Consider the following 443,984-nt stretch of genomic DNA (forward strand, 5'->3'; position numbering starts at 1 on the left):
ACGTCCGGCGAACTCGCCCTGCGCGCCGACGCGCCGCGCAAGTTCCTGGAGGCCATCCTGCTGGAGCTTGCGCGCAACCACCTGGTGGTCAGCCGCCGCGGCAAGTTCGGCGGCTACACCCTCGCCCGCCCCGCGCCGGAGATCAGCTTCGCCGAAGTGATCCGGGTGATCGACGGGCCCCTGGCGCTGGCCCCCTGCGTCAGCCCGCGCCTGCACTTCCGCAAGTGCGACGACTGTCCCGACCGTGACGCCTGCTCCCTGCGCGAGGCCCTGCTCCGCGCCCGCGACGCCACCGCCGACGTGCTGGAGGGCTACAGCCTGGCCGCCGCCGCGGCCTCCGGATCGCTCGGCGCCGCGGCGCTCACCTAGGGAATCGCCCGTCCCGAACGAAGGCGGGCGGGAAAGCTTGCTTTCCCGCCCTCGCCGGCTGGCGGCCGGCTTCCAGCCCTCCTCTCGGAGGGGATCTCGAAAGAGCCTAGCTCGCGGCGATGTAGGCCTTCAGGCCGTCGGCCTCGGCTTCCACCTCGGAAATCTTCGACTTCACCAGGTCGCCGATGGAGACCAGACCCACCAGCCGCTCTTTGTGGCAGACCGGCAGGTGGCGGATACGGCGGTCGGTCATCCGGCCGAGCAGCGAATCCACCGTCTCGCCGGGCTCGGCGAACAGCACGTCGCGGGTCATGCAGCTGGACACCGGTCTGGTGAGCGCGCTTGCGCCGGCCTCAGCGACCGCCCGGACCACGTCGCGTTCGGAGACGATGCCCACCACCCGCTCGGCGTCGAGCACCACCAAGGCGCCGACCCGCCTGGAAAGCATCTGGCTGGCCACGGCCGCGACCGTCTCGGTGGGGCTCGCTGTGAACACAAGGTCGCCCTTGGTCCTGAGGATCTGTGAGACAAGCATCAGCGTCTCCTCTCCCGTGCTGGAGAACACCGTTGCGCAAAAATCTCCGGCCGGCAATGCACGCGAATGTGAGGCGTGCAGCTGGCGCCGGCTACGCGCGCCGCGCGAGCCAGGCGAAGGGGCTGATGACCAGCACGCCGGCGAGGAAGCCGGTGAGGTGGGCCTCCCAGGCGACGGTCGCGCCGCCCGCCCCAGGGGTGAAGCCGCTGCCCAGCACGCCGATCAGCACGTTGACCACCACCCAGGCGACTCCCATGCCGATCACCGGCGAGGAGATGATCGGCCCCAGCCGGCCGCGCCCGGCGATCAGCCGCGCCGAGCCCGCCATCAGGCCGGACAGCGCGCCCGAGGCGCCGACCAGCGGCTGGGCGCCGCCCGGATGCAGGGCCGCATAGCCGAGGTTGGAGAGCGCCCCGCAGGCCAGGTAGAAGGCGAAGAAAGTCAGCACGCCGCCCAGCCGCTCGCCGAAGAACCGCGCCACCGGGGTGGCGAAGGCCAGGGCGAAGGCGGCGTTCATCAGCGCATGCGCCCAGCCGCCGTGCACGAACAGCGCGGTGATCAGGGTCGCCCAGCGCCCCTGCGCCAGAGCCGCCGGAGAGAAGGCCATCGCATCGACCACCGTCTCCATCGGGAACCGGGTCTGCAGCGCATAGCCGCCGACGATCAGCCCCACCAGCAGCAGGGCCGGCCACGGCGCGTTGAACATCGGCTCCCGCGCCGGCCGCTCGTCCGGCTCCGGCCCCATCGGCTGCGGCCGCTCGGGCAGGCCGGAAGTGTCTTGATACCAGGAGACGTCCATCGCCCCCATTTAGGGGCTCTTGGCCGCACGCGCGACCGTCGCCGCCATCTTGCCTTGCTGGCGCCATCGGCCTTGGCGATTGTGCACGCCTGTCGGACGCCTCCAGGACCCCTCGATGACCCGTACCCTGCGCGCGAGCCTCGCGCTCGCCGCCACGATTTCTCTCCTTTCCCCGGGCCTCGCCCCCGCCTTCGCACAGACCCACCCGGCCGCCGCCGCCGAGGCTGCGCCGCTCAAGCTCGCGCCGGGGCAGTGGCCGCAGGCGCTGTCCGACCTGAAGGCCGATCCCGACACGCGGTTCGGCGCCCTGCCCAACGGCATGCGCTACGCGATCCGCAAGCAGTCGATCCCGCCCGGCCAGGCGGCGGTGCGCCTGTGGTTCGACGCCGGCTCCCTGGAGGAGACGGATCCGCAGCAGGGCCTCGCCCACTTCCTGGAGCACATGGCCTTCAACGGCTCCAAGGCGGTGCCGGAGGGCGACATGGTCAAGATCCTGGAGCGGCTGGGCCTGGCCTTCGGCGCCGACACCAACGCCTCCACCAACTTCGGCCAGACCATCTACCAGCTCGACCTGCCGCGGACGAACGACGAGACCGTCGACACTTCGCTGATGCTGCTGCGGGAGGCCGCCGGCAACCTGACCATCGCCCAGCCGGCCATGGACCGCGAGCGCGGCGTGGTGCTGTCGGAGGAGCGGGCCCGCGATACCCCCTCCTACCGCATCTATAAGCAACGGCTGGCCTTCCTGCTGCCGGGCCAGCGCCTGCCCACCCGCTATCCCATCGGCCAGGTGGACGTGCTGAAGACCGCGCCGGCGTCGCGGATCGTCGACTTCTATCATCACTACTACCGTCCCGACCGGGCGGTGCTGGTGGCGGTGGGCGACTTCGACCCCGCGGTCATGGAAGCCAAGATCAAGGCCAGGTTCGGTGACTGGAAGGCCGTCGGCCCGGTCGGGCCGGAGCCGGACCTCGGCCGGGTGAAGCCGCGGGGGACCGAGGCCAAGCTGGTGATCGAGCCCGGCGCGCCGCTGTCGCTGCAACTCGCCTGGGTCTCCCCGCCGGACCTCGCCCCCGACACCGTAGCCAAGCGCCGGCGCGATGTGGTCGAACAGCTGGGGTTCGCGGTGCTCAACCGCCGGTTCTCGGCGATCGCCCGCTCCGCCGAGCCGCCCTTCCTGGGCGCCGGCGCCTACAAGGGCGACCAGGAGCACTCCGCCGAGGTGACCATGGTCGGGGTCAGCGCCGAGCCGGGCAAGTGGCGCCCGGCGCTGGCCGCCGCCGAACAGGAGGAACGCCGCGCGGCGCAGTACGGCGTGCGGCAGGACGAGCTCGACCGCGAGATCGAGGAGATCCGCGCCATGCTCAAGGCGGCGGTCGCAGGCGCGGCCACCCGCCGTCAGGCCGACCTCGCCAACGAGATCGTGGGCTCCCTCGACGACAAGGAGGTGGTGACCAACCCCGCCGAGGACCTGGCGCTGTTCGACGCCGCCGTGAAGGGACTGAGGGCCGACGAGGTCTCCGCCGCCCTGAAGGCCGCCTTCGCCGGCTCCGGACCGCTGCTGTTCATGGCCTCCCCGCTGCCGGTGGAGGGCGGCGACCAGGCCCTGCTGGCCGAGCTCACCGCCTCGCAGAAGGTGGCGGTGACCGCGCCGGCCGCCCCGGCCCAGGTCGCCTGGCCCTACGAAAGCTTCGGCTCGCCCGGCAAGGTCGCCGAGACCAAGGGCGTCGCCGACCTCGGCGCCACCTTCGTCCGCTTCGAGAACGGCGTGCGGCTCACCGTCAAGCCGACCAAGTTCCGCGACGACGAGGTGCTGGTCCGGGTCAACGTCGGCGACGGGCTCGAGGATCTGCCGAGCGATCGGCAGAGCGCCAGCTGGGCGTCGGGCGCGTTCATCGAGGGCGGCCTCAAGAAGATCTCCAACGAGGACATGGAGCGGGTGCTGGCCGCCAAGGTGTTCGGCGCCCGCTTCGGGATCACCGACGACGCCTTCGTGCTCTCCGGCTCGACGCGGACCGGCGACCTGCCGACCCAGATGCAGGTGCTGGCCGCCTACCTGGCCGAGCCCGGCTGGCGGCCGCAGGCCTTCCAGCGCCTAAAGGCGGCCGGCAAGACCATCCACGACCAGTACGAGTCCACCGATTCCGGCGTGCTTTCCCGCGACCTCGGCGGGCTGATCCATCGCGGCGACCGCCGCTGGACCTTCCCGAGCCGCGAGGAGATCGCCGACGCCCGGCCCGACGACCTGCAGGCCCAGATCGTCCCCAACCTCGCCAACGGCCCGGTCGAGGTGGTGGTGGTCGGCGACGTGACGGTGGAGCAGGCGACGCAGGCCGTGGCCCGCACCTTCGGCGCCCTGCCCGCCCGGCCGGCGCCCAAGCCGGTTCCGGCGACGCAGCGCCAGGTCGGCTTCCCGGCCGGCGTCGCCCAGCCGGTCGTGCTCACCCACAAGGGCCGCGCCGACCAGGCCATCGGCTACATCGCCTGGCCGACCACCGACTACTGGACCAACCCGCAGCGGGCGCGCGACACCGCCGTGCTGGGCGAGGTGATGCGCATCCGGCTTACCGAGCAGCTGCGCGAGGCCGAGGGCGCCACCTACAGCCCCTCGGTCGGCTATAGCCACAGCCTGGTCTGGTCGGGCTGGGGCTACCTGGCGTCGAGCGTGGAGGTGCCGCCGGAGAAGCTGCCGCAGTTCTTCTCCGACGTGGACAAGATCGTCGCCGACCTGAAGACCAAGGAGGTGTCCGCCGACGAGCTGGCCCGCGCCAAGAAACCTCGCCTGGAGACCATCCAGCGCGCCCAGGTGACCAACCAGTACTGGCTGTCCGAGCTCTCGGGCGCCCAGGCCGATCCCCGCCGGCTCGACAGCATCCGCGAGGTCATCCCCGGCACGGCGAAGGTGACGCCCGCCGACGTCAAGCGGGCCGCCGAGACCTTCCTGAAGGACGACAAGGCCTACAAGGTCATCGTCCGGCCGCAGGCCAAGCTGGTCGAGGCCGGGGCCGACAAGGCCGCCGCGCACTGAAGGCGGCGTGTGTCATGCCGGCACAACCTCCGGCTGGCGCGCGATTTCCTGCAAGCCTCATGCGGCCATCATCGGCCGCGTGAGGCGGCTTACATGTTCCACGCCAACACAGAACGGCTGATCGAATACTGGGCCAGCCGCGCCCTGCCCGGACGGGCTCCGAACCGCTCCGCCATCCAGCCCGCCGACTTCCGCCAGCTGATGCCGCAGACCTTCATCCTCGGCCGCGAGGCCAGGGGCCTGTACCCGGTCCGGCTGGCCGGCGGCCTGATCGCCGAACTGCACCAGCTCGACCTGCGCGGGGTGAACGGCCTGGCGCTGTGGTCCGAACGCGACCGCCTGCGCCTGCAGACCGCGCTCGAGGAGATCCGCACGCGGCCCGAGCCGCTGGTCGCCGTCGCCGAGGTGCTGACCGACGGCGCGAGCCTGCCGATGGAGGTGCTGTTCGCGCCCCTCACCGCCGACGACGGCGGACCGGACCGCTACCTCGGCCTCTACCAGCCGCTGTCCATGGTCGCGCGCCTGCAGGGCCGCGCGGCCCTGGAGCTGTCGGTGCGCAGCCTGCGCCGCCCAGGCGCCGCCAACGAGCAAGCGCCCCGCGTGCGCCTCGCCGCCATCGGCGGCCGGCTGATCGCTTAGGCCGCCTGCAGGCCGTCGCCGTAGACCGGCGCGTCGTCCGGCGCCAGCGCCGGCCGCCCACGGATCACGTCGGCGATCTTCTCGGCGATCATGATGGTGGGGGCGTTGGTGTTGCCGCCCACCAGGGTCGGCATCACCGAGGCGTCGATCACCCGCAGGCCGGAAATCCCCTGCACGTTCAGCTCGGAATCGACCACCGCCATGGGATCGCCGTCGGCGCCCATCCGGCAGGTGCCCACCGGGTGGTAGATCGTCTCGCCGGTCTTGCGGATCCAGGCGTCGATCTCGGCGTCGGTCTTCACGTCCGCCCCCGGCGCGAACTCGGAGCCGCGGTAGGGATCGAGCGCCGACTGCGCGGCCACGTCGCGCATCATCTTCACGCCCTCGCGCATGGCGCGGCGGTCCTCCTCGGCCGACAGGTAGTTGGCGAAGATCGCCGGGTCGGCCAGCGGATCGGCGGATTTAAGTCCCACCCAGCCGCGGCTCTCGGGGCGAAGCTGGCAGACGTGGAAGGTGAAGCCGTCCTTCGGCACCGACACCTTGCCGTGGTCCTGCATGATGGCGAGCACGGTGTGGATCTGCAGGTCGGGGCGGTCGAGGTCGGGCCGCGAGCGCAGGAAGGCCCCCGCCTCCAGGAAGTTCTGCCGCCCGATGCCCTTGCCGAACAGCATGTAGTTCAGCCCGACGCCGAGCATCTTCAGGCCCTTGCGCTGGGAATAGACGGTGATCGGCAGCGGGCATTCCCAGGACAAGGTCACGTCCAGGTGGTCCTGCAGGTTCGCGCCCACGCCCTTCAACTGGTGGACCGGCTTGATCCCGTGGCGGCCGAGCTCGTCGGCGTCGCCGATGCCGGAGAGCTGCAGGATGTGCGGCGACTGCGCCGCGCCGGCCGACAGCAGCACCTCGGCGTCGGCGTAGACGATCCGCGTGGTGGTCGCCTTGGCCTCCAGGATCTCCACGCCGACCGCGCGGCCGTTCGCGACCACGATCCGCGTGGTCCGCGCCCCGGTCAGGCAGGTGAGGTTCGGCCGCCCCAGCGCCGGGTGCAGGTAGCCGCGCGCCGCGCTCCACCGCTGGCCGTTGTGGATGGTCAGCTGGTAGGGGCCGAAGCCCTCCTGCTGGAAACCGTTGAAGTCGCTGGTCAGCGGATAGCCGGCCTGCGCGCCGGCCTCGATGCTGGCCTTGTAGATCGGGTTCGGCGTCGCGGCCTTGGACACCCGCAACGGACCGTCGCCGCCGTGCCACGGGTCGGCCCCGCCCTCCAGGCTCTCCGAGCGCTTGAAGTAAGGCAGCACGTCCGCATAGCCCCAGCCGGGCAGGCCCATCTGCCGCCACTGGTCGTAGTCCCGCGCGTGGCCGCGGATGTAGACCATGCCGTTGATCGAGGACGACCCGCCCCAGCCCTTGCCGCGCGGCCACCACAGCTTGCGGTCGTTGAGATGCGGCTCAGGCTCGGTCCAGAAGCCCCAGTTGAACGGCCCCTGCTTGCCGATCAGCCCGCCGACCCCGGCCGGCATCTTGATCATCAGCGAGGAATCCTTGCCGCCCGCCTCGACCAGCAGGACCTTGGTCTCGGGATCCTCGCTCAGCCGGTTGGCCAGCACGCAGCCGGCCGAACCCGCGCCGATGATGATGTAGTCGTAGCGATCCATTCGCGGGGCCTTGATCGATGGTGGTTGTCCCGAAACGTGACGCGGGAGTCATCTTCTGGCAAGGCCCCGCTCCTCCCCCGAAGCAAAGACTTCGGGGGAGGGGGACCACCCGCCGGAGAGCGGGTGGTGGAGGGGGCGCGGGCCTGGCGCAGTGCGTCGGCTCGCCCCCTCCGTCACGCCCTCTGCGGGGCGCGCCACCTCCCCCGCTGCGCAGGGGAGGAGCGATTTAACGCCCCTTCCATTGCGGAGGGCGCTTCTGGGAGAACGCCATCGGCCCCTCGACGAAGTCCTCGCTGCGGAACAGCGCCGCCACCGCCGGATAGCGGTTCTGGCCCTTGATCGCGGCTTCCAGCGTCGGCTCGTCCAGGCCCTTGTAGACCGCCTCCTTCGAGGCCCGCACCGACATCGGCGACAGCTCGACGATCTGCGCGGCCCAGCGTCTCGCCGCCGCCATCAGCTCGGCGGCCGGGACCACCTCGGCGACGAAGCCCAGTTCCCGGCCCTCCGCCGCGGTCACCCGCCGGCCGGTGAGGATCATGCTCAGCGCCCGCTTGGTCCCGATCTGCCTGGGCAGGCGATGCAGGCCGCCGGCCAGGGCTGCGAGGCCGACCCGCGGCTCCGGGAGGGCGAAGGTGGCCGTGTCGGCCGCTATAATGAGATCGCAGGCCAGCGCGATCTCGAAGCCGCCGCCCATCGCCACCCCGTTCACCGCCGCGATCAGCGGCTTCGTCAGGTCGAACCGCGAGGTCAGGCCGGCGAAGCCGGACGGCGGGCTCTCCATCTTGCCGCCTCCGGCCTGGTGCTTCAGGTCGTTGCCGGCCGAAAAGGCGCGCTCGCCGGCGCCGGTGACGATGGCCACCCACTGCTCGGGATCGGCGGCGAAGGCGTCGAAGGCGTCGGCCAGCTCGAAGTGCGCCGGCGAATGCAGGGCGTTCATCACCTCCGGCCGGTTCAGGGTCACCGTGGTGACCGGCCCCTCGCGCTCCACCTGGATGAATTCGTAGGCCATCGCCGGTCCTCCCGTTTTCAGCAGCCTGCGGCCGGCGCCCTAGCATCCGTCAACCGGCCTCAGCTCGCGGCGGTAGCGCTTCCAGTTCTCCACATAATGATGTGCGCCCGCGGCCAGCATCGCCCCCTGCTCCGGCGACAGCTCGCGCACCACCTTGCCCGGCGCGCCCATCACCAGGGAGTTGTCGGGGATCTGCTTGCCCTCGGTGATCAGGCAGTTGGCGCCGATCAGGCAGTTTTTCCCGATCTGCGCCCCGTTCAGGACGATCGAGCCGATGCCGATCAGCGAATTGTCGCCGATGGTGCAGCCGTGCAGCATGACCAGGTGCCCGACCGTCACGTTGGCCCCGATGGTCAGCGGCGAGCCGGCGTCGGTGTGCAATACGCTTCCGTCCTGCACGTTGGAGTTCTCGCCGAGGAGGATCGGGTCGTTGTCGCCGCGAAGGGTGGCGCCAAACCAGACCGAAGCGTTTTTCTTCAGAATCACTCGCCCCATCACGGCTGCGGTGGGCGCAATCCAGTATTCGTCATCATTCGGTAATTCAGGCGTCACACCGCCCAAGTCGTACACAGCCATCCGCACACCCCGTTTCTTGCGACAAACCGTCCGTTTAACACTTCAGAAAGCACGTTAGGATCATTCTAGTCGGGCGATTCGAGGGGGCGATAGCCCTCCCGGAAGCCGCCGCGGGCCGAGCACGGTCCCGCGTCTCGCGCTGGGCGGAGTTGATGGCGTCGAGTCTGTTGTTCTCTCGCGGGGAACCCCCGCCCGGACCAGCACAGGAAGGCGAGCCGCCAGGCTGCGCACGCCGCCGCATCCGTTCCAACCCGACCACCCAAAGGGCGCTCCATCGCGGAGACGCCCTTTTTTCTTGCCCCCACGGAGGCTTTTGATGAGCAAGCGAGCCATGAAGCGACAGCTGCGCGAAGGTGCGTTCGACGCCGGTCAGTTCGAGGGCGACGATAAGATCCGCCGGCTGCCGCTCGACCGAGGCTGGTCGCCGCTCGCCCATCACAACAGCAACACCGAGGACCGCGATCAGGGCTACCTGAAGACCATCAAGGCCAAGTCCCCCGGCCAGGAGGAGCTGATCAAGGCGATCGACGACAAGAACCTGGTCATGGCGCTCGGCCCGGCCGGCACCGGCAAGACCTATCTCGCCATCGCCAAGGCCGTCGAGGCGCTGGAGGCGGGCCGGGTCGGGCGCATCGTGCTCTCGCGCCCCGCCGTCGAAGCCGGCGAATCCATCGGCTTCCTGCCCGGCGACGCGGAGGACAAGCTCGCCCCCTACCTGCGGCCGCTCTACGACGCGCTCTCCGACCGGCTGTCGATGAAGCGGGTGCGCAGCCTGATGGCCGAGGGCGCCATCGAGATCGCGCCGGTCGGCTTCATGCGCGGCCGGACGCTGAACAACGCCTTCGTGGTGATCGACGAGGCCCAGAACTGCACCTACATGCAGCTCAAGATGCTGCTGACCCGGCTGGGCTGGCACTCGACCATGGTGGTCACCGGCGACCCCAACCAGTCGGACCTGCTCCCCGAGCTGTCGGGCCTGGGTCCGGTGGCGGAGAAGCTGGAGGCGATCGGCAACATCGCCGTGGTCCGCCTGGCCGACCGCGACATCGTCCGCCACCCCCTGGTCGCCGAGATGCTGGGCGTCCTCTAGACCCGTCATCGGAACCTCGCCTCTGCCCGGCCGCTAGACCGGGCGGAGGCGAGCCATGACCCAGATCCCCGAAGAGCCCGTGGCCACCGGCGACCGGCGCGCGGAAGCCCACTACGAGCCCAAGCCCGGCCAGCTGGTGAAGGCCCGCTTCACCGAGAAACCCGGCGAACCACCGCCGCCCGACGAACACACCGGGCGCGTCGACGCCGGCCTGCCCGCCGAGGTGGGACCGCCGGTGGAGGACCTCGCCGTCGCCCCGCCGTCCTCCTCCGTCTGGGATGCCCGACCGTTGGGGGACGACGCCGAGACGAGCGGCGATCCCGCCGGGCGCTGACGAAAAGCCGGCTGGCGGGTTGATCCCCGGCCGCGCGCCCACTAGATAGTTCGGCAACCTAACTATCTAGCCGAGTCCTCATGCCCGCCGCGGCCGTCACCGATCCCACCGACATCGTCGCCCTGGCCGACGCCCTGCGTCCGGCCCTGCTGCGCGTCTCGCGCCGGCTGCGCCAGGAGGCGCAGAAGGCCGGCCTCTCGGCCCAGGACGCCCTGCTCCTCGGCGCCATCAAGAAGAACCCCGGCGTCGGCGTCAGCGCCCTGGCCGACGCCGAGCGCACCTCGCGTCCGACCATGAGCGGCCATATCAAGCGCCTGGAGGCGTTGGGGCTGGTGGCCCGCAGCGGGGACGAGGCCGACGGCCGCCGCTCGGGCCTGGCGATCACCGCCGCCGGCGCGCGCAAGCTCGACATCATCCGCCGCCAGCGCAACGACTGGCTCGCCGCGCGCCTCGCCACCCTCCCGGCGGCGGAGCGGGCGACGCTGGCCGCCGCCGCCGCCCCGCTGCTCAAGCTGGTGGGCGCGCAGGCATGAGGCGGGCCGACACCCTCGCCGAGGAGCTGATCGAACAGCCGATCCTGGACGCGGCCGCGGTGGAGTCCATTCCGGCGCCTGCGGCCGCGCAGGCCGGCGCGGGCCGCAACTGGCTGGTCCCGGCGATCATCGGCTCGGCGCTGATGATGCAGACGCTGGAGGCCACGGTGATCTCCAACGCCCTGCCGACCATCGCGCGCGCCATGCACGAGGATCCGCTGCGGCTGAACATGGCCATCACCATGTTCCTGCTGGCCTCGGCGGTCTTCCTGCCGGTCTCCGGCTGGGTGGCCGACAAGTTCGGCGCCAAGCGCGTCTTCATGCTGTCGATCGTGCTGTTCGCGGTCTCCTCGGCGGCCTGCGGCTTCGCCCAGACCCTGCCGGAGCTGGTGGTCGGGCGGATCTTCCAGGGCATGGCCGCGGCCATGATGGCCCCGGTCGGACGCCTCGTGCTCCTGCGCACCACCGCGAAGAGCGAGCTGATCGGCGCGATGTCGGTGCTGACCATGCCGGCGCTGCTGGGGCCGGTGATCGGGCCGGTGCTCGGCGGCTTCATCGTCACCTATTTCAACTGGCGCTGGATCTTCTACATCAACCTGCCGGTCGCCCTGGTCGGCGTCCTGCTGGTGCGCGCCTACGTGCCCAACGTGAAGGAGCAGGCGGTCTCGCCGATCGACCTCGTCGGCATCGTCCTGACCGGCGTCGGCCTCGCCAGCCTGATCTTCGGCTTCGAGAACCTGGGCCGCAGCGTCCTGCCGCCGCCGGCCGTGGCCGGGCTGTTCGCCTTCTCGGCGCTGAGCCTCGGCCTCTACTGGCGGCACGCGCGCGGCAATCCGCACGCCATCCTCGACCTCAGCATCTTCCGCATCCGGACCTTCTCTGCCTCGGTCACCGGCGGCGCCTTCATGCGCATCGCCATGGGCGCGACGCCGTTCCTGCTGGCCATGCTGCTGCAGATCGGCTTCGGCATGTCCGCCTTCGCCGCCGGCCTGATGACCTTCATCTCGGCGGCCGGCGCCCTGCTGATGAAGACCGTGGCGCCGCCGATCCTGCGCCGCTTCGGTTTCCGCAAGGTTCTGATCGTCAACGCGGTGATCGTCGGCGTCAGCTTCATGGCCTACAGCCTGTTCAAGCCGTCGACGCCGCACTGGCTGATCATGATCGTGCTGGCGGTGGGCGGCCTCTTCCGCTCCCTGCAGTTCACCAGCCTGAACGGCCTGGCCTACGCCGACATCGGCCAGGACCGGATGAGCCGCGCCTCCACCACCTCCGCCATGGCCCAGCAGGTCGTGCAGTCGGTCGGCATCGGCCTGGCCGCCGCGCTGATCCACATCCTCATGCTGGCCCGCGGCGAGACCCACCTGACCGCCGGCGCCGTCAGCCCGGCCTTCCTGATCGTCGGGCTGGTGTCCCTCGTCTCGATCGCCTGGTTCGTCCCCCTGCCGGCCGACGCCGGCGACGACATGAACGGCCGCGGCCGCGCCTGAGCCGGGCGACTGGCGGACGGTGGGGCGCCTCCTCTAAGGTGTCGCCCAACCTGAGCTGCTTGCGAGTTCGCCCGCCCATGAAGACCGTCACCGCCCTCGCCGCCGTCCTGCTGGCGGCGGGATCTCCCGTCATCGCCGCGCCCGCGCACAAGGCGCCGGCCAAGCCCGCCGCGGTCGCCCGCGTGGTCCTGCCGACCGCCGTCGCGCCGGAGCGCTACGACATCCGGGTCACCCCGGACGCCCAGAAGCTGACCTTCCAGGGCCAGGCCAGGATCGCCGTGGTGGTGAAGCGCGCCACCGACCGCATCGTGCTGAACGCCGCCGACCTGACCATCCAGAAGGTCAGCCTGTCCGGCCGCCCCGCCGCCCCGCGCATCGTCCTCGACGACGCCCAGCAGACCGCCGCCTTCGTGTTCGCCAAGCCGCTGACGCCCGGCCGCTACGTGCTGAGCATCGACTACGCGGGCAAGATCTTCACCCAGGCCTCGGGCCTGTTCGCCCTCGACTACGACGGGGCCAAGGGCAAGCAGCGCGCCCTCTTCACCCAGTTCGAGAACTCCGACGCCCGCCGTTTCGCCCCCATGTGGGATGAGCCCGGCGTGAAGTCGGTCTTCGCCCTCACGGTGGAGGCCCCCGCCGACCAGATGGCGATCTCCAACATGCCGGTGGCGAAGACCACGGCCCTGCCCGGCGGCCGCCAGGCGGTGACCTTCGCCGACTCGCCGAAGATGAGCTCCTACCTGCTGTTCCTCGGGCTCGGCGACTTCGAGCGCATCCACCGGCAGGTGGGCAAGACCGACGTCGGCGTGGTGGTCCGCCGCGGCGACACCGCCAAGGGCGAATTCGCCCTCGACGCGGCGGTCAAGATCCTCGGCTACTACAATGACTATTTCGGCACGCCCTACCCGCTGCCCAAGCTCGACCTGGTGGCCGGCCCCGGCCAGAGCCAGTTCTTCGGCGCCATGGAGAACTGGGGGGCGATCTTCTACTTCGACTATTACCTGCTGCTCGACCCCAAGCTCTCCACCGAGCATGACCGCCAGCAGGTGTTCGTGGTGATCGCCCACGAGATGGCCCACCAGTGGTTCGGCGACCTCGTCACCATGGCCTGGTGGGACGACCTGTGGCTCAACGAGGGCTTCGCCTCCTGGATGGAGAACAAGGCCACCGACCACTTCCATCCCGAGTGGAAGATGTGGCTGCAGACCCAGAGCGGCCAGCAGGCGGCCATGCGGCTCGACGCCCGCACCGGCACGCACCCGATCATCACCCCGATCCCCGACGTGTTCGCCGCCGCCAACGCCTTCGACGACATCACCTACCAGAAGGGCCAGGCGGTCATCCGCATGCTGGAGAGCTATGTGGGCGAGGATGTCTTCCGCGCCGGCGTGCGCAACTACATCGCCAGGCACGCCTACGGGAACACGGTCACCGACGACCTGTGGACCGAGCTCGACCACGTGTCGCCGAAGCCGGTGACCGCCATCGCCCATGACTTCACCCTGCAGGCCGGCGTGCCGCTGATCCGCGCCGAGCCGGCGCCGCAGGGCCTGCGGCTCACCCAGGGCCGCTTCGCCGCCGACGCCGCCTCGCAGACGCCGCACACCTGGCGCACGCCGGTTGCAGTCGGCGGCGCCGATGGCGCTGTGGCCTGGCGCGGCGTCGTCAGCGCAAACTCGCCCGCGGTCGTGCCCGGGGCGGGCGAGAGGCCCGCGGTCGTCAACGCCGGCCAGACCGCCTACTTCCGCACCGCCTATGCGCCGGAGCTGTGGACGCCGCTCGCGCCGCGGTTCGCCGGTCTGACGCCGGAAGACCAGCTCGGCCTGCTCTACGACAGCCGCGCGCTCGGCGAGGCCGGCGTCGCGCCGATGAGCCGGTTCCTGGAGCTGACCCGCTACGCCGATCCGGGCCTCGACCCGATCGTGCTGCAGACCCTGGCCGATGAGTTGGCGGCCATCGACGGCTATTACCAGGGCCTGCCCGGCCGCGACGCCTATCGCGCCTTCGCCCGCGCCCGCCTCGCCCCGGTCTTCGCCCGCGTCGGCTGGACGCCGGCGCCCGGCGAGGCCGACAACGTCGCCCTGCTGCGCACCTCGCTGATAGCCGCGCTGGGTGAATTCGACGACCCGGCCGTGGTCGCCGAAGCGCGTCGCCGGTTCGCCGCGTACCTGAAGGATCCGCAGAGCCTCACCGGCTCGGTCCGCAGCACGGTGCTGGGCATCGTCGCCGGCCACGCGGACGCAACCGCCTGGGAGCAACTGCACCAGCTCGCCCGCGCCTCGACCGACCCCACCGACAAGTCGCGCCTCTACCGCCGCCTGGGCGCGAGCCACGATCCGGCCCTGGCCGACAAGGCCCTGGCCCTGGCGCTGAGCGGCGAGCCTGTAGCCACCGACGCGCCTGCCATCATCTCCGCGGTCGCCAATGTCTATCCGGAGAAGGCCTTCGACTTCGCGCTCGCGCACCGCGCCGCGATCGAAGCCATGCTGGAGCCCACCAGCCGGACCAGCTTCTTCACCGGCCTGGGCGGCCGCAGCCACGATCCGGCCATGGAGCAGAAGCTGGCCGCCTTCGCCAAGACGGCGCCGGCCTCCAGCCGCGGGGAGGCCGACAAGGCGATCGCCGCCGTTCGTGTCCGGATCGACGTGACGACCAAGCGCCTGCCGGAGGTCGACCGCTGGCTGGCCACCCACCCGGGCTAGGCCAGGGCCGTCAGTCGCAGGGGGCGGTCTCGCCGGTGTCGGTGTGGACGCGGAAGCACTGGCGCTCGCCGGTGTCGCAGGCCTCGACCATCAGCGACACCTCGTCGTTGGCGTTCGCGGTCGGGTGGAAGTTCTCCACGAAGTGCAGCGCCGCATCCTCGAAGCTGGCGCCCTCGATCATGTGGGCGCGCGACGGGGCCTCCGCCGCGCCGTGGACGGCGAAGCGTCGCTGCAGGGTGGCGTCCTTGACCGGCATGCTGTTCTCCTCTGGCACAGCAACGCTCGAGCTCGACGAAGGATTCCCGCGAGGCGCCAAAGGCGGTGGATAACCGCGCCGCCCGCGCCCACATGTCCAGGACAGCCACTCAGACAGCCACTCAGGGAGACATCCGATGATCCGCAAGGCGCACGCCGTTTGGCGCGGCACGGGACGTGACGGCAATGGCGAGCTGACCACCGACTCCGGCGTGCTTTCCGAGACGCCCTACTCCTACAAGACGCGTTTCGAGTCCGAGCGGGGGACCAATCCGGAGGAGCTGATCGCGGCGGCCCACGCCGGCTGCTTCACCATGGCCCTGGCTTTCCAGCTGCAGGCCGCCGGCTTCACCCCCACCGAGTTGTCCACCGAGGCCGCCGTCTCCCTCGATCCCGACGGCCAGGGGTTCAAGATCTCCAAGTCGGCGCTGACGCTTCGCGCCCAGGTCCCGGGCCTCGACCAGGCGAAGTTCGACGAGCTCGCCCGCAACGCCGAGCAGAACTGCCCGGTCTCCAAGCTGCTCAAGGCCGGGATCACGCTGGACGCGACGCTCGGCTAAACCGCGGCGTGCAGCCTCGGCGCTCTGAACCTTAGGTGGCGCTCTCGCCTCTTGCCCCGCCGCAGTCGGTCGGGTTAGCAAACGCCGGCGGCAGCGGACGTAAGCAATGGCGTCCTGGCCGATGGCGCGTGGACCCGTCACCGGAGTTCCATGCGGCAAGCTCAAGGTTCGGGGGACGATGGTCCCGAGTGTGAGTTGTCGATGGAAGATTCGGAATCGCAGGCGCCCGACCATGCGCCTCAGGACGCCTCCAGCAACGAGGACGCCCATGATGAAGCCCAACGTGCGGCGTCCGGCCTGAAGGATCAGATCGCGGCCTTGCGCGCCCAGGTCAGGGACGCCCAGGACACCCTGCGCGACCCCCGACGCCAACAGGAGCGGCGGACCTTCAAGCGCTGAAGGCCCGCCCTCGCCGCGGCTAGTGGAACAGCCAGTCGCTCGAGCTGATCTGTGACGGCGCCACGTGATCCAGGGTGGTGATGGTGGTTCCCCACTGCCCGCCCGGCCCGTCGGGGTCGAAATAGACCTTGGTGTTGCCCGCGCCGTCCGCCTGGAACTGCAGGACCTGATCGGCGATCGGATTGGTCCCGGTGTAGCCCGCCGCCGCGAACAGCGGCCGCAGGTCCAGCACATCCGTACCCGGCGTGAAGTCGGTCACGTGGCCCGGATTCCACGGCAGGTTGTTCCACACGAAGTGATCCGCGCCGGCGGCGCCGGTCAGCTGGTCCGGTCCCTGTCCGGCGTTCAGCGTGTCGTTGCCCGCGCCGCCCGTGAGCGTGTCGCCGTACTTGGACGAGGTCAGCACCACGCCCGGAGTCCCGCCGGTCGGCGGCGGCGGGGCCGTCGTGCCGCCCGAACTGGCACCCGTGCTCAGGGACGCCCAGGTCAGCCCGGTGGGCGCGACGTGGTCCAGGGTGGTGATCAGCGTCGGCCAGGGATTGGCCGTCCCGGGTCCGTCGGTGTCGAAATAGACCTTGGTCCCGCCGGCCTCGTCGGACTGCAGGCTGACATAGCCGTCCTTCACCGGGTCTGCGCCGGCGTAGCCGGACGCCGAGAACAGGGCCGAGAAGTCCAGCTTGTCGGTCCCGACCGCGAAGTCGGTGATGTGGCCGGCGTTCCACGGCAGGTACTTGAACACGAAGGCGTCGCCGCCGCCCGCCCCGGTCAGGGTGTCGGCGTTGTGGCCGGCCACCAGGGTGTCGTTCCCCGCCCCGCCGCTCAGCGTCTGGCCGGAATCGTTGGCCGTCAGCACCACGCCGGAGCTCGTGCCGCCGCCACCGCCGCTCGTGGTGTCGTCGTTGGTGATGGTCCCGCTGGCCGTGGCGGACCCCAGGGTCGCGCCGCTGGCGCCGGACAGGCTGACCGTGAAGGTCTCGTCCGACTCGGTGGTGGTGTCGCCGACCACATTGACCGTGATGACCTTGCTGGTCTCGCCTGCCGCGAACGTCACCGAGCCCGAGGGCAGCACCCCGTTCTGGAAGTCGGCGGCGTTGGCCGGGTTGCTCCCCGAGCCGCTCACCCCCCAGTTCACCGTCGAGGCCGCTGTGGTCGGGCCGGTCCGGGTCAGGGTGTAGCTGAACGCGGTGATCCCGGAGTTGCCCTCCGCCAGCGCCACCGATGGCGTGGAGAAGGCGATCTGCGGATTGGTCGGCGGCGGCGGGGTCGTGCCGCCCCCGGTCCCCGTGCTGAGCTGCGCCCAGGTCAGGCCGGTGGGCGAGACGTGGTCGAGGTCGGTGATCTTGTACTGGATGGTGTTGCCCGATCCCGGACCGTCGGTGTCGTAGAAGACGTTGGTCCCGCCCGCCCCGTCCGACTGCAGGCTGACATAGCCGTCCTTCACCGGATCCGAGCCGGCGTAGCCGGACGCCGAGAACAGGGCCGAGAAGTCCAGCTTGTCGGCGCCCACCGCGAAGTCGGTGATGTGGCCGGCGTTCCACGGCAGGTACTTGAACACGAAGGCGTCGCCGCCGGCGGCCCCGGTCAGGGTGTCGGCGTTGTGGCCGGCCACCAGGGTGTCGTTCCCGGCCCCGCCGCTCAGCGTCTGGCCGGAATCGTTGGCCGTCAGCACCACGCCGGAGGTCGTGCCGCCGCCGCCGCCGCTGCTGGTGGTGTCGTCGTTGGTGATGGTCCCGCTGGCGGTGGCCATCCCCAGGGTCGCGCCGCTGGCCCCGGACAGGCTGACCGTGAAGGTCTCGTCCGACTCGGTGGTGGTGTCGCCGACCACATTGACGGTGATGACCTTACTGGTCTCGCCGGCCGCAAAGGTCACCGAGCCGGAGGGCAGCACCCCGTTCTGGAAGTCGGCGGCGTTGGCCGGGTTGCTCCCCGAGCCGCTCACCCCCCAGTTCACCGTCGAGGCCGCTGTGGTCGGGCCGGTCCGGGTCAGGGTGTAGCTGAACGCGGTGATCCCGGAGTTGCCCTCCGCCAGCGCCACCGAGGGCGTCGAGAAGGCGATCTGCGTGCTGGCCGGCGGTGGCGGCGCAGTGTTGCCCGACGAATCGATCGAGGCGTTCATCAGGTCGTAGAGTTCCTGACCCGAGCCGTTGGCGGCGATCACGTGGCCGTCGGCGGTGATGCCGACGAAGTCGCCGGTCACCTGCCGCACCGGGCCGTACCAGCCGGGGACGTCGCCGCCGTAGGCGTATTCGTCATAGCCGCGCGCCTGCACCGTGCCGTCCGGCGCGTGCCAGCTGACCGCGAACCCCCCGTCGCCGGTGGCCACGAAGTGCACGCCGCCGGTGGCCGGCCCGAGGTCCTGGCGCACGAACGTCAGCTTCGACGGATCGAACACCATGTCCCAGACGTCCTGGCCGCCCGAGGCGTTCGGTTGGAAGTAGGCGAACACCACCTTGCCGTCGGTCAGCCAGGTCCCGGCGCCGATGAACTGGCTGGCCGTGCCGGCCATCAGCGCCGTCGGGGTGGCCAGCGTGCTGCCGTCCGACACCGCGCCGAACACCGCGCCGGAGTCCTCCCAGATCGCGAAGGTCTTGCCGGGCGGCAAGGTCGTGGGCTTGGAGTCGTAGATCTGGATATGGGCGCTGGTCACCGGCTGGCCGCTGTCGGCGAAGGCCATCGGCGCATTGGCCTGGCCGCTGGTCGGCCCGTCGTCGTGCAGGGTGGCCACGGGCGCGACCGGTGTCCCGTTCACGACCTGCGTCGAGCCGTCCGCCAGCGCGTAGGCGCGGATGTAGTCGACCTGCATCTGCGCCGGGAACATGGTCGGATCGGCGTTGCCGCCCCAGCCGCCGGTCGCCATGTTGACGATCATCGCCATGGGGTTGGTCCAGTTGGCCGGGGTCGCCCCCTGCAGCACCGCGACGCCGTCGTAGTAGAAGGTCACCGTCGAGGGCGTCCACAGCATGCCGTAGGTGTGGAAGCCGGTCGGATCGATCTTGTAGGTGTTGTCGTACTGGGTGGCGTCACCGCCGAAGGCGCGGCGATAGTCCACGTTCGGCGTGGCGGCCAGCGCCTCCATGATGTCGCCCTCGACGTTGGGCACGAAGGGCGAGGGCATCATCCAGAACGCCGGCCAGGTGCCGGTGGCGGTCGGCAGCTCGGCGCGCATCTCGAAGTAGCCGTACTTCTGCTCGAACGACCCGAGGGTGTTGAGCATCCCCGAGGTGTAGTCGCGGTTCCAGGTCGCGTAGGCGGCGTTCGCCGCGACCGGCGCGGCGGTGATGGTCAGCACGCCGTTGGAGACCGAGAACGGGTTGACCCCGATGTCCTGCTCGCCGCGGCCCTGGAAGCCGGGCTGGACGTAGACCTCGGTCTCGCCGTTGGAGACCAGGGTGTAGGCCCACTGGTCCTTCAGGTTGCCGCCGAAGTTGGTGTTCCAGGTCCCGACCTGCTTGGACGGATCGTAGAGCGACAGGCTGTTGAACTCGTCGTCGAAGGTCATCGCGCCGAGCTTCGAGGTGTCGAGCGGCAACAGGAACTGGTTGTTGTTGAAGGCCGCGACCGTGGTTCCGCGGAAGGTCAGGCTTTCGCCGGTCGGCAACGCCAGCACGACGTCGGACCCCTGCTGGGTCATCGCGCCCCTGATCTGGCTCGCCGTCGTGAAGTTGTAGCCGAGCAGCTGGACCTGGTCGTTGCCGTTCCAGTTGTAGATGACGTCGTTGCCTTCGCCGGCCTTGACGATGAAGGTCCCCTTCTGGGTCGCGGGGCCCACCAGCACGTCGTTGCCCGCCCCGCCGTAGAGCCAGTGCGTCGCGTCATCGACGACGATCAGGTTGTCCATGGCGTTGCCGACGGCGTAGTTGAAGCCGTTGTTGACCGTCAGGTTCTCGATGTTCGGGGCGAGCTTGATCGACGTCCAGCCGATCTCGGTGTCGATCCCGGCGTTCGGCTGCTCCTGCACCACGTCCTTGGGATCGGTGATCCAGAACCGGTTGTCGCCGGACGAACCGATCAGGACGTCGCCGCCGCCTTCACCCGAGATCGAGGTGTCCCCGGCCGGCGCCGTGATGGTCTCGCCGCCGGCTGATGTGCCGACAATGCGACCCGACTCGGTCGCGCTCTCGGGCATCGCAACACCGCGGTAGTTGTAATAGGTCACGTCGGAAGCTCCCAAACTAGCGGGAGCGAGAACTACTAGCAGGGCAATTGGTTCTCGAAGGCGACGCTATTGCTTAAAGATAGCAGCCGCCGTGTTCTTTAAGACCCGGCGGAACTGCTGATCATCGCCGCGAGGGCGAAACAACGTGGACCGCGGCACTTTTGTTCCCAAGGCCTCAGGTATCCGAATTTCGACAGTCAAGCTGGATAGACGCGCGGCCGCAGCGGCTTGACCCGCACCGCCAGCCCGGGCGCGACCCCCGTCGGCATGGTCGGCCCGTGGGCCTCCAACTCCAGCACCTGCCCCTCGATCAGGCACTCGATGCGCACGTCCGGCCCGCGCGCCGCCACCGCCCGCACCTGCGCCGCCAGCCCGGCGCCGTCGGCCGGCGCGAACGCCACCTCGTCGGGCCGGAAGAACACCTCCACCGCCCCGGCCAGCGCACCCTTCGGGGCCTCGGTCTCCCAGTCGGCGATCGTCAGCCGCCCGCCGTCGACCACGCCCGGCAGCCGGCAAGCGGCCCCCAGGAAGTCGTAGACGAAGGGGGTCGCCGGGTTCTCGTAGACCTCATTCGGCGTGCCCAGCTGGATCAACTCGCCGTCCTTCAGGATCGCGACGCGGTCGGCGAGGTCCAGCGCCTCCTCCTGGTCGTGGGTGACGAAGACGGTGGTCACTCCGGCCCGGTCGTGCAACTCCCGCAGCCAGCGTCGCAGCTCGCGCCGCACCTGGGCGTCCAGCGCCCCGAACGGCTCGTCCAGCAGCAGCATCCGGGGCTCGATGGCCAACGCCCGGGCCAGCGCCACCCGCTGCCGCTGGCCGCCCGACAGCTGGGCCGGGAAGCGCTTCTCCAGCCCCTCCAGCTGCACCAGCGACAACAGGTCGGTGACCCGCTCCTTCACCTCGGCCTTGCTCGGCCGCTCGGCGCGCGGGCGGACGGTGAGCCCGAACGCGATGTTCTGCGCCACCGTCATGTGCCGGAAGAGCGCATAGTGCTGGAACACCATCCCCACGCGGCGGCGGCGCACCGGCAGGGCCAGGAAGTCCTCGCCGCCGAACCGCACCTCGCCGGCGTCCGGCTGTTCGAGCCCCGCCAGCACCCGCAGCAGGGTGGTCTTGCCCGAGCCCGACGGGCCGAGCAGGGCCAGGAACTCCTTGTCGTGGGCCTGCAGTGAAACGCCCTTCAGCGCCGGGAAGCGGCTGTAGGATTTCGAGATCCCACTGATCTCCAGGGAGAGGTCCGACGAGCTAGTGTCTGCGGCTGGCCGAAAGTTCACTGGAGTAACGCCATTCGAGGACGGTCTTGAGGACCAGGGTGATGAGCCCGAGGGACGCCAGGATTGAGGCTGCCGCGAAGGCGCCGACGAAGTCGTAGTCATTGTAAAGCACCTCGACGTGCAGCGGGAGCGTGGTCGTGAGCCCGCGGATATGGCCGGAGACGACCGAGACCGCGCCGAACTCACCCATGGCGCGGGCGTTGCAGAGCAGAACGCCGTAGAGCAGCGCCCATTTGATGTTCGGCAGCGTGATCTTCCGGAAGGTGGTGAAGGCGCCGGCCCCCAGCGTCAGGGCCGCGGTCTCCTCGTCGGAGCCCTGGTCCTGCATCAGCGGGATCAGCTCGCGGGCCACGAACGGCAGGGTGACCAGGATGGTCGCCAGCACCAGGCCGCTGGTTGCGAAGATGATCTTGATGTCGTGGTCGATCAGCCATTCGCCGAACCAGCCCTGGGCCCCGAACAGCAGCACCCACACCAGCCCCGACACCACCGGCGAGATCGAGAACGGCAGGTCGATCAGGGTGAGCAGCACGCTCTTCCCGCGGAACTCGAACTTGGTCACCGTCCAGGCCGCCGCGATGCCGAAGACGGCGTTGAGCGGCACCGAGATGGCCGCCACCAGCAGGGTGAGCTTGATGGCCGCGCGGGCGTCCGCCTCGGTGATCGCCGCCAGGAACGGCCCAATTCCCTTCGACAGTCCGTCGTGGAACACGGTGAACAGCGGCAGGATCACCAGCACGCCCATGACCGCCACCGAGGCGGCCACGAACAGCGGCGCGAGGCCGGGCAGCCGGAAGCGCGCGGTCATCTGCGCCCCCGGTTGGCCAGCACCACCTGCGCGGTGTTGATGACGATCAGCGCGCCGAACGAGATCCCGAGCATCGCCAGGCCCACGGCCGCGGCGCCGGCGTAGTCGTACTGCTCCAGCTTGATGACGATCAGCAGCGGCGCGATCTCGGTCCTCAGCGGCATGTTGCCGGCGATGAACACCACCGAGCCGTACTCCCCCACCGCCCGGGCGAAGGCCAGGCTGACGCCGGAGATCAGCGCCGGCCCCAGCACCGGCATCACCACGAAGGCCACCCGCTGCAGGTCGTTGGCGCCCAGCGTCTGGGCCGCCTCCTCCACCTCCCTGTCGAGGTCCTGCAGCACCGGCTGCAGGGCGCGCACCACGAACGGCAGGCCGATGAACACCAGGGCGATGAAGATGCCGAGCGGCGAATAGGCGGTCTTCAGCCCCACCTTGGCGGCCAGGGAGCCGAGTGGTCCGGTGGGGGCGTAGATGGCGGTGAGCGCGATGCCGGCCACCGCTGTCGGCAGGGCGAACGGCAGATCGACCAGGGCGTCCAGCAGCCGCCGGCCGGGGAACTCGTAGCGGGTCAAGGTCCAGGCGATCAGCAGGCCGAGGGGGGCGTTGAGCAAGGCCGCGAGGGCCGACAGGCTGAAGCTCAGCTTCAGGGCCGCCGCCACCCGGTCGTCGCTGAGCGCGTGCCAGACGCCGGCCAGCCCCAGTTCCCAGGGCCGCAGCGCCAACGCCGTCAGCGGGATGATGACGATCGCGCCCAGGTAGGCGAGCGTGATCCCCAGCGACACCCCGAAGCCCGGCAGGATCGACGGCTCGCGCAGACGCCACAGGCGGAGCCGCCTGGCTCCGCCTGGAGAGAGGGAACTGGGGAGGGAGGCCTGCTCGGTCACGTGGGCTTGTAGATCTGGTCGAAGAGGCCGCCGTCGGCGAAGTGCGTCGCCTGGGCCTTCTTCCAGCCGCCGAAGGTGTCGTCGATGGTCACCAGCGGGATCTGCTTGAAGCCCTTGGCGTACTTGGCCGCCGCCTGCGGGTCGCGCGGGCGGAAGTGGTGCTTGCCGATGATGTCCTGCGCCAGCGGGCTGTAGAGGAAGTTCAGGTAACCCTCCGCCGCCAGCCGGGTCTTGTGCCGGTCGGCGTTCTTGTCGACCAGCGCCACGGGCGGCTCGGCCAGGATCGAGCTCGACGGATAGATGATGTCGAAGTTCGGGCCGAATTCGTCGATGGTCAGGTAGGCCTCGTTCTCCCAGGACAGCAGCACGTCGCCGATATGGCGCTGGGCGAAGGTGGTGGTCGCCCCCCGCGCGCCGGTGTCGAGCACAGGCACGTTCTTGAACAGCTTGGTGATGTAGTCCTTCGCGCCGGCCGGGCCGCCCGCCTTCAGCCCGTAGGCGTAGGCCGCCAGATAGGCCCAGCGCGCGCCTCCGGAGGTCTTCGGATTGGCGGTGATGACGCCGACGCCGGGCTTCACCAGATCCTGCCAGTCGCGGATCTTCCAGGGGTTGCCCTTGCGCACCAGGAACACGATCGTCGAGGTGTAGGGTGTGGAGTTGTTCGGCAGCCGCGTCTGCCAGTTGGCCGGCAGCAGCTTGGCGCGGGCCGCGATCTCGTCGATGTCCGCCGCCAGCGCCAGGGTGACCACGTCGGCCTGCAGGCCGTCGATCACCGAGCGGGCCTGCTTGCCCGAGCCGCCGTGGCTCTGGTTGATGGTGATGGTCTGGCCGGTCTTGGCCTTCCAGTAGGTGGCGTAGGCCGCGTTGATCTCCTTGTAGAGCTCCCGCGTCGGGTCGTAGCTGACGTTCAGCAGGGTGACGGCATTGCCGGCGGCGAACGCCTGTCCGCCGATCAGCGGCGCGGCGGCGAGGGCGCTGCCCGTCGCGATCAGGCTGCGGCGGGTGAAGTCGATCTTGCTCATGTGCGTCGTCTCGTGGCTCAAGGGATCAGAACGCGAACTGGGTGCGGAGCGACCAGACGTTGAACGACTGGCCGATGTCGGCGCCCACGGGCGTCAGCCAGATCGTGCTGGCGGCCGTCGTGGAATTGGCCGGCGACAGGCGCTCGATCTGCACGCGCTGGTAGTCGACCATGATGCGCGCCACCGAGTTCAGGTACCAGTTGACGCCGAGCGTGAGGTTCTTCTCCTCGCCGCCACGAATGCCGCTGGCCGACGGCAGGGTTCCGGCGGCGCCTTCGTCGTAGTTCAGATCAGCGTCGGAGTAGCGGACGCCGACCTCCCACGCGCCCCACCCGCTGCGCTTCAGGTCGAAGGGGTGGGTCACCGCCGGGGCGTCGAACGCCGCCGTAGTCAGGTTGTACTTCCGCGGCTCGCCGGTGATCGTCCAGGCGCCCTGGACATAGAAGGCGTTGAAGTGCGGGTCGGGCTGGCCGTCGGAACGCTCGACGCCCAGGCGCTGGTATTCGGCCTGCAGCAGCAGGTTCTTCTTCTGCGCCGCGAATTCCGCGCCGCGGGTGTCGGCGTGGCGGATCGGAATGTTGCCGGTGTTGATCAGCCTCGTCCCGTCGACCCGGATCTCGGGGGTGTCGCTGAACGACACCGAACCTGCGGGCACGAGGCCGGTGGCGGCCGGGCCGGCGTTGTTGGCGGGCTTGTCCACGTAGCTGGCGTTGACGCCGAGGTGGATCAGCCAGTCCTCGCCCCGCAGCGGCGTGCCGGCCAGCCTGGCCGTGTAGCCCAGCTGGTCGCCGTAGGTCTGCGGGACCGCCGTGGCGGCCCCGGTGTTGAGTACGCCGATGGTGCGTCCGGTGACCGCGGCGGCGGCGAACCAGCGATCGCCGTAACCGTAGATCTGCGCGGCCGACCGGGTGTCGCCGCCGACGAGGCCCCGCGACAGATCCGACGCCATGGAGCGCTCGATGAACGCCATGCCGTTGGTCGAGCCCTGGTCGTCCAGCCCCAGCGACGGTGAGAAGGCGCCGACCTTGATGTGGAGCGGCTTGACGCCGTTGTACTGCAGCCAGGCCTCGTAGAGCTGGCCGGTGTTCTCCGCGCCGGCCCCGCCGAAGTCGAACAGGATGCGATAGTCGAAATCACCGGGGGTCGTGCCGTCGATGCCGATCCGCGCCCGGCGGAACAGGTCGCCGCTCTTCAGGTCGCGGGCGTGGCTCACGTCGACGTTGGACGCCGAGCCGCCGAGCGCCGGGCCCGACCGGCGCAGGTCGGCGGCGGTCGGGCCCGCGCCCTGTTGGTCATAGTCGGCGACGTCGAATTGCACGACGCCGTGCAGGGTCACCGACCACTTGCCGTCGGCGCTGGCGAAGGTCGGCCGGCCGCCGGCGACGGTCACCTTGTCCTGGCTGTGGATCTCCTCGCGGATCGCCTGCTCGCCGCCGGCCACTTGGGCCTTCAGATCGGCGATCTGGCTCTCCAGCTCCTGGTTGTGCCGCTCCAGCGCGTCGAGCCGGGCCGTCAGCGCCAGGGCCTGCTCCTGGCTCACGCCGCTCGACTGCGTGGGCGCGGTGGAGACCGCCTGCGCCAGCGCCGCCGGGGCCGCTCCGCAGAACAGCGCCGCCAACGCGAGGCTCCGAACCCATGTCTGCCCGGCGACCGCCATCCTGCTCTCCCCTCGCTGCAAGCCAGGATCAAGCTATCCAGCTAAATCCCATCAAGTAAGTGGGATTTAGCTGGGGGCCTGCGCAGAAATTCTAAACCTACTCGGCCGCCGCCAACAGCGGGACGCCGGCGGTGTAGGCGGTCTTCGCGGCGAGCTGGGCCTTGGCCGACTCGTATTCCGCCGACAGCCGGGCGATCAGTTCGCCGGCCGCGGGGATTGCGGTGACCGCGCCGATGCCCTGGCCGCAGCCCCAGATATCACGCCAGGCCTTGGCTTTCTGATTGCCGCCGGAGCCGAAGTTCATCGCCGAGGCGTCCGACACCGGCAGGGCGTCGGGATCGAGGCCCGCCGCGACGATCGAGGGCGCCAGGTAGTTGCCGTGAACGCCCGTGAAGAGGTTGGTGTAGACGATGTCCTCGCCCGACGACTCGACGATCATCTGCTTGTAGGCAGGGTCGGCGTTGGCCTCTTCCGTGGCGATGAAGGCGGAGCCCACGTACGCCAGGTCCGCGCCCATGGCCTGGGCGCCGAGGATCGCCGCGCCGCTGGCGATCGAGCCCGACAACGCCACCGGCCCGTCGAACCAGCTCCGCAGCTCCTGGATGATGGCGAACGGCGACAGCTTCCCCGCGTGCCCGCCCGCCCCAGCCGCCACCGGAATCAGGCCGTCGGCGCCCTTCTCGATCGCCTTGCGGGCGAAGCGGTCGTTGATGATGTCATGCAGCACCGTCCCGCCGTAGGAATGCACCGCCGAGTTCACGTCCTCCCGCGCGCCCAGCGAGGTGATGACGATGGGCGCTTTCCACTTCGTCGAGGCCTCGACGTCGTGCTCCAGCCGGTCGTTCGACTTGTGGACGATGTGGTTCACAGCGAACGGCGCTGAGGGCGCCTCCGGATGGTCCCGGTCCCAGGCCGCCAACTCCTCGGTGATCCGATGCAGCCACTCGTCCAGCAGGCTCGCCGGCCGCGCGTTCAGCGCCGGGAACGACCCGACGATCCCCGCCTTGCACTGGGCGATCACCAGGTCCGGCGTCGAGATGATGAACAGCGGGCTGCCGATCACCGGCAGGCGCAGGCGGTCACGGAGCACGGGCGGCAAAGCCATGGCGGATCCTCGAACGGTTGTTAGATTTACAACGTACGTAGACATTCGCTCGCCGGCAATAGTCGTCCCTCTTCAATCTGCGGGGAAGGCGCCGGTCGCCTGACGCCGCGTGACCTTGACGCCCGCCGCCCGGCCGGCCCATCTCCCCGCATGGTCGATGCAAGTCTTCTCGCCTCCGACTTCCCCCCCGCTCGCCCCGAGGCCTGGCGCGCCCTGGTGGCCAAGACCCTGGGCGAGGCCCCATTCGCCAGCCTCGAGAAGACCACGGTCGAGGGCCTGCCGATCGCGCCCCTCTACGCCCCCGGCGAGCTGCCGAGCGAACAGGCCTTTCCGACCCGTCCCTTCGACGCCGATCGGCACTGGGACGTCCGCGCGCTCACCGCCCATCCCGAGCCGGGCCGCGCCAACGCCGAGATCCTCGCCGACCTGCGGGGCGGCGCCGCCTCGGCCGTCGTCCGCCTCGATCCCACGGGCGAGCACGGCGTCGCGGTCGGCTCCGCGGAGGGCCTGGCCCGGGTGCTCGACGGCGTCATCCTGGAGCTCGCGCCGGTGGCGCTGGACGCCGGCTTCCTCGGGCCCAAGGCGGCCGACTGGCTGGGCGCCGTGGCCAAGGCCTCGCCCGGCGCGAAGCTCAACTTCCACCTCGATCCCCTGAGCGCGTTCGCCGAGGCCGGCGCCAGTCCCGGGCCCATCGAGAGCCATCTGGTCAGCGGCGCCACGGTCGCCACCCGGCTCGCCGACACCTACCCGCACGCCCAGCTGTTCCTGGCTTCCGGCCGCGTCGTCCATGAGGCCGGCGGCGGCGAGGCGCTGGAGGTGGCGTTCGCGGCGGCCGCGGCGGTGACCTACGCCAAGGCCCTGATGCGCGCCGGACTGCCGATGTCCGCCGCCTTCGCGGGGATCACGCTCGGCCTCGCGGCCGACGCCGACTACTTCCTGACCATCGCCAAGCTGCGCGCCGCCCGCGCGGTCTTCGCCCGCATCGCCGTCGCCTGCGAGGCTGGTCCGCAGGCGCGGATCGAGGCCCGCTCCTCGCGGCGGATGCTCACGGCCACGGACGCCTGGACCAACATGATCCGCCTCACCGCCGCCGGCTTCGGCGCGGCGGTCGGCGGGACGGACGCCGTGGTGCTGGGGAATTTCACCGACGCGCTCGGCCTGCCCACCGCCTTTGCGCGGCGCCAGAGCCGCAACGCCCAGCTGGTGCTGATGGAAGAGGCCCACGTCGGCCGCGTCGCCGACCCCGCCGCGGGCGCCGGCTACGTCGAGGCCATGACCGACCAGATCGCCCGCGCCGCCTGGGCGACATTCCAGGAGATCGAAGCCGCCGGCGGTCTGATCGCCGCCCTGCAGTCCGGCCGGATCGCCCGGGAAGTCGCGGCCGCCAACGCCGCCCGTCCCGAGCCGAAGATCCTCGGCGTCACCGTCTTCCCGCCGGACCAGGACGCGCCCGTCGAGGTCGTGCGTCCCGCCGCCACGCCGGTCGACGCCCCCTCGCCCAAGCTCCCCGGCCCCGACAGCCATTGCCCACCGCTCAGGCCCATCCGCCTGTCCGAACCGTTCGAGGCGCAGGCATGAACGGCTTCCCCGACTTCGCCACCTTGGCCTTCGACGCGCCGCTGCCCGAGCCGAACCGGCCGACCACGCCGCTGTGGCAGACGCCCGAGGGCCTGGCGGTCAAGCCCGCCTACGGTCCCGTCGACACCGCCGAGCTGGACACCCTTTCCGGCTACCCGGGCCTGGCGCCGTTCCTGCGCGGCCCCTATCCGACCATGTACCTGACCAACCCGTGGACCATCCGCCAGTACGCGGGCTTCTCCACGGCCGAGGACTCCAACGCCTTCTACCGGCGCAACCTGGCGGCCGGTCAGATGGGACTGTCGATCGCCTTCGACCTGGCCACCCACCGCGGCTACGACAGCGACCACCCGCGGGTGAAGGGCGACGTCGGCATGGCGGGCGTGGCCATCGACTCGATCCTCGACATGCGCACCCTGTTCGACGGCATCCCGCTCGACAAGATGAGCGTCTCGATGACCATGAACGGCGCGGTGCTGCCGATCATGGCGCTCTACATCGTGGCCGGCGAGGAGCAGGGCGTGCCGCACGCCAAGCTCTCTGGCACCATCCAGAACGACATCCTGAAGGAGTTCTTGACCCGGAACACCTACATCTATCCGCCGTCGCCCTCGATGCGGATCGTCTCGGACATCTTCGCCTACACCTCCAGGGAGATGCCGCGTTTCAACTCGATCTCGATCAGCGGCTACCACATGCAGGAGGCCGGGGCGACGCTCGACCTGGAGCTGGCCTACACCCTCGCCGACGGCATCGAATACGTCCGCGCCGGCGTCGCCGCGGGCCTGCCGGTGGACAGCTTCGCGCCCCGGCTGTCGTTCTTCTGGAACGCCGGCATGAACGCCTTCATGGAGATCGCCAAGCAGCGGGCCGCGCGCCTGCTGTGGGCCAGGCTGATGAAGGAGGAGTTCGACCCGAACGACGCGCGCTCGCTATCCTTGCGCGCCCACACCCAGACCTCCGGCTGGTCGCTGGCCGCCTCCGACGTCTTCAACAACGTGGCGCGCACGGCGGTGGAGGCGATGGCGGCGGTGGGCGGCCAGACCCAGAGCCTGCACACCAACTCGCTGGACGAGGCGCTGGCGCTGCCCACCGACTTCTCCGCCCGCATCAGCCGCAACACCCAGCTGTTCCTGCAGCTGGAGAGCGGCCAGACCCGGGTCATCGACCCCTGGGGTGGCTCCTACTACGTCGAGCGCCTGACCGCCGACCTCGCCGCCCGCGCCCTGGAACACATCGCCGAGGTCGAGGCGCTGGGCGGCATGGCCAAGGCCATCGAGGACGGCCTGCCCAAGCGCCGCATCGAGGAGGCCTCGGCCCGCACCCAGGCGCGCATCGACGCCGGCCTGCAGTCGGTGGTCGGCGTCAACCGCTACCGCTCGGAAGACGCCGACGAGATCCCGGTGCTGAAGGTCGACAACACCGCAGTTCGCGAACAGCAGCTCGCCAAGCTCCAGCGCCTGAAGGCCGAGCGCGACCCGACGGCGCTCGCCGCCGCCCTCGACGCCCTGACCCGTGGCGCGGCCGCGAACGGCAACCTGCTGGCGCTGGCGGTGGACGCCGCCCGCGCCAAGGCCACCATCGGGGAAATCTCCGACGCGCTGGAGAAGGTGTTCGGCCGCCACAAGGCCCACGCCGACGCGGTGAAGGGCGTCTATCTGCGCGAGGCCGGGGTCACGCCCGCCGCCGAGCGCGCCCGGGCCATGGCCGAGGCCTTCGCCCAGGCCGACGGCAAGAAGCCCCGCATCCTGGTCGCCAAGATGGGCCAGGACGGCCACGACCGCGGCCAGAAGGTGATCGCCTCGGGCTTCACCGACCTGGGCTTCGAGGTGGAGATCGGCGACCTGTTCCAGACCCCGGCCGAGACCGCCGCCCAGGCGGTCGCCGACGGCGTCCATGCGGTGGGGGCAAGCTCCCTGGCCGCCGGCCACCTGACCCTGGTCCCCGACCTGAAGGCCGAGCTCGCCAGGCTGGGCCGGCCCGACATCCTGGTGGTGGTGGGCGGCGTCATTCCGCCGGAGGACTTCAAGGCGCTGGAAGACATGGGCGTCGCCGCCGTCTTCACCCCCGGCACGCCGGTGCCGCAGGCCGCGATCACCGTGCTCGAGCGGCTCAACGAACGGCTGGGTTACGCGCAGGAGCAGGCGGCGCAGTAGCGCCTCAGCCCGGCAGTTCCTCGGTGATCACCGTGAACTGGGCGAGGAAGTTGGGGCCGAAGGTGGTGGTGATGGCGGTGTCGGTGGCGTCGCGGCCGTGGGCCATCAGGATGCGGCCGATCCGCGGCTTGTTGTGGCGCGCGTCGACGGTGCGCCAGGCGCCGCCCAGGTAGACCTGGAACCAGGCGCTGAAATCCATCGGCGTGGTGGTGTGCGTCACGCCGATATCGCCCAGGAAGCCGGTGCAGTAGCGCGCCGGGATGTTCATGCAGCGGCACAGGGTGACCGCCAGGTGGGCATAGTCGCGGCAGACCCCGCACTGCTCCTCGTGGGCCTCATGCGCGGTCTTGGTCGGCCGGGCGTGCTGGTAGCCGAAGGTGATGCGCTTGTGCGCGTAGTCGAGGATGGCCTGCACCCGGGCCCAGCCCGGCTCCGTCGTCCCGAACAGCGACCAGGCGAGGTCGATCATCTGGTCGGTCTCGCAATACCGGCTGCCGAGCAGGAAGAGCACCACGTCGTCGGGCAGTTCCTCCACCGGATGCTGGCGAGCGTAGGCCGGCGTCGGGTCCGGCTCGCCGCTGTCGCGCACCACGAAGTCGGCGCTCAGCCTCAGGCGCCCGGCCGGCGCGACGATGCGACTGCAGAGGTTGCCGTAGATGTCGCGGTACTGGCTCAGCGCCGTCGGCGGATCGGTGCGGATGACGTCGGGCGTCTCCAGGTCGCCGATCCGGGTGGGATGCACGTTCAGCATCAGCAGCATCGGCGTCGGCTGCGGGCACTCGTAGACGATCTCGTACCCGGCACGGATGCGCATTCAGGTCTCCAGGCGGGCTATCGCCCCTGCGCAACACGCAGCCGTGGCGCGGGTTGCGCGGCGAGATCCGCATCTACGCGGACGTCGACCTCCACGTCCATGCCGAGATAGTCGTCCGGCGCGCCTGACCACGTCCCGTGCAGCGGCAGCACCTGGCGCGGATCGCAGGCGGCGGCCACGCGGATCAGGTCGGTGGCTCCGACGATGCCGTTGGTGGGGTCGAACTCCACCCAGCCGCAGGCGGGCAGGTAGACCCGCGTCCAGGCGTGGGTGTGGCCGCCGCCGGTGCGGCCCCCCGCCTTCGGCGAGGCGCTGTAGACGTAGCCGGAGACGAACTGGGCGGCCAGGCCGAGGCTGCGCGCCGCCTCCATCATCAGCACGGCGAAGTCGCGGCAGCTGCCGCTGCGCCGCGCCAGGGTCTCGGCGGGCGACTGCGGCGCGCCCTGCAGGCGCAGGGCATAGGCGAAGTCGCCGCGGATCGCGCCGGTGATCTCGACCAGCAGGTCCAGCAGCCGGGTCGGCCCGTTCGGCCGAACGAACCGCCGGGCCCAGGCGGCCACCTCGCCGTCGGGATCGGCATGCCGGCGCACGATGGCGCGGGCCAGGTCGGGCAGCTCGTGGGTCTCGTAGGCGAAGGCCCCGTCCGCGCCCAGCACATCGTCGGCCAGGTCGGCCAGCGGGGTCTGCGGCCGATGCTCCAACCGCACGCGGCTCTCGACCCGCAGCACGTCGGAGCGGCGGTCGAACCGCGCCACCGCCACGCTGGCGCCGGAGACGTCGTGCACATCGTGCAGCAGCGACGGCTCGGGCGTGATCCGCAGTTCCGTCGACAGAATGCGCTGGTCGTGGCTTTCCAGCGGCCGCATCAGCATGCGGTGCTCGCCGAACGACACCGGAGTGCGGTAGCGGTAGGTGGTCAGGTGACGGATGGAGACGACCGGCATTGCAACGACTTGCGGGCGATTCCGCCGAAGGGTCCACGCCGCTCCTGGCCGCAGAGGACGGCGCCCCCGCGGTTGTCGCAAATCCAGGCGCCCCGGCGCCCTTTCTGTTGCTGGGCGATCACGCCGGCCGGATCATTCCCCGCGCCCTGGGCGATCTGGGGCTCTCCGCCGCGGCCATGGACCGCCACATCGCCTGGGATATCGGCGTCGAGGGGCTCGGCCTGGCGCTGGCCGAGGCGCTCGGCGCCTGTTTCCTGCGCCAGCGGTTCTCCCGCCTGGTCATCGACTGCAACCGCGCGCCGGACCGTCCCGACGCGATCCCCGCCGTCAGCGACGGGACAGCGATCCCCGGCAATGCGGCGCTGACGCCGGCCGAGCGCCTGGCGCGTCGGGCCGAGGTCTTCGAGCCCTACCACGCCCGAATCGCCCAGGAGCTCGACGCCCGCGCGGCGCACGGGCTGCCGACCGTGGTCGTGGCCCTGCACTCCTTCACGCCGGTGATGGACGGCTTCGCCCGCCCCTGGCGCTTCGGCGTCCTGCACGCCGAGGACTCTGCGTTCTCGCGAGCGGTGCTGGCGCAGCTCCGCGCCGAAGCCGGGGCCGAGGTCGTCGGCGACAACCAGCCCTACCGGATGGACGCGACGGACTACACCGTGCCGCACCACGCCCGCCCGCGCGGGCTCGACTACCTGGAGCTGGAAGTCCGCCAGGACATCATCGCCGGGCCCGAAGGGCAGCGACAGGTCGCCGACCTGCTGGCGCGCCTGCTTCCCGCCGCCCTGCGCGACCTCAGGACCGGCTGAAGGACCAGATGCTCAGCCGGTGCGCTTGCGGCGGGCCGCCCGGGCGCGGCGGGCGGCGTCGAACGCCACCAGTTTGCCGTCATTGGGCTGCGTCGGTCCGTTCAACACGGCGTTCACCGCCCGGCTCAGCTCGTTGAGCTTGTAGGGCTTGCGCAGGATCGGGAACTCGTCGCCCAGTCGTTCGGCGGCCTGGCTGTAGCCGGTGGCCAGCAGCACCGGCAGGCCGGGATGCTGCTCGCGCAGCCGCCGGGCGAGCGCGATGCCGTCCATCTCCCCGGCCATGACCACGTCGCTGAACACCAGGTCGGGCGGGTCGCCATCCTGCAGGGCCCCCAGCGCCGCGGCGGCGGCGCCGACCACCCGCACCTTATGCCCCAGCTGCTCCAGCAGGCCTGCGGCCACCTCGGCCACCTCCGGATTGTCCTCCACCACCAGGATGACGGCGCTGGTGACCTCCGCATCCGCGGCCTTCTCGACGGGCCGCGCCGCCTTCGGGGTGACGCGGGTGCGTGGCAGGTAAAGGGTGAAGCTGGTTCCGACGCCGAGCTCGCTCCTCACCGTCACCCGGCCGCCGGACTGCTGACCGAAGCCATAGACCTGGGAGAGGCCGAGCCCGGTGCCCTTGCTCACCTCCTTGGTGGTGAAGAAGGGATCGAACACCTTGGGCAGGATATCGGGCGGGATGCCGACGCCGGTGTCGCTCACGCTCACCGCCACGAAGTCGCCCGTCAGGTCCTGCTCGCCCGGGCCGCCGTCAAACGTGACGTTCTCGCCGACCATCGACAGCACGCCGCCGTCGGGCATGGCGTCGCGGGCGTTGACCGCCAGGTTGAGCAGCGCCAGCTCCAGCTCGCTCACGTCCACCTTCACCGGCCACAGCGCCGGGGACAGGTCGACCACCAGGTTGACGGTCGGCGGCAGGCTGGTGGACACCAGTTCCTTGAACCCGGCCATCCGCTCGGCCAGCGCGACCGAGACCGGCTGCAGCCGCTGCCGGCGGGCGAAGGACAGCAGGTGCCGCGTCAGGTCCTCGCCGCGGCGGGCCGACATCTCGATCGCGTCCAGCGCACGCTGGGCGCGCGGATCCTCGCCCACCCTGCGGCGCAGGAGCTGCGCCTGGCCGCTGACCACCATCAGGAGGTTGTTGAAATCGTGCGCCACGCCGCCGGTAAGCTGGCCGAGCGCCTCCATCTTCTGCGCCTGGGCGAGTTGTTCTTGCGCCCGCTGCAGGTCGAGCTGGGCGTTGCGCTTGTCGGTGACATCCCGGGTGATCTTGGCGAAGCCGATGAGCTTTCCGGTCTCGTCGCGGATGGCGTCGATCACCACGCTCGCCCAGAACAGCGTGCCGTCCTTGCGCACGCGCCAGCCCTCGCTCTCAAAGCGGCCCTGCTCGGTGGCGGTGCTCAGCGCCCTCAGCGGCACGCCGGCCGCCCGGTCGCCCTCGGTGTAGAACCGCGACATGTGCTGGCCGACGATCTCCTCGGCCGTGTAGCCCTTGATCTTCTGCGCCCCGGCGTTCCAGTTGGTGACGATGCCGTTGGGGTCGAGCATGAACAGGGCGTAGTCCACCACGCTGGAGACCAGCAGGCGGAACTGCCGCTCGCTCTGGGCTAGCGCGGTCTCCGCGGCCCGGCGCTCGCTGATGTCGCGGGTGATCTTGGCGAAGCCGATGTGGCGGCCGTCGTCGTCGCAGATCGCGTCGATCACCACCGACGCCCAGAAGCGGCTGCCGTCCTTGCGCATCCGCCAGCCTTCGCCTTCGAAGCGCTTCTCCCGCGTCGCGGTCGCCAGGGTCCGCGCGGGCAGGCCCGCCTGCCGGTCCTCCGGGGTGTAGAAGGTGCTGAAATGGCGGCCGATGATTTCCTGCGCCTGGTAGCCCTTGATGCGCTCGGCGCCCCGGTTCCAGTTGGTGACGGTGCCGTTCACGTCGAGCATGTAGATGGCGTAGTCGACCACGCCCTCGACCAGCAGGCGGAACTTGCGTTCGCTCTCCAGCAGCGCCTGCTGGGACTCCCGCTGCTGAGTCATGTCGCGGGTGACCTTGGCGAAGCCGAGGAACTCGCCGTCCTCGTTGCGCACCGGGTGCACCGTCGCCTGCGCCCAGAAGCGGCTGCCGTCCTTGCGCACGCGCCAGCCCTCGGCGTCGGCGCGGCCGTCCTGCAGGGCGGTGGCCAGCAGCTTCTCCGGCAGCCCGGCCCGACGGTCCTCGAGCGTGAAGAAGCGGCTGAACGGCTGGTCCCGGATCTCGTCCGCGGAATAGCCCTTCATCTGCGTGGCGGCGCGGTTCCAGCTGGTGACCCGGCCGTCGGGGTCGAGCATGTAGATGGCGTAGTCGCTGATCGATTCGAACAGCAACTGGAAGTTGGGGCTCCGGTCGGGAGGCTGGGTCATGGCTACCATTGTGGGGACGCCGCCGGCGGCCTCAAGCGGCAAATGTGGCGCAGGTTGAGCGTGATCACGAATGACCCCATCGAAGCTCTCTCAGCCCGCATTGACAGGCGGTTTGGCGGCCCCGAAGAATACCGGCGCTCGGTCGAAGGAGTGGTCGTGACAGCAGGCGTGCATCAGTTTCGTCCCCCCGACGATCCCACCGACGATGGTGGGGGAACGCCTTCACCATACGGTGGGTTCCCCAATGAGAGCGAAGATCTACCCTACCGTGTGGAGGTCTGGGACCCCGACGGCAGGTTCGTGGAGCAGGTGGTGGCCGTGAGCCTCAGCCCGGCGATCGGCTACGCCGCCTTCTACGCCGCCAGTCGCGAGTTTCCCGGGCGCGCCATCACCCTGCGCCACAAATCGGCCGTGCTCAGCCGGTGGAGCGGCCAGGCGCACTGAGCGCCCGGGCCGTAGCCGCATGAACAAGGTCGAGGACCAGTCCAACGTTATCGCCCTCGCCGCCGCGCCCGGGCCGGCGGGCCGCCTGCCCTATGCGATTGAACTCTGGAACCTGCCGCGCACGGCGCGCGAGCGGGTGATCGGCCGCGCCGCCAGCATCGTCCTGGCCCGCGCCATCTTCGCCGCAGCCCAAAGCGAACACCTCGGCCGCCGGATCATCCTGCGCCGCGGCACGGAGATCCTCGAGCAGAGCGACTGAGCGGCTGATCCCTTTGATCTGCTGAGCCGGCTCGCTACATTCGCCTCTCGGCGAGCAGGCCTGTTGCGCCCAGCCGATGGAGAGCCATGGATATCCCATCGCTGAGCGACGACGTCACCCTCGAGCAACTGCAGCTCGACGGGAGCGGTCCCGTATGGCTGCAGATCCGCCGGGCGCTCGCGCAGCCGATCCTGAACGGCAAATGGCGGCCGGGCGCCCGGATACCCGCGGAGCTCGATCTCAAGGAACACTTCCAGACCTCGCGGATGACCGTGAACAAGGCCATCCAGAGCCTCGCGGCCGAGGGGCTGCTGCAGCGCCGCCGAAAGATCGGCACGGTGGTTTCGGAACGCGCGCAGGAACGTCCCGTCTTCGAGATCTGGAACACCGCCGACGTGGTCGCCCGGGCGGGGGCGGAATACGGCTACCGCCTTCTCGAGCGCGAGGTCGTCAAGGACGACCAGGACAAGGCCGCGCTCCTCGACGTCAGCCGGTCGACCCGGCTTCTTTGGCTCCGCTGCGTCCACATGTCTGACGGCCGGCCCTTCCAGCTCGAAGAGCGGCTGGTGAACGTGGACGCCGCTCCGGGCATCACCTGCCATCCGCTGGAGACCGTCCCCCCGGGACCCTGGCTGCTCGCGCATGTGCCCTGGACCCAGGCGGAGCATACGATCATGGCCCGCGAAGCCGGCGAGGCCGAAGCCGACGCCCTGGCCGTGCCGCTGGGGTCCGCCTGCCTGGTGGTGGAGCGGCGGACCTGGAACGGGGACGTCCCCGTCACCCTCGCGCGGCTATGGCATCCGGGCGCCCAGCACCGTCTGGTCGGGCGGTTCGAGCCGGCGCGCTGACCGGCTACCGCGCCAGCTTGAGCGGCGACCCGATCCAGGCGCCGCCTTATGACTAGACAAATCCGCCGCGCATTCCAAAAATGGCCTCACGATGGGCAGGGTTCGAAGCCATGCACTGTGATCGCCTGTGGCGAAACGCGCGTCTCGCCACCCTGTCCCGCGCCTTGCCCGGCCTCGGCGAGGTGGACGACGGCGTGGTCGCCGCGCGGGCAGGGGTCATCGTCTACGCCGGGCCGAGCGCCGATGCGCCGCCGTTCGAGGCCGAGGCCGCCCATGACTGCGAGGGGCGCTGGATCACCCCGGGCCTGATCGACCCGCACACCCACCTGGTGTTCGGCGGCGACCGCGCCCACGAGTTCGAGCTGCGGCTGGCCGGCGCGAGCTACGAGGCGATCGCCCGGGCCGGGGGCGGCATCGTCTCCACCATGGCCGCGACCCGCGCCGCCTCGCAGGACGAGCTGGTCGACAGCGCCCTCCTCCGCCTCGACGCCCTGATCGCCGAGGGCGCGACGACGGTCGAGGTGAAGTCCGGCTATGGCCTGGCGCTGGAGCCGGAGCTCAAGTCGCTCCGCGCGGCCCGCCAGCTGGGCCGCCGCCGGCCGGTCACCATCCGCACGACCTTCCTCGGCGCCCACGCCCTGCCGCCCGAATTCGCCGGCGACCCCGACGGCTACATCCACCTCGTCTGCCGAGAGATGATCCCGGCCGTGGCGGCGGAGGGCCTGGCCGATGCGGTCGACGCCTTCTGCGAGGGGATCGGCTTCACCGCCGCCCAGACCCGCCGGGTGTTCGAGGCCGCCCGCGCCCACGGCCTGCCGGTCAAGCTGCACGCCGAGCAGCTTTCCAACCTGCACGGCGCGGCGCTGGCCGCCGAGTTCGGCGCACTGTCGGCCGACCATCTGGAGCACCTGGACGAGAGCGGCGTCGCGGCGATGGCTGCGGCCGGCACCGTCGCCACCTTGCTGCCCGGCGCCTTCTACTTCGTCCGCGAGACGCAGGCGCCGCCGATCGCCGCCCTGCGCGCGGCCGGGGTTCCCCTGGCGCTCGCCACCGACTGCAACCCGGGCACCTCGCCGCTCACGTCGCTGCTGCTGGTGATGAACATGGCGGCCACCCTGTTCCGGATGCCGGTGGAGGAATGCCTTGCGGGCGTGACGCGCGAGGCGGCCTGCGCCCTGGGCCTGGGCGCGCAGGCCGGGACCCTGGAGGCGGGCAAGCGCTGCGACCTGGCGATCTGGGACATCGAGCGGCCGGCGGAACTGGTCTATCGCATGGGCTTCAACCCGCTCCATGCGCGCGTATTCGGAGGCGTGGGATGATCAGGCTGACGCTGCGGCCCGGCGAGGTCGGACTGGCGGACTGGCGGGCGCTCTATCGCGGGGCGGAGGTCCGGCTGGATCCCGCGGCCCGGGCGGCCATCGCCGCGAGCGCGGCCGCGGTGGCGCGCATCCTGGCCAAGGGCGATCCGGTCTATGGCATCAACACCGGCTTCGGGAAGCTGGCGAGCGTGCGGATCGAGGCCTGCGACCTGGCGGCATTGCAGCGGAACATCGTGCTGTCGCATGCGGCGGGGGTGGGCGAGCCGACCCCCGTTCCGATCGTCCGGCTGATGCTCGGCCTGAAGCTGGCGAGCCTGGCCCAGGGCGCGTCCGGCGTGCAGCCGCAGACCATGGCGCTGCTGGAGGCCCTGCTGGCCAAGGGCATGACCCCGGTGATCCCCGCCCAGGGGTCGGTGGGGGCCTCCGGCGACCTCGCCCCCCTCGCCCATATGGCCGCGGCCCTGATCGGGATTGGCGAGATCTTCGTCGGCGCTCAGCGCAAGCCGGCGGCGCAGGCTCTCGCGGAGGCCGGACTGCAATCCCTTGTGCTGGGCTCGAAGGAAGGCCTCGCCCTGCTGAACGGCACGCAGTTCTCCACCGCCCACGCGCTGGCGGCGCTGTTCGAGGCGGAGGTCCTGTTCCGCTCGGCCCTGGTGACGGGCGCGCTCTCGACCGAGGCCGCCAAGGGCTCCGACACCCCCTTCGATCACCGCATCCATGTTCTGCGCCGCCAGCCCGGCCAGATCGAGGCCGCCGACGCGCTGCGCGGCCTGATGGCCGGATCGGCGATCCGCGCTTCGCACCTGCAAGGCGATGCCCGGGTGCAGGACCCCTACTGCCTGCGCTGCCAGCCGCAGGTGATGGGCGCGGCCCTCGACGTCCTGCGCCAGGCGGCGGCGACCCTGGCCTTCGAGGCCAATGGCGTGTCGGACAATCCGCTGATCTTCCCGGACACCGACGAGGCGCTCTCCGGCGGCAACTTCCACGCCGAGCCGGTGGCCTTCGCCGCCGACATGATCGCGCTGGCGGTCTGCGAGATCGGCTCGCTCGCCGAGCGGCGGATCGCCATGCTGGTGGACCCGGCGCTGTCGGGCCTGCCGGCCTTCCTGACGCCGAAGCCCGGCCTCAACTCCGGCTTCATGATCCCGCAGGTCACCGCAGCCGCCCTGGTCTCGGAGAACAAGCAGAAGGCCTATCCGGCCAGCGTCGATTCGATCCCGACCTCGGCCAACCAGGAAGACCACGTCTCCATGGCCGCGCACGGCGCGCGCCGGTTGCTCGGCATGGTCGAGAACGCCACCGCCGTGATCGGCATCGAGCTGCTGGCGGCGGCGCAGGGCTGCGACTTCCACGCGCCGCTCACCTCCAGCCCGCCGCTGGAGGCGGTGCGCGCCCTGGTCCGCAGCCGGGTGCCGCACCTCACCGACGACCGCCACTTCCATCCGGACATCGCCGCGGCCTTGGACATGGTGCGGTCCGGAGCGGTGGCGCAGATCGCGGGCGGCGCCGCGCTGCCGGGGGTCGTCGAATGAGCCCCGCCTGGCTGGAGGTCCGTCGCGGCGAAGCCCCCCTGGTCGTGAGCTTCCCCCACACCGGAAGCGACCTGCCGCCGGATCTCGAACGCGCCTACGTCTCGCCCTGGCTCGCCCGCAAGGACACCGACTGGTGGATCGACCGGCTCTACGACTTCGCCACCGACCTGGGCGCCACGACCGTGCGCACGCGGATCTCGCGCAGCGTCATCGACGTGAACCGCGACCCGTCGGGCGCCTCGCTCTACCCCGGCCAGGCCACCACCGAACTGTGCCCGCTCACCACCTTCGACGGCGAGACGCTCTATCGCGGCGCGGCCCCGGACGTGGCGGAGATCTCCAGGCGCCGGGCGGCCTATTTCGAGCCCTACCACGCTGCCCTGGATGCCGAGCTTGCGCGCCTGCGGGCGCGCCACGGCAAGGTCGTGCTGTATGAGGCCCACTCGATCCGCTCGGTGATCCCGCGCCTGTTCGAGGGCGAGCTGCCGAACTTCAATCTGGGCACGAATGCCGGCGCCAGCTGCGGCCCGGCGCTGACGGCGCGGGTGGAAGCCGCCTGCGACGCAAGCCCCTTCAGCCGGGTGACGGACGGGCGCTTCAAGGGCGGCTGGACCACGCGGCGCTATGGCCGGCCGGAAACGGGGACGCACGCCATCCAGATGGAGCTGGCCTGCCGCGGCTACATGGATGAGCCGCCGGGTTTGCCCGCCCCGAACGCCTGGCCGCCCGCGTATTCCGCAACCCGCGCTGCGCCGATGCGCGCGGCCCTCATTGATGTCCTGAAGGCCTGTGTCGCCTTCGCCGAAGCCTGAGTCCCGATGACCCGCATCGATAACACTCGCACCATCCGCGCCGCCACCGGCACGCAGCTTTCGGCGAAGAGCTGGCTCACCGAAGCGCCGCTGCGGATGCTGATGAACAACCTGCATCCCGATGTCGCCGAGCGGCCGGAGGAGCTGGTGGTCTACGGCGGCATCGGCCGCGCGGCCCGCGACTGGGAGAGCTTCGACAAGATCGTCGAGACCCTGCGCCGGCTGGAGGACGACGAGACGCTGCTGGTGCAATCCGGCAAGCCGGTGGGCGTGTTCCGCACCCATGCCGACGCGCCGCGGGTGCTGATCGCCAACTCCAACCTGGTGCCGCGCTGGGCGACCTGGGAACACTTCAACGAGCTCGATCGCAAGGGCCTGGCCATGTACGGCCAGATGACCGCCGGCTCGTGGATCTACATCGGCGCCCAGGGCATCGTTCAGGGCACCTACGAGACCTTCGTGGAGATGGGCCGCCAGCATTATGGCGGCGACCTCTCCGGCCGCTGGCTGCTGACCGCGGGCCTCGGCGGCATGGGCGGCGCCCAGCCGCTGGCGGCGGTGATGGCCGGCGCCTCGTGCCTGGCCATCGAGTGCCAGCCCTCGCGGATCGAGATGCGCCTGCGGACCGGCTATCTCGACCGCGCCACCGAGAGCCTCGACGAGGCGCTGGAGATCGTCGCGAGGTCCTGCCGCGACAGGACCCCGGTGTCCGTCGGCCTCCTGGGTAACGCGGCGGAGCTGCTGCCCGCCCTCTACGCCCGCGGCGTGCGGCCCGACCTCTTGACCGACCAGACCTCCGCCCACGATCCGATCAATGGCTATCTTCCCAGGGGCTGGAGCCTGGAGCGCTGGGCGGCCATGCGCGCGCAGGATCCGACCCAGGTCGAGGCCGCCGCCCGCGAGTCGATGGCCGAGCACGTCCAGGCCATGCTGGACTTCCAGGCGGCCGGCGTCCCGACCGTCGACTACGGCAACAACATCCGGCAGATGGCCAAGGAAGCCGGCGTCGCCAACGCCTTCGATTTCCCGGGCTTCGTGCCGGCCTATATCCGTCCGCTGTTCTGCCGCGGGATCGGCCCGTTCCGCTGGGTGGCGCTGTCCGGCGATCCGGAAGACATCGCCCGCACCGACGCCAAGGTGAAGGAGCTGATCCCCGACAACCCGCACCTGCACAACTGGCTGGACATGGCCGCCCGCAAGATCCGGTTCCAGGGCCTGCCGGCGCGGATCTGCTGGGTGGGCCTGGGCGACCGGCATCGGCTGGGACTGGCGTTCAACGCCATGGTCGCTTCGGGCGAGCTGAAGGCGCCCATCGTCATCGGCCGCGACCACCTGGACTCCGGCTCGGTGGCGTCCCCCAACCGGGAGACCGAGGCCATGCGCGACGGCTCCGACGCGGTGTCCGACTGGCCGCTCCTCAACGCCCTTCTGAACACCGCCTCGGGCGCCACCTGGGTCTCGCTGCACCATGGCGGCGGGGTTGGCATGGGCTTTTCGCAGCATGCGGGCATGGTGATCGTCTGCGACGGCACGGAGGCGGCGGCCAGGCGGATCGCCCGGGTCCTGTGGAACGATCCGGCCAGCGGCGTGATGCGGCACGCCGACGCCGGCTACGACATCGCCCTGCAGGTGGCGCGGGACAAGGGCCTGGACCTGCCGGGCATCCTCGGATGACGCTGACCGTCCTCGCGGCGGCCGATCGCCAGGCCGCGCCCTGGAAGAATGGCGGCGGCGTCACCCGGGAGATCGCCGTCTACCCGCCCGGGGCGGACCTGGAGACGTTCGAGTGGCGGGCGAGCACGGCCCTCGTGGCGGCTGACGGGCCGTTCTCGTTCTTCGGAGGCGTCGAGCGCACGCTGGCGGTCCTGGAGGGCGACGGCCTGGAGCTACGGATCGACGGCGCCTCGCCCGTGCGCCTCGGCCCGGACCACGATCCGATCACCTTCCCGGGCGACGTCGCCGCGGCCGCCAGCCTGGTCGGCGGGCCGGTGACGGACCTCAACATCATGACCCGGCGCGGCGCCTGGTCGGCCCGCCTGCAGCGCCGAACCCTCGGCGCGGCGGCCCAGCTGGCCGCCAAGACCGACGCGTGCCTGATCCTGCTGCTGGACGCCTGCGAGGTCGCCGCCGCGCGGTCGGCTCGCCAGCTCGCCCCCGGCGACGCCCTGCTCCTGGCCCACGGCGACCGGATCGACCTGGCGCCCAGGCACGCGGCGGCCCGCATCCTCGTCGTCGAGCTGTTGCGATCGCGACGGGCCGCTCCGCCCCTCGCCGAGCAGGCGGAGCAATGAGCGGCTGGTACGGGCGGCCGGGGTCGAACCGGCACGAGCCTCGCGGCCCTACGGATTTTCATACCACTTCGGCTTTCGCCGCCGCCCCTTGAGCCAGGGCGTTCGTGGTCTGGACTATCCCTTCGCCATCGCCCGAAGGCCTAAGGCGCCGCCCGTCTAGTCTCTACACCTTCCCCGGAAGACCCTCCCAGGGCTTGGCTCGGGATCGCCATTTCACAGGGTTCCCCGAGTTTGAGCGGTTCTACGTCCGGGGTTTCCCCCAGCGCACTCAAGGCCGAAGCCCAAGTCCGTTGCGTCTACCAATTTCGCCACGCCCGCGCAGCCCGTTCGGCTTGCCACAGCCGTGGGGGAACCGTCTACCGTTGATCAGGCGTGCTACACACGGCCCAGTCTTAGGGGCGCAGCTTTGAGCGAGACGGCGGACTTCGGGACCTGGGACTATGTGATCGCCGGCGCGGGCTCCGCCGGTTGCCTGCTGGCCAACCGCCTCTCGGCCGACCCGGGCAACCGGGTGCTGCTGCTGGAGGCGGGCGGCGCGGACTCCTGGATCTGGTTCCACATCCCGGTCGGCTACCTGTTCGCCATCGGCAATCCGCGCGCCGACTGGATGTTCACCACCGAGGCGGAGGCCGGCCTCGGCGGGCGCGCGCTCGCCTATCCGCGCGGCAAGGTGATCGGCGGCTCCTCGGCGATCAACGCCATGATCTACATGCGCGGCCAGGCCGCCGACTACGACGGCTGGCGCCAGCTCGGCCTGGCCGGCTGGAGCTGGGACGAGGTGCTGCCCTACTTCCTGCGCCACGAGGACCATGTGTCGCCGTCCGGGGAGCACCACCGCGCCGGCGGCGAGTGGCGGGTGGAGCATCCGCGGGTGCGCTGGGAGATCCTCGACGCCATCCGTGACGCCGGCGAGGCCGCCGGGATCGCCAAGGTCGAGGACTTCAACAGCGGCGACAACGCGGGCTCGTCCTACTTCCAGGTCAACCAGCGCGCCGGCCGACGCTGGAGCGCGGCCACCGCCTTCCTCAAGCCGGTCCTCAATCGCCCGAACCTGCGCCTGGAGACCGGCGTCGAGGCGGAACGCGTCACCTTCGAGGGCCGCCGCGCCACCGGCCTGGTGTTCAGCCGCGGCGGCGAGCGCTTCCACGCCCGCGCCGAAGCCGAGGTGATCCTCGCCGCCGGCGCCGTCGGCTCGCCGAAGATCCTGCAGCTGTCCGGGGTCGGCGACGCCGCCGCCCTGGCCCCGCTCGGCGTTCCGGTCGTCCACGACCTGCCCGGCGTCGGCGCCAACCTGCAGGACCACCTGCAGCTGCGGCCGGTCTACAAGGTCTCGGACGTGCGCACGCTCAACACCGAGTACGCCAACCTCTTCAAGCGCGCGTTCATGGGCCTGGAATATGCGCTGCGCCGCACCGGGCCGCTGACCATGGCGCCCTCGCAGCTCGGCATGTTCGCCCGCTCCGGGCCGGAGTACGCCACCCCCAACCTGCAGTTCCACTTCCAGCCCCTGTCGCTCGACAAGTGGGGCGAGGGCATGCACCCGTTCGGCGCCTTCACCGCAAGCGTCTGCAACCTGCGCCCCACCAGCCGCGGCCGCGTGGGACTCGCCAGCCCAGACCCCGCCGCGCCGCCGGTGATCGCGCCCAACTACCTGTCGACCGACGCCGACCGCCGCGTCGCCGTCGAAGCGCTGCGCCTGGCGCGCCGCATCGTCGGCCAGGCGCCGCTGGCGAGATATCATCCACAGGAGTTCCGGCCGGGCGCGGAGCTCACCTCCGACGCCGAGCTTGCCGCGGCGGCGGCCGCGCTCGCCACCACCATCTTCCACCCGGTCGGCACGGCCGCCATGGGCGCGGACGACGATGCCCTGGCGGTGCTGGATGCGCGCCTGCGGGTGCGCGGCCTCGCCGGCCTGCGGGTTATCGACGCCTCGGCCATGCCGCGCATCACCTCCGGCAACACCAACTCGCCGACCCTGATGATCGCCGAGAAGGGCGCCGCCATGGTGCTGGAGGACGGCCGCGAGCCCTGCGCCCATCGGTCCCAATAGGCGCCCATCTACGGTCAAGCTAAGCCTTGGCCAACACAGGCGGCGGTTGGGGGGACACCATGCCGGCAGTGATCGTGGGCAAGCGGCTGGGCCGCCGACCCTTCGCCTTGGGCCGGCGCCTGAACCGCTGGTTCTGGCGCAACCGGCCGCAGATCGCGATGATCGTCACCTTCGTGGTCGCCTGCGTGCTGGGCCTGATCGCCGCCGACCTCGGACGGCACGACCTGACCGGCAAGCCCTGAACCCGCAGCCGGCCTCCAGAATCGCCGTAAACCGCTCCGACGGCTTCGGAGCGTTTCCATGAAACGGCTGGTCTTCGACCTCGACGGCACCCTGACCCACGACGACCCGTCGGCGGACTACGCTGCGCGGCGGCCCAACGCCGCCATGGTCGAGAAGCTGCGCGCCTACCGCGACCAGGGCTTCGAGATCGTCATCGCCTCGTCGCGCAACATGCGCACCTACGGGGGCCAGATCGGCAAGATCAACGCCAACACCCTGCCGGTCATCCTCGACTGGCTGGCCCGCCACGACATCCCCTACGACGAGATCCACGTCGGCAAGCCGTGGTGCGGGACGCAGGGCTTCTACGTCGACGACAAGGCGATCCGGCCCTCCGAATTCCTCGCCCTGAGTTTCGAGGAGATCCACGCCCTCCTCGCCCGCGAGGCCTGAGCGCCGATGACGGTGCGGCTGATCATGTCCGGCGCGGGCGTCGGCCAGGAGCTCGCCGCCGAGTTCGGCCCGCTGCCGCCGAGCTTCCTGCCGGTCGGCGTCCAGCGGCTCTACGAACTGCAGCTCCAGAGCCTGGAGGGCGCTGGGCCGGTTCACCTGGTGCTGCCCGAGACCTTCGCCGTGCCGGAGCACGACGCGGCGCGACTGGCCGAGCTCGGGGTCGAGATCGTGCCGATCCCCGAGGGCCTGAGGCTCGGCGAGGCGGTGGTCTATGCGCTGAACGCCATCGGCGCCGGCGACGTCCCCGTCCACCTGCTGCACGGCGACACCCTGATCCCGCACCCGCCGGTTGCCGAGCACGACCTGATCGTCGGCGGCCCGCGGGCCAACGAATACGCCTGGGCCGAGGTCGAGGCGGACGAAACCGGCCGCATCCGCGCGCTGGCCAACACCCCGGCGGGAGAGGACGGCCACGAGGGCTGGCCGATCGCCGCCGGCTACTTCGCCTTCGCCTCGGGCCTCGAGCTGCTGCGCTCGTTGACCCGCCAGCGCGGCGACTTCCTGGCCGGCGTGAACCACTACCTGGCGAGTCGCGAAGTGCGGCTGGTGGCGGCCGCCGACTGGCTGGACTTCGGCCACCTCACCACCTTCTTCCAGTCGCGCCTGGCGGTGACCACGGCGCGGGCCTTCAACACCGTGCGCATCGATGGGCTGACGGCGCGCAAGTCCAGCGACGACACCGCGAAGATGCGCGCCGAGGCCCACTGGCTGCAGGCCGCGCCGCCGTCGGTGCAGATCTACACCGCCCGCCTGCTGGGCTTCGGCCTGGAGCAGGGCCGGACCTACTACGACACCGAATACGAGTTCCTGCCGGTGCTGTCGGAGCTGTTCGTCTACGGCGCGGTGGGCCGCAAGCCCTGGCTGCGGATCCTGGCCTCCTGCGAGGACTTCCTGGGCGCGCTGGCGGCCACCCGCGGCGACGCCTCCGGCGACCAGGCGCTCGGCGCACTCGCCGCCGACAAGACCCTGGCCCGGCTGGAGACCTTCGCCCGCGCCACCGGCGAGGCCGTCACCCGTCCGCTGCGCTACAACGGCCGGCCCTGCCCCTCGCTGGTGGAGATCGCCGAGCGGCTGGTTCCGGCCATGCACCTGACCAGCGGCCGCTTCGACTGCGCCATGCACGGCGACTTCTGCTTCTCCAACGTCCTCTACGACAGCCGTGTGCGGCGCATCAAAGCCATCGACCCTCGCGGCCTGGTGGGCGAGACGCCGACCCTGTTCGGCGACATCCGCTACGACCTCGCCAAGCTCGCCCACTCGGTGGTCGGCCGCTACGACCAGATCGTCGCCGGCCGTTACCGACTGACCGCCGACGGCGACGACTGCGCCCTGGAGTTCGATCCGGTGGCCTGCCAGCCCTGGCTGGAGGCCGCGCTCGGCGACCTGGCGGTGGACGGGGTCGGCGGCCTCTCCGAACCGGTGCGGGCGGTGACCGCCAGCCTGTTCCTGTCGATGCTGCCGCTGCACGCCGACCGCCCCGACCGGCAGCAGGCCTTCGTGGCCAATGCGCTCCGGCTCTGGCGCGAGCTGGACGCGTGATCGTCATCCCGATGGCCGGCCGCTCGCAGCGGTTCGTCGACGCCGGCTACACGCGGCCGAAGTATGAGCTCGACCTCAAGGGCCGCAGCGTCTTCGCCCACGCGGTCGCCGGCTTCGAGGCCGAGTTCGCCCGCACCCCATTCCTGTTCATCGCCGCCGCCGGGGCCGAGGCCTTCGTCCGCGCCGAGGCCCGCGCGCTGGGCGTCGCCCAGGTCGTGGTGGTTCCGCTCGACCGACCTACCGCCGGCCAGGCGGAGACCGTAGAGCTCGGCCTCGACGCCATCGGCGCCGCCGGCCCGCTGACCATCTTCAACATCGACACCTTCCGCCCGGGCTTCACCTTCCCCGGCGGCCTGTTCGACACCGCCGACGGCTGGCTGGAGGTGTTCCGCGGCTCGGGGGCCAACTGGTCCTACGTCAAGCCCGCGCCGGGCCCCGAGCCGTGGGCGGTGGCGACCGCCGAGAAGCAGCCGATCTCCGACCTCTGCTGCACGGGGCTCTACCACTTCGCCCAGGCCGAGGACTTCCGCGCGGCGCTGGCCGCCGAACGCGCTGCGCCGCAGGCTGCGGAGCTCTACGTCGCGCCGCTGTACAACCACCTGCTGGCGGACGGCCGCCGCATCGCCTGGCGCGAGATCGCCCGCGAGGAGGTGATCTTCTGCGGCACGCCCGCAGAGTATGAGGCCTTGCAGTAGAGCCTCAGGCGGCGATTTCCCGCACGTCGCCGACGCCGGCGTCCTTCAGCGCCTCGATCAGTTCGCCCACCGTCGCCTCCAGCTCCGCCGGGTCGCGCCCGCGCAGCACCAGGTTCGAGCCATAGCCCTCCGGCCCGAAGAACGGATAGCTGCCCAGCGACATCGCCGGATGGGCCTTGGCCACCGCCTCCAGCGGCGCGGCGATCACCCCTTCGCCGGAGCCCTCCACCCGCACCGTGCGCGACACCGTCACCGCCCCGCCGCGCAGACGGTGACCCACGTCCTCCAGCATGCCGCGCATGATCTGCGGCACGCCGGCCAGGACGAAGACGTTGCCGATGGTGAAGCCCGGCGGGCCCTGCACCGGGTTCTTCACCAGCTCGCCGCCCACCGGCACCCGCGCCATCCGCCGGCGCGCGGCGTTCACCTCGCCGCCCCAGCGCGCGGCCATCATCTCCAGGATCTCAGGGTGTTCGTAGAGTTCCACGCCGAACGCCGCGGCCACCGCGTCGGCGGTGATGTCGTCGTGCGTCGGCCCGATCCCGCCGGTGGTGATCACATAGTCGTAGCGGGCGCGCAGGGCGTTCAAGGCCGCGACGATCTCCTCGTGCACGTCCGGCACCGTCCGCGCCTCGGCCAGGTCGACGCCGTGGACCCCCAGGTAGCGGGCGATGTCGCGCAGGTTGGTGTCCTGGGTCCGTCCCGACAGGATCTCGTCGCCGATGATCAGCACCGCGGCGGTGACCCCGTCCTGTTCGCCGCTCGCCATCGCCCACGCCCTCGCCTACATCCCGAAGTCTTCCAGACCTCCGGACTAAAGCCATCCATGGACTTCCCGCAACCACTGGCGCGCGGCCGCCTCCTGCAGCGCTACAAGCGCTTCTTCGCCGACGTGGTGCTGGACGACGGGACGGAGATCACCGCCCACTGCCCGAACCCCGGCGCCATGCTGGGCCTCAACACGCCCGGCCTGCCGGCCTGGGTCTCCCGCTCCGACGACCCCAAGCGCAAGCTCGCCCACACCCTGGAGCTGGTCGAGGCCGACGGCGGCCTGGTGGGGATCAACACCATGCACCCCAACCGCCTGACCGCCGAAGCGCTGGCGGCCGACGCCATCCCCGAGCTCGCCGGCTACGCCACCCACCGCCGCGAGGTCCGCTACGGGACCAACAGCCGCGTCGACTTCCTGCTGGAGCATCCCGACCGGCCGCCGGCCTGGCTGGAGGTCAAGAACTGCCACCTGCGCCGCGGGGGCTCGCTGGCCGAGTTCCCCGACTGCGTGGCCGCCCGGTCGCTGAAGCACCTGCGCGAGCTTTCGGCCATGGTTCGGGAGGGCCACCGCGCGGTCATGCTGTTCGTGGTCCAGCGCACCGACTGCGACGAATTCGAAGCCTGCCACGATCTCGACCCCGCCTACGCCGCCGGTCTGCGGGACGCCGCGACGCAGGGCGTTGAAGTTCTGTGCTATGATTGCGACATAAGCCCCGAGGCGATCCGCATCGCCCGCCGAATTCCCTGGCGGGGCGCCACAGCGGACGCGGAGTAGCCCATGTCCTCGACCGACATCCTCGACGCCGACTACCGGACCGGCCAGATCAAGATCCACACCGCCGAGGATTTCGACGGCATGCGCCGCGCCGGCAGGCTGGCCGCCGAGTGCCTGGACATGCTGACCCCGCACGTCGTGCCCGGCGTGGTCACCGACCACCTCGACACGCTCGCCCGCGAGTTCATCCTCGACCACGGCGCGCTGCCCGCCTGCCTGGGCTACCGCGGCTACACCAAGACCGTCTGCATCAGCCCCAACCACATCGTCTGCCACGGCATCCCCGGCGAGCGGACGCTGCGCGAAGGCGACATCGCCAACATCGACGTCACCGTCATCGTCGACGGCTGGCACGGCGACACCTCGCGCATGTACGGGGTCGGGGAAGTGGCCCCGCGCGCCAAGCGGCTGATCGACGTCACCTACGAATCGCTGGACCGCGGCCTGGCGGCCGTGAAGCCCGGCATGCGCACCGGCGACATCGGCCACGCCATCCAGACCTATGTGGAGTCGATGCGCTGCTCGGTGGTCCGCGACTTCTGCGGCCACGGTCTGGGCAAGGTGTTCCACGACGCGCCGAACATCCTGCACTTCGGCCAGAAGGGCACCGGCGAGCTGCTGCGGCCGGGCATGTTCTTCACCATCGAGCCGATGGTGAACCTCGGCAAGCACCCGGTGAAGCTGCTGGCCGACGGCTGGACGGCGGTCACCCGCGACAAGTCGCTGTCGGCCCAGTGCGAGCACTCCGTCGCCGTCACCGACGACGGCGTCGAGGTCTTCACCGTCTCGCCCACCGGCCAGTTCAAGCCGCCGGTCCAGAGCGCGTAAGCTCAGTTCCACACGTAACCTGCGCCGAAAGGTTACACTTCCCTCACTTGCCACCCTGGCTGCAAGTGCGTCAGCTTGCCCGCAACCAAGGGGTGGGTGAGCTATGCTTTCGATCAGGGGTTTGACGCACGTCTACGCCAACCAGACGCGCGCGCTGGATGGCATCGATCTGGAGATCGGCTCGGGGATGTTCGGCCTCCTGGGCCCGAATGGGGCCGGCAAGTCGACGCTGATGCGCTCGATCGCCACCCTGCAGACGCCCACCGCCGGATCGATCCGCTTCGACGACATCGACGTCATCGCCGAGCCCGAGCGGCTGCGCCGCACCCTGGGCTACCTGCCGCAGGACTTCGGGGTCTATCCCCGCGTCTCCGCCTACGATCTCCTCGACCACATGGCGGTGCTGAAGGGCGTCGCCGGCCGGGCCGAGCGCAAGGAGACCGTCGAGGCCCTGCTGCAGCAGGTAAACCTGTGGGACGTGCGCAAGAAGGCGGTGGCCGGCTACTCCGGCGGCATGCGCCAGCGCTTCGGCATCGCCCAGGCGCTGATCGGCCGGCCCAGCCTGATCATCGTCGACGAGCCGACCGCCGGCCTCGACCCGGAGGAGCGCAACCGCTTCCTCAACCTGCTGGCCGAGATCGGCGAGAACGTGGTGGTGATCCTCTCCACCCACATCGTCGAGGACGTGGCGGACCTGTGCCCGCGCATGGCGGTGCTGGCCGGCGGCCGGATCCTGCGCGAAGGCGCCCCGACCCGGCTGATGGCCGACCTCGCCGGCCGCATCTGGCGCAAGACCATCGACCGCCACGAACTGGAGGCCGAACGCGATCGCCACCAGGTGATCTCCACCCGGCTGTTAGCCGGCCGCACGGTGATCCACGTGCTCGCCGACGACCGCCCGGGCGCCAGCTTCGAGCCCGTCGAGGGCGGGCTGGAGGACGTCTACTTCTCGACCCTCAGCGCCTCGCGGCGCGCGGCCTGACGCCTCCAGGAGCGCGCGACATGTTCGGCAAGATCGCGGCTTTCGAGCTGCGTTACCAACTTCGCCAGCCGATCTTCTGGATCGCGGCGGGCATCTTCTTCCTGCTGGTGTTCGGCTCGGTCACCATCGACCAGATCCAGATCGGCTCCGGCGGCAACATCCACAAGAACTCGCCCAGCGCCATCGGCCAGACGACGCTGCTGATGACGCTGTTCTTCATGTTCGTGTCGACGGCCTTCGTCGCCAACGTCATCGTCCGCGACGACGAGACCGGCTACGGCCCGATCATCCGCTCCACCCCGATCCGCAAGTTCGACTACCTGTTCGGCCGCTTCGCCGGCGCCTATGTCGCCGTGGCGCTGTCGTTCCTGGCGATCCCGCTGGCGATCTTCGTCGGCTCCTTCATGCCGTGGGTGGATCGCGAGACGCTGGGGCCGAACCGGCTGCACGACTACGCCTTCGCCTATTTCTGGCTGGCGCTGCCCAGCCTGTTCCTGGTCTCGGCGGCGTTCTTCGCGCTCGCCACCGCCACCCGCTCGATGATGGCGACCTATCTCGGCGTGGCCGGATTCCTGGTCGCCTATGTGCTGTTCAACGCCCTGATGCGCGACCCTGACAGCCGGCAGGTCGCCGCCCTGCTGGAGCCGTTCGGCCTCGCCGCCTTCGGCCTCGCCACCCGCTACTTCACCGCCGCCGACGCCAACACCACGACGCCCGCGATCGCCGGCGCCCTGCTCTACAACCGGCTGATCTGGGTCCCGGCGGCCCTGGGGTTCCTGGCCGTGGCCTACGGGATCTTCCGCTTCGAGACCAAGGGCGCGAAGGCCGCCAGGAAGCCGCCGGCCACCCAGGATGCGCCGTCGCCGGTCGCCCGCGGCCCTCTGCCCGCGCCGCGCTTCGGCCCGGCCACCGCCTGGGCGCAGCTCACCAGGCGCACCCGCTTCGAGATGGCCCAGGTGTTCAAGAGCCCGGCCTTCGCCGTCCTGCTGCTGCTCGGCCTGTTCAACGCCGTCGGCGGCCTGATGCTCGGCGCCGAGCAGAACGGCGCGGCGCTCTATCCCGTCACCCGCTGGGTGATCGGCACCCTGAACGGCGCCTTCACCTTCATCGTGATGATCGTCGCCATCTACTACGCCGGCGAGCTCGTCTGGCGCGAACGCGAGCGCAAGACGCACGAGATCGTCGACGCCACCGCGGTCCCCGACTGGGCCTTCGTGGCGCCCAAGACCCTGGCCATCTGCCTGGTGCTGTTCGCCACCCTGGCGGTGAGCGTGCTGGCCGGCGTCGCCGTGCAGCTGGGCAAGGGCTTTACCCACATCGAACTCGGCAAGTACCTGTGGTGGTACGTCGTCCCCAACGCCATCGACTGGAGCCTGCTCGCGGTGCTGGCGGTCTTCCTGCAGGCGATCTCGCCGCACAAGTTCGTCGGCTGGGGCCTGATGGTGATCTACCTGATCTCCACGCTGACGCTCAACCAGATGGGCTTCGACCACAACCTCTACAACTACGGCGGCGCGCCGACCGTGCCGCTCTCCGACATGAACGGCCAGGGCGACTTCGCCCGCTTCGCCGCCTGGTTCAGGGCCTACTGGTCGGCCTTCGCGGTGATCCTGCTGGTGCTGGCCTATGGCCTGTGGCGGCGCGGGACCGAGACCCGGCTCATGCCCCGCCTCCGGCGCCTGCCGCGCCGGCTGGTGGGGCCGCCGGGGATCCTCGCCGGCCTGGCGCTGATCGCCTTCGTGGGCCTCGGCGGTTTCATCTACCTCAACACCAACGTCTGGAATCCCTACCGCAACCGCATCGAGGGCGAGCGCTGGCTGGCCGACTACGAGAAGCACTTCCTGAAGTACGAAAAGCTGGCCCAGCCCTCCGTCACCGACGTGAAGCTGAACCTCGACCTGCATCCGCACGAGCCCAGGCTGGTCACCCGCGGCAGCTACCAGCTCGTCAACGACACCGGCGCCCCGGTGACCCAGCTGCACGTGCGCCTCGACCGCGACACCAGGCCCCTGGCGCTGGCCCTCACCGGCGCCTCCAAGGTGCAGACCTTCGACCGGTTCAACTACCGCATCTTCACCTTCGACCGGCCGCTGCAGCCGGGCGAGCGCGCGACGCTGAGCTTCACCACCCTGATGGCCCAGAGAGGCTTCAAGAACTCCGGCAACAGCACGCGGCTGGTGGACAACGGGACCTTCGTCAACAACCAGGAGTTCGCGCCCACCATCGGCATGAGCCGGGACATGCTGCTGCAGGACCGCGCCAAGCGCCGCAAGTACGGCCTGGCGCCGCAACTGCGCCCGCCGAAGCTCGAGGACCGCGCGGCCCAGGCCCGCAACTACATCGGCAACGCCGACTGGGTGAACGCCGACATCACGGTCGCCACCGACGCCGACCAGATGCCGGTGGCGCCCGGCTACAAGGTCTCCGACGTCACCGCCGACGGCCGGCGCACCATCGAATACCGCACCGAGGCGCCGGTGCTGCACTTCTTCTCCGTGCAGTCGGCCCGCTATGCGATCCGCCACGTGAACTACAAGGGCGTGTCGCTGGAGATCTACTACGACGCCCAGCACCCCTGGAACGTTGAGCGGATGACCGCCGCCCTGGAGAAGGGGCTCGACTACTACCAGGCGAACTTCAGCCCCTACCAGTTCCGCCAGGCCCGCATCCTGGAGTTCCCGGACTACGCCCAGTTCGCCCAGTCCTTCGCCAACACCATCCCCTTTTCCGAAGGCATCGGCTTCATCCAGGACGCCACCAAGGCAGACAAGATCGACTACCCGACCTATGTCACCGCCCACGAGCTCGGCCACCAGTGGTGGGCCCACCAGATCGTCGGCGCCGACATGCAGGGCGCGACCTCGCTCTCCGAGACGCTGGCCCAGTACTCGGCGCTGATCGTCATGGAGAAGACCTACGGGCCCGACGGCATCCGCAAGTTCCTGAAGCGCGAGCTGGATAGCTACCTGCGCTCGCGCGGCGGGGAGCTGGTGGAGGAGCTGCCGCTGATCCGCGTCGAGGACCAGCCCTACATCCACTACCGCAAGGGCTCGCTGGTCATGTACCTGCTGCGCGACCGGATCGGCGAGGACAAGGTCAACGCCGCCCTGCGCCGGGTGCTCGCCCAGTACGCCTTCAAGGGCGCGCCCTACCCGCGCTCGCAGGACCTGGTCGACGCGCTCCGCGCCGAGGCCGGCCCCGAGCACCAGCAGCTGATCACCGACCTGTTCGAGAAGATCACCCTCTACGACCTGAAGACCAAGACCGCGGTGGTGAAGAAGCGCGCCGACGGCCGCTACGACGTGACCCTCACAGTGGACGCGAAGAAGGTCTACGCCGACGGCCAGGGCAAGGAGACCGCGACGCCGATCAACGGCGAACTGTTCGACGTCGGCGTCTTCACCGCCGAACCCGGCAAGCCCGGCTTCTCCTCGAAGAACGTCGCCTACTTCGCCACCCGGCCGCTGCAGTCCGGCGTCCAGACCTTCACCGTCACCGTCGACAAGCCGCCGAAGTACGCCGGCGTCGATCCCTACAACAAGGAGATCGACCGCAACTCCGACGACAACGACATCAAGGTCACGTCGTAGGTTGCCAGCTTGAGTTTGCCCTTGCGCGTCGTGAACACATAGGGAACATTCCCGCCCCATGGACCGCCGCTCCGCCGTCGAGGACGCCGCCGCCCAGCCGGACCTCTGGCTGGCGGCCCAGCGTGCGCCGAAGGCGAAGCCGCACTACCTGGGCCACCGCGACCGGCTGCGGGAGCGGGCGCAGGTGGGCGGGCTTCCGGCCGTGCCGGACTACGAGCTCTTGGAGCTCTACCTGTTCCGCTCGGTGCCGCGGGGGGACGTCAAGCCGCTCGCCAAGCAGCTCCTCGCCCGGTTCGGCAGCCTGGGCGGGGTGCTGGGCGCCACGGCGGAGGATCTGCGGACCGTGGCCGGGGTCGGCGAGGCGGTGGCGCTGGACCTCAAGCTGCTGCACGAGGCGGCGTTGCGGATGGCCAGGGAGCAGGTCGCGCGGCGCACCGTGATCTCGTCGTGGCAGGCGCTGCTGGCCTATGTGAAGACCGCCCTGGCGCACGAGGCGCGCGAGCAGTTCCGCGTCCTCCTCCTCGACAAGAAGAACCAGCTGATCGCCGACGAGGTGATGAACCGCGGCACCGTCGACCATGCGCCGGTCTATCCGCGCGAGGTCATGCGCCGGGCCCTGGAACTCTCCGCCAGCGCCGTGATCCTGGTGCACAACCACCCGTCCGGCGATCCGACCCCCTCGGCGGCGGACGTCGACATGACCCGGCAGATCGTGGAGGCTGGGCGGCCCCTGCGCATCTCGGTGCACGACCACCTGGTGGTCGGCCGCGACGGCGTGGCGAGCTTCAAGGCGCTGGGGCTGTTCTGACGACCCAAGGGAACGGGCATGTTCGAAGGCTGGGACAGCTTCTACCTGCTGGTGGGATCGGCCTCGGGCGCGCTGATCGGCCTGCTGTTCGTGGTCGTCACCCTGACCACCAACCTCGACCGGTCGACCGCCTCGCGAGGGACCAGCCTCTACATGTCCCCCACCGTCTTCCACTTCGCGATGATCGTCGTGGTCAGCGCGGTCGGCGTCGCGCCGCGGGTCGGCGCGCAGGCGGCGGGCGCGGTCATCGGCGGCTGCGCGCTGCTGGGCCTGGCCTATGCGAGCGTGGTCGGGGTGCGGCTGCACCTGGGCAGGGCGCCGGAGCCCGCGCACTGGTCGGACTTCTGGCTCTACGGTGTCGCGCCGGCGGCGATCTACCTGGGCCTCCTCGCCTCGGCGGCCAGCACGTGGACCGCCCCCGAGTTCGCCCCTGACTGGATCGCTGTGACCCTGGTGGTTCTGCTGCTGACCTGCATCCGCAACGCCTGGGACCTGGTCACCTATCTGGCGCCCCGCGCGGGGGATCCGCCCGCCGGCTGAAGCTTGCTCCGCGCCCCCGCCGCGCCCTACGGTCCCGCCAACCCCTGAAGCCGGATGCCTGCATGTCCTTCGCCCGCCGCGACCTCCTCCTCACCGCCGCCGCCGCGGGCCTGATCGGCGCCGCGCCGAAGCCGCACAAGGTCGCGCCGCACGCCGCCGCGGCCGCGCCGCCGACGCCGGCGGGCCCGGGCGACGCGGCCCTCGACCGCTACTTCGCCGACCTGTCCGAACAGCTGCTGATCGCCTCGCCCGAGCAGGCCACCAGCCTCGGCCTCGACACTGGCCGCCGCGCCGGACTGAAGTCGCAGCTCACCGACCGCTCTTGGTCGGCGGTGGTGGCCGACCGCAACTTCTGCCGCGACAACCTCGCCAGGCTGCAGGCCTCCCCCGACGCCGGCCTCTCCGCCCAGGCCCGGCTGAACCGCGACGTGGTCGCCTACGCCCTCGAGCTCGGCCGCGACGCCGCGCCGTTCGACTATGGCGACAACACCCTGTCCTCGGCGATGAGCGAGAGCGCCACGCCCTACGTGGTCAGCCAGCAGGGCGGCGCCTATTCCGCCGTGCCCGAGTTCCTCGACAGCCAGCACAAGGTGGCGACGCCCGAGGACGCCGACGCCTACCTCGACCGGCTGCACGCCATGTCGCGGATGCTCTCGCAGGAGACCGACCGCATCGGCCGCGACGCCGCGCAGGGGGTGATCGCCCCCGACTTCATCCTCGCCAACACCATCGGCCAGCAGCAGGACCTGCTGGCCGTCCCGGCCGACAAGGCCCGGTTGGTCACCTCCCTCGAACGCAAGGTCAAGGAGGCGCACCTGGCCGGCGACTACGCCGAGCGCGCCCGCGGCCTGGTGGAGCGCGAGGTCTACCCGGCGCTGGCCCGCCAGCTTGAGACCCTGAAGGGCCTGCAGCCCAAGGCCGGGCGCGACGCCGGCGTCTGGCGGCTGCCGCAGGGCGAGGCCTACTATTCCTGGCTGCTGCGCGAAGGCACCTCCACCTCGCTCACCGCCGAGCAGGTCCACCAGATGGGCCAGGACCAGAACCGCGCCATCGAGGCCCGCATGGACGGCCTGCTGAAGGCCCAGGGCCTGACGCACGGCACGGTCGGCGAGCGGATGACCGCGCTCGGCGCCGACCCGCGCTACCTGTTCCCCGACACCGACGCCGGCCGGGCCCAGCTGCTGGCCTACCTGAACGGCCTGATCGCCGCCGTCCGGCCGAAGCTGCCCAAGGCGTTCACGCTGAAGCTGAAGGCGCCTGTGCAGGTCAAGCGCGTGCCGGTGGACATCCAGGACGGCGCCGGCCAGGGCTACATGAACACCGGCTCGCTGGATGGCTCGCGGCCCTCGACCTACTACATCAACCTCAAGTCGACCCTGAACTGGCCGAAGTTCAGCCTGCCGACGCTGACCTATCACGAGACCATCCCCGGCCACGCCTGGCAGGGCGCCTACCTCACCGAGACCGGCAAGCTGCCGCTAATCCGCATCCTGCTCTCCGGCTTCAACGCCTATGTGGAAGGCTACGCCCTCTACGCCGAGCAGCTGGCCGACGAGATCGGCATGTACGACGCCGACTGGGCCGGCCGCCTCGGCTACCTGCAGGCCCAGCGGTTCCGCGCCGTGCGCCTGGTGGTCGACACCGGCCTGCACGCCAAGCGCTGGAGCCGCGAGCAGGCGATCCAGTGGGCCATGGACAACACCGGCCGCACCCGCGATTCCATGACCAGCGAGATCGACCGCTACACCGGCACGCCCGGCCAGGCCTGCGGCTACAAGGTCGGCCACACCGAGATCAACCGCCTGCGCGACCACGCGCGCCAGGCTCTGGGCGCCCGCTACGACCTGCGGCGCTTCCACGACCTGTTGGTGGAGACCGGCTCGGTGCCGCTGACGGTGCTCTCAAGCGTGGTCGACTCCTACGTCGCGGGCGGCGGGCGGCTGCAGCTCTGAGGCCCGCTCCACGCGGATCATATTTGTCTGGAACCCGACACAGGTTCGGGAATTGAATCGATGTTCGCACGCGGATCCCCCGTCGGCGTGACCGGACCGGACCGGCCCACACCAAACGAGCCCCCTCTCCAGCTGGGCCGGTCCTCCTCCGACAGCTAGACCTTGACCCCGTCCGGCATCGCGGCGGTCGGTATGATCGCACCGATGTGCTGCACGACGACCCGCGCCAGGCGCCGGCCCGCCGCCACCGCCTCGGCCGGGCTCTCGCCGGCCAGCCGGGCGGACAGATAGCCCGCATTGAAACTGTCGCCGGCCCCGGTGGTGTCGAGCGCCCGCACCGGCGCGTCCGGCGCGAACCGCCGGATCTCGCCCGCGGCGTGGACGCTCACCGTGCGGTCGTCGTCGCGCGCCACCACCTCCGGCCCGAGCTTTGCCCAGTCGGCCGCCACCGCCTCCACCGAGGCGGCGTAGAGGGTCTCCAGGTCCGGCCCGCTCACCGACACGTAGCGGCAGAGCGGTGCGACCGCCTCGATCGCCGCCCTGGCGACCGCCGGGCCGGCCCACAGGCGGGGCCGATAGTTCGGGTCGAACGCGATCGCCACGCCGTGCGCCCGGGCGTCCGCCAGCAGGTCGAGGAGCACGCCGCGGCCCGCCTCGCCCACCACCGCCAGCGTGATGCCGGAGAGGTAGACCAGCTCCGCCTGCCGCAGGGCGCCGCGCAGGGCGTCGAGGTCGGCCAGCTGGAAGAACTGCCGCACCGCCGCCTGGTCGCGCCAATAGAAGAACCGCCGCTCGCCCGCCGCGTCCCGCTCGATGGCGTAGAGGCCCGGCAACCGGCCCTCGACCCTGGCCAGCAGCTCGGTCCCGATCGCCTCCTGCGCCATCAGCGCCAGGATCCCGGCGCTGAACGGATCGTCCGCCCCGAGCGCCGTGGCATAGCTCACCCGCCGGCCCAGCCGCCGCAGGTAGACCGCGGTGTTGAAGGTGTCGCCGGCGTAGCCGATCGCCGCCTGTCGGCCGCCCTCCAGGCTCAGTTCCACCATGCACTCGCCGAGCGCGATCACGCCGCCCATTCTACTGCTCCGAATCGCTGTGTTCAGTCTTCGACCGTAAAGGTCAGGCCGGCCCGTGCGGCCAGCCGGTCCACCAGCCGCCGGCCCATCGCCGCGCCGGGGGTCCAGACGCCGCCAGGGGTGTCGGGACATTCTTTGACCAGGCAGATCGCCGCCTCCGCCAGCATCTTGGAGGTGGAGCCATAGCCCGGGTCCATGTCGCCCTTCACCGAGACCCGCACCTTGCGGCCGTCGGCGCCGATGGCGATGAACAGGATGTCGTAGAAGCCGGCCTCGCGTTCGGCCTTGCTCGGCCCCTCGCCCGGCTTGGGCGCGCCCGCCGCGCCGACCGCCTCGAACGAGGCCGGGCCGTTCGGGCCGCCGATCACCATCTCGTCGTAGACGAAGTCCGTCCCATACGGATGGCCCATCAAGAGGTTCGAGCGGTGGACGTTCTTGGTGTTGATCGTCGCCATCATGAACGGCGAGACCTCGCCGCCCACGTCGGGGTCCTCCTCCGCCTTGTCGCCGCGCGGCTGGCCGGGGCCCTTGAAGCCGGGCGTGAGGGCGAAGGGGTCGACCATCAGGGCGAACAGGCCGGGATCCTTCTGCAACGCCTGCATGGTCGCCGCACCGCTGGCCGCGGTGCCGCCGGAAAGGCCGCCGCGCAGGCCGCGGACCCGGCCCTTCACCCGCGGCGCCGGCGCGCCCAGCTTCGCCTTCGCGGTCTCCTCGGCGAAGAACACGCCGAGCTCGAAGGGTATCGAGTCGAACCCGCAGGAGTGCAGGATCCGCGCGCCGCTGGCCCTGGCCTGGGCGTCGTGGGCGACGATCATCGCCGCCATCCAGTTGGGCTCGCCGGAGAGGTCGAGGTAGTCCGTCCCCGCCTCGGCGCAGGCCGCCACCAGGTCGGAGCCGTAGAGCTGATAGGGGCCGACCGTGGTGATGATCGCCTTGGCGCGGCGCACCATCTGGCGCACGGAGGCCGGATCGGCCGCGTCGGCGACCACCAGCGGCGTCTCCTGCGGCGCGCCGATCTCGTCGCGCACCTGGGCCAGCTTGTCGGCGCTGCGCCCGGCCATCGCCCAACTGACCTCGCCGCCGACGCCGTAGCGCGCAGCCAGGTGCTCGGCCACCAGCCGCCCGGTGTAGCCGCTCGCCCCATAGACGATGATGTCGAACTCGGCGTCCGGGTTCATGCCGGCCTCCCCATATTTCGCGGGACCATGCCGGGAACTCGTCCGCGCCGCAAATCCTGAAGGCTTGCGGAGCCGCAACGTGCGGTCACTATCCGCCCCGACGCAGGAGAACGCCGTGGACCTGGGCATCATCGAGGGCTTCTTCGGCCGGCCCTGGCGCTGGGCCGAGCGGGCCGAGGCGGTCCGCTTCCTCGCGCCGCACGGCTATCGATTCTTCCTCTATGCGCCCAAGGCCGACCCCTACCTGCGCCGCGACTGGCGCGAGCCCTATCCGGAGGCCAACCTGGAGGCCCTGGCCGACCTCGCCGGCGTCTGCCGCGCCGCCGGCGTCCGGTTCGGCGTGGGCCTGACGCCCTATGAGCTGCATTTCGACTTCGACGCCGAAGCCAAGGCCGCGCTCGCCGCCAAGCTCGCCGCGCTCGACGCCGTGGGGATCGAGGACCTCGCCATCCTGTTCGACGACATGCGCGGCGATCTGCCGGACCTCGCCGCCCGCCAGGCGGAGATCGTCCACTGGGTCGGCGCGCGGACCCACGCCGGCCGGCTGATCGTCTGCCCCAGCTACTATTCCGACGACCCGATCCTCGACCGGGTGTTCGGCCAGCGGCCGGAGAACTACCTCGCCGACTTCGGCGCCGCGCTCGATTCCGCCATCGAGATCATGTGGACCGGCGAGGAGGTCTGCAGCGCCGAATATTCCCCGGGCCACCTGACGCGCGTCGCCGAACAAATGGGCCGCAAGCCGTTCCTGTGGGACAACTATCCGGTCAACGATGGCCCGCGGATGTCGCGCCATCTGCACCTGCGCGCCGTCACCGGCCGGCCCGGCGCCATCGCGCCGCTCATCGCCGGCCACGCCGTGAATCCCGCCTCGCAGGCGGTGCTGAGCCGCATCCCCGCCCTGACGCTGGCCGACAGCTACGCCCAGGGCGAGGCCTACCAGTACGGCGAGGCCTTCATCCGCGCGGCCAACGCGGTGCTCGGCCCTGAGCTCGCCGCCCTGGTCCGCTCCGACCTCAGCGCCCTGCAGGACTGGGGGCTCGACGCGCCCGAAAGCCGCAAGGCCCGCCTGCTGACCCGCTACGCGGCTTTCGACCATCCGGGCGCCCGCGAGATCGTCGCCTGGCTCGAAGGCGCCTACGAGATCACCGGCGAGGAACTGCAAACGCAATAGCTGCGCTCAAATGGCCCTTGCGTCGGATCCGCCTCGGAAATACAGTAATTACGCAACAAGTAAGTTTGCAGCCTAAGGTCCTCGCCGCTCCGCAGCTGTCCGCGAACGATCCTGCCCCGGGTCCGCGGGCGGTCATGCCTCCCCCCACGCAGCGGGGCGGCGAGGCCTTCTTTTCGCCAGGAGGGGCCTATGCGCCACGTCGCACGGGAGCGGCAGGAGCCGGTCCGCTACGCCATCCGCTGGAGGAGACTGCCGCTGGTGTTGGCGCTCGCCGCCAGCGCCGCCGTCTGGCTGGATTTCCTGATCCGCGGCGGCTGAGAGGCGCCTCCGGCAGACGGCCCGGTTCGCACACGAAAACTTGAACCGGCCGGGAACCAGCTTTGCCGATCCGGGTTTGCGAACTAGTCCTCAGGGAGACGCCACACCATGCATCGTTCGCTGTTCCTCGGCGCAGCCGCCGTCGCCGCGCTTTCGCTCGCCGCCTGCAACAAGCCGGCCGCCAACAACCCCAACGCCTCCGAAGGCGCCCAGACCGGCAATCCCGGCCAGACCGCGCCGGTCAACGCCGTGCAGGACGCCACCGCCGCGGCGGTCGGCAAGACCTCCGCCGCCACCATGGGCTCACATGACACCGGCGCCTTCGTCGACAACGCCGGCCAGGGCAACATGTACGAGGTCCAGGCCGCGCAGATCGCCGAGAAGAAGGCCAAGTCCTCGGACGTGAAAGCCTTCGCCAAGATGATGGTCACCGACCACACGGCGATGCTGAACGAGATGAAGCCGCTGGTGACCGCCGCCGGCAAGACCATGCCGACCGCTCTCGACCAGCGGCGCAAGGGCATGATCGACAACCTCAACGCGGCCAGCGCCGCCGACTTCGACAAGGCCTACATCGACCAGCAGGTCGCGGCTCATGACGAGACCCTGACCCTGGTCAACGGCTACGCCCAGAACGGCGACGACGCCGGCCTCAAGGCTATGGCCGCCAAGGGCGCGCCCAAGGTCCAGGCCCACCTCGACAAGGCCAAGCAGATCCAGGCGAGCCTGAGCGGCTCGGCCAACGCCGGGGCGACCTCGGCTCCCAAGAAGTAGGCGCGTCGATCTCCCTCGAACGCGGCGGCCGCCCCCCGGGGCGGCCGCCGTCTTCATGTCCGCCTGCCGGCCGCCGGTTTGCCAAGCCGGGGCGGCGGGGCTAGTTGCGGCGGCATGCGCAGCGGGCCCACACCATGAGCTTGTACGCCGGCTCCCCGGCGCCGATGTTCATCGCCCCGACCACGAGCAATCCGACCTTTGGCTTTTCGAGCGTCGGCGGCCGTTGGGCGCTGCTGGTCTTCCTGCCGCCGCCGGGCCCCGAGCGGCAGGCGGCGCTGGGGCTGCTGGAGGCGCACCCCGAAGTGTTCGCCGACCCGGCCGCCCCGCGCCTGTTGTTCGGTGTGCTGCCCGACGCGGCCACCTTCGCCGCCGTCCGGGACAATCCGCCGGCGGTGCGCTGGATCGACGACACCCAAGGCGACCTGCGCCGCCTCTACCAGGCTGTCGGCTCCGACGGCGAACTGGCCCCCCAGTGGGTGCTGATCGACCCGACCCTGCGGGTGCTGGAGACCGCGCCGCTCGCCGAGGGCGCGCGGATCCTGGCGCGGCTGGCGGCCCTGCCCGACCCGGCAGACCACGCCGGCGCGCCGATGCATGCGCCGGTGCTCATCGTGCCGCGGGTCTTCGAGGCCGAGACGTGCCGGCGGCTGATCGATCTCCATCACCGCGAGGGCGGCGCACCGTCCGAGGTCATGCGCGAGCAGGACGGCAAGACCGTCGGCGTCTTCGACGACCTGAAGAAGCGCCGTGACGCCCCGGTCACCGACGACGCGTTGCGGAGCGCGCTCCGGGCACGCATCCAGCGGCGGTTGTTGCCGGAGATCGAGAAGGCCTACCAGTTCCACGCCACGCGGATCGAGCGCTACATCGTCGCCTGCTATGACGCGGCGGACGGCGGCTATTTCCGCCCGCACCGCGACAACACCACCGCCGGCGCCGCCCACCGCCGCTTCGCGGTCTCGATCAACCTCAACGCAGAGGATTTCGAGGGCGGCGACCTCCGGTTCCCGGAATTCGGCCCGCGCACCTATCGCCCGCCGACCGGCGGCGCCGTGGTCTTCTCCTGCTCGCTGCTGCACGAGGCCACGCCGGTGACCGTCGGGAGCCGCTACGCCTTCCTGCCCTTCCTCCACGACGAGGCGGGCGAAAAGATCCGTGAGGCCAACCTGCACCTGCTGGACGAGACGGCCGCGCCGCAGGCCTGAGCCGATGCCCCCTCAAACGTGCGGCCGGCGTTATAACGGCGCATGCCGTCCGCCCAGCCCCGCCTGTTCGACACCGCGCCGGATCTGCCGCCCGGCCTGCCGCAGGGTGTCGCCTACCGCCCCGAACTGATTTCCGTCGAGGAGGAGGCCGAATTCGCCGGCCGCATCGGCGAGCTGCCGTTGAAGCCGTTCGAGTTCCGCGGCTACCTCGCCAACCGACGGGTGATCTACTTCGGCTGGCGCTACGACTTCACCCACGGGAAGCTCCAGGCGGCCGAGCCGATGCCGCCGTGGCTGGAGCCGATCCGCGACCGCGCGGCCGCCTTCGCCGGCCTGCCGCCGCAGGCCTTCGCCCACGTGCTGATCAACGAATATGCGCCGGGCGCCGGCATCGGCTGGCATCGCGACCGGCCGCAGTTCGAGGACGTGGTCGGGATCTCGCTGCTGGCGCCGGCCAACTTCCGACTGCGCCGAAAAGTCGGCGCCGGCTGGGAGCGCGCCGCCTTCACCGCCGCGCCGCGTTCGGTCTACCTGCTGCGCGGGCCGGCGCGGACCGAATGGGAGCACTCCATCCCGCCCCTCGACGCGCTGCGCTACTCGATCACCTTCCGGAGCCTGCGAACCTGAGCCTTACCGTCGGATCGACCCGGCGGGCTGACGGGCCGGCGCGCTGACCAGCAGCACGTTCATCGAAGGGCCCTCGTCGACCATGCGCAGGGCCGGGGTGATCGGGCGTGGGGCCGGCGGCTGGGCGGCCCAGGCCGCCGCGCCGGCCGCCAGCGTCAGGCCGCTCACCAGCCCCACGCCCAGCAGGTCGTGGCGGGGCGCGACGGTTCGCTTCAGCAGGGCGATCCGCACCTCCAGCGGGTGCGCCCCCCAATGGCAGCCGAACGGCAGCGGCGTGGACGCCAGCTGGGTCTTCAACAGGGTCCTGGCGTAGAGGGCGCGAGCGCCGGGACGACCCCTCAGCACCGCCGCGTCGCAGGCCAGTTCCTGGTCCATGCGGACCAAGCGCGTCGCCAGGTGCGCCAGCGGATTGAACCAGGCGAGGCACTGGAGGACCGCGACCAGGGCCGCCGCCCGCGGGTCGCGCCGCTCGATGTGGGTCCGCTCGTGGGCGCGCACCAGGGCGCGTTCTTCAGCGGTGTAGCGGTCGTCGCCAGCAGGCATGACCACGCGCGGGCAGAGCACGCCGACGACCGCCGGACCCGCTCGTCCGGCCCTGGCGGCGCGGGCGAACGCCGCCTGGGCGCGCACCAGCAAGCCCGCCGCGACCGCCACTCCCGTCAGCCACACGAACAGCACCGGCGTCGCATGGCTTCCCAGCGCCAGGTTGAAGACGTGGGCCAGGTCGAAGACGCGGGTCGGTATCGCTCCGTCCACCACCCGCGCCGGCAACAGGCTCGCCGCCATCGCCAGCGGCGGCGCGGCCCACAGGCGATAGGCGACCTCCGGTCCGAACCAGCGACGCGCCGGCAGCCGTGCGGCGACCACCGCCAGCACCGCCGCCCCACCGGCGAGGTTGATCCGCAGCAACAGGCTCAGCAGCTCATTCGTCATCCGACTCGAGCTCCGCGATCAGCTTCTTCAGGCGCGCCACCTCCTCGGCCGACAGCGCCCGGTGCTCGGCGTAGTGCTGCACCAGCGGCGCCAGCTGGCCGCCGAACAGCCGGTCCAGCAGGCCCTGGCTCTCGCCGCTCACATAGTCAGGGCGCGAGACCAGCGGGCGATAGCGGGTGCGGCCCGCCTCCCGCTCGGAGGCGATGGCCTTCTTCTTCAGGAGGCGATTGATCAGCGTCTTGACGGTCGCCTCGCCCCAGCTCTGGGCGGCGCCGACGTCGCGCACCAGATCCTCGGCGCCGAGCGGCCCCTGGGCCCACAGCGCCTCCATGATCTGGCTTTCGGCGGCGGAGATCCGGATCATCGTTTACACTCGTAGTCGACCCCGAGCGTACATCTGTAATCTTCCCCGTCAACCCATCGATCGGCCGGCTACAGCCTGAAGTTCGAGGCCATCACGCAGCGGGGCACGCCGTGCGGAATGGAGATCGTCGCCGGATTGCCGAGGCCCGGCGCGAAGAAGAACTCGCCCTTGGGGGTCTTCACCCGCAACGCGGCCGGACTGGTGAACTGGCAGACCGGGTAGCTGCGCAGGCCGCGGCCGCCGTGGTCGGCCACCGCGCTGCAACTCACATGCCCGAACTGCCGCCCGAAGACCGCATCGTCATAGGCGAAACTCTGCGGCGCCTGCAGCTTGCGGCGGACGAACTCGGCGGCGGTCACCGTCGGGCAAGGCGGGCCGGTGATGGTCCACGCCCGCGCCGTCGCCTGCCCCAGCTCAGCGCGCTTGCTGAGGCTGTAATGCTCCGCGGCGCCCGCGATCGCCGCGGTCAGGCCGAGCGCGATCCCGATCGCCGGGAGCGGCAGCACGGGCTTTACCCGGGTCCGGGCGCCATAGTCGGTCATCGCAAGCCCTCCGGCCGAATGCACGGAAGGCTATAAATTACACTTGTAACCCGATGGCAAGCCCGCCGTCAGGCGGCGGCCTTCTCCGGTTCGCGGCGACGGACCGGCTTGCCGGCCCGGTTCGAGAACTCCATCACCCCGTCCTCGACCGAGGCGTAGCGCAGGCTCATCAGGTCCAGCGCGTAGTTCTGGTGCAGCTTCCACGGGGCCTTCGAGCCCTGCTTGGGGAACCGGTCCATGGCCCGCCGGACGTAGCCGGAGGAGAAATCCAGCCACGGCGCGGTCTCGATGTTCGGGTCGTCGTTGCGCGGCGTGCACTGCCGCTGGCCGGTCTTCTTCATGTGGTTGAGCAGGCGGCAGACGTACTCGCACGTCAGGTCGCATTTCAGCGTCCACGAGGCGTTGGTGTAGCCGAACGACGAGGCGAGGTTTGGCACGCCCTCGTACATCATGCCCTTGTAGCTGAGCGTCTTGCCGGGATCGACCTTGCGGCCGTCGACGGTCAGCTCCAGCCCGTTCATCACCTGCAGGTTCAGGCCGGTGGCGGTGACGATGATGTCGGCGGCCAGCTCCTTGCCCGACTTCAGCCTGATGCCGGTCTCGGTGAAGGTCTCGATGTGGTCGGTGGCGACCGAGGCGCGGCCGGCCTTCAGCGCCTCGAACAGGTCGGCGTCGGGCACCAGGCAAAGCCGCTGGTCCCAGGGATTGTAGCTCGGCGTGAAGTGGGTCTCCACGTCGTAGTCGGGGCCCAACTGTTGGCGGACCATGCCGATGATCCCGGCCTTCACCTGCTCGGGCTTCCGCCGCGCCAGCCGGTAGAAGTACATGCCGAACAGCACGTTGCGCCAACGGATGATGGAATAGGCCAGCTTCGCCGGCAGCCGCGCCCGCAGCTTGTTGGCCAGCTGGTCCTCAGCAGGCCGGGAAACCACGTAGGTCGGCGAGCGCTGCAGCATCGTCACGTGCCCGGCCGTCTTGGCCATCTCCGGCACCAGCGTCACCGCCGTCGCGCCCGAGCCGATCACCACCACCTGCTTGCCGGCGTAGGCGAGATCCTCCGGCCACTTCTGCGGGTGGATGACGGCGCCCTTGAACCGCTCCGCACCCGGGAAGTCCGGGGTGTAGCCCTGCTCGTAGTTGTAGTAGCCGCCGCAGAGGAACAGGAAGTTGCAGCTGATGCGGACGGTCTGGCCGTCGGCCCGCCGGGCCTCCACCGTCCAGGCCGCGTCCTCGGTGGACCACGAGGCGCTCTTCACCTGGTGGCCGTAGCGGATGTGCTTGTCGATACCGTGGTCGCGGGCGGTGTCGCGTACGTAGCGCAGGATCGAGGGCCCGTCGGCGATCGCCTTGGCCTCCCGCCACGGCTTGAAGGAGTAGCCGAGGGTGTACATGTCGCTGTCCGAGCGGATGCCGGGATAGCGGAACAGGTCCCAGGTGCCGCCGATCGCTTCGCGGCCTTCGAGGATCACGTAGCTGCGGTCCGGCGCCTCGGCCTGCAGGTGATAGCCGGCGCCGACGCCGGACAGGCCGGCCCCCACGATCAGCACGTCGAAGTGTTCGTCAGCCATGGCGTGCACGCCGATCCTTGTTTCCGCCCGTGGCGGCCTCGGGGCCGCGTCTCGCGGGAACGATAAGTGAATGCTGTTCACTTGAGAAGGGCGAAGACGCGCCGCAGGCGTCCAGATCGCCTTACAGGCGTCGGAATTCGGTATGCGCGCCCAAAACGGGCCTACAGGCGGCGCGTCAGTTCGCCGCGCCTTACCCATGGTTGCAATTGGCCGCCGCGCAGCCGAGGCTTCGAGGTAAGATGAACGTCGCACCCCTGCCCGCCTGATGACGGAGCCTTCGCCTTCCCCCGACGCACGGATCGCGGGCCGCTACTGCGTGGCCTACGTGCTGGGACAGGTGAGGGTCGGGCGAGCGGGCCGCCCGTTCCTGGACGGCCTGATCCTGCTGGCGATCGTCCAGGCCAACATCGCGCACATCGACCGCGATCCCGAGCTGTCCCGCGTGTACGGGCCCTATGATCAGCCGCCGCCCGACGAGCTGCGTCGCCCGGTGAGCGTCAGCGCCATCGCCCACTCCCTGCGCCTGCCCTACGAGACCGTGCGTCGTCGGATCGCCCTGCTGGCCCGGCAGGACGCCTGCGCCATCACCGCCCGCGGCGTCTATGTCCCCACCGCCGCTCTGACCACGCCCGAGCACCGGATGGTGGCCGAGGCGACCTACCGCAACGTGAGGGACCTGTATCTCCGCCTGCGGGACCTCGGTGTGCTGCGCGACGCCCCATCGTCGATCTCGGCCGCCGCAGCCGCCCTGCTCGACGGCCCCGTGCCGGTACGGGCGGTGGTGCGGATCTCCGCCGACTATTTCCTGCGGGTGATCGAACTGCTGACCCTGCACATCGGCGACCTGACCAGCGGCCTGATCCTGCTCGACATCGTGCACGCCAACACGGAGCACCTCTCGGAGGAGGACCGGGCCCCGGGCGGCGTCGGCCCCTACATTCCCGACGAGCGGCGCCTGCCGACGCCGGTGGCAACCGTCGCCGCGCGGCTGGGCCTGCCGGAGGAGACCGCGCGCCGCCACGTTACCCAGCTCATCAAGGGCGGCCACTGCGTCCGGGTGTCCGGCGGCCTTGTGCTCTTGGCCGAAAACCTGGCCCGCCCGCCCTGGCCGCAGCTGATTCAGGACAACCTCGGCCACGTGAACCGGATGTTCGCCGCCCTGGCGCCGCACGGCCTGCTGAGCCTGTGGGAGAGCGAGCCGCGGCGGTTGTCAGGGGCCGCCTGAGGCGGACAACTCGCCAACCGTTGCTATCCCGCGACGAACCGCCGCGGCGCCGAGGCAATCCCCAGAATGAGTAGCGCGCGTCTTTCCGGACGCGGAGCTTCGCCGTATTTCAAGAACAGTGTTTCGGATAACGGGAGTCGCTGAATAGCGGGGCCCGAGCCGGGAACGCAGCGCGAGTTCGGAGCCATGGTCATGAAAGAATTTTTCCAGAACCAGGTCCACGACGCGGCGGAGATCGACGGGGAGGACGTGATGACCCACCAAGGCCCGCACCCCATCGATCGGCACGTCGGCCTGCGCATCCGGATGCGGCGCAAGGAGCTCGGCGTCAGCCAGGAGAAGCTCGCCGAAGCCCTGGGCCTGACCTTCCAGCAGGTGCAGAAATATGAGCGCGCGGCCAACCGGGTCAGCGCCTCCAAGCTCTGGGAGGTCGCCCGCTCCCTGCAGACCAGCGTCTCCTACTTCTACGAGGGCCTGGCCGACAACGCCGAGTTCGGGGCCGGCGCGCCGCACGACGCCACCGCCCAGGATTTCCTGATCACCAGCGAAGGCCTGGAGCTCGCGACGAGCTTCCCGAAGATCGCCCGGGCCCGGGTGCGCCGGAAGGTGCTGGAGCTGGTCCGCACGCTGGCCGACGCGGAGGCCGATGAGGGCCGCGCCACCGGGGCGGCGCCCCACTTCGCAGTGATGGCGCCGGTCCGCTAAGGCCTAGGCGGCTGGCCGGAACCGCTTCGCCCAGTCGCCGAACGCCGCCAGATAGCGGCCCAGGAACTCCCGGGTCGGCGCGTCGGTCAGCCGGCCCTCGGCGTCGAACTTCTCATGGGCGCGGAACACCAGCAGCTCCGGCTGCGGCATGCAGTAGGAATTGGTGAACTCGAACGCCTGGCGCAGCTGGCTCTGGCCGCGGGCGCTGCCGGTGATCCCCGGCGAGGCGCCGATGATCCCGACCGGCTTGCGGTCCAGGGCGGCCGCACGCGGCGGTCGCGAGGCCCAGTCCACCGCGTTCTTCATCACGCCCGGGACGCCGTGGTTGTACTCCGGCGTCACCATCAGCACGGCGTCGGCGGCGCGGATGGCGGCCTTGAACGCCGCCACGCCCTCCGGATCGCCCTGCGCCTCCACGTCGGCGTTGTAGAGCGGCACCGGCAGCAGGTCGAAGACCTCGATCGTCATCCCCTCCGGCGCCGCCTCCTGTGCGGCGCGCAGCAGGGCGCGATTGTAGGAGCCGGCCCGCAGGCTGCCGGCGAAGCCGAGGATCTTCACGGGATCGGTCATGGGTTGGCTCTACCCGAAGTCAGTGCGCCGCCGCCAGCAACGCGCACCTTCAGGATAGCGCCGGGCGCGCACGCCGCAATGTTGCGTTCCCGCGCAACCCAACCCCTGCTAGGCTGCGCCGGCCCCGGGACAGGAGGGCGAGCGTGCGCGTCAGCCTCAAGGTGAACGGCCAGCTCCGGGACGTCGACGTCCCGCCTGACATGCCCCTGCTGTGGGTGCTGCGCGACGTCCTGGGCCTCACCGGAACCAAGTTCGGCTGCGGCATCGCCCAGTGCGGCGCCTGCACCGTCCACGTGGACGGCCGCCCGGTCCGCTCCTGCGTGCTGCCGGTCGCCTCCGTGGGCGCGGGCCAGGTCACCACCATCGAGGCCATCGGCCAGACCGCCGCCGGCGCGCGCGCCCAGGCCGCCTGGCTCGAACTTGAAGTCGTCCAGTGCGGCTACTGCCAGTCCGGCCAGATCATGTCGGCCGCCGCGCTGCTGGCCAGCAACCGCGCCCCTACCGACGCCGACATCGACGTGGCGATGAGCGGCAACATCTGTCGCTGCGGCACCTATCCGCGCATCCGCAACGCCATCAAGCGGGCGGCGGGCGCATGACCCTCCAGGCGCCGGACCTCGCCCCGACCACCGGCGTGGAGGTCATCACCGACCGCCGCCGCCTGCTGCTGGGCGGCGGGCTCGTGCTCGGGTTCGCCTTCGCCGCCGTCAAGGCGCACGCCCGGACCGACGCCAAGGTCAACGCCGCCGGCGCCCAGGCTGTCAGCAACGAGCGGGCGGTGGTCTCCGGCCAGGGCTTCACCGGTTTCGCGCCGGACGCTTTCATCCGCATCGCGCCGGACAGCACCGTCACCCTGATCATCCCCAACGTGGAGATGGGCCAGGGCATCTACACCGGCGAGGCGATGCTGATCGCCGAGGAGCTGGAGGTCGGCCTCGACCAGGTCCGTATCGAGCCGGCCCCGCCCAACGAAGCGCTCTACAAGCAGCCCCTGCTGCAGTTCCAGGGCACCGGCGGCTCCACCTCGATCCGCGGCGCCTGGATCCCGCTGCGGAAGGCCGGCGCGGCGGCCCGCATCATGCTGGTCGAGGCGGCCGCCAACGCCTGGGGCGTCAGTCCGGCGGAATGCCGCGCCGACCGCGCCATGGTCTTCCACACGCCCAGCGGCCGCTCGGTCCCCTACGGCCAGGTGGTCGCCGCGGCCGGACGCCTGCCGAAGCCGCAGGACGTGCCGCTGAAGCAGCCGGGGCAGTTCAAGCTGATCGGCCGCGGGGTGCAGCGGGTGGACACCCCGGCCAAGGTCAACGGGACCGCCCAGTTCGGCATCGACATCATGGTCCCGGGCATGAAGTTCGCCACCAGCGCCTCCTGCCCGGTGCTCGGCGGCACGCTCGCCAGCGTCGACGACAGCGCCGCCCTGGCCATCCCCGGCGTGCTGCAGGTGGTCCGCCTGCCCAACGCCGTGGCGGTGGTCGGCGAGCACTTCTGGGCCGCCAAGCAGGGGCTCGACGCGCTGAAGGTCACCTGGGCCCCCGGCGCCAACGCCAACCTCACCACCGCGGCGCTATGGGCCAGCCTCGACCATGCCGCCGACACCGGCCGCGGCGCCGTCGCCTATCAGGCCGGCGACGTCGCCCGCGCCGCCCAGCGCGCCGACAAGCGGGTGGAGGCGGTCTACCGCCAGCCCTTCCTCTGCCACGCGCCCATGGAGCCGATGGCGGCGGTGGTGCACGTGCGCGGCGCGGAGTGCGAGATCTGGTGCGGCACCCAGGTGCCCGCGGCCGCCCAGGGCGACGCCGCCAAGATCCTCGGCCTGCCGCAGGAGGCGGTGACCGTCCACAACCAGCTGATCGGCGGCGGCTTCGGCCGCAAGCTGGAGACCGACTACGTCCAGCAGGCGGTCCAGGTCGCCCGCGCCTGCCCCTATCCCGTCAAGCTCGTCTGGACCCGCGAGCAGGACATGCAGCACGACAACTACAGGCCGATGTACCTCGACCGCATGTCCGCCGGCCTCGACGCCAAGGGCCTGCCGGTCGCCTGGCGCCACCGGGTCACCGGCGCCTCGGTCACCGCCCGCTACGCCCCGGCCGGCATGCGCCCCAACGGCGTCGACCCCGATGCGGTGGAGGAGGCCGAGAACCCGGTCTACGGCCAGTTCCCCAACATGCTGGTGGACTTCGTCCAGTGGGTCCCGCCGCCCGGGCTGGTGGTCTCCTGGTGGCGCGGCGTCGGCCCGACCCACAGCGTCTTCGTGGTCGAGAGCTTCGTCGACGAGCTGGCCGCCGCCGCCGGCCGCGATCCCTACCAGTACCGCCGCGACCTGCTGGCCAAGGTCCCCCGCGCCCAGGCCGTCCTCGACCGCGCGGCCAAGGCCTCCGGCTGGGGCGACCACCTGCCCTCGGGCCAGGGCCGCGGGATCATCGTCCAGAAGTCGTTCGGCAGCTACCTGGCGGTGGTGGTCGAGGTCGCCGTCTCCGACGACGGCGACGTCAACCTCCGGAAGATCACCGCGGCGCTCGACTGCGGCCTCACGGTCAATCCCAACATGGTCAGGCAGCAGATCGAGGGCGGGGTGATCTTCGGCCTCACCGCGGCCCTGTACCAGGAGATCACGCTGGCCGGCGGCCGGGTCCAGCAGAGCAACTTCAACGACTACCGCATGCTGCGGATCAACGAGACCCCGCCGGTCGAGGTGATCCACATGCTCACCGCCAACCCGCCCGGCGGCATCGGCGAGACCGGCACGACCGCCGCCGCGCCGGCGCTGTGCAACGCCATCTTCGCGGCCACCGGCGTGCGCATCCGCCGGCTGCCGGTCGACCGCGCCCTCTTGCGCCGCAGCGCCCGCCACCGCCGCTGGAAGGGCACGTCGCTGCTGCCCGTGGGCGTCGCCGCGGCCGGCGCCGCCGCGGAGGCGGCCGTCATCGCCGACGACGGGCCAATCGACGACGGGCCGCCGGAGGACCGGGCATGACCCGCGCTCGCCGGGCCTGGAGCGCGCTCGCCGCCCTCGTGGTGCTGGGGCTGGCGGTGGCCGGCGCAATCCTGACCTGGCCCGCGCCCGCCGTCCCGGCGGTGCAGGTTCCCCCCGCCACCCCGGCGCTGATCGCCCAAGGCGCCTATGTCGCCACCGCCGCCGACTGCGTCGCCTGCCACACGAAGGCCGGCGGGACCCCCTACGCCGGCGGCCGCGCCTTCAGGCTGCCGTTCGGCACCATCTACTCGCCGAACATCACCCCCGACCGCGACACCGGCCTCGGCCTGTGGACCGACGCGGAGTTCCTGCGCGCCGTCCACAAGGGCGTCGACCGCGATGGCGAGCAGCTCTATCCGGCCTTCCCCTACACCTCCTACGCCAGGATGAGCGACGCCGACGCCCTGGCCCTGAAGGCCTATCTGTTCAGCCTGCGGCCGGTGCGTTCGCTGGCGCCGGAGAACGACCTGGCCTTCCCGTTCAACCAGCGCCCGCTGATGCGCTTCTGGAAGATCCTGTTCATGCCGCGGCGCGGCTTCGAGCCGCGCGCCGACCGTCCGCCGGAGTGGAACCGCGGCGCCTACCTGGTCACCGCGCTCGGCCACTGCGGCGAGTGCCACACGCCGCGCAACCTGGCCTACGGGCTGAAGTCGGGCGAAGCGCTGTCCGGCGAGACCATCCAGGGCTGGACCGCCTGGAACATCACCCCCGATCCGCAGCACGGCATCGGCGCCTGGACCGAGGCCGATATCGCCGCCTACCTCCGCTACGGCTACGCGACCGGCCGCGGGGCGGCCAACGGCCCGATGAAGGAAGCCATCGACGCCAGCCTGAGCAAGCTCAGCCCCGCTGACCTGCACGCCATGGCCGTCTACCTGAAGACCGTGCCCGCCAAGACCCGCGGCCCGGCGCTGGAGCTCAACCCGGTGTCGCTGTCGGCGTCCACCTACCTCGGCCCGCCGGTGGGCGAGCCGGGCGCCAAGGGACAGGGGCGGCGGATCTTCGAGGGCGCCTGCGCCAGCTGCCACGCCTGGAACGGCCAGGGCCAGCAGACCGAGATCGCCGCCCTGCGCGGCCTCGCCTCGGTGAACGATCCGAAGGCCGTCAACGTCGTTCAGACCGTGCTGCGCGGCTCGTCCGTCACCGCGCCCCAGGGCCATGCCTTCATGCCCGCGTTCGCCGCCGCCTATTCCGACGCCGAGATCGCCGCGGTCTCGAACTACGTGGTCCAGCACTTCGGCGGCCGCGCCGGCGAGGTCACCCCCGGCGACGTGGCCAAGGCCCGCCGGCAGTAGACCGGCGCGAATCTTCTTCGTCCGCTGTCGGCGGCGGGCATACTCGCCCGTCCTAGCCATGCATGAGGTACGACCGGATGCTCTACACCCTGCTCTGCTACAACTCGGAGGACGTGGTCTTCTCGTGGAGCCAGGAAGAGGACGACGCCGTCATGGGTCGCCTCTCCGTGATTCACGAGCGCCTGCACAAGGAAGGCAAGCTCGGGCCGTCGCTGCGCCTGCTGCCCACCACCGCCGCCACGACGCTGCGCAAGGACGAGCCGCCGCTGGTCGTGGACGGCCCGTTCGCGGAAACCAAGGAGCAGTTGCTGGGCTTCTACGTCATCGAGGTCGCCGACCTCGAGGAGGCGCTCGGCATCGCCCGCGAGCTGGCCGCGGCCAATCCCGGCGGCGCCTACGAGATCCGGCCGGTCCGCCTGTTCCTGCCCGGCGAGAAGGTCGGATGAGCGACCTCGCCTGGATCGACGGCGCGCTCACCTCCGCCCGACCCCAGGCGATCGGCGCCCTGCTGCGCTACTTCCGCGACCTCGACACCGCCGAGGAGGCCTTCCAGGACGCCTGCCTGCGCGCCCTGAAGAGCTGGCCGCAGAACGGGCCGCCGCGCGACCCCGCCGCCTGGCTGATCCTGGTCGGCCGCAACGCCGGCCTCGACGGCGTGCGCCGGCGCAGCAAGCAGGCGGACCTGCCGCCCGAAGACCTCATCTCCGACCTCGACGACGTGGAGGCGCCGCTGGCCGAGCGGCTGGACGGCTCCCATTACCGCGACGACATCCTGCGGCTGCTGTTCATCTGCTGTCACCCGGAGCTGCCGGCGACCCAGCAGATCGCGCTGGCGCTGCGCATCGTCTCGGGCCTGTCGGTGAAGCAGATCGCCCGCGCCTTCCTGGTCGGCGAAGCGGCCATGGAGCAGCGCATCACCCGCGCCAAGGCCCGCGTCGCCAAGGCCGAGACGCCGTTCGAGACTCCAGGTCCCGCCGACCGGTCGGAGCGTCTCGCGGCCGTCGCGGCCATGGTCTACCTGATCTTCAACGAGGGTTATTCGGCCGGCGACGGCTCGGCCCGCGCCCAGCTCTGCGACGAGGCGATCCGGCTGGCCCGCCTGCTGCTTCGCCTGTTCCAGACCGAGCCGGAGATCATGGGGCTGACGGCCCTGCTGCTGCTGCAGCACGCCCGCACCCCGGCCCGCTTCGACGCGGACGGCGCCATCGTCCTGCTGGAGGACCAGGACCGCGAGCTGTGGAACCGGCGGATGATCGCCGAGGGGCTGGCGCTGATCGACAAGGCCATGCGCCACGCCCGCCCCGGCGCCTACCAGGTGCAGGCCGCCATCGCCGCCCTGCACGCCCGCGCCGAAACGCCCGCCGACACCGACTGGGTGCAGATCGACCGGCTCTACGCGACCCTCGAGCGCCTGCAACCCTCGCCCGTCGTCACCCTCAACCGCTCGGTGGCGGTCAGCAAGGTGGCCGGCGCCGCCGCCGCCCTGGCGATGATCGAACCCCTGGCCGGGCGGCTGTCCGGCTACTTCCACTTCTTCGGCGCCAAGGGCGCCTACCTGCTGCAGCTCGGCCGCAACGAGGAGGCCCGCGTCGCCTTCGACGAGGCCATCGCGCTGGCCCACACCCCCGCCGAGGCCGACTACATCCGCACCCGTCTCGACCGCCTGATCCAGGACAGCGCCGCGGCCGCGGCCGGCTAGCGCGAAAAATCGCTCCGGCCATGTCGGCGCCGCCGCTCGCGGTTCGTCCTGCGGGTGGAGCCGCCCTGACGCCTAGGGCCACCTCAACGCTAGGGAGACTGAAATGACCGATACGCTCGAGGCCCAAGCCCCGGCCCTTCCGAAGACCAAGGGCACGGTCGTGCCCTACCTGACCGTCGACGGCGCCAGCAAGGCGGCCGCCTTCTACATCAAGGCCTTCGGCGCCGAGGAGGCGTTCCGCTACCCGGAGGACGAGAACGGCCGGACCATGCACATCCACCTCTACATCAACGGCGGTTCGGTGATGCTCAGCGACGGCTATCCCGACCAGGGCCATCCGGCGCTTCCGCCCCAGGGCTTCCAGGTGCAGCTGATCCTGGAGAGCGGCATCGAGGCCCTGTTCCAGCGCGCCCTCGACGCCGGCGCCGAGGTGGTCACCCCGGTGCAGAAGATGTTCTGGGGCGACACCTGGGGCCAGGTGCGCGACCCGTTCGGCGTGACCTGGGGCATGAACCAGAGGGCCCAGGCCTGAGCGGCGCCGCCGGTCGGGAGACGCCTCTCCGGGCCGGCGGCCGCCACGTTCAAAGAATAAGGGGGGGACTTCCATGACGACCGACACCGTGACCACCGGCATCGCGCCCGTGCGCACCTCGAAAGCCATGCTCTGGGCCGGCTATGGGCTCAGCGGCCTGTTCATCGCCTTCATGATCTTCGACAGCGTGATCAAGCTGATCCGGCTGCCGGTCGTGGGCGAGAGCCTCGTCGCCCTCGGCTACCCGCCGTCCATCGGGTTCGGGATCGGCGTGGTGGAGGCGGTGGCGCTCGTCCTCTACGTCATCCCGCGCACCTCGATCCTCGGGGCGGTGCTGATGACCGGGGTGATGGGCGGCGCCATGGCCAGCCACCTGCGGGTGGGCAACCCCTGGCCCAGCCACATCCTGTTCGGCGTCTATCTCGGCCTCTTCGCCTGGGGCGGCCTGTGGCTCCGCAACCCCGCCCTGCGCGCCCTATTCCCGCTGCGCGCCCGCTAGGCTCAGCAGGACGGGCGGACCGCTCCGCCCGCCGCCAGGATCTCCGCCAGCCGGTCGTAGCTTTCGGCCGCCCCCGCATCGAGGCCGGATCCCAGCATGCCGTCCCGGTAGTGGTTGTCCGGGAACCTCATGGTGCGGGTCAGGACGGTGCGGCCCCATTCCTGCGTCAGGTCGTAGACGACCTCGATCGGCGCATGGGCGTCGAAGCCCTGGGTCATCACCAGGCGGACGGGCGGCTCGACCTTGCGGAACTCGCCAAAGAACCGGTGGACGGCGCCGTCGGGCGAGGTCTGCCGGACGCTCCAGGCGCCGGCGGGCCGGACGTCCATCTCCTCGACGACCATACCGCCGCCGCACCACCACCGGGCGAAGGCGTCCGGTTCGGTCAGCGCGCCCCAGACCCGTTCGGGCGGGGCGTCGAAGGCGCGCCTCAGCACGATGAGGCGGTCGGCGACCTCCAGGTCCATCTTGCCGCCGCCGCCGACCAGGTCGCCCAGCCGCTCCAGGCTCTGGCCCCAACCGGCCTTCATGCCGCCCAGCGCGCCGAGCACCAGCTCGCCCTCCGCCCGCTCGACCCGGGTGTGCAGGATCAGTCGGGTGGCGCCGTTCCGCTCCTCGAAGGTCAGGGTGTTGCGGTTGATGATGCCCCAGCCGCCGTCCGGCGCCTCGAAGGCCTTGGAGAGGAAGACCAGGCGCCTGGGCCGGTCGATCTCGACGAACTCCCCGCCCATGGTGTGGCTGTAGCCGGGACCGGCCATGTGCAGCGAAATCTCGCCGCCCGGCCGGGCCTCCAGCGTGTTGATGACGTTCTCGCAGCCCAGCGGGCCCCACCATCTGGCCAGGTGGTCCGGATCGGTGAAGCAGTCGAACACCAGCGCCACGGGGGCGTTGAAGGTGCGGGTCAGGGTCATTTCGTAGCCCGCACCCAGGGGCGTCGCTTGGTCGGCCATCTCAGACCTCCTTCTTCTGCAGTTCCGCCAGATAGTCGTCGAGCCGGTCGAAGCTCTGCTCCCAGAGCCGCCGATAGTCGTCGAGCCAGGCGGTGACCGCCTTCAGCGCCGCCGGCTCCAGCCGGGCCGGCCGCCACTGCGCCTCGCGGCTGCGGCTGATGAGCCCGGCCTTCTCCAGCACCTTCAGGTGCTTGCTCACGGCCGGCCCGGACATGGCGAACGGCCTGGCCAGATCCGTCACCGAGGCCTCGCCCCGCGACAGCCGCGCCAGGATCGCCCGGCGCGTCGGATCGGCCAGGGCGGCGAAGGTGGCGGAGAGCGGGTCGGCGGGCTGCGGCGTCATCAGATAACCGATTGGTTAGATAACCATCTGGTTACATAGCACGCACCGCGGTGTCAAGCCGCCCGCGCGCCATCGGCCACCACAACGCCGGGATCAGCGGCGGGTCGGGTCGTCCTGCGGGTTGACGTAGGTCATCGCGAACGGGCCTTCCGCCGAGACCTGCACCACCGCGCCGCCCTGCGTGAAGGCGAAGTGGTTCATCTTCGCCCCCGCCACCGCGAACCCGCCCGGGGCCAGCTTGGCGCTCTTCGCCGGGTCGAGCTTGTCGCCCATGCCGAGCGACAGGTCCCCGGAGACCACAGTCACGTATTCGTCGGTCGGATGCTGATGCGCCGGGATCTTGTAGCCGACGGGCATCTTGAGCCGGATCACGAAGACCCCGGCCTTCCCCGGATCCCCCGACAGCACCGCCATCTGCGCGCCCGCCGGGAACACCGCAGGCGCCGGGCCCCACTTCAGGTCGTTAGGGTTCATCTGCGCCGCCGCGGCGGTCGACAGGCCCAAAAAGCCACTCACGAGAACAACGGTCTTGAACATGACGTCTCTCCTGTGAAGGTCAGAAACTAGCAGCGCGGCGAATGCCCGCGATGATCTCACCCCACATCCTGGACTGGTATCGGCCCCCTGGAGCTCGGGTATGCCGCGCCTCGTTCCAACCCCGAGCGCCGCAGGACAACGGCCAGCAGGGCGAGCCCGACGAGCGGGCCGAGGTTCACGCTGTCGGTGAGCGCGGCCAGCGGCGCGCCGACCACCGGGCTCAGCAGCGCGGCGACGATCACGGGTCGCTCGCCCCGGAGGAACCCACTGCGAGCGCCTTCGCGGACGAGCCAGGCGACCGGGAGCGCCCAGAGCACAAGGTCGTAGCCGTAGAGGTAGGGCGTGGCGAACGGCGTCGCGGCGGCGAGCACGGCGCCCTTGGCCAGCAGGCAGGCGTCGCCGCGCCAGCTCCGGAAGACGATGACCGCGACGATCAGGGTCGCCAGGAGCTGCGCCCAGGCGGCGGCCGCGAGGTCGCCGGTGGCGGTAAGGACGGCCGCGAAAACCGTCTGCATCTTCGGGGCCAGCTGGCCGTCGGTGAGGATCTGCAGCGGCACGGCGCTTGTCCGGAGGAACGCCTCGAAGGACTCCCGCCCGAACAGCGCCAGGCTCACCGCCAACAGGGAGATCGACGAGACCGCCGCGCCGCCGATCGCCCGCCAGCAGCCGCCCGCCACCAGCGCCACCGGGATCAGGACGGCGAGCTGGGGCTTGATGATCAGGGCGCCGAACAGCAGGCCCGCGAGCAACGGTCGCTTTCCGAGCTGGATGACGCCGCCGATGAACAGCGCGCCGGTCAGCAGGCCGGACTGGCCGATCACCCCGTTCATCAGCACCACCGGGAACGCCGCCAGCAGGGCGATCGGCGCCAGCCGCCGGCTCGCCGCCAGATAGCCGCCGAGGGTCGCTGCGAACCACACGGCGCGCGCCGCCGCCAGCGGCAGGAGGCCGAGCGGCGCCACGAACAGCAGGAAGGGCGGCGGATTGATGAAGGGGGCGTAGCTCGATCCCGCCATCCAGCCCTCCAGGGCCCGAACGGCCTGCGGGTCCCAGGCCAGGACCGGATCGCGCCAGGCGAGCCGTCCGGCCGCCCAGAAGGCGCCGAAATCGGCGGCGACCCCATGCGGCCCGACGAGTCCCCAGCTGGCGGCGAGCACCGGCAGGCAGAAGAAGATCAGGTAGATCCACGGATAGCCCCGCGCCCGGCGCGCGTTGAACCATGCCGGCCGGCGGGGAACCGCAACAACCTCGACCATGGCGCAGCTCCTGACGGCGCCACTAATCAGGCGGCGCCTTCCGGAGTTCCGCCGGCGGCGGACGAACTGCCTGCGTGCGGCGACTGCGCGGGAGCGAATTACCTCGCGTCCAGCAGTCGATTAGGTGCAACCGAAGGTCTACCGCTGTGTTACATTTGTTTGGTGCATATTTTTACCTGCACGGTCTCCTGCAAAACACGCCTGGGTACGGCTTTCGCTCCGCGAGCCTCCAGTTTTCTGAAGGGCATGCCATGGCTGCCCCACCACCTAGCTATTCCGAGGAAGCCGCGCTCAGCCTGACCATGGCTGTGGTGGCGTCGTCGCCCGGACCCCTCCTGCTGCTCGACGGCGCCTTCAACATCGTCGCCGCCAGCGCCTCCTTCTCGGAGGTCTTCGAGATCGATCCGGCGACCGCGGTCGGCGTGTCGCTGTTCAGCCTGGGCGCGGGGGAGTGGAATATCCCGCAGCTGCGCTCGCTGTTGAAGGCGACGGCCTCGGGCGCCGCCACGATCGAAGCCTACGAGCTGGACTTCAAGCGCCCCGGCCGCTCGACGCTCTGCCTGGTCATCCACGCCCAGCGCCTCGTCTACCTCGATCTGGCGAACCAGCGCCTGCTCATGGCGGTGAGCGACGTGACCGCGGCGCGGGCCGACGCCAAGCTGAAGGACGAGGCCCTTCGCCAGAACATCGTCCTCCTGCAGGAGGTCCGCCACCGGGTCGCCAACAGCCTTCAGATCATCGCCAGCGTGCTCTTGCAGAACGCCAAGAAGACCGAGTCGGAGGAGACGCGCGGGCACCTCCGGGACGCCCACAACCGGGTGATGTCGGTCGCCGCCCTGGAGCGGCAGCTCAGCACTTCGGGCGCGGGCGAAGTGGAGCTGCACGCCTATTTCACCGAGCTCTGCGACAGCATCGCCGCCTCGATGATCGGGCAAAGCGACAGGCTCTCGCTGGTCGTCACGGGCGCGGGCGGCGTCGTGGACGGCCGGGTGTCGGTCAGCCTGGGCCTGATCGTCACGGAGTTGGTGATCAACGCCCTGAAGCACGCCTTTCCAAACGGCCGGCCCGGCGCGATCGTCGTCGACTGCGCCTTCCGAGGCCCCAACTGGGTGTTGTCGGTCAGCGACGACGGCGTCGGCATGCCCACCGATCCCGGCGAGGTCCGGACCGGGCTGGGCACCAGCATCGTCCAGGCGCTGGCCAAGCAGCTTCAGGCGGTTGTCATCGTGGGACCGGGGAATCCCGGCACCCACGTGGCCATCACCCGCACGCAGATCACGCTCGTCGACGAAGGCGAGGATCCGCTCAGCCACACGCCGGCCGTCAAACGCCCTGCAGCCTAGGTCGAAAGGAATCGAGCCATGGATACGATGACACCGCCTGGGACAGGCAAGACCCTGCTGATCGTCGAGGACGACGTCCTCCCCGCCATGGCGCTCAGGGACGAACTGCAAGACGCCGGATTCCGGGTCCTGGAACTGACCGAGACCGCCCACGACGCGATCCTGGCGGCTCAGGCGGGAAAGCCGGATCTTGCGCTGGTGAACATCGAGCTCCAGGGCCGTGACGACGGCATCGGCCTGGCCCGCGAACTCAAGGCGATGGGTATCCCCGTGTTGTTCATCAGCGGCCAGGTCAGCCGGGCCAGCTCGGCGCAGACCGTCGCCGTCGGGTCCATGCCCAAGCCCTATGATCCCGCCGAGATGGCCACGGCGGTCCGCTACATCCTGCGGCATCTCGCCGGCGACGAGTCCCTGCCGCGGCCGCCCCAGCTGGAGGTGTTCGTGGCTTCCCCGGACGTGATGCCCGACGCCGCCTAGTCACGTTCGCCGTGAAACTCGAGATCGCCACCGCGCCTGCGGCGGTGACGGACTGCAACGGCTCCATCGACTGAGCGGGGCGGCGGCGGTTGGCGGCTCCCCCGTGTGGGGCGGGGGAGCCGCGGTCCGGCCGACATCCTGGGGGGAGGAGATGCGGCGGAACCTGTTCAACTGCGCGGGAGGCGGCTGGCGGAGGAGAGACCGGTCCGCCGCCTCGAAGCGCAGGATCAAATTGGTGGGTCGGCGCGGCGACAGTTGGGCCGGTTCGTCTCCGGACGGTTGCAGAGTGAAGGCCATCTTGAGCCCGCGGCGGCGATAACCGATGATTGTGGCCGGCGAGCCATCTGCCGGTCGCATTCCTGGGCGTTGATGCCGGGAGAAGGAGTCCCGGCTGTGAAGCATCAAAAGATCGCCGCCCTGGTCATCGCCGGCGCGCTCGCCGCCGCAGGTCAGGCGCTGGCCGCCGAGACCACCGACGCGCCGATGGCCACCGCCCCCGCGCCGATCGCGGCAGTTGCAGCCGACACCAGCGCCGCGCCGACCGCCGCCGCGCCGCCGCCGACCGTCACGCCGCCACAGAGCGGCTCCGGCGTCGCCGAGCAGATCGACCACTACCTGCGCACGTCCCCCGCCGCCCGGCTGCCCGACGACGAGGCCTCCGGCGTGACCACCGGCCAGGACGAGCCGCGCAAGGTGCATGGCATGGTCGACGTGTCGGTGGGCTCCGGCGGCTATCGCAGCGCCTACGCCCGCTCCGACGTGCCGCTCGGCAAGACCGGCACCCTCAGCATCGCGATCGGGCAGACCCAGTTCAACGGTCGCAGCGGCGGCTACGGCTACCGCTCGCCCTACGGCTACGGCTATGGTGGCCCCTACAGCTCGCAGAGCCTGGCGCTCGGGCTGTCGTTCGGCGGCTCCTCGTTGAGCGACCAGCCGGGGCGTTGCCGCACCGCCTGGGCCGACCCACGCATGAACCTGGACCAGCCGCTGCCGGTGGCCGCCGACCGCTTCGCCGGCTGCCCCTACCCGCCTGGAGAGCCGCCGCCCGAGGGCCGCTGACCGCCGATCTCCCCTAGAACTGGAAGTGGGCCGCCAGCCGCAGGTCGTAGATGGTCAGGCTGTCGCGCGCCTCGGCCCCGCCTTCCACCGAGAAGCCGCCGCTGCCGTTCTCGCCCTTGATCGAGATGCGGGCGGTCGCGCCGCCGCCGGCGACGTTGTCCGCCGCCAGGGTGAAGGCGTTGCCGCCGGCGATGAACCGACCGGTGGTCGCCGCCAGGTTCTGGCTGACCACGTCGCGATAGCCGAGCAGGAGTTCCGGTCCCCAGGAATTGTCCGCGCCTTCGGTGAACAGCGCGCCCACCGCCACGCCGGCGAAGGCTGACATCCTGGAACTGGTCCGGCCGTCGACCTGGAGATCCAGCGCGCCGCCACCCGATTCGCTGTAGCCGCCCTCGGACAGCCGGAAATAGTCGGCCGCGACCTGCGGCCGCAGGTAGACGTCGCCCAGGTGCGCCTCGTAGCTGGCGTGCAGCCGCCCGGTCTCTCCGCCGGCTGACCAGCGGCCCTGGGCGGTCCCGGAGTACTGCGCCAACGACGTATCGCTCGTCGCAACCACCCGGTTGCTGGTCGCCTGCAGGTAGTCGCCCGCCAGCCGCGCGTTGGCGGAGAACCCGCCCATCGTCACCCGCCAGTAGCCGCCCAGCTCCACCATGTTCTCGATCAGGTGCTGGTTGGCGTCGGACTGGTCGTTGCGAATCTCGCTGGAGCTGGCGCCCAGGGTCACGCCGAAGATCCCGAGCCGCGAGGCGGCGGCCTCGTAGCCGCCCACCACTCCAAGCCCCCAGGCCTTGTAGCCCGGCATGCCGTCGTGGCCGTTGGCGATCATCCCGTAGTTGAGCTCCTGCACCCAGGCGCCGCCGCCCTGCACGTCCTGGCGGTCGTCGATGGGCGCGCCGAACGCGTCGGAGGCCGCCACGGCCATCTGGAACACGTCGCCGCTGTAGTCCGGCAGCATCTGGGCGTAGAGGCTCGTGAAGCCGGCGCGGTCGGACTGCGCCAGCATGGCGGCGCGCAGCCCGGCGTCGCGGTCCGCGGCGGCCATGATCGGCTGGTAGGCGCTGGCCACCGAGGCCGGCAGCTGAAGGTCGGCCGCGGTCTTCTGCGTCACGTTGATCGACACCGTTCCCGCCGCGGCGTTGGTCGCCAGGCTCACGTTGTAGAGGTAGGGCGAGCTCCCCAGCAGACTGGAGTCGATGGCGCCGGCCGAGAGCTGGCTCGCCCGGATCACGGTGAAGCTGGCGGTGTCCTGCACCAGCGAGGTCAGCCGCAGCCCGATCTTGGCGCCGTCGGCGATCGTGGCCGCTCCCGCCACGGTCAGGGTCGTCGCCGCGCCGGCGCTGGGATCGGCGGTCAGCATCAGCTGCGACCCGCTGCCGAGGTTGAGGCTGGTCAGCGCCAGGTTGCCGGTGTTGTTGATCTGCAGAACGCCCGTGCCCATCCTCAGGGCCAGCGTTCCGCCCTGTGCGGTCAGTGCGCCGGTCACCGTGCCGCCGCCGTCGATCGTCAGGCCGTTGGCGCCCGCCCCGAAGGCGATGTCGCCGGTCACCGCCCCGGCCAGGATGTTCAGCTGGTCGCCGCCCGAGCCCAGCAGGATCGCCCCGTTGATCAACGGCGTCGTCGTCGCCGTGGTCGACTGGCTCTGCGTCAGCTGCACGCCGCCGGTGTTCGCGGTCAGGTCGAAGACGGTCGCCGTGCCGGTCACTCCGGCCAGCGCCCCGCTGGGCGAGACGGTGGCCTGGATCACGCCGGTGTTGGTGATCGAGCTCAGCGTGCCCGAACGATCGATCACCGCCACGCTGCTGGGGGTCTGACCCAGGGCGCTGCCCCAGATCGTGCCGCTGTTCACCAGGCTCCCCACATTCGCCCCGGCCTCGATGTCGATGGCGTGCGAGACGTTCAAGCCTTCGGAGATGACGTCGGCGTTGATCGTCCCGGTGTTGACGATCGTCGGCGCCACGGCCCCGCTGTTCAGCAGCAGCGCCGTCGAGTTGCCCGAGTAGGCGGAGGACGTGACGCTGCCGGTGATCAGCACGCCGTCGCCAGTGGTCACCGCCCCGCCGCCGGCGACGCCGAGTTGCAGGCCCACCGAGGAGACGCCGTCATAGACGCCGAGGCCCGACACCATGCCATGGATCACCACCCCATAGGCGTTGGCGGCGCTGGCCCCCACGTCATAGACGCTGACGCCCGGCCCCACGTCGCCCAGGTTGACGTCGCGGCCCACCGCGCCGACCACGATGGCCGGCGCGCCGCCGTAGGAGGTCACCGAGCCGGTGAGCTCGCTCGCGTCCGCGATGCCGTTGCCGTTGAGGTCCGTGTTGGTGGCGTCCAGCGGCGGCGGGGCGTCCACCAGCAGGCCCTTGGCGACGCTGCCGGCGATCGACAGGGCCGGGCCGCCCTGCAGCAGGTCGTCAGGCTGCAGCTTGGCGAGCAGGGTGGGGTCGGTGTTGCGCGTGGTCGTGCGGTAGCCGGTCGCCGTGACCGTGCTCTGCACGATCACTCCGCCGCTCACGTCGCCCCCGAGGGCCACGCCCTGCGCGCCCTGGCCGATGGCGCTGACCGCGCCGAAGATCGAAACGTTGCCGCCCACCGAGCCCGTGGTCCGCAGGCCGATGCTGTTGGTTCCGGTGACGCTGATCGTGCCCGTGTTGGAAATCGGGCCTCCGAGATTGGTCTCCACCGAGATGCCCGCGGAGTCGTTGCCCTGCACGGTGATCGTTCCGGCATTGATGATCCCGCCCGCGCCGGCCAGGTCTCCCGGCCCGATCACCCGCACGCCGAACCGCCGCGATCCGGTGGCGAACGGGCCGTTCACCAGCCCATCGCCGTTGGTGTCGGTGAACACCGTGGTCTCGTTGATGGTGATGGTCCCGGAGTTGGTGATCGATCCGGTGTGGCCGCCGAGCGCCAGGATGCCGGTGGCGTCGTCGACGTTCTGGATCTGGATCGAGCCGGAATTGGAGACGGTGTTGTCGCTGTCGAGCGTCACCGCCGTGCCGGAGGTCGGCGTGATCGCCCCGCTGCCGGAGATCACTACATTGTCCGGCGCGCCATTGGCCGCCGTCGAGGTGGCGACCGGCGTGTTCTGGCCGCTGCCGATCGTGGTGTCGGCGAACGCCTGGGTGGCCCAGATCAGCGCCGAGACGCTGACCAGCGACGATCCGAGTCGCCCCGCCGTCAGGAACGGCCGCCGAGTTTCAGTCGACACACGGCCGCGCGGCGGAAAATACCCAGTCATTCGACACACCCTCTAAAGCTGAACCATGCCTCGTCGATGAATGTGTCTAGGCAATGACTGTGGTCTGTGGATATCTTCTGGATTTAGAGTGATTGTGACGCCAGTGTTTCACCTGAGAATTGATATCTGAAACAATTCTGTCTTTCGGTATACTATCACATAACTTGCATGGCGCGGCCTGCACGACGGAGCCGCCCCAGGGCGTCTCAGGCGCGCATCGTCACGAACCAACCCTGAGGCTCCCATGCAGATATCAGGTAATTCAACGGCTTACGGAGGCAGTCAGGCACAGCGCATCCTGAGCATGCTGCTCCAACAGCAGACCCAGACCCCCGGGCAAAATGTGCCGGGTGACACCACCGCAACCGGCGCGACCGCGGTGACCCCCGTGTCGGGCCCCGCGCCCAGCGGCGGCGCGTCCAGCCAGTTCGCGTCGAAGACGCTGGCCGGCCTCCTGTCGGCCCAGGAACAACCGCCGAGCTCGTCCGACCTCGCCGCGGCCCTGATCCAACAGGTCGATTCCAACGGCGACGGCCAACTCTCCGCCGACGAGATCAAGACGGCCCTGGGCGCGAACGGCGCTTCCGGGACCAGCCAGACCGACGCGCTGACCCAGGCCATCGCCAAACTCGACACCAATGGCGACGGCACTGTGGGGGCCAGCGAACTCACCAGCGCCCTCGACTCGGCCAAGGCGACCCATGGCCATCACGGCCACGGGCACAAGGTGGCGGCCAGCTCCGACGTCGCCGCCCAGGTGATCGGCGCAGCCGACACCAACGGCGACGGTTCCCTCAGCATGGCCGAGATCAGCTCCGCGCTGGGGACCTCGGCCAGCGGAACCGACAGCCTCGCCCAGAGCCTCGGCAAGCTCGACTCCAACGGCGACGGCCAGCTTTCCGCCGCCGAACTGTCTGCGGCGCTCGACGCGTTCCGCACGGCGCACCAGAACGGCGCGGCGCAGGGCGGAACCGGGACCCAGACCGCTCAGGCCGCGCTCTCGGCCTGATGCGGCGCGGCCGGAGCCGCACCCCCCCGCTGCTCCGGCCGCATCCGCGGCGTTCGCAAGGCGCGATGTCAGCCGCGCCTCCCTGCTGGAAATCGAATCGGGCCCGCGCCCGTGCGACCCTGCCTGCGCCGTCGCCCCGGAAGGCCCGGCCACGTGCACGGGACGCTCGAAACGGGCCTGCGCGGAATAAGCGTCACTGTTTTCGCGCCGGGCGGTTGATTGTGGCGTGGCGGCATTCGAGGTGACACAATTGACGCTCAGGGAAACGTCATGTCCGCATCCTCCTCGCTCAGCGTGCTTCCCGCCCGCCACATCCTGGTCGTCGACGACGACACCCAGTTGCGCGAACAGATGGTCGGCTACCTCGCGGAGCACGGCTATCAGCTTCATGCGGCCGGGGACGGCCCCGGGATGGAGGCGGTGCTCGCACAGGCCCCCATCGACCTGATCATCCTCGACGTCATGTTGCCCGGTGAGGACGGCCTGTCCATCTGCCGGCGCCTGGCCGAGGAAGGCGGTCCCGCCGTGGTCATGGTGAGCGCCATGGCCGACGAGGTCGACCGGGTGCTGGGCCTGGAGCTCGGCGCAGACGACTACCTGCCCAAGCCCTGCAGCCCGCGCGAGCTCCTGGCCCGCGTCCGCGCCGTGATGCGGCGGCTGGAGGAGGTGCGCGGCGGCGCGCCCCGCAAGGGCAAGACCTACCACTTCCAGGGCTTCGTGGTGGACACCCTGCGGCGCCAGCTGCGCGCTCCCAACGGCACCGCCATCCTGCTCACCGGCGGCGAGTTCTCGCTGCTCTCCGCCTTCCTGGAGAATCCGCAGCGGATCCTCTCCCGCGACCAGCTGTTGGAGCTCGCCCGCGGCGCCCACACCGAGGTCTTCGACCGGGCGGTCGACGTCCAGATCAGCCGGCTGCGCCGCAAGCTGCACGCCTGCGTCGAGGGCGAAATCATCAAGACCTACCGCGGCGCCGGCTACCTGTTCGACGCCAAGGTCACCCGACCGTGACGCTCGGGGGCGGCTGGCCTCGCACCCGCGCGCCGATCGGGCTGCAGCTCGTCGCCCTGCTGCTGGCCTGCCTCCTGGCCGCCCAGATCATCAGCTTCGGCGTCATCGTCTTCACGCCGCCGCCGCGCCCGTCGTTCTACCATGCCGCCGATGTCGCCGCCGCGCTTCGGGGCGGGCCGCTGAAGATGCGCCTGGGCCGTCCCCTCGTCCGCGAGGTCGTCCCTGCCCTGTCGGGGGAGCTCAGCGTCGAGCATCCGCTCCACGAGCGCTCCTCCCGGGCGCTGGCCCAGGTGCTGGGCGTTCCGGAATCCCAGGTGCGCCTGCGGCAGCACGACCCCGATCCTGAGCTGCGCCTTCTGCACCACGTGCGCCGCCTGGAGCGGTCGCCGTTCGAGCGCGCGGACTTCGACCGCCGCGGCGATGACGTCGGCCGCGCTGGGTTCCGCGGCGCCGGGCCGCCCGGCTGGCGGCGCTTTGGCCCCGACAGCGGCCCGGAGATGCCCATCGTCGGCGCCTTCGCCGCCGCCCTGCAGCAGCCCGACGGCCGCTGGGTGGTGGTGCGCTCCACGCCCGAGCCCTTCCCCACCGCCTGGCAGCTGCGCACCTCGCTCTGCCTGCTGGCCGGGTTCCTGATCGTCGCGCCGGCGGGCTACCTGTTCGCCCGCCGCATCACCGCGCCCCTGAAGCGGTTCGCGCAGGCCGCCGAGACCCTGGGCCGCGACCCGCACGCCCCGCAGATCACCCTGCGCGGCCCCGCCGAGATCGGCGCCGCCGCCCACGCCTTCAACGAGATGCAGGCCAGGCTGAAGCGCTACATCGGCGACCGCACCGCCCTGGTCGGCGCCATCAGCCACGACCTGCGCACCCCGCTCGCCCGCATCAAGTTCAAGATCGAGGCCGCCCCGCCCCGCCTGCGCGACAGCGTGCTCACCGACGTCAATCAGATGGAGCAGATGATCGGCGGGGTCCTGGCCTTCATCCGCGACGAGGGCCAGCCCCGGCAGCGCGAGCGGCTGGACCTGTTGTCACTGGTGGAATGCGTGGTCGACGACGCCGCCCTGCTGGGCGCCGACGTGGAGATCGTCCATGCCCAGCCGGTCACCGTCGACGGCGATCCGGTGGCCCTGCAGCGGCTGTTCAACAACCTGGTGGACAACGCCGTGAAGTACGGCGGCTGGGCCCGCATCCAGGTGCGCCGCGACGCCGAATCCGCCGTGGTGGTGATCGCCGACCGCGGCCCCGGCCTCTCCGGCGAGGAGCTCGGCCGGGTGTTCCAGCCCTTCTACCGCACCGACGCCTCGCGCAACCTGGACAACGCCGGCGTGGGCCTCGGCCTGCCGATCGCGCGCTCCGCCGCCCGCGCCCACGGCGGCGACGTCGAGCTCACCTCCGGTCCGGACGGCACCACCGCCGTCGTCACCCTGCCGGCAGCCGCCTAGCGTCCGCCTCGGTCCGGGTCAGGGCCGCCAGCTTGGTCACGGTGTTCCAGTTGCGCATCGTGCCCCTCAGCTTCAGCGTCCGCTCGATCAGCGTCCCGGTCAGCTTGGAGTGGCCGAGGTCGTCGGGAAAGGTGGCGTAGAGGCAGCCGGGCCCGGCCGCGACCTCTTCGGGCCCGGTGATCTTGCCGCGCAGCGCGTCCACCGCCCCGGCCGCCGGCTCGCCCTTCAGGAACATCACCACCAGGTGGCTCGGATCGCGCCTGGCCATCTCCGGGTACGGATTGCCGGCGACGATCGCCGCCAGCTCGGCGCCGTCGCGCACGAAGACGTCCACCGCCCCGCCCAGCTTCTCCGTCAGCCCGCGCTCCAGCGCCGCCTCGGAGCCGGCCGCGCCGACCACGGCGTTGCCCGTCGCCACCACCGTCTCCGGCTCGGTGCAGCCGAGTTCGCTGAGCGCCGCCCGGAAGTCGGCCATCACCAGCCGTCGCCCGCCGACGTTGACCGCCCGCAGCATCACCGCCACCCGCTGGCTCACCGGGCGTCGGCTTCCCAGGCCAGGAACTCCGGCCGTTCCAGCAGCCGCTCGGCGTAGGCGCCCGCCGGCCCCACGTCGCCGTAGTCCGACATCCGGATGCCGTAGGTGCGGATCCGCGTCGCCACCGGAGTGAAGAAGGCGTCGACGATCCCCCACTCCTCGCCGGCCAGATAGGGTCCGCCGAACCGGCCGAGCAGGTCGCTCCACAGCGCCGCCAGCCGCCGCAGGTCCTTGTGCGTGGCCTCCGACAGCTCCGCCACCCGCGGCGTCATGGTCAGGTCCATCGGGCATTCGCCGCGCAGGCTGGGGAAGCCCGAATGCATCTCCGCCGCCGCGGAGCGCGCCACCGCCCGCGTCGCGGCGTCCGCCGGCCACAGCCCGGCATGCGGGAACCGCTCGGCCAGGTATTCGCAGATCGCCAGGGAGTCCCAGACCACCAGCTCGCCGTCCCTGAGCGCCGGCACCAGGCCGCTGGGCGAATGCGGCCGGATCTGCGCCTCGGTCAGCCCCTGCTCCTGGCGAAGCGCGATCAGCGTCTCGTCGAACGGTGCGCCGGTCTTCTTCAGCGCCAGCCACGGCCGCAGCGACCAGGTCGACCACTTCTTGGTGCCGATGACGATTTCCATGGCCCGTACCTCCTCGCGTCGCTCAGGACGAACGCTATCGGCCACAACAGCTTCGGCGCGTCCAGAGCCGAATCCGCGCTCAGCGAGGCGTCAGCTCCACCCAGGTGGGCGCATGGTCGCTGGCCTTCTCCCAGCCGCGCACGTCGCGGTCCACGCCGGCGGCGCGCAGCCGCGGCGCCACCTCGGGGCTCAGCAGCAGGTGGTCGATCCGCAGCCCGGCGTCGCGCCCGTAGGCGTTCCGGAAGTAGTCCCAGAAGGTGTAGATCCGCTCGCCCGGATGCAGGGTGCGGAGCGCGTCCGTCCACCCCTGGCCGATCAACGCAGCGTAGGCCGCCCGCACCTCCGGCCGGAACAGGGCGTCGTCCAGCCATCGCTCCGGCTTATAGACGTCGAGATCGGTCGGCATGACGTTGTAGTCCCCGGCCAGCACCGCCGGCGCCCCCTGCGCCAGCAGGCCCGCCGCATGCGCCCGCAGCCGCTCGAACCACCGCAGCTTGTAGTCGAACTTCGCCCCCGGCGCGGGGTTGCCGTTGGGCAGGTAGAGGCAGCCGACCAGCAGCCCGTCCACCGCCGCCTCGATGTAGCGGCTGTGGCTGTCGTCCGGATCGCCCGGCAGCCCACGCCGGGTCTCCAGCGGCTCGCAGCCGCGGGCCAGGATCGCCACGCCGTTCCAGCTCTTCTGCCCGTGCCAGATCGCGCCGTAGCCCGCCGCCTCGATGGCCGCGTGGGGGAACTTGTCCTGCGGCGCCTTCAACTCCTGCAGGCAGACGACGTCGGGCTCCGTCTCGTCCAGCCAGCGCAGCAGCACCGGCAGCCGGCCGTTGACCCCGTTGACGTTGAAGGTGGCGATCCTCATCCGAGGCCCGCAACGCGCCAGGGCCGGGGTTTGGTTCAGCCGTCGGGGCGAAACCGGCGGAAGAGATGCTAAGAGCCTCCGCCGCAAGCCCGCCCACGAGTCCTCGCCCGATGACCGCCGCCCCGCCCCGCCCTCCCGCTTCGGCGCTCGCCTCGAGCCTGCCCTCGCTCGCGGCGCTGGCGGCGTCGATGATCTCGGTGCAGGTGGGCGCGTCCTTCGCCAAGGGGCTGTTCCCGGCGGTGGGGCCGCAAGGGGCGACCGCCCTGCGCGTGGTCCTGGCCGCCCTGATCCTGGCCGCCATCTACCGCCCCTGGCGCAGCCCGCCGCAGCGCCGCGCCTGGCCGGTGCTGGCCGCCTACGGCGCCACCCTCGGGCTCATGAACCTGCTGTTCTACTCGGCCCTGCAGACCATCCCGCTGGGCGTCGCGGTGGCGCTGGAGTTCACCGGCCCGCTGGGCGTGGCGGTGCTGGCCACCCGTCGGCGGATCGACTTCGCCTGGGTGGCGCTCGCCGCCACCGGGCTACTGGCCCTCGCCCCGCTGGGCCACCAAGCCCACCCGCTCGATCCGAAGGGCATTGCGTTCGCGCTCGGCGCCGGCCTCTGCTGGGGCCTCTACATCGTGTTCGGCAAGCAGGCTGGAACCGCGCACGGCGCCCAGGCCACCGCCATCGGCATGATCGTCGCCGCCCTCGTCGCCTTCCCCTTCGGCCTCGCCCAGGCCGGCGCGGCCCTGTTCGCTCCGCAGATCCTGCTGAGCGCGATCGGCGTCGCCATCGCCTCCAGCGTGCTGCCCTACACGATGGAGATGTTCGCCCTGACCCGGATGCCGGTTCGCGTGTTCGGCACCCTGATGAGCCTGGAGCCGGCGCTCGCCGCCCTGATGGGCTGGCTGATCCTCCACGAGGCGCTGGCCCCGCGCCAGGCCGTCGCCATCGCCGCCATCATGCTCGCCTCGCTGGGCGCGACCCTGACCATGGACGCCCGCCGCGAGGCGCCCCGGCCGCTATCCACGCCCAACTAGGTTGCGGTCAGGCCTCCACCACCGCCTTGCCGACCGGGGTGAGGGAGAGCATGGCCAGCTTCACGTGCTGCCAGGCGAACGGGATGCCGATGATCGTGACCGCCAGCGCCGCGGCCAGGACGATGTGGTGGAGCGCCAGCCACCAGCCGGCGAGCAGGAACCACAGGATGTTCAGCAGCACGCTCGTGGTCCCGCCGCCCTGGTCGACCACCACCCGCCCGAACGGCCAGTAGCTGAACCCGGCGATCCGGAATGCGGCCGGGGTCCACGGCAGGCCGACGATGGTCACCGCCAGCACCAGGCCGGCCAGCAGCCACAGCGTGCCGGAGATCCAGCCGCCGAGCACGAACCACAGGAGATTCAATAGCAATCGCATATAGTCGCTCCGCCAAGCCGTAACCTCTAGCACGTCGCCGGCCCGGCGCACCTGAGCGAAGCCGGCCGCGGCAACCGACCTTCGCCATTGGCCGTTAGGGGGCCACGCCCGCTCAACCCGAGGTCCAGATGGCCGAAACCACCGCCCCCGGCGCTCCCGATCCTTCGGAGATGGTGAAACAGCCTGAGCGCCCGAAGCTCCTGCAGGTGCTGGGCCCGGGGCTGATCACCGGCGCGTCGGACGACGACCCCAGCGGCATCGCCACCTATTCCCAGGCCGGCGCCCAGTTCGGCTTCAACATGGCCTGGGTGATGCTGTTCAGCTGGCCGCTGATGTGCGCCATCCAGGAGATCAGCGCGCGGATCGGCCGGGTCAGCGGCCGCGGCATCGCCGGCAACCTCAAGCAGCACTACCCCCGCCCGGTTCTGGCGGTCATGGTCGGCATGCTGCTGGTCGCCAACACCATCAACCTGGGCGCGGACCTGGGGGCCATGGGCGCAGGGCTGCGGCTGGTGATCGGCGGGCCGGAGCTGCTCTACGTCGGACTGTTCGGCCTGGTCTCCATCCTGCTGGAAGTGTTCGTCCGCTATTCCCGCTACGTCTCGGTGCTCAAGTGGCTGACGCTGGCGCTGTTCGCCTATGTCGGCGTGGCCTTCGTGGTCCACATCCCCTGGGGGTCGGTGGCCTACCGCCTGGTGGCGCCGCACATCGACTGGACCCCGGCCTATCTCACCACCCTGGTCGCCATCCTGGGCACCACCATCAGCCCCTACCTGTTCTTCTGGCAGGCGGAGGAAGAGGTGGAGGAGGTCAAGGAGCGCGACGGCGCCATCCCCCTGGCCCGCGCCCCGCAACAGGCGCGCAGCGAGCTGAAACGGATCCGCCTGGACACCTACCTGGGCATGGGCCTCTCCAACCTGGTGGCGCTGTTCATCATCCTGACCACCGCCGCCACCCTGCACGCCCACGGCGTCACCAACATCCAGACCTCGGCCCAGGCCGCCGAGGCGCTGCGGCCGATCGCCGGCCAGATGACCTTCCTGCTGTTCGCCCTGGGCATCGTCGGGACCGGCCTGCTCGCGGTCCCCGTGCTCGCGGGATCGGCGGCCTACGCGGTGGGCGAGGCCTTCGGCTGGCACGTCGGCCTGGCCCGCAAGCCGCACCGAGCCAAGGCCTTCTACGGCATGATCGCCGGCGCCACGGTGGTCGGCGCGGCGCTGAACTTCACCTCCATCGACCCGATCAAGGCGCTGTTCTGGTCGGCGGTGATCAACGGCGTGGTGGCGGTGCCGGTGATGGGGATGATGATGCTGATCGCCGGCCGCAAGGAGGTCATGGGCCGGTTCACCCTGTCGCGGCCCCTCAAGTTCGTCGGCTGGGCCGCGACGGCGGTGATGGCCGCCGCCGCCATCGGCATGTTCGCCACCATGGGCAAGGGCGGCTGAAGCCGCCCCGCCCGGCGCCCGCTACTGCCCCGCCGCGGGCGGCTCGAAGTTGTGCAGGATCGGCGGGCGCGGGTTGAACGGGATGCGCGTCGACATCGGCGCCAGCGGGCTGTTGCCGGCCCGGTGCCAGCGGCCCTGGACGGCGGTGACCACATCGCCCTGGTCGGCCTCGAAGTAGGGGAAGCCTTCGATCTGGTAGCCGATCTTGCCTTCCATGATGAACCAGAACTCCGTCCAGTCGACGTGGAAGTGGCCGAGATTGCTGGCCGGCGGCACCGGCGCGGCCTTCCCGCGCAGGATGTTGCTGGTCCAGTGGTCGTCCCACACGAACTTGCCGCCGTAGGTCTTGTCGCCCACCGCGATCTGCTTCCAGAAGTCCACGTAGAGCGGGTTGCTGGTCCCGATGTTCGCCGGCCCGGGCTGGCCGGTGACCTTCATATAGGTCCGCCCGGGCACGGCGTCGGGGGTCTCGGACAGCGGATAGAGCGGCAGGGCGTGGGCCTGGCGCACCTCGAAGCGCAGCGACGGCTTATCGCCCACGGTTTCGATCGTATAGACGTGGCGGAACGGCACGTTGACCATGAAGCCCTTGGTGGCGGTGAACGGCTCGGCGCCGGCGATCGTCACCTTCATCTCGCCGTCCTGGACGATCCAGACCACGCGATCGTCTGCATACATCTTTGCCTTGGTCTTCTTGCCGGCCCCGAGCGAGATGTAATCGGCCTCCTGCTCGGGATTTCGCACCAGCGGCTGGACCCAGTCGGTCTGCCCGCGGTGGGCGGCGAGGATCTCCTTCAGCTTCCAGTGCACCTTGTTCGGCCCCACGTACGGCGTGGAGGTGGTCGGCTTCGGCGACCAGAATTGCTCGGGCATCTTAGGCGCAGAGACCGGCATGGGCTCGTTCTGCGGCATGAATTGCGCCGCCGCCGAGGTCGCGGTCAGCAGCGCCGCGACCGCGGCTCCCAGATAGACGATGGCCTTCATTGCAGTCCCCTTCCCTTGCAGCGACGTTGCGCTGCCGTTCCGACATTCCGATGCGCAAGCTTCGCCGCAGCGGCCGAATTATGCAAGATTTTTGCATACAATTTTTAAGCCGGCTTGAATGGATGCAATTCGTCGCCGGATGAGATCAACCAAAACCTTCGCCCGACCAAGGGGTTGACCGCCAGCCCCCGCGCCCCGCAACCTCGCGCCCATGCAGGGGATGCTCCAGCCGCCGGGGAAACCGGCGTCCTCTATGTCGGTGGTCGAATGGCAGGTGACCCGTTTGTCCCTGGGCTTCGTGCTGGACACCGTGGAGATCAGCCGCGCCGGCGGCGACCTGCTGGCGCCGCTGCTCATGACCGCCATCCTCGACGCCAACCTCGCCCCGGTAGACCAGGACCGCGACCTCGCCGCGACCTACGCCGGGCTCGACACGGCCGCGCCGGACGAGTTGCGGCGCCCGGTCAGCGTCAACGCCGTGGCCCAGTCGCTGGGCCTGCCGTTCGAGACCGTACGCCGCCGCGTGCGCAAGCTGGCGCGCGACGGGATCTGCGTGCTCACGCCGCGCGGTGTCCACGTCCCGCGGTCAGTGGTCACATCGCCGCCCTACAACGCCATCCAGCAGGCCCGCCACCAACGGCTGGCGCGCTTCCACGCCGACCTGCGCGCGGTCGGCGCCCTGCCGCCGCCGGGGCCGCGGCCGGCGGGCTCCGCCGAGCCGCCGCCGGTGCGGGCCGTCAACCGGGCCATCGCCGAATACATGCTGCGGACCGCCGACGGCCTGTTGGCCCTGGCCGGAGATGTGGTCAGCGGGGCGGTGCTGCTGGAGATGGCGCGCTGCAATACCGATGGCCTGACCGCCGCCGATCCGTGGGCCCAGGGCTGGACGGCCCTGGCCGCCCGCCGGCCGGTGCGGGCCTCGACGCTGGCGGCGCGGCTGCAGTTGCCGGCCGAGACCACGCGCCGCCACGTGGCGCTGCTGGAGGCGCAGGGCTTCTGCGTGCGCACGCCGAAGGGGCTGGCCTGCCAGGCCCCGTCCGCCAAGCTTGCCGCCGCCGCCCGCATCGTGCGGGACAATCTGGTCAACGTGCAGCGGATGTTCGCCCGCGTGGAGACGCTGGGCGTGCTGGCCGACTGGGAAGCCGGCCGCGCCGCCTGAGCCCCCTATCCAGCCGCGCCTGCTTCGTCCTAACATCCGTTTGAAAGCCGTCGCCCGAGTGCGGGCGGCGAGCATAAGAACAGTACGGGGAAGCGCCAGATGACCGCCATGCCGGCCGGGGCCGCCGCGCCTTCGAGGGTCTACTTCTCCGACGGCTACAAGCGGCTGGTGCTGGGGCTGCTGGTCACCGCCTATACCTTCAACTTCATCGACCGCACGATCATCGCCACCATCGGTCAGGCCATCAAGGTCGACCTGAAGATCACCGACACCCAGCTGGGCCTGCTCGGCGGGCTCTACTTCGCCCTGCTCTACACCCTGCTGGGCATTCCGATCGCGCGGCTGGCCGAGCGGTTCAGCCGGGTCAACATCATCGCCGCCGCCGTCGTCATCTGGTCGGCCTTCACCGCGCTCTGCGGCACGGCGGGCTCGTTCACTGCGCTGGCGGCCTACCGGTTCGGGGTCGGAGTGGGCGAGGCCGGTCTGTCGCCGCCGGCCCACTCCCTGATCAGCGATTATTTCGAGCCCAAGAAGCGGGCCTCGGCGCTCAGCGTCTATTCCTTCGGCATCCCGCTCGGAACCATGTTCGGGGCGGTGGCCGGCGGCTGGCTGGCGCAGAACTTCTCCTGGCGCGTGGCCTTTATGCTCGTCGGCCTGCCCGGGGTGCTGATCGCCGTGGCGATCAAGGTCCTGGTCAAGGAGCCGCCGCGCGGCCATTCCGAGCCCGACGCGGTCGCTCTCGAGGGGGTGGCGCCGCCGCTGGAGGCGGTGGTGGAGCCTGCCGCGCCTGGCCGCGGCCTCGGCGGAGAGCTGTCCGAGACCTGGGCGGTGATTCGCACCCTGTTCGGCAAGTGGCCGGTGGCCAACATGGTGCTTGGGGTGACCCTGGTCTCCTTCGCCGGCTACGGCTCGGGCCAGTTCATCCCGCCCTACTTCATCCGCGCCTTCGGACTGAACTACGCCCAGGTCGGCCTGATCGTCGGCCTGGTGGGCGGCTTGTCCTCGGGGCTGGGAACGCTGGTTGGAGGGTTCCTCACCGACCGCCTGGCCCGGCGCAGCGCCCGCTGGTACGCGCTGACGCCGGCCATCGGCCTGACCATCGCCGCGCCGATCTACATCTCGGTCTACCTGCAGTCGTCCTGGCAGGCCGCGGCGATGATCCTGCTGGTCCCGGGGATCTTCGCCTACACCTATCTCGGCCCCACCTTCGGCGTGGTGCAGAACATGGTGGAGACCCGCCGGCGGGCGACCGCCACGGCCCTGCTGTTCTTCTTCCTCAACCTATTGGCGCTGGGCGGCGGCCCGCCGTTCACCGGCTGGGTGATCGACCATTTCGCCGCCTTCCACCTGGCGCATCCGGACATGCCGGGCCTGGGCCAGGCGGTGGCCGGCTTCTTCGGCGCCGACCGCGCGGCCTACCAGGCCGCCTGTCCTGGCGGGGTGGCGGCGCATGGCGCGGCGCCTGAGCTGGCCGCGGCCTGCAAAGGGAGCCTGGTGCTCGCCACCCGCCAGGGGATCATCGTCGCCCTGTGCTTCATCCTCTGGGGCGCCCTCCACTACTTCCTGGCGTCCTTCGGACTGGTCGAAGCGCTTGCCAGGGCCCGCGCCGACCGCGGCGAAGGCGACTGAGTGATTCACAACTGTTAAGTGCAGTTTGCCGATACGCTACCGAGGCTTGACTAGACCCGGCGTCAAGGGGGCATCCTCCGCGTTCTGATGGCTCGACCACCGTCGCGCCCAAGGGGGAAACTCCATGAAACACCACCTGACAGGCGCCGCCTCCGTGCTCGCCCTGCTGACCGCCTGTGCGGCCGGCGCAGCCCATGCCCAGACCCCGCCTCCAGGGGAGGCCAGCGTTTCCGAGGTCGTGGTCACCGGCTCGCGCATCCGCACCAGCCCGCTCGAACGCGACCAGCCCGTGATCCAGATCGGCCAGGAGGACGTGGCCAAGTCCGGCCTCACCTCCACCGTCGACGTGCTGCAGCGGATCCCGTCCGCCGGCGGCGGCCTGAACTCGAAGTTCAACAACTCCGGCAACTTCGGCAATCCGCCGGACGGCGGCGGCGTCGGCGCGGGCTCGGCGGAGATCGACCTGCGCTACCTCGGCTCGCGCCGGGTGCTGGTGCTGGTCGACGGCCTGCGCTGGGTCTCCGGCGCCGCGGCCTCCGGCGTGCCGGGCGCGGTGGACCTGAACACCATCCCGACGGCGATGATCAGCCGCACCGAGATCCTGCAGCAGGGCGCCTCGTCGATCTACGGCTCCGACGCCATCGCCGGCGTCGTCAACATTATCACCAAGGACCGCCAGGACGGCTTCCAGGCCTCGGCCCAGCTCGGGAAGTTCGGCGAGGGCGACGGCTTTGGCCAGGACTACAACGTCTCCTGGGGCGTCGGGCAGGACCGCGCCCACGTCGTGCTCGGCGGCGGCTACTTCAAGCAGGATCCGGTGCTCGCCAACGACCGCGACATCTCCCGCTATCCCAACCCCTACGCCACCTCCTGCCTGGCCGGCGGCTGCTCCTCCGGCACTCCGCTCGGGCGGTTCCTGGTCCATGACCCGAACACCGGGCAGGACCTCGACCTGACGCTGCGCCAGGCGCTGCAGCCCGGCCAGCGGCCGGTCTACATCCCCAGCGATCCCACCAGCGCGGCGGGCAGCTTCAAGCCGTTCACCACCGCCGACGCCTTCGACTTCCAGCCCTACAACTACATCCTGATCCCGACCGAGCGGGTCAGCCTGTTCGGCTCGGTCACCCAGGAGTTCTCCGACAAGCTGCGCCTGCGGGTGAGGGCCAGCTACGTGCAGCGCAAATCGGCCAACCAGGCCGCGCCGCTGCCGCTGTTCGTGGGCCCCGACGCCGGCAACGGCAACCTGCTCGACACCGTGTCGATCGATGCGAGCAACCCCTACAACCCCTTCGGCTACACCCTGCAACCCGGCACCCTGTCCGCGGTGCTGCGCCGGATGATCGAGGCCGGCCCGCGGCACTACGAGCAGACCGTCGACACCTGGAACGTCACCGGCACCCTGGCCGGCGAGTTCGACGTCGGCGGCAGGACCTGGGCGTGGGACGCCAACGCGGTGTTCTCGCGCAACCATGCCCAGCAGACCTTCACCGGCAACGTCAACTCCGCGCGGGTGCAGCAGGCGCTCGGCCCGGTATCGCAGTGCACCGGCGCCTGCGTGCCGCTGAACCTGTTCGGCGGCGTCGGCACCATCACCCCGGCCATGCTGAGCTTCATCGGCTTCACCCAGCAGGACACCTCGCAGCAGGAACTGCGGGACTACACCCTCAACCTCACCGGCGACCTGATCGACCTGCCGGCCGGACCGCTGGCCTTCGCCGCCGGCCTGGAGCGGCGCGAGACCGAGGGCTTCTTCCAGCCCGACCCGATCGTCGCCGCCGGCCTCTCCTCCGACATCCCCGCCCAGCCGGCGCGGGGCTCGATCCAGGTTAATGAGGCCTACGGCGAGTTGCGCGCGCCGTTGCTCAAGGACCTGCCGCTGGTCCACCGGCTGGAGGCCTCGGTCGCCGGCCGCTGGTTCGACTATTCGACCTCCGGGCGCGACTCCACCTACCAGGCCGGGCTGCTCTGGCGGCCCATCGAGGACGTGCTGGTCCGCGTCGCCTGGGGCCAGGGCTTCCGGGCGCCGAGCATCGGCGAGCTCTACGGCGCGGCCTCGCGCTTCGACCAGGAGGTCGTCGACCCCTGCTCCAACCTCAACGGCTCAGGGGCCAGCGCCACGGTGCGGGCCAACTGCCTCGCCCAGGGGGTGCCGGCCAACGGCAGCTACGTCCAGCTCAACCCGCAGCTGCCGGTCATCACCAGCGGCAACACCGCGCTGAAGCCGGAGACCAGCGAGAGCTGGACCTATAGCGCGGTGTGGCAGCCGGCCTGGCTGAAGACCGTCAGCTGGGCCAGCGGCGGCTCGGCGGAGATCGTCTACTCGGACATCCAGCTCGACAACGCCATCCAGGCGCAGAGCGGCGAGACCCTGCTGGGCCGCTGCGCCCAGACCGGCGACCCGCTGGCCTGCAGCACCATCACCCGGACCGCCTCCGGCGCGGTGTCGGCGATCACCAACCCGCTGATCAACATCGGCGGCATCAAGACCCGCTCGGTGGACCTCAACCTGACCTGGGTCGCCCCGGAGAGCAGCCTCGGCCGGTTCACGGTGCGCTCCTACACGACGCGCCTGCTGGAGTTCACCGAGAGCGTACCGACCTCCACGGGCCTGACGCCGATCACCCGCGAGGGCACGGAGCGCGGCAGCCCCGACCAGGCCTATCCGAAGACCAAGTCCAACCTGATCGTCGACTGGGACCGCGGCAGCTGGGGGGCCACGGTCACGGCCCGCTACATCTCCTCGGTGGTCGAGGCCCAGAACCAGAACAAGCTGGATTCCCGCACCTACCTCGACGCGCAGGTGCGCTGGACCCCGAGCTTCCTGGACTCCTGGAGCGTGGCCGTCGGGGTCAACAACCTGCTGGATAAGGATCCGCCGGGCTGCATCAGCTGCGGCCTCAACAACTACGACCCGAACGCCTACGACGCGCCGGGCCGGTTCTTCTACTTCCGCCTGAGCTATCGCCAGTAGCCATGCGACTGTGGGGGCGGCGCCTGAGCTCGCCGCCCCCACTTTTTCTCAGTCTTACCCCAGGGGAAACTTGACTTCGGGGGGCCGTGGCGCACACACCCCCCGCATGATCCCCCGCTACGCCCGCAAGGAAGCCGCCGACATCTGGGCGCCGCAAACGCGCTTTCAGATCATGTTCGAGATCGAGGCCCACGCGGCCGACGCCATGGCCGATCTCGGCGTCATCCCCAAGGAAGCCGCCAAGGTGATCTGGGAGAAGGGCCGCGACGCCCTCTGGGACGCCGAGCGCATCGATGAGATCGAGCGCGAGGTGAAGCACGACGTCATCGCCTTCCTCACCCACGTCACCGAGATCGTCGGTCCCGAGGCCCGCTTCCTGCACCAGGGGATGACCTCCTCCGACGTCAACGACACCACGCTGGCCGTGCAACTGGTCCGCGCCACCGATCTGCTGCTCGAGGACGTCGACCTGGTGCTCGCCGCCCTGCAGCGCCGGGCCTTCGAGCACAAGCTGACCCCCACCGTCGGCCGCAGCCACGGCATCCACGCCGAGCCCACCACCTTCGGCGTCAAGCTGGCCGGCCACTACGCCGAGTTCCAGCGCGCCAAGGAACGGCTGGCGATGGCCAAGTTCGAGATCGCCACCTGCGCCATCTCCGGCGCGGTCGGCACCTTCGCCAACGTCGCCCCGCAGGTGGAAGCCTATGTGGCCGGCAAGCTGGGCCTGGCGGTGGAGCCGGTCTCCACCCAGGTGATCCCGCGCGACCGGCACGCCGCCTATTTCGCGGCGCTGGCCGTGGTCGCCTCCTCCATCGAGCGGCTGGCGGTGGAGATCCGCCACCTGCAACGCACCGAGGTGCTGGAAGCCGAAGAGCCGTTCGATCCCGGCCAGAAGGGGTCGAGCGCCATGCCGCACAAGCGCAACCCCATCCTCACCGAGAACCTGACGGGCCTGGCGCGGCTGGTCCGCTCGGCGGTGGTCCCGGCGCTGGAGAACGTGGCGCTGTGGCACGAGCGCGACATCAGCCACTCCTCCGTCGAGCGCGGCATCGCGCCCGACACCACCATCCACCTCGACTTCGCCCTGCGCCGGCTGGCCTCGGTGGTCGAGCGCCTGGTGGTCTATCCGGAGAACATGCTGAAGAACCTCGACCGCCTCGGCGGCCTGGTGCACTCCCAGCGGGTGCTGCTGGCGCTGACCCAGAAGGGCGTCGCTCGCGAGGTCGCCTATGCGGCCGTTCAGCGCAACTCGATGAAGGTCTGGCGCGGCGAGGGCAATTTCCTCGACCTGCTGAAGGCCGATCCGGACGTGACCCTGACCGAGGCCGAGCTCGCCGAGCTCTTCGACCTCGGCTACCACTTCAAGAATGTGGACGTGATCTTCGGGCGGGTGTTCGGCGAACAGGCCTTGGCCGCCGCCAGGGCCGCGGAGTAGGTGTCCGCAGCCGCGCGCAAGGCCTCAGGAGCCCGAGCGGACGCTTTCGCGGGCCTGGGCCAGCAGTTCGGCCATCTTCATGCGGACTTCGCCCTCGGTGATCGTGACGCCGGCGCCCTTGAGGTCTTCGAAGACCTTGCGCAGCACGTCGTCCTCGCCGGGTTGTTCGAAGTCGGACTTCACCACCGCCTGAGCGTACTCGGCGACATGCTTGTCCTGCAGACCCATCAGGCCGGCCGCCCACTCGCCCAAGGCGCGGTTACGGCGCGCAGAGGCCTTGAATTCCTGCTCCTGATCGAGCGCGAACTTCTTCTCGAAACCCTGTTCACGGTCGTCAAAGGTGGTCATGTGGTCCCCGGAAAGCGGCACGAACGGCGTCACATATCGTGCCGGGCCCGACCCCGCAATCGAAAGGCGGGTCCCATCCACGAGGTTTGCGCCGCGCTGCGGCATCCGCTAATTTCCGGCGGCCTCATATTGAGCGAGAGGCCGAGTCGGAGCCGCGCGCGAGGATCAGCCGCGCGCGTTTTTAGTTCCCCCGACCGGCAAGCCCCGCTCACGGAGAAGGCGTGAAGATGACCCGTCGTAAGAAGATCTACGAGGGCAAGGCCAAGATCCTCTACGAAGGTCCCGAGCCCGGCACTCTGATCCAGTATTTCAAGGATGACACCACGGCTTTCGACGCCACCAAAAAGGCGGTGCTCGAGGGCAAGGGCGTGATCAACAACCGCATCAGCGAATACATCATGACGCGGCTGGGCTCGATCGGCGTCCAGACCCACTTCATCAAGCGGCTGAACCTGCGCGAGCAGCTGATCCGCGAGGTCGAGATCATCCCGCTGGAGGTGGTCTGCCGCAACGTCGCGGCCGGTTCGCTGTCGACGCGCTTCGGCATGCCCGAAGGTCAGGCCCTGCCGCGTTCGATCATCGAGTTCTACCTGAAGGACGACAAGCTCCACGACCCGATGGTCGCCGAGGAGCACATCACCGCCTTCAACTGGGCCTCGACCCAGGAGATCGACGACATGATGGCGCTCACCCTGCGGGTGAACGACTTCCTGACGGGCATGTTCGGCGCGGTCGGCATCACCCTCGTCGACTTCAAGATCGAGTTCGGCCGCATCTGGGAGAACGACTTCGCCCGGATCATCCTGGCCGACGAGATCAGCCCCGACAGCTGCCGCCTGTGGGACGCCCAGACCAACGAGAAGCTGGACAAGGACCGCTTCCGCCGCGACCTCGGCAACGTCATCGAGAGCTACACCGAAGTGGCCCGCCGGCTCGGAATCATGAAGGAGATGCCGACCGTCATTCAGGGAGGCCTCCACTAGTGCGCGCCAAGGTCCACGTCTTCCTCAAGCCCGGCGTCCTCGACGTGCAGGGCAAGGCCGTCGAGCAGGCGCTGCATGGCCTTGGCTGGGGCGGCGTCGAGCACGTCCGCGTCGGCCGCACCATCGAGTTCGACCTGGCCGCCCAGGACCCCGCCGCCGCCGAGGCGGAGGTGAAGGCCATGTGCGACAAGCTGTTGGCCAACACGGTGATCGAGAGCTACCGCGTGGAGGTGGCGTGAGGGCGCTGAGCGCCCTCGCCCTCCTCACACTCCCGCTTTGCGCCTGCGCGCCTAAGCCCGCGGCGACCACCCCGCCGTTCCAGCTCGACTGCGCCCAGCCGTTCGAAGCCCTGAAGGCCCGGGTCACTGCCCAGCCGCTGACGCCCGCGCCCAAGGACCCCAACGAGCCCTACCGCTTCTATTCGAGCCCGGACGGCCGGATCTCGTTCCTGATCACCGAGCCCGGCGCGCCCGGCCATCCGGCGATCATGATGCAGCGCGCCGCGGGCGGCGAGGTGAAGACCACCGGCTGCCCCTACGGCGACCGCGCCGGCTACGCACAGCTGCAGGCCTATCTCGACGGCCTCAAGAGCTGGCGGCGGAAATGACCTCTGCCGCCAGTCTTGACCCGCCGGCCCGCCTCCGCCACCTGACGCCCTCCCCGCACACGGAACTCTCCCGATGAAAGCCGCCGTCATCGTCTTCCCCGGCTCCAACTGCGACCGCGACTGCAAGGTCGCCATCGAGCGCTCCACGGGCGCCTCGGTGGACATGGTCTGGCACGGCGACACCGCCCTGCCTGCCGGCATCGACCTGATCGTCCTGCCGGGCGGCTTCTCCTACGGCGACTACCTGCGCTGCGGGGCCATGGCCGCGCTGTCGCCGATCATGGCCGAGGTGAAGGCCGCCGCCGAGCGCGGGGTGGCGACGGTCGGCATCTGCAACGGCTTCCAGGTCCTCTGCGAGGCCGGCATGCTGCCCGGCGCCCTGCTGCGCAACGAGCGCCTGAAATACGTCTGCAAGCCGGTGGAGCTGGAGGTCACCAACGCCCAGACCCGCTTCACCGCCGGCTACAAGGGCCGCCGCGAAGTGGCGATGACGGTCGGCAACGGCGAGGGCAACTTCTTCGCCGACGAGACGACCCTCGACCGGCTGGAAGGCGAGGGCCAGGTGGTGTTCCGCTACCTGGAGAACCCCAACGGCTCGGCCCGCAACATCGCCGGGATCGTCAACACCGGCGGCAACGTGCTCGGCCTGATGCCGCACCCCGACCGGGCCTTCGAGGCGGAGCTCGGCTCGGCCGACGGCGCCCTCCTCTTCCAGAGCGCGCTCGCCAGCGCCTGAGGCTTCTAGGACGGTCCGCCCACGGCTAAGGTCGCGGCGTCATCGATCCGAGGACCTGCATGTCGAAAGCCCCGCTGCGCGTCGCGCTCGCCCTGGCCGCGCTGGCCCTCTCGTTCGCCGCGGCCGGCGCCCAGACGCCGCCGATGACGCCGGACATTCCGCCGAAGTTCGAGTTCCCGCGCGGCGCCTACGACTACGTCAAGCGCACGGTGATGATCCCGATGCGCGACGGCGTGAAGCTCTACACCGTCATTGTCATGCCGAAGGGGGCGAAGGATGCGCCGATCCTGCTGACGCGCACGCCCTACAACGCCAGGAAGCGGGCCGAGCGCACCCTGTCGCCGCACATCGACGCCACCCTGGCGCAGATGGACGAGGACTTCGTCAGGGACGGCTACATCCGCGTCTACCAGGACATCCGCGGCAAGTACGGCTCGGAGGGCGAGTACGTCGTCACCCGGCCGGTGATCGGGCCGCTGAACCACACCAAGGTCGACCACGCGACCGACGCCTACGACACCATCGACTGGCTGGTGAAGAACCTGCCGGAGTCCAACGGCCGCGTCGGCATGATCGGCTCGTCCTACGACGGCTTCACCACCGCCATGGCGCTGATCAACCCGCACCCGGCGCTGAAGGCCGCAGCCCCGCAGAGCCCGATGGTCGACGGCTGGATGGGCGACGACTGGTTCCACTACGGCGCCTTTCGGCAGGTGAACCTCGACTACTTCTCCGAGCAGATGAGCGCCCGCGGCGAGGGCTCCTCGATCCCGCGCGAGGGCTTCGACGACTACGAGAACTTCCGCCGCGCCGGCTCGGCCGGCGACTTCGCCCGCGCCGCCGGCCTCGACCAGATCCCCTTCTGGCGCAAGCTCAGCGAGCACCCCGCCTACGACGCCTTCTGGCAGGAGCAGGCGCTCGACAGGATCCTCGCCAAGCAGCCGCTGAAGGTGCCGACCATGTGGATCGGCACCCTGTTCGACCAGGAGGACATGTGGGGCGCCGTCCACGCCTACGCGGCCACCGAGCCCAAGGACGCGGCCAACGACATGAACTTCCTGGTGCTCGGCCCCTGGCGCCACTCCGGCGTCAACTACGAGCAGCGCACCCTCGGCGCCCTGAAGCTGCCCGGCGACACCGCCACCCAGTTCCGCCGCGAGGTGCTGAAGCCGTTCTTCGACGCGCGGCTGAAGACCAACGGCCCCAAGGCCGACACCCCGCCGGTGTTCATCTTCCAGACCGGAACCGACCAGTGGCAGCGCCTCCAGCGTTGGCCGCCGGCCTGCGAAAGCGGCTGCGCGGCGAGCATGAAGCCGCTCTACCTGCAGCCCGGCCAGGGCCTGGGCTTCGCGCCGCCGCCCGCCTCCGCGCCGGCGTTCGACGAGTACGTCTCCGATCCCGCCAAGCCCGTGCCCTATGTGCGCCGGCCGGTGCGCTCGGACGACGCCGACCAGTGGCGCTACTGGCTGGAGACCGACCAGCGGCACGTGGACGGCCGCCCCGACGTGCTGACCTATGTCTCGCCGCCGCTGACCGCGCCGGTGCAGGTCTCCGGCGCGCCGATCGTCAACCTGTTCGCCTCCACCAGCGGCACGGACTCCGACTGGGTGGTGAAGCTGATCGACGTCTATCCCGACACCGTGCCCTCGCAGCCGGAGATGGGCGGCTATGAACTGGGCGTGGCCATGGACATCTTCCGCGGCCGCTACCGCGAGAGCTTCGAGCACCCCACCGCCATCCCCGCCAACGCGGTGGAGAAGTACCGGTTCGTGATGCCGACCACGAACCACGTCTTCCTCCCAGGCCACCGGATCATGGTGCAGGTTCAGTCGAGCTGGTTCCCGCTCTACGACCGCAACCCGCAGACCTTCGTGCCCAACATCTTCTTCGCCAGGCCGGCGGACTACGTGAAGGCCACCCAGCGGGTCTACCACTCAGGCCCGCAGGCGAGCGCCGTCGAGCTGCCGGTGGTGGCGCCCTGACAAAATTTGTTCTATCTTTGTTCCATGGACTGGATTCCACCGACGTGTACGCAAACACCTATGAGGAGTAGTCTAAGGCAATGCTAGGACTCCTCCTCACCCTCCTTGCCGGTTCTGTTGACACGAGACTACCTGACGAATCCCACATTGAATATTATGAATCGAATATAACATCTGGCGCTCAATGTCAGTATTCCGATGGCACGAAGGCCGTCCTTTTCTGGACCAGAGACCCCCAGAAATTCGTAATCATTAACCGCCACGATGGTTCGAATACTCTTTCTACGCTCGAAATACTCCCAGACGGGCATCGTGATCTTGAGGCAAATGGCGGTGTGGCGACCTACGCGGCCTTTCGCCGAGCATTCGACTTCCTGGTTGCCAAGCCTCAGACGCGTGTCACGCCTGGAGCCATACCGAGCTTCCTGAACGCGCGGCGCGTCCCGGCCTGCCCGTGGAAGTCCTTCTACTGGCGCGTCTACCCGCAGGATCGGGAGCCATGACTGCGCACCACGCCTACCGGTGGTGACCGCCGCATAAAGGGGCCGGAGCGCGCCTGCGCTCCGGCCCGACGGCCGCCGGTCTCTTGCTGTTGCTGGCGATTGTCGTTGGACTGTTGATTGACCGTGTTCGCCCCCGGTTCTGCGACGTCTGGCCCGACGCCGAGCGTGCGACCAACCGACAGCAGCCGCCGATGCTCCCGCCTATCGCGCCCCGCGCAGAACCTCGCTAGAAGGCGGCCATGAGCGCCGCGCCTTCCAAAACCCTGGCCGAATCGGCCGCCGAATTCGGGCTGAAACCGGAGGAGTACGACCTGATCGTACGCCGGCTGAACCGTGAGCCGAACCTGGTCGAGCTCGGCATCTTTTCGGTGATGTGGTCGGAGCACTGCTCCTACAAGTCCAGCCGCAAGCACCTGGCCAAGTTCCCCACCACCGGCCCGCGCGTGATCTGCGGCCCGGGCGAGAACGCCGGCGTCGTCGACATCGGCGACGGCCAGGCCTGCATCTTCAAGATGGAGAGCCACAACCACCCCTCGTTCATCGAGCCCTACCAGGGCGCGGCGACCGGCGTCGGCGGCATCATGCGCGACGTCTTCACCATGGGGGCGCGGCCGATCGCCCTGCTCAACGCCCTCCGGTTCGGCGATCCCAGCCATCCGAAGACCAGGCGGCTGGTGTCCGGCGTGGTCTCCGGCATCGGCGGCTACGGCAACTGCGTCGGCGTGCCCACCGTCGCCGGCGAGACCAACTTCCACCGCGGCTACGACGGCAACATCCTGGTCAACGCCATGTGCGTGGGCCTGGCCGACGCCGACAAGATCTTCTACTCGGCCGCGCCGTCGGCGGGCCTGCCGGTGGTCTATTTCGGCTCCAAGACCGGCCGCGACGGCATCCATGGGGCGACCATGGCCAGCCAGGAGTTCGACGACGCCTCCGACGAGAAGCGCCCGACCGTCCAGGTCGGCGACCCGTTCGCCGAGAAGCTGCTGATCGAGGCGACGCTGGAGCTGATGGCGTCGGGCGCCGTCGCCGCCATCCAGGACATGGGCGCGGCCGGCCTGACCTCCTCCTCGGTGGAGATGGCCGGCAAGGGCGGCGTCGGCATCGAGCTCGACCTCGACGCCGTGCCCCAGCGCGAAGACGGCATGAGCGCCTACGAGATGATGCTGTCGGAGAGCCAGGAGCGGATGCTGGCCATTCTCAAGCCCGGCCGCGAGGCCGACGGCGAGCGGATCTTCGCCAAGTGGGGCCTCGACGCCGCCACCATCGGGCGCACCACCGACACCGGCCACATGGTGCTCAAGCACAAGGGCCAGGTGGTGGCCGACGTGCCGCTCGCGCCGCTGTTCGACGACGCCCCGCTCTACGACCGGCCGTGGGTCGCGCCGACGGCGCAGCCGCGGATCGAGCCCGCCGCCGTTCCGGCGCCCAAGGACTACGCCGAAGCCATCCTGAAGCTGATGGCGGCCCCCGACATGGCCTCCAAGCGCTGGCTCTGGGAGCAGTACGACCGCCACGTGATGGCCGACACGCTGGACGACTCCTCCACCGGCGCCGACGCCGGCATCGTGCGCGTGCACGGGACCGGCAAGGCGCTGGCCGTCACCTCCGACGTCACCCCGCGCTACGTCCAGAACGACCCCTACGAGGGCGGCAAGCAGGCGGTCGCCGAGGCCTGGCGCAACCTCACCGCCGTGGGCGCCGACCCGATCGCCATCACCGACAACCTGAACTTCGGCAATCCCGAGCGGCCGGAGATCATGGGCCAGATCGTCCGCTGCATCGACGGCATGGCCGAGGCCTGCCGCGAGCTGGACTTCCCGGTCGTGAGCGGCAACGTCAGCCTCTACAACGAGACCAACGGCGCGGCCATTCCGCCGACCCCGACGGTCGGCGCCGTGGGCCTCTTGGCCGACTCCACGCAGCGGGCGGACTTCGCCGGCGCCAGGCCCGGCGACACCCTGGTGCTGATCGGCGAGACCAAGGGCGAGCTCGGCGCGTCCATGTACCTGCGCGAGCTGCTCGGCCGCGAGGACGGCGCCCCGCCGCCGGTCGACCTGGCCCTGGAGCGCCGCACCGGCGACCTGGTCCGCGGCCTGATCCTCGCCGGCAAGACCCCCGTCGTGCACGACCTCTCCGACGGCGGCCTGATCGCCGCGGCGGCTGAGATGGCGCTGGCGTCGCGCACCGGCCTTAGCCTGCGGGTCAACTCCGACGCCCACGCCCACATCCTGCTGTTCGCCGAGGACCAGGCCCGCTACCTGGTCGCCGTCGCCGATCCCAAGGCGGTTCTGGACGCCGCCGCCGCGGCCGGGGTCCACGCCTCGGTCATCGGCCAAGTGGGCGGCGACAGCTTGTCGGCCCCCGGCCTGTTCGACCTGCCCATGAGCCGCCTGCGCCAGGCCCACGAGGGCTGGATGCCCGGCTACATGGGCGCCTGATGGACCGCCCCGCCGAACAGATCCGCGCCGACCTCGGGGCGCTGGCCGACAAGCCGCACGTCGCCGCGACCCTGGCCAGCCTCGGCCAGCCCGGCTCGGCCGCCCGCATCCCGACGCCGGCCGCGGTGATCGACCTCGACGCCTTCGAGCGCAACCTCGCCAGGATGGCCGCCCGCGCGAAGGCCGCCGGCCTGGCGCTGCGCCCGCATTCCAAGTCCCACAAGACCGTCGCCATCGCGCGGCGTCAGGTCGCCGCCGGCGCGGTGGGCGTCTGCTGCGCCAAGCTGGCGGAGGCCGAGGCCATGGCGGCGGGCGGCGTCGCCTCCATCCTGATCACCTCGCCGGCCGCCGGCCCGCTGTGGGCGATGCGCGCCGCGGCGGTGGCCAGCGCGGTTCCCGACTTCCGCATAGTGCTCGACCACGCCGACGCCGCCGCCGAACTGGGCGCCGCCGCGCAGGGCCCGATCCAGGTGCTGATCGACGTCGACCCCGGCATGGGCCGCACCGGCGTCCGCGACGCCGATCAGGCGCTCGAGGTCTTCCGCGCCATCGCCGCCCAGCCGAAGCTGAAGCTGATCGGCGTCCAATGCTACGGCGGCAGCTGGCAGCACATGGAGGGCGCCAACGCCCGCGCCGCCGCCGTCGCCGACGGCATGGCCCGGCTGAAGGCGGTGATCGCCGCCCTGCGCGAGGCCGGCGCCGTGATCGAGGTGGTCACCGGCGGCGGCACCGGCACCTTCGAGGCCGACGCCGCACAAGGCGTGCTCACCGAAGTCCAGCCCGGCTCCTACGCCTTCATGGACCGCGAGTATCGCGACGCCCTGAAGGACGACCCCGACGGCGCCTTCGAGCAGAGCCTGGCCATCGCCGCCACGGTGATCACCACCAACCAGCCCACGTGGGTGACGGTGGACGCCGGCCTCAAGGCCTTCTCCACCGACGGTCCCCTGCCGGTTCCGCTGACGCCGAAGTTCGCCGGCGTCGCCTACCGCTACTTCGGCGACGAGCACGGCCGGCTGATGCGGCCCGAGGGCCAGCCGGTCGAGCGCGGCGAGCGGGTCGACTTCGTCCCGCCCCACGTCGACCCGACGCTGGACCGCTACGACCTCATCCACCTGGTCCGCGGCGACGTCCTGGTGGACATCGTCCGCGTCGAGGCCCGCGGCGCGTCGCAGTAGCGGTCGGGCCCGACGCGATCAGGCGGGGACGTTCTCCCGGAACGGCTGCATCTGCCCCTCCAGCGCGCGGGCGAACGCCGGCCGCGCCTCGCACCGCCGCCGATAGGCGTCGAGCGTGGGGAACTGCGCCAGCACCCCGTTGTCCACCAGCTCCCGCAGAACCGTGGTCATGATCAGGTCGCCGGCCGTGAAGCGGTCTTCCAGATAGGGCTTGTCGCCCAACCAGGCCGCCAGCGAAGCCAGCCGGCCCTTCAGCGCCGCCTCGGCCTGCGGCCGGCGCTCCCTGGTCCAGGCCTCTCCCGCATGGAAGACGTCGAGGTGGACCAGGTTCTGCACGTGCGGCTCGATGGAGTTCAGCGCCGCCAGCACCCAGGTGCTCGCCCGCGCCCGCCCGGCTTCGTCGGCCGGCGCCAGCGCCTCGGACTTGCCGGCGAGGTGCAGCACGATCGCGCCGGACTCGAACATCTCGACCGCATCGTCCTTGTAGGCCGGGACCTGGCCGAACGGCTGCCACTGGCGGTAGCTCTCCGAGGCCTGGGTCTGCGGGTCGATCAACACCACCGAATAGGGCAGCCCGGCCTCCTCCAGCGCCCAGCGGATCCGAAGGTCGCGGACATAGCCCTGGGCGAACGCGGGAACCCAGCGAAACGCGGTCAGCTGGATCGTCATGTCATGGTCTCCTGGTCGAACGAGAGCCCGAAGGCCCGATGCGGCGCCCGCGGCCCGCGCGGCGTCCTCACCTCAAAGACGCGCGACCCGGGAGCCCTACGACAGGGCGCGGTGATTTTGTTGGGGGCTACCTTCAGCCTCCACCGCCCGCCCCCGATCCCCCACCGCCAGCCGGTGCAGCACCGTCACCACCGCGAGGCCCAGCAGCAGCAGCCCCGCGCCCAGCACCAGCACGCCGTGGACGTCGCGGTCGCCGACCACGAAGGAGGCCAGGAGCGGCCCCAGCGCGCCGGCCAGCAGCTGCACTGCGCCGCTCTGCATGGCGGCGCGGCGGGAGGGGTCGGCCTCGATGGTCATCGGCACCAGGAACGGCCCGGCCAGCATGCCGCACAGGCCCGCCAGGCCGGTGACGGCGACGAAGGCGCCGGCCGGCGCACTCACCGCATAGGTCGCCCAGGTGCTCAGGAAGGCCAGGGCGCAGATCCAGAAGATGGTGATGTAGCGCACGCGCCCGGCCAGCACGGTCGCCAGCACCCCGCCGAGGATCTGGCAGCCCAGCCCGACGGAGATGGCGGTGCGGCCCACCGCGACGCTCAGCCCCGCCTGGCGCGCCAGCGGCAGGATATAGACCGAGACCGCGGTCAGCGAGGCCGCAAAGCTGAGGGTGCCGGCGAGCGCCACCCAGCCGCGCAACGGCGGCGCGCCCCCGCCGCCGCCCTCCGAGCCGGGCGCCGCGCCCAGGCTGCGCGGCAGGACGAGGCAGAGCGGCGCCGCCAGGGCGGTGGCGCAGGCCAGGGTCACATAGCCGCCGTTGGCGCCGAACCGCGGCAGGATCAGCGCCGACAGGCCGGTGGCGACCCCCAGCTGGGTGATGCCCATGCCGGTAAACAGCACCGCGGCCCAGCGCTCCGGCGTCTGGGTCCGGGAGATCAGACCGATGGCGATCCACAGCATCAGCCCCTCCGGCACGCCCGCCAGGGTGCGGACCAGGAAAACGCCGGACCCGCTGGCGCGGACGGTGGCGAGATCGGCGACGATCAGCAGGACAGTGGCCACGGCGGCGACCAGCCGGAGCCGTCGCGGCTTGAGCACGATGCCCGCCAGGCCCGTGACCAGGCCGGTGCTCAGCGCCTCCAGCATGGCGGCCAGGCCGATGCCGGCGGCGGACAGCCGGCGTTCCTCGGCCAGTGCGCTCAGCAGCAGCGGCAGCAGGCCGGCGATCAGCAGCGAGATGACGCCTAGGGCGATGGCGCTGCCGGTCTCGACGGCGGTGAAGGGATCGCCGGCGACCTCCGCCACCTGCCCGTCGGAGGAATGGGCGCCGCTCGGCGCGCCGGTCGTTGCGGTCATCGGGCGATGAGGGGCATGGGGTGACCGCGGCGGTTGGCGTTGGTCCAGCATCGCCGCGCGCGGCGGCATTGCCAACGCCTAACCACGACTCCCGGTCGCCCGCCGCGCCTCAGTGCTGGGCGCCCGGCCCTCCCTGGCGCGCGATTTCAGGGCATTTCCAGCCTATATGCTACGGCGCAGCAACGGCGGGCCGGCGTTTCATTCGACACAGGGGTTTCTGGAGCGAAGGCGGAGCGCCGCCCGACGCGCACCGGAGGCGGGCATGAAGTTTCTGCAGAGCTGGCATTGCACACATGAGGCGCAGCTCGGCGAGCCGATGCTGGTGCTGCGCACCACCGAGGGCCAGGAGCTGGTGGTCATGCTGCCCGCGGCGGCGGCGGAGCAGTTGGGCCTCGCCCTGGTGGCCGAGGGCCGCCAGGCGGCGCCGAGCGGCCCGCCGAACTGATCTGGCGGCCATGGAAAGGGGCGGCCCCTCGCGGAGACCGCCCCTCAGTCAGAGATCCGCTGTGGGATCAGCTCGTCCGGCCGCCTGAGCCACGGCCATGGTCGATCCCCGGCTGCCCGCCGGCCTGGCCGGCGCCCTGCTGACCGGCCGCCTTGGACCCGGCCTGCATCGGCTGGACGCGCAGCTGGTTCTGGACGTTCTTCACGCCGGAGACCTGCTCGGCGATGTCTTCCGCCCGACGCTTGTCCTCGCGGGTGTCCACCGTGCCGGCCAGGATCACCTCGGCGCCGGTGACCTTGATCTCGATCTCCGTGGCGTCCAGCCAGGCGTCGTCGGCGAGCCGGTCGCTCACGTCGTCGCGGATCCGTTCGTCGGAGCGGACGTAGTTCTTCGGCCCCCGGCCCCGGTGCTCGCCGCCGCGGGTCTGGCCGCCGAACTGGCTGCGGAAGCCCTGGTCAGCGCCGCCGTCGGTGACGCTCTGCAGCCGTTCATTGCCGCCCGTCATGCCACCCGTCATGCCGCCGCCTTGGCCGAACCGTTGCTGGTTCGCGTCGCCATAGCGCTGCCCGCCGTAGCCTTGGCCGCCATAGCTCTGGCCGCCGTAGCCCTGGCCTGACGCGCCGTAGCCCTGCGGCGGCTGCTGTCGGCCCTGGGACCCGTATTCCGCCCCATAGTCCTGGGCCCAATAGCCCTGCGAACCGTAGCCTTGGCCTTGGGACCTGTAGCCCTGGGCGCCAGAGCCCTGCGAGCCGTAGCCCTGCTGGGCGCCGTAACCCTGCTGAGCGCCGTAGCCCTGGGCCCCGGCGCCCTGCCCGTAGTCCTGGGAGCCGTAGCCCTGGCTTCCGCGCTGCATGTCCTGCCAGTCCTGGCCCGCACGGCCGTACCCGCCCTGGCTGCGTTCCTCGAAGCTGCGCTGTTCGCCGCCCCGGCCCTGGCTCGGCGCCCGATCCTGGCCGCCGAATTCCCGCCGGTTGCGTTCCTCGGATCCGTAACGGCGTTGGTCGTCGTCACGACCGCTTCTGTTCCAGTCACTCATGGCTGGTCCTCCGTGATGTGGTGATGGAGTCCGCGCGCAGACGCTCCGACGCGCCAACCAGCCGGGCCGCCGATCGTTCCTCCCCTGATCGTCAGATTGGCGCCTTCCCGACAAATGTGAGAAGCGATCGCGGCGGGAGCCTAGTCCGCCGTCGCCCGGCCCAGCATCTCCAGCGCCGCCGCCGCGAAGGCGCGCATGTTGGCGCTGCGATCCTCGCTGCCGGTCTCGATGGTCAGCGCCATCTCCAGCGGCCCCGCCACCGCGATGCAGGTGTGGCCGGCGGCGTCGCCATAGCCGTTGCCGGTCGGCCCCGCCGCGCCGGTTTCCGACAGGCCCCAGGTGGCGCCGAACCGCTCCCGCGCCGTGCGCGCCAGCAACAGGGCGTAGGGCTCGCTGGCCGAGCGCATGCCGTCCACCAGCGCCGCGCGCGGGATGTCCATCAGCAGCACGCGGGCCTTGGGCGTGTAGACCACCGCCCCGCCCAGATAGTATTTCGAGGCCCCGGACACGCTCAGCAGGGCCGCGGAGATCAGGCCGCCGGACGAGCTCTCGGCCACCGCCACGGTCTCGCTCCGGGCCTTCAGCCGCTCCCCCAGCGTCTGCGCCAGCGCTTCCAGCTCCTCCATCCGCCTTCCCCCTCTGTTGGTCTTGCCGCTTGGCTTGCCGCGGTTTCGGCGCCCATGATGGTCGCCAATTAAAACCAAACGCCATTTTCCGGAGGATTATTATGGACGCCCATTCGCAATGGACGGGTCTCGACGCCGAGCGCCTGGAGCGCATCGGCGACCATCTCGAGCGCAACTACATTTCCAACGGCAAGATCACCGGCTGCCAGGTGAGCGTCGCCCGGCACGGCCACCTCGCCTACTTCAAGTCGTTCGGGCTGATGGACCGCGAACGCGGCAAGCCCACCACCGACGACACCATCTACCGCATCTATTCGATGACCAAGCCGATCACCTCGGTGGCGTTGATGACCCTCTACGAGCAGGGCTATTTCCAGCTCAACGACCCGGTCAGCCGCTTCGTCCCGTCTTGGAAGAACCACCGCGTGTGGGTCTCCGGCGAGGGCGAGGACATGAAGACCGAGGCGCCGCACCGGCCGGTCTCCTTCCGCGACGTGCTCTCCCACACCGCCGGCTTCACCTATGGCGGCGGCCTGCCGGGCGTCGGCATCCAGCACCCGATCGACAAGATCTACCGCGATCTCAAGGTCCGCTCGATCGGCGGCAGCGACTCGATGATGACCTTCCTCGACAAGCTGGGCCAGGTGCCGCTGCGCTACCAGCCGGGCGCGGCCTGGATGTACTCGCTCGCCACCGACGTCTGCGGCGCGCTCGTCGAGGTGATCTCCGGCAAGCCCTTCGCGCAGTACCTGCAGGAGGTGATCTTCGGCCCGCTGGGCATGAAGGACACCAGCTTCTTCGTGGCGCCGGACAAGGTCGACCGCTTCGCCGCCAACTACCAGCGCGGGCCCGACAAGCAGCTGAAGCTGATCGACGATCCGGCCACCAGCGACTTCACCCGCGAGCCGGGGTTCAAGTCCGGCGGCGGCGGCCTGACCGGGACCAGCGCCGACTACCTGCGGTTCTGCGAGATGCTGCGCCGGGGCGGCGAGCTGGACGGGGCGCGGATCCTCGGGCCGCGCACGCTCGAGATCATGCACATGAACCACCTGCCGGGCGGCAAGGACCTGACCCAGCTGGCCATCGGGGGCTTCTCGGAGACCGCCAACGAGGGGGTCGGCTTCGGTCTCGGTTTCGCCTCGACCATGGGCCAGGTGCAGACCGGCTCGCTGGGCGTCGGCGACTACTACTGGGGCGGCGCGGCCTCGACGATCTTCCTGGTCGACCCGAAGGAGGACCTGTCGATGGTGTTCATGACCCAGCTGATGCCGTCCGGCACCTTCAACTTCCGCGGCCAGCTGAAGAGCCTCATCTATTCGTCGATCATCGACTGAGACGATCTGCTGACACGCCCTGGCAGCAGAGCTGCGCTATCAGGGCGTGATGAGCACGCATCTCCTCGGCCTGGCCTCGCTGTTCCTGGTGACGCTCGCGACCTCGGTGATCCCGGGGCCGAGCAACTTCCTGACCATGCGCGTCGCCATGCGACGCGGGCGCGGCCCGGCCTTCGCCGCGGCGCTGGGGACCACCGCCGGCTGCGTGCTCTGGTGCGCGGCCGCGGCGCTGGGCCTCGCCGCCCTGCTGGCCGCGGCGCCCTGGCTCTACAAGGTGCTGCGGATCGGCGGCGGCCTCTACCTGCTGTGGTTCGCGGTCGCGCTCTGGCGTTCCAAGGCCGAGCCGGCCGCCACCGAGCCGCCGCCGGGCGCGGCGCGCGCCGCCTTCCTGCAGGGCCTGGGGATCTGCCTGACCAACCCGAAGTCGGTGCTGTTCTTCGCCAGCATCTTCTCCGCCTACGTCGGCCCCGACAGTCCGCTGTGGGTCCACGCCGCGGCGGTGGCCGTTGTGGTGCTCACCTGCCTGGTCTGGCAGGTGTCGCTGGCCTGGGTGCTTTCGGTCCCGAAGACGGCGCAGGCCTATGCCGGCGCCCAGCGGCCGCTGGACCGGCTCGCCGCGGTGCTGATGGCGGCGTTCGGCGCCAGCCTGCTCTGGACCTTCGGCTGACGCGCGCCTAATCCAGCGCCATGCCCATGCCCATCCAAGCCCTGGAAGCCGCCCTGCGCGAAGGCTTCCCCGACGCCAAGATCGAGATCGACGACCTGGCCGGCGACGGCGACCACTACCGCGCCCGCATCGTCTCCGAGGCCTTCAAGGGCCTGCCGCGGGTGAAGCAGCACCAGCTGGTCTATGCGGCCCTGAAGGGGAAGATGGGCGGCGAGTTGCACGCGCTGGCGCTCGAGACCTCGGCGCCGGCTTGACCCTGGGGGCCGGGCTCCCTAGCTCTTGGCCTGAAGATTTCCGCCGAAAGGGCGACCGATGACCGACACCGCGACCGCCAATCCCGTCCACGATTTCATCGCCAAGGCCGTGGCCGACCATCCGGTGGTGCTGTTCATGAAGGGCGAGCCCGAGCAGCCCAAATGCGGCTTCTCCGCCGTCGTCGTGCAGATCCTCGACCACCTGGGCGCCAACTTCGTCGGCGTCGACGTGCTGCAGAGCGACGCCCTGCGCGAAGGCATCAAGAGCTACTCCGAGTGGCCGACCATCCCGCAGCTCTACGTGAAGGGCGAGTTCGTCGGCGGGGCCGACATCGTCCGCGAGATGTTCCAGTCCGGCGAGCTCAAGGGCCTGCTGGAAGACCAGGGCCTGCTCACCGCGTGACGGCGCTGCTCGCGCCGCCGGAAGGCCGCCAGGTCTTCACCCGCGAGATCGAGCCCGTCCCCTCCGACATCGATGCGAACGGCCACGTCAACAACGTGGTCTATCTCGACTGGGCGCAGCAGATCGCCACCGCCCACTGGCGCGCCCGCGCCCCGGCCGACGAACAGGGCAAGTGGGCCTGGGTGGCGCTCCGCCACGAAGTCGACTACCGCCGCGCCCTGAAGCTCGGCGAAGTGGCCCACGCCCGCACCTGGGTCGCGGATGCCGCCGACGGCCCGCGCTTCGACCGCTTCGTGCGCATCGACGGTCCCGACGGCGCCATGTGCGCCCAGGTCCTGACCACCTGGGTGCTGATCGAGCAGGCCACCGGCCGCCCGCGCCGCGTCCCTGCCTGGATGGTGGAGATATTTGGCTGAGGCTCAGGCCGGCAGCGACCGCAGCAGGGCCGCCCGCTCATGATCCTTCGGACGGCCGAACAGCTCCAGGATGGCGATCAGCTCCGCCCTCGACGGGACGAACAGCGCCGCGCCCGCATAGGCGACGGCGACGCGGCTCCGCGGCCACACCGGCCGCCATCCGTCCGGCCCGTTCACCTGGAACCCGGCCATGACGTCCACCGCGACCGGAAGCTCCGTCTGCTGGAAATAGACCTCGGAGCGGAACAGCGGGTGCGGCTTGGCCGGGGTCGGGGCCACGCGCCACTGCTCGGCCAGCCGACGCGCCTGGTCGGGCGTGGTCAGGACGTCCACGTCGGCGATAGCCGCCGGCCGGGCGCCGTGCAGCGCCACCGCCGCGCTGCCGATGATCCACCAGTCGTCCGTCGCGCCCGAAAGCGCCTCGCCCAAGGCGCGCAGCGTCTCGTCCAGAGCACGCGGCAAGCTCACAGCCCCGGCCCGGTCCAGGCCACCAGCGGGTTCAGCAGGAACACCGGCGTCCGCGGCGCGAGGCCGAGCTCCGCCCAGGTGAAGCTGAGCTCGGTCTGGCCCATGGCGAAGGACCGGCAGCGGTCCAGCCGCTTGCGGCCCAACGCCAGCGTGACCGCCTGGCCCTTGCGCTCCACATAGAAGGCGAAGTCCGCCTTGGCCGTGCAGCCGTTGGAAGCGACCCGGACGGTCAGCGCCTCGCGGCCCGCCACCGCGGAATAGAGCGGCTCCAGCTCGCCCAGGGCCGTCGCGGCGGGCGTCACGGTCGGCGGCGGCCCGGCGCCCGCGCAGCCGGCCAGCAGCGCCAGGCCGGCGAACATCAGCATCCTGCGATTCATCGGCCCCACTCCGCCACGGCCGGCGCGCAAAAGCAAAAGGCCCCGGATCGCTCCGGGGCCTTCGCATCGTCTGACGAAGTCGGGCGTCGCTTAGGACGCGTAGAATTCGATGACGAGATTGGGTTCCATCTTCACCGGGTACGGCACCTCGGCCAGCTCCGGCATGCGGATGTACTTGGCGCTCATGCCCTTCACGTCGACTTCGATGTAGTCCGGCGTGTCGCGCTCGCCCGATTGCAGGGCTTCCAGCACCAGGGCCATGTTGCGCGAACGCTCGCGCACCGTGACCACGTCGCCCGGCTTCACGCGGTACGACGGGATGTTCACCCGCTTGCCGTTCACCATCACGTGGCCGTGGTTGACGAACTGGCGCGCCGCGAACGGGGTCGGCACGAACTTGGCGCGATAGACGATGGCGTCCAGGCGCGACTCCAGCAGCGAGATCAGGTTCTCGGAGGTGTTGCCCTTGCGGCGGGCGGCCTCTTCGTAGATCCGGCTGAACTGCTTCTCGGTCAGGTTGCCGTAGTAGCCCTTCAGCTTCTGCTTGGCGCGCAGCTGGAGGCCGAAGTCGGAGACCTTCTGCTTGCGGCGCTGGCCGTGCTGGCCGGGGCCGTAGGAGCGCTTGTTGATCGGGGACTTCGGGCGACCCCAGATGTTTTCGCCCATCCGGCGGTCGAGTTTGTACTTGGCGCTATGGCGCTTGGACATGTCTGCTCACTTCATCGACACGAGCCGGCGCTTCCGAAGTGGAAAGCGCGATCGCAACGGCGGCCTTCGCGTCACCCGTCATAGCTCCGCGGCCGCGCGGAAAGCCGGCGGTTCACGAAGGCGCGGTGTATGCCGCCCGGCCTTTCGGGAGTCAAGGTCAGGCGGCCGGCGACGACCCGTGGAACTGCCGCCACTTCCAGCGGCCGCCCTGCAGCTCGAAGACCCCGGTCAGGCGGTAGGGCTGCCGGGTTTCGCCCTCGTCGCCGCGCAGCACCACCTCGCCCTCAGCATAGAGCCAGGCCACCGGCCCGCGGACCGAGACCCGCACCTCCCGCCAGGAGAAGCTGATGGTCTGGGGCATGGCGAAGTAGCGGGCGAAATGCGCCTCGAGCTCGGCCCGGCCGCGGGCCTTGTCGTCGGGCGCGGAGCCCACCAGCAGCGTCTCGTCGCCCTTGGCGAACTCATCGACCACCGCCATGTCGCGCCGCGCGAGGAAGCCGTTCAGCCGGATCAGCGCCTGCCGCACGCCGCGCTCCGCGCTGGTCTGCGGCGGGGCCGCCGCGGCCGGACCGAAGCCGAGGATCAGCAGCAGCGCTGCGCCGGTGGCGAGCGTTCGCGTGGAAATCGTCATCGGTCTCTCCTCCCGGGGCGCGGGTGGATAGTTCGCAGCGGCGAGGCTTCGGGGCAAGCCTCAGGCGCCGGTCCGGCGGGCAAGCTCGCGCGACGCCGCCTGCGCCTCGTTCCACCAGCGCCGCAGCATCTCGCCGGCATCGCCGGCCCGGGTCAGCCGCACCGCCTGGCCGGCCCACAGCGACATCATCTCCGCATCGCCAGCCTGCTCGGCGGCCGCCCGCAGGGGCTGGGTCAGCCGGTTCTGCACCGGATAGGCCGGGACCTCGCGCTCCACGGCCCGCATCTCGCGCATGAAGCGGTTCTCGATCCCCCGCGCATAGCGGCCGGAGAAGGCGCGGGTCATCCGGGTCGGATCGTCCGTCGCCGCCGCGATGGCGCGCTGCCAGGGCCCGGGCGTCACCGCCTGGTCGGCCAGCAGGAAGGCGGTGCCCATCTGCGCGGCGCTCGCCCCCAGGGCCAGCGCCGCGGCGACCCCGCGGCCGTCCATGATCCCGCCGGCGGCGATCACTGGCAGGTCGACGGCCTCCCGCACCGTCGCCACCAGGGCCATGGTCCCGATCAGGCTCGCCTCGATGCCGGCCAGGAAGTTGGTGTGGTGGCCGCCGGCCTCGGCGCCCTGGGCGCAGATCCCGTCCGCTCCGGCCTCCGCCCAGGCCCGCGCCTCGGCGACCGTGTTGGCCGTACCGACCACATAGGTCCCGGCCTGGTGCAGGGCGTCGACCTGCGCCCGGGTCAGCACCGAGAAGGTGAAGGAGGCGACCGGCGGCGCGGCGCGGGTCACCGCCTCCAGCTGCGCCTCGAAGTCCTGCGAGAAGCGGTTCGGCGCGTCCGGCGTCGGCGCGCCAAGCTCGGCGTACCAGGGCGCGAGACGCGCCAGGGCGGCGTCGACCTCCGCCGGCTCCGGCCTCGTCGCCGGCGCCATCAACAGGTTCACGGCGAAGGGCGCGTCGGTCTGCGCCCTCAGCGCCGCCACCGCCGGACCGATCTCGGCGGGCGAGAGCGTCGCGGCCGCAAACGACCCCAGGCCGCCGGCCCGGCTCACCGCCAGCGGCAGGGCGTCGAGGGAGGCGCCCACCATCGGCGCCTGGATGACCGGGATCGGCAGGCTCTCCAGCAGGGCGGCCAGGCTCATCCGTCGTCCTTTCGCCCGCTCTTCTGGCGGGCGATCTTCTCCAGCACCTTGCCGCGGCCGCGCGACAGGGCGGTGACCACGCCGCGGAAGGTGCGCACCTCCTGGTCGCTGAACCGGGCCCGCGACAGGGCCGAGCGCAGGTTCTGCACCATCGAGGGGGTCTTCTCCGGCGGATGGAAGAAGCCCGCCTCGTCCAGTTCCCGCTCCAGGTGCTCGAACAGCCCCAGCATGGCCGCGCCGTCGGCCGGCGGCGGGCCCTCGCGGAAGGAGGCCGGCGCGGCGGCCGCCACCGTCATCCGCCATTCGTAGGCGTTCAGCGCCACCGCCTGCGCCAAGTTCAGAGACCGGAAGCGCGGATCGACTGGGATGGTGATCACCGCCCGGCACAGGGCGATGTCGGCGGTCTCCAGGCCGGCCCGCTCGCCGCCGAACAGCAGTCCCGTGCTCAGGCCCTCCGCCGCGGCGGAGGACAGCTCCGCCGCCGCCTCGCGCGGGGTCAGCACCGGCAGTTGCAGCTCCCGAGGCCGCGCCGTGGTGGCGTAGACCAGCTGCAGGTCGGCGATGGCGTCCTCGACCCGCTCGAACACCTTGGCGTCGTTGAGCGGCCAATCGGCGCCCGAGGCCGACGCCCAGGCCCGCTCCTGCGGCCAACCGTCCCGGGGAGCCACCAGCCGCAGCTCCGCAAGACCGAAATTCGCCATGACGCGGGCGGCGGCGCCGATATTTTCCGCCAGCTGCGGCACGTTCAGGATTACGACAGGGGCCTGGGGGGAAGCTTCAACCATGACGCGTTTTCAATCGGCCGGCCGTCCGAATGCAAGCCTGCTGCGACGGGAACTGCTGATTGGGGCCGGATCCATGGGCCTGGTCGGTTGCAGCGCCAAGGCGACGCTCACCGCATCGACCACGCCGAAGCTCGACATGAAACAGCTCAACGGCGACATCGCCGCCATCGCCGCGCGGCTGCGGCCGGCGGTGCTGGGCGCCGGGCTGATGAACCTGGAGAGCGGCGAGGTCTGGTCGCTGAACGGCGAGCGGCCCTTCCCCATGCAGAGCGTGTTCAAGGCTCCGCTGGGCGCCTATGCGCTCTCCGAGGTGGACGCCGGGCTGCTGTCCCTGGACCAGGTCTTCACCCTGGACGACATCGACCTGTCGCCGTCCTATTCGCCGATCGCCGACGCCTGGCCGGCCCGGCGCGACTACACCGCCCGCGAGCTGCTCGTGGCCGCCGTCGGCATGAGCGACAACACCGCCGCCGACATCCTGATGCGGCGCGTCGGCGGTCCCGGCGCGCTGACCGCCTGGCTGGTCGGCAAGAAGATCGAGGAAGTGCGGGTCGACCGCTACGAGCGGGAATTGCAGCCGGAAAGCGTCGGCATGGCCTCCTTCCGCCCGGCCTGGAAGGGCGAGGCCGCCTATCTCGCCGCCCTCCGGTCGGTGCCGCCCGAGGTCCGGCGCGCCGCGGTCGTCCGCTACCTCGCCGATCCCCGCGACACGGCGACGCCGCGCGGCATGCTGACTTTCCTGGGGATGCTGGCCGCGGGCGAGCTGATATCGCGGGCCTCCACCGCCCTGCTGCTGCAGATCATGACCAACACCCCCACCGGGGCGCACCGGCTGAAGGCCGGCCTGCCGCCGGGCGCCACCCTGGCCCACAAGACTGGAACCGCGCGCACCGACCAGGGCATGAACCCGGCGATCAACGACGTCGGGATCGTCACCCTGCCCGACAAACGCGCCTATGCGGCGGCGGTCTTCCTCAGCGGTTCGACCCTCGACGACGCGGCCCGCGACGCCGCCATCGCCGACGTCGCCCGCGCCATGATCCGCGGCGTCGGCTGAGCTCATGGCCAAGTCGTAGCGCGGAGCCTTTGCGTCTGGGCGTGTGACGGCTATACGGCCCCCCGAAACGAAGTCCCGTCGGAGCCCGCGCCCTCATGGCCAAGATCAAAGTCGCCAACCCAGTCGCCGATCTCGACGGCGACGAGATGACCCGCATCATCTGGAAGCTGATCAAGGACAAGCTGATCTTCCCGTTCGTCGACCTGCCGACGGAGTACTACGACCTCGGGATGGAGAACCGCGACGCCACCGACGACCGGGTGACGGTCGAGGCCGCGGAGGCGATCAAGCGGCTGGGCGTCGGCATCAAGTGCGCGACCATCACGCCCGACGAGCAACGGGTGGAGGAATTCAAGCTCAAGAAGATGTGGAAGTCGCCGAACGGCACGATCCGCAACATCCTGGGCGGCGTCGTCTTCCGCGAGCCGATCATCTGCCGCAACGTGCCGCGCCTGATCCCCGGCTGGACCCAGCCGATCATCATCGGCCGCCACGCCTTCGGCGACCAGTACCGCGCCACCGACTTCAAGGTCCCCGGCCCGGGCAAGATGACCATCACCTGGGAAGGCGACAACGGCGAGAAGATCGAGCACGAGGTCTTCCAGTACCCCGGCTCCGGCGTGGCCATGGCCATGTACAACCTGGACGACTCGGTCCGCGACTTCGCCCGCGCCAGCTTCGCCTACGCGCTCGACCGCAAGTACCCGCTGTACCTGTCGACCAAGAACACCATCCTCAAGGCCTATGACGGGCGCTTCAAGGACCTCTTCGCCGAGGTGTTCGCCGCCGAGTACGCCGACCGGTTCAAGGCCGCCGGCATCACCTACGAGCACCGGCTGATCGACGACATGGTCGCCTCGGCCCTGAAGTGGTCGGGCGGCTTCATCTGGGCCTGCAAGAACTACGACGGCGACGTGCAGTCCGACCAGGTCGCCCAGGGCTTCGGCTCGCTCGGCCTGATGACCTCGGTGCTGATCACGCCGGACGGCAAGACCATGGAGGCGGAAGCCGCCCACGGCACCGTCACCCGCCACTACCGCCAGCACCAGCGCGGCGAGAGCACCTCGACCAACTCCATCGCCTCGATCTTCGCCTGGACGCGGGGCCTGGAGCACCGCGCCAAGCTCGACGGCAACGCCGAGCTCGACCGCTTCGCCAAGACCCTGGAGCGGGTCTGCGTGGAGACGGTGGAAGCCGGCTCGATGACCAAGGATCTGGCGCTGCTGGTCGGCGACACCCAGGGCTGGCTGACCACCGAGGGCTTCATCGACAAGGTCGCGGCCAACCTCGAGAAGGCGCTCGTCCCCGCCTAAGCCCAAGCCCAGGGCTGAATTCGCGCCGCCTGCGTCCGACGCAGGCGGCGCTTTTCGTATGGGCGGGTCGTCACGCCGCGGATCGCCGCTCCGGGTTCTTGCTTTGTTCTTTCGCCGCGCTATGCTCCGCGGATCTTCGGGAGGACACGGCATGACCATCGGCTACATCACCCTCGGCGCGAACGACGTCGAACAGGCGCTGCCCTTCTACGACGCGGTGCTGGGGGCCATCGGTTACGAGCGCGGTCCGCTGGACGGCGGCTGGGCCTTCTATGGCCGGGGCGACGCGCCCGGCGTCGGCATTTGCCGGCCGTTCGACGGCCAGGCGGCGCGCGGCGGCAACGGCGTGATGATCGGCTTCAAGGCCGACACCCAGGATCAGGTGACGGCCGCCTACGACGCCGCCCTCGCCCAGGGCGGGACCGACGAGGGCGCGCCGGGCTTCCGTCCGCCCGAGGCGACCAGCGGCTTCTACGGCGCCTATGTCCGCGACGCCGCCGGCAACAAGCTCTGCGTCTACACGACCGTCTAGGGTCGCCCTACCCGGCCAGCGCCGCCTTCACGGCGGCCAGGCCCTCGGCGGCCTTGGCGCCGTCGGGGGCGCCGCCCTGGGCGAAGTCGGGACGTCCGCCCGCGCCCTGCCCGCCCATCGCCTGGACGGCCGCCTTGGCCAGCTCCACGGCGTTGAACCGGGCCTGGGCCTGGCCGGTGACGGCCACCGTCACCGAGGCCTTGCCGTCGGCCGCGCCCACCAGGGCGATGACGCCGTCGGGGATCTGCTTCTTGAACTCCTCGGCGATGGGCCGCAGGTCCTTGCCGCCGACGCCGTCCATCACCCGGGCCAGCACCTGCACGCCGCCGATGTCCTCCGGCCCCGCCGCAGCCCCGCCTGAGCCGCCGCCCATGGCCAGCTGGCGCTTGGCGTCGCCGAGCTCCTTCTCGAGCTTGCGGCGCTGGGCCTCCAGGGCCTCGACGCGTGCAGGCACCTCGGCCACCGGGGTCTTGAACTGCTCGGCCAGCGCCTTGGCGACGCCGGCCTGCTCCAGCAGGTAGCGGCGCGCGGCCTCGCCGGTCAGCGCCTCGACCCGGCGCACGCCGGCGGCGACGCCCTGTTCGGCGACGATCTTGAACAGCGCGATGTCGCCGGTGCGGGCCACGTGGGTGCCCCCGCAGAGCTCGACCGAATAGTCGCCCTCCCCGGTCAGCGCCCGGCCCAGGGTCAGCACGCGCACGGTGTCGCCGTACTTCTCGCCGAACAGCGCCATGGCGCCCTTCTCGATGGCTTCCTGCGCGCCCATCAGCTTGGTCTCGGCCGGCAGGTTCTGGCGGATCACCGCGTTGACCTCGGCCTCGATGCGGTCGATCTCGTCGGCGGTCAGCGGCTGGCCGTGGCTGAAGTCGAAGCGGATCCGCTCGCCGTCCACCAACTGGCCCTTCTGGGTCACGTGGCGGCCGAGCACGCTACGCAGCGCCGCATGCAGCAGGTGGGTGGCCGAGTGGTTGGCCTTGGTCGCCAGCCGCCGCTCGGGGTCCACCGCCAGCCGCACCCGGGCCCCGGGCGTCAGCGCGCCCTTGAGGATCTCCAGGTGGTGGACGTGGAGGTCGCCGGCCTGCTTCTGGACGTCGGTGACCCGCGCGCGGCCGCCGTCCCATTCCACGTCGCCCTGGTCGCCGGCCTGGCCGCCGCTCTCGCCATAGAAGGGCGTGCGGTCGAACAGGGCCTGGACCTTCTGGCCGGCCTCGGCGCGGTCGATCTCGCGGCCGCCGTCCACCAGGGTCAACAGTTCGGCAGTGGTCTCGGTGTCGTCGTAGCCGACGAAGGCGGTGGGGCCGAGCCGGTCGCGGATCGCGAACCATTCGCCCGCCGCCGCGACCTGGCCGGAGCCGGTCCAGGCCTCGCGCGCCTGCTCGCGCTGGCGGGCCATGGCGCGGTCGAACTCCTCGAGGTCGACGGTCAGGCCCTTGGCGCGGACCGCGTCCTGGGTCAGGTCGAGGGGGAAGCCGTAGGTGTCGTAGAGCTTGAAGGCGGTCTCGCCGGACAGCACCTGGCCGGAGCCGAGGCCCGCGGTGGCTTCCTCCAGCAGGGCCATGCCGCGGCCGAGCGTGCGGCGGAACCGCTCCTCCTCCTGGCGCAGGGTGTCGACGATCGCCGGCTCGGCGCGCCGCAGCTCCGGATAGGCCTCGCCCATCTGCGCCACCAGCGTGGGGACCAGGCGGTACATCAGCGGATCCTCCGCGCCCAGCAGGTGGGCGTGGCGCATGGCGCGGCGCATGATCCGGCGCAGCACGTAGCCGCGCCCCTCGTTCGAAGGCATCACGCCGTCGGCGATCAGGAAGCTGGAGGAGCGCAGGTGGTCGGCGATCACCCGGTGCGAGGGGTCGCTGGCCGGCCCGCCGGGGCCGCCCACCAGGTCCTGGGACGCCGCGATCAACGCCCGGAACAGGTCGACGTCGTAGTTGTTGTGCACGCCCTGCAGCACGGCGGCGATCCGCTCCAGGCCCATGCCGGTGTCGATGGAGGGCTTCGGCAGGTCGGTGCGGTCGCCGTTGGCGAACTGCTCGTACTGCATGAAGACCAGGTTCCAGATCTCCACGAACCGGTCGCCGTCCTCGTCCGGGCTGCCGGGCGGGCCGCCGGGGATGTGGGCGCCGTGGTCGTAGAAGATCTCCGAGCAGGGGCCGCACGGGCCGGTGTCGCCCATCGACCAGAAGTTGTCGGAGGTGGCGATGCGGATGATCTTCTGGTCCGGCAGGCCGGCGATCTTCTTCCACAGGCTGTGGGCGTGGTCGTCGTCGGCGTAGACGGTGACCAGCAGCCGGTCGACCGGCAGGGCGAACTCCTTGGTCAGCAGCTCCCAGGCGTGCTCGATCGCCGCTTCTTTGAAGTAGTCGCCGAAGGAGAAATTCCCCAGCATCTCGAAGAAGGTGTGGTGGCGGGCGGTGTAGCCGACGTTGTCGAGGTCGTTGTGCTTGCCGCCGGCCCGCACCGACTTCTGCGAGGAGGCGGCGCGCGGCCAGGGCGGGGTCTCCGCGCCGGTGAAGTAGTTCTTGAACGGCACCATGCCGGCGTTGACGAACAGCAGGGTCGGATCGTTCTGCGGGACGAGCGGCGCCGAGGGGACCACGGCGTGGTCCTTCCGCTGGAAGTAGTCCAGGAAGTGGCTGCGGATCTCGTTCAGGGTCGCCATGGGCCTACGGTTTCGAACTGGGCTCTAAAGGATCGGGTCCCGCTTAGATGGGACCGGGCGTCCGTTTACGAAACTTGCCTTGCCGCGCAAAGGAAAAGGACGCCTGGAGGGGGCCTCCAGACGTCCAGGAACCTCGTGGCGGTCGGCCGCGCGGGGTTGGCGCGCGGGTGGGCCGGGTTGGCGGGAGCCCGCCCGCGATGCGGCCGGCCGCTCGAGGAGCCTATTCCTCGCCGGCCTCGGGGCCGCCGACCAGCAGCTCTTCCTCGATCACCGCCTTGGCGCCGCGGACGGCCTTCTCGATCTCGGCGGCCATGTCCGGATTGGCCTTCAGGAACTCGCGAACGTTGTCGCGGCCCTGGCCGATGCGCTGGCTGTTCCAGGAGAACCACGAGCCCGACTTCTCGATCACCCCGGCCTTGACGCCCAGGTCGATGATCTCGCCGAGCTTGGAGATGCCCTGGCCGTACATGATGTCGAACTCGACCTCGCGGAACGGTGGGGCGACCTTGTTCTTCACCACCTTCACGCGGACGTTGTTGCCGACGATCTCGTCGCGCAGCTTCACCGAGCCGGTGCGGCGGATGTCGAGGCGCACCGAGGCGTAGAACTTCAGCGCATTGCCGCCGGTGGTGGTCTCCGGCGACCCGTACATCACCCCGATCTTCATGCGGATCTGGTTGATGAAGATCACCAGGGTCTGGGTCTTGGAGATCGAGGCGGTGAGCTTGCGCAGCGCCTGGCTCATCAGCCGCGCCTGCAGGCCCGGCAGGCTGTCGCCCATCTCGCCTTCGATTTCCGCCCGCGGGGTCAGGGCCGCCACCGAGTCGATGACGATGACGTCCACCGCGCCCGAGCGCACCAGGGTGTCGGTGATCTCCAGCGCCTGCTCGCCGGTGTCCGGCTGCGAGACCAAGAGGTCGTCGAGGTTGACGCCCAGCTTGTGGGCGTAAGAGGGGTCGAGCGCGTGCTCGGCGTCCACGAAGGCGGCGGTGCCGCCCTGCTTCTGGACCTCGGCCACCACGTGCAGGGCGAGCGTCGTCTTGCCCGAGCTTTCCGGCCCGTAGATCTCCACCACCCGGCCCTTCGGCAGGCCGCCGATGCCCAGCGCCAGGTCGAGGCCCAGCGAGCCGGTGGAGACGGACTCGATCTCGACGATCTTGCCCTTCTCGCCCAGCTTCATCACCGAGCCCTTGCCGAAGGCCCGGTCAATCTGTGACAGCGCCGCTTCCAGAGCGCGCTGCTTATCTCCGTCTTCTCGTGCCACGAGCCTCAACGCTGATTGAGTCATCTATCCAAGCCCCTCTTATCCCACGATTCCGCCAACCCGGCTGTCCGATCGCACCGCGGCCGAGGACTCATTCGTACGTGGTTTGTTCTCCGTTCGCAAGATGTTCTCTTTGCCCCGGGGGTGGCAACGGAATATCGACAAAAATATTCGCTGGCCTATCGCCCTCGCGGGCGGTCCCAGCCCCCCCGCCAACCTCAAAATCAACGGCGCCCTGGATGATCTCGAAGCCTGCGGAAATCCTTGTCCTGACACCGGCCTCGGAGGCGCTCATCAAGGGGTGCGCGCGTCTGGGGCCTTGTCTGCGGGCCACGCGGGCCGAGGTGTTGGCGGGACGGGTCGAAGGTCTGGCCGCCGTTCGGGCCGTGGCCGCCTGGGATGTCGTCGTGGACGGTGCGCTGTTCGAGCGGCTGCCTGCCCTTGAGCTCGTCGCGAACCAGGGCGTGGGTTACGACAAGGTCGATGTCGCCGCCGCCACGGCCCGCGGGATCGCCGTCACGCATACGCCCGACGTGCTGACCGACGAAGTCGCCGACTTCACGCTGGGCCTGTTGATCATGACCATCCGCCGGCTCGGCGAGGCGGAGCGCTTCCTCCGCGCCGGTCGATGGGAGGCCGGCCCCTTCCCCCTCTCGCACACCCTTCGTGGGCGGCGCGTCGGGATCCTCGGCACGGGCAGGATCGGAAAGGCCGTCGCCACCCGCCTCGAAGGCTTCGGCGTCTCCCTCGCCTATAGCGGAAGGCGGCCGCAGCCGGACCTGGCCTACCCGTACTTCCCGGACGCCCGCCAGCTGGCCGGCGCGGTCGACACCTTGATCTCGATCCTGCCGGGCGGAGCCGAGACGCGCCGCCTGGTCGACGCCGAGGTGCTGGCGGCGCTCGGCGCCGACGGGGTCTTCGTCAACGTCGGGCGCGGCTCCACGGTGGATGAGGCCGCGCTGGCGACCGCGCTGCGCACCGGAGTCATCGCCGCCGCCGGCCTCGACGTCTTCGAGCACGAGCCGCATGTGGGTCCGGAGCTGCTTGAGCTGGAGAACGCCGTCCTCATGCCCCACGTCGCGTCCGCCACCGTCCACACCCGAGCGGCCATGTCGAAGCTGGTGGTGGACAATATCGCCGTCTGGCTCGCCGACGGGCGAGCCCTGACGCCGACCCCAGAGACGAGGGCCGGCCTTCCCGTCCGGTAAGGCCAGCAACCGGATGCAAGCTTAGCCGGAGGCCTGGATCAGGACTCCCAATGGGCGTCGTCCGCGACCGCACCCAGCCCGCTGAGATGGGCTTCCAGCTTGTCCAGCAGCTGAAAGAGCTGTTCGCGCTCCGGTGCGTCGAGGCCGGCGATCATCGCCTCGGCCGCCTCGCGCCGGCCGGGCGCGATGAGGTCGTGGGCTTCGGCGCCGGCCGGCGTGAGGCTGACGATCTGCTTGCGGCGGTCGGTGCTGGAGACCTTGGCGGTGACCAGGCCCAGGTCTCCCAGATGCTGCGCCACCCGGGTGATGGTCGCGGCGTCCATCCCGACGAGCTCGGCGAGCTCGCCATTGGTGAGTGGCCCGCGGGCGGCGAGTTGCAGGATGACCCGCCACTCCCGGGCGCGAATGATCCGCCCGTCGGGCAGCTCGAACGGCGGCGGCATGGCGACCTTGGACGCCAGGTGATGGATCCGGTACGGCAGGAACTCGCGCAGCGAGATCGCCTCCCGGAGCTCCACGCCCGGCGGGAAACGCCGTCGTTCAGAAGCCCGTCGTTCAGAGGCCATGTCTGGACATCATCCGCATCGCGCCTTCCGGATCGCACGCGCCGCGCGGTCCGTCGAGATCGCTCAATAGCCGACGCTCGCCCGCGTCCGGGGCCGTTCCGGCGCCAGGAACGCGCCGGCCAGCTCGTCCACGGCCCGCGACAGCAGGCCGGCGTCCGTCCCGACCGCCACGAAGCTGCAACCCAGGTCGAGGTAATGCCGGGCCTGGGCTTCGGTGAGCGCCAGGATGCCGGCCGCCTTGCCGTGGGCGAGCACCACCTTGATCGCGCCCTCTATGGCCGCGACCACCTTGGGGTGGCCCGGCTCTCCCAGATAGCCAAGGGAGGCGGCCAGGTCCGACGGGCCGATGAACACCCCGTCGACGCCCGGAGTCGCCGCGATCGCGGCGAGGTTCTCCAGCCCGGCCTGACTCTCGACCTGCAGGAGCAGGCAGACCTCTTCGTTGGCGCGGTGCACATAGCGGTCGATCCGCCCCCAGCGCGAGGCGCGCACCAGGCCGGCGGCCACCCCGCGGATCCCCTCCGGCGGATAGCGACTGGCCCGCACCATGGCCGAGGCCTGTTCGGCGCTCTCGACGTAGGGGACCAGCAGGCTGGGCACGCCGATGTCCAGGTACTGCTTGATGAGCGTCGCGTCGGCGACGGGCAGGCGCGCCACGGCTTGCGAGGCGTAGCCGTTCATCGCCTGAAGCTGGGCCAGCAGCAGGGGAACGCTGTTCGGCCCGTGCTCGCCATCCAGGAGCAGCCAGTCGAAACCGGCGGCTGCGCAGAGCTCGACCGTGTTGGGGCTGGCGAGCGATTGCCACAGCCCGATCTGCGGCTCGCCGGCTTTGAGCCGCGCGCGGAAGGCGTTGTGCATGTCGAGCATGGGGTCTCCTCAGCGTCCCGCCACCGGTACGCAGAATTCGTTGACACTGCAACGAATTGATTGCACGAGAAACGAATTGGTCGCCGCCGGCGACGCTCGACGGCGAGAGACCTCCGGATGCCGGACACTATCAGAATCGACGCGCACGCGATCTCGCCGCTGCACTATGTGGGCGGTCGCCGCGTAGGCTCGGAAGCCGCGTTCGAGGTGTTCTCGCCCATCGACATGCGCCGCCTGGGCGCGATGGCGGAAGCCGGCCCGGCGGTCGTCGCGCAGGCGGTGGGCGAAGCCGCGGCGGCCTTCCCCGCCTGGGCCGCGCTCGGGGCGGAAGGCCGGCTGCCTTACCTGAAGCGCTTCGCCGCCGAGATCGGCGCGCGGGCCGAGGCCCTGTGCCTGGCGGAGTCCAACGACGCCGGCGTGCTCCTCTCGCGCATGCGGCACGGCATCGTGCCCCGCGCCATGCTCAACATCACCTGGTTCGCCGAGCAGGCGCTGACCCTGCAGGACCAGGTGATCGAGACGCCGCAGGCGACGCACCACGTCCGGCACGACCCGGCGGGTGTCTGCGCGATCATCACGCCGTGGAACTCGCCGCTGATGCTGACGACCTGGAAGGTCGGTCCGGCGCTGGCGTCCGGCAACACGGTGGTGGTCAAGCCGCCGGAGTGGGCGCCGCTGAGCTGTTCGCTGTTGGCCGACGCGGCGGAGGCGGCGGGCCTGCCGCCGGGCGTGTTCAACGTCGTCCAGGGCAGCGGCGCGGTGACCGGCGCGGCGCTGGTCTCCGACGCGCGACTGGCGCGGATCTCGTTCACCGGCTCGGTGGCCACCGCGCGCACCATCGCCAGCGTCGCCGGCGCCAACCTGGTGCCCGTGAGCCTGGAGCTGGGCGGCAAGTCGCCGTTCATCGTCCTGCCCGACGCCGACCTCGACGCCGCGGCGGCGACCGGCGCCCTGATGTATCGCAACGCCACCCAGGTCTGCCTCGCCGGCACCCGCTTCCTGGTCCACGAGAGCGTCCGCGACGCCTTCGTCGAGCGCATGCGCGGCCATGTCGAGAAGCTCCGCGTCGGCGACCCGCGCGACGAGGCGACCGAGGTCGGGCCGATCATCCATCCGCGCCAGGTGGAACGGATCGCCGGCTACCTCGAGCGCGCCCGCGCGGCCGGCGCCGAGGTCCTGTGGGGCGGCGGCCGCCATGAGTTCGGCGAGCTCTACTTCCAGCCGACCATGTTCGCAGGCGTCGAGCAGCACCACGAGATCGTCCAGGAGGAGGTGTTTGGGCCGGTGCTCGTGCTGCAGACCTTCAGCGACGATGCCGAGGCCATCGTGCTGGCCAACGGCGTCGACTACGGCCTCGGCGGCGTCTGCTACGGCGCGGAGGACCATGCCAGGGCGGTCGCCGAACAGGTCCGCACCGGCTTCATCTGGGTCAACGCCTTCGGAATTCGCGACCTGGCCGCACCGTTCGGCGGCCGCGGCAAGTCGGGAGTCGGGCGGGAAGGCGGCGCCTGGAGCTTCGACTTCTTCTGCGACGTCAAGGACGTCGTCGTTCCCAAGCAACCGTTCAAGCCCAGCTTCAGCCATCGCTGACCGGCGCAAGGAGACCCTCCATGGGTGAGATCGTTGGCGCCGCCCTGGTGTCGCACCATCCCGGGCTGATGCAGGACGACGACTTCCGCGTCCACATGGGGGCCGGCGCGGACTCCGACCTGATCGCCGGCTACGCGCGGCTGCGGGCGAAGATCGACGCGCTTAAGCCGGACGTGCTGGTGATCTTCGACACCCACTGGTTCACCACCGGCTACCACCTGGTCGACGGCGGCGCGCACTACGAGGGCAGCTACATCTCCGACGAGATGCCCTGGTATCTGCACGGGCAGCGCTACGCCTACGACGGCGCGCCGGACCTGGCGCAGCTTTGCCAGGTGGTGGCGGACGAACGCGGCGCGCTGGTCAAGACCATCGACGAGCCGACCCTGCCGCGCCACTACGCGACCATCAACGTGGTCAACCGCCTGAAGGCCACCGAGCGGATCATGACCGTCGGCAACTGCCAGACGGCCAAGACCCGGCACTTCCTGGAGATGGGCGAGGTGGTCGGCGAGGCGATCCGGCGCAGCGGCCGCCGCGCGGTGCTGCTCGCCTCCGGCGCCCTAAGCCACAAGTTCAACGACCTGGACTGGGAGCAGAGCAACCCCAGGATCTACCACCCCGACAACGTCTCCGACCCGGCCAACGTCCGCAGCGACCGCGAGGCGATCGCGCTGTTCGAGCAGGGTCGCCACGACCTGATCCTGGACCGCTTTCCCGAGTACCGGGCCATCCCCTGGGAGGGGCTGGGCGGCCACTACCTGCAGATGGTGGGCGCCCTGGGCGGGCCGGCGTGCAAGGCGCGGGGCGAGCAACTTTCCGACTACGAGAACGCCCGCGGGACGGGCAACGTCCACATGTGGTTCGAGGTGCAAAGATGAGCGTTCTCGACGGGCCCCGCGTCGAACGTCGCCGGGTGCTGGTCGGCGCCGCCGCCTGCTGGGGGACCATGCGCGACGACGGCCAGCTGCGCCTGGACGACGGCCGGGTCGTCGATCCGGCCGCCCTGGTCCACCTGCCGCCCCTCGACCCCCATCCGTCGAAGATCATCGCGGTGCACCTGAGCTACGCCTCGCGCGGGATCGAGTCCCGCAACACCGCCAGGCCCACCGAGAACCCGACCTATTTCACCAAGCCGGTCACCGCGCTGAACGGCCACAACGGCGAGCTCGTGAAGCCCGACGGCGTGAAGTACCTCAACTACGAGGGCGAGTTCGCCGCCGTCATCGGCCGGGTGACGCGCAACGTCACCCCGGACGAGGCCTGGGACTGCATCGCCGGCTTCGCGCCCGCCCTCGACATGGGCGCCCAGGATTTCCGCGACACCGACCAGGGCTCGATGCTGCGGGTGAAGGGCATGGACGGCTTCTGTCCCATTGGGCCGGGCATCGTCTCCGGCGTCGATCCCCGCCGGGAGACCCTGCGCACCTACCGCAACGGCCTGCTGGTCCAGGAGGCGAAGATCGGCGAGGAGCTGATCTGGGGCCCCGAGTACATGATCGCCGACATCGCCCGGTACATCACCCTGCTGCCCGGCGACGTCATCCTGACCGGCACGCCCGCCCATTCCCGCTCGCTGGAGCCGGGCGACCTCATCGAGGTGGAGATCACCAACCTCGGCCGGCTGGCCAATCGGGTGGTCGCCGGACCTGCGCCGCGCGCCGCCGATGTGGGGCATCCGGCCATGGACACGCCGGAGGTCCGCCGCGTCGCCCTGGGCGTCGACGCGCGGGTGCGCGGGGACTTCAAGGCCAACTATCGCGCAACGGCGCCGAGGAGCTAGAGGATGCGGATCGCGATCGTCGGCGCAGGCGCCATCGGCTGCTGGATCGGCGGCCGCTTCGCCGCCGCCGGGCATGAGGTCTCGGTCCTGGCCCGCGGGGCGACGCTGGCGGCGCTGCGCGGCTCCGGCCTTCGGCTGACCGAAGCCGGCGCCACCCGGTCCTGGCCGGTCAGGGCCTCGGACAGCGCAGCGGAGCTGGGCGCGCAGGACCTGGTGGTGATCGCCGTGAAGGCGCCGGCGCTGGCCGCCGTGGCCCCCGCCGTCGCCGGCCTGCTTTCAGACGAAACCGTGGTCGTGCCGGCGATGAACGGCATCCCCTGGTGGTTCGCCGACGGGCTGGGCCCGGCCGAGGCGGCGACCCGCGCGGCGGTCGATCCGGAGGGCGCGATCGGCGCGGCGATCCCCCACCGCCACGTGATCGGCTGCGTGGTGCACGCCAGCGTGGCGACCGCGGACCCGGGCTGCGCCGTCCACAACATGGGCAATGGCGTCATCCTCGGCGAGCCTGCCGGAGGCGCGAGCGCGCGGCTGTCGCGGGTGGTCGAGGCGTTCGCCCAGGCCGGCTTCGACGCCACCGCCGCAGCCGCCATCCGGCGGGACATCTGGTACAAGCTGTGGGGCAACATGACCATGAACCCGGTGTCGGCGATCACCGGGGCCACGGCCGATCGGATCCTCGACGACACCGACGTCCGTTCGCTGTTGCTGGCGGTCATGGCCGAGGCGGCGGAGACCGGCGCCCGGATCGGCTGTCCCATCGACGAGCTGGGCGAGGCCCGCATCGAGGTGACGCGCAAGCTGGGCGCCTTCCGCACCTCCATGCTGCAGGATGCCGACGCCGGCCGGCCCATCGAGCTCGAGGCCCTGGTCGGCGCGCCCCGCGCGATCGCCGCAGCGGTTGGCGTGCCGACGCCGTACACCGACGTGCTCTACGGCCTGACGCGCCTCTTCGGCGAGACGCACGGCCTGACGCCGTGATCACCGACCGGCTTGCGAGCCTGCGCGGGGCCTACGCCGGGCGCCTGCTCACCGCGCCGGAGGAGATGGCGCCGTTCCTGGTCGACTGGCGCAAGCTCTGGCGCGGCGATGCGCTGGGCGTGGTCCAGCCCACCACGACCGCGGAGGTGGCCGCCCTCCTGCGCTGGGCTCACGAAACCGCGACCCCGGTCACGCCGCAGGGTGGCAATACTGGGTTGTCCGGCGGCTCGGTCCCGGGCCCCGGGGACGCCGGCCTCGTGCTGTCGCTGGCGCGGATGAACAGGATCCGCGCCGTGGATCCGGTGAACAACACAATCACCGTCGACGCCGGCTGCCTCCTGGCGAAGGTCCAGGGCGAAGCCGAGGCGGCCGGCCGGTTCTTCCCGCTCAGCCTGGCGGCGGAGGGCAGCTGCACCATCGGCGGCAACCTGGCGACCAACGCCGGCGGCACTGGCGTGCTGCGCTATGGCAATGCCCGCGACCTCTGTCTCGGCCTGGAGGTGGTGACCGCGCGCGGGGAGATCTGGGACGGCCTGCGCGGCCTGCGCAAAGACAACACCGGCTACGATCTGCGGGACCTGTTCATCGGCTCGGAGGGCACGCTCGGGGTGATCACCGGCGCGGTGCTCAAGCTCCATCCTGCGCCGGCTGCGCGGGTGGCGGCCTTCGCGGCGGTCGCCACGCCGCACCAGGCGCTCGGGCTGTTGCAGCTGGCCCAGAACCGGCTGGGACCGGCCCTGACCGGCTTCGAGCTGATCTCGTCGCTTTGCCTGCAGCTGGTGCTGCGACACGTCCCGGGCGCCCGGCCGGCGCTGGAGGCCGAAGCGCCCTGGTGCGTGCTCATCGAGGTCACCGACCTGCTTGACGAGGCCCGGGCGCTGGACGCGCTGGAGGACGTCCTCGGCCGGGCGCTGGAAGACGGTCTGGTCAGCGACGCCGCGATCGCCGCCTCGATCGCCCAGACCAAGGCGTTCTGGGCGCTCCGGGAGAACGTCTCCGAAGCGCAGGGGGCGGAAGGCAAGACCGTCAAGCATGACGTGTCCGTGCCGATCTCCAGCATCGGTGGTTTCCTCGACGGAGCGCTGGCGGCGCTGGCCCGCCTTCACCCGGACGTGCGCCCGGTGGTGTTCGGCCACCTGGGCGACGGCAATATCCACTTCAACGTCTCGCCGGCTGCGGGCGACGCCGGCGAGAGCCTGCTGGCGCGCCAAGGTCCGATCAACCGCATCGTGCACGACCTGGTCGCCGCCCATGGCGGCTCGATCTCCGCCGAGCACGGGCTGGGCGTGCTGCGCCGTGACGAGGCCGAGCACTACAAGACGCCGATCGAGATGGGCCTGATGCGCGCCATCAAGCGCGCCCTGGACCCGATCGGGATCATGAACCCCGGCAAGCTGCTCCGGCTGGAGCCGCCTGCCCGGCCGTGAAGACGGCCTCACACCCATCCCCGAGGAGGACCGGCCGTGGCGCTCAGCCCTGACACCGTACGAAGCCTGGCCGAGCAGCTGGACGTTGCGGAACGCACGCAGACGCAGCTGCGCCACGTCTCGCTGGACCATCCGGAGATCACCATCGAAGACGCCTACGCCGTCCAGGCGGCGTGGGTGGAGGCCAAGATCGCGGCCGGGCGGCGCCCGATCGGCCACAAGATCGGCCTGACCAGCCGCGCGATGCAGCGCGCGTCGAACATCACCGAGCCGGACTACGGCACGCTGCTCGACGACATGCAGTTCGCCGACGGGGGCGAAGTCCCCACGGCGCGCTTCATCGTGCCCAGGGTGGAGGTGGAGTTGGCGTTCGTCCTGAAGGACCGCCTCTGCGGACCCCACGCCACGCTCCTGGACGTGCTCTCGGCGACCGACTACGTGATCCCGGCGCTGGAGATCATCGACGCGCGGATCATGCAGGTCGATCCCGACACCAAGGCCACCCGCAAGGTCTTCGACACCATCTCGGACAATGCGGCCAACGCCGGCATCGTGCTGGGCGGCCGGCCCGTGCGTCCGATGGACGTGGACCTGCGCTGGGTCGCCGCCGTGCTCTACCGCAACGGCGTCGTCGAGGAATCCGGGGTGGCGGCCGCGGTGCTCAACCATCCGGCCAACGGCCCGGCCTGGCTGGCCAACAAGCTGCATCCCTACCGCGTGACCCTGGAGCCCGGCGAGATCATCCTGGGCGGCTCGTTCACGGCCCCGGTCCCCGCCCGGACGGGGGACACCTTCCACGTCGACTATGGCCCGCTCGGCTCGATCGCCGTGCGGTTCGCATGAGGCGGCGTCAGCCTGCGGCCTCGACCGCCGGCTGCGGCGTTCCGGCGTCGACCACCGACGCGCGCCACGACACGATCCAGACCAGCAGGCCCCCTACCGCGAGGGCGCACCCCACCCAACCGGTCGAGGTCCAGCCGTAGCCGGCCGTGATGGCCATGCCGCCCAGCCACGGGCCGAGCGCATTGGCCGTGTTGAAGGCGGAGTGGTTCAGCGCCGCGGCCAGCGCCTGGGCGTCGCCGGCCACGTCCATCAGCCGCGTCTGCAACACCGCCGCCAGCGCACAGCCCAGGCCGACGCCGAAGAGGTCGAGGGTGATCAGGGGAAGGCTGTGCGCGGCCAGCGGATAGAGCGCCAGCATCGCCGCCGACCAGACCAGCGCGACGCCGGCGGTCGGCATCAGCGCCCGGTCGGCGAAGCGGGGCACGATCAGGTTGCCCAACGTCATGCCCACGCCGAACACCATCAGCACTACCGGGATCGCGGCCGGCCGCGCGCCGGTGACCTGCATCAGGGTCGAGGACAGGTAGGTGTAGACGGCGAACACCCCGCCGAAGCCGACGGCGCCGATGGCCAGCGTCAGCCACACCTGCGGCCGGGCGAGCGCGCCCAGCTCCCGCAAGGGGCTCGCCCCGGCCTGCGCGCGGTCACGGGGCGCGAACGCTGCGACCAGGCCGACCGTGGTCAGGGCCAGCACCGCGACGATGGCGAAGCACCACCGCCAGCCGACCATCTGGCCCAAAAGGTTGGCGAACGGCACGCCGACGATGGTCGCGACCGTCAGCCCCAGCAGCACGCGGCCGACCGCGGCGGTGCGCCGGTCCTGCGGAACCACCGAGGCCGCCACCAGCGAGGCGATGCCGAAATAGGCGCCGTGCGGCAGGCCGCTCAGAAAGCGGAACAGCAGCATCCAGCCGTAGCTGGGCGCCAGCGCCGAGAGCCCGTTGGCCAGCGCGAAGACCAGCATCAGGCCGATCAGCAGCGGCCGCCGGGCGATCCGCGCCGAGGCCACGGCGATCAACGGCGCGCCCACCACCACGCCCAGGGCATAGGCGCTGATCACATGGCCGGCGGTGGGCGCATCGACGCCCAGGTCCTTCGCCATGTAGGGCAAGAGGCTCATGGTCGCGAACTCGGTCGTGCCGATGGCGAACCCGCCCATCGCCAGCGCCAGATGGACGACGCCGGGCTTGCGCGCCGGCGGCAAAACGGGATCGCGCGCCGGTGAAGCCGGCGCGTTCGACAGGGTAAGCTTGGTCATTCAGGCACACGAACGGGGGAGGAAGCGCAGCCATACAGCGCGCGCCGCTGTCTGCCGAGCGACCGGCGGCCCAACTTTTTGTAAGAATCGCCCCGGGTTCAGGCCACCGGCGGCATCGTGGTCGCGGCAAGGACGGGCCACAGCCGCGCCGCGCCGCGCACGCCGGAGGAATCGCCCCACCGGGCCGGCGCCAGCTGCGCCTCCCAGGCGTCGGAGAAGACGTAGGGGCGGATGGCGTCGGGCAGCCGCTGGTAGATCTCCGGCACGTTCGACAGGCCGCCGCCGAACACGAACACCTCGGGGTCGACGATGTTGACGATGGCGGCCAGGCCGCGGCCCAGCCGGCTCAGGTAGCGGTCGAAGGCCTCGGCGGCGGCGGCCTCGCCGGCGCGCGCCGCGGCGATGATCTCCTCGCCGCCCGTCTGGCGGCCGGTGGCGCGGGCGTAGTCCTGCCGCAGGCCGGTCCCGGACACCCAGGTCTCCATGCAGCCGCGCTGGCCGCACCAGCAGGCCGGCCCGGGGAACTCGTCGGCGTCCGGCCAGGGCAGCGGCGCGTGGCCCCACTCGCCGGCGATCCCGTTGGCGCCCTCCACCAGCCGGCCGCCGATCACCAGGCCGCCGCCGCAGCCGGTGCCGAGGATCACCGCGAAAGCGCTCGCCGCCCCCTTCGCCGCACCGTCCACCACTTCCGACAGCGCCAGGCAGTTGGCGTCGTTGGCCACCCGCACCTCGCGGCCCAGCGCCCGGGCCAAGTCCTCGCGGAACGGCCGGCCGTTCAGCCACACCGAGTTGGCGTTGCGGATCAGGCCGGTGCGCGGCGAGATCGACCCCGGCAGGGCCACCCCGACCGTGCCGGTTTCCCCCAACGCGGCCTCGGCCTGCACGACCATGGCGCACAGCAGCCGGATCGAGCCGTCATAGTCGCGCGGCGTCGGCTCGCGCGTGCGGTGGAGGAACGCGCCGCGCTCATCCAGGGCGGCGATCTCGATCTTGGTGCCGCCGAAGTCGATTCCGATCTGGAGCATGGCTGACCTTCTATCGCCGCGCGCCGAGGCTCGCCAAGGCGGCTCAGTTCGTCGGCGGCGGCGCGGGCTCCGCGGGCGCGGGCGGCGGCGGCGGGAGCGTCGCCGGGTCGACGACGACCAGCGGCGGCGGCGGGGGCGCCGGCCCGGCCGGGATCGGCTGCACCGGCAGGCGCTTCAGCTCGGCGGACATGACGTTGCGCCAGAGCTCGACGGGCGCGCCCGCGCCGGTGACCTTGCGCATCGGCGTGGCGTCATCGCGGCCCATCCAGACGACGGTGGCGAACCCGCCGGTGAAACCGCAGAACCAGGCATCCTTGTAGTCCGAGGTGGTGCCGGTCTTGCCCGCCAGGTCGTAGCGGGGGATCGCCGCGCGCACGCCGGTGCCCGAGGCGATCACCGTGCGCAGCATGCGGTTCAGCTCGCTGAGCGGCGGGTTGCCGATGACCGGCGTCCAGACCACGGGCTTGCGCTGGTAGAGCACCGCGCCGCCGGCCGTGCGGATCCGCTCGACGCCATAGGCCGCGACCCGGTTGCCGCCGTTGGAGAACACCGCATAGGCCTGGGCCATCTCCAGCGGGGAGACCTGGGTGGTGCCGAGCGCCATGGCCGGGTCGGTGTTGATCGGCGAGACGATCCCCACCCGGCGCGCGGTGGCCGCCACCGTGGGCCGGCCGACCTCGTCGGCGAGCCGCGCCGCCACGGTGTTGATCGAATGGGCCAGCGCCTGCTCCAGGGTGATCTCGCCGAGGTAGCCGGCTTCGTAGTTGCGGGGCGTCCAGCCGGCGATGGTCACCGGCTCGTCCACCACCAGGGTGTCCGGCGTGCGGCCGGCCTCCAGGGCGGTGAGATAGACGAACGGCTTCCAGGCCGAGCCGGCCTGCCGACGGGCGTCCACCGCGCGGTTGAACGGGCTCTTGGCGTAGTCGGTCCCGCCGACCATGGCCCGCACGCGGCCGGCGCCGTCGACGGTGACCAGCGCCGCCTGCTCGATGGCCTGCGCCTTGTGGCCGGCGACGCTGGCGCGCGTCGCCTCGGCGGCGGCGGTCTCGGTCGGCAGGTCGAGGGTGGTCTCGACCACCAGGTCCTGCCGGGGCGCGCCCGCCAGCTGGCGGGTCTGGCCGTCGACCCAGTCGAGGAAGTACTGCGCCGACGCGGTCGGGGCGCTCTTCCAGACCTTCGGCTTCTGCGCCATCGCCTTGGCGCGTTCGGCCGGGGTGATGGCGCCGGTCTCCACCATGGCGGCCAGCACGATGCCGGCCCGCTCGTCCGAACGCTCCGGTTCGTCGGCCGGATTGTAGTTGGTCGGCGACTTCGGGATCGCCGCCAGCATGGCGGCCTCCTTCAGCGTCAGGCGCGCGGCGGGCTTGTTGAAGTAGCGCTGCGACGCCGCCTCGATGCCGTAGGCGCCGGCCCCGAAGTAGATGCGGCTGAGGTAGAGCGACAGGATCTGGCGCTTCGAATAGGTGCGCTCCAGCTGGACGGCGTAGAGCAGCTCCTGGGCCTTGCGCTCCATCGTCCGGTCGGAGCTCAGGAACAGGTTGCGGGCCAGCTGCTGGGTGATGGTCGAGGCGCCCTGGGCGGCGCGGCCCTGGCCGAGGTCGGAGACGATGGCCCGGGCGATGCCGACCGGATCGAAGCCGGTGTGCTCGTAGAACCGCCGATCCTCCACGGCCACGAAGGCGGCCGGCACATAGGTCGGCAGCTTGGCGAGGTCGGCCGGCGGGGCGTAGCGGCCCCCGCGGACGCCCAGCACCGCGCCGGAGCGGTCGAGATAGGTGACCTGGGGCTCGCGCCGGATCTCGGGCAGCGGCGGCAACTGGGGCGCCGCGCCGAACACGGTGGCGGCGGCTAGCAAGGCGATCACGCGCAAGGCTCCTCAGCGACGCCCCCCCGGCGTCCTCAACGCGCGCACTTCTGTCGCCTCCCGGGCGCGGCGCAAAGATAATTCGCGGTAACCTGGCCGGCCGGGCGCCGCGACCTTTTCGCCGTCGCATGGCTGAGCTAGGGAGCGGCGCATGGCTAACCCTGCACCCCACATCCTCGTCACCGGCTCCACCCGCGGCATCGGCGCCGCCACCGTCGAGGCGCTGAGCGCGCGCGGCGCCCGCGTGGTCGGCCACGGCCGGACCGACACCGCGACCGCCGTCGGCGTCGACCTCGCCGAGCCGGGCGCGGGCGACCGGCTCTGGGAGCTTGCGCTTGAGCGGCTCGACGGACGGATCGACGTGGTGGTGAACAACGCCGGCGTGTTCGAGGCGGCGGCGGTCGACGCGGCGCTGGAGGACTGGCAGGCCAGCTGGTCGCGCACCCTGCAGATCAACCTGCTGGCCTCGGCCGACCTCTGCCGCCGCGCCATCCTGCACTTCCGCGAGCGCGGCGCCCCGGGCCGGCTGGTCAACATCGCCAGCCGCGCCGCCTACCGCGGCGACTCCCCGGCGCACTGGCACTATGCGGCCTCCAAGGCCGGCGTGGTGGGGATGACCAAGTCCATCGCCCGCGGCTTTGCGCGCGAGGGCATCCTGGCCTTCGCCGTCTGCCCGGGGTTCGTGATGACCGGCAACGACGCGGACGACTATCTGGCCAGCCGCGGCGGCGACAAGCTGCTGGCCGACATCCCGCTGGGCCGGGTCGCCAACCCGGCCGAGCTGGCGAGCATCGCCACCTACCTGGCGCTGGAGGCGCCGGCCTCGATGACCGGGGCGGTGCTCGACGTCAACGGGGCCAGCTACGTCCGCTAGGAGACTCTGGCCTTCGCGTCGGGCTGGTGATAGCTCGCGCCCATGGTCAACGCGTCTCGCCCGCACCGCCCGTCCCGTCAGCGCAGGCTCATGGACGCGCGGGGCCGAAGTCGCGCCGCAGGCCGCATCGCGCTGACCGCCGGCCTGGTGCTCGCCACCGCCGGCCTCGGCGGCTGCCTGACCCCGCGCGCGCGGCCACAGCCCAGCCAGGCGATCCTCGACGCCCGCGCCCACCGCGACGTGCCCCCGGCCACCGCCTGCGCCGCCCAGCCGCTGGCCTCGGTGTCGCCCGCCGAGGTGAATTTCGGTTTCGCCGAGACCTCCCTGCCCGGCGCCGCGCCTGCGGCGCTGGCCCCGGCGATCGCCTGGCTGGTCTGCCATCCCGGCGTTCCGATCGTCATCCTGCCGGACGCCGACAACCACGGCGCGCCCGAGGCCCAGGCGGCGCTGGCGAAGAGCCGCGCCGAGACCGTGCGCCAGTATCTGCTGACCCAGGGCGTGGCGCCCGCTCAGCTGCAGATCCTGCCGCTGGCGGCGGCCGAGCCCGCCGGCGACCACGTGCTGATCCGCGCGATCGGCCGCCGCTGGTAGCCTGGGGCGACGGGTAGTCGGACGGGCAGCCGGACAGGGAACTTGCGCGCCGGGCGTTGGGTTCGGCCGGCAGCCTTCCTACCTTAGCTCATCGTCCGGCCGCGCCCTGCGCGCGCGCCGGCGGCGTCCAGACATCCGATCGGCGAAAGGGCTCCCACCATGGACGAGCGCATCCCTCCCGAACGCGACCAATCCCGGGGCCATGAGCCCGCCCCTCCAGGTGGCGGCAAGCCGCGCTTCACCGCGACAGACCCGTCGAGCGGCCAGCCGGGCCGCAGCTACGAGGGCCATAGCGGCGACGAGGCCCTGGAGATCGCCCGGCGGGTGCGCGCCGCCTGGCCTGGCTGGCGGGACACGCCGTTCGCCGAGCGCGCGCGGCTGATGAAGGCCGCGGCCCAAGTGCTGCGCCGCCGCATGGACGAGTTCGCCGAGCTGATGACCGCGGAGATGGGCAAGACCCGGAACGAGGGCCTGGCCGAGATCGAGAAGTGCGCCGGCGCCTGCGACTTCTTCGCCGACCACGCCGAGGGCTTCCTGGCGCGGCGGCCGATCGACATGGGCGGCCCCAAGGCCTTCGTGACCTTCAACCCACTGGGCGTCGTGCTGGCGGTGATGCCGTGGAATTTCCCCTTCTGGCAGGTGTTCCGCTTCGCCGCCCCGAACCTGATGGCCGGCGACGCCGCGGTGCTGAAGCACGCCAGCAGCGTGCCCGGCTGTGCCCTGGCCATCGAGGACGTGTTCCGCGAGGCCGGCTTCCCCGAAGACGTCTTCCGCACCGCCCTGATCCCCAGCCGCGACGTCCGCGCCCTGATCGAGGATCCGAGCATCGCCGCGGTCACCTTGACCGGCAGCGTCGCGGCCGGCCGCGAAGTGGCGGGCGCCGCAGGCGGCGTGCTCAAGAAGAGCGTGCTCGAGCTCGGGGGCTCCGACGCCTATCTGGTGCTGGAGGACGTCGACATCGACAAGGCCGCCGGCATCTGCGCCACGGCGCGGATGGTCAACGGCGGCCAGAGCTGCATCGCCGGCAAGCGCTTCATCGTCGCCGCCGAGATCCGCGAGGCCTTCGAGCGCGCGCTGACCGAAAAGATGCGCGCCTACCAGATGGGCGATCCGCGCGACGCGGCGACCAAGCTCGGGCCGATGCAGAGCGTCCACGCCCGCGACGACATCCACGCCCAGGTGCAGAAGAGCATCGCCGCCGGCGCGCGGCTGCTGACCGGCGGCGAGGTCCCTGACAAGCCGGGCGCCTGGTATCCGGCCACCGTGCTCACCGACGTCCGCCCCGGCATGCCGGCCTATGACGAGGAGGTCTTCGGCCCGGTCGCCGCGGTGATCGAAGCCAGGGACGAGGCCGACGCCATCCGCATCGCCAACAGCTCCCGCTTCGGCCTGGGCTCGGGGGTGCTGACCCGGGACCTGGCGCGCGGCGAGCGGATCGCCGCCGAACAGCTCGAAGCCGGCATGAGCTTCGTCAACGCCAACGTCCGCTCCGATCCGCGCATGCCGTTCGGCGGGGTGAAGGAGTCCGGCCACGGGCGCGAATGCTCGGAGTTCGGCATCCACGAGTTCGTCAACATCAAGAGCGTGCTGGTTCAGGAGTGAGCATGGACATCGGATTTATCGGCCTGGGCTCCATGGGATCGGCGATCGCGGCCAACCTGGTCCGCGCCGGCCACAAGGTCGCCGTCTGGAACCGCACGCCGCAGAAGGCCCAGCCGCTGGTCGAGGCGGGCGCGACCCTGGCGCAGACGCCTGCGGAGGCGGCGCGAGCGGGCGTGGTGATCACCATGCTGGCCGACGACGCCGCGGTGGAGAGCGTCGTCCACGGCCCCGACGGCGTCCTGGCCGGCCTGCCGCAGGGCGGCCTGCATATCTCCATGAGCACGATCGGCGTCGAACTCGGCGACCGCCTGGCCGCCGTCCACGCCGAGCACGGTCAGGGCTATCTGTCCGCCTGCGTCCTGGGCCGTCCGCCCGCCGCCCAGGCCGCCAAGCTGTTCGTGGTCACTGCCGGGGCGGCCGACCAGATCGCCCGCGCCCAGCCGCTGTTCGACGCCGTGGGCCAGCGCACCTTCGCGGTCGGCGACAAGCCGTCCGCGGCGAACCTCGTCAAGCTGTGCAGCAACTTCATGCTCATGTCGGCGATCGAGGCCATGGCCGAGGCTATGACCGTCGCCGCCAAGGGCGGGGTCGCGAAGACCACCCTGCTGGAGGTGTTCACCGGCACCGTGTTCGGGTCGCCGGTCTACCAGCTCTACGGTGAGATCCTGGCGGAGGAGCGCTATCGCCCCGCCGGCTTCGCCGCCCCGCTGGGCCTGAAGGACATGCGGCTGATCGGCGTCGCGGCCGAGCAGTTGCGCGCGCCGATGCCCTTCCTGGGCGTGATCCGCGACCACCTGATCGAAGCCCTCGCGCAGGAAGGCGAGGACATCGACTGGGCGGCGGTCGGCCTGGCGGTCTCCCGCAACGCGGGCGTCCAGCCTCGATCGGGGTCCTAGCCTCCGGACCGCTGCAGCACCTCGGCGGAGCGGCGACGACGCACCAGGGTCCGGGCGACGGCGTCCGGCCGCGCCGGCGGCGTCTGTGCGGAGCCCTCGTCGGTCGCCGCCGCGCCGGCCAGCGGCATGCTGAAGGTGAACCGGGTCTCGCCTGGGTCGGAGGCCACGTCGAGCAGGCCGCCGTGCGCGCGGGCGATCTCCGCGGCGATGTAGAGGCCAAGGCCGAGGCCCTGCTGGGACGCACGGCCGGAGGGGCGCGAGAACGGCTCGAACAGCCGCGCCATCGCGGAGGCCGGGATGGGCTGTCCGCCGTTGGTCACCGAAAGCACGAAACGGCCACCCTCGGTGGTGGCCTGGACCCCCACCGGGACGTCCTGCGAGCCATGGGTCAGGGCGTTGGCCAGCAGGTTCGAGAACAGCTGTGCGATGCGCCGCGGGTCGCAGGGGACAGGCCGGCGAAGGTCGATCTCGACGTCGATCAGCCGCTCAGGATGGGCGGCCTGAAGCTCCGCGACGATCTGCTCCAGGACGGAGGCAAGGACCGGATCCTCGTGCAGCTCGACGTCGATGCCGCCGCCCAACCGTCCGCGCGCGAAGTCGAGCAGATTGTCGATCAGGCCCGCCATGCGCTGGACGCTGCTCTGCACAAGCCGGACGAGGCCGACGGCCTCTTCGTCGAGCTCGGTCCTGAGCAGCAGCCGGCCGCCCGCGTCGATGGAGGCGAGGGGATTGCGCAGGTCGTGGCCGAGCACGGCGATGAACTGCTCGCGCAGCTCCGCGGTCTGGCGCTCGTTCAGCAGGGCCGCCTCGCTGCGCGATAGCCGCTCCTCCGCCTCCAGGTGGAAGGCGATCAGCTCGGCGTAGAGCTCGAACATCGCCTGGGCCTTCGCCGCCTTCAGGCGCGCCGGTCGCGGATCGATGGCGCACAGGGTCCCGAAGAAGGCGCCTTGGCGGGAGATCGGGACGGAGATGTAGCTCTGGAACCCGTACTGCGCAGCCGTCGGGTGGCCGCGGAACGCGTTGTCCTTGGCCACGTGGTCGATGACCACGGCCTGACCGGAGTCGCGGATCTCGCTGCAGATGGTCGTCTGGACCTCAAGTTCGCCCCCGGGGACCAGGCCGAAGTCGATCTCATCGCGGACGGCGCAGGCCACCCAGCGGTCGTCGGTCACCCGCGCGACCGCGGCGAAGCCCATGCCGGTGGTGCGGCAGATGACCTCGAGGATCTTCGGGATCACCTCGATCCGGGCGATCCTGGCGACGTCCTCGGCAACCGGATCGTCCATAAGTCCTTGCCGCCTTGATGGAATTCAACTCTGCGGAACGCGTTCTTCGGGCGGCAAGCAAAATCGCCCACGGCAGCGCTCCAGGTCGGCGCAGCGGACCACATAACGTGTGAATTCGCATCCGTCGGAGAACGCCGTGATGCGTGCGACCTACTCGCCGGCAGCCCAGTAGGGCGGATCGCCGAACGCGCCGCGCAGGCCGTCGGTCAGGGCCCGCACCTTGGCCGAGACCCGCCGGTCCTTGGGATAGGCCAGGTAGATGCTGGTCGGCTCCGGCTTGAGACCCACATCGACGACCTGCAGTTCGCCGCTCGCCAGCGCCTGGTGGAGCATGAACACCGGCAGCAGGGCGATCCCCAGCCCGGCCATGGCGGCGTCGCGCATGACGACGCCATTGTTGACCCGCAGGCCGGCGGCCGGCCGCACGCTGACCAGGGCGTCCGGCCCCTGGAAGCGCCAGTCCGCGCCGTTCCGATTGAGGTAGATGACGCCGCGATGCCGCTCGAGGTCAGCGATGGACGACGGCGCGCCGTGTTCGGCCAGGTAGCCGGGCGAGGCGACAAGGACGCGCCGGCTGGACGCCAGGTGCTTCGCCACCAGCCGGCTGTCGGCCAGGGCGCCATGCCGGATCACCGCGTCATAGCCGTCCGCCGCAGGGTCCACGAAGCGGTCGTCGAGATCGAGAGTCAGGTCGATGCCCGGATGTCGCTTGAGGAACGGATAGAGCGCGGGCCCGAGGTGCAGCAGGCCGAAGCTCAGCGGCGCGGAGATCCGCAACGGCCCGACCAGCAAGCCGCGCCGCTCCGACAGCTCCGCCGCCGCCTCCACCGTCTCCTGGACGATGCGCCGGGCGCGCTCCAGGAAGACCAGGCCGTCTTCGGTGAGAGACAGCCGGCGGGTGGTCCGCTGCACAAGCCGCGCCCCGACCGAACGCTCCAGTTCCGCGAGCCGCTCACTGACCACCGACTTCGCCGAGCCCATGCGGCGGGCGGCCTCGCTGATCGAACCGGCGTCGGCGACCGCCACGAAGGCGGCCACGCCGTCCAGCTTCATCATTGTTCGGCATTCCCGAAAACCGGTTCCGGATTCGACCGGCTACTGCCGACACTGCTCTGGCCGCATCCTGATGTCGAGACGGGCGGGATCGGACCCGCGCCTGCCTATGGAGAGGCCACCTCATGTTCCGCACCCTGCTCGCGGCGTTCGGCGCCCTGCTGCTGGCTTGGCCGGCCGCCGCCCAGCTCCAGCCCTTCCCGGCCGGTTTCCGCACCCAGGAGATCGCCGTCAACGGCGCGACCCTCCACGTCCGCGTCGGCGGCCACGGGCCCGCGGTGGTGCTGCTGCACGGCTATGGCGAGACCGGCGACATGTGGGCGCCGATGGCCGCCGACCTCGCCCGCGACCACACCGTCGTCGTCCCCGACCTGCGCGGCATGGGTCTGTCGTCCCACCCGGCCGGCGGCTACGATAAGAAGACCCAAGGCGGCGACGTCGCCGGGGTGCTGGACGCGCTGAAGATCCAGCGCGCGGACCTGGTCACCCACGACATCGGCAACATGGTCGGCTACGCCTTCGCCGCCGAGCATCCCGATCGGGTGACCCGTTTCGTGCTGATGGATGCGCCCCTGCCCGGCGTCGGTCCCTGGGAAGAGATCCTGAAGAACCCCCTGCTCTGGCACTTCCGCTTCGGCGGGCCGGACATGGAGCGCCTGGTGGCCGGCCGCGAGCGGATCTACCTCGACCGCTTCTGGAACGAGTTCTCCGCCGACCCCAGCCGGTTCAGCGAGGCCTCCCGGGTCCACTACGCCGCCCTCTACGCCCGGCCCGGCGCCATGCACTCCGGCTTCGCCCAGTTCGCCGCCTTCGACCAGGACGCGCAGGACAACAAGGCCTTCCTGGCCCGGGGCAAGCTGACCATGCCGGTGCTGGCGATCGGCGGCAGCGCCTCGTTCGGTCCGATGATGGCGACGGTCATGCGCTTCGCCGCCGTCGACGTGCACGAGCTGACCATCCCCGGCTCCGGCCACTGGCTGATGGAGGAGCAGCCGGCCGCCACCGTCTCCGCGGTCCGGGCCTTCCTCGACGCCAAGACCTGATCCTTTGACGACGGGCGGCGGATGGAGTTGGCTTCCTCCGACAGCGCGGAGGCCTGCCCATGCCCGTCCGGATCAGTCCGCTCACCCCCACCATCGGCGCGGTCGTCGAAGGCGTCGACCTCGCCCAGCCGCTCTCCGACGACCTGATCGGCGAGATCCGCCAGGCGCTGCTGGCCCACCAGGTGATCTTCTTCCAGGACCAGCACATCACGCCGGTCCAGCACCGCGACTTCGCCGCCCGCTTCGGGCCGCTGCACACCCATCCGCTCTATCCGGGCGTGCCGGAGGCGCCGGAGCTCTTCATCCTCGACAACCACGGCGGCAACCCCACCGACAACGACGCCTGGCACACCGACATCACCTTCATCGAGACCCCGCCCATGGCCTCGATCCTCTACGCCAGGCTGCTGCCGGCCAACGGCGGCGACACGGTGTGGTCGAACATGAAGGCGGCCTACGAGGCGCTGTCGCCGCCGCTGCGGGATTTCCTGGTCGGCCTGGACGCGGTCCATGACTTCGCCCGCGGCTTCCCGGCCCGCGGTCGGGTGGCCGGCGCGGCGGGCGCGGACAAGCACGCCCAGGCGCTGGAGGACCACCCGCCGGTGCTGCACCCGGTGGTCCGCACCCATCCGGAGACCGGCGAGGACGGCCTGTTCGTCAACTACGGCTTCACCGAACGGATCAAGGGCCTGCGCCGCAAGGAGAGCGACGCCATCCTCGCCATGCTGTTCCAGCACATCCAGCAGCCGGAGTTCGTGGTGCGCTGGCGCTGGACGCCCAACGCCATCGCCTTCTGGGACAATCGGGTGACCCAGCACTATGCGGTCAACGACTACCTGCCGCACCGCCGGGTGATGAACCGCGCCACCGTGCTCGGCGACCGGCCCTACCACCGCTCCCGCAGGCCGGGCGAGGCCGCGGCCGACAGGGTCGCGGCGGAATAGCGTCGCGCCGTCCGCGCCTCAGTAGCGCTGCTCGACCGCGGCCACGCCCCACTTCGGCGGCGGCGCGACATAGGCGCGGAAGGCGTCCAGCGCCTGGGCGGTCCTGTCGGTGTAGATCAGCATGTCGACGTAGGACTGGGCCAGGAAGCCCTTGTCGGCCATCTGCTGCACCGTCTGGCGGAGCAGGTCGTAATAGCCGTTCACGTTGACGAAGCCGCAGGGCTTGGAATGGAAGCCGAGCAGGGCCCAGGTCCACTGCTCGAAGATCTCCTCGAACGTGCCGGGGCCGCCCGGCAGGCAGAGGAAGCCGTCGGCCAGCTCGGCCATGGCCCACTTGCGCTCGTGCATGGAGTTGACCACCCGCAGCTCGGTCAGGCCGGTGTGGCCGATCTCCTGGTTCACCAGGTCGGCGGGCATGACGCCGACCACCTTGCCGCCGGCCGCCAGGGCGGCGTCGGCCACCGCGCCCATCAGCCCCACGCGCCCGCCGCCGTAGACCAGGGTCAGGCCGGCCTGGGCGATCAGCGTGCCGGCGGAGACCGCTTCCTCCAGGAAGGCAGGGTCGGCGCCGGCCGCGGAGCCGCAGTAGATGCAGATGCTTTTCACGGGGGGTTTCTTCGGCACGCTTTCGACGAAAGCGCACGCTGATAAGCTGATTGCGCGCTTGTGTCACGGCGCGGCTGGCCTCCGGCCCGTTCGCCCGCTACATAGCCATCACGGCCCGCCACAATCGGCGGCCGGGCGTCGTCAGCGCGGCGCAGATTTCTATCTCGGTTAGGTCACGCGAATGGCGAGCGGCACGGTCAAGTGGTTCAACACCGCTAAGGGTTTTGGCTTCATTCAACCGGACGACGGCGGATCAGACGTCTTCGTCCACATCTCAGCAGTCGAACAGGCAGGCCTGCGCGGCCTGAACGAGGGCGACCAGGTCCAGTTCGAGCTGGAGCAGGACCGCAGGTCCGGCAAGCTGTCCGCCGGACAGCTGGTGGTCACCGGCCAGGGCGCGGCTCCGTCGCGCGGCGGCGGCGGCGGCGGCGGCGGTTTTGACCGTCCGCGCGGCGGCGGCTTCGGCGGCGGCGGCGGCGGCGGCGGCGGCGGCGGTTACGACCGCGGCGGCGGCGGCGGCTTCGACCGTCCTCGTGGCGGCGGCTTCGGCGGCGGTGGCGGCGGTGGCCGTGGCGGCGGCGACGCGGCGGGCGCCGGTGCGGGCACCGTGAAGTGGTTCAACCCGACGAAGGGCTTCGGCTTCATCCAGCCCGACGACGGCGGCCAGGACGTGTTCGTGCACATCTCGGCGGTCGAACAGGCGGGTCTGCGCGGCCTCAACGAAGGCCAGACGGTCGCCTACGACCTCGAGCAGGATCGCCGCAGCGGCAAGACGTCGGCCACCAACCTGCGCGTTACGGGCTAAGGCCCGGCGGTCGGGCCTGTTTTCCTAGGAGAGCAGGCCCGCCAGCAGGTTGATCGTCAACGCCACGATCACCGTGTTGAAGGCGAAGGCGAACAGGCTGTGCACCGTGCTCAGCCTGCGCAGGGCTTTGGACGTGATGGCGACGTCCGCCGTCTGCGAGGCCACGCCGATGATCACCGAGAAGTGCAGGAAGTCCCAGTAGTCCGGCGGCTCGTCGCCCGGGAACTTCAGCCCGCCCACGTCCCCCAGCCCCACCGCGTCGCAGTCGTAGTAGCCGTGCGCGTAGTGCAGGGCGAACATCAGGTGGATCATGAACCAGGACGAGGCCACGGTGACGAACGCCAGCGCGACCCTCACGGTCCGTTCCAGGTCCGCCGCCTTCTTCGCCAGCGACAGCTCCAGGCCGACGGCGACCACGCTGGCCACCGCGGCCACCAGCACGATCACCAGGATCGTCCCGCGGCTCTGATCGTCGCGCGCCGCGCGGGCCCGCATCTCCTCGGGCGAGCGCGCGGCGATGTTGTGCATCATCAGGCCGATGTAGGTGAGACAGGTGGCGTCCCACCCCAGGATGACGCTGGTGCTGGGATGGAGCCCGGCCAGCCAGTGGCAGCCCACGCCGACCGCCAGTCCGCCGGCGAAGGCCATCCATAGCCTCGGACGCGCCAGGAGCAGCGCCATCCAGGCGGCCTGGCGCTCGGCGGCTTCCATATTTCCCTGGGTCATGGCGACCGATCACTCCCGGATGCCCGACCCGACCATCGCGCGAGTCCGGGGTCGCCGCCAGCCGGCATGGCCCCTCGCGAACTGAACCGCCCAGCGGTCAAGGCGTTGGATTTCCTCACGGGGGGACGCGAGGAGAGTTGTTGATGCGTAGACTCCTGGTGGCGGGCCTCGCGGCCGCCCTGGCCGCGCCGCTCGGCGCCTGGGCCCAGTCAGCCCCCGAATTCCCGGCTCCGCCGCCATCGCCGCCGCCGGCCGTAGATGCGTCTCCAGAAGCGCCCGGGCCAAAGCTTGGCGATCCAGCCCCTGCCCCTGCGCCGTCCCCTGCGCCTGGGCCCGCGCCCAAGGCCAACGCCCAGCCGAAGCAGAAGCCGGAGGTCGCCAAGGCGATCGGCGGCGCCGTGGGTGGCGTGCTCGGCAGCGCCGCGGGCGCGGCCGGAGGGCCCCTCGGCAGCGCCGCCGCCGGCTTCGTCGGCAACAAGCTGGGCGGCGGCACGGTCGGACTGGTCAAGCGGGTGTTCGGCCGCGGCAAGAGCAAGGCCGGCCCGGCGCCCGCAGAGCAGGCCGCGGCTGCGCCGCCCCCCAACACCGCCGAGGCCGCCGCGCCGGCCGCCGACGTGGCGGCGAACCTCCCGCCGCCGGCTGGGGCAGCCGACGCTCCCGGCGGCATTCCCACGGCGGCGGCGGAACCCGCCGCGGCGCAGGGCGGGCCGTCCGGGCCCTAAGGTCCAGCTGCGGCCGGCGAGCGCCGGGCGATCCCGCCGCCGGGCAGCCGCGCCTGGTAGGGCCCGAAGCGGGGATCGGGCCGCATGTAGTCGGTGGAGACGTACTGCGCGCCTGAGGCGAAGGCGGCCGCCTGCGGCGCGCGGTTGTCGGTGCGGGCCTCCACGGTGTCGGCGTCGGCCCGGGTCCGCACGATGAGCCCGGCCTTCACCGCCGCCCGGATCCGCGCGCCGAGCGCCTCCGGCTCGTTGAGGGTGATGCAGCCGGCGGCCGGCGAGGCCTCGTCGACGTTGACGAACATCACCCGCCCCTCCAGCACCTTGCGGGCCCCGCGATAGCGGGCGACCTGCTCCGGCGGGGCGTCGAGGGCGAACATCACCTTGCCGCGGGCCGCCTTCAGCCGCGGCCAGGCCCCGGCGGCGACCGCGGCCTTCAGGCTCGGATAGCGGCCCTGCACCTTGTCCGGCGTGATCAGCTCGCCCGGCAGGAAGACCGAGCGGATCTCCGCGTCGACAGCGTCCATGGCCTTTGCGTCGAACGCCGCCAGCTTCACCGCTCCGGGGATCTTCAGGTTGTCCTCCTTGAGGTTCAGCAGGACCAGGATCGGCACGTGGTCGGGGTGCGCCCGCGACCAGGCGCGGATCTCCGCCAGGCAGCCGGTGAACAGCGGGCAGACCGAGCGGTAGTCGAGGTCCGGCACGTGCATCACCTTGAAGCCCTTCCCGCGCAGCGGCGCGAGGTCGTAGGGCGTGGTGTCGCGCACGATCCTGCGGGCCAGCGGATCGGCGTAGAGGCCGCCGGCCGGATCGTTGACGATGTCGAGCTCCAGCTGCCGCGCGCCGTCGGCCAGCTGCCCGCTCAGCGGCCCGTGCGAATAGTCCAGCCCGTCGGCCTCCTTCGGCGCGCTGGCGCGGATCAGCGCCATCTCCTTGGGCGCGATCGCCATCTTGTAGCTGTTGTGGGTGCCCACGGTCTGCAGGGCGTTCATCGGCAAGGCGTCGACGGCGGCGCGCGTGCAGCCGGGCGCGCCGGACGGATGTTCCAGGTCACAGGCGGCGGAGATCGCAAGCCCCGCGGCGAACAGCAGCCCCAGCATCGCATCCCCCTACATCGACGACGTATTCGAACGTCAGGCATGAATACCGGCGGCTGCGCCATGAAACCAGCACGCGTGACGCCCGGCCGCCGTCGCAACCCCGGGTTAAGGCCGGCGCGGTAGGCTCTACGTTCAGGGGTATCAGGAGCCCGCCTTGTCCATCGGGTCTCAACGGCTGCTCGGCCTGGCGTTCGCGAGCGCAGATCTGCTCATCGAGGTCGCGCCCGACGGCCTGGTCGCGTTCGTGCTCGGCGCCAGCGAAGTCATCTCCGGAAGCGCCGGCGAAGCCCTGCTGGGTCGTCCCTGGCGGAGCGTCATCGAAGCCGCCGACCGGCCGATGGTGGAGGCGCTGTTCGACGGCCTGGAGTCGGGCCAGCGCGGCGGCCCGGTGGTGGTGCGGTTCGCCAGCCCGGACGGCGTCGCCCGTGCGGCCAGCCTCTCGGCCTTCACCCTGCCGGAGAACGGCGGCGCGGTGTCCTGCGCCCTGTCGCTGGCCACGCCGGAGGCCGCGCTGGCTCCCGGCGAGCTGCCCGACCGCAAGTCCTTCGAGGACCTCACCGCCGCCCTGTTGCAGACCGCACAGTCGAGCGGCGCGGACCTCGAGCTGGCGTTGATCGAGATGGCCGGCCTCGCCGCCGCGCGGGAGACCGTGGCCCCCGAAGACCGCCAGGACCTGGAAACCCGCCTGGCCGGCGTCATGCGCGCCCAGGCCCACGGCGGCTCGGCCGCAACCGAGTTGGGCGCGGAGCGGTTCGCCCTGGTGCGCGCCCGCGGCGAGACCCCGGAGACGCTGGTGCGGCGGGTCGCCCGGCTGATGGACACCGGCCTCGGGACGAAGATCGAACCGGCCGCCGACGTCATGTCCCTGAAGGGCGACGTCCAGTCGCGCCAGGCCGTGCGCGCCCTGCGCTATTCGCTCGACAGCTTCCTGCGCGACGGCATGGACCGGCCGACGCCGGCAAACCTCTCCGACGCCCTCAGCCAGGCCATGCAGCGCACGCTCGACGACGTCGGCGCGCTGGGCCTGGCGATCCGCGAGAAGCGCTTCCGCCTGGTCTACCAGCCGGTGGTGTCGCTGCTGAACGGCGCCGTCCACCATTACGAGACCCTGGTCCGGTTCGGCGAGGAGGAGAGCCCGTTCCCGCTGATCCGCATGGCCGAGGAGATGGACCTCATCGAGCCGCTGGACCTGGCGATCCTCGAACGCGCGCTGCAGACGCTGGGGCGCGACGCGGGGCTCAAGCTGGCGGTCAACGTCTCGGGACGCACCATCGTCAGCCCGCAGTTCATCGAGCAGGCCTGCGCCATGATCGCCGCCCAGCCGAAGACCCGCGGCCGGCTGATGTTCGAGCTCACCGAGAGCGCGGCGCTGGACGACCTGGCGCTCGCCGACCGCCACCTGCAGGCGCTGCGCGAGCACGGTTGCGAGATCTGCCTGGACGATTTCGGCGCCGGCGCGGCGTCGCTGGCCTATCTCCAGCAACTGCGCCTCGACGTCCTGAAGATCGACGGCCGCTACATCCGCGACCTGCAGCACGGCGGCCGCGAGGCCACCTTCGTCAAGCACCTGGTGAAGATGTGCGGCGAGCTCGGCATCCGCACGCTGGCGGAGATGGTCGAGACCAAGGCCGCCGAGGACGCCGTGCGCCGGGCCGGCGTCCACCTGGCCCAGGGCTGGCTCTATGGCGCGGCGGCCGACACGCCGCAGGCGGCCCAGGGGCCCGAGATCGCCAAGCCGAAGGTGCGGCCGGCGCTCGGCCGCTAGCCGGCCTGACACAGCTCACGCGACGCGGCGCCCCACCAGGTGGAGCGCCGCGCCTTCGAGATGAACCGACCTAGAGGTCGCGCACCGTCGGGCCGCTGGGCCGCAGATCGGCGCCGACGCCCGTCGCCCGGCCGTCGGTTCCATAGTCGATGCTGTCGGAGCCCGCGCCCTGGAAGGACCGGGGCTCGCGATAGCGGTCGCGTTCCGCCGCGATCTGGGTGGGGTCGTACGGCGCGGCGTTCTCGTCGAACCGCGCCCAGCCGGTCTGGCGATAATCCTGTCCGCGCCGCTCGGCGTCGACGCCGCCGTGCGTCATCAGGATCTGCTCGGCCCGGGCGGCCTCTCCGGAGTCCTGCGCCTTGACGCTCACCAGCGAGCCGCCGCGGCGTACGCCTTCGGCGTAGACCTGCGCGTCGTCGTCGCTGTGGCCCGCGTCCTTGAGCGCGCCCAGCACGCCGCCCGCCGCGCCGCCGGCGACAGCGCCCGCGATCGCGCCGGCCGCGGTGGAGACCAGCCAGCCCGCGGCCACCACCGGCCCGAGGCCGGGGATCGCCAGCATGCCCAATCCGGCCAGCAGGCCGCCGGCGCCGCCGATCAGGCCGCCGGTGGTCGCGCCCTTGGCCGCGCCCTCGGCGGTGTCGTTGTCGTCGCCCCGACGATCACCGTCGTGCCACTTGTCGGCATTGTTGGCGATCAGGCTGATGCGGGCGTGGTCGATGCCGGCGGCCTCCAGGTCGCGGATGGCGGAAAGGGCTTCGTTGTGAGTGTCGAACAGACGGGTGATGGCCTGGGCCATGAGTTCTCCTTGAAACTGTGGATGGAACGCGGGCGACTATTTGGCGGTGACGGCGCCCTTGAAATCGAGCGAGACGCCCATGGTCTTGCCGCCCTTCTTGGCCTGGCCGGTCCACATGCCGTCGGCGGTCTTGGTCAGGCCGGTGACGTCGGTGTAGCCGGCGTTCTCGATGTGACCCTTGGCCTGGGCCTCGGTGAACGAGTTGGAGCCGGGCGTCTGGGTGGTCTCGGTCTTGTTGGCGTCGGTGTTGATCGCGCTGTTCTCGGACGAGCTCGGCGGCGACACTGCGCCCCCGGCGCCGGCGGCGCCGCTCGCGGCGGAGTCGGCCGCGCCGGTCGCCGCATTGGAGGCTGAGGCGCCGGCGCTGTCGGCGGCGGCGGCGGTCTGGGACGCGGGCTTGGAGCAGCCGGCGAGCAGGGCCAGGGACAAGGCCGCGCCGATCGGCGCAGCTATTAGTTTTCGCATCTGTTTCTTCCTTCGGGGGGCGAGCGCCCAACAGCGTTCGGCGCGGACGGCGGTTCCTAAGGTGATGTTTGTTGCCGCCCCGTGCGGGGCCGGCACGGGGCACGTGGCCGAGTTGCTGGCGCTCCTCAAAAAGCAGGCATAGGCTCTGCTCCAAGGGCGGCTCGCGCCCGCGACCGTCTGATGTCGCGCCATGGATCATCTGAACCCGGGGGACTTCGGGGACATCCTTGGCGCCCGAGATGATGGGAGGAAGACCATGCCGATTCAGACGGCGGGGTCCGTGCGAGCGTTGGCGCTCGTGGGCCCCACGAGCGCCGGCAAGACCGCCTTGCTGGAATCCCTTCTCCTGACCACCGGCGCCGTCGACCGACGGGCGAACGGCGGCGCGGCGGAGAAGGTCGGCGACTCCAGTCCCGAGGCCCGCGCGCGCGGCCATTCGGTGGAGCTGAACCTCGCCGACTTCGAGTTCATGGGCGACCGCTATGCGGTGATCGACTGCCCCGGGTCGCTGGAGTTCTGCTCCGATCTCGACGCGGCCGTGCCCGCCGTCGACCTGGCGGTGGTGGTGGCCGAGCCCGATCCCGCCAAGGCCGCGCTGCTGCAGCCGACGCTGCGCGAGCTGGAGCGGCTGGGCGTGCCGCACGCGCTGTTCGTCAACAAGATGGACCAGGCCCGCGGCAACCTGCACGAGCTGCTGGAGGCCCTCGCGCCGGTAAGCTCCGCGCCGCTGGTGGCCCGCCAGATCCCGACTTGGGAGGGCGATCACGTCTCCGGCTTCATCGACCTGGCGCTCGAGCGCGCCTTCGTCCACCGCCCCGGCGAGCCGTCGCAGCAGGTGGAGATCCCCGGCGAGCTACGCGAGGCCGAGGCCCAGGCGCGCTTCCACATGCTGGAGCAGATCGCCGACTTCGACGACGAGCTCCTCGAACAGCTGCTCTCCGACGTCATCCCCAGCCGGGACGCGGTGTTCGCCGACCTGGTGCGGGAGATGAACGCGGGCCTGATCGTGCCGGTGTTCTTCGGCTCGGCGCAGACCGGCTTCGGGGTCGGCCGGCTGTTGAAGGCGCTGCGCCACGAGATGCCCGCCCCGGACCGTGCGGCCGAGCGGATCGGGATCGAGGGCGGCGGCGCCTATGTGCTGAAGACCGCCTACGCCGGCCAGTCCGGCAAGCTGGCCTACGCCCGGGTGTTCGGGAAGACGCTGGACGACGGGGCCGAGCTGGTGCTCCCGGACGGGGAACGCTGCCGCGCCGGCGGGCTGTTCGCCGTGCAGGGCCCAACGCTGCGGAAGATCACGGCGGCCGCGCCGGGCGACATCTGCGCCATCGGCAAGGTCGAGGCCGCCGCCGGCGGCCAGATCCTGTCGCTGAGCGGCAGGCCACAGGCGGCCGCGGCGGCCGCCCGGCCGCGCCGCCCGCTGTTCGCCGTGGCGCTGGCGGCCCGGAACCACAAGGACGACGTGCGGCTCTCCGGCGCGCTCTCCAAGCTGATCGAGGAGGACGCCGGGCTGTCCCTGACCCACGATCCCGAGGCGCGTCAGATCCGGCTCGCCGGCCAGGGCGAGGGCCACGTGCGCCTGGCGCTGGAACGCCTGAAGCGCCGCTTCGGCGTGGAGATCGACACCGAACAGCCGCGGACGCCCTACCGCGAAACCATCCAGCGCCCGGTGACCCAGCACGCCCGCCACAAGAAGCAGTCCGGCGGCCACGGCCAGTTCGCCGACGTCACCATTGAGGTGCGGCCGCTGCCGCGCGGCTCCGGCTTCGTCTTCCAGGCGAAGGTGGTCGGCGGGGCGGTGCCGAAACAGTGGATCCCGGCCGTCGAGCAGGGCGCCCGCGACGGCCTGATCAAGGGGCCGCTGGGCTTTCCGGTCACCGACCTCGAGGTCACCCTGGTGGACGGCCAGACCCACAGCGTCGATTCCTCGGAAATGGCGTTCCGGATGGCCGGGCGCATGGCCATCGAGGAGGCCCTGAAGGCCTGCGGGTCGATCCTGCTGGAGCCGATCGAGAAGCTGACGGTCTATTCGCCGTCGCCCCACGCCTCCAACGTCACCTCGGCGCTGACCGCCCGGCGCGGCCAGATCCTGGGGCTCGCGCCGCGCGAGGACTGGCGCGGCTGGGAGCGGATCGAGGCCTACCTGCCGCAGAGCGAGCGACAGGACCTGATCGCCGAACTGCGCGGGCTGACCCAGGGCCTGGGCGCCTTCGAGGCCGACTTCGACCACATGGCCGAACTCACCGGCCGCCTGGCCAGCGAGGCCAGCCAGGGCGCGCGGCCAGGCGCTTAGGTCGCCGTCCGCCAGTCAGCCGCGGTGGCGGTGAACAGCTGGACGAGGTCGGCGTAGCGCTGGCCTTCGGCCTCGACGGTGGCGCGGCGTGCGCGGTTCAGCTGCCGCTGGGCGTCGATGACCTGCAGCAGGGTCCCGCCGCCGAGCCGATAGGCGGTCTGGGCGTCACGGGCGGTGGCCTCGGCCGCCGTCTGGGCCTGGCCCAACGCGGCCAGCGACTGCTGGTCGGAGGCCAGGGCCGCGAGCACGTCGGAGACCTGCACGAAGGCCCGCAGCACCGTCTGCTGGTAGCGGGCCATCGAAGCGCGGGCGTCCGCCTCCGCCGCCTGGCGCTCGGCCTTCAGCGTGCCGCCGTGGAAGATCGGCGCGGTCACCCCGCCCATCAGGTTCCAGCCGCTGGAGGCGTAGTTGAAGAGGTTCTCCGGCTTGATGGCGCTCTGGGTCAGGTTCGCGCTCAGCCGGATGTCCGGGTACTGGTTGGCCACCGCCACCCCGACCGCGGCGGTCGCGGCGTGCAGGTCGGCCTCGGCCGCCAGGATGTCCGGCCGGTTGCGCACCAGCGCCGAGGGCAGGCTGACCGGGATGTCCGACGGGACGGTGAGCCGGGCCATGTCGAAGTCCGGCGCGCTGAACTCCGCGGGCGACTTGCCGGCCAGCAGCGCCATCTGGTGGCGCGCGGCGTTCAGGTCGCGGACCAGCGGCGGCAGCAGCGCCTCGTCCTGCGCCACCTGGGCCAGGCCGCCGGTCACCGCCGACGGCGCCTCGCCGCCGGCCTGCTGGGCCTTGCGCACCATCTCCACCACTCGCTGGTCGTCGGCGATGATGGTCTGCAGGGTGGCGATCTGGGCCCGGAGGCTGGCGATCCGCATCGCCTGCAGCGCCACGTTGCCGGACAGCGTCAGGTAGGCGGCGTCGGCCTGGCGGGCGGCCATCTCGGCGCGCGCCTGGGCGGCCTCGGTGGCGCGCTTGCGGCCGCCGAACAGGTCGAGGTCGTAGGAGACCCCGCCGCCGATCGAGAACAGGTTGATGGTCGGGCTGGGAAAGCCGGTGAAGCCGAACGCCTGGGTGTTGATCCGCTCGCGCTGGGCGCCGGCGTTGGCGTCGACCTGCGGCGCCTGGGCCCCCCGGGTGGCGGCGAGCTGGGCCTGCGCGCGTTGCAGGGTGGCGGTCGCCTCGGCCACGGTCGGGCTGTCGGCCAAAGCCTGGCGCACGGACTGGTCCAGCTCCGGCGAGCCGAACGCCTGCCACCACGGCCCCCCGGCCCGGACGTCGGGGGTCAGGCGCACGCCGGGGGCCGGCGCGTCGCCGGCCATGGCGTAGCCGGCCGCGGCCGGGCCCTTGGGCGGCTCCGGCGTCCTGAAGTTCGGACCGACGGTGGCGCAGGCGCTCAGCGCCAGGGCGGAGACCGAGGCCACGGCGAGGCGGCGAAGGGATCTAGTCGACAGCGGCATGGATAGGCTCCCCGCCCGTTCGCCTCGGTTTGCGCATCAAGAGCAGCATGGGCATGCAGGCGATGGTGATGATGAACATGAGTTTGAAGTCGTCGATGTAGGCGATCATCGTCGCCTGCCGGGTGACTTCGGCGTTGAGCGCGGTGATCCCCGCCGCGGTGTCCGGATTGAACATCGGCGGCAGCATGGTCCGCACCGTCGCGTCGCTCGTGATGACATGGGCGGCGATCGAGGCGTGCATGGTCTGGGTGTTGGCCACCACCAAGGCGTTCATGATGGAGATGCCGACGCTGGAGCCCAGGTTGCGGACCAGGGTGTAGACCGACGAGCCCTCAGGCCGCAGCGCCGGCGGCACGGTGGCGAAGGCCAGCGTCGACAGCGGCACGAACAGCAACCCGATGCCGAGGCCCTGGATCACCCCGGAGACGATCAGCGGCATGGTGGTCATGGCCAGGTCGAAGTGCATCATCTGCCAGAGCGCGACGCAGCTGATGCAGAGGCCTGTGAACAGGATCAGCCGGGTGTCGACGCGGCCGACCAGCTGCCCCACCGCGAACATGGCGACGAACGAGCCGAGGCCGCGCGGCATGCTCACCAGGCCGGAGGTCAGCACCGGATAGCCCAGCAGCACCTGCATCATCGGCGGCAGCAGGGCCATGGTCGAGAACAGCAGGATGCCGATGAAGAAACCGAAGATGCTGGCGGTCACGAAGTTGCGGTCGCGGAGCAGCGCCCGGTCGAAGAACGGGTGCCTGGCGGTCATGGTGTGGATCACGAACACCCACAGGCCGACGATCGCCAGGATGGTCTCGGTCCAGATCTCCGGCGACGAGTACCAGTCCTGGCTCGGCCCCCGGTCCAGCACCAGCTGGAAGGCGCCCACGAACAGGGTGAGCATGCCGAAGCCCAGGAAATCGAAGGGCTTGGTGCGCTTCACCCGGTCGCCCGAGATGAAGAACCACACCCCGAGCAGGGCCAGGATGCCGATCGGCAGGTTGATGTAGAAACACCACCGCCAGGAGAAGTTCTCGGTCAGGTAGCCGCCCAGCGCCGGGCCGAGGATCGGCCCGAGGATCGCGCCCGCCCCCCAGATGGCCATGGCCTGGCCGTGCTTCTCCGGCGGGTTGATGTCGAGCAGCACCGCCTGGGAGAGCGGGATCAGGGCCGCGCCGAACACGCCTTGCAACAGGCGGAACAGCACGATCTCCGGCAGGCTGGTGGCGATGCCGCAGAGCATCGAGGCCACGGTGAAGCCGCCGATGGAGATCAGGAACATGTTCTTGCGGCCGAGCCGGTCGGCCAGCCAGCCGGACATCGGCGTCATGATCGCCGCCGAGACGATGTACGACGTCAGGACCCAGGTGATCTGCTCCGGCGACGCCGAGATGCTGCCCTGCATGTGCGGCAGGGCGACGTTGGCGATCGTCGTGTCGAGCGAGTTCATCACCGTGGCCAGCATGATGCTGATGGTGATCGGCCACCGGTTCTTGGCGTCCTGCTCTGCGCTCATGGCGGGCCGTCCTTAGCCGGCGCGGCCGGGCGCGCGCACGTCGACCTTCACATTGGCGGAGAGGCCGGCGCGGGCCGCCATGCCCGGCGGCGGGCGGTCGAAGGCGATGCGCACTGGCAGGCGCTGGACGACCTTCACCCAGTTGCCCGTGGCGTTCTGGGCCGGCAGGGCGGAGAAGGCCTGGCCGGTGCCGGGCGAGAAGCTCGCCACGCGGCCCTTGATGTCGGCCTGCGGATAGGCGTCGACCTTGATGGTCACCGGCTGGCCGACCTTCATGTGGGCGAGCTGGTCTTCCTTGAAGTTGGCCTCGATCCACGGCTGGCCGGAAAGCAGCCAGAAGCCGGTCTGGGAGGCGTTCAGGTAGGTCCCGAGCGGCATCTGCTCGACGCGGGTCACCACCCCGTCGGAGGGGGCGATCACGGTGGTGTAGGAGACGTTCAGGCGGGCGCGATCGAGCTGCGCCTGCGCCTGCATGACGGCCGGGGCGGAGGCGGGCGTAAGGCGGGGATCGCCGCCCAGATTGGCCAGGGCTTCGGCGGCGGTCTGCTGGGCGACGGCGAGCTGCTGACGCGCCTGCTGGGCCGCGTGGAGCGCCTGGTCGACCTGCTGTTGCGAGGCGACGCCGGCGGCGGCCAGCTGGCGCTGGCGATTGGCCTCGCGGGTGGCGAAGGTCAGGCTGTCCTGCGCCGCCTGCACGCTCGCCTGCTGCTGCTGATAGACCGCGCGTTGCGCGTTGATCTGCTGGGCGGCGTTGGCCACCTGCGCCGCGGCGGCCGCGGCGTTGGCCTGGAAGTCGCGCGCGTCGAGGCGGAACAGCACCTGGCCCTTCTTCACGGCCTGGTTCTCGTGGACGTAGATGTCGGTCACGCGGCCGGCGATCGAGGGCGCCACCGGCACCTTGGCGATCTGGACGTAGGCGTCGTCGGTGGCCTGGTAGTGGCCGCCGGTCATGACGACGTAGATCACCGCCGCCAGGATCAGCAACGGACCGCCGAGGATCAGCGGCCAGCGCCAGCGGCGCAGGAAGCTGTCGCGCCCGGCTTTCGGATCGACGTCGGCGGCGCCACGGGCCGAAATGACTTCAGGTTCGCTCACGTCGCGAGCCCCTCTCTACGGATTGATCGGCGAAATAGAGGAAGGCCGGTCACCGCAAGCGGCGCCGTTCTCCCGTCGAAGTGCAGATAAGGCTGCGCATCGAATGATCCAAATGATATGTTGTCACGCAGCAAATGAGCGGAATGCATGATCGCGCTGGACCTCAATCTGTTGCGCGTCTTTGACGTACTGCTCGAAGAGCGCAGCGTCACGCGCGCAGGCGCCCGGCTGGGCCTCACGCAGTCGGCCGTGAGTCATGCGCTCAATCGGCTGCGCTACGTGCTGAACGACGAGCTGTTCGCGCGCGGCCCCTCGGGGATGCAGCCGACGCCCCGGGCGCTGGAGATGGGCCCGCAGGTGCACGCCGCGCTCAACCAGCTGCAGCAGGCGCTCGCCCCCTCGGACTTCGACCCCGCCACCAGTGAGCGGCGCTTCGCCCTGGTGGCCGGGGCCTACGCCTGCGCGGTGCTGGCCCCGCCGCTGGTCGGACAGCTGGCGACCGATGCGCCCCGCGCCGAACTGGTGGTCGCCCAGTACACGCCCGACGTGCTGGACCGGATGGACGCTCACCGCGTGGACTTCCTGGTCGGCGGCCTGGTCGCGGCGCCGGAACGGTTCGCTCGCGAAACCATCGCCAAGGAAGGCCTGGCCTGGGTGGTCCGCATCGACCACCCCTTGGCGAAGCTCGACACCGTCGACGTCGAGGCCCTGGCGTCGGTGCGCCACGTGGTGATCTCCCCCACCCTGCCCGGGATCGGCGAGGACCGGGTGGAGCGCCGCAGCCTGGTCACCCGCCCCAGCTGGGAGGACGCCGGCGCCTTCGAGGCGGCGCTGGCCGCTCAGGGCCTCACCCGCCGGGTGGGCGTGACGGTGCCCGACACCTACTCCGCGCTGGCGGTCACCAGCCGCTCGGACATGGCGGCGCTGATCCCGCGGCGCCTGGCCATGCTCTCCGCCCAGGGCGGCCGGGTGAAGCTGATCGAGCCGCCCTACGCCTCGCCCACGGTGGACGTGAGCCTGCTGTTCCTCAAGGAACGGCTGGCCGAGCCCGCCATCGCCTGGATGCGGGACCTGATCCGCGCCGTCGCCGCCGCCATCTGACCTTCGAGGACCGCATGCCCCATCTGGCCCTGACCGCCCTGCTCGTCCGCGACTACGACGAGGCGATCGACTTCTACGTCGACAAGGTCGGCTTCGAACTGGTCGAGGACACCATCCAGGGCCCGACCAAGCGCTGGGTCGTGGTCCGGCCGAAGGGCTCGGCGGGCGCGCTGCTGCTGGCCCGGGCCGACGGCGAGGCCCAGGTTGCACGGATCGGCGACCAGGCCGGCGGCCGCGTCTTGCTGTTCCTGCACACCGAGGACTTCGCCGCGGACCACGCCCGCATGCGGGCGGCCGGCGTGCGCTTCCTCGAAGAGCCCCGCCACGAGCCCTACGGATCCGTGGCGGTGTTCGAGGACCTCTACGGCAACCGCTGGGATCTGCTCGAGCCCAGGACCGTCTAGTTGCATCACTCCCCTCCCCCTTGCGGGGAGGGGTCGGGGGTGGGGGTGCAAGCTGTGAGTCCGCCGCTCCGTCCCCGAAAAGCGGAGCCGACACCCCCTCTCCCAACCCTCTCCCCGCAAGGGGGAGAGGGCTTCGAGCGATCAACCTAGGCCGACACCGCCTCAGGCGCGGCCATGAGCGCATCGTCGATCTCGCGGGCCCGCACCGCCGCCGGCCGGTTGATCAGCCGCGCCGCATAGGCCTCGAAGGCCGGACGCTTCTCGATCGTGCCGAACTGCAGGCCCCAGGCCATCTGCGCGCCCACATAGAGGTCCGCAGCGCTGAAGCGGTCGCCGGCCAGATACTCGCGGCCGTCCAGCGCGGTCTCCAGGGCGTTGATCACGTCGGCGAGGCAGCCGTAGCCCGCCATCCGGCGACGTTCCTCGGGGACCTCGAAGCCCATGCTCTTGTTGGTCACCGCCGCTTCCACCGGTCCGGCCGCGAAGAACAGCCAGCGATAGTAGGGGCCGCGCGCGCGGTCGCCGGGCGGCGGCGCCAGGCCCGCCTGCGGGAAGGCGTCGGCCAGGTAGGCGCAGATCGCCGCGGCCTCGGTCACCACGGTGTCGCCATGGGCGATGGCCGGCACCTTGCCCATCGGATTGATCGCCAGATAGGCCGGGGCCTTCATCTTGTCGTAGTCGAGCACCTCGGTGCGGTAGGGCTGGCCCACCTCCTCCAGCATCCAGCGGACGATGCGGCCGCGCGACATCGGGTTTGTGTAGAAGACGAGCTCTTCGGACATGGCTGGGCCCTCGTTGGAACGGCGCTCTCGGGCGTCGACGAAGACCCTACACCCGCCCTGCTGACAGCGACATGTCAGCAGGGGCGGCGGTCAGGCCTGGCGGGCGACCCAGTCGGACATGTGCTGCTCCAGCACTGTCATCGGCATGGCGCCGGAGAGCAGGGCCGCGTCGTGGTAGGCGCGCAGGTCGAACTTCGGGCCCAGCCGGCGCCTGGCGTCGTCGCGCACCCGCATCCACACAGTATGGCCGACCTTGTAGCTGCAGGCCTGGCCCGGCCAGCCGCAGTAGCGCTCGACCTCGCGCTGGCTGCGGCCGCGGGCGTAGCCGGTGGTGTCGACCATGTACTGGGTGGCCTGCTCGCGGCTCCAGCGCTTGGAATGGATGCCGGTGTCGACCACCAGCCGCGCGGCGCGGAACAACAGGCTCTGCCAGAAGCCCGCCTGGCCGAGCGGATCGTCGCCGTAGACGCCCATCTCGTAGGCCAGCTGCTCGGAATAGAGCGCCCAGCCTTCGGTGTAGGCCGACAGCCCGCCGCCGGTGCGTCGCAGGATCGGGATGCGGGTCGACTCCTGCGCCAGCGAGATCTGCAGGTGATGGCCCGGGACCGCCTCGTGGTAGGTCAGGGTCGGCAGGCCGAACTTCGGCCAGTCGTGGGTGTCCTTCAGGTTGATGAAGTAGAGCGCCGGCCGCGAGCCATCGAGGGCGGCGGACTGGTAGTAGCCGTTGGCGGCCCCGTCCTGGATGAACGGCGGCACCCGCCGCACCTCCACCTTGGCCTTGGGCAGGGTGGCGAACGCCTGCGGCAGCATCTTGTAGACGCTGGCGATCTGGTCGTTCAGCCAGGAGATCAGCGCCGCCCGGCCCTCGTCGGTGTTGGGGTAGAGCTGCGCCGGGTCCTCGTTCAGCGCCGCGAGCCGCGCGCCCACCGTGCCCTGGGTCATGCCCTTGGCCTTCAGGATGACGTCGATCCGGGCGGTGATGTCGGCCACCTGCTCGAGGCCCAGCTTGTGGATCTCCTCCGGCGGCAGGTCGGTGGTGGTCGCCGCCTTCAGGGCGTCGGCGTAGTAGGCCTCGCCGCCCTTCAGCTTCCAGACTCCGGCGTCCGCGGTGGCCCGCGGCCGCAGGGCGCTGACCGCCGCCATCTGCCGGTCGAGCGCCGGATAGACGTCGTCGGCGACGATCTTCGCGGCCCGGGCGGCGTAGTCGCCGGTCAGTCCGGCCTTCTTCGCCTTGCCGACCAGCGAGGACACCAGCACGCTCTCGGCGGCCGGCTTGTCGCGGATGGCGTGCATCTGGCCCATGGCCAGGTCGAACATGAAGTCCGGCGGGACCACGCCGGCGCCGGTGTCCTCGCGGAACCGCTGGGTGTCCTGGTCGAGCGCGCGGGCGAACTCACGCAGCCGCGAGAGATAGGCGTCGGCATCGGCCGCGGTCTCGACCTTGTGCTGGTTGTCGAGGAAGTCGGGGATGTCCTGGTAGACGCCGGACTGCTGGCTGATCACGTAGGGGACGAAGCGCCCGCCCACGTGGCCGAACTTGTAGCGGTCGCCGGCCGTCAGGGCGTTCTGCTGCTGGTACAGCACGACATCGTAGTCGACCTTGGACGGCTCGGAGAGCTGCCGCCGGTCGATCGCCTTCAGCGCCGCGACGCGGGCGCGCGTAAGCTCCAGCTGCCGCGCCCGCTCGGCCGACGAATAGTCGTCGAGATGGCTTTTCAGGGCTGCGCGGGGACCCTTGTCGAGGCCGAGCGAGGTGGCGCGCTCGGGACTGTCGTCGACCTCCTCGTTGAAGATCCGGTCGAGCAGCGCCAGCAGCCGGGCGTCCTGGGCGCCGGCCGTAGCGGTCAGGGCGGGCTGGGCCAGCGCCGGCGAGGCGGCGAGCAGGGCCGCGCCTGCGGAGGTCGCGAGGAAGCCACGGCGATCGATCTTCGTCATCGAGTTCATTCCTTGGGTGAAATAGCTCAGGCGCGATGGGCGGCGACGTAGCCGTCGACGGCATTCTCCAGCACCGTCAGCGGCATGGAGCCGGAGAGCAGCACCGCGTCGTGGAACTGGCGGATGTCGAAGCGCGGGCCGAGCGCGGCCTTCGCCTTGTCGCGCAGCCTAAGGATCGTCAGCTTGCCGACCATGTAGCTACAGGCCTGGCCGGGCCAGACCGAGTAGCGCTCGATCTCCTGGGCGGCCAGGGCGGGCGGGTCCCCGTCGATCGAGGAGAGCGTGGCGATCGCCTTCTCGCGGCTCCAGCGCATGGCGTGCAGGCCGGTGTCGGTGACCAGGCGGCCGGAGCGCAGCAGGGCGTCGTGGACGTAGCCGAGCTCGCCCAGCGGGTTGTCCTCGTACATGCCCATCTCCTGCGCCAGCTGCTCGGAGTAGAGCGCCCAGCCCTCGACATAGGCCCCGAAGCCGGACGCCTTGCGCAGCATCGGCAGGTCCGCCTGGCGCTGCAGGGAGATCTGCAGGTGATGGCCCGGAATGCCCTCGTGGTAGGTGGTCGTGTACATGTCCCACATGGGCGCTTCGGCGGTGTCGCGCAGGTTCAGCCAGTAGATGCCGGGCCGCGTGCCATCGAGGCTGCCCTCGGTGTAGTGGGTCGAGGCGCCGGCCTCGGTGGCCTTGGGGATCCGCTGGATCAGCAGGCCCGCCTTGGGCAGGGTGGCGAAGTACTCCGGCAGGCGCTTCTGCATCGCCTGGACGACGGCGTTGAGGTCGGCGACCTCCTTGGCCTTGCCGGCGTCGGTGTTGGCATAGACGCCCTTCTTGCTCTTGAACAGCGCGCCGTAGCGTTCGCCGACGCCGCCCTTGCTCATGCCGATCTTCTTGAACAGCACGTCGGCGCGGGCGTGGAGCTCCTTGGTGACGTCGAGGCCCAGCTGGTGGACCTCGGCCGGGGTCATGGTGCTGGTGGTCTGGGCCTGCAGGGCCTGGGCGTAGTAGGCCTCGCCGTCCGGCAGGCGCCAGACGCCGGCGTCGTGGACCGCCTTTGGCTGCAGGCTTTGCAAGAGCGCCATCTGCCGCTCCAGGGCCGGCAGCACCTTCTCCTGATAGACGGCTGAGGCCTCGCGCTCCCAGTCGCCGGCGACCCCCTTGGCCCTGGCGCGGTCGACCAGCGACGTGACCAGCGTCGACCTGGCCGGCTCCACGTGCAGGGTCTTCATCTGGCCGATCGCGGCCTTGAGGGCGAAGTCCGGCGGGATGACGCCCAGGCCGACGTCGCGGCGCGTCCGCTCCGCCTCCTCGTCCATCAGCCGCCCGAGCTCGCCCAGGCGGGCCACATAGGCCTGCGCATCGGCGCGGGTCTCGATGGTGTGCTGGCTGGCCAGGAAGTCGGGGGCGTCCTGATAGGCGCCGTTGATCTGGCTGAGCACATAGGGCGCGCCGGCGCCCTCGTAGCCGTAGGCGAACTGCCTGTTCGCCCGGTCGGTGGTCTGCAGGTCGTAGAGCACCGAGTCGTAGTTCACCGCCGGCATGCCGGTGAGCGCCTGGCGGTCGATGGCGGTGAGGCGGGCGAGCTGGTCGGCGGTGCGGGCCTTGCGGCGGGCCTGGGCGGCGATCGAGCCCTCGTGCAGCTTCGACTTGGCGGCGGCGTGCGGACCGGTGTCGAGGCCCAGCGAGGTGGCGAGCTCGGGGCTCTCCTCCAGGACCTCGGCGAAGAACTGGTCGAGCGCCGTCGACAGCTGCGCTTCCGGGCTGGGCGCCGGCGGGACCGCCGGGGGCGGCGGCGGCGGCGGCGGCGGAGCGCTGGCGACCGGCGCCGGCTGCGGCGTGGCGCACCCCGCCAGGGCGACGCCCGCGCCGGCGGCGAGGAGGAGGAGGCGGCGGCTCAGCACGGCGGCGGTTCCTGTTACGCTTTGTGACCACTAGGCTTACGGGTCGTCCGGCAAGCGCGGCAAGGCGCAGGTGGTCCGGCCCGGGTTAAATCGCTGTAATGAAGCGGACTTGGCGGCGCGGGTCCGCTATCTCCCCCGCCTCCCCTCACGGATGCCGCCCATGTCCCCTCCACGTCCTGCCGTCGCCATCGTCGGCGCCGGGCCCGCCGGCCTGATCGCCGCCGAGACTCTGAGCGCCGCGGGCGCGGCGGTGACCGTCTACGAGCGGATGCCCTCAGTGGGCCGCAAGCTGCTGATGGCCGGCCGCGGCGGCCTGAACCTCACCCATTCCGAGGACTTCGAGCGGTTCGTCGGCCGCTACGGCGACGCCGCGGCCCGGCTGCGGCCGATGCTGGAGGCCCTTCCGCCCGCCGCGCTGACCGCCTGGGCGGAAGGCCTGGGGCAACCGACCTTCACCGGCTCCAGCGGGCGGATCTTCCCCAAGGCGCTGAAGGCCTCGCCGCTGTTGCGGGCCTGGCTCTTGCGCTTGCAGGCGCAGGGCGTGGAGATCCGCACCCGCTGGGACTGGCAGGGGTGGGACAGCGCCGGGGCGCTGGTCTTCCGCACGCCGGCGGGGGAACAGGCGGTCACGGCCGACGCGACGATCCTGGCGCTCGGCGGCGCGAGCTGGCCGCGGCTGGGCTCGAACGGCGCCTGGGCGCCGGTGCTTGCGAACCAGGGCGTGGCGGTGACGCCCCTGCGCCCAGCCAATGTCGGCGTCGAGGTGGTCTGGAGCGAGGTGTTCCGCACCCGCTTCGAAGGCCAGCCGCTGAAGAACGTCGAACTGACCTTTGGCGACCGCACCGCCCGCGGCGACGCGATGGTCACGGGTTATGGGCTGGAGGGCGGCGCGGTCTATGCGCTGTCGTCGGCGGTGCGCGATGCGCTGGCGGCGAAGGACGGGACGCGGCTGCGGATCGACCTGCGTCCGGACCAGTCCGCGGCCCAGCTCACCGGCCGGCTGGCGCGGCCGCACGGCGGCCAGTCGCTGGCCAACCACCTGCGCAAGGCGCTCAATCTCTCCGCCCTTGAGGTCAACCTGCTGCGCGAGGCGCACGGCAAGGACCTGCCGGGCGACGGACGCGCCCTGGCCGAGGCGATCAAGAACTGCGTCCTGGCGCTGACCGACGTGCGGCCGATCGCGCGGGCGATCTCCACCGCCGGCGGCGTCGGCCTGGACGCCGTCGACGACGCGCTGATGCTCAAGGCCCGGCCCGGCGTCTTCGTCGCCGGCGAGATGCTGGACTGGGAGGCGCCGACCGGCGGCTACCTGCTGCAGGCCTGTTTCGCCAGCGGCAAGGCGGCCGCCGAGGGGATCTTGCGGAGGCTGGGCTAGGCGCTCGGCTGGGCGTAGCCGAACTCGGCCCCCACCCGTTCGGGCCGCATCATGTCCGACTCGTACTTGAAGCTGACCCGCAGCTTGGTGCGGTACGCCTCCAGCTGGCCGTCGGGCGACAGGGCGATGTCCTGCTGCAACACCTCGGCGACGCGCAGGTCGCGCAAGGAGCCTGCGGCCGCGGCCAGCGCCTCCTTGGCGGCGTCCTCCCAGCTGGTGCGGCTGGTGCCGATGATCTCAGTGACGCGGTAGACGCTCATGGGGTCCTCTCCGTCGATATCCCCCGCGACCCCATGAGGCGCTCGCATGCGCCGGGTGGCAAGGGTCACGAGGACGGGCGGCGCGAGCCGCTGGACCGAACGAACGCAACCCCGGCGGCCGATGCCGCCGGAGCCATGTTCGCTAGCGGCTGGACGCGATGATCGTGGCGATCAGCCCGCTCGTGAGGGCGACCATGGCGTAGTTGCCGTCATCGGCCTGCACCCACTGATAGCCGCGCGGCGGGCGACGCAGGTGGTGCGAGCGGTAGTCCACGTAGTGGCTGCGGTCGTGGTAATAGTTGGCCGGCAGGCGCTCGCCACGGGCCCAGCGGTGCTGGCCCTGGTTGTGCCCATAGGCGTTGCCGTTGCCGTGGTGCTGGTCGTAGCCGCCGCGGTTGTTGTGGTTGTCCTGGCCGTAGGGCTGGGCCATCGACGCCGTGCCGCCGAGCAGCGACAGCGCGAGGGCGGCGGTCATGAGACGTTTCATCGTGTGTTCCTTTCCTTGCGGCGTATTCGCCGCCAGATCGCCAACATTCCACAGGCGATCTGAGCCCGGATTGAACGGCCCGGGTCAGTTTAGGTTCATCACATTTCTTGGTTGAAACGAATTAGATACCCAACGCCACGTGCTCATCACCTGGAACGGGGCTCATTTACCCAGCGATTACACCCAACTACGTTCGCCGAGCCCGTTCGCCTACCTCAGGCGTCGGCCGTAGAGGGCGAACAGCCGTTCCCAGTGGCGCTCGGCGGCCGGCTGGTCGTAGGCCGCGCGCTGCGGGAAGGCGAAGCCGTGCTCGACGCCCGCGTAGAGCTCCACCTCGGCGTCGACGTCGTGGGCCTTCATCGCCTGGTCCAGCGCCTGGACCATCTCCAGCGGCGCCCACTGGTCGGTCTCGGCGCAGGCGAAGTAGAGCTCGGCCGAGGTCTTTTGCGCCGCCAGGTGCGGACTATCGGCCTGGTCGGTGACCAGGCGCACGCCGTAGATCGACGCCGCCGCGGCCACCCGCTTGGGATAGCGAGCCGCCAGGTTGATCGCGTACTGGCCGCTCATGCAGTAGCCGAGCGTCCCGATGCTGCGCCGGCTGGCGCCCGGGTCGCGATCGGCGAAGTCCAGCAGGGCGTCGGCGTCGTCCATGACCATCGGGATGGTCAGCGAGCCCATCAGCTCGAACATCCGGGCCCGGTGCTCCTCGTCCGGGACCGGCGGCAGGTCCTTCAGCTCCAGGACGCCGCGCCGGTAGTAGAGGTTGGGCAGCATCACGTAGTAGCCGGCGGTGGCGAGCCGCCGGGCCATGTCCCGCAGCTCCTCCCGGATCCCCGGCGCATCCATGAAGAACAGGATCACCGGATGCGGCCCGTTGCGCTCGGGATGGACGATGAACGTCGTCGTGGCGCCGTCCTTGGTGGGAACCTCCACCGTCTGCTCGATCATCTGGAAGGTTCTCCGCTCAGACCAGTTCGGCCGGCTTCACCGCCAGCGACTTGAGGAAGGGTTCGGCATACTCGATGCGGCCGGTCATGGTCTTCGGGTCGCCGCTGGCCAGCCGGTAGACCGCCTCGGCGATGTACTCGATCGGCTGCACCCGGTCCCGGGTCTGCTCGTTGATCAGCCCGTGGACGGCCACGCCGGGCGTGTCCACCAGCCCCGGCGACACCACGTTCACCGCGATGCCGGCCTCATGGACCTCCGAGGCCAGGCCGGTGGTGAACCGCTCCAGGGCGGCCTTGCACATGCCGTAGACCGTGCCGCCGCGGCCGCGGCCATAGGGCGGCTGCGGGTGCAGGCCGGCGGGCGATGAGATGTTGACGATCCAGCCCCGCCCGCGCTCGCGCATGGCCGGCAGCACCAGCTGCGACAGGTGGAAGGGCGCGTAGACCTGCACCTCCATCATCAGCTTGAAACGCTTCTCCGGGAACTCCTCGACCGGGATGAAGTAGGTGATGGCGGCATTGTTGATCAGGATGTCGATCGGGCCGTAGGCGGCGGTCGCCTCTTCCACCAGCCGCTCGCGTTCGACGGACTGGGCCAGGTCGGCCTTGATGAAGGTGGCTTCGCCGCCGGCCCGGCGGATGCGCTCGACGGTCTCGTGCAGGGTGCCGGACAGCCGGCTCTCGCCTTCCTCCGCAGTTCGGGCGGAGGCCACCACCCGGGCGCCCTCCATGGCCAGGCGGGCGGCGATGGCTTCGCCGATGCCGCGGCTGGCGCCGGTGACCAGCGCGTTGCGGCCCTTCAGGGCTCCGTCGGGATTGATGCGGGCCTCGGACATGGCGGTCTCCCAAATGACTTTTGTTCTAATGCGCCGACGCTCGCGCGGCTGGCGCTCGGGCGCAAGACCCGCCGCCGTTGCGCCGGGGCCCGGGGAGGGCTTCAATGGCGCGAGGGGCGCGCCAGACGCCTTCACACAAGACGCCTTCACCGGAGGAGCGGCCGATGCGGATACCCGACGCCAAGCTGGCCGAGGTCTGGGACCGCGGGTTCACGGTGGTCGAAGGCTTCCTCGACGCCGAGACGCTCGGCGCCGCGCAGGACGCGCTCTGGGAGATCTATCCGCGCCCCGAGGACTATTTCGCCAACCCGGGGGCCCACCCGAAGTACGCCCGCAGCCAGTTCGCGGGGCTGCGGCTCTTCCCCTACCCGTCCTGGGCGCTGAACCGGGTTCCGGTCTATCCGGACCTGATCGACGCGGCCGAGCGCTTCCTGCAGACCCGCGAGATCGACTGCTACAAGATCGAGCTCTGGGCCAAGTATTCCGGCGCGATCGACTACGACCAGCACCACCACCGCGACTACGAGAACCACACCATCGTCGTGCCGCGCGCCGACCAGACGATGCCGCAGATGACCTGCTTCATCCTGCTCTCCGACGTCACCGAGCTGGACGGGCCGACCAAGGCCGTGCCCCTCGACCGCACCCGCGACATCCCGCTCGGCGTCACCCAGACGAAGATGGGCGAGTTCTTCGAGGACGAGGTGGCGGCCACCGGGCCGGCGGGCTCGATCCTGATCTACAAGACCGACGTCTTCCACCGCGGCTCCAACTTCGGGGCCCCGGGGCGCTCGCGCTTCGTCATGCCGGTGGACTTCAAGCCCCGCGGCTGGCGCTGGCAGGGCAAGCTCGCCTGGCCCGATCACACGGGTCAGCCGGGCTGGAAGGAGGCGATGGTCAACATGACGCCGCGCCAGCGCGACCTGTTCGGCTGGCCCCCGCCCGGCGATCCCTACTGGAACGCCCAGACCCTGGCCGACGTCGCCGTGCGCTATCCCGGCATCGACCTGGCGCCGTACGGGGCGCGGCAGGCGACCCGCGAGCCGGCTTAAGGCCCGGGCTGCTCCCCGAGCACGTTGAGCCGCTTCACGGTGAGCTCGTCGATTTCCAGGCGCTTCAGGCGGATCCGGCCGATCGCCATGCGACCGACGGCCAGCCGGCCGATGGAGATCGCCCCGATCGCCAGCGCGCCCAGCGCCGCGGCGCCCACGGCGGTCGCGACCCAGGCGGTGGCCGGCAGCCGGCGCCTGGTGGGGACGAGGTCGCTCATGGCGTGGTCTCCGGCCGCGGATTGCGTTCCAGCTCCGCCCTGGGCCAGGCGCCGAGGTCGGCGGCGGCATCATAGGTCGACTGGAAGAAGTTGAGCAGGGCGAAGTCGGGCGCGTGCGAGCGGCGCACCTCGGCATAGGGCAGCAGGAACTCGCCGAGCGCCGGGTCATAGGTGGCGGCCCGCGGCCGGACCGCGGCGTCGGCGAACCCCGGCGGTTCCGGATAGGCGTAGGCGTAGAACGTGGCCTCGACGCCCGGCGCCCCCGGCCAGAAGCCGACGCTGGCCACCTCGTGCGAATAGGCCTCGCGGCTGACCGAGGCCGGCAGCACTTCGGAGCCGGGGTGCGGCGGCGCGCGGCGGCCCGAGAAGCGGGTCAGCGCCATGTCGAAGCTGCCCCAGAAGAAGTGGACCGGGCTCGACTTGCCGATGAACCGGCCGCGGAACACCTTCATCACCCGGTCGGTCTGCAACAGCACCTGCCAGAACCGCTGCACGGCCTCGCCGTCATAGGCGCGGTGGACGGTGTCGGCCTCGAAGGGGATCGGGTCGGCCACCTCGCAGGGCGTCGTCCACATCCGCACCTTGATCCCCAGCCGCCCAAGCGCGTCCATCAGCTGGCGATAGAACTGCGCCACCGGCTGCGGCTCGAGCGCGAAGCGCTCCACCGCGCCGTCGTTGCACATGACCTCCAGCCGGTGCTCCAGGAAGTCGAACACGATCTCGAAGCTGCGCCCGTTGTAGGGGATCGGCGAGGTGCCGAGGCCCCGTGCGTTGACGTAGAGCGGCACGTGCCACCAGTGGTTCACCGGCGGCGACAAGGCCATGCGCACCTTGCCCACCACCTGCGTCCACATGTGCAGCGTCGCCGCCGTGTCCGCCCAGCCGGCGTAGGACAGCTCCGGCCAGTCCCGTGGGTCGCTGGAGAAGGTCATGTCCCGCGCTCCGCCAAGGCGCGGCGGATGTCGGCCACCACGCTCGCCCAGTCGCCCGGCGCGGGCTGTCGGAACAGGCGCAGGGACGGATACCAGGGGCTGTCGGCGCGCCCGCTCATCCAGCGCCAGTCGGGGGTGAACGGCAGCAGTAGCCAGCAGGGCTTGCCCATCGCCCCGGCCAGGTGGGCGACCGCGGTGTCGACGCTGATCACCAGGTCGAGCCCGTCGATGATCCGGGCGGTGGCCTCCATGTCCGGCGCGCCGGTGTCCTCGGGCAGCAGGCTGACGACGCCCGGCCAGCCGGCGATCTCGGCGGCGACCTCGGCCGGCAGGGAGCGGTTGCGATCGTTGATGTGGGTGGGGTTGCCGCGGCCGACGAAGCCGATCCCCGTTCCGCCCGCCTTGCCGGGCAGGTAGGGCGCGGGCGGAATGGTCTCGACCGTCGTCCCCAGCCGCCAGGGGATCGAGGCGATCAGGGTCCAGGCCTCGTGACGCGGGATCTCGACGCTGCCCTGGGCGGCGATGGCCCTGACGCCGAGCGGCTGGAACAGGCGGACGAGCAGGCGATGGCACAGCACCGTCACTTCCACGCCGCGCGCCTTCAGCAGCGGAAGGTAGCGGGCGAACTGGATCTGATCGCCCATGCCCTGCTCCGGCATCACCAGCAGCGAGCGGACGGGTTCGCCAGTCCATTCCCGGTAGCCGAGGGACGGCCTGCGTCCGTCGCCCGGCCGCATCCGCGCCTCGTACAGCGGCCAGCCTTCGGCGAACCGACCCTCCCGCAGAAGCAGGAAGGCGAGCTGGCGGCGGATCAGATGGTCGTCGGGATCCTCGGCCAGAGCCGAGCGGAACAGCGCCTCCGCCTCCTCGATCCGTCCCTGGCGGTCCAGCACCAGGCCGAGGTTGAGGATGGCGGCGGGAATTCGCGCCATCTGCAGCACCAGCCGGTAGAGGCGCTCCCCCTCCTCGACGCGCCCGTCTTCCACGGCCGCGTAGGCCAGGTTGAAGACCTCGCCGGGCGTGAGGCTCTTGCGGACGGGAGCAGCGGAATCGGACACGGAGAAACCAGGCAGACGGCGGGAGCCCGATGATTGGAACGCCGCCCCGCCTTAGGCAAGCGTCGGCGTCAGGCGGCCTTCCCCAGCTCCTGCTTCACCCGCTCGGCCAGGGTCTTGATGTCGATCGGCTTGGGCAGGAAGGAGATGTTGGCCTCGCCTTCCAGCAGGTCCGAGAACTCGGATTCCGCATAGCCGGAGATGAACATCACCGGCGCCTCGCCCAGGTAGATCCGCGCCTGCTTCAGGAGGTCCGGGCCCTGCATGCCGGGCATCACCACGTCGGAGATCATCAGGTCGATGGTCCCGGCGTGGGTCTCGGCAAGCTCCAGGGCCTCCTCGCCGCTGGCCGCCTCGATCACCTCGTAGCCGCGGGCGCGCAGCAGCTTGGCGGCGACGCCGCGCACCGCGTCCTCGTCCTCCACGAACAGGATCCGCCCGGCGCCGGAGAGGTCGCGGGCCTGGGTCCGCTTGGGCGCGGCCGGCTGCGGCGCCGGGGCGACGGTGGCGACCGGGATATGCACCGGCAGGAAGATGCGGAAGGCCGCGCCTTCGCCGGGGCGGGAGTCGACGCTGATCCAGCCGTCGGACTGCTTGACGATGCCGTAGACCGTGGCGAGGCCCAGGCCGGTCCCCTCGCCCACCGGCTTGGTGGTGAAGAAGGGGTCGAAGATCTTGTCCATCACCTCGGGCGGGATGCCGGGGCCGTCGTCGGAGACCTCGATCAGCGCCTGGTCGCCCTGGGCGCCGGGATAGCCCATCGACGCGGCCTGCTCCTGGGTCAGGCGCGCGGTGCGGATACGGACCTGGCCGCCGCCGTGGGCGCGGACGGAGTCGCGGGCGTTGACCGCCAGGTTCATCACCGCGGTCTCCAGCTGGCCGCGGTCGGCGCGCACCTGCGGCAGGTTGCGGCCGTAGTCGGTCTCCAGCTTCACATCCTCATAGAGCACGCGGCGCAGCAGCACCTCGAACTCGCTGATCAGCTCGCCCAGGTCGAGGATCTCGCGCTGGACGGTCTGCTTGCGCGAGAAGGCCAGGAGCTTGCGCACCAGGTCGGCGGCGCGGACCGAGGTCTGCTTGATCTCGTTCAGCCCCTCGTAGGAGGGATCGCCCACCGGGTGGCGCGACGACAGCACGTCGAGCTGCATGAAGATGGCGGTGAGCAGGTTGTTGAAGTCGTGCGCCACGCCGCCGGCCAGCTGGCCGATGGCCTGCATCTTCTGGCTCTGGGCGAGCTGCAGCTCGATCTGCTTCTGCTCGGAAACGTCGACCAGATAGGCCACCCAGCGCCCGTCGCTCTTCGACAGGTAGAGGTGGGCGATGCGGGCCGCGTCGTGCGCCAGGCGCACCTCCAGCGGCGCGCCGCCGCCGGTCCCCGCCGCCAGCCGCTGGGCGGCGTCGGCGCGGGAGGCGGGCTCGATCAGCTCGCCGAACACCTGGCCGGCCTCGCCGCCGCCGGCCACGGCGCGCAGCGCGGGATTGGCCTCGACGATGGTGGCGGCGAACGGGTCCTCGCCCTCCAGCAGGGCCGCGCCGAACGGCGAGGCGGCGGCGAAGGCGTCCAGCACCTTGGGCGGCGGCGCGGCGGCCTTGGAGAAGGCGGTCAGCACCTCCATGGCCGCGGCCGGCAGGGCCAGCGTGCCCGAGCCCTGGCCGGTCAGCCGGACCAGGAATCGGCGGGCGCCCAGCGGCGAGACCAGGGCCTCGTGCTCGGCGCCGTTGGTGCGGATGGAGGCGCGGCCGACCTCGCCCCGGCGGGCGGCGGACAGGGCGGCGAACAGGCTGGCGGCGGAGGCGCCGCTCTTCGGCAGCCGCGGGGCCGAGCCCAGGCTTTCCTTCCAGGCGCGGTTGGCGGCCTGCACGCGCCCGTCCGAGGCGGCGATGGCCGCCGGTTCGGACAGCGCTTCGATCAGCTTGTCGGCGCCGGCTTCCGGGTCGCCTACCGCCTCGGGCGCCCCGCGCAGCACGAACAGCCCGAGGCAGGCCACGCCGGCCAAGCCGCCGAGCAGCATGAGGGTGGCCACCATCACCGGGCTGGCGTTCATCGCCACCCAGCCGGTGAAGCCGACGGCGAGCACGAAGAAGCCCACGGCCGCGGTGGTCAGCGGGTCAAACCTGCGCCTGGCGCCTTTGCTGGACGGCGGCTCGGCCATGGCGAGCGTCAGCGCCTCCTGGGGTCGCGCGAAATCGGGTCGGGCGAGCACGCCCGGCGAATCACTCATTGGTATTCTCTCATAGGCGACGCGCACTTACAGGAAACCTTCACTTCAGCGGCCGGGCCGCGACGCGGCGGCTGGCGTTCATGATGAAGCCGATGATCTTCGCCACCGCCTGGTAGTGGGCGGGCGGGATCACCTCGTCGATCTCGACGGCGGCGTAGAGGGCGCGGGCCAGCGGCGGGTCCTCGATGATCGGCACGCCGGCCTCCTCGGCCACGGCGCGGATCTTCAGGGCGAGGCTGTCCAGGCCCTTGGCGACGCACTGGGGCGCCTCGTCCTCGCCGCTCTCGTACTTCAGGGCCACGGCGTAGTGGGTCGGGTTCATGATCACCACGGTGGCCTTGGGCACCGACTGCATCATCCGCCGCCGCGCCCGGTCGACCCGGATCTGCTTCTGGCGCGCCTTCACGTGCGGGTCGCCTTCCGACTGCCGGAACTCCTCCTTCAGCTCTTCCTTGCTCATCCGCATGCGGGCGATGAAGCGCTGGCGCTGCACCAGCCAGTCGGCGCCGGCGATCACCAGCAGCAGCCCGCCGACCGCGAACACCAGCCGCCGCAGGATGTCGGCGCAGAACGGCAGGATCGACGCCGGCTCGACGCCGGCCAGGTTCTCCAGCTGCGACAGGTGCGGCTTCAACACCCACCAGGCCACCGCCGTGGTCATCGCCACCTTGAGCAGCGACTTGATGAACTGGATCAGACCGTCGAGACCGAACAGCCGCTTGAACCCGCCCATCGGCGACAGCTTGCTCCAGTCGACCTTCAGCTTGTCGGGGGTGAACATCAGCCCCGTCTGCACGAGGCCGCCGGCGGCGCCGGCGAACCCGGCGGTCAGCATGACGGTGATCACGATCGGCGCGGCCGCCCGGGTGGCCTGCTTGGCCACGTCCATGCCGGCCCCGCCCTGCAGGGAGATGGCGTCGGGGTGGGCCAGGAACGGCAACAGCGCCATGGCCAGGCTGCGCGACATCGGCCCCCCGGCGATCGCCACCACCGCCGCCGCGCCGATCAGCGAGAGCAGCTGCGACAGGTCCGGGGTCTTGGCGACGTCGCCCTTCGCCTTCGCCTGCTCGAGTTTGCGCGGTGTCGGCTCTTCTGTGCGCGATGCGCCTTCGCTCTCTTCCGCCATGGGCTAGCCGAACGGCCGCAGCACGTCGCGGTAGCGGTCGAGCCAGGTCATGCCCATCATGCCGAGGCTGAGCGCGAAGATCGACAGGCCCAACAGGACCATCAGCGGCGAGGTCACGAAGAAGATCTGGAACTGCGGCATCACCCGGCCGACCAGGCCGGTGGCGACGTTGAAGATCAGGGCGAAGACCATCACCGGGGCCGACATCTGCAGGCCGAGCGCGAACGACTTGGCGACGGTCTCGATGGCCAGCCGCCCGGCGTCGTTGACCATCACCGGCTTGTGGAACGGGAAGATCGTGTAGGACTTCACGATCGCGGCGATGAACATGTGGTGCAGGTCGGTGGTCATCACCAGCACCACGCCGATCAGGCCGAGGAAGGTGCCCAGCGTGGCGGTCGGCGAGCCCTGGGTCGGGTTGGCGGTCTGGGCGAAGGACAGGGTGGTCTGGATCGAGACGATCTCGCCGGCCGAGGCCAGCGAGGCCATGAACAGGCGCAGGATGCCGCCGATCATCAGCCCGATCAGCGCCTCCTTGATCACCGCTCCGGCCAGCAGCCCGACGGAGGCGGGCACGGGCGGGACCCCGGGGCCAATCACCGGGAACAGCATCAGCGCCATCACCAGGGCCAGCGACAGCCGGATCCGCGGCGGGATGAAGCTCTCGCCGATGCCGGGGATCAGCATGACGATGGCGGCCAGCCGCGCGAACACCAGGCCGGCGGCGAACACCTGCTGGGCGGTGGCGTAATGCTCCATCTGCGGGACCCTCGCGGGCCCGCTAGATCGCCGCGATGCGGGCGGCGATGTGGCGCATGAAGCCGTTCATCAGCGCCCCCATCAGCGGCAGGAAGACCAGCAGCGCGACGAAGATCGCCACGATCTTCGGCGCACTGACCAGCGTCGGCTCCTGGATCTGAGTCAGCGCCTGCAGCAGGCCGATGCCCACGCCCACGATCAGGCCCACGATCAGCACCGGCGCCGACAGCTGGATGGTGAGCCAGATGGCGTCGCGGCCAACGTCCAGAACCTCGGCGCCGTTCATGGAGACCTCTTGGAAAGCTTACGAAAACCGCCTCGGGCGAGTCCCCGCAACTTGGCCCGGCATGGTTAACGAAGGGCTACTTCCGTTAACGAAGGCGGCAATTTCTGCCGATCTCACCCTCTCGATCGTCATGGCCGGCCTTGTGCCGGCCACCCATGAACACGGCGTCGGGGATTTGCCTGCGCGTGCGGTGTTCATGGGTCCCCGGGACGAGCCCGGGGATGACGAAAGGGAGGAGGACTACAGCCCCAGCTGGCGCTCCAGCGCCCGCGCCGCCTCGGCGGGCGAGGCCTTCTGGCGGTCGCGGTCGACGCTGTAGTTGGCGGCGCGCATGGCGTCGACGGAGACCTTGCCGATCAGCGGCCGGAGCGCCGCGAGCAGCCGCGCATCGGTGGCCCGCTTCGGCGAGACCAGCACCACGGCGTCGTAGGGCGGAATGGCGCCCCTGGGATCGCTCAGCACCACCAGTCCCTGGGCGGCGATGCGGCCGTCGGAGGAGAAGGCGCTGATCACGTCGGCGTCGCCGCTCGTCAGCGCCCGGTACATGAAGGTCGGCTGGTAGGAGCGCTTGGTCCTGAAGCGCAGGCCGTAGGCCTCCTCGACCGCCCTCCATTCCGGCCGCGACAGGAACTCCAGGTCCGAGCCCAGGGTCAGGCGCGGCGCCTCACGCGCCAGGTCGGCGATCGAGGCGACGCCCAGGGCCTTGGCGCGATCCGGCCGCATGGTGAGCGCATAGGCGTTCTCGAAGCCCAGCGAGCCCAGCACCAGCACCCCGTCGCGGCGCTTCAGCTCGGTCGTGAGCTGGCGCAGGACGCCGGCCCGGCCGGGGTTGTCCTTGCGGTCGAGGACATTGGTCCACAGCGTCCCGGAATAGTCGACGTAGACGTCGAGCTCGCCGGCGGCGAGCGCGCGGTAGGCCACCGCCGACCCCAGGTCCTCCTTGCGGCGGACCTGCGCCCCGGCCCGTTGCAGCCGGTCTGCCATGACCTCGGCGAGGATGTACTGTTCGGAGAAGTTCTTCGCGCCCACCACATAGCTCGCCGGCCGGCCGGCGCCGACCAGCGGCCAGACCGCGCCTGCCACCGCGACCAGCAGCAGGCCGAGGCCCAGGAGGGCGCGGCGCGGCTTGCGGTCGGCGGCGCCGGATTCCACCAGGCCCAGCAGCTGGTCGGCGACCAGCGCCAGGGCCGCCGACGCCGCGCAGCCGAACAGCACGAACACCCAGTTCTCGGTCTGCAAGCCCGCGAAGATGTAGTTGCCGAGGCTGGTCTGCCCGACCGGGGTGGAGAGCGTCGCCGCGCCGATGGTCCAGACCGCGGCCGTGCGGACGCCCGCCATGATCACCGGGGCGGCCAGCGGCAGCTCCACCTGGAACAGGCGCTGGCGGGGCGTCATGCCGACGCCGTCGGCGGCCTCGACGATGGCCGGGTCGACGCCGAGGATGCCGGCCGCCGCGTTCCGCAGCATCGGCAGCATGGAATAGAGCGTCAGCGCGAGCAGCGAAGGCAGGAAGCCGAGCGCCGAGAAGCCCTTGCCGATCACCGTCAGGCTGAGCGACGAGAGCGCCAGCAGCAGCGGGTAGAACAGCGCCAGCAGCGCCAGGCTGGGGATGGTCTGGATCAGGCTGGCCAGCGCCAGCACCGGCCAGCGCAGGCGGGCGCTGCGGCTGGCCGCCACCGCCAGCGGCAGGCTGATGGCGATCCCCAGCACCAGGGCGCTGGCGCTGAGCAGCACGTGCCAGGCCAGGTACTCCGGCAGGACCGCGAAGGCGGCGGCGACGCGTTCGTTCACGCGGGGCCCTCCGACAGCCGGGCGCGCAGCCGCTCGGCCTGGCGCTTGGGCGCTTCCAGCAACGCGCGGACGTCGGGGTCCTGGGTGTTCGCCAGCAGGTCCGCAGGCCGCCCATCGGCCAGGATGCGGCCCGCGCGCAGCACCACGATGCGGTCGGCGAGCAGCACCGCCTCGGCCATGTCGTGGGTGACCATGACGGTGGTCAGGCCCAGCCGCTCGTGCAGGGCGCGGTAGTCGGAGCCGAGGGCGTCCCGGGTCAGCGGATCCAGCGCGCCGAACGGCTCGTCCATCAGCATGATCGCCGGCTCCGCCGCCAGCGCTCGGGCGACGCCGACCCGCTGCCGCTGGCCGCCGGAGAGCGCCGCGGGCAGGCGCTGCGCCACCTCGGCCGGCAGGTCCACGAGCTCGAGCAGGGTCGCGACGCGGGCCTCGATCCGCGGCCGGTCCCAGCCCAGCAGCTTCGGCGTGATGGCGATGTTCTCGCCGACGCTCATGTGCGGGAAGAGGCCGATCTCCTGGAAGACGTAGCCGATCTGGCGCCGCAGCAGGTGCGGCTCGACGGCCGAGACGTCCCCGCCCTGCACCAGGATCCGGCCGGCGTCCGGCCGCACCAGGCGGTTGATGGTCTTCAGAAGCGTCGTCTTGCCCGAGCCCGACCCGCCGACCAGGGCCGTGAACTCGCCGGCCGTCACCGACAGGCTCACGCCCGCCAGCGCCAGGTGCTCGCCGTAGCGCTTTTCCACGTCCTCGAGCTGGATGAGCGGCCCCGCCATCGGCAAGGGGTAGCATGGCTTGGGCGAAAGTCCGCAAGCCCCGCCCGTCCGGCCCGCCGTGCGACCTACCGCTGCTTGGCGGCGACGTAGCCGTCGCTGAGCGTCCCCATGAAGGCGACGATGGCGTCCTCCTCGGCGTCCGACAGACCCAGGCGCCCGCTGTGGCTGGTGTTCATGTTGGCGGTCGACTCCGGGGCGGGCCAGCAGGTCGTGCCTTCGCCCGGGTCATGCGGCTTGCAGCGCGCAAGGACGTCGCGCGTGTTGTAGAAGTGCACGATCTCCTTGAGGCTCGTGAAATAGCCGTTGTGCCCGTAGGCCTTCACGAACCCGGGATAGGGGCGCTTGTCGACATTGCGCAGGGTGGGCGTCTGGACGCGCGCCATGTTATCGGGCGCCAGAGGGCGCCATCGCGCATCCACCGCGGACGGATTGCTGAGCGGGTGGCCCTGGACGAGAAAGGCGCCGACGCCGCGGTCGACGAACGACTCCCCCAACGGATTGGCGACATAGCCTAAAGCGTCGGGCCGATTCTCCCGCAGGTAGGGCAACCGCGGATTGGCCGGCGTTCCGATGTTGCTGGCGGTGAAGTCGGTGAACAGCGGATCCTCGCCGGGGCCGCCGTCGCGATGGCAGGCGTTGCACTGCGCCTTGCCGCGGAACAGGTCGTAGCCCGCCTTCTCCTGCGGGGTGAACTGCGCCTTGCCGGTGACCACCGCGTCGAACTTCGAGCTGAACGCCGTCACCTCGGCGGAGGCTTCATAGCCGGCGATGGACATCGCCATCTGATCGAAGGTGGCGCTGGCCCGGCCGCGATCGAGGGCGCTGAGGTGGACCGGCGCGGGATCACCGGCAGGCGCAGGACCCGGTCGGGCGCAGACCTGTTCCACGTCGCGCGGCCAGGCGATCGCGAAGGCCTGCGGCCCCCACACCTTTTCGAACATGGCGCGGTAGGGCCGCTGGGAGGCGCGATAGACGAAGCAGGCGGCGTCCGGCAGGCCCATCTCCACGGGGTTGGTCGGCGGTCCTTCGGCCTGCTCCGCGGCGGGGTTGCCGAGCCGGCGGCCCGTGGCCCGCATGTCCCAGAAGTTGCCGCCGACGAGGTCGCCCGCCGCGCGATTGTAATGCAGCACCGGCGACAGCGGCGCGTAGCTGTGGGTCTGCGGCTTGCGCTCGCTGAACCGGGTGCGCACCGATCCGGGATAGGAGCCGGTGGTCCGGTTCAACTCCGACACCGGGCCGGTGAACCCCGTCTCCGGCATGTGGCAGAAGGCGCACGCCTCGTTGCGGTTCACCGAAAGTTGCTTGTCGAACAGGATCGACTTGCCGAGCAGCTCGACCTGCTGGACCTGATTGTCCGGCTCCGATTGCAGCCGTGCGAGCGTCTGGCTCTCGATGCGGTCGATCTCGGCCTCGACCTGCACGATTTCCTTCTGCGCCTCAGGCGAGAGCGTTGGACTGCTTTCCCTCGCCGCCTGGGCGTCGGCGGCCAGGATGGCGGCGGCCATCGCCGCCGTTATCGACAGGAGCGCGCGCCGTGACTTCACCGTGGACTCTCCGCGTCACCCCCGCGCGGGCATATGGGCGCGGAGCACGGCAATTCCAATTTGGGATCGCGACGCCGTCAGCGCCGGCTGCGCTATACCTCCGCGCCGCCGCGGCAGCGGTTGGCCGGACGCTGTCAGATCGGCATCCGCATGATTTCCTGGTACGCGCCGATCACCTGGTCGCGGACCGCCAGGACCGTCTCCAGGCTCGACTGCGCCGCGGAGATGGAGGTGACCACGTCCACCAGTTCGGCCTTGCCCTGCACCTGGGCGGCCATCTGGCTCTCGGCGTGCTTGGAGGCCTTCATGGCGTCGGTCATCGCCGACTTCAGGATCTCGCCGAAGCCGCCGCCGGACGCCACGTCCTGGCCCCCGCCCAGGCCCGGATCGACCCCGATCGCCTTCTGGGCGTTGGCGTAGGCGTTGGCGGCTGAGAGCGCGGTGATCATCGCCTAGGCTCCGCTATTTCTTGAGCAGGTCGAGGGTGCGCGATTCCATCACCCGCGCGGTCTCGATCACGTTGAGGTTCGCCTCGTAGGCCCGCTGCGCCTCGCGCATGTCCAGCGCCTCCACCAGCGGGTCGACGTTGGGCATCTTCACATAGCCCTGCGCGTCGGCGGACGGGTTGCCGGGCTCGTAGTCGGTCTTGAAGGCGGTCTGGTCGGCCTGCACGCGGGCCACCCGCACGCCGGTGCCGCCGCCGGCCACCGCAGTGGGCTGGAACACCGGCGCCTGCCGGCGGTACGGATCGCCGCCCTGGGTGCTGGAGGTGGAGTTGGCGTTCGCCAGGTTCTCGGCGATGACCCGCATGCGGGCCTGCTGGGCGCGCAGCGCGGAGGCGGCGATCGCCTGGGTGACCCCCGCCATGGATTTGATTTCGGCCATCTAGCGTCGTCCCTCTTCAGCCGCCGGGCTTGCGGGTCGCCAGCCGCAGGAGGTCGAGCGACTTCTGGTAGAAGCCGACCGCGGCGTCGTAATTCATCCGCGCGTCGCTCATCTTCATCATCTGCTCCTCCAGGACCACGGAGTTGCCGTCGAGCGTGGTTTCCGAGTCGCGGGTCTTCACGGACTTGAAGTTGCCGCCGACGCCCGGGCGGGCGCGCGCCGGGAGCATGTGGCCGGGCTCGGTCACCGCCGGCGTCACCGTCGACGCCGCCTCCACCTGGGCCTGGAAGCTGAACGGTTTCAGGTCCTTGGGCGCATAGCCCGCGGTGTTGGAATTGGCGACGTTCTCGGCGATCAGCTTCTGGCGCTCGGACAGGTAGCCGAGGCGGCTGCGCAGCATCGAGAACAGCGGGATGTCGGCGAGATCCATGGTCTCCTATGGTGAATAAACAGGGTTAATCAGCGCTTAAGAGACTCGCGGCCAGATGCGTCGGACCCGCCCACCCGCCGCAGAAGCGTCCGCATGGATTTCGCCAGTTTCGCCCGCGCCATATTCGCGCTCGCCGTCACCCTCGGGCTGATGGGCCTTTGCGCCGTGGCGCTCCGCCGCTTTGGGCCGGGCGCCCTGGCGCGGTTCGCCGCACCGCGCAAGGAACGCCGGCTGGCGGTGGTGGAGACCCTGGTCCTCGACCCGTCGCGCCGGCTGGTGCTGGTCTCCTGCGACGGCAAGGAACGGCTGCTGCTGCTGGGCGAAGGCCAGGTCGTCGCCGCCGATCTCGGCAAGGAGCCCGTCTGATGCGCGAGATCATCCGCGCCGTCCGCGCCCTGCCGGCCGAAGAGTGGCGCCGCGCCGCCGGCCTCGCCGCCCTCGTCACCCTCGCCAGCCTGGTGTTCCCGGCCGCCGCCGCGGCCCAGGCGGTGAACATCAACCTCGGCAACGGCGCGGGGCTCACCGACCGGGTGGTCCAGCTGATCGGGCTGATGACCGTGCTGTCGCTGGCCCCGTCGATCGTCATCATGACCACGTCCTTCGTGCGGATCGTGGTGGTGCTGTCGCTGCTGCGCACGGCGCTCGGCCTGCAGCAGAGCCCGCCCAACGCGGTGATCGTCTCGCTGTCGCTGTTCCTCACCGCCATCGTCATGGGGCCGACCCTGCAGCGCTCCTACGACGAGGGGATCAAGCCGCTGCTCGACCACCAGATGGAACTGCCGGCGGCCTTCGACGCCGCCGGCGCGCCGGTGAAGCTGTTCATGCTCAGCCAAGTGGACCGCGACGACCTCGCCCTGTTCGTGAAGCTGTCGAAAATCCCCCGCCCGGCCAAGGCCACCGACACCCCGATCCGCGTGGTGACGCCGGCCTTCATGATCTCGGAGCTGAAGCGCGCCTTCGAGATCGGCTTCCTGCTGTTCGTGCCCTTCCTGGTGATCGACCTGGTGGTGGCCAGCGTGCTGATGAGCATGGGCATGATGATGCTGCCGCCGGTGGTGGTGTCCCTGCCCTTCAAGCTGATCTTCTTCGTCCTGGTGGACGGCTGGAGCCTGGTCTGCGGCAGCCTCGTCGAAAGCTTCCACCACCTGCCGGCCTGACGAGGCCTGCCCTCTGTTTGGACCACGGCCTAAGGTTCGACCTCGGGCGGAACGGCAATGTCCGCTTACGACCCCTAGCGGTCCTTCGCCATGTCCGCCTACGGTGTGGTCAAGGTTGATCCGCTGGGGGCGCATGGAAATCCACAAACCGAAGGCCGTTCACGGCTGGCGTGAACTCCTGACCGAGATCGGGATCATCGTCATCGGCGTGCTGATCGCACTCGCCGCCGAGCAGCTGGTCGAATGGGGGCGCTGGCACGAGAAGATCGGGATTGGCCGGGACGCGATCCACAAGGAGATCGCCACCAACGGGACCTACTATGCCTTCCGCGTGACCACAGCGCCCTGCATCGTGCGCCGCCTGAACCAGCTGGCGGCGGTCACCGAACAGCTGGCCCTCCACAGGCGCCCCGAGCCTATCCGCTTCGCCGGCCTGCACATTGGGAACCTGATCATCGACAATGCCTGGCAGGCCGAGCGCGCCGAGCAGACCTTGACCCATTTCCCCCGTGCGGAGCTCGATCGTCTCAGCCAATTCTATGCTCAGCAAGAGGACATCCGGCTCTGGGTTGAGAGGGAGGAGGAGACCTGGGCGACGCTGCGAATGCTGGAAGGCGATCCGGGCCGCCTGGGCCCGGCAGACATCTCGGCGCTGCGCAACGCCCTGCAACAGGCGCGCAATCTCAATTTCCTGTTGGCGCTGAACTCGAAAGTCGAGCTGGATCAGGCGCAAAGCCTCGGCGTGGCCATCCCCCTGCCGCGGGCCGATGACTTAAACGGCCTCGACGTGAAGCGAGCCTGTGCGCCCCTCGATCGGACGCTCAATCCCGATCCGATGGGGACGCCCTAAGCCTCGGTGCCAAGTCGAGCGAGAAGCTCGGCCAGTCGGTGCTCAGGTCCGCTATCCACCCTTAGCGGACCCTCGGCCGCTCCCGGCTCCGCTGGGCCTTGTGACTGAAGTGGTGAAGGCCCCCGCCTGACGGGACGCCCGGGGAGAGTCAGCCCTTCGCCGCCGTCGAGGCGGCCTGGGCGGTCTTGGCTGGGGCGGCCGGACCCTTGCCGATCGGTGCGCGCTGGGTCTTGAAGCGGTCCTTCATCTTCGCGACCCAGCCGGCGAAGGCCTCGTTGTCGGCGCTGACGCGGCCGAAGTCGGTGACGCTCAGCGGGCCCGAGGGGTCGCCGCTCAGGGCCACGCGCAGGGCGTCGGGATTGTGCGCCTGGGCGTAGAACCCCTGGTAGCGCTGCTGCAGCCGCGCGAGCGAAGCCCCGTCGCCGGCCAGGCTGTAAGCGACGCCGGCGCGGAGCAGCTTGCCCTCCTCCTCGCTGGAGAGCGCGGTGGGATCGCGCCAGCGCTCGCCGAGCGCCTTCTCGAACAGCGGCCCGGCCGCGGTCCAGGTCTTCTGCTTCCAGGTGATCTCGGCGCGCAGGTCCTGCGCCTCCTTGGAGGCGTCCTTGTCGATGATCTCCAGGGCCGCGTCGTAGCGGCCGAGCGCCGTCCAGGCCCGCGCCTCGATCAGCCGGCGCTCGCCGTTCAGGGCGGTGGGCAGGACGGTGGTGCGTGAGCCGTTGATGGCCTGCAGGGCCTCTTCCGGCTTGCGGTCCATCAGGTAGATGACCGCCAGGTCGGTGGCCACCTGGGCGCGCGGCACGCCGTCGAGGCGGTTGTCGGCCTGGTACTTGAGGAGTTGGGCGGCCTGGCCCAGCAGGTCCACGTCGACCAGCCGGCGCACCAGCTTGCGGACCATCAGGTCGCCGTCCGCGCCGATCGGCGTCAGCTCCTTGAAGTCGTAGAACAGCGCCAGCGCCTGGATCGGCTCCAGCCCGTCGGCCTGGCCGTCCAGGAACAGGGTGCGAAAGGCGGCGTTGAGGTCGGCCTGCAGCTGCAGCGCCTCCGGCAGGTCGGGCAGGCGCAGACCCGCGGACCGCAGCGCCTCCAGCGCCTCGCGATAGCGGCCCTGGCCGAGGTAGAGTTGGCCGAGCGCGCGGATGGTCTCCAGTTCCGTGGCGTCGCCGCGCCAGCGGTAGCGCAGGCTGTCGAACACCGCCGCCGCCTGCACCGGCGTGACCTTGCCGGTCTCCAGGCGGATCTGGGTGGCGCGCAACAGCGCCGGCGAGGACAGCGATTCCAACGGCGCCGACCCGATCGCCGTGTACATCTTCAGCGCCCGGTCCTTGTGGCCCTCGAGCTCGATGACCCGGGCCTGCACGAGGCGCGTGGCCAGCTCCTCCAGCGGATCGGTCTTGTCCATCAGCGCCAGGCGGATGCGCGCCTCGGCGCCTACCAGGTCGCCCTGCGCCAGCGCCGCCTGGGCGTCGGCCCGGGCGAAGCGCGCCTTCCAGGTCGGGTTGAACTGGCCGAAGGCCTCCGCGCCCTTGGCGAACTGGGTGCGCGCCTCCGGCCACTGCGCCAGCTGCGACGCCACATAGCCGCGCCAGAGCGCCGTCGACGGATCCTCCACCAGCACCGGTGAGGAGAAGTCGGCCTGCGCCTCCTTGTAGCGGCGGGCCATCACGCGGGCGACGCCGCGCAGACCGCGGAACTCTGCATCCTCCAGCAACTCGGGATGGGCGCGGGCGGCGTCGTTGAGCACGCCGATGGCCTCGAACGACAGCTCCGAGCCGACCAGGAAGCGGGCGAGGGCCATGCGCGCGGCGACCGGCCCTTCCTTGTCGCGATTGCCGGACTCCACCGTCGCGGCGGACAGCAGGGCGTTGTAGCGGCCGAGGAAGCCGCCCGGCCCGGTCTTCGGCCAGTTCTCGTAGTCGATCAGCGCCGGCATCGCCGCGGGCACGGGCGCGCCGAGCTCGGCCATCGCCTTGTCGCGGGTGGCCCACAAAGGCGAGAGCGCCAGGCCCTGCGGCCGGCCGATGTGCACGATGTCGCCGTCGCGGGTCACCGCGAGGTCTTCGATGTGCGACTCCACCGCCAGGCCCTGGGCGGAGGGCAGCAGCGCCACCTGCACGAAGTCGCGGCGCGACTGCAGGCCCTTGGGGGGCCCAAGCGCGGTGACCACCGACAGCTCGTCGCCGGCCAGCGGGTCGGGCAGGCGGATCACCCGCGTGGCGCCCGCCACCGGCGCGCGCAGGGCCGCCGGGCCGCCGGCGTCGTCACGGCTGACCTTGACGATGCTGGGCTGGCTCTGGCCGCCGGGGCCGAGCGCGATGGTCCAGGTCCCGCCCTCCGCCGAGGCGAAAAGCGGCACGTCGTGCGCGGCCTCGATGCGGACCGCGGAATAGTCGGCGCCGCGGAAGGCCTGCATGGCGGTGAACTGGCGCACGCCCTTGGGGGCCTGGGAGATGTCGAGCGCGGCGGAGGCGTCGAACACGATCCAGACGGCGTCGCCGCGCCGGAACACCGCCGCGCCGGCCGGATTGGCCCAGGCGAAGTTCAGCAGCACCTGGCCGTTGAGCCCCTTGGCGTCCATGTGGACGACGCCGCCGGCCGGCACCGGACTGGGCCGTTGCGGCTCGGCTTCGGCCGGCGCAGCGGCGGCCTGGGCGGCCGCAACTTCCGCCGGTGTCGGCGCAGGCTTCGGGAAGACGTTGACGAAGGTCGCGCCGTCGGCGGTCCCGACCTTGGCCTCGGCGTCGTCGGCGAGGGTCAGCACCACTTCCAGGTGGCCGCCCGCGTGGCGCTTCTCGGCGGTCTTGATCCAGCGCGGCGGGTCGGTGCGCAGGCGCGCGATGTCGGGATCGGCGTCGCGGCTGAAGCTGAAGACCAGGTTCTGGCCGTCGCGCCGCGAGCTGGCGCGCGCGCCGCCCGACCAGTGGAATTCGACCCGCGAGAAGTCCTTCGCCCCGGCGACGTGCACCTCCAGCGGCTCGCGCTGCGCAGCCTTGGCCCCGGCGGCCGGCGCGGCGACGCCCGCGGGCGCGCCGGCGCTCGCGATGCAGACCGCGGCGACGCCGGAACGCAGGGCCTGGCGCAGGCTCATCGGCTAGCCGGCCTTGGGCGCCGGCGGCGCGGCGGCCGGCGTGGCGGGCGCCGCCGGGGCGGCCGGGACGTTGGCGGCCTGCGCCTGGGCCGGCGCGACCTTGCGCGGCGCCTTGCGGGCCTGCTTCGCCGGCGCCTTCCTGGCGGGCTTGGCCTGGGCCGTCGGCGCGGGCGGCGCAGCAGCGGCGGCGGTCTGCGGCGCGCCGGCCTGGGCGGCGGCGTTGTTGGCGGTCGCCGCGGCGCTGGCGGCCATGGCCTTGGCGTCGGTGAACCGCTTGGCCAGGGACTCGGTCAGCCTCTTGGCCTCGGCCGGCGGCATCAGCGCCACGATGGCCGAGAGCGAGCGCTCCTTCATCTTGGCGGCGATCGGCAGGCGCACGGCGTCGTCGAGCAGCACCATCCGCGGCGCGGCGTCCTTGGGCTTCATGCCCTCGTAGACCTTCACCAGCCGGTCGATCTCGGCCTGCTCCTTCTGGTCGGCCTGGTTGAGCAGGCCGACGATGTCGCCCTTCAGGCCGTTCAGCGCCTTGACCTTGGCGTCGAGCTTGGCCTCGGCGGCCGCCATCAGGGCGAGCTGGGTGTTCAGGTCGGCTTCGCGCTGGTCGAGCTGGCCCCGGCGTTCGCCGAGGCTCTGCAGCACCTGCAGCTCGGCCGGCGACAGGCCGGCCTCCTTGGCGAGCTCGGCGGCGGTGGGGGCGCAGACGGCCTGCGGCTTCAGGCTCGGCGGCGGCAGCCCCGGCAGGCCGGCGGCCGCGACGTCCGTGGCCTGGCCGGTGGCGGCGACATCGGTCGTGTCCTTGGCGGCCTTCGCGCCCTTGGCCGGCTTGCTGGGCTTGGCGGCTTCCTCGGCGAAGGCCTTGGCGCCGGAGAACAGGTTGGGCAGGCCCTTGGCGCCGGCCAGGGCGTTGACCGCCAGGACGCCGCCCATGGCGACGCCGACCAGCGGCAGGATTCGGGGCATGTTCTTCATGAGCGGCCTCCGCGGATGGCGCTGAGGGCGGCGCGCTCGGGCGGCGCCTCGTCGAAAAGATCGTCGTCGAAGCTCGGCCGCAGGCGCGCCGGGGCGACAGGCGCGTCACGGCGGACCAGCCGCTCCGGCCGGGCGCGGGCCTCGCGGGCGGCGGCCAGCAGCGCACCGAGGCGGCGCTCCTGGGCGCGCTCGTCCTGCGGCTCGGTCACCTTGCGGGCAGCCTCGGGCGCCTGGTCGATCAGCCGCTCCAGCTTGGCGGCCAGGGCGCGGCCCTTGTCGATGCGGTCGGCGAGCTGGTCCGTCGCTTCGTCGGTGGCGGCGCGCAGGTCGGCCAGCCCCTGCTCGGCGCGCTCGGCGGCGGTGTTCAGTTCCCGCACGGCGATGGCGAAGCCGTCGTGGCTGTCGCGCAGCGCCTTCAGCCGCTGGTTCAGACGCCAGCCCATGGCCAGCGCCGCGGCCAGCATGCCGGCCAGCAGGAGGTTCAGGGCCATGCCGACAATGCTCATGTGAACCTCTGGACAGCTTGCCGCGCGTGGGGCGTCAGCGGCGCCTCCACCCGGACGGCGATGTGGGAGTTGCGGCGGCCCATGCGGGCGCGGGTGAGCGGGATGGCCCCGGCCCGCAGCTCGACCAGGCTGTCGGGGGTGGCGTTGAGCATCAGGGTGTCGCCGACCTTGAGGTCGAGCACCTGCTTGAGGCCCACCTGCTGCTCGTCGAGCACCACGCGGACGTCCATGTTGGTGGTCCAGAGCTCGGTGGCCAAGTGGCCTTCCCAGATGTTGTCGCGGCCGAACTTCTCGCCCATGAACTGCTGCAGCAGCATCTTCCGGATCGGCTCGAGAGTGGCGTAGGGCAGCAGGAGTTCGATGCGGCCGCCGCGATCTTCCATGTCGATCCGCAGCTTCACCAGGATCGCCGCATTGGCGGGTCGCGCGATGGCGGCGAAACGCGGGTTGGTCTCCAGCCGGTCGAGGGTGAAGGTCACCGGGGTCAGCGGCTCGAAGGCCTCGCGGGCGTCGGCCAGCACCACCTCGACCATCCGCTGCACCAGCACCCGCTCGATGGTGGTGTAGGGGCGGCCCTCGATGCGCATGGCGGCGGTGCCGCGGCGGCCGCCCAGCAGCACGTCGACGATCGAGTAGATCAGGTTGGAGTCGACGGTCAGCAGGCCGTAGTTGTTCAGCTCCTCGGCCCGGAACACCGACAGGATGGCCGGCAGCGGGATCGAGTTGAGATAGTCGCCGAACCGGATCGACGAGATGTTGTCCAGGCTCACCTCGACGTTGTCGGAGGTGAAGTTGCGCAAGGAGGTGGTCATCAACCGCACCAGGCGGTCGAAGACGATCTCCAGCATCGGCAGGCGCTCGTAGGAGACCAGCGCGGAGTTGATGATCGCGCGGATGCCGGTCCGCTCGGCGGCCTCCTCGTCGGAGAGGTCGAAGCCCAAGAGGCTGTCGATCTCGTCCTGGTTGAGGATTCGCTCGGAGCTCAGGCCCTCGCGTTCGGTCGCCGGAGCGCCCTCGCCGGGCGCCCAGGCCGCGCCGGCCTCGGGGGCGGCGGCGGTATCCGGACTGGTTTCGGTCTCGTCGGCCATGCGTACGCCACTCATCCCAGCGCCCCGAGGGGCGCTAGTTGATCAGCATCTCCTCGATCAGGACCGCGTTCGCCTTCGACGGCGCGATCACCAGATTGACGCGGCGCAGGATCTCCATGCGCAGCTGATACGAGCCCTGGCTGCCGGACAGGTCTTCCGGGCGCAGCTCGCGCAGGAAGGTCTGGAACATGTCCTGCAGCCTGGGCATGTTGGGATCGAGGGCGTCGACCGTCTCCTGATCGGGCAGCTCCAGGGTGAGCTTGAGCTTCAGGAAGGTCGGCCGGCCGTCGGCGGTCTGCATGTTCACCACCACGTCGGGCATGGTGTAGAAGAGCACGCCGTCGGGCCCTTCGCGCACCTGCGCGCCGCCCGCCTTGCCCTTGTCGTCCTTGGCCTTGTCGTCCTTGCCCTTCTTTTTCTTCGCGCCGTGCGCCTTGTCGGCGTGCGCCGCGTCGGGCTTGGGCTTCAGGAAGATGAAGGCCGCGGTTCCGCCGCCGCCGACGATCACCAGCGCCGCGGCGCCGGCGATCAGCATCAGTTTCAGCGAAAGCTTCTTCTTGGGCGCGCCCTCGACGTCATCGCCTTCGGCGACGTCGTCTGTCGGTGCTTCCTTGACCTTGGCGTCGGCCACGCGCGCGTTCCTTAGAATCCTAGCTCCGTCTCATTCAGGCCGTTTTGGTTAAGAAGCGGTTTTTAACCGGTGTTAACGGCGCCCAACCCTGCCGGGCATTTTCCGCCGGGAGGCGCCCGTTAACTTTATTGTCCGTTGAAAATACTGGCGTTTTCAACTGGCCCGAAGCTTGCAGCCCGCAGAGGGAAAAGTGTCGCCCCTCGGCGGATCGGATTAATGGACAACGCCCTCTACGTCGGATTGTCGCGCCAGATGGTGCTCCGTCGCCAGATGGACATCGTCGCGAACAACATCGCCAACAGCGACACCGCCGGCTTCAAGGTCGAGTCGCTGATGACCAAGAGCGACCCGCAAGGCCGGGCCAGCACCCTGGGATCCACCGCGCCGGTCCAGTTCGTGGCCGACGCCGGCGTGGCCCGCGACTTCTCGCCGGGGTCGCTGCGCCGCACCGACGCGCCGCTCGACGTGGCGGTCGAGGGCCAGGGCTTCTTCAAGGTCACCTCGCCGACCGGCGACCGCTTCACCCGCGACGGCCGGTTCCGCATGGACGACACCGGCCGGCTGGTGACCCAGAGCGGGTTTCCCGTGGCCGACGAAGGCGGCGGCGAGATCACCCTCGATCCCCAGAAGGGCCAGGTCACCATCGCCACCGACGGCACGGTCAGCCAGGGCGCGGAGCGGATCGGCAAGATCGGCGTCTTCGACTTCGCCAACCGCTCGGTGCTCGAGAAGACCGGCGACAACCTCTACCAGAACACCTCCAACCAGCAGCCGCAGCCCGTGGCCGACCCGCGGGTCCGCCAGGGCATGCTGGAGGGCTCGAACGTCCAGCCGATCCTGGAAATGACCCGCATGATCGAGGTCAACCGGGCCTACGAGCAGATGTCCAAGATCATCGACGCCACCGCCGACCTGTCGAAGACCACGGTCGAGCGCATGGGCAAGGCCCAGTAGGAGACTAACCGATGCAGGCTCTTCGCACTGCGGCCACCGGGATGGCCGCCCAGCAGATGAACGTCGAGGTCATCTCGAACAACATCGCCAACATGAACACCGTGGCGTTCAAGCGCCAGCGCGCCGAGTTCCAGGACCTGCTCTACCAGACCCTCGAGCAGCCCGGCGCCCAGTCGTCGACCCAGGGCACCATCGTCCCCACCGGCGTGCAGGTGGGCGCGGGCGTGAAGGCCGGCAGCGTCTACCGGATCTCCACGCAAGGGGCGATGACCCGGACCGACAACCAGTACGACCTGGCCATCGACGGACGCGGCTATTTCCAGGTGCTGCTGCCGACCGGCGAGACGGCCTACACGCGGGCCGGCAACCTGGCGGTCAACGACCAGGGCCAGCTGGTCACCCAGGACGGCTACCAGATCCAGCCGGCCATCGCGATCCCGGCCAACGCCACCCAGGTTTCCATCTCCAAGGCCGGCCAGGTGCAGGTGACCCAGGCCGGGACCCCGACGCCGACCGTGGTCGGGACGCTCGACCTGGCCACCTTCATGAACGAGGGCGGGCTGTCGGCGCAGGGATCGAACCTGTTCATGGAGACCGCCGCCTCCGGGCCGGCCACCATCGGCCCTCCCGGCGCGCTCGGCGTCGGCCAGCTGATGCAAGGCTATACCGAGGCCTCGAACGTCGACGCGGTCACCGAGATCACGGCGCTGATCGTCGCCCAGCGCGCCTACGAGATGAACTCCAAGGTCGTCTCGACCGCCGACAACATGCTCGGCGTCACCAACCAGATGAAGCCGTGATGAGACGCCTCCTCGCGCTGGCCGCCTGCCTCTGCTTCGCCTCGCCGGCGCTCGCCGGCCAGGCGGTGACGCTGAAGGCCGACACCGCCGACGCCGACGGCGTCGTCACCCTGGGCGACCTGTTCGACGGCGCGGGCGCGGCCGGCCACACGCCGGTCGCGGCGCGGAGCGGCGCCAGCGTGGTGCTCAACGCCCAGGCCGTGCAGCTCGTCGCCCGCCGCGCCGGCCTCGACTGGGCCAATGCCGAGGGACTGAAGACCATCGTCGTGCACGGCGGCCCGGCGGCGGCCGCCGCGGCGGCCGGCCCCCAGCGCGGCAACGTCGACGTGCTCACCTACGCCCGCAACCTCACCGCAGGCGACGTCGTGCAGCCCACCGACCTGGTCTGGGGCAAGGTCGCGGCCGCCCCCTCGGACGCGCCGTCCGACCCCGACGCCATCATCGGCCTGGCCGCGAAACGCCCGCTGCGGGCCGGTGCGGCGGTCTCCATGCGCGACGTCGCCGCCGCCCAGGTGATCAAGGCCGGCGAGACCGTCACTGTCATGTACCAGGCCGAAGGCATCTCGCTCTCCCTGCAGGGCAAGGCGCTGGGCGCCGCGGGCGTCGGCGAGACCCTGAACGTCCAGAACACCGCCTCCAAGCGGATCATCCAGGCCGTGGTCACCGGGCCCGGCCAGGCGATCGTCGGCCCTGCGGCCGAGGGCCTGAAGTCGGCCCGCTCAACCCGTTACGCGCTTCGCTAAGGAAAGCCCCCGTCATGCGTCCTTCCCCCATGCGTCCTTCCCCGCGTCTCCGTCTCCTCGCCCTGGCCGCCCTGCTGCCGCTGGGCGCCTGTTCCACCGTCGTCGAGGCCGTCAAGGGCCCGACGCTGGCGCCGGTGGGCTATCCCGCCGCGCTGGTGCCGCAGCAGCAGCTGGTGCTCGCCTCCACGACGCCGGCCAGCGCCAACTCGCTGTGGCGGCAGGGCGCGCGCGCCTTCTTCATCGACCAGCGCGCCAGCCGCGTCGGCGACATCCTGACGGTGCAGATCGACATCGACGACAGCGCCAAGACCACCAACCAGACCACCAGCACGCGGGACTCCAGCATCGCCGCCGGCATTCCGCACCTGCTGGGACTGGAATCCAGCCTGGGGAAGATTCTGCCGGGCGGGTTCGATCCGGCCAATGCGCTGGCGACCAATTCCAAGACCAGCAACGCCGGCACGGGCGCGGTCAACCGGGCGGAGAAGATCAGCCTGACCATCGCCGCGGTGGTGTCCGCGGTGCTGCCGAACGGCAACCTGGTCATCCAGGGCACCCAGGAGGTGCGCACCAACACCGAGCTTCGCCAGCTGACGGTGGCCGGCATCGTGCGGCCGGAGGACATCTCCTCCTCCAACACCATCAAGCACACCCAGATCGCCGAAGCGCGGATCAGCTACGGCGGCCGCGGCGACATCAGCCGCGTGCAGAAGACCCCGGCCGGCCAGTCGCTGGTGGAGAAGTTCTCGCCGTTCTAGGAACCGGACGCGCGGTGGCGGTTTCCCTCCTCGGAGGGGCCGCCCTATGCGCCATTTGATCATCCTTGCCCTGACCGCCACGCTGATGCTTTCGGCCTGCGCCCGCGACCGGCTCTACGGCGGCATGGACTGGTCGCTCAACAGCGTCGAAGGCGAAGGCCTCAAGCTGGCCTACGGCGAGCCCGACAGCGACGACGTCCTGGTGATGCTGAGCTGCGCGCCGCGCTCCGGCCAGGTGGCGCTGGCGGTGAATGCGCCCGAGGGCGCCCAGGCCACGATCAACCTCAGCTCGGGCCGGCGCAGCGCCCGCTACGTCGCCGCGCTCGAGCCGAACGCAGGCGACGGGGCGCTGGCGGAGGTTACGGCCAGGGCCTCGGACCCGGTGCTAGCCAACTTCGGGCGGACCGGCGAACTGACGGTGACGGTGGACGGCCGCAGCGCCGCCCTGCCCGGCGACCGGACCCGCGCACAGCGATTCCTGGCGGGCTGCCGGGCCTGACCGGCTCTCTTAGGCCCGGCGACCCTTGGCCGAGGCGTTGTCGACCCCGAGCGCGCTGAGCGCGCCGCGGACGATGCCCTCGGCGTCGAGGCCGGCCTGGGCGTACATGGCCGCCGGCGTGTCGTGGTCCTGGAAGATATCGGGCAGCACCAGGGTGCGGACCTTCAGGCCGCGGTCCAGCGCTCCGTGCTCGGCCAGCGCCTGCAGCACAAAGGACCCGAAGCCGCCGGTGGCGCCTTCCTCGACGGTGATCAGCGCCTCGTGCTCACGGGCCAGCCGCAGCACCAGGTCGACGTCCAGCGGCTTGGCGAAGCGGGCGTCGGCGACGGTAGCCGACAGCCCCCGCGCGGCCAGCATGTCGGCGGCCTTCAGGCTTTCGGCCAGGCGCGTGCCGAACGACAGGATGGCCACCGCCGTGCCCTCGCGCACGATCCGGCCCTTGCCGATCTCCAGCGGTTCGGCGAGCGCCGGGATCACCGCCCCGGTCCCCTCGCCGCGCGGATAGCGGAAGGCGCTCGGCCGGTCGTCGATGGCCACCGCCGTGGCGACCGCGTGGGCCAGCTCGGCCTCGTCGGCGGGGCCCATCAGCACCATGCCGGGCAGCGCGCCCATGAAGCCGATGTCGAAGGAGCCGGCGTGCGTCGCCCCGTCGGCGCCCACAAGGCCCGCGCGGTCCATGGCGAAGCGCACCGGCAGGCGCTGGATGGCCACGTCGTGGACCACCTGGTCGTAGCCCCGCTGCAGGAAGGTCGAATAGATGGCGGCGAACGGCTTCATCCCGTCGGCGGCGAGGCCCGCGGCGAAGGTCACCGCGTGCTGCTCGGCGATGCCGACGTCGAAGGTGCGCTCGGGGAAGCGCTCGCCGAACAGGTCGAGGCCGGTGCCCGACGGCATGGCGGCGGTGATCGCCACGATCTTCGGGTCGCGCTCGGCCTGCTTGATCAGCTCCTGGGCGAACACCTTGGTGTAGCTGGGCGCGTGGGTCTGGGCGGGCTTGGCCTGCTGGCCGGTGACCACGTCGAACTTGACCACCGCGTGGTGCTTGTCGGCGGCGTTCTCGGCCGGGGCGTAGCCCTTGCCCTTCTGGGTCACCACGTGGACCAGCACGGGCTTGTCGGTGATGTTGCGGGCGTTCTGCAGGACGTGGACCAGGGCGTCCATGTCATGGCCGTCGATCGGCCCGACGTAGTAGAAGCCCAGCTCCTCGAAGAAGGTGCCGCCGGTGACCATGCCGCGGGCGTATTCCTCGGCCTTGCGGGCGGCTTCCTGGATCGGCTTGGGGAAGGCCTTGGACACCGCCTTGCCGAGGTTGCGGATCGAGCGGTAGCCGCCGCCGGACACCAGCCGGGCCATGTAGGCGCTCATCCCGCCGACCGGCGGGGCGATCGACATGTCGTTGTCGTTGAGGATGACGGTCAGCTGGCGGGTGGTCTCGCAGGCGTTGTTCATCGCCTCGTAGGCCATGCCGGCGCTCATCGAGCCGTCGCCGATCACCGCCACGACCTTGTTGTCCTGCCCCTTCTGGTCGCGCGCCGCGGCGAAGCCGAGCGCCGCCGAGATCGAGGTCGCCGCGTGGGCCGCGCCGAACGGGTCGTATTCGCTCTCCGAGCGCTTGGTGAACCCCGACAGGCCGTCGCCCTGGCGCAGCGTCCGGATGCGGTCGCGGCGGCCGGTGAGGATCTTGTGCGGATAGGCCTGGTGGCCGACGTCCCAGATCAGGATGTCGCTCGGCGTCTCATAGACGTGGTGCAGCGCCACCGTCAGCTCGACGACGCCCAGGCCCGCTCCGAGGTGGCCGCCGGTCTGGGAGACCGCGTCGATGGTCTCCGCCCTCAGCTCGTCGGCCAGCTGCCTAAGCTCGGGAATGGACAATCCGCGCGTGTCCGCAGGCGAGGAAACCGTGTCGAGCAGGGGGGTGATTGGGGGCATGGAGAACGCTGGACTGCGGCGATGCGAGGAAAATTCAGCTACGGCGATCTAACACGAAATCAACGCTGGACCGCAGGAATTCAGCGGCCGCGCCAAACGGCTCAAGGTGCGCCTTGGTCTGTTCGGTGAGCAGCGCCAGGCGCTCGCGCGCGGCGTCGGCGCCCAGCAGGGTGACATAGTTGGTCTTCCCCTTGGCGGCGTCCTTGCCGGCTTTTTTGCCGAGTTCCGACTCCTCGCCCTCGACGTCCAGCAGGTCGTCGACGATCTGGTAGGCGAGCCCCAGGTCCTGGGCGAAGGCCAGCAGGGCGTGGCGTTCGCCCTCGCGCGCCTTGACCATGATCAGCGGCAGCTCGAAGGCGCTGGCGATCAGGGCGCCGGTCTTCAGCCGCTGCATCCGGGCCACCGCGCCCAGGTCGTCGCGCACGCCCATCAGGTCGATCATCTGGCCGCCGCACATGCCGCGCGCGCCGCTGGCCTGGGCCAGCTTCAGGATCATCTCGGAACGGACGCCCCCGTCCTTGTGGGTGTCCGGATGGGCCAGTATTTCGAAGGCGGCGGTCTGCAGGGCGTCGCCGGCCAGCACCGCGGTCGCCTCGTCATAGGCCTTGTGCACGGTGGGGCGGCCGCGGCGCATGTCGTCGTCGTCCATGCACGGCAGGTCGTCGTGGATCAGGCTGTAGGCGTGGATGCATTCCAGGGCGCAGGCGGCGCGCAGCACCGGCCGGTCGTCGACCTCGAACATCCGCCCGGTCTCCAGGGCGAAGAACGGCCGCAGCCGCTTGCCGGGTCCGAGCGCCGCGTAGCGCATGGCCTCGGTCAGCCGCGACTCCGGCCCGTCGGCGCGCGGCAGCAGTTCGTCGAGCGCCACGGTGACCAGGTCGGCGGCTTCGGCCACCCTTTGCGCCACGCCGCCCATCAGCTGAACTCGGCGGGTTCGACCCCCCGAGGGCCTTCCGCGCCGCCGCCGGCGCCCATGACGATCTTCTCCACCCGCAGGCGCGCGGCCTCCAGGCGGGTCTCGCAATGGGCCTTCAGGGCCGCGCCGCGCTCGTACATGCGGATCGAATCCTCCAGCGGCGCCTGGCCGGACTCCAGCCGCGCCACGATCTGTTCGAGCTCGGCCAGCGCCTGCTCAAACGTCATACCGTCAATGTCGGGGGCTTCGGACATGCAACTTCCCTGGAGTGCGAGCGAACCTAAAGCCCGGGCCGGCCAGGGTCCACCGCTAAGGGCGGACCTTGCGCCGCAGCCTCAGCGCGGCAGTTCGAAGCGGCGCGTCGACCAGTATTTGTAGCCTTCGCTGACGACAAGCCGCCAACCGCGCCGGCGCAGGGCGCGGCCGATCATGAAGTTGAAGAAGCCGTGCGCCAGCACCACTACGTCTTCGCCCTGTCGGGCGATGTCGATCAGCATGGTCGCCGCCTGGTCGGCGCGCGCCTCCGCCTGCAGCCGCGTCTCCTGGCCTTCGTGATGATTGAAGAACCACCACCAGAACCGCGCCAGGAATCCCCACAGGCGCGGCGACAGCCGGATCCAGGCCGGCCAGTTCGGCGGCGGCAGCGGCGCCTCGATCAGCACCGCCTCCTGGGTGAAGGCGCGGCCCTTGGCCAGGGCCTGGGCGCTCTCGATCGAGCGCAGGCGGGTGGAGGCGACCAGCGTCCCGCACTTCTCCACGAAATTCATCAAGGTCGTCGGCGGCGTCTGGCCGGGCAGCAGGCCCAGCACCTCGTAACTGGCCCAGAACTTCCGGTATTCGGCGGCGGACAGCTTCACCTTGCGGGAAAGCGCAGGCTCTCCGTGGCGCGCCAGGATGATGGCGCCCAGCGGGGCGGCGGGCTGCGCGGCGGGAACCTCGGCGGTCAAAACGCTGGCCATTCTATCCGGACGGCTTCGGCAGCCAAGCGCACCAGCCGCGTTCCCTCACCCCTCAGACAGGGCCCTGACGTGCGCAAGCGCCGACTGACCCAGAGCTTCCAGGTCGTAGCCGCCCTCGAGCGAGGACACAACCCGACCTTTAGCGTGGGCGTTGGCAAGCGACGCTATGGCCCGGGTCGCCCAGGCGAAGTCCTCCGCCTCCAGGTTCTGGCCCGCCTCGCCGATCGGATCGCGGCGATGGGCGTCGAAGCCGGCGGAGACGATGATCAGGTCGGGGGCGAAGGCGTCGACCTTCGGCATCAGCCCCTCGAACGCCTTGCGCCAGGCCTCCCGCGGCGCGCCGGGCGCAACGACCGCGTTGGCGATGTTCGGGGCGGTCGGCTCCGACGGATGTCCGGTGCCGGGCCACATGGGCCACTGCTGGATGGAGGCGAACAGCAGGCCCTCCTGGCCGGCGAACGCCGCCTGGGTGCCGTTGCCGTGGTGGATGTCGAAGTCGATCACCGCCACCTTGGCCAGGCCGGCGGCCTGGGCCGCCTTGGCCGCCACGGCGACGTTGGAGAAGATGCAGAAGCCCATCGGCGTGGCCGGCTCGGCATGGTGGCCGGGCGGGCGGATGGCGCAGAAGGCCCGCTGGGTCTCGCCGGCCGCGACCGCGCGCACCGCGGCGACCGTCGCGCCCGCCGCGCGCCGCGCGGCGTTCAGGCTGCCCGCGGACATGTAGGTGTCGGCGTCGAGCCGCACCGCCGAGGCGCCCGGCGTCAGCCCGAAGATGGTGTCCACATAGCGCTGCGGATGCACCCGCAGCAGGTCCGCCTCCTCCACCAGGGGGGAATCCTGCGCAGAGAGGTCGAGGTCGCTGGCGTCGCTGAGGGCGTCGATCACCGCGCGCAGCCGCTCGGGCCGTTCAGGATGACCGTCACCGGGACGGTGGTCGAACATGTCGGTGTGGGTGTAGAGCGCGACGGTCATACCTCACCCTATCTCAGGTCGCCGCCCTGCCGATGCAAGAACCCACCATCCGCCGCGCCGGGTCGGCCGACGCCGAGGCCCTGGCGGAGATCGGCGCCCGCACCTTCAGCGAAACCTTCGGCCACCTCTATCCGCCCGCGGACCTCGCCCGGTTCCTCGCCGAGGCCTACGGGCTGGAGCGCACCCGCGCGGACCTGGCCGATCCCGCAAAGGCCTCCTGGATCGTGGAGGCGGCGGACGGCCAGGTGGTCGGCCTGGCGCTCGCCGGCCCCTGCGCCCTGCCCCATCCGGACATCACGCCCTCCTGCGGCGAACTCAAGCGGCTCTATCTGCTGAAGGCGCATCAGAACGGCGGCCTTGGCGGGCGGCTGTTCGCGCAGGCCATGACCTGGCTGCAAGGCGGCGGACCACGGAACGTCTGGATCGGCGTCTGGTCGGAAAACTACGGGGCCCAGCGATTCTACGCCCGTCACGGCTTCAGCAAGGCCGGCGAATATGGCTTCGAGGTCGGCGACACGATCGACCGCGAATTCATCCTGATGCGCCCGGCGCACAAATTTTCTACAGACTGAAACAGATTGCCTGGGGCGCGACATAATTTCGTCTAACTGATCCCGCGGTAACCGGATAAAAGTTGCCGCGAATTAACGCGCAACCCCTTGGCTGAGGGCCCGGCTTTTGGGACTTTAGCCGCAATCGTCGCGTAGTAGCTCGAAGGCTCGAAAGTGGGATGCTGAGGATCGGATATGTGCGGCTGCGGGACCCGGAGTCCGCCAGCGACACGGTGACGTTGAAGGCCCTGGGTTGCCACGTGGTCCGCGCCGAAGAGCCCGCGCCGGATACGGACGAATCGGCGGTGCTGTTCTCGATCCTCGACTTCATCGGGGCGCGCGACCAGCTGGTCATCACCCGGCTTGTCCACCTGGGCCCGTCGGCGCGGTGCGTGCTGGAAGTGCTGGACCGGCTGGAGCAGCGCGGCGCCAGCCTCTACGTCTACGAGCCCGAGCTGAACAGCGAGGGCCCCGGCGGCCGGGCCCTGCGCGCGGCGCTGGAGGCGGTCGCCTCGCTGGAGCCGGCCTCGGCCGGCCGCCGCCGCCGTCCCGCCGCCCAGGAGATCCGCGAATTGCAGCGCGCCGGCGTCGGCCCGGTGGAGATCGCCCGGCGGCTGGGCGTCTCGCGCATGACCGTCTGGCGCAAGCTGAAGGCCGTCGAAGCCTGAGGCGGCCTTGCTGACGGGCCTTGCTGACGCCGGCGATCCGCGCCAGCCTGCCCTGATGATCCCGCGCGTCCTCGTCATCGCAGTGCTCGCCGGCCTCGCCCTGGCCGGATGCGCCAGCGTTCCGATGGGCGCTCCGGGCGCCTGGAGCCTGCAGGCCTCGGCCACCGCGGGCGCGGCGCTGGTGTTCGCCGATGGCGGCCGAGACGTGCTGCGGCTCGCCTGCCGTCGCAGTCCCGCCGAACTCTACCTCGCCTCCGATCGCCTGAAGCCCGCCCACGGCGAGGTGCGTCTGGACATCGACAGCCACCGGTTCAGCCTGCGCCCTACGGCCGACGAGCCGCGCCTGGCGGCCGTGGGGCCGATGCCGGACGCCCTGCCCGCCGCCCTGCTGGACGGCGGCCGGATCAGCGTCACCGCCGATGGCCACAGCCTCGGCCCGTTGCCCGCGCCCGACGGCAAGACCACCGCGGCCTTCGTGATCGCCTGCCGGGCCGACACCGCGGTGGGTTGAACCCGGCGAGGGTTGGGCGCTTACAGGGGCTCGGCCACCACGGAGAACTCCGATGCAGATGCGCACCCTTGGAAAGACCGGGCCGCAGGTGTCCGCCATCGGCCTCGGCTGCATGGGCATGTCGGGCATGTACGGTCCCTCCGACCGGGTGGAGAGCCTGGCCACCATCCACGCCGCGCTCGACGCCGGGATCAACCTGCTCGACACCGGCGACTTCTACGGCATGGGCCACAACGAGCTGCTGATCGCCGAGGCGCTGAAGGACCATCGGCGCGACGAGGTGCTGATCAGCGTCAAGTTCGGAGCCCAGCGCGGGCCCGACGGCGCCTGGCTCGGCTATGACGCCCGGCCGGCCGCGGTGAAGACGGCCTGCGCCTACAGCCTGCAGCGGCTGGGCGTCGACCACATCGACATCTACCGCCCCGCCCGGCTGGACCCCAACGTCCCCATCGAGGAGACCGTCGGCGCCGTCGCCGAGCTCGTGCAGGCCGGCTACGTCCGCCATGTCGGGCTGTCCGAGGTCGGCGCCGAGACCATCCGCCGGGCGGCGGCGGTCCACCCCATCGTCGACCTGCAGATCGAGTACTCCCTGGTCTCGCGCGGCCTCGAGGACGAGATCCTCGGCGTCTGCCGCGAGCTGGGGATCGGCATCACCGCCTATGGAGTGCTGTCCCGCGGCCTGATCGGCGGCCACATGCAGGCGGCCCCGGCCGGCGGCGGCGACTTCCGCGGCTTCAGCCCCCGCTTCCAGGGCGAGAACCTGGAGCGCAACCTGGCCCTGGTCGAGGCGCTGCGTCAGGTCGCCGAGGCCCGCGGCCTCACCCCGGCGCAAGCGGCCATCGCCTGGGTGCTGGCGCAGGGCGAGGACATCGTGCCGGTGGTCGGCGCGCGCCGCCGCGACCGGCTGGCCGAAGCCCTCGGCGCGCTGGCGACCGTCCTTGCGCCGGCGGACCTGGCGGCCATCGAAAAAGCGGTCCCGAAAGGCGCCGTCGCAGGCGACCGCTACCCCGCCGCCCAGATGCGCTCGCTGGACAGCGAACGCCGGGCCTGAGGCGTCCGCGCACTGGACATCGGGCGGTCGCAGCCCCATCCTCGGCGTTCAAACGATCGTTCGCTTCCGGACAACCGCCCGATGTTCATGCGTTTCTTCACCGAGCTGCGCCAGGCCAAGGTGCCGGTGACGCTGAAAGAGTACCTCATGCTCATGGAGGCGCTCGACAAGGCGGTGATCGACCGCTCGGTGGAGGATTTCTACTACCTGTCCCGCGCCGCCCTGGTGAAGGACGAGAAGAACATCGACAAGTTCGACCAGGTGTTCGGCCAGGTCTTCAAGGGCCTGGAGCGGATGGGCGACGACGTCACCGCCGACATCCCGGCCGAGTGGCTGAAGAAGATCTCCGAGAAGTTCCTCACCGAGGAGGAGAAGGCGCAGATCGAGGCCATGGGCGGCTTCGACAAGCTGATGGAGGCGCTGGCCGAGCGCATGCGCGAGCAGAAGGAACGCCACGAGGGCGGCGAGAAGGCGATCGGCACGGGCGGCACGTCGCCCTTCGGCGCCAACGGCTACCATCCCGAAGGCATCCGCATCGGCCAGGACAAGGGCCGCCACGGCAAGGCGATCAAGGTCTGGGACAAGCGCGAGTACAAGAACCTCGACGACTCCGTCGAGCTCGGCACCCGCAACATCAAGGTGGCGCTGCGCCGGCTGCGCAAATGGGTCCGCGACGGCCATGCCGACGAGCTCGACATGGGCGGCACCATCAAGGGCACCGCCGAGAAGGGCTACCTGGACATCCAGATGCGCCCCGAGCGCCGCAACAAGATCAGCGTGCTGATCTTCTTCGATATCGGCGGCTCGATGGACAGCCACATCAAGGTCTGCGAGGAGCTGTTTTCAGCCGCCCGGACCGAGTTCAAGAACATGGAGTTCTACTACTTCCACAACTGCCTCTACGAGTCCGTGTGGAAGGACAACCGCCGCCGCCATGCGGAGAAGATCCCGACCTGGGACGTGCTCCACAAGTTCCCGCACGATTACAAGGTCATCTTCGTGGGCGACGCGACCATGAGCCCCTACGAGATCACCTACCCGGGCGGCTCGGTGGAGCACTGGAACGAGGAGGCCGGCGCGATCTGGATGGACCGCGTGGCCAACATCTACGAGCACATGGTCTGGCTGAACCCGACCGCCGAGCGGCACTGGGACTACACGCCCTCCGTCGGGGTCATCAAGCAGCTGGTCAACGACCGGATGTACCCGCTGACGCTGCAGGGCCTGGAGAAGGCGATGAAGGAGCTGGCGCGCTAGAGCGCGACGAGGGCCGATGAATTCGTCTGAACTCTGAATCGTGCTCTAGAATCAAGGTGTAGATGGGGGCGCGACGTTTGCAGGGGTTCCCAACCGGGCGCGGGCGTGGGACCTCTAAGAGAGCCCATGACCGATCTGATTCACGATTCCACCGAAACCGACGAGACGCAGGCCGCCACCAAGGCGGCCGTGTTCGCTTCGGCTGAGCGGCTGTTCGCCCTGCACGGCTTCCAGAACGTCTCGGTGCGCGACATCACCGCCGACGCCGGCGTCAACCTCGCCTCGGTGAACTACCATTTCGGCTCCAAGGACGCCCTGCTGTTCGAGATCTTCCGCCGGCGCACGGCGGAGCTGAACCGCGAGCGCGTGCGCATGCTGCACGAGGCCAATGGCCGCCATGACGGCAAGCCGCCGGTCCGCGAGATTCTCGAGGCCCTGTTCGCCCCGCCGCTGAAGTGGGCCGACCCGGAGAACGACCGCCGCATCTCCGTGCAGTTCATCATCCGCGCCCGCTCCGAGGGCACGGCCGAGATGCGCGAGGCGCTGCAGAACGACGTCTCGCACCTGGAGCGGTTCGCCAACGCCCTGATCGCCGCGCGCCCCGACCTGCCCCGCGAGGAGGTCTACTGGCGGCTGCACTTCTGCCTGGGCATGGTCCACAACAACCGGTTCGCGGAGTTCGACCGGCTGCACCACCTGTCCGGCGGCGCCACCCGCGAGGGCGACGCCCAGGCGCTGCTGAAGCGCATGGTCGACTTCGCCGAGGCCGGCTTCCTGGCCTGATCGCCGTGCCGCGGATCGTCACCGACGCCCGGACCTTCACCGCCGACCGCCCATGGGGCGCCCGCGACCTGGCGGAGATCGAGGGCGCAAGCGTGCGCCTGCATTGGACCGACCAGCCCTACCGCTGGCACGTGAACGATGGCCGCGAGGTCTTCGTGGTGCTCGATGGCGAGGTGGAGATGCGCTACCGCCAGGCGGGCGAGGAACGCACCGTGCGGCTCGGTCCCAGCGACATGTTCATCGCCGAGGCCGGGGACGAGCACGTGGCGCATCCGCTCGGCGCCGCGCGCATCCTGGTGATCGAGCGCAAGGGCTCGGTTTAGAACCCCTCCTGCGCCACCACCGCGGTGACGGGCGCCTTGTGGAAGCTCACGCCGCGATACTCGACCTCGTCGCCCTGCGGCGTCGCCCCGGTCAGCCGCAGGAACTCGTCCCAGCGGTCCTCGGGCATCAGCAGCACCAGGCCGGCGAGGTCCCTGTAGGCCTCGATCTCCCGATCGGCCTCTTCGCGAATGTCGCGCACGTCCGCCTTGGCCGGGTCGGACTGGTCGAGATGGCTGGGATGCGGCGTCTGTTCCGGCATGCTGGAGCAACCCCCATCCCTGCGCGGAGTTCCGTCGGAGCTACGCCGCCAACGCCCACGCGAACTTCAGGTCCTCGACGAACATGGCGTAGGCCCTGGCCTTGGCGTCGGCGTCGGGCACGCGCAGCAGGTAGGACGGATGGTAGGTCACCACGCCCTGCGCCTGGTCGGGCAGCTGCAGGGCCTGCTGGCGCGCCTTGCTGATCGGCATGGCCTTGCCGAACACCGAGAACACCGCGGTCGCGCCCAGCGCCACGATCACCCGCGGCCGCACGATCCGCCGCTCGTTGTCCAGCCACCAGCGGCAGGCGACGACCTCGCCCGCGTCGGGAGTCTTGTGCAGCCGGCGCTTGCCGCGTTGCTCGTGCTTGAAGTGCTTCACCGCATTGGTGACGTAGGTCTCGGTCCGCGGCACGCCGGCCGCCGCCAGCGCCTTGTCCAGCACCTGGCCGGCGGGCCCCACGAACGGCTGGCCGGCGAGGTCCTCCTGGTCGCCCGGCTGCTCGCCGACGAACATCAGCTTCGCCCGCCCCGGCCCCTCGCCGGGCACGCCCTGGGTCGCGTCGCGCCAGAGGTCGCAGCGCCGGCAGACCTGCACGCCGGCGGCGATCTCCTCCAGGGTCGCCGGCGCCCCGCCGTCGAACGGCGCGTCCCGGCTGGCGCGCAGGGCGGCGCGGACGACGCGGCGGGTAGGTTCGGAGGGCGACTGGCGGACCATGTCTGTCGTGCGGGCCTCGGCGCGGGCGATCAACTCGGGAATGAGCCGCGCTTCGGGCAGGTTCCGCCAGTAGCGCTTCGGCATTTCCTTCTGCATGGCGGCGACGTTCAGGCGGGCCGGGTTGAAGATCGACGCGTAGTAGGTGCGCCAGTAGCCCTCCAGGGCGTCCTCCGGCGGGGCGTCGGCGGCGTCGGCGCCTGCGGTGAAGGTCAACTCGCGGGTGTCCCAGTGCAGGCAGAGGTCCGGCGTCAGGATCGAGAACCGCATATTGGCGAACCGGCCGACGAAGAACGGCGCGACCGCTTCGGTCACCCGATGCGCCGGCTCGAACCAGGCGGCATAGGCCTCCGGCTCATCACCCACCCGCCGCAGGCGTACGAAGGCTTTCATCTTGTGGACAGCCTGGTCGACCTGCCGGGCGAGACTGCGGGCCCGGGCCACGTCGAGGTCGGAGGCGATGTGCAGCAGGTCGGGCTCGCGCTCCATTCGCCAGAGCAGCCGGTAGAGCAGGCCGAACCGCTCGTTCGAGCGGTGCAGGATCACCGCCTCCGCCAGCTCAAGGAAGGCCCGCGGCACGGTGAAGGCGCGCCCGGCCGCCGGCGCCTCCGGCAGGGCTTCGGCGAACAGGTCCCCGGCGCCGTCGACGGTCCAGAGCGCCGCGTCCGGAGCGACGCCATGGGCCCGCAGCGTCCGCGCCGCTTCCCGCCAGCCGGGGAAGTCGGTTCCGCTGGCCAGCCGCACCACCTGCATCAGAACAGACTCAGCTGTTCGGGCGCCGGCGGATGGGGCAGGACCTCCCGGTCCGCCAGGGCGACGGGCCGCCAGTCTGCGGCCACGAGGAAGGGCTTCAGCTTCTCCACCCCGCGGGTCAGCCGCTTCAGGTCGGCCAGGGTGAGGCGCCGGTAGCGGCGCACCTCCATCACCTTGTCGACGGCCTTGACGCCCAGCCCAGGGACCCGCAGCAGGCGCCCGCGCTCGGCGGTGTTGACGTCCACCGGGAAGTCGCCGCGATGGCGCAGCGCCCAGGCGAGCTTGGGGTCGATGTCGAGGTCCAGATGCTCGGCCTCGCCGACGATCTCGGCCCGCTCGAAGCCGTAGAACCGCATCAGCCAGTCGGCCTGGTAGAGGCGGTGCTCACGCGCCAGCGGGGGGCGCGCCAGCGGCAGGCGGGCGGTGGAGTCCGGGATCGGCGAGAAGGCCGAGTAGTAGACCCGCCGCAGCCGGTAGGCCCCGTAGAGCGCCTCGCTGCGCTTGAGGATCTCGCCGTCGGAGGCCTCGTCGGCGCCGACGATCATCTGCGTGGACTGGCCGGCCGGCGCGAACTTGGCGGCCCCGCCGGCGCGGGTCTCCTCCTGCCCGGCCTCGACGCCCAGCCGCACCGCCGCCATCGCCTTTTTGATGCCTGCCAGGTCCTTTTCCGGCGCGAGCCTCGCCAGGCTGTCGTCCGTCGGCAGCTCGATGTTGACCGACACCCGGTCAGCGTAGAGGCCGGCCTGATTGACCAACTCCGGCGAGGCCTCCGGGATCACCTTCAGGTGGATATAGCCGCGGAAGTCGTGGGCCTCGCGCAGCAGCTGCGCCACGCGGACCAGTTGCTCCATTGTGTAGTCAGCGCTGCGGATGATGCCGGAGGAGAGGAACAGCCCCTCGATGTAGTTGCGCTTGTAGAAGCCCAGCGTCAGGTCGACGACCTCCTGCGCCGAGAACCGCGCCCGCGGCGTGTTCGAGCTCACCCGGTTTACGCAGTAGGCGCAGTCGTAGACGCAGAAGTTGGTCAGCAGGATCTTCAGCAGCGAAATGCAGCGCCCGTCTGGCGCATAGGCGTGGCAAATGCCCATGCCGCCCTCGGACGAGCCCACGCCGCGGCCGTCGCGGGAGTCCCGCCGGCTCCCGCTCGACGAGGCGCACGAGGCATCGTACTTCGCCGCATCGGAAAGGATGGCCAGCTTGCGCTTGAGATCCAGGACCGCCATGCCGGCATCTTAGAGTTCTTGGTTTGTTCCGTCCAGCCCACTGCCCGAGCCGGCGGCGGCGGGAACCCTCCGGCGGCCGGGCGGTTCCGGACGCATGGCCCGCTACCGGATCCGTCACGAGACGCTCTATTCCTATGAGCGTCCGGTGAGCTTTGCGCCCCACCGCCTGCTGGTGCGGCCGCGCGACAGCCACGCCATACGGGTGGTCGAGACCTCCCTGACCCTGTCGCCGCCCGGCGGCACCCGCTGGACCTATGACGCGCTCGGCAACTCCGTCTGCTGGTTCACGCCGAGGGGCGAGGCGCGCAGGCTGTCGATCGTCAGCGAGCTCACCATCGCCCGCTATCCCGCGCCGCTTTCCGACCCGCAGGTCGCCGACCCGCAGACCGTCACGCCCATCGTCTACGAGGCCGCCGATCGCGCCGTGCTGGCGCCGTTCATCGAGCCGGTCACCGAGGACCGCGACGGAGTGCTGTTGAAGTGGCTGCGCGGCCAGGTCGGCGGGCCGCAGGAGCCCGCGCTGGAGTTCCTGCTGCGCCTCAACCGCACCATCCACGACACCTTCGAGTACCGGGCCCGCGACCAGGGCGCGGCGCAGGAGCCCGCCCATACCGTGGCGCTGGGCGCGGGGACCTGCCGCGACTTCGCCTGGCTGATGGTCGAGGCGCTGCGGCGGCTCGGCTATGCGGCGCGCTTCGTCACCGGCTACCTCTATTCGCCGGCGCTGAGCAGCATGCGCGGCGCCGGCGCCACCCACGCCTGGAGCGAGGTGTTCATGCCCGATCTCGGCTGGATCGAGTTCGACCCCACCAACGCCCTGGCGGAAAGCGCCGACCTGATCCCGGTGGCGGTCAGCCGGACGCCGGCCGAGGCCGCCCCGGTGGTGGGTTCCATCTTCGGCGACGGCGGCGCCTCGCAGCTTTCGGTTCACGTAGACGTGCGGCCGGCCGAGTCGCTTCCCGCCGCGGCGTGAGTCTAAATCAACCGCCGAAAACCTTTGGGGAGGACCGGCCATGACGCACGGATTCCAACAGCAGGATTCCACCGCCGGCTTCTGCATTCCGAAATCCGCGGCCACCCCGCAGCATGGCCAGAAGGCCGACACCAAGACTGCGAAGGCCAAGCCGCCACGGTCCTTCGAGCCCCGTCCCGGCCACTAGCCGACGGCGCTTCCCGCCCGCGCAGACTCTGCTAGGCTCCCGGCATTGAATTAATCCGTTGCCTGAGGGGAGCCGTCCGCGGGCTCATTTAAGCCCGTCGCGTGCGGCCTGTACGTATTTGGACGCCAAGATCGATAACGCCGAGCCCGTCGCCGATATGGCCGACGGTGGCGGCGACCTGGCCGCCCGCGAGGCGGCCTACGAGAAGTTCGTCTGGGACAACCTGAAGCGAAACTATCTCGGCAACTACCTGCACGGCATGCTGGGGATGACCGGCTTCCGGCTGGTCAACGCCCCGACCTTCCTGCCCGCCTACCTGCACGCCATCTCCGGCTCCAACACCATCGTCGGCCTGGGCCTGGCCCTGCAGCAGGTGGGCGGGGTGATCTCGCCGATCTTCGGCGCCAGCAAGATCGAGCACCGCACCAAGGTGATGCCCGCCGCCCTGTGGATGGGCGGGCTGGCGCGGATGGCGATCCTCGGCATCGCCGCCTCCGGCTGGCTGCTGAAGGGCACGCCGCTGGTCGCCAGCGTGCTGTTCTTCATGCTGATGTTCGGCATCTTCATGGGCGCGCAGCGGGTGGTGTTCAGCCTGTTGATCGCCAAGGTGATCCCGATCAGCCGGCGCGGCCGCCTGCAGGCCTGGCGCAACGCCACCGGCGGACTGATCGCCGCGGTCCTCGCCTATTTCGCCGGCCGCTACTTCATCGGCCCGAACCTGTTCGGCAACGGCTACGGCACGACCTTCATCTTCGCCTTCATCCTGACGTCCATGGGCCTGTGGGCGCTGCAGTTCCTGCTGAAGGAGCCGGAGCCGCCGACCACCCGCACGCAAGGCCGCTTCCGCGACCGGCTGCGCGAATTCCCCCGCCTGATCACCGAGGACCGCGCCTACGCCTACTTCCTGCTGGTGCAGATGCTGGCCACCTCGGCGCGGATCGCGACCCCGTTCTACATTCTCTATGTCGCCGCCTCGATCCACATGACGGGGATGATGCTGGGCGCGCTGTCCCTGGCCTACCTGGGCGCGGACACCCTCTCCAACCTGGTCTGGGGCTACCTCGGCGACAAGAGCGGCTTCCGGCTGGTGCTGCTGTTCTCGATCGTCACCTGGATCGCCTCGACGGTCCTGCTGATCGAGGTCCACCACAGCTGGGCGATCTTCCTGGCCTTCTTCGGCCTGGGCGCTGCCCAGTCCGGCTACATGATGGCCGCCCAGACCATGATCCTGGAGTTCGGGGCCCGCGACGACCTGCCCATGCGCATCGCGGTCAGCGCCACCGCCGAGAGCATCACCGCCACCCTCGGCCCGCTGCTGGGCGGCAAGATCGCCGACCTGTTCGGCTACGACCTGGTGTTCGGCATCTCCATCGGCGTGCTGGTCGCCGCCCTGGTGCTGCTGATCGCCGCGGTCAAGGAGCCGCGCACGGCGCGGATGGCGGCGCTCTAGGCCGCCGCCCGCTTCTCCGCCGCGCCGCTGATGCGGGCGCGGGCCATTTCGTTGGCGACCTCGTGGGTCGGGCGGGCTTCGTGGCGGGAGCGGTCGAGGACCTCTTCCAGGGTCTGGGTCAGGCGGGCGAGCTTGCCGTCGACCCAGGCGGCGTCGAAGGCCTCGCCGCGCTCCAGCGCGCGGATCTCGCCCGCGACGTTGATGATGCCGCCGCCGTTGATGACGTAGTCCGGCGCATAGAGGATGCCGCGCTCGAACAGGGCGCGGCCGATCTCGGGATCGGCCAGCTGGTTGTTGGCGCCGCCGGCGATCACCTTGGCGTGCAGGCGGGGAAGCGTGTCGGCGTTGATCGCCCCGCCCAGGGCGCAGGGGGCGAAGACGTCGGCCTCGGCGTCGAAGATCGCGGCCGGCGTGACCACCGCGGCGTTGGTCCGGGCGGCGACCTCGCGCAGCGCCTCTTCGTTGACGTCGGTGAGGATCAGCCTGGCGCCCGCCGCATGCAGCTTGTCGGCGAGGTAGGCGCCGACGTGGCCGACGCCCTGGACGGCGACGGTCACCCCGTCGAGGTCGCGGTTCAGGGCGCGCCGGACGCAGAGCTGTACGCCGCGGAAGACGCCCTCGGCGGTCACCGGGCTGGGATCGCCGGACGCCGCCGGGTGGCCTTCGAGGCCGGCCACATAGCGGGTGTGCTTGCGCGCGCTCATCAGGTCGGCGGGCGAGACGCCGACATCCTCGGCCGTCCAGTACTTGCCGCCGACATCCTCCACCGCGCGGCCGAAGGCCTCAAACAGCGCCGGGGTCTTCTGGGTGCGGCTGTCGCCGATGATCACCGATTTGCCGCCGCCCAGCTCCAGGTCGGCCATGGCGTTCTTGTAGGACATCGCCCGCGACAGCCGCAGCGCGTCCTCCAGCGCCAGCTCCGACGAGGCATAGGGCCACATGCGGCAGCCACCGGCCGCCGGGCCCCGGGCGGTGGAGTGGACCGCGATGATGCACTTCAGGCCGGTTTTTTCGTCGAAGAAGGCGTGGACGCCTTCATGGCCCTCAAAGGCGGGGGAATCGAACAAGGTCATGCCGCGATCTTTGCTGCTGCTTGGAAGGGATTTGCGCCAGCCTCTACGCCCGCCAAGCTCATGTCACAACCCCGCCGCCACGTGGAGCGGACCGCCCGGCGCCGGCGCTCCGCGGATCGGGGGCGCGCCGGACGGCAGCGGCGCCGCGGGGTCGCGGATGAAGGCGGCGATGTCGGCCCAGACCGCCGGCCCCTGGTGGTCGCGCATCATCAGATGCCAGCCCTTGGCGTAGTAGGCGGTGCGATCGGTGGGCTTCAGCGTCTTCACCGCCCGCAACGCCGCCTTCTTGGGGATGATCTGGTCGTGGGCGCCGTAGAGGTAGAGCACCGGGGCGCCGATGCGGCCCACGGCGTCGGCCGCCCGGTCCATCATCCCGACCAGGCCATAGAGGGTGTCGGACCGCGCGCCCCAGACCATCAGCGGGTCGCGGCCCATGGCGATCAGTTCCTCGCGGTTGTCGGTGGGGCTGACCTTGCGGGTCAGCCAGCGCGGCGGGGTGTAGACCTTCGACGCCGTGAAGTTGGCCGCGAACCACAGGAGCGTGCGGTACGGCAGCGGCTGCTCGCGCCAGCCCCAGACCGCCGGCGACAGCAGCACCACCCGGTCGGCGGCCGGCGGACGGTCGGAGGCGAAGGTCTCCGCCGCCACCGCCCCGCCCATGCTCTCGCCGACCACGACGATGATCGCGTGCGGATAGGCGCGCCGCGCGAGGCTGACCACCGTGCGCAGGTCCTCGTCCATCAGCTCGTCGCCGGCCCAGACGCCGCGCCCGGGCGAGCGGCCGAAGCCCCGCTGATCGTAGGCGAGCGTGGTGATCCCCTGCTCGGCCCACCAGGGCGCGGCCAGGTGGAAGGCGTTGGCGTAGTCGTTCATGCCGTGCAGGCCGACGACGACCGCCCAGGGCTCCCCCTTCGCTTCCCAGCGCATCAGCCCCAGCCGCGTCCCGTCGAAGCTGGTCACCGAGTCGGTGTCGAGCCGCGGGCCCTGGAAGCCGAGCGGCGGCCGGCCGGCCTGCTGCACCATCAGCGGCGTGCAGCCGGCGAGCATCAGGGTCGCGAAAAGGACAGCAATCAGGCGCGTCATCGGTCGAGGATCTGGCCCACTCTTTTGCGAAGATATGGGACAACCTCCGCCTCGAACCAGGGGTTGCGCTTCAGCCAGCCGGTGTTGCGCCACGACGGGTGCGGCATCGGCAGGATCTGCGGCAGGCGCGCCCGCCAGTCGCGCACCGTGCCGGTCATCACCCGCTTGCCGCCCAACGCCCAGTCCTGGGCGTAGGAGCCGACCAGCAGGGTGAGCTCGACGTTCGGCAGCGCGTCCATCAGCCGCGACCGCCAGAGGGTCGCGCAGCGCTTCGGCGGCGGATAGTCGCCGCCCTTCGGACTCGTCCCGGGAAAGCAGAAGGCCATGGCCGCCACCCCGATCGCCGGCTCGCCATAGAAGGTCGCGCGGTCGACGCCCATCCAGCCGCGCAGCCGCTCGCCGGACGGATCGTCGAACGGCAGGCCGCTCTCATGCACCCGCCGGCCGGGCGCTTGGCCGCAGATCAGCAGGCGGGTCTCGGCCGAGACCCGCACAACCGGCCGCGGCTCATGCGGCAGCTCGCCCGCGCAGGCCCGGCAGGCGCCGATCTCGCTCAGGAGCTCAGGCAGGCTCACGCTGGGCGAACATCTGGCGTTCCCTGGCCACCATCTCGGCGTAGCAGGGCCGCGCCAGGATCGCCTCGATGTAGCCGAAGGCCTTGGGGTGGGTGGTCGGGTTCACCGGGCAGCCGGCGTGGCCCATGGTGACGAAGGGACTGACCACGGCGATATCGGCCAGGGTGATACGGTCCTCGACCAGGTAGCCGGAGGCCGGGATCACGCCCTCCAGGTAGTCGACCAGCTTCGGGAACTCGACGCGCTGCGCCTCGTCGGCCGCCGCCAGGTCGCCTTCGCGGTTCATGAACCTCGGAGCCACGACACGGTTGAAGAAGATCTTGCCGCCGCAGGCGCCGGCGATGGTGTCGCCGAATTCCTCGTACCAGATCGCCCGGGCGCGGGCTTTCGGCTCGGTCGGGATCAGGTTCGGCTCGGGCTTGATGGCCTCGAGGTAGGTGATGATGGCGGTAGAGTCGGAGATCAGGAAGTCGCCGTCCTTGAAGCCCGGCATCTTGCCGAACGGGCTCGCCTGTTTGAACTCCGGCGGGCCGGAGCCCATGCCGGCCGCGACCAGCTCGACCTCGATCCCCTTCTCGGCCGCGAAGGCCAGGGTCTTGCGCACATAGGGCGAAAGCGAATTGCCATAGACGATCATGCGTCGGCTCCCTCTGGTGAGGCGCCCGCATCCGGCAGCTTCAGCCGGTAGACGCCCTTGAAATCCTCCGGATCGGCCGGCTTGCCATGGCGGGTGATCACCAGGCGGCCCTGCCGCGCCAGGCCCACCGATGTAGCACGGACGTGGCCCAGAAGCCTGCGCCAACCCTCGGGATCGACGCCGCGGGCGACCTGTTCCGGCGACACCGACTTGCCGGGCCCGGCCTGGGTCAGCAGGTCGAAGATCGTGGCCTCTATGTCAGCGCTCATCTAGCCGCCTCGCTTCAGGGTTTCGCGGGCGATGACCACCTGCTGGATCTGGCTGGTGCCCTCATAGATGCGGAAGATCCGCACGTCGCGGTAGAAGCGCTCGATGCCGTGATCGGCCACATAGCCGGCCCCGCCGAAGATCTGCACCGCGCGGTCCGCCACCCGGCCGACCATCTCGGAGGCGAAGTATTTGGCGGCCGCCGCCTCCAGGGTGACGCTCTGGCCGGCGTCGCGCTTGCGCGCGGTCTCCAGGGTGAGCGCCCGGGCCGCCAGGGCCTCGGTCTTGGAGTCGGCGAGCATCCCCTGGATCAGCTGGAACTGGGCGATCGGCTGGCCGAACTGCTTGCGCTCGGACGCATAGGCCACGCAGTCGGCGAGCAGCCGCTCGGCGACGCCGACGCAGACTGCGGAGATGTGCAGGCGCCCGCGGTCGAGCACCTGCATGGCGACCTTGAAGCCCTCGCCCTCGCGGCCCAGCCGGTTCTCCACGGGGACCCGGACGTTGTCGAAGGTCACGTCGCAGATGTGCGCGCCCTGCTGGCCCATCTTCTTCTCGGGCTTGCCGACGCTCAGGCCCGGCAGGTTGCGCTCCACCACGAAGGCGGAGACCCCGCCGGCGCCGGGCTTCGCCGGATCGCTGCGGGCCATCACCGTGAACAGGTCGGCCTTGTTGGCGTTGGTGATAAACCGCTTGGAGCCGTTCAGCACGTAGTGGTCGCCGTCGCGGATGGCGCGGGTCTGGACGTTGGCGCTGTCGGAGCCGGCCTCCGGCTCGGTGAGCGCGAAGGAGGTGATGATCTCGCCCGAGGCGATGCCGGGCAGGTACTTCTGCTTCTGATCCTCGGTCCCGAACATCACCAGGCCCTGCGAGCCGATGCCGACGTTGGTGCCGAAGGTGGAGCGGAACGCCGGGCTGGTCCGGCCAAGCTCCACCGCCACCACGCATTCGTCCTCCATGGAGAGGTCGAGGCCGCCGTAGGCTTCGGGGATCGAGAGGCCGAACAGGCCCAGCCCCTTCATCTCCTCGACCACCTCCGGCGGCACGAGGTCCTGCTCGGCGACCTGCGCCTCCAGCGGCCGCAGCCGCTCGGAGACGAACCGGCGCACGGCGTCGATCAGCTGGTCTCGGGTTTCGGCGTCGAGCGCCATGGCGGCTCCCCTAGTTGCAGGTCTTCTCGTCGGCGGCCTTGGTGAAGCTGCCCAGCGCCACCGCCACCACGGGCGGGCCGGTCCAGGTCTCGTACTGGGTGCCGCCGGCCGGCACGGCGCAGACCTTCACCGACTGCGGCGCCAGCTTGCGGCCCACCATCCGCAGCACGCCGGCCTTGTAGATGACCGGATAGTCGAGGCCGTTCCAGATCTTCAGGTAGGAGGCCTTCTTCTCCGCCGAGCCGTCCAGCGCCACGGCGATCTGGCCTGCCTTGGGCTTGGCGTAGGTGTCCTTCACGGCGCCGGGCGGGTGGGCGATGGCCAGCTTGCCCTTCTCGGTCTTGTCGATGGCCGGCACGCCGTCCTCGCCCAGGTGGACCGTCGCCCGTTCGCCGAACACCACCTGCAGGGCCGGCCCCTCCATCTTGGTGACCGGCTCGAAGAAGGCCTCGGCGCCGGCGGCTGTCCCGGCGGGGGCGGCCGGCGTCGCAGCCGGCGGCTCGGCGGCCGGGGCGGCGGCGAGCATGAGGGCGGCGAGGCTAATCAGCATGGGCTACTCATGACTTGGGAGGAACGGTCGGCTTCGACGGCGCGGATTGTGGACTGGGCGGCTGCGGACAGACCACCTCGTTGGTGTCGCGCGGCGTGAAATGGCTGAGCCGCATGGCCTTTGCATGGCGGCCCGCCCAGCTTTCGTAGCCCGGCAGCAGCGGCAGCACCGTGCAGACCGTGACGGGTTCGCCGGTCTGCGTCGGACCGACCTGGCTCAGCAGGACCGCGCGGTAGTCGAAGGCCTTGGAGGTCCCGTTCTCGACCTTCAGCACCGTGGCGTCGCCCTGGGGTCCCATCAGCAGGGAGATCGCACCCTCGGCGACCTGCGCCAGCGGATCGCCCGTCCCCGGCGCCAGCCGCCGACCCGGCTTGGGCGGCAGGGCCTCGGCCGGATCGGCGCGCACCGCGGAAACAAGCGCCAGCCGGCCGTCCGGCGTCAGCTTCACCGTGACCCGCTCGCCCGCGAACAGCAGCAGGTCAGTGTCGTTCAGCAGATGCGACAGGTGGCCGGCGCCGGCGGGCTGGGCGGCCGCCGATGTGGCGAGCGCCAGGGCGACCGCGACGGCGCCGAGCGCGCGCCAATCCATCCTCAGGCCTTCGCCAGCGCCAGGGCCGAGCCCTGGCCCACGCCGACGCACATGGTGGCCAGCGCGCGTTCGCCGCCGCGGTCCTTCAGCGCCCGGGCCGCGGTCAGCGCCAGCCGCGCGCCGGATGCGCCCAGCGGGTGGCCGATGGCGATGGCGCCGCCGTGCGGATTGACGTGCTCGGCGTCGTCGGCCAGCCCCCAGGCGCGCGTGCAGGCCAGCGCCTGGGCCGCGAAGGCCTCGTTCAGCTCGATGACGTCGAAGTCGCGGGCCCGGATGCCCAGCCGGCGGGTCAGCTTCTCCACGGCCGGCACCGGCCCGACGCCCATCACCCGCGGCGGCACGCCGCCGGCCGCGCCGCCCTCGATGCGGGCCAGCGGCTCCAGGCCGAACTTCGCCACCATCTCCTCGGAGGCCAGCAGTAGGGCCGCGGCGCCGTCATTGACGCCTGAGGCGTTGCCCGCGGTCACCGTGCCGTCGGGCCGCACGATCGGCTTCAGCGCCTGCAGGGCCGCCAGCGTGGTGTCCGGCCGCGGGTGCTCGTCCTGGCTGACGGTGACGTCGCCCTTGCGATCCTTGATCGTCACCGGCGCGATCTCGCCGTCGAAGAAGCCGCGCTCGCGCGCCGCGCCGACCCGCTGCTGGCTGCGGAAGGCGAAGGCGTCCTGGTCCTCGCGGGCGATCTGGTGGTCGGTGGCGACGTTCTCGGCGGTCTCCGGCATGGAGTCGACGCCGAACGCCTGCTGCATCTTCGGGTTCACGAACCGCCAGCCGATGGTGGTGTCGTGGATCTCCGCCGCGCGCGAGAAGGCGCTTTCCGCCTTGCCCATGACGAACGGCGAGCGGGTCATGCTCTCCACCCCGCCGGCGACGATCAGGTCGGCGTCGCCCGAGGCGATGGCCCGGGCCCCGGCGATCACCGCGTCCAGGCCCGAGGCGCAGAGGCGGTTCACCGTGAAGCCCGGCGTGGTCACCGGCATGCCCGCCAGCAGCAGCGCCATGCGCGCCACGTTGCGGTTATCCTCGCCGGCCTGGTTGACGCAGCCGTAGATCACCTCGTCGACCTGTTCCCAGTCGATCTTGGGCAGCCGGGCCATCAATTCCCGCAGCGGATGCGCTGCCAAGTCGTCGGCCCGCACCTTGGCCAGCGCACCGCCGTACCGGCCGATCGGCGTGCGCACGCCCGTGCAGAGATAGACGGTCCGGCCTTGCATGATGGCTCCTTGCCCCCTTAAGCGGTGACCCGCCCCCACGGGTTCGATCGACGGGTTCGAAATCGGCGGGCCAAACTAGTGTTTGAAACGGCGCGGGGCAAACCCTTCGCGGAGGCTGGAGGCCCGATGGACGGCGGCGGCGAAGAGCAGAGCTACGCCTCGACCCTGGTGGAGGTGAGCGAGGGCGAGTGGGCCGGGTGGAAGACCTACACCGGCGGCGATCCCTTCGAGGACCATGCCGGTCCGTTCTATTGGAAGACCGGCGCCGACGGCCGGCCGGTGTGCGCCTTCCGCGCCGAGCAGAAGCACATGAACGGCGGCGGTTTCATGCACGGCGGCTGCATCATGACCTTCGCCGACTATTCGATCTTCGTGTTCGGCCGGGAGGCCATCGAGGGTAGCCGCAGCGTCACCGCCACCTTCAACGGCGAGTTCGTGGGCCCGGTGCCGCTCGGCGCGCTGGTGGAGAGCACCGGCGAGGTCGTTAAGGCCGGCCGCAGCATGGTCTTCCTGCGAGGCCTGATCACCGCCGGCGGCGAGCCGGTGATGAGCTTCTCCGCGGTGATCAAGAAGACCAGCCCCCGGGTCGCCGTCTGAATCCCGACTGATCGTCGACAGGGCGGGCGACCTCCGGCTCGGGCCAATGTGCCCGGTGAAACCGAAGGGAGCCGATCATGGCGAAGGTCCTTGTCCTCTACCATTCCACCTACGGCCACATCGAAGCGATGGCCCAGGCTGAAGCCGAAGGCGCACGCTCGGTGGACGGCGTGCAGGCGGACATCAAGCGCGTCCCCGAACTGGTGCCCGAAGAGGTCGCCCGAAACGCCGGCTACAAGCTCGACCAGGCCGCGCCGGTGGCGAAGATCGACGACCTGGCCGGCTATGACGCGGTCATCGTGGGCTGCGGCACGCGGTTCGGGCGGATGGCGTCGCAGATGGCCAACTTCCTCGATCAGGCCGGCGGGCTGTGGGTCAGCGGCGCATTGAACGGCAAGGTCGGCGCGGCCTTCACCTCCACCGCCACCCAGCACGGCGGCCAGGAGACGACGCAGTTCTCGATCATCACCACCCTGATGCACCTGGGCCTGGTGGTGGTGGGCCTGCCCTACTCGTTCGTCGGCCAGATGACGCTCGACGAGATCACCGGCTGCAGCCCCTACGGCGCCTCCACCATCACCGGCGGCCAGGGCCAGCGGATGCCGAGCGCCAATGAACTCGACGGCGCGCGCTTCCAGGGCCGGCTGGTGGCCGAGACCGCGATGAGGCTGGCGGGCCAGTTCGCCGAGCTTCACCGGCCCGTGCCGGAGGCCGAGGCGAGGTCGTGGGAGACGCCCGAGGAAGTGGCGCGAACTTAGGCCCGCCGCTCAGGCCGGCCGCTCGCGCATGCCGGCCTTCGCCGCCGGCCGCTCCCGCATGGCCGCGGCCCAGCGGCCCACGTGGACGAGGTCCTCGGGCGGCCGAAGCTTGATCATCCGGCCGAAGTCGATGCCGACGAAGGCGACGATGTCGGCGATGGTCAGCCGTTCGGCCCCCAGCCACGGGCTCTCGCCCAGGCGGCGGTCGAGCACCTTCAGCGCCTTGAGGCCGGCCTGGATGTTGTACTCGCCGACCGGCGCGTTCTGCTGCTCCAGCGCCGCCATCGCCGGATGGGAGTGGCGCACCCCGATCATCAGCGGCGTCGCCACCAGCATCTCCGCGCGGCGGGTCCACATCTCGATCACCGCGGTCTCTTCCGGCGTACGGCCGAACAGGTTCGGCTCCGGATAGCGGCTCTCCAGGTAGCGGCAGATGGCCAGGCTCTCGGTGATGCAGGTCCCGTCGTCCAGCTCCAGGGCCGGCACGTTGGGCAGGCCGGTCTTGGCCAGGTAGTCCGGCTGCCGGTGATCGCCCTCCATCAGGTTGAGGCGGACGACCTCGATGTCCTCGATGGCCTTCTCGGCCATGAACCAGCGCACCCGACGCGGGTTGGGCGCGAGCGGGGTGTCGTAGAGCTTCATCGGACGGACCTCCCTATTGCCCGAACAGGCCTTGCGGCATGGCGCCCACCACCGAGGCGGTGAGGCAGGTGGCCAGGAAGCCGGCGAACATCGCCTTCCAGACCATGCCCACCACCTCGGCCCGGCGCTCCGGGACCAGCACCGTATACCCGGCGAGGTTGATGCCCACCGAGGCGATGTTGGCGAAGCCGCACAGCGCGTAGGTCATGATCACCCGGGTCCGCTCGGCGATGTCGCCCACCGGCATGGCGCCCATGCGGATGAAGGCGGTGAACTCGGTCAGCACCAGCTTCACCCCCAGCAGCGAGCCCGCCGTCGGCGCGTCCTTCCACGGGATGCCCAGCGACCAGGCCAGCGGCGCGAACACGATGCCGAGAACGCGCTCCACCGAGATCGGCGCGCCGCCCACCTGGCCCAGCACGCCGAGCAGGCCGTTCAGCATCGCCACAAGGGCCACGAAGACGATCAGGGTCGCGCCGACGTTGAGCACGATCTGCAGGCCGTCGTTGGTGCCCTTAATCAGGGCGTCGACCGAGCTTTCGTAGGTCTTGGTCGCCGCCGTATCGAGGTCCTGGGCGACCTCGGCGTCGGCATGGCGAGGCACCACGATGCGGGCGAGCAGCACGCCGGCCGGGGCGGAGATGATCGAGGCGGTCAGCACGTGGGCCGCGGCGTTGGGCAGCACGCCCTTCAGGATGGTGGCGTAGGCGACCATGGTCGAGCCGGAGACGCAGCTCATCCCGACCGTGATCAGCATGAACAGCTCCGAGCGCGACAGGCTGGTCAGGTAGCTGCGGATGAAGATCGGGCCCTCCACCTGGCCCATGAACACCGTGGCCGCGGTGGCCAGGGCGGGCGCGCCGCGCAGGCCCATGGTCTTCTCGAACACGAAGCCGAAGCCCTGGGTGATCCAGCGCAGGATCCGCCAGTGCCAGAGCAGGGCCGCGAGCGCGCAGACCACCAGGATCACCGGCAGCACGCGGAAGGCGAACACGAACAGCGAGCCCGGGTCGGTCAGGGCATAGGGCTGGTTCGGCGTGCCGGCCAGGAAGCCGAACACGAAGGCGACGCCCGCCTGGGTGCTGTTGGACAGCCCGTCCACCGCCTGCCCCACCCCGGCCAGCCCGGCCCGCAGCGCCGGCAGGCCGAACAGCGCGAGCACCAGCAGGCCCTGGACGATCACCGCCCCGATCGCCAGCTTCCAGGGGAAGCGGCGGCGCTCCTCCGACATCGCCCAGCACAGGGCGATGGTCAGCGCCACGCCCACCAGGCTCTGGGCGTTTTCGAGACGGAACATGGATGGCCCCCAAGCCGCCGCCTCCGAGTCAGGCGGCCTCACCGCCGAAAGAGGCGCCAGAAGCGGCCTGCGCGCAAGGCAGCGGTAACAGGGACGTCACACTAGGCGACGGACAGCACCACGCCGCCGTCCACCCGGATCGGGGCGCCGGTGACCGCCGAGGCCTCGCGCGAGCAGACGAAGGCGACGACGTCGGCCACCTCCTCGACCTCGATGAAGCGCTTCAGCAGCGAGGTCGGACGGGCATGGCGGAAGAACGCCGCCTCCATCTCCGCCTCGGTGCGGCCCTGTTGGCGCGCCAGGTTCTGCACGAAGCCCTCGACCCCTTCCGAGCGCGTCGGCCCCGGCAGCACGGCGTTGACGGTGACCCCGCTGCTGTCCAGCGCCTGGGCGAAGCCGCGGGTCAGCGACAGCATGGCGGTCTTGGTCATGCCGTAGTGGACCATCTCGGTGGGGATCTGGATCGCCGATTCCGAGGAGATGAAGACGATCCGGCCGAAGCCCTTCTCCCGCATCCGCGGCCCGAGCGCGCGGGTCAGGCGCACGGCGCCCAGCACATTGACCTGGAAGGCCTTCTCCCAGTCCTCGTCGGGGATCTCGAAGACGTCCTTGGGCTCGAACCAGCCGGCGTTGTTGACCAGGATGTCGATCTCGCCCGCGGCGGCCAGCACCTGCCCGGCGCCCTCCGCCGTGGCGATGTCGCCGGCGGCGGGGAAGAACCGTCCGGCCGGGACCTTGCCCTGCAGCGCGGCGATGGCGCTCTCCACGCGGGCTGCGGTGCGGCCATTGATCCCCACCTCCGCGCCGTTGGCGGCCAGGCGTTCGGCGATGGCCAGTCCGATGCCGGCCGTGGAGCCGGTGACCAGCGCGCGGAGGCCGGCGAGATCGATCTGCATGGGGATTCCTTCCTGAAGCGGGACCGCCCTCAGATGGGGCGCCGCGTCCGCGGGCCCAAGGGCGCGGCCGGCTCAGCCGGCTTTGCTTGACGACGGCTCCGCTGCCCCGCACAACGCCGCCGAATTCGAACACTTGTTCCAAAGGGGAACCCCATGGCGGACATCCGCTTCGACGGCAAAGTGGCGATCGTCACCGGCGCAGGCGGCGGCCTCGGCCGCCAGCACGCCCTGGAGCTCGCGCGGCGCGGCGCCAGGGTGCTGGTCAACGACCTGGGCGGCTCGGTCGACGGCTCCGGCGGCGGCTCCGAGGCGGCGCACAAGGTCGTCGACGAGATCAAGGCGGCCGGCGGCGAAGCGATCGCCAACGGCTCGTCGGTGACCGATGACGCGGGCGTGGCGCTGATGGTCAAGCAGGCGATGGACGCCTGGGGCCGCATCGACATCCTGGTCGCCAACGCGGGCGTCCTGCGGGACAAGACCTTCTCCAAGATGGAGCTCGCCGACTTCGAGTTCGTGCTCGGCGTCCACCTGCTGGGCACAGTGAAGCCGGCCAAGGCGGTCTGGGAGATCATGCGCGAGCAGAACTACGGGCGGATCGTGGTCACCACCTCCTCGTCCGGCCTCTACGGCAACTTCGGCCAGTCCAACTACGGCGCGGCCAAGCTGGGCATCGTCGGCTTCATGAACACGCTGAAGCTCGAGGGCCAGAAGAACAACATCCACGTCAACGCCATCGCCCCGGTGGCCGCCACGCGGATGACCGAGAACCTGATGCCGCCGGCGGTGCTGGAGCGGCTGAAGCCGGAGTTCGTCACCCCCGGCGTGGTCTTCCTCTGCTCGGAAGATGCGCCCACCGGCGCGATCCTGACCGCCGGGGCCGGCGCCTTCGCGGTCGCCCGCATCGTCGAGACCGAGGGCGTCTATCTCGGCGAAGGCGGCCTCTCCGTCGAGGAGGTGCGCGACAACTGGGAGAAGATCGCCGCGCCGGAAGGCCAGCAGCCCTACCAGACCGGCGGCGAGCAGACGGCCAAGTTCTTCCGCAAGATGCAGGGCGGCTGACCGCTCCCTAACGGCAAGGCTTGACGGGCGGCCGAGAGGCCGCCCGTTGTCGTTGGGGTGACCCGTATTACGCCGAATCCACTTGCGCCTCCGCAGGTGATCGAGCGTAACTTACGATAGAACCGCACCCGTCAGAGGCGCGGACGCCCAGGAGACGCGAGCTTGCCCCAGGCCAAGACCCCCCCGGCCCCTGGCCGGATGTCCCTATCATCCGTCCTCACCTTCGCCTGCGCCTACCTGCCCTTCGTGGCGCTGCAGCTCTCCGTGGCGGTGCAGCTTCCGCGGTTCTTCGCCAGCCACCTGGGCGTCGGCCTGGTGGTGGTCGGCGCCGCCTTCGGGCTGATCCGCTTCATCGACATCCCGCTCGATCCCATGCTTGGCCTGGCCATGGACCGCACCCACTCGCGGCTCGGGCGATACCGGCTGTGGATGATGATGGGCGCGCCGGTGCTGATGCTCGCCCTCTACATGCTCTACCAGGCGCCCGAAGGCGTCGGTCAGGGCTACCTGATGGTCTGGCTGCTGGTGATGTATGTCGGCATGTCGATGCTGCTACTTGCGGCCAACGCCTGGGCGTCGATCCTGGCCACCTCCTACAAGGACCGCTCGCGGATCTTCGGCGCCATGGCCGGGGTCGGCGTGCTTGGCGCGCTCGCGGTGCTGGTCATCCCCATCGTCATGGCCCAGATGCATCACACCGAGGCCGAGGGCGTGCGCGCCATCGGCTGGTTCCTGTTCGCCGTCGTGCCGATCGCCATCGGCGTGGCTGCGGTGCGCACCCGCGAGCCGCGCACCCACGCCGGCCACGAACAGTTCGCGCTCAAGGACTACCTGGGTCTGATCGCCCGGCCGAACATGCTGCGGCTACTGTTGTCGGACCTGTGCGTGACACTGGGCCCGGGCTGGATGGCGGCGCTCTACCTCTACTTCTTCAAGGACAGCCGCGGCTTCACCACCACCGAGGCCAACCTGCTGCTGATGTTCTACATCGCCGCCGGGCTGATCGGCGCGCCGGCCACGGCCTGGCTGGCGAACCGGATCAGCAAGCACCGCGCGCTGATGGTGACCACCACCGGCTATTCGCTGATGCTGCTGTTGATCTTCGTCATGCCGAAGGGCGCGTTCCTGCTCGCCATCCCGGCCATGATGCTGGCCGGCGCGCTGGCGGCGGGGTTCGTGGTGATGATCCGCGCCATCACCGCCGACATCGGCGACGAGATCCGGCTGGAGAAGGGCAAGCAGCAGATCGGCCTGCTCTATGCCCTGACCAACGCCACCACCAAGGTCGCCGGCGCCTTCTCGATCACCCTGACCTTCAACGTCCTGGCCGCCATCGGCTACAACCCCAAGGAAGGCGCGGTGAACGGGCCCGCCCAGATCCGCGGCCTGGAGCTCGCCTACATCATCGGCCCGATCTTCTTCGTCATGCTTGGAGGCGCCTGCTTCCTCGGCTACAGGCTCACCGCCGAGCGCCATGCGGAGATCCGCCGCCAGCTGGACGAACGCGACGCCGCCTACAACGAGGCGCCGGTGATCGAGGGCCTCACCGCCGAACCCGGCATCCCGGCGACCGGCCGCCCCTGACCCTCCCTGACCGGGCGGAAGGGGGTTGCGCCCCGCCGCCCGCCGCGCTCTCCTCACCGGATTAAGCGCCCCTCCAGAGGGCGACCTATTCATTATTGGGAGACGCTTCGTGACATCAGCCTCGGCCGCGCCTGCGGCGGGGACCCCTGCGTCCGGTCGTTCGGACAGGATCCCCCTCTTCCACATCCTCGCGCTCGGCATGACCGGCCTGCCGCTGTCGATGATCCTGACCACCTTCGGGGTCTTCCTGCCGCCGTTCTACGTGACCCTGGGCGTTAGCTTCGCCGCGGTGGGCGCCGCGGTCGGCATCGTGCGGCTGTTCGACGTCTTCATCGACCCGGTGGTCGGCATGGCCATGGACCAGACCCGCACCCCCATCGGGCGCTATCGCCCCTGGCTGCTGTGCGGCGCGCCGATCCTGATGTTCGGCCTCTACAAGCTGTTCCTGCCCGACGGGCCGGTGGACCAGACCTACCTCATCACCTGGCTGCTGTTCGCCTACGTCGGCAACTCGATCCTGACGCTGGGCGTCGCCGCCTGGGGGGCCAATGTCGCGGCCGCCTATCACGAGCGGGCCCGGGTCTATGGCTACACCCAGGGCATGGCGGTGATCGGCATCACCGTGCTGCTGCTGCTGGGCCTGATCACCCACGGCCGGATCCAGCCGGGCAAGGCCGACAGCATGGGCTCGATCGGCCTGATCATGATCATCGCGGTTCCGATCGCAGTGCTGTTCACCACCCTGTTCACCCCGGAGCGCAAGCTGTCGGGGATCACCAAGACCAAGTTCAGCTTCGCCGACTACGCGGTGGCCCTGAAGCGGCCGTCGATGCTGCGGCTGATCGCGGCCGACTTCGTGCTGACCCTGGGCGCCGGCGCCACCGGCCCGATCTTCCTCTACTTCTTCCACGACGCGAAAGGCTTCTCCCGCGGCGTGACCAGCACGCTGCTGGTGTTCTACATCGGCGCCGGCCTGGTGGGCGCGCCGTTCTGGAGCTGGGTGGCGCAGAAGGTCAGCAAGCACCGCGCCGTGCAGCTCGGCTGCGTCGCCTACGCGGCCTGCCAGACCGTGCTGATGGCCATCCCCGCGAAGCTCTACATGCCCACCGCGCTCGGCATGTTCGCGGTCGGCTTCTCGGCCAGCGCCTTCATCCCCCTGGTCCGCTCGATGGTCGCCGACATCTCCGACGAGGTCCGCCTCGACACCGGCAAGGACCTTTCCAGCGTGCTCTACGCCATGGTCACCACCACCATGAAGGTGGGCCTGGCGATCAGCGTGACCATCATCTTCCCGATCCTCCAGTTCGTCGGCTACGACGGCCACGAGGGGGCGGTGAACACCCCCGAGGCCATCCGCGGCCTGGAGATGTGCTACCTGTTCGCACCGATCATCCTGGTGTTCCTCGGCGGCGCGACGCTGTTCGGCTACGGACTCGACGCCAAGCGCCACGGCGAGATCCGGGCCCAGCTGGAGGCGCGCGAGGTCGCGGCGGCGGAGGAAAGCCTGGTCGGTCCGATCGGCTCGCCGGCGGCGGCCGAATAGGCCTCAGGCGAGCGCCCGGGCCATCTGCAGGAAGACCCGGGCGGCCGGGCTGTCGGGCGCCGTCGCCACCAGCGGCCGGCCGGTGTCGCAGGCTTCACGCAGGGCGATGTCGATGGGCACCTCGCCCAGCAGCGGCACGCCCAGCCGCTGCGCCTCCGCCGCCGCGCCGCCCTGGCCGAAGATCGGGATCGGCGCGCCGGTGGCGGGATCGGGGAAATAGGCCATGTTCTCGATCACGCCCAGGATCGCCGCGCCGGTCTTCTGGAACATGGCCGCGGCCCGCCGTGCGTCGATCAGGGCGATCTCCTGCGGCGTGGAGACGATCACCACCCCGTCGAGCTTCAGCCGCTGCACGAGGGTCAGCTGGATGTCGCCGGTGCCCGGCGGCAGGTCGACCACCAGCACGTCCAGCGGCGCCTCCGCCGTCCCCCAGTTGGAGCCCATCAGGGTGCGCAGGGCCGACGAGGCCATCGGCCCGCGCCAGATGTTGGCCGTGCCCGGCTCGACGATGAAGCCGATCGAGATCACCTTGACGCCCCAGGCCTCCAGCGGATTGAGCCGCTTGTCGGCGTCGAAGGTCGGCTCGCCGTCGACCCCCAGCATGTGCGGCGCGGAGGGCCCGTAGATGTCGGCGTCCAGCAGGCCGGCGCGCAGGCCATTGGCGGCGAAGGCCGCGGCCAGGTTGACCGCCACCGTCGACTTGCCGACCCCGCCCTTGCCGCTGGCGACGGCGATCACCTTGCGCACGTGGGCCGGCCGCTCGGCTTCCGGCATATCGCCCAGCCGCGCCTGCGGGTCCTCGGACAGCCGCGCCCGGCGCGGGGTCGGCGCACGCAGTTGCGGGGCGGCCGTCTCCGCCGTCAGCACCACCTGGGCGGTCTCGATCCCCGGCACGTGCGCCAGGGCGCGCTCGGCCGCGTCGCGCACCGGGGCGTAGGTCTCGATATCGGCCGGCGGGACCTCCAGCATGAAGGCCGCCCGCGAACCGCGCAGCACCAGGCCGCGCACCAATCCCGCCGACGCCAGGCCCTGGCCGGACTTCGGGTCCCGCACATGGTCGAGGGCTTCGAGAATGACGGCTCGGTGGGGTCCGGCGGGTTCGCTCATGACGCCTTTGTCTTGCTTTGGCCGATAAGGGGTCTCATATCCGGCTGACAGCGCCGGTTTACAAGCCCGATCGGGGGCTTGAGCGACACGGCCGCGCCTGGATTTGAGTTTGACCAAGACGCGACGCCGCTGATGCCCTGGAACGACAACGCCAATCCCGGCCCTTGGGGCTCTCCCCCGTCCGGTGACGACGGCGATCGCCGCGACGCGCCTCAGCGCCGGCCGCAGGGCGGCGGCCCGCGCCGTCCGGAAGGTCCCGGCGGCCCCAACTTCAATGCCGGCTTCGAACGGCTGGCGCAGCGCCTGCGCAACCTGTTCGGCGGCGGTCCCGGCCAGGGCGTGCGGCCGGGCGCAGTGGCGGCCATCGCCGGCGGCGCCTTTGCGCTCTGGGCGCTCTCCGGCCTCTACGTCGTCCAGCCCAACGAAGAAGCGGTGGTCACCACCTTCGGCGCCTTCTCGCGCTCCGAGACGCCGGGCCTGCGCTACCACCTGCCCTCGCCGATCGAGCACGTCGAGAAGGTGGCGGTCACCTCGCTGAACCGCATCGACATCGGCGGCACGGCCGACGCCGACGTGCCGCAGGAAAGCCTGATGCTGACCGGCGACCAGAACATCGTCGACCTCGACTTCAGCGTCACCTGGCGGGTCGCCGACGCCTCCCGCTTCCTGTTCGCCACCCGCAATCCCGAGGAGGCGATCAAGGCGGTCGCCGAGAGCGCCATGCGCGAGGTGGTCGGCAAGACCGCCCTGCAGCCGATCCTCACCACCGGCCGCGGCCAGGTGCAGCTGCAGGCCGCCGACCTGATGCAGCGCACCCTGGATTCCTGGGGCGCGGGGGTCAGCATCGTGGAAGTGCAGATCCGCTCGTCCAACCCGCCGCAGGAGGTGGTCGCCGCCTTCCGCGAGGTGAACAACGCCAGCCAGGACGCCGATTCCGCCGTCAACGAGGCCAACACCTACCGCAACCGGGTGATCAACGAGGCCAAGGGCGACGCCGCGCGCATCATCCAGTCGGCCCAGGGCTATCGCGAGCAGTCGGTCCGCGAGGCGCTGGGCGAGGCCTCGCGCTTCAACCAGATCTATGGCGAGTACCGCCGCTCCCCCGCCGTCACCCGTGAGCGCCTCTACATCGAGACCATGCAGCGGGTGCTGGCCAAGTCGAACAAGGTGATCGTCGACGGCAAGGGCACGAGCGCCCCGATCATCCTGCCGCCCGACGTCTTCCGGCCACGCAGCGCGCCGGCGCCGATCGTCCAGGCGGCGCCGGACTCGACGCCCACCCCGAACCCGCCTGCCGCGAAGGCCCAACCATGAGCCGCCGCCCCCTCTTCGCCTATGCGGTCGTAGCCCTCCTGCTGCTGATCGTGCTCGCCAACACCTTGTTCGTGGTGGACCAGCGCCAGCAGGCCATCGTCGTGCGCTTCGGCGATCCCGTGCGCGTCATCCATGCCCCCGGCCAGGGCGGCGCGGGCCTCAACGTCAAGGCGCCGTTCCTGGAGCACGTGATCAAGCTCGACCGGCGCAACCTGGCGCTGGAAGCCGACCAGGAAGAGGTCATCGCCGCCGACCAGGAGCGCCTGGTGGTGGACGCCTTCCTCCGCTACCGGATCTCCAATCCGCTGCAGTACTACCGCACCCTGCGCGACGACCGGATCGCCGCCGACCGGCTGGAGCGGCTGGTGAACTCGGCGCTCCGCCAGGTGCTCGGCTCGGCCACGTCGACGGAGATCATCTCCGGCCGGCGCGCCCAGCTGATGCAGCAGACCCGCCTCGACGTGGAGCGCCGCGCCGCCGCCTCGCGGCTCGGCATCCAGGTCATCGACCTGCGGATCAAGCGCGCCGACCTGCCGGCCGCCAACCAGGCCGCCGTCTACCGCCGCATGCAGACCTCCCGCCAGCAGGAGGCCGCCCGCATCCGCGCGGTCGGCGAGCAGCAGAAGCGCGAGATCATCGCCGGCGCCGACAAGGAAGTGGCGATCACGCTCGCCACCGCCCAGGAAGAAGGCGACACCACCCGCGGCCAGGGCGACGCCCAGCGCACGCGGATCTTCGCCGAGAGCTTCGGGCGCGACGCGGGCTTCGCCTCCTTCTACCGCTCGATGCAGGCCTATGAGGCCGGCCTCGGCCAGGGGGACACCACGATGGTCCTGTCCCCCGACAGCGCCTTCTTCCGCTACTTCGAGCGCGGGCCGTCGGCGGCGGGCGGCAGCCGCCGCTGATGCCGCGGCTGGTCCGGCCGGCCGCGGCGTACATGGCCTCCTTCGTGGAGGCCATGGCCGAAGGCTATTCCCGCGACACCCTGCGTCCGGAGACGCCGGAGACCATCGCCGCGGTCGCCGCCGATCCCGCCTGGTTCCTCGGCCAGCTGCTGGAGCCGCCGACCACCGTCGTCCTGCCGGACGGCACGCTGGGCGAGCGCGTGCCCGAGACCCTGCTCTGGTACGTGGAGGGCGATGCGTTCCTCGGCTCGGTCAGCGTACGCCACCGCCTCACCGCCATCCTGGAGCAGTGGGGCGGCCACATCGGCTACGCCGTGCGGCCGGCCGCCCGCGGCCGCGGTTACGCCAGCGCCATGCTGGCCGGGATGCTCGACCACTGCCGGGCGAACCTGCGGCTGGAGCGGGTCATGCTGACGGTCAACACCAACAATCCCGCCTCGATCCGGGTGATCGAGAAGAACGGCGGCGTGCTGGGCGACACCGTTCCCCATCCGTGGGTCGAGGGCGACGAGGGCCGCCGCTACTGGATCGCGCTGCGCTAGCGGGGCAAGACTGTCGGCCACGACGGAGACCGCGCATGACCGACGCCGCCACGCCTGAGCCGATCCTCGAGCCCGACCTGCCGATCGTCGATCCGCACCACCACCTGTGGGACCGCGCGCTGACCGCCCCGCTCGCCGACCTGCCGCCGCCGCAGCACGGCTTCGAGGCGGTGATCCGCCTGCAGCCCCGCTACCTGCTGGACGAACTGCTGGCCGACACCAAGAGCGGCCACAACGTCGTCGCCACCGTGTTCGTGGAGTGCGGCGCCATGTACCGCGCCGACGGGCCGGCGGCCCTGCGCTGCGTCGGCGAGACCGAGTTCGTCAACGGCGTCGCGGCGATGAGCGCCAGCGGCGTCTACGGCGACATCCGCGCCTGCGCCGGCATCGTCGGCCGCGCCGACTTCACCATGGGCGACGCCGTGGTCGAGGTGCTGGAAGCCCACGTCGCGGCCGGCGGCGGCCGCTTCCGCGGCGTGCGGCAGAGCGCGTCGCACGATCCGGACAAGGCGGTGCTGGGCCCCTTGGCGCGGATCGACGGCGGCCTCTACGCGTCCGACGCCTTCCGCTCGGGGTTCGGCCGCCTGGCGCCGCTCGGCCTGTCCTTCGACGCCTGGCTGCTGGAGCCGCAGCTGCCGGAGCTGATCGATCTGGCCCGCGCCTTCCCCGACACCACCATCGTGCTCGACCACGTCGGCACCCCGCTGGGGATCGCCAGCTACGACGGTCGCCGGGAGGAGCGCTTCGCCGTCTGGCGCGACAACATCCGCGCGCTCGCCGCCTCGCCCAACGTCTTCGTCAAGCTGGGCGGCCTGGCCATGGTGTTCTGCGGCTTCCCCTCGTTCCTGGCCGAACCGCGGGCCTCCTCGCTGCAGCTGGCGACGGAGTGGGCGCCCTACATCGGGACCTGCATCGAGGCCTTCGGCCCGGAGCGCTGCATGTTCGAGAGCAACTTCCCGGTCGACCTGGGGAGCGGCAGCTACGCCACCATCTGGAACGCCTTCAAGCGGATCGCCGCGGGATCGTCGGCCGACGAGAAGACTGCGCTGTTCAGCGGCGCCGCCGCCAAGGCCTACCGCCTGCACCTCTGAGCGCCGATCGTGCTATGGCTCGGCTCGCAGCCAAAGGAACACCCGTGAAGCCACCGCCCTCCAAGACCCGCTTCTCGGACCTGAAGGGCTCGGGCGGCCAGAGCTCCGGGAGCAAGTCCACCTTCGCGCCGCCGACCCCGATGGTCAGCCGCCAGAAGCGCGCCAAGGTGCTGACGGCCGCCGAGCGCGCGGCCTTCCTGGCCTCCCGACCGGACCTCAAGAAGCCCTAGCCGGCCTGCGCCTCCAAGAGCTCGCGCACCTCGTGCAGGTCGCGGGCGATGCGGATGCAGAGCGCGTGCATCTCCTCGGTCGGGTCGAGCAGGTCCGGCACCATGATGGTCATCATCCCGGCGGCGTGGGCGGCGCGCACGCCGTTGTGGCTGTCCTCCAGCGCCAGGCAGTCGGCCGGCTCGATCCCCAGGGCGGCGGCGGCCTTCAGGAACGGCTCCGGATGCGGCTTGCCGTTGGTCTGCACGTCGCGGGTGATCAGCGCATCGAACCGCGGCACCAGCCCATGCGGCCCCAGGCTCTGCTCGACGCTGGCCAGGCCCGAGGAGGTGGCGATCGCCCGCGGCATGTGGGCGGCGTCCAGGTAGTCGAGGATCTCGACCACCCCGGCCTTCAGGGCGATCCCAGCGCCCAGCCCCTCGCGGAAATGACGGCTGATCTGTTCCGACCAGGCGGCGAGGTCGAAGTCCTCGCCGAAGTGCTCGAGGACGATCTTGTCGCTGTGGGCGTGCTGCAGCCCGACCATCCGCTGGAAGGTGGCGAACGGCATCTCGCCGCCCAACGCGCGGGCGGTTTCCTGCATCGCCTTGAAGACCAGCTGTTCGGTGTCGACCAGCAGGCCGTCCATATCGAAGACGACGGCTTTGACGCGGCGGGGCAGGCTCATGGGCGTGGCTCTAGCCGGCTTCGCGGACGGTGCGAAATCAAACCGCCCTTCAGTCCGTTACGAACTCGTCGGCCCGGTAGCCCTGGAAATAGAGCAACGCCGTGAGATCGGCGTAGTCGACCTTGGCGTCGGCCTGGGCCGCGACGATCGGCTTGGCGCGGTAGGCGACGCCCAGCCCGGCCGCCTCGATCATCGCCAGGTCGTTGGCGCCGTCGCCGATGGCCAGGGTCTCGGACAGGTCGAGGCCGAGCGCTGCGGCTTCTTCCCTGAGCGCCGCGAGCTTGGCCTCCCGGCCGAGGATCGGCTCGCCGACCAGGCCGGTCAGCGCGCCGTCGGCCTCGATCAGGGTGTTGGCGCGGTTGGCGTGGAAGCCGGCCGCCTTGGCCACCCGGCCGGTGAAGAAGGTGAAGCCGCCGGACACCAGCACGCAGCGCGCGCCGTTCGCCGCCATGGTGCGCGCGAAGGTCCGCGCGCCGGGATTGAGCCGCACCCGCTCGTCGTAGGCCGACTGCAGGGCGGTGAGCGGCAGGGCCTTCAGCATGCCGACCCGCTCGCGCAGCGCGCCTTCGAACTCCAGCTCGCCGCGCATGGCCCGCTCGGTGATCGCCGAGACCTGCGCCTTGACCCCGGCGAAGTCGGCCAGCTCGTCCAGGCACTCGACGTTGATGATGGTGGAATCCATATCGGCCACCATCAGCCGCTTGCGCCGCCCCGCGGCCGGCTGCACGCAGGCGTCGACCGGATGCTCGGCGAGATGAAGGTCCGCCAGCTTGCGGACCCAGACCAGGTCGCCGTCCAGGGTGAGATCGAGGGCGGCCGGCCCCAGCGCATCGCGCGCCTTGACGGCTACGCCGGCGCCTGCGAGCGCTTGGACGATGGCCGTCGCGGCCGCCGACAGGGTCCCGGCGTACGGGCTGACGAGAGTGAGAGCGAGTTCCATGGAGCCCCGCATCTGGCTGATCGCCGGGCCCACGGCAAGCGGCAAGTCGGCTCTGGCGCTGAAGCTTGCGCAAGCGACCGGCGCGGAGATCGTCAACGCCGACTCCATGCAGCTCTACCGCGACCTGCGCGTGCTCAGCGCCCGCCCCTCGCCGGACGAGGCGGCGCAGGCGCCGCACCACCTGTTCGGGACCGTCGACGCCGCCGACGGCTGGTCGGTGGGCCGCTGGCTGCGGGCCGCGACCCAGGCGTTGGACGAGATCGCCGCGCGCGGCCGCCCGGCCGTGGTGGTCGGCGGCACCGGCCTCTATTTCAGCGCCCTGACCCAGGGCCTGGCCGAGATCCCGCCGGTCCCGGCCGACGTCCGCCGCACGGCGGAGGCCGAATACGGGCAGATGGGCGAGGACGACTTCCGGGCGCGGCTGGCGGCGCACGATCCCGCCGCGGCCGAACGCATCGCCCCGGGCGACCGCCAGCGGCTGGTGCGCGCCTGGGAGGTCCGTGCCGCCACCGGCGTGGCGCTCAGCGACTGGCAGCGCACCGGCGAGGCCGCGCTGCCGGCCGGCGCCTGGCGGGCGATCGCGCTGGAGCCGCCGCGGGCGGCGCTCTACGACCGCTGTGACGCGCGGCTGGAGGCCATGCTCGACGACGGCGCGCTGTCGGAGGTGGCGGCGCTGGTGGCGCGCGGGCTCGATCCGGAGCTGCCGGCCATGAAGGCGGTGGGCGTGCGCGAGTTCGCCGCCCATCTGCGCGGCGACGTGGGGCTCAAGGCGGCGCTGGCGGCGGCCCGGCAGGAGACCCGCCGCTACGCCAAGCGCCAGCTCACCTGGATGCGCGGCCGGATGGCCGATTGGCCACGGCTCACCGAATTCGAGCCCGAGGGCCAGTGGAGGCAGTTTATTGCCCTAGAGCCGCGCTTGACGCTCTCCTAGCGGCATGCGAAACGCCTGATCCTCGTTTTTGTGAGAATGCTCGTGCGCAACGTCCTCGTACTCGTAAGGCGGCCGTCCGCGGACTGACATCCGGTCAGCTCCGTCAACGGTCGCTTGCACCAGGCCCCCCGCGGGCCTTTTTTATTGCCTCAAACGCCCCAAGGCCCGCCGCCATGACCGCCCACCAGACCATCGAAGCCCAGCAGGACACCCTCTCCGGCGCGGAGATCGTCGTCCGCGCCCTCCTCGACCAGGGGGTGGACGTGCTGTTCGGCTATCCCGGCGGGGCGGTCCTGCCGATCTACGACGCCCTGTTCGCCGAGCCGAAGCTGCGCCACGTCCTGGTCCGCCACGAGCAGGGCGCGACCCACGCCGCCGAGGGCTATGCGCGCTCCACCGGCAAGCCCGGCGTGGTGCTGGTCACTTCGGGCCCCGGCGCGACCAACGCGGTCACCGGCATCGTCGACGCGCTGATGGACTCCATCCCGCTGGTGGTCATCACCGGCCAGGTCGCCACCCACCTGATCGGCACCGACGCCTTCCAGGAATGCGACACCATCGGCATCACCCGGCCCTGCACCAAGCACAACTACCTGGTGAAGTCGGTCGACGACCTACCGCGGATCATCCACGAGGCCTTCCACATCGCCACCTCCGGCCGTCCCGGCCCGGTGGTCATCGACATCCCCAAGGACGTGCAGTTCGCCAAGGGGACCTACCAGGGCCCGAACGAGGTCAAGCACAGCCACAACTACGCCCCGCGGACCAAGGGCGAGCCCTCGCGGATCGCCGATGCGGCGGCGATGATCGCCAACGCCCGACGGCCGATCCTCTACACCGGCGGCGGCGTGATCAACGCCGGCCCCCGCGCCGCCGAGCTGCTGCGGGAGCTCGCCAAGCTGACCGGCGCGCCGGTGACCTCGACGCTGATGGGCCTGGGCGCCTTTCCGGCCTCCGACCCGCAGTGGCTGGGCATGGTCGGCATGCACGGCTCGTTCGAGGCCAACAACGCCATGCACGACTGCGACGTCATGGTGGCGGTGGGCGCGCGGTTCGACGACCGGGTGACCGGGCGGCTCGACGCCTTCGCGCCCACCTCGCGCAAGATCCACATCGACATCGACGCCTCGTCGATCGGCAAGAACGTCCGCGTCGACATCGGCATCGTCGGCGACGCGGCCTCGGTGCTGGAGGACCTGATCGCGGTGTGGAAACAGCGCGGCTACAAGGCCGACAAGACCGCCGGCGACACCTGGTGGAAGGAGATCGAGGCCTGGCGCGCGCGGGACTCGTTCCGCTACCGGCCCGACGCCAAGCTGATCAAGCCGCAGCACGCCATCCAGCGGCTCTACGACCTGACCCGCGACAAGGACGTCTACATCACCACCGAGGTCGGCCAGCACCAGATGTGGGCGGCGCAGTTCTTCCACTTCGACGAGCCGAACCGCTGGATGACCTCCGGCGGCCTGGGCACCATGGGCTACGGCCTGCCCGCCGCGGTCGGCGTGCAGATCGCCCACCCGAACAGCCTGGTCATCGACATCGCCGGCGACGCCTCCGTGCAGATGACGATGCAGGAGATGTCCACCGCCGTGCAGCACGACCTGCCGATCAAGATCTTCATCCTCAACAACGAGTGGATGGGGATGGTGCGCCAGTGGCAGCAGCTGCTGCACGGGGAGCGCTATTCGCACTCCTATTCGGCCAGCCTGCCGGACTTCGTGAAGCTGGCGGAGGCCTATGGCGGCGTCGGCATCCGCGCCGAGCATCCGGACGAGCTGGACGACGCGATCCGCCAGATGATCGCGGTGGACAAGCCGGTGATCTTCGACTGCCGGGTGACCAAGGAAGAGAACTGCTTCCCGATGATCCCGTCGGGCAAGGCGCACAACGAGATGATCATGGCCGAGGAAGCCCGCGACCTCGGCTCTATCATCGACGACGCCGGCAAGGGCCTGGTTTGACCAAGAGACCTTGTTTGACGGGGGTCACTCGACTGACGCGTTCGCGGAGATAAGGTGAGGCCCCAACAGGAGGCGCCCATGTCCAACTTCCACGGCCGTTTCATCTGGTACGAGCTGATGACCCCCGACATCGCCGGGGCCAAGTCCTTCTATGGAAACGTGGTCGGCTGGACGAGCCAGGACATGCCGATGCCCGGGGGCGCCTACACCATCCTGGAGGCCGACGGCGCGGGTGTCGGCGGCGCCATGCCGCTGACCGACGAGGTCAAGGCGATGGGCGTGCCGCCCAACTGGACCGCCTACGTGGCGGTGGACGACGTGGACGCTGCGGCCCGGAAGGCCGCCAGTCTCGGCGGCTCGGTCATCCGCCCGCCGCAGGACATCCCGGAGGTCGGCCGCTTCGCCATCATCGCCGATCCGCATGGCGCGGTGATCGCCATCATGACGCCGGTCCCGGCGGACCCGCCACGTCCGGAGGCGGCGCGCGGGACGCTCGGCCACGCCAGCTGGCACGAGCTCTACGCCGGCGACCTTGAGGCCGACTTCCCGTTCTACGCCGAGATGTTCGGCTGGAAGAAGGACAGCGACATGGATATGGGCCCGATGGGCGTCTACCGGCTGTTCTCCAACGCCTACGACCAGGGCGGCGGCATGATGGCCAAGCCGGCCAACATGCCGGTTCCGGCCTGGCTCTACTACTTCCAGGTGGGCGACATCGACCAAGCGGCGCAGCGCATCACGGCGGCCGGCGGCCAGGTCCTCAACGGGCCGATGGAAGTGCCGAACGGCGAGTGGATCGCGCAGGGCCAGGACCCGCAGGGCGCGATGTTCGCCGTGGTCGGCAAGAAGGCCGCCTGAGGATCCGCGCCCGGAGGATGTCGAAGACCACCCCCGCCACCCTCGCCCTCGACAAGGCCGGCGTCCGCTACGCGCTGGCGACCTACGACTACGATCCGGGCGCCGACCGCGTCGGGCTGCGGGCGGCTGAGGCGCTCGGCGCGCCGGCCTCGGAGGTGCTGAAGACGCTGATCGTCAAGGCGGACGGCAAGCCCGCCTGCGTGGTGCTGGCCTCCGACCGCGAGGTCAGCATGAAGAAGCTGGCGGCGGCGCTGGGGGCCAGGTCGGCGGAGATGGCGCCGGTACCCGACGCCGAGCGGATCACCGGCTACCGGGTCGGCGGGGTCAGTCCCTTCGGCCAGAAGAAGCGCCTGCCCACGGTGCTCGACGCCGCGGCGGCCGAGCAGGCGGAGGTGTTCGTCAACGGCGGCCAGCGCGGCCTGCAGGTGCGGCTTGCGCCGGCCGAGCTGGTGCGCATGCTCGGCGCCAAGGTGGCGGCGGTCACCTGACGCGCCAGCGCCTCAGCGGACCAGGACGTCGACAGTGACCTCGCGCACGCGGCCGTCCGCCGAGGAGCCCTGCAGCACGGGCGAGCGTTTCAGGCATGTTTCAATCAGCCGCCGGCCTGACGCCGAGCGAGGCTAGCGCGCGCCCACCCGCACCAGCACCTCGCGCGGCACGGCGTACTCGGCGACGATCCGGTCGCGGTCGCGCAGGCCGCTGACCTCGCGCTGGACGAGGAAGCCCCACAGCGCATCGGCCGCCGACTTCACCAGCGCCAGCCGCGCCTCGGCGTCGCCCTGGTGGTCGCGCAGCGCCGCCAGCGCGGCCTCCACCTTGCGGCCGGCGCGGCCGAGGGAGGCGGCCTGCTCCTCCATCAGCTCGTAGCGGAGGACGGCCTCGCCAGTGTCGGCGCCGAGCCGCTTGGCCAGGCTTTGGGGCATGCGCAGGGATGACATGCGGCGAATGTTGGCGGCGCGTCGCCGGAACGCAAGCGGGACCAGCCGGATGCTTCGCTTCGGCCCGGATGCGCCTTATAAGGGCCGCCACGCCGCAGGAGGCCCCCATGCCCGACGTCCAGCCCGCTTCCGTCTACGACCTCGCCCATGACCAGGAGGCGGAGAGCCTGGCCACTTTCGCGGTGCTGGTCGACAACGAGCCGGGCGTGCTGCACCGGCTGGTCGGGCTGTTCGCGGCCCGCGGCTACAACATCGAGAGCCTGACGGTCGCCGAGACCGACCGCAACGCCCACACCTCACGCGTCACCATCGTCACCCGCGGCACCCCGCACGTGCTGGCCCAGATCGAGGCCCAGCTGCTGAAGATGGTCTCCACGCGCCACGTGCAGGACGTCACCCGCGACCCCAACGGCCTGGAGCGCGAGCTCGCCCTGGTGAAGGTCCGCGGCTCCGGCCCCGACCGCGTCGAGGCGTTGCGCGTCTCCGACATCTTCCGCGCCAAGGTGATCGACACCACCCACGAGAGCTTCGTGTTCGAGCTCACCGGCGCGCCCTCGAAGATCGACAGCTTCGTGGAGCTGATGCGCCCGCTCGGCCTGGTCGAGGTCTCCCGCACCGGCGTGCTCTCCATCCAGCGCGGCGTCGAAGTCCTCTGACGGGAACCGCTGCGCGCGGGACGCTCTATCCTGGCGTGCGCAGAGCCGCCCTCATCGCCCTGGCCGCCGTGATGCTGGCCGCGCCCGCCCAGGCGCAGCTGCTGCGGCGCGCTCCGCCGCCGGCCGGGGGCTTGCCCGCGCCGCCGCCCGGACTGGCCGCGCAGGAGGCCGAAATCTGGCCCTTCCCCGCGCCCGACCCGAGGACCTGGTGGGACGACAAGTGGCCCGCCGCGCCGGAGGCCGCCGATCCGCTGGGCGGCCGCAAGCTCGGCCGAAGCGAGCGGCTGATCGCCATCGACAACGGCGTCGACGCCTCCACCTACCGGCTCTGGGGCCTGCTGCCGCTGCAGTGGCAGCTGCCGCGCGGCGAGGAGATGATCCTGGAGGTCTGGGTGCGGCCGGCGCGCAGCGTGCGCCAGAGCATCGTGCGGATCACCGTCCGCCGCGACGGCCACGCCTTCGTCCAGGGCCGCGCTGGCTTCGCCTGCTGCGAGGCCGGCATCTCGCGGCGCATCGGCTTCGACGCCGAGCTTCCGGCCGGCGCGGCCCAGACCTTCCTGGCCCTGCGCAACCACCCGATGTGGAACGCGCCGCGCGAGGTCGCCGTGGCCGAGGGCGGCCAGGCGGCCGACGCGGTCTGCCTGGACGGCGTCTCCTACGACCTGACCCTGGTGGTCCCGGGCCGCTCGCGCAGCCTGCGCCGCGCCTGCGACAGCGCCGCCATCGGCCAGGTCGCCGACGCCCTGGAGCCGGCGCTGGGCGCGGCGCTCGGCCACGATCCGCGCTTCGACGTCCTCTATCCCGGCGGGGCGGGCTTCGGCGGCGCGCGTAACGCCTACCGCGAGCTCACGGCCGCGGGCGGGACGCTGAGGGCCGACCCCAACGCCCGCCGGCGCTCGCCCGGCGCCGAGCCGCAACCCGAGGCCGCGCCGCCCTAGGCGGCCGCTTCCGCCGGGTTTCCGGCCTGCGCTTGCGCGCGGTGGGCGCGGATCGCCACGGCCCGGATCGACACGAACTGGACGGCGAACAGCAGCAGCTTCGAGACGATCGGGAAGACCGAGATGAACACGCTCCAGACCGCCAGGCTGGTCCCCAGCGCGAAGCCGACGTTCAGCACGGCGCTCAGGAACATCAGTCCGGCCCACGCATAGCCCCAGCCGATCATCACGTGGTCACCGACGAGGCCGCGGCCGGCCGGCGGCATGTAGGGCAGCATCCAGCCACGCTGCAGCATCGCCGCCCCGACCAGCAGGTAGACGATGGTCGGCTTGAACATCATGAAGCGCGGGTCGTTGGTCACCAGGGTGGCGGCGCCGAACACCACCACCAGGCCCAGGCTCATCCACTGCAAGGCGGCGACCGGCTGGCGCCTGGCCCGCAGGTAGATCACCCGCCCCACGCCCGCGGCGATCGCCACCGCCGTCGCCAGCAGCGGGTTGTGGGTCAGCGCGGTGAGCCCCACGAACAGCAGGGTGGACATCAGGTCCAGCGCCAGCGGCCGGATCGCGAACAGCAGATTTTTCATGGGCTTACCTTATGCGGAAGGATCTGCCCGCAAGGCTATGCCGGGGCGGCGTCAGGCTGCTAATCCGCCCGCGAACGCTGGGTGGTCGTTCGCGAAATCGGCCCGCCATCGGCGCTTCGCGAACGGCTGGCCAAGCGCACGGCGGTTTCCGTCCTTCAGTTTTCAACGGCCAGCCCCTATATTGGGCATGTCGAGCTTCGGCCCGACTATGGAGATAAACGCGCGCGTAATAAGCGGACTGGACCCGGGTGCGATTCCCGGCGGCTCCACCAACCTTCCTTCCGGGTATCGCCGGGAAGCATGGGGCCGATCAGCATCGACAGACGTCTAAAGGCGTTGCTTTCTCCCGGCTTGGCCCACCGTTTCGGGCCTTTAACTAACTGCGAACGATAACTTCGCTGAGGAAATCCGTCTCGCCGCGTAATGCGGTGCGATGAAATTCCGACCTAAGTCCTAGGGGTTCAGATCCTTAGGCGGGGCCCGGAGGGCGCCTGCCAACAGAAGCCCTCCACCGGATTCCAAAGAGGGCGGCTCGCCGGGGCCGCCCTCTTTTCGTTTACCGCGTTCAAGCCGCTTTGCGCGCGGCGGCCCACACGCTACCTTCCGTCCACGCGTTCCGTTCGGAGACCCCATGGCCCAGGACCCGCCGGCCCAGGACTTGATGCACTATGAGGCGATGGCCCAGGACGCCCTGCGTGGGGTGGTCAAGGCGGCGCTGAAGCGTGCGGCCGCGCCTGAAGGCCTGCCCGGGGCGCACCACTTCTACATCACCTTCAAGACCGACGCGGCCGGCGTGTCCGGCCCGCCCGACCTCCTGGGCAAGTACCCGGACGAGATGACCATCGTCCTGCAGCACCAATACTGGGACCTGGCCCCCGGCGAGACCTTCTTCTCGGTGACCCTGCAGTTCGGCGGCCAGCCCAAGCGGCTCAGCCTGCCCTATGCGGCGGTGACCCGGTTCTACGACCCCAGCGTGCAGTTCCTGCTGCAGTTCGAGGCGCCCCCCGCCGCGCCGGAGGAAGCCAAGGCGCCGGCCGCCATCGCGGCGGAGCCGGACGCCAAGGGCGAGCCGCCGGCGGAAGGCGAGGCCAAGATCGTCTCCCTCGACCAGTTCCGGAAGAAGTGAGCCGTCGATGACCGACGCCGCCAACGCCGAGCCCGAGGCGCTGACCGACGCGGCCATCCTCGAGCGCTTCCAGCGCACCCGGAACCAGCCCACCGGCTCCCAGACCCTGGGCTTTAGGCTGGTGGCGGTGAACCAGGCGGAGAAGACCGTCGAGGTGGAGTTCGAGGCGCGCGCCGAACTGCTGCTCAATCCGATGAAGCAGGTCCAGGGCGGCTACCTCTGCGCCATGCTCGACGAATGCATGAGCGTCGCCTGCATGGTGGCCTCCGGCATGACCGCCGTGGCCCCGACCCTGGAGATGAAGACCAGCTTCTTCCGCCCCGCCCTGCCCGGCAGGCTGCGTGGGATCGGCCGGGTGGCGAAGTGGGGCCGCCAGGTCGCCTTCACCGAGGGCGAGCTCTACGACACCGACGGGCGGCTGCTCGCCAAGGCCACGGGCACGGCGATCCCGACCCCGTTCCAGACCTACAAGAAGTAGATGTCCAGGCTGCTCCGCTTGGCGGCGCTGATCCTGAGCCTCTGGCTCGGGTCGGCGCTTCCGGCGGGCGCGGCCGGTCCGGCCGCCGCGGGCCCGTTCTCCGACTGGGCGGCCGTAGTGGTGGCCGGCGACTGGCACGCCCACTCCGGCGGCCCTTCGGAAGCCTTCGACAACGCCCGCCGCGACGTCTCCCGGGCGCTGGAGCGCATCGGCTTCGCGCCGGCCAACCTGCGGCAGTTCTCGGTCCGGCCCCAGCGCTACCGCGACACCCGGCCCGGCAAGTCGGACCTGGACACCATCTACGACGGGCTGGTGGACCTGACCGGCCGGGCGACCGGCGGCTGCCTCGTCTACTTCAGCTCGCACGGCGCGCCGGAGGGCGTGGTGGTGGACGAGGACATCCTGGCGCCGGGCGTGCTCGGGGCCATGCTCGACCGCACCTGCGGCGAGCGCCCGACCGTGGTGGTGATGTCGGCCTGTTTCTCCGGCGTCTTCGTGCCCGCCCTGGCCGGGCCCAACCGCATGGTGCTGACCGCCGCGCGCCCCGACCGCAGTTCCTTCGGCTGCGGCGAGGCCGACAAATATCCCTATTTCGACGACTGCTTCCTGTCGTCGATCAACCGCGCGCACGACTTCCCGGCGCTCGGCCGCGCGGTCCAGGCGTGCGTCGCCGCGCGCGAGGTGAAGGAAGGGATGGAGCCGCCGTCCGAGCCCCAGCTGTGGGTCGGCGCCAAGCTCAAACCACTGCTGCCGCTCTACGCGTTCTCGGGCGTGAGACAACCCTGACACGCGGCTTTGAGGGACTCACCCCGTAGCCTACAAACGGCCATGATCGCCCAGCTCAAGCCGGATTTCCCCTAATGCGGTTTACCGTTCCTGCCGCCGTCGCCGCCCTGGCGATGATGTTCGCAGCGCCCCTCGCCGCGGACGCGCAGGACGCGGCGGCGCCGCCGGCCGCCGAGCTTCCCAAGGCCCCGGTTCCCTACACCGTCCTCCACCTCAAGCCGCCGGCCCCGAAGCCGCGCCCGCCCGGCGCCCCGACAGCCACGCCCGCCACTGCGCCGGCCGCGCGGAGCGGACCAGCCGTGGCCGGCGCCGTGCCGATCGCCGCGGCGCCGGCCGTCCCCGGGGCCCGCCTCACCCCCGGCCAGCCGCTGCCGCCGGGCGAGCTGGAGGCCTTCGTCGACGGCGTGGTCCGCGACGCCATGGCCCACGAGCACATCGCCGGCGTCACCGTCAGCGTGGTGCAGAACGGCCAGGTGGTCCTGAAGAAGGGCTACGGCTTCGCCAGCCTGCGGCCGCAACGCCCGGTCGACCCGGACCGGACCCTGTTCCGGGTGGGCTCGATCTCCAAGACCTTCACCTGGATCACCCTGATGAAGGAGGTCGAGGCCGGTCGCGTCCGCCTCGACCAGCCCATCAACCTCTACCTGCCGGAAAAGGTGCAGGTGAAGGACCAGGGCTATGACCAGCCGGTGCGGGTCGTCAACCTGATGGACCATTCGGCGGGCTTCGAGGACCGCATCCTCGGCCAGCTGTTCGAGGACGACTTCGAACGGGTGCGCCCCCTCGACCTCTACCTGCGCCAGGAGCGGCCGCGCCGCGTGCATGCGCCGGGCGCGGTCTCCAGCTATTCCAACTACGGCGCAGGGCTGGCCGGCGAGGCGGTCTCCTACACCTCCGGCAAGCCGTTCGAGCGGCTGGTCGAGGACGAGATCTTCGTCCCCCTGGGCATGAACCACACCACCTTCCGCGAGCCGCGGCCGGCCAAGGCGGGCCTGCCCGCCCCGATGCCCGCGGCGCTGGCCGCCGACGTGTCCGCGCCGCTCCACTGGACCCGGACCGGGTTCCAGCAGCGTTCGTACGAGTACATCGGCCAGATCGCACCGGCCGGCGCGGCCTCCTCCACGGCCGGCGACATGGCCCGCTACATGATCACCCTGCTGAACGGCGGGCAGTTGAACGGCGTGACGGTCTTCGGGCCGCGCACGGCGGAGGCCTTCCGCACCCCGCTCCGGCGGACGCCGGCCGGGATCAACGGCTGGGCGCACGGCTTCATGACCTTTGACGTGGCCGGCGGCTTCCGCGGCTACGGGCACAGCGGCGCCACCATCGATTTCCATTCCAACATGGTGACGATCCCGCAGCTCAACCTCGGCGTCTTCATCGCCGCCAATTCGGAAACCGGCGAGGCCCTGGTCGGCCGCTTCCCCGAGCGGCTGGTGCAGGAGTTCTACGCCGCGCCGCAGAGCTTCCCGCGCCCCGGCTCGCCCGAGCTCGCCGCCGACGGCCAGGCGCTCACCGGCTATTTCCTGACCACCCGCCGCGCCTATTCCGGCCTCGAGGGCTTCATCACCTCGCTGATGGGCGGGACCGCGGTCTCGGTGACGCCGCAGGGCTGGCTGCTGACCGAAGGCCCGAGGAGCGGGGTGCGCACCTGGGCGCCGGAGGGCCCGGCCTCCGACCGGCGGTTCATCGCCGTCGACGGCGACCAGCGGATGGCCTTCACCCTGGGCGAGGGCCGCGCGCGCGGCTTCCTGCCCGCGTCCAACGTCGCGCTGATGGAGCGCGCCCCGGCGTGGCGCAAGCCCTCCACCCTGGCGATCCTCGCCGCGCTCACCGCCGCCGCGGCCCTGGTCACCCTGGTCGGCGTGGCCCTGCGCAATCGGCGCGAGTTCCGCGAGAACGCCGTCCAGTCCCGCGCCGCCCTGCTGCAGAACATCCAGGCCGGCCTGTGGCTGGGCGCCCTGGCGCTGTTCGCCGTCTGGGCCTCGAAGTCCAGCGACCTGGCGCAGGTGATCTACGGCTGGCCCGGAGCGCTGCTGATCACCGCCTCGGCCTGCGCCCTGGTGGCGGCGGCGCTGACCATCGCCACCCTGGTGGCCCTGCCGGCGGTCTGGCGCGGCGGCCGGCGGGTCGACTCCTGGACCCACCTGCGCAAGGCCTTCTTCACCGTCACGGTGCTGATCTACGCCGGCTTCTCGGTGACGCTCGCCATGTGGGGCGCGCTGAGCCCCTGGAGCGGCTGAGCGGCCGCCCGGCCTGCAAGTCTTAAAGCCCCGTTTACCAACCACTGGGTAAATCCTGCCTAGCGGCGGGGCGGACATGTCTTCTCCGACGCTACGCGTTTGGGGAAGGACGCCGGGTTGAACCAGTTCGTGGCTGCGCTTCAGAGGTTCGGGATCGGCCGTTTGGCCGCGATCCTCGGCATCGGCGCGGGCGTCGCCGCCGCCCTGGTCGCCATGACCATGAACCTCGGCCAGCCCAAGGCCCTGCTCTACGCCAACCTCGACCTGAAGGAAGCCGGGACCATCACCCAGGCGCTGGATCAGGCCAACGTCAAATACGAGGTGAAGGGCGACGGCTCGACCATCCTGGTGCCGCGCGACCAGGTCGCCTCCACCCGCCTGATGCTGTCGAGCAAGGGCCTGCCGACCGCAGGCTCCGTGGGCTACGAGATCTTCGACAACGCCAACACCCTTGGCCAGACCGACTTCATCCAGCAGCTGAACCGCCAGCGGGCGCTGGAAGGCGAGCTCGCCCGCACCATCCAGGGCCTGGACGGCGTCACCGGCGCGCGGGTCCACCTGGTGCTGCCCAAGCGCCAGCTGTTCGACGAGGAAGCCGCGGAGTCCTCCGCCTCGGTGAACATCAACGTCGGCGGCCGCGAGCCGGGCGCCGACCAGGTGCGCGCCATCCAGAACCTGGTGGCGGGCGCGGTGCCCAACCTGAAGCCCGACCGCGTCACCGTCGTCGACCAGCACGCCAAGACCCTGTCCGGCGGCGAGACCGGCATGGCCGCCGAGGCCGACAGCCGCAAGTCCGAGGTCGAGCAGCGCATCTCCAAGCAGGTGAAGAGCCTGGTGGAAGGCGTCGTCGGGGCCGGCAAGGCCCGCGTCAACGTCACCGCCGACCTGGAGCTCGCCCGGGTCACCGTGCAGCAGGAGACCTTCGATCCCGACGGCCAGGTGGTCCGCTCCGAGATGACCACCGACGAGAACTCCAAGCAGAACGAGCCGGACGCCTCCGGCCAGGCGTCGGTGGCCGCCAACATCCCCGGCAGCGCGGGCGCGGGCGCCGGCGCCAATTCCTCGGCCAGCGGCCACCAGGAATCGACCACCAACTACGAGATCTCCAAGACCACCCGCACTGAGGTGCAGGAGCCCGGCCAGGTGAAGCGGCTGTCGGTGGCCGTCGCCGTCGACGGGGTCAGCGTGCTCGGCAAGGACGGCAAGCCCGGCCCCTACACGCCGCGCAACGCCCAGGAGATGCAGCGCATCGAGGACCTGGTGCGCACCGCCGTCGGCTACAATCAGCAGCGCGGCGACCAGGTCACCGTGGTCAACGTCCGCTTCCCGACCGTCAACGATCCGGACGGGGTGACCGCCGCCAGCCCGCTGATGGGCTTCGACAAGAACGACATCATGCGCGCCGCCGAACTGGGCGTGCTGGCCGTCGTCGCCATCCTGATGATGCTGTTCATCGTCCGGCCGCTGCTCAAGGGCGCGGCGGGCGGCGGCGGCACGCCCATGCTGCCCAGCGTCGCGCGCGTCGCCACCTCCGCCGACGGCCAGCAGATGCAGCTGGGGGCAGACCCCGGCGGCCAGCTCGCCCTGCCCGGCCCAATCGGCGAGCTGGACCACAAGATCGACATCGCTCGCATCGAAGGCCAGGTGAAGGCCTCGTCGGTGAAGCGGGTCTCGGAATTCGTCGAGAACCACCCGGAGGAGTCCGTCTCCATCCTCCGCAGCTGGCTGCATGAGACGACATGAACGCCCGCGTCCCCAAGAAACCGGGCATCGCCGACGCCTCCCGTCTGAGCGGGCCGGAGAAGGCCGCCATCGTGCTGCTCGCGCTCGGCGAGGATCATGCCGATGTCTGGAAGCAGCTCGACGAAGATGAGGTCAAGGAGGTCTCCCAGGCCATGGCTGGCCTCGGCACCGTGACCGCCGGGGTCGTCGAGGACCTGCTGGTGGAGTTCGTCTCCGGCATGTCCGGCTCGGGGGCCATCATGGGCTCGTTCGAGCAGACCCAGCGCCTGCTGGCCTCGATCATGCCGGTCGACAAGGTCGACGCCCTTATGGAGGAGATCCGCGGTCCGGCGGGCCGCACCATGTGGGACAAGCTCGGCAACGTGAACGAGGCCGTGCTCGCCAACTACCTGAAGAACGAATACCCGCAGACCGTCGCGGTGGTGCTGTCGAAGATCAAGTCGGAGCACGCCGCGCGCGTGCTCGCCGCCCTGCCCGAGGACTTCGCGCTGGAATGCGTCACCCGCATGCTGCGCATGGAGCCGGTGCAGCGCGAGATCCTCGACAAGATCGAGCAGACCCTGCGCACCGAGTTCATGTCCAACCTGGCGCGCACCTCCAAGCGCGACAGCCACGAGATGATGGCGGACATCTTCAACGCCTTCGACCGCCAGACCGAGGCCCGCTTCATCACCGCGCTCGAGGAGCGCAACCGCGAGGCCGCCGAGCGGATCCGCGCCCTGATGTTCGTGTTCGAGGACCTCTCCAAGCTGGATCCGGGCGGCGTCCAGACCCTGCTGCGGGCGGTCGACAAGGACTCGCTGGGCCTGGCGCTGAAGGGCGCCTCGGACGCCCTGCGCGAGATGTTCTTCTCCAACATGAGCGAGCGCGCCGCCAAGATCATGCGCGAGGACATGGAGACCATGGGTCCGGTCCGCCTGCGCGACGTCGACCAGGCGCAGATGGCCATGGTGCAGGTCGCCAAGGACCTGGCCGCCAAGGGCGAGATCATGCTGGCCGGGGCCGGCGGCGACGACGAGCTCGTCTACTGATGAGCGATCCCGTGCACCAGAGGTTCGCCTTCGACACCGAGTTCGACGCCGGCGGCGGCGTCGCATTCCAGGCGCCGCGCCCCAAGCGCAGCTTCACGCCCGAAGAGGTCGAGGTCATCCGCGACACCGCCCGCAACGAGGGCGAACGCGCGGGCCTGGCCAGCGTCGCCGCCCAGCAGGCCCGCGCCCTGGCGGAGATCGCCGCGGCCTGCAGCGAGGCCCTGCCCCGCCTGGCCGGCGTCGCCCACGACCATCGCACCGGCTCCGCGGCCCTGGCGCTGGCCTGTGGGCGCGCCATCGCCGACGCGGCGCTGGACCGCTTCCCCGAGGCGCCGATCCAGGCCGCCATCGAGGCGCTCGCCCGCGAGATCGAGTCCGCGCCCCGGCTGGTGGTCGCCACCGCGCCGGAACTCGCCGAACGGCTGCAGGGCGTGCTCGACGAGACCGCCGCCCGGGTCGGCTTTCCCGGCGCCATCCAGGTCCGCCCGGACGTCGGCGTCGGCCCCAACGCCTTCACCCTCGACTTCGGCGACGGCTCCGCGGCGTTCGATCCCGGCGCGGCGGCCCAGCGCGTGGCCGAGGCCCTTGGCGCGGCGCTCGCCGCCGAGGGCCTGCACGCCGAACCCCTCATTCCCGGCAGCGAGAGCTGAGCTCGAAAGCGGAACCCATGTCCGAGAACGATATGCAACTCGACGAATTCGCCGCCGGCGAAGGGGCGCTCGCCGAGACCTCGATGGACGAGGCCAAGACCGCCACCGACCTGGCGCCGGTCTTCGACGTCCCGGTCAACATCTCAGCCGTGCTCGGCCGCGCCAACCTCTCGGTGGCGCAGCTGCTGCAGCTGGCCCAGGGCAGCGTCCTGGAGCTCGACCGCAAGGTCGGCGAGGCGATCGACATCTACGTGAACAACCGCCTGGTGGCCCGCGGCGAGGTCGTCATCGTCGACGACCGGCTGGGCGTGACCATGACGGAAATCATCAAGGACGGCGACGCGCAGGTCTGATCGGACCGGCGCTGAGGTGAAGGAGACGAACTATGCGACTTCTGGTCGTCGGTAGGTTGAACGGACAGCTGTCCAGCGCCGTGAAGATGGCGATGAGCGCGGGGGCCAAGGTCAGCCACGTGGAAAGCATCGAGGCCGCCACCCACGCGCTCCGCGCCGGGCAGGGCGCGGACCTGATGATGGTCGACTACGAGCTCGACATCGGCGCGCTGATCGCCGCCAACGAGGCCGAGCGGATCCGGGTGCCGATCGTCGCCTGCGGGGTCGGCGCCGACGCCGCCGGCGCGGCCGCCGCCATCCGCGCCGGGGCCAAGGAGTTCATCCCCCTGCCGCCGGACGCCGAGCTGATCGCCTCGGTGCTGGCCGCGGTCTCCGACGACAACCGGCCGATGATCGTCACCGACCAGGTGATGAAGTCGGTGATCGCGCTGGCCGACCAGGTGGCGCCGTCCGACGCCTCGATCCTGATCACCGGCGAAAGCGGCGTCGGCAAGGAGGTGATCGCCCGCTACCTCCACCAGAAGTCCCGCCGCGCCAACCGGCCGTTCATCTCGGTCAACTGCGCCGCCATCCCGGAGAACCTGCTGGAGAGCGAGCTGTTCGGCCACGAGAAGGGCGCCTTCACCGGCGCCGTGGCCCGCCGCATCGGCAAGTTCGAGGAGGCCAACGGCGGCACCCTGCTGCTCGACGAAATCTCCGAGATGGACGCCCGCCTGCAGGCCAAGCTGCTGCGCGCCATCCAGGAGCGGGAGATCGACCGGGTCGGCGGGACCAAGCCGGTGCGGGTCGACATCCGCATCCTGGCGACCTCCAACCGCGACCTCGTCCAGGCGGTGAAGGACGGCATCTTCCGCGAGGACCTGCTCTATCGCCTCAACGTCGTGAACCTGCGCGTCCCCGCCCTGCGCGAGCGCCCCGGCGACGTGCTGGCGCTGGCCGAGCACTTCGTGAAGAAGTACTCGATCGCCAACGGCGTGGCCGACCGGCCGCTCTCCGCCGAAGCCCGCCGCCGGCTCGGCATCCACCGCTGGCCCGGCAACGTCCGCGAGCTGGAGAACGCCATGCACCGCGCGGTGCTGCTGTCCTCCGGCCCGGAGATCGACGAGGCCGCCATCCGCCTGCCGGACGGCCAGCCGCTGGCCGCCGCCGACCCCTTCGCCCGCACCGCCCAGGCCGCCTCCCTCGCGGCGGAAGGCGCCTCACGCAACTTCGTGGGCCAGACGGTCTCGGCCATGGAGCAGCAGCTGATCATCGACACCCTGGAGCACTGCCTGGGCAACCGCACCCACGCGGCCAACATCCTCGGCATCTCGATCCGCACGCTGCGCAACAAGCTGAAGGAATACACCGAGGCCGGCGTCTCGGTGCCCGCCCCGCAGATGGGCGCGAGCGCCGCCTGACCTGATGGCCGACACCAGCTTCTCCGCCTTCGCCGCCCAGCGGCCCACGCCCCGCGAGATCTGGGGCTGGGTGGCGCGTGGGGAAGTGGCCCTGGCGCTGGGCGTCGTCGGCATCGTCGTCCTGCTGATCCTGCCGGTCCCGGCCTTCCTGCTGGACCTGTTCCTGGCGCTGTCGATCACCAGCGCGGTGCTGATCCTGATGACCGCGCTGCTGATCAAGCGGCCGCTGGAGTTCACCGCCTTCCCGACCGTGCTGCTGGTGGCGACGCTGTTCCGGCTGGGGCTGAACATCGCCTCCACGCGCCTGATCCTCGGCCACGGGCACGAGGGCGTGCACGGCGCGGGCCACATCATCGAGGCCTTCGGCAAGCTGATGATGGGCGGCAGCTTCGTCATCGGCGTGATCGTCTTCGCCATCCTGGTGGTGGTGAACTTCACGGTCATCACCAAGGGCTCCGGCCGGATCGCCGAAGTGGCCGCCCGCTTCACCCTGGACTCCATGCCGGGCAAGCAGATGGCCATCGACGCCGACCTCTCGGCCGGCCTGATCGACGAGACCGAGGCCAAGAAGCGCCGCAAGGAGCTGGAGCAGGAATCCACCTTCTTCGGGGCCATGGACGGCGCCTCGAAGTTCGTCCGCGGCGACGCCGTCGCCGGCCTGATCATCGTCGCCATCAACGTGATCGGCGGCATCCTGATCGGGGTGATCCAGCACAAGATCCCCATCGGCCAGGCCTTCGCGACCTACACCATCATGACCATCGGCGACGGCCTGGTCAGCCAGATCCCCGCCCTGGTGATCTCGCTCGCCGCCGGCTTCCTGGTCTCCAAGTCCGGGGTCGAGGGCTCCGCCGACAAGGCCCTGGTCACCCAGCTGGCCATGAACCCGATCAGCCTCGGCATGGTCTCGGCCTGCGCCGGCGTGATCGGCTTCGTGCCCGGCATGCCGATGATCCCGTTCGCGGCCATCTCCGTGGCCTCCGGCGTGCTCGCCTGGCGCCGCTCGCAGAAGGTCCCCGAGGCGCCGAACGTCGAGATCCTGCCGAACTCGGCCGAGGACCAGGAAGAGCCGATCTCCCAGACCCTGGCCATCGACGAGATCAAGATCGAGCTGGGCTATGGCCTGCTGGGCCTGATCAACGACCTGGAGGGCCGCCGGCTCACCGACCAGATCAAGGCGCTGCGCCGCACGCTGGCGGCCGACTTCGGCTTCATCATGCCGTCGGTGCGGATCCTCGACAACATGCGCCTGGCCAGCCAGGGCTACTGCATCCGCATCAAGGAGATGGAGGCCGGGACCGGCGAGGTGCGCCTGGGCCACCTGATGGCCATGGACCCGCGCGGCGGCCAGGTGGAGCTGCCCGGCGAGCACGTCCGCGAGCCGGCCTTCGGCCTGCCGGCCACCTGGGTCGACGAGTCCCTGCGCGAGGAGGCCACCTTCCGCGGCTACACCATCGTCGATCCGGCCACGGTGCTGACCACGCACCTGACCGAGATCCTCAAGGAGAACATGCCGGACCTGCTCTCCTACGCCGAGGTGCAGAAGCTGCTGAAGGAGCTGCCGCCGGAGCAGAAGAAGCTGGCCGACGAGCTGATCCCCAGCGCCGTCACCATGACCACGGTGCAGCGTGTGCTGCAGGCGCTGCTGCGCGAGCGGGTCTCGGTCCGCGACCTGCCGGCGATCCTCGAAGGCGTCGGCGAGGCCGCGCCGCACACCCATTCGGTGACCAACCTGGTGGAGCAGGTGCGCACCCGCCTGGCCCGCCAGCTCTGCTTCGCCTACCGCGGCGACGACGGCGCCCTGCCGATCATCACCCTGACGCCGGAATGGGAGATGGCCTTCTCCGAGGCGCTGGTCGGGGCCGGCGAGGAAAAGCAGCTGGCGCTGGCCCCGTCGCGCCTGCAGGACTTCATCCGCGGCGTGCGCGACAGCTTCGAGCGCGCGGCGCTGAGCGGCGAGAGCCCGGTGCTGCTGACCAGCCCCGCCATCCGCCCCTACGTGCGCTCGATCATCGAGCGCTTCCGCGGCCAGACCCCGGTGATGAGCCAGAACGAGATCCATCCGCGGGCGCGTCTGAAGACCGTCGGCACCATCTAGTCCTGCGACAGGTCAGGGCGCCCCCGGCCCGGGGCGCGACGTCTGCGTCGTTGCAGGCGGGCGGCGCGGCTGGTAGCGGTTCCTCGAAGGGGCGAGACAGCTCCGTGAGTCTTGGGAATCGGATGCGGCGACCTCTCAACAGACCTCAGGGCACGGGCGCGGCGATCCTCTGGGATCTGCTCACCTTCGAGCGCCTGATGACCAACTCGGTCATCCACCTGATCTACTGGGCCGGCCTGGGCATCATCGTGCTCGGCGCGTTCGGCACGATCGGCGCCGCGGTCGGCGTGGCGATCCGCGACCCGTTCCCGTTCGGCCTCCTGATGGCCATCCCGGTGGTGGTCGGCGGCCTGCTGGTGATGGCCGCCCTGGTGCTGCTGTGGCGCTCGTTCTGCGAGTTCTACGTGGCGATCTTCCGGATCAGCGACGACCTCAGCGCGCTTCGCCAGGACGTCGAAGCCGAACGCGCGCGGCTGAAGACCAAGGGCTGAGCGTCCTCGGCCGACGCTAGAGCTCCAGCAGCGTCTCGAACCCGCCATAGATCAGGCGCTTGCCGTCGAACGGCATGGCCGCCGGATCCTGCTTCAGCCGCGGGTCCGCCATCACCTTGGCGTTGATGGCGTCACGCTGCGCGCGGGACTCGTAGACGATCCACGAGAAGATCACCGTCTCGTCGTCCTTGGCCTGCACGGCGCGGGGGAAGGAGGTGAGTTCGCCCTGGGGCACGTCGTCGCCCACGCATTCCACGTAGGCGAGCGCCCCGTGTTCCTTCCAGACCTCGCCGGCGGTCCGCGCGACGGCCTTGTAGGCCTCCAGGTTCTGCTTCGGGACCGCCAGAACGAAACCGTCGACATAGGGCATGGGAGCCTCCTTTGCGTGCGCTCGCACTAAGGACGCCCAGCCGGGCCGCGATCCGACAAAGGTGCGTTACCGGCCGCCGGACGCCTTGCGCAGGCCCAGCTCGTCGAGGGCCGCGGTTTCCCGCCGGCCGGCTTCCTTGATCTCCAGCAGGCGGGCCTGTTCGGCGATCTGCTCGTACTTCTTCTGCTCCTCGAAGGCCTGGGCCAGCGCGTCGCGCGCCCCCTGCTCCTCGAGCGCGATGGCCTCGATGTCGGCCTGCACCAGCGCCTTGCGCGCCCTGAGCGCGTCGAGATAGCCGATCAGCCGCCAGCCGTTCTCCGGATCGTTCTGCGCGGCCTGGGTCTCGGCCTCGCCCTCGGCGGTCAGCATCGCCAGCCGCATCTGCGCGTGCATCCGCCGGTCGGCGATCTCCGCCAGCCGCTTCTGCAGGGTCTCCACCTCGTAGGTGGAGAGCTTGATCAAGGATTTCGCCCAGCTCATGCGGCCTCATTCAGGATCTGGCTGAGGGCCGCGAACGAGCTCTCCAGGCCGGTGGACTCGTCCTTGTCCTGGGTCAGGAAGGCTTCGAGGGCGGGGTTGAGCTGGATCGCGCGGTCGACCTGCGGGTCGGCGCCGGCGCGGTAGGCCCCGATGCGGATCAGCTCTTCCATGTTGGAGTAGGCGGACAGCGACCGGCGCGCGGCGGTGACGATCTCCCGCTCGTGCGGGTGGTGGCAGCCGGGCATGGTCCGGCTGATGGACTTCAGCACGTTGATCGCCGGAAAGCGCCCGCGCTCGGCGATCGAACGCTCCATGACGATGTGGCCGTCGAGGATGCCGCGCACGGCGTCGGCGATCGGTTCGTTGTGGTCGTCGCCGTCCACCAGCACGGTGAAGATGCCGGTGATCGGCCCGGCCCGGGTGCCGTCCGGCCGGATCGGTCCGGGGCCCGCCCGCTCCAGCAGCTTCGGCAGCTCGGTGAAGACGGTTGGCGTATAGCCCTTGGTGGTCGGCGGCTCGCCGGCCGCGAGGCCGATCTCCCGCTGGGCCATGGCGAAGCGGGTGACCGAGTCCATCATGCACAGCACCTCGAGGTCCTGGTCGCGCAGGAACTCGGCGATGGCCAGCGTCATGTAGGCCGCCTGGCGCCGCTTCAGCGCCGGCTCGTCGGAGGTGGCCACCACCACCACGGCCCGCTTCAGCCCCTCCTCGCCCAGGGTCTCCTCGATGAACTCGCGCACCTCGCGGCCCCGCTCGCCGATCAGGCCGACCACCACCGCGTCGCACTCGGCGTTCTTGGCCAGCATCGACAGCAGCACCGACTTGCCGACGCCGGAGCCGGCGAACACGCCCAGCCGCTGGCCGCGGCAGCAGGTGGTGAAGACGTTCATGGCGCGCACGCCCACGTCCATCCGCTCGCCCACCCGGTCGCGGGCGTGGGCGGCCGGCGGGGCGGCGCGCATCGGATAGCCGACCTGGCCCTGCGGCAGAGGGCCCTTGCCGTCGATCGGCTCGCCGAAGGAATCGATGATCCGGCCCAGCCACGCCTTGGTCGGCCGCACCGCCGAGCCACGGGGCTCGATGCGGATCTGCGCGCCGGGGGCGACGCCCTCCACCGGGCCGAACGGCATCAGCAGGGCGCGGGTCTCGCGAAAGCCCACCACTTCGGCGGCCACCGGCGCATCGCCCAACCGGTCGATCTCGGCGCGCGCGCCCACCGCCAGCCGCGAGAGCCCGCCGCGGGCCTCGATCAGCAGGCCGTTCACCGCGGCGACGCGGCCCGAGACGGTCAGGGGGTCGAGCCGCTCGATGGCGGCCACGAGATTCTGCACGAAATACGCCCTCGGACTTGGGCCGGCAGAATCCCTCGCGCCGCCTTAAGAGGGTGTGAAGACGCGGGCCGCCCTCCCCCTTCGGGGGAGCCTCAGCTCAGCGCGCGGGCCAGCTTCAGGGCCTGGCGCGGGCGCCGCGCGGCGAGCCTGGCCGTGGTCAGCGGACGCCGCGCGACCGCCCGCACGACCAGCGGCCGGACGGCGCTGCGGATTACCGGCCGGGCCACGGCGGCCAGCCGGCCGCGGCCGTACCAGGCGCTCGCCGCCGCCAGGGCCACCAGCCCCGCCCCGACCAGCAGGCCGCGGTGCTTCTGGGCCTCGGTGTAGAAGCTGAGGCGCCGGCCGCTGGCGCTCACCGACATCCGGCCCAGCGCATGGCTGGCCGCATAGAGGGCGGCGGCGGCGATCACGTCGGCGGCGGCCTGCGGCTGTACGCCGCGGGGCAGGCGGATCTCGGTCAGCGACACCGGCGCGCGGGCGAGTTCACGCCGAAGCGTCCGGGACAGGTTGGGCGCGGCCGGCGTCAGGTTGACCACCGCGCCGCCGCCGGGTCGGCCGCGGAAGTGCCGGGCCGCCTCGCGCGCGCCGTTGGCGGCGGCCAGTTCATGGCTCTCTGGCCCATTGATCCAGGTGTCGAAGCCGCCGAACCGCGCCACCGCCGCGCGCGCGATGCGCCCCGCGGCCTCGGGATCGGCCAGGTCGCCGGCCACCGCATGGGCGCGGCCGCCCTCGGCGTTGATGGCCTCCGCCGCCTGGCGAAGCGCGGTCTCCCCGTGCCCGGTCAGCACCACGGCCGCGCCCGCCTGGGCGGCGCGGCGGGCGATCGCCAGCCCGGTTGCGCCGCTGGCCCCCGCGACGATGACGACCTGCTGGGCGAGCGGCTTCAACTTGGCGCGCATCGGGACTCCTCGGATGGCGGGATGGCCTGGCTCAACGATCCCCGCCTACAGCCCGTTCCCATCCCTCGCACTCGGGGCGCCGCGTTCAGGGCCGCCGCGTTCGGGGGCCAAGTCCAATCACAAAAGATTCAACGGCGCTGCCGCACGCGGCGGGAACGGTACCGCTTGAACGGGAATCTCAAATCAGATTAACGATTCGGGCGAGAGAGACACCAGCTATTAACCAGTCTTAAATTAACTCGCTGGCAAGTTAACAGCGAGCGTCGGGGCGGATTCCTAGAATTAGCCGGACGTCGCGTCGCCACAGTAGGAGAGCAGAATGCGCGTACTGTTGATCGAGGACGACAGCGCGACCGCGCAAAGCATCGAACTGATGCTCAAGTCGGAAGGATTCAACGTCTATACCACCGACCTCGGTGAGGAAGGCGTCGATCTGGGCAAGATCTACGACTATGACCTGATCCTGCTCGATCTGAACCTGCCCGATATGAGCGGCATGGACGTGCTGCGCACCCTGCGGGTCGGCAAGATCAACACCCCGATCATGATCCTGTCGGGCTCGGCCGAGATCGACACCAAGGTGAAGACCTTCTCGGGCGGCGCCGACGACTACATGACCAAGCCCTTCCACAAGGACGAGCTGGTGGCCCGCATCCATGCGGTGGTCCGCCGGTCCAAGGGCCACGCGCAATCGGTCATCAAGACCGGCGACATCCTCGTCAACCTCGACGCCAAGACCGTGGAAGTGAACGGCCTGCGCGTGCACCTGACGGGCAAGGAATACCAGATGCTGGAGCTGCTCTCGCTCCGGAAGGGCACGACGCTGACCAAGGAGATGTTCCTCAACCATCTCTACGGCGGCATGGACGAGCCGGAACTGAAGATCATCGACGTGTTCATCTGCAAGCTGCGCAAGAAGCTGGCCGCGGCGGCCGAGGGCAAGCACCACATCGAAACCGTCTGGGGCCGCGGCTACGTGCTGCGCGACCCGCAGGAAGCCCAGGTCGCGGCCTGATCGCCGCCGACTGACGGCAAAGAGACCAACGCCCGCCCTCACCGGCGGGCGTTTTCGTTTGCGCCTCCGCAGCCTTCGCTTCGGCGGAGGAGCGGGCTAACGTACGGCAAAGCTCCTCGGGAGGGACGACGTCATGGGACGAGTGCTCGCGCTGGCCGCGGCCTTGATGCTGAGCGCCGTCCTGACGTGGGTCGCGGTGCAGCCGCCGCAGCCGCAGCCGGCCAGCGCGCCGGCGAGCGCCTTCTCCGCCGCGCGGGCCATGACCATCGTGCGGGCCATCGGCTCGACGCCCCACCCCATCGGCTCCGCCGCCAACCACGCCGTGCGCGACGAGCTTGTGGCGCGGATGGGCGCGCTCGGCCTGTCGCCCCAGGTGCGGCCCGGCGAGGGGCTGCAGCAGCCCAAATGGCTGGGCGGCGCGCTGGTCGGCGGCACGGTGGAGAATATCGTCGGGGTCCTGCCGGGCCGTGACCGCGCGGCGCCCGCAGTGGCGCTGATGGCCCACTACGACAGCGTCCCCGGCTCCCCCGGGGCCGCCGACGACGCCGCCGGCGTGGCCACGGCGCTGGAGGCGGTCCGCGCCATCAAGGCCCGCGGCGTCCCGGCGCGCGACGTCATGGTGGTGCTCACCGACGGCGAGGAGGCGGGCCTCTTGGGCGCCAACGCCTTCTTCCGTCGCGATCCCTTGGCGAGGCGCGTCGGCTTCCTGTTCAACATGGAGGCGCGTGGCGGCGGCGGCCGGGTGCAGATGTTCCAGACCGGCGAAGGCAATGGCGGCACGATCGATCTGCTGCGGCGGACCGCGGCGCGGCCGCAGGCCTCCTCGCTCACCGGCTTCGTCTACGCCCAGATGCCCAACGACACCGACTTCACCGAGGCCCGCAAGGCCGGGGACGCGGGCCTCAACTACGCCTTCATGGGCCGCCAGTTCGACTACCACTCGCCCACCTCGACGCCGGCCAACCTGGAGGTCGGCACGCTGCAGGACATGGGCGACCAGGTGCTCTCCACCGCCGGCGCGGCCGCCTTCGCGCCCGCCCTGCCGCCGAAGACGCCGGACGTGGTCTACGGCCAGGTGTTCGGCGACCTGATCCTCGCCTACCCGCCGGCGATGGGCTGGCTGGTGCTGGCCGCCGCCGCCGGCCTGATCGCGCTCGCCGTGGTCCGCGCACGGCGGCTGGAGGCCTTTCCGTGGATGGACGCGGTCCGCGGCGCCGGCGCCCTGCTCTACGGCGTGGCCTGCGCCATCGCCGTGCTGCACGTGGCCCGCCAGGCGACCGGGGCGGCCGTCGGCTTCCTCGAGCAACGGGTGCTGCTGGCCCAGGTGACCCGCTGGGAGATCGCCCTGGTCCTGCTGGGCCTGGGGGTGATGATCTTCGCCTCGGCCGAGGCGGCGCGCGGCCGGCGGCTGACCGCCAGCCTGCTGCCGCTGGCGGCGGGGCTCGGCAGCTGCATCTTCGTAGAGGGTGTCGACGCGGTGGGCCTGGGCGCCGGCGTCATCGCCGCGCTCATCGCCCTCGCGGTGTTCAGCCGCCGCATCAGCCGCCCCGGCGCCTGGACCGGCGTGCTGGCCCTGGGGCTGGCGGTCGCCGTCGTCGCCCAGGCGCTCGCCCCGCCCGCCGCCTACGTGTTCGCCTGGCCCCTGGCGCTGGCCGCCCTGGCCGCGGCGGCGACCGCCATGGGCGCGCGGCGCGGCTATGGCGCCCTGGCCGCGCTGGCGCTGCTGGCGATCGTCGGCCTGGTCTGGACCGGCGGCCTCGCGCACTCCGCCTACCTCGCCCTCGACCTGCCCGAGCTCCTGGCGCTGCCGATGTTCCTGGCCGCCCTGCTGGTCTGGCCGCTGGCGCAGCCGGAGGAAGGCGCACCCCCGGCCCGGCTGGTGGGCCCGGCCCTGATCGCCGCCGGCGTCGTGGCGCTGCTGCTGGTGCGCCTCGATCCGCCGTGGGACGCCCGCCATCCGCAGGTGAGCTACGTGCTCTTCCACATCGACCAGGACGCCGGCCGCGCCTGGCGGGTCGACGCCGCTCCCGCGCGGACCGCCTGGACGGACGCCGCGCTGAAGGCCGACGGCGGCGCGATCGCCAGCTACCGGCACTGGGCGCTGCACGGCCTGGAGCGCGCCGCGCCGGCCCCCTTCGTGCAGACCCCCGCGCCCAGCCTCACCCTGGAGCGGTCGGCGGACGGCCGCCTCGTGCTGCATGCGGCAGCCCCGCCCGGCGCGCGGGTCCTCGACCTGCGGCTGAGGCCGGACACGCCGGTGACCGCGCTGAGCGTGAACGGCGTGCCGGCGCGCCTCGTGCTGAAGCCGGGAGCCTGGACCCGCCTGACCTGGAGCGCCGCCGCGCCGGCGATCGACCTGGTGCTGCAGCCCGGCGGTCCGGGACGGCTGGAGGTGCGCTATGCGGCCGCCGCCGAGCGCTGGCCGACAGGCGTCGCGCCGCTGCCGAAGCGGCCCGCCGACGTCATGCCGTTCGATCTCTCGGACTCCACCCTGGTCACCGGTTCGCGCCAGCTGGCTTGGTGATCGGCGCGGTTTTGGCTAAGCCCGGCGCATGAGCGACGTCGTCATCTATCACAACCCCGCCTGCGGGACCTCGCGCAACACCCTGGCCCTGCTCCGCGAGAAGGGGCTTGAGCCCCGGGTCGTCGAGTACCTCAAGGAGGGCTGGACCCGCGATCAGCTGCAAGACCTGCTGCAGCGCATGGGCCAGTCGGCGCACGACATCCTGCGGGTGCGCGGAACGAACGCCGACGAACTGGGATTAACCGACCCCAACGCTTCCGACGAGGCCCTGATCGCCGCCATGATCGTCGCGCCGGTACTGGTGAATCGCCCCATCGTCGTGACCCCGAAGGGCGCGGCGCTGTGCCGGCCGCCCGAACTGGTCCTGGGCCTGCTCTGAAGCGTGACAAAACGACCAAGCGTAGCCCAGGTCGTTTGCAGTCATGGTTGTTTCGCCTGGGGAGGCGCTGGAAATCTGACTCTGCCGTGGCGATGCCTTAACCGTGCGTCGGCAAGTATGGGGGCGTGATGCAAGACCTCGAGCCGCAACCTCTGACCGCGCGCGCCCAGGCCGCGCGCCTCGCGCCCCAGGCCCTGCTCTGCGGCGGCGTCCTGCTCGCCGCCCTGGTGGTCTGGAAGGCTGGCGACGTCACCGCCTCCAGGCCTGCCGCCCCGCCGCCGCTGTCGCCGGCCGCCGTCGCCGCCCTGCAGCACGCCGCCTTCACCCAGTCCGAAGCCCGGCCCGGCTTCGCCCGCCCGCAGAACGTGGCGCTGAAGATCCAGCCCGGCGAGACCTTCGAAGCCGCCGTGCAGCGCGCCGGCATCGCCCCGGAGGAGGCCCGGCAGGCTGTCGCCACCCTCGCCCAGGCCATGGACACCGTGCACATCAAGGCCGGCATGGCCTTCGACGCCGCCATCGCCCGTCCGAACGCCGCCGCTCCGAACGCCGCCATGGCCCCGGCCCGGCTGATCGGCCTGGCGCTGCGCACCGGCCCGGCCAGCGCCATCACCCTGTCGCGCACCTTCGACGGCGCGCTGCGCCTGCGCGAGCTGGACGAGAAGATCCGCGACGACACCGTCGCCACCAACGGCCAGATCCAGGGCTCGCTGTTCGAAAGCGCCGCCAAGCTCGGCGCCACGCCCACCATCACCGCCCAGGTGGTCAAGCTGTTCTCCCACAAGCTCGACTTCCAGCGCGACATCCAGCCGGGCGACGCGTTCAAGCTGGTGTTCGACCGCAAGGTCACCGAGAGCGGCCGCACCGTGGAGACCGGCGACCTGGAATACGCCGAGCTGCACGGCGTGAAGTTCTACCGCTTCGAGCGCGGCCACGGCGAGGCCGAGTACTTCGACGAGTTCGGTAAGAACATCAAAGGCTTCCTGCTACGCACCCCGGTCGACGGCGCCCGGATCACCTCGCTGTTCGGCCTGCGCAAGCATCCGGTGCTGGGCTACACCCGCGCCCACCAAGGCATCGACTTCGGCGCCGGGACCGGCACGCCGATCCTGGCGGCCGGCGACGGCGTGGTGCTGGAGGCGCGCCGCTGGGGCGGCTACGGCAACTGGCTGCGCATCCGCCACACCGGCGGCTGGGACACCGGCTACGGCCACATCTCCCGCTACGCCGCGGGGATCAGGCCCGGCATGCACGTCCGCCAGGGACAGCTGGTGGCCTATGTTGGCGCCACGGGCCTCGCGACCGGGCCGCACCTGCACTACGAGATCTGGAAGAACGGCCAGCGGGTGAACCCGGTCGGCGCCAAGGTGCCGCAGGGCACCGTCCTGGCCGGCGGCGAGCTCTCCCAGTTCAAGGCCCAGAAGGCCCGCATCGACGGCCTGCTGAAGGACGGCGCGCCGCAGCCGCGGGCGCTGGCCATGGCGGACAGCGGCTCGCTGAGCCGCTGAGCGTGACGAAGTTGCTCCCCCGCCGGGGGAGCTGTCAGCGAAGCTGACTGAGGGGGGAGGTCGGCGCTGACCCCCTCCGGCGCTTCGCGCCACCTCCCCCGAAGGGGAGGAACTCCCGCAGCGTCAGGCGTCGAAGACGATGACCGAGCGGGCCAGCTCGCCGCGCTTCATGTCCTCGAAGCCTTCGTTGACCTGCTCCAGCTTGATGCGCTGGGAGATCATCTGGTCGAGCTTCAGCTTGCCCGACATGTAGAAGTCGACGAACCGCGGCATGTCGACCGGGAAGCGGTTGGAGCCCATCAGCGAGCCCTGCAGCTTCTTCTCGCCCAGGAACGCCGCGCCCATCACGCTGACCATCTGACCGACCGGGATCATGCCGATGATGTTGGCGGTGCCGCCGCGGCGCAGCATGTTGAAGGCCTGCTCGGCGGTCTTGGCCATGCCGATGGCCTCGAACGCGTGGTGCACGCCGCCCTTGGTCATCTCGATCACTTCCTTGACCGCGTCGGTCTGGGAGGCGTCGATGAAGTCGGTGGCCCCGAACTCCATGGCCAGGTTGCCCTTGGAGGCGACCATGTCGATGGCGATGATCCGGCTGGCGCCGGCGATCGCCGCGCCGTTGATCGCCGACAGGCCGACGCCGCCGCAGCCGATCACCGCCACGGTCTCGCCGGGGCGGACGTTGGAGGTGTGGATCGCCGCGCCCACGCCGGTGGTCACCGAGCAGCCGATCAGGGCGGCGCGGTCGAGCGGCATGTCCGGGCGGATCGCCACGCAGGCGTGCTCGTGGATCAGCATCTGCTCGGCGAAGGACGACAGGTTCAGGAACTGCATCATCGGCCCGTTCGGGGCGGTCAGCCGCGGCTCCTCGTCCTTGCCGCGCTTGGTGTCGGGCGAGACGCACAGGCTCATGTGGCCGGTGAGGCAGAATTCGCAGTGGCCGCAGAACGCCGACAGGCAGGTGATCACGTGGTCGCCCGGCTTCACCGTGCGGACCTCGGAGCCGACCATCTCCACCACGCCGGCGCTCTCGTGGCCGAGCACGGCCGGCAACGGGTGGGGATAGGAGCCTTGCATGAAGTGCAGGTCGGAGTGGCAGAGACCGGCGGCGGCGGTGCGGATCAGCACCTCGTGCGGCCCCGGCTTGTTGATCTGGACTTGCTCGATCTGAAGCGGCTTGCCCACTTCGCGCAGCACGGCGGCCTTCATGGCGATCTCCCCAACGGCGCCCGCTCGACGTCGGGGCCTTTTGCCTCGAAGCCCGGGTGCGGCCCAGGCCTTCGTCACATGTCTTATCGCCGTTCAGATGGGACGGCCAAGCGGTTTTGCGGAAAACCGGTCGACAGGCCGAAGCCGGTTCCGCATGACAGGATCAGCGCTCCGCCGGAGGCCCGATGGACGACCCGCAGCCGAAAGCCAGCTCCGCGTTGGAGGTGTTTCTCGTCTTCCTGCGCCAGGGGCTGACCGCCTTCGGCGGCCCGGTCGCCCACCTGGGCTATTTCCGCCGCGAGTTCGTCGAGCGCCGCGGCTGGCTGTCCGAAGCCGCCTTCGCCGACCTCCTGGCGCTCTCGCAGTTCCTGCCGGGCCCCGCCTCCAGCCAACTGGGCATGGCCATCGGCCTGCGGCGCGCCGGCCTCGCCGGGGCGCTGGCCGCCTGGCTGGGCTTCACCCTGCCGGCCGGCGCCGCGATGATCGCGCTCGGCTACCTGGCGCCCAGGCTCACCGAAGACTGGGGCTCAGGCTTCATCCACGGCCTGAAGATCGCCGCCGCCGCCGTGGTGGCCCAGGCGCTGATCGCCATGGCGCGCACCCTGGCGGCGGGCCCGATCCGCGCCGGCATGGCGATCGGCGCGACCGTGGGCCTGGTCCTCACCAGCGGGCCCATGGCGCAGATCTTCGCGCTCGTCGCCGGCGCCCTGTTCGGCCTGGCCCTGCTGCGCGAGCCCGGCCCGGACACGCCCGACGATCCGGCCACCCAGGGACGCCGCACAGGCCCCGCCCTCGCCGCCCTGGTGGTGTTCGCGCTGTTGCTGGCCGGCCTGCCGTTCCTGGCCCAGGCGCTGCAGAGCCCGACCTTGGGCCTGGCCAGCGTCTTCTACCGCACCGGCGCCTTGGTGTTCGGCGGCGGCCATGTGGTCCTGCCGCTGCTGCAGACCGAGATCGTCGGCCGCGGCTGGCTGAGCCGCGACGTCTTCCTGGCCGGCTACGGCGCGGTGCAGGCCCTGCCCGGGCCGCTGTTCAGCTTCGCAGGCTTCGTCGGGGCGGCGCAGCAGGTGGCGCGGGGGGGCTGGTTCGGCGGCCTGGTGGCGTTGGTGGCGATCTTCCTGCCGAGCCTGCTGCTGGTGGTGGGCGTGCTGCCGTTCTGGGACCGGTTGAAGGGCCAGGCCGGCGCGCGCGGCGCCCTGGCCGGCGTCAACGCCGTGGTGGTCGGCCTGCTGGCCGCGGCGCTGTGGAACCCTGTTCTGAGCAGCGCGGTGGAGCGGCCCACCGACTGGGCGCTGGTGGCGGCGGCCTTCGTCTTCCTGGCGGTGGCCCGGCTGCCGCCGTGGCTGGTGGTGATCGGCTTCGCGGCGGCCACCGGCCTCTTGCAGCGCTGAGCGCTCAGGCGGCTTCGGCCATCGGCGTCGTGAGGCGCGTCCAGCCAAGGTGCGGCAGCTTGGGCAGGCGGAAGGTCCAGGCCTTCTTCGGCGGGATGCAGGTTTCCAGGGCCGAGAGCAGCTGCTCGGCCGGGCCGTCGTTCAGGAAGTGGTTGGCCCCCGGCGTGCGCACGAAGCGGATCGGCCGGCGGGTCGGCGTCTCGCGGGCCAGCCGCTCGGCGACCTCGATCGGCGCGAAGTCGTCCTTTTCGCCGTGGATCATGTGGACCGGGATGTTGACGCTCATCAGCGCGCGCCGGGCGTGCACCAGCTGCGGCCGCTGGTTGGACGCCTCCAGCACCGCGTGACGCAGGTCGCGCGGGATCATCTTCAGCGCCCTGGTCCCCACGTCGATCAGCCAGCGCGACGTCGGCCCGGTCTCGCCGAAGAAGCCGGACAGCAGCACCAGGCCCGCCACCTTGCCCGCATGCTCGGCCGCCATGATCGCGGCGATCGCCGCGCCGTAGCTCTGGCCGACCAGCAGCAGCTTCTGGCCCGGCGCTGTCTTCAGCAACGGACCGAGCGCCTCGGCCTGCACGCGGATGTCGGGGACGTGGTGCGTCGGCTCGGAGGCCGCATAGCCCGGCCGGTCGACGACGATCATCTCGCGGTTCTGCGGCAGCTCGGCCATGGTCTCGGCCCAGTACTCGGCCCAGGACGGGGCGCCGGTGATCACGACGATCTTCCACGGGGCCGGCTTGTCGCGCGGGGTCTCCAGGGCCGACAGCCGCCAGCCGTGCCCGCCGCCGGCCGTGAAGCTGGTTCGGCGCACCACGGTCTCCGGATAGTCGGCGGAGGTCGGGGCGTGCTCGGTGCGCCCCTTCGCGGCGCTCTCGAAGCAGGCCCAGCCCATGGCAAGCACGCCCTTCGGCCGTTTACGCGACACCTTCGCAGTCTCCCAGGTCACCAACGTCACCTGGAGCCCCAAACGCCCGTTTCAAGGCTTTGGTTCGGCTTGTATCGCGTCAGCCGGCAGGTTCTTTCGCCGCCGTGCTCAGCCGGTCACGGAATTCGCGTTTTCACCCGTCCGGAGGCGCGGATTCAGCCCCTCGGAGAACCGCGGTTACGCCGCCATCCGCGCCTTGAAGACGCCGTCGGGAAGCTTGGAGGCGCGGGCGGGGTGGATGAAGAAGTAGTCCTTCCACGGCAGGTCGAGCACCGGCGTGGTCCGCTCCTCCAGCCGGTCGCCGTTCAGCGCGAACATCCGGTAGCCGCGGTCGCGGAACAGCTTCACCACCGCCTCGGCCGAGCCGCCGAACCGGCCGGCGAGCATGGCCGGGTGAATCTCCAGCAATACGTGCGGCCGGTCGCGGTCGAGGATGCCGCCCGCGCCGGTGAGCGCCCGCTGCTCCGCGCCCTCGATGTCCATGCGGATGAAGTCGACCTTGCCGATCCCCCGCTCGGCGCAGAAGCCGTCCAGGGTCACCACCGGCGTCGGCTGCAATGCCGAACCCTGGTCCTCGAGGTCCGGCCGCGCCGGGCCGTTGGGCGCGGTGTCGGCCACGTAGGCGTAGGACAGGCCCATGCGCCCGGAGAGCTTCTTGGGCGTCACCAGCAGCATCTCGCCGGCGCGGTCGGAGACCGCGGCGTGGACCGGCGTCACCCGGTCGGCGATGCCGTGCCAGCGGATGCAGAGGTTCAGCACCTCGAAGGTGAAGGCCGACGGCTCGAAGGCGTAGATCAGCGCCCGGGGCGCCACCTGGGTCATGACGTAGGAGTGGCGCCCGTCGCTGGCGCCCACATGCAGGCAGACCGGGGCCCCGGAAAGCAGGTCGGCCAGGTAGGGCGTCTCAGGCTCGTGCTTCGCCCACTTCAGATTCCGCCGCCAGGCCCGGAAGGCATGACCGAGCACGCGTAGCGAAGCCATCCACTCACCTCTCACACGCCCCCGCGCCTGTCCTTTACGCTGCGTTGCGCACCACGGTCATCATGTAGTTGACGTCGGCGTCCCCGGACTGGGACCAGCGGCCGGACAAGGGATCGAACGCCACCCCGAACGGGCCGTCGACGGCGACCGGCGCGCCCGCCAGAAAGCCGCGCAGCTCCTCGGGCTTCAGGAACTTCCGCCAGTCGTGGGTGCCGGCCGGCAGCCAGCGCAGCACGTACTCGGCCCCGACCTTGGCGAGCGCGAACGCCTTCAGCGTCCGGTTCAGGGTGGCGACGATCATCAACCCGCCGGGCTTCAGCAGCTGGGCGCAGCTGCGCAGGTAGTCGCCCGGGTCGGCCACGTGCTCGATCACCTCCATGTTGAGGATCACGTCGAACGCCCCTTCGCCGGCCGCCAGCAGGTCCTCGGCGGTGGAGCAGCGGTAGTCGATGACCAGGCCCTGCTCGGCGGCGTGGGCCGCGGCGGTGCCGATGTTCCGCGCCGAGGCGTCGACGCCCATGGTCTCGAAGCCGAGCCGGCTCATCGGCTCCGACAGGAGGCCGCCGCCGCAGCCGATGTCGAGCAGCCGCAGGCCCTCGAACGGCCTGCGCGCCGTCGGGTCGCGCTGGTAGTGGTGGAGGACCTGGTCGCGGATGAAGCCGAGCCGCACCGGATTGAACCTGTGCAAAGGCGCGAACTTGCCCTTCGGGTCCCACCATTCGGCGGCGATGCGCGAGAAGCGCTCGACCTCTGCAGGATCGATGCTCGATCGGGCGTGAGCTTGGGAAGTCATGCCCTCTCATAACCCCCCGGGGCCGCCGCGCGAAGCGGAGAGGCCGTTGCGGGGTGCGGATAGCGCCGCTAGAAGGCAGCGCCCTTCGGGGGCGCAGCAACAGAGTCCCTCAGTAAGACCCATGTCCCGGCTGGTGATGAAATTCGGCGGCACCTCGGTGGCCGACCTGGAACGCATCCGTCGCGTCGCCCGGCTGGTGAACGCCGAGGTCGAGGCGGGCCACAAGGTCGCCGTGGTGGTCTCCGCCATGGCCGGCAAGACCAATGAGCTGGTCGCCTGGACCGACGGCGCCGGCCAGGCCGCACAAGGCATCGCCCCCTCCGACGACGAATACGACGTGGTGGTGGCCTCCGGCGAGCAGGTGACCGCCGGCCTGCTGTCGATGACGCTGCGCAACATGGGGATCGACGCCAAGTCCTGGATGGGCTGGCAGATCCCGATCATCGCCGACGACGCCCATGGCCGCTCGCGCATCGACGACATCGAGCCGGAGAAGCTCGCCGCCGCCATGGACGGCGGCCAGGTGGCGGTGATCGCCGGCTTCCAAGGGGTCACCCGGGACGGCCGCATCGCCACCCTCGGCCGCGGCGGCTCCGACACCAGCGCGGTGGCCATCGCCGCGGCGCTGAAGGCCATCCGCTGCGACATCTACACCGACGTCGACGGCGTCTACACCACCGACCCGCGTATCGAATCCAAGGCCCGGCGGCTGTCCAAGATCTCCTACGAAGAGATGCTGGAAATGGCCTCGCTGGGGGCCAAGGTGCTGCAGACCCGTTCGGTCGAGCTCGCCATGGCGCAAAAGGTGCCGGTGCGGGTCCTTTCAAGTTTCGTCGAGCCGGGCGAAGCCCCAGGCCAGGGCACCATCGTCTGCGACGAGGAGGAAATCATGGAGAAGCGGATCGTGAGCGGCGTGGCCTACAGCCGCGACGAGGCGAAGATCAGCCTCTTCGGCCTGCCCGACCATCCGGGCGTGTCGTCGGTGATCTTCGGCCGGCTGGCCGACGCCAACGTCAACGTGGACATGATCGTCCAGAGCCATGCCCGCACCCAGGACACGGCGAACATGGAGTTCACCGTCGGCAAGCGCGACGCCGCCCGCGCCGTGGAGATCGTCCGCGCCGCCCAGGCCGAGATCGGCTTCGACGACGTGGCGGTGAACGAGGACGTGGCCAAGGTCTCGGTGATCGGGGTCGGCATGCGCAGCCACACCGGCGTCGCCAAGTCGATGTTCAGCGCGCTGGCCGAAAAGGGCGTCAACATCCAGGTGATCTCCACCTCGGAGATCAAGATCAGCGTGCTGATCGACGCCGCCTACACCGAGCTCGCCGTGCGCGCCCTGCACGCGGCGTATGGTTTGGACCAGCTCTAGGCCCGCGCGACCTCCGCCCGGCCGGTCATCCGGAAGGCGGCCCAGGCGCCGGCGAGCGCCAGCGGCAGGACGGCGGCGAACACCCAGACCGCCGCGGTCCGCGCGCTCTCGACCGTCAGGCCCGCCGAGAAGCCCGCCAGGTTGGCCGCCGCGCCGGAGATCGCCGCGCCGGCCGCGGCGCCGGTCTGGCGCACCGCGGTGATCGCCGAGGAGCCGATCGCCCGGTCCTCGTCGGACAAGGCGGCCATCAGCCGGCGGCTCATGAAGCTCCACGACCAGCCGAACGCCGCGCCCAGCAGGGCTCCGCCCACCAGCACCCAGACCAGCGACACGCTGGGCATCGCCCACGCCAGGATCACCAGGCTCACCGGCACGCTCAGCGCGCCGATCCGCACCCAGCGGGCGTCCCAGACCCCCGAGGCGCCCGCCACCGCCAGCGCCGCCACGGTCCAGGCCAGCGACTCCGCGCCGATGGCGTAGCCGGCCCACAGCGGCGACAGGCCGGCGAGCTTCTGCAGGATCGGCGGCCCGTAGATGGCGAACCCCATCGAGGCGGCGGTGAGCGCGAACATCGCCGCATAGCCGGAGCCGCAGATGGTGGCGAGGTCGCCGGCCTTGTGCGGCAGCAGGCGCACGCGGGCGCGGTCGTCGATCCGCAGCACCAGCACCAGCACCGCCAGCCCGACCGCCGCCAGGCCGAGCGACAGGACCGCCCCATGGGTGATGTCGGCCACCGCGATGGCGCTGACGCCCAGCCCCAGCACCCCGAGTTGCAGCCAGGGGACGCCCGGCCCGCCGGCGGTCTTCGTCGAGCCGGTCAGCAGGAACGGCGCGGCGGCGCTGAACGCCAGGGCCTGGGCCGCGAACAGCCAAAACACGCCCCGCCAGTCGCCGCCCTGCGCGAACAGCCCGCCCACCAGCGGGCCGAGCAGGGTCGCCACGCCCCAGACCCCGGATACGGCGGCGAACACCCGCGCCAGGTGCCGCTCGGGGAACAAGAGCGCGATGGCCACCATGGCGAAGCCGGAGATCCAGCCCGAGCCCAGGCCCTGGACCAGCCGCCCGGCCAGGAAAATCCCCACGTCCGGCGCGGCCGCGCTCATCACGCAGCCCACCACGGTGACGAGGCCCGCCAGCGCGGTCGCCGAGCCCAGGCCGATCAGCTGCGACAGCCGCCCGGCGCTGGCCCCCGCCAGGATCGCGCCGACCAGGAAACCGGCGGTCGCCCAGCTGAAATAGCCGTAGCCGCCGAGCTCCGCGCCGACGCTCGGCATGATGGTCGCCGTCACCAGGCTGTCAGCGGCGTTCAGCCAGACCCCCAGGCAGATCAGCGCAAACCGCGGCAGCCGCCCGTCGGCCAGCAGGTCGGCCCAGCCGGCGGCCGGCGGAGCTTCCACGCGCCCGTCATCACCCGGCTCGTCATCACCCGGCTCGTCCGGGCGACCCATCCCTATGTCGCTCTTCATCGACTGAGGCTTGTGCGTCCGGGTCCGGGAAACCTCAAGCGCGCGGCAGGCGCAGGGTCATCGGCATGCCGCCCTGCGGCCGCATGGAGACCCGCACCAGCGGCCGGATCCGATGGCCGGGGTCCGGTTCCAGCACCGCGCCGCGGACCAGGGTCGCCAGCACCGCCACCGCCTCCATCATCGCGAACCCCTGGCCGATGCAGACCCGCGGCCCGCCGCCGAACGGCAGGTAGGCGAACCGCGGCCGCTCGGCGCTCTCCTCCGGCCCGAACCGCGAGGGGTCGAAGGCGTCGGGGTCGCGCCACAGCCGCCGGTGCCGGTGCAGGGCGTAGATCGGGATGAAGATGAAGGTCCCGGCCTTGACCGGGTGGCCGCCGGCCACGGTGTCGGTCCCGCACATCCGGCTCATGATCGGCAGCGAGGGATAGAGCCGCATGGCCTCCTGCACGACGGTGCGGGTGAAGGTCAGCCGCTCCACGTGCTCCGGCGTGATCGTCGCCTCGCCGGCCACCGCCGCCACCTCCTCGCGCAGCCGCGCCGCAGTCGGGGCGTGCCGGCCCACCAGGTAGAGCGACCAGGTCAGGGCCAGCGCCGTCGTCTCGTGGCCGGCGCCGATGAAGGTCAGCAGGTTGTCGCGCAGCAGGCCGTCGTCCATCCGCCGGCCGCTCTCCGGGTCCTCCGCCGCCATCAGCAGGTCGACGAGGTCGCCGCGCGCCGCCTCGCGGCGCCTTCGCGCGATCATCCGGTCGACCATGGCCTTCAGGTAGACCAGCGCCCGCGAGCCGCGCGGGGCCAGCGCCACCCGGGTCCACAGCGGCCACTGCATGAGGTCGGCGGGCGTCACCCGGCCCAGCGTCTCCAGGTAGTCGGTGATCTTCTGGGTGGCGGCGCGCACGTCGATCCCCTCGCCGCCCGACAGCATGGTCTCCAGGATCACGTCGAAGGTGATGGCGGTCATCTCGGTGGCGATGTCGAGCCGCGCCCCGTCGCCCCTCTCCCGCCAGCGGGCCAGCGCGCTTTCCGCCGCCTTGACCATGGTCGGCGTCATCGCCGCGATCGGCTCCGGGCGAAAGGCGGGGGCGGCGGCCCGCCGCTGCCAGCGCCAGTGCGCGCCGCGGGCGGTCAGCAGCCCCTCGCCCAGCGCGGGCTTGGTCACCCGCTCGAACATCCAGTCCTTCGGAAAGGCCTCGACCTTGTCCAGCAGGATGTCCTTCAGCATGGCCGGATCGGTGGCGTAGAGGAACCGCTGGCCGTTGTTCTCGCGGGCGAAGAACGGCTGCTCGTAGACCGCCCGCGGCCAGGCCTCGATGGGATTGTCCATCAGCGTCCAGAGCGCCCGGAAATAGGGCAGCGGCGCCTCCGGCGGGGTCACCGCGGGCGGGACGAACAGCGCCTGGTTTTCTTGCGCCTCGGTCACCTGGCCGATCCTAGCGGCGGCGGGAGCGGCCCGCCATATGCGGCGCAGGACAAGGGCGCGCCAATCGACGCAAGCACCCCCTTTCCGTCTGCGTTCGTAAAGATAAAGCTGTTAGGGAGCGGCGGGACTATTCTAGCGCCGATGGCGGGGGCCGTACGGCGGCGAAAATAGTCCAACGATGGAAACACGAGGTGGCGTAAGGCCGCCTCAGGGACGGGAGCAAACGCCGGCAGATGCCGATTTCGGGCGTGGCGATCAGGGGACAGCGGAGCCTGCTGCGGCAGATCCGCGAGGCGCTGGCCGGCGGCGGTCCCGCCCAGCAGCGCCTCGACATGGTCGTGCGCATCATCGCCCGCTCGATGGTCGCCGAGGTCTGCTCGCTCTACATGCGCCGCTCCGGCGGCGAGATGGAGCTGTTCGCCACCGAAGGCCTCGATCCGAAGGCCGTCCACGTCACCCGCATGAAGCCGAGCGAAGGCCTGGTCGGCGAGATCATGCGCCTGGGCCGGCCGCTCAACCTGTCCGACGCCCCCGAGCACCCGGCCTTCTCCTACCGGCCGGAGACCGGCGAAGACCCTTACCACGCCTTCCTCGGCGTCCCCCTGCTGCGCGGCGGCCGGGCCATCGGCGTGCTGGTGGTCCAGAACCGCACCGAGCGCGGCTACACCGAGGACGAGGTCGAGGACCTGCAGATCGTCGCCATGGTGCTGGCCGAGATGGTGGCCGGCGGCGAGCTGATCACCGAGGAGGAGCTGAAGGGCGTCGAGATCGCCCCGCACCGCCCCGAGCGGCTGAAGGGCTCCAAGTTCGCCGACGGCCTGGCCTATGGCGTCGTGGTGCTGCACGAGCGCCCGGTCGCGCCCTCGCAGCTGCTGTCGGAGGACGTGGTCGCCGAGGAGGCGCGGCTGAAGACCGCCGTCACCGCCCTGCAGGCCCAGATCGACACCATGCTGGAGGGCCAGCACGGCCTGGTCGAGGCCTCATACGAGGTGCTCGAGACCTACCGCATGTTCGCCCACGACCGCGGCTGGAACCGGTCGCTGGAGGACGCGGTGCGCAACGGCCTCACCGCCGAGGCCTCGGTCGAGCGGGTCCGCTCCGAGCACCGCGCCCGCCTGGGCCAGGCCCGCGACCCCTACCTGCGCGAACGCCTGCACGACCTGGAGGACCTCAACGACCGCCTGCTGCGCCACCTGAGCGGCGACGGCCACGTGGCCCGCGACCTGCCCGAGAACGCCATCCTGATCGCCCGCAACCTCGGGCCCGCCGACATCCTGGAATACGACCGCACCCGCCTGCGCGGCATCCTGCTGGAGGAAGGCTCGGCGGCCAGCCACGCCGGCATCGTCGCCCGCGCCCTCGACATCCCCTGCGTCGGCCGGCTCTCGGGCCTGCGCGACCGGGTGTCGGAAGGCGACCCGGTGATCGTCGACGCGGAAACCGGCGAGGCCTACCTGCGGCCGCGCGCCGACGTGGTGAAGGCCATCCAGGCCCGCATCGACGTCCGCGCCCAGCGCCGCGCCGAGTTCGCCAAGCTGCGCGACACCCCGGCCTTCACCCGCGACGGCGCGAAGATCACCCTGCTGATGAACGCCGGCCTCGACGTCGACCTCGACATCCTGGCGGAGACCGGGGCGGAGGGCATCGGCCTGTTCCGCACCGAGTTCCAGTTCATGGTCGCCGAGGAGATGCCGCGCTTCAACGCCCAGACCGCCCTCTATGGCCGGGTGATGGACGCCGCCGGCGACCTGCCGGTCACCTTCCGCACCCTCGACCTCGGCGGCGACAAGGTGCTGCCCTACCTGGAGGCCGAGCGGGAGGACAATCCGGCGCTCGGCTGGCGCGCCATCCGCATGGGCCTCGACCGCCCCGCCCTGCTGCGGCTGCAGCTGCGCGCCCTGATCGCCGCGGCCCGCGGCCGGGAGTTGCGGGTGATGTTCCCGCTGGTCGCCAGCGTCGACGAATTCCGCGCCGCCCGCGCCCTGGTCGACGTGGAGATCGCCTGGGCCCAGCGCCGCGGCCGCAAGGCGCCCTCGCGCCTGGACGTCGGCGCGATGATCGAGGCGCCGTCGCTGATCTGGCACCTGGACGCCCTGCTGCCGATGACCGACTTCGTCTCGGTCGGCACCAACGACCTGATGCAGTACCTGTTCGCCGCCGACCGCGGGAACCCGCGGGTGTCGGAGCGCTACGATCCGCTGTCGCCGCCGGCCCTGCGGGCGCTGGAAACCATCCAGCGCGCCTGCGCCGAGACCGGCACCCCGGTCAGCGTCTGCGGCGAGATGGCCGGGCGGCCGTTGGAGGCCTTCGCCCTGGTCGCCCTGGGCTTCGAACGGCTGTCGATGCCGCCGGCCGGGGTCGGGCCGGTGAAGCAGATGGTGCTTTCCTGCGACCGCGAGGCTGCCCGGCGCGGCGTGTCGGCGCTGCTGAAACAGGGGGCCGGTTCCGTTCGCAACGAAATTGAAACCCTGGCGCGTAAAATCTACTTGGCCGTCTGAGGAGATGCGGACGGTGCGTGACCCAATACCGCATTGAATACCACCGAGGCGCGTGTTACGAAGGATTAACCTCTAAAATATCTGCAAATCTCCGGATCTAGCGCAGCCGTAGCGATCTCCGCACGGCGCAGGCTCAAGGGTGAGAGTGGCCATGCCGCTTGATACTGGTGGCATTACTGATCTCCATCGGCGCGCCGAAGACGGCCGCGCCCCTGATCTGAACGCGTCCAATGAATCCTACGCGCCGACGCTCCATTCCGGCGCCGATATTGGCCAGGCCCTGCGCGCCGTCCGGGAATCCCGCGGCCTGACCCTGGAAGACCTCGCCGAGATCACCCGCGTGCGCCGCGCCTACCTGGCGGCCATCGAGGAGCTGCGGCTGGAGCTGCTGCCGTCGCGGCCCTTCACCATCGGCTACATCCGCGCCTACGCTTCGGCCCTGGGCCTCGACGCCGAGGTCGCGGTCGAGCGCTTCAAGGCCGACGAGCCGGTGCTCGACGAGCCCCTGCACGAACCGTTGGGCGTCCAGGAGGACCGTGACCCGCGGCTCACCGCCATCATCGCCGGCGGCTGCGTGATCATCGCCGCCATCGTGCTCTGGAACATCGCCCAGCGGGCGATGACCGAGAGCGCCCCGCCGTCGCCCACCGCCCCGCAGGTCGCCGCCGCCCACGCCCTGGCCGCCGCCAAGGCCGGCCCGGTCTCGCTGGGCGCGCCGCTGCCGGCGCCGGTGGAATCCACCACCCCGCCGCCCTACGAGACGCCCGGCCTCGCCGAGGCCGCCACCGGCGCGGACGGCAAGATCACCCTGGACGGTCGCCCCAAGGTGCTCGACCACCTGACCGAGGCTCCGGCCGACGAGACCCTGACCCCGGTCTTCCAGGCCAAGGGGGCGATCTTCGGGGCCCCGCCCAGCCAGACCTCGGCCGTCACCGTCCAGGCGCTCAAGTCGGCGTCGATGATCGTCCGCGGCGCCGACGGCTCGGTCTATTTCGCCCGCCAGCTCGCCGCCGGCGAAGCCTACCGCGCCCCGCAGATCGGCGGCCTGACCTTCGACGTCTCGACGCCGAACGCCTTCCAGGTCTTCGTCGGCGGCCAGTCCAAGGGCGTGCTGCCCTCGGCCCAGACCTCGGTGAGCGCGCTGGCCGGCGGCTGAGCCGCCGTCGTCGCGGCCGAGCTTGGGGTTTCGCCTGAAACCGCCTATTTTCCTGCTGTCATGACCGCCCAAGACCACACCCACGTGCGCCCCTGGCGCGCCATCCAGCGCCGCCCGTCGCGCAAGATCCGCGTGGGCTCCGTGGAGGTGGGCGGCGACGCCCCGATCACCGTCCAGTCGATGACCAACACCCTGACCGCGGACGCCGCGGCCACCATCGACCAGATCCGCCAGCTGGAGGAGGCCGGCGCCGACATCGTCCGCGTCTCCTGCCCCGACGAGGACTCCACCGCCGCCTTCCGGACCATCGCCAAGGCCTCGAAGGTCCCGCTCGTGGCCGACATCCACTTCCACTACAAGCGCGGCATCGAGGCGGCCCAGGCCGGCGCGGCCTGCCTGCGGATCAACCCCGGCAACATCGGCCGCCCCGACCGGGTGCGCGACGTGATCCAGGCGGCCCGCGACCACGGCTGCTCGATGCGGATCGGCGTCAACGCCGGCTCGCTGGAGCCGCACCTGCTGGAGAAGTACGGCGAGCCCTGCCCGGACGCGATGGTCGAGAGCGCGCTCGGCCACGCCCGCATCCTGCAGGACCACGACTTCCACGACTTCAAGATCAGCGTGAAGGCCTCGGACCTGTTCATGACCGTGGCCGCCTACCAGCTGCTGGCCGAGGCCATCGACTGCCCGCTGCACATCGGCGTCACCGAGGCCGGCGCCGCGCGCACCGGCACCGTGAAGTCCTCGATCGGCATGGGGGCCCTGCTGTGGGCCGGGATCGGCGACACCATCCGCGTCAGCCTGGCGGCCGACCCGGTCGAGGAGGTCAAGGTCGGCTTCGACATGCTGAAGTCGCTGGGCCTGCGCCACCGCGGCGTGAACATCATCGCCTGCCCCTCCTGCGCCCGGCAGGGTTTCAACGTCATCAAGACCGTCGAGGCGCTGGAAGAGCGGCTGGCCCACATCGCCACGCCGCTCAGCCTGTCGATCATCGGCTGCGTGGTGAACGGTCCGGGCGAGGCGCTGATGACCGACCTGGGCTTCACCGGCGGCGGCAAGGGCGCGGGCATGGTCTACATGGCCGGCAAGCCCGACCACAAGATGGACAACGAGCGGATGGTCGACCACATCGTCGAGCTGGTCGAAGCCCGCGCCGCGCAGATCGAAGCCGAGAAGATCACAGCCACGCTGGCGGCCGCCGAATAGGGCTGCGGACCCCGAACCTGACGCCTGCGTCACTGTTGCGCAGGCCGGGCTTCCGGGCTTAGGTGGCGGCCGACATCACGGGAGGGACACATGTCCGCGGACGGCAACTGGAAGATCACCATCAACACGCCGATGGGCGCGCAGGAAGTGACGGCCAACATCACGACCAGCGGCGACTCCTTCACCGGCAAGACCGAGGGCCGCATGGGCTCCCAGGAGATCACCGGCAAGGTCGCCGGCGACACCCTCACCTGGAGCAGCGACATCACCAGCCCGATGCCGATGACGCTGGAGTTCGAGGCCAAGGTCGACGGCGACAAGATGACCGGCAACGTCAAGCTCGGCGCCTTCGGCAACGCCCCGCTGAGCGGCGTCCGCGTCTGACGCGACGGAAAATTCGCGCCCGATCGGCGCGCACGAAAAAAGGCCCTGCCCGGCGACGGGCAGGGCCTTAGTTTTTCTACCGGCTGCGGACGTTTGGCATCCGCGTCCCGGGGCGCTAGAGGAAGCTCCCTTCATCTGCCGGTAGACCCAAGTTGCGACTTCCCCAGGCCAGGCTCGACCAGGTGCTCGAACGCTTCCGCGAGATCGAGGCGCGCATGGGCGCCGCCAGCGACGGCGCCGAGATCGTGCGCCTGTCCAAGGAGCACGCCGAGCTGCGGCCGGTGGCCGACGCCGTCCAGACCCTGGAGCGCGCCCGCGCCGAACTGCCCGAGCTCGAGGAGATGGCGGCGGGCGATCCGGAGATGGCCGCGCTGGCCCGCGACGAGCTGGACGCCCTGAAGGACCGGCTGCCGAACCTGGAGCGCGAAGTCGCGCTGCTGCTGGCGCCCAAGGACCGCGACGAGAACGCCTCGGCGATCCTCGAAGTCCGCGCCGGCACCGGCGGCGACGAGGCCGCCCTGTTCGCCGGCGACCTGTTCCGCATGTACCAGCGCTACGCCGCCCTGCGCGGCTGGCAGGTGGAGATCGACAGCCTCTCCGAGGGCGAGATGGGCGGCTACAAGGAGATCATCGCCGCGGTCACCGGCGACGGCGTGTTCGGCCGGCTCAAGTTCGAGAGCGGCGTCCACCGCGTCCAGCGGGTGCCGGCCACCGAGGCCCAGGGGCGCATCCACACCTCCGCCGCCACCGTCGCCGTCCTGCCCGAGCCCGAAGACGTGGAGATCGACATCCGCGACCAGGACCTGCGCATCGACACCTACCGCTCGTCCGGCGCCGGCGGCCAGCACGTCAACAAGACCGACTCCGCCGTGCGCATCACCCACCTGCCCACCGGCATCGTGGTGACCTCCTCGGAGAAGTCGCAGCACCAGAACCGCGCCCGCGCCATGAAGGCCCTGAAGGTCAAGCTCTACGACCAGCAGCGCGAGGCCCTCGACAGCGCCCGCTCCAGCGCCCGCAAGAGCCAGGTCGGCTCCGGCGACCGCTCCGAGCGCATCCGCACCTACAACTTCCCGCAAGGCCGGGTCACCGACCACCGCATCAACCTGACCCTCTACAACCTGCCGAAGATCCTCGAGGGCGAGGCGCTCGACGACGTCATCGAACCGCTGATCGCCGAGGACCAGGCCGCGCGCCTGTCGGCCCTGGAAGACGAGTTCGCCTGAGGTCCCTCCCCTTGTCATCCTCCGGTCGGCCGAAGGCTGATCCGGGGGACCCATCCCAAGGTCGATATGGAGGCGCGACCCTGCGGCGCTTGTCCCCCACCGGCATCAGCCGCTAGACGCCATCCATGACCGGCCACGTCAGCGCCATCTTCCGCCATCCGGTGAAGGGCTTCACGCCCGAGCCGCTGACCCACGTCGACCTGGCGCCCCGCGAGGGCTTTCCCTTCGACCGGCTGTGGGCGGTGGAGAACGGCCCCAGCGGCTTCGATCCGGCCGCGCCGGTGTTCATTCCCAAGCAGAAGTTCACCGTGCTCGCCAGCCTGCCGCGGGTGGCCGCCGCCCGCACCCGCTACGACGAGGCGTCTGGCGTCCTGCATGCGGCCGCCGAGGGCCTGCCGAGCTTCGCCGGCGCCCTGGACACCGCCGAAGGCCGCGACGGCCTGGCCGCCTGGCTGACGACGCTGCTCGGCGACGAGCTGCGGGGGCCGCTGAAGGTGGTCGAGGCGCCCGCCGCCCACCGCTTCACCGACCATCCGCAGGGCCAGGTCTCGGTGGTCAACCTGGCCAGCGTCCGCGATCTCGGCCGGCGGATGGGCGTCGAGCTCGACCCCCTGAGGTTCCGCGCCAACCTCTATGTGGACGGCTGGCCGGCCTGGGCGGAGCAGGACTGGACCGGCCGGGCGTTGATGCTGGGCTGGGCGCAGGCCCGGGTGTTCAAGCCGATCGTGCGCTGCGCGGCGACCCATGTGGACCCGCTGACCGCCATGCGCGACCTGGATGTCACCCGCGCCCTGTTCGACAATTTCGGCCACATGAACTGTGGCCTCTACCTGCACATCACCGCCGCCGGCCGGATCAGCCGCGGCGACGCCTGCACCGCGCCGGCGGTGACGCCGACCCCCGAGGAGGACGCCGAATGGGCCTGACGCTGGTGAAGGCCTGGACGGGCGCCAAGCAGCGCCTGCAGGCGGCGGGGCTGGCCGGCCCGGTGATCGACGCGCGCCTGCTGGTGGAGGCGGCGGCCGAGGCCACCCGCGTCGACATCGTCACCGATCCGCACCGCGCCCTGACGCCGGCGCAGGAGGCGACGCTGGAGGACTATCTGGCCCGCCGCGAACGCCGCGAACCGGTCAGCCACATCCTCGGCCGCAAGGGCTTCTGGAAGATCATGCTGTCGGTCACCCCCGACGTGCTGACGCCCCGGCCCGACACCGAGACCGTGGTGGAGTTCGCGCTGCGCGACTTCCCGGAGCAGGCCGCCTGGTCGATCCTCGATCTCGGCGTCGGCTCCGGCGCGATCCTGCTGGCGCTGCTGGCCGACCGGCCGGCGGCCCGGGGCCTGGGCGTGGACGTCTCCGAGGAGGCGCTGGCGGTGGCGCGCGAGAACGCCGCCAACCTCGGCCTCGCCGGCCGCGTCGCCCTGCTGCGCGGCGACTGGGCCGCCGGCCTGGGCGACGCCACCTTCGACCTGGTGGTCTCCAATCCGCCCTACATCGCCAGCCACGTGATCGAGGAGCTGGAGCCGGAGGTCCGCGACCACGAGCCCCGCCTGGCGCTGGAGGGCGGGGCCGACGGCCTCGACGCCTATCGGGCGCTCGCGCCGCAGATCCTGCGGGTGCTGAAGCCCGGTGGCCGCTTCGCCGTGGAGATCGGCTACGACCAGAAGGACGCCGTCGAGGCCCTGTTCCGGCAGGCCGGCGCCCGCGACGTCCAGACCATCCGCGACCTGGGCGATCGGGACCGGGTTGTCGCGGGTTCGAAAAACCCCTTGGAAACGCGCCCTTGAGTCGTTACATCAGTCCCTGTCTCCACCCAATTCGCCGGCTTCAGGTAGACGCGCCCCATAAGGACGCCCGCCAGAGCCGGCCGGCGCGACGCTTCACATAAAGGCCTCTCGCTGAAGAGCTTCCGGGCGGAAGACTGGGAACACTTAGCGTCTTCAACAATCCAGCCGGGCCAGTCTCCCGAACCCGCTGAACGCTAGCGCACCGCGACCTGACCCAAGGTCCGCTCAAGGAAGAGCCGAACGGTTATCGAATAATGAGAGATTTCAAAGGCATGAAGCGTCAGCGCGGCCGCAATCGCGGCGGTGGCGGCGGAAGTGGCGGCGGCGGTGGCGGCAAGCCGCAGCAGCAGAACGCCAACCGGGCGTTCGACTCCAACGGGCCCGAGGGCGTGAAAGTGCGCGGCAACGCCCAGCACGTCTTCGAGAAGTACCAGCAGCTGGCGCGTGACGCCGGCGCGGCCGGCGACCGGGTGCTGGCCGAGAACTACCTGCAGCACGCCGAGCACTATTTCCGCCTGCTGCGCGCCATGCAGCCGCAGCGTCCGGCCAGCGAGATCCTCGGCCGCGACCACTTCTCCTCCGGCTTCGACATCGACTTCGAGGACGAGGGCGTCCAGGCCCAGGCCGAAGCCGCCGACGAGGCCGCCGCCGAAGCCGGCGACCAGCCCGACGGCGAAGCCCGCTGGCAGGGCCAGGGCGAGCGTCAGCGCGACGACCGCCCCCGTGACGATCGCCCGCGCGATGATCGCCCCCGCGACGACCGCCCACGTGACGGTCAACGCGACGACCGCGGCCGCGACGACCGGCCCCGCGGCGACCGCTTCGAATCCCGCGACGGCGCGCCGCGCGAAGGCGGCCAGGGCGGCCGCCGCGACCGCTGGCGCGACCGCGACGACCGGCCCCGTGACGGCGCACAACGTGACGGCGGCCAACGTGACGACCGTCCGCGCGACGAGCGTCCCCGTGACGAGCGTCCCCGTGAGGATCGCGCCCCGCGTGAGGACCGCCCGCAGCGCGCCGACCGGCAGGACCGCGCCGAGCGTGATCCGCTGGCGGTGGTCGAGCCCCAGGCCCAGCCGCTGGTGACCCCCGAACAACGCCCCTCGCCCGTGCTGCGCGATTCCGAGGGCGGCGAAAGCCACGCCCCGGCCTTCCTGCAGACCTCCACCGCGCCGCGTCCCGACGCCGGCGACGAGGAGGCCCCGGCCCGCAAGCCCCGCCGCCGCCGCGCCCCGCGCAGCTTCGACGGCGGCGAAGGCGCCCCGCCCGCCAGCGAGACCGAAGAAGCCTGAGGCTCCTCGGACCCCGAACACCGAAAAGCCCGCGGATCGCTCCGCGGGCTTTTTTGTTGTTCCTCCCCCCCTGGGGAGGGGGTCGGCGCCGACCCCGGAGGACCCCCTCAGTCGGCTTCGCCGACGGCTCCCCCAAGGGGGAGCAACCCGGTGCTGCCAAGTTCCTCCCCCCTGGGGGAGGGGGACCGCGAAGCGGTGGAGGGGAGCAGCGTCGACCCCGGAGGACCCCCTCAGTCGGCTTCGCCGACAGCCCCCCAAGGGGGGAGCAACTGCGGCCTAGAAAGCCTTGCTCACGCCGACGAACACCCCGCGCCGGGCGCCGTACTGCGGCGCGCCCACGCCGACGCCGGAGCCGTCGCGGATGCCGTATTTCTCGTCGAAGGCGTTGATCACGTCGGCGCGCACGGTCAGCGGACCGCCGGGCAGGCCCTGGACTTCCTGCGACACGCCGAAGTTGACCTGGGTGTAGGCCGGCATCGTGTCGCCGTTCGGCACGGCGCCGGTGGTGCGGCGCAGGCCGGAGCCATAGATCACGTCCGTCGAGACCCGCGTGCCGGTCTCGAACCGGTACGAGGCGCCGGCCGAGACCGTGTAGGTCTGGTCGTGGTCCAGGTAGATGAAGTGGTTCTGGATATAGGCGAGGTCCGCCGGATCGAAGTTGAACTGGCTGGAGACGATGTTCTTCCCCTTCGCCTGGGCGATCGCCAGGTTGGCGTAGGTCGACAGCGGCCCCTTGGCGTAGCTGGCGCTGAACTCCACGCCCTTGGCGTAGCCCTCGGCGTAGTTGAACGGCGTCAGGATGATCGGCGCGCCGAACTGGCCCTCGTCGATCAGGTTCTTGGCCTTCTTGTAATAGGCGTCGACGCCCAGCGTCAGGCCGCCGATCTTCTGCTCCACGCCCAGGTCGAAATAGTTGTCGCGCTCCGAGCGGGGGGTGTCGTTCTGCGTGCCCGGCGCCTCGGCGGTGGTGCCGACGAACTTCGCCACCGACTCGCTGGCCACCAGCTCGAACGGCGGCGGCGTGAAGTAGCGGGCGTAGCCGCCGTGCACCGTCAGGCCTTCAGCCGGCGTCCAGACCAGGTTCGCCCGCGGGCTCAGCTGGTTCTCCCGACGGAAGGCGGCCAGCTGGTCGAACCGGAGGCCGTAGTTCAGCGTCAGGCTGTCGAGGATCTTCCACTCGTCCTGCAGATAGGCCGAATAGGTCCAGGCCGTGGCCTTGCTGTTGTCGACGATGGTGACCGGGATGTCGGAGGTCTGGGCGCCGCCGGCGTCCACCGTGAACACCTGGGAATTGGTGTTGCTGGTGGTGCGGTCGGTGGAGACGATCAGGCCGCCGCGCAGGGTGTGGGCGTCGTTGAGGTTGTAGACCCCCTCGAGCTGGGTCCCCATCGACAGGTCGGTCTTCTTGGCGGCCTGGGCGATGCCGTTGAACAGGAGCTCGCCGGCCACGTCCGGCCGGTAGCTCAGCTCCGAATAGCGCGTGAAGAACGAGGCCTGGCCGGTGAACTTGTCGGCGGTCTTCAGGTAGGTGACGATGCCGTAGCTCGTCCCCTCGCGCTGGTTCTGGTTCAGGTTCTCCGAGGCGAAGTTGGTCTGGCCGCGAAGGCTCAGGCCGAGGTCCGGCTGCAGCCCGCCGACGTTGGGGATCTGGAACGTCTGCTGCGAGGTCCCGGCGATCAGCGAGATCCGGCTGGAGTCGTCGATGATGTGGTCGAAGTAGCCGAACGCCTGGAACTGGTCGGAGTGGTCGTGCAGCGGCGTCGCCCGGCCGTCAGGGCTTTCGATGCCCACGTCGGTGCCGGTGTAGCTCAGCGAGCCGAAGGCGCTGGATTGGCCCCAGGAGCCACCGTACTCGACGCTCGGCGTGATCACGCCGTGGCTGCCGCCGTAGACCGAGGCCACGCCGCCGTTCTGGAAGCCGCTCTTGGTAGTGATGTTGATGATCCCGGCGGTGCGCAGGCCGTACTGGGCCGGCAGGGCGCCGGTCACCAGCTGGATGTTCGAGGCCAGCCGCGGCGACAGGGTCTGGCCGAACACCGCCAGGCCCTCGGGCAGGATGACGTTGTTCAGGCGGTACTGGATGTTGCCGTGGTCACCGCGCACGTGCAGCTGGCCGAAGCTGTCCTGCGCCACGCCCGGCGCCTGCAGCACCACCTGGTTCAGCTGGGTGTTGGCCCCGCCCGGCAGGTTGGTGATGAAGGCCTCGGGCATCGAGTAGCTGGTGGCCCCCAGCGCCGGCTCGATCGCCGAACGGGCGGCGTCCAGGCGCTGGGCGGTGACCACCACCTCGGACACTTCGCCGGACGCGACGGCCTGGGCCGAGGCCGAGGAGGCGACCAGGGCGCCGGCGCCAACGGCGGCCAGCAGGAGCAGCTTATGCGACATCTATCCCTCTCAGGGCCCTTGAATTCGGCCGACGGTGTTATGAGATAACATAGCTGTTATGAAATAACATAACGTGCAGTCAAGATCGTTGTGGCCAAGACGGTTGCGGCGGAACGACAAGGCGAGTTAGCTGAAGACATGGGCGCCGAATGCCACCACGAGGACGGAATCCACCCAGGTCTGCGGGGCCACGCGCTTCGGCGCGCCCTCGGCCTGGCGGAGTCCAAGTGCGCCGAGACCCAGGAACGGCTGACCCCGCCCCGCCGGCGCGTGCTGGAGCTGCTGCTGGAGTCCCACGGGCCGCTGAAGGCCTATGACCTGATCGCCGCCTTCGGCGCGGCCGGCGAGCCGGCCAAGCCGCCGACCGTCTATCGCGCCCTGGAGTTCCTGGAGCGCCTGGGATTCGCTCACCGGATCGAGAGCCTCAACGCCTATGTCCCCTGCCGGCTCGACGCCGAAGGACACAGCGCGGCCTTCCTGATCTGCGACTGCTGCGGGGCCGCCGAGGAGTTCGAGCCGGACTTCGCCCCCCAACTCGCCGCCGCCCAGGCCGCCGGCTACGCGGTCCGCGCCGTCACCCTGGAAGCCCGCGGCCGCTGCCCCGCCTGCCGCGAGGCCTAGCTCCTCCGGGCCGCCCCCCTCCTTGAGGACGCCGAATGAACGACCTGATCCTCACCACCTTCGACTGGGTTCCCGAGATGCCTCGGGGCTTTGTGCGTGACATCCGCGTGCGTTGGGCGCTGGAGGAGGCCGGGCTGGCCTACCGCGTCGAGAGCGTGCCGTTCGGCGATCGGAACGCCGGACACTTCGCGCACCAACCCTTTGGTCAGGTGCCGTGGCTGACCGATGGCGACCTCTCGATCTTCGAGAGCGGCGCGATCCTGCTGCACCTCGGCGAGCGTAGCGATGCGCTGTTGCCGGCCGATCCGCGCGGTCGCAGCGACGCCAAGGAATGGCTGTTCGCGGCCCTGAATTCCGTTGAGATGGCGAGCCTGCCCTGGGCCCTGTTGGCGTTCTCGGGGGAGCGCGAGGATACCGCGGCCTGGAAGCTTTTGGACGGATTCCTCAAGGTTCACCGACTCCAGCATATGGAGCCGGTCCTGGCGGGACGCGAATGGCTCGCCCAGAGCTTCTCCATCGCCGACATCCTCATGGCCGACGTGCTTCGCCTTGTTGATCGGTTCGACGGGCTAACGAAATATCCCGCTTGTCGCGACTATGTGGCGCGCGCCACGGCCCGACCGGCCTTCGCGAAGGCTTACGCAGATCAGATGGCGCATTTTGCGGCGGCGGACTAAGACGACCGGCGCGCCCTTCGGACCTGACACCTCGGCGCGATCCGTCGGGCGAATTGCCTGATCAGGCAGGAACGTATGTGAGCCTGATCGCGTCCTCGCCGATCAGGTCGTTGGCCACGAGGCGGAGCGGCGGCCGGGGACCGGCGAAGAAGGGCTTGCCGTGGCCGAGCACGACGGGGCGGATGTAGAGTCGATATTCATCGATGAGACCAAGATCGGTCAGGCTTCGCGCCAGGTCCGGGCCGCCAACCTGAATCTCGCCGGCGAGCTCCGCCTTCAGCCCGCGCACCACCGCCTCGACGTCATCCCCGACAAGTGTGGCGTTGGGGCCGACGGACTTCAACGAGCGCGACACGACCCATTTCGGTTGGCGCCGCCACGCCGCCGCGAAGTCACGTTCCGCCGCGTCCCACTCGGGATCGTCTTCGTCCCAGTAGCGCATGACCTCGTACAAGCGGCGGCCGTACAGACTGCCGGTCAGCCCGCCCACCTCCTCGCAGAAGTGACGAAAGAGGGCCGGACCGGGCGCGAATCTGTCGTGGTCGACGTAGCCGTCCAGGGACTGGTTCAAGCCGAAGAAGAGCTTCGCCATGCTGCAATGTCTCCACCCTGGACGCTTCAGAATAGCCTTAGCCGCGGTTATGCAGAAGTGAGCGATCACGAACTCATATGGAGCGAAGACGTTCGCCGCACCTATGCGCAAACAGATCTATCTCGACTGCGACGGCGTGCTCGCCGACTTCGACAAGGCCGCCGAGCAGGTGCTGGGCCTGCCGCCCCGGGCGTTCGAGAAGCGCCACGGGCTCGCCCTGTTCTGGACACGGCTGGCCGGCGCGGACGGCTTCTTCGAGAGCCTCGACCCGCTCCCCGACGCCTTCGAGCTCTACGGGGCGGTGCGGCATCGGGACCCGATCATCCTGACCGGCCTGCCGCGCGGCGCCTGGGCCGAGCCGCAGAAGCGCCGGTGGGCGGAGCGCCACTTCCCCGGCGTGCCGGTGATCACCACCGCCGCCGCCCTGAAGCGCGAGCACTGCCATCCCGGCGACGCCCTGGTCGACGACCGCGCCAGGTTCCGCCACCTCTGGGAGGCCGAGGGCGGCGTCTTCGTCCATCACAAGAACGCCCGGAGCTCCATCGCGGAACTCCGGGCGAAAGGCTATCTCTAGGCGCCTACCAGAACAGGTTGCGGACCACCTGGACGACCTGGCCGCCGTATTCGTCGATCAGCAGGACGTCGGAGCCCACGCGCACCCAGGCGTAGCCAGGAGGCGGCTCCGGCAGGCCGTAGTTCCACCAGTCCATCAGCCGGTACTGGTCGCCGTACCAGCCGCGCGGGAGGATGTCCCCGTAGCTCCAGCTGCGGGCGTAGAAGCCGTAGGGCGCCTGGTAGAAGCCGCCGCGGTAGCGCTGCGGGCTGCGATAGACCGACGGGTAGCTCCGCCGGTCCCAGCGCGGCTGGCCGTGGTCGCCGCCCTGCCGCCAGCCCGACCGGTCGCCGCGGTCGTCGCCCCGATCCTGGTAACCCCGGCCCTGGTATCCGCGCCCTTGGTCGCCCCGGCTCTGGTCGCCCCGGCCCTGGTCGCCGCGGCGCGGATCGCCCGTCCAGCCCTGGCGGTCGCCGCGGCGGTCCTGGCCGCCCCACGTCTGCTGCGGTTGGCCCTCGCCGCCGGGACGCCCGCCGTTCCATTGCGGGCGCTCCGGGCCGGTCCCGGGCTGACGCGCCTGGCCCTCGCCGCCCTGACGGAAGCCGGCGCCGTTCCACTGGCCCCGGCCCGGCTGCCGCCCGTCCTGTTGGGCGCCCGGCTGTTGGCCGCCCGGCTGTGGCCGGTCCGGCTGTGGCCGGTCCTGGCCATTCCATTGCGGACGGGCCTGGCCCTCGGCGCCGGGCCGGCCGCCGGTCCACGCCTGTCCGTCGCCGCGGCCGCGGCCCTGCCAGTTGCGCTCGCCGCCGCCCTGCGGCGCGGCGGTCACCGGCGGCGGCGCGCCTTGCTGCGCCGGGTTGGCGTGCTGGCCGCCCTGCCCCGCTTCGCGGCCGCGATCTCCGCGCTCGCTTCGGGCGTCGCGACCGCCGCCCCGGTCCTGCTCCTGCGCCAGCGCAGCGTGGCCGGCCGCGGCCGCCAGCAGCAGGCTGAGCGCTATGATCCTGGTCTTCATCGATCGTCTCCTGGCCGCCCACGCGGCCTCGGGGAATGCCCCTTTACCCCGACATATGGGTCTTGGCGCCTGAACCGCGCTTGAACGGCGGACGGCGCAGCGCGACCTTGCGGTCCCGACGAGTCGAGAGGCCTTCAGGCGTGGCGGCGCATCCCAACGACATCCTCGCCTTCTGGCGCCAGGCCGGCCCGGAAAAGTGGTTCAAGCACAAGCGCGCCTTCGACGAGGCGATCCGGCTGAAGTTCGAACCGGTGCACCACGCCGCCGCGCGCGGCGAGTACGACGGCTGGCTGGACACCGCCGACGGGGCGCTGGCCCTGCTGGTCCTGCTCGACCAGTTCCCACGCAATCTCTACCGCAACTCCGCCCACGCCTTCGCCACCGACCCCAAGGCCCGCAGCATCGCCCGCGCCGCGGTCGAGGCCGGCTACGATACCGCCGTCGAGCCGGTCCTGCGCCACTTCTTCTACCTGCCGTTCGAGCATTCCGAGGACCTGGCCGACCAGGACTTCGGCCTGGCGCTGTGCGCCGAGGCCGGCGACGGCGAGAACCTGAAGTGGGCGAAGATCCACCGCGACATCATCGCCCGCTTCGGCCGTTTCCCTCATCGCAACCGCGCGCTAGGACGGGCGACGACTCCCGACGAGCAGGCGTTTCTTGACGAGGGCGGGTTCGCGGGCTGAGGCTGTTAGCAACCTGCAATCTCGACTCTGCGGACGGTGCGAATCAGGACCGAATCACCCGGTTATCCGAGGTCTCGCCCATGAACGCTCAGGTCGCCTTCGTCCCGCGCTATGAAGCCGCCGCCGACCATCCCGAGCGGCAGTACCTGAACCTGCTCGCCGACATCCTCGACAACGGCGTGCAGCGCGGCGACCGCACCGGCACCGGCACGCTCGGCGTCTTCGGCCGGCAGATGCGCTTCGACCTGGCGCAGGGCTTTCCCCTGCTGACCACCAAGAAGCTGCACCGCAAGTCGATCATCCTGGAGCTGCTGTGGTTCCTGCGCGGCGACACCAACGTCCGCTGGCTGCAGGAGCGCGGCGTCTCGATCTGGAACGAGTGGGCCGACGACGCCGGCGAGCTCGGCCCGGTCTACGGCAAGCAGTGGCGCTCCTGGACCGCGCCGGACGGCCGGGTGATCGACCAGATCGCCGCCGTGGTCGAGGGCCTGAAGGCCAACCCCAACAGCCGCCGCCACATCGTCTCGGCCTGGAACCCGGCCGAGGTCGAGGACATGGCCCTGCCGCCCTGCCACTGCCTGTTCCAGTTCTTCGTGGCGGATAGAAAGCTTTCCTGCCAGCTCTACCAGCGCTCGGCCGACGTCTTCCTGGGCGTGCCGTTCAACATCGCCAGCTACGCCCTGCTGACCCTGATGGTGGCCAAGGTCACCGGCCTGGAGCCCGGCGAGTTCGTCCACACCCTGGGCGACGCCCACCTCTACCTGAACCACCTCGACCAGGCCCGCCTGCAGCTCTCCCGCGAGCCGCTGCCGCTGCCGGCGATGCGCATCGCCGACAAGACCGACCTGTTCGGCTTCGACTACGAGGACTTCACGCTGGACGGCTACCGCGCCCATCCGTCCATCGCCGCGCCCATCGCGGTCTAGCCATTCCGTTGCTCCCCCGTCGGGGGAGCTGTCGGCGCAGCCGACTGAGGGGGTCCTCCGAGGTCGGCGCTGACTCGCCCCGACAAGCCGGGCGATGACGCGCGGCGCCTGGCGCGCTAGATGCAACCCATGCCCTCAGCCATCCTCACCGCCGGTCCCATCGCGCGCGCCCGCAACGGCGTCATCGGCCGGGACGGCGACCTGCCGTGGCGGCTGAAGACCGACCTCGCCAACTTCCGCGCCGTGACCATGGGCAAGCCGGTGATCATGGGCCGCAAGACCTGGGAGAGCCTGCCCAAGCGCCCGCTGGTCGGCCGCACCAACATCGTGCTCTCCCGCGACGGCTCCTTCGAGCCGCACGGCGCCGTGGTCTGCGAGGAGTTCGGCGAGGCGGTGTCCATCGGCCGCGAGCAGGCCGAGGAGGACGGCCAGTCGGAGGTCTGCGTGATCGGCGGGGTGTCGCTGTTCGAGCTCGCCCTGCCCAAGGCCAAGCGCCTCTACCTGACCGATATCGACGCCGACATCGAGGGCGACGTGGTGCTGCCGCCGATCGACGAGAGCCGCTGGACCGAGGTCCGCCGCACCGCCTATCCGGCTTCCGACGACGACCAGTATCCCTTCACCATCCGGGTGCTGGAACGCCGCTGATCCTCGCCTATAGTCTTCCAAACGGCCGTTTGAGCCGCAGTATTGGGAGCGCAGACGCATGGACTACCAGCTGGTCGCCGAGGGCCTCGAGTTCCCCGAAGGCCCGATCGCCCTGGCCGACGGCTCGGTCGTCCTGACCGAGATCAAGGGCCAGCGGCTGACCCGCGTCGCCCCCGACGGCCGCAAGGAGATCCTGGTCGAGACCGGCGGCGGCCCGAACGGCGCGGCCATCGGCCCGGACGGCGCCATCTGGATCACCAACAACGGCGGCTCGTTCGAGTGGCTGGACACCCAGGGCCTGACCATCCCCGGCCCGACCCCCGCCAGCCATACCGGCGGCATGATCCAGCGCTACGACCTCGCCACCCGCGAGCTCACCACCGTCTACGAGGCCTGCGAGGGCCGCCGGCTGATCGGCCCCAACGACCTGGTGTTCGACCGGCAGGGCGGCTTCTGGTTCACCGACCACGGCTGCTCGACACCCGAGGGCCGCAAGTTCGGCGGCCTCTACTACGCCAAGACCGACGGCTCGATGATCAGCCGCCAGCGCGACCACCTGATCTCCCCCAACGGCGTCGGCCTGTCGCCGGACGAGAGCGTGGTCTACGCCGCCGACACCCAGCTCGGGCGCCTGTGGGCCTTCGACATCGCCCAGCCCGGCGTGCTGGCCCCGCCGCCCGGCTTCGCCCCCGGCCGCGTGGTGCACAACCTGGAAGGCTACCAGCTGCTCGACAGCCTGGCGGTGGAGGCCTCCGGCAAGGTCTGCGTGGCGACCATCATCAACGGCGGCATCACCGCCTTCGACCCCTCCGGCAGCGTCGAGCACTACCCGTTCCCGGACCTGGTCTGCACCAACATCTGCTTCGGCGGCGCGGACATGACCGACGCCTGGATCACCGCCTCGTCCACCGGCAAGCTCTACAAGGCCCGCTGGCCGCGCCCGGGCCTCAAACTCAACTTCAACGCCTGACCTTTCCCTCCGCGGCTTTCGGGATCATGCTCGCCTGAACGGCGGTCACCCAAGCCGCCGCGGAAGCGGAGGACCAGCCATGGACGACGGCTCCATCGACGTGAAGCGTGCGGCCCGCGAAGCCGCCTACGCCATGCCCCTCGACCAGATCGACCCGGGCGACCCGGAGCTCTTCCGCACCGACACCATGTGGCCCTACTTCGAGCGCCTGCGCGCCGAGGACCCGGTGCACTGGGCGGTCTCGCCCGAGCCGGACGTCGGCGGCTACTGGTCGGTCACCAAGTACAACGACATCATGGCGGTCGACACCAACCACGAGGTCTTCTCCTCCGACCCGACCATCGTGCTGCCGGACCCGAAGGAGGACTTCACCCTCCCGATGTTCATCGCCATGGACCCGCCCAAGCACGACGTGCAGCGCAAGACCGTCAGCCCGATCGTCGCCGGTCCCAACCTCGCCAAGCTCGAGCCGATCATCCGCGAGCGGGCCGGCGAGATCCTCGACACCTGCCCGATCGGCGAGGAGTTCGACTGGGTGGACAAGGTCTCCATCGAGCTCACCACCATGACGCTGGCGACCCTGTTCGACTTCCCGTGGGAGGACCGGCGCCTGCTCACCCGCTGGTCGGACATGGCCACCGCCGCCGAGGATTCGCCGCTGTTCGAGGGCGGCGGCGAGGAGCGCCGGCGCCAGGAGCTGTTCGGCTGCGTCGACTACTTCATGCGCCTGTGGAACGAGCGGGTGAACGAGCCGCCGAAGCCCGACCTGATCTCCATGCTCTGCCATGGCGAGGCGACGCGGGACATGGACCGCATGGAGTATCTCGGGAACCTGATCCTGCTGATCGTCGGCGGCAACGACACCACCCGCAACACCATCACCGGCTCGGTGCTGGCGCTGAACCAGAACCCCGACCAGTACCAGAAGCTCAAGGACTTCCCGGAACTGATCCCCTCGATGGTCTCGGAGACCATCCGCTGGCAGACGCCGCTGGCCTACATGCGCCGGCGCGCCACGCAGGACTTCGATCTCGGCGGCAAGACCATCCGCGCCGGCGACAAGGTGGCCATGTGGTACGTCTCCGGCAACCGCGACGAGGAGGTCATCGAGCGGCCGAACGACTACTGGATCGACCGCCCGCGGGTGCGCCAGCACCTCTCCTTCGGCTTCGGCATCCACCGCTGCGTCGGCAACCGCCTGGCCGAGCTGCAGCTGAAGATCATCTGGGAGGAGATCCTCAAGCGCTTCCCGACCATCGAGGTCACCGGCCAGCCGAAGCGGGTCTTCTCCTCCTTCGTGAAGGGCTACGAACACCTGCCGGTCGTGATCCCCACGCGGATCAACTGACGCGCGAGGATTGACGGCCCCGCTCGCCGGGCCTCAGATGCGCCCCTCAGCCGGGGGGTTGGAGGACTACAGATGCACGACGTCACCACACGCCTCGCCGGCGCCGCCCTGGCGCTCGGCCTGCTCGGCTTCGCCGCCGGTTCGGCCGCGGCCGCGGACAAGCCGCTGATGGCGATGATGAACGGGGCCAGCGAGAAGCCCGCCGCCGCCGATCCGGACGGCAGCGGCATGGCCACGGTCCGCCCCGATCCGGCCAAGGGCCAGGTCTGCTACGACATCAGCGTCAAGGACATCGCCGTCGCCACCATGGCCCACATCCACAAGGCCGGGCCGGACGCCGCGGGCCCCGTGGTCGTGCCGCTGAAGGCCCCCGGCGCCGACGGCAAGAGCAGCGGCTGCGCCACCGCCGACGCCGCGGTGATCAAGGACATCCAGGCCAACCCGGCCGGTTACTACGTCAACGTCCACAACGCCGAATTCCCCGCCGGCGCCATTCGCGGCCAGCTGAAGTAGCGGCGAGCCCTCGTCATCCTCCGGTCAGCCGAAGGCTGATCCGGGGGATCCAGCCCAAGGCCTGACTTCAGCGGCTGAACATGGACGTTGGGATGGGTCGCCCGGACAAGCCGGGCGATGACGACCTTGGAGTCGACCCCGCCCCCACCGGTCATCCCCGCGAAAGCGGGGACCCAGGCTTATTTGTTGTGGCGCGGCCCCGCCGGACGCAGCAGATCGCCGGCTTGGAAAACCCAAAACTCCTGGGTCCCCGCTTTCGCGGGGATGACCGGAAGTAGGCCCGGACCTCGTCGCGGAAGGCGAGGCCGGCTACCCCACGCCGTCGAGGTATTCGATCTCCGGCCGACCGCCGAGCACGGCGGCGAACTTCGGGCCCGCGGCCTTGAAATAGTCGGTGCCGCCGTGGTGGGTCAGGGCGTCCTGGTCCTTGTAGAGCTCCAGCACCTTGTAGGTGTTGGGCTCGGACCGGCTCTTGGTCAGCTGATAGGCGACGTTGCCCGCCTCATTGGCCCGCACCTGCTGGGCGAGCTCCGTGAAGAAGGCCTCGAACTCGGAGGCCTTGCCCTCCTGGATCCGCAGCGTCGCGATCACCCCGATCATTCCCGTCCTCCCAAAACACTTGTTTGAAAGGCGACGGTAGAGCGGGGCAGGCGGGGCGGCAAGCGCCCAGCTCAATGCGTCAGCTGCGCTCGTTCCAGCCGTAGGCCACCCAGTGGTGGCCGCCGAGGTGGCGGGCTTCGAGGACGTTGTCGCTGCGGCGGGCGCGGGCGGTGCGACGGGCCCGCATCGCCAGGCCGGCGAAGGCCAGCAGCGCGCTCGCCATAACGGCGATCACCGCGACGGTGGCGGCGAAGAACACCGCGAGCAGGGCGGCCACCACGACGGCGGCGGCGGTCGCAAGGGTCCCGGCGATCACAGCCAGGCTGCGAAGGGCGGATCCGTGCCGGGCGGCGAAGTCTTTCACCATGGCGTTCCTCTGGGCCCCATCACGTGGACTCGGGGCGTGGACCTAAACGAAATATGTCGTCTTCCGGGTTCCCGTCGTCAACCGATGAGAAGGGTTAACGGAACCATACATGCGTTTATGCCGCGCCTTGCAGCGCCAGTGCGCGCCGTTCGCGCATCACCGCGTCGAAGGCGGCGTTGATCGAAGCCGCCTTGGCCTCGGCGACCTCGATGAACTCGGCGGGCAGGCCGCGGGCGCGGGCGCGGTCCGGATGGGCCTCCGACAGCTGCGCCTTCCAGGCGGCGCGCAGGTCGGCGTCGGGGGCGTCGTGCGCCACGCCCAGCACGGTGTAGGGATCGTTGGCCTCGGCCCCCAGGTGGGTGGCCTTCACCCGGCGGAACACCAGCGGGCTCTGGCCGAACAGCTCCGACACCCGCTCCAGGTAGGCGAGCTCGTCGGCGGTCACCGCCCCGTCGGAGGTGGCCACGTAGAACAGACCGTCCAGCACGTCTTCCAACAGCTGCGGGCAATGCCGGTAGCGTTTCGACAGCCGCCGCGCATAGCTCTCGAAGCCGCGGGTGGTCTGGCGGGCCAGCTGATAGAGCCGGCGCACATTGCCCATGCTGGCGGGCTCGGGCTGGAAGACCTCGGCGAAGGTGTCGTACTCGTCGGCGTGGGCGCGGCCGTCGGCCTTCGCCAGTTTCGCCCCAAGCGCCGTCACAGCCGTGGAGAAGGCCGGGTCTTCGCCGGGCAGGCCGGGCGGGCACTCCGCGCATTCCGCCTCGTCGAGGTTGCGGACGGCGAGGCCAGCGATGTTGCGCCAGAAGCTCATGGGAGTAATCGGAAGCCTTAAGACTGTGGCGGCGGCGTGACAACAGCAGCCTTGGCCGGGAGACGTTAAGTTTTGGACAGGCGCTGGCGCTTCTGGATCGACCGCGGCGGCACCTTCACCGACGTCATCGGCCAGGACCAGGACGGCGCCGAGACCTCGCTGAAGCTGCTCTCCGCCTCGCCGGCCTACGCGGACGCCGCCGTCGAGGCCATGCGCCGGGTGCTGGGCGCGGCGCCGGGCGAACGGTTTCCGGCCGATCGGGTCGAGGCCATCAAGATGGGCACCACGGTGGCCACCAACGCCTTGCTGGAACGGGCCGGCGCCAAGACCCTGCTGGTGATCACCGAGGGCTTCGCCGACGCCCTGGTGATCGGCGACCAGGCGCGGCCCGAGCTCTTCGCCCTGCACATCGTCCGTCCGCCGCCGCTCTACGCCGGCGTCGTCGAGGCCGCCGGGCGGCTGGCCGCCGACGGGGCCATGGTCCGCCCCCTCGACCGGGCCGCCCTCTCGGAAGCGCTCAAGGCCGCCGTGGCGCAGGGCTTCACCTCCGCGGCGATCGCCTTCCTGCACGCCGACCTCAACCCCGAGCACGAGCTGGCGGCGGGCGAGTTGGCGCGCGAAGCGGGATTCGCCTTCGTGGCGCTCAGCCATGAGGTCTCGCCGCTGCCGCGGTTCATCCCGCGCGCCGAGACCACCGTCGCCGACGCCTACCTGACGCCGATCCTGCAGGCCTACGTGCAGCGGGTGGCCCGCGCCGTCGAAGGCGCGCCGCTGTACTTCATGACCTCGGCCGGCGGGCTCGTGCACGCCGAAGCCTTCCGCGGCCGCGACGCCGTGGTCTCCGGGCCGGCCGGCGGCGTGGTCGGCGTCGCCCGCACCGCCCGGCAGGCGGAAGCGGCCGCCGTGCTCGGCTTCGACATGGGCGGCACCTCCACCGACGTCTGCCGCTTCGCCGGGGCCCTGGAGCGGCGCGACACCGCCCGGGTGGCCGGCGTGCGCATCCGCAGCCCGATGCTCGACGTGGAGACGGTGGCGGCCGGCGGCGGCTCGATCCTGACCTTCGACGGCATGCGCGCCCGCGCCGGCCCTGCCAGCGCCGGCGCCGATCCGGGCCCCGCCGCCTACGGCCGCGGCGGGCCGGCCACGGTCACCGACGCCAACCTGGTGCTGGGCCGCCTGGACCCGCGCTTCTTCCCGGCGGTGTTCGGGCCGAACGGCGACCGGCCGCTGGACCCAAAGGCCGCCCGCGCCCGCCTGGCCGAGCTCGCCGCGGCCATGGGCGCGGCCAGCGTCGAGGCCGCCGCCGAGGGCTTCGTCGCCGTCGCCGTCGAGCAGATGGCCCAGGCCGTGCGCCGCATCTCCACCGAGCGCGGCTTCGACCCCCGCGAGCACGCGCTCACCGCCTTCGGCGGCGCCGCCGGCCAGGTCGCCTGCCAGACCGCCGAGGCGCTGGGCGTCGGCGAGGTCCTGGCCCCCCGCTACGCCAGCGTGCTCTCCGCCTGGGGCATCGGCCAGGCCGAGGTCACGGCGCTGCGCCAGGCCGGCCTGGAGGCGCCGCTGGACGCCGCCGGCCTCGCCCGCGCCGCCGTCCTGCTGGCCGAGGTCGAAGCCGCCGCCCAAGCCGCGCTCGCCGACCAGGGCGCCGAGGCCGGCCAGCTCCGCCGCACGCTGCGCCTGCGCTACGACGGCGCCGACGCCGAGCTGCCGGTCCCGTTCTCAGACGTCGCCGACGCCAAGGCCGCGTTCGAGACCGCCCACCAGCGCCTGTTCGGCTTCGTCGAGCCGGCTCGGACCATCCTGGTCGCCACGGTGGAGGCGGAGGCGATCTCTTCCTCCGCTCATCCCGGCGAAAGCCGGGACCCAAGCGGCCTCGCGGATGAAAAGGGCGACCCGACCAATCCCCAGCTCAACTTGGGTCCCGGCTTTCGCCGGGATGAGCGGGTAAGGATGTTCGCCCACGGCGCCTGGCACGACGCCCCGATCGTCGCCGCCGAGGCCCTGACCAGCGCCGACGGCCCGGCGCTCATCGTCCGCGCCGACACCCAGATCGCCCTCTCGCCAGGCTGGCGCGCCACCGCCCATGCCGACGGCCTGATCCGCCTCACCCGCACCTCCGTCCACGCCACCCGCGCCGTCGCCCTCGACAAGCCCGATCCCGTGACCCTGGAGCTGTTCAACCGCCGCTTCATGGGCGTGGCCGAGGCCATGGGCGCGGCCCTGGAACGCACCGCGCACTCGGTGAACATCAAGGAGCGGCTCGACTTCTCGTGCGCCCTGTTCGACACCGACGGCGGCCTGGTGGCCAACGCCCCGCACATGCCGGTGCACCTGGGCAGCATGGGCGCTTCCGTCCGCGCCGTCCGCGACCGCCACCCGGAGCTCAGGCCCGGCGAAGCCTTCGCGCTCAACAATCCCTACGCCGGCGGCACCCACCTGCCTGACATCACCGTGGTCATGCCGGTGTTCATGCAAACTCTTCCTCCCCCGTCCGCGGGAGAGGAAGATCAGCCCGCCTTCTACGTCGCCGCCCGCGGCCACCACGCCGACGTCGGCGGGGTGCAGCCGGGTTCGATGCCGCCCTTCTCCCACACCATCGACGAAGAGGGCGTGCTGCTGGACGCCCTGCCGATCATGCGCGGCGGCCGTTTCCTGGAAGCCGAGACCCGCGACGCCCTGGCGGCCGGACGCTGGCCGGCCCGCGCGCCCGACCGCAACCTCGCCGACCTCAAGGCCCAGATCGCCGCCTGCCAGGCCGGCGCCGCGGCGGTGGCCGAGATGATCCGCACCCACGGCTCGGACGCCGTCGCCCGCTACATGGCCTTCGTGCAGGAGAACGCCGCCCAGGCGGTGCGCCGCGCGCTCGGCCGGCTCTCCGACGGCGAGGCCCGCGTCCCCATGGACGGCGGCGGCGAGATCGTGGTGCGCACCACCGTCGACGCGGAGGCCGGCGAGGCCACCCTCGACTTCACCGCCAGCGCCGACCAGTTGGGCTCCAACTTCAACGCCCCCTCGGCCATCGTCGACGCCGCCGCCCTCTACGTCTTCCGCACCCTGGTGGACGACGACATCCCGCTGAACGCCGGCTGCCTGAAGCCGCTGCGGATCCTCACCCGCGACGGCTCGATGCTGGCGCCGCATCCGCCGGCCGCTGTGGTCGCCGGCAACGTCGAGACCAGCCAGCACGTGGTCGACGCCCTCTATGCGGCGCTCGGGGTGATGTCGAACGCGCAGGGGACGATGAACAACTTCACCTTCGGCGACGAGGACCGGCAGTACTACGAGACGATCTGCGGCGGGGCCGGCGCGACCGCCCAGGCGCCGGGGGAGAGCGCCGTCCACACCCACATGACCAACTCCCGCCTCACCGACCCGGAGATCCTCGAGCGCCGCTTCCCCGTGCGGGTGGAGGCGTTCGGCGTCCGCCACGGCTCGGGCGGGGCCGGCGCCCAGGCCGGCGGCGACGGCGCGGTCCGGCGGATCCGCTTCCTGGCGCCCATGGAAGCCGCCCTGCTGTCGTCGCGCCGCGAGCACGCGCCGCAGGGGCTGGCGGGCGGCGGCGCAGCCCTGCCGGGGCGGCAACGTTTGATCGAAGCCACGGGCGCGGCTAGAGAACTTCCGGGCTGCTTCTCCGTGCGAGTGCAGGCTGGCGACGTCATCGAGATCGAAACCCCGGGGGGCGGTGGGTTCGGTCCGCGAAGCGGCGCCTGAGACCCTGTTTCAACCACCAAGGTTCCTTCCGGCATGATCCCGCTGTTCGCCGCCCTCGCCCTGCTCCTCGCCGACCAGCCGGCCGCCGCTGCGCCGCAGGCGCCGCCCGAGGCCAGCGCCGAGGCGGGCTTCCCGGCCGGCGCGCCGCACGACGACTACCAGTTCGTGGGCTGGTGCTACGGGGCGCTGCGCGGCTACATCGACCTGCACGACCAGGTGATGCCGGAGGTCACCCGCATCGAGTCGGAGTTCCGCAAGCCCGGGACCAAGCTCTCCGACGACCTGAAGGTCTACGCCGACCAGGAGCGCCAGGCCCGCGGCGACCTCAAGCGCTTCCAGGCGGCGCTCACCGCGGCGGAAAAGGCCAGCCTCAAGCCGATCAACGCCATCGGCGCCGAGGCGGTCCGCAAGGGCCGCTCGGTCTGGAACGCCGGCCCGGAGGTCACCAAGGCCCGCATGGCGCAGGAGTGGATGAGCTGGACCCTACCGGCCCGCTGCCAGGCCACGGCCGATGAGCTGGAACAGCGCGCCCGGCTGGCCGGTCCGGCCTTCCAGGTGAACGCCGACCCGGACGCCCCCAGCCCCGGCCCGACGAACTAAAACCGCACCGACATCCGCGCCACGCTCCCCTCCCCCTTGCGGGAAGGGGTCGGGGGTGGGGGTGCAGGCTGTGAGTTCGCCGCTCTGGTCCGAAAGACGGAGCCGACACCCCCTCTCCCAACCCTCTCCCCGCAAGGGGGAGAGGGCTTCGAGCAATGTGAAAGCCACTCAACCTGGACCGTTATCCCGGCCCGGCGATCAATCGGAAATTGATCTTCGGACACGGGCCAAAGGTGACTCTGGTCAGTGCGCGGCGCGCCCGGTTCGCCGAGATTCCCCCGCCGTGGCCAGCACGCCAGCTGGGCCACGCCAGGGGAGAAAGCCATGTTGCGTCTATCGACGAGCGCCGCGGCGATCGCGCTGGCGGCGGGCATGATTGCGAGTCCGGCCGTGGGCGCCCCGGCGCCCCTCACCGACGCCCAGCTCGGCACGGTGACGGCGGGGATCCGGTTCACGATCACCAACCAGGTGGCGGACCGGACCGGGGTCGCCCCGGTCACCGATCCCCTTCTGGTCAATCCCTGGGGATTGTCACAGGCGCCTGGCGGGCCGCTGTGGGTGGCCAACAACCACACCGACACCTCGACCCTCTACAACAAGGACACCTTCGCGAAGATCGCCCTGAACGTCGCCGTCCCCGGCGGGCCGACCGGCACCACCTATGTGGGCCTGACCAACGCCTTCAACATCACCAGCGGCGGCGTCACCGGGCCGACCGCGTTCGCCTTCGCCACCGAGTCCGGCCAGATCCAGGGTTGGAACCTCAACGTCGACCCGACCCACGCCATCGTGGCCGTCGACCAGTCCGCCAGCGGCTCGATCTTCAAGGGCCTGACGCTGGGGCTCGACGAGACCTCGGCGCGCCTGTTCGCCGCCGACTTCGGCAACGGCGTCGTCAGCGTCTACGACACCAGCTTCAACAAGATCCGCAGCTTCACCGACCCGAAGCTGCCGGACGGCTACGTGCCCTTCAATGTCCAGAACCTGAGCGGCCTTCTGTACGTCGCCTTTGCGAAGAAGGAACCGGGCGCCGCCGACGAGACCGTCGGACGTGGGCTCGGGTTCGTGGACGTATTCGACACCGACGGCCATCTCCTGCGCCGACTGATCGAGCACGGCCGGCTGAACGCCCCCTGGGGCCTGGCCATCGCACCGGCCAATTTCGGCAAGTTCGCCGGCGCCCTGCTAGTCGGCAACTTCGGCGACGGGCGGATCGACGCCTATGACCGGACGACCGGCGCGTTCATCGGCGCCCTGCGGGACGAGGACCGCCGCAAGGTCTCGATCGAGGGCCTGTGGGCGCTGCGCACCGGCCCGAACGGCACGATCACCTTCTCGGCCGGTCCCGCCGAAGAGACCCAGGGGCTGCTGGGCTCGATCGGCCCGCAGGTGCGCACCTGGGGCCACGACGAGATGGCGAGCCTGGCTGAGATGCGGCTGCACTAGGCCCCGCCGTGGGCCAGCAGGCCTCCCGCGCCGGCCGCCTGCTGGCCTGGGCCGGCGCCGCGCTGCTGATCGCCGCCGCGCCCGCCGCGGCCGGCGCCGCGGGGTCGGACGTCCTGCGCCCGGACGCCAAGCCGGTGCGCAGCCTGCTGGAGCTGCGCGACGACCGGCTGGTGCGCCAGCACTGGGACCTGTCCTGCGGCGCCGCGGCCATCGCCACCCTGATGACCTACCAGCTGGGCGATCCGGTCAGCGAGCGGCAGGCGGCGCTGGGCATGCTGCGGACGGGGGACGTCCGGCTGGTGCGCGCCCGGCTGGGCTTCTCGCTCCTGGACCTCAAGCGGTTCGCCGCCAGCCGCGGGTTCGCCGCCGCGGGCTATGCCGACCTCAGCCTGGACGAGCTGCTGGCCATGGCCCCGGCGGTGGCGCCGATCCGGGTGCGCGGCTTCGGCCATTTCGTGGTGGTGCGCGGCCGCCGCGGCGACCGGCTGCTGCTGGGCGATCCCGCCTTCGGCAACCGCACCATGAGCGTGGAGGGCTTCATGCGCGCCTGGACCAGCCGTATCGGCTTCGTGGTGGCGCCGCCGAACGATCCCCAGCCGCCGAACCGGATGGGCGCGCCGCCCGAGCTGTTCCTGCTGCCGTCAGGCCCGGCGCTGCGCGCCGCCGACGCCGCCCTTCGCGCGGCCGGTGGCGCGTCGTGAAGCCCGCGATCCTGGTCCTGCTGCTGGCGGCGCTCGTCGCCGGCCCGGCGAAGGCGCAGCCGCTGACCCGCGAGGAGCTGGTCGCGGCGCTGAAGGCGCAGGAACGGGTGATCGGCGCGCTGGAGCAGCGGATCGCCGCCCTGGAACGTGAGCGGGCCGCCGCGCCGCCAATCCAGCAGATTCCCGCCCCCGCCCCGACCTCCATGGCGGCGGCTGGAACCGTGGCGCCGGCGGACGACGAGGCGGCGCTGGAGGCGCTGTCGCGCACCCTGGTCCAGCGCGGCGGCCTGGTGCTGCCGCCCTGGCGCATGGAGCTGATCCCGAGCTTCGCCTACAGCAACCGCGAGGTGCAGGGGCTGGCGCTGGCCGCCACGCCGGAAGGCGTCCCCACGGTCGCCGACCAGCGCCTGCGCAGCGACCAGCTGCGCGCCAGCGCCGCCTTGCGGGTGGGCCTGCCGTGGTCGAGCCAGGCGGAGGTGCGGGTTCCCTACGCCTGGCTGCGCCAGTCCCGGGCGCTGGGCGACGGCTCGCACGCGGTCAACGAGGGCTCCGGCCTGGGCGACGTGGAGCTGGCGCTCAGCCACCAGTTCCTGCGCGAGGCCGGGTGGCGGCCCGACCTGGTCGGCGGCCTCTCCTGGCGGTTCGCCACCGGCCGCGATCCGTTCCGCGCCCGCCTGGCGGCCGTGCAGCCGGGGTCGGGCGTCGACGAGGTCCGCGCCCGCGTCACCGCCGTGAAGAGCAGCGATCCGATGGTGTTCTTCGGCACCCTGTCCTTCGCCCATGCCCTGACCGCCCACGAGAGCTTCGGCGACGTGCAGCTCGGCGACGCCGTCGGCCTCGAGCTCGGGACCCTGCTGGCGGTCAGCCCGGAGACCTCGCTCACCGTCGGCCTCGCCCAGGAGTTCCGCGGCCGCACCCAGATCGACCGGGTCGGCTCGCCGGGGTCGGACACCGCCGCCGCCAGCCTGCAGCTCGGCCTCGACCGCGTGCTCGCCCCTAACGTCCTGCTGGACGTCTCCCTCGGCGTCGGCCTGACCCGCGACGCCCCCGACTACGCGGTGCAGGTCTCGCTGCCGATCCGCTTCCGCTGAAGCGCTCCCTTAAGGCGCGGGGCCTAGCCTTGCCTCATGCCCGCGGCCCTCTACCTGCTCGCCATCAACCTGGTCGCCTTCGCCGCATTCGCGGCCGACAAGGCGCGGGCCCGCCGCGGCGATCGGCGTATCCGCGAACGCACCCTGATCGTGCTGGCGGCGCTCGGCGGCAGCCCCGGCGCCATCGCCGGCCAGCAGTTGCTGCGCCACAAGACCCGCAAGGAGCCGTTCCGCACCGTCCTGTGGCTGATCGCCGGGACGCAGGCCACCGGCCTGGCCGTAGCGCTCTATCTCGCCAGGTAGGCCGCCAGCCGCCGCAGTCCCTCGGCGTTCTTCTCCGGCCGCGCGGCGAAGCACCAGCGCAGCCAGCCCTCGCCCTCGGCGCCGAACGCCCCGCCGGGCGCGAGGCCCAGCCCCGCCTCGGCGATCAGCCGCTTGGCGAGGTCGACCGAGTCCGTGCAGCCGGCGATGCGGAAGAAGGCGTACATGCCGCCGTCCGGCTCCGGCGCCTCGATCCCCGGCAGCGCCCGCAGGCCCGCGAGCACCTGGTCCTTGGCCGCCGTCAGCTCGGCGCGCAGGGCCGCGACGTGCGGCTCGCCGTCCCTGAGCGCCGCCACCGCCGCGGTCTGGATGAAGTCCGGCGCGCAGGAAGTGTTGTACTCCAGGAGCACGCCCATCGCCGGCGTCAGCGCCGCCGGCATCACCATCCACCCCAGCCGCCAGCCGGTCATCCGCCAGGCCTTGGAGAAGCTGTTGGTGCTGATCAGCCGGTCCTGCGGCTCGGCCAGCGGCAGGAAGGACGGCGCCGACGTCCCGGGCCCAAAGCTCAGCCGCTCGTAGACGTCGTCGGCCACGAGCCAGATGCCGTAGGCGCGGCAGCGCTCGAGGATCGCGGCGCGGTCCTGCGCCGGCAGCGTCCAGCCGGTGGGGTTGTTGGGCGAGTTCAGGAACAGCGCCCGGGTGTCCGGCGTCAGGGCGTCCATCAGCCGGTCGAGGTCGAGCCGCCAGCGCCCCTGCCCCGCGACCAGCGGCACAGTGGTCACCTGACCGGACATGATGCGGGGGATCTCCGCCACGTTGGGCCAGACGGGCGCCACCACCACCACCCTGTCGCCGGGCGAGACCACCGCCTGGGCGGCCAGCATCAGGGCGTTGACGCCGGAGTTGGTGATCGCCAGCCGCTCGGTCCCGATCGGCGTTCCGTGCAGGACGCCGAGGTAGTCGGCGAGCGCGCCGCGCAGGTCCTCGCGGCCGAGGTTGTGGGTGTAGAAGGTGGTCCCGGCGATCAGCGCCTGCGCCGCCGCCTCGCGGATGAAGGCCGGGGTCGGCTGGTCGGACTCGCCGAACCAGAACGGCAATACGCCGTCGCGGCCCAGCGCCGCATTGGCCACCTCGCGGATCTGCGAGGCGCGAAGGTTCAGGACTTCCGGACGGGCGAGCGGGGCGGACATCCAACCTCTGTAGCGCCGCCGGCCGCGCGCGCCAAAGCCTGCAGCGTCAGGTCGCGGCGATCGGGCTCAGCCGCCGCTCCTCCTGCCGCGCCAGGATGGCGGTCACCGCCATGTCGCCGGTGACGTTGCCCACGGTGCGGAAGATGTCGGGGATGACCTCCACGGCGATCAGGATCGGCAGCAGGTCCAGCGGCAGGCCGAGCGTCTGGCAGATCGGCCCGACGCTCATGAAGAACGACACCTGGCCGGGCAGGCCCACCGAGGCCACGCTCACCGCCAGCGCCACCACCACCGCGCCCAGATACTGCAACACACTCGGGTGCAGGCCGTAGACCTGGGCCACGAACACCGCCACCGCCAGGTTGGCGACCGGGCTGGTCAGCTTGAACACCGACACCGCCAGCGGCAGCACCAGTCCGGTGATCCGGTCGGGAATGCTCAGGTCGTCGCGGCTGCGCTCGACCATGGCCGGCAGGCAGGCGATCGACGACTGGGTGGCGAAGGCCATCACCTGCACCGGCGCCACGGCCCGGGTCCAGACGCCCAGCGACACCCGGCCGATCACCACCGCCGCCAGATAGGCCACCACGGTGACGCCGATATTGGCCGACGACACCGCCGCCACATAGTGGGCGATGACCCCCACCGCCCCGGCCCCGGCCTTCAGCCCGACGCCCAGCGTCAGCGCGAACACCCCCACCGGCGCGGCCCACAGCACCCAGCGGACGATCACCACCATGGCGTCGGAGAGGGCGGCGAACATCTCGATCAACGGCGCCCGCCGCGCCTCCGGCAGCCGGGTCACCGCGAAGGCGAACACCACCGCGAACACCACCAGCGGCAGGATGGCGTCGTCGGCCGCCGCCTTGATCGGGTTGGTCGGCGCGAGGCCCTTGAGGAAGTCGGCGAAATGCGGCGCGGCCGCCAGCTCCGCCGGTGGGGCCGGCGCGCCGGCCCGCAGCGCCGCCGCGCCCTCGGGGCTCAGCGGCCAGAGCGCGTAGAGGCCGTGGCTGTAGGCCAGGGTGAAGGCGCAGCCCACCAGCAGGAGGACCAGGAACCAGCCCAACGCCTTGGCCGCCAGCCGCCCGGTGGCCGCGGCGTCGGCGACGCCGGCGATGCCCACCACCAGCACCGAGAACAGCAGCGGCACGACGGTCATCCTGAGGCCGTTGAGCCACAGCTCGCCCACCGCCTGGACGGCCTCGATCGCCTGCTTCACCTGCGGCCCGGCGTAGGCCGCCGCCGCCGCGCCCAGCGCAAGCCCCGCCACGAGTGCGACCAGCACCCGTACGCTCAACGATCGCAGCATCCCAGCCCTCCAGCGGACGCCGAGCCTAGGGCGGCGGCGACGGCTCCGCCAGAGGGCGGGCGCCAGGCCTTACGGCCGGACTTCGAACACCAGGTTGAACGGCGTCTCCGTCGCCCGCCGGAAGCGGGTGAAGCCGGCCTGTTCGGTCACCTGGCGCAACCGGCGTTCACCGGCCTGCGCGCCGAGGCCGAGACCCACCTCCTGGCTCAGCGACGCCGGGGTGCAGATCATCGTCGAGGCCGAATAGAACATCCGCCCGATCGGATTGAGGTTGTCGGCCATGTCGTCGTTGGCGAACGGCTCGACCAGCAGCCAGGTCCCGTCCGGCTTCAGGCTCTCGCGGATGTGGCGCGCCGCGCCGACCGGGTCGCCCATGTCGTGCAGGGCGTCGAAGATGCAGACCAGGTCGTAGTCGCGGGCCGGGAAGGCCTTGGCCGAGGCGACATGGAACTCCACCCGGTCCTCCACGCCGGCCTCCTTGGCCGCCGCCCGCGCGCGGGCGATGGAGCCCTCATGGTAGTCGAGGCCCACGAAGTGCGACTTCGGGAACGCCTTGGCCATCAGGATCGTGGAGGCGCCGTGGCCGCAGCCCACGTCCGCCACCAGCGCGCCGGCCGCCAGCTTGGCCTCCACCCCCTCCAGCGCCGGGATCCATTCGGAGATCAGGTGGGCGTTGTAGCCGGGCCGGAAGAACCGCTCGGTGCCGCGGAACAGGCAGGCGTCGTGCTCGTGCCAGCCGACCCCGGCGCCGCTCTTGAACGCCTGCTCGATCTTCGCCTCGTCCCGCCACACCGCGCACAGCAGCTCGAAGCCGCCGGCCATGAACGCCGGGCTCTCCTCGTCGGCGAACACCATCGCCTGCTCGGGAGACAGCGAAAACCGCTCGGTGGCCTTGTCATAGGTGACGTAGCCGGACGCCGCCTGCGCGCTCAGCCACTCGCGGACGTAGCGCTCGGTGGTCTCGGTGGCGGCGGCCAGGTCGGCGGGGGTCGAGGGCCCCAGCCGCGCCAGGGCCTTGTAGAGCCCCAGCCGGTCGCCCAGCATGACCAGCGCGCCGGAGATCGCCGCGCCCATGTCGCCGACCATCTGGCCGAGAAAGGCGTCCAGCTTCTGCGGATCGAACACCCCGGGGGGCGGCGAGCCGGCGGGCGTGTGGAGCGTATCGGATGCCACGGGACCATCTCCTGTCCTGGGCGGGCGCAGGGGGCCGCACCCGCCGGTTTGACCGGCCGCCGCCGCCGCGGCGGGCGGCGCGTCGGTGGGGGGATACTCGTCTGGAACGCGCGGACCATACCCCCGGCGAAAGACCCGCGGTATGTCAAAGTATCGTGTGCGTGCGCTTTGCAGCCGCGGGGAACCTGCCTACCCTGCGCCGCCACGGAGGACTTCCATGGCCGGCCTGAAGGACAAGCGCGGCTTCATCGACAAGGACCGGCTTGACCTCTCCGAGCGCAAGGCGGTCGAATACTGGATGAAGCGCTGGGGCGTGACGAAGGACCAGATCACGGCGGCCCACCGCAAGGTCGGCCGCATGACCAAGGACATCGCCGCCGAGCTCGGCAAGAAGCGCTAGGACGGAGCGGTATTCGGTTGGCGCTCCCCTCCCCCTTGCGGGGAGGGGTCGGGGGTGGGGGTGCAAGCTGTGAGATCGCCGCTCTGCCCCGAAAAGCCGAGCTGACACCCCCTCACCCAACCCTCTCCCCGCAAGGGGGAGAGGGCTTCGCGCCGCCCGTCTCGTGAACGTCGATCCGGCCCTCTGTCCTCAGGGTTTCAGCAGCACCTTCACGCAGCCGTCCTTCTTGTCCCGGAAGGTCTTGTACATCTCCGGCCCGCGGCCGAGCGGGACGGTGTGGGTGATGACGAAGGTGGAGTCGATCTCGCCTTCGTCGATGCGGCGCAGCAGATCGTCGGTCCAGCGCCGCACGTGGGTCTGGCCGGTGCGGATGGTCAGCCCCTTGTTCATCACCGCCCCCAACGGGATCATGTTCGCCATCCCGCCATAGACGCCGGGGATCGACACCGTGCCGGCCGACCGGCAGGCCATGATCGCCTCGCGCAGGGCCACCGGCCGCTCGGTCTCCAGCTTCAGCGCGGTCTGCACGCGGTCGATCAGGTCCAGCACCGCCGTCGGACCGTGGGCCTCGATGCCGACCGCGTCGATGCACTTCTGCGGGCCGTGGCCGTCGGTCATCTCCTTCAGCGTCTGCAGGACGTTGACGCCGCCGGAGCGGTCGATGATCTCGGCCCCCTGGCGGCGCGCCATCTCCAGTCGCTCGGGCACGTCGTCGATGGCGATCACCCGCCTGGCGCCCTGGATCTTGGCCGACATGATCGTGAACTGGCCGACCGGCCCGCAGCCCCACACCGCCACCGTATCGGTGGGCTGGATGTCGGCCTGCGCGGCGGCCTGCCAGCCGGTGGGCAGGATGTCGCTCAGGAAGATGTAGCGCTCGTCGGGGCCGGTCTTGGGGAGCTTGACCGCCGTGGTGGCCGCGTAGGGGACCCGCAGGTACTCGGCCTGGCCGCCGGCGTAGCCGCCGGTGAGGTGGGAATAGCCGAACAGCCCGGCGGTGGTGTCGCCGAAGAAGCTCTGCGCCAGGTCGGCGTTGCGGTTGGTGACCTGGCAGACCGAGAAGTTGCCGGCCAGGCACTGCTCGCATTCGCCGCAGGTCATCTGGAACGGGATCACCACCCGGTCACCCACGCTGAGCCCGCGGGCCTTCGCCTCCGCGCCGACCTCGACCACCTCGCCCATGGGCTCATGCCCCAGCACGTCCCCGGCGCACATGGTCGGCACGAAGCCGTTCATCAGGTGCAGGTCGGAGCCGCAGATGCAGGTGGTGGTGATCCGCACGATCGCGTCGCGCGGATCCTCGATGATCGGATCGGGCACCACCTCGCAACGGAGGTCCTTCTTGCCCTGCCAGCAGATCGCCTTCATCGAGGCCTCCCTCAGACGCAGTTGCGTTGCACGGCGCTCATGCGCGCCGCGGTGACGATGTCGAGGGCGGTGACCGCCATCACGAAGCCGAGCGCCGCCCGGGCGGTCCGACGCTTGCGGTTGGCGGGGTTGTCGAGCGCGGTCAGCACGGCGATGTCGAAGATGTCGCCGCCGACCCGGGCCCAGAGCACGCCCGCCTTGGTGGGATCGCCCGCCAGGCTGTAGCCGCTCCACATCTCCCGGGCGCCGAACAGGGCGCGGATCACCGGCGTCGACGCCTTTACGCCCAGGGTGCGCTTGACCGAGTTCGGAAACAGCGTCCCCCAGACCCCCAGGCCGATGGCGCTCATGCCGATCATCATCGAGATCTGCGGCGTGATCGCCGGCTTGGCCCGCACGTGGTCGGTGGCCAGCTGGATCGGCGGCCGGTTGGGCCGCGGTATGCGGATCCTGGGCGAGCGGGCGAAGTTCTCCAGCGCCCGGCCGGTGCGCTCCGGAATGTCGCGCCACGTCATGCCGTGGCCATTCGCTTTGGGAATTGGGTGTTCGGCTAAGGTCACGTTGAGCTCCCGTCGGCCCCCCGACGGGGCCTCAACCCGCCAACGCCCCTGCACAGTTCCTTCGATCTCGTTTGTGAATCCGGGCCGCGGCTCAGGTCAGATTTGGAGCCAGCTCGGCCTCGGGGACCCCGAGCATGGCCGCGGCGCCGCGCTGGATGGCCGCGTAGCACTCGCAGGCGCCGCGCAGCAGGTCCGGCCGGTCGCGGATGGTGATCTTGCCGCGCACATAGGAGATCGAGCCCCGCTCCTGCAGCTGGGAGGCCACCGCCGTCACCGTGGTCCGCTGCACGCCCAGCATGATCGACAGATGCTCCTGGGTCAGCGGCACCACGTCGGAGCGCAGCCGGTCCTGGGTCAGCAGCAGCCAGCGGCAGAGGCGCTGCTCCGCGGAGTGCAGGGTGTTGCAGGCGGTGGATTGCGCCGACTGGATGATGGTCGCCTGGGCGTGGCGGACGATCGCCTGGGTCAGGGTCGGGCTGCGCAGCCCCAGCTCGCGCAACGTCGGCAGCGGCGCCCGCCAGGCCCGCCCGCCGCACTGGACCAGCATCCGCTCGTAGGAGATCGGCGAGCCCAGCGCATTCAGCAGGCCATAGCCGCTCTCCCGCCCGATGGTGCGGCTCTCCACCTGGGCGCCGGATTGCATCACCGTCACCACCGACAGGATGGAGTCGATCGGCAGGTAGACCGCGGCGATCGGCTGGCCGACCTCGTCGAGCACCCGGTTGCGCTCCAGTTCCACACGCGACAGGTGCGGCTTGAGGGCGCGGATGTCCCGCGACGTCAGACTGTCGAGGAAGTGGTTGTCCCAGACCATGTTCTTCCAACGAAAACACGACCCTGGGGTTCATTTCCGCCGTAAACAACCGGCCGGCGACCGGTCGTGCGATTGCAACCCTATGTCGGAACTTGGGCAGACCGGGCGTCGCGCCTCGCCTATCCCGTTCGCTCAACGGGGACGTATCGTGACGAAGCTTCTCTTCTATGGTCTGGACGAGGCGGGCGACGCCACCTTCACCGAAGAGGTTCCGCGCCAGGATACCGCCGCGCTGCGCGCCATGGCGGCCGCGCGGCTGAGCGACTTCCACGCGGTAGAGGTCTGGGACGGACCGCTGTGCGTCGTCCGGCTTCGCCGCGCCCCGCAGCGGGCCTGATCTTTTCCCAGGCCCGGTGGATCGAAACGGCGGCTCAGGGGTTATACCCTCTCACCAAAAGGATATCTGATGGCCCGCCTTCGGAAGCAGCTTCCCGCGTTTCCTGGAACAGGAGAGCTGCGGTGCCGTGGCTTCCAGGGTCCGGTGGACTACGAGATCCTTGGTGAGCCTTCCACCCTGCGCTCGGGGCCCGCGCGGCTTCGCGGTTCCTTCAGCGCCACGCCCGAGGTGGCCGAACAGGCCTTCCGCGACGGCGAAGGCGTTCTGACCTTGGAGGGCGGCACGGCGTTTCGGATCACCATGCTGGGCCACTCGGCCGGCAGCGGGGTCGCCTATTTCGAGATGCGGGTCTGAGCCACCCCTGCCTTTTCCGCGCGAACGGGCCTCTTCCCGCCGACGGTCTTCTCGGCCTTCTGCTCGCGGACGTACGACGTCCAGCGCAGGAACATGCCGGCCACTGAGGTCGCCATGCCGCCGATCAGGCAGGCGAGCATCAGCGGCTTTTCGGCGGCGCTCTGCCAGGCCACCGCCCCCAGCAGCACGACGCTGAGGATCGAAACCAGGTAGCCCAGGGTCTTGAGCAAGAGGGTCTCCGCGAGATTTGCGGCTTCCCAACGGCGTCGGCGCCGGAACGTTCCGTCTACGGCCCTGTCAGGCCCGGCGCGGCTCGAACCGCATGGCCAGCGACGCGGATTCGTCCTCCACCGGCGAGCCACGCAGCCGGCGGGCGACCTCCTCCAGGGCGGCGCCTTGGCGTTCGAAGCGCGCCACCTCCACGCCCCGGTGGCGGACGATCCACTCGCCCGCGCTTTCGACCACCTCGTACCGCATCAACGCCCCTTGGAATGCACAACCGATGCGGTAGGCCCTGGAGGGTTAATGCAACAACAGCGCGTGGCCCACGCGCCTGCTACGCGTTGTCGCACCGCAACTCGCCTTAGCGGGCGCGCACCGGAATCGGCACGTCGCAGACGCTGAACGCCGCGCCCTCCCGCCGCTTCAGCGCCGCCAGCCGGGCGCGGAAGGCCGGGCCGCGGGTGTCGAGCACCTCCAGGCGCGGCCGGGCGGCGGCGGGCAGGTCGGCGGCGACGGCGACCCGCAGCATGCGGTCGGGATCGGCCGGCGGCTCGCCGGTGCGGATGGCGCGCACCACCGCCTGGCCCTGCACCACCCGGCCCCAGACGGCGTACTCGTGGTCCAGCCGGCGCGCCGGCCCCCGCATGAAGAAGATCTCGCTGTTGGCGCTGCCGGGATCGGCCTGCCGCCCCATGCCGACCACCCCGGCGCAATAGGCGCCCCAGGCGCGGAGACCGCCGTCGCCGGCGCGCGCCGTCTCCGCCCGCGAGACGCCGGCGAACGGCGTCGCGCCGACGAAGCCTTCAACCCCGTCGCTGCGCTCGACCGCCACGACGGCCGCGCCGGGCGCCAGCTTGAAGCTGAACTCCGCCGGCAGGTCCGGGTGGGCGGAGGCGCCGCCGTCGCGGTTGTTCGGGTTGCCGGTCTGGTCGACGAAGCCGTCGATCACCCGGTGAAACAGGAGGCCGTCGTAGACCTTCTCGCGGGCCAGCAGCTTCACCCGCGCCACCGCCTGCGGCGCGAACTCCGGCCGCATCTCCACGACGATGCGGCCCTTGGAAGTCTCCACCACCAGGGTGTTCTCCGGGTCGAGCGGACGCCAGTCGCCGGCCGGCGCCGCGGCGCCCCCGGCCAGGGCGACGGCGACGGCGAGGAGGGGAAGGAGCGCGGCCTTGCGGATCATCGGCCCAACAGAGCCGAAGCCAACCGGCCGCGCCAGAGCTTGCGCCGCCCCTGGCCGGCGCATCGTCTCCGAAACGGAAACAATCTCTTTCAACAGCCGCGCTTTATAGGTCGAATGGGAAGCTTATCTTTGCCGTCGAACGAGGCCCGCAGGGCGCTCCGAAAAGGGTCAATGGAAATGATCGAACGCAGGGAATTCGCCGGCCTCGGCGGCGCCGACCACGGGTGGCTGAAGGCCAGGCATCACTTCTCCTTCGCCAACTACTACGAGCCCAAGCGCATGGGCTGGGGCTCGCTGCGGGTCTGGAACGACGACGAGATCGCCGCCAACTCCGGCTTCCCGCCGCACCCGCACGCCGACATGGAGATCATCACCTACGTCCGGCAGGGCGCGATCACCCACAAGGACAGCCTCGGCAACGAGGGCCGCACCGAGGCCGGCGACGTGCAGGTGATGAGCGCCGGCTCCGGCATCCGCCACGCCGAGTACAACCTCGAGCCGGAGACCACCCGGATCTTCCAGATCTGGATCGAGCCCAACCAGCAGGGCGGCGCGCCGACCTGGGGCGCCAAGCCGTTCCCCAAGGACGACCGGGCCGGCCGCTTCGTCACCCTGGCCTCCGGCATCCCCGGCGACGAGGACGCCCTGCCGATCCGCACCGACGCCCGCGTCGTCGGCGCCACCATCAAGGCCGGCGAGACCGCCGAATACCCGCTGGGCGAAGGCCGCCACGGCTACCTGGTCCCGGCGGTGGGCTCGGTGGAGGTCAACGGGGTCCGCCTCCAGACCCGCGACGGCGCCGCCATCCGCGACGAGCCCACCCTGCGCATCAAGGCGCTGGAAGACGCCGAGATCGTCCTGGTCGACGCCGCCTGATCCTATCGCTCCTCCCCTGCCGCGAAGACGGCGGGGGAGGTGGATCGGCGCGCAAGCGCCGGGACGGAGGGGGCGCCTGGCCGCTCAGCCCTTGTGGATCGGATCGACCCAGGCGACGCCTTCGGGACGCTCCACCGGCTCGATGTCGAGGTTCACCACCACGGCGTCGGAATCGCTGCGCACCAGCATGCAGGACAGGGTCTCGTCGGACGAGGCGTTGATCTCCTGGTGCGGCACGTAGGGCGGCACATAGATGAAGTCGCCCGGCCCGGCCTCGGCCACGAACTCCAGCTTCTCGCCCCAGCGCATCCGCGCCCGGCCGCTCACCACATAGATCACGCTCTCCAGCGCGCCGTGATGGTGGGCGCCGGTCTTGGCCCCGGCGTGGATGTGCACGGTGCCGGCCCACAGCTTCTGGGCCCCGGTGCGGGCCCGGTCGATGGCCGCGGCGCGGTGCATGCCGGGAGTCTGCGGGGTGGAATCGTCCAGCTGGTCGCCGGGCACGACGCGGACGCCGGTGTGTTTCCAGCCGTCGGGGGGAACTTGCGCTTCGTCGGTCATGGCGCGAGCAAACGCCCGCGATATTTGCTTTGCAACCGCCTGCGGCGGCCGGCGCAAACGAACGGCTAGTGCAGGGCCGGCGGCTCGACCACCGCCTCTTCCCACTCGCCGGCGTGTTCCTGGATGAGCACGTGCCGCGGCTCCTCCACACAGGCCTCATAGTCCCCGGCGGCCGCCAGCGCTTCGGCGCGGGAGGCGAACGCCCCCACCTCGCCTTGGTCGTCGTCGAGCAGCACCCATCGGCCGCCCCTCGCGACCACAGTCAGGTCGAACATCGGTTGGATTCCCGTCCCCCAGATGACCGGGTTATCCCACCGAGAGTTGAAGAAGACGTGATGCCGGACGGTCGCAGCCCATGCGACCGAATCGCGCAGCCTCAGCTGCGCCGCGCCTGCCGCGCCTCTTCCTCCCGCCGCAGCCGCGCCACCTTGCGCGAGAAGGCCGCGCCGTAGAGCCGGTAGCAGGAGAACACCACCTCGACGCCGGCCGGCAGCGACTTCGCCAGCGCCTCCATCCCCGGGACCACGTCGGTGCGCCAGATCAGCCGGCCCTCGTCGGCCGGACAGGCCACCGGCCGCGCCATCGCCTTGCGCAGGTGCGGACACTGGCGCTGGGCCCGCTTGGCGCAGGCCTGATGGACCGGCGGCACGTTGCCGCCGTAGCGCTCCTCCCCGTCGGCCATGGTCACCATGCCGCCGGAGGCCACCGGGAAGATCCAGCGGTCGTGGGGCGGCGTCGGCTCGCCGCAGACGTGGCAGAGGTGTCCGGCCATGCCGCGCCGCTGGCGGTCCACGTGCACGGCGGCGAACAGCGGGCGGCCGACGCCGGGGCGCTCCGCCTGGCCGACTTCGGTCATGCCCGGGAACAGGGTCGAGGGCTGCAGCCGGAACGCCTGCTCGCCGCTCCAGGCCACCGACCAGGGCACGCTTTCGCCGACCCGCCAGACCGGTTCAGGCGCAGCCTCGGCCACGTCAGCCCTCGCGGAAATAGGGCTCCACCGGGCCGTTCAGCTTCATGGTCAGCGGCCGGCCCCGGCGGTCCTTGGAGTTGCCGACCGCCACGCGCACCCAGCCTTCGGAGACGCAGTACTCGTCGACGTTGGTCTTCTCTTCGCCCTTGAAGCGGATGCCCACGTTCCGCGCCAGCACGTCGGCGTCGTAGAACGGGCTGTCGGGATCGGTGGAAAGCCGGTCGGGAAGGGTGTCGCTCATGCCCGACGCCTTCTCACGCGACGAGCCGGTCTGCAACCTCGTCCGGCGTCTCGAACATCCAGGTCGGCGCCCGCGCCGCCAGGATGTCGCGCGCCGCAGCCCCCCAGGCCGCCCCGCCGCAGGCCAGGCCCGCGGCCTTGGCCGCCTCGATGGCGCTGCAGGCATGGCCGATGCACAGCGTCTCGCCGGTCTTCACCCGCGCGCGCTTCACGATCTTGCGGAACAGCCACTTCTTGCCCAGCAGCGGGACGCCGCACTCGTAGTGCTCGACCAGGGCCGCGGCCTCCGGCCCGAGGATCCGCCGGACCTCCGCGCCGCTCATGGCGCTGACCACGCCCAGCATCACCCCCTGGCCGGCCAGCCGGCGCAGCAGCGCCTTGGCCCCGGGAATCAGCTGCAGGTCGGCGCCGCCGGCCTTGCCCGGCCGCAGCAGGCGGAACCGGTCGTTGCGCAGGCTCGAGCCGCCCGCCGCCCCCGGCGCGCCGTCGGCCAGCGTGCCGTCGAAGTCGAAGATCACCAGCTTGTACAACTTGAGCGCCTCTGCCCCGAAGGGGGCTGCGGGTAGGCTTCTCCGCGACCGTCGTCAAGCGTCCGGCGTCAATGTCGCGTTAAGGTTGTTAGGTCGGGACCGGCCCATGGCCTACAATGGCGTCGCCGGCGCGTAGGTCGCCTCAGAGTGGACCCGTGGCGGACGTGACTTCAGACGACATACCCAGCGGCCCCGTCGAGCAGTTTCTCGACTCGCCCGACCTCGCCGATGCGCTCGGGAGCGACCGCTTCAAGCAGTTCCTCGATCAGGTGCCGGTGGCGATCGCCGTCTCCGAGCTCCACCCCTCCGAGCGCATCGTCTACGGCAACGTCCAGTTCGAACGGCTGACGGGCCAGCCGACGAGCGACATCCTTGGGCAGCGCTGGGAGCGCCTGCCCGGCGCGGCCGTCGACCCGCAGCAGCCGCGCCCGATGGGCGAGGCGGTGGCCGAGGAGCGGGACTACATCGGCGCCTTCACCATCCCGCACGCCGGTGGGGAGCGAACCGTCGACGCCTGGTCCAACATCATCGAAGACGACGACGCGACCCCGGTCTACCGGCTGGTCGCCCTGGTGGAGGCCGCCAGCCGAAACCCGACGATCCTCGACGAGATGGCGGAGCGGGTCCGCGAGAAGGACACCCAGCTGCGCGAGCTGCAGCATCGGGTGAAGAACAACCTGCAGATGATCACCGCCCTGATCCGCATCGAGGCCAAGGGCGTGGCGGATCGCTCGACCGGCGAAGGGTTCGACCGGCTGGCCGGTCGCGTCGAAGCGCTCGGCCTGCTCTATCGCTCGCTGGGCGAGTCCGCGACGGAAGACGCGGTCGATCTCGGCGTCTACCTGAGCGAGATCGCGTCTGCGGTGATGCGCGCCCACGCCGTCGAAGGCATCCACCTCGACCTGCAGGTGGACACCTGGCCGGTGTCGATCGACGTGGCCATGCCCGCCGGCCTGGTGGTCAACGAGCTGCTGATCAATGCGCTGAAGCACGCCTTCGTGGGCCGCGACGGCGGCACGATCACCCTGCATTGCACGGCCGAGGACGGCCGCTGCCGGGTGGTGGTCGCCGACGATGGCGTCGGCCTGCCGCCGGGTGTCTCCTGGCCCAAGACCGGCAAGCTCTCGGCCCTGATTGTCCGCTCCCTGGAGCAGAACGCCAAGGCGAAGCTCGGTGTTCGCTCGGCGCCGGGCGAGGGCATGCGGGTGACGATCGACTTCCCTCGCGCCGCCGTCTGACGGCCGCCTCGCCGGCGGGCCGATTGCCAACCGCTGCCCGAGCCTGTTCAACGGGAGCGTCGATCAGTCGGGGAGCTCGATGCGCACAGTTGTCCTGGCCGCCCTCGCGGCGAGCCTGTTCTGCGGCCGCGCCGCCGCCCAGCAGGTGCTGACGCCGGAGCGGGTGTTCGCCAGCCCCGACCTCAGCGGCCCGCGCGCCCGCGGCGTGAAGCTCGCCCCCGACGGCTCCGCGGTGACCTACCTCAAGGGCAAGGCCGACGACCTGCGCACCACCGACCTGTGGATCGCCGACGTGGCCGGCGGGGCCCCGCGCCTGCTGATCGACGGCGCGGCGCTGACGCCGAAGGGCCGCACCCTGTCCGACGCCGAGAAGAGCCGCCGCGAGCGGGCGGGCGTCCAGACCCGCGGCGTCGTCGACTACGAGTGGGACGAGCAGGGCCGCTACGTCCTGGTCCCGGTCGAGGGCGACCTGTGGCTCTACCAGCGGGCCGGCGGCAAGGTCCGCCAGCTCACCGACACCAAGGCCGACGAGATCGACGCCAAGGTCTCGCCGAAGGGGTCGTTCGTCTCCTTCGTCCGCGACGACAACCTCTACGTCCTGCCCACCGCCGGCGGGGCCGAGCGCGCGCTGACCGAGGGCGGCACGGAGCTGAAGAGCTGGGCCACCGCCGAGTTCATCGCCCAGGAGGAGATGGACCGCCTCACCGGCTACTGGTGGAGCCCCGACGAGGCCCGCATCGCCCTGACCCTGGTCGACCAGACTGGCGTCGACGTCATCGACCGGCCGGAGGTGAACGCCGCCGGCGCGACCGTCGTCCATGAGCGCTATCCGCGCGCCGGCCGGCCCAACGCCCGCGTCGACCTCTACGTCGAGGACGTGGCCAGCGGCGCCCGCACCAAGGTCGACCTGGGCGCCGACCCCGACATCTACCTGGCCCGCGTCGACTGGTCGAAGGACGGCCGCACCCTCTACGTCCAGCGCCTGTCGCGCGACCAGCGCCGCCTGGACCTGCTGGCGGTGGATCCGAAGACCGGCGCGGCCCGCCCCCTCCTCACCGAGACCAGCGCCCACTGGGTGGAGCTGACCAACGACTTCAGGCCGCTGAAGGACGGGAGCTTCCTGTGGTCTTCGGAGCGCAGCGGGAACCGCCACCTCTACCTCTATTCGGCGGCCGGCGAGCTGTTGCGCCAGGTCACCCGCGGCGACTGGCCGGTGGACGCGCTGGAGGGCGTCGACGAGGCCCGCGGCCTGGCCATCTTCGGCGCCAGCAAGGAGTCCCCCGTCGAGCGCCGGCTCTATTCGGTCTCCTACCGCACGCCCGCCGAGCCCCGGGCCCTGACCCCCGCCGGCGGCTGGTGGACCGAGACGGTGGCCAAGACCGGCGGCGCCTTCGCCGGAACCTACCAGGACCCCGCGACCCCGCCGCAGACCGCCCTCTACGCCGCCGACGGCAAGCGCGTCCGCTGGATCGAGGAGAACCGGCTGGCCGACGGCCATCCCTTCTATCCGTACCTGTCGCGCCTGCGCATCCCGCAGTTCGGGACCCTGAAGGCGGCCGACGGCCAGCGGCTGTGGTGGTCGATGCGCACCCCGCCGGGCTTCGATCCCGCGAAACGCTATCCGGTGATCGTCCAGGTCTACGGCGGCCCGGCCAGCGCCCTGGTCACCCGGCAGTGGGCGACGCCGGAGGACCAGCTGCTGCTGGAGGCCGGCTTCATCCTCTTCCGGCTGGACAACCGCGGCACGCCCAACCGCTCGGTGGCCTTCAAGACCGCGCTGGACCGCCGCGTCGGCCAGGCCGAGGTCGACGACCAGCTGGCGGGCGCGGCCTACCTGAAGTCCCTGGCTTTCGTCGATCCCGCCCGCATCGGCGTCACCGGCTGGTCGAACGGCGGCTACATGACCCTGTTGCTGCTCAGCGCCGCGGACTCGCCGTTCGCGGCCGGCGTCGCCGGCGCTCCGGTCAGCGACTGGAGCCTCTACGACACCGCCTACACCGAGCGCTACATGGGCAAGCCGCAGGAGAACGTGGCCGGCTACCAGGCCGCCGACGTCCTGCCCCGCCTGCCGCGCTTGAAGCCCGACAGCCTGCTGATCCTGCACGGCATGGCCGACGACAACGTCACCTTCGACCAGTCGACCCGGGTGTTCGCCGCCCTGCAGGCCCAGGGCACGCCGTTCGAGACCATGGTCTATCCCGGCCTGCGCCACCGCGCCGGCTGGACCCCGGCCAACCGCCTGCACCGCGCGCGGATGACGCTGGACTTCTTCACCCGCAAGCTGAAGGGCGGCGGCTGAGGCTCAGCGGCAGCCGTCGACGATCCGCTCCAGCTCCGCCAGCCGCCGCTGGCGCAGGATCCGGCCCGCCGCCATCAGCTGGTAGCGGTCGGCCGCGCCGGCGGAGGCCCGGAGCGCCGCGTCGGTGTCGGGATAGACGGGCGCCGTCGGCAGGGTCTTGGGCACGCAACTCACCCGCACCGGCACCCGCCGGATCACCACCCGCGGCTCGGGAGCAGCGGTCGCCGCCGCCGGCGGCGGAGCCGGGGCGGCGGCGGCGGGCCGCGGCCCGGGCCGGATCGCCGGGGGCAGCGACGCGCAGCCGGCCGCCGCCAGGGCGGCCGCAAGTCCCAGGGTCGCCCGGAGCCGGCCTGGCCTCATTTCAGCGTGCTCAGGACCGCCGCGTCGGCGCTCTCCATGCGGGCGCAGACGTCGAAGCCGGCGGGCGGCTCCTTGGCGAGGCGGGCGGCGGCGGCATCGTCGCCCTCTTTTCCGGCGGCCACGCGGATGGCGCCGGAGCCCCGCTGCCCACCGGCCACCGCCTCGCAGGACACCGCCCGGGCGCGCCAGTAGGAGCCGGAATCGTTGAGCTGCCCGACCAGCTTCGCCACCCGCGCGTTCAGCACCTCTTCGGTGCGCCACGCCGAGGTCATGCTCGCCGCCAGCAGCACGGCCAGCACGACGGCCACGGTCGTGGCCAGCGGCCCCGCGGTGCGGCTGGTCAGGGCCTGGCGGATACGGGCGAGCATCATCGGGCGCCTTCTCTCAAGGCCGGCTATTTGGGCGAGGCCTGATCGCCGCTGTCAATCGCACAGGCTAGGACGCCGCGCACGCGCGCGCTTGCCGCAGCCTAGCCGGGCTTCCTGAACTTCAGCACGAACTGGTCGGTCTTGCCGCGGATCGCGGGGTCGAAGACGCTGGCCGTGTGCGGGTCGGCGGGATTGCGCAGCAGCTGGCTTTCGCCGGCGAACTTGAAGCCGGCCGCCTCCGCCTCCTGGCGCACGATCGCCGGGTCGATGCGGTGCAGCTTGTTGGGGGCCTCCAGGCCCGAGCCGGCGTCGGCCACGTGGTCCACCACCAGGAAGATCCCGCCCGGCTTCAGCGACTTGAACACCTCCGCGTCGACCTTGGCCGCGCCGTCGGCCGGCATCCGGGCCAGGTGCATGTCGTGGTAGTTCTGCACTGTCAGCACCAGGTCCAGCCCGTCCGGCAGGTCGAGGCCGGCGATCCCCATGTTCAGCGGCGTGACGTTCTTGTAGGCCGCCGCCACCGCGTTCTGGCTGTCGGCGTAGGTGGAGCGGAAGGCGATGAACTCGGCCGGCTGGTAGGCCCAGACGTGACCCTGGGGCCCGACGGCCACGGAGAGTATGCGGGTGAAGTAGCCGCCGCCCATGATCAGGTCGGCGACCTTCGCGCCCGGCTTCAGCGCGCCGCTCCAGGCCAGCAGTTCGCCGGGCTTGCGCGCCGCGTCCCGCGCCGCCTCGGCTTGCGGCCGGCCCTTGTCGGCCAGCGCCGCGGCGATGTTGGCCGGCGTCGCCGTCGCCGCCAGCGCCACCGCCGACGCTCCGACGCCCAGCGCCACGAGAACCGAACCCAACCGATATCGGGCCATGACCGGCCTCCCCTGTTTGCTCGGCGCGGAACCTAGCACCGAAGCGTCGAATCCGCCGCCCCGTCGCACCGCCTCGCCTCGTTCAAGGGATGAACCTCGATGGCTCAGGCTCGGAGATCGAATGGCATGGTCACGTCGCGAGGCGCCTCGTCGCCCGGAGTGTTCAATCCCGGACTGTTCGACCAGGGGCTCGCACACCATCGGGCGGGACGGCTGGCCGAGGCCGAGGAGATCTATCGGCGGATCCTGACCGCCGACGGCCGCCACGCCGACGCCTGGCACCTCTTGGGGGTCATCGCCTTCGAGCGCGGCCGGAACGAGGCCGCGCTCAACTTCATCGGCAATGCGATCCGGCTCGATGACCGGCAGCCCGCCTACTACAACAACTTCGGCAACGCCCTGTTCGAGCTCGGCCACCCGGCCGAGGCAGAGTCCGCCTACAGCGCCGCCCTGGCGCTGGATCCACACTACGCCGAGGCCTGCTCCAACCGCGGCAATGCGCTGCGGGCCCTCGGCCGGCTGGAAGACTCGGAAGCGGCCTACCGCGCGAGCCTGCGCCGACGTCCCAACCAGCCCGAGACGCACAACAATCTCGGCAACACCCTGCAGATAATGGGGCGCGAGGCGGAAGCCGAGGCCTGCTTCCGCAAGGCGGTGCGCCTGCGGCCGGATTATGCCGACGCCCACAGCAATCTCGGCCATGCGCTGCTGCTGCGCGGCCGGTTCGCCGAGGCGTGGCCGGAATACGAATGGCGGCTGCGGACGCGGCAGACCGCCTTATCCCGCAAGCTCCCGACGCCCCGCTGGACCGGCGCCCCGCTGGAGGGGCGCACCCTGCTGATCCACGCCGAACAGGGGCTGGGGGACAACCTGCAGTTCTGCCGCTACGCCACTGAGGTCGCCGCCAGCGCCGGCGGCCCCGTCGTGTTGGAGGTCCAGGCTCCCTTGGTGCGCCTGATGGCGTCCCTGGCGGGCGACATGCGGGTCGTGGGGCGCAGCGACGTCCTGCCCGACCATGACCTCCACTGCCCGCTTTTGAGCCTGCCCGGGGTGCTGGGGTTGACGCTCGAGACCCTGCCGCCGCCGGCGCCCTACCTCAGCGTGGCCCCGGAGCTGGTCGCCGCCTGGACGCAGCGGCTCTCAGGCCGCCCGGGCCTGAAGGTCGGGCTGGTCTGGGCCGGCGGCTCGCGCCCCGACCAGCCCATGGTCGAGGCCATCGACCGCCGCCGCTCGATCACCTTGCAGACCATGGCCCCGCTCGCCCAGGCGCCGGGCGTCTGCTTCGTGTCGCTCCAGAAGGACGGTCCCGGCCAGCAGGCGCGGACGCCGCCCGCGGGAATGGCCCTGGCCGACTTCACCGAGGAAATGGGCGACTTCCTCGACACCGCGGCCCTGATCGGGGCCCTCGACCTGGTGATCAGCGTCGACACCGCCGTGGCCCACCTGGCGGGCGCGCTCGGCAAGCCGGTCTGGCTGCTCAACCGCTTCGACACCTGCTGGCGCTGGCTCAAGGACCGGGACGACAGCCCCTGGTACGCCGGCCTGCGCCAGTTCCGCCAGCCGGCGCCGGGCGACTGGGGCGCGGTCATGCAGGCTGTCGCCGCCGCGCTGACCTCCGAGGCCGCCGGGCGCCGCCTGGCCGCCTGAGCCGCCCTTCTCCTGTGGACGCCCGCTGGTCCTAAGGGGTGCGTCCAGGTTCCGCGGTGTCGTCGCCGCCGATCGCCCGATAGAGCTCGACGCGATTGACCGCGGCCGACAGCTGGGTTGCGACGCGGGACTGTTGCGCGGCGTAGAGCGCGCGCTGCGCCAGGAGGCTGTTGAGGAAGGTGTCGGCGCCGCCGCGGTAGCGGGCGTCGGTCAGGTGGAAGGTGTCGTCGGCGGCGACCAGTTCGGTCTGCCGGGCGGCGAGTTCGTCGGCGATGGTCCCCTGCCGGGCCAGCGCATTGGCGGTCTCCGTGAACCCGGCCTGGACCGCCTTCTCGTAGGCCGCCAGGGCGGCGTCCCGCTGCGCCCGCGAATAGGCGACGCCGGCGATCCCCGCGCCGCCCCGGAAGATCGGGAAGCTGACGCTCGGCGCGACGGAATAGCTGAACGCCCCGCCGGTGAAGAGCGACGACAGCGAAGTGCTGGCGTAGCCCAAGGCGCCGGTCAGCGAGATCGTCGGAAACAGCGCCGCCCGCGCGGCGCCGATCTCGGCGTTCGAGGCGCGAAGCAGGTACTCGGCCTGGACCACGTCGGGCCGGCGCAGCAGCACCGTGGACGACAACCCCACCGGCAAGGTCGTCAGCCCCTTGCTCGCGTCCTCGATGGACGCCGGCAGGAGGGCCGGGTCGACCGGCGCCCCGAGCAGCAGCTGCAGGGCGTTTTGATCCTGTGCCACCGCCGTGCGCAGGGAGGCGATGTCGGCCTGGGCGGTGGCCAGCACCGTCTGCGCCTGGCGCAGGTCGGTGCGCGGCGCGACCCCGCCCTTCAGGCGGGCGGCGGTCAGGCGCACGCTGCTGTCGGCGCTGACGGCGGTGTCGCGGGCGATCTGCAGCAGGCTGGCGTCGGTGGCATAGGTCAGCCAGGCCTCGGCGACGTCGGCGATCAGGGTCAGGCGCGTGGCGCGCCCGGCGGCCTCGGTGGCGAAATAGCGGTTCAGGGCCGCGTCGCTCAGCGAGCGGACCCGGCCGAACAGGTCGAGCTCGAAGGCGGTGACGCCGACGTCGACCGTGTAGTTGTCGTGCGACGATGCCGATGACCCGGACCCGCTGGACGCGCCGTTTCCCCCGGTGTGGGCGTAGCGCCCGCTGGCGTCGACCTGCGGCAGCCGCTGGGCGCGCTGGATGCGGTACTGCGCCCGGGCCGCCAGGATGTTGGCGGCCGCCACCCGCAGGTCGCGGTTGTTGACCAGGGCCTGGCCGATCAGCGTCTGCAGTCGCGGGTCGGCGAAGACCTGGCGATAGCTGACCGTGGGCAGGGCGGCCTCGCTCTGCCGCAGATAGGGATCGCCCACCGGCCAGGAAGCCGGAATCGGCAGCGCCGGCGGCACATAGCGGGGCTGCAGCGAACAGCCGGCGAGGCAGGCCGCCAGGGCGACGGTGAGGCCGCGCATCATGCCGGCTCCGGCGACGGCGGCGGCTCGGATGGCGGCGCCTCGTGTCCGCCCCTCAGCGTCCTCAGGCCGCCGCGCAGGCCCTGACGCACCAGGACGAAGAACAGCGGGACGTAGAAGACCGCCAGAACCGTCGCCGTCAGCATGCCGCCGATCACCGCCGTGCCGATGGCGATGCGGCTGTTGGCGCCGGCGCCGGTCGAGACGGCCAGCGGCAGGACCCCGAAGACGAAGGCCAGGCTGGTCATCAGGATGGGCCGAAGACGGATCCGCGCGGCCTCGATCGCGGCCTCGAGAACCGGCCTGCCGCGACGCTCGGCCTGCTCGGCGAACTCGACGATCAGGATGGCGTTCTTGGCCGCCAGCCCCATGGTCGTGAGCAGGCCGATCTGCAGGTAGACGTCGTTGATCAGGCCGCGGAGCGTCACCGCCAGGACCGCGCCGACCAGGCCGAGCGGCACCACCAGCAGGACGGCGAGCGGGATCGACCAGCTTTCGTAGAGCGCCGCCAGGCAGAGGAACACCACCAGCAGCGACAGGGCGTAGAGGATCGGCGCCTGGCCGGATGACAGCCGCTCCTGGAAGGACAGGCCGGACCAGGCGAAGGTGGTGCCGGGGATCTGGCTCGCCAGCCGCTGGATCTCCGCCATGGCCTGGCCGGAACTGCCGCCGGGCCCAGGCGTGCCCTGGAATTCATAGGAGGGAATTCCGTTGAACCGCGAGAGCGTGGTCGGCGCCACCGACCAGGAGCTCGTGGCGAACGACGAGAACGGCGCCATCTGGCCGCTGGACCCGCGCACATACCATTCGTCGAGGTTCGACGGCTGGGCGCGGTACGGCGCATCGCCCTGGACATAGACCCGCTTGACCCGGCCGCGGTCGAGGAAGTCGTTCACATAGCGGCCGCCCCAGGCGGTGGAGAGCGTCGCATTGACGTCGCTCTGGCTCACCCCCAGCGCCGCCAGCTTGCGGGCGTCGGTGGTGACCTTGAGGGTGGCGATGTCCGGCAGCTCGGTGAGCCGCACCGAGGCCAGCGCCGGGTCCTGCCGCGCCAGCGCCAGCAGCTTGTCGCGCGCGGCGCCGAAATCGGCCTGCGACATGCCGCTGGCGTTCTGCAGTTCAAGCGTGAAGCCGCTCGAGTTGCCCAGGCCGCGGATGGACGCGGGCGACAGGACGAAGACGCGGGCGTCGCGGATGTTCTTGAACGCGGCCGAGGCGCGGGCGACGATGCCGTCGGCGCTGTTGGCCGCGCCCTTGCGTTGCGACCAGTCGACGAGGTTGAGGAAGCCCTGGCCGGTGTTCTGGCCGCCGGTGGTGCCGCCGCCGCCCGTCACCGTGAACATGGTGACGATGTTCTTGCCTTCGTGATCGTGGAAGTAGGTCTCGATCTGGCGCTGGACCTCGATGGTCCGGGACTGGATCGCGCCGGCGGGCAGCTGGAACTGCAGGGAGAGCGCGCCCTGGTCCTCGGTCGGCAGGAACCCTGTCGGGAGCCGCAGGAACAGCACCGCGAGCAGCACCACCACGCCGCCGTAGATCAGCACGAAGACGCCCTTGCGCCCGAGGATCCAGCGCACCCCCCGCCGGTAGTTGTCGGCCATGCGCTCGAAGTCGCGGTTGAACCGGCTCGCCGCGGCGTGGAGGGCGCTGGCCACGGCCGGAAGCCGGCGGCCGAGCCAGCTCTCGTGGACCTCGTGCGCCGCCCGCTTCTGCTTGAGCAGGTTGGCGGTGAGCGCCGGGCTGAGGGTCAGGGCGACGAAGGCCGACAGGGCCATGGCCGAGATGATGGTCAGGGAGAACTGCCGGTAGATGACGCCCGTCGATCCGCCGAAGAAGGCCATCGGGAGGAACACCGCCGACAGCACGATCGCGATGGCCACCAGGGCCATGGTGATCTCCCTCATCGAGGCGATGGTCGCCTCGCGGGGCGTGAGCTCCGGATTCTCCTCCATCAGCCGCTCGACGTTCTCGACCACGACGATGGCGTCGTCGACCAGCAGGCCGATCGACAGGACCAGGCCGAACAGGGTCATGGTGTTGATCGAGAAGCCGGCGAGATAGAGCACGCCGAAGGTCCCGAGCAGGACGACCGGCACCGCGATCGCCGGCACCAGGGTCGCGCGCCAGCTCTGCAGGAACACGAACATCACCACGACCACCAGCACGATGGCCTCGAGCAGGGTCTTCACCACTTCGCTGATCGACAGCTTGATGAAGTTGGTGGTGTCGTTGGCGTAGGCGACCTTCAGCCCCGGCGGCAGGACGCCCGACAGCTCCGCGACCCGGGCCTTGACCAGGGTGGCGGTCTTCAGCGCGTCGGCGCCGGGCGCCAGCAGGATCGCCAGGCCGGCGCCCGGATGCCGGTTGACCCGGCTGCTGGTGTTGTAGTTCTCCGAGCCGAGCTCCACCCGCGCCACGTCCGACAGCAGCACGGCCCCGCCGCCGGGCTGGCCCTTCACGACGATCTTGGCGAACTGCTCGGGGGTCTGCAGCTGCGATTGGGCTGTGACCGTGGCGTCGAGCATCTGGGTGGCGGGCTGCGGCTGCGCGCCCAGTTCGCCGGCGGCGACCTCGGCGTTCTGGTTCTGGATCGCCGTGACTACGTCGCTCGGCATCAGCTGGTAGCTGGCGAGCTTGTCGGGATTGAGCCAGATGCGCATGGCGTACTGCGCGCCGAAGACGTTGGTGTTCCCGACCCCCTGCAGCCGCGAGATCGGGTCCTGCAGGTTGGCCACCAGATAGTCGGAGACGTCCCGGTTGGTCATCCGGTCGGTCTCGTCATAGACCGTGATGATCAGCAGGTTGTCGGGGTTGGACTTGCGGACCACCAGCCCCTGCTGCTGCACCTGGGCGGGAAGCCGCGACACGGTCTGCGCGACCTGGTTCTGCACCTGGACCTGGGCGATGTCCGGGTTGACGCCCTTGGCGAAGGTCGCGGTGATCGTCACCTGCCCGCGGGAGCTGGACGAGGAGCTGAAATAGAGCATGCCGTCGATCCCGGTCAGCGACTGCTCGATGATCTGGGTGACGCTGTTCTGGATCGTCGAGGCCGAGGCGCCGGGATAGGTCGCCTGGATCGAGACCTGGGGCGGCGCGATATCGGGATACTGCGCGACCGGAAGCCCCATGATGGCCCCCGCGCCGGCCAGCATGATGATGATCGCGATCACCCACGCGAAGATGGGGCGCTTGATGAAGATGCCGGAGAACATGCCCGGTCACCCGCCTCCTGCGGCGGGGCCCTTGCCCGGCGCGCCGTGGCCATGGCCGGACGGCGGCTGGATGCGCTCCGGCGCGCTGGCCGGAACCGGCCGCAGCGGCTTGTTCGGCAGCACGTTGGCCAGGCCCTGGGTGATGACCTTGTCGCCCGGACCCAGCCCCTGGGTGACCACCCAGAACGCGCCCTGGGTGCGGCTGGCCGTCACCGTGCGCTGCACGGCCTTGTCGCCCGGGCCGACGAGATAGACGGTGGCCTGGCCCTTGGGGTCGCGCGACACCGCCGGCTGCGGCACCAGGAAGGCCGCCGCGTCCACCGACTGCACGAAGCTGGCGCGGACGAACATGCCCGGCAGCAGCACGCCGCGCGGGTTGGCGATCCGCGCGCGCAGGGTCACCGTGCCGGTGCTCGGGTCGACGACCGCCTCGGAGAATTCGACCGTCCCCACCTGGTCGTAGGCGCTGCCGTCCTCGAGCGTCAGGCGCACCGCCGCGCTGCCCGGCGACAGCCCCCCGGAGGCCAGGGACCGTCGCAGGGCCAGGAGCTCGCCGCTGGACTGCTGGAGGTCGACGAACATCGGGTCGAGCTGCTGGATGGTGGCCAGCGGATTGGCCTGGCTGGTCGTCACCAGCGCCCCCACCGTATAGAGCGAGCGGCCGATCTGGCCGCTGATCGGGGCCGGCACGGTGGTGAACTTCAGGTTGATGCGCGCGGTGTCCAGCGCCGCCTGGGTCTGGGCCACGGCGGCCTTGGCCTGGCCGGCGGCGGCCGCGGCGTTGGCGTAGTCCTGCTGGCTCACCGCCTCGATCGCCGCCAGCGGCCGGTAGCGGTCGGCCAGCGCCTGGGCGGCCGCCAGGTTGGCCTGCGCGCTCTGCACGTTGGCCTGGGCCTGGTTCACCGCGGCCCGGTAGAGGCTGGGATCGATCTCGTAGAGCGGCTGGCCGCGGGTGACCCGCGAGCCTTCGACGAACAGCCGCTTCTCGATCAGGCCGGACACCTGCGGCCGGACGTCGGAGCTCTGATAGGCCCCGACCCGCCCCGACAGCTCGTTGGTCATGGGGATCCGCGTGGGCTGGACCACCACATAGCCCACCGTCACCGCCGCATTTGCGCCGCCTTTTTGCCCGCTCGGCTTGGCCCCGCAGGCGGCGAGCAGGCCCAGGGCCGCGACGCTTCCCAAGGCCGCCGCCCTGCGACGCAGCCTTCTATCCCCGCGAATCCACACGCCCGACCTCCCAGATGGTCTCCCGGGAGGGAGAATCATCGCCCGTCCTGGGCCTCGTAGAGACGGAGAAAAGCGGCCGAGGTATGACAAACAGAACACAATTGCCCCCTGCCGGCGGCGGCGAGAGGCCGCCGCCATCCGGCCATGGCCGCGAGGGCCTGGCCACCGTCGCCCGCCAACTCTTGTCGCCTCGATAGTGCCGATGAAACTCCGATCCGGGCCTGTCAAACCCCCGCGCGCGGTCCTTACATCCGTGTGAGCCGACTGCCCGCTTGCGCGGCGCCGGTGACCACAGCCAGGACCGCCATCCGCGCTTTGAGAGTTCGGAAATGCAGCGCCCTGCTTTGCCAATACAATTCGACACATTTCGCCGCGACATAGCGCATAGATGGCGCCGATGGGACTGATCTTGGTAACCCCGGCAAGACCGGAATCTCCTAATTCTAGTAGACCTGCATACGGTTCTTTCGATTTGTTGTTACCGCGGTGCAATTCTCTTCCAAGAATAGGCGGCTATGGGTTCGATGCTAATCGGCAGCCTCGAGACAGAGGCGCCCGCAACCCCGGGGAGGAACCCTATGAAATTGATGTCCACCATCCTGATCAGCGGCATGGTCGCGCTCGGCGCGGCCGCGGCCGCCGTGGCCCAGGACGCGGCGCCGCAGCCGCCGGCCGGACAAGCCCAACCGGGTCCGGGTCCGCGCGGGCGCCCCGGCGGTCCTCCGGGCGGTCAGATGGGCGAGCGCGCCCCGCCGTCCATCGGCGGCGTCGTCGGCACGGTCGACAGCGTGTCCGCGTCGGGCTTCGTCGTCACCCTGTCGCCGGGTCATCAGGCGACCGTCGAAACCTCATCCGCCACCACCTACCGGAAGGGCAAGGCCGCCAGCTCGGCGAGCGCCGTCAAGGAAGGCCAGCGCGTCGTCGCGATCGGCCTGGCCACCGTCGGCCGGGGCAACTCCGGCTCGACCGTCAAGGCGACCGAGATCATCCTGCAACCGGCCGGGGGCGGGACGGCGACGTCCTCGACGGACGGGGTCCCCTTCCAGCAAGGCGTCGCGCCGGTGGCGAAGGAGGTCGGCAAGGTTCCGGCCAATTACGTCCAGGGCGAGGGCACGATCATCAGCGGACCCGAGGCGAGCAAGGCGATCCAGGCAGCCTTGGCCGCCTACACCGGCGGCGTCGTCAACCGGGTCGTGAAGCTGAAGACCGGCGAATACGAGGTCCACAACGTGGGCGTCCGCTGGCCGCACCACCTCTTCGTCGACAAGAACTTCAAGTTCATCGGCGCCCAGTAGCCGCCGCGGAATGGCGACCGTCACGGCGCAGCGCGCGCCGTGACGGTCGCAGCCGCCCACCGACGTGCGCCAACCGAAAGCCCACCCGATGACGAGATCGACCCTGCTGGCGGCCGCAGCCGCCTCCCTCCTGGCGCTGCCGGCGGCGGCCTGGGGCCAGGACCACGCCCGGCCCGCTCCGCCCGCAGCCGCCGCGGCCGCCGCCCCGGGCGCCTGGACCCTGGAAGTGCGCGAGGACTGGCTGGTCGGCCGCCTCCACCGGGCCCAGGAGGAGAACGACATCGACGGCGCCGAGGCCGAGCGCGTGTATCAGGAGGTGGCCGGCCTCCGCGACCACCTGAAAATGATCAGCGGACGCCACGCGATCACCCCCGCGGAGCGGGCCGCGCACGAAGCGCGCCTGGACAGCGTGGTGTCGCAGATCCACTGGCTGCACGAGGACGCCTTCCAGCGGCCGTGGTGAAGAACAAGCCAGGCGCATAACGCCCCACCCCGCTCATCCCCGCGAACGCGGGGACCCAGGCTTTTTCCCTCTCCCCGCCACGCCCCGCCAGACCCCCGACATCCCCCGGACGCCAATCCCGGCGGCCGAAGCGGAACCGTGGACAAGCTTCGGCGTTGGGCCCTGAACGCCGGCGTCCAAGTCCGGCTGAACCTGGTGGGATGGAAACGATGATTCGACTGGTGGCGGCCCTGACCGGGGCCCTGTGTCTGAGCGCGTGCGCGTCGGCCTATGTGGGCAAGCCCTACGATCGCGCCTCTGCAGGCGTGCACTCGATCGCGGTGGTGGCGGACTCCGTTCCCGACAAGGCGAGCGCCTACGAGGTCGCGTCGGTGGGCTCGAACTTTGGCCTGATCGGCGCCTTGGTCGACGCCGGGATCCAGTCGAGCCGAACCAACGCCGTGAACGAGGCGCTGGCCGGGAGCGGCTTCGAAGCCGAGAGCCGCGTGGAGCAGCGCCTGGTCTCGCGCCTCACGGCGGAGGGCTACACGGTGCAGAAACTGGCGAACGGCCCGCACAACGCCAAGCGCGAGTTCCTGGTGACGTATCCCGGCGCGGCGGGCGCGGACGCCTACCTCGACCTCACGGTGGTCAACTTCGGCTACCTGTCGGCGGGCGCCGGCCAGCCGTTCCGGCCGACGGTGTTCGCCAATGTCCGCCTGGTCAGCGCTCGCGACACCAAGAAGGTGCTGATGGAGAACCGCATCGTCTACAACGCCATGGGAGCCGCGCAGGGGGTGATCACCCTGACGCCCGACCCACAGTACGCCTTCAAGAACCGCGCGGCGCTGCTGGAGGATCCGAAGCGGCTGGCCGCCGGAATCGAGGGGGCCCTCAACCAGGTCGCCGACACCGTCGCCCAACTCCTGAGCTAGCGCCGGCCATGACCCCGATCCGCCCCCGCGCGCTCGCCGCCGTCGTCGCGGCGAGCCTCCTGGCCGGTTGCGCCACGCCCAGGCCGCCGCCGCCGCCGGTGACCGCTTTCACGCGTGCGAACTGCGTCGCCGCGCCGGATCTCGCCGGCGCCGTCGGCCTGACCCCGGACAAGGAGAAGGCGGTGCACACCGTCATCACTCCGGTGACTGCCGACACCCCGTGCCTCAGCGGGCCGGGCGGCCCCACGCCCTATGTTCTCTATGCCCTCCCGGCCGATATCCACGACAAGACCCTCATCGTCGGCGGGGTGCTGGAGGCGGCGCGCATCGTGCCGCCGGACGTCGCGCTGCTGGACCGGCTGGGTCGGGTGGTCCGCACGTTCCATGCCGCCGACTACTACTTCCGCGGGCCGGTCTATTCCGTGCAGTTCACACCGCGCGACGGAGAGCGCTACACCCTGGTGACGGTGGATGCGAGCCGGATCGGCCAGCGTTACGACTCCATCGCCATCGGCACCGCGACCACCAGCACCTACGCCGCGGGGATGGCCATGTCGTGGACCAGCGGCGTGGACGCGGCCCAGTCGCGCACGTTCTCCTACCAGGGCTCGATCCAGGCCACGGTCTTCGACAGCGAAACCGGCAAGAAGCAGTAGCCACGCAGTTTCTGCACGAGAACGCCTTCCAGCGCCCCTGGTGCGGCCCCGCCAGGCCCGCCGCCTTCAGGTGACCGGGGTCGCCACGACCCCGCGGAACGGGAAGGACCGCTAACGCGTCGCGGAATCGCGCTGACCCGTTGCCGAGCAGCGCGATTCCGCGGCGGCTAATTGGCTGCGCCGATAAGCTTGAAGTCGGCGCTGACGAAGATGTGGTGCGGCCAGCTGGTGCCGATATTGTGGACCAGGAATGTGCCGTCGGGCTCCTTCACGACACGGTCGACGATGCCTCCCGCGCTGTAGGGGGCGGCCATTCCAACTTCGGTCGCCTTGTAGGCCTCCGCGCCCGCGGCGATGGTCGTCCTGGAATCCGCCGCATCCCCCCAATCGGGGTTGAGATTGCCGATATGCCGGGCCGGTACAGGCAGGCCTTGGCGCGTCAGATCGAGGCCTGGCCGTGCGCCTGGGGGGCCCGCGCCTCCTGCGCCTGGACCCGGGGCCCCGTCACGCGGGCCGCCCGGACCCGGGCCGTTCGCCAGGGGCTTGAGGACGGCCACCACGGCCTCCGCCACCTTCATGGACGTCTCACTTCCGGCCCCGTCAACCGGCTGCAGAACCACCTGGGTGGCGGTGATGGCCATGGCCGACCCGAAAGCGACCGGGCCGAGCACGCGCACTCTGTCGCCGACCTTGATGGCGCGCGCCGAGGCTGCGGCTTTGCCCTTCAGGTATTTCGTGCCGGGCGCCAATTCGACGGCCACCGTCTGACCACCAGGCGCCGATACCGTGAAGCCCTTCGGCGACACGGCGCTGATCACGCCGTAGGCGCCCCCTGGGGCCGGGGGGTGGACCGGTCGGGCTCCTGGCGCGCCGCCCCTGAAGCCGCCCGCACCGCCCGGAGGACCTCCGCGGGGACCCGCAGCCTGCCCAGGCGGCTGCGCCGTCGTGTCCTGAGCCATCGCGGCGGCGGCGACCCCGAGCGTGAGCGCTCCGCTCAAACAGATCGTCGATATCAAACGCATAAACGAGTCCTCCCTGTCCCCGCGCGTTCCATCGCGCTCATGACAAGACCTAAGACGGCCCAACAGGCGGGAGCGGAAGCATTCGCTGCGAATTCGTGCGAGCAGCACGTCCGCCGAACGGCGAATTTCCGCGCGGAGACCAAGGTCGGGTTATGGCGCCTTGCGGGATTCGGCCTGAACTGGCCGCATCCAAGGTGGAGTCACCGAACCGGCCGCGGCCCTACCGCCCGGCGGCCACCACTGTCGCCAGGTCCCGCCGAACCGCCTCCAGCGCCCCGCTCCAGTCCCCGCGGGCCGGCTGGCGGTAGAGCTTCGCGGTCGGGTACCAGGCCGTGTCCATGGTCTTCAGCCGCCAGCGCCAGTCGGGGTCGAAGCCGACCAGGATCCAGGTCGGCCGGCCCAGCGCGCCGGCCAGGTGGGCGACGCTGGTGTCGACGCTGATCACCAGGTCCATGGCCTGGGTCAGCGCCGCGGTGTCGGCGAAGTCGGCGATTTTGCCGTCCCAGGCGGTGAGGTCGTCGCGGGCCGCGACCACCGCGCGGTCGGCCGCGCTCACCTCCTTCTGCAGCAGGTGGTAGGCCGGTCCCGGCGCCAGCCGCCCCGCGACCTCGGCCAGCGAGAGGCTGCGGGCCTTGTCCTTGCCGTGGGTGGCGCTGCCGCTGCACACCAGCCCGATCCGCAGGCCCTGCGCCGGACCGAGCCGCGCCGCCCAGGCCGCCGTCCGCGCGGCCGGCGCCCGCAGGTAGGGCTCGAACCCCACCGGCGCGCCGCCCGCATCCCCCAGCGCCAGCGGCAGGCTCATCAGCGGGCAGTGGAAATCGGCGGCCGGCAGGGCCTCGCCGCGCGTCACCACCTGCGCCGCGCCCTCGACGCCGGCGAACAGCTCGGTGAGCGGCGCATAGGCCTCCACCACCACCCGCGCCCCCAGCCGCGCGATAGTCGGCGCGTAGCGGATGAACTGCAGGCAGTCGCCGAGCCCCTGCTCGCCGTGCAGCAGGATGGTGCGGCCCCAGAGGTCCTCCCTGCCCAGCCACAGCGGCATCGGCCAGGCGCGCGGCCGGGTCTCCGGGCTGGAGCGCTTCCAGCGCCACTCGTACTCCGCCCAGCCCTCGGCGAACTTCCCCATCAGCAGGTTGCACAGGCTGCGGTTCCAGTGGGCGTCGACCGAGTCGGGATCGAGCTTCAGGGCGGTGTCGTAGGCGCGCACCGCCCGCGCGTGCTCGCCCAGGTCCTGCAACAGGTTGCCGCGGTTGGTGTGCGCCTCGGCGATGCGCGGATTAAGCGCGATGGCCCGGTCGATGCTCTTCAGCGCATTGGCCTGCCGCCCGAGGTCGCGCAGGGCATTGGAGATGTTGACGTGGATCTCGGCGTCGCCGGGCAGGGCCTGGCTGGCGGCCTTGAAGGCCTCCAGCGCCTCGGCGCTGCGGCCCAGCCGGTTGAGGGCGTTGCCGCGGCTGTTCCAGGCCTCGCCGAAACCGCGGCGCAGCGCGATGGCCGCATCGGCGCTGGCCAGCGCCGCCTCATGGTCGCCGGTCTCGAACCGGCAGACGCTGAGCACGTTGTGGGCCAGTGCGTCGTCGGCTTGCACCAGCGTCGCGTCTTCCAGGAACGGGATGGCGCCGGCGTAGTCGCCGCGCATGGCCCGCAGCACGCCCAGGTGCCTGTTCACCGCGGCGTTGGTCTTGGTGACGGCGTGCAGGGAGGCGAAGATGGTTTCGGCCTCGGCGGTCTTGCCGTCGTCGAACAGCCTGGTGGCCATGCCGACCCGTTCGGCGATCTGACCGGCTGCGCCCGCGTCGTTCGCCATGGTCGCACTCCACCCGCCTGATCTGGCAGCATAGCCGAGTCGCCGTGCGGAACCCCGCCGACAGGAGGACGCATGGATCTTGAGCCGGCCGGCGTCTTCGTCGTCACCATGCAGGCCGTCGCCGGCCCGCGGAATTCCCAGCCCGACGGCCTGCGCTACGACCTGCTGGTGTTCGCCCGCGGCGACAGCGAAGCCGCCGCCGAGCAGACGGCCTTCGCCGGCCTCGCCCAGCTCGGCTGGGTCGACGCGGTCGCCCTGCGCACCGGCGAGATCACCGACCCCGCCGCCGTCCCCGAAGACCTGCAACCCGCCCTCGCCCGCGCCCGCCAGTCCGGCTGCGCGGTCATCGTCTACGAGCAGCCGTGACGGCCGTGGCGACGTAACCGGTCATCCCCGCGAAAGCGGGGACCCAGGTGTTTTCCGTTTTCCGAAACTCAGGATGGCCCTGGTCCGAACCCCACCGGACACCAAAAAAGCCTGGGTCCCCGCTTTCGCGGGGATGACCGGAAGGGGAGCTGATCCACCACCACGCTCGTCATCGCCCGGCTCGTCCGGGCGACCCAGCCCAACGTCTGTCCGCCGCAATTGAAGTCCGTCCTTCGGATGGGCGCGCCCTCACCGCGGCGTCAGCACCGTGTACTGGATCGGCCGCCGGACCTCGAAGCCGAGCTTGCCGTAGACGACCTTCGCGCCGTTCTCGGTCTTCACGTGCAGGAAGGCGAGCTTGCCGCCTTCGATCACCTGCGACGCCAGGGTGGCGACCAGCGCCCGCGCATGCCCCTGCCCGCGGAACGACGGGTCGGTGCAGACGGCGCTGATCTCGGTGAAGCCGTCCAGCGCCAGCCGCTGGCCCGCCATCGCCGCCAGCCGCCCGTCGCCCGACCGCACCCCGAGGTAGCGCCCCATCTCGATCGTCCGCGGCCCGAACGGCCCCGGTTCGGTGGCGGCGGTCAGCGCCAGCATGTCGGGCACGTCGTCGGTCCCCAGCGGCTGGAACGGCTCATGCGCCGGAACCGCCGGCGCCGTCCCGCACACCATCTGGTCGATATACAGCGCCCGCAGGATCTCCCAGCCGCCCGGCGGCTCGATCGGCCCGGTGGTGAACAGCGCCACCCGCTCGCCCGGCTCGACCAGCGCCCGCAGGTCGGCGAACGCCTGCGCCGTCAGCTCGGCCAGCCCCGCCAGCGGCGACACCTCGCCCGGATACCGCGCCGCCAGCCCGCGCCGCCGCGCCAGCCGCCCGTGCGCCGAGGTCAGCGCGTGCCAGATCGGATTATCGAGCGGAGAAAAGTCGGTCATCGCGGCCACTCTAGCCAACCGCCCCGGTCATCCACCAGCCGCAGCACGGGTTCCACGTCCGCTTCCCGCGCCTCCTTCTCCCCCTGTGGGAGAAGGTGTCGGGCGCGAGCCCGACGGATGAGGGGTCGCGCCGAATTGTCAGCGTCCTTGGCGCGCCAGCGCCGCTCTGATTGGTCCACGAACCACACGAACCACACCAACGGGCCGTGCAGCGGGCGACGCTCCGCCAGGCGGATCTTCGTTCGTGTGGTTCGTGTGGTTCGTGGACAGATTGATTGCGCTGCCGCGCCCTTGCGTTCGAAGGCGACGCGACCCCTCATCCGTCAGCCTTCGGCCGCCACCTTCTCCCGCAGGGGGAGAAGGGCCCCGTCCTACGCCGGCTCGTAGTTGAGGATCGGGGCCAGCCAGCGCTCGGCCGTCCGCAGGTCCCAGCCCTTGCGGCGGGCGTAGTCGGCCACCTGGTCGCGCTCGATCCGGCCGACGCCGAAATAGTGCGCCTCCGGATGCGCGAAGTAGAGGCCGGAGACCGCCGCCGGCGGCGTCATGGCGAAGCTCTCGGTGAGCTCCAGGCCGGTCGCGGCTTCCGCGTCCAGCAGCCTGAACAGCGTCGCCTTCTCGGTGTGGTCGGGCTGAGCGGGATAGCCCGGCGCCGGGCGGATGCCGCGGTACTGCTCGGCGATCAAGAGGTCGAGGTCGAAGGCCTCGTCCGGCGCATAGCCCCAGAGCTCGGTCCGCACCTTGCGGTGCAGGGCCTCGGCGAAGGCCTCCGCCAGCCGGTCGGCAAGGGCGGTCGACAGGATCGCCGAATAGTCGTCGCTCAGGTCGCGGTAGCGCTGCGCCAGCTCCAGCTCGCCGTGGCCGGCGGTGACCGCGAATCCACCCACCCAGTCGGGCTTGGTCCCCACCGGCGCCACGAAGTCGGCCAGCGCCACATTGGCCCGGCCGCCCTCGCCTTTCGCCATCTGCTGGCGAAGGGTGTGCAGGCGGGTGAGCTCGGTCTCGCGGCTTTCGTCCGTGTACAGAACGATGTCGTCGCCGTCGGCGTTGGCCGGCCAGAAGCCGACCACCCCGCGGGCTTCCAGCTCGCCCTGCTGGATGATCCGCGCCAGCATCACTTGCGCGTCCGCATAGAGGTCGCGGGCCGCCTCGCCGACCACGTCGTCCTCGAGGATCTGGGGGAAGTGGCCGACCAACTCCCAGCTGGCGAAGAACGGCGACCAGTCGATGTGGCGGGCCAGTTCGCTAAGGTCGTAGGGGGCGAAGGTCCGCGTGCCGAGGAAGCCGGGCTTCGGCGGGTCGTAGGTGGTCCAGTCAGGCGTGAAGGCGTTGTCGCGCGCCTCCTTCAGCGTGGCGCGGGCGCGGTTGTTCTGGCCGCGGGCGAACTGCTCGCGCACCCGGACGTACTCGGCCGCCGTCTCGGCCTGCAGCCGGTCGCGCTCGGTGGGCGACAGCAGGCCCGAGACCACGCCCACCGCCCGGCTGGCGTCGAGCACATAGGTGGTCGAGCCGCCCTGGTACTTGGGCGCGATCTTCACCGCCGTGTGGGTCTTCGAAGTCGTGGCGCCGCCGATCAGCAGCGGGATCTTGAAGCCCCGCCGCTCCATCTCGCCGGCCACGAAGGCCATCTCGTCGAGGCTGGGGGTGATCAGGCCGGACAGGCCGACGATGTCGACCTTCTGCTTCTCCGCCTCGTCGAGGATGCGGTCGGCCGGGACCATGACGCCCAGGTCGATGACCTCGTAGTTGTTGCACTGCAGGACCACGCCGACGATGTTCTTGCCGATGTCGTGGACGTCGCCCTTGACGGTGGCCATCAGGATGCGACCCGCCATCTCGCGCGGCTTGCCCTCCTTCTCCTTCTCCATGAACGGCAAGAGGTAGTTGACCGCCTGCTTCATCACCCGGGCCGACTTCACCACCTGCGGCAGGAACATCTTGCCCGCGCCGAACAGGTCGCCGACCACGTTCATGCCGTCCATCAGCGGGCCTTCGATGACGTGCAGCGGCCGCTCGGCGAGCTGGCGCGCCTCTTCGGTGTCGGCCTCGATGTAGTCGGTGAGGCCGTGGACCAGGGCGTGCGACAGCCGCTGCGCCACCGGCGCCTCGCGCCAGGCCAGGTCCGGCCCCTTGGCCTCGCTCTTTCCGCCCTTGTACTTGGGCGCCAGCTCCACCAGCCGCTCGGTATTGGTCAGGGTCGGGTCGCGCTGCGGCCGGTTGAGGATCACGTCCTCCACCGCCTCGCGCAGCTCGGCCGGGATGTCGTCGTAGACCGGCAGGTCGCCGGCGTTGACGATGCCCATGTCCATGCCCGCGGCGATCGCGTGGTAGAGGAACACCGAGTGGATCGCGCGCCGCACCGGCTCGTTGCCGCGGAAGCTGAACGAGACGTTCGACACCCCGCCGGAGATCCGCGCGTAAGGCAGCCGGTCCTTGATCCGCCGCGTCGCCTCGATGAAGTCGACGGCGTAGTTGTCGTGCTCCTCGATCCCCGTCGCCACCGCGAAGATGTTGGGATCGAAGATGATGTCTTCCGGCGGGAAGCCGACCTGTTCGGTCAGGATCTTGTAGGCCCGCTCGCAGATTTCGACCTTGCGGTCCGCAGTATCCGCCTGCCCGACTTCATCGAACGCCATGACGACGACCGCCGCGCCATAGCGCAGGCAGGCCTTGGCCTGCTCGATGAACTTGGCCTCGCCCTCCTTCATCGAGATCGAGTTGACGATCGCCTTGCCCTGCACGCACCGCAGCCCCGCCTCGATCACCTCCCACTTCGAGGAGTCGATCATCACCGGCACCCGCGCGATGTCCGGCTCGGCGGCGATCAGGTTCAGGAAGGTCGCCATCGCCCTCACCGAATCCAATAATCCCTCGTCCATATTAACATCGATCACTTGAGCCCCGGCGTCGACCTGCTGCCGCGCCACGCTCAGCGCCGCCGGATAGTCGCCCTCCGCCACCAGCTTGCGGAATTTGGCCGAGCCGGTGACGTTCGTCCGCTCGCCGATGTTTACGAAGATGGGTCGCATTACCTAAGCCGCTCGCTGATCCTCGTCCTTCTCCCCTTGTGGGAGAAGGTGTCGTGCGAGAGCACGACGGATGAGGGGTCTTTCAAATCATTCCGGTTGCCATGGGCCGTAGCGGAGAAGCCGTGCGACCCCTCACCCGACCCCGCCCGCGGGGCCACCTTCTCCCGCAAGGGGAGAAGGAAGCCAAGCGGAGGTCTCAAGCCAGCTCGAACGGCTCCAGCCCCGCCAGCCGCATGGCCTTCGGGCGTTCCGGGATCTGCCGGGGCTTCAGGCCGCGCACCTCGTCGGCCACGTGGCGGATGTGGTCGGGGGTGGTGCCGCAGCAGCCGCCCAGGATGTTGACGATCCCGCGCCCAGCCCACTCGTGCAGCTCGTGGGCGGTCTCGTCGGGGGTCTCGTCGTACTCGCCCATGGCGTTGGGCAGGCCGGCGTTGGGATAGGCCGAGACCAGGGTGTCGGCGATCCGCGCCAGCTCGGCGATGTGCGGCCGCATCAGGTCGGCGCCCAGGGCGCAGTTCAGCCCCACCGCGAACGGCTTGCAGTGGCGGATGGAGTTCCAGAACGCCTCCACCGTCTGGCCCGAGAGCGTACGGCCCGAGCGGTCGGTGATGGTGCCCGAGATCCAGATCGGCAGCGGCTCGTAGCCCTGATCCTGCAGGTCGAGGATCGCCTTGATCGCCGCCTTGCAGTTCAGGGTGTCGGTGATCGTCTCGATCAGGAACAGGTCGACGCCGCCCTCGTGCAGCGCCTTCACCTGCTCGGTGTAGGCCTCGTAGACCTGGTCGAAGGTCACCTTGCGCGCGCCGGGATCGTTCACGTCCGAGCTCATCGACAGCATGACGTTCAGCGGCCCCATGGAGCCGGCCACGAACCGCGGCTTGTGCGGCTCCTTCGCCGTCCAGCGGTCGGCGGCCTCGCGGGCCAGCCGCGCGCCTTCGAAGTTGATGTCCCAGACCGCGCCCTGCATCTCGTAGTCGGCCTGGGCGATGGTCGTGGCGCTGAAGGTGTTGGTCTCGGAGATGTCCGCCCCGGCCGCGAAATAGGCGTCGTGCAGCTCGCCGATGATGTCCGGGCGGGTGATGCACAGGATGTCGTTGTCGCCCTTCAGCTGGACGGGATGGTCCTTGAACCGGTCGCCGCGATAGTCGGCCTCGGCCAGGCCGCGCTTCTGGATCATCACCCCCCAGGCGCCGTCGAGGATCAGGATCCGTTCCTTGGCCGCGGCCTTCAGGGCCGCAATGCGCTCTTGCCGGGTCATGCCGCGGCCTCCTTGGGTTCGGGTGTCGGCTCGCGCACGCCCAGCACCCGGCAGATGGCGTAGGTGAGGTCGGCGCGGTTCAGGGTGTAGAAGTGGAAGTCGGCGAAGCCCTCTTCGGCCAGCCGGGCGCACAGCTCGGTGGCCACCGAGCCGGCGATCAGCCGCCGCGTCTCCGGGTCCTTGTCCAGGCCGTCGAACAGGTTGGCCAGCCAGCCCGGCAGCGAGATGCCGATCGGCCCGGCCATCCTCTTCAGGCCCTTGTAGTTGGTCACCGGCATGATCCCCGGCGAGATCGGGATGGTGACGCCGGCCTTGCGCACCCGGTCCATGAACCGCAGGAAGCCGTCGATATCGAAGAAGAACTGGGTGATGGCCCGCGTCGCCCCGGCGTCGATCTTGGCCTTCAGGACGTCGATGTCGTGCTCGATCGACGGGCTCTCGGGGTGGATGTGCGGATAGAGGCCCACGCTCACCTCGAAGGGCGCGATCGCCTGGATGCCGGCGGTCAGCTCGGTGGCGTTGCGATAGCCGTCGGCCCTCGGCGTATAGGCGCCGCCGATCTGGCCGGGCGGGTCGCCGCGCAGGGCGACGATGTGGCGGATGCCGGCCGCCCAGTAGTCGCGGATCACCTCGTCGACGTCCTCGCGGCTGGCCTCGACGCAGGTCAGGTGCGCGGCGGGTCGCAGCGTCGTCTCCTTCATCATCCGCAGCACCGTGCGGTGCGTGCGGTCGCGGGTGGAGCCGCCGGCGCCATAGGTCACCGAGACGAAGGAGGGGTTCAGGGGCTCCAGCCGGCGGATCGCCTCCCACAGGCTCTCCTCCGCCTCCGGCGTCTTCGGCGGCGAGAACTCGAAGGAGACGTTGGGACGCGCGGTCCCGCCCACCCCGGCGCGGGCGATCGGGCCGAGCGCGGTGTCAGAGGGGGTCATGCGGCGGTCCTTTGCCCTTCGCGGCCGCGCTCGGCCGTCCAGATTTTCACCGTGAGGCCCTGCTTTCGGGCCGGCGGCAGGGAGGTGATGCGGACCTTCGCCAGGCCGGCCTCGGCCAGCCAGCGGCCCATCTCCGGCTCGGCGAACCCCAGCCGGCGGTGCTGGTGCTGCTCGCGCAGGAACTCCAGCCCGTGCGGCGCGAAGTCGGCGATGATCAGCCGTCCGCCGGGCGCCACGATGCGCGCGGCCTCCCGCACGGCGGCGGCCGGGTCGGCCAGGTAGTGCAGCACCTGGTGGACCACCACCAGGTCGGCGCTCTCGTCGGGCAGGCGGGTGCCGAAGATGTCGCCATGGCGCAGCTCGCAGCGCTCCAGCCCGACCTCGGCCACGTGGTTGCGGGCGATGTTCAGCATCTGCTGCGACAGATCCAGGCCGAGCGCCGCCTCCGCCTGCGGACCGAGCAGGGTCAGCATCCGGCCGGTGCCGGAGCCCAGGTCCACCAGCCGCTTGAACGGCCCCGACCCGGCGGCCTTGAGGATCGCCGCCTCCACCGCCGCGTCGGAGACGTAGAGCGAGCGGATCTCGTCCCAGCGCGCGGCGTTGCGGGCGAAGTATTCGGCGGCGTCCTGGGCGCGCTCGCTGCGCACCGCGCTCAGCCGTTCGGCGTCACGCAGCAGGGCCGGGTCGGCGGGATCGATCCGCGCCAGGGTCTCGGTGACCAGCTCCCCGGCTTGCCCGGCGCCGGTCAGGCGGTAGAAGACCCAGGCGCCGTCGGGAAACCGCTCGACGAGACCGGCTTCGGCGAGCAGCTTCAGGTGGCGCGAGACGCGCGGCTGGCTCTGGTCGAGCACGCGGCAAAGCTCGAGGACCGCCAGCTCCTCGCGGGCCAGCAGCGCCAGGATGCGCAGCCGCGTCGGCTCGCCCGCCGCGCGCAACACATCCACAGCCTGGCCCGCCGAGAGCTTCATAGGCCATATAAAGATATCTTTATGTGTTTATGTCAAGCGTGACCGAGGTCACACCGCGCTCGCCACCGGCTCGCCGGCCAGGAACCGTCGCACGTTGTCGAGCGCCTGCGCCACCATGCGCGGGATGGAGTCCGTGGTGCCCCCGGCGGTGTGCGGCGTCAGCACCGCGCCGGGCACGTCCGCCCAGCGCTCGGCCGGGGTCGGCTCTTCGACGAACACGTCGAGGGCGGCGCGGCCCAGCCGGCCGTCCTTGAGGGCGGCGATCAGGGCGTCCTCGTCGATCACCGAACCGCGGGCGACGTTGACGATCAGGCCGCGGGGGCCGACCGCCTCGATCACCTCCGCCGAGATCAGCCCGCAGTTCGAGGCGTCGGCGCGGGAGGCCACCACCAGGATGTCGCTGTCCCTGGCCAGCGCCAGCAGGCTGTCGGCCCGCGGCCACGGCGCGGGCTTGGGATTGGGCCCCCACCAGGCGACCGCCATGCCGAAGGCCTCCGCCCGGCGCGCGACCGCCTCGCCGATGAAGCCCAGCCCGACGATGCCCAGCTTGCGGCCCTTCAGGCCCGGGCGCGGCGCCATGCGGTTGTCGTGGCGCCAGCCGCCCCCGCGCACCACCGCGTCGCCGGTGACGATGTTGCGCCAGGAGGCGATCAGCAGGCCCAGCGCATGGTCGGCCACGTCCTCGGCGTTGAGGCCCTTGGCGTGGGTGACCTCCAGGCCCCGCGCCCGGCACCAGGGCACGTCCACCCCGTCGTAGCCGACGCTGACGCAGGCGATCAGGCCAAGCCTCGGCAGGCTCGCCAGGAACTCAGGCTCCAGCGGGATCTCGCCGGCATGGACGATGGCGCGCACCGCGCCGCGCTCCTCGTCGGTGAGCGCCCAACGGCGGGCTACGCGCCAGCCCTGGGCGACCAGGGCCGGCTCCATCATCGCCAGCATCTCGTGTGAGAGCAGCACCACGGGCGGGGCGTCGGACATGAGCGTTCTCTCGCGTCAGGGTTCCGGCTCTTCTACAGCGAACGCCGCCGGGACGTCATGCCGGACGTCACCGCGAGCGTCCGGCTCAGTCCAGGGCCGCCAGCATGTCATGGGCGAACCTGGCCTCGTCGAAGCGCGCGCCGCCCGCCTTGTCGAACCCCCGCCTGACGATCACCACCCTGCGGGAGGGCACGATGAAGACAAACTGCCCGCGGTTCCCGTTCATGACGTAGGTCCCCTCCGGCAGGCCCTGGCGCGGGCCGTAGAGCCAGAAGAACGCGCCGTAGCCCGGCGCGCCGCTGGCGACGTTCTCCGGCTGGGCGGGCGCCGGCGTGGCGACGAATTTCGACCAGCCCTGCGGGAGCAGGCGCTCGCCCTTCCAGACGCCGTCGTCCAGGTAGAGCAGGCCCAGCCGTGCGAGGTCGCGGGCGGTGGTCCACACCTGGCTGGAGAGGATGTAGTTCCCCTGCCAGTCGGTCTCCGGCGTGGTGTGTCTCATACCGATCCGCCACAGCACCTCGGTGAACGGGAACTCCAGCGCCCGCCGGTCGTCGCCGATGGCGGTCCGCACGCTGAGCGCCGCCAGGAGGGTGTCGTTGTTGGCGTAGCGCCAGCGGCTGCCGGGTTCGGCTTCGAGGGCCATGGCCGTGGCCTGCTGCATGACCGAGCCGCCGCCCACATAGACCTCGTCCGTGCGGTTGCCGGGGCCGTCGGTCCACAGCCCGCTGCCCATGTGCATCAGCTGGGCCAGGGTGATTTTGCCGCGGGGATCGCCGGGCGCGCGCCACTCGGGCACGTTGGCCGGCGCCTCCACCTGCACGAGCCGGTGCTGGACCGCGCGGCCGATGACGGTGGCGGTCAGGCTCTTCCCCGCCGACCAGGTGCGCTGCGGCGTGTGCAGGTCGTAGCCGGGACGGTAGCGTTCGGCGACGATGCGGCCGTCGCGCACCACCAGCACCGCCGTGGTTTCCGTGCCCGCCCCGTAAGTCGCATGGTCGAAGGCCTTGCCCAGCGCCGCGTCGAGGGCCGCGGCGGTGGCGGGCGGTGGCGTGGCGAGCGCGTTGCGGTCCCCGTCCGGCCAGGCGCGGGCGTCCGGATCGCCGGCCGGCGGCCGGACCTCCAGCCGGGGCAGCCGCGCGATCGCGTCGGGCCCCGCGCCGATCGGCAGCTGGCTGCAGCCCAGGCCGGACCGCCAGGCGGCGATGCGCGGCGGCAGGCGCGTGTCGAAGGCGACGCTGACGGTCTTGGCGGTCCGGTCCACCTGGGCCGGCAGGGTGCGCACCAGGGCCTGGTATTCGGGATAGATGCCCTCCAGGTCGTCGGCCGCCACCTGCGCCTCGCTCTGGCCGGCGTTGAAGATGCCGCTGCACAGGAACGCCGCCTTGTAGCCGGCCGCCAGCGCGCGGGCATGGGGCTCCGGCGCGGCCGCGGCCAGCAGGGGCGCTGCCGCCAGCAACGCGGCGGCGGCGGCGGCGCGCACGCGGTTCTTGCGGACAAGCGGAGCCAGCGGCTCGGACATCGGGGTTCCCTCACATCACGGCGTCGAGCCTTGTATAGCGAAGCTCGCGCTGAAACGTCAGGGCGCCCGGGCGCGCGCGACGCCCGCGGCCATCTCCCCCTCAGTGCGGGCGCGCGCCGGGCTGTTCTGGGCGACCGGCCTGGGCGCCGCGGCCGGCGTGGCGGCCTTCGGCGAACTCCTCGATCATCTTGGCGCAGAAGGCCGGCAGGTCGTCGGGCTTGCGCGAGGTGACCAGGCCGCGGTCGACCACCACCTCCTCGTCGACCCAATCGGCGCCGGCGTTGCGCAGGTCGACCTCCAGCGATGGCCAGGAGGTCACCCGGCGGCCCCGCACGCCCTCGGCGTTGATCAGCGTCCACGGGCCGTGGCAGATGGCGGCGATCGGCCTGTCGGCCTCCACGAAGGCGCGGATGAACTCGATGGCCCTGGGCACGAGCCGCAGCTGGTCGGGGTTGATGACCCCGCCCGGCAGCACGAGGGCGTCATAGTCGTCGGCGTCGGCCTGGGAGAGATCGCGGTCGACCCCCACCTTCCCGCCCTTGTCGAAGTGGTTGTAGCCCTGGATCTCGCCGCGCTTGGGCGACACGATCTCCACCTGGGCGCCGGCGGCGCGCAGCGCCTCCACGGGCCTTTCGAGCTCGACCTGTTCGAAGCCGTCGGTCGCCAGGACGGCGATCCGCTTGCCGTGCAGCCGTTCGTTGGCCATGGCGTTGTCTCCTTGCTCGGGATCTGTGGGGGATGGGCCGTCAACCGCGCGCGTCGCACGGCGGTTCCGGTCGCTCGCGTTCAACTTTTGAGCCTGGCGCAACGAAGCCCGACCGTCGTTGGTTAACAACGGCGCCGTTGACGGCGTTACGTCAGGGAGATCGCAATGAAGATGTTCGTGCTGGCCGCTGGCGCGGCCGCCATGGCGCTCACCGCCGCCTCGGCGATGGGAGCGACCAAGAAGCATACCGCGAGGCACGGTTCCGCGGCCATGATGTCGGGTCCGTCCCAGCCCATTCCGTACGCCCAGCTCGACGCGTACCTGAAGGCCTCGCCCAAACAGCGCATGGCCCGCAACTGGTGGTCCGGTTCCGACATGGCCGCCGGCGCCTCCACCGGCACGACCGCCAACACCGCGGCGAGCACCACCGCCGGCTCCGACGTGACCGGGTCCGGCGCCGCCGGGTCGGCCCCGGGCGCCAGCAGCCCGAGCGACGCGACCCCGGGCGTCGGGACCAGCCCCTCCGGCTCCACGACCTCCGGCTCGATGACGCCCGGCGCCGCGCCCTCCGGCGCGGTCAACGACGGCTCGACGAGCCCCAATCCGGGCGCAAGCTCGATGCCCAATTCCGGCGCGGGCGCGGCCGGGACCACGGCCACGCCGGGCTCCACGACGGGTTCGACCACCACCCCGCCGCCGCGCTAGGCGACGGGTCCAGGCCGCCTCCCGCCCGGGGAGGCGGCTCCCACCCTAGCGGGTGAACTTCTGGAACTTGATCCGGTGGGGGATGATGCTGTCGGACCCCAGCCGGCGCTTCTTGTCCTCTTCGTAGGCGTCGAAGTTGCCTTCGAACCACTCCACCGTGCTGTCGCCCTCGAAGGCCAGGATGTGGGTGGCCAGCCGGTCCAGGAACCAGCGATCGTGGCTGATCACCACCGCGCAGCCGGGGAAGTCCTCCAGGGCGCTTTCCAGCGCCTGCAGGGTCTCCACGTCCAGGTCGTTGGTCGGTTCGTCGAGCATCAGCACGTTGCCGCCGGACGCCAGGGTCTTAGCCAGGTGCACGCGGTTGCGCTCGCCGCCCGAGAGCAGGCCGACCTTCTTCTGCTGGTCGGCGCCCTTGAAGTTGAACGAGCCCACATAGGCGCGTGACGGGATCTCCCGGCCGCCCACCTTCATGATGTCGAGCCCGCCGGAGATCTCCTCCCAGACGTTCTTGTTGGGGTCGAGGCTGTCGCGGCTCTGGTCGACGTAGGCGAGCTTCACCGTCTCGCCGAGCTTGATGGCCCCCGCGTCCGGCTGTTCCTGGCCGGTGATGATCTTGAACAGCGTCGACTTGCCGGCCCCGTTCGGCCCGATCACGCCGACGATGCCGCCCGGCGGCAGCTTGAAGTCGAGGTCCTTGAACAGCAGCTTGTCGCCGTAGGCCTTCTCCAGCTTGTCGACCTCGATCACCTGCTGGCCGAGCCGCGGGCCGGGCGGGATCTGGATCTGGGCGAAGGTCTGCTTGGCGTTCTCCGCGGCGTTCTGCAGCTCGTCGAAGGCCGCCAGGCGGGCCTTGGACTTGGTGCGGCGGGCCGACGGCGAGGAGCGCACCCAGGCCAGCTCCCGCTCGATGGTGCGCTTCTTGCCGGCTTCCTCGCGCTCTTCCTGCGCGGTGCGCTTGGCCTTCTGCTCCAGCCAGGAGGAGTAGTTGCCCTCGTAGGGGATGCCCTTGCCGCGATCGAGCTCCAGCGTCCACTTGGTGACCTGGTCCAGGAAGTAGCGGTCGTGGGTGACCAGGATCACGCAGCCCGGGAAGCTTTCCAGGTGGTGCTGCAGCCAGGCGACGCTCTCGGCGTCCAGGTGGTTGGTGGGCTCGTCGAGCAGCAGCATGTCGGGCTTGGAGAGCAGCAGGCGCGCCAGCGCCACGCGGCGCCGCTCGCCCCCGGACAGCTTGTCCACCGGCCAGTCGTTGGGCGGGCAGCGCAGGGCGTCCATCGCCATCTCGATCCGGCTGTCGATGTCCCACAGGTCGTGGGCGTCGAGCTTCTCCTGGAGGGCGGTCATCTCCTCCATCAGCTCGTCGGTGTAGTCCTCGCCCAGCTTGGCGGCGACGTCGTTGTAGGCGTCGAAGATCTTCTTCTCTTCGCACCAGGCGATGACGTTGCCCCAGACGTCGAGCTGGTCATCCAGCTGCGGCTCCTGCTCCAGGTAGCCGCGCTTGATCCCGTCGGCGACGATCGCCTCGCCGGTGAACTCCTTGTCGAGCCCGGACATGATCTTCAGCAGCGTCGACTTGCCGGAGCCGTTGACGCCGACCACGCCGATCTTGGCGTCGGGATAGAAGGACAGCCAGATGTTCTCGAAGGTCTTCTTCGGCGCGCCGGGGAAGGCCTTGGTCAGGCCCTGCATCTGGAAAATATATTGCTGCGCCATGGGGCGTTCGCACTCGCTGTCTCGGAAATCGGGGAATTCGCGCACGCAGATAGCGGCCGCATGGTCCTGGCGCAACGGCGCGCGGCGCTTTGCCCTCGCAACGGCCGGAACCGGCGGTTGCCTTTTGCGTAGTGTTTCCAACGCGGGCGCATCGCCCGCCGTGACACGCGAAGGAGTGTTCCTATGCACAAGGATCAGATGAAGGGCGCCGCCAAGGACGCCAAGGGTTCGGTCAAGGAAGCCGCCGGCAAGGCCACGGGCAACGAGCGCCTGGAAGCCGAAGGCGCCGCCGACCGCGTGGCCGGCAAGGTCCAGAAGGGCGTCGGCAACCTGAAGGACGCCGCCCGGGACGCCCTCAAGCACTAGACGGCGGCTCGAGTGAGCCCCCGCCTCCCCGAGCGGCGGCGACGGCGTCCCCAACGGTGCGCCATCCCCCACTGGCGAGGGTGAACTTTGCGAGGCCAAGGGCTGCGCTGCGAGGCGCGGCCCTTGTTGCGTCCGGGCCCCGCTAGAACCGCCGCGCCACGCCGACGTAGAGCTCGACGTCCGGGGTGTTGCGGTTGAGCCCGGCGTTGACGCCGGCGTCCAGCTGCAGGTCGGGCGTCGCCGCCGGCGTCCAGGCCGCGGTCGCGTCCAGGCTGGCCATGGTGGTGGTCGCCGCCGGGTCCTCGTCGACGCCGCCCCAGACCTCCAGGCCGACGTTGGCCGGTCCGAAAGCGTGGCTGATTCCGAACGCCCCCGACCAGGCCACATGCGTGCCGCCGCCGGCCGCATTGCGGACTACCGCGACTTCCGGCGTGAAGCCGAACGACACATCCTTGATCAGCGGCCCCGACATCGGCAGCAGCAGGCCGCCCTGCCAGCCGCCCGCACCCTGTCCATGCGTGCCGGTCGGCGCGGTGACGAAGGGCTCCAGCGAGACCGCCAGGCCATCCTTGTCCGGATCGGTCAGCGCGGTGCGAAATCCGAGGCTGAGGTCGCCCACGCCGGCCTGCCGCGACCGGACGCCGGCCGTCTCGGTGCGCTGGATCGACCACGGCGTCCAGCCGATCTCCACCTCGGTGCGCCGGCTGATGCCGGTCCGCAGCTCGAACTGGCCCAGCGTGTAGGCGTCGTCATGCTGACCCGCCTGCCGCTGGAAGGCGGCGTCGACCAGCCCGACCTCGACCTGCAGCCGGCCCACGTCGACGATGCAGGGCGGCGTGGCCTTCCCCGGCCGGTCGGCGCAGAGCGGCCGGGCCCCCGGATTGGCGGACTCGGGGCTGGTGGCCTCAGGGGCGGCCGCCTGGGCCTTGGCGGCTGCGGAAAAGGTGGCGGAGGCCAGCAGGCCCAACGCCAGAGCGCGCGCCGCGCGCGGCCAGGAAATCCAGGACGTCACCGCCACTCCTCAGATCTGCGCCAGCCGGTAACCCACGCCCGGCTCGCTCACCAGCAGCGGCGCGCCATCGACGTCGCCCAGCTTCTGGCGCAACTGGCCTACGTAAACCCTAAGATACTGGATATCGGCGGCCTCGCTGCCCCAGACGGTGCGCAGCAGCTCCTTGTGCCCGACCGTCCGGCCGAGGTTCACCGCCAGCTCGCTCAGCAGGTCATAGGCCTTGGGCGACAGCTTCAGCGGCTGGCCGGCCTTGGTGACCAGCCGCAGGCCCAGGTCGATCTCCAGGTCGCCGGTGCGCAGCCGCGGCGCCGAGCCCCGCGCCTGCACCCCGTGCCGCAGGCCGGCGCGCAGCCGGGCCAGCAGCTCCTCCACGCCGAACGGCTTCTGCACATAGTCGTCCGCCCCCAGGTCGAGGGCCTCCACCTTCATGGCCTCGGCGTCACGCGCGGACAGCACCACGATCGGCGTGGTTCCCTTTGCGCGGAGTTCGGCGATCACCGTGAGGCCGTCGCGGTCGGGCAGGCCGAGGTCGAGCAGCACCAGGTCCGGCGCATAGTGGGCGTACCAGCGCAGGCCCTCGGCGGCTGTCCGGGCGGTCACCGGCCGGTAGCCCGCGGCCCGCAGGGTGGCCGCCAGGGCGGCGTTGAGGCTGGCGTCGTCCTCGATCACCAGCACCGTCGCCGGATCGGCCGCCGCGCTCATGCGCGTTCCAGGCTCGCCGTCGCCAGCGGCGCGGACAGCCGCACCCGCGCGCCGTGCCGGTCGGCGCGGTTGCCGGCCTCAACCCGCCCGCCCTGCGCCTCCAGGAAGCCGCGGGCGATCGCCAGGCCCAGTCCTGTGCCGGGCGGCCGGCCGTCGCCGGAGACTCCGCGGGTGAACTTCTCGAACAGCCGCTCCACCGGTTCCGGCAGGCCGGGCCCCTCGTCCAGCACCTCGATCCAGCCCGCGTCGCGGTCGACGCCGGCGCGCACCCGGATGGTCGAGCCGGCGGGGGCGTACTTGCCGGCGTTCTCCAGCACATTGCCGAGCGCGCTCTCGAACAGCGAGGCGTCGACCATCAGCGGCGCGGCGGCGGTCTTCACCTCGTTCACCACCCGGCGGCCGGCCAGCGCCTGCGCGGCGCGTCCCAGCGCTTCGAGCACCAGCTCCGCAGGCGTGACCGGCGCCGTCCGCACGGCCACCCCGCCGGCCTGCAGCCGGTTCATGTCCAAAAGGTTGCCGACCATGGCGCTCAGCCTGGCGGTCTCCGCCTCGGCCAGCGCCAGCAGCTCCGCGCGGGTCTTCGCATCGTGGCTCTTGCTGAATTTCTGCAGGCTCTGGAGGGTGAAGAGCACGGTGGACAGCGGGGTCTTCAGGTCGTGGGACACGGCCGCCAGCAGGTCGGCCTTCAGCCGCTCCCCGGCCATCTCGACCCGCGTCTCCATGGCCTGGGCGGCCAGCGTTTCCCGCTCCAGCGCCACCGAGAGGTAGCCGCCGACCACCTCCACCAGCCGCTCCGGCGAGTCCGGCCGGCCGGCCTCGCGGCCGGAAAGCTTCACCCCGATCACCGCCTGGCTGCCGTGCCGCGCCGCCACCGGCCAGAAGTCGAAGACCGCCGCCTCCACCGGATAGGCCCCGCCGCGGGTCGGCAGGCGGGAGGCGAGCGCCCAGCGGGCGGCCTCTTCGTCGGCGGCCGACAGCGTCGCGCCGCCCGCCAGGGCGGGAGGCTGGAGGTCGTCGTCGGATTCCAAGAACACGGCCGCAGGCGCGGTGAACAGGCGCGCCAGCGCCCCGGCGCAGGCCTCGGCGATGGCCGCACGGTCGGCGGAGCCCACCAGGGTGCGGGCCAGCGCCTGCAGGGCGGCGGCCTGGTCGGCCGCCTCCCAGGCCTGCAGCGCGCGCCGGCGCGACTGGGCGGCGACGGCGCTGACGATGGCGGCAGTGATCAGCAGCAGCGCCAGCGCCAGGACATTGGCCGGGTCGGCCACGTGGAAGCTGTAGCGAGGCGCGATCAGGAAGAAGTTGAACGCCGTCACGCCCGCCAGCGCGGCGAGCAGCGACGGCCCCCAGCCGACGCTCACGGCGCAGATCACCACCGGCAGCACGAAGATCAGCGACAGGTTGGGGATGTCGGCCAGCTGGTCGACGACCACCGCGGCCAGCGTCGTGGCGGCCACCAGCAGCAGCGAGAGGGCATAGCCGGCGGCCGGCGCCACCGAGGGGCGACGCTGGGGTCGCAGCTCGTCGGTCAGGCTCATGACACGCTCCTTCGGCGCAGCTCCGCCGCGAAAGAAGGCCCGCCGATCCCCGCCGCGCAAGGCCTCGTGGGCGCCAGGCCCCGACAACCATATGGGATTTTTATGCCGTCCGGCGTGACAAGACGGTCCGACAACCCTGCGGGATTTGCGCCCTTCATGTCCGTCACCACAGCCGACACCGCCCATGCCCCTGCGCCGTCGCTGCGCGGCTTCCTTGGTCTGGCGGTGGGATCCGCGGGCGTGGTCTACGGCGACATCGGCACCAGCCCGCTCTACGCCTTCAAGGAATCCATCGCCCACCTGAGGCGCGCTGGCGGCCAGGTGGCGAGCGCCGACGTCATCGGGGTGATCTCGCTGATGTTCTGGACCCTGATGGTGATCTGCACCGTCAAATACGTCCTGATCCTCACCCGCTTCGACAATCGCGGCGAAGGCGGCACGCTGTCGCTGATGGCGCTGGTGCAGCGCGCCGGCGGCCGGGGCGCGCAGCTGATCGTGCTGATCGGCATGCTGGGCGCAGGCCTGTTCTTCGGCGACGCCGTGCTGACGCCGGCCATCTCGGTGCTGTCGGCGGTGGAGGGCCTGGAGGTGATCCACGGTCTGGGCGGCCGGATCGACCCGTTCGTGGTGCCGATCGCGCTGGCGGTGCTGGTCGGCCTGTTCGTGGTCCAGAAGCGCGGCACCGGCGGCATCGGGCGCTGGTTCGGGCCGGTCTGCCTGGTGTGGTTCGCCACCCTCGCCCTGCTGGGGCTGACCGCCATCGTCCGCGCACCCCAGATCCTGCAGGCGCTCAACCCGATCCATGGCCTGGCGATCTTCCAGCGCCACCCGGTGCTCTCCCCGGCCGTGCTGGGGTCGGTGTTCCTGACCGTCACCGGCGCCGAGGCGCTCTACGCCGACATGGGCCACTTCGGCCGCAAGCCGATCCAGGCCACCTGGCTGGCCCTGGTCTTCCCCTGCCTGACGCTGAACTACCTGGGCCAGGGCGCCCTGGTGCTGAAGGACGCGCACGCCGCCGAGAACCCGTTCTTCTTCATGGCGCCGGACTGGTTCCAGCTGCCGCTGGTGGTGCTGGCGACCGCCGCCACCGTCATCGCCAGCCAGGCGGTGATCTCCGGCGCCTTCTCGATGACCCAGCAGGCGGTGCAGCTCGGCCTCCTGCCGCGCATGTCCCTGCGGCCCACCTCCGAGGAGCACGCGGGCCAGATCTATGCGCCGCAGATCAACTGGATCCTGATGCTGGGGGTCGCCGCCCTGGTGCTCGGCTTCGGCTCGTCCAGCGCGTTGGCCAGCGCCTATGGCATCTCGGTCGTGGGCGCGATGATCACCTCGTCCATCCTCGCCGTGGTGGCGATCCACCGGCTGAAGAAGCGTCCGATCTGGCAGGCCCTGCTGGCGTTCTCGCCCTTCCTCCTGATCGAGACCGCCTTCCTGCTGGCGAACCTGCTCAAGGTGATGCACGGCGGCTACGTGCCGCTGCTGATCGCCGCCGCCCTGATCCTCGTCATGTGGACCTGGATGCGCGGCACGGCTCACCTGCTTCGCGCCGAGCAGACCGACCTGACGCTCGCCGACATCCTGCCCATGCTGACCTCGCGGCCGCCGATGCGGGCCCGCGGCACGGCCGTCTTCCTCACCGCCGATCCGGGCAAGGTCCCCGCCTCGCTGATGCACAACCTCAAGCACAACCAGGTGCTGCACGAGCAGGTGGTGCTGCTGACCGTGCGCAGCCTGCGCCGCCCGCGGGTCCCCGACGCCGAGCGCGTGGAGGTCTGCGACCTGGCCCCCGGCTTCAAGTCCATGGTGCTGAGCTACGGCTACATGGAGAGCCCGAACATCGCCAAGGGCGTGGCCCTGGCGCGCGCCAAGGGGCTGAAGCTGGACATCATGCGCACCTCCTTCTTCCTCAGCCGGCGCACGATCATCTCGCGCCGCACCGTGGGCCTGGCGCACCTGCAGGACATGCTGTTCGTGTTCCTGATGCGCAACGCGGTCCGCGCCGCCGACTTCTTCCAGATCCCGCCGTCGCGGGTGGTCGAACTCGGCACCCAGGTGACGTTCTAGGGTCGCCTCCGCGCTGGCGCGGCCCCGCGATCGGCCTCTAGACTGGCCGAGACCAGGGGGGCCGCATGTTCAGACCACACCTCATCGCCGCGGCGCTGATGGCGAGCGCCGCCGTCGCCCAGGCCCAGCCGCTCAGCCCCTACGCCTCGGCCGGCGAGCTGCAGGCGGCCATGCGGGCCGGCGCGGTCAGCTCCGAGGGCCTGGTGCGCGCCGACCTCGCCCGGATCGAAGCCCTCGACCGCGCCGGGCCCAAGCTGAACAGCGTGCTGACGCTCAACCCGCAGGCCGTGGCCGACGCCCGCCGGCTGGACGCCGAGCGCCGCGCCGGCCGCGTGCGCGGGCCGCTGCACGGCGTGCCCGTGCTGATCAAGGACAACATCGAATCCGCCGACGGGACCGCCACCACCGCCGGCTCGCTGGCGCTGCGGGCCAACGTCACCGGCCGCGACGCGCCGCTGGTGCGGCGGCTGACCGACGCCGGCGCGGTGATCCTGGGGAAGACCAACCTCTCCGAATGGGCCAACTTCCGCTCCGCCCGCTCGATCAGCGGCTGGAGCGCCATGGGCGGGCTGGTGCGCAATCCCTATGCGCTCGACCGCTCGGCCTGCGGCTCCAGCGCCGGCTCCGGGGCGGCGGTGGCGGCGGGCCTGGCCACCGCCGCCGTCGGGACGGAGACCGACGGCTCGGTCACCTGCCCGGCCGCCGCCAACGGCGTGGTCGGCTTCAAGCCGACGCTCGGCCTGGTCTCGCGGACCTTCGTCGTGCCGCTCTCCCCCGAGCAGGACACGCCGGGGCCGATGGCCCGCACCGTGGCCGACGCCGCCGCCCTGCTGACCGCCATCGCCGGCTCCGACCCGGCCGACCCCGCCACCCGCGAGGCGGATGCGCGCAAGACCGACTACCTGGCCGCCCTCGACGCCCGCGCGCTGCGCGGCGCCCGGATCGGGGTGCTGCGGATGAACGCCGACCGCTCGCCGCCGGCCGACGCGGTGTTCGAGACGGCGCTGGCCGCCCTGCGCCGGGCCGGGGCCGTCCTGACCGAGGTGAAGGGTCCGAGCGAGGCCCAGATGCGCGAGATGTCGGACGCCGAGGGCGACGCCCTGCTGAGCGAGTTCAGGGCGGCGATGGACGCCTACCTCGCCGCCACGCCGCCCGCGGCGCAGGCCCGCTCCCTCGACGACCTGATCGCCTTCAACGCCCGCGAGCCGGCGGAGACCGCCCTGTTCGGCCAGGAGACCTTCGAGCGCGCGGCCAGGAGCCCGCCGCTCACCGACCCCGGCTATCGGGCCAGGCGGGCGACGGCGCGGCGGTTGGCCGGCCCGGACGGCCTCGACAGGATGCTGCGCGACGCCAACGTCGAGGTGCTGGTGGGGCCGAGCGGCGGCCCGGCCTCGGTGGTCGACCCGGTCAACGGTAGCCGCGCCACGGGCTCCTACGCCGGCCTGCCCGCGATCGCCGGCTATCCCCACCTGACCGTGCCCATGGGCGCGGTGGCCGGACTGCCGGTAGGGCTGTCGATCATCGGCCCGGCCTGGTCGGATGCGCGCGTGCTTTCGCTCGGTTACGCCTTCGAACAGGCGACGCACGCAAGGATTGCGCCGCAGTTCGTGACCTCGGTCAATGCACGCCCGGAGATCGCCCGCGCCTATGACGTGCACTGAGAAGCCCTTGCCCGGCCGGCATTCCGCCCCAATCTAAGGGCGAAGCTTGAGCGCCGGGCTGAAGTGATGACGTCGGCGGCGGGTTGCTGCTACGACAGGGCGATCGACGAGCCTGCCCCAGTATCGGGCGGCCGCCGTCGCCGTTCGGCGTCGCGTGAGAGGCGAGGACAGACCACTGGCTAGACTCTGGAACAAACCAGCAAGCCGCTCCGCCTCCGCCAAGTCGCGCCGCGGCAAGCGCGGCGTTGTGGATCGAACCCCGGCGCTGTTCGTTGCGGCTTCCACCAGCATCGCCGAGAAACAGAGGGGACGCCGCTTGTTCGACGTCATCACCCCCGACGACGAGAACCTGATCCGCCTGGATCCGTCGGACGTCCCGGCGTTCTCCGCGCCGGACGGTCCGGGCTTCCACCTGATCGACACCACCATGATGTACGCGCCCCGCTCCGGCGGCGTGAAGCGCTACCTCACGGCCAAGCAGACCTGGCTCGAGAAGAGCCGCCCCGACATCCGCCACACCCTGGTGGTGCCCGGCGCGCGGACGCGGGTCGACGGTGAGGGCCTGGTCACGGTCGCCGCGACCCGGCTGCCGTTCGGCGACGGCTACCGCATGCCCGCCAGCCTGACGCGCTGGGAGACGGTGCTGCGCCTGCTGCAGCCCGACATCATCGAGGCCGGCGACGTCTTCGTGCCCGGCCATGCGGCGCTGGAGGCCGGCGACGCCCTGGGCGTGCCGGTGGTCGGGTTCTGCCACACCGACGCCGCCGCCCTGGCCGCCCTTCACCTGGGCGACTGGGCCGAGCAGCCGACCTTCAACTTCTGGGCCCAGGCCTACCAGCGCTTCGACCACGTCGTGGCCCCCAGCCAGCACACCGCCGCCCGGCTGGCGGAGGCCGGCGTGGACCGGGTCACCGTCCATCCGCTGGGAGTCGACACCGAGCTCTTCCACCCCGCCCGCGGCGACCGCGCCAAGCTGTTCAAGCGCTACGGCCTGTCCCCCGACAGCCGCCTGCTGGTGTTCGCCGGCCGGCCCGCGCGGGAGAAGAACATCGAATCGATGGTCGCCGCCGTCGAGCACCTCGGCGACCCCTATCACCTGCTGCTGATCGGCGCGGGGCGCGAGGCGCGCTATTCCTCCCGCGTGATCTGCGCCGACTACGAGCGCGAGCCGCAGAAGCTGGCCGGCATGATCGCCTCCTGCGACGCCTTCATCCATGCCAACGAGCACGAGATCTTCGGCCTGGTGGTGCTGGAGGCCATGGCCGCCGGCCTGCCGGTGATCGGCCCCAACAAGGGCGGCGTCGGCGAATTGATCGATTCCACCGTCGGCCAGCACGCGGAGGGCGCCGAGCCGCAGGCCCTGGCCGAGGCCATCGAGGCGCTGTTCGCCCGCGACGTCGAGGCGATCGCCCAGGTGGCCCGCCGCCGGGCCGAGACCCGCCACGGCTGGGACATCACCTTCGACGGGCTGACCCGCCTCTACAGCCAGCTGATCGGCCGCGCCCCGCGCCGGGCCCCCCTGGCGCTCAGCGCCTGAGGCTCAGCGTCCCGTCGGCATGTCCTTGAAGGGCACGTCCTTGTCCACCCGGATGTCGCCGGGCAGGCCCAGCACGCGTTCGGCGATGATGTTCTTCAGGATCTCGTCGGTGCCGCCGGCGATCCGCAGGCCGGGCGCGAACATCAGCGAGCTCTGGAAGGCGCCGTGCAGCGGGGCCAGCGCCGGGTCGTTGATGATCCCGTACTGATCCAGCATCTCCACGGCGGCGTGCGCCAACTCCTGCATCTGCACCGCCGAGATGATCTTGCCGATCGAGCTCTCCGGTCCCGGCGTCTGGCCGCGCGACAGGGCGGTCATGGTGCGGTTGCGGGTGTGCTTCAGCCCCTCGGCCTGCACGTACCAGTCGGCCAGCTTCTCGCGCAGCGCCTGGTCCTTCAGCGCCGGCGCGCCGTCCAGGCCCGGCAGGTTGCGCGCCGCCTCCATGAACTGCGCCCAGCCCGCGCCCGAGGCGCCGCCCACCGCCAGCCGCTCGTTCATCAGCGTGACCAGGCTGACCTTCCAGCCGTCGTCGATCGCCCCCAGCCGCTGGCTGTCCTTCACCCGCACGTCGGTGAAGAACACCTCGTTGAACCCCGAGCCGCCGGACATCTGGTGGATCGGCTTCACCTCGATGCCCGGGTCATGCATGTCGACCCAGAACATCGTCAGCCCCTTGTGCTTGGGGGCGTCGGGGTTGGTCCGGCAGATGACGATGCCGAAATCCGAGAACTGGGCGCCGGTCGTCCACACCTTTTGCCCCGAAATCAGCCAGTCGCCGGAGCCGTCGGGCGCCCGCACCGCGCGGGTCCGCGAGGCCGCCACGTCCGAGCCGCCGGAGGGCTCGGAGAACAGCTGGCACCAGATCTCCTCGCCGCGCAGCGCCGGCCCCACGAACCGCGCCTTGGTGTCGTCGTCGGCGAAGGTGGCGACCGTCGGCACGCACATGCCCAGGCCGATCTGGAACGGGTTCGGCGGGATCGGATGCTTGGCCTCCTCCTGGTTGAAGATCACCTGCTGGATCGGGTTGCCGCCCTGGCCGCCCCATTCCTTCGGCCAGGTGATCTGGGCGTAGCCGGCGGCCGCCTTCCTGGCCTGCCAGGCCTTGGAGGCGGCCATGGAGTCGCCGCCGCCTTCCAGATCGTCGCCGGTGGCGCGCTTCGGGGCGTTGGCCTCCAGCCAGGTCCGGACCTGGGCGCGGTAGGCGGCTTCTTCGGGGGTGTCGTTGAAGTCCATGATCTGAAGATCCCTTAGGCCGCGTTGCGCCGCTCGAGGTGGCTGACCAGCCGCTCCTTCCAGACCCGCGGCGCGCCGGCCACGAGACTGAGCTGGCGCGAGCGCCGGTAGTAGAGGTGGCAGTCCATCTCCCAGGTGAAGCCGATGCCGCCGTGGGTCTGGATGTTCTCCTTGGCGGCGAACCAGAAGGCTTCCGAGGCCGCGATCCGCGCGGCGCTGGCCGCCACCGGCATCTCCGGAGCGTTGGTGTTGAGCGCCCAGGCTCCGTAGTAGGCGTTGGAGCGGGCGAGCTCGTTCTTCACGTACATGTCCGCCAGCTTGTGCTTGATCGCCTGGTAGGAGGCGATGACCCGGCCGAAGGCGTAGCGCTCGAGCGCATAGGCCTTGGCCATCTCCAGGCACCGGTCGGCCCCGCCGCACTGTTCGAAGGCGAGCAGCACCGCGGCCCGGTCGAACACCTGCTCGATCAGGGCGAAACCCTCGCCGGCGGCGCCCAGTCGCTGAGCCGGCGCGCCCTTGAACGTCAGCCTGGCGGCGTCGCGGGTGGGGTCGAGCGTCTTGACCGGCTCGCGGGTCACGCCCTCGCCGTTCAGGTCGACCAGGAACAGGCCGGGCTGGCCGTTCTCCTTGGCGAGCACCAGGCAGAGGTCGGCGATATCGCCGTCGGTCACCGGGATCTTCACGCCTGTCAGCCTGCCGCCGGTGACGCTCGTCTGGACGCCGGAGGGCGTCAGCACGCCGGGCCCTTCGGAGGTGGCGACCGCGCCGATCACCTCGCCGGCGGCGATCTTCGGCAGGATGCCGGCCTTCTGCCGGTCGTCGCCGGCCAGCTGGATGGCTTCGGCGAGGAAATAGACGGTGGAGGCGAACGGGATCGGCGCCACCGCGCGGCCGAGCTCCTCGGCGATCACGCACAGCTCCAGGTGCCCGAGCCCAAGCCCGCCGAATTCCTCCGGGATCGCCGCGCCCAGCCAGCCCTGTTCGGCCACCGCCTTCCAGAGCGCCTGGTCATAGGGCCGGGCCTCGTCGTCCAGCACCTGCCGCACCCGGCCGGTCGGCGCGTTGGCGTCCAGGAACTTGCGCGCCTCGGACTTCAGGAACTTCTGGTCGTCGGAGAAATCGAAATTCATGCGCTGCCATTCCCGCCGGGATTTTCCGGTTACGAGGTTTCCTCGCAGGTCAGCATACGCGCGGGGGAAGCGCTGAAAAGCATGACCTCGCGTCAGGCGCGGGCCGCTAGCTGCCGACGGCCGGAGTGAAGAGGCCGAGCTTGGAGAAGCGACCGACCAGCCGCCCGCCATTCCAGAGTTCGCCGGCGCGGCCGTCGGCGCGCCGGTCGAGCAGCTTTTCCACCGCCTCGCGATCGCCGGCGCAGTCCATGTCGCGGTCCAGCCGGAGACGACCGCCGGCGCCGACGTAGTAGATGCGATAAGACGCCAACTGCTCCACCCCGGTTGCGGCGCCACTTGTAGGGTCCCGCCGGCGCGCGTCTGTCGCCTACCTGACGCCCTCAATGAATTTCCGCGGGAACAGAGCGCCTGTGTTCTGGGTTCGCCGCCCAAATGCGTGTCGAGAAGCCGACCCCCGTGCAGATCTTGCTGGCATGGCGGGACAACAAATGGGTGCTGTCGCGTAACGCCGTCGAAGTGGCGGCCTACGCCTATCGCGCCCACGCCATGGAGATGGCGCGGCGGCTTTCCGCCGACGCCGCCGAGCAGGGGCTCGACTGCTACATGCTGGTCAAAGAGCCCGACGGCAGCTGGGAAGAACGCCGCTGCCCGCGGCCCGGCCGGGACCCGCCTGCCGGTTGACCGCCGCCTTGGCGCCGCCACCATCCAAGGACTACATGGCCGCCATGCGCACCGACACACCCCAGCCGATCCGCCTGGCCGATTACCGTCCGCCGGCCTTCCTCGTGGACGAGGTCAACCTGACCTTCGACCTCCAGCCCAACGCCACCCGCGTGAAGGCCCGGATGCAGGTGCGACGCAACGGCGACCACGCCGAGGCGCTGCGCTTCAACGGCGAGCGGCTGAAGCCGATCTCCGTGGCCATCGACGGCCGCACGCTCGGCGAGGCGGAGCGCACCATCGACGGCGAGTTCCTGGTCATCCCGGACGCGCCCGACGCCTTCGTCCTCGAGACCGAGGTCGAGATCGATCCGGAGAACAACAAGGCGCTGGACGGCCTCTACATGTCGGGCGGCCGGTTCTGCACCCAGTGCGAGGCCGAGGGCTTCCGCAAGATCACCTTCTGGCCCGACCGGCCCGACGTGCTGTCGCGGTTCACCGTGCGGATCGAGGCCGACAAGGCCTTCCGCCACCTGCTTTCCAACGGCAATCTCGTGCAGTCCGGCGACCTGCCCGGCGGCCGCCGCTTCGCGGTCTGGAACGACCCCTTCCCCAAGCCCTGCTACCTGTTCGCCCTGGTGGGCGGCGAGCTCGACGTGCTGGAGGACAAGCTGGTCACCATGACCGGCCGCACCGTCGACCTCAGGATCTACGTCGACCCCGGCATGGCCCCGCGCGCCGCCTACGCCATGGACGCGCTGAAGCGCTCGATGACGTGGGACGAGGAGGCGTTCGGCCGCGAGTACGACCTCGACCTGTTCATGATCGTCGCCGTCCGCGACTTCAACTTCGGGGCGATGGAGAACAAGGGGCTGAACATCTTCAACTCCTCGCTCCTGCTCGCCGACCCGGCGACCGCCACCGACATGGACTTCGAGCGCATCGAGAGCGTCGTCGCCCACGAATACTTCCACAACTGGACCGGCGACCGGATCACCTGCCGCGACTGGTTCCAGCTGTGCCTGAAGGAGGGCCTGACGGTCTTCCGCGACCAGAGCTTCTCGGCCGACATGCGCGGCCATGCGGTCCAGCGGATCAAGGACGTCAAGGCGCTGCGCGCCCGCCAGTTCGCCGAGGACCAGGGCCCGCTGGCCCACCCGGTGCGGCCGTCCAGCTACCTGAAGATCGACAACTTCTACACCGCGACCATCTATGAGAAGGGCGCGGAAGTGATCCGGATGCTGAAGACCCTGATCGGGCCGGACGCCTTCCGGGCCGGCATGGACCTCTATTTCGAGCGCTGGGACGGCCACGCCACCACCGTCGAGGAATTCATCCGCTGCTTCGCCGAAGCCTCGGGCCGCGACCTGACCGACTTCTTCGCCTGGTACGAACAGGCCGGCACCCCGAAGGTCACCCTGGCCAGCCGCTATGACGAGGCCGCCCGCGCCCTGCATCTGGAGCTCACCCAGGCGACGCCGCCCACGCCCGGCCAGCCGACCAAGCGGCCGCTGCCGATTCCGGTCACCGTCGGTCTGCTGGATCAGGACGGCCGCACCCAGGCCTTCGAACGCGACGGCAAGGCGATCGACGAGACCGTCATCGTGCTCGACGGCGCGTCGGCAAAGATCACCCTGACCGGCGTCGACCGGCCGCCGGTGGTGTCCGCCCTGCGTGGCTTCTCCGCGCCCGTGCGGCTGGAGAGCGACGCCGAGCCCAAGGACCGCTACGTCCTGCTGGCCGGCGATCCGGACCTCTTCAACCGCTGGGAGGCCGGCCAGGAGCTGGCCCGCGCCCTGATCCTCGCCCGCGCCGAAGGCCGGCCCGACGAGGTGGGCGAGGAACGCTACGCCGAGGCCGTCGGCCGCGCGCTCTCCGACCAGGCCGCCGAGCCGGCCTTCAAGGCCCTGCTGCTGGCGCTGCCGTCGGAGCCCGACCTGGCGCTGGCCATGCGGCCGGCCGATCCCGGCGCCATCCACGAGGCGCGCGAAGCTCTGCGCGAGCGGCTCGCGGTGCACCTGCAGCACGAACTCAGGCGCCTGCACACCGGCCTGCAGGACCTGGGCGAGTTCTCCCCCGACGCCGCGGGCGCGGGCCGCCGGGCCCTGCGCAACGCCGCCCTGGAGCTGCTGGCCGCCAATCCCCGCTCGGAGATCGCCGAGGTCGCCGCGGGGCACTACGCCGCCGCCGCCAACATGACCGACGCCATGGGCGGCCTGAACGCCCTGATGCTGATCGGCGGCGAGCCCTTCGAGCAGGGGCTGACCGACTTCTACGAGCGCTGGAAGAGCGAGCCGCTGGTGATCGACAAGTGGTTCGCCGTCCAGGCCCGCGACCCCAGCGAGACGGCGCTCGGCCGGGTCATCGGCCTGACCGCGCACCCGGCCTTCGACGCCAAGAACCCCAACCGCCTGCGGGCCCTGGTCTCCACCTTCGCCAACTTCAATCCGGCGCGCTTCCACGATCCCAGCGGGGCGGGCTACCGGTTCCTGGCCGATCAGATCCTGGCGGTGGACCGCTACAATCCGATGATCGCCGCACGGCTGATCGACGCGCTCGGCGGCTGGCGGCGCTACACGCCCGAGCTCGGCGCTCTGATGAAGGCCGAGCTGCAGCGGATCGTGTCGACCGAGGGCCTGTCGAAGAACGTCTTCGAACTCGCCAGCCGCGCCCTCGCCGATTAGCGCCAGAGTCGAAACGCCGCGGCGATCGCTGGTGACGGATTCCCCGCGCCCGCGTAGACTCTGATTTGCTTGGGGTGATTTGTTCGGGTGGAGGAGCGGCTGTCGTTGGCCAGACGCGGGGGCGAGAACGCGGCTGACGGCGGCCTGCAGGGCCGGCCGGACGACCGTCCGCCGACCCAGCGCTTCGCCCGTATCGCCGTGCTGTCGGCGCTGCTGCTGCTGGCGGTCTACACTGCCGCGGCGGTGGCGCGGCTGCACACCGGCCCCCGCACCGCCGACGAACAGACGCTGTGGCTGCTCGCGCCGCTGGTGGTGACCTTCGGGCTCGGCCTGCTGCTGCTCTCCGAGAGCCGGCGCGTGGAGCGGGCGCACGCCGCCTACAACGATTCCGAACAGCGCTTCCGGCTGGCCGTCGAGGCCGCCCGCTGCGGCATCTGGGAATGGGACCTGACCACCGACCGGATCTTCATGTCCGATGTGACGGCGGCGCTGTTCAGCTGGCGGGGCGGCGTGGTGGACGGCCAGCAGGTGCTCGACCGCGTCTCGCCCGGCCACCGCGACGGGCTTCGCGACGCCCTGCGCTCGGCCGCGGTCTACGGCGGGTTCGACGTCTCGTTCCGGGTGCCCAGCCTGACCGGCGGCCGGCCGGTATGGATCGACGCCCGCGGCCAGGGCTTCGGAGACAGCCCCGACGGCGGCTACGCCCGCATCATCGGCGTGGCGCTGGACGTCACCGAGGAGCGCATGGCGCAGAACCGGGCGCAGTCGGCGGAGATCCGGCTGCGCGACGCCATCGAGAGCGTCTCCGAGGCCTTCGTGCTGTGGGACCGGTTCGGCCGGCTGGTGATGTGCAACCGCAACTACCGCAGCTTCTTCCGCCTCGATCCGCAGATCCTGAAGCCCGGGGCCGCGCGCGAGCAGGTGGAGCGCTGCGCCCTGGCTGCGGTGCGCCAGGAATTCGCCGCGCTCGGCGACCGCGCGGGCGTCCGCGAGGCCGAGCTGGTGGACGGCCGGTGGGTGCAGATCTCCGAGCGCCCCACCGCCGAGGGCGGGCTGGTGGTCACCGCCGCCGACATCACTGCGGTCAAGGCCCAGGAGGAGGCGCGGCGGCTCAACGAGGAGGCGCTGCGCAAGGCGGTCGCCAACCTGGAGCGCAGCCAGGAGCAGCTCTCGGAACTGGCCCGCAAGTACGAGGCGGAGAAGGTCCGCGCCGAGGCGGCGAACCAGGCCAAGAGCGAATTCCTCGCCAACATGAGCCACGAGCTGCGGACGCCGCTGAACGCCATCAACGGCTTCTCGGAGATCATGTTTGCCGAGATGTACGGGCCGCTCGGCGACCGCCGCTACCGCGACTACGCCCGCGACATCCTCAACTCCGGCCAGCATCTGCTGGCGCTGATCAACGACATCCTCGACATGTCGAAGATCGAGGCCGGCAAGATGAGCCTGCGCTTCGAGCCAATGTCGATCGCCGAGGTGGTGGACGACGCCGCCCGGCTGATGCGCAACCGCGCCGAAAGCGCCGGCCTGGTGCTCCGCCTCGAACTCGGCGACCTGCCGGAGGTGGAGGCCGACTATCGCGCGGTGAAGCAGGTGCTGCTCAACCTGTTGTCCAATGCGGTCAAGTTCACCCCGCGCGGCGGCCGCATCACCGTGGTGGCGGAGCGCAGCGACCATCCGCTTGGCGAGCGGGTTCGCATCGGCGTGCGGGACACCGGCATCGGCATCTCGGCCGAGGACCTGGTGCGGCTGGCGCGGCCGTTCGAACAGATCGAGAGCCAGCAGGCGAAGACCCAGCAGGGCACGGGCCTGGGCCTCGCGCTCACCAACTCGCTGGTCGAGATGCACGGCGGTCTGTTCGAGCTGCGGAGCGCCCCTGGCCAAGGGACGACGGCGGCGTTCTCGCTACCGGTCCGCCAGACCGGGCTGGCGCTGGCCCGCATCGGCACGGCCGCGGCGTAGCCCGCCGCCGCGCTGCGCCTGGGGCCGGGGCTGCGTCAGCGCTTCGGCGAACCGCACCCGCTCGTCGGTCGGCAGCCCGCCTGCGAACGTCACGATCCGGCGGTCCAGTTCGGCGCGGCCATCCATCTCCAGCGCCCGCGAGCGGTCGAGGTCAGCGAGGATCGCGGGCGCATCGAACGGATCGGTGGCGAACCGCGCCCAGGCGCCGCGCCGGAGCATCCGCGCCTGCCGCAGCTTGGCTCCCGACGTCGCGGCCTGGGCTCGCATCTCCGTTCGCCAGGCCTCGCGGTGCTCCGGCGAGAGCACGGCTCCGACCCCCTGCATGCCGGCCCCCTGCATGCCGGCGTGGCCGCGCGGCTCCCGCCCGAATCCGTGCAGGCGAAGGCCCATGGCGCCGGCAAGCGCACCGACCACGAAGAGGTTCAGCGCCAGCGAGGCGAACAGCGCGATGAACAGGGCGCGGCGGCTCATCAGACCTCCTCGGACAGGCCGGAGATGTCGAGGTCGGCGGAAACCGAGGCGACCGTGTCCCCGCTGTCCGTCGGCGTCGGCGTCGGCGAGACCTGGGCGCCGACGATCACCCCGGCCGCGCAGGCGGCCGCGAGCGCCGCGCCGAGCCCGGCCGGCGCCAGCCAGCCGCGCCACACGGGGCGCCTGCGCGCCACCGGCCTGCCGGCCACGATGCGGTCGACCAGCGCCGCCGAGGCCGGCGCGCGCGCCCACCCTTCCAGCGCCACGTCCAGCCGTCCGGCGTCCGCCAGCACGGCCTGGGTGAATGTCGGCTCCTCGGCGACCAGGAGCGCCGCCGCGTCGCGAACCTCGAGCGGCCAGCGCGCGATGTCGCCGCCGTACGCCTGCGCCAGCTCTTCGAAGCGATCCTTCCTCAACTCACCGCTCCACCATGTCCGCCAGGGCCGTCCGCAAGGCCCGGCGGCCGCGCCCCAGCAGGCTTTCCAACGCCTCGACGCTCACCCCCATCAGGGCCGCGGCTTCGATATTGCCCAGCTCCTGGTAATGGCAAAGCACGATCGCCTCCCGCTGCCGGTCCGGCAGCGCCTGCAGGGCCAGGGCGACCCGCCGCCCCGCGTCGGCGGCTTCCAGTCCGCGGTCCGGCGCCGGTCCCTGGTCGACCTGCTCCGGCGGCCGGTCCGTGGCGATCTCCCGCCGCCGTCGCAGCCGGTCGTAGCAGAGGTTGAGCGCCACCCGGTGCAGCCAGGTGTCGAAGCGCGCCGCGCCCGGCCGCCACTTGGGCGCCTGTCGCCAGACCCGCAGGAAGGTCTCCTGCGCCACGTCCTCGGCCTCGTGCGGGTCGCCGAGCATCCGTTGCGCCAGGCCCAGCAGCCGGGGCAGCTTGCGGGCCACCAGCGCGCGCACCGCGGCGGGATCGCCGGCGGCCACGCGCTCCAGCAGTTCCTCGTCCGGATCGGCGGCCCCCAAACGTGACCTCTCGGCAGGCTTCGGCGCGCCTGTGACGACTATGGTCCTTCACGGCGCCGGTTCAGCCGCATCATGGGCAGCACTCCATCGAAGGGCTAGCGGTCATCGTCGGCTCCATCGGGTCAGCGCGTCCGGAACTGCGACGCCGCCCCTCCTGACGTTGAACGGCTCGCCGGCCGGGTTCCGTCGGTCAGGTCTGGACGATGGTCTCATAAGCGGCGCGCGCCGCCAGCCGCGCGGACGCCAGGCGGGTCCGCAACGCGCGGAAGTCCCGCGCGCCGCCGGCGCGGGCGAGGAGCATCCGGAAGGCCTTCGGCTCGGCGGCCGGATCGGCCTGGTCCTCCAGCGCCACCTTCAGGAGCTGGGTCAGGTTCTGTTGCAGGCGCCAGGCGTCCTCCAGCGCCTCCAGGGCCGGCTGCGGCGCCAGCTGCGCCTCGCGGAAGGCCGCCAGCGCCTCGGCGGTGTTGGGCCGCAGCGGTCCGCCGGCGTCGGCGTGCACCAGTTGCAGGAACTGGGCGGCGAACTCGACGTCCACCAGGCCGCCGGGCGAAAGCTTGAGGTCCCAGTCGCCCTTCGGCGGCCGCTCCTGCTCCAGCAGCTGGCGCATCTCGCGCACGTCGGCGCCGGTGCGCGCGCGGTCGCGGGGACGGCGAAGCGCCTGCCCGATCGCGTGCTGCGCGGCCCCGGCGAACGCGTCGCTGCTGGCCCAGACGATCCGCGCCCGGGTGAGCGCCAACAGCTCCCAGGTCTCCGCCTCGCCCATGTAGTAACGGTCGAAGGCGCCGAAGCTCACCGCCACCGGGCCCTTGGTGCCGGAGGGGCGCAGCTGCATGTCGACCTCGTAGAGCCCGCCCTCGGCGGTCTGGCTCGAGAGCGCCGCGATCAGCCGCTGGGTGAAGCGCCCGTAGAAGGTCGCCGCATCCCAGCCCTTCAGGCTCGACGCGCCCGCGGGTTCCTCGGCGCGGTAAAGGGTCATCAGGTCGAGGTCGGACGTCGCGCTCATCTCCCGCGAGCCGCACTTGCCCAGCGCCACCACCGCCACCTCGCCGGGGAAGTCGCCGCCCAGCCGCACGGTCTCAGCCAGCGACGCCGGGCCCAGGATCTGGATGCAGAGGTCGGCGAGCTCGGCGAAGGCCTTGCCCGCGGTCTCGGCCGTGGCGCTGCCGCTCATCACCTGCACGCCGACCCGGAACGCCTGCTCGCGCTGGACCCGGCGCACCGCGTCCATGGCCGCCTCGAAGCCGTCGGCGCGGGCCACGGCGCCTTCCATCACCGAGCGGTCCTCGGCGATGTCGATAGTTTGGAAGAAGGCGGTGTCGAGCATGGCGTCGATGGCGGCGGGACGCCGGGCCAGCGTGGTGGCCAGGCGCGGGGCGAAGGCCATCACCTCCACCACCAGCTCGAACATCTTCGGCTGGGCCAGGAACAGCGACTGCAGCTGCACGCCCGAGGACAGGCGCGAGAAGAAGTCGGAGAAGCGGTTGAAGGCCACGTCCGGCGCGCCGCTCGCCTGGGCGGCGTCCAGCAGCCGCGGGGCCAGCCGGGTGAACAGCTCCCGGCCGCGCTCGGTGCGGGTCGCCGGGATGTGGCCGTGGTGCCAGTTGCGGATGGTCTGCGACACCCGCGGCGGGTTGGAGAAGCCCATCCGCGCCAGGGTCGCCAGGGTCTCCGGATCGTCGTCGACGCCGGTGAACACCAGGCTGCCGAACCGCGACGACAGCGGCTCCTCCTCCGGGAAGAGCTCGCCATAGCGGGCGTTGACGGTCTTCAGAGTGCGGGTGATCGCCGCGTCGAAGCTGCGCAGGCGGTCGTAGCCGGCCAGGGCAGCGATCCGGCGGCGATCCGGGTCGGATTCCGGCAGGCGATGGGTCTGCTCGTCGGCCAGCATCTGGATGCGGTGCTCGACGGCGCGCAGCATTGCGTAGGCCTCGCGCAGCTCGGCGGCGGTCTCGGGCGCCACGTGGCCGGTTTCGACCAACGCCTGCAGGGCGTCCAGCGTGCGGCGGCTGCGCAGGGACGGATTGCGTCCGCCCGAGATCAGCTGCTGGGTCTGGACGTAGAATTCGATCTCGCGGATGCCGCCGCGGCCCAGCTTCAGGTCGACGCCCTTGGCGGACACCCGCTCGTCGACCTTGTGGGCGTGGATCTGGCGCTTGATGGAATGGATGTCGGCGATGGCCGCGAAGTCGAGGTGCTTGCGCCAGACGAAGGGGGCAAGCTCGCCTAGGAACTCCCCGGCGGCGGCGAGGTCGCCGGCGCAGGCCCGCGCCTTGATGAAGGCCGCCCGCTCCCAGTTCTGGCCGACGCTCTCGTAGTATTCCAGCGCCGCGGCCACCGGCACGGCCGGCGGCGTCGACGACGGGTCCGGCCGCAGCCGCAGGTCCATGCGGAAGACGTAGCCGTCGCCGGTGCGCGCCTGCATCAGGTCGGCCACCCGGTGGGTCAGGCGCACCGCGAAAGCCTGCGGCTCCACGCCGTCGGCCAGCCGCAGCCGGTCGGGATCGAAGAAGACCGAGACGTCGATGTCGCTGGAGTAGTTGAGCTCATAGGCGCCCTGCTTGCCCATGGCGATGCAGAACCAGCCGGGGACCGGGCCTTCCGCGCCGTCGCCCAGGCTGGTCAGCCGCCCGGCCTCCAGCTCTCCCCGGGCGGCGATGGTCAGCGCCGAGGCCACTGCGGCATCGGCGAACCGGGTCAGGGCGCCGGTGACGGCGTCGAGGTCCCAGACGCCGCCCAGGTCGCAGAGGGCGGTCAAGAGGTGCAGCTCGCCCTTCAACCGCCGCAGGTCGCCCTCGGCGGCGGCGGTCTCGCCCTGCGCCACCGCGGCGGTGCGGGCGAGGAGGTCCTGCAGCCGCGCGTCGGGCTCGGAGGAGAGGAGCGTGGTCAGCCGCGGCGGATCGCGACGCGCGAGCCCGGCGAGGTAGGGCGAGGCGGCGAACATCGGGGCCAGCGCCGGCCAGGCCTTCTCGATGGCGGCCGCCTCGCCCAGAGCCTCGCGGGTCCGGGCCGCCCCCTTCGCGTCGACGACCGGACCGCAGGGCCTGAGCTGTTCGGCGAGCGTCATCGTCAGGCCGCGCGCGGCAGGATCAACGCGACCCGCAGGCCCGGGCCCATCTCGCCGACCTTGCCGGGGCCCTCGTCCAGTTCCAGCCGCCCGCCGTGCGCCTCGGCCACCGCGCCCACCAGCGACAGGCCGAGCCCGGCCCCCGGCTGGTTGCGGCTGTTCTCCAGCCGCACGAAGCGCTCGACCACCCGGCCACGGTCCGCCTCGGGCACGCCCGGCCCGGTGTCGGTCACCGAGAACTCCACCTCGCCGGACGACCGGCGGCGGACCCGCAGCATGATCGCCCCGCCCTGCGGCGTGTACTTCACGGCGTTGTCGAGGATGTTGGCCAGGGCCTGGGCCAGGAACTCGCGGTTGCCGCGGACGGTCAGGTCCCTGGCGAACTCGGTGGCGAAGTCGATGCCCTTGTCCTCGCACAGCGGCGCGTAGAGCTCGGAGATGTCGGCGGCCAGTTCCGAGGGGTCGAACAGCGTCGGGTCCGGGGCCGCGCCCGCCGCCTGCAGGCGCGCGATCGACAGCACCGCGCCGAAGGTCTTCAGCACCCCGTCGGTGTCCTCCAGCGCCTGCCCAAGCGCCTTGGTCGGGTCGCCCTTGCCGGCTTCCACGTCCAGGTAGGCGGCCTCCAGCCGCGCCCGCAGACGGGTGACCGGCGAGCGCAGGTCGTGGGCGATGGCGTCGCCGGCGTGCTTATGGCCCGCCATTGAGCGCTCCAGCCGGTCCAGCATCTCGTTGAGGCCGAGCGCCAGTTCGTCGAACTCGTCCCGGGTGCCGCGCACGTGGGCGCGCGCCGCCAGGTCGCCGTTGCGGACTGCGTCCACCACCTCGGTCAGCCCGGCCATGCTGCGCGAGACGTTGCGGCTGACCAGCACCCCGCCCGAGAGGCCCAGCACGATGATCAGCGCCCCCGCGCCCCAGAGCGCGCGGACGATCTTCACCACATAGGCCTGGTCCTCGCCGATGTCGGCGCCGACGAACAGGATCTCCCCGCCGCCCAGCCGCTCCTGCACCCCGCGGGCCGGATGCTTCACCACCTGCCGCTGGGCGTTCCGGTCGGTCACCGAGAAGGTGGTCCACGTCTCCTGGCCGTTGAACCTGTCGACCGGCGACTCCTCCACCGAGCCGGAGATCCGCTTCCCGTCCTTGGTCATCAGGAGGTAGAGGAACGGCCGCTCGCTGGCCGCCCGCTCGATCAGCGACTGGTTGACGGCGTCCACCCCGGCCCGGTTGTAGGCGGCGGTCAGCGAGCGCATCTCGCGGGTGATCTCGCGATCGGTCCGCCGGGTCGCCTCGCCGGCAGTGGCCACGTAGATGTAGGCCAGGAAGGCGCTGGCGGCGCTGGCGAACAGCGCCAGGAACAGCAGCGTCAGCCGGAACGGCGTGGTGCGGAAGATCCGCGGCAGGCGCATGGCGCGCGCCCGGCTCTGCTACGCGTCCAGGCGGTAACCCGCCCCGCGGACGGTCTGCAGCATCGGCCGGTCGAAGCCCTTGTCGATCTTCGAGCGCAGCCGGGAGATGTGCACGTCGATGACGTTGGTCTGCGGGTCGAAGTGGTACTCCCAGACCTTCTCCAGCAGCATCGTCCGGGTCACCGACTGGCCGGCGTGGCGCATCATGAATTCCAGCAGCTGGAACTCGCGCGGCTGCAGGTCGATCTCCTTGCCCTGGCGATGCACGGAGCGGCCGATCAGGTCCATCTCCAACTCGCCGACCCGCAGCAGGGTCTGCACCGAGCCGGTCTCCCGGCGCCGCGCCAGGGCCTCGACCCGGGCGCTGAGCTCGGCGAAGGCGTAGGGCTTCACCAGGTAGTCGTCGCCGCCGGCCTGCAGGCCGGCCACGCGGTCGCCCACCTCGCCGAGCGCCGAGAGGAAGAGCACCGGCGTCTGGTCACCCTCGCGCCGGATGGTCTCGATCAGGGTGACGCCATCCATCTTCGGCATCATGCGGTCGACGATCATCACGTCGAACTCGCCGTCGCGGGCGGCGACGAGGCCCTCCTGACCGTCCGCCGCCCGCGTGCAGGCGTGGCCGGCCTCGGAGAGGCCGCGCTCCATGGCGTCGGCCGCTTCGAGGTCGTCTTCGACAATCAGGATCCGCATGATTCCGCCCCCGGAAAACCCGAGCTTAGCCTGTAACCTTCAACGGCAGGAAGGAGGTGCGGCCGGCGCGGTAGACACCCACCAGCACGCTGGTGCGGTTGGCCTTCTTGGCGACGTCCACGGCGCTCGCCAGATCCGCGGCGGTGGCCACCAGGCGGTCCCCGGCGCGGACGATGACGTCGCCGCGCCGCAGGCCCTTCTGGCCGGCGTCGGAGGTCTGGTCGACGGAGGTGACGACCGCGCCGCGCACGTCGGCCGGCAGGCTCAGCTGGCGGCGCGTGGCGTCGTCCAGCGGGGCCAGGCCCAGGCCGAGCACCGGCGGCTGCTTCTGCTGCTGCGAGCCCGAACCGCCCGGACGTTGCGCGTTCGGGCTGTTGTCGTTGGCCGCCAGTTCCTTCTCCGACGGCCGGGTGCCGGAGCGCACCTCGACGGTGCGGTGGTGGCCGTCGCGGATCACGTCCAGCCGCAGCGCGTCGCCGGGCCGGGCCTTGGCGACTTCCCGCGTGAGCTCGGAGGAGGTCTTCACCGACTGGCCGTTGATGGAGGTCACCACGTCGCCGGGCGCGAGGCCGGCGCGTTGCGAGGGTCCGCCCGGCACCAGGTCGGCGACGATCGCGCCGCGCTGGTCGGCCATGCCCTGGGCCTCCGCCATCTCGGCGGTGAAGTTCTGGATGGTCGCGCCGATGTAGCCGCGCTGGATCTTGCCGCCGGAAATCAGCTGCTTGGTGACCTGGTCCGCCACGTCGGCGGGGATGGCGAAGCCGATGCCGACCGAGCCGCCCGACGGCGAGAAGATCGCGGTGTTCACGCCGATCACCCGGCCATAGATGTCGAAGGTCGGGCCGCCGGAGTTGCCGCGGTTGATGGGCGCGTCGATCTGGATGTAGTCGACGAAGGTCTCGCCGATGTCGCGGCCGTAGGCCGAGATGATGCCCGCCGTGGCGGTGCCGCCCAGGCCGAACGGGTTGCCCACCGCGATCACCCAGTCGCCGACCCGCGGCTTGGCCGAGTTCTCGAAGTTCACGAACGGGAAGTTCGCGCCCTTGACCTTGATGACCGCCAGGTCCGTGCCCTCGTCGCGGCCGACGACCACGGCGTCCAGCTCGCGCTCGTCCTTCAGCACGACCTTGATGGTCTCGGCGTTCTCGACCACGTGGTTGTTGGTGATGATGTAGCCGTCCGAGGAGATGAAGAAGCCCGAGCCGGCGGATTGCTGGGTCGGCAGCCGCGGCTGGCCCTTCTCCGTGCGGCCGCCCTGCGGCGGGGCGCTCTCGTCGTCGCCGTCAGCGCCACCGTTGCTGTCGGGCGCCTGGCCGCGCGGCACCAGGTCGAAGGGCAGGCCCGGGATGCGCAGGGCGCTGGTGTCGACGCGGCTCGTCACGTTGATCGAAACCACCGCCGGCGAGACGCGGTCGAAGATGTCTGCGAACGACATCGGCGCGCCGGGCGGCGGCGCGAAGATCGGGGCGGTGGACGCCTTGATGAGATGGGCCTGGTCGGCGTGGGCGGCCGGCAGTCGCACGCCCGCGCCCGCCACCGCAGCGGCCATGACGCCCGCGCCCGCGATGGCGCCCAGGAGGTAACCGGTCTTCTTCGAAGTCATCAGTCTCTTGTTCCCTGTGCGCGCGGCGTCGGTGTTTCCGGTGCGCGCCCGACAAACCTAGGTTCGATGCACGAGAGTGCAACGGCTCTCAAGTTACGTTTAGGTCACCCTGCGTCCGGTATCACGACGGTTATTAGGCGCAATAGTGTCAGGATGGATCGGATTCCGACAGGCGCCGCAGCCGTTCGGCCTCGGTTTGCGAAAGCTCCGGCTCCACCGTGCGGTTCCGCAGCCGGGTGAGCAACAGGATGAGCCCCAGCCCGACCACCAGGAAGGGTCCGACCCACAGGGCCACGTTGCCGAGCGCGAAGCTCGGCCGCAGCAGCACGAACTCGCCGTAGCGGTCGGTCAGGAAGCGCTTGATCTCGGCGTCGCTGCGGCCGGCCTTGACCTGTTCGCGCACGATCTGGCGCAGGTCGTGGGCGAGCTCGGCCTCGGAGTCGTCGATGGACTCGTTCTGGCAGACCAGGCAGCGGACATCCTGGAAGATCTGTCGGGCCCGGGCCTCCTGTGCGGGGTCCGGCAGGCGCTCGGCGGGATCGGAGGCGGCGGCGAGGCTGAGCACGCCGGCCAGGGCCGCCGCCAGCATGCGCCACCTCACGCCGGCTGCTCCCGCCGCCGCGCCACGCCCAGGCGGAGCCGGCGGTCGGACAGCGAGACGAGGCCGCCGAGGCCCATGATCACCGGTCCGAAGAAGAGCAGCGTCGCCCACGGGTTCCAGTAGGCGCGCACCAGCCAGACCGGCGCGCCGGCCTTGTCGCGCCGCTCGCCGAGCACGACGTAGAGATGGCTCAGGCCGCGGTAGCAGATCGCCACCTCCGACGTGGTCTGGCCGCCGGCCGGATAGAAGCGCCGCTCCGGCTCGGCGGTGCAGACCGGTCGGCCGGCCCGGGTGGCGTGGATCAGCGCGCGTTCGGCCTCGTAGTTGGGCCCATCGACGTCGCCGACCTGGTCGAGCACCAGGTGATAGCCGCCGACGTTCAGGCTGCCGCCCCGCGAGAGGGTTTCGGCGGCCTCGGCCTTCCAGCCGGTCTCGTAGCAGGCGCCGAGCACGAACACCCCCAGGCCGAGGTGGGCCAGCGTCATGCCCCAGGCTCCGCGCGGCAGGGCGACGAGCCGGCGCCAGCTCTCCGCCGCCGGAGCCCGGAAGGCGCGGGTGCGCTCGACCAGCTCGGCGACCACGCCGGCGATCAGCCAGGCGCCCACCGCCAGCCCGGCGGCGCCGAACGCCTTGCGCGGGCTGACCAGGGCATAGGCCGCCAGGCCCGCGGCGAGGGCGACCAGGACCGCGACCCACAGCCGCTGCGCCACGCCCCAGGCGTCGCCGCGCTTCCAGGCCAGCAGCGGCCCGGCCGGCAGCAGGATCAGCAGCCCAGCCATCAGCGGGGTGAAGGTGAGGTTGAAATAAGGGGGGCCGACGGAGATCGACTCGCCGGTCATCGCCTCGCGGATCAGCGGATAGAGGGTGCCCAGCAGGACGGTGGCGGTGGCCGCGGCCAGCAGGATGTTGTTGAGCACCAGGGCGCTCTCGCGGCTGACCGGGGCGAACAGGCCGCCCTGCCCCAGCTTCGGCGCCCGCCAGGCGAACAGGGCGAAGGCCGAGCCGCAGGTCACGCCCAGGATGATCAGCAGCAGCACCCCACGCTTGGGATCGACCGCGAAGGCGTGCACCGAGGTCAGCACGCCCGAGCGCACCAGGAAGGCGCCCAGCATGGAAAAGGAGAAGGCCGCCAGGCCCAGGAACACCGTCCAGCCGGCGAGCGCGCCGCGCTTCTCGGTGACGATGGCCGAGTGCAGCAGGGCCGCGGCCACCAGCCAGGGCATGAAGGAGGCGTTCTCCACGGGGTCCCAAAACCACCAGCCGCCCCAGCCGAGCTCGTAGTAGGCCCAGAACGAGCCGAGCGTGATGCCGACGGTGAGCAGGCTCCAGGCGGCCAGCGCCCAGGGCCGCACCCAGCGCGCCCAGGCGGCGTCCACGCGCCCCTCGATGAGGGCGGCGACGGCCAGGGAGAAGACCACCGACATGCCGACATAGCCCGCGTAGAGGAACGGCGGGTGGATCGCCAGCGCCGGGTCCTGCAGCAGGGGATTGAGCGAGCGGCCCTCGACCGGCGGGCTGGCGAGCCGCGCCAGCGGGTTCGAGGCGAACACCGTATAGGCCAGGAAGACCGTGCCCAGGCCGCCCTGCACCGACACCATCACGGCCCGCAGGCCCCGTGGCAGGCTGCGGCCCAGGAGGGCCGCCGCCGCGCCGTAGCCGGTGAGCGCCAGGCACCAGAGCAGCATCGAGCCCTCGTGGCTGCCCCAGGCCCCGGCCACCTTGTAGAGCATCGGCTTTTCGGTGTGCGAATTGGCGGCGACGTTGGCCACCGAGAAGTCCGAGGTGACGAAGGCGTGGATCAGGGCCGCGAAGGCCAGCGCCACGCCGACGAAGGCCGCCAGGGCCGCGCCCTCGCCGGCCGCCGCCAGCACCGTCGAGCGGCGCATCCGCGCGGCCGCCGACAACGCCGCCTGGGCGATCGAGAACACCAGGCCCAGGGTGAGCGCGAAGGCGCCCAGTTCAGCGATCATCAGGAGCCGCCCTTGTCCGAGGCCGGCTGGGCGTAGGCCGGCGTTGCGCCGTCGCCCCGCCATTCGCCCTGGGCCTTCAACGCCTTGGTCAGTTCACGCGGCATGTAGCGCTCGTCGTGCTTGGCGAGCACCCGCTTGGCCTCGAACACGCCGTCGCCGCGGAAGGCCCCAACCGCCACCACGCCCTGGCCCTCGCGGAACAGGTCCGGCAGGTCGCCCTGGAAGACCACCTTGTCCACCGAGGCCTGGTCGCGGACGTTGAACTCGACCTGGCCGTCGGGATGCTTGACCACCGAGCCCTGGGCCACCAGTCCGCCGAGCTGGATCGAGCGGCCGGCCGGCGGCCGGGCCTTGGCGGCCTGCGACGGCGTGTAGAAGAACGAGACGGAATCCCCGAGCCCCCAGAGCGTCAGCGCCACGGCCAGGATCAGCACGGGCGCGATGGCGGCGACCAGCGTCAGCCGGCGGCGCGCCTTGGGGGATTTCGGCAGCCAACTCATCGCATCGGCTCCGCCCGCGCCGAGGCGTCGAGCTGTTGCAGGATATCACTGCGGCCGGCGTAGCGCGCCTTGGCGTCGGCCAGCGCCTGGTCGCGCTTGGCCTTGTCGCCGAGCACGGCGTAGGCGCGCACCAGCCGCACCCAGCCCTGCGGATCGTTCGGGCTGGCCTGCAGCCGCTGCGCCAGGCCGGCGACCATGCCGCGGACGGCGGTCAGCTGTTCGGGCGACAGGGCCGGCGCAGCCTCCGGCTGGCCCTCCGCGTCGGCGATCGCCGCGGTCAGCGCGGCGCGGCGGCTGTCGTCGGCGGGCAGGTCGGCCAGCAGGGCCCGCCAGTCGGCCAGGCCACCGGCGCGGTCGCCGTCGGCGATGCGGGCGCGGGCCAGGTGGAAGCGGGGCGCGACGGCTTTCGGATCGCGCTTCAGCGCCTCCCGGAAAGCGGCCTTGGCGTCGTCGGTGACGGGGCCGCCGCTTTCGAAGACCAGGCCCTCGCCCAGCAGTTCCCAAAGGTCGGCGCGCTGCGGCGCGATCCGCACCGCCTTGCGCAGGGCGCGGACCGCCTCGGCGGGATGCTCCGAGGCTCCCTCGGCGATGGCGAGATAGCGGAAGCCCTCCGGATCGTTGGGCCGCTGCTGGGTGAGCTGTTCGAGCACCGCGGCCAGCTCCGGCGGCGCCAGGCTGGCGGGGTTGGAGGCCTTCCAGGCGGCCAGGCGCTTGACGAACGGCTGGTCGGGCATCCCCGGCGAGCCCAGCGCCAGGTAGAGGCCAAGCGCCAGCGCCGGGGCCAGCATCACGGCGATCAGCACCGGGCGGCGCGCGGCGGGCTCCGATGTCCAGGTCTCGACCGGCTGGTCGGCGGCGGCCAGCAGGCGACGGCCGGCTTCGGCGTGGGCGCTCTTGCGCTCGGCCTCGCCGATCAGGCCGCGTTCGGCCAGTTCGTCGATCTCCGCCAGCTGCCGGCGATAGACCGCAGGCGTGGGGTCTTGCGCCTCGCCCTGCGTGGCGGCCCGAGCGGCGCGGGAAAGGATGAGACCGGCCGCGGCGGCGGTCAGCACGCCGGCGACCACCCAGAAGGCGATCATGGCGCGCGTTTAGCGGAAAGCGTGGGTCAGTGCGAGCGCGGCGTCATGCCCCAGCGGTCGCGCGGGCGGACGGCTCCGGCTGCCCGGCCGCCGCCGCGCGGCGGCGGACCAGATCAGCGGCCTTGTCGTCGCGAACCAGACGGCTGAATTCCGCCACCACGGTGAGGAAGGCGCGGGCGTTGTCCTCGTATTCGGTCTCGTGGGTCTTGAGCAGGTCGAGCACTTCCTCGACGTAGTGGTCGAGCATCTCGCCGAGCTTCTCCAGGGTCTTGGTCCGCGCCGCGGCGAAGCCGCCGTAGTTGGCGCTGGAGCGCACCTCGCGCGCGAAGGCGAGCAGGGTCAGCGAGCGGCGCACCGCCGTCTCGTCGGGCGGCAGGTTGAGCCTGGGGATGCTGCGGCGGATCCGGCGCAGCTTCGCCGGACCGGTGGGCAGCGCCTGGGCGGCGTACTTCTCGGTCTCCCGCAACCGGGCTTCGACGACGCTGGCCAGCGACTTGCGCTGCTTGACCAGCCGCAGGCCCCAGCCGTGCTCGCGCGATAGGTCGACGCAGGTCTCCAGTTCGGTCGCCTGCAGGGTGATCAGCTCCACCCGCTTCGCGGCCTCGACGGCGACGGCGGAGCCGCCATCGAGGTCGAGCAGCGAGATCGCCCTCAGGGCGTCGTCGATGTCGCTCATCACCCGCTCGCCGAACCCGCCGAGCTCGGAGTCCGCCAGATAGCGCTCCGTCGGCTTGTCCATCACCGCGGAGATGACCCTGAGCACCATCCAGCTATGCGGCAGCTGGGCGGCCAGCATCTCGAAGAAGCCGGGCCCCGCGTCCTCGGAGATCGAGACGGCGTCCTTGTAGGCCAGCCGCGCGCCGGCGGTCACTTCGTCGCTGAAATGCGTGGTCCACTCCGGAAGCCGGAAGGAGGCCGCACGGACCACGGGGGCGAGGTCAAGGCAGGCCACGAAAGCCGCCGCGCCGCCGGCCCGGGCCTCGTCGCAGGCCTCCGCAGCGACCACGAAGTCGCGCACTTCGCCGGCCCGAATGGCCTCGGCCGCCAGCCGCACCAGCCGGTCGAACGCCTCGGTGGAGCTCTCGCCCGGCCGATAGTCGTAGAGGGAGAGCTCGGCCTTGGCGATCTGCGCCGGGGCGATGACCTTCAGGCCGCGCCAGACGGCGCCGAGCACGCGCCCGGGGAAGACCAGATTGTGGGGGTCGCGTCCGTCGCCGACGCACATCGGCACGATCGGCTGCAGGATGATGTTGCGAAGCTGGCGGTCGCGGGCCTCGCTTTCCACCATCCGGCGAACGCTGGCGAGCGCGCTGTCGCCGCCGGTGCCGGCCAGAGCCGCATGCAGACCGCCCACGACCTGGTCCGGCGCGGCCTCCACGAGGGTCCGCACGATCTGCATCTTGCGCTCGGACAGAGCAGGCATTCGGGAGGCTCCGCATGCGGACAACACCGCATCGCGCCAACATGCCGAACGCGGGTTAAGGTTTTCCGAAGCGCAAGGACTTCAGGCTTCGGCCCGCGGCAGGTCGACCTGCAGGCGCAGACCGCCCAGCCCGCTCTCGCCCAGTGTCAGCGCGCCGCCATAGGCGCGGGCCAGTTCGTCGATGATGTTGAGGCCCAGGCCCGAGCCCGGCGCACTCTCGTCCAGGCGCGCGCCGCGCTGGATCGCGGCTTCGCGCTGTTCCTGGGTCAGGCCTGGCCCGTCGTCCTCGATGGTCAGGCGCAGCCGCTCCGGGCCGGCGGCCTCGGCGCGGACCCGCACCTTGCCGCGGCACCACTTGCAGGCGTTCTCGATTCCGTTGCCGGCGATCTCCAGCAGATCCTGCCGCTCACCCTGGAAATAGAGGTCGTCCGGGGCGTCCCAGTCGATCGCCACGCCCTTGTCGCGGAAGATCCGCTCCAGGGTGCGGACCAGCTCATCCAGCACCTCGACGACCGAGGTCCGCTCGCCCTGCCCCTGGGTGCGGGCGGCGGCGCGGGCGCGGCGCAGGTGGTGGTCGACCTGCTGGCGCATGACCGCGGCCTGGCGGGTCACCACCTCGGCGAGGGGCCCCGGACGCTGGTCGGCCTCGGTGATCATCACCGAGATCGGCGTCTTCAGGGCGTGGGCGAGGTTGCCGACGTGGGTGCGCTGGCGCTCGACGACCTCCTGGTTGTGGGCGACCAGGGCGTTCAGCTCGTCGGCCAGCGGCATCACCTCGCTGGGATAGACGTGGGCCAGGCGCTCGGCCTTGCCCCGCCGGACCGCGGCCACCTCGCGCTGCAGCTCGAACAGCGGCCGCAGGCCCACCCGCACCTGGATCACCACGGCGGCGATCAGGCCCAGGCCCAGCAGGAGGAAGGCGGCGGCGGTAGCGGCGATGAAGCCGCGCACGTCACGGTCGATGGGCGAGCGGTCCTCGGCGGCGAGGAAGATCACCGGGTGGCCGTAGATGGTCGCCGGCCGTGCGGCGGCCCGCAGCGGCTCGCCGAGCGGTCCGCGGGCGCTGTAGGCGAACGGCTTGCCGGGACGGGCGGCGAACTTGCTCGCAAGGTCGCGCGGGGTGTGGAGTTCGGAGTCCCACAGCGAGCGGGAGCGGACCAGGGCCGCGACCTTTCCGCCCGGCCGGAACTCGGCGATCTCCCAGTAGCGGCCGGAATAGGCGCGCAGCGCACGCTCGTCGGTCAGCGCCGGCGCGACCACCTCGCCGTTCTCCACCGTGGTGCCGGTCGTCAGGTTGTCGATCAGTTCGTTGAGGCTCTGGTCGAAACGCCGCAGCGCCGCCTGCTGGAACAGCAGCGCCAGCACCACCGCCGAGACCACCAGCGCGGCCAGGCTCCAGCCGACGGCCAGCAACACCAGCCGGCGGGCGAGCGAGGGGCGGCGCAGGGCCTCGGGGATCACGGCGTTGCGGGGCGCACGGTCACGGCCGGGCCGCCTCGCCTCCGACCTCGCCCTCGGGACAGGTCAGGCGATAGCCCAGGCCGCGGACGGTCTCGATCCGGTCGGAGCCGATCTTCTTGCGCACCCGGCCGATGAACACCTCGATGGTGTTGGAATCGCGGTCGAAGTCCTGGTCGTAGAGGTGCTCGACCAGCTCGGTGCGGCTGATCACCCGGCCCTGATGCATCATCAGGTAGTGCAGCAGCCGGTATTCCAGGGAGGTCAGCCGCAGGGGTTCGCCGTTGACGCTCGCGCGCGCCGCCCGCGGATCGAGCCGCAGGCCGCCGCAGGACAGGCTGGGCGCGGCGTGGCCGGCGGAGCGCCGCAGCAGGGCGCGCAGGCGGGCCAGCAGCTCCTCGGTGTGGAAGGGCTTGGTCAGGTAGTCGTCGGCGCCGGCGTCGAAGCCCGCGACCTTCTCGCTCCAGGCGCCGCGGGCGGTGAGGATCAGCACCGGCGTGGCCATGTTCTCGCGCCGCCAGCGTTCCAGCACCGAGACCCCGTCCACCTTCGGCAGGCCGAGATCGAGGATCACCGCGTCATAGGGTTCGGTCTCGCCCAGGAACTGGGCTTCCTCGCCGTCCGGGGCGTGGTCGACCGCATAGCCGGCGTCACCCAGCGCCAGCTTCAGCTGACGCGAGAGGTCCGGATCGTCTTCAACAAGCAGGATACGCACGGTCGCGTCCTTTCAACTGCGGCGGCTCAGCGGCCTTGCTGCCGGATCTGCTGGCCGCTCACGGCGTCCACGACGAACACGACGACCTGGCCGGACGGCAGCATCTGCCATTGGACGAAGTAGACGGGTCGGCCGCCGTCCTCGCCCTGAGTGGTGTTCAGGTGCCGCCCCGGCGTGCGCGCCGCGATCATCGCCAGAACGCGCGCCAACGGCACTTGGCGCCCGGCCCGCACAGCGTCTCGCGCCTGGTCCTGGTCGCCACGACCTGCGCCCAGCGCAGGCCGGTCATTATCCTGCGCGGTCGCCGCCGCAGGAGCGGCGGCCGCCAGCAGGGCGGCGATCACGAGGAAGCGTTTCATGCTGCCGATCTAAGCGGCCTGGACTGAACCGGGCCTGAATACGGCGGTTATGCCGGGGCCGGACCGTTCTGTCACGCGGCTCAGACCTGAAGGGTCAGTTCCGGCGACGGGGCGTGTAGGGGCGCTTCTGCCGCCAGGCCTCGGCGAAGGCCTCGAGCTCCGGATCCGGGGTGTCGGGCAAGGTGACCACCAGGCGGGCGAACAGGTCGCCGCGCCGGCCCTGCGTGTCGGTCAGCCCCCGGCCCTTGAGCCGCAGGCGCGAGCCGGTGTTGGAGCCCTTGGGAACCGTCAGGGTGACCGGGCCCTCGGGGGTCGGGGCCTCGACCTTGCCGCCCAGCGCCGCGTCGTAGACGGTGACCGGCACGTCCATCACCAGCACCGCGCCTTCCTGGCGGTAGATCGGATGCGGCAGGATGGTGAGTTCGATGAAGGCGTCGCCGGGGCCGGAACGTCCCGGTTGGCCCTGGCCCTTGAGCCGCAGCGTCTGGCCTTCCTGCGCGCCCTTGGGGATGGTGACGTCGATGGTGCGGCCGTCGGAGAAGCTGATCCGCTTCTTGCCGCCGCGGATGGCGTCCTCCAGGTCGATCTCCAGACGCGCGCGCACGTCGGCGCCGCGCTGGGAGAAGCCGCCGAACCCGCCGCCGGCCCCACCGGGGCGCCCGCCCCGGCCGCCGCCGCCGAACATCTCGCCCAGGATGTCGCCCAGGTCGACGCCCTCGAAGCTCTCGCTCTGGTAGGCGCCACGACGGGCGCCGCCGCCTTCGAAGCCCGGACCGCCGCCGGGATTCGCGCCCCACGGCCCCTGGCCGCCGGAGAAGCCGCGGGCAGTCTCGCGGCCATCGGCGTCGATCTCGCCGGCGTCGAACTTCTTGCGCTTGGCGACGTCGCCCAGGATGTCGAACGCGGCGCTGACGCGCTTGAACCGCTCCTCGGCTTCCTTGTTGTTCGGATTGGTGTCGGGATGGTTCTGCTTGGCGAGTTTGCGGAACGCCTTGCGGATCTCGTCGGCGCTCGCACCGCGCGAGACGCCCAGCTCCTGATAGGGGTCGCGCGCCAAGACCTCAGCCCTCTAAGAAATACCGTCCAAGCTTGGTCTTCTAGATTGGTCCGGCCGGACTTGCACGCAAGGGCGAGTGTGGCAGATTTGCAACAACAGATCAGGCGAACGGCCGCGGTTCGCTGCGCGGCCGGACGGCGTCGGCGTCGGACGAGGCCGCCGCAGCGGCTCCGGCGCCCTGGACGGCGTCGGCCGAGCGCGCCCCCTGGCTGAAGACCTCGTCGGCGAAGGCGGCGATGGCGGTGTTGTACTCCTCCGCCAGCTCCATCGGCCCCATGTGGCCGGCGTCCTGCACCGGGTGCGGGCGGGCCTGCGGCAGCTTCCAGGCGATCACCTCGCCGGCCGACGGCACGGTGACCAGGTCGCGGCCGCCGATGAACACCAGCGCCGGAACCCGCATGGCCGGCAAGTCGTCCGCCACGCCCCACGCCATCATCGCCAGGTTGCCCTTGGCCTGCACGGCCGGCGAATTGCGGGTGGCGTCCAGCGCCACCTGGTTGAGCTGCGCCTTGGTCGGCCGGGTCCCGAACCCGCCGATCCGCATGCCAAGGTGGGTCGCGCCCGACAGATAGCTCTGCCAGTTCATCGCCCAGACCAGCGGCTGCAGCCAGATGTCCAGGCGCATCAGCGGCTTCAACACCGGCTCCATGGCGTGCAGCGCCTCGCCCAGGATCGTGGTGCGCGCCGGATCGACGGAGGTGGTGTTCTCCAGGACGATGCCGGCGACCTGCTGTCCGAGCATCTCCGGATAGCGGCGGCAGAAGGTGAGCACGGTCATGCCGCCGATCGAATGCCCCACCAGGATCACCCTGCGCCGTCCGGCGCGGTTCACCACGGTCAGCAGGTGGTCGGCGAAGCGGTCGAGGCTGTAGTGGCCATCCCGCGGCTGGGTCGACTTGCCGAGCCCGGCGAGGTCGTAGACCACCACCTGGAAGCGCTTGGCGAGCGCGCGGCGGGCCTCCCACCACGTCCCGGATTCCATGGCCCAGCCATGCACGAAGACCAGCACGGGCGCGTCCTGCGGACCGTCGGCCTCGAGATGCAGCACGGCGCCGTCGGCGGTCTCCACCGAGACGCCGGCCTCGTGCTCGAAGCGGGCCTGGTCGTCGCCGCGACGACCCAGCAGCAGCGCCATCGGCAGGCGGCCGAGCAGGGACCAGGCGATCAGCGCCCCGCCGGTCCACAGCCGCCAGTCCTGGGCGTCGAGGCGTTCGCCGGGCAAGGGCTGAAGGATCTCGTGCAGCCGCCACCACGACCAGGCGAGGTAGCCTCCGGCGGCGAGCAGGGCGAGCGAAATGAGCGCGAACAGGCGCTGGATGAGGGCAAGCAGCATGACAGACCTCCGACCGATGTTCGGGGAAGCCGGAAATGCCGGCGAATGTTCCGTTAGTCGCGGCCGCGTTCGTCGATCAGGTCCCAGGCGGCGAATTCCAGGGCGTCTTCAGCTTCGGCCAGCACGTCTTCGCTGACTGTCTGGCCGCGGACCGATACGCCCGCGCGGTGCACGCTCTCCGGGTCGCCGGAGACCAGCGGGTGCCACTCCGCCAGGTCCCGCCCCTCGTGCAGCCGGCGGTAGGCGCAGCTCTTCGGCATCCAGGGCAGGGCCTCGATGTTGCCGGGGGTGAGCTTGACGCAGTCGGGCACCTGGGCCCGGCGGTTGGCGTAGTCGGTGCAGGTGCAGGCGGTCGGATCGAACAGCTTGCAGTGCACCCGGGTCGGGATGACCTCGCCGGAGTCCTCGTCCTCGAACCGCACCAGGCAGCACAGGCCGCAGCCGTCGCACAGGCTCTCCCACTCGCGCGCAGTCATCTGCTCGAGGGTCTTCCTGCGCCAGAAGGGTTCGCCAGCCATGCGCGGCATCTAGACCCGCAGCGCCCCCGACCCAAGGGGCCGCGGCGATTTGTGATCGCGCACGCGGCCTTGCGCCCGGCGCGGGACCCTATATCTCACCCCGCCCATGAGACCCCCCATCCTCGCGCTGAAGGACGTCCGCCTCGCCGACGGTCCGCTGATGCTGTTCGACGGCGTCGACCTGGCGCTGGATGCGCGGGTCCGCGCCTGCCTCGTCGGCCGCAACGGCGCCGGCAAGTCCACCCTGCTGCGCATCCTGGCCGGCCGGATCGAGCCGGACGACGGCGAGCGCACGGTGACGCCGGGCACGCGCATCGCCTTCGTCCCCCAGGAGCCGGAGATCGTCGGCGAGACGCTGCTCGACTACGCCACCGCCGGCGGCGCGCAACCGCACGAGGCCGAAGCGGCGCTGACCACCTTCGACCTCGACCCCGGCAAGAGCGCCCAGGGCCTCTCCGGCGGGGAGATCCGCCGCGCCGCGCTGGCCCGCGCCTTCGCCGAGGACCCCGACGTCCTGCTGCTCGACGAGCCCACCAACCACCTGGACATCCTGGCGATCGAAACCCTGGAGGGCGAGCTGGCCTCCAGCCGCGCCGCCGCGCTGATCGTCAGCCACGACCGCGCCTTCCTGGAGCGGGTGACCCGCCGTTCCTTCTGGCTGGAGTACCGCCAGGTCCGCCGGCTCGACGAGGGCTTCGCCGCCTTCGACGCCTGGGCCGAGAAGGTCGAGGCGCAGGAAGCCGAGGAAGCCCGCCGCCTCGACCGCGCCCTGCAGCGCGAACAGCACTGGCTGGCCCGCGGCGTCACCGGACGGCGGGCCCGCAACGAAGGCCGCCGGCGGCGGCTCGACGCCATGCGCCAGGCCAAGGCCGACCGGCTGAAGGACGGCCGCGCCGAGCTGAACATGGGCATCGCCAGCTCCGGGGTGTCCGGCCGCCGGGTGGTCGACGCCAAGAACCTCTCCAAGGCGTTCGGCGAGCGGGTGCTGCTGAAGGGCTTCTCGACCCGCATCCTGCGCGGCGACCGGGTGGCGGTGGTCGGCCCGAACGGGGCGGGCAAGACCACGCTGGTGAAGATCCTGCTGGGCGAGATCGCCCCCGACGCCGGCGAGGTGAAGCTCGGCACCAACCTGGAGGTCGCCTACATCGACCAGGCCCGGGCGGCGGTGTCCGGCGACGCCACGCTCCGCGAGATCCTGACCCCGCTCGGCGGCGACCAGGTGCTGGTGCGCGGCGAGCCGCGGCACGTGGTCTCCTACGCCAAGGACTTCCTGTTCAAGGAGAGCCAGCTGCGCCAGCCGGTCCGCAGCCTGTCCGGCGGCGAGCGCAACCGCCTGCTGCTGGCCCGCGCGCTGGCGACGCCGGCCAACGTCATGGTGCTGGACGAGCCCACCAACGACCTCGACATGGACACCCTGGACCTCCTGGAGGACCTGCTGGCCGACTACGAGGGCACGCTGATCCTGGTCAGCCACGACCGCGACTTCATCGACCGGCTGGCCACCTCGACCATCGGGCTCGACGGGACCGGGCGCGCCGTGGAGACGCCGGGCGGCTGGCAGGACTTCATCTCCCAGAACCCCGGCTTCTTCGGCCGGATCGCCCCCGCGGCGCCGGCCAAGGCCGCGCCCCCCGCGGCGTCCCCGCGAACCCCGCCCGCCCGCGCGGCCAAGCTCTCCTTCAAGGACCAGCACCGACTGGGCGAGTTGGAGCGGCTGGTCGCCGACCTCCCGGCGAAGATCGCCGCCCTGGAGGCGGAGCTGGGCGATCCGGGCCTCTATGCCCGCGACCGGACGGCCTTCGACCGGATCAGCCGCACGCTCGACGCGGCCCGCGCCCAGCTTTCGGCGGCCGAGGAGGAATGGCTGGCGCTGGAAGAACGGCGTGAGGCGCTGGAGACCGGCCGCTGAGGCCGTGGCCCCGCTTTCCTGTGGATACCCGGACGCATTGATTCCACAGCCGAATCCGGCTGCGGACCCAGCTTGTTAACACTTTATTCACAGAGTCTTGACGGCTTCCCCACATCGGGGCGAAGCGCGGCGCTTGCCCAATAGCGGGTTCGGTAGCAACGTCAAGGGGCCGAGAGGGACTGCGGCGCGGAGCGGAACGGGAAACCGGAAAGTTCAAGCGGGCAGGAGGCTCTCCGAAGCACGGAACCGGGGCGACCCGGAACTCGCTTCAGAGACGCACCGGACGCGATGGAAAACCAGCGGGGCGACCCGTGAACCGAAGTCGCGAACGACCTTGAAGGCACAGATCCCCCAACGGATCTGGATAAAGAGGGCGACGCCCCGGGCGACCGGAGCGCCGCCCTCTTGCTATGGGCGCCTTCCAACCGCGAGCGTAGCGCCCTACCCTCGCGCCGCCTGATCCCGGGGGTGTCCATGAAAGCCTTGCGTCCCGTCCTCCTCGCGCTCGCCGCCCTGGTGGCCGCCTGTTCGCCGGTCAAGAAAGAGGCCGCGCCTGCGCCGGGCCAGCCCACCGAGATCCGCTTCGCCACCGACTGGCGCGCCCAGGCCGAACACGGCGGCTTCTACGAAGCGCTGGCGACCGGCGAATACGCCAGGCGCGGCCTGAACGTGCGGATCATCCAGGGCGGCCCGGGCGTGAACGTGCCGCAGCTGCTGGCCGCCGGCGCGGTCGAGATGGGCATGGGCTCCAACAGCTTCATCGTCACCAACCTCGCCCAGGAGAAGGTCCCCGTGAAAGCGGTGGCGGCGGTTTTCCAGAAGGACCCGCAGGTGCTGATCGCCCACCCGGACCAGGGGATCGAGACGCTCGCCGACCTGAAGGGTCACCCGATCCTGCTGTCCGACGCCTCGGTCACCGCCTTCTGGGTGTGGCTGCGGTCCAAGTACGGCTTCACCGACGACCAGATCCGCAAGTACACCTTCAACTCCGCGCCCTTCCTGGCCGACAAGCGCGTCGCCCAGCAGGGCTACGTCACCTCCGAGCCCTACACGATCGAGAAGCAGGCGGGGCTGAAGCCCAAGGTCTTCCTGCTCGCCGACCAGGGCTACCCCGGCTACGCCACCATGGTGCTGGCGCCCGACAGCCTGATCGCGAAGAACCCCGCCGCCGTGAAGGCCTTCGTCGAGGCCACCGCCAAGGGCTGGCGCGACTACCTCTACGGCGATCCCGCGCCCGCCGACGCCCTGATCCGCAAGGACAATCCGGAGATGACGCCGGACATCCTCCAGCAGGCCCGCGAGAAGATGAAGGCCTACGGCATCGTCGACAGCGGCGACGCCAGGACGCTCGGCATCGGCGCCATGACCGACGCCCGCTGGAAGACCTTCTTCGACATGGCCGCCGGCCAGGGCGTCTATCCGAAGACCCTCGACTACAAGACCGCCTACACCCTGCAGTTCGTGGGCAAGTGACTTCTCTTCCGCCCCCGTTTACGGGGGAGGGGGACCGCCCGCAGGGCGGTGGAGGGGGCGGCCGCGGCACGACGATGCGTTCATCGATCCTGACGCTGAAGCGAGCAAAGTCTCTCCGTCGCGCCATGACGGAGCCGGAAGTGATGCTGTGGTCGCGACTGCGCCGCCGCCTCCCCGAGGCGCCGGCATTCCGCCGGCCGAAGTCAGCACCGCCTGCGCTTGACGCCGCCCCCTCCACCGCCTTCGGCGATCCCCCTCCCCCGTCGTCTTCGCGACAGGGGAGGAAGAATTGACCGTCGCCGCGCTGGATGGGGTCGAGGTCGACTATGCGGCCCGCGGCAGGGCGCTGGGGCCGTTCAGCCTGAGCCTGGCGCAGGGGGAGATCGTCGCCCTGGTGGGGCCGTCGGGCTGCGGCAAGTCGACGGCGCTGCGGCTGCTGGCCGGGCTGGAGGCGCCGACGCGCGGCGAGGTCCGCCGCACGCCGGGCCGCGGCGAGACGGCGGTGGTGTTCCAGGCGCCGACGCTGGCGCCCTGGCTGTCGGCCCGCGCCAACGCCGCCCTGCCGCTGGAACTGGCGGGCGTGGCCGGCGAAACCGCCCGCGAGCGAGCCGCCGAAGCGCTGGATCGCGTCGGCCTGGGCGGGGCGGAGGACGCCCGCCCCGCCCAGCTCTCCGGCGGCATGGCCATGCGGGTCTCCCTGGCCCGCGCCCTGGTCACCGGGCCGAAGCTGCTGCTGCTGGACGAGCCCTTCGCGGCCCTGGACGAGATCACCCGGCGCGCGCTCGCCGACGACGTGCTGGCGCTGTGGGCGACCACGAAACCGGCGATCGTCTTCGTCACCCACAATGTCGAGGAGGCCGTCTACATGGCCGCCCGCGTGGTGGTGATGACCCCCGGCCCGGGCCGCGCCGCCGGCGAGGGGGCGGTGGACGGCCCCCTCCCTCGCCCGGCCGGTTTCCGCACGACGCCGCAGTTCCGCCAGACCGTCGAGGCCGTCTCCGACCTGCTGGCGGCGGGCGGCGCCCGATGAGCCGTCTGCTGCGCACCGTCGCGCCGTTCGCCCTGATCGTCCTGCTGCTGCTGGCCTGGGAGGTCGCCTGCCGGGCCCTGCACGCGCCCACCTATTTCCTGCCGCCGCCGTCGGCGATCGCGGTGGCGCTGGCCAGCGACTGGGCGGCCCTGCTGCGCTCGGCCTGGAACACCCTGGCCATGGCCCTGATGGCGCTGCTCGTCGCCAGCGTCCTCGCCCAGGCCCTGGCCCTGGTCGTGGCGCTCAGCCCGATCCTCGAGCGCGCGGTGCGTCCGCTCGCCGTGGTGCTGCAGGTGACGCCGGTGGTGGCGCTCGCCCCGCTGGTGCTGATCTGGGCCGGCATCGACCACCCCGGCCGGGCCATCGTGGCGCTGGCCGCCATCGTCGCCTTCTTCCCGATCTTCTCCGGCGCGGTCACCGGGCTGAAGGCCGCCGATCCGGACCTGGAGCGGCTGTTCGACCTCTACGGCGCCACCCGCCTGCAGCGCCTGACCCGCCTGCGCCTGCCCTCAGCGGTCCCCTTCCTGCTGGAGGGACACAAGGTGGCCGCGGGCCTGGCGATCATCGGCGCGGTGGTCGCCGAGTTTGTCGCCGGCTCCGGCGGCGCCCAGGGCCTGGCCTGGCGGATCCTGGAGGCCGGCAACCGGCTGCAGACCGCGCGGATGTTCGCCGCCCTGGTGGTGCTGGGGCTCCTGGGCGCAGTCCTCCACGCCCTGCTCGAGCGGGCGGAGCAGGCGGGCCTGCGCTGGTGGCGCGGCCGCTAGGGCGCCGCGGCGGGCCGTGGCGCCTCGCTCATGTCGTAGCGGATTGGAACCCGCACCGTGCCACCGATGATGGGAAGTCCTTCCGCCGACCAGATGCTCAGCCTGAAGGTCTTCACCAGATCGATCGTCGCCTGTCCGATGCCATAGCCGGCAGGATCCTCGCTCTCCCAGCGACAGTCGGCCAGGCCACCGCCCGCGCCCACTCCGCACAACAGCACCACGCGCGCCTTCAGGATGCCCGCCTTTGAGGCGGCGGCCGGGTATACGGCCGCCAGGTCCTCCGGCGCCGGCAGGGCGGTCCAGTGGGGGCGCCCGATCACCGGCTTCGGATTGTTCAGGGCGTCGACCGAGAAGGTGACCGGGACATGGACGTGCTGACCTGTCAGCGGCCGGTCCGGAGGGCCGGCTTGTGGGCTCAGGAACTTTGACATGAGGCTGTGGGCCGCCTTGCCGAAGCCGTATCCGCGAGGGTCGTCGCCCAACAGGTCGCAGCCGTAGAGGCGACCTGTCTTCAGCACCGTGCAATCGAAGGATGCCTTGCCGCCGACCTTCTCGGCGCGGGCCTTCTCCGGATAGGCCGCGAGCACATCCGCGAACGACGGCGCCTCCGCCCAGGGCAGCAACGTCACCTCGGGCGAATACCTGGCCGCGTCCCTGTCGCCCTTGATATGAGAGGCGATCGGAAGGGCCGGCTCAGGAAAGTCGATGGTGAAGCTGGCACGGGTCTCCACCGGCTTGCCGTCCTTCATCGCCGGTCGCATGACGAATTGGACCGTCACCGCGATGGCCGCCGTGCCGAAGCCCTCACCGGGAGGCGTCTCCGAGGCCACCCCGCAGTCGCGAAGCGCGCCTTCGACCGTCACCGTGCAGACGAGGACGGCCTTGCCGCCGACACCACGGCTCAGCGCCCCGCGCGGCCATACGGACAGCAGATCGTCCGTCCGCGGCTTGCGGAGCCACGTGGGCGGCGTGTCGGCGGCAAACGCCGATGCGGGCGCGAAGGCAAGCGCCAGGATCAACGGCGCCAGAAGTGAGATCGCTCGAAGTCGCATCGGGTCCTCGCTAATGGCCCAGCTACAACGCGGCTTGCGGCATTGCGCGTTGAGGCTGCGGCCGCGATGCGGCCAAGGCTGGGAGATGGCGGCCAGTCGGGCCTAGACGGCGGTGCGCGGGGCCCGGGTTGGGCCGGCCCGAAGGCGCTCCAGGGCGTCGCCGGCGATGACGCTCATGGCGTGCAGGCCCTGCTCGGCGAACACGTCGAGGGCGGCTTCCAGGGCGGTGAGCGCTGCGGCGCGTTCGCCGCGGTCCTTGCCGGTGATGTCCACCCGCGCCTCGTAGAGGCGGGCGAGGTGCACCTGGGCGAGCGCCCAGCCTACGGGATCGCGCCGCGCCGGCAGGTTGGCGAGCTCGGTCTTCATGGCGGCTTCGGCGGCGTCCAGCACGGCGAGGTCGCCGGTCAGCTCCGCGCAGCGGGCGAGGCACAGGGCCCGGGCGCCGGCGGCGACGCCGCGCAGCGGGGTGGCGGCGTCCTTCAGGACCAGGTTTGCGCGGTCGTAGCAGGTGACCGCCTGCTCGAAGGCGCGTTCGTCGGCGCAGGCCTCGCCCAGGGCTTGCAGCGACTGGGCGAGCGCCACCTGGGTGCGGGCCCAGTCCAGCGGACTGTGGTCGCGGGTGACATGTTCCAGCGAGGTGGTGAGCGCGGTGGCGCCGGCCGCCAGCGCGTCGACATCGCCGATCACCTCGCCCCACAGGGTCAGCGCCTGGCCGCGCATCATCTCGGCGCGGGCCCAGGTCAGCGGTTCGTAGGCCGCATTGAGCCGCCGCGCGGCGGTGGCGGCGTCGTCGACGGCGGCCTTCAGCAGGGCCTCGTCCTTCAGCCGTGCGCCCCAGCCGCACAGCAGGTCGGCGCGCAGCAGCCGCGCCTCGGCGGCGAGCGCGCGGGCGGCGCTCACGCGGCGGCTGAGCGCGTCGAGCGCGGCGATCGGGGCGCTGAACCGCGCGGCCGCGGCCTGCGCGGCCTCCGCGTCGCCCAGGCCCAGCTCCTGGCGCGCCTGGACGGCGGCCAGGCCGACATCGGCCAGCGGTGAGGCCAGCCCGCCGCGGGCGCTGGCGCGGGCTTCGCGGAAGGCGACCTCGGCGGCGGCGTTCAGGCCCTGGTCGCCGAACAGCTCGGCGCCGACCAGCGCGCAGAAACCCTGCTCACAGCGGGCGCGGGCCCAGGCGTCCGGACGGCGCTGGGCGTCGACGCCGGCCGCCGCGGCCTCGGCGGTGGCGGCCGCCTTGCGCAGGGCGGCGGCGTCGCCGGAGCGGCGGGCGGCCTCGCGCCAGACCCTGGCGGCCTCCAGCCGGCGTCGCGGCTTGTCCTTGGCGCCGATGCGTCCGGCGGCCACGTCGGCAGCCCGGCCCTCCTGGATCAGCAGCTTGAGGTCGAGGAGTTCCAGCAGGGAGGCGTCGCCGCCGGTGAGCCCGTCGGCGAACGGCGTCGCGCGCTCTGCGCCCAACAGCCGCTTCAGCTCCCGACCAATCTCGAACATCGCGCCGCTCCGGCTACGCAGACGTCCCGCAACGAGACGATCCGCATGGGCTATGAACGCCAAGAGCAAAGCCGGAGCCGAGGCCTTTAACAAGTCATTAACTTCTCAAGGATGGTTAACGGAACCTTACCATCCACAATAAAGCGCAAGCCGTACCGACGTTCCTTTTCCTGCGGCCGTCAGGCGCGCTCCTTGGCCCGCTCGAAGCGCACCTTCGGATACCGCTCGGCCGCATAGCCGATCTCCCACGCCGATTTGGCGAGGTAGACCGGCTGCTCGTCGATGTCGGTGGCCATGCCGGAGCGGTGCTTGCCCTGGAAATCCTCCAGGTCGGCCTTGTCGCCGGCGATCCAGCGGGCCTCGCCGTAGGGGCTGGGCTCGAAGATCACGTCGAGCTGGTATTCGTTGGCCAGCCGATCGGCCATCACCTCGAACTGCAACGGCCCCACCGCGCCGACGATGAAGTCCGCGCCGATGTTCGGCCGGAAGAGCTGGGTCACGCCCTCCTCCGCCAGGCCCTGCAGCGCCTTGTTCAGGTGCTTGGCCTTCAGCGGGTCCTTCACCCGCACCCGCTGCAGGATCTCCGGGGCGAAGTTCGGCAGGCCGGCGAACCGCAGGGTTCCGGTCTCCGACAGGCTGTCGCCGACCCGCAGCACCCCGTGGTTGGGGATGCCGATGACGTCGCCGGCGTAGGCCTCCTCCGCCAGCTCGCGGTCGGATGCGAAGAACATGATCGGGGCGTTGACGCTCAGTTGCTTGCCGGTGTTCTGCACCTTCAGCTTCATGCCGCGGGCGAACTTGCCCGAGGTGAGCTTGAGGAAGGCGATGCGGTCCCGGTGGTTGGGATCCATGTTCGCCTGCACCTTGAAGACGAAGCCGGAGACCTCGCGGTCGCCCGGGGCCACGTGGGTCTCCTCGCCCGCGCGCATGGCCGGGACGTTCTTCGGCGGCGGCGCATAGGCGCCGATGCCTTCCAAGAGCTGGTCGACGCCGAAGTGGCGCAGCGCCGAGCCGAAGAAGACCGGGGTCATGTGGCCTTCCAGGAACGACTGCGGGTCGAACGGCTTGGCGGCCTCCTGCACCAGCATGGCGCCGTCCGCCAGCTCGCCCTGCTCGTCGGGGTCGAGGTAGGAGACGATGGCGTTGCTCTTGAAGGCGATCGGCTCGGGATGTCCCTGCTCGCCGTCGGCGCCCTTCTTGGCGAAGGGGATGAACTTCTCGCGCCTAAGGTCCAGCATGCCCTTGAAGCGGCCGCCGGAGCCGGCCGGCCAGTAGAGCGGCGCGGGGTCCAGCGCCAGCTTGGAGGCGATCTCGTCGAGCAGGGCGAAGGGGTCCTGCGCCTCGCGGTCCATCTTGTTGATGAAGGTGACGATCGGGATGTCGCGCAGCCGGCAGACCTCGAACAGCTTCAGGGTCTGGGGCTCGATGCCCTTGGCGGCGTCCAGCACCATCACCGCGGCGTCGGCCGCCGTCAGGGTGCGGTAGGTGTCCTCCGAGAAGTCCTCGTGGCCGGGGGTGTCCAGCAGGTTGAACATCAGGCCGTCGTGGTCGAACGTCATCACGCTGGCGGAGACGGAGATGCCCCGCTCGCGCTCGATCTTCATCCAGTCGGAGCGGGTGCGGCGGTTCTCGCCGCGGGCGCGGACCTGGCCCGCGGCGCGGATCGCGCCGCCGGCCAGCAACAGGTTTTCGGTCAGCGTGGTCTTGCCGGCGTCGGGATGGGAGATGATCGCAAAGGTGCGCCGGCGGGCGGCCTCCGCGGCGGGAGAATGGCTCATGGGCGGCAGGTAGCATCCCTTTCCTCCCCTGCGAAGCGGAGGACGCGCCGGCGCCTCGCTCCTCCCTTGTCCCGCAGGGGACGGGGGAGGTGGCGCGCCCCGTAGAGAGCGTGACGGAGGGGGCGGCCAACGCACCGTGCGAGCCCGCGCCCCCTCCACCATCGGCTCTTCGGCCGACGGTCCCCCCTCCCCCGCCTTGCGGGGGAGGAGCGGTTCAGCCTCGGCAATCGTTGAGGGCAACCCGCGGTCTAATGCACGGCCGCCATCAGCCTTCCCGGCGCGGCCTCGGCCCGCAGTTGCGCCAGGGTGCACTGCCCGGGCGCCTTGTCCGGCCGCCAGCGGACCAGCTTGGTCCCGTGGCGGAAGCGATCGCCGGTGACGTGGTCGTAGCGCACCTCGACCACCAGCTCGGGGCGCAGCGGCGTCCATTCGGCGGAGCGCTCGTTGCTCCAGCGGCTGGGGCCGCCGGGCGCGCGGCCGGTAAAGCCCGGACCGCCGGCCAGCGCCTCCAGCTTGCGGGTCAGCTCCGGCCGCTCGGCGTTGCTGATCGTCGAGCAGAAGCCCACGTGGTCCAGCCGGCCGTCGTCGTCGTAGAGGCCGAGCAGCAGGGAGCCCACCAACCGGCTGCCCTGCGCATAGCGGAAGCCGCCCACCACGCAGTCGGCGGTGCGCATCCGCTTGATCTTCAGCATCGCCCGCTCGCCGGGCTGGTAGGGCTCGTCCAGGCGTTTGGCGACCACGCCGTCCAGCGCCGCGCCGACCTCGCGCAGCCAGCCGCAGGCCTCGTCGTGGTCCTCGGTTCCGGGCGACAGTCGGACCACCGCCGGCTCGCCAAGTCGCGCGAACAGCGCCTCCAGCTCGGCCCGGCGCCGGCTCAGCGGCGCCGCGACCAGCGACCGGCCCTTGGCGTCCATCAGGCAGTCGAACAGCACGAAGCAGGCCGGATGCTCGGCGGCCAGCTTGCGAACCCGGCTCTCGGCCGGATGCAGGCGCAGCTGCAGGGCGTCGAAGCTGAGCTCGCCGTCCACCGAAATGGTCAGCTCGCCGTCCACCACGAACCGCTCCACCGGCAGCGCCTTCAGCGCCGCGACGACGTCGGGGAAGTAGCGGGCCAGCGGCTTGCCGGACTTGGCCTTCAGCTCCACCTCGTGGCCGGCCCGGAACGCCAGGCAGCGGAAGCCGTCCCACTTGGGCTCGTAGCGCCAGCCCTCGCCGCGCGGAACCTCGTCGACCAGCTTCGCCTCCATGATGGCGAGGTCGAGCGGCACGGGGAGGTCGGCGAGGCGCATGCGGCTTCGAACCCGCGATGGGCGCGGCCGTTCCCGCTCAGCCCTTCTCCACCGGCTCGGTCAGGAAATGGCGCCCCTCGCGGTCGTCGATCTCCACCACCCAGACGTCCGGATCGACGCGCGCGGCGCGTTCGATGTAGCGGTCGAGGTCGGGTTCCTGGTCCGAAGGCGCGGGCTGCATCCACACCCGCTCGCCGTCCATCCGGGTGGCCTCCGCATAGAGCCGGGCGGTGCGATCGGTGCGATTGAGCACCTTGACCAGCACTGCGCCGGCGCGGGCGTCGCCCTTGCGGACCACCACGGGAAAGGCGCCGCCCATCTCCGCGCGGCGGATCAGGGCGCTGACCCAGATATCGGTGGAGAGCAGCATGGCCGCGGAAGATGCGCCGAACCGCGAGGCCCTGTCACCCCCGGTTAACCGCGCTTCCTAATCCAACGGCAAGACCCCTGGCTTAAGGGTCAGGGCACGGTCAGCAAGACCGACAAGAAAAACGGACGCATGACGGACACGCGCAACAATGCGCGGCCGGCGTCTCGGTGGATGGGGTTGTTGGGCGCGGCTCTGGTCGCGTCGCCAGGCATTGCGCATGCGCAGGCCCTGGACCTGTTCTACGAGCGTACGGTCATGAGCGTCGCCGACGAGCGATGCCGACTCTTCACGCCCGACGTGGCGGCGGCCCTGGCCGCTGCGACGGCGCAGGCGAAGGGCGCGGCCCTGCGCGCCGGCGCCAACCCCGACAAGCTCAAGGCGGTGGAACGCGGCGCCCGCGCCAAGGCGGCGCAGGCGGACTGCGCCTCCGGCGACATCGCCCTGGCGGCGGCGCGGGTGCGCAGCGCCTTCGCCGGCTTCTCCAGGCTCACGCGGCTCAGCTACCCGGGCGACATCGCCGGTTGGCGCGCCGACCGCTCCGACGGCCGCGCCGCGCGCTGGCGGCTGATGCAGCAGGCGAGCTTCGGCGCCGACCGCATGGATTTCGGCCTCGCCGGCCGCGACGGGCCCGGGGCCCTGATCGCCATCGGCCGCTTCGGCGACCGCGCCACGCCCTACGCCGCGCGCCTGCTGCTGCGCGACGCCTCACGCAGCGCCGGCCCCTATCTCGACCGCTGGGACAGCGGCGCCACCGCCGGCCTGCCGCTCAGCCGCCGCCTGCCGCCGCGCAGCGCCGTGAAGGTCTACGCCGCCGAGGCCCGCAGTCCCGCCGGCCAGGACCTGTCGCCGAAGGACGCCGGCCCCGGCTGGGCCTTCCGCTTCCCGGCCGACGCCGCGCACGACCTGGCGGGCCTGGATCCGCGCGAGGCGGTGGCGGTGGAATTCCTGTTCCCGGGCGACGTCGCCCGGCGCGCCTATGTGGAAGTGGGCGACTTCGCCGCCGGCCGCGCCTTCCTCACCCTCGCCGAGCGCTAGGCTTCGGCGACCGCGCCCGGGGCGAGCGCGGCCTGCGGAGCCGGCTCCGGGATCAGCACCGGCATGCGCACGATCACCGTCGTGCCTTCGCCCAGGGTGCTTTCGATGCTCATCTCGCCGCCGTGCAGCTTGGCGAAGGCGCGCACCAGCGACAGGCCGAGGCCCGCGCCGCCCGCCTTCTGGTTGGCGTCGCCCGCCTGTTCGAACGGCCGCCCCAGGCGCTCCAGGTCGTCGGGGGCGATGCCGACGCCGGTGTCGGCGACGATCAGCTCCAGCATCTCGCCGTCGCCCTGCACCGTCATGGTCACCGCCCCGCCGCGCGGGGTGAACTTCAGCGCGTTGGAGATCAGGTTCAGCGCGATCTGCTTGATCGCCCGGCGGTCGGCGTCGGCCTCCAAGGGGTCGGCGGGCAGCATGCCGCGCAGGTTCACCCCGGCGCGGTCGGCCTGGCCGCGCATCAGCCGCAGCACCGCGCTCACCGCGTCGCGGGCGTCGAAGCCCTCGCGCGCCAGCTCGAACCGCTCGGCCTCGATCTTCGACATGTCGAGCACGTCGTTGATCAGCTCCAGCAGGTGGGCGCCGGATTCATGGATCAGCTCGGCGTATTCGGCGTAGCGGTCGGACATCGGGCCGAACAGCCGCTGCCGCATGATGTCGGAGAAGCCCATGATGGCGTTCAGCGGCGTGCGCAGCTCGTGGCTCATGTTGGCCAGGAAGCGCGACTTGCCGGCGTTCTGCGATTCCGCCGACGCGCGCGCCTGGTCCAGCTCGGTCTCGCGGGCGTGCTGGGCGCGGGCGTCGCGGACGGCGGCGGCGATACGGATGGTGCTCATCCGGCGCAAGGTGAGCTCGCAGCGCCCCTCGGGATCATGGGCCGGCGCGAAGATGACCTCGGCCGAGCCCTCCGACACCGCCCGCTGGAGCGCGTCCTCCACGGCGGGCCGGTCGTCGGGCGCGACCAGATCGCTGAAGTTGCGGTCCAGCAGTTCGCCGGTCTGGGCGCGGAACGGCGGGTGGCCATAGGCCTCAAGGATCCGGCCGCCCGGATAAAGTCCCAGCAGCAGCTGCGGCTGGTGGTGCAGCATTTCGCGCAGCCGCGTCTCGGTCTCGTCTTGCAGGCGGCCGTCCAGCCGCGTCTGACCCTGCAAGGCCACCAGACCGGCCGCCAGGCCGACCGCCACCGTGGCCAGCGACAGCAGGCTCAGCCAGACCGCGTCGGCGGCGGGCGGCGTGGGCAAGGGCAGCACCGCCGCGCCGACGGTCACCAAGGCGGCGGCCGCCACTGCGACGGCGGCGCCCAATGGCAGCAGGTCCGGCTTGCGGAAGGCGGCGGCGGCGGCCAGCGGCGCCAGGCACCAGGCCGCCAGCGGTCCGAGCGCGCCGCCGGTCATCTGGCAGGCCACAGCCCCGCCCAGCCCCCAGATCACGATGGCGACCGCGCGGCCGCGGCCCGAGCGGGCCAGGACGGCGCCAAGAAGCGCCGGGACCAGCCCGGCCGCCAGCGCCGCCAGCTCCGGCCCCGGCGTCAACCCGCCGCGCCACCACAGCCCAGCGCCGGCTAACGCCACCGTGGCGGCCCAGGCGAGATGCCACGCCACGACGAAGCGCTGCGCGCGGGCGCGGGCCTTCTTCGTCGATCTGGGCCGCCCATAGGGGCTCGTCAGGGTCACTTGGCCGTCCGTATGCGGTCGTCGAGTCCCGGGGAGCTTAGCGACTGGCGCGAGTCCACGTAAGGCCACTCGCCTGAGGCGCGACCGATGGTTGTAGGCCGGCCACCAGGAAACGAAATCGTAAGCGCGTTCTGTCAGATTGGGGCTCCATCAACGGAAGGCCATCGGCCCCCATGCTCCCAGCGGCTTACCATGCGCCCGACCCGGCTCCCGACGCCCTGGACGAGGCCGTCCGATCCGCAACCGCGCGCCGCGACGCGCAGGACGAGCACAAGCGCTCCTTCCTGCGGATGGTCAGCCATGAGTTGCGCACGCCCCTGAACTCCATCCTCGGCTTCTCCGAGATTCTCGCGACCGAGCTCTACGGGCCGCTGGGAGATCCACAGTACAAGGAATACGCGGAGATCATCCGCGGCAGCGGGCACAAGCTGCTGAAACTTGTGAATCAGGTGTTGGAAATCGCCCGCCTCGAAGGGGGTAACGCGGATCTGACGCCGGCGCCCGAGCCTGTGGCCATCGCCGTCGACGACGTGATGGACGGCCTGCACGACGATCTCGTCGAGCGCGGCGTCCGCCTGGACCTCGCCGGCTGCGACGGCGCGGTGGTGATGGCCGACCCGCGTGGCCTGCGCACCGTGCTGGGCAACCTGCTGCAGAACGCCATCAGCTTCTCGCCCGAGGGCGGCGAGGTGCGGGTCAGCGCGTCGCGGCAGGGCAAGCTGGTGGAGATCATCGTCGCCAACGACGGCGACGGCGTCGAGCCGGGCGAACTGCCGCGATTGCTGCGGCCCTTCGAGCAGGGCGAGAACGCCCTGACCCGCCACAGCGAGGGCGCCGGCCTCGGGCTGCCGATCTGCGAACTCACCTGCCAGGCCATGGGCGGTATGCTGCAGCTCAAATCCGCGCCTGGACGCGGCTTCAGCGCCCACGTGGTCCTGCGCGCCGGCTGAGCCGGTTGCACATCGCCGGTCGGACGCCTAAGTCGCGGAGATGGCCGGCATCGAACACGAGCTGCAAGACCTCGCCGCCGAGTTCGACCTCCTGGGCGACTGGGAGGAGCGCTATCGCTACGTCATCGACCTGGGCAAGGACCTGGCGCCGCTGAGCGACGCCGAACGCTCCGAGGCCAACAAGGTGCGCGGCTGCGCCAGCCAGGTCTGGCTGGTGACCGAACCCCAGGCCGACGGCACGCTGCGCTTCCGCGGCGATTCCGACGCCCACATCGTGCGCGGGCTGATCGCCATCCTGTTGCGGCTCTATTCCGGCCGCGGACCGCAGGAGATCACCGATTTCGACGCCAAGGCGGCGTTCGACACTCTCGGGCTGGCCGGCGCGCTTTCGGCCCAACGCTCCAACGGGCTCGCCTCGATGGTCGGCCGGATCCGCCGCGACGCCGAGTTCGCCAGCGCCGCCTAGGCTGCGCGGATGCCGCTGGACATCTGGCTGACGCCCACCACCGCGTCGTAGCCCAGGATCATGTCGACGTCGCAGCCGTTGGAGGCCAGCGGCAGGCGCAGCCACAGGATCGACAGGTGCGAGGCGCCGCGCCAGGCGAGGCTGTGCACGCCGACCGCGGGCCGCCGCTCGGCCACCACCTTCGAAAGCTCGACCCGCCAGTAGTCGGTCGCCGAGGAATTGTAGACCTCGCCGAGCCGGCGGCCGGTGATCTCCCGGCCGTAGACCCCGTACAGGCCGGTGCCCGCCAGGCGCAGGCGGAAGTCGGCCGGATCCGGGAGCACGTCGATCAGGCTGACGGTGGGGAGCAGGCGCTTGAAGCCGGCCGGATCGATGTCACGGCGCGCGGGCAGCCGGGCGCCGTGCCGGCGCGCCGCCCAATAGGCGAACAGCTCCTCGTGCGCGCGGGCCGCCGCGGCGGGGGCTCCGATCTGCGCCGCCATCTCCAGATTCCTTAACAACTGATTGGAATCGCAACGAATCACTTATCGCCTGATGCGCGAATCGGCGGCAAGTCGTTTTTGGGGCGGAGATCAAGAATTCGCGGGAACGGTGATCAGAAACGGAAACGCCCGCCAAAGCCGGCGGGCGTCCGAAATCTGTAGAAAGATCCGCCTCGCAAGAAGGCGGAGCCGGCCTCAGCGCTTCTTGCGCGGAGCCTGACGGCCGCCTTGGCCCAGGCCCATCTGCTTGGCCAGGTCCGAACGCGCCTTGGCGTAGTTGGGGGCGACCATCGGATAATCCTTCGGCAGGCCCCACTTCGCCCGGTATTCCTCGGGGCTCATGTTGTACTTGGTGCGCAGGTGCCGCTTCAGCGACTTGAACTTGCGACCGTCCTCGAGACAGATGAGGTAGTCCGGCGTGATCGAGCGGCGGATCGGCACCGCCGGTTCCTTCGGCGCAGCTTCCGTCGTCTCGGTACCCGAAGAAACCCCAGCCAGCGCGCGGTGAACGCTCTGGATCAGGCCGGGCAGATCGACCGCCGCGACCGAGTTGTTCCCCACATACGCCGAGACAATATCGGCGGTCATCTCAATGACTTCTGACTTTTCGTCCATTCTTGTCATTCCATAGGAACTGCGCCGTTATGTGGCGCCAAGCTGATTCATAAGATCAGTAGCGGGGTCATTATCTGGAACCCACCGCAAGCACAAGCGCCATTATATAGCTGAATTTCAGCGAACATGGTCAGAAAATAAAAGGATTCACGTTATCGAAGCAGAAGCCGGATGCGCCACCCAGTAAGTGGGGGCGGCTCTACCTGTTGCAGTGCAACCAAGCCAAATGCTGCCGCCGCGCCATCTTAGCGTGTGAAGTTCGCGGTCAGCGGAACGTCGGAACGTCCCAGTCCGGCCAGATGTCGGGCAGGTCGCTGGAAACCCGATCGGGGTAGTTCGCCGGCCGTTTCTCCAGGAAAGAGGCCACGCCTTCGCGGGCGTCGCCGGAGCGGCCGCGGGCCTGGATGCCGCGGCTGTCGGCCCGATGGGCGTCCATCGGGTGCGCCGCGCCCGCCATCCGCCAGATCAGTTGGCGGGTGATGGCGATGGACACCGGCGCGGTGTTGTCGGCGATCTCGCGCGCCAGGGCCAGGGCGCCCGGCAGCAGGTCGTTCGGCGCGTGCAGCGAGCGCACGAGGCCGCGGTCGCGGGCCTCCTGGGCCGGAAACAGGCGGCCGGTGTAGCACCACTCCAGGGCGGTCTGGACGCCCACCAGCCGGGGCAGGAACCACGACGAGGCCGCCTCCGGATTGAGCCCTCGCCGCGCGAAGACGAAGCCGTAGCGGGCCTCGGTCGAGGCCAGCCGGATGTCCATGGCCAGCTGCATGGTGGCGCCGATGCCCACCGCGGCGCCGTTCACCGCCGCAATCACCGGCTTCAGGCTGTCGAAGATGCGCAAGGTGAGCAGGCCGCCGCCGTCGCGGTGCAGGCCCGCTTCGGTGCGCGCGGCCAGGGCCTCGCCGCCCCGGGTGTCATAGTCGAAGGTCTGCGCCCCGGCGGAGAGGTCGGCGCCGGCGCAGAAGGCGCGCCCGGACCCGGTGACGATCACCGCGCGCACCGCATCGTCGGCGTCGGTCGTGTCGAACACCGAGATCAGATCCTTCATCATCTGGGTGTTGAAGGCGTTGAGCTTCTCGGGCCGGTTGAGCGTGACGACCGCGACGCCCTCCTCCACCGCATACAGCAAGGTCTCGAACGTCGGCCCGGCCATGGGCTTCTCCCCTTCTTCTGTCGCCGCATAGCGGCCTGCTTGACGGACCGTAGGTCAAGGCCCGCAATAGCCCGCACCTGGGATAAGTCGGCCGCAACTAGAGCGCTGAAGCGCCGCTGGCGGCCGCGGGAGAAGGAAACGCCATGCACCCCGCCGTCCATGCCAAGAGCCACCCCGACCGCCCCGCCTACATCATGGCGGCGAGCGGCGAGGCAGTGACCTACCGGGAGCTGGACGACTGCTCCAACCAGGGCGCGCAGCTGTTCCGGTCCATGGGGCTGAAGGCCGGCGACGTGATCGCGCTGCTGATGGACAACAACCCGCGCTATTTCGAGATCGCCTGGGCCGCGCAGCGGGCGGGCCTCTACTACACCTGCGTCTCCTCCAAGCTGACGGCCGGCGAGGTGGAGTACATCGTCGGCGACTGCGCGGCCCAGGTGCTGATCGCCTCGCCCGGGGTCGGCCCGGTGCTGGACGAGCTGCCGTCGCGGCTTCCCGGCGTGAAGCTGTTCATGACCGGCGAGGCGCGCGCGCCCTACCAGGGTTTCGAGGCCGCCCGCGCCGCCAAGCCCGCCACCCCGGTCGCCGACGAGACGGCCGGCTCGGACATGCTCTACTCCTCCGGCACCACAGGCCGGCCGAAAGGGATAAAGCCGGCGCTCACCGGCGGGCCGATCGACGCGCCCTATGCGCTCGCCATGATGGCGCAGCAGATGTTCGGCTTCCGTCCGGACGGGATCTACCTGTCGCCGGCGCCGCTCTATCACGCCGCCCCGCTGCGCTGGTGCATGAGCGTGCACCGGCTGGGCGGCACCGTGGTGGTGATGGAGAAGTTCGACCCCGAGCAGGCGCTGGCCCTGATCGAGAAATACAAGGTCGACTGCGGCCAGTTCGTGCCGACCCATTTCGTGCGGATGCTGAAGCTGCCGCCGGAGGTCCGGGCCCGCTACGACGTCTCCTCGATGCGCTCGGCGGTGCACGCCGCCGCCCCCTGCCCGATCCCGGTGAAGGAGCAGATGATCGCCTGGTGGGGCCCGGTGATCCACGAATACTACGCCGGCACCGAGGGCAACGGCTTCTGCTACATCGGCTCTGCCGACTGGCTGACCCACAAGGGCTCGGTGGGCCGCGCCCTGATCGGCGAGGTGAAGATCTGCGGCGAGGACGGCGAGCCGCTGCCGCCGCGCACCGAGGGGATCGTCTACTTCGCCGGCGGCGCGCCGCTCAGCTACCACAACGCCCCGGAGAAGGTCGCCGAGGGCACCAACCGGCATGGCTGGACGACGCTGGGCGACGTGGGCTGGGTGGACGAAGAGGGCTTCCTCTACCTCACCGACCGCAAGAGCTTCATGATCATCTCCGGCGGGGTGAACATCTATCCGCAGGAGATCGAGAACCTGCTGATCGGCCACCCGAAGGTGGCCGACGCCGCCGTGGTCGGCGCCCCCGACGAGGAGATGGGCGAGAAGGTGGTGGCGGTGGTCCAGCCGATGGACTGGGCGCAGGCCGGCGACGAGCTGCGCGGCGAGCTGATGGCCTACGCGCGGACCCACCTCAGCCATGTGAAATCGCCGCGGGTGATCGACTTCATGCGCGAGCTGCCGCGGCACGCCACCGGCAAGCTCTACAAGCGGCTGATCCGCGACGCCTACTGGGGCAAGGAAGGCTCGCGCATCGTCTGAGCCGTGCTAGAGCGTCGAACAGCTGTTTTGAAACCTGAGGGAGCGACCGATGAATCCGGTGGAGATCAAGGACCTGCCCGGCCTGGTGGGCCAGGAAGTGGGCGTGTCGGACTGGGTCGAGATCACCCAGGAGCGGGTCAACCAGTTCGCCGAGGCGACCGGCGACCACCAGTGGATTCACGTCGACGTCGAGCGCGCCAACCGCGAGATCGGCGGCCCGATCGCCCACGGCTACCTGACGCTGTCGCTGATCCCGTTCATGGGCCAGGGCATGCTGCCGGTGAAGGGCGTAACCCGGGGCATCAACTACGGCTCCGACAAGGTCCGCTTCGTCAACATGGTGCGGGTCGGCAAGCGCGTGCGCATGCGCCAGAAGCTGATCGGCGCCGAGCCCAAGGCCGGCGGCATGCAGCTCAAGAACGAATGCACCATCGAGATCGAGGGCGAGGACAAGCCCGCCTGCATCGCCGAGACGATCTCCATCGTCTACGGCGGCTGACCATCGCTCCTCCCCTGTCGCACAGACGACGGGGGAGGTGGCGCGCGCCCCCCGGACCGACCGCAGGTCGGCCCGAGGACAGGCTCCGAGGGCGTGACGGAGGGGGCGAGCCGACGCACCGCGCCAAGCCCGCGCCCCCTCCACCACCCGCTTTTCAGCGGGCGGTCCCCTCCCCCGCTGCGCAGGGGCGGAGCTAATTTTAGTCAGGCGTGGCCGCCTCTTCCGCGGAGGCGGCCCTGGCCCCGGTCACCGGCTCGCTCACCGCCACGGTGACCGGCGCGGCCGGATTGTCGAGCAGCGCCAGGGTCTCGCGGATGTACTTGGCGTGGGTGACGATGCCGATCTCCAGCCGCTCCTTGTTCAGCTCGACCTGCTGGGTGAGCAGGCCGGCGATGAACTCCACGTCCTGACTGGCGCCCTCGGCGCCCGGGCGGCGGTGGGCCTGGTCGCTCATGAACACCGGGCCGCCGGAGTTGCCGGGGAAGACCGAGAAGTCGAGCAGGAAGGTCGGGAAGATCTTCGCCGGCGCCACCGGATAGGAGGCCACCCGGCCCGACCGCAGGATCGGGAAGCCGGCCTGGTTGGCCGCCAGCCCGCGCGGGAAGCCCAGCGCCATCATCTCGTCGCCCGCGCCCACCTGGTACTTCGAGAAGGTGTCGTCGGCGGCCAGGTAGGCTTCCGGGATCGCCGCCTGGGCGAACGGCGGCGGCGCGGTGATGGCGATGGCCGCCACGTCGCGCGAGGGATGATGGGTCCACAACTCATGGCCGGCCTCGTCGCGGATGCGGAGCGGCTGCGGCGTGTAGCTCCAGCTGCCGTCGGCGTTCTCGATGCGGTAGCCGATGCGGGCGTCGGCGCCGGGCATGCCGGCCAGCACGTGGTTGGCGGTCACGAGGATCGTGCGCGGCCGGCCATCCGGCCCCGCCTCTGAAATCAGAAAGCCCGTCCCGACCGTCCGCGTCCCGTTGCCGAGCGGTTGCTCGAGCTGAACGGTGGCGTGGATCAGCTCAAGGGGCAGATCCATGACCATGTTTTTGATACCCGACTGGAGTTACGCCCTCGCGTCTTCTGCGCGATCTCGATGTGTGAAATGAGTGAATCAGAGTCCGGCTTGGGCGCCAAGACGCGAGCGCGTGAGGCGAATGCGCCTTAGTGACGCGCGGCGGAACCTGCGACGCCCGAGCTTGAGCCGCAGGGCGCGGCGTCGCATGTAGCGGACATGAGCCTCCCCACACCGCCCATCGCCCGCAAAGACCCCAAGCGCATCGAACAGCTCGGCCGCGTCCGCGTCGACGACTACGCCTGGATGAAGGACGACAACTGGCAGCAGGTGCTGCGCGACCCCAAGGTCCTGCGCCCCGACGTGCGCGAGCACCTCGACGCCGAGAACGCCTACACCAAGGCCATGCTGGCCGGCACCGAGCCGCTGCAGGCCCAGCTGTTCGCCGAGATGAAGGGCCGCATCAAGGAGGACGACAGCTCCGTCCCTTCGCCGGACGGCCCCTGGGACTACTACGCCCGCTACGCCCTGGGCGCCGAACATCCGATCCATGCGCGCCGGCCGCGGGGCCGCGACGACGGCGAACAGCTGCTGCTGGACGAGGACGCGCTCTCCAAGGGCAAGGCCTTCTTCCAGGTGGGCGCCGCCAGCCACAGCCCCGACCACGCCCTCTACGCCTGGGCGGCCGACGAGCAGGGTTCGGAGTACTACACGATCCGGGTGAAGGACCTGGCGACCGGCGAGGAGATCGGCCAGCCGGTCGAGAGCGCCTATGGCGACTTCGCCTTCTCGCCCGACAGCCAGTGGATCTTCTGGATCTGGCGTGACGAAAACGCCCGGCCCTCGAAGGTCTTCCGCCGCCCGGCGCGCCCGAGCAAGGACGGCGGCGTCGAGGACACCCTGGTCTACGAGGAGACCGACGACGGCATGTTCCTGGGCGTCGGCACGGCCGCCGACAACAGCCACATCCTGATCCACGTCGGCAACCAGGAGACCACCGAGATCTGGCTGATCCCGGCCAGCGACCCGACCGCCGCGCCGGTGGTCGCAGAGCCGCGGCGGACGGGGATCAAGTACAGCCTCGACCACTGGACCGACCGCTGGGTGATCCGCACCAACGACGACGACGCGGTGGACTTCAAGCTCAGCGTCTCCGATGCGGCCGTGCCGACCAAGGCCACCTGGCGCGACTGGATCGCCCACCAGCCGGGGCGCTACATCACCGGCTTCGCCACCTATGCCGGCCACCTGGTCCGCGCCGAGCGGGTCAATGCCCTGGACCGGCTGGTGGTCATGGCCCGCGACGGCGCCGAGCACGAGATCGCTTTCGACGAGGAGGCCTATGCGCTCAGCCTCGAGGGCGGCTACGAGTACGAGACCGCCACCACCCGCTTCGTCTACCAGTCGCCCACCACGCCGCGGCAGTGGTTCGACTACGACCTGGACAGCCGCCAGAGGACGCTGCGCAAGACCCAGGTGATCCCCTCCGGCCACGATCCGGCCCGCTACGTGGCGCGCCGCCTCTACGCGCCCGCGCCCGACGGCGAGCAGGTCCCGGTCACCGTCCTGATGCTGAAGGACACCCCGCTGGACGGCTCCGCGCCGCTGCTGCTCTACGGCTACGGCTCGTACGGCCACGCCATGGAGCCCAGCTTCTCGATCCGTAACCTGAGCCTCGTGGACCGCGGATGGATCTGGGCCACGGCGCACGTCCGCGGCGGCTCCGACAAGGGCTGGGGCTGGTTCCTGGACGGCCGCAAAGAGAAAAAACCAAATAGTTTCACCGACTTCATCGCCAGCGCCGAGCATCTGGTGGCGGAAGGCTATGGCGCCAAGGGGCGGATCGCGGCCTACGGCGGCTCGGCCGGCGGCATGCTGATGGGGGCGGTGGCCAACCTGCGGCCGGAGCTCTGGGGCGCGATCATCGCCGCCGTGCCCTTCGTCGACGTCCTCAACACCATGAGCGACACCACGTTGCCGCTCACCCCGCCGGAGTGGCCCGAGTGGGGCAATCCGATCGAGGACCCCGCAGCCTACGACCTGATCGCCAGCTACAGCCCCTATGACCAGGTGAGCGCCCAGGTCTATCCGCCGATCCTCGCCACCGGCGGGCTGTCGGACCCGCGGGTCACCTACTGGGAGCCGTCCAAGTGGGTGGCGAAGCTGCGGGAAATGGGCGCCGGCCCGGCCCCGATCCTGCTGAAGATCAACATGGAGGCCGGCCACGGCGGCGCCTCCGGCCGTTTCGACTTCCTCAAGGAGATCGCGCTGGATTACGCCTTCGCGATCTGGGCGATGGATCAGGGGGCGACGGCGGCATGATCATCCGACCTGCGACGGCGGCCGACGCCGAGGCGCTGGCGGCGATCTATGGCCACCACGTGCTGCACGGCTTCGGCACCTTCGAGGAGGCCCCGCCCCCGGCCGCCGAGATGGAGCGCCGGCGCCAGACGATCGCAGACCGCGGCCTGCCCTATCTGGTGGCGGAGCATGACGGACGGGTGCTGGGCTTCGCCTACGCCGGGCCGTTCCGGCCCCGCGCGGCCTACCGCTTCACCGTCGAGGACAGCGTCTACATCGCCCCCGACGCGGTCGGGAAAGGCGTCGGCCGCGCGGTGCTGTCGGCGGTGCTGGAGGCCTGCGGGCGGATGGGCCTGCGGCAGGTGGTGGCGGTGATCGGCGACAGCGGCAACGCCGCCTCCATCGGCCTGCACCGCGCCCTGGGCTTCGAGCAGACCGGCGTCGGCCGCAGCCTCGGCTTCAAGCACGGCCGCTGGGTCGACATCGTCCACATGCAGAAGCCGCTGAACGGCGGCGACGCCAGCGCGCCGGACAGCCCCGGGATCTGAGCGGCCGATGGCGGTTGCGCGCCATGCGGCTTTCGGCCGATAGATTCCCCCGTGAACACCGACTCCACCGACGTCCGGACCCGCGTTTCGCAAGCCGAAACGCTGCTGGAGCAAGGCCGGCCCGCCGAGGCCCTGGTCCTCACCAAACCGCTGGCGGACGCCGCCGACGCCGGTCATCCGGCGCTCGCCACCCATGCCACGGTGTTGAAGGCGCTGGGGCGCACCGAGGAGGCGCTGGCCTACAATCTCACCGCCAGCCGGCGCTTCGCCCGCAGCGGCGTGGCCTGGCACAACCTGGCGGCGACGCTCGGAGACCTCGGGCGCGGCGCCGAATCGCGGTCCGCGGCCGAACGCGCCTTCAGCCTGGGCCTTGACGCGCCGCAGACCTGGAGTCTCTACGCCCGGTCGCTGCTGGCGGTCGGGGCGCTCGACGAGGCGGAGCGGGCCTATCGTGAGAGCGTCGGCCGCGAGGCCGGCGGCGAGGTGGTCATCGAACTGGCCAATGTGGTCTGGATGCGCCGCGGCGACCTGGCCGAGGCGCTGACGGTGCTGGACGACGGTTTCCGGGCGGGCGGGCCAGCCAGCCCGCTGGTCAGGGCCAAGGCGCGCCTGATGGAAGCGGCCGGCGACGCCGCTCAGGGCGCGCACCTGCTGGCCATGGCCGCCGAGCGCCTGCCCACCGACATCCCGGTCCTGCTGGCGGCCGCGCAGGCCGCGCTGGAGACCGGCGCGGGCGTCCGGGCGAGGGCCATCGCCGACGCCGCCGTCGCCCTGGCGCCCGATTCGCCGGAGGCGCTGAACCAGCTGGCCATCGTCCAGCTGGGCCTGGGCCAGCCGGACCAGGCGCTCGCCACCGCCAGGCGGGGCCTGGCCCTCTCCCCGGATCACCAGTCGCTGATCGGCTGGGCGGCCACGGCGGCGCGGGCGCTCGGCGACCCGCTGTACGGGGAGCTCTACGACTATGAGCGGATGGTCGGCGTCTATGAAATCGCCACCCCGGCGGGCTGGCCCTCGCTCGCGGCCTACCTGAGCGAGTTGGCCGAGGTGCTGCGTCGCATGCACCCCTACGCCCAGCACCCCTTCCACCAGTCCCTGCGGCACGGCAGCCAGACGATGCAGGCGATCGCCGGATCGACGGAGCCGGCCGTCCGCGCCTTCTTCCAGGCGATCGACGCCCCGATCCGCCAGCACATGGCCTGGCTCGGCCAGGGCGGCGATCCGCACCGGCGGCGCAGGACCGACGACTATCGCATCGCCGCCGCCTGGTCGGTGCTGCTGCGGCCGGGCGGGTTCCACAAGGACCACTTCCACCCGCAGGGCTGGATCTCGTCGGCCTTCTATGTGGAAACCCCGGAGCAGGCGCTGGCCACCGACGAGCGCCAGGGCTGGATCCGCTTCGGCCGTCCGCCGTTGACGCTCAACCCGCCCCTGGAAGCGGCGCACCACGTCCGGCCGAAGCCGGGCCGGCTGGTGCTCTTCCCGTCCTACATGTGGCACGGGACCGAGCCGTTCACGACGGACGAGCGGCGCATGACCATCGCCTTCGACGTCGTGCCGGCCTGATATTTTCAGGGAGAGAAGTTGGCTGGGGAACTAGGACTCGAACCTAGAATGACGGTACCAAAAACCGCAGTGTTACCATTACACCATTCCCCAGCAGGAACAGCGCCGAGGCGCCGCCTCGCGGAGGCGTCGAGATAGCGCAGACGATATCGCGATGCAACGCCCGCTTGGGCTTCTTGCGGCCTGGAAAACCCTACTCTATAAGGCGCCCTCCCAAGTCGGAGTGTGGCTCAGTCTGGTAGAGCACCGCGTTCGGGACGCGGGGGTCGCAGGTTCGAATCCTGCCACTCCGACCATTCATCTCCCCGCCAACCGCGGGTGAGATGCCTTCCCGCGAATACCCCCCGAGAAGTCCCCCGGTCAGGCGGGCGCGGGCCCGCACGCCTGACTCTTCAGGGCGCAGGAAACGGCGCTCCTCCACCCCACTGTCAGGCTTTCGCTCCAGGTCCGAATTGGAAGTGTACGTTCTGGGGCGGCCTTTCCCGACTAACAGGGACCGGATCACGGCCGTGGCGGGCTAGGCGCGTCTGATATGCGATCAGGGGACGGCCACGGCACGTCCGGGCGCGCGAACTCGATCCGGATGCAGGGACTGGGCGCCCAGGTTCTCAGATACTCGTCGGCGATGATGATCTCATCGCGCGCCCGCTCGATTGTGGCTCCGATGATATCTTCAGGCGGAGGGTAATAACGCGTCAGCTCGCTAAACCTCTTCCAGCTGAAGCGCTTCCACAGCGGCAAGGTCACCCGTGGCGCGGTGACGCGGCCGCGCACCACGAACTCTGGTTCTCGGGAGGGCGCGCGCGCCGAAAAATATACTATGATGTATGTTTCCTGACCGCTCGCGAAGTCGAACCGCAGCCTTTGATCGAGGCCATTGATGCGGCGATAAATCTGGCCCTCGGCCAGATCCGGTCGATCACCCATCTGCCAGCCCAGGGATCTCATGAGGGGGAGAAGGTCGGACAGCATTGCCGTCCGAAGCGACCTCCGGCGGCGACCCGAAGGGCGGTCTTTCGCCCCCTTCCTCCGAAGGATGGTCCATTCCAGTCCCTGATATTCGCCCGGCCGGTAGCCGGCTATGCCGGCCGCCAGGTCCACAGGCGCCTCGAACATATAGCTGACCGACGGGTCTGGATCGGCCGCCTGCTCTGCATTCCGCCGGCTCCTGATCGCCGCGAACTCCGGCGGGGGATCGCCGTCGACCTCCAGGCCGTCCGGCCCCTTGCCGCCTTCGTAGGTTACGGACCACGCCGGCCGGCCATCCCGCCAGGCGCGCGCCTGGCTGAACGTCACCGTCTCCAAGATCTCGCAGCCGACAGCGAGGCCACAGGACGCCGACACGCCGGCCAGCGCCTCGTCGAGCATGAAGCCGCGCGCATTCGCCACTAGCACCACCCACCCGCCAGGTGCTTCGGCCAGAGTGAATTCCGAGCCGAGTTCATCGCCCGCATCGCCAGCCTGCTCGAGATCAAGGCAATCCAGCAGGCGTTCCCTGTACCGGCTCTCAACCCCGATCCAGCGCAGATCAAATCCCATTCCAGCCCCCGGTTAAGACCCGCATCGTCGCCCCCGCCTCAGCCAAGGTTGCACGCGCCAGCATTCACCTACTGCCGTCGCTCTGCCGTCATCACGTGAGGCGCAAGGGTGGCCGCAGGAACTCCAGCCGCCTTCCCGATGTCTGCCGGCAGGAAATGATATAGTCGGAAGTCAGGGCCCAGGACGGTTTGCGCCAGCCTCTGGTTGCGGCTCAGGTTGGCGCTAACGCCGAACTTATCCTCAAATCTCACCGCTCCGCTCCTGCCGTCCGGATACCAGTAAGGTCCACCCTTATAAATCTCGTCGCGGGCCTTCGGGACCCCATCCCGGCTCTGTCCGTTGATTGTACTTCTGATGTCGCCCAGAGCCTCGCCAAGGCGCCCCTTAGCAAGTCGAGGGAGCGCGTTCGCCGCGCCGCGCCCGACGACGCCCGCGACCCCGCCCAATAGATTGCCGACGACCGCGCTTTCGGCGGCGCGTTCGACCGAGACTGGCCGCCCGCCAAACATGTCCTGGGCGGCGGAGGTCGCAGATGCGCCAACGGCGGCTGCTCGGGCCGGACCAAGGAGAAGCGCCGCCGCACCCGCTACGCCCCCCACCGTCGCTCCCAGACTGTCGCCGAAGGATGAGCGGCGCCCGCTGACGCCGTCTGACAACATCTGCACGCCAAGGCCCGTCGCACCTCCTGCTGCCAGAATAGATGCCGCTTCACGTCCGGTCAGCGCCGCAGCCCCCTTGAGGCGCGGGGCTGTCGCAAGTGCGCCCTCCATGGGTCCGATGGCGCCCAGGCCGAGTAGCGCACCGCCAACCTGGCCTGTCGCCTGCGCCACGGGTCGGTTCATTTGATCATCGAGGTTCCTCGCGTGCTCTTGAGTCAGATTCGCTTGATATCGCCGGTCCCACCCAGCCAGACCGCCGGGTTGGATCAAGGCGTCCATGCCCGCCGCGAGGTGGTCAGCTCCGCCGAACGGCAGGATATTCGCCGCGCCCCTGATCGCCGTGTCAGCCTGCAAAGCTGCGTTGCGCAGCTGATGCGCGGCCTCACTCAGGTTCACCTGGCGGGGCGATGCATTTGCGGATTCCGCGTCCCGTGGAGCAGGCGGCGAAACTCGCTCCTGTTCCGGCTGCAGCAGCTTTGCCCCGTAGGCCATCACCTCGCTCGGAGCGCCAAGTCGCAGATCCCGACCCGCACTGATGGCCTTGCCATAAGCCTCATGGGCCGCCGCCTCGGCCGCACGGCCGAACCCGGCGACCTGGCGACGCCGACGCTCCATGAACTCCGCTACGCTTTCGCCCATGTTTTTCGCCCGGCTGACGCTCGCCAGCCGCCTTCATGCTCGCGTTGAAAGGCATGCGGAGTGCGCCCGTCGACACCGCCCCCAGCACAAAGAATTCTCTCACGCACGGCCAAGCTTGTCAAGAACAAATCAAGAACATTTGCGCCCGTGACTGGCATGGGCAGGCGGGCTGCAGGCCGCAGACCGGTCCGCTCCCGACGGCCCCTGCGGCCATCTTTCCGACGTCGCCCAAGCTCCCCCGGAAGGCCCGTCTTCCCGCGCCCGGGATTGTATGCGACAGGCGGTGGATAGCCTTCGTTGCGACGACCTCCCCTGGGGTGCGGGTTCCCTTCATGAAGCAGTTCCTGATCACCGCGGCGGGCGTGTTCGCCGGTCTGATGATCTTCCTGATCGGCGTGCCGTTCGTGCTGATCTCCATGGTCGCCAGCGCCGCGGGCCCTGCCCCGTTGCCGGCGCGGGCCGTGCTCGAGCTGGATCTGCGCGACCCGCTGACCGACCAGTCGCCGCAGAACCCGCTGGCCGGTATCGGCCGGCGCTCGGCCTCGGTGATGTCGATCATCGAGGCGCTGCGCCACGCGGAGAGCGACGACCACGTGAAGGGCGTGCTGGTCCGCCTGCCGGAAGGCGGACTGGAGCCCGGCATCGCCGACGAGCTGCGGCTGGCGATCAAGCACTTCCGCGCCACCGGCAAGCCGGTGTTCGCCCACAGCCAGGGCCTCTATCCGTCCGGCATGGTCACCGCGACCTACATGGTGGGCGCCTCCGCAGACCAGATGTGGATGCAGCCGGGGTCGTCGTTCCAGGTCACCGGCCTGGCCAACGAGGACCTCTTCCTGAAGCGGTTCTTCGACAAGTACGGCGTCAAGGCCGACTACGAGCAGCGCTACGAGTACAAGAACGCCGTCAACGGCTACCTCTACGACAACTACACGCCCGCCCATCGCGAGGCGGAGCTGTCGTGGATGGGCTCGATCTACCAGACCAACCTCACCTCGGTGGCGACCGACCGCAAGCAGGACGCGGCCGCCGTGCAGCACACCCTGGAAGCCGGGCCCTACCTGGCCGAAGACGCGCTGCGCCTGCACCTGATCGACCGCGTCGGCCAGGTCCGCGACGCCGAGCAGGCGATGCTGAAGCGCGCCGGCGACGGCGCCCAACTGGTCGACTTCGACGACTACGGCCACGGCCGGCCCGGGCGCGACCGCGCGCGGGGCGCGTCGATCGCGGTGATCGAAGCCGAGGGGGCGATCGTCACCGGCAAGGACGGCTCCACCAATCCGTTCGCCGGCGGCTCGACCATCTATTCCGACGACCTCTCCCAGGCCTTCTACGACGCCATCAAGGCCAAGGACGTGAAGGCCATCGTCCTGCGGCTGAACTCGCCCGGCGGCTCCGACACCGCCTCCGAGCAGATCCTGGCCTCGATCCGCGCCGCCAAGGCCGCGAACAAGCCGGTGGTGGTGTCCATGGGCACCTATGGCGCCTCGGGCGGCTACTGGATCTCCTCCGAGGCCTCGGCCATCGTCGCCGAGCCCACCACCCTGACCGGCTCGATCGGCGTGTTCGGCGGCAAGTTCGCCATCGGCCCGGCGCTGGAGAAGTTCGGCGTCGACGTGCGCCAGCTCGGCGTCGGCAGCTCCTACGCCGGAGCCTTCGGCATGGGTCGCGAGCTCACCCCGGCCGAGCGCGCGGCCTTCTCGACCTGGATGGACCGCATCTACGACAACTTCGTCGCCCGCGTCGCGGAGGGCCGCAAGCTGCCGGCCGATCGCGTGCGCCAGATCGCCCGCGGCCACGTCTGGACCGGCGCCCAGGCCAAGCAGCTCGGCCTGGTGGACGAGGTCGGCGGCTTCTACCAGGCGGTGGACAAGGCCAAGACCCTGGCCGGCCTCACCGGCGAGCCCCGGCTGCGGCGCATGTCGCCCAACGGCTCGCCGTTCGAAGCCATCCAGAAGCTGCTCGGCGTCTCGGCCACCTCGGCCCGGACGCTGGCCGCGGCGGCCTGGATCTTCGGCGATCCGCGCGCCCAGGGCCTGATGGACCAGATGGCGCAGGCGCGCCTGCGTGAACACGGCGCGATGGTGCTGGCCCCGACGACGGTCCGCTAGAAGCCGCGAGGGGTCTTCAAGGTCATCGCCTCGGCGGGCGGACGGAAGGTGACCAGCCTGCGCCCATAGTCGATCTCCAGCGAGTTGAGCCGCCGCAGCACGTCGGCGCCAACGAGGATCGCGGGCCGGCCCTTCAGGTCCCAGAGCTCAAAGATGTGTAGGTCCGCAAAGGCGGCCTGCACATTGCCGACGAACAGTCCTCCCAGGCGCAGGGGCGGCAGGACAGCCAACTCCGCCCCAGCCGTCTGGCCGGTTGCGCTCACCAGCAGCGCATGGACCAGGTTCTCCGCGAACCCGGGATTGCGGCCGGTGATGGCCGATTTGAGCGCCAGGTTCCCCACGGTGCTCTGCGAGCCGGAATCGAGGAAGGCGACGACCTTCACGCCGGCGATCTCGGCGTCGACGATGATCAGTTGGCCAAACCGCATCCGGGCGGGCACGACGAAGGTGGGCGCGCGCTCGAGGCGTTCGTCGCTGCGGCTGCCGCCGATGGACGGCGGCGGCGCGGAATGGGTGATGTCGAGCCGCCGCCTGCTGAAATCCATGACCAGCCGGCGGCCCTTCAGCACATCCATCCCCAGCAGCCCGTCGGCGCCCAGGCGGGCGCGCGGCAGGATCGGCATCCGCGGGATCGCGGTGGCGACAGCGCCCACCGACAGTCGCCGCACGCTCGTGATATCGGCCGAGTCGATGCCGGCTATGCCGTGCAGGATCGCCCGGCCGATGGTCGGCAGGCCGATGCGCTGGGCGAGCTCCAGGGACGTCACCGAGACGTTCGCCCCGGTGTCGACGACGAAGTCGAACGGCCCCGCCCCATCCAGGGTGACTGGCGCGGTCATCCGAATGGCGTTGTCGAACGCGGTCTCCAGAACTTCCGGCGGCCCGTCCTCCGGTCTGGACGGGCCCTGAAGGAGGTTGATCTGCGCGGGCCCGATGGCGGCGCAGCCGGCCACCGAGCCCAAGGCCAATAGGCTCGCCCGTCGTGACCAGTCCGGCATCTGCCGACGCGCTCCCCTCCATGAATCCCGGCCGCCGCCGGGGCCAGCCGCACAGCAAAGGGGGCGGCAGATTGCTCTGCCGCCCCCGCACTCATACCTCGAACAGAACGCCTAGAACCGCAGGCGGACGCCCGCATAGGCCGACCGGCCGAAGATGTCGTAGTAGGCCGGCACCGTATCCAGCGCCTGCGTGCCCGACTCGCTCGACGGGAAGAACGGCGGGCTCTTGTCGAACAGGTTGTTGACGCCCCCGTAGACTTCCACCTGGTCCGTAGCTTTCCAGCGGAAGCTCACGTCGCTGTACCACTCGGCCGGGATGTCGACGATGTTCTCGGCGCCGAAGATGTCGGCCGGAGCGCTCTTCGCCTTGCCGATGTACCGCTCGACCAGTTGGATGCGGAAGTCCCCGACCGTCCAGGCGACAGTGGTGTTGCCTTGACGCTTCAGGAAGCCTTGGTCAGAGGTCGAACCGCCGGCGGCGCCGAGCAGGTCCATCGGCGACTCGCCCGGGATCGGCACTTCGGAGGCCTTGTCGTAGAAGGTCCACACCGAGTTGACGCTCAGCGAACCCCAGCGATCCCAATCGGAGACCAGGTCGCCCAGGCCCACCTTGTAGTTCACTTCCAAGTCGACGCCGCGCACCTGGAAGGTGGCGATGTTGCTGAGCTGGTCGTTCACCTGCGTCAGCACGTAGGTGGCGCCGGGGACTTCCGGACGGGTGCCGCGGAACACCTGGCTGCAGAACACTTCACGTTGGCCCGTCGGGCGTTCGTAGCAGAGCTGCGCGAGGTTTTGACGACCCACGGTGTTGATCAGGCCGTCGATCTTGATGTCGAACCGATCGACCGACACCGTCAGATCCTTCAGCAGGCTCGGCATGAAGTCGAACCGGCCGGCTTGAAGAACGATCCCGTAGGTCAGGGTGTCGGCGACTTCAGGCTGCAGGTTCGGGTTGCCGCCGACGAAGCCGGAGACGCTCTGCTGGACGGTGATCGGCGGATTGTAGTTCGCCGGCACGCCGGCGGCGGCGCAGTTCGCCTTCAGGGTCGCATTGGAGCTGTTCTGGTAGTTGATGCAGGGGTCGGCGACGACGCCGAACGTCTGGCCGACGCCCGTCACTTCGCCCAGCACCGGCGCACGCACGGCGCGGTTCTTCATCGCCCGCAGGCGCAGGCCGTCGATCGGAGCCCACTCGCCGCCGTACTTCCAGGTCTGGTAGCGGCCGCCGATGTTGGCGTCCGACCAGCGGTAGCCGCCCTCGACGCTCAACTCCTTCACAAACGGCAGGTCACGCAGCAACGGAGCCTTCGCCTCGAGGAAGGCCTCGTTGGTGGTGAAGGTGGTGCGGGTGCTGTCGCTGATCTGGTTGCCGGTGACCGTGCCGAGGTTGATCTCGGTGGAGTAGTCCTCGTAGGCGGTGATCCGCCGCGACTCGGCGCCGACCACGACCTGTAGCGGGCCAGCCGGCAGATCGAACAGCGAGCCGGACAGGTAGGCGAGGCCGTTCTCCAGCTCGGAGGCCGAGTTCACGCCGGTGCTGCGGACCAGATAGGCGCTCTCGGCGGCGTTGTAGCCGTCGAAGGGATTGATCGGTACGCAGCCTTGCGCCCGGGCCAGAGGGTCCACGCACTGGTAGGTTCCGGCCGGACCGCCGGGGACCTGCTGGACGCGCAGGCCGTTGTAGAGCGCTTCACGCGACACCGAGCCTTCGCTGTTGCCGTTGAGGGTGGTGCGGCCCCAGACGTAGGACGCCTCGTAGCTCCAGTCCTTGCCGAACCCGAACAGGCTGTCCTGGTTGCCGCGAAGGCCGACCGCAAGCCGGGTGGACTGACGCAGGTTCTGCGAGCCGCGGGCGCCAAGGCCCGCGAGACGCTGCGACCAGGTGATGTCCTGGTTCGGATTGTTCGAAGCCGCCAGCTTCGCCCGCAGTGAAGCGGGGATGAACGGGTTGTTGGCCGGGATGGACGGCTCGAGCAGGCCCGCGACCAGATCGGTCGACGACTGGAACGGGTGGGCTTCGAACGGGCCGTTGGTCTCCGTCGAGCCGTAGTTCAGCTCCATGAAGGCGTTCAGGCCGTCGACGATCTTGTAGTCGCCGTCGGCCGCGAACAGGATCCGCTTGGTCGGAATGGCGAGCGTGCGCTCAGCGTTACGATTGTAGCCGTAGAGCGCCGTGGAGAAGGCCGCGAGTTGGCCGCTGCTGTCGAACGTGTAGCTCGCCGCGTTGCCGCCGCCCGCCGGTTGCCCGGTGACGAAGAAGCGGCCGTTCAGCGGAACCCCCGAACGCGCGGCGGGACCACGGATCGGAGCGCTCGGCGGGGCCCAGAAGAAGTCGTCGGAGCAAAGGTAGCGGTCCTTACAACTCACCAGGCCCTGGTAATCGTACTGCAGGGTGGCGCCGACGTGCCCACGGTCGAACGAGCTGCCGAAGCGGATGAAAGCGCTGGGGTTGATGTTGTCCTGGTGTTCAACCGCCATGCCGTAGCTGGCGCCCATCTCCAGGCCTTCGAAGCCGGTGTCGGTGATGATGTTGACCACGCCCGACACCGCGTCGGCGCCGTACACGGCCGAGGCGCCGCCGGTGATGACGTCGATGCGCTTGATGTTCGCCGACGGGATCAGGTTCATGTCGACGGCGTTCGAGAAGATCGTGCCCGAAGGGGCGCGGCGGCCGTTGATCAGGACCAGCGAGCGGCTGCTGCCGAGGTTACGCAGGTTGATCAGGTTCAGGCCCGACGAGGTCGTGCCGGAGAAGGTCGACTGGGTCCGCGAACCGCCGAAGGACGGCGCGAACTGCGGCAGGGTCTGAAGCACGTCCGCGATGTTGTGCAGGCCCTGGGCCTGCAGGCGGTCCTGGCCGACCATCTGCACCGGCGTCGGCGAATCGAGGTTCGGGCTCTGGATGCGCGAACCGGTGACCACCAGTTCTTCCACCGTACCGCCGGCCGGCGCCGCAGCGGCCGGCGTGGTGGTCAAGGCCAGCGCCGCAGCGCCCACGAGCATCGACGACGCCAGCAGGCGCCCACGGTTTATGGTGTTCAAGATCTTCCCCCTCCGGCGCCGCGTTCGCCACTGGCGTCCCGCGGCCCAAAAACTGTCGTCGTCCCGAGTGCAACGTCACACCGGTTACGGCAGAGTTACGGGTGACCACGACGAGGGGTCAATGATCATTGCCAAATGGCAATGAAAGCGCCAGTTCGTGTCACATTCTGGTCACAGGGTGGGAGGCGCTCGGCGCGAGCGTGGCGGCCAGAAGGTGATCCGCCGCTTGCCGAAGTCGAAGCCGACCTGATCGAACCGGCGCAGAACGTCGACGCCGATCAGCAAGGTTGGTCGGTCGCGCAGGTCCCATAGATCGAAAATGTGCAGATCCGCGAAGGCCACCAGTGGGCTGCCCAGCTGCTGCCCCCCCAGCCGCAAGCCCGGCAGGGGCGCGAACTCCGCCGGCGCCCGCTGACCGGTGGCGCTGATCAGCTCCGAGTGGACGATGCGCGCCGCCAGATCAGCTCTTGTGGCGACCACGATGTCGCGGAGCGCACGGTTGGCCACCGTGACCTGCGATCCGGAATCCAGAAAGGCGGTGACGGGCTGCGACGCCGCCTCGGCGTCGATGATCACCAACTGGCCTGACCGCAGGCGGGCCGGAACCGTCACCGGCTGACCGGCGGCCGCGATCCGGCTGTTCATGCCCGGCCCGACGTCGGGCCCGTGGGAGGAGGGGAAGACCTGGAAGGACTGGTCCCGGAATCCCAGCAAGACCTGACGATTGCGCAGGACGTCGAGGCCGAGGATTCCAGCCGCCCCCAGCCGCGATTGGGCCACGGCGGGCAGGCGCAGGCCGGAGGAGATCACCGCGCCCACCCGTAGTCGTCCGACCTTGACCAGTCGCGCCGGCTCCACTGCGATGATGCCGTGCACCGGCGCGGTCCCGGCCTCGGGGAGCCGGCACAGGGCGGCGACCTCCGTCGACACCACGGAGCGGTTGGCGCCGGTATCGACGACGAAGGGAAAGGGTCCCTTGCCATCGAGATAGACCGGGACGCTCATCCTCAGCGCCTGGTCGAAGGCGGTCTCGAGGAAGGCGCCGCTGTCGCCCGCCGGGTGGTCCTGCGGCCCGCTCTGCTCCGTGGCGGTTGCAGGTCCCGCACCGAGCGTCTGGGCGATGGCCGGCGCGGCCAGTCCCGCGCCCACACCGACTAGCGCTTGCCGTCTCGACCAGTCTCCCGCACTCGCCATGCGCCCTAACCCGATCCCCGCCGCCTCGACAACCGCCAGGCCAGCGCTTATCCGTAACGCCGAACTGGAAGGAAGCCGATCCGCTTGATCATAGATCATCAGTTCCGGCGCGGGTCCTTCGGCGCGGTTGCGGCTCGAGCCATGGCCGCCTTTCGGGTCAGGCTCCGTGTCGCCTGAAGCCTTGGCGGAGCGCCGCCGCCTCGCCGAGGCCGGCGACGCCGACGCTCTCGCCTTCACCGCCGTGCTGGCCGCCCTTGGCGCGGGCGAGCCGCAGGACTGGTCAACCGCCTTGCGACGCCTCACCCGCGCCGCCGACCTCGGCTCCGCGTTCGCCCAACAGCAACTCGCCACGCTGGCGGACACCGAGGCGTCCGACGGAACCCGGTGGGCGGACCTCGCCGCCGCCGTCGACCTGGGCGCCTGGCTCGCCCCCGCCCCGAAGGAGCGGCTGCTGCGCGAGCCGCGCATCTCCGTGGCGCGTGCGTTTCTTCCGCGGCGCGCCTGCGCCTGGCTGGTGGCCCGGGCGCGGGGTCGGCTGACCACGGCGCAGGTCTTCGATCCCGCCACCGGCGCCGCGCGGCGCGAGGCCGGACGCAGCAACAGCGCCTTTGAGTTCGAGCTGGCCGACCTGGACCTCGTGACCCTGGCGGTGCGGGCCAGGATCGCCGCCACGGTTGGCACGGTCGCCGGAGCCCTGGAAACCGTGCAGGTGCTGCACTACGCGCCCGGACAGCGGTTCGAACGCCATTACGACTTCCTGGATATAGCCGTCGCGGGGTACGCGCAGGACGTCGCCGCGCGTGGTCAGCGGGTCGCGACCTTCCTGATCTACCTCAACGACGAATACGAGGGCGGCGAGACCGACTTCCCGATGGTGGGCCTAAGCTTCAAGGGCGCGACGGGCGACGCCTTGATGTTCGCCAATGTCGACCTCGACGGCGCGCCCGATCGCCGGACGCTGCATGCCGGATTGGCGCCCACCTCGGGCGAGAAGTGGTTGTTGTCTCAGTGGGTTCGCGACCGCGCCCCGGGCTGAGCGCCTTGTTTCATCGCGAGCGGCGCCCTAGCCTCGTGCCTCCTTGGAGGAGAAAGAGATGCTGCTTGTTCTCGCTGCGGCCGTGCTGGCCGCCGGGGCCCCGACCGCGCCGGAGCCGACGGACGCAGCCGCCAGGCAGGCTCCCGCCGTCGCGTCGGCAAAGCCTTCCGGCGATGCGGACCGCCTGGTCTGCAAGAAGGAAATGGTGACCGGCTCGATGTTCCCGGTGAAGGTCTGCCGGGACAAACAAAAGGCCGCGCAGAACCGCCAGGAAGACCAGGATCAGTTGCGCAACGTCCAGCGCATGGGCGGTCCGCTCGTCCGCTAAGCTGTCCAGCCTCGGGTCACGGAGTTCCGGCATGTCCACGGCGCGGCGCCAAGCCGTCTTTTACGCCCTTGCGGCGTTGGCCGTGGCCGCGGCCGCGCCGGCGCAGGCCGCGGACCGGCGGGCGGCCGCGTTCCAGGACGTGCTGCAGTGCCGGACCGTCACCGAGGCGGCCGCGCGCCTCAGCTGCTATGACGCTGCAGCGGGACGCATGGACGAAGCCGAAAGTCGCGGCGACATCGTGGTGATCGACCGCGCCCAGGCCAGCGCTGCGCACCGCCAGGCTTTCGGACTGCAGCTTCCGAGCCTGGCCTTCGTCACGCGCGCCCTCAAACCTGAGGAAGTCGACAGCATCGACGGGGTCGTGAGCGCCGCTCACCAGGACGTCAACGGCAGGTGGACCATGTCGCTGGCGGACGGCGCCAGCTGGCGACAGATTTCCGGACAGGTCAACCGCGACCCGCAGCGCGGCTCGAAGGTGAAGATCCGCAAGGGAACGCTGGGCAGCTTCTTGATGAACATCGACGGTCAGCCGGCGATCAAGGTGCACCGCGACCAGTAGGCGTCAGGTCGCGGAATAGCCGAAGGCCTCGACCCACGGCGCCAGAATTGGCTTGATCTCATCAATCGTCGCGCCGTAGCGGCGCCATTGACCCATGCCCTCGCGGTAGATGCCCCGCCGGACCTGGTCGGCGCTCGGGGTGCGGATGTCCCGCCGGTTCGCCGTCTCGACGAAGTCGCGCATCCTGGCGTCCCAGGGCACCCCGATGAAGGCGCAGATCGCCTGGGTTTCGCGATCGAACTCCTCCACCAGGTCTTCATGCCGGTGGATGTGCGTGGGAAGGGTCAGTTTCTCGCGGTAGATCTCGGCCAGGCGCATGGCGCCGGCGTAGACCTGCGCGGTGCGCGTCAGGTCGGTGAACTCGACCACCAGGGGGTTGAGACGGAAGCGGCGGCGGAAGCAGCTGACCACCACATCGCGCGGGTCGCGGCGGGCGAACAGGATCTTCGCGCGCGGGAACAGCTTGGCGATGACCGGCAGGTAGATGGTGTGCAGGGGCAGCTTGTCGACGAACACCTTGCCGGCGGGTTCGACGCCGAACTCCCGCACCTTGCGCCAGTAGAGTTCACGCCAGGGCCTGGCCGTGGTCTCGTCCAGGGCCGCCAGCCGATCCAGGGCGGCGGCGTCGGTGATGTAGGCCAGGATGGCGTCGTCCACCGTCGGCTTTTCTTCCAGCGCGACGACGTCGGGGTGGCTGGCCAGCACCTGCTCCAGAAGTGTGGTGCCGGACCGGGCGAAGCCGACCAGGAAGACGTGCTCCGTCTCTCCGCCCACGCGCTCGCTCTCGGGCGTCGGGCGCCAGTCGGCCGGGTCGGCGGCCTCGAAATAGCCGATCAGGCGTCGGCAGGTCTCGACCCCTAGTTCCGGCGCCTGCAAGGCCTCGATCTGCACCCGACGGAGCTCCACATTGGCGGCCTTGTAGGCGACCATGGCCTCCTCGGCGCGGTCGAGCGCGTCGAGCGCGTCGGCGCGGATGTTCTCGGCTCCGGCGATGTGCAGCCGGGTCAGGCGGCCGGTCGCCTTCAGGCGCGACATCCGGGCCTCCGCCGCCTCGTAGGCGCCTTCCTGCACCTCGACGGCGGCCAGCGCCATGGCGGCGGCAGGCTGGTCCGGCTCGATCGCCAGGGCCCGGGTCGCCAGCTCGCGGGCGCGGTCCCAGGCCTTGTCTTCGGCGGCCAGCGACGCCAGGGCGCCAAGCGGCTCGGGAAACTCCGGGTCCAGGCGGGCGGCCCGCTCCTGGGCCAGCCGGGCGGCGTCCCGGTCGCCAATGGCGGCCAGGGCGAGGCCGCGGCCGTTGTGGGCGTGGGCGAAATCCGGATCCAGTTGCAGGGCGGCGTCGAAGGCGGCGATCGCCTGCAGCGGACGCTCGGCCTTGGAATGGCAGACGCCGATGCTGTTCAGGACGTACGGATCGGTGGGATCCAGGCGCAGCGCCCTCTCCAGCACCTCCAGCGCCTCCTCCAGGCGCTCGTCCAACTCCAGCTTGTAGGCCACGAGGTTCAGGACCGAGGGGTCTTCCAGCCCTTCAGCGAGCCCGCGCTCCGCCAGGGCGACCGCACGGTCCATGTCGTGGGCCGCGACCGCCGCCTCGACCTGGCCGACGGTGACGCGATTGGGAGAAGAGACCGAGGTGTTCATCGGAACAGGTCCTGAGGATCGGCTTGGGGACGGCGCCGAGACGCCAGGGGCTCGCATCGCCCCCGGCGCGGACGATGCCTACCATCGGGTCGGGCGCCCGACAACGCGAGCGGCGGACACGAAAACGGCGGGCCTTTGGGCCCGCCGCTCCGTCGCAGTCTCAGTTCGACTGAGTCTCCGGGCCCTAGAAGTCGGCCGTCAGGCCGACGAACAGCGTCCGACCCAGGGCGTCGTAGGTGCCCGGATAGGTGTTGCCGTTGCCGTAGGGCGGTCCAGCCGCCGGGAAGTTGTTCGCGTCGAGGATCGGCGGATCCTTGTCGAACACGTTGTTGACGCCGGCGCGCAGCGTGATCGTGTCGCGCACCGCCCAGGTTCCGGAGATGTCGAGGTAGTCGTACGCCTTGATCTTCGCGTCGAGCACGTCGGTCCGGCCAAGCGGATCGGCCAGGAACAGGTTGGACTCGTTGGCGTCCATCTTCACCTCGCCGACGTGGCGCCAGTCGAGCGAGACCGTCACCGGCCACGGCGTCGTCCAGGTCACCCGGAACTTGTGGCGCCACTTCGGGATCGGGCCGGTGGAGGCCGGAGAGGCCGCGCCCGTGCCGATCGCGCTGCAGACCGGGCCGTAGAGGCCGGCGCAGTCGAAGGTGCCGCCGCCGGTGGTCGGCTGGACTTCGTACTTGTTGGTGTAGGTGCCCACCAGGTTGAAAGACAGGCCGCCCCATTCGCCCATGCCCCAGTCCGAGAACTTGGTGCGGTAGTTGGCGTTCACGTCCACGCCCGACGTACGAAGGTAGCCGGTGTTCGCGTTGGTGGCGTCCACGTAGCCCGCGGCGCCGAAGATGGCGCCGTTGGCGGGATCGCGGTGGAAACGCGAACAAGCTGCCGGGTTGCCGTTCAGCACGCAGTCGACGACGGTCAGGTTCGGCAGCGACGAAATCAGGTTGCTGATCTTGATGTCGAAGTAGTCGATGCTGATGTCGAAGCCGGGCAGGAACCGCGGCCGCAGCACGAAGCCGGCGGTATAGGTGTCCGCCTCTTCAGCCTTCAGATCCGTGTTGCCGGCGAACAAGGCCGTGCACTGGGCCGCCGGGCATTGATCGATGCCGGCAGTGTACTGCGCCGCCGTCGCGCCGCTGCGCAGGCATTGGGCGAGCGTGGCCGACACCTTGCCGGTGATGAGGCCGGCCGCGCAGGGATCGGCGCCGCCGAACAGGCCCACCGCCAGCGCGGTGAAGAGTTCCACCACGTTGGGGGCACGCACCGCGCGGTTGTAGCCGGCGCGGAACTTCAGATCGTCGACCACCGTATAGTTCACTCCGATCTTGTAGGAGTGCGTGGTGTTCGCCGCCGTGTTGTAGTCGGAGAAGCGATAGCCGAGTTCGACGTTCAGGTCCTTGGCCAGCGGCTGGTCCTGCAACAGCGGAACCCGCGCTTCGCCGAACAGCTCATAGACGTCGAAGCTGCCGGAATTGCCCAAGGTGGGGCCGCCCTGGCCCGAGAGGTCGCCGGACGCAAACTCCTGGTCGACGCGAAGGTCCAGGGACTCGCGACGGTACTCCGCGCCGAGCGCCACGCCGACGCCGTCGTTCGCCCAGGGCGCCTTGAAGCCGTATTGGCCCAGGTCGCCCGTCACCGACACGTTTGCAACCTGCTCCGTGACCTGACCCGACTTGAAGCCCGGCGCGACCACGTAGGCCAGCATGGCCGGCGAAAGCGCGCCCAGCCGGAACAGGTTGATCGGAACGCAGCCGTCGGTCGTGCCGGACTGGCACTGGCCGGTCACCGGATTGACGAGCAACGCGTTCTGCACCCGTGCGGTGGAGACGTCGTTATTGTAGTGCTCGTTGTAGATGCTCGTGCCGTACTGGAGGTAGGCGTCGTAGTTCCAGCCGTCCGCCAGTTCGCCGCGGGCGCCGAGCGTGATCTTGTAGTTGGTGTGCCGCAGGTCGTCCTGGCGGGGCAGGCTGGCGAAGCGGAATCCGATGGTCGACTGAACGATCGTCGGGGTGCCGCCCGCCGCGCCGCAGAGCTGGGTCTGCTGCAGCGACGTCATCAGCGGGTTGTTACAGTTGATGCCAAAGGTGCTGGTGCCGTTGGCGCCGGTGCCGGCGAACAGGCCGGACGGGGCGATCTGGGCGACGGTGTGGTCGTCGGCGAACAGGAAGTCGCTGTAGAGGTTCAGCGCCTTGCTGATGTCGTAGTGGGCGAAGAAGCCCGCCGTGTAGCGATCATCGGGACGCTGGAAGTAGTTCAGTGGGCCGTAGTTGTACGAATACGCGCTCGTGTAAGGCACGAAGGTCTGGCTGCCGTTCGGGTTCAGCGCGTAGCCGCCGCGCGGCGCGGAGCCGCCGCGGAACCGGCCAAAGGCGCTGTTGCTCGACCCGGCGCAGATGCGGGTGTCGTAGACCGTCGGGTCGGCGTTGTAGGTCGTCGCGATGCTGCACGCCGAGTAGTCGCGCGAGCCTTGCAGCACCGGCTTGATGTGCCGGTAGCCGGCATAGGCGGTGACGTTGCCCTTGCCGTCCGGAGCGTTCACGCCGAACACCACGGTGACATCCGTGGTCGCGCCGTCGCGCACGTTGCCGGTCGGGACGGTCACCGGGTAGGAGGCCGAGCGCTCGGTGCCCTGGATCCCGCTGTTGTTGTTGTTGTGCTGGAACTCGCCGAACTGGGCGTCGATCCGGAAGCCTTCGAAGTCGTGCTTCATGATGAAGTTGACGACGCCCGCCAAGGCGTCGGAACCGTACACCGCCGAGGCGCCGCCGGTGAGCACGTCGACCCGGTCGACCAGGGCGGCGGGGATGTTGTTCAGGTCCGCCACGGGCGTCGACGGGTCGCCGGGCATCAGGCGGCGGCCGTCGACCAGCACCAGGGTCCGGGCGGAACCCAGGCCGCGCAGGTTGACGGTGGCGATGCCGGTGCCGCCGTTGGAAACATTGCCGCTCTGCGAGGCGATGACCTGCGGCAGGTTGTTGAGCAGCGATTCGACGTTGGTCGTGCCCTGTAGCTTCAACTCCTGGTCGGTGATCACGGTCACCGGGCTGACGCTGGTCAGGTTCGGCGTCGGAATGCGCGAGCCGGTGACCACGATTTCGGAGACTTCGCCCCCGGCGGCTGGCGCCTGGGCCGCGGCTTGGGTGGCGGACAGGCCGAGCAGGGCCACTCCACAAATCATGGAAGACGCCATCAGGCGCTCCCGCACGGTTCTGGTTTTCAAGATCTATCCTCCAGCGGCCAGCCGATTCAGATCAGGCCACACCGCTCCCCAACTGAAAGTTTGGTCCCAGAAACCATTGTCTCCGGTTACGCAGGAGTTACGTGCCTATACGACAAACGGTCAAAGAGAATCCGAGCCACGCAACATTGTGGACGCCGACCTGTCGCATTCGGGTCACATATTGTCGCACCTCCGTAGGGGCGGGGGCACAGGGCGGCGGGGTCCGAACACAATTCGGGCGGAGATTGCCGCGGCGCTCAGTTGCCGATTGAATAGGCGCTGTGACGTCGAGAGTTGGAAGACGTGGGGGTTGGGGGGCGGAAGATGTCGATCAGGCGCATTCGCGGCAGACTCGCGCTCGGCGGTGTGGTGGCGGTCGCGCTGGCGGCGTCGGCCCTCGCCCAGACCGGCGCGCGCAACCTGCCCAGGACGGTGCAGCGGTTGCTGGAATGCCGCAGGATCGACGCCAGCCCCGAGCGGCTGGCCTGCTACGACGCCGCCGTCGACGACATAGGCCAGGCGCTCGCCAAGGGCGACGTCATCACCATCGACCATGAGCAGGCCACCACCCTGCGGCGGCAGGCGTTCGGCTTCAGCCTGCCCTCGCTCGGCTTCCTCGACCGCGGACAAAAGCCCGAGACCGTCGACCGCATGACCGCGGTGGCCAAGACCGCCTACCGGCGCGGCGACGGCTCATGGGTGATCGAACTCGAGGACGGCGCGGTGTGGACCCAGATCGACAGCGAAGCCATCGCACGCGCGCCGCGCGCCGGATCGAGCGTCGTGATCAGCAAGGCCGCGATGGGCAGCTATTTCCTCAAGGTCGATGGGCAACGGGCGGTCCGCGCCCGGCGCACCAACTAGGCCGCCTTCAGCGGTCCTTGGGGTCGATGGCGTCGCGCAGGCCGTCGCCGATGAAGTTGAAGCTCATCAGCGTCACCACCATCACCGCCGAGGGAAAGGCCAGCAGCCAGGGAGCCAGTTCCATGTCCTGGGCGCCGTGGGCGATCAGCGTGCCGAGCGAGGCCATCGGCGGCTGGACGCCGAGGCCGAGGAAGCTGAGGAAGCTCTCGGCCAGGATCACGGCGGGGATGGTCAGCGTCACATAGACCACCACCGGCCCCAGCAGGTTGGGCACGATGTGACGGGTGATGACACCGCCCTGGCTCAGCCCCGCGGCGCGGGCGGCCTCGACGAACTCCTTGTGCTTCAGGGTCAGGGTCTGGCCGCGCACGATCCGGCTCATGGTCAGCCACTCGACCGCGCCGATGGCCACGAAGATCAGGATGAAGTTGGAGCCGAAGGTGACCATCAGCAGGATCACGAAGAAGATGAACGGCAGCGAATAGAGCACGTCGACGATGCGCATCATCGCCTCGTCCAGCCGGCCGCCGACGTAACCTGCGACAGCGCCCCAGGCGACGCCGATCACCAGCGAGACGAAGGTGGCCACCAGCCCGATCGCCAGGGACACGCGCAGGCCCATCAAGAGGCGCGCGCAGAGGTCGCGGCCCAGCGCGTCCGTCCCCATCAGGTGGCCGTGGGTCAGCGGGCCCACCCAGGTGTCGGCCTTGTTGACCTGGTCGTAGGGGAAGCGCGTCAGGTGCGGCCCGACCAGCGCGGCGGCGACCAGCAGCGCCAGCACGATCATGCCCGCGACCGCCGCGCGGTTGCGCAGCAGCCGCCGGCGCGCGTCGTCCCACAGGCCGCGGCCGCGGACCGCCCGCTCCATCGCCTCGGCGCCCTTGCGCGAGCCTGGAGTGAGCACGGCGCCGCTCATGAGAGCCGCACGCGCGGATCGAGCGCCGCATAGAGCAGGTCGGCCACCAGGTTCAGCGCCAGGATCAGGGCGGCGTAGACGATCACCATCCCCATCACCACCGTGTAGTCCCGCTGCAGGGCGCTGATGACGAAGAACTTCCCCAGGCCCGGCAGGTTGAAGATCTTCTCCACCACCAGCGAGCCGGTGAGCAGGCCGGCGCAGGCGGGGCCGAGGTAGCTGACCAGCGGCAGGATGGCGGCGCGCAGGGCGTGCCGGCCGACGATCCGGTGCTCCGGCAGGCCCTTGGCCCGCGCGGTGCGCACATAGTTGGACCGCAACACCTCGATCATCCCGGCCCGGGTCAGCCGCGAGATGATGGCGATCTGCGGCAGGGCCAGCACCGTCACCGGCAGCACCAGGTTGATCGCCGCCCCGTCGTTCCAGCCGGCGCTGGGGACCCATCCGAGCCTGGAGGCGAACAGCAGCACCAGCAGCGGCGCGGTGACGAAGGTCGGGATGCAGACGCCGAGGATGGCCACCGTCATGACGCCATAGTCGAGGCTGCGGTTCTGGCGCAGCGCCGCCAGCACGCCGAGGCTGACGCCGGTCACCGAGGCGATCAGGATCGCCGACAGGCCGAGCTTCAGGGAGACGCCGTAGTTCTCCTTGAGGATCTGCAGGACGGACTTGTCCTTGTACTTCAGCGACGGCCCGAGGTCGCCGCGGGCCACGCCGGCCAGGTAGTCGAGGTACTGCTGGCCCAGCGGCTTGTTCATCCCGTACCTGGCCAGCACGTAGCGCTCGATCTCGGGCGACAGCTTGCGGTCGGTGTCGAACGGGCTGCCGGGCGCCGCGCGCATCATGAAGAAGGCGAGCGTCACCACCAGGAACAGGGTCGGGATCGCGATCAGGAGGCGCCGGCCGATGAAGCGGAGCATGGGATGACCGGGCGGTGTCGCAGGGGGCCTTTGCAGGCCGGGCGTTGCGAAACTTCCACCGGCCCCCGATGATGTCAAACCAAGCGCCCTCCTCCAGCCAGTACCGAGCCGCCATGACCGATTTCCGACGCGTCACCGACCAGCTTTCCGTCAGCCCGCAGATCCGGTTGGACGAGGTCGTGGAGGCCGCCAACCAGGGCTTTCGCACGATCATCAACAACCGGCCGGACGGCGAGGAGCCGGGCCAGCCCACCAGCCTGGAGTTCGAGGCCGCCGCCGCGGCGGAGGGCCTGGCCTATGTCCACATCCCGGTGCGGGGCGGCCCGACCCCGGAGCAGGTCGAAGGCGTGCGGCGGGTGTTCGAGGAATCCGACGGGCCGGTGCTGGCCTTCTGCCGCTCCGGCACGCGCTCGATCGTCACCTGGTCGATCGGCCAGGCGCTGGGCGGGACCTACAGCCGCGACGAGCTGATCAGGCTCGGCCGGGAGGCCGGCTACGACCTCTCCGGCGTCCTGCCGGCCTAGGGCGATGATCCCCTACGTCCGCCAGATCGAGTTCGAGTACGGGCGCTGCGACCAGGTCTCGCCGCTGATCCGGCGGGTGATCGCCAACAATCCCGGCCCCTTCACCTTCACCGGCACGGGGACCTATATCGTCGGCCGCGACGAGGTGGCGGTGATCGACCCCGGCCCGGACGACCCGGCGCACCTGGAGGCGATCCTGGCCGCCGTCGCGGGCGAACGGGTCACCCACATTCTGATCACCCACCACCATGCCGACCACTCGCCGCTGGCCGGCGCGCTGAAGGCCGCGACCGGGGCGACCATCTACGGCTGCGCGGTGGCGGCCCCCGAGGCGGACGACACCGGCGAGGTGCGCATGGAGGCCGGCCACGACCACGACTTCCGCCCCGACGTCAGCCTCTGCGGCGGCGGCGAGGTGTCCGGCCCCGGCTGGACGCTGGAAGCCATCGCGACCCCCGGCCACACCTCCAACCACATCTGCTACGCGCTGAAGGAGGAGAACTGCCTGTTCTCCGGCGACCACATCATGGGCTGGTCGACGACGGTGATCACCCCGCCGGACGGGGACATGACCGACTATCTGAGGAGCCTGGAGCTGATCCGCGCGCGGGGCTTCTCGACCCTTTGGCCCACGCACGGCCCGCCGATCCGCGCGGTCACCCCGTTCATCGACGCCTACCTCGAACATCGCCAGGAGCGGGTGGAGCAGATCCTCAAGGCGCTGGCCGCCGGCCCGGCGCGGATCGCGGACCTGGTGCCGCGGCTCTACGCCGACGTGGACGCCCGGCTGTGGCCGGCGGCCGCCCGCTCGATGCTGGCGGCGATGATCCACCTGGCGCGGGAGGGCCGGATCACCGCCGACGGCGCGCCGGGGCCCGACGTCGCCTACCGCCTGGCCTAGAGCGCCCGTTCCAGCACCACGAACGCCAGGTCGTCTCGCCTGGGCCGGCCGAACCGGTCGTCGCCGTAGGGAAACGGCCGGATCTCGCCAGTCGCCCGGTAGCCGCGCCGCTGGTACCAGGCGATCAGGGTGTCGCGCAGGTTGATCACCGTCATCCGCATCCGCGCCGCCCCGTGCGCGCGGGCGAAGTCCTCCGCCGCCGCCAGCAAGGTGCGCCCGAGCTTCTGGTCCTGCCGGTCGGGCCGCACCGTCAGCAGGCCGAGATACCAGGCGCCCGCCTCCGCCGGCTCCAGCCACACGTGACCCTGAAGCTCGCCGTCGTCGTCGCGCCAGGTGAGGAGGTGGGCCCCGGGCTTGGCGGCCAGGTCCTCGCGCAGCAGCGCCAGGTTGATCCGGTCGCCGGCGATGATCGACTCGACGTTCCAGCTCGCCCGCGGGCCCGTCCCGCGGAAGGCGAGGTGGGTCAGGGCGACGACCTCCGGGTGGTCGGCCTCCGTCGCCGGCTGCAGTCGGATCACGTGGCTCAGGCCGTGGCCGTGGCCTTCGCGGTGGGCAGGACGTAGCCCTCCATCCGCTGGCGGATCAGCTTCTTGTCGATCTTGCCGGTGGCGCCCAGCGGGATGTCGTCGACGAACAGCACGTCGTCGGGCGTCCACCACTTGGCGATCTTGCCCTCCAGGAAGGCCAGGAATTCGTCGGGGGTGGCGGTCTCGCCTGGCTTCAGCTTGACCAGCAGCACCGGCCGCTCGTCCCACTTCGGGTGCGCCGCCCCGACCACCGCGGCCAGCGCCGCCTTCGGGTGGCCCATGGCCAGGTTCTCGATCTCGATGGAGGAGATCCACTCCCCGCCGGACTTGATCACGTCCTTGGCCCGGTCGGTGATCTGCATGAAGCCGTGCTCGTCCAGGGTGGCCACGTCACCGGTGTCGAAAAAGCCCTGGTCGTCGAGGATCTCGCCGCCCTCGCCCTTGAAGTACTGGCCGACCACGAACGGCCCCTTCACCTTCAGGCGGCCGAAGGTGTGGCCGTCGTGCGGCAGGTCGACGTCTTCGTCGTCGGTGAGGCGCATCTCGATGCAAAGCGGGGCGCGACCCTGCTTCAGCTTGAACCGCAGCTGCTCCTCGTCGCTCATCCTGGCGATGGCGGCGTTGGGCGTGCCTTGCGTGCCCAGCGGCGAGGTTTCGGTCATCCCCCAGGCGTGGGTGACGTCGACGCCGAACTCGTCGCGGAAGCCGCGGACGATGGCTTCCGGCACCGCCGAGCCGCCGATCACCACCCGCTTCAGCGTGGTGAGCTTGCCGTTGGTGTCGCGCAGGTGGGTCAGCAGCATCTGCCAGACGGTGGGCACCGCGGCGGAGAAGGTGACGCCCTCGGCCTCCAAGAGCTCGTGCACCGAGGCGCCGTCCAGCTTCTGGCCGGGCATCACCAGCTTCGCGCCCACCGCCGGCGCGGAGAAGGCGATCCCCCAGGCGTTGGCGTGGAACATCGGCACCACCGGCAGGATGACGTCCGTGGCGCTGGCGTTCAGCACGTCCGCGCCCATGGTCACCAGGGTGTGCAGGAAGTTGGAACGGTGGGAGTAGAGCACCCCCTTCGGATTGCCGGTCGTGCCCGAGGTGTAGCAGAGGCCTGCGGCGGTGTTCTCGTCGAAGCCGCCCCAGGCGACGTCGGCCGAGTGCTGCTCGATCAGGTCCTCGAAGCACAGGGCGCCGGGGATGTTCACCCCTTTCATGCCCTCGCGGTCGGTCATCACCACCACATGCTCTACGGTGGGCATCCGGGCCCGGTGCTCGGCCAGAGTCGGCACGAAGGTCAGGTCGGTGAAGATGATCTTATCTTCGGCGTGGTTGATGATGTAGCAGAGCTGGTCGGCGAACAGCCGCGGGTTCAGCGTGTGGCAGACCGCGCCGATGCCCATGATGCCGTACCAGGCTTCCAGGTGCCGGGCGGTGTTCCAGGCCAGCGTCGCCACCCGGTCGCCGGTCTGCACGCCCAGGGCCTTCAGCGCGTTCGACAGCCGCTTGGCCCGCGTGTGGGCCTGCGCATAGGTGGTGCGGACGATCGGGCCTTCCACCGAGCGGCTGACGATTTCCACCTCGCCGTGCCAGGCCTTGGCGTGGTCCAGGATCTTGTCGACCGTCAGCGGCCAGTCCTGCATCAGGCCAAGCATCTGAAATTCCTCCCAATGGAAGCCTCGGCGGGCTTTTGCCGCACGTTAGTGGCCCTGGGGTCGGCGCGCAACGTAACCAGCGATCACCTGCCGAGGCCGCGGCTTTCAGAAGATCCAGCCGCTCGGCAGGGAGGAGAGCTGCACGTTGACCAGCACCATCTGCGCCCCGCCGGTCAGGTCGATGACCGTGTCGGCGCCGACCTGATGCACGGTGTAGGCGCTGCCCGGGTCGACCATCACCCGGTCGCCTTCCGAGGCGTTGAAGTCGGTGACCCGGTCCATCCCGGCGTCGGCGAAGGTGTGGAAGATGTCGGCGCCGGCGCCGCCGGTGAGGGTGTCGTTCCCGCGGTCCCCGGACAGCCAGTCGTTGCCCGCGCCGCCGTAGATGACGTCGTCGCCCTGCCCGCCGCGGAGGATCTCGTTCCCCGAGCCGCCGTTCAGCGTGTCGTTGCCGATGTTGCCGTAGAGGATGTTGCCGCCGGCGTGGGCGGTGATCAGGTCATTGCCCTGGCCGCCGACCAGCCAGTCGTCGCCGCCGGAGCCGCCGTCGATGGTGTCGTCGCCCCTGTTGCCGTTGATGTTGTCGAAGCCTGACCCGCCGACGATGGAGTCATTGCCGTCGTCGCCCCACAGGGTGTCGCCGCCCGACCAGCCGGTGAGGGTGTCGTTCCCGGCGCCGGCATGGAGCTCGGGGGCCCCCGCGCCCGCGATCAGGCTGTCGTCGCCGGCGGAGGGGACCGTGTGCGACGGCCCGGGGTCCGACGAGAACGGCGTGTCGAAATTGCCGAAGCTGCGAACATACTGAGAGATCGGCGTGCCGTAGCCGTCGCGCCAATCGACCGCGCCGCCGGATTCCAGGAAGGTCTTCAGGTTCCAGACGCCGCCCAGATGGCCGCCGGCCAGCAGGCCGGAGGTGGTGATCGTGACGCCGCCGATCGTCTGGCCGACGTACTTCTCCAGGCCCAGGGCGTTCAGGTCGTTGTCCACCTTGGTCAGCCACGCCTGCATGGCGGCGTCCTGGGCGATGGGCGATTGCAGGAAGGTGGCCGTGTCCACGACCCCGAAGGACGCCGCCGTCGCGGTCCAGCCGCCGACGAAGTCGATCGCCGCGGTGCTGTCGCCGCCGTAGAACCCGACCGCCTGCAGCGCCTCCTCGCCGAGCTGGAAGCGGCCCAGATAGCCGAGGCTGCTCACGAAGCCGTAGTTGTTCCCGGATTCGTTCTTACCCAGCGCGGAAAGTAGATCCTGGTAGGTTCCAGTACTCATTCCGATCACACCCTTTTTCTGGAGCGCCGTTCCCGACAAACGCCATCAGCCTTCACCATGGCGAAGGCCCGCTAAGCTCAAGCTTGCTGATGACTGACGGAAATATCGGCCCCCGGTTCGCCCGAACGACTGCAGATCGTCAGCCGAGGGCTTTTTTGGGGCGGTCTAATCTGCCCGCCGGTCAGGTGGGCGATAAAGGTCGCCGGTCAGTGCGGAGCCTTCGTCCGGCTCCAGGCCGCGGCGGAGTCCTCGACGGGGCCGGTGGCGTCGATGACCGCCCAGTCGACCCGGCTGGTGTGGCGGGCGATCTGGTCGTGCAGGGTTTCAAGGGTGGCGTCCGAGGCGTCGCCGGTGCGCGCAGCGACGCGGGCCTCGAGCACCGGCACGGGCGCGTCCAGCCAGACGCCGTGGAACGGGACGCCGCACGCGCGGGCCAGTTGCTCAACCCGCGCCCGCAGCTCGGGATCGATAAAGGTGGCGTCCAGCACCACCGCCCGGCCGGCCTTCAGCAGCGCGCCGGCGTTGGCGAGCAGGGTGTCGTAGGAGCGGCGGTAGAACTGCGGCGCATAGGCGCTGTCCGGCAGGCGCTCGCCGGGCGGGACGTTCAGCAGCCGCTTGCGGATCTCGTCGGTGCGCAGGACCACCGCGCCGGGCGACGCGCCGAGCCCCGGCGCGACGGCCCGCGCGAAGCTGGACTTGCCGGTCCCGGACAACCCGCCGACTGCCACCAGCACCGGCGGCGGCGGACTGAGGTGGGCGATCCCCGCCTCCACATAGGCCCGCGCCAGGACCGGATCGCCGCTGTGGGCGGACACGTGGGCGCGCACCCCGGCCCGCACGGAGAGCATCAGCGGCAGCGCCGCGAGCCCCTCCCACAGCGCCGCGGGGAAGCTGCGCCCCGCCTCGTCCAGATAGGCCGACAGCACCCGCACCGCGGCGTCGCGGCGGCCCCGGAAGTCGAGGTCCATCAGCAGGAAGGCGAGGTCGTACTGGACGTCGAGGTCGGAGAGCAGGTCGTTGAATTCGATGCAGTCGAAGAGCACCGGCCGGCCGGCCTCCACCAGGATGTTCCCCAGGTGCAGGTCGCCATGGCAGTGGCGCGAGAAGCCCATGGCGGCGCGCGCCTGCAGCAGCGGCTTCTGGCGTTCCAGCGCGGCGGCGGTCAGCCCGACCAGCGCCTCCACCCGCTCGGCCCCGAGCTGCGCCGCCAGCTCGCGCAGCAGCTGGGCGTTGGAGCCGACGGTGAAGGCCAGCGCGCTCCAGCCGCCTTCCGGCCGCAGCGGCGCATGAGCGTGGAAGCCGGCGATGGCGCGGCCCAGCGCCTCGGCCATTTCGCCGTCGATGGCCTCCGGGCGGGCGGCCAGCACCGCGCCGTCGTCGAAGCGGCGCATCTCCAGCACGAACTCCACCGTGGCGCCGGCGCCGTCGAGCTCCAGGCCGCCGGCCGCGGTGCGGGTGATCCTGCGCACCGCGCGGTAGATGTCGGGCGCGGCGGCGCGGTTGAACGCCAGCTCCCGGTCGAGCGCCCAGCGCCGCCGCTCGGGGGTGGAGAAGTCCACGTAGCCCAGGTCCACGTGGCGCTTCAGCTTGAAGGCGGCATCGCCGGCCAGGAAGATCCGCGCGCAGGCGGTCTCCACCGCGCGCTCCGAGCGGGCGGTGAACCAGGCGACGATCTCGGCTTCGCCCGGATCGCTCAAGCCCGGATCGCTCAAGGAAACAGCCTGCGGGTGGTCCAACCGTCGCCCGCCCGCTGGAACACGAGCCGCTCGTGCAGCCGGAACGGCCGGTCGCGCCAGAACTCCAGGGTCTCGGGCGCGACCCGGAAGCCGGACCAGTGCGGCGGGCGCGGCACCTTGCCGAGGCCGAACCGGAGCCCGAACTCGGCGATCTTCTTCTCGAACGCCAGCCGGTCGGGCAGCGGCCGCGACTGAGCCGAGGCCCAGGCGCCCAGTTGGGCGGGGCGCGCCCGGGTGGCCCAGTAGGCGTCGGCCTCCGCCGCGCTCACCGGCGACACGGTCCCGCGCACCCGCACCTGGCGGCGCAGGGACTTCCAGTGGAACAGCAGCGCGGCCTTGGGACTGGCGGCGAGCTGGCGGCCCTTGGCGCTCTCCAGGTTGGAATAGAAGACGAAGCCGCGGGCGTCGGCCTCCTTCAGCAGCACCATGCGCACGTCCGGTAGGCCGGCCTCGTCGACGGTGGCCAGCGACATGGCGTTGGCGTCGTTCGGCTCGCGTTCGATCGCCTCCTTCATCCAGTCGGAGAACAGGGCGAACGGATCGTCCTCGCTGAGCAGCGGCGGCGGCTCGGCGGCCGTCACCTGCCGGACGTACTCGTCCTCGCTGGGCGACGGCGGGATGAAGGTCTTGTCGGTCATCGCTGCGGATATAGCGCGAGGGGCGGCCGCTCTGCGAGGCTTAACGCGGCCTTGACCATGTGCCGGCTCTAGTGGCGCCGATGGCGGCCGAATCCCCGATCACCCTGAGCGAAGCGCACGCCGTGCTGGGCGTGGCCCCAGCCGCCACGCCGGCCGAGATCCGCCGCGCCTTCCGCCAGGCCGCCAAGCAGGCGCACCCCGACCGCCCGGGCGGCGGAGCCGAGCGGTTCCGCCAGGTGGTCGACGCCTACCGCCGCCTGCAACGCCCGACGCACGCCATCATCCAGCCGCCCGCGCCCCGCGCCGAGGACGTCGCCCGCCTGGCCATCGATCCGCTGACCGCCCTGTGCGGCGGCTTCGTCGAGCACCGGCTGGAGGATGGGCGCACCCTGCGCATCGAGCTGCCGGCCGGCCTGCGGTCGGGCGATGCGGTGCGCGCCGGCGGCGCCGAGCTGGCGGTCGTGGTCCGCGGCGACGGCGCGATGATGGTCCGCGGCGATGACCTGTGGATCACCGTCGCGGTGCCGCCGCGCACGCTGTCGGAGGGCGGCCGCATCTCGCTGGAGACGCCGCTCGGCCGGCGGATCGTCTGGGTCACCCGCAAGGCCGGCGAGCGCGGCCTGGTGCGGCTGGTCGGCCAGGGCCTGCCGCCGCGCGGCCGCCACACCCAGGGCCACCTGTTCGTCCGGCTCGCGCCGCGCCAGGGGGAGACCCACTCCGCCGCCCGCACCCTGCTCCGCCGTTTCGCCGCCGCCTGGGCGGCCTAGTTTGTGAGCGGGCCGAGGTTCCGCTAGAAGCCCCGCCATGTCGCACAACAGCTTCGGCCACCTGTTCCGCGTGACCACCTGGGGCGAGAGCCACGGTCCGGCCCTCGGCTGCGTCGTCGACGGTTGCCCCCCCGGCATCGCCCTCACAGAAGCCGAGATCCAGCAGTGGCTGGAGAAGCGCCGCCCCGGCCAGGGCAAGTTCGTCACCCAGCGCCAGGAGCCGGACGCGGTCCGCATCCTCTCCGGCGTCTTCTCCGACGAGCGCACCGACGGCCAGGTGACCACCGGCACGCCGATCTCGCTGATGATCGAGAATGTCGACCAGCGCAGCCGCGACTATTCGGAGATCGCCACCGCCTTCCGGCCCGGCCACGCCGACTACGCCTACTTCGCCAAGTACGGGGTCCGCGACTACCGCGGCGGCGGCCGGCAGTCGGCGCGCGAGACCGCGGCGCGGGTGGCGGCCGGCGCCATCGCCCGCAAGGTGATCCCCGGCGTCACCATCCGCGGCGCGGTGGTGCAGATCGGACCGCATGCGGTCGCGCCCGAGCGCATGGACTGGGACCAGACCCTGCAGAACCCGTTCTGGTGCCCCGACGCCGAGATGGTCCCGGTCTGGGAAGAGCACCTGGAGAAGATCCGCAAGGCCGGCTCCTCGACCGGCGCCATCGTGGCGGTGGAGGCGCTCGGCGTTCCGGCCGGCTGGGGCGCGCCGGTCTACGCCAAGCTGGACGCCGAACTCGCCGGGGCGATGATGTCGATCAACGCCGCCAAGGGCGTCGAGATCGGCTCCGGCTTCGCGGCTGCGGCGCTGTCGGGCGAGGAGAACGCCGACGAGATGCGGGCCGGCAACGACGGGCCCACGTTCCTGTCCAACCAGGCCGGCGGGATCCTCGGCGGCATCTCCACCGGCCAGCCGGTCACCGCGCGGGTGGCGTTCAAGCCCACCTCCTCGATCCTCACCCTGCGCCGCAGCCTCAACGAGGCCGGCGAGGAGATCGAGCTGCGCACCAAGGGCCGCCACGACCCCTGCGTCGGCATCCGCGCCGTGCCGGTGGTCGAGGCCATGGCCGCCTGCGTGCTGGCCGACGCCTTCCTGCGCCACCGCGGCCAGACCGGCGGCGGGGCCTTCGCGCCCGGCCAGCATCGGCGGACCTGAGGCCGGCCGCAGCGGCTGCACGCGGCGCGTGCGACCCAGGATTTCCTTGCAACTATAGGGACTTGGCGCGCCGGAGAAACAAGCACTACCCTTAGCGGACTCGCCCCTGGGACGAACTCCGCCTGTGCGCTACGAACGTCTCAGAGTGCTGCTGGTCGACGACAACCACCACATGCGCGCCCTGCTGGCCGAGGTGCTGCGCGCGATCGGCGTGCGCGAGATCCATGAAGCCGGGGACGGTGTCGAGGGCATGCAGATGCTGCGCGACCATCCGGTGGACGTGGTGATGACCGACCTGTCGATGCCGGCCATGGACGGACTGGAGTTCGTGCGCCTGATCCGCAGCTCCGCCGACAGTCCCAACCTGATGGTTCCGGTGATCGTGGTCAGCGGCCGCTCCACCGCCAAGGCCGTGCTGGAGACCCGTGACGCCGGCGCCAACGAGTTCCTGGCCAAGCCGATCACCGCCCGCGGAGTGATCGACCGCATCCACCAGGTCGTCGAGCATGCGCGACCGTACGTGAAGATCGAGGGCTATTTCGGTCCCGACCGCCGGCGCCGGCAGGATCCGGCGCACGCGGCGCCGTGGCGGCGGGCCGGCGACGAGGCGCTGCCAAAGGCCGCAGCCGCCGAGGGCTAGTCCGCCATTTTTCGGCGACCGTGGTCTGGCACTATCCCTGCCTCGCCCGGGGAAACCGCCATGTCCGTCCCGTCCATCGCCTTTCGCACAGCCCTCCTGGGCGCCGTCGCCGTCCTGCTGTCGGGCTGCCTGGTCGCAGCCGTGGGCGGCGCGGCCGTCGGCGTGGCGGGCGCTGCGGTCGGGGTGACGGCGAAGGGGGTCGGCATGGCGGCCCGCGGCACGGGCGCCGTGGTCGGCGCGGTGATCCCGGGCGGCCACAAGGACGAGTCGCAGCGCTAGAGGCCGCGCCTCAGCCGACGAGCAGGGCGCAGCTCTCGCCGATGGTCGGGCGCGAGACCACGATCCGCGACAGGCCGGGGAACTCCGGCTTCAGCCGCTCGGCGAAATAGACGCACAGCCGCTCCAGGGTCGGGCTCTCGAGGCCGGGCTTCTCGTTCAGCAGGCCATGGTCGAGCTCGCCGGCGATGGCGCGCAGCGCCCGGTCGAGCTCCGCCAGGTCCGCCACCCAGCCGACCGGCTGCACGGCCTCGCCGCGGACGGTGGCCTCCACGCGGAAGGAGTGGCCGTGCAGGCGCGTGTACGGGCTGCCCTCGGCGCCGCCGGCGGGCAGGTGGTGGGCCGCGTCGAAGCCGGCGGCCTTGGTGATCTCGAAAATGTTTGGGCTCATCAGATGGTTGGGGCTTCGCGGAGGACCTGAGCCTCAGGCGATGCCGAGGTATTTGTGCGTCTGCACGCTTAAACGCCAGCGGGGGTGTGCGAGGCAATAGGCGATCGCAGCCTGGGTGTTTTCCGCCCGCGCCGGGCCGTCCATCGGCTGCAGCAGGAAGCGCTCGAACGCCAGGTGCTCGAACTGGGCGGGATCGACCCCGGACTGCGGGAACACCAGCTTCAGTTCCTGGCCGCTGGTCTGGGCGAGCGGCGCGTCGGCCTTGGGGCTGACGCAGATCCAGTCGACGCCCGGCGGCGCCGGTAAGGTCCCGTTGGTCTCCAGCGCCAGGGCGAAGCCGCGGGCGTGCAGCGCCGCGATCAAGGCCTCGTCCAGTTGCAGCAGCGGCTCGCCGCCGGTCAGCACCACCAGCCGGTCGTCAGGGCCGCCCGTCCAGGCCGCCTCCACCGCCTCGGCCAGCGCCTCCGGCGTCGCGAACCGCCCGCCTTCCGGACCGTCCATGCCCACGAAGTCGGTGTCGCAGAAGGTGCAGACCGCGCTCGCCCGATCCTGCTCGCGCCCGGACCACAGGTTGCAGCCGGCGAAGCGGCAGAACACCGCCGGCCGGCCGGCCTGGCCGCCCTCGCCCTGCAGGGTGAGGAAGATCTCCTTGACCGCGTAGCTCATGGCTCGACGACCTCGGCGTGCAGCACCGGACGGCCCTCGGCCACCCAGTCCGCCCAGCCGCGGGCCCGCAGCTCGCAGGCCGGGCAGGTTCCACAGCCGTAACCCCAGGGATGGCGGTGCTCGCGATCCCCAAGATAGCAGGTGTGGCTGTCCTCCAGGATCACGTCCACCAGCGACTCGCCGCCCAGCGCCTTGGCCAGCGACCAGGTCTGCGCCTTGGTGAGCCACATCAAGGGCGTCTCGACCCGGAAGTCCTGCGCCATGCCGAGGTTGAGGGCGCTCTGCATGGCGTCCAGCGTATCGCGCCGGCAGTCGGGATAGCCGGAGAAATCGGTCTCGCACATGCCGCCCACCAGCACCTGCAGGCCGCGCCGGTCCGCGAGCGCGGCGGCATAGACCAGGAAGGCCAGGTTGCGGCCCGGCACGAAGGTCGAGGGCAAGCCCTTGGAGGTCATCTCGATGGCGCGCTCCGCGGTCAGGGCCGACTGCGCCACCGCGCCGAACCCGCGCATCTCCAGCACATGGTCTTCCCCCAGCCGCGGGGCCCAGTCGGGGAACCGCTCGCTCACGCGGGCCCGTACGCCGGCGCGGGCCTGCAGCTCCACCGAATGCCGCTGGCCGTAGTCGAAGCCCACCGTCTCGACGCGCGCATAGCGGTCGAGGGCCCAGGCCAGGCAGACGGTGGAATCCTGGCCGCCGGAGAAGAGCACGAGGGCGCCTGATGTGTCGATCATCGGCCCCATATGCGCGCTGCGGGGCCGCTGGGGAAGGCGGCCCAGTCTAGTGTTCACGCCCCGCGTCAGTGAGCAAGGTTCACTTGGATTGACGCAAGGTAACGAGCCGCTACGCCCGCCAAGACCATCGCATCCTGAAGTTCAGTTTTTGACGTAACCGCGTTATTCTATGCTTTCCGGGCGTGAAACTGCTGTTTTCGCACAATCTTGCCGCGGAACTGAACGTTTTAGGCTTCGACATAGCTCAGACACAGTTGACAGAACTGCAACATCGACTGAGCTTTGTTCCCGGCGTAACGGACCGCAACAGAGTCCGGGCGCCCCACTGGGAGGAATACGATGTCCAAATCTCTGCATCTGCGGAGCCTTCTCGCCGTGGGCGCTTCGGCGGTCGCCTTGACCGCCGTGGCCCAGCCCGCCCTCGCCCAGGCCGCCGCAGGCGCAGCCGCCGGGCCGACCATCGAGGAGCTGGTGGTCACCGCCGAGAAGCGCGAGCAGAGCCTGCAGGACGTCCCCGTCGCCGTCACCGCCTACACCAGCGAACGGCGCACCCTGCTGGGGGCCAACACGGTGGAGGACATCGCGCGCCTGACGCCGAGCCTGAGCTACACGAACAACGACCGGCTTTCGATCCGCGGCATGGGCCGGCTGACCAACGCCATCGGCACCGACCCGTCGGTGGCGCTGTATTCGGACGGCATCTTCTCGAACTCGATGGCCGACGCCTCGACGCCGCCGCTGTTCATCGAGCGTACGGAGATCCTGCGCGGACCGCAGGGCACGCTCTACGGCCGCAACTCCATCGGCGGCACGCTGAACATCATCTCCAAGCGCCCGACCGAGGACTTCAACGGCGAAGTCCGCGGGACCTACGGCAACTATGGGACCTGGCGCACGGACGCCCTGGTCCGCGGCCCGATCACCGACCACCTGCGGTTCCTGCTGGGCGGCTCGCTCGAGCGGCGGGAAGAGGGCTTCATCAAGAACATCGGCCCGGGCGGCGACACCGGCGCGGTCAAGCGCTGGATGTTCGAGGCCCAGGTGGAGGCCGACCTCGGCGAGCACGCGGTGGCGCGGCTGCGCTATTCGAAGTTCGACTGGGACGACAGCTACGGGGTGGGCAACACCCTGTTCAACGTGATCTCGCCGATCGACACCACCTCGCTCACCGGCGCGGGCACCTCGGCGCTCTATTACAACACCGCCTTCGGCTACACGGGCACAAACCCGGCGCAGAACGATCCTTACAAGACCAACACCAACGCCACGGCGACCGGCAAGCTCTCCAACCACCACCGGGTGCAGGCCGACGTGACCTGGGACCTCGGCGGCATGACGCTGAAGTACCTGGGCGGCTTCCAGACCTATATCTACGACACCACCGGCGACAACGACCAGACGCCGCGGACGGCGACCCAGGACATCAACATCCCCGACCTCGACGGGCCGGGGCCGCTGACCGCCTTCACCGCCCGCAATGTCTCCACCGATGCGCAGACCTTCTATCAGGAGCGGCAGAAGTGGTTCTCCAACGAGATCAACCTGTCCTCCGACGGCGACGGCCCGGTGCACTGGATCATCGGGGCCTTCCAGTACCATCAGCGCTATGACCAGCCGCAGGGCATCCGGGCGGTCGGCGACACGGCGCTGCTGACCCCGCTCACGCTGGCCGGGCGGCCGTCGGACCCGAACCCGCGCGGCGCTTTCCTCTACGTGGACGGGCACCTGGAGACCGATTCCTACGCCGGCTTCGGCCAGGTGGACTGGAAGTTCGCCCCGACCTGGACCCTGACCGGCGGCCTTCGCTACACCAAGGACGAGAAGACCGGCTACGACATCGCCCGCTACGTGGCGCGCCTGCCGACCCTGGCGGCGTCCTTCGCCGCCGCGGGGATCCCGCTGGCCGTCGGCCAGAGCTTCGCGGTGGACATCACCACCTTGCAGGTCTGCGGCACGACCACGCTGGCCGGCTGCGCCGCCAACCCGGCCACCGCCAACCTGTTCGCTAATCCGGGCGGCGGCCTGCGCCGCAACCTGGCGGGCAGCTGGGATGCCTGGAGCGGCACCCTGG

424 protein-coding genes, 2 tRNA genes, 1 other RNA gene and 1 pseudogene (2 of these 428 cut by a window edge) are annotated in these 443,984 nt (G+C 70.9%); 217 read left to right on the forward strand and 211 right to left on the reverse strand.

The features are described 5' to 3' along the window. On the forward strand, positions 1 to 369 hold the 3' portion of the coding sequence (locus tag DJ021_RS00765) for an RrF2 family transcriptional regulator (RefSeq protein ID WP_111455703.1). Its footprint begins 72 nt before the window's first position; 369 of the gene's 441 nt are visible here — the last part of the coding sequence; its start codon lies off the left edge, out of view; its stop codon occupies positions 367 to 369. A 106-nt stretch (positions 370 to 475) separates the two neighbouring features. Here the strand turns inward: DJ021_RS00765 and DJ021_RS00770 are convergent, their stop codons facing one another. Both DJ021_RS00770 and DJ021_RS00775 read right to left on the reverse strand, forming a co-directional pair. Next, positions 476 to 904, reverse strand: a complete 429-nt coding sequence (locus tag DJ021_RS00770; RefSeq protein WP_111455704.1) for a CBS domain-containing protein — start codon at positions 902 to 904, stop codon at positions 476 to 478. Between the two features lie 91 nt (positions 905 to 995). Further along, on the reverse strand, positions 996 to 1,703 hold the full coding sequence (locus DJ021_RS00775) for a rhomboid family intramembrane serine protease (protein WP_243625872.1): 708 nt from the start codon (positions 1,701 to 1,703) through the stop codon (positions 996 to 998). A 115-nt stretch (positions 1,704 to 1,818) separates the two neighbouring features. On the opposite strand from DJ021_RS00775, the gene DJ021_RS00780 reads away from it, so the two are divergent. Both DJ021_RS00780 and DJ021_RS00785 read left to right on the forward strand, forming a co-directional pair. Further along, the gene (locus DJ021_RS00780; RefSeq protein WP_111455705.1) at positions 1,819 to 4,731 is read left to right on the forward strand and encodes a M16 family metallopeptidase; all 2,913 of its coding nucleotides are present in this window, start codon (positions 1,819 to 1,821) and stop codon (positions 4,729 to 4,731) included. A 93-nt stretch (positions 4,732 to 4,824) separates the two neighbouring features. Further along, on the forward strand, positions 4,825 to 5,370 hold the full coding sequence (locus DJ021_RS00785) for a PAS domain-containing protein (RefSeq protein ID WP_111455706.1): 546 nt from the start codon (positions 4,825 to 4,827) through the stop codon (positions 5,368 to 5,370). On the opposite strand, the gene DJ021_RS00790 is transcribed toward DJ021_RS00785, so the two are convergent. The 3 genes from DJ021_RS00790 to DJ021_RS00800 all read right to left on the reverse strand — a co-directional run bounded on the left by DJ021_RS00790 (position 5,367) and on the right by DJ021_RS00800 (position 8,607). Then, complete coding sequence (locus DJ021_RS00790; protein WP_111455707.1) at positions 5,367 to 7,022, reverse strand: choline dehydrogenase; 1,656 nt, start codon at positions 7,020 to 7,022, stop codon at positions 5,367 to 5,369. The genes DJ021_RS00785 and DJ021_RS00790 overlap by 4 nt on opposite strands. Positions 7,023 to 7,248: 226 nt before the next feature. Continuing rightward, positions 7,249 to 8,031 (reverse strand): enoyl-CoA hydratase-related protein, encoded by a 783-nt coding sequence (locus DJ021_RS00795; protein ID WP_111455708.1) that lies wholly within the window; start codon positions 8,029 to 8,031, stop codon positions 7,249 to 7,251. Positions 8,032 to 8,070: 39 nt separating this feature from the next. Continuing rightward, positions 8,071 to 8,607, reverse strand: a complete 537-nt coding sequence (locus DJ021_RS00800) for a gamma carbonic anhydrase family protein (RefSeq protein ID WP_111455709.1) — start codon at positions 8,605 to 8,607, stop codon at positions 8,071 to 8,073. 316 nt (positions 8,608 to 8,923) lie between these two features. Between DJ021_RS00800 and DJ021_RS00805 the strand changes: the two genes are divergently transcribed. The 5 genes from DJ021_RS00805 to DJ021_RS00825 all read left to right on the forward strand — a co-directional run bounded on the left by DJ021_RS00805 (position 8,924) and on the right by DJ021_RS00825 (position 14,753). After that, the gene (locus tag DJ021_RS00805) at positions 8,924 to 9,697 is read left to right on the forward strand and encodes a PhoH family protein (protein WP_111455710.1); all 774 of its coding nucleotides are present in this window, start codon (positions 8,924 to 8,926) and stop codon (positions 9,695 to 9,697) included. A 55-nt stretch (positions 9,698 to 9,752) separates the two neighbouring features. Next, positions 9,753 to 10,031: a hypothetical protein gene (locus DJ021_RS00810; RefSeq protein ID WP_111455711.1), complete on the forward strand. Its 279-nt coding sequence runs from the start codon at positions 9,753 to 9,755 to the stop codon at positions 10,029 to 10,031. Between the two features lie 80 nt (positions 10,032 to 10,111). Beyond that, complete coding sequence (locus DJ021_RS00815) at positions 10,112 to 10,564, forward strand: MarR family winged helix-turn-helix transcriptional regulator (RefSeq protein WP_111455712.1); 453 nt, start codon at positions 10,112 to 10,114, stop codon at positions 10,562 to 10,564. Continuing rightward, positions 10,561 to 12,051: an MFS transporter gene (locus DJ021_RS00820; RefSeq protein ID WP_111455713.1), complete on the forward strand. Its 1,491-nt coding sequence runs from the start codon at positions 10,561 to 10,563 to the stop codon at positions 12,049 to 12,051. Before DJ021_RS00815 ends, DJ021_RS00820 begins: the two co-directional genes overlap by 4 nt. A 77-nt stretch (positions 12,052 to 12,128) precedes the next feature. Then, entirely contained in the window at positions 12,129 to 14,753 is a 2,625-nt protein-coding gene (locus tag DJ021_RS00825; RefSeq protein ID WP_111455714.1) for a M1 family metallopeptidase, read from the forward strand. Positions 14,754 to 14,763: 10 nt separating this feature from the next. Here DJ021_RS00825 and DJ021_RS00830 read toward each other — a convergent pair whose 3' ends face one another. After that, positions 14,764 to 15,009 (reverse strand): DUF5961 family protein, encoded by a 246-nt coding sequence (locus DJ021_RS00830; protein ID WP_111455715.1) that lies wholly within the window; start codon positions 15,007 to 15,009, stop codon positions 14,764 to 14,766. Positions 15,010 to 15,145: 136 nt separating this feature from the next. Here DJ021_RS00830 and DJ021_RS00835 point away from each other — a divergent pair, with 136 nt between their 5' ends. After that, positions 15,146 to 15,568 (forward strand): OsmC family protein, encoded by a 423-nt coding sequence (locus DJ021_RS00835; protein WP_111455716.1) that lies wholly within the window; start codon positions 15,146 to 15,148, stop codon positions 15,566 to 15,568. A gap of 201 nt (positions 15,569 to 15,769) precedes the next feature. Next, positions 15,770 to 15,967: a hypothetical protein gene (locus DJ021_RS00840; RefSeq protein WP_111455717.1), complete on the forward strand. Its 198-nt coding sequence runs from the start codon at positions 15,770 to 15,772 to the stop codon at positions 15,965 to 15,967. Between the two features lie 19 nt (positions 15,968 to 15,986). On the opposite strand, the gene DJ021_RS00845 is transcribed toward DJ021_RS00840, so the two are convergent. From DJ021_RS00845 to DJ021_RS00875, 7 genes are all read right to left on the reverse strand, one after another. Further along, entirely contained in the window at positions 15,987 to 20,123 is a 4,137-nt protein-coding gene (locus tag DJ021_RS00845; protein ID WP_111455718.1) for a family 16 glycosylhydrolase, read from the reverse strand. Positions 20,124 to 20,320: 197 nt separating this feature from the next. Further along, the gene (locus DJ021_RS00850) at positions 20,321 to 21,397 is read right to left on the reverse strand and encodes a sulfate/molybdate ABC transporter ATP-binding protein (RefSeq protein ID WP_111455719.1); all 1,077 of its coding nucleotides are present in this window, start codon (positions 21,395 to 21,397) and stop codon (positions 20,321 to 20,323) included. Next, entirely contained in the window at positions 21,369 to 22,205 is an 837-nt protein-coding gene (gene cysW / locus DJ021_RS00855; RefSeq protein WP_111455720.1) for a sulfate ABC transporter permease subunit CysW, read from the reverse strand. The genes DJ021_RS00850 and cysW overlap by 29 nt, the downstream gene beginning before the upstream one ends. After that, positions 22,202 to 23,092, reverse strand: a complete 891-nt coding sequence (cysT, locus tag DJ021_RS00860) for a sulfate ABC transporter permease subunit CysT (protein WP_424443719.1) — start codon at positions 23,090 to 23,092, stop codon at positions 22,202 to 22,204. Before cysT ends, cysW begins: the two co-directional genes overlap by 4 nt. Continuing rightward, positions 23,089 to 24,114, reverse strand: coding sequence for a sulfate ABC transporter substrate-binding protein (locus DJ021_RS00865; protein WP_111455721.1), 1,026 nt, complete (start codon positions 24,112 to 24,114; stop codon positions 23,089 to 23,091). The genes cysT and DJ021_RS00865 overlap by 4 nt, the downstream gene beginning before the upstream one ends. Positions 24,115 to 24,139: 25 nt before the next feature. Then, on the reverse strand, positions 24,140 to 25,732 hold the full coding sequence (locus tag DJ021_RS00870; RefSeq protein ID WP_165837072.1) for a porin: 1,593 nt from the start codon (positions 25,730 to 25,732) through the stop codon (positions 24,140 to 24,142). A gap of 136 nt (positions 25,733 to 25,868) precedes the next feature. After that, positions 25,869 to 26,876, reverse strand: coding sequence for an NAD(P)H-dependent flavin oxidoreductase (locus tag DJ021_RS00875; RefSeq protein ID WP_111455723.1), 1,008 nt, complete (start codon positions 26,874 to 26,876; stop codon positions 25,869 to 25,871). Positions 26,877 to 27,026: 150 nt separating this feature from the next. Here DJ021_RS00875 and DJ021_RS00880 point away from each other — a divergent pair, with 150 nt between their 5' ends. Both DJ021_RS00880 and scpA read left to right on the forward strand, forming a co-directional pair. Further along, on the forward strand, positions 27,027 to 28,454 hold the full coding sequence (locus DJ021_RS00880) for a methylmalonyl-CoA mutase family protein (protein WP_111455724.1): 1,428 nt from the start codon (positions 27,027 to 27,029) through the stop codon (positions 28,452 to 28,454). Next, entirely contained in the window at positions 28,451 to 30,610 is a 2,160-nt protein-coding gene (scpA, locus tag DJ021_RS00885) for a methylmalonyl-CoA mutase (RefSeq protein WP_111455725.1), read from the forward strand. Before DJ021_RS00880 ends, scpA begins: the two co-directional genes overlap by 4 nt. A 4-nt stretch (positions 30,611 to 30,614) precedes the next feature. Here scpA and DJ021_RS00890 read toward each other — a convergent pair whose 3' ends face one another. Together DJ021_RS00890 and DJ021_RS00895 are read right to left on the reverse strand one after the other, a co-directional pair. Then, entirely contained in the window at positions 30,615 to 31,424 is an 810-nt protein-coding gene (locus DJ021_RS00890) for a transglutaminase-like domain-containing protein (protein ID WP_111455726.1), read from the reverse strand. A gap of 17 nt (positions 31,425 to 31,441) precedes the next feature. Further along, positions 31,442 to 32,368, reverse strand: a complete 927-nt coding sequence (locus DJ021_RS00895) for a transglutaminase family protein (RefSeq protein ID WP_111455727.1) — start codon at positions 32,366 to 32,368, stop codon at positions 31,442 to 31,444. A gap of 107 nt (positions 32,369 to 32,475) precedes the next feature. On the opposite strand from DJ021_RS00895, the gene DJ021_RS00900 reads away from it, so the two are divergent. After that, positions 32,476 to 33,171 carry an N-formylglutamate amidohydrolase gene (locus DJ021_RS00900; RefSeq protein ID WP_207801743.1) on the forward strand — a complete coding sequence of 232 codons (696 nt, stop codon included), beginning with the start codon at positions 32,476 to 32,478 and terminating at the stop codon, positions 33,169 to 33,171. A gap of 12 nt (positions 33,172 to 33,183) precedes the next feature. Here the strand turns inward: DJ021_RS00900 and DJ021_RS00905 are convergent, their stop codons facing one another. Next, a complete protein-coding gene (locus DJ021_RS00905) occupies positions 33,184 to 35,562 on the reverse strand; it encodes a PAS domain S-box protein (RefSeq protein WP_165837073.1) in 2,379 nt (792 codons plus the stop codon). A 270-nt stretch (positions 35,563 to 35,832) separates the two neighbouring features. On the opposite strand from DJ021_RS00905, the gene DJ021_RS19145 reads away from it, so the two are divergent. From DJ021_RS19145 to DJ021_RS00970, 13 genes are all read left to right on the forward strand, one after another. After that, entirely contained in the window at positions 35,833 to 36,006 is a 174-nt protein-coding gene (locus tag DJ021_RS19145) for a hypothetical protein (RefSeq protein ID WP_243625873.1), read from the forward strand. A gap of 19 nt (positions 36,007 to 36,025) precedes the next feature. Continuing rightward, positions 36,026 to 36,265 carry a hypothetical protein gene (locus DJ021_RS00915; RefSeq protein ID WP_111455729.1) on the forward strand — a complete coding sequence of 80 codons (240 nt, stop codon included), beginning with the start codon at positions 36,026 to 36,028 and terminating at the stop codon, positions 36,263 to 36,265. Between the two features lie 86 nt (positions 36,266 to 36,351). Next, on the forward strand, positions 36,352 to 37,113 hold the full coding sequence (locus tag DJ021_RS00920; RefSeq protein ID WP_111455730.1) for a UTRA domain-containing protein: 762 nt from the start codon (positions 36,352 to 36,354) through the stop codon (positions 37,111 to 37,113). Between the two features lie 110 nt (positions 37,114 to 37,223). Continuing rightward, on the forward strand, positions 37,224 to 38,432 hold the full coding sequence (gene hutI, locus DJ021_RS00925) for an imidazolonepropionase (RefSeq protein WP_111455731.1): 1,209 nt from the start codon (positions 37,224 to 37,226) through the stop codon (positions 38,430 to 38,432). Continuing rightward, the gene (gene hutH / locus DJ021_RS00930; RefSeq protein ID WP_111455732.1) at positions 38,429 to 39,964 is read left to right on the forward strand and encodes a histidine ammonia-lyase; all 1,536 of its coding nucleotides are present in this window, start codon (positions 38,429 to 38,431) and stop codon (positions 39,962 to 39,964) included. Before hutI ends, hutH begins: the two co-directional genes overlap by 4 nt. After that, positions 39,961 to 40,776: an N-formylglutamate deformylase gene (hutG, locus tag DJ021_RS00935; protein WP_111455733.1), complete on the forward strand. Its 816-nt coding sequence runs from the start codon at positions 39,961 to 39,963 to the stop codon at positions 40,774 to 40,776. The genes hutH and hutG overlap by 4 nt, the downstream gene beginning before the upstream one ends. A 6-nt stretch (positions 40,777 to 40,782) precedes the next feature. After that, positions 40,783 to 42,450 (forward strand): urocanate hydratase, encoded by a 1,668-nt coding sequence (gene hutU, locus DJ021_RS00940; RefSeq protein WP_111455734.1) that lies wholly within the window; start codon positions 40,783 to 40,785, stop codon positions 42,448 to 42,450. Further along, positions 42,447 to 43,067: a HutD/Ves family protein gene (locus tag DJ021_RS00945; RefSeq protein ID WP_111455735.1), complete on the forward strand. Its 621-nt coding sequence runs from the start codon at positions 42,447 to 42,449 to the stop codon at positions 43,065 to 43,067. Before hutU ends, DJ021_RS00945 begins: the two co-directional genes overlap by 4 nt. Before the next feature lie 406 nt (positions 43,068 to 43,473). Next, on the forward strand, positions 43,474 to 45,117 hold the full coding sequence (locus tag DJ021_RS00950) for a GMC family oxidoreductase (RefSeq protein ID WP_111455736.1): 1,644 nt from the start codon (positions 43,474 to 43,476) through the stop codon (positions 45,115 to 45,117). Positions 45,118 to 45,176: 59 nt separating this feature from the next. Further along, a complete protein-coding gene (locus tag DJ021_RS00955; RefSeq protein WP_111455737.1) occupies positions 45,177 to 45,359 on the forward strand; it encodes a hypothetical protein in 183 nt (60 codons plus the stop codon). A 58-nt stretch (positions 45,360 to 45,417) separates the two neighbouring features. Next, positions 45,418 to 45,792, forward strand: coding sequence for an HAD-IIIC family phosphatase (locus DJ021_RS00960; RefSeq protein ID WP_111455738.1), 375 nt, complete (start codon positions 45,418 to 45,420; stop codon positions 45,790 to 45,792). A 6-nt stretch (positions 45,793 to 45,798) separates the two neighbouring features. Then, positions 45,799 to 47,391 (forward strand): phosphotransferase, encoded by a 1,593-nt coding sequence (locus DJ021_RS00965; protein WP_111455739.1) that lies wholly within the window; start codon positions 45,799 to 45,801, stop codon positions 47,389 to 47,391. Continuing rightward, on the forward strand, positions 47,388 to 48,086 hold the full coding sequence (locus DJ021_RS00970; protein WP_111455740.1) for a glycosyltransferase family protein: 699 nt from the start codon (positions 47,388 to 47,390) through the stop codon (positions 48,084 to 48,086). Before DJ021_RS00965 ends, DJ021_RS00970 begins: the two co-directional genes overlap by 4 nt. Positions 48,087 to 48,090: 4 nt before the next feature. Here DJ021_RS00970 and DJ021_RS00975 read toward each other — a convergent pair whose 3' ends face one another. Next, positions 48,091 to 48,855, reverse strand: a complete 765-nt coding sequence (locus DJ021_RS00975) for a competence/damage-inducible protein A (RefSeq protein WP_111455741.1) — start codon at positions 48,853 to 48,855, stop codon at positions 48,091 to 48,093. 57 nt (positions 48,856 to 48,912) lie between these two features. Here DJ021_RS00975 and sfsA point away from each other — a divergent pair, with 57 nt between their 5' ends. The 7 genes from sfsA (at position 48,913) to DJ021_RS01010 (ending at position 58,332) form a co-directional block, all read left to right on the forward strand. Continuing rightward, positions 48,913 to 49,632 (forward strand): DNA/RNA nuclease SfsA, encoded by a 720-nt coding sequence (sfsA, locus tag DJ021_RS00980; protein WP_111455743.1) that lies wholly within the window; start codon positions 48,913 to 48,915, stop codon positions 49,630 to 49,632. A 3-nt stretch (positions 49,633 to 49,635) separates the two neighbouring features. Then, positions 49,636 to 50,460: a type I methionyl aminopeptidase gene (map, locus tag DJ021_RS00985; protein WP_111455744.1), complete on the forward strand. Its 825-nt coding sequence runs from the start codon at positions 49,636 to 49,638 to the stop codon at positions 50,458 to 50,460. 103 nt (positions 50,461 to 50,563) lie between these two features. Further along, the gene (locus tag DJ021_RS00990; RefSeq protein WP_111455745.1) at positions 50,564 to 51,442 is read left to right on the forward strand and encodes an ABC transporter ATP-binding protein; all 879 of its coding nucleotides are present in this window, start codon (positions 50,564 to 50,566) and stop codon (positions 51,440 to 51,442) included. A gap of 20 nt (positions 51,443 to 51,462) precedes the next feature. Further along, positions 51,463 to 55,032: an ABC transporter permease/M1 family aminopeptidase gene (locus DJ021_RS00995; protein WP_111455747.1), complete on the forward strand. Its 3,570-nt coding sequence runs from the start codon at positions 51,463 to 51,465 to the stop codon at positions 55,030 to 55,032. A 58-nt stretch (positions 55,033 to 55,090) separates the two neighbouring features. Then, the gene (gene radC / locus DJ021_RS01000; protein WP_111455748.1) at positions 55,091 to 55,840 is read left to right on the forward strand and encodes a RadC family protein; all 750 of its coding nucleotides are present in this window, start codon (positions 55,091 to 55,093) and stop codon (positions 55,838 to 55,840) included. A gap of 18 nt (positions 55,841 to 55,858) precedes the next feature. Then, positions 55,859 to 56,380 carry a hypothetical protein gene (locus DJ021_RS01005; protein ID WP_111455749.1) on the forward strand — a complete coding sequence of 174 codons (522 nt, stop codon included), beginning with the start codon at positions 55,859 to 55,861 and terminating at the stop codon, positions 56,378 to 56,380. Between the two features lie 62 nt (positions 56,381 to 56,442). Continuing rightward, entirely contained in the window at positions 56,443 to 58,332 is a 1,890-nt protein-coding gene (locus DJ021_RS01010) for a DUF885 domain-containing protein (RefSeq protein WP_111455750.1), read from the forward strand. Positions 58,333 to 58,487: 155 nt separating this feature from the next. Here DJ021_RS01010 and DJ021_RS01015 read toward each other — a convergent pair whose 3' ends face one another. Both DJ021_RS01015 and DJ021_RS01020 read right to left on the reverse strand, forming a co-directional pair. After that, entirely contained in the window at positions 58,488 to 59,405 is a 918-nt protein-coding gene (locus DJ021_RS01015; RefSeq protein ID WP_111455752.1) for a sugar kinase, read from the reverse strand. Between the two features lie 23 nt (positions 59,406 to 59,428). Then, positions 59,429 to 60,583, reverse strand: a complete 1,155-nt coding sequence (locus tag DJ021_RS01020) for a saccharopine dehydrogenase family protein (protein WP_111455753.1) — start codon at positions 60,581 to 60,583, stop codon at positions 59,429 to 59,431. A gap of 79 nt (positions 60,584 to 60,662) precedes the next feature. Between DJ021_RS01020 and DJ021_RS01025 the strand changes: the two genes are divergently transcribed. The 5 genes from DJ021_RS01025 to DJ021_RS01040 all read left to right on the forward strand — a co-directional run bounded on the left by DJ021_RS01025 (position 60,663) and on the right by DJ021_RS01040 (position 64,681). Then, positions 60,663 to 61,757 carry a beta-N-acetylglucosaminidase domain-containing protein gene (locus tag DJ021_RS01025; RefSeq protein ID WP_243625874.1) on the forward strand — a complete coding sequence of 365 codons (1,095 nt, stop codon included), beginning with the start codon at positions 60,663 to 60,665 and terminating at the stop codon, positions 61,755 to 61,757. Positions 61,758 to 61,946: 189 nt separating this feature from the next. After that, on the forward strand, positions 61,947 to 62,075 hold the full coding sequence (locus tag DJ021_RS19250) for a hypothetical protein (RefSeq protein ID WP_279386479.1): 129 nt from the start codon (positions 61,947 to 61,949) through the stop codon (positions 62,073 to 62,075). A 108-nt stretch (positions 62,076 to 62,183) separates the two neighbouring features. Further along, positions 62,184 to 62,849, forward strand: coding sequence for a DUF4142 domain-containing protein (locus tag DJ021_RS01030; RefSeq protein ID WP_111455755.1), 666 nt, complete (start codon positions 62,184 to 62,186; stop codon positions 62,847 to 62,849). Between the two features lie 134 nt (positions 62,850 to 62,983). Next, entirely contained in the window at positions 62,984 to 64,054 is a 1,071-nt protein-coding gene (locus tag DJ021_RS01035; protein WP_111455757.1) for a 2OG-Fe(II) oxygenase family protein, read from the forward strand. Between the two features lie 42 nt (positions 64,055 to 64,096). Further along, positions 64,097 to 64,681, forward strand: a complete 585-nt coding sequence (locus DJ021_RS01040; RefSeq protein ID WP_111455758.1) for an alpha-ketoglutarate-dependent dioxygenase AlkB — start codon at positions 64,097 to 64,099, stop codon at positions 64,679 to 64,681. Between the two features lie 3 nt (positions 64,682 to 64,684). On the opposite strand, the gene DJ021_RS01045 is transcribed toward DJ021_RS01040, so the two are convergent. The 4 genes from DJ021_RS01045 to DJ021_RS01060 all read right to left on the reverse strand — a co-directional run bounded on the left by DJ021_RS01045 (position 64,685) and on the right by DJ021_RS01060 (position 68,088). Then, on the reverse strand, positions 64,685 to 65,614 hold the full coding sequence (locus tag DJ021_RS01045; RefSeq protein WP_111455759.1) for a M56 family metallopeptidase: 930 nt from the start codon (positions 65,612 to 65,614) through the stop codon (positions 64,685 to 64,687). Then, complete coding sequence (locus DJ021_RS01050; protein WP_111458927.1) at positions 65,604 to 65,975, reverse strand: BlaI/MecI/CopY family transcriptional regulator; 372 nt, start codon at positions 65,973 to 65,975, stop codon at positions 65,604 to 65,606. Before DJ021_RS01050 ends, DJ021_RS01045 begins: the two co-directional genes overlap by 11 nt. A gap of 71 nt (positions 65,976 to 66,046) precedes the next feature. Next, positions 66,047 to 66,520: a hypothetical protein gene (locus DJ021_RS01055; RefSeq protein WP_111455760.1), complete on the reverse strand. Its 474-nt coding sequence runs from the start codon at positions 66,518 to 66,520 to the stop codon at positions 66,047 to 66,049. Between the two features lie 68 nt (positions 66,521 to 66,588). Beyond that, entirely contained in the window at positions 66,589 to 68,088 is a 1,500-nt protein-coding gene (locus tag DJ021_RS01060) for a flavin-containing monooxygenase (protein ID WP_111455761.1), read from the reverse strand. 265 nt (positions 68,089 to 68,353) lie between these two features. Between DJ021_RS01060 and DJ021_RS01065 the strand changes: the two genes are divergently transcribed. Together DJ021_RS01065 and DJ021_RS01070 are read left to right on the forward strand one after the other, a co-directional pair. Next, entirely contained in the window at positions 68,354 to 69,313 is a 960-nt protein-coding gene (locus DJ021_RS01065; RefSeq protein ID WP_111455762.1) for a hypothetical protein, read from the forward strand. A 252-nt stretch (positions 69,314 to 69,565) separates the two neighbouring features. Then, positions 69,566 to 70,018 (forward strand): helix-turn-helix domain-containing protein, encoded by a 453-nt coding sequence (locus DJ021_RS01070; protein ID WP_111458928.1) that lies wholly within the window; start codon positions 69,566 to 69,568, stop codon positions 70,016 to 70,018. 3 nt (positions 70,019 to 70,021) lie between these two features. Here the strand turns inward: DJ021_RS01070 and DJ021_RS01075 are convergent, their stop codons facing one another. Further along, a complete protein-coding gene (locus DJ021_RS01075) occupies positions 70,022 to 70,588 on the reverse strand; it encodes an NADPH-dependent FMN reductase (RefSeq protein WP_111455763.1) in 567 nt (188 codons plus the stop codon). 143 nt (positions 70,589 to 70,731) lie between these two features. Between DJ021_RS01075 and DJ021_RS01080 the strand changes: the two genes are divergently transcribed. The 7 genes from DJ021_RS01080 to DJ021_RS01110 all read left to right on the forward strand — a co-directional run bounded on the left by DJ021_RS01080 (position 70,732) and on the right by DJ021_RS01110 (position 77,587). Beyond that, on the forward strand, positions 70,732 to 71,187 hold the full coding sequence (locus DJ021_RS01080; RefSeq protein WP_111455765.1) for a (2Fe-2S)-binding protein: 456 nt from the start codon (positions 70,732 to 70,734) through the stop codon (positions 71,185 to 71,187). Next, positions 71,184 to 73,562 (forward strand): xanthine dehydrogenase family protein molybdopterin-binding subunit, encoded by a 2,379-nt coding sequence (locus tag DJ021_RS01085; protein ID WP_111455766.1) that lies wholly within the window; start codon positions 71,184 to 71,186, stop codon positions 73,560 to 73,562. The genes DJ021_RS01080 and DJ021_RS01085 overlap by 4 nt, the downstream gene beginning before the upstream one ends. Next, positions 73,559 to 74,857, forward strand: coding sequence for a c-type cytochrome (locus DJ021_RS01090; RefSeq protein WP_111455768.1), 1,299 nt, complete (start codon positions 73,559 to 73,561; stop codon positions 74,855 to 74,857). The genes DJ021_RS01085 and DJ021_RS01090 overlap by 4 nt, the downstream gene beginning before the upstream one ends. Positions 74,858 to 74,934: 77 nt before the next feature. Then, positions 74,935 to 75,303 carry a YciI family protein gene (locus tag DJ021_RS01095; RefSeq protein WP_111455769.1) on the forward strand — a complete coding sequence of 123 codons (369 nt, stop codon included), beginning with the start codon at positions 74,935 to 74,937 and terminating at the stop codon, positions 75,301 to 75,303. Next, complete coding sequence (locus DJ021_RS01100) at positions 75,300 to 76,556, forward strand: RNA polymerase sigma factor (RefSeq protein ID WP_111455770.1); 1,257 nt, start codon at positions 75,300 to 75,302, stop codon at positions 76,554 to 76,556. Before DJ021_RS01095 ends, DJ021_RS01100 begins: the two co-directional genes overlap by 4 nt. Positions 76,557 to 76,659: 103 nt before the next feature. Then, entirely contained in the window at positions 76,660 to 77,088 is a 429-nt protein-coding gene (locus DJ021_RS01105) for a VOC family protein (RefSeq protein ID WP_111455771.1), read from the forward strand. Between the two features lie 73 nt (positions 77,089 to 77,161). Next, a complete protein-coding gene (locus DJ021_RS01110; RefSeq protein ID WP_111455773.1) occupies positions 77,162 to 77,587 on the forward strand; it encodes a DoxX family protein in 426 nt (141 codons plus the stop codon). 2 nt (positions 77,588 to 77,589) lie between these two features. On the opposite strand, the gene DJ021_RS01115 is transcribed toward DJ021_RS01110, so the two are convergent. The 4 genes from DJ021_RS01115 to DJ021_RS01130 form a co-directional block, all read right to left on the reverse strand. Continuing rightward, entirely contained in the window at positions 77,590 to 78,537 is a 948-nt protein-coding gene (locus DJ021_RS01115) for an SRPBCC family protein (protein ID WP_111455774.1), read from the reverse strand. A gap of 1 nt (position 78,538) precedes the next feature. Beyond that, complete coding sequence (locus DJ021_RS01120; RefSeq protein WP_111455775.1) at positions 78,539 to 78,880, reverse strand: ArsR/SmtB family transcription factor; 342 nt, start codon at positions 78,878 to 78,880, stop codon at positions 78,539 to 78,541. Between the two features lie 93 nt (positions 78,881 to 78,973). Further along, on the reverse strand, positions 78,974 to 79,417 hold the full coding sequence (locus DJ021_RS01125) for a cupin domain-containing protein (protein ID WP_133254912.1): 444 nt from the start codon (positions 79,415 to 79,417) through the stop codon (positions 78,974 to 78,976). A gap of 56 nt (positions 79,418 to 79,473) precedes the next feature. Continuing rightward, positions 79,474 to 80,673, reverse strand: coding sequence for a glycosyltransferase family 87 protein (locus DJ021_RS01130; RefSeq protein WP_111455778.1), 1,200 nt, complete (start codon positions 80,671 to 80,673; stop codon positions 79,474 to 79,476). Positions 80,674 to 80,924: 251 nt separating this feature from the next. Between DJ021_RS01130 and DJ021_RS01135 the strand changes: the two genes are divergently transcribed. The 3 genes from DJ021_RS01135 (at position 80,925) to DJ021_RS18615 (ending at position 83,552) form a co-directional block, all read left to right on the forward strand. Next, positions 80,925 to 82,016: a sensor histidine kinase gene (locus DJ021_RS01135; RefSeq protein ID WP_111455780.1), complete on the forward strand. Its 1,092-nt coding sequence runs from the start codon at positions 80,925 to 80,927 to the stop codon at positions 82,014 to 82,016. 18 nt (positions 82,017 to 82,034) lie between these two features. Beyond that, positions 82,035 to 82,493 (forward strand): response regulator, encoded by a 459-nt coding sequence (locus tag DJ021_RS01140; RefSeq protein WP_111455781.1) that lies wholly within the window; start codon positions 82,035 to 82,037, stop codon positions 82,491 to 82,493. A 393-nt stretch (positions 82,494 to 82,886) separates the two neighbouring features. Further along, entirely contained in the window at positions 82,887 to 83,552 is a 666-nt protein-coding gene (locus tag DJ021_RS18615; protein ID WP_133254913.1) for a hypothetical protein, read from the forward strand. A gap of 13 nt (positions 83,553 to 83,565) precedes the next feature. Here DJ021_RS18615 and DJ021_RS01150 read toward each other — a convergent pair whose 3' ends face one another. Beyond that, positions 83,566 to 86,760 (reverse strand): autotransporter domain-containing protein, encoded by a 3,195-nt coding sequence (locus DJ021_RS01150; protein WP_111455783.1) that lies wholly within the window; start codon positions 86,758 to 86,760, stop codon positions 83,566 to 83,568. 334 nt (positions 86,761 to 87,094) lie between these two features. Here DJ021_RS01150 and DJ021_RS01155 point away from each other — a divergent pair, with 334 nt between their 5' ends. From DJ021_RS01155 to DJ021_RS01165, 3 genes are all read left to right on the forward strand, one after another. Continuing rightward, positions 87,095 to 87,799: an EF-hand domain-containing protein gene (locus DJ021_RS01155; protein WP_165837074.1), complete on the forward strand. Its 705-nt coding sequence runs from the start codon at positions 87,095 to 87,097 to the stop codon at positions 87,797 to 87,799. Positions 87,800 to 88,069: 270 nt separating this feature from the next. After that, a complete protein-coding gene (locus tag DJ021_RS01160) occupies positions 88,070 to 88,807 on the forward strand; it encodes a response regulator (RefSeq protein WP_111455786.1) in 738 nt (245 codons plus the stop codon). Beyond that, positions 88,804 to 90,246: an ATP-binding protein gene (locus DJ021_RS01165; RefSeq protein WP_111455787.1), complete on the forward strand. Its 1,443-nt coding sequence runs from the start codon at positions 88,804 to 88,806 to the stop codon at positions 90,244 to 90,246. The genes DJ021_RS01160 and DJ021_RS01165 overlap by 4 nt, the downstream gene beginning before the upstream one ends. Here DJ021_RS01165 and DJ021_RS01170 read toward each other — a convergent pair. The 3 genes from DJ021_RS01170 to xth all read right to left on the reverse strand — a co-directional run bounded on the left by DJ021_RS01170 (position 90,224) and on the right by xth (position 92,263). After that, positions 90,224 to 90,781 (reverse strand): DUF1697 domain-containing protein, encoded by a 558-nt coding sequence (locus DJ021_RS01170; protein ID WP_111455789.1) that lies wholly within the window; start codon positions 90,779 to 90,781, stop codon positions 90,224 to 90,226. The genes DJ021_RS01165 and DJ021_RS01170 overlap by 23 nt on opposite strands. Continuing rightward, the gene (locus tag DJ021_RS01175) at positions 90,778 to 91,407 is read right to left on the reverse strand and encodes a glutathione S-transferase family protein (protein WP_111455790.1); all 630 of its coding nucleotides are present in this window, start codon (positions 91,405 to 91,407) and stop codon (positions 90,778 to 90,780) included. The genes DJ021_RS01170 and DJ021_RS01175 overlap by 4 nt, the downstream gene beginning before the upstream one ends. A 79-nt stretch (positions 91,408 to 91,486) precedes the next feature. Then, the gene (xth, locus tag DJ021_RS01180; RefSeq protein ID WP_111455792.1) at positions 91,487 to 92,263 is read right to left on the reverse strand and encodes an exodeoxyribonuclease III; all 777 of its coding nucleotides are present in this window, start codon (positions 92,261 to 92,263) and stop codon (positions 91,487 to 91,489) included. A 110-nt stretch (positions 92,264 to 92,373) separates the two neighbouring features. Here xth and DJ021_RS01185 point away from each other — a divergent pair, with 110 nt between their 5' ends. Then, positions 92,374 to 93,285, forward strand: a complete 912-nt coding sequence (locus tag DJ021_RS01185) for an EamA family transporter (RefSeq protein ID WP_111455793.1) — start codon at positions 92,374 to 92,376, stop codon at positions 93,283 to 93,285. 7 nt (positions 93,286 to 93,292) lie between these two features. Here DJ021_RS01185 and DJ021_RS01190 read toward each other — a convergent pair whose 3' ends face one another. Continuing rightward, positions 93,293 to 93,661, reverse strand: a complete 369-nt coding sequence (locus DJ021_RS01190; protein WP_111455794.1) for a YccF domain-containing protein — start codon at positions 93,659 to 93,661, stop codon at positions 93,293 to 93,295. Positions 93,662 to 93,789: 128 nt separating this feature from the next. Here DJ021_RS01190 and DJ021_RS01195 point away from each other — a divergent pair, with 128 nt between their 5' ends. Then, positions 93,790 to 95,106 carry an NRAMP family divalent metal transporter gene (locus tag DJ021_RS01195; RefSeq protein ID WP_243625875.1) on the forward strand — a complete coding sequence of 439 codons (1,317 nt, stop codon included), beginning with the start codon at positions 93,790 to 93,792 and terminating at the stop codon, positions 95,104 to 95,106. A gap of 21 nt (positions 95,107 to 95,127) precedes the next feature. Here the strand turns inward: DJ021_RS01195 and DJ021_RS01200 are convergent, their stop codons facing one another. Next, entirely contained in the window at positions 95,128 to 96,090 is a 963-nt protein-coding gene (locus DJ021_RS01200) for a cupin domain-containing protein (RefSeq protein WP_111455796.1), read from the reverse strand. A 274-nt stretch (positions 96,091 to 96,364) separates the two neighbouring features. On the opposite strand from DJ021_RS01200, the gene DJ021_RS01205 reads away from it, so the two are divergent. The 4 genes from DJ021_RS01205 to purB all read left to right on the forward strand — a co-directional run bounded on the left by DJ021_RS01205 (position 96,365) and on the right by purB (position 103,284). Further along, positions 96,365 to 97,249: a hypothetical protein gene (locus DJ021_RS01205; RefSeq protein WP_207801744.1), complete on the forward strand. Its 885-nt coding sequence runs from the start codon at positions 96,365 to 96,367 to the stop codon at positions 97,247 to 97,249. Positions 97,250 to 97,348: 99 nt separating this feature from the next. Further along, on the forward strand, positions 97,349 to 98,878 hold the full coding sequence (locus tag DJ021_RS01210; RefSeq protein WP_165837075.1) for a spinster family MFS transporter: 1,530 nt from the start codon (positions 97,349 to 97,351) through the stop codon (positions 98,876 to 98,878). A 124-nt stretch (positions 98,879 to 99,002) separates the two neighbouring features. Continuing rightward, positions 99,003 to 101,849 carry a TonB-dependent receptor domain-containing protein gene (locus tag DJ021_RS01215; protein ID WP_111455800.1) on the forward strand — a complete coding sequence of 949 codons (2,847 nt, stop codon included), beginning with the start codon at positions 99,003 to 99,005 and terminating at the stop codon, positions 101,847 to 101,849. 106 nt (positions 101,850 to 101,955) lie between these two features. After that, positions 101,956 to 103,284, forward strand: coding sequence for an adenylosuccinate lyase (purB, locus tag DJ021_RS01220; RefSeq protein ID WP_111455802.1), 1,329 nt, complete (start codon positions 101,956 to 101,958; stop codon positions 103,282 to 103,284). A 24-nt stretch (positions 103,285 to 103,308) separates the two neighbouring features. On the opposite strand, the gene DJ021_RS01225 is transcribed toward purB, so the two are convergent. Then, entirely contained in the window at positions 103,309 to 103,632 is a 324-nt protein-coding gene (locus DJ021_RS01225; protein ID WP_111458931.1) for a DUF1476 domain-containing protein, read from the reverse strand. 227 nt (positions 103,633 to 103,859) lie between these two features. On the opposite strand from DJ021_RS01225, the gene purC reads away from it, so the two are divergent. The 7 genes from purC to DJ021_RS01260 all read left to right on the forward strand — a co-directional run bounded on the left by purC (position 103,860) and on the right by DJ021_RS01260 (position 112,062). Beyond that, entirely contained in the window at positions 103,860 to 104,615 is a 756-nt protein-coding gene (gene purC / locus DJ021_RS01230) for a phosphoribosylaminoimidazolesuccinocarboxamide synthase (RefSeq protein WP_111458932.1), read from the forward strand. Next, on the forward strand, positions 104,615 to 104,854 hold the full coding sequence (purS, locus tag DJ021_RS01235; protein ID WP_111455804.1) for a phosphoribosylformylglycinamidine synthase subunit PurS: 240 nt from the start codon (positions 104,615 to 104,617) through the stop codon (positions 104,852 to 104,854). The genes purC and purS overlap by 1 nt, the downstream gene beginning before the upstream one ends. Further along, positions 104,851 to 105,222: a hypothetical protein gene (locus DJ021_RS01240; RefSeq protein WP_111455806.1), complete on the forward strand. Its 372-nt coding sequence runs from the start codon at positions 104,851 to 104,853 to the stop codon at positions 105,220 to 105,222. The genes purS and DJ021_RS01240 overlap by 4 nt, the downstream gene beginning before the upstream one ends. A gap of 73 nt (positions 105,223 to 105,295) precedes the next feature. Next, positions 105,296 to 105,958, forward strand: coding sequence for a phosphoribosylformylglycinamidine synthase subunit PurQ (purQ, locus tag DJ021_RS01245; protein WP_111455808.1), 663 nt, complete (start codon positions 105,296 to 105,298; stop codon positions 105,956 to 105,958). A 59-nt stretch (positions 105,959 to 106,017) separates the two neighbouring features. Continuing rightward, the gene (locus tag DJ021_RS01250) at positions 106,018 to 107,940 is read left to right on the forward strand and encodes a CocE/NonD family hydrolase (protein ID WP_111455809.1); all 1,923 of its coding nucleotides are present in this window, start codon (positions 106,018 to 106,020) and stop codon (positions 107,938 to 107,940) included. Positions 107,941 to 108,682: 742 nt separating this feature from the next. Then, complete coding sequence (gene purL, locus DJ021_RS01255) at positions 108,683 to 110,884, forward strand: phosphoribosylformylglycinamidine synthase subunit PurL (RefSeq protein WP_111455811.1); 2,202 nt, start codon at positions 108,683 to 108,685, stop codon at positions 110,882 to 110,884. Next, positions 110,884 to 112,062 (forward strand): alanine racemase, encoded by a 1,179-nt coding sequence (locus DJ021_RS01260; protein WP_111455812.1) that lies wholly within the window; start codon positions 110,884 to 110,886, stop codon positions 112,060 to 112,062. The genes purL and DJ021_RS01260 overlap by 1 nt, the downstream gene beginning before the upstream one ends. Before the next feature lie 18 nt (positions 112,063 to 112,080). Here DJ021_RS01260 and DJ021_RS01265 read toward each other — a convergent pair whose 3' ends face one another. Further along, entirely contained in the window at positions 112,081 to 112,731 is a 651-nt protein-coding gene (locus DJ021_RS01265; RefSeq protein WP_111455813.1) for a glutathione S-transferase family protein, read from the reverse strand. A 96-nt stretch (positions 112,732 to 112,827) separates the two neighbouring features. Then, the gene (locus DJ021_RS01270) at positions 112,828 to 114,081 is read right to left on the reverse strand and encodes a hypothetical protein (RefSeq protein ID WP_111455814.1); all 1,254 of its coding nucleotides are present in this window, start codon (positions 114,079 to 114,081) and stop codon (positions 112,828 to 112,830) included. Between the two features lie 262 nt (positions 114,082 to 114,343). Between DJ021_RS01270 and DJ021_RS01275 the strand changes: the two genes are divergently transcribed. Continuing rightward, a complete protein-coding gene (locus tag DJ021_RS01275; protein ID WP_111455815.1) occupies positions 114,344 to 114,526 on the forward strand; it encodes a hypothetical protein in 183 nt (60 codons plus the stop codon). 67 nt (positions 114,527 to 114,593) lie between these two features. Here the strand turns inward: DJ021_RS01275 and DJ021_RS01280 are convergent, their stop codons facing one another. Together DJ021_RS01280 and DJ021_RS01285 are read right to left on the reverse strand one after the other, a co-directional pair. Beyond that, positions 114,594 to 115,562 carry a BON domain-containing protein gene (locus DJ021_RS01280; protein WP_111455816.1) on the reverse strand — a complete coding sequence of 323 codons (969 nt, stop codon included), beginning with the start codon at positions 115,560 to 115,562 and terminating at the stop codon, positions 114,594 to 114,596. A 140-nt stretch (positions 115,563 to 115,702) separates the two neighbouring features. Further along, positions 115,703 to 116,188, reverse strand: coding sequence for a CinA family protein (locus DJ021_RS01285; RefSeq protein ID WP_111455817.1), 486 nt, complete (start codon positions 116,186 to 116,188; stop codon positions 115,703 to 115,705). A 101-nt stretch (positions 116,189 to 116,289) separates the two neighbouring features. Between DJ021_RS01285 and DJ021_RS01290 the strand changes: the two genes are divergently transcribed. The 5 genes from DJ021_RS01290 to DJ021_RS01310 are packed head-to-tail and all read left to right on the forward strand — an operon-like array spanning position 116,290 to position 119,262. Then, positions 116,290 to 117,522 carry a serine hydrolase domain-containing protein gene (locus DJ021_RS01290; RefSeq protein ID WP_111455818.1) on the forward strand — a complete coding sequence of 411 codons (1,233 nt, stop codon included), beginning with the start codon at positions 116,290 to 116,292 and terminating at the stop codon, positions 117,520 to 117,522. A 49-nt stretch (positions 117,523 to 117,571) separates the two neighbouring features. After that, complete coding sequence (locus DJ021_RS01295; RefSeq protein ID WP_111455819.1) at positions 117,572 to 118,189, forward strand: LysE family translocator; 618 nt, start codon at positions 117,572 to 117,574, stop codon at positions 118,187 to 118,189. Positions 118,190 to 118,209: 20 nt separating this feature from the next. Beyond that, complete coding sequence (locus DJ021_RS01300) at positions 118,210 to 118,443, forward strand: BolA/IbaG family iron-sulfur metabolism protein (protein WP_111455820.1); 234 nt, start codon at positions 118,210 to 118,212, stop codon at positions 118,441 to 118,443. Positions 118,444 to 118,501: 58 nt separating this feature from the next. Continuing rightward, positions 118,502 to 118,846, forward strand: coding sequence for a Grx4 family monothiol glutaredoxin (gene grxD / locus DJ021_RS01305; RefSeq protein WP_111455821.1), 345 nt, complete (start codon positions 118,502 to 118,504; stop codon positions 118,844 to 118,846). Beyond that, on the forward strand, positions 118,843 to 119,262 hold the full coding sequence (locus DJ021_RS01310) for an acyl-CoA thioesterase (RefSeq protein WP_111455822.1): 420 nt from the start codon (positions 118,843 to 118,845) through the stop codon (positions 119,260 to 119,262). Before grxD ends, DJ021_RS01310 begins: the two co-directional genes overlap by 4 nt. Before the next feature lie 3 nt (positions 119,263 to 119,265). Here DJ021_RS01310 and DJ021_RS01315 read toward each other — a convergent pair whose 3' ends face one another. The 6 genes from DJ021_RS01315 to DJ021_RS01340 form a co-directional block, all read right to left on the reverse strand. Next, positions 119,266 to 119,724, reverse strand: a complete 459-nt coding sequence (locus tag DJ021_RS01315) for a nucleotidyltransferase family protein (RefSeq protein WP_133254914.1) — start codon at positions 119,722 to 119,724, stop codon at positions 119,266 to 119,268. A 2-nt stretch (positions 119,725 to 119,726) separates the two neighbouring features. Then, positions 119,727 to 120,107: a hypothetical protein gene (locus DJ021_RS01320; RefSeq protein ID WP_111455824.1), complete on the reverse strand. Its 381-nt coding sequence runs from the start codon at positions 120,105 to 120,107 to the stop codon at positions 119,727 to 119,729. Between the two features lie 90 nt (positions 120,108 to 120,197). After that, positions 120,198 to 120,815: a 30S ribosomal protein S4 gene (rpsD, locus tag DJ021_RS01325; RefSeq protein WP_111455825.1), complete on the reverse strand. Its 618-nt coding sequence runs from the start codon at positions 120,813 to 120,815 to the stop codon at positions 120,198 to 120,200. A gap of 157 nt (positions 120,816 to 120,972) precedes the next feature. Beyond that, entirely contained in the window at positions 120,973 to 121,446 is a 474-nt protein-coding gene (locus DJ021_RS01330; protein ID WP_111455826.1) for a nuclear transport factor 2 family protein, read from the reverse strand. 60 nt (positions 121,447 to 121,506) lie between these two features. After that, on the reverse strand, positions 121,507 to 122,580 hold the full coding sequence (locus DJ021_RS01335) for an NAD(P)H-dependent flavin oxidoreductase (protein ID WP_111455827.1): 1,074 nt from the start codon (positions 122,578 to 122,580) through the stop codon (positions 121,507 to 121,509). After that, on the reverse strand, positions 122,577 to 123,365 hold the full coding sequence (locus DJ021_RS01340) for an RNA methyltransferase (protein WP_111455828.1): 789 nt from the start codon (positions 123,363 to 123,365) through the stop codon (positions 122,577 to 122,579). The genes DJ021_RS01335 and DJ021_RS01340 overlap by 4 nt, the downstream gene beginning before the upstream one ends. Between DJ021_RS01340 and bla the strand changes: the two genes are divergently transcribed. From bla to DJ021_RS01355, 3 genes are all read left to right on the forward strand, one after another. Further along, complete coding sequence (bla, locus tag DJ021_RS01345) at positions 123,364 to 124,422, forward strand: class A beta-lactamase (RefSeq protein WP_111455829.1); 1,059 nt, start codon at positions 123,364 to 123,366, stop codon at positions 124,420 to 124,422. The two genes, DJ021_RS01340 and bla, sit on opposite strands and share 2 nt — an antisense overlap. A gap of 95 nt (positions 124,423 to 124,517) precedes the next feature. Next, on the forward strand, positions 124,518 to 125,735 hold the full coding sequence (locus tag DJ021_RS01350; RefSeq protein WP_111455830.1) for an NADP-dependent isocitrate dehydrogenase: 1,218 nt from the start codon (positions 124,518 to 124,520) through the stop codon (positions 125,733 to 125,735). A 151-nt stretch (positions 125,736 to 125,886) separates the two neighbouring features. Continuing rightward, positions 125,887 to 126,267, forward strand: a complete 381-nt coding sequence (locus DJ021_RS01355) for a VOC family protein (RefSeq protein ID WP_243625876.1) — start codon at positions 125,887 to 125,889, stop codon at positions 126,265 to 126,267. A gap of 7 nt (positions 126,268 to 126,274) precedes the next feature. Here DJ021_RS01355 and alaS read toward each other — a convergent pair whose 3' ends face one another. Continuing rightward, a complete protein-coding gene (alaS, locus tag DJ021_RS01360; RefSeq protein ID WP_111455832.1) occupies positions 126,275 to 128,923 on the reverse strand; it encodes an alanine--tRNA ligase in 2,649 nt (882 codons plus the stop codon). A gap of 220 nt (positions 128,924 to 129,143) precedes the next feature. Further along, entirely contained in the window at positions 129,144 to 130,211 is a 1,068-nt protein-coding gene (recA, locus tag DJ021_RS01365) for a recombinase RecA (protein WP_111455833.1), read from the reverse strand. Positions 130,212 to 130,426: 215 nt separating this feature from the next. Here recA and DJ021_RS01370 point away from each other — a divergent pair, with 215 nt between their 5' ends. After that, on the forward strand, positions 130,427 to 131,395 hold the full coding sequence (locus DJ021_RS01370; RefSeq protein ID WP_111455834.1) for a 2-hydroxyacid dehydrogenase: 969 nt from the start codon (positions 130,427 to 130,429) through the stop codon (positions 131,393 to 131,395). A 38-nt stretch (positions 131,396 to 131,433) separates the two neighbouring features. Here the strand turns inward: DJ021_RS01370 and DJ021_RS01375 are convergent, their stop codons facing one another. Together DJ021_RS01375 and DJ021_RS01380 are read right to left on the reverse strand one after the other, a co-directional pair. Then, positions 131,434 to 131,961 carry a MarR family winged helix-turn-helix transcriptional regulator gene (locus DJ021_RS01375; RefSeq protein ID WP_111455835.1) on the reverse strand — a complete coding sequence of 176 codons (528 nt, stop codon included), beginning with the start codon at positions 131,959 to 131,961 and terminating at the stop codon, positions 131,434 to 131,436. A gap of 63 nt (positions 131,962 to 132,024) precedes the next feature. Continuing rightward, positions 132,025 to 132,828 carry an aldolase/citrate lyase family protein gene (locus tag DJ021_RS01380; protein ID WP_111455836.1) on the reverse strand — a complete coding sequence of 268 codons (804 nt, stop codon included), beginning with the start codon at positions 132,826 to 132,828 and terminating at the stop codon, positions 132,025 to 132,027. 117 nt (positions 132,829 to 132,945) lie between these two features. Between DJ021_RS01380 and DJ021_RS01385 the strand changes: the two genes are divergently transcribed. From DJ021_RS01385 to hpaH, 6 genes are read left to right on the forward strand one after another with little or no spacing between them, the layout of a single operon-like run. Next, positions 132,946 to 134,418 carry an aldehyde dehydrogenase family protein gene (locus tag DJ021_RS01385; RefSeq protein WP_111455837.1) on the forward strand — a complete coding sequence of 491 codons (1,473 nt, stop codon included), beginning with the start codon at positions 132,946 to 132,948 and terminating at the stop codon, positions 134,416 to 134,418. 20 nt (positions 134,419 to 134,438) lie between these two features. Continuing rightward, a complete protein-coding gene (locus DJ021_RS01390; protein WP_111455838.1) occupies positions 134,439 to 135,299 on the forward strand; it encodes a DODA-type extradiol aromatic ring-opening family dioxygenase in 861 nt (286 codons plus the stop codon). Beyond that, positions 135,296 to 136,201, forward strand: a complete 906-nt coding sequence (locus DJ021_RS01395) for a fumarylacetoacetate hydrolase family protein (RefSeq protein ID WP_111455839.1) — start codon at positions 135,296 to 135,298, stop codon at positions 136,199 to 136,201. The genes DJ021_RS01390 and DJ021_RS01395 overlap by 4 nt, the downstream gene beginning before the upstream one ends. Positions 136,202 to 136,204: 3 nt before the next feature. Further along, positions 136,205 to 137,179: a 2-dehydropantoate 2-reductase gene (locus DJ021_RS01400; RefSeq protein ID WP_111455840.1), complete on the forward strand. Its 975-nt coding sequence runs from the start codon at positions 136,205 to 136,207 to the stop codon at positions 137,177 to 137,179. Further along, complete coding sequence (locus DJ021_RS01405; protein ID WP_207801745.1) at positions 137,176 to 138,606, forward strand: FAD-binding oxidoreductase; 1,431 nt, start codon at positions 137,176 to 137,178, stop codon at positions 138,604 to 138,606. The genes DJ021_RS01400 and DJ021_RS01405 overlap by 4 nt, the downstream gene beginning before the upstream one ends. 36 nt (positions 138,607 to 138,642) lie before the next feature. Then, a complete protein-coding gene (gene hpaH, locus DJ021_RS01410; RefSeq protein WP_111455841.1) occupies positions 138,643 to 139,449 on the forward strand; it encodes a 2-oxo-hept-4-ene-1,7-dioate hydratase in 807 nt (268 codons plus the stop codon). Positions 139,450 to 139,456: 7 nt separating this feature from the next. On the opposite strand, the gene DJ021_RS01415 is transcribed toward hpaH, so the two are convergent. The 3 genes from DJ021_RS01415 to DJ021_RS01425 form a co-directional block, all read right to left on the reverse strand. Continuing rightward, on the reverse strand, positions 139,457 to 140,707 hold the full coding sequence (locus DJ021_RS01415; protein ID WP_111455842.1) for an MFS transporter: 1,251 nt from the start codon (positions 140,705 to 140,707) through the stop codon (positions 139,457 to 139,459). A gap of 98 nt (positions 140,708 to 140,805) precedes the next feature. Next, positions 140,806 to 141,732, reverse strand: coding sequence for an ROK family protein (locus tag DJ021_RS01420; RefSeq protein ID WP_111455843.1), 927 nt, complete (start codon positions 141,730 to 141,732; stop codon positions 140,806 to 140,808). Between the two features lie 43 nt (positions 141,733 to 141,775). Then, positions 141,776 to 143,596: a transglycosylase domain-containing protein gene (locus DJ021_RS01425; RefSeq protein ID WP_111458934.1), complete on the reverse strand. Its 1,821-nt coding sequence runs from the start codon at positions 143,594 to 143,596 to the stop codon at positions 141,776 to 141,778. A gap of 151 nt (positions 143,597 to 143,747) precedes the next feature. Between DJ021_RS01425 and DJ021_RS01430 the strand changes: the two genes are divergently transcribed. The 4 genes from DJ021_RS01430 (at position 143,748) to DJ021_RS01445 (ending at position 147,559) form a co-directional block, all read left to right on the forward strand. Then, entirely contained in the window at positions 143,748 to 144,470 is a 723-nt protein-coding gene (locus DJ021_RS01430; protein ID WP_111455844.1) for an SDR family NAD(P)-dependent oxidoreductase, read from the forward strand. Positions 144,471 to 144,560: 90 nt separating this feature from the next. After that, positions 144,561 to 145,061, forward strand: a complete 501-nt coding sequence (locus DJ021_RS01435; protein ID WP_165837076.1) for an OmpA family protein — start codon at positions 144,561 to 144,563, stop codon at positions 145,059 to 145,061. A 159-nt stretch (positions 145,062 to 145,220) separates the two neighbouring features. Further along, positions 145,221 to 146,663, forward strand: a complete 1,443-nt coding sequence (locus tag DJ021_RS01440) for an NAD-dependent succinate-semialdehyde dehydrogenase (RefSeq protein ID WP_111455846.1) — start codon at positions 145,221 to 145,223, stop codon at positions 146,661 to 146,663. A gap of 2 nt (positions 146,664 to 146,665) precedes the next feature. Beyond that, complete coding sequence (locus DJ021_RS01445) at positions 146,666 to 147,559, forward strand: NAD(P)-dependent oxidoreductase (RefSeq protein ID WP_111455847.1); 894 nt, start codon at positions 146,666 to 146,668, stop codon at positions 147,557 to 147,559. Here the strand turns inward: DJ021_RS01445 and DJ021_RS01450 are convergent. Together DJ021_RS01450 and DJ021_RS01455 are read right to left on the reverse strand one after the other, a co-directional pair. Continuing rightward, positions 147,556 to 148,845: a GAF domain-containing sensor histidine kinase gene (locus DJ021_RS01450; RefSeq protein WP_111455848.1), complete on the reverse strand. Its 1,290-nt coding sequence runs from the start codon at positions 148,843 to 148,845 to the stop codon at positions 147,556 to 147,558. The genes DJ021_RS01445 and DJ021_RS01450 overlap by 4 nt on opposite strands. Before the next feature lie 150 nt (positions 148,846 to 148,995). Then, a complete protein-coding gene (locus DJ021_RS01455) occupies positions 148,996 to 149,901 on the reverse strand; it encodes a LysR family transcriptional regulator (RefSeq protein WP_111455849.1) in 906 nt (301 codons plus the stop codon). A 122-nt stretch (positions 149,902 to 150,023) separates the two neighbouring features. Here DJ021_RS01455 and DJ021_RS01460 point away from each other — a divergent pair, with 122 nt between their 5' ends. Beyond that, positions 150,024 to 150,941 (forward strand): alpha/beta fold hydrolase, encoded by a 918-nt coding sequence (locus DJ021_RS01460; RefSeq protein ID WP_111455850.1) that lies wholly within the window; start codon positions 150,024 to 150,026, stop codon positions 150,939 to 150,941. Positions 150,942 to 151,000: 59 nt separating this feature from the next. Beyond that, entirely contained in the window at positions 151,001 to 151,885 is an 885-nt protein-coding gene (gene tauD, locus DJ021_RS01465; protein ID WP_341538126.1) for a taurine dioxygenase, read from the forward strand. An 18-nt stretch (positions 151,886 to 151,903) separates the two neighbouring features. On the opposite strand, the gene DJ021_RS01470 is transcribed toward tauD, so the two are convergent. Further along, entirely contained in the window at positions 151,904 to 152,491 is a 588-nt protein-coding gene (locus DJ021_RS01470; protein ID WP_111455852.1) for an LOG family protein, read from the reverse strand. Between the two features lie 181 nt (positions 152,492 to 152,672). On the opposite strand from DJ021_RS01470, the pseudogene DJ021_RS19150 reads away from it, so the two are divergent. Further along, positions 152,673 to 152,870, forward strand: a pseudogene (locus tag DJ021_RS19150) (cold-shock protein); the annotation flags it as partial. Between the two features lie 228 nt (positions 152,871 to 153,098). Then, complete coding sequence (locus DJ021_RS19155; RefSeq protein ID WP_243626107.1) at positions 153,099 to 153,296, forward strand: cold-shock protein; 198 nt, start codon at positions 153,099 to 153,101, stop codon at positions 153,294 to 153,296. A gap of 24 nt (positions 153,297 to 153,320) precedes the next feature. Here the strand turns inward: DJ021_RS19155 and DJ021_RS01480 are convergent, their stop codons facing one another. Then, positions 153,321 to 154,022, reverse strand: coding sequence for a DUF1345 domain-containing protein (locus DJ021_RS01480; RefSeq protein WP_111455854.1), 702 nt, complete (start codon positions 154,020 to 154,022; stop codon positions 153,321 to 153,323). A 143-nt stretch (positions 154,023 to 154,165) separates the two neighbouring features. Between DJ021_RS01480 and DJ021_RS18620 the strand changes: the two genes are divergently transcribed. Next, complete coding sequence (locus DJ021_RS18620; protein ID WP_133254915.1) at positions 154,166 to 154,744, forward strand: hypothetical protein; 579 nt, start codon at positions 154,166 to 154,168, stop codon at positions 154,742 to 154,744. Here DJ021_RS18620 and DJ021_RS01490 read toward each other — a convergent pair. After that, positions 154,741 to 155,838, reverse strand: a complete 1,098-nt coding sequence (locus tag DJ021_RS01490; protein WP_111455856.1) for a phosphatidylinositol-specific phospholipase C1-like protein — start codon at positions 155,836 to 155,838, stop codon at positions 154,741 to 154,743. The genes DJ021_RS18620 and DJ021_RS01490 overlap by 4 nt on opposite strands. 154 nt (positions 155,839 to 155,992) lie before the next feature. Here DJ021_RS01490 and DJ021_RS01495 point away from each other — a divergent pair, with 154 nt between their 5' ends. After that, a complete protein-coding gene (locus DJ021_RS01495; RefSeq protein ID WP_111455857.1) occupies positions 155,993 to 157,603 on the forward strand; it encodes an EAL domain-containing protein in 1,611 nt (536 codons plus the stop codon). 70 nt (positions 157,604 to 157,673) lie between these two features. Here the strand turns inward: DJ021_RS01495 and DJ021_RS01500 are convergent, their stop codons facing one another. Together DJ021_RS01500 and DJ021_RS01505 are read right to left on the reverse strand one after the other, a co-directional pair. Beyond that, on the reverse strand, positions 157,674 to 158,399 hold the full coding sequence (locus DJ021_RS01500) for a hypothetical protein (RefSeq protein ID WP_207801746.1): 726 nt from the start codon (positions 158,397 to 158,399) through the stop codon (positions 157,674 to 157,676). A gap of 36 nt (positions 158,400 to 158,435) precedes the next feature. Continuing rightward, positions 158,436 to 158,864 (reverse strand): hypothetical protein, encoded by a 429-nt coding sequence (locus DJ021_RS01505; RefSeq protein WP_133254916.1) that lies wholly within the window; start codon positions 158,862 to 158,864, stop codon positions 158,436 to 158,438. A gap of 256 nt (positions 158,865 to 159,120) precedes the next feature. On the opposite strand from DJ021_RS01505, the gene DJ021_RS01510 reads away from it, so the two are divergent. Then, a complete protein-coding gene (locus tag DJ021_RS01510) occupies positions 159,121 to 161,154 on the forward strand; it encodes an elongation factor G (RefSeq protein ID WP_111455859.1) in 2,034 nt (677 codons plus the stop codon). On the opposite strand, the gene DJ021_RS01515 is transcribed toward DJ021_RS01510, so the two are convergent. Genes DJ021_RS01515 through DJ021_RS01525 form a run of 3 tightly spaced genes read right to left on the reverse strand, consistent with a single transcriptional unit; the run spans position 161,151 to position 165,210 of the window. Beyond that, positions 161,151 to 162,605, reverse strand: coding sequence for an efflux transporter outer membrane subunit (locus DJ021_RS01515; RefSeq protein ID WP_111455860.1), 1,455 nt, complete (start codon positions 162,603 to 162,605; stop codon positions 161,151 to 161,153). The two genes, DJ021_RS01510 and DJ021_RS01515, sit on opposite strands and share 4 nt — an antisense overlap. Beyond that, positions 162,589 to 164,115 carry an MDR family MFS transporter gene (locus DJ021_RS01520; protein WP_111455861.1) on the reverse strand — a complete coding sequence of 509 codons (1,527 nt, stop codon included), beginning with the start codon at positions 164,113 to 164,115 and terminating at the stop codon, positions 162,589 to 162,591. Before DJ021_RS01520 ends, DJ021_RS01515 begins: the two co-directional genes overlap by 17 nt. A gap of 12 nt (positions 164,116 to 164,127) precedes the next feature. Then, positions 164,128 to 165,210: an HlyD family secretion protein gene (locus DJ021_RS01525; protein WP_243625877.1), complete on the reverse strand. Its 1,083-nt coding sequence runs from the start codon at positions 165,208 to 165,210 to the stop codon at positions 164,128 to 164,130. 147 nt (positions 165,211 to 165,357) lie between these two features. Between DJ021_RS01525 and DJ021_RS01530 the strand changes: the two genes are divergently transcribed. Beyond that, positions 165,358 to 166,311, forward strand: a complete 954-nt coding sequence (locus DJ021_RS01530) for a LysR family transcriptional regulator (protein ID WP_111455862.1) — start codon at positions 165,358 to 165,360, stop codon at positions 166,309 to 166,311. A gap of 14 nt (positions 166,312 to 166,325) precedes the next feature. Then, positions 166,326 to 166,715 carry a VOC family protein gene (locus DJ021_RS01535; RefSeq protein ID WP_111455863.1) on the forward strand — a complete coding sequence of 130 codons (390 nt, stop codon included), beginning with the start codon at positions 166,326 to 166,328 and terminating at the stop codon, positions 166,713 to 166,715. 146 nt (positions 166,716 to 166,861) lie between these two features. On the opposite strand, the gene DJ021_RS01540 is transcribed toward DJ021_RS01535, so the two are convergent. From DJ021_RS01540 to DJ021_RS01550, 3 genes are all read right to left on the reverse strand, one after another. Then, on the reverse strand, positions 166,862 to 167,497 hold the full coding sequence (locus DJ021_RS01540; protein WP_111455864.1) for a glutathione S-transferase family protein: 636 nt from the start codon (positions 167,495 to 167,497) through the stop codon (positions 166,862 to 166,864). Between the two features lie 90 nt (positions 167,498 to 167,587). Next, positions 167,588 to 169,441, reverse strand: a complete 1,854-nt coding sequence (locus tag DJ021_RS01545; RefSeq protein WP_424443720.1) for a DUF885 domain-containing protein — start codon at positions 169,439 to 169,441, stop codon at positions 167,588 to 167,590. 17 nt (positions 169,442 to 169,458) lie between these two features. After that, positions 169,459 to 171,324: a DUF885 domain-containing protein gene (locus tag DJ021_RS01550; protein ID WP_243625878.1), complete on the reverse strand. Its 1,866-nt coding sequence runs from the start codon at positions 171,322 to 171,324 to the stop codon at positions 169,459 to 169,461. Between the two features lie 160 nt (positions 171,325 to 171,484). On the opposite strand from DJ021_RS01550, the gene DJ021_RS01555 reads away from it, so the two are divergent. Further along, complete coding sequence (locus DJ021_RS01555; protein ID WP_111455865.1) at positions 171,485 to 172,699, forward strand: BaiN/RdsA family NAD(P)/FAD-dependent oxidoreductase; 1,215 nt, start codon at positions 171,485 to 171,487, stop codon at positions 172,697 to 172,699. On the opposite strand, the gene DJ021_RS01560 is transcribed toward DJ021_RS01555, so the two are convergent. The 4 genes from DJ021_RS01560 to DJ021_RS01575 all read right to left on the reverse strand — a co-directional run bounded on the left by DJ021_RS01560 (position 172,696) and on the right by DJ021_RS01575 (position 175,229). Then, complete coding sequence (locus DJ021_RS01560; protein ID WP_165837077.1) at positions 172,696 to 172,959, reverse strand: dodecin family protein; 264 nt, start codon at positions 172,957 to 172,959, stop codon at positions 172,696 to 172,698. The genes DJ021_RS01555 and DJ021_RS01560 overlap by 4 nt on opposite strands. A 142-nt stretch (positions 172,960 to 173,101) precedes the next feature. Next, entirely contained in the window at positions 173,102 to 173,446 is a 345-nt protein-coding gene (locus DJ021_RS01565; protein ID WP_111455867.1) for an RcnB family protein, read from the reverse strand. Between the two features lie 210 nt (positions 173,447 to 173,656). Continuing rightward, complete coding sequence (locus tag DJ021_RS01570; RefSeq protein ID WP_111455868.1) at positions 173,657 to 174,394, reverse strand: dienelactone hydrolase family protein; 738 nt, start codon at positions 174,392 to 174,394, stop codon at positions 173,657 to 173,659. Between the two features lie 16 nt (positions 174,395 to 174,410). Then, positions 174,411 to 175,229 (reverse strand): SDR family NAD(P)-dependent oxidoreductase, encoded by an 819-nt coding sequence (locus DJ021_RS01575; protein ID WP_111455869.1) that lies wholly within the window; start codon positions 175,227 to 175,229, stop codon positions 174,411 to 174,413. A gap of 164 nt (positions 175,230 to 175,393) precedes the next feature. Between DJ021_RS01575 and DJ021_RS01580 the strand changes: the two genes are divergently transcribed. Next, the gene (locus DJ021_RS01580) at positions 175,394 to 176,281 is read left to right on the forward strand and encodes a phytanoyl-CoA dioxygenase family protein (protein ID WP_165837078.1); all 888 of its coding nucleotides are present in this window, start codon (positions 175,394 to 175,396) and stop codon (positions 176,279 to 176,281) included. Here the strand turns inward: DJ021_RS01580 and DJ021_RS01585 are convergent. The 13 genes from DJ021_RS01585 to flgB form a co-directional block, all read right to left on the reverse strand. After that, the gene (locus DJ021_RS01585; protein ID WP_111455871.1) at positions 176,278 to 176,499 is read right to left on the reverse strand and encodes a hypothetical protein; all 222 of its coding nucleotides are present in this window, start codon (positions 176,497 to 176,499) and stop codon (positions 176,278 to 176,280) included. The genes DJ021_RS01580 and DJ021_RS01585 overlap by 4 nt on opposite strands. Then, positions 176,496 to 177,431 (reverse strand): DUF5996 family protein, encoded by a 936-nt coding sequence (locus DJ021_RS01590; RefSeq protein ID WP_111455872.1) that lies wholly within the window; start codon positions 177,429 to 177,431, stop codon positions 176,496 to 176,498. Before DJ021_RS01590 ends, DJ021_RS01585 begins: the two co-directional genes overlap by 4 nt. Beyond that, the gene (locus tag DJ021_RS01595; protein WP_243625879.1) at positions 177,428 to 178,489 is read right to left on the reverse strand and encodes a tetratricopeptide repeat protein; all 1,062 of its coding nucleotides are present in this window, start codon (positions 178,487 to 178,489) and stop codon (positions 177,428 to 177,430) included. Before DJ021_RS01595 ends, DJ021_RS01590 begins: the two co-directional genes overlap by 4 nt. A gap of 68 nt (positions 178,490 to 178,557) precedes the next feature. After that, positions 178,558 to 180,639, reverse strand: a complete 2,082-nt coding sequence (cckA, locus tag DJ021_RS01600; protein ID WP_111458938.1) for a cell cycle histidine kinase CckA — start codon at positions 180,637 to 180,639, stop codon at positions 178,558 to 178,560. A gap of 109 nt (positions 180,640 to 180,748) precedes the next feature. Then, entirely contained in the window at positions 180,749 to 181,834 is a 1,086-nt protein-coding gene (gene flhB / locus DJ021_RS01605; protein WP_111455874.1) for a flagellar biosynthesis protein FlhB, read from the reverse strand. Positions 181,835 to 181,837: 3 nt separating this feature from the next. Next, entirely contained in the window at positions 181,838 to 182,593 is a 756-nt protein-coding gene (gene fliR, locus DJ021_RS01610) for a flagellar biosynthetic protein FliR (RefSeq protein ID WP_111455875.1), read from the reverse strand. A 22-nt stretch (positions 182,594 to 182,615) separates the two neighbouring features. Beyond that, positions 182,616 to 182,879: a flagellar biosynthesis protein FliQ gene (gene fliQ / locus DJ021_RS01615; RefSeq protein WP_111455876.1), complete on the reverse strand. Its 264-nt coding sequence runs from the start codon at positions 182,877 to 182,879 to the stop codon at positions 182,616 to 182,618. A 240-nt stretch (positions 182,880 to 183,119) separates the two neighbouring features. After that, positions 183,120 to 184,670, reverse strand: a complete 1,551-nt coding sequence (locus DJ021_RS01625) for a glycine betaine ABC transporter substrate-binding protein (protein ID WP_111455878.1) — start codon at positions 184,668 to 184,670, stop codon at positions 183,120 to 183,122. Continuing rightward, on the reverse strand, positions 184,667 to 185,443 hold the full coding sequence (locus DJ021_RS01630) for an ATP-binding cassette domain-containing protein (RefSeq protein WP_111455879.1): 777 nt from the start codon (positions 185,441 to 185,443) through the stop codon (positions 184,667 to 184,669). Before DJ021_RS01630 ends, DJ021_RS01625 begins: the two co-directional genes overlap by 4 nt. A 65-nt stretch (positions 185,444 to 185,508) precedes the next feature. Further along, positions 185,509 to 186,948: a cytochrome-c peroxidase gene (locus tag DJ021_RS01635; RefSeq protein WP_207801747.1), complete on the reverse strand. Its 1,440-nt coding sequence runs from the start codon at positions 186,946 to 186,948 to the stop codon at positions 185,509 to 185,511. Positions 186,949 to 187,121: 173 nt separating this feature from the next. Beyond that, positions 187,122 to 187,436 (reverse strand): flagellar hook-basal body complex protein FliE, encoded by a 315-nt coding sequence (gene fliE, locus DJ021_RS01640; RefSeq protein ID WP_111455880.1) that lies wholly within the window; start codon positions 187,434 to 187,436, stop codon positions 187,122 to 187,124. A gap of 13 nt (positions 187,437 to 187,449) precedes the next feature. Next, positions 187,450 to 187,872: a flagellar basal body rod protein FlgC gene (gene flgC, locus DJ021_RS01645; RefSeq protein ID WP_111455881.1), complete on the reverse strand. Its 423-nt coding sequence runs from the start codon at positions 187,870 to 187,872 to the stop codon at positions 187,450 to 187,452. A gap of 16 nt (positions 187,873 to 187,888) precedes the next feature. Beyond that, the gene (gene flgB / locus DJ021_RS01650) at positions 187,889 to 188,302 is read right to left on the reverse strand and encodes a flagellar basal body rod protein FlgB (protein ID WP_111455882.1); all 414 of its coding nucleotides are present in this window, start codon (positions 188,300 to 188,302) and stop codon (positions 187,889 to 187,891) included. 93 nt (positions 188,303 to 188,395) lie between these two features. On the opposite strand from flgB, the gene DJ021_RS01655 reads away from it, so the two are divergent. From DJ021_RS01655 to DJ021_RS01665, 3 genes are all read left to right on the forward strand, one after another. Next, entirely contained in the window at positions 188,396 to 188,668 is a 273-nt protein-coding gene (locus tag DJ021_RS01655) for a flagellar biosynthetic protein FliO (RefSeq protein ID WP_111455883.1), read from the forward strand. Further along, positions 188,668 to 189,459, forward strand: a complete 792-nt coding sequence (gene fliP / locus DJ021_RS01660) for a flagellar type III secretion system pore protein FliP (protein WP_424443721.1) — start codon at positions 188,668 to 188,670, stop codon at positions 189,457 to 189,459. The genes DJ021_RS01655 and fliP overlap by 1 nt, the downstream gene beginning before the upstream one ends. Before the next feature lie 133 nt (positions 189,460 to 189,592). Continuing rightward, a complete protein-coding gene (locus DJ021_RS01665; protein WP_111455884.1) occupies positions 189,593 to 190,309 on the forward strand; it encodes a hypothetical protein in 717 nt (238 codons plus the stop codon). A 148-nt stretch (positions 190,310 to 190,457) separates the two neighbouring features. Here the strand turns inward: DJ021_RS01665 and DJ021_RS01670 are convergent, their stop codons facing one another. The 5 genes from DJ021_RS01670 to DJ021_RS01690 are packed head-to-tail and all read right to left on the reverse strand — an operon-like array spanning position 190,458 to position 196,588. Continuing rightward, entirely contained in the window at positions 190,458 to 193,394 is a 2,937-nt protein-coding gene (locus tag DJ021_RS01670; RefSeq protein WP_111455885.1) for a tetratricopeptide repeat protein, read from the reverse strand. Between the two features lie 3 nt (positions 193,395 to 193,397). Next, on the reverse strand, positions 193,398 to 194,363 hold the full coding sequence (locus DJ021_RS01675) for a MotE family protein (protein WP_111455886.1): 966 nt from the start codon (positions 194,361 to 194,363) through the stop codon (positions 193,398 to 193,400). Further along, a complete protein-coding gene (locus DJ021_RS19055) occupies positions 194,360 to 194,869 on the reverse strand; it encodes a DUF6468 domain-containing protein (RefSeq protein ID WP_207801748.1) in 510 nt (169 codons plus the stop codon). The genes DJ021_RS01675 and DJ021_RS19055 overlap by 4 nt, the downstream gene beginning before the upstream one ends. Then, a complete protein-coding gene (fliM, locus tag DJ021_RS01685; protein ID WP_111455887.1) occupies positions 194,866 to 195,957 on the reverse strand; it encodes a flagellar motor switch protein FliM in 1,092 nt (363 codons plus the stop codon). Before fliM ends, DJ021_RS19055 begins: the two co-directional genes overlap by 4 nt. 34 nt (positions 195,958 to 195,991) lie before the next feature. Then, positions 195,992 to 196,588 (reverse strand): flagellar basal body-associated FliL family protein, encoded by a 597-nt coding sequence (locus tag DJ021_RS01690; RefSeq protein ID WP_243625881.1) that lies wholly within the window; start codon positions 196,586 to 196,588, stop codon positions 195,992 to 195,994. 216 nt (positions 196,589 to 196,804) lie between these two features. Between DJ021_RS01690 and flgF the strand changes: the two genes are divergently transcribed. The 5 genes from flgF to DJ021_RS01715 are packed head-to-tail and all read left to right on the forward strand — an operon-like array spanning position 196,805 to position 200,342. Then, positions 196,805 to 197,542, forward strand: a complete 738-nt coding sequence (flgF, locus tag DJ021_RS01695) for a flagellar basal-body rod protein FlgF (protein WP_111455888.1) — start codon at positions 196,805 to 196,807, stop codon at positions 197,540 to 197,542. Positions 197,543 to 197,553: 11 nt separating this feature from the next. After that, the gene (gene flgG, locus DJ021_RS01700; protein ID WP_111455889.1) at positions 197,554 to 198,342 is read left to right on the forward strand and encodes a flagellar basal-body rod protein FlgG; all 789 of its coding nucleotides are present in this window, start codon (positions 197,554 to 197,556) and stop codon (positions 198,340 to 198,342) included. Beyond that, positions 198,342 to 199,085: a flagellar basal body P-ring formation chaperone FlgA gene (flgA, locus tag DJ021_RS01705; protein WP_111455890.1), complete on the forward strand. Its 744-nt coding sequence runs from the start codon at positions 198,342 to 198,344 to the stop codon at positions 199,083 to 199,085. Before flgG ends, flgA begins: the two co-directional genes overlap by 1 nt. A gap of 29 nt (positions 199,086 to 199,114) precedes the next feature. Then, the gene (gene flgH / locus DJ021_RS01710; RefSeq protein ID WP_111455891.1) at positions 199,115 to 199,843 is read left to right on the forward strand and encodes a flagellar basal body L-ring protein FlgH; all 729 of its coding nucleotides are present in this window, start codon (positions 199,115 to 199,117) and stop codon (positions 199,841 to 199,843) included. 46 nt (positions 199,844 to 199,889) lie between these two features. Beyond that, complete coding sequence (locus tag DJ021_RS01715) at positions 199,890 to 200,342, forward strand: hypothetical protein (RefSeq protein ID WP_111455892.1); 453 nt, start codon at positions 199,890 to 199,892, stop codon at positions 200,340 to 200,342. A gap of 9 nt (positions 200,343 to 200,351) precedes the next feature. Here DJ021_RS01715 and dxs read toward each other — a convergent pair whose 3' ends face one another. The 5 genes from dxs to DJ021_RS01740 all read right to left on the reverse strand — a co-directional run bounded on the left by dxs (position 200,352) and on the right by DJ021_RS01740 (position 205,118). Further along, a complete protein-coding gene (gene dxs, locus DJ021_RS01720; protein WP_111455893.1) occupies positions 200,352 to 202,271 on the reverse strand; it encodes a 1-deoxy-D-xylulose-5-phosphate synthase in 1,920 nt (639 codons plus the stop codon). A 34-nt stretch (positions 202,272 to 202,305) separates the two neighbouring features. Further along, complete coding sequence (locus tag DJ021_RS01725) at positions 202,306 to 203,178, reverse strand: polyprenyl synthetase family protein (protein WP_424443722.1); 873 nt, start codon at positions 203,176 to 203,178, stop codon at positions 202,306 to 202,308. Between the two features lie 8 nt (positions 203,179 to 203,186). Then, positions 203,187 to 203,441 (reverse strand): exodeoxyribonuclease VII small subunit, encoded by a 255-nt coding sequence (locus tag DJ021_RS01730; protein WP_111455895.1) that lies wholly within the window; start codon positions 203,439 to 203,441, stop codon positions 203,187 to 203,189. Positions 203,442 to 203,522: 81 nt separating this feature from the next. Beyond that, positions 203,523 to 204,146 carry a histidine phosphatase family protein gene (locus tag DJ021_RS01735; protein ID WP_111455896.1) on the reverse strand — a complete coding sequence of 208 codons (624 nt, stop codon included), beginning with the start codon at positions 204,144 to 204,146 and terminating at the stop codon, positions 203,523 to 203,525. Positions 204,147 to 204,191: 45 nt separating this feature from the next. Next, positions 204,192 to 205,118, reverse strand: a complete 927-nt coding sequence (locus DJ021_RS01740) for a histone deacetylase family protein (RefSeq protein WP_111455897.1) — start codon at positions 205,116 to 205,118, stop codon at positions 204,192 to 204,194. A gap of 32 nt (positions 205,119 to 205,150) precedes the next feature. Between DJ021_RS01740 and DJ021_RS01745 the strand changes: the two genes are divergently transcribed. The 7 genes from DJ021_RS01745 to DJ021_RS01775 all read left to right on the forward strand — a co-directional run bounded on the left by DJ021_RS01745 (position 205,151) and on the right by DJ021_RS01775 (position 210,262). Then, positions 205,151 to 205,690 (forward strand): GNAT family N-acetyltransferase, encoded by a 540-nt coding sequence (locus DJ021_RS01745; RefSeq protein ID WP_111455898.1) that lies wholly within the window; start codon positions 205,151 to 205,153, stop codon positions 205,688 to 205,690. A 158-nt stretch (positions 205,691 to 205,848) separates the two neighbouring features. Continuing rightward, the gene (locus tag DJ021_RS01750) at positions 205,849 to 206,337 is read left to right on the forward strand and encodes a recombinase family protein (protein WP_111455899.1); all 489 of its coding nucleotides are present in this window, start codon (positions 205,849 to 205,851) and stop codon (positions 206,335 to 206,337) included. 7 nt (positions 206,338 to 206,344) lie between these two features. After that, positions 206,345 to 206,848, forward strand: a complete 504-nt coding sequence (locus DJ021_RS01755) for a hypothetical protein (protein ID WP_111455900.1) — start codon at positions 206,345 to 206,347, stop codon at positions 206,846 to 206,848. Between the two features lie 52 nt (positions 206,849 to 206,900). Continuing rightward, positions 206,901 to 207,899: an aldo/keto reductase gene (locus DJ021_RS01760; RefSeq protein WP_111455901.1), complete on the forward strand. Its 999-nt coding sequence runs from the start codon at positions 206,901 to 206,903 to the stop codon at positions 207,897 to 207,899. 81 nt (positions 207,900 to 207,980) lie between these two features. Continuing rightward, the gene (locus DJ021_RS01765) at positions 207,981 to 209,156 is read left to right on the forward strand and encodes a vWA domain-containing protein (RefSeq protein ID WP_111455902.1); all 1,176 of its coding nucleotides are present in this window, start codon (positions 207,981 to 207,983) and stop codon (positions 209,154 to 209,156) included. 126 nt (positions 209,157 to 209,282) lie between these two features. Further along, positions 209,283 to 209,939 carry a TetR/AcrR family transcriptional regulator gene (locus DJ021_RS01770; RefSeq protein WP_111455903.1) on the forward strand — a complete coding sequence of 219 codons (657 nt, stop codon included), beginning with the start codon at positions 209,283 to 209,285 and terminating at the stop codon, positions 209,937 to 209,939. Positions 209,940 to 209,944: 5 nt separating this feature from the next. Then, positions 209,945 to 210,262 (forward strand): cupin domain-containing protein, encoded by a 318-nt coding sequence (locus tag DJ021_RS01775; RefSeq protein ID WP_111455904.1) that lies wholly within the window; start codon positions 209,945 to 209,947, stop codon positions 210,260 to 210,262. Here DJ021_RS01775 and DJ021_RS01780 read toward each other — a convergent pair. The 3 genes from DJ021_RS01780 to DJ021_RS01790 are packed head-to-tail and all read right to left on the reverse strand — an operon-like array spanning position 210,259 to position 213,213. Further along, a complete protein-coding gene (locus DJ021_RS01780) occupies positions 210,259 to 210,522 on the reverse strand; it encodes a hypothetical protein (protein WP_111455905.1) in 264 nt (87 codons plus the stop codon). The two genes, DJ021_RS01775 and DJ021_RS01780, sit on opposite strands and share 4 nt — an antisense overlap. 40 nt (positions 210,523 to 210,562) lie before the next feature. Continuing rightward, entirely contained in the window at positions 210,563 to 211,990 is a 1,428-nt protein-coding gene (locus DJ021_RS01785) for a UdgX family uracil-DNA binding protein (protein ID WP_111455906.1), read from the reverse strand. Then, positions 211,990 to 213,213 (reverse strand): putative DNA modification/repair radical SAM protein, encoded by a 1,224-nt coding sequence (locus DJ021_RS01790; protein ID WP_111455907.1) that lies wholly within the window; start codon positions 213,211 to 213,213, stop codon positions 211,990 to 211,992. The genes DJ021_RS01785 and DJ021_RS01790 overlap by 1 nt, the downstream gene beginning before the upstream one ends. A 94-nt stretch (positions 213,214 to 213,307) precedes the next feature. Between DJ021_RS01790 and DJ021_RS01795 the strand changes: the two genes are divergently transcribed. The 3 genes from DJ021_RS01795 (at position 213,308) to DJ021_RS01800 (ending at position 215,823) form a co-directional block, all read left to right on the forward strand. Continuing rightward, positions 213,308 to 214,186: a transglutaminase family protein gene (locus tag DJ021_RS01795; protein ID WP_111455908.1), complete on the forward strand. Its 879-nt coding sequence runs from the start codon at positions 213,308 to 213,310 to the stop codon at positions 214,184 to 214,186. Positions 214,187 to 214,226: 40 nt separating this feature from the next. Beyond that, positions 214,227 to 214,373: a hypothetical protein gene (locus tag DJ021_RS18780; protein WP_165837079.1), complete on the forward strand. Its 147-nt coding sequence runs from the start codon at positions 214,227 to 214,229 to the stop codon at positions 214,371 to 214,373. 157 nt (positions 214,374 to 214,530) lie between these two features. After that, positions 214,531 to 215,823 carry an MFS transporter gene (locus DJ021_RS01800; protein ID WP_111458941.1) on the forward strand — a complete coding sequence of 431 codons (1,293 nt, stop codon included), beginning with the start codon at positions 214,531 to 214,533 and terminating at the stop codon, positions 215,821 to 215,823. Here DJ021_RS01800 and DJ021_RS01805 read toward each other — a convergent pair. The 9 genes from DJ021_RS01805 to pcaF all read right to left on the reverse strand — a co-directional run bounded on the left by DJ021_RS01805 (position 215,820) and on the right by pcaF (position 222,959). After that, on the reverse strand, positions 215,820 to 216,896 hold the full coding sequence (locus tag DJ021_RS01805) for a Glu/Leu/Phe/Val dehydrogenase dimerization domain-containing protein (protein WP_111455909.1): 1,077 nt from the start codon (positions 216,894 to 216,896) through the stop codon (positions 215,820 to 215,822). The genes DJ021_RS01800 and DJ021_RS01805 overlap by 4 nt on opposite strands. A gap of 63 nt (positions 216,897 to 216,959) precedes the next feature. Continuing rightward, on the reverse strand, positions 216,960 to 217,979 hold the full coding sequence (locus DJ021_RS01810; protein WP_111455910.1) for an alpha/beta fold hydrolase: 1,020 nt from the start codon (positions 217,977 to 217,979) through the stop codon (positions 216,960 to 216,962). Continuing rightward, positions 217,976 to 218,554, reverse strand: coding sequence for a uracil-DNA glycosylase family protein (locus DJ021_RS01815; RefSeq protein ID WP_111455911.1), 579 nt, complete (start codon positions 218,552 to 218,554; stop codon positions 217,976 to 217,978). Before DJ021_RS01815 ends, DJ021_RS01810 begins: the two co-directional genes overlap by 4 nt. After that, on the reverse strand, positions 218,541 to 219,191 hold the full coding sequence (locus DJ021_RS01820) for a glutathione S-transferase family protein (protein WP_111455912.1): 651 nt from the start codon (positions 219,189 to 219,191) through the stop codon (positions 218,541 to 218,543). The genes DJ021_RS01815 and DJ021_RS01820 overlap by 14 nt, the downstream gene beginning before the upstream one ends. Next, entirely contained in the window at positions 219,188 to 219,460 is a 273-nt protein-coding gene (locus DJ021_RS01825; RefSeq protein WP_111455913.1) for a DUF3253 domain-containing protein, read from the reverse strand. Before DJ021_RS01825 ends, DJ021_RS01820 begins: the two co-directional genes overlap by 4 nt. Then, positions 219,461 to 220,609 carry an acyl-CoA dehydrogenase family protein gene (locus tag DJ021_RS01830; RefSeq protein WP_111455914.1) on the reverse strand — a complete coding sequence of 383 codons (1,149 nt, stop codon included), beginning with the start codon at positions 220,607 to 220,609 and terminating at the stop codon, positions 219,461 to 219,463. A 10-nt stretch (positions 220,610 to 220,619) separates the two neighbouring features. Further along, positions 220,620 to 221,159, reverse strand: a complete 540-nt coding sequence (locus tag DJ021_RS01835) for a hypothetical protein (RefSeq protein ID WP_111455915.1) — start codon at positions 221,157 to 221,159, stop codon at positions 220,620 to 220,622. Between the two features lie 7 nt (positions 221,160 to 221,166). Next, positions 221,167 to 221,748 (reverse strand): hypothetical protein, encoded by a 582-nt coding sequence (locus tag DJ021_RS01840; protein ID WP_111455916.1) that lies wholly within the window; start codon positions 221,746 to 221,748, stop codon positions 221,167 to 221,169. A gap of 2 nt (positions 221,749 to 221,750) precedes the next feature. Further along, positions 221,751 to 222,959, reverse strand: coding sequence for a 3-oxoadipyl-CoA thiolase (pcaF, locus tag DJ021_RS01845; RefSeq protein ID WP_111455917.1), 1,209 nt, complete (start codon positions 222,957 to 222,959; stop codon positions 221,751 to 221,753). 126 nt (positions 222,960 to 223,085) lie between these two features. Between pcaF and DJ021_RS01850 the strand changes: the two genes are divergently transcribed. Both DJ021_RS01850 and wrbA read left to right on the forward strand, forming a co-directional pair. Beyond that, entirely contained in the window at positions 223,086 to 223,556 is a 471-nt protein-coding gene (locus tag DJ021_RS01850) for a PaaI family thioesterase (RefSeq protein WP_111455918.1), read from the forward strand. A gap of 77 nt (positions 223,557 to 223,633) precedes the next feature. After that, the gene (wrbA, locus tag DJ021_RS01855) at positions 223,634 to 224,314 is read left to right on the forward strand and encodes an NAD(P)H:quinone oxidoreductase (RefSeq protein ID WP_111455919.1); all 681 of its coding nucleotides are present in this window, start codon (positions 223,634 to 223,636) and stop codon (positions 224,312 to 224,314) included. A gap of 9 nt (positions 224,315 to 224,323) precedes the next feature. Here wrbA and DJ021_RS01860 read toward each other — a convergent pair whose 3' ends face one another. The 3 genes from DJ021_RS01860 to DJ021_RS01870 all read right to left on the reverse strand — a co-directional run bounded on the left by DJ021_RS01860 (position 224,324) and on the right by DJ021_RS01870 (position 227,149). After that, entirely contained in the window at positions 224,324 to 224,956 is a 633-nt protein-coding gene (locus tag DJ021_RS01860) for a glutathione S-transferase family protein (RefSeq protein ID WP_111455920.1), read from the reverse strand. 13 nt (positions 224,957 to 224,969) lie between these two features. Beyond that, the gene (locus tag DJ021_RS01865; RefSeq protein WP_111455921.1) at positions 224,970 to 226,253 is read right to left on the reverse strand and encodes a NupC/NupG family nucleoside CNT transporter; all 1,284 of its coding nucleotides are present in this window, start codon (positions 226,251 to 226,253) and stop codon (positions 224,970 to 224,972) included. Between the two features lie 101 nt (positions 226,254 to 226,354). Then, positions 226,355 to 227,149 (reverse strand): SDR family NAD(P)-dependent oxidoreductase, encoded by a 795-nt coding sequence (locus tag DJ021_RS01870; protein WP_111455922.1) that lies wholly within the window; start codon positions 227,147 to 227,149, stop codon positions 226,355 to 226,357. A 153-nt stretch (positions 227,150 to 227,302) separates the two neighbouring features. On the opposite strand from DJ021_RS01870, the gene DJ021_RS01875 reads away from it, so the two are divergent. From DJ021_RS01875 to DJ021_RS01885, 3 genes are all read left to right on the forward strand, one after another. Continuing rightward, on the forward strand, positions 227,303 to 228,208 hold the full coding sequence (locus DJ021_RS01875; RefSeq protein WP_111455923.1) for an SDR family NAD(P)-dependent oxidoreductase: 906 nt from the start codon (positions 227,303 to 227,305) through the stop codon (positions 228,206 to 228,208). 198 nt (positions 228,209 to 228,406) lie between these two features. After that, a complete protein-coding gene (locus tag DJ021_RS01880) occupies positions 228,407 to 229,792 on the forward strand; it encodes an MFS transporter (protein ID WP_111455924.1) in 1,386 nt (461 codons plus the stop codon). Between the two features lie 109 nt (positions 229,793 to 229,901). Continuing rightward, entirely contained in the window at positions 229,902 to 231,335 is a 1,434-nt protein-coding gene (locus DJ021_RS01885) for an MFS transporter (protein WP_133254917.1), read from the forward strand. Between the two features lie 3 nt (positions 231,336 to 231,338). On the opposite strand, the gene DJ021_RS01890 is transcribed toward DJ021_RS01885, so the two are convergent. Continuing rightward, positions 231,339 to 232,442, reverse strand: a complete 1,104-nt coding sequence (locus DJ021_RS01890) for an Mrp/NBP35 family ATP-binding protein (RefSeq protein WP_111455926.1) — start codon at positions 232,440 to 232,442, stop codon at positions 231,339 to 231,341. A gap of 132 nt (positions 232,443 to 232,574) precedes the next feature. Here DJ021_RS01890 and hflK point away from each other — a divergent pair, with 132 nt between their 5' ends. The 5 genes from hflK to DJ021_RS01915 are packed head-to-tail and all read left to right on the forward strand — an operon-like array spanning position 232,575 to position 236,524. Then, a complete protein-coding gene (gene hflK / locus DJ021_RS01895) occupies positions 232,575 to 233,756 on the forward strand; it encodes an FtsH protease activity modulator HflK (RefSeq protein ID WP_111455927.1) in 1,182 nt (393 codons plus the stop codon). Then, a complete protein-coding gene (gene hflC / locus DJ021_RS01900) occupies positions 233,753 to 234,661 on the forward strand; it encodes a protease modulator HflC (protein WP_111455928.1) in 909 nt (302 codons plus the stop codon). The genes hflK and hflC overlap by 4 nt, the downstream gene beginning before the upstream one ends. Then, positions 234,661 to 235,203 carry a GNAT family N-acetyltransferase gene (locus tag DJ021_RS01905; protein WP_111455929.1) on the forward strand — a complete coding sequence of 181 codons (543 nt, stop codon included), beginning with the start codon at positions 234,661 to 234,663 and terminating at the stop codon, positions 235,201 to 235,203. Before hflC ends, DJ021_RS01905 begins: the two co-directional genes overlap by 1 nt. A gap of 35 nt (positions 235,204 to 235,238) precedes the next feature. Continuing rightward, positions 235,239 to 236,294, forward strand: a complete 1,056-nt coding sequence (locus tag DJ021_RS01910; RefSeq protein WP_111455930.1) for an amidohydrolase family protein — start codon at positions 235,239 to 235,241, stop codon at positions 236,292 to 236,294. A 44-nt stretch (positions 236,295 to 236,338) separates the two neighbouring features. Then, positions 236,339 to 236,524: a hypothetical protein gene (locus DJ021_RS01915; RefSeq protein WP_111455931.1), complete on the forward strand. Its 186-nt coding sequence runs from the start codon at positions 236,339 to 236,341 to the stop codon at positions 236,522 to 236,524. Here the strand turns inward: DJ021_RS01915 and DJ021_RS01920 are convergent. Both DJ021_RS01920 and serB read right to left on the reverse strand, forming a co-directional pair. After that, positions 236,521 to 237,189 (reverse strand): HAD family hydrolase, encoded by a 669-nt coding sequence (locus DJ021_RS01920; protein WP_111455932.1) that lies wholly within the window; start codon positions 237,187 to 237,189, stop codon positions 236,521 to 236,523. The genes DJ021_RS01915 and DJ021_RS01920 overlap by 4 nt on opposite strands. Before the next feature lie 49 nt (positions 237,190 to 237,238). Next, complete coding sequence (gene serB / locus DJ021_RS01925; protein ID WP_111455933.1) at positions 237,239 to 238,129, reverse strand: phosphoserine phosphatase SerB; 891 nt, start codon at positions 238,127 to 238,129, stop codon at positions 237,239 to 237,241. Here serB and miaA point away from each other — a divergent pair. From miaA to ybaK, 4 genes are all read left to right on the forward strand, one after another. Beyond that, entirely contained in the window at positions 238,128 to 239,060 is a 933-nt protein-coding gene (miaA, locus tag DJ021_RS01930) for a tRNA (adenosine(37)-N6)-dimethylallyltransferase MiaA (RefSeq protein WP_111455934.1), read from the forward strand. The two genes, serB and miaA, sit on opposite strands and share 2 nt — an antisense overlap. A 173-nt stretch (positions 239,061 to 239,233) precedes the next feature. After that, complete coding sequence (locus tag DJ021_RS01935; protein ID WP_111455935.1) at positions 239,234 to 241,024, forward strand: acetolactate synthase 3 large subunit; 1,791 nt, start codon at positions 239,234 to 239,236, stop codon at positions 241,022 to 241,024. Between the two features lie 78 nt (positions 241,025 to 241,102). After that, positions 241,103 to 241,882 (forward strand): VOC family protein, encoded by a 780-nt coding sequence (locus DJ021_RS01940; RefSeq protein ID WP_111455936.1) that lies wholly within the window; start codon positions 241,103 to 241,105, stop codon positions 241,880 to 241,882. Positions 241,883 to 241,899: 17 nt separating this feature from the next. Next, positions 241,900 to 242,370, forward strand: a complete 471-nt coding sequence (ybaK, locus tag DJ021_RS01945; protein WP_111455937.1) for a Cys-tRNA(Pro) deacylase — start codon at positions 241,900 to 241,902, stop codon at positions 242,368 to 242,370. Between the two features lie 132 nt (positions 242,371 to 242,502). On the opposite strand, the gene DJ021_RS01950 is transcribed toward ybaK, so the two are convergent. Continuing rightward, entirely contained in the window at positions 242,503 to 242,805 is a 303-nt protein-coding gene (locus tag DJ021_RS01950; protein WP_207801749.1) for a DUF6665 family protein, read from the reverse strand. A gap of 122 nt (positions 242,806 to 242,927) precedes the next feature. Here DJ021_RS01950 and ilvN point away from each other — a divergent pair, with 122 nt between their 5' ends. Together ilvN and DJ021_RS01960 are read left to right on the forward strand one after the other, a co-directional pair. Continuing rightward, positions 242,928 to 243,476: an acetolactate synthase small subunit gene (ilvN, locus tag DJ021_RS01955; RefSeq protein WP_111455939.1), complete on the forward strand. Its 549-nt coding sequence runs from the start codon at positions 242,928 to 242,930 to the stop codon at positions 243,474 to 243,476. Positions 243,477 to 243,511: 35 nt separating this feature from the next. Next, positions 243,512 to 244,414 (forward strand): hypothetical protein, encoded by a 903-nt coding sequence (locus tag DJ021_RS01960; RefSeq protein WP_111455940.1) that lies wholly within the window; start codon positions 243,512 to 243,514, stop codon positions 244,412 to 244,414. On the opposite strand, the gene DJ021_RS01965 is transcribed toward DJ021_RS01960, so the two are convergent. Continuing rightward, a complete protein-coding gene (locus tag DJ021_RS01965; RefSeq protein WP_111455941.1) occupies positions 244,411 to 245,001 on the reverse strand; it encodes an inner membrane-spanning protein YciB in 591 nt (196 codons plus the stop codon). The genes DJ021_RS01960 and DJ021_RS01965 overlap by 4 nt on opposite strands. Before the next feature lie 150 nt (positions 245,002 to 245,151). On the opposite strand from DJ021_RS01965, the gene ssrA reads away from it, so the two are divergent. From ssrA to DJ021_RS02025, 12 genes are all read left to right on the forward strand, one after another. Then, positions 245,152 to 245,514: a transfer-messenger RNA gene (gene ssrA, locus DJ021_RS01970) on the forward strand. Between the two features lie 118 nt (positions 245,515 to 245,632). Then, positions 245,633 to 246,127 carry an SspB family protein gene (locus DJ021_RS01975; RefSeq protein WP_111455942.1) on the forward strand — a complete coding sequence of 165 codons (495 nt, stop codon included), beginning with the start codon at positions 245,633 to 245,635 and terminating at the stop codon, positions 246,125 to 246,127. Positions 246,128 to 246,134: 7 nt separating this feature from the next. Further along, a complete protein-coding gene (locus DJ021_RS01980) occupies positions 246,135 to 246,605 on the forward strand; it encodes a PaaI family thioesterase (RefSeq protein WP_111455943.1) in 471 nt (156 codons plus the stop codon). Beyond that, positions 246,606 to 247,391, forward strand: a complete 786-nt coding sequence (locus DJ021_RS01985) for a C13 family peptidase (RefSeq protein ID WP_111455944.1) — start codon at positions 246,606 to 246,608, stop codon at positions 247,389 to 247,391. Between the two features lie 74 nt (positions 247,392 to 247,465). Then, on the forward strand, positions 247,466 to 249,634 hold the full coding sequence (locus DJ021_RS01990; protein ID WP_111455945.1) for a serine hydrolase domain-containing protein: 2,169 nt from the start codon (positions 247,466 to 247,468) through the stop codon (positions 249,632 to 249,634). 117 nt (positions 249,635 to 249,751) lie between these two features. Continuing rightward, positions 249,752 to 251,377: a flagellar basal-body MS-ring/collar protein FliF gene (gene fliF / locus DJ021_RS01995; RefSeq protein ID WP_111455946.1), complete on the forward strand. Its 1,626-nt coding sequence runs from the start codon at positions 249,752 to 249,754 to the stop codon at positions 251,375 to 251,377. Beyond that, complete coding sequence (fliG, locus tag DJ021_RS02000; protein ID WP_111455947.1) at positions 251,374 to 252,408, forward strand: flagellar motor switch protein FliG; 1,035 nt, start codon at positions 251,374 to 251,376, stop codon at positions 252,406 to 252,408. Before fliF ends, fliG begins: the two co-directional genes overlap by 4 nt. Beyond that, complete coding sequence (locus DJ021_RS02005) at positions 252,408 to 253,058, forward strand: FliH/SctL family protein (protein ID WP_111455948.1); 651 nt, start codon at positions 252,408 to 252,410, stop codon at positions 253,056 to 253,058. Before fliG ends, DJ021_RS02005 begins: the two co-directional genes overlap by 1 nt. Before the next feature lie 17 nt (positions 253,059 to 253,075). Next, positions 253,076 to 253,411 carry a flagellar motor switch protein FliN gene (gene fliN, locus DJ021_RS02010; RefSeq protein ID WP_111455949.1) on the forward strand — a complete coding sequence of 112 codons (336 nt, stop codon included), beginning with the start codon at positions 253,076 to 253,078 and terminating at the stop codon, positions 253,409 to 253,411. Positions 253,412 to 253,443: 32 nt separating this feature from the next. Beyond that, complete coding sequence (gene flbD / locus DJ021_RS02015; RefSeq protein WP_111455950.1) at positions 253,444 to 254,811, forward strand: sigma-54-dependent transcriptional regulator FlbD; 1,368 nt, start codon at positions 253,444 to 253,446, stop codon at positions 254,809 to 254,811. A 4-nt stretch (positions 254,812 to 254,815) separates the two neighbouring features. Beyond that, positions 254,816 to 256,909 carry a flagellar biosynthesis protein FlhA gene (gene flhA, locus DJ021_RS02020; RefSeq protein WP_111455951.1) on the forward strand — a complete coding sequence of 698 codons (2,094 nt, stop codon included), beginning with the start codon at positions 254,816 to 254,818 and terminating at the stop codon, positions 256,907 to 256,909. 122 nt (positions 256,910 to 257,031) lie between these two features. Further along, a complete protein-coding gene (locus DJ021_RS02025; RefSeq protein ID WP_111455952.1) occupies positions 257,032 to 257,400 on the forward strand; it encodes a DUF4282 domain-containing protein in 369 nt (122 codons plus the stop codon). A gap of 16 nt (positions 257,401 to 257,416) precedes the next feature. On the opposite strand, the gene DJ021_RS02030 is transcribed toward DJ021_RS02025, so the two are convergent. The 4 genes from DJ021_RS02030 to DJ021_RS02045 all read right to left on the reverse strand — a co-directional run bounded on the left by DJ021_RS02030 (position 257,417) and on the right by DJ021_RS02045 (position 260,480). Continuing rightward, the gene (locus DJ021_RS02030) at positions 257,417 to 257,770 is read right to left on the reverse strand and encodes a DUF1428 domain-containing protein (RefSeq protein WP_111455953.1); all 354 of its coding nucleotides are present in this window, start codon (positions 257,768 to 257,770) and stop codon (positions 257,417 to 257,419) included. Between the two features lie 66 nt (positions 257,771 to 257,836). After that, the gene (locus DJ021_RS02035; RefSeq protein WP_111455954.1) at positions 257,837 to 258,250 is read right to left on the reverse strand and encodes a flagellar export protein FliJ; all 414 of its coding nucleotides are present in this window, start codon (positions 258,248 to 258,250) and stop codon (positions 257,837 to 257,839) included. Continuing rightward, the gene (fliI, locus tag DJ021_RS02040; RefSeq protein WP_111455955.1) at positions 258,247 to 259,581 is read right to left on the reverse strand and encodes a flagellar protein export ATPase FliI; all 1,335 of its coding nucleotides are present in this window, start codon (positions 259,579 to 259,581) and stop codon (positions 258,247 to 258,249) included. The genes DJ021_RS02035 and fliI overlap by 4 nt, the downstream gene beginning before the upstream one ends. Before the next feature lie 92 nt (positions 259,582 to 259,673). Next, the gene (locus DJ021_RS02045; protein WP_111455956.1) at positions 259,674 to 260,480 is read right to left on the reverse strand and encodes an SDR family NAD(P)-dependent oxidoreductase; all 807 of its coding nucleotides are present in this window, start codon (positions 260,478 to 260,480) and stop codon (positions 259,674 to 259,676) included. A 319-nt stretch (positions 260,481 to 260,799) separates the two neighbouring features. Between DJ021_RS02045 and ctrA the strand changes: the two genes are divergently transcribed. From ctrA to DJ021_RS02065, 4 genes are all read left to right on the forward strand, one after another. Continuing rightward, entirely contained in the window at positions 260,800 to 261,495 is a 696-nt protein-coding gene (gene ctrA / locus DJ021_RS02050) for a response regulator transcription factor CtrA (RefSeq protein ID WP_111455957.1), read from the forward strand. Positions 261,496 to 261,628: 133 nt separating this feature from the next. Continuing rightward, positions 261,629 to 264,019: a M20/M25/M40 family metallo-hydrolase gene (locus DJ021_RS02055; RefSeq protein ID WP_111455958.1), complete on the forward strand. Its 2,391-nt coding sequence runs from the start codon at positions 261,629 to 261,631 to the stop codon at positions 264,017 to 264,019. A 28-nt stretch (positions 264,020 to 264,047) separates the two neighbouring features. Next, positions 264,048 to 264,398, forward strand: coding sequence for an arsenate reductase (glutaredoxin) (arsC, locus tag DJ021_RS02060; RefSeq protein ID WP_111455959.1), 351 nt, complete (start codon positions 264,048 to 264,050; stop codon positions 264,396 to 264,398). Between the two features lie 128 nt (positions 264,399 to 264,526). Then, positions 264,527 to 265,903, forward strand: coding sequence for a M23 family metallopeptidase (locus DJ021_RS02065; protein WP_111455960.1), 1,377 nt, complete (start codon positions 264,527 to 264,529; stop codon positions 265,901 to 265,903). Between the two features lie 123 nt (positions 265,904 to 266,026). On the opposite strand, the gene DJ021_RS02070 is transcribed toward DJ021_RS02065, so the two are convergent. Continuing rightward, positions 266,027 to 267,112, reverse strand: coding sequence for a Zn-dependent alcohol dehydrogenase (locus DJ021_RS02070; protein ID WP_111455961.1), 1,086 nt, complete (start codon positions 267,110 to 267,112; stop codon positions 266,027 to 266,029). A 185-nt stretch (positions 267,113 to 267,297) separates the two neighbouring features. On the opposite strand from DJ021_RS02070, the gene chrA reads away from it, so the two are divergent. Beyond that, positions 267,298 to 268,500, forward strand: a complete 1,203-nt coding sequence (gene chrA, locus DJ021_RS02075) for a chromate efflux transporter (RefSeq protein ID WP_111455962.1) — start codon at positions 267,298 to 267,300, stop codon at positions 268,498 to 268,500. Positions 268,501 to 268,504: 4 nt separating this feature from the next. On the opposite strand, the gene DJ021_RS02080 is transcribed toward chrA, so the two are convergent. The 3 genes from DJ021_RS02080 to ubiG form a co-directional block, all read right to left on the reverse strand. Beyond that, positions 268,505 to 269,425, reverse strand: a complete 921-nt coding sequence (locus DJ021_RS02080) for an alpha/beta fold hydrolase (protein ID WP_133254918.1) — start codon at positions 269,423 to 269,425, stop codon at positions 268,505 to 268,507. A gap of 177 nt (positions 269,426 to 269,602) precedes the next feature. Then, positions 269,603 to 270,406 (reverse strand): FkbM family methyltransferase, encoded by an 804-nt coding sequence (locus DJ021_RS02085; RefSeq protein ID WP_111455964.1) that lies wholly within the window; start codon positions 270,404 to 270,406, stop codon positions 269,603 to 269,605. A gap of 34 nt (positions 270,407 to 270,440) precedes the next feature. Further along, positions 270,441 to 271,199 carry a bifunctional 2-polyprenyl-6-hydroxyphenol methylase/3-demethylubiquinol 3-O-methyltransferase UbiG gene (gene ubiG / locus DJ021_RS02090; protein ID WP_111455965.1) on the reverse strand — a complete coding sequence of 253 codons (759 nt, stop codon included), beginning with the start codon at positions 271,197 to 271,199 and terminating at the stop codon, positions 270,441 to 270,443. Between the two features lie 121 nt (positions 271,200 to 271,320). Between ubiG and DJ021_RS02095 the strand changes: the two genes are divergently transcribed. Then, positions 271,321 to 272,571, forward strand: coding sequence for an aspartate kinase (locus DJ021_RS02095; protein WP_111455966.1), 1,251 nt, complete (start codon positions 271,321 to 271,323; stop codon positions 272,569 to 272,571). On the opposite strand, the gene DJ021_RS02100 is transcribed toward DJ021_RS02095, so the two are convergent. Continuing rightward, positions 272,568 to 273,968, reverse strand: a complete 1,401-nt coding sequence (locus DJ021_RS02100) for an MFS transporter (RefSeq protein WP_243625882.1) — start codon at positions 273,966 to 273,968, stop codon at positions 272,568 to 272,570. The genes DJ021_RS02095 and DJ021_RS02100 overlap by 4 nt on opposite strands. A gap of 103 nt (positions 273,969 to 274,071) precedes the next feature. Then, a complete protein-coding gene (locus tag DJ021_RS02105) occupies positions 274,072 to 275,454 on the reverse strand; it encodes a cytochrome P450 (protein WP_111455968.1) in 1,383 nt (460 codons plus the stop codon). 233 nt (positions 275,455 to 275,687) lie between these two features. Here DJ021_RS02105 and ptsP point away from each other — a divergent pair, with 233 nt between their 5' ends. The 8 genes from ptsP to DJ021_RS02145 all read left to right on the forward strand — a co-directional run bounded on the left by ptsP (position 275,688) and on the right by DJ021_RS02145 (position 285,002). Continuing rightward, on the forward strand, positions 275,688 to 277,952 hold the full coding sequence (gene ptsP, locus DJ021_RS02110) for a phosphoenolpyruvate--protein phosphotransferase (RefSeq protein ID WP_111455969.1): 2,265 nt from the start codon (positions 275,688 to 275,690) through the stop codon (positions 277,950 to 277,952). A 151-nt stretch (positions 277,953 to 278,103) separates the two neighbouring features. After that, positions 278,104 to 279,108, forward strand: a complete 1,005-nt coding sequence (locus DJ021_RS02115; protein ID WP_111455970.1) for a helix-turn-helix domain-containing protein — start codon at positions 278,104 to 278,106, stop codon at positions 279,106 to 279,108. A gap of 60 nt (positions 279,109 to 279,168) precedes the next feature. Continuing rightward, positions 279,169 to 280,314, forward strand: a complete 1,146-nt coding sequence (gene ispG / locus DJ021_RS02120) for a flavodoxin-dependent (E)-4-hydroxy-3-methylbut-2-enyl-diphosphate synthase (protein ID WP_111455971.1) — start codon at positions 279,169 to 279,171, stop codon at positions 280,312 to 280,314. Between the two features lie 90 nt (positions 280,315 to 280,404). Beyond that, a complete protein-coding gene (locus tag DJ021_RS02125) occupies positions 280,405 to 280,698 on the forward strand; it encodes a hypothetical protein (protein WP_111455972.1) in 294 nt (97 codons plus the stop codon). 152 nt (positions 280,699 to 280,850) lie between these two features. Beyond that, a complete protein-coding gene (prfA, locus tag DJ021_RS02130; RefSeq protein ID WP_111455973.1) occupies positions 280,851 to 281,924 on the forward strand; it encodes a peptide chain release factor 1 in 1,074 nt (357 codons plus the stop codon). Between the two features lie 125 nt (positions 281,925 to 282,049). After that, entirely contained in the window at positions 282,050 to 282,850 is an 801-nt protein-coding gene (locus DJ021_RS02135; RefSeq protein ID WP_111455974.1) for an MOSC domain-containing protein, read from the forward strand. Beyond that, on the forward strand, positions 282,841 to 283,710 hold the full coding sequence (gene prmC / locus DJ021_RS02140) for a peptide chain release factor N(5)-glutamine methyltransferase (RefSeq protein ID WP_111455975.1): 870 nt from the start codon (positions 282,841 to 282,843) through the stop codon (positions 283,708 to 283,710). The genes DJ021_RS02135 and prmC overlap by 10 nt, the downstream gene beginning before the upstream one ends. 272 nt (positions 283,711 to 283,982) lie before the next feature. After that, positions 283,983 to 285,002 (forward strand): DUF4167 domain-containing protein, encoded by a 1,020-nt coding sequence (locus DJ021_RS02145; RefSeq protein WP_424443723.1) that lies wholly within the window; start codon positions 283,983 to 283,985, stop codon positions 285,000 to 285,002. A 276-nt stretch (positions 285,003 to 285,278) separates the two neighbouring features. On the opposite strand, the gene DJ021_RS02150 is transcribed toward DJ021_RS02145, so the two are convergent. Beyond that, on the reverse strand, positions 285,279 to 287,387 hold the full coding sequence (locus DJ021_RS02150) for a TonB-dependent receptor (RefSeq protein ID WP_111455977.1): 2,109 nt from the start codon (positions 287,385 to 287,387) through the stop codon (positions 285,279 to 285,281). Between the two features lie 138 nt (positions 287,388 to 287,525). Here DJ021_RS02150 and DJ021_RS02155 point away from each other — a divergent pair, with 138 nt between their 5' ends. Together DJ021_RS02155 and DJ021_RS02160 are read left to right on the forward strand one after the other, a co-directional pair. Next, positions 287,526 to 288,008: a Fur family transcriptional regulator gene (locus DJ021_RS02155; RefSeq protein ID WP_111455978.1), complete on the forward strand. Its 483-nt coding sequence runs from the start codon at positions 287,526 to 287,528 to the stop codon at positions 288,006 to 288,008. 35 nt (positions 288,009 to 288,043) lie between these two features. Beyond that, the gene (locus DJ021_RS02160; RefSeq protein WP_111455979.1) at positions 288,044 to 288,685 is read left to right on the forward strand and encodes a glutathione S-transferase family protein; all 642 of its coding nucleotides are present in this window, start codon (positions 288,044 to 288,046) and stop codon (positions 288,683 to 288,685) included. A 61-nt stretch (positions 288,686 to 288,746) separates the two neighbouring features. Here DJ021_RS02160 and DJ021_RS02165 read toward each other — a convergent pair whose 3' ends face one another. Further along, on the reverse strand, positions 288,747 to 289,277 hold the full coding sequence (locus tag DJ021_RS02165; RefSeq protein WP_111455980.1) for a dihydrofolate reductase family protein: 531 nt from the start codon (positions 289,275 to 289,277) through the stop codon (positions 288,747 to 288,749). 103 nt (positions 289,278 to 289,380) lie between these two features. On the opposite strand from DJ021_RS02165, the gene DJ021_RS02170 reads away from it, so the two are divergent. Continuing rightward, positions 289,381 to 289,851, forward strand: a complete 471-nt coding sequence (locus DJ021_RS02170; protein WP_111455981.1) for a 5' nucleotidase, NT5C type — start codon at positions 289,381 to 289,383, stop codon at positions 289,849 to 289,851. A 4-nt stretch (positions 289,852 to 289,855) separates the two neighbouring features. On the opposite strand, the gene DJ021_RS19255 is transcribed toward DJ021_RS02170, so the two are convergent. Beyond that, on the reverse strand, positions 289,856 to 290,839 hold the full coding sequence (locus DJ021_RS19255) for an RcnB family protein (protein ID WP_111455982.1): 984 nt from the start codon (positions 290,837 to 290,839) through the stop codon (positions 289,856 to 289,858). A 140-nt stretch (positions 290,840 to 290,979) separates the two neighbouring features. Between DJ021_RS19255 and DJ021_RS02180 the strand changes: the two genes are divergently transcribed. The 6 genes from DJ021_RS02180 to DJ021_RS02205 all read left to right on the forward strand — a co-directional run bounded on the left by DJ021_RS02180 (position 290,980) and on the right by DJ021_RS02205 (position 295,927). Next, complete coding sequence (locus DJ021_RS02180) at positions 290,980 to 291,522, forward strand: DUF924 family protein (RefSeq protein WP_111455983.1); 543 nt, start codon at positions 290,980 to 290,982, stop codon at positions 291,520 to 291,522. Positions 291,523 to 291,602: 80 nt separating this feature from the next. After that, positions 291,603 to 292,448 (forward strand): thymidylate synthase, encoded by an 846-nt coding sequence (locus tag DJ021_RS02185; protein ID WP_111455984.1) that lies wholly within the window; start codon positions 291,603 to 291,605, stop codon positions 292,446 to 292,448. A 129-nt stretch (positions 292,449 to 292,577) separates the two neighbouring features. Continuing rightward, a complete protein-coding gene (locus tag DJ021_RS02190) occupies positions 292,578 to 293,096 on the forward strand; it encodes a dihydrofolate reductase (RefSeq protein WP_111455985.1) in 519 nt (172 codons plus the stop codon). Between the two features lie 58 nt (positions 293,097 to 293,154). Next, positions 293,155 to 294,066, forward strand: coding sequence for an SMP-30/gluconolactonase/LRE family protein (locus tag DJ021_RS02195; RefSeq protein WP_111455986.1), 912 nt, complete (start codon positions 293,155 to 293,157; stop codon positions 294,064 to 294,066). A 79-nt stretch (positions 294,067 to 294,145) separates the two neighbouring features. After that, the gene (locus DJ021_RS02200) at positions 294,146 to 295,414 is read left to right on the forward strand and encodes a cytochrome P450 (RefSeq protein ID WP_111455987.1); all 1,269 of its coding nucleotides are present in this window, start codon (positions 294,146 to 294,148) and stop codon (positions 295,412 to 295,414) included. A 72-nt stretch (positions 295,415 to 295,486) separates the two neighbouring features. After that, positions 295,487 to 295,927 carry a CHRD domain-containing protein gene (locus tag DJ021_RS02205; RefSeq protein ID WP_111455988.1) on the forward strand — a complete coding sequence of 147 codons (441 nt, stop codon included), beginning with the start codon at positions 295,487 to 295,489 and terminating at the stop codon, positions 295,925 to 295,927. Positions 295,928 to 296,236: 309 nt separating this feature from the next. On the opposite strand, the gene DJ021_RS02210 is transcribed toward DJ021_RS02205, so the two are convergent. The 3 genes from DJ021_RS02210 to DJ021_RS02220 form a co-directional block, all read right to left on the reverse strand. After that, on the reverse strand, positions 296,237 to 296,527 hold the full coding sequence (locus tag DJ021_RS02210; protein WP_111455989.1) for a putative quinol monooxygenase: 291 nt from the start codon (positions 296,525 to 296,527) through the stop codon (positions 296,237 to 296,239). A gap of 79 nt (positions 296,528 to 296,606) precedes the next feature. Further along, positions 296,607 to 296,894, reverse strand: a complete 288-nt coding sequence (locus DJ021_RS02215; RefSeq protein WP_111455990.1) for a hypothetical protein — start codon at positions 296,892 to 296,894, stop codon at positions 296,607 to 296,609. A gap of 115 nt (positions 296,895 to 297,009) precedes the next feature. Then, the gene (locus DJ021_RS02220; RefSeq protein WP_111455991.1) at positions 297,010 to 297,705 is read right to left on the reverse strand and encodes a J domain-containing protein; all 696 of its coding nucleotides are present in this window, start codon (positions 297,703 to 297,705) and stop codon (positions 297,010 to 297,012) included. Positions 297,706 to 297,777: 72 nt separating this feature from the next. On the opposite strand from DJ021_RS02220, the gene DJ021_RS02225 reads away from it, so the two are divergent. From DJ021_RS02225 to DJ021_RS02255, 6 genes are all read left to right on the forward strand, one after another. Then, the gene (locus DJ021_RS02225; RefSeq protein WP_111455992.1) at positions 297,778 to 301,413 is read left to right on the forward strand and encodes a hydantoinase B/oxoprolinase family protein; all 3,636 of its coding nucleotides are present in this window, start codon (positions 297,778 to 297,780) and stop codon (positions 301,411 to 301,413) included. 33 nt (positions 301,414 to 301,446) lie between these two features. Continuing rightward, positions 301,447 to 302,013: a hypothetical protein gene (locus DJ021_RS02230; RefSeq protein WP_111455993.1), complete on the forward strand. Its 567-nt coding sequence runs from the start codon at positions 301,447 to 301,449 to the stop codon at positions 302,011 to 302,013. Between the two features lie 324 nt (positions 302,014 to 302,337). Continuing rightward, positions 302,338 to 303,459 (forward strand): TIGR03118 family protein, encoded by a 1,122-nt coding sequence (locus DJ021_RS02240; protein WP_111455994.1) that lies wholly within the window; start codon positions 302,338 to 302,340, stop codon positions 303,457 to 303,459. 8 nt (positions 303,460 to 303,467) lie between these two features. Next, positions 303,468 to 304,160 (forward strand): C39 family peptidase, encoded by a 693-nt coding sequence (locus DJ021_RS02245; protein WP_111455995.1) that lies wholly within the window; start codon positions 303,468 to 303,470, stop codon positions 304,158 to 304,160. Further along, positions 304,157 to 305,251, forward strand: a complete 1,095-nt coding sequence (locus DJ021_RS02250) for a hypothetical protein (RefSeq protein WP_111455996.1) — start codon at positions 304,157 to 304,159, stop codon at positions 305,249 to 305,251. Before DJ021_RS02245 ends, DJ021_RS02250 begins: the two co-directional genes overlap by 4 nt. A 36-nt stretch (positions 305,252 to 305,287) precedes the next feature. Beyond that, positions 305,288 to 305,554: a DUF1294 domain-containing protein gene (locus tag DJ021_RS02255; RefSeq protein ID WP_111455997.1), complete on the forward strand. Its 267-nt coding sequence runs from the start codon at positions 305,288 to 305,290 to the stop codon at positions 305,552 to 305,554. Here DJ021_RS02255 and DJ021_RS02260 read toward each other — a convergent pair. From DJ021_RS02260 to DJ021_RS02270, 3 genes are all read right to left on the reverse strand, one after another. Next, positions 305,539 to 306,702, reverse strand: a complete 1,164-nt coding sequence (locus DJ021_RS02260) for a pyridoxal phosphate-dependent aminotransferase (RefSeq protein WP_111455998.1) — start codon at positions 306,700 to 306,702, stop codon at positions 305,539 to 305,541. The two genes, DJ021_RS02255 and DJ021_RS02260, sit on opposite strands and share 16 nt — an antisense overlap. A 46-nt stretch (positions 306,703 to 306,748) precedes the next feature. Further along, positions 306,749 to 308,011, reverse strand: a complete 1,263-nt coding sequence (locus DJ021_RS02265; protein ID WP_111455999.1) for a dicarboxylate/amino acid:cation symporter — start codon at positions 308,009 to 308,011, stop codon at positions 306,749 to 306,751. 69 nt (positions 308,012 to 308,080) lie between these two features. After that, positions 308,081 to 309,184, reverse strand: coding sequence for a class I SAM-dependent methyltransferase (locus DJ021_RS02270; protein WP_207801750.1), 1,104 nt, complete (start codon positions 309,182 to 309,184; stop codon positions 308,081 to 308,083). A gap of 217 nt (positions 309,185 to 309,401) precedes the next feature. Between DJ021_RS02270 and DJ021_RS02275 the strand changes: the two genes are divergently transcribed. Continuing rightward, on the forward strand, positions 309,402 to 309,584 hold the full coding sequence (locus DJ021_RS02275; RefSeq protein ID WP_111456001.1) for a DUF3606 domain-containing protein: 183 nt from the start codon (positions 309,402 to 309,404) through the stop codon (positions 309,582 to 309,584). A 189-nt stretch (positions 309,585 to 309,773) separates the two neighbouring features. Here the strand turns inward: DJ021_RS02275 and DJ021_RS02280 are convergent, their stop codons facing one another. The 3 genes from DJ021_RS02280 to DJ021_RS02290 all read right to left on the reverse strand — a co-directional run bounded on the left by DJ021_RS02280 (position 309,774) and on the right by DJ021_RS02290 (position 312,326). Further along, the gene (locus DJ021_RS02280) at positions 309,774 to 310,952 is read right to left on the reverse strand and encodes a zinc-dependent alcohol dehydrogenase (RefSeq protein WP_111456002.1); all 1,179 of its coding nucleotides are present in this window, start codon (positions 310,950 to 310,952) and stop codon (positions 309,774 to 309,776) included. A gap of 11 nt (positions 310,953 to 310,963) precedes the next feature. After that, positions 310,964 to 311,467 carry a hypothetical protein gene (locus DJ021_RS02285; RefSeq protein WP_111456003.1) on the reverse strand — a complete coding sequence of 168 codons (504 nt, stop codon included), beginning with the start codon at positions 311,465 to 311,467 and terminating at the stop codon, positions 310,964 to 310,966. A gap of 136 nt (positions 311,468 to 311,603) precedes the next feature. After that, positions 311,604 to 312,326 (reverse strand): Crp/Fnr family transcriptional regulator, encoded by a 723-nt coding sequence (locus tag DJ021_RS02290; protein WP_111456004.1) that lies wholly within the window; start codon positions 312,324 to 312,326, stop codon positions 311,604 to 311,606. Positions 312,327 to 312,474: 148 nt separating this feature from the next. Here DJ021_RS02290 and DJ021_RS02295 point away from each other — a divergent pair, with 148 nt between their 5' ends. Continuing rightward, a complete protein-coding gene (locus DJ021_RS02295; RefSeq protein WP_133254919.1) occupies positions 312,475 to 312,663 on the forward strand; it encodes a hypothetical protein in 189 nt (62 codons plus the stop codon). A gap of 144 nt (positions 312,664 to 312,807) precedes the next feature. Further along, positions 312,808 to 313,017 (forward strand): hypothetical protein, encoded by a 210-nt coding sequence (locus DJ021_RS02300; RefSeq protein ID WP_111456006.1) that lies wholly within the window; start codon positions 312,808 to 312,810, stop codon positions 313,015 to 313,017. Here DJ021_RS02300 and DJ021_RS02305 read toward each other — a convergent pair. The 3 genes from DJ021_RS02305 to DJ021_RS02315 all read right to left on the reverse strand — a co-directional run bounded on the left by DJ021_RS02305 (position 312,996) and on the right by DJ021_RS02315 (position 314,422). Then, positions 312,996 to 313,247, reverse strand: a complete 252-nt coding sequence (locus tag DJ021_RS02305; RefSeq protein ID WP_111456007.1) for a hypothetical protein — start codon at positions 313,245 to 313,247, stop codon at positions 312,996 to 312,998. The genes DJ021_RS02300 and DJ021_RS02305 overlap by 22 nt on opposite strands. Before the next feature lie 67 nt (positions 313,248 to 313,314). Then, complete coding sequence (locus tag DJ021_RS02310) at positions 313,315 to 313,494, reverse strand: hypothetical protein (protein ID WP_111456008.1); 180 nt, start codon at positions 313,492 to 313,494, stop codon at positions 313,315 to 313,317. Positions 313,495 to 313,600: 106 nt separating this feature from the next. Then, positions 313,601 to 314,422, reverse strand: coding sequence for a peptidylprolyl isomerase (locus tag DJ021_RS02315; RefSeq protein ID WP_165837080.1), 822 nt, complete (start codon positions 314,420 to 314,422; stop codon positions 313,601 to 313,603). A 177-nt stretch (positions 314,423 to 314,599) separates the two neighbouring features. Here DJ021_RS02315 and DJ021_RS02320 point away from each other — a divergent pair, with 177 nt between their 5' ends. After that, positions 314,600 to 315,298, forward strand: coding sequence for a pirin family protein (locus DJ021_RS02320; RefSeq protein WP_111458942.1), 699 nt, complete (start codon positions 314,600 to 314,602; stop codon positions 315,296 to 315,298). An 84-nt stretch (positions 315,299 to 315,382) separates the two neighbouring features. Here DJ021_RS02320 and DJ021_RS02325 read toward each other — a convergent pair whose 3' ends face one another. The 5 genes from DJ021_RS02325 to DJ021_RS02345 all read right to left on the reverse strand — a co-directional run bounded on the left by DJ021_RS02325 (position 315,383) and on the right by DJ021_RS02345 (position 317,599). Beyond that, positions 315,383 to 315,859, reverse strand: a complete 477-nt coding sequence (locus DJ021_RS02325) for a cupin domain-containing protein (protein WP_111456010.1) — start codon at positions 315,857 to 315,859, stop codon at positions 315,383 to 315,385. A gap of 65 nt (positions 315,860 to 315,924) precedes the next feature. After that, the gene (locus DJ021_RS02330; RefSeq protein ID WP_111456011.1) at positions 315,925 to 316,134 is read right to left on the reverse strand and encodes a hypothetical protein; all 210 of its coding nucleotides are present in this window, start codon (positions 316,132 to 316,134) and stop codon (positions 315,925 to 315,927) included. Between the two features lie 101 nt (positions 316,135 to 316,235). After that, positions 316,236 to 316,829 (reverse strand): hypothetical protein, encoded by a 594-nt coding sequence (locus DJ021_RS02335; protein WP_111456012.1) that lies wholly within the window; start codon positions 316,827 to 316,829, stop codon positions 316,236 to 316,238. A gap of 1 nt (position 316,830) precedes the next feature. After that, positions 316,831 to 317,070 carry a DUF3297 family protein gene (locus tag DJ021_RS02340; RefSeq protein ID WP_111456013.1) on the reverse strand — a complete coding sequence of 80 codons (240 nt, stop codon included), beginning with the start codon at positions 317,068 to 317,070 and terminating at the stop codon, positions 316,831 to 316,833. Positions 317,071 to 317,083: 13 nt separating this feature from the next. Further along, entirely contained in the window at positions 317,084 to 317,599 is a 516-nt protein-coding gene (locus DJ021_RS02345) for an HAD hydrolase-like protein (RefSeq protein WP_111456014.1), read from the reverse strand. Positions 317,600 to 317,754: 155 nt separating this feature from the next. On the opposite strand from DJ021_RS02345, the gene DJ021_RS02350 reads away from it, so the two are divergent. Continuing rightward, positions 317,755 to 318,837, forward strand: a complete 1,083-nt coding sequence (locus DJ021_RS02350; RefSeq protein ID WP_207801751.1) for a sensor histidine kinase — start codon at positions 317,755 to 317,757, stop codon at positions 318,835 to 318,837. A 79-nt stretch (positions 318,838 to 318,916) separates the two neighbouring features. After that, positions 318,917 to 321,136: a S9 family peptidase gene (locus DJ021_RS02355; RefSeq protein ID WP_111456016.1), complete on the forward strand. Its 2,220-nt coding sequence runs from the start codon at positions 318,917 to 318,919 to the stop codon at positions 321,134 to 321,136. Positions 321,137 to 321,139: 3 nt separating this feature from the next. Here DJ021_RS02355 and DJ021_RS18785 read toward each other — a convergent pair whose 3' ends face one another. The 3 genes from DJ021_RS18785 to DJ021_RS02370 form a co-directional block, all read right to left on the reverse strand. After that, positions 321,140 to 321,496 (reverse strand): hypothetical protein, encoded by a 357-nt coding sequence (locus DJ021_RS18785; RefSeq protein WP_165837081.1) that lies wholly within the window; start codon positions 321,494 to 321,496, stop codon positions 321,140 to 321,142. Next, positions 321,493 to 321,867, reverse strand: a complete 375-nt coding sequence (locus DJ021_RS02365) for a hypothetical protein (RefSeq protein WP_111456018.1) — start codon at positions 321,865 to 321,867, stop codon at positions 321,493 to 321,495. Before DJ021_RS02365 ends, DJ021_RS18785 begins: the two co-directional genes overlap by 4 nt. A 98-nt stretch (positions 321,868 to 321,965) precedes the next feature. Next, positions 321,966 to 322,727, reverse strand: a complete 762-nt coding sequence (locus DJ021_RS02370; RefSeq protein ID WP_111456019.1) for a class I SAM-dependent methyltransferase — start codon at positions 322,725 to 322,727, stop codon at positions 321,966 to 321,968. Between the two features lie 126 nt (positions 322,728 to 322,853). Between DJ021_RS02370 and DJ021_RS02375 the strand changes: the two genes are divergently transcribed. Then, complete coding sequence (locus DJ021_RS02375; RefSeq protein ID WP_165837082.1) at positions 322,854 to 324,374, forward strand: tetratricopeptide repeat protein; 1,521 nt, start codon at positions 322,854 to 322,856, stop codon at positions 324,372 to 324,374. Positions 324,375 to 324,405: 31 nt separating this feature from the next. On the opposite strand, the gene DJ021_RS02380 is transcribed toward DJ021_RS02375, so the two are convergent. The 3 genes from DJ021_RS02380 to DJ021_RS02390 are packed head-to-tail and all read right to left on the reverse strand — an operon-like array spanning position 324,406 to position 330,218. Continuing rightward, positions 324,406 to 325,824, reverse strand: coding sequence for an efflux transporter outer membrane subunit (locus DJ021_RS02380; protein ID WP_111456021.1), 1,419 nt, complete (start codon positions 325,822 to 325,824; stop codon positions 324,406 to 324,408). Then, on the reverse strand, positions 325,821 to 329,033 hold the full coding sequence (locus DJ021_RS02385) for a multidrug efflux RND transporter permease subunit (RefSeq protein ID WP_111456022.1): 3,213 nt from the start codon (positions 329,031 to 329,033) through the stop codon (positions 325,821 to 325,823). The genes DJ021_RS02380 and DJ021_RS02385 overlap by 4 nt, the downstream gene beginning before the upstream one ends. Positions 329,034 to 329,039: 6 nt before the next feature. Beyond that, complete coding sequence (locus DJ021_RS02390; RefSeq protein WP_243625883.1) at positions 329,040 to 330,218, reverse strand: efflux RND transporter periplasmic adaptor subunit; 1,179 nt, start codon at positions 330,216 to 330,218, stop codon at positions 329,040 to 329,042. A gap of 623 nt (positions 330,219 to 330,841) precedes the next feature. Between DJ021_RS02390 and DJ021_RS02395 the strand changes: the two genes are divergently transcribed. The 4 genes from DJ021_RS02395 (at position 330,842) to DJ021_RS02410 (ending at position 333,591) form a co-directional block, all read left to right on the forward strand. Then, a complete protein-coding gene (locus tag DJ021_RS02395) occupies positions 330,842 to 331,558 on the forward strand; it encodes a hypothetical protein (protein ID WP_111456024.1) in 717 nt (238 codons plus the stop codon). Positions 331,559 to 331,646: 88 nt separating this feature from the next. Then, positions 331,647 to 332,021 carry a hypothetical protein gene (locus DJ021_RS02400; RefSeq protein ID WP_111456025.1) on the forward strand — a complete coding sequence of 125 codons (375 nt, stop codon included), beginning with the start codon at positions 331,647 to 331,649 and terminating at the stop codon, positions 332,019 to 332,021. A 209-nt stretch (positions 332,022 to 332,230) separates the two neighbouring features. After that, on the forward strand, positions 332,231 to 332,935 hold the full coding sequence (locus DJ021_RS02405; protein WP_133254921.1) for a hypothetical protein: 705 nt from the start codon (positions 332,231 to 332,233) through the stop codon (positions 332,933 to 332,935). An 8-nt stretch (positions 332,936 to 332,943) separates the two neighbouring features. Then, entirely contained in the window at positions 332,944 to 333,591 is a 648-nt protein-coding gene (locus DJ021_RS02410; protein ID WP_111456027.1) for a hypothetical protein, read from the forward strand. A 167-nt stretch (positions 333,592 to 333,758) separates the two neighbouring features. On the opposite strand, the gene DJ021_RS18625 is transcribed toward DJ021_RS02410, so the two are convergent. Then, complete coding sequence (locus DJ021_RS18625; RefSeq protein WP_133254922.1) at positions 333,759 to 334,409, reverse strand: DUF5666 domain-containing protein; 651 nt, start codon at positions 334,407 to 334,409, stop codon at positions 333,759 to 333,761. Positions 334,410 to 334,833: 424 nt separating this feature from the next. Next, positions 334,834 to 336,420, reverse strand: a complete 1,587-nt coding sequence (locus DJ021_RS02420; protein WP_111456029.1) for a tetratricopeptide repeat protein — start codon at positions 336,418 to 336,420, stop codon at positions 334,834 to 334,836. A gap of 72 nt (positions 336,421 to 336,492) precedes the next feature. On the opposite strand from DJ021_RS02420, the gene DJ021_RS02425 reads away from it, so the two are divergent. Next, positions 336,493 to 336,786, forward strand: coding sequence for a hypothetical protein (locus DJ021_RS02425; protein WP_111456030.1), 294 nt, complete (start codon positions 336,493 to 336,495; stop codon positions 336,784 to 336,786). Between the two features lie 249 nt (positions 336,787 to 337,035). On the opposite strand, the gene DJ021_RS19060 is transcribed toward DJ021_RS02425, so the two are convergent. The 8 genes from DJ021_RS19060 to DJ021_RS02465 form a co-directional block, all read right to left on the reverse strand. Then, on the reverse strand, positions 337,036 to 337,719 hold the full coding sequence (locus tag DJ021_RS19060) for a GNAT family N-acetyltransferase (protein ID WP_207801752.1): 684 nt from the start codon (positions 337,717 to 337,719) through the stop codon (positions 337,036 to 337,038). A 371-nt stretch (positions 337,720 to 338,090) separates the two neighbouring features. Next, complete coding sequence (gene metH / locus DJ021_RS02435) at positions 338,091 to 340,745, reverse strand: methionine synthase (protein WP_111456031.1); 2,655 nt, start codon at positions 340,743 to 340,745, stop codon at positions 338,091 to 338,093. Positions 340,746 to 340,941: 196 nt separating this feature from the next. Then, the gene (locus DJ021_RS02440; RefSeq protein WP_111456032.1) at positions 340,942 to 342,003 is read right to left on the reverse strand and encodes a homocysteine S-methyltransferase family protein; all 1,062 of its coding nucleotides are present in this window, start codon (positions 342,001 to 342,003) and stop codon (positions 340,942 to 340,944) included. Continuing rightward, a complete protein-coding gene (gene metF, locus DJ021_RS02445) occupies positions 342,000 to 342,932 on the reverse strand; it encodes a methylenetetrahydrofolate reductase [NAD(P)H] (protein WP_111456033.1) in 933 nt (310 codons plus the stop codon). The genes DJ021_RS02440 and metF overlap by 4 nt, the downstream gene beginning before the upstream one ends. Next, entirely contained in the window at positions 342,929 to 343,900 is a 972-nt protein-coding gene (locus DJ021_RS02450) for an ArsR/SmtB family transcription factor (RefSeq protein ID WP_111456034.1), read from the reverse strand. Before DJ021_RS02450 ends, metF begins: the two co-directional genes overlap by 4 nt. Before the next feature lie 48 nt (positions 343,901 to 343,948). Beyond that, entirely contained in the window at positions 343,949 to 344,878 is a 930-nt protein-coding gene (locus DJ021_RS02455) for a 2-hydroxyacid dehydrogenase (RefSeq protein WP_111456035.1), read from the reverse strand. Positions 344,879 to 344,963: 85 nt separating this feature from the next. Continuing rightward, positions 344,964 to 346,397: a serine hydrolase domain-containing protein gene (locus DJ021_RS02460; RefSeq protein ID WP_111456036.1), complete on the reverse strand. Its 1,434-nt coding sequence runs from the start codon at positions 346,395 to 346,397 to the stop codon at positions 344,964 to 344,966. 100 nt (positions 346,398 to 346,497) lie between these two features. Further along, positions 346,498 to 347,103: a type 1 glutamine amidotransferase domain-containing protein gene (locus DJ021_RS02465; RefSeq protein WP_111456037.1), complete on the reverse strand. Its 606-nt coding sequence runs from the start codon at positions 347,101 to 347,103 to the stop codon at positions 346,498 to 346,500. A 165-nt stretch (positions 347,104 to 347,268) separates the two neighbouring features. Between DJ021_RS02465 and DJ021_RS18630 the strand changes: the two genes are divergently transcribed. Beyond that, the gene (locus tag DJ021_RS18630; RefSeq protein ID WP_133254923.1) at positions 347,269 to 347,808 is read left to right on the forward strand and encodes a hypothetical protein; all 540 of its coding nucleotides are present in this window, start codon (positions 347,269 to 347,271) and stop codon (positions 347,806 to 347,808) included. Positions 347,809 to 347,853: 45 nt separating this feature from the next. Here DJ021_RS18630 and ettA read toward each other — a convergent pair whose 3' ends face one another. Further along, complete coding sequence (gene ettA / locus DJ021_RS02475; protein ID WP_111456039.1) at positions 347,854 to 349,518, reverse strand: energy-dependent translational throttle protein EttA; 1,665 nt, start codon at positions 349,516 to 349,518, stop codon at positions 347,854 to 347,856. Positions 349,519 to 349,701: 183 nt separating this feature from the next. Here ettA and DJ021_RS02480 point away from each other — a divergent pair, with 183 nt between their 5' ends. Next, positions 349,702 to 349,884: a CsbD family protein gene (locus tag DJ021_RS02480; protein ID WP_111456040.1), complete on the forward strand. Its 183-nt coding sequence runs from the start codon at positions 349,702 to 349,704 to the stop codon at positions 349,882 to 349,884. Positions 349,885 to 350,026: 142 nt separating this feature from the next. Here the strand turns inward: DJ021_RS02480 and DJ021_RS02485 are convergent, their stop codons facing one another. The 3 genes from DJ021_RS02485 to DJ021_RS02495 are packed head-to-tail and all read right to left on the reverse strand — an operon-like array spanning position 350,027 to position 353,133. Further along, positions 350,027 to 350,896, reverse strand: coding sequence for a transporter (locus DJ021_RS02485; protein ID WP_133254924.1), 870 nt, complete (start codon positions 350,894 to 350,896; stop codon positions 350,027 to 350,029). Between the two features lie 9 nt (positions 350,897 to 350,905). Further along, positions 350,906 to 351,598, reverse strand: a complete 693-nt coding sequence (locus DJ021_RS02490) for a response regulator transcription factor (protein WP_111456042.1) — start codon at positions 351,596 to 351,598, stop codon at positions 350,906 to 350,908. Further along, positions 351,595 to 353,133, reverse strand: a complete 1,539-nt coding sequence (locus DJ021_RS02495; RefSeq protein ID WP_111456043.1) for a DUF4118 domain-containing protein — start codon at positions 353,131 to 353,133, stop codon at positions 351,595 to 351,597. Before DJ021_RS02495 ends, DJ021_RS02490 begins: the two co-directional genes overlap by 4 nt. 156 nt (positions 353,134 to 353,289) lie before the next feature. Between DJ021_RS02495 and DJ021_RS02500 the strand changes: the two genes are divergently transcribed. The 3 genes from DJ021_RS02500 (at position 353,290) to DJ021_RS02510 (ending at position 358,395) form a co-directional block, all read left to right on the forward strand. Next, a complete protein-coding gene (locus DJ021_RS02500) occupies positions 353,290 to 355,197 on the forward strand; it encodes a potassium transporter Kup (protein WP_111456044.1) in 1,908 nt (635 codons plus the stop codon). Between the two features lie 65 nt (positions 355,198 to 355,262). Further along, positions 355,263 to 356,858, forward strand: coding sequence for an amidase (locus DJ021_RS02505; RefSeq protein ID WP_111456045.1), 1,596 nt, complete (start codon positions 355,263 to 355,265; stop codon positions 356,856 to 356,858). Positions 356,859 to 357,174: 316 nt separating this feature from the next. Further along, a complete protein-coding gene (locus DJ021_RS02510) occupies positions 357,175 to 358,395 on the forward strand; it encodes a glycosyltransferase (protein WP_341538127.1) in 1,221 nt (406 codons plus the stop codon). 3 nt (positions 358,396 to 358,398) lie between these two features. Here the strand turns inward: DJ021_RS02510 and DJ021_RS02515 are convergent, their stop codons facing one another. The 3 genes from DJ021_RS02515 to DJ021_RS02525 all read right to left on the reverse strand — a co-directional run bounded on the left by DJ021_RS02515 (position 358,399) and on the right by DJ021_RS02525 (position 361,068). Further along, positions 358,399 to 359,628: an acyl-CoA dehydrogenase family protein gene (locus DJ021_RS02515; protein ID WP_111456046.1), complete on the reverse strand. Its 1,230-nt coding sequence runs from the start codon at positions 359,626 to 359,628 to the stop codon at positions 358,399 to 358,401. 14 nt (positions 359,629 to 359,642) lie between these two features. Beyond that, a complete protein-coding gene (locus tag DJ021_RS02520; RefSeq protein ID WP_111456047.1) occupies positions 359,643 to 360,758 on the reverse strand; it encodes an acyl-CoA dehydrogenase family protein in 1,116 nt (371 codons plus the stop codon). Between the two features lie 106 nt (positions 360,759 to 360,864). Further along, the gene (locus tag DJ021_RS02525; RefSeq protein ID WP_111456048.1) at positions 360,865 to 361,068 is read right to left on the reverse strand and encodes a hypothetical protein; all 204 of its coding nucleotides are present in this window, start codon (positions 361,066 to 361,068) and stop codon (positions 360,865 to 360,867) included. 146 nt (positions 361,069 to 361,214) lie between these two features. Here DJ021_RS02525 and DJ021_RS02530 point away from each other — a divergent pair, with 146 nt between their 5' ends. The 3 genes from DJ021_RS02530 to DJ021_RS02540 all read left to right on the forward strand — a co-directional run bounded on the left by DJ021_RS02530 (position 361,215) and on the right by DJ021_RS02540 (position 366,064). Further along, entirely contained in the window at positions 361,215 to 361,439 is a 225-nt protein-coding gene (locus DJ021_RS02530) for a hypothetical protein (protein WP_133254925.1), read from the forward strand. Positions 361,440 to 361,483: 44 nt separating this feature from the next. Then, positions 361,484 to 364,102 (forward strand): aminopeptidase N, encoded by a 2,619-nt coding sequence (gene pepN / locus DJ021_RS02535; RefSeq protein ID WP_111458945.1) that lies wholly within the window; start codon positions 361,484 to 361,486, stop codon positions 364,100 to 364,102. 105 nt (positions 364,103 to 364,207) lie between these two features. Continuing rightward, entirely contained in the window at positions 364,208 to 366,064 is a 1,857-nt protein-coding gene (locus DJ021_RS02540) for a sensor histidine kinase (RefSeq protein ID WP_279386480.1), read from the forward strand. On the opposite strand, the gene DJ021_RS02545 is transcribed toward DJ021_RS02540, so the two are convergent. The 18 genes from DJ021_RS02545 to DJ021_RS02625 all read right to left on the reverse strand — a co-directional run bounded on the left by DJ021_RS02545 (position 366,008) and on the right by DJ021_RS02625 (position 385,277). Next, positions 366,008 to 366,535, reverse strand: a complete 528-nt coding sequence (locus tag DJ021_RS02545; protein WP_165837083.1) for a periplasmic heavy metal sensor — start codon at positions 366,533 to 366,535, stop codon at positions 366,008 to 366,010. The genes DJ021_RS02540 and DJ021_RS02545 overlap by 57 nt on opposite strands. Continuing rightward, positions 366,535 to 366,951: a hypothetical protein gene (locus tag DJ021_RS18790; protein WP_165837084.1), complete on the reverse strand. Its 417-nt coding sequence runs from the start codon at positions 366,949 to 366,951 to the stop codon at positions 366,535 to 366,537. The genes DJ021_RS02545 and DJ021_RS18790 overlap by 1 nt, the downstream gene beginning before the upstream one ends. 1 nt (position 366,952) lies before the next feature. Continuing rightward, positions 366,953 to 367,501, reverse strand: coding sequence for an RNA polymerase sigma factor (locus DJ021_RS02550; RefSeq protein WP_111456052.1), 549 nt, complete (start codon positions 367,499 to 367,501; stop codon positions 366,953 to 366,955). Positions 367,502 to 367,691: 190 nt separating this feature from the next. Continuing rightward, positions 367,692 to 370,565, reverse strand: coding sequence for a bifunctional [glutamine synthetase] adenylyltransferase/[glutamine synthetase]-adenylyl-L-tyrosine phosphorylase (locus tag DJ021_RS02555; protein ID WP_111456053.1), 2,874 nt, complete (start codon positions 370,563 to 370,565; stop codon positions 367,692 to 367,694). 2 nt (positions 370,566 to 370,567) lie between these two features. Then, on the reverse strand, positions 370,568 to 371,971 hold the full coding sequence (locus DJ021_RS02560; protein ID WP_111456054.1) for a sensor histidine kinase: 1,404 nt from the start codon (positions 371,969 to 371,971) through the stop codon (positions 370,568 to 370,570). A gap of 18 nt (positions 371,972 to 371,989) precedes the next feature. Beyond that, positions 371,990 to 372,661 (reverse strand): response regulator transcription factor, encoded by a 672-nt coding sequence (locus DJ021_RS02565; protein WP_111456055.1) that lies wholly within the window; start codon positions 372,659 to 372,661, stop codon positions 371,990 to 371,992. Between the two features lie 25 nt (positions 372,662 to 372,686). Continuing rightward, entirely contained in the window at positions 372,687 to 374,264 is a 1,578-nt protein-coding gene (locus DJ021_RS02570; RefSeq protein ID WP_111456056.1) for a Do family serine endopeptidase, read from the reverse strand. Between the two features lie 148 nt (positions 374,265 to 374,412). Then, a complete protein-coding gene (locus DJ021_RS02575) occupies positions 374,413 to 374,853 on the reverse strand; it encodes a cytochrome c-type biogenesis protein (RefSeq protein ID WP_111456057.1) in 441 nt (146 codons plus the stop codon). An 8-nt stretch (positions 374,854 to 374,861) separates the two neighbouring features. Then, complete coding sequence (locus DJ021_RS02580) at positions 374,862 to 376,835, reverse strand: heme lyase CcmF/NrfE family subunit (protein ID WP_111456058.1); 1,974 nt, start codon at positions 376,833 to 376,835, stop codon at positions 374,862 to 374,864. Then, positions 376,835 to 377,335 (reverse strand): cytochrome c maturation protein CcmE, encoded by a 501-nt coding sequence (ccmE, locus tag DJ021_RS02585; protein WP_111456059.1) that lies wholly within the window; start codon positions 377,333 to 377,335, stop codon positions 376,835 to 376,837. Before ccmE ends, DJ021_RS02580 begins: the two co-directional genes overlap by 1 nt. After that, positions 377,332 to 378,414 carry a c-type cytochrome biogenesis protein CcmI gene (gene ccmI, locus DJ021_RS02590; RefSeq protein WP_111456060.1) on the reverse strand — a complete coding sequence of 361 codons (1,083 nt, stop codon included), beginning with the start codon at positions 378,412 to 378,414 and terminating at the stop codon, positions 377,332 to 377,334. Before ccmI ends, ccmE begins: the two co-directional genes overlap by 4 nt. Positions 378,415 to 378,457: 43 nt before the next feature. Beyond that, complete coding sequence (locus tag DJ021_RS02595) at positions 378,458 to 379,837, reverse strand: hypothetical protein (protein ID WP_111456061.1); 1,380 nt, start codon at positions 379,835 to 379,837, stop codon at positions 378,458 to 378,460. 81 nt (positions 379,838 to 379,918) lie between these two features. After that, complete coding sequence (locus DJ021_RS02600) at positions 379,919 to 381,298, reverse strand: sensor histidine kinase (RefSeq protein ID WP_243625884.1); 1,380 nt, start codon at positions 381,296 to 381,298, stop codon at positions 379,919 to 379,921. Positions 381,299 to 381,317: 19 nt separating this feature from the next. Then, positions 381,318 to 382,010 carry a response regulator transcription factor gene (locus DJ021_RS02605; protein ID WP_111456062.1) on the reverse strand — a complete coding sequence of 231 codons (693 nt, stop codon included), beginning with the start codon at positions 382,008 to 382,010 and terminating at the stop codon, positions 381,318 to 381,320. A gap of 26 nt (positions 382,011 to 382,036) precedes the next feature. After that, entirely contained in the window at positions 382,037 to 382,369 is a 333-nt protein-coding gene (locus DJ021_RS02610; protein ID WP_111456063.1) for a hypothetical protein, read from the reverse strand. Positions 382,370 to 382,463: 94 nt separating this feature from the next. Beyond that, positions 382,464 to 383,426 (reverse strand): DnaJ C-terminal domain-containing protein, encoded by a 963-nt coding sequence (locus DJ021_RS02615; protein WP_111456064.1) that lies wholly within the window; start codon positions 383,424 to 383,426, stop codon positions 382,464 to 382,466. A 100-nt stretch (positions 383,427 to 383,526) separates the two neighbouring features. Then, positions 383,527 to 384,759: an alpha/beta fold hydrolase gene (locus DJ021_RS02620; RefSeq protein ID WP_111456065.1), complete on the reverse strand. Its 1,233-nt coding sequence runs from the start codon at positions 384,757 to 384,759 to the stop codon at positions 383,527 to 383,529. Between the two features lie 53 nt (positions 384,760 to 384,812). Continuing rightward, complete coding sequence (locus tag DJ021_RS02625) at positions 384,813 to 385,277, reverse strand: YcgN family cysteine cluster protein (RefSeq protein WP_243625885.1); 465 nt, start codon at positions 385,275 to 385,277, stop codon at positions 384,813 to 384,815. 106 nt (positions 385,278 to 385,383) lie between these two features. Between DJ021_RS02625 and DJ021_RS02630 the strand changes: the two genes are divergently transcribed. From DJ021_RS02630 to DJ021_RS02645, 4 genes are all read left to right on the forward strand, one after another. Beyond that, a complete protein-coding gene (locus DJ021_RS02630; RefSeq protein WP_111456067.1) occupies positions 385,384 to 387,186 on the forward strand; it encodes an ABC-F family ATP-binding cassette domain-containing protein in 1,803 nt (600 codons plus the stop codon). Between the two features lie 474 nt (positions 387,187 to 387,660). Further along, positions 387,661 to 388,659, forward strand: coding sequence for an ABC transporter substrate-binding protein (locus DJ021_RS02635; RefSeq protein ID WP_111458947.1), 999 nt, complete (start codon positions 387,661 to 387,663; stop codon positions 388,657 to 388,659). Between the two features lie 289 nt (positions 388,660 to 388,948). After that, positions 388,949 to 389,689: an ABC transporter ATP-binding protein gene (locus DJ021_RS02640; RefSeq protein WP_111456068.1), complete on the forward strand. Its 741-nt coding sequence runs from the start codon at positions 388,949 to 388,951 to the stop codon at positions 389,687 to 389,689. Between the two features lie 5 nt (positions 389,690 to 389,694). Beyond that, positions 389,695 to 390,453, forward strand: a complete 759-nt coding sequence (locus tag DJ021_RS02645) for an ABC transporter permease (protein ID WP_424444179.1) — start codon at positions 389,695 to 389,697, stop codon at positions 390,451 to 390,453. Here the strand turns inward: DJ021_RS02645 and DJ021_RS02650 are convergent. The 5 genes from DJ021_RS02650 to DJ021_RS02670 all read right to left on the reverse strand — a co-directional run bounded on the left by DJ021_RS02650 (position 390,450) and on the right by DJ021_RS02670 (position 396,424). Beyond that, on the reverse strand, positions 390,450 to 391,505 hold the full coding sequence (locus tag DJ021_RS02650) for an energy transducer TonB (RefSeq protein ID WP_111456070.1): 1,056 nt from the start codon (positions 391,503 to 391,505) through the stop codon (positions 390,450 to 390,452). The genes DJ021_RS02645 and DJ021_RS02650 overlap by 4 nt on opposite strands. A 102-nt stretch (positions 391,506 to 391,607) precedes the next feature. Next, a complete protein-coding gene (locus DJ021_RS02655) occupies positions 391,608 to 392,987 on the reverse strand; it encodes a hypothetical protein (protein ID WP_111456071.1) in 1,380 nt (459 codons plus the stop codon). 179 nt (positions 392,988 to 393,166) lie between these two features. Further along, positions 393,167 to 394,765, reverse strand: coding sequence for a peptide chain release factor 3 (locus DJ021_RS02660; RefSeq protein ID WP_111456072.1), 1,599 nt, complete (start codon positions 394,763 to 394,765; stop codon positions 393,167 to 393,169). Between the two features lie 248 nt (positions 394,766 to 395,013). Then, entirely contained in the window at positions 395,014 to 396,054 is a 1,041-nt protein-coding gene (locus DJ021_RS02665) for an ATP-dependent DNA ligase (protein WP_111456073.1), read from the reverse strand. Between the two features lie 37 nt (positions 396,055 to 396,091). Next, a complete protein-coding gene (locus DJ021_RS02670; RefSeq protein WP_111456074.1) occupies positions 396,092 to 396,424 on the reverse strand; it encodes a DUF1491 family protein in 333 nt (110 codons plus the stop codon). Positions 396,425 to 396,595: 171 nt separating this feature from the next. Here DJ021_RS02670 and DJ021_RS02675 point away from each other — a divergent pair, with 171 nt between their 5' ends. Further along, complete coding sequence (locus tag DJ021_RS02675) at positions 396,596 to 397,459, forward strand: hypothetical protein (protein WP_243626111.1); 864 nt, start codon at positions 396,596 to 396,598, stop codon at positions 397,457 to 397,459. On the opposite strand, the gene DJ021_RS02680 is transcribed toward DJ021_RS02675, so the two are convergent. Next, a complete protein-coding gene (locus DJ021_RS02680; protein WP_133254926.1) occupies positions 397,456 to 399,129 on the reverse strand; it encodes a PAS domain-containing sensor histidine kinase in 1,674 nt (557 codons plus the stop codon). The genes DJ021_RS02675 and DJ021_RS02680 overlap by 4 nt on opposite strands. Positions 399,130 to 399,302: 173 nt before the next feature. Between DJ021_RS02680 and DJ021_RS02685 the strand changes: the two genes are divergently transcribed. Together DJ021_RS02685 and DJ021_RS02690 are read left to right on the forward strand one after the other, a co-directional pair. Then, entirely contained in the window at positions 399,303 to 400,079 is a 777-nt protein-coding gene (locus DJ021_RS02685) for a sensor histidine kinase (protein ID WP_111456077.1), read from the forward strand. Between the two features lie 40 nt (positions 400,080 to 400,119). Further along, a complete protein-coding gene (locus DJ021_RS02690) occupies positions 400,120 to 400,545 on the forward strand; it encodes a SufE family protein (RefSeq protein WP_111456078.1) in 426 nt (141 codons plus the stop codon). Here DJ021_RS02690 and mopJ read toward each other — a convergent pair. From mopJ to DJ021_RS02705, 3 genes are all read right to left on the reverse strand, one after another. Next, positions 400,542 to 401,033 carry a motility/cell cycle regulatory protein MopJ gene (mopJ, locus tag DJ021_RS02695; RefSeq protein ID WP_111458948.1) on the reverse strand — a complete coding sequence of 164 codons (492 nt, stop codon included), beginning with the start codon at positions 401,031 to 401,033 and terminating at the stop codon, positions 400,542 to 400,544. The genes DJ021_RS02690 and mopJ overlap by 4 nt on opposite strands. 189 nt (positions 401,034 to 401,222) lie before the next feature. Next, positions 401,223 to 401,642 (reverse strand): Ros/MucR family transcriptional regulator, encoded by a 420-nt coding sequence (locus DJ021_RS02700; protein WP_111456079.1) that lies wholly within the window; start codon positions 401,640 to 401,642, stop codon positions 401,223 to 401,225. A 265-nt stretch (positions 401,643 to 401,907) separates the two neighbouring features. After that, positions 401,908 to 402,792: a crotonase/enoyl-CoA hydratase family protein gene (locus tag DJ021_RS02705; protein ID WP_111456080.1), complete on the reverse strand. Its 885-nt coding sequence runs from the start codon at positions 402,790 to 402,792 to the stop codon at positions 401,908 to 401,910. A gap of 143 nt (positions 402,793 to 402,935) precedes the next feature. On the opposite strand from DJ021_RS02705, the gene DJ021_RS02710 reads away from it, so the two are divergent. Beyond that, entirely contained in the window at positions 402,936 to 404,474 is a 1,539-nt protein-coding gene (locus DJ021_RS02710) for an acyl-CoA synthetase (RefSeq protein ID WP_111456081.1), read from the forward strand. A 49-nt stretch (positions 404,475 to 404,523) separates the two neighbouring features. Further along, positions 404,524 to 404,973: a MaoC family dehydratase gene (locus tag DJ021_RS02715; RefSeq protein WP_111456082.1), complete on the forward strand. Its 450-nt coding sequence runs from the start codon at positions 404,524 to 404,526 to the stop codon at positions 404,971 to 404,973. Between the two features lie 199 nt (positions 404,974 to 405,172). On the opposite strand, the gene DJ021_RS02720 is transcribed toward DJ021_RS02715, so the two are convergent. Next, a complete protein-coding gene (locus tag DJ021_RS02720) occupies positions 405,173 to 406,003 on the reverse strand; it encodes a trypsin-like serine peptidase (RefSeq protein WP_111456083.1) in 831 nt (276 codons plus the stop codon). A 189-nt stretch (positions 406,004 to 406,192) separates the two neighbouring features. On the opposite strand from DJ021_RS02720, the gene DJ021_RS02725 reads away from it, so the two are divergent. The 3 genes from DJ021_RS02725 to DJ021_RS02735 are packed head-to-tail and all read left to right on the forward strand — an operon-like array spanning position 406,193 to position 410,385. Continuing rightward, positions 406,193 to 408,295, forward strand: a complete 2,103-nt coding sequence (locus DJ021_RS02725) for a S9 family peptidase (protein WP_111456084.1) — start codon at positions 406,193 to 406,195, stop codon at positions 408,293 to 408,295. Beyond that, positions 408,292 to 408,822: a GNAT family N-acetyltransferase gene (locus DJ021_RS02730; RefSeq protein WP_111456085.1), complete on the forward strand. Its 531-nt coding sequence runs from the start codon at positions 408,292 to 408,294 to the stop codon at positions 408,820 to 408,822. The genes DJ021_RS02725 and DJ021_RS02730 overlap by 4 nt, the downstream gene beginning before the upstream one ends. Before the next feature lie 51 nt (positions 408,823 to 408,873). Continuing rightward, entirely contained in the window at positions 408,874 to 410,385 is a 1,512-nt protein-coding gene (locus DJ021_RS02735) for a putative 2OG-Fe(II) oxygenase (RefSeq protein WP_111456086.1), read from the forward strand. A gap of 19 nt (positions 410,386 to 410,404) precedes the next feature. Here DJ021_RS02735 and DJ021_RS02740 read toward each other — a convergent pair. Then, positions 410,405 to 410,478, reverse strand: a tRNA-Gln gene (locus tag DJ021_RS02740). A 126-nt stretch (positions 410,479 to 410,604) separates the two neighbouring features. Between DJ021_RS02740 and DJ021_RS02745 the strand changes: the two genes are divergently transcribed. After that, a tRNA-Pro gene (locus DJ021_RS02745) sits at positions 410,605 to 410,681 on the forward strand. A 205-nt stretch (positions 410,682 to 410,886) separates the two neighbouring features. Here the strand turns inward: DJ021_RS02745 and DJ021_RS02750 are convergent. Both DJ021_RS02750 and DJ021_RS18635 read right to left on the reverse strand, forming a co-directional pair. Beyond that, positions 410,887 to 411,924: a hypothetical protein gene (locus DJ021_RS02750; protein ID WP_111456087.1), complete on the reverse strand. Its 1,038-nt coding sequence runs from the start codon at positions 411,922 to 411,924 to the stop codon at positions 410,887 to 410,889. A gap of 68 nt (positions 411,925 to 411,992) precedes the next feature. Further along, positions 411,993 to 413,222 (reverse strand): hypothetical protein, encoded by a 1,230-nt coding sequence (locus tag DJ021_RS18635; RefSeq protein WP_133254927.1) that lies wholly within the window; start codon positions 413,220 to 413,222, stop codon positions 411,993 to 411,995. Positions 413,223 to 413,554: 332 nt separating this feature from the next. Between DJ021_RS18635 and sppA the strand changes: the two genes are divergently transcribed. Further along, positions 413,555 to 415,330 carry a signal peptide peptidase SppA gene (gene sppA, locus DJ021_RS02755; RefSeq protein WP_111456088.1) on the forward strand — a complete coding sequence of 592 codons (1,776 nt, stop codon included), beginning with the start codon at positions 413,555 to 413,557 and terminating at the stop codon, positions 415,328 to 415,330. Here the strand turns inward: sppA and DJ021_RS02760 are convergent. From DJ021_RS02760 to DJ021_RS02770, 3 genes are all read right to left on the reverse strand, one after another. After that, a complete protein-coding gene (locus tag DJ021_RS02760; protein ID WP_165837086.1) occupies positions 415,327 to 416,298 on the reverse strand; it encodes an aspartyl protease family protein in 972 nt (323 codons plus the stop codon). The genes sppA and DJ021_RS02760 overlap by 4 nt on opposite strands. Positions 416,299 to 416,439: 141 nt before the next feature. After that, the gene (locus DJ021_RS02765; RefSeq protein ID WP_133254928.1) at positions 416,440 to 419,370 is read right to left on the reverse strand and encodes a TonB-dependent receptor domain-containing protein; all 2,931 of its coding nucleotides are present in this window, start codon (positions 419,368 to 419,370) and stop codon (positions 416,440 to 416,442) included. Positions 419,371 to 419,541: 171 nt separating this feature from the next. Beyond that, positions 419,542 to 420,663, reverse strand: a complete 1,122-nt coding sequence (locus DJ021_RS02770) for an aspartyl protease family protein (protein WP_165837087.1) — start codon at positions 420,661 to 420,663, stop codon at positions 419,542 to 419,544. A 67-nt stretch (positions 420,664 to 420,730) separates the two neighbouring features. On the opposite strand from DJ021_RS02770, the gene DJ021_RS02775 reads away from it, so the two are divergent. The 3 genes from DJ021_RS02775 to DJ021_RS02785 are packed head-to-tail and all read left to right on the forward strand — an operon-like array spanning position 420,731 to position 422,487. Then, entirely contained in the window at positions 420,731 to 421,600 is an 870-nt protein-coding gene (locus DJ021_RS02775) for a prolyl hydroxylase family protein (RefSeq protein ID WP_165837088.1), read from the forward strand. A gap of 58 nt (positions 421,601 to 421,658) precedes the next feature. Further along, entirely contained in the window at positions 421,659 to 421,928 is a 270-nt protein-coding gene (locus DJ021_RS02780) for a hypothetical protein (RefSeq protein WP_111456092.1), read from the forward strand. Positions 421,929 to 421,959: 31 nt separating this feature from the next. Next, complete coding sequence (locus DJ021_RS02785) at positions 421,960 to 422,487, forward strand: hypothetical protein (protein WP_133254929.1); 528 nt, start codon at positions 421,960 to 421,962, stop codon at positions 422,485 to 422,487. A gap of 3 nt (positions 422,488 to 422,490) precedes the next feature. Here DJ021_RS02785 and DJ021_RS02790 read toward each other — a convergent pair whose 3' ends face one another. Both DJ021_RS02790 and DJ021_RS02795 read right to left on the reverse strand, forming a co-directional pair. Next, a complete protein-coding gene (locus DJ021_RS02790; protein WP_165837089.1) occupies positions 422,491 to 424,125 on the reverse strand; it encodes a tetratricopeptide repeat-containing sulfotransferase family protein in 1,635 nt (544 codons plus the stop codon). Positions 424,126 to 424,309: 184 nt separating this feature from the next. Next, the gene (locus DJ021_RS02795) at positions 424,310 to 427,315 is read right to left on the reverse strand and encodes a TonB-dependent receptor domain-containing protein (RefSeq protein ID WP_111458950.1); all 3,006 of its coding nucleotides are present in this window, start codon (positions 427,313 to 427,315) and stop codon (positions 424,310 to 424,312) included. A gap of 354 nt (positions 427,316 to 427,669) precedes the next feature. On the opposite strand from DJ021_RS02795, the gene DJ021_RS02800 reads away from it, so the two are divergent. Further along, positions 427,670 to 428,209, forward strand: a complete 540-nt coding sequence (locus tag DJ021_RS02800) for a hypothetical protein (RefSeq protein WP_111456095.1) — start codon at positions 427,670 to 427,672, stop codon at positions 428,207 to 428,209. Positions 428,210 to 428,216: 7 nt separating this feature from the next. Here the strand turns inward: DJ021_RS02800 and DJ021_RS02805 are convergent, their stop codons facing one another. Beyond that, positions 428,217 to 429,113 carry an ABC transporter permease gene (locus DJ021_RS02805; RefSeq protein WP_207801753.1) on the reverse strand — a complete coding sequence of 299 codons (897 nt, stop codon included), beginning with the start codon at positions 429,111 to 429,113 and terminating at the stop codon, positions 428,217 to 428,219. Positions 429,114 to 429,121: 8 nt separating this feature from the next. After that, positions 429,122 to 430,045, reverse strand: coding sequence for an oligopeptide ABC transporter permease OppB (gene oppB, locus DJ021_RS02810; RefSeq protein ID WP_111456097.1), 924 nt, complete (start codon positions 430,043 to 430,045; stop codon positions 429,122 to 429,124). A 113-nt stretch (positions 430,046 to 430,158) separates the two neighbouring features. Here oppB and DJ021_RS02815 point away from each other — a divergent pair, with 113 nt between their 5' ends. Both DJ021_RS02815 and DJ021_RS02820 read left to right on the forward strand, forming a co-directional pair. Continuing rightward, a complete protein-coding gene (locus tag DJ021_RS02815; RefSeq protein WP_111456098.1) occupies positions 430,159 to 430,569 on the forward strand; it encodes a TIGR01244 family sulfur transferase in 411 nt (136 codons plus the stop codon). A 4-nt stretch (positions 430,570 to 430,573) separates the two neighbouring features. Next, a complete protein-coding gene (locus tag DJ021_RS02820) occupies positions 430,574 to 431,470 on the forward strand; it encodes an MBL fold metallo-hydrolase (RefSeq protein ID WP_111456099.1) in 897 nt (298 codons plus the stop codon). On the opposite strand, the gene DJ021_RS02825 is transcribed toward DJ021_RS02820, so the two are convergent. The 5 genes from DJ021_RS02825 to pdxH all read right to left on the reverse strand — a co-directional run bounded on the left by DJ021_RS02825 (position 431,467) and on the right by pdxH (position 437,280). After that, positions 431,467 to 431,988: a GNAT family N-acetyltransferase gene (locus DJ021_RS02825; protein ID WP_243625886.1), complete on the reverse strand. Its 522-nt coding sequence runs from the start codon at positions 431,986 to 431,988 to the stop codon at positions 431,467 to 431,469. The two genes, DJ021_RS02820 and DJ021_RS02825, sit on opposite strands and share 4 nt — an antisense overlap. 5 nt (positions 431,989 to 431,993) lie before the next feature. Then, complete coding sequence (locus DJ021_RS02830; RefSeq protein ID WP_111456100.1) at positions 431,994 to 433,640, reverse strand: long-chain-fatty-acid--CoA ligase; 1,647 nt, start codon at positions 433,638 to 433,640, stop codon at positions 431,994 to 431,996. Between the two features lie 105 nt (positions 433,641 to 433,745). Beyond that, positions 433,746 to 434,906 (reverse strand): calcium-binding protein, encoded by a 1,161-nt coding sequence (locus tag DJ021_RS02835; RefSeq protein ID WP_111456101.1) that lies wholly within the window; start codon positions 434,904 to 434,906, stop codon positions 433,746 to 433,748. Between the two features lie 206 nt (positions 434,907 to 435,112). Next, the gene (locus DJ021_RS02840; RefSeq protein ID WP_111456102.1) at positions 435,113 to 436,603 is read right to left on the reverse strand and encodes a bifunctional aminoglycoside phosphotransferase/ATP-binding protein; all 1,491 of its coding nucleotides are present in this window, start codon (positions 436,601 to 436,603) and stop codon (positions 435,113 to 435,115) included. A gap of 11 nt (positions 436,604 to 436,614) precedes the next feature. Next, the gene (gene pdxH / locus DJ021_RS02845) at positions 436,615 to 437,280 is read right to left on the reverse strand and encodes a pyridoxamine 5'-phosphate oxidase (protein ID WP_111456103.1); all 666 of its coding nucleotides are present in this window, start codon (positions 437,278 to 437,280) and stop codon (positions 436,615 to 436,617) included. 80 nt (positions 437,281 to 437,360) lie between these two features. On the opposite strand from pdxH, the gene DJ021_RS02850 reads away from it, so the two are divergent. From DJ021_RS02850 to DJ021_RS02865, 4 genes are all read left to right on the forward strand, one after another. Further along, positions 437,361 to 438,047: a J domain-containing protein gene (locus tag DJ021_RS02850; RefSeq protein WP_111458952.1), complete on the forward strand. Its 687-nt coding sequence runs from the start codon at positions 437,361 to 437,363 to the stop codon at positions 438,045 to 438,047. Positions 438,048 to 438,084: 37 nt separating this feature from the next. Then, a complete protein-coding gene (aroC, locus tag DJ021_RS02855; RefSeq protein WP_111456104.1) occupies positions 438,085 to 439,206 on the forward strand; it encodes a chorismate synthase in 1,122 nt (373 codons plus the stop codon). Between the two features lie 124 nt (positions 439,207 to 439,330). Further along, positions 439,331 to 439,846, forward strand: coding sequence for a response regulator (locus DJ021_RS02860; protein ID WP_111456105.1), 516 nt, complete (start codon positions 439,331 to 439,333; stop codon positions 439,844 to 439,846). Positions 439,847 to 439,906: 60 nt separating this feature from the next. Further along, positions 439,907 to 440,125, forward strand: coding sequence for a hypothetical protein (locus tag DJ021_RS02865; protein ID WP_111456106.1), 219 nt, complete (start codon positions 439,907 to 439,909; stop codon positions 440,123 to 440,125). A gap of 10 nt (positions 440,126 to 440,135) precedes the next feature. On the opposite strand, the gene DJ021_RS02870 is transcribed toward DJ021_RS02865, so the two are convergent. Genes DJ021_RS02870 through queC form a run of 3 tightly spaced genes read right to left on the reverse strand, consistent with a single transcriptional unit; the run spans position 440,136 to position 441,913 of the window. Then, the gene (locus DJ021_RS02870) at positions 440,136 to 440,513 is read right to left on the reverse strand and encodes a 6-pyruvoyl trahydropterin synthase family protein (RefSeq protein WP_111456107.1); all 378 of its coding nucleotides are present in this window, start codon (positions 440,511 to 440,513) and stop codon (positions 440,136 to 440,138) included. A 33-nt stretch (positions 440,514 to 440,546) separates the two neighbouring features. After that, positions 440,547 to 441,179: a 7-carboxy-7-deazaguanine synthase gene (gene queE, locus DJ021_RS02875; RefSeq protein ID WP_111456108.1), complete on the reverse strand. Its 633-nt coding sequence runs from the start codon at positions 441,177 to 441,179 to the stop codon at positions 440,547 to 440,549. Then, positions 441,176 to 441,913, reverse strand: a complete 738-nt coding sequence (queC, locus tag DJ021_RS02880) for a 7-cyano-7-deazaguanine synthase QueC (RefSeq protein WP_243625887.1) — start codon at positions 441,911 to 441,913, stop codon at positions 441,176 to 441,178. The genes queE and queC overlap by 4 nt, the downstream gene beginning before the upstream one ends. A gap of 339 nt (positions 441,914 to 442,252) precedes the next feature. Here queC and DJ021_RS02885 point away from each other — a divergent pair, with 339 nt between their 5' ends. Next, positions 442,253 to 443,984, forward strand: the 5' portion of a protein-coding gene (locus DJ021_RS02885) for a TonB-dependent receptor (protein ID WP_111456110.1). The gene runs 836 nt beyond the window's last position; 1,732 of the gene's 2,568 nt are visible here — the first part of the coding sequence; the start codon lies at positions 442,253 to 442,255; its stop codon lies off the right edge, out of view.

This window comes from Phenylobacterium hankyongense, assembly GCF_003254505.1.
Taxonomy (GTDB): domain Bacteria; phylum Pseudomonadota; class Alphaproteobacteria; order Caulobacterales; family Caulobacteraceae; genus Phenylobacterium; species Phenylobacterium hankyongense.

What these genes read in the sequence shown, in the direction of transcription:
- DJ021_RS00770 (WP_111455704.1), bottom strand. Translation starts at nt 904, where the DNA reads ATGCTTGTCTCACAGATCCTCAGGACCAAGGGCGACCTTGTGTTCACA.
- DJ021_RS00775 (WP_243625872.1), bottom strand. Translation starts at nt 1,703, where the DNA reads ATGGACGTCTCCTGGTATCAAGACACTTCCGGCCTGCCCGAGCGGCCG.
- DJ021_RS00780 (WP_111455705.1), top strand. Translation starts at nt 1,819, where the DNA reads ATGACCCGTACCCTGCGCGCGAGCCTCGCGCTCGCCGCCACGATTTCT.
- DJ021_RS00785 (WP_111455706.1), top strand. Translation starts at nt 4,825, where the DNA reads ATGTTCCACGCCAACACAGAACGGCTGATCGAATACTGGGCCAGCCGC.
- DJ021_RS00790 (WP_111455707.1), bottom strand. Translation starts at nt 7,022, where the DNA reads ATGGATCGCTACGACTACATCATCATCGGCGCGGGTTCGGCCGGCTGC.
- DJ021_RS00795 (WP_111455708.1), bottom strand. Translation starts at nt 8,031, where the DNA reads ATGGCCTACGAATTCATCCAGGTGGAGCGCGAGGGGCCGGTCACCACG.
- DJ021_RS00800 (WP_111455709.1), bottom strand. Translation starts at nt 8,607, where the DNA reads ATGGCTGTGTACGACTTGGGCGGTGTGACGCCTGAATTACCGAATGAT.
- DJ021_RS00805 (WP_111455710.1), top strand. Translation starts at nt 8,924, where the DNA reads ATGAGCAAGCGAGCCATGAAGCGACAGCTGCGCGAAGGTGCGTTCGAC.
- DJ021_RS00810 (WP_111455711.1), top strand. Translation starts at nt 9,753, where the DNA reads ATGACCCAGATCCCCGAAGAGCCCGTGGCCACCGGCGACCGGCGCGCG.
- DJ021_RS00815 (WP_111455712.1), top strand. Translation starts at nt 10,112, where the DNA reads ATGCCCGCCGCGGCCGTCACCGATCCCACCGACATCGTCGCCCTGGCC.
- DJ021_RS00820 (WP_111455713.1), top strand. Translation starts at nt 10,561, where the DNA reads ATGAGGCGGGCCGACACCCTCGCCGAGGAGCTGATCGAACAGCCGATC.
- DJ021_RS00825 (WP_111455714.1), top strand. Translation starts at nt 12,129, where the DNA reads ATGAAGACCGTCACCGCCCTCGCCGCCGTCCTGCTGGCGGCGGGATCT.
- DJ021_RS00830 (WP_111455715.1), bottom strand. Translation starts at nt 15,009, where the DNA reads ATGCCGGTCAAGGACGCCACCCTGCAGCGACGCTTCGCCGTCCACGGC.
- DJ021_RS00835 (WP_111455716.1), top strand. Translation starts at nt 15,146, where the DNA reads ATGATCCGCAAGGCGCACGCCGTTTGGCGCGGCACGGGACGTGACGGC.
- DJ021_RS00840 (WP_111455717.1), top strand. Translation starts at nt 15,770, where the DNA reads ATGGAAGATTCGGAATCGCAGGCGCCCGACCATGCGCCTCAGGACGCC.
- cysW (WP_111455720.1), bottom strand. Translation starts at nt 22,205, where the DNA reads ATGACCGCGCGCTTCCGGCTGCCCGGCCTCGCGCCGCTGTTCGTGGCC.
- DJ021_RS00865 (WP_111455721.1), bottom strand. Translation starts at nt 24,114, where the DNA reads ATGAGCAAGATCGACTTCACCCGCCGCAGCCTGATCGCGACGGGCAGC.
- DJ021_RS00875 (WP_111455723.1), bottom strand. Translation starts at nt 26,876, where the DNA reads ATGGCTTTGCCGCCCGTGCTCCGTGACCGCCTGCGCCTGCCGGTGATC.
- DJ021_RS00880 (WP_111455724.1), top strand. Translation starts at nt 27,027, where the DNA reads ATGGTCGATGCAAGTCTTCTCGCCTCCGACTTCCCCCCCGCTCGCCCC.
- scpA (WP_111455725.1), top strand. Translation starts at nt 28,451, where the DNA reads ATGAACGGCTTCCCCGACTTCGCCACCTTGGCCTTCGACGCGCCGCTG.
- DJ021_RS00890 (WP_111455726.1), bottom strand. Translation starts at nt 31,424, where the DNA reads ATGCGCATCCGTGCCGGGTACGAGATCGTCTACGAGTGCCCGCAGCCG.
- DJ021_RS00895 (WP_111455727.1), bottom strand. Translation starts at nt 32,368, where the DNA reads ATGCCGGTCGTCTCCATCCGTCACCTGACCACCTACCGCTACCGCACT.
- DJ021_RS00905 (WP_165837073.1), bottom strand. Translation starts at nt 35,562, where the DNA reads ATGACCCAGCCTCCCGACCGGAGCCCCAACTTCCAGTTGCTGTTCGAA.
- DJ021_RS00915 (WP_111455729.1), top strand. Translation starts at nt 36,026, where the DNA reads ATGAACAAGGTCGAGGACCAGTCCAACGTTATCGCCCTCGCCGCCGCG.
- DJ021_RS00920 (WP_111455730.1), top strand. Translation starts at nt 36,352, where the DNA reads ATGGATATCCCATCGCTGAGCGACGACGTCACCCTCGAGCAACTGCAG.
- hutI (WP_111455731.1), top strand. Translation starts at nt 37,224, where the DNA reads ATGCACTGTGATCGCCTGTGGCGAAACGCGCGTCTCGCCACCCTGTCC.
- hutH (WP_111455732.1), top strand. Translation starts at nt 38,429, where the DNA reads ATGATCAGGCTGACGCTGCGGCCCGGCGAGGTCGGACTGGCGGACTGG.
- hutG (WP_111455733.1), top strand. Translation starts at nt 39,961, where the DNA reads ATGAGCCCCGCCTGGCTGGAGGTCCGTCGCGGCGAAGCCCCCCTGGTC.
- hutU (WP_111455734.1), top strand. Translation starts at nt 40,783, where the DNA reads ATGACCCGCATCGATAACACTCGCACCATCCGCGCCGCCACCGGCACG.
- DJ021_RS00945 (WP_111455735.1), top strand. Translation starts at nt 42,447, where the DNA reads ATGACGCTGACCGTCCTCGCGGCGGCCGATCGCCAGGCCGCGCCCTGG.
- DJ021_RS00955 (WP_111455737.1), top strand. Translation starts at nt 45,177, where the DNA reads ATGCCGGCAGTGATCGTGGGCAAGCGGCTGGGCCGCCGACCCTTCGCC.
- DJ021_RS00960 (WP_111455738.1), top strand. Translation starts at nt 45,418, where the DNA reads ATGAAACGGCTGGTCTTCGACCTCGACGGCACCCTGACCCACGACGAC.
- DJ021_RS00965 (WP_111455739.1), top strand. Translation starts at nt 45,799, where the DNA reads ATGACGGTGCGGCTGATCATGTCCGGCGCGGGCGTCGGCCAGGAGCTC.
- DJ021_RS00975 (WP_111455741.1), bottom strand. Translation starts at nt 48,855, where the DNA reads ATGGCGAGCGGCGAACAGGACGGGGTCACCGCCGCGGTGCTGATCATC.
- sfsA (WP_111455743.1), top strand. Translation starts at nt 48,913, where the DNA reads ATGGACTTCCCGCAACCACTGGCGCGCGGCCGCCTCCTGCAGCGCTAC.
- map (WP_111455744.1), top strand. Translation starts at nt 49,636, where the DNA reads ATGTCCTCGACCGACATCCTCGACGCCGACTACCGGACCGGCCAGATC.
- DJ021_RS00990 (WP_111455745.1), top strand. Translation starts at nt 50,564, where the DNA reads ATGCTTTCGATCAGGGGTTTGACGCACGTCTACGCCAACCAGACGCGC.
- DJ021_RS00995 (WP_111455747.1), top strand. Translation starts at nt 51,463, where the DNA reads ATGTTCGGCAAGATCGCGGCTTTCGAGCTGCGTTACCAACTTCGCCAG.
- radC (WP_111455748.1), top strand. Translation starts at nt 55,091, where the DNA reads ATGGACCGCCGCTCCGCCGTCGAGGACGCCGCCGCCCAGCCGGACCTC.
- DJ021_RS01005 (WP_111455749.1), top strand. Translation starts at nt 55,859, where the DNA reads ATGTTCGAAGGCTGGGACAGCTTCTACCTGCTGGTGGGATCGGCCTCG.
- DJ021_RS01010 (WP_111455750.1), top strand. Translation starts at nt 56,443, where the DNA reads ATGTCCTTCGCCCGCCGCGACCTCCTCCTCACCGCCGCCGCCGCGGGC.
- DJ021_RS01015 (WP_111455752.1), bottom strand. Translation starts at nt 59,405, where the DNA reads ATGGGCGGCGTGATCGCGCTCGGCGAGTGCATGGTGGAACTGAGCCTG.
- DJ021_RS01020 (WP_111455753.1), bottom strand. Translation starts at nt 60,583, where the DNA reads ATGAACCCGGACGCCGAGTTCGACATCATCGTCTATGGGGCGAGCGGC.
- DJ021_RS19250 (WP_279386479.1), top strand. Translation starts at nt 61,947, where the DNA reads ATGCGCCACGTCGCACGGGAGCGGCAGGAGCCGGTCCGCTACGCCATC.
- DJ021_RS01030 (WP_111455755.1), top strand. Translation starts at nt 62,184, where the DNA reads ATGCATCGTTCGCTGTTCCTCGGCGCAGCCGCCGTCGCCGCGCTTTCG.
- DJ021_RS01035 (WP_111455757.1), top strand. Translation starts at nt 62,984, where the DNA reads ATGAGCTTGTACGCCGGCTCCCCGGCGCCGATGTTCATCGCCCCGACC.
- DJ021_RS01040 (WP_111455758.1), top strand. Translation starts at nt 64,097, where the DNA reads ATGCCGTCCGCCCAGCCCCGCCTGTTCGACACCGCGCCGGATCTGCCG.
- DJ021_RS01045 (WP_111455759.1), bottom strand. Translation starts at nt 65,614, where the DNA reads ATGACGAATGAGCTGCTGAGCCTGTTGCTGCGGATCAACCTCGCCGGT.
- DJ021_RS01055 (WP_111455760.1), bottom strand. Translation starts at nt 66,520, where the DNA reads ATGACCGACTATGGCGCCCGGACCCGGGTAAAGCCCGTGCTGCCGCTC.
- DJ021_RS01060 (WP_111455761.1), bottom strand. Translation starts at nt 68,088, where the DNA reads ATGGCTGACGAACACTTCGACGTGCTGATCGTGGGGGCCGGCCTGTCC.
- DJ021_RS01065 (WP_111455762.1), top strand. Translation starts at nt 68,354, where the DNA reads ATGACGGAGCCTTCGCCTTCCCCCGACGCACGGATCGCGGGCCGCTAC.
- DJ021_RS01070 (WP_111458928.1), top strand. Translation starts at nt 69,566, where the DNA reads ATGACCCACCAAGGCCCGCACCCCATCGATCGGCACGTCGGCCTGCGC.
- DJ021_RS01075 (WP_111455763.1), bottom strand. Translation starts at nt 70,588, where the DNA reads ATGACCGATCCCGTGAAGATCCTCGGCTTCGCCGGCAGCCTGCGGGCC.
- DJ021_RS01085 (WP_111455766.1), top strand. Translation starts at nt 71,184, where the DNA reads ATGACCCTCCAGGCGCCGGACCTCGCCCCGACCACCGGCGTGGAGGTC.
- DJ021_RS01090 (WP_111455768.1), top strand. Translation starts at nt 73,559, where the DNA reads ATGACCCGCGCTCGCCGGGCCTGGAGCGCGCTCGCCGCCCTCGTGGTG.
- DJ021_RS01095 (WP_111455769.1), top strand. Translation starts at nt 74,935, where the DNA reads ATGCTCTACACCCTGCTCTGCTACAACTCGGAGGACGTGGTCTTCTCG.
- DJ021_RS01100 (WP_111455770.1), top strand. Translation starts at nt 75,300, where the DNA reads ATGAGCGACCTCGCCTGGATCGACGGCGCGCTCACCTCCGCCCGACCC.
- DJ021_RS01105 (WP_111455771.1), top strand. Translation starts at nt 76,660, where the DNA reads ATGACCGATACGCTCGAGGCCCAAGCCCCGGCCCTTCCGAAGACCAAG.
- DJ021_RS01110 (WP_111455773.1), top strand. Translation starts at nt 77,162, where the DNA reads ATGACGACCGACACCGTGACCACCGGCATCGCGCCCGTGCGCACCTCG.
- DJ021_RS01115 (WP_111455774.1), bottom strand. Translation starts at nt 78,537, where the DNA reads ATGGCCGACCAAGCGACGCCCCTGGGTGCGGGCTACGAAATGACCCTG.
- DJ021_RS01120 (WP_111455775.1), bottom strand. Translation starts at nt 78,880, where the DNA reads ATGACGCCGCAGCCCGCCGACCCGCTCTCCGCCACCTTCGCCGCCCTG.
- DJ021_RS01125 (WP_133254912.1), bottom strand. Translation starts at nt 79,417, where the DNA reads ATGTTCAAGACCGTTGTTCTCGTGAGTGGCTTTTTGGGCCTGTCGACC.
- DJ021_RS01130 (WP_111455778.1), bottom strand. Translation starts at nt 80,673, where the DNA reads ATGGTCGAGGTTGTTGCGGTTCCCCGCCGGCCGGCATGGTTCAACGCG.
- DJ021_RS01135 (WP_111455780.1), top strand. Translation starts at nt 80,925, where the DNA reads ATGGCTGCCCCACCACCTAGCTATTCCGAGGAAGCCGCGCTCAGCCTG.
- DJ021_RS01140 (WP_111455781.1), top strand. Translation starts at nt 82,035, where the DNA reads ATGGATACGATGACACCGCCTGGGACAGGCAAGACCCTGCTGATCGTC.
- DJ021_RS01155 (WP_165837074.1), top strand. Translation starts at nt 87,095, where the DNA reads ATGCTGCTCCAACAGCAGACCCAGACCCCCGGGCAAAATGTGCCGGGT.
- DJ021_RS01160 (WP_111455786.1), top strand. Translation starts at nt 88,070, where the DNA reads ATGTCCGCATCCTCCTCGCTCAGCGTGCTTCCCGCCCGCCACATCCTG.
- DJ021_RS01175 (WP_111455790.1), bottom strand. Translation starts at nt 91,407, where the DNA reads ATGGAAATCGTCATCGGCACCAAGAAGTGGTCGACCTGGTCGCTGCGG.
- xth (WP_111455792.1), bottom strand. Translation starts at nt 92,263, where the DNA reads ATGAGGATCGCCACCTTCAACGTCAACGGGGTCAACGGCCGGCTGCCG.
- DJ021_RS01185 (WP_111455793.1), top strand. Translation starts at nt 92,374, where the DNA reads ATGACCGCCGCCCCGCCCCGCCCTCCCGCTTCGGCGCTCGCCTCGAGC.
- DJ021_RS01190 (WP_111455794.1), bottom strand. Translation starts at nt 93,661, where the DNA reads ATGCGATTGCTATTGAATCTCCTGTGGTTCGTGCTCGGCGGCTGGATC.
- DJ021_RS01195 (WP_243625875.1), top strand. Translation starts at nt 93,790, where the DNA reads ATGGCCGAAACCACCGCCCCCGGCGCTCCCGATCCTTCGGAGATGGTG.
- DJ021_RS01200 (WP_111455796.1), bottom strand. Translation starts at nt 96,090, where the DNA reads ATGAAGGCCATCGTCTATCTGGGAGCCGCGGTCGCGGCGCTGCTGACC.
- DJ021_RS01210 (WP_165837075.1), top strand. Translation starts at nt 97,349, where the DNA reads ATGACCGCCATGCCGGCCGGGGCCGCCGCGCCTTCGAGGGTCTACTTC.
- DJ021_RS01215 (WP_111455800.1), top strand. Translation starts at nt 99,003, where the DNA reads ATGAAACACCACCTGACAGGCGCCGCCTCCGTGCTCGCCCTGCTGACC.
- purB (WP_111455802.1), top strand. Translation starts at nt 101,956, where the DNA reads ATGATCCCCCGCTACGCCCGCAAGGAAGCCGCCGACATCTGGGCGCCG.
- DJ021_RS01225 (WP_111458931.1), bottom strand. Translation starts at nt 103,632, where the DNA reads ATGACCACCTTTGACGACCGTGAACAGGGTTTCGAGAAGAAGTTCGCG.
- purC (WP_111458932.1), top strand. Translation starts at nt 103,860, where the DNA reads ATGACCCGTCGTAAGAAGATCTACGAGGGCAAGGCCAAGATCCTCTAC.
- purQ (WP_111455808.1), top strand. Translation starts at nt 105,296, where the DNA reads ATGAAAGCCGCCGTCATCGTCTTCCCCGGCTCCAACTGCGACCGCGAC.
- DJ021_RS01250 (WP_111455809.1), top strand. Translation starts at nt 106,018, where the DNA reads ATGTCGAAAGCCCCGCTGCGCGTCGCGCTCGCCCTGGCCGCGCTGGCC.
- purL (WP_111455811.1), top strand. Translation starts at nt 108,683, where the DNA reads ATGAGCGCCGCGCCTTCCAAAACCCTGGCCGAATCGGCCGCCGAATTC.
- DJ021_RS01260 (WP_111455812.1), top strand. Translation starts at nt 110,884, where the DNA reads ATGGACCGCCCCGCCGAACAGATCCGCGCCGACCTCGGGGCGCTGGCC.
- DJ021_RS01265 (WP_111455813.1), bottom strand. Translation starts at nt 112,731, where the DNA reads ATGACGATCCAGCTGACCGCGTTTCGCTGGGTTCCCGCGTTCGCCCAG.
- DJ021_RS01270 (WP_111455814.1), bottom strand. Translation starts at nt 114,081, where the DNA reads ATGACCGCAACGACCGGCGCGCCGAGCGGCGCCCATTCCTCCGACGGG.
- DJ021_RS01275 (WP_111455815.1), top strand. Translation starts at nt 114,344, where the DNA reads ATGAAGTTTCTGCAGAGCTGGCATTGCACACATGAGGCGCAGCTCGGC.
- DJ021_RS01280 (WP_111455816.1), bottom strand. Translation starts at nt 115,562, where the DNA reads ATGAGTGACTGGAACAGAAGCGGTCGTGACGACGACCAACGCCGTTAC.
- DJ021_RS01285 (WP_111455817.1), bottom strand. Translation starts at nt 116,188, where the DNA reads ATGGAGGAGCTGGAAGCGCTGGCGCAGACGCTGGGGGAGCGGCTGAAG.
- DJ021_RS01290 (WP_111455818.1), top strand. Translation starts at nt 116,290, where the DNA reads ATGGACGCCCATTCGCAATGGACGGGTCTCGACGCCGAGCGCCTGGAG.
- DJ021_RS01295 (WP_111455819.1), top strand. Translation starts at nt 117,572, where the DNA reads ATGAGCACGCATCTCCTCGGCCTGGCCTCGCTGTTCCTGGTGACGCTC.
- DJ021_RS01300 (WP_111455820.1), top strand. Translation starts at nt 118,210, where the DNA reads ATGCCCATGCCCATCCAAGCCCTGGAAGCCGCCCTGCGCGAAGGCTTC.
- grxD (WP_111455821.1), top strand. Translation starts at nt 118,502, where the DNA reads ATGACCGACACCGCGACCGCCAATCCCGTCCACGATTTCATCGCCAAG.
- DJ021_RS01320 (WP_111455824.1), bottom strand. Translation starts at nt 120,107, where the DNA reads ATGAATCGCAGGATGCTGATGTTCGCCGGCCTGGCGCTGCTGGCCGGC.
- rpsD (WP_111455825.1), bottom strand. Translation starts at nt 120,815, where the DNA reads ATGTCCAAGCGCCATAGCGCCAAGTACAAACTCGACCGCCGGATGGGC.
- DJ021_RS01330 (WP_111455826.1), bottom strand. Translation starts at nt 121,446, where the DNA reads ATGACGATTTCCACGCGAACGCTCGCCACCGGCGCAGCGCTGCTGCTG.
- DJ021_RS01335 (WP_111455827.1), bottom strand. Translation starts at nt 122,580, where the DNA reads ATGAGCCTGGCCGCCCTGCTGGAGAGCCTGCCGATCCCGGTCATCCAG.
- bla (WP_111455829.1), top strand. Translation starts at nt 123,364, where the DNA reads ATGACGCGTTTTCAATCGGCCGGCCGTCCGAATGCAAGCCTGCTGCGA.
- DJ021_RS01340 (WP_111455828.1), bottom strand. Translation starts at nt 123,365, where the DNA reads ATGGTTGAAGCTTCCCCCCAGGCCCCTGTCGTAATCCTGAACGTGCCG.
- DJ021_RS01350 (WP_111455830.1), top strand. Translation starts at nt 124,518, where the DNA reads ATGGCCAAGATCAAAGTCGCCAACCCAGTCGCCGATCTCGACGGCGAC.
- DJ021_RS01355 (WP_243625876.1), top strand. Translation starts at nt 125,887, where the DNA reads ATGACCATCGGCTACATCACCCTCGGCGCGAACGACGTCGAACAGGCG.
- alaS (WP_111455832.1), bottom strand. Translation starts at nt 128,923, where the DNA reads ATGGCGACCCTGAACGAGATCCGCAGCCACTTCCTGGACTACTTCCAG.
- recA (WP_111455833.1), bottom strand. Translation starts at nt 130,211, where the DNA reads ATGACTCAATCAGCGTTGAGGCTCGTGGCACGAGAAGACGGAGATAAG.
- DJ021_RS01370 (WP_111455834.1), top strand. Translation starts at nt 130,427, where the DNA reads ATGATCTCGAAGCCTGCGGAAATCCTTGTCCTGACACCGGCCTCGGAG.
- DJ021_RS01375 (WP_111455835.1), bottom strand. Translation starts at nt 131,961, where the DNA reads ATGGCCTCTGAACGACGGGCTTCTGAACGACGGCGTTTCCCGCCGGGC.
- DJ021_RS01380 (WP_111455836.1), bottom strand. Translation starts at nt 132,828, where the DNA reads ATGCTCGACATGCACAACGCCTTCCGCGCGCGGCTCAAAGCCGGCGAG.
- DJ021_RS01385 (WP_111455837.1), top strand. Translation starts at nt 132,946, where the DNA reads ATGCCGGACACTATCAGAATCGACGCGCACGCGATCTCGCCGCTGCAC.
- DJ021_RS01390 (WP_111455838.1), top strand. Translation starts at nt 134,439, where the DNA reads ATGGGTGAGATCGTTGGCGCCGCCCTGGTGTCGCACCATCCCGGGCTG.
- DJ021_RS01395 (WP_111455839.1), top strand. Translation starts at nt 135,296, where the DNA reads ATGAGCGTTCTCGACGGGCCCCGCGTCGAACGTCGCCGGGTGCTGGTC.
- DJ021_RS01400 (WP_111455840.1), top strand. Translation starts at nt 136,205, where the DNA reads ATGCGGATCGCGATCGTCGGCGCAGGCGCCATCGGCTGCTGGATCGGC.
- DJ021_RS01415 (WP_111455842.1), bottom strand. Translation starts at nt 140,707, where the DNA reads ATGACCAAGCTTACCCTGTCGAACGCGCCGGCTTCACCGGCGCGCGAT.
- DJ021_RS01420 (WP_111455843.1), bottom strand. Translation starts at nt 141,732, where the DNA reads ATGCTCCAGATCGGAATCGACTTCGGCGGCACCAAGATCGAGATCGCC.
- DJ021_RS01430 (WP_111455844.1), top strand. Translation starts at nt 143,748, where the DNA reads ATGGCTAACCCTGCACCCCACATCCTCGTCACCGGCTCCACCCGCGGC.
- DJ021_RS01435 (WP_165837076.1), top strand. Translation starts at nt 144,561, where the DNA reads ATGGACGCGCGGGGCCGAAGTCGCGCCGCAGGCCGCATCGCGCTGACC.
- DJ021_RS01440 (WP_111455846.1), top strand. Translation starts at nt 145,221, where the DNA reads ATGGACGAGCGCATCCCTCCCGAACGCGACCAATCCCGGGGCCATGAG.
- DJ021_RS01445 (WP_111455847.1), top strand. Translation starts at nt 146,666, where the DNA reads ATGGACATCGGATTTATCGGCCTGGGCTCCATGGGATCGGCGATCGCG.
- DJ021_RS01450 (WP_111455848.1), bottom strand. Translation starts at nt 148,845, where the DNA reads ATGGACGATCCGGTTGCCGAGGACGTCGCCAGGATCGCCCGGATCGAG.
- DJ021_RS01455 (WP_111455849.1), bottom strand. Translation starts at nt 149,901, where the DNA reads ATGATGAAGCTGGACGGCGTGGCCGCCTTCGTGGCGGTCGCCGACGCC.
- DJ021_RS01460 (WP_111455850.1), top strand. Translation starts at nt 150,024, where the DNA reads ATGTTCCGCACCCTGCTCGCGGCGTTCGGCGCCCTGCTGCTGGCTTGG.
- tauD (WP_341538126.1), top strand. Translation starts at nt 151,001, where the DNA reads ATGCCCGTCCGGATCAGTCCGCTCACCCCCACCATCGGCGCGGTCGTC.
- DJ021_RS01480 (WP_111455854.1), bottom strand. Translation starts at nt 154,022, where the DNA reads ATGACCCAGGGAAATATGGAAGCCGCCGAGCGCCAGGCCGCCTGGATG.
- DJ021_RS18620 (WP_133254915.1), top strand. Translation starts at nt 154,166, where the DNA reads ATGCGTAGACTCCTGGTGGCGGGCCTCGCGGCCGCCCTGGCCGCGCCG.
- DJ021_RS01490 (WP_111455856.1), bottom strand. Translation starts at nt 155,838, where the DNA reads ATGCTGGGGCTGCTGTTCGCCGCGGGGCTTGCGATCTCCGCCGCCTGT.
- DJ021_RS01500 (WP_207801746.1), bottom strand. Translation starts at nt 158,399, where the DNA reads ATGGCCCAGGCCATCACCCGTCTGTTCGACACTCACAACGAAGCCCTT.
- DJ021_RS01505 (WP_133254916.1), bottom strand. Translation starts at nt 158,864, where the DNA reads ATGCGAAAACTAATAGCTGCGCCGATCGGCGCGGCCTTGTCCCTGGCC.
- DJ021_RS01510 (WP_111455859.1), top strand. Translation starts at nt 159,121, where the DNA reads ATGCCGATTCAGACGGCGGGGTCCGTGCGAGCGTTGGCGCTCGTGGGC.
- DJ021_RS01515 (WP_111455860.1), bottom strand. Translation starts at nt 162,605, where the DNA reads ATGCCGCTGTCGACTAGATCCCTTCGCCGCCTCGCCGTGGCCTCGGTC.
- DJ021_RS01520 (WP_111455861.1), bottom strand. Translation starts at nt 164,115, where the DNA reads ATGAGCGCAGAGCAGGACGCCAAGAACCGGTGGCCGATCACCATCAGC.
- DJ021_RS01530 (WP_111455862.1), top strand. Translation starts at nt 165,358, where the DNA reads ATGATCGCGCTGGACCTCAATCTGTTGCGCGTCTTTGACGTACTGCTC.
- DJ021_RS01535 (WP_111455863.1), top strand. Translation starts at nt 166,326, where the DNA reads ATGCCCCATCTGGCCCTGACCGCCCTGCTCGTCCGCGACTACGACGAG.
- DJ021_RS01540 (WP_111455864.1), bottom strand. Translation starts at nt 167,497, where the DNA reads ATGTCCGAAGAGCTCGTCTTCTACACAAACCCGATGTCGCGCGGCCGC.
- DJ021_RS01545 (WP_424443720.1), bottom strand. Translation starts at nt 169,441, where the DNA reads ATGAACTCGATGACGAAGATCGATCGCCGTGGCTTCCTCGCGACCTCC.
- DJ021_RS01555 (WP_111455865.1), top strand. Translation starts at nt 171,485, where the DNA reads ATGTCCCCTCCACGTCCTGCCGTCGCCATCGTCGGCGCCGGGCCCGCC.
- DJ021_RS01560 (WP_165837077.1), bottom strand. Translation starts at nt 172,959, where the DNA reads ATGAGCGTCTACCGCGTCACTGAGATCATCGGCACCAGCCGCACCAGC.
- DJ021_RS01565 (WP_111455867.1), bottom strand. Translation starts at nt 173,446, where the DNA reads ATGAAACGTCTCATGACCGCCGCCCTCGCGCTGTCGCTGCTCGGCGGC.
- DJ021_RS01570 (WP_111455868.1), bottom strand. Translation starts at nt 174,394, where the DNA reads ATGATCGAGCAGACGGTGGAGGTTCCCACCAAGGACGGCGCCACGACG.
- DJ021_RS01575 (WP_111455869.1), bottom strand. Translation starts at nt 175,229, where the DNA reads ATGTCCGAGGCCCGCATCAATCCCGACGGAGCCCTGAAGGGCCGCAAC.
- DJ021_RS01580 (WP_165837078.1), top strand. Translation starts at nt 175,394, where the DNA reads ATGCGGATACCCGACGCCAAGCTGGCCGAGGTCTGGGACCGCGGGTTC.
- DJ021_RS01585 (WP_111455871.1), bottom strand. Translation starts at nt 176,499, where the DNA reads ATGAGCGACCTCGTCCCCACCAGGCGCCGGCTGCCGGCCACCGCCTGG.
- DJ021_RS01590 (WP_111455872.1), bottom strand. Translation starts at nt 177,431, where the DNA reads ATGACCTTCTCCAGCGACCCACGGGACTGGCCGGAGCTGTCCTACGCC.
- cckA (WP_111458938.1), bottom strand. Translation starts at nt 180,639, where the DNA reads ATGGCCGAGCCGCCGTCCAGCAAAGGCGCCAGGCGCAGGTTTGACCCG.
- flhB (WP_111455874.1), bottom strand. Translation starts at nt 181,834, where the DNA reads ATGGCGGAAGAGAGCGAAGGCGCATCGCGCACAGAAGAGCCGACACCG.
- fliR (WP_111455875.1), bottom strand. Translation starts at nt 182,593, where the DNA reads ATGGAGCATTACGCCACCGCCCAGCAGGTGTTCGCCGCCGGCCTGGTG.
- fliQ (WP_111455876.1), bottom strand. Translation starts at nt 182,879, where the DNA reads ATGAACGGCGCCGAGGTTCTGGACGTTGGCCGCGACGCCATCTGGCTC.
- DJ021_RS01630 (WP_111455879.1), bottom strand. Translation starts at nt 185,443, where the DNA reads ATGGCGGGGCCGCTCATCCAGCTCGAGGACGTGGAAAAGCGCTACGGC.
- DJ021_RS01635 (WP_207801747.1), bottom strand. Translation starts at nt 186,948, where the DNA reads ATGGCCGCCGCCATCCTGGCCGCCGACGCCCAGGCGGCGAGGGAAAGC.
- fliE (WP_111455880.1), bottom strand. Translation starts at nt 187,436, where the DNA reads ATGATCACCGCGCTCTCAGCCGCCAACGCCTACGCCAACGCCCAGAAG.
- flgC (WP_111455881.1), bottom strand. Translation starts at nt 187,872, where the DNA reads ATGGCCGAAATCAAATCCATGGCGGGGGTCACCCAGGCGATCGCCGCC.
- flgB (WP_111455882.1), bottom strand. Translation starts at nt 188,302, where the DNA reads ATGGATCTCGCCGACATCCCGCTGTTCTCGATGCTGCGCAGCCGCCTC.
- DJ021_RS01655 (WP_111455883.1), top strand. Translation starts at nt 188,396, where the DNA reads ATGGATTTCGCCAGTTTCGCCCGCGCCATATTCGCGCTCGCCGTCACC.
- fliP (WP_424443721.1), top strand. Translation starts at nt 188,668, where the DNA reads ATGCGCGAGATCATCCGCGCCGTCCGCGCCCTGCCGGCCGAAGAGTGG.
- DJ021_RS01665 (WP_111455884.1), top strand. Translation starts at nt 189,593, where the DNA reads ATGGAAATCCACAAACCGAAGGCCGTTCACGGCTGGCGTGAACTCCTG.
- DJ021_RS01670 (WP_111455885.1), bottom strand. Translation starts at nt 193,394, where the DNA reads ATGAGCCTGCGCCAGGCCCTGCGTTCCGGCGTCGCCGCGGTCTGCATC.
- DJ021_RS01675 (WP_111455886.1), bottom strand. Translation starts at nt 194,363, where the DNA reads ATGAAGAACATGCCCCGAATCCTGCCGCTGGTCGGCGTCGCCATGGGC.
- DJ021_RS19055 (WP_207801748.1), bottom strand. Translation starts at nt 194,869, where the DNA reads ATGAGCATTGTCGGCATGGCCCTGAACCTCCTGCTGGCCGGCATGCTG.
- fliM (WP_111455887.1), bottom strand. Translation starts at nt 195,957, where the DNA reads ATGGCCGACGAGACCGAAACCAGTCCGGATACCGCCGCCGCCCCCGAG.
- flgF (WP_111455888.1), top strand. Translation starts at nt 196,805, where the DNA reads ATGGACAACGCCCTCTACGTCGGATTGTCGCGCCAGATGGTGCTCCGT.
- flgG (WP_111455889.1), top strand. Translation starts at nt 197,554, where the DNA reads ATGCAGGCTCTTCGCACTGCGGCCACCGGGATGGCCGCCCAGCAGATG.
- flgA (WP_111455890.1), top strand. Translation starts at nt 198,342, where the DNA reads ATGAGACGCCTCCTCGCGCTGGCCGCCTGCCTCTGCTTCGCCTCGCCG.
- flgH (WP_111455891.1), top strand. Translation starts at nt 199,115, where the DNA reads ATGCGTCCTTCCCCGCGTCTCCGTCTCCTCGCCCTGGCCGCCCTGCTG.
- DJ021_RS01715 (WP_111455892.1), top strand. Translation starts at nt 199,890, where the DNA reads ATGCGCCATTTGATCATCCTTGCCCTGACCGCCACGCTGATGCTTTCG.
- dxs (WP_111455893.1), bottom strand. Translation starts at nt 202,271, where the DNA reads ATGCCCCCAATCACCCCCCTGCTCGACACGGTTTCCTCGCCTGCGGAC.
- DJ021_RS01730 (WP_111455895.1), bottom strand. Translation starts at nt 203,441, where the DNA reads ATGTCCGAAGCCCCCGACATTGACGGTATGACGTTTGAGCAGGCGCTG.
- DJ021_RS01735 (WP_111455896.1), bottom strand. Translation starts at nt 204,146, where the DNA reads ATGGCCAGCGTTTTGACCGCCGAGGTTCCCGCCGCGCAGCCCGCCGCC.
- DJ021_RS01740 (WP_111455897.1), bottom strand. Translation starts at nt 205,118, where the DNA reads ATGACCGTCGCGCTCTACACCCACACCGACATGTTCGACCACCGTCCC.
- DJ021_RS01745 (WP_111455898.1), top strand. Translation starts at nt 205,151, where the DNA reads ATGCAAGAACCCACCATCCGCCGCGCCGGGTCGGCCGACGCCGAGGCC.
- DJ021_RS01750 (WP_111455899.1), top strand. Translation starts at nt 205,849, where the DNA reads ATGCTGAGGATCGGATATGTGCGGCTGCGGGACCCGGAGTCCGCCAGC.
- DJ021_RS01760 (WP_111455901.1), top strand. Translation starts at nt 206,901, where the DNA reads ATGCAGATGCGCACCCTTGGAAAGACCGGGCCGCAGGTGTCCGCCATC.
- DJ021_RS01765 (WP_111455902.1), top strand. Translation starts at nt 207,981, where the DNA reads ATGTTCATGCGTTTCTTCACCGAGCTGCGCCAGGCCAAGGTGCCGGTG.
- DJ021_RS01770 (WP_111455903.1), top strand. Translation starts at nt 209,283, where the DNA reads ATGACCGATCTGATTCACGATTCCACCGAAACCGACGAGACGCAGGCC.
- DJ021_RS01780 (WP_111455905.1), bottom strand. Translation starts at nt 210,522, where the DNA reads ATGCCGGAACAGACGCCGCATCCCAGCCATCTCGACCAGTCCGACCCG.
- DJ021_RS01785 (WP_111455906.1), bottom strand. Translation starts at nt 211,990, where the DNA reads ATGCAGGTGGTGCGGCTGGCCAGCGGAACCGACTTCCCCGGCTGGCGG.
- DJ021_RS01790 (WP_111455907.1), bottom strand. Translation starts at nt 213,213, where the DNA reads ATGGCGGTCCTGGATCTCAAGCGCAAGCTGGCCATCCTTTCCGATGCG.
- DJ021_RS01795 (WP_111455908.1), top strand. Translation starts at nt 213,308, where the DNA reads ATGGCCCGCTACCGGATCCGTCACGAGACGCTCTATTCCTATGAGCGT.
- DJ021_RS18780 (WP_165837079.1), top strand. Translation starts at nt 214,227, where the DNA reads ATGACGCACGGATTCCAACAGCAGGATTCCACCGCCGGCTTCTGCATT.
- DJ021_RS01800 (WP_111458941.1), top strand. Translation starts at nt 214,531, where the DNA reads ATGGCCGACGGTGGCGGCGACCTGGCCGCCCGCGAGGCGGCCTACGAG.
- DJ021_RS01805 (WP_111455909.1), bottom strand. Translation starts at nt 216,896, where the DNA reads ATGACCTTGTTCGATTCCCCCGCCTTTGAGGGCCATGAAGGCGTCCAC.
- DJ021_RS01810 (WP_111455910.1), bottom strand. Translation starts at nt 217,979, where the DNA reads ATGACGCGCCTGATTGCTGTCCTTTTCGCGACCCTGATGCTCGCCGGC.
- DJ021_RS01820 (WP_111455912.1), bottom strand. Translation starts at nt 219,191, where the DNA reads ATGATCGTCTATGGCAATTCGCTTTCGCCCTATGTGCGCAAGACCCTG.
- DJ021_RS01825 (WP_111455913.1), bottom strand. Translation starts at nt 219,460, where the DNA reads ATGAGCGCTGACATAGAGGCCACGATCTTCGACCTGCTGACCCAGGCC.
- DJ021_RS01830 (WP_111455914.1), bottom strand. Translation starts at nt 220,609, where the DNA reads ATGGCGCTCGACGCCGAAACCCGAGACCAGCTGATCGACGCCGTGCGC.
- DJ021_RS01835 (WP_111455915.1), bottom strand. Translation starts at nt 221,159, where the DNA reads ATGCTGATTAGCCTCGCCGCCCTCATGCTCGCCGCCGCCCCGGCCGCC.
- DJ021_RS01840 (WP_111455916.1), bottom strand. Translation starts at nt 221,748, where the DNA reads ATGGATTGGCGCGCGCTCGGCGCCGTCGCGGTCGCCCTGGCGCTCGCC.
- pcaF (WP_111455917.1), bottom strand. Translation starts at nt 222,959, where the DNA reads ATGCAAGGCCGGACCGTCTATCTCTGCACGGGCGTGCGCACGCCGATC.
- DJ021_RS01850 (WP_111455918.1), top strand. Translation starts at nt 223,086, where the DNA reads ATGGACGGCGGCGGCGAAGAGCAGAGCTACGCCTCGACCCTGGTGGAG.
- wrbA (WP_111455919.1), top strand. Translation starts at nt 223,634, where the DNA reads ATGGCGAAGGTCCTTGTCCTCTACCATTCCACCTACGGCCACATCGAA.
- DJ021_RS01860 (WP_111455920.1), bottom strand. Translation starts at nt 224,956, where the DNA reads ATGAAGCTCTACGACACCCCGCTCGCGCCCAACCCGCGTCGGGTGCGC.
- DJ021_RS01865 (WP_111455921.1), bottom strand. Translation starts at nt 226,253, where the DNA reads ATGTTCCGTCTCGAAAACGCCCAGAGCCTGGTGGGCGTGGCGCTGACC.
- DJ021_RS01870 (WP_111455922.1), bottom strand. Translation starts at nt 227,149, where the DNA reads ATGCAGATCGATCTCGCCGGCCTCCGCGCGCTGGTCACCGGCTCCACG.
- DJ021_RS01875 (WP_111455923.1), top strand. Translation starts at nt 227,303, where the DNA reads ATGGCGGACATCCGCTTCGACGGCAAAGTGGCGATCGTCACCGGCGCA.
- DJ021_RS01880 (WP_111455924.1), top strand. Translation starts at nt 228,407, where the DNA reads ATGTCCCTATCATCCGTCCTCACCTTCGCCTGCGCCTACCTGCCCTTC.
- DJ021_RS01890 (WP_111455926.1), bottom strand. Translation starts at nt 232,442, where the DNA reads ATGAGCGAACCCGCCGGACCCCACCGAGCCGTCATTCTCGAAGCCCTC.
- hflK (WP_111455927.1), top strand. Translation starts at nt 232,575, where the DNA reads ATGCCCTGGAACGACAACGCCAATCCCGGCCCTTGGGGCTCTCCCCCG.
- hflC (WP_111455928.1), top strand. Translation starts at nt 233,753, where the DNA reads ATGAGCCGCCGCCCCCTCTTCGCCTATGCGGTCGTAGCCCTCCTGCTG.
- DJ021_RS01905 (WP_111455929.1), top strand. Translation starts at nt 234,661, where the DNA reads ATGCCGCGGCTGGTCCGGCCGGCCGCGGCGTACATGGCCTCCTTCGTG.
- DJ021_RS01910 (WP_111455930.1), top strand. Translation starts at nt 235,239, where the DNA reads ATGACCGACGCCGCCACGCCTGAGCCGATCCTCGAGCCCGACCTGCCG.
- DJ021_RS01920 (WP_111455932.1), bottom strand. Translation starts at nt 237,189, where the DNA reads ATGAGCCTGCCCCGCCGCGTCAAAGCCGTCGTCTTCGATATGGACGGC.
- miaA (WP_111455934.1), top strand. Translation starts at nt 238,128, where the DNA reads ATGGAGCCCCGCATCTGGCTGATCGCCGGGCCCACGGCAAGCGGCAAG.
- serB (WP_111455933.1), bottom strand. Translation starts at nt 238,129, where the DNA reads ATGGAACTCGCTCTCACTCTCGTCAGCCCGTACGCCGGGACCCTGTCG.
- DJ021_RS01935 (WP_111455935.1), top strand. Translation starts at nt 239,234, where the DNA reads ATGACCGCCCACCAGACCATCGAAGCCCAGCAGGACACCCTCTCCGGC.
- DJ021_RS01940 (WP_111455936.1), top strand. Translation starts at nt 241,103, where the DNA reads ATGTCCAACTTCCACGGCCGTTTCATCTGGTACGAGCTGATGACCCCC.
- ybaK (WP_111455937.1), top strand. Translation starts at nt 241,900, where the DNA reads ATGTCGAAGACCACCCCCGCCACCCTCGCCCTCGACAAGGCCGGCGTC.
- DJ021_RS01950 (WP_207801749.1), bottom strand. Translation starts at nt 242,805, where the DNA reads ATGCCCCAAAGCCTGGCCAAGCGGCTCGGCGCCGACACTGGCGAGGCC.
- ilvN (WP_111455939.1), top strand. Translation starts at nt 242,928, where the DNA reads ATGCCCGACGTCCAGCCCGCTTCCGTCTACGACCTCGCCCATGACCAG.
- DJ021_RS01965 (WP_111455941.1), bottom strand. Translation starts at nt 245,001, where the DNA reads ATGAAAAATCTGCTGTTCGCGATCCGGCCGCTGGCGCTGGACCTGATG.
- DJ021_RS01975 (WP_111455942.1), top strand. Translation starts at nt 245,633, where the DNA reads ATGGCCCAGGACCCGCCGGCCCAGGACTTGATGCACTATGAGGCGATG.
- DJ021_RS01980 (WP_111455943.1), top strand. Translation starts at nt 246,135, where the DNA reads ATGACCGACGCCGCCAACGCCGAGCCCGAGGCGCTGACCGACGCGGCC.
- DJ021_RS01985 (WP_111455944.1), top strand. Translation starts at nt 246,606, where the DNA reads ATGTCCAGGCTGCTCCGCTTGGCGGCGCTGATCCTGAGCCTCTGGCTC.
- DJ021_RS01990 (WP_111455945.1), top strand. Translation starts at nt 247,466, where the DNA reads ATGCGGTTTACCGTTCCTGCCGCCGTCGCCGCCCTGGCGATGATGTTC.
- fliG (WP_111455947.1), top strand. Translation starts at nt 251,374, where the DNA reads ATGAACGCCCGCGTCCCCAAGAAACCGGGCATCGCCGACGCCTCCCGT.
- DJ021_RS02005 (WP_111455948.1), top strand. Translation starts at nt 252,408, where the DNA reads ATGAGCGATCCCGTGCACCAGAGGTTCGCCTTCGACACCGAGTTCGAC.
- fliN (WP_111455949.1), top strand. Translation starts at nt 253,076, where the DNA reads ATGTCCGAGAACGATATGCAACTCGACGAATTCGCCGCCGGCGAAGGG.
- flbD (WP_111455950.1), top strand. Translation starts at nt 253,444, where the DNA reads ATGCGACTTCTGGTCGTCGGTAGGTTGAACGGACAGCTGTCCAGCGCC.
- flhA (WP_111455951.1), top strand. Translation starts at nt 254,816, where the DNA reads ATGGCCGACACCAGCTTCTCCGCCTTCGCCGCCCAGCGGCCCACGCCC.
- DJ021_RS02025 (WP_111455952.1), top strand. Translation starts at nt 257,032, where the DNA reads ATGCGGCGACCTCTCAACAGACCTCAGGGCACGGGCGCGGCGATCCTC.
- DJ021_RS02030 (WP_111455953.1), bottom strand. Translation starts at nt 257,770, where the DNA reads ATGCCCTATGTCGACGGTTTCGTTCTGGCGGTCCCGAAGCAGAACCTG.
- DJ021_RS02035 (WP_111455954.1), bottom strand. Translation starts at nt 258,250, where the DNA reads ATGAGCTGGGCGAAATCCTTGATCAAGCTCTCCACCTACGAGGTGGAG.
- DJ021_RS02045 (WP_111455956.1), bottom strand. Translation starts at nt 260,480, where the DNA reads ATGCGCGCCAAGTTGAAGCCGCTCGCCCAGCAGGTCGTCATCGTCGCG.
- ctrA (WP_111455957.1), top strand. Translation starts at nt 260,800, where the DNA reads ATGCGCGTACTGTTGATCGAGGACGACAGCGCGACCGCGCAAAGCATC.
- DJ021_RS02055 (WP_111455958.1), top strand. Translation starts at nt 261,629, where the DNA reads ATGGGACGAGTGCTCGCGCTGGCCGCGGCCTTGATGCTGAGCGCCGTC.
- arsC (WP_111455959.1), top strand. Translation starts at nt 264,048, where the DNA reads ATGAGCGACGTCGTCATCTATCACAACCCCGCCTGCGGGACCTCGCGC.
- DJ021_RS02065 (WP_111455960.1), top strand. Translation starts at nt 264,527, where the DNA reads ATGCAAGACCTCGAGCCGCAACCTCTGACCGCGCGCGCCCAGGCCGCG.
- DJ021_RS02070 (WP_111455961.1), bottom strand. Translation starts at nt 267,112, where the DNA reads ATGAAGGCCGCCGTGCTGCGCGAAGTGGGCAAGCCGCTTCAGATCGAG.
- chrA (WP_111455962.1), top strand. Translation starts at nt 267,298, where the DNA reads ATGGACGACCCGCAGCCGAAAGCCAGCTCCGCGTTGGAGGTGTTTCTC.
- DJ021_RS02085 (WP_111455964.1), bottom strand. Translation starts at nt 270,406, where the DNA reads ATGGCTTCGCTACGCGTGCTCGGTCATGCCTTCCGGGCCTGGCGGCGG.
- ubiG (WP_111455965.1), bottom strand. Translation starts at nt 271,199, where the DNA reads ATGACTTCCCAAGCTCACGCCCGATCGAGCATCGATCCTGCAGAGGTC.
- DJ021_RS02095 (WP_111455966.1), top strand. Translation starts at nt 271,321, where the DNA reads ATGTCCCGGCTGGTGATGAAATTCGGCGGCACCTCGGTGGCCGACCTG.
- ptsP (WP_111455969.1), top strand. Translation starts at nt 275,688, where the DNA reads ATGCCGATTTCGGGCGTGGCGATCAGGGGACAGCGGAGCCTGCTGCGG.
- DJ021_RS02115 (WP_111455970.1), top strand. Translation starts at nt 278,104, where the DNA reads ATGCCGCTTGATACTGGTGGCATTACTGATCTCCATCGGCGCGCCGAA.
- ispG (WP_111455971.1), top strand. Translation starts at nt 279,169, where the DNA reads ATGACCGCCCAAGACCACACCCACGTGCGCCCCTGGCGCGCCATCCAG.
- DJ021_RS02125 (WP_111455972.1), top strand. Translation starts at nt 280,405, where the DNA reads ATGTCCGCGGACGGCAACTGGAAGATCACCATCAACACGCCGATGGGC.
- DJ021_RS02135 (WP_111455974.1), top strand. Translation starts at nt 282,050, where the DNA reads ATGACCGGCCACGTCAGCGCCATCTTCCGCCATCCGGTGAAGGGCTTC.
- prmC (WP_111455975.1), top strand. Translation starts at nt 282,841, where the DNA reads ATGGGCCTGACGCTGGTGAAGGCCTGGACGGGCGCCAAGCAGCGCCTG.
- DJ021_RS02145 (WP_424443723.1), top strand. Translation starts at nt 283,983, where the DNA reads ATGAAGCGTCAGCGCGGCCGCAATCGCGGCGGTGGCGGCGGAAGTGGC.
- DJ021_RS02150 (WP_111455977.1), bottom strand. Translation starts at nt 287,387, where the DNA reads ATGTCGCATAAGCTGCTCCTGCTGGCCGCCGTTGGCGCCGGCGCCCTG.
- DJ021_RS02155 (WP_111455978.1), top strand. Translation starts at nt 287,526, where the DNA reads ATGGGCGCCGAATGCCACCACGAGGACGGAATCCACCCAGGTCTGCGG.
- DJ021_RS02160 (WP_111455979.1), top strand. Translation starts at nt 288,044, where the DNA reads ATGAACGACCTGATCCTCACCACCTTCGACTGGGTTCCCGAGATGCCT.
- DJ021_RS02165 (WP_111455980.1), bottom strand. Translation starts at nt 289,277, where the DNA reads ATGGCGAAGCTCTTCTTCGGCTTGAACCAGTCCCTGGACGGCTACGTC.
- DJ021_RS02170 (WP_111455981.1), top strand. Translation starts at nt 289,381, where the DNA reads ATGCGCAAACAGATCTATCTCGACTGCGACGGCGTGCTCGCCGACTTC.
- DJ021_RS19255 (WP_111455982.1), bottom strand. Translation starts at nt 290,839, where the DNA reads ATGAAGACCAGGATCATAGCGCTCAGCCTGCTGCTGGCGGCCGCGGCC.
- DJ021_RS02185 (WP_111455984.1), top strand. Translation starts at nt 291,603, where the DNA reads ATGAACGCTCAGGTCGCCTTCGTCCCGCGCTATGAAGCCGCCGCCGAC.
- DJ021_RS02190 (WP_111455985.1), top strand. Translation starts at nt 292,578, where the DNA reads ATGCCCTCAGCCATCCTCACCGCCGGTCCCATCGCGCGCGCCCGCAAC.
- DJ021_RS02195 (WP_111455986.1), top strand. Translation starts at nt 293,155, where the DNA reads ATGGACTACCAGCTGGTCGCCGAGGGCCTCGAGTTCCCCGAAGGCCCG.
- DJ021_RS02200 (WP_111455987.1), top strand. Translation starts at nt 294,146, where the DNA reads ATGGACGACGGCTCCATCGACGTGAAGCGTGCGGCCCGCGAAGCCGCC.
- DJ021_RS02205 (WP_111455988.1), top strand. Translation starts at nt 295,487, where the DNA reads ATGCACGACGTCACCACACGCCTCGCCGGCGCCGCCCTGGCGCTCGGC.
- DJ021_RS02210 (WP_111455989.1), bottom strand. Translation starts at nt 296,527, where the DNA reads ATGATCGGGGTGATCGCGACGCTGCGGATCCAGGAGGGCAAGGCCTCC.
- DJ021_RS02215 (WP_111455990.1), bottom strand. Translation starts at nt 296,894, where the DNA reads ATGGTGAAAGACTTCGCCGCCCGGCACGGATCCGCCCTTCGCAGCCTG.
- DJ021_RS02220 (WP_111455991.1), bottom strand. Translation starts at nt 297,705, where the DNA reads ATGAGCTTCTGGCGCAACATCGCTGGCCTCGCCGTCCGCAACCTCGAC.
- DJ021_RS02230 (WP_111455993.1), top strand. Translation starts at nt 301,447, where the DNA reads ATGATCCCGCTGTTCGCCGCCCTCGCCCTGCTCCTCGCCGACCAGCCG.
- DJ021_RS02240 (WP_111455994.1), top strand. Translation starts at nt 302,338, where the DNA reads ATGTTGCGTCTATCGACGAGCGCCGCGGCGATCGCGCTGGCGGCGGGC.
- DJ021_RS02255 (WP_111455997.1), top strand. Translation starts at nt 305,288, where the DNA reads ATGCCCGCGGCCCTCTACCTGCTCGCCATCAACCTGGTCGCCTTCGCC.
- DJ021_RS02260 (WP_111455998.1), bottom strand. Translation starts at nt 306,702, where the DNA reads ATGTCCGCCCCGCTCGCCCGTCCGGAAGTCCTGAACCTTCGCGCCTCG.
- DJ021_RS02265 (WP_111455999.1), bottom strand. Translation starts at nt 308,011, where the DNA reads ATGCTGCGATCGTTGAGCGTACGGGTGCTGGTCGCACTCGTGGCGGGG.
- DJ021_RS02275 (WP_111456001.1), top strand. Translation starts at nt 309,402, where the DNA reads ATGGCCGGCCTGAAGGACAAGCGCGGCTTCATCGACAAGGACCGGCTT.
- DJ021_RS02280 (WP_111456002.1), bottom strand. Translation starts at nt 310,952, where the DNA reads ATGAAGGCGATCTGCTGGCAGGGCAAGAAGGACCTCCGTTGCGAGGTG.
- DJ021_RS02285 (WP_111456003.1), bottom strand. Translation starts at nt 311,467, where the DNA reads ATGACGTGGCGCGACATTCCGGAGCGCACCGGCCGGGCGCTGGAGAAC.
- DJ021_RS02290 (WP_111456004.1), bottom strand. Translation starts at nt 312,326, where the DNA reads ATGGTCTGGGACAACCACTTCCTCGACAGTCTGACGTCGCGGGACATC.
- DJ021_RS02310 (WP_111456008.1), bottom strand. Translation starts at nt 313,494, where the DNA reads ATGCGGTACGAGGTGGTCGAAAGCGCGGGCGAGTGGATCGTCCGCCAC.
- DJ021_RS02315 (WP_165837080.1), bottom strand. Translation starts at nt 314,422, where the DNA reads ATGATCCGCAAGGCCGCGCTCCTTCCCCTCCTCGCCGTCGCCGTCGCC.
- DJ021_RS02320 (WP_111458942.1), top strand. Translation starts at nt 314,600, where the DNA reads ATGATCGAACGCAGGGAATTCGCCGGCCTCGGCGGCGCCGACCACGGG.
- DJ021_RS02325 (WP_111456010.1), bottom strand. Translation starts at nt 315,859, where the DNA reads ATGACCGACGAAGCGCAAGTTCCCCCCGACGGCTGGAAACACACCGGC.
- DJ021_RS02330 (WP_111456011.1), bottom strand. Translation starts at nt 316,134, where the DNA reads ATGTTCGACCTGACTGTGGTCGCGAGGGGCGGCCGATGGGTGCTGCTC.
- DJ021_RS02340 (WP_111456013.1), bottom strand. Translation starts at nt 317,070, where the DNA reads ATGAGCGACACCCTTCCCGACCGGCTTTCCACCGATCCCGACAGCCCG.
- DJ021_RS02355 (WP_111456016.1), top strand. Translation starts at nt 318,917, where the DNA reads ATGCGCACAGTTGTCCTGGCCGCCCTCGCGGCGAGCCTGTTCTGCGGC.
- DJ021_RS18785 (WP_165837081.1), bottom strand. Translation starts at nt 321,496, where the DNA reads ATGAGGCCAGGCCGGCTCCGGGCGACCCTGGGACTTGCGGCCGCCCTG.
- DJ021_RS02365 (WP_111456018.1), bottom strand. Translation starts at nt 321,867, where the DNA reads ATGATGCTCGCCCGTATCCGCCAGGCCCTGACCAGCCGCACCGCGGGG.
- DJ021_RS02370 (WP_111456019.1), bottom strand. Translation starts at nt 322,727, where the DNA reads ATGGCCCGATATCGGTTGGGTTCGGTTCTCGTGGCGCTGGGCGTCGGA.
- DJ021_RS02375 (WP_165837082.1), top strand. Translation starts at nt 322,854, where the DNA reads ATGGTCACGTCGCGAGGCGCCTCGTCGCCCGGAGTGTTCAATCCCGGA.
- DJ021_RS02380 (WP_111456021.1), bottom strand. Translation starts at nt 325,824, where the DNA reads ATGATGCGCGGCCTCACCGTCGCCCTGGCGGCCTGCCTCGCCGGCTGT.
- DJ021_RS02385 (WP_111456022.1), bottom strand. Translation starts at nt 329,033, where the DNA reads ATGTTCTCCGGCATCTTCATCAAGCGCCCCATCTTCGCGTGGGTGATC.
- DJ021_RS02395 (WP_111456024.1), top strand. Translation starts at nt 330,842, where the DNA reads ATGAAATTGATGTCCACCATCCTGATCAGCGGCATGGTCGCGCTCGGC.
- DJ021_RS02400 (WP_111456025.1), top strand. Translation starts at nt 331,647, where the DNA reads ATGACGAGATCGACCCTGCTGGCGGCCGCAGCCGCCTCCCTCCTGGCG.
- DJ021_RS02405 (WP_133254921.1), top strand. Translation starts at nt 332,231, where the DNA reads ATGATTCGACTGGTGGCGGCCCTGACCGGGGCCCTGTGTCTGAGCGCG.
- DJ021_RS02410 (WP_111456027.1), top strand. Translation starts at nt 332,944, where the DNA reads ATGACCCCGATCCGCCCCCGCGCGCTCGCCGCCGTCGTCGCGGCGAGC.
- DJ021_RS02420 (WP_111456029.1), bottom strand. Translation starts at nt 336,420, where the DNA reads ATGGCGAACGACGCGGGCGCAGCCGGTCAGATCGCCGAACGGGTCGGC.
- DJ021_RS02425 (WP_111456030.1), top strand. Translation starts at nt 336,493, where the DNA reads ATGGATCTTGAGCCGGCCGGCGTCTTCGTCGTCACCATGCAGGCCGTC.
- DJ021_RS19060 (WP_207801752.1), bottom strand. Translation starts at nt 337,719, where the DNA reads ATGACCGACTTTTCTCCGCTCGATAATCCGATCTGGCACGCGCTGACC.
- metH (WP_111456031.1), bottom strand. Translation starts at nt 340,745, where the DNA reads ATGCGACCCATCTTCGTAAACATCGGCGAGCGGACGAACGTCACCGGC.
- DJ021_RS02440 (WP_111456032.1), bottom strand. Translation starts at nt 342,003, where the DNA reads ATGACCCGGCAAGAGCGCATTGCGGCCCTGAAGGCCGCGGCCAAGGAA.
- metF (WP_111456033.1), bottom strand. Translation starts at nt 342,932, where the DNA reads ATGACCCCCTCTGACACCGCGCTCGGCCCGATCGCCCGCGCCGGGGTG.
- DJ021_RS02450 (WP_111456034.1), bottom strand. Translation starts at nt 343,900, where the DNA reads ATGAAGCTCTCGGCGGGCCAGGCTGTGGATGTGTTGCGCGCGGCGGGC.
- DJ021_RS02455 (WP_111456035.1), bottom strand. Translation starts at nt 344,878, where the DNA reads ATGTCCGACGCCCCGCCCGTGGTGCTGCTCTCACACGAGATGCTGGCG.
- DJ021_RS02460 (WP_111456036.1), bottom strand. Translation starts at nt 346,397, where the DNA reads ATGTCCGAGCCGCTGGCTCCGCTTGTCCGCAAGAACCGCGTGCGCGCC.
- DJ021_RS02465 (WP_111456037.1), bottom strand. Translation starts at nt 347,103, where the DNA reads ATGGCCAACGAACGGCTGCACGGCAAGCGGATCGCCGTCCTGGCGACC.
- DJ021_RS18630 (WP_133254923.1), top strand. Translation starts at nt 347,269, where the DNA reads ATGAAGATGTTCGTGCTGGCCGCTGGCGCGGCCGCCATGGCGCTCACC.
- ettA (WP_111456039.1), bottom strand. Translation starts at nt 349,518, where the DNA reads ATGGCGCAGCAATATATTTTCCAGATGCAGGGCCTGACCAAGGCCTTC.
- DJ021_RS02480 (WP_111456040.1), top strand. Translation starts at nt 349,702, where the DNA reads ATGCACAAGGATCAGATGAAGGGCGCCGCCAAGGACGCCAAGGGTTCG.
- DJ021_RS02490 (WP_111456042.1), bottom strand. Translation starts at nt 351,598, where the DNA reads ATGAGCGCGGCGGCCGATCCGGCGACGGTGCTGGTGATCGAGGACGAC.
- DJ021_RS02495 (WP_111456043.1), bottom strand. Translation starts at nt 353,133, where the DNA reads ATGAGCCTGACCGACGAGCTGCGACCCCAGCGTCGCCCCTCGGTGGCG.
- DJ021_RS02500 (WP_111456044.1), top strand. Translation starts at nt 353,290, where the DNA reads ATGTCCGTCACCACAGCCGACACCGCCCATGCCCCTGCGCCGTCGCTG.
- DJ021_RS02505 (WP_111456045.1), top strand. Translation starts at nt 355,263, where the DNA reads ATGTTCAGACCACACCTCATCGCCGCGGCGCTGATGGCGAGCGCCGCC.
- DJ021_RS02515 (WP_111456046.1), bottom strand. Translation starts at nt 359,628, where the DNA reads ATGGACTTCAACGACACCCCCGAAGAAGCCGCCTACCGCGCCCAGGTC.
- DJ021_RS02520 (WP_111456047.1), bottom strand. Translation starts at nt 360,758, where the DNA reads ATGAATTTCGATTTCTCCGACGACCAGAAGTTCCTGAAGTCCGAGGCG.
- pepN (WP_111458945.1), top strand. Translation starts at nt 361,484, where the DNA reads ATGCGCACCGACACACCCCAGCCGATCCGCCTGGCCGATTACCGTCCG.
- DJ021_RS02545 (WP_165837083.1), bottom strand. Translation starts at nt 366,535, where the DNA reads ATGAGCCGCCGCGCCCTGTTCATCGCGCTGTTCGCCTCGCTGGCGCTG.
- DJ021_RS02555 (WP_111456053.1), bottom strand. Translation starts at nt 370,565, where the DNA reads ATGACGCTCGCCGAACAGCTCAGGCCCTGCGGTCCGGTCGTCGACGCG.
- DJ021_RS02560 (WP_111456054.1), bottom strand. Translation starts at nt 371,971, where the DNA reads ATGCGCCTGCCGCGGATCTTCCGCACCACGCCGTTCCGGCTGACGCTG.
- DJ021_RS02565 (WP_111456055.1), bottom strand. Translation starts at nt 372,661, where the DNA reads ATGCGGATCCTGATTGTCGAAGACGACCTCGAAGCGGCCGACGCCATG.
- DJ021_RS02570 (WP_111456056.1), bottom strand. Translation starts at nt 374,264, where the DNA reads ATGACTTCGAAGAAGACCGGTTACCTCCTGGGCGCCATCGCGGGCGCG.
- DJ021_RS02575 (WP_111456057.1), bottom strand. Translation starts at nt 374,853, where the DNA reads ATGCTGGCGGCGGCCCTGGCCGGCGTGCTCAGCCTCGCCGCCGCCTCC.
- DJ021_RS02580 (WP_111456058.1), bottom strand. Translation starts at nt 376,835, where the DNA reads ATGATCGCTGAACTGGGCGCCTTCGCGCTCACCCTGGGCCTGGTGTTC.
- ccmE (WP_111456059.1), bottom strand. Translation starts at nt 377,335, where the DNA reads ATGAGTTGGCTGCCGAAATCCCCCAAGGCGCGCCGCCGGCTGACGCTG.
- ccmI (WP_111456060.1), bottom strand. Translation starts at nt 378,414, where the DNA reads ATGATCGCCTTCTGGGTGGTCGCCGGCGTGCTGACCGCCGCCGCGGCC.
- DJ021_RS02595 (WP_111456061.1), bottom strand. Translation starts at nt 379,837, where the DNA reads ATGCCTGCTCTGTCCGAGCGCAAGATGCAGATCGTGCGGACCCTCGTG.
- DJ021_RS02610 (WP_111456063.1), bottom strand. Translation starts at nt 382,369, where the DNA reads ATGAAACGCTTCCTCGTGATCGCCGCCCTGCTGGCGGCCGCCGCTCCT.
- DJ021_RS02620 (WP_111456065.1), bottom strand. Translation starts at nt 384,759, where the DNA reads ATGCTGCTTGCCCTCATCCAGCGCCTGTTCGCGCTCATTTCGCTCGCC.
- DJ021_RS02625 (WP_243625885.1), bottom strand. Translation starts at nt 385,277, where the DNA reads ATGGCTGGCGAACCCTTCTGGCGCAGGAAGACCCTCGAGCAGATGACT.
- DJ021_RS02630 (WP_111456067.1), top strand. Translation starts at nt 385,384, where the DNA reads ATGAGACCCCCCATCCTCGCGCTGAAGGACGTCCGCCTCGCCGACGGT.
- DJ021_RS02635 (WP_111458947.1), top strand. Translation starts at nt 387,661, where the DNA reads ATGAAAGCCTTGCGTCCCGTCCTCCTCGCGCTCGCCGCCCTGGTGGCC.
- DJ021_RS02650 (WP_111456070.1), bottom strand. Translation starts at nt 391,505, where the DNA reads ATGCGACTTCGAGCGATCTCACTTCTGGCGCCGTTGATCCTGGCGCTT.
- DJ021_RS02655 (WP_111456071.1), bottom strand. Translation starts at nt 392,987, where the DNA reads ATGTTCGAGATTGGTCGGGAGCTGAAGCGGCTGTTGGGCGCAGAGCGC.
- DJ021_RS02660 (WP_111456072.1), bottom strand. Translation starts at nt 394,765, where the DNA reads ATGAGCCATTCTCCCGCCGCGGAGGCCGCCCGCCGGCGCACCTTTGCG.
- DJ021_RS02665 (WP_111456073.1), bottom strand. Translation starts at nt 396,054, where the DNA reads ATGCGCCTCGCCGACCTCCCCGTGCCGCTCGACCTCGCCATCATGGAG.
- DJ021_RS02670 (WP_111456074.1), bottom strand. Translation starts at nt 396,424, where the DNA reads ATGCTGCTCTCCACCGATATCTGGGTCAGCGCCCTGATCCGCCGCGCG.
- DJ021_RS02675 (WP_243626111.1), top strand. Translation starts at nt 396,596, where the DNA reads ATGGGGTTGTTGGGCGCGGCTCTGGTCGCGTCGCCAGGCATTGCGCAT.
- DJ021_RS02685 (WP_111456077.1), top strand. Translation starts at nt 399,303, where the DNA reads ATGCTCCCAGCGGCTTACCATGCGCCCGACCCGGCTCCCGACGCCCTG.
- DJ021_RS02690 (WP_111456078.1), top strand. Translation starts at nt 400,120, where the DNA reads ATGGCCGGCATCGAACACGAGCTGCAAGACCTCGCCGCCGAGTTCGAC.
- DJ021_RS02700 (WP_111456079.1), bottom strand. Translation starts at nt 401,642, where the DNA reads ATGGACGAAAAGTCAGAAGTCATTGAGATGACCGCCGATATTGTCTCG.
- DJ021_RS02705 (WP_111456080.1), bottom strand. Translation starts at nt 402,792, where the DNA reads ATGGCCGGGCCGACGTTCGAGACCTTGCTGTATGCGGTGGAGGAGGGC.
- DJ021_RS02710 (WP_111456081.1), top strand. Translation starts at nt 402,936, where the DNA reads ATGCACCCCGCCGTCCATGCCAAGAGCCACCCCGACCGCCCCGCCTAC.
- DJ021_RS02715 (WP_111456082.1), top strand. Translation starts at nt 404,524, where the DNA reads ATGAATCCGGTGGAGATCAAGGACCTGCCCGGCCTGGTGGGCCAGGAA.
- DJ021_RS02720 (WP_111456083.1), bottom strand. Translation starts at nt 406,003, where the DNA reads ATGGTCATGGATCTGCCCCTTGAGCTGATCCACGCCACCGTTCAGCTC.
- DJ021_RS02725 (WP_111456084.1), top strand. Translation starts at nt 406,193, where the DNA reads ATGAGCCTCCCCACACCGCCCATCGCCCGCAAAGACCCCAAGCGCATC.
- DJ021_RS02730 (WP_111456085.1), top strand. Translation starts at nt 408,292, where the DNA reads ATGATCATCCGACCTGCGACGGCGGCCGACGCCGAGGCGCTGGCGGCG.
- DJ021_RS02750 (WP_111456087.1), bottom strand. Translation starts at nt 411,924, where the DNA reads ATGGGATTTGATCTGCGCTGGATCGGGGTTGAGAGCCGGTACAGGGAA.
- DJ021_RS18635 (WP_133254927.1), bottom strand. Translation starts at nt 413,222, where the DNA reads ATGGGCGAAAGCGTAGCGGAGTTCATGGAGCGTCGGCGTCGCCAGGTC.
- sppA (WP_111456088.1), top strand. Translation starts at nt 413,555, where the DNA reads ATGAAGCAGTTCCTGATCACCGCGGCGGGCGTGTTCGCCGGTCTGATG.
- DJ021_RS02770 (WP_165837087.1), bottom strand. Translation starts at nt 420,663, where the DNA reads ATGATCTATGATCAAGCGGATCGGCTTCCTTCCAGTTCGGCGTTACGG.
- DJ021_RS02780 (WP_111456092.1), top strand. Translation starts at nt 421,659, where the DNA reads ATGCTGCTTGTTCTCGCTGCGGCCGTGCTGGCCGCCGGGGCCCCGACC.
- DJ021_RS02785 (WP_133254929.1), top strand. Translation starts at nt 421,960, where the DNA reads ATGTCCACGGCGCGGCGCCAAGCCGTCTTTTACGCCCTTGCGGCGTTG.
- DJ021_RS02790 (WP_165837089.1), bottom strand. Translation starts at nt 424,125, where the DNA reads ATGAACACCTCGGTCTCTTCTCCCAATCGCGTCACCGTCGGCCAGGTC.
- DJ021_RS02795 (WP_111458950.1), bottom strand. Translation starts at nt 427,315, where the DNA reads ATGGCGTCTTCCATGATTTGTGGAGTGGCCCTGCTCGGCCTGTCCGCC.
- DJ021_RS02800 (WP_111456095.1), top strand. Translation starts at nt 427,670, where the DNA reads ATGTCGATCAGGCGCATTCGCGGCAGACTCGCGCTCGGCGGTGTGGTG.
- oppB (WP_111456097.1), bottom strand. Translation starts at nt 430,045, where the DNA reads ATGCTCCGCTTCATCGGCCGGCGCCTCCTGATCGCGATCCCGACCCTG.
- DJ021_RS02815 (WP_111456098.1), top strand. Translation starts at nt 430,159, where the DNA reads ATGACCGATTTCCGACGCGTCACCGACCAGCTTTCCGTCAGCCCGCAG.
- DJ021_RS02820 (WP_111456099.1), top strand. Translation starts at nt 430,574, where the DNA reads ATGATCCCCTACGTCCGCCAGATCGAGTTCGAGTACGGGCGCTGCGAC.
- DJ021_RS02830 (WP_111456100.1), bottom strand. Translation starts at nt 433,640, where the DNA reads ATGCTTGGCCTGATGCAGGACTGGCCGCTGACGGTCGACAAGATCCTG.
- DJ021_RS02835 (WP_111456101.1), bottom strand. Translation starts at nt 434,906, where the DNA reads ATGAGTACTGGAACCTACCAGGATCTACTTTCCGCGCTGGGTAAGAAC.
- pdxH (WP_111456103.1), bottom strand. Translation starts at nt 437,280, where the DNA reads ATGACCGACAAGACCTTCATCCCGCCGTCGCCCAGCGAGGACGAGTAC.
- DJ021_RS02850 (WP_111458952.1), top strand. Translation starts at nt 437,361, where the DNA reads ATGGCGGCCGAATCCCCGATCACCCTGAGCGAAGCGCACGCCGTGCTG.
- aroC (WP_111456104.1), top strand. Translation starts at nt 438,085, where the DNA reads ATGTCGCACAACAGCTTCGGCCACCTGTTCCGCGTGACCACCTGGGGC.
- DJ021_RS02865 (WP_111456106.1), top strand. Translation starts at nt 439,907, where the DNA reads ATGTCCGTCCCGTCCATCGCCTTTCGCACAGCCCTCCTGGGCGCCGTC.
- DJ021_RS02870 (WP_111456107.1), bottom strand. Translation starts at nt 440,513, where the DNA reads ATGAGCCCAAACATTTTCGAGATCACCAAGGCCGCCGGCTTCGACGCG.
- queE (WP_111456108.1), bottom strand. Translation starts at nt 441,179, where the DNA reads ATGAGCTACGCGGTCAAGGAGATCTTCCTCACCCTGCAGGGCGAGGGC.
- queC (WP_243625887.1), bottom strand. Translation starts at nt 441,913, where the DNA reads ATGATCGACACATCAGGCGCCCTCGTGCTCTTCTCCGGCGGCCAGGAT.